Source organism: Chitinophaga sp. 9-1-y (assembly GCF_059511905.2).
The window spans coordinates 3,341,856-3,803,228 of sequence record NZ_CM197955.1 but is presented as its reverse complement, the minus strand read 5'-3'; the positions used below and the strand labels follow the sequence as shown (position 1 = coordinate 3,803,228).

The window sequence follows — 461,373 nt, the reverse complement described above, 5'->3', positions numbered from 1 at the left end:
AATATTTTCAAAGTAAAGATCCGGGAAAATTATCGTGTGATGGTTGGGGGAACGCCAACCAGTCTGACTATTCCCAACGAAACGGAATCAGTGTTTTCATGCTGACAACCTTATTTTCGGGCAGTAGCACTTCGCACTGATCATTTTCATCATGCACCTGGCATATAAATTCCCGGCACCTGCCACAGGGACTCACCACTACGTTACCTTCTGTAACCGCCACTACCTTAACGATTTTGTTTTCGCCGGCGGTGATCATAGCAGCCACTGCTGCATGTTCTGCACAAAAGCCCATAGAACAGGGCGTGTCGATACATACGCCGGTATAAACATTTCCTTTGTCTGTAAGAATAGCGGCAGCAACACCGCCTGCATAGCTGTTTTTAGAGAGCTGTGTAGGATTTAATGTTTTGCAGGCTATTTCATATAACGCTGAAAATTCCATCCGTATTAAGTTTATTGAATGAAAATAACATAAATGAGATAAACCACCATGGTGGAGTTCCCATTTTATGCGTTACATTTATCACCGCAAATAATGCCCTGCAAAATTAAACTTACATGAATCCTCCGGAGCATTTACCATTGATCAAAGGTGAAATAGCAGATTACTACTATGATCCTGCCGGCATCCTCTATTCTTACTCGAAGAACATCAAAAGAACGGTAGAAAATATTGCCGGCAATGTTGCACTGGTAAAGCAAATAACCGGCAACCGGAAAGTACCGTTATTGATTTATCTAACTAAATCCCCGGTACCAGATAAAGCTACCCGGCAATTTTCAGGAGAGCAGGTACCACAAATATATTCCGCTATGGCAATGGTTTCCAAACCAGGGTTATCTGCGTTGATTATGAAGTTGGTATTTGCAGTAGGAAGACCACCCATCCCCATGAAATCATTTACCAATGATGCCGACGCACGGGCATGGCTGTTGGATTATGTATAAAGAAGGTATTATTTTGAAGAGATGGGAACTGTTTTGAATCTTCCCCATGCCACAAAAATTGCCAGCAGCAAGAAAAGGATATTCACCCCAGTCACGCTGGCTTCTCCTCTTGATAAATGGAACACAATAGCACATCCCATCAGCGCAGCAGCGCCTACAGCGGCCCATGGTGTGAGTATCGGTTTAATACGCAGGAACGCAGGTAGTATCAATCCCACAGCGCCTGCCAGATCGATCACTCCCAGTAGCCGCACCACGTAAGCAGGTACCTGCCCGGCCCAGGGCATCATCGGCGCTATTTTCTCAATAGGTTGAAACTTCAGCACCGCACCGGTAATAAAAAAAGCCGCGATGAGTATTTGCAGGATCCATAATACCGTGTTCATTTTTCGCAATGAGGATGTCATAAGATGTTTTTTTTTTGAATGACGCAAACCTACATATATTTGGTTTCAATCAGATAGCGCTTCCTTGTTGGATAGCGCTATCTGATTGGATAGTATCGTAGCCAGTAAACCATTTTATATGTTAACAAAAGGAGGATGCCCGAAAAATGCTTTGTCGATCAAAGACGCACTGGAAGCCCTGGAGGGCAGATGGAAACTGTTGATTTTGTTTGCGCTGTCGACAGGGCCAAAACGTTTCAAGCAAATCGCGAAAGAAGTGACGGGTATTACAGATAAAACATTGTCGAAAGAATTAAAACACCTTGAAGTGAACAAGCTGTTAAAAAGGGAAGTATATGATACTTTCCCGCCAACGGTGGAATATACCATTACGTCTCACGGCAAGTCGCTGGAACCGGTGATGGAAGCGCTGCACTACTGGGGACTGAAACATCGTAAGGAAGTGATAGGGAAAGCATAAAGCTGGTATAGCAAATGTTCTTTTGCTGAAACAAAGGCACAAAAAAAGCGCAACGACAAAACTGGTCATTGCGCTTTGAAAATCGGGCTTGTTTTATTTTCTTCTCGCCGTTAAATATTTCCTTACCGGTGTATCATATATCACCATTACCAGCCAGCCAAAGCCAATCAGGAGTATAGTGCCGAACACGATGACCAGCGACAGCGGCCACGGACCAGGATGATACGCATTGAACCAGTTAGCGAATATCCACATCGCAACATAATGGCTCATATACAGCGGATAAGAAATCTGCCCGGAAAAAATACATAATTTTTTCAAGGAAGGAGCTAGTTGTGCGCCTGCGCCCAGCGCGATGAGCAGCGGGAAGTACACCAGTACTGTCAACAGTTCTGCCAGCCAGTTCCATTTAAAATATGGCTGGAGAAAGGCCGCCAGCAACAATATAGTCAGTCCAATAAAGCCCAGCCTGTTTTTGATAATTAAGTTAAAACGGAAAACAATTAATCCCGCCAGGAAAGAATAGGAAATGCGTGCGCAACCCTGCCAGAAAGTGTCTTTACTCCATCCTCCCATCAGGTTACCGGCCTGGAAAGCCACATAAGAAATGGCCGCTGCAGCCAGTATGGCCAATATTGCCAGGTAGCGGCGAGGTAACCGGTGAAGCACCAATGCATAGAAAATATTAGCCACGTATTCCCAGAATAAAGACCAGGCCGGCGCATTCAAACCGAACAGGTTGAAGAAGCGGTCGGGCATAAAAGGATAGGGTATGAGTAGCAGGGAGCAGAGAAAAAATATGCTTATCTGTCCAGCTGAATATAGGGTAGGAGGCAGTCCGAACGGATTGATGAGGAATCCAAGTAAACCTAACACGCTACCTGCTATCACTAATGGATGCAAACGGATGATACGCGACTTAAAGAATTCCCATACGCCCATTTTTTCTAACCGGTTATCATACGCATAGCCAATTACAAATCCGGATAAGCAGAAAAAGAAGTCAACCGCTAAAAAGCCGTGCCCGATAAAGTTTTTGCTGTAGTCGGAAATGACGATTTCCATGAAATGGAATACCACTACTGATATGGCGGCAATTCCTCTTAACCCGTCTAAAATTTCAAAATGTTGTTTCGTTTTTAATAATGATTCGTTCGCCTTCATTGATCACTGTTTGATTTGATATGTCCACAACGGGTTTGCCTGAAAAACGGTCAAGATACACTGAACATTTTATTTTTTTAAAAGGAAAGCTGCTTTTTACGCCAACGGCCTGTTGCTAGATAATTTAAAAATTGTTATGTGTTGCTGGTAATCATTTCGTTATGTATGGGAATAGATAGAGGAACCTGCTTATATTCTATATTCGCGGCCACCAACTTAGGTACTATTTAATCTATACTATATGAAAAAATTATTGTTGATTGTATTTGGCTCTGCGCTGATGCAGGGGGTACATGCCCAAACAAAGGAGTTACCGTCCTTCCGTCTTGCTGTAAATGGCGGCTATAGTTATCGTATTGGCAAGATTGGTTCGCAGTTCGACGGGGAAACGAGGGACTATGTAAAGAAATTGAAATCTGGCTTTGGCCTCGGCGTAGATGCCACCTATTATTTCAGGGAGAAGATGGGAATAGGGTTGAAGTATAGCCGATTTCATTCTTCCAATAGCGCTGATGCGGTGCCTGTGAACGGCACCACTGTTTCCACAGAAGATAACATCAGCATCAACTTTATAGGCGCTACTTTTGGTACCCGTTTGTATAACAAGGCCAAAACCAATGCCTTTTATGCCAATGTAGGCCTGGGTTACGTAGGATTCCGGAATAATTCAGCAGTAAATTCCGGCAAGATGATATTAAAAGGTGGCACAGCAGGCACCAGCCTGGATGTGGGCTATGATTTCCGCATTACACGTTATCTTTCTGCCGGCGCACAGGCATCTCTGATCACTGGTTTGCTGAATAAGATGAAGGTAGAACAAGGCAATAATACCACCACCATCGATCTGAAAGATGATCAACGCGAGAACCTGGGTAACCTGAATCTTTCTGCCGGATTACGCCTTACCTTATAAAGAAAGGTAGTCGGCCAGTGTTTTTCTAAAAATTTTGTTAAATTTGCGCATTATTTTAAGAGAAAATAGTAATGCACAGCGTGGTAAATGAACCATCCGCGTTTTGCACGTTTGACGAATCAACATCTATTCATGCACTGGCCGAAGGCCTTACCTTTTCAATAGACAATGCCCTGCACCCGCTATGCCAGCTGGCGGCAGACAAACTACAGTCACATCTGCAGTATCAGGAGGAATGGACGCATAATTTCGGGTTGTCATCTGATGCAGAAGGGGTGATTATAGGAAAAATGTTCGGCGTATTGGCCGTTCGAACGAAAGAAGGTGAGCTGGGATACCTGGCCGCATTTTCAGGTAAACTGGCAGGTGGTAACCACCATGCAGGTTTTGTGCCGCCTATATTTGACACCCTGGCCGAAGGCGGTTTCGTGAATACGGGAATGACCCAACTAACGCAAATGAGCGAGCAAATCAGCGCCCTGGAATTGTTTGACCCCCACGGCAACGCTGCAGAAATCCATCTCCTGAAAAATTTACGTAAGCATCATTCTGTTTCTCTGCAAAACAAAATTTTTGACCAGTACCATTTTTTAAATAAATCCGGGAAGTCAAAAAGCCTGGTAGATATTTTTGCAGCTACCGGCCATAAGAAGCCACCAGCCGGCGCCGGGGAATGCGCCGCACCCAAACTGCTGCAATATGCTTACCAGCATGAAATGGAACCATTGGCCCTGGCTGAATTTTGGTGGGGATTATCACCTAAATCTGCCTATTGGCAACATGGACATTTTTATGCACCCTGCCGTGAAAAATGTGCCCCTATACTTGAGCATATGCTGAGTAATTAGCAGCGCGCTATTTTATAACCCTTTAAAAAAATGTAGTAACCCTATTTCAAAACAAGCCCCAAAAAATTCAAAAAATGAATAAGTACGAAAGATTAAAAAATGAACTCGACACCGCCGGTATCGGGAAAATGAAAGCCTTTGGCACCTCTATGCTCCCCATCCTGAAAAGCGGCACCCTGCTAACCTTTGTGAAAGCAACTGAATACGCCATTGGCGATATCGTATTTTGCAAAGTAAAGGGCCGGTATATAGATGCGCATAAGGTGATTAAAAAAGACCAGAACAAAGGTTGCCTGATCGCTAATAACCATGGCTATGAAAATGGCTGGACGAAAGTCATTTATGGAAAAGTGATCCTGGGGGAATTCGAAAACCGTATCATTTATTCGAAATGATCCGGGGAGAATTTCCCTCTTTTAATATTTCAATAAGTTTTCCCGCCCCGCAAATAACTCCCTGATAAAAGCCTGTAGCTGTTCTCCCGCAAAAGTAATCGTTGATTCATGTGAGCAATAAATCACCCAATCATAATTTTCATCACAGTAAGCACATTCTTCTTTTTCCGGCCTGAAATCACCGGAGGGGATGGCGGTAATGATACCTTCCTCTGTTATCTCCAGTACATAAGGTGCTGCATATTCACTGATAAAGCGGGGAATCGCAGTATAATCATTCGGAGTAAGGTCAGCGGTATGGAGATATATTACGCTGGTAGGACACTTGGGATCAACCGGATCCCAGTAGTTACCATCGTAATTCCAGCGTTCCAGTAACTGTTGATCTACTGCCTGTTTTTCTGCTTCGTGTAGGCGCCGGCGATAGGGAAGGGGTGCTATTTGCGCCAGCATTTCCGGCGTGATGTTCCGTATAAAATCACTAAATTTTGTACGCTCATCGCGGATGGCTGCAGCTTCTACCGGATGTTCTGCTTCCGCTGAAAACGGGAGTTGGGCAGATTGGCCGATGTGGGCTAAGGTTTCCCGGGAAACGTTGGTTTGACCAGTAAGCAATTCTATTTCACCAAGTATGGCATCCAGGATATTATAGCGGGGGAATAGATTGTAGTCGTTATCGGTATACGTATACTCAGGGAAATCTTCTCCGGTGCGTTCCTGTTGATACCGGTTTGCCCAGTAGGTAATATGCTCCATACAATAGCGGCGTGCCGCTGTCATCAATGCGTCTGAAAAGGTCATGCTGCAATGATAAGAAAATAATCAAATAAACTGCAAACCCGCCGCGTACAAGGACTTTGAGGAAGAAAAAAACGTTAACACTAGATAACAGTGGCGACCTCAGTCTGGCACAGTTTTATCATTTACTATGGTAGCAAAAGAAATTAAACAGCCTGCAGATGTTTAACCTTACATTATTCATCACGTACATTCAAACCTGACAATCATGAAAGCGTTAAAATATTTCATTGTTTCCGTAGTATTGATAGCCGGATTAAGTAGTTGCCTTGTTGTGCGCGACAGGCCGGGGTATTACCGCCCTTATCACCACCACCATTATTATCACGGATATTACAGATAGTTGTTATCCTGCTGCATGCTTAGCGTGCAGCAGGATTTTTTATTTCAATCCAAACGGGTCCGTGATCACTGCTTTTTTCCCAGCCGCGTACATCTCTGTCTACTCCCGCTGCCACCAGTAACGGCGCTACCGCCGGGCTCAGTAAAAAGTGATCAATGCGTAAGCCGGCATTCCGGCCATAGGCATCGCGGAAGTAATCCCAGAACGTATAAATTTTTTCGGTAGGGTATAGGTGCCGGATGGCATCTGTCCAGCCCTGCGCCACCAGCTGATGAAAGGCTTCCCGGGTTTCCGGGCGGAACAGGGCGTCATTCACCCAGCGCTCAGGTTTGTATACATCCAGGTCTGTGGGCATTACGTTGAAGTCGCCCGTTAAGATGACCGGCACGTTTTGTTCCATCAGTGTTTGTGCATGTTGAGTCAGCCGCTTGAACCAGCTTAGCTTGTAGTCGAATTTTGGTCCTGGCGCAGGATTGCCATTGGGCAAATATAAACAGCCAATGATGATGCCATTGATCTCTGCCTCAATATACCGGCTGTGGCTATCTTCCGGGTCACCGGGCAGTACGCGCCGGAGTTCTTTTACGTCTGAGGTACGTGATAGAATAGCCACGCCATTCCAGCTTTTTTGCCCATGCCAGATGGCGTGGTAGCCAGCGTCACGGATGGCCTGCTCCGGGAATTTTTCCTGTGGCGCTTTCAGTTCCTGTAAGCAGGCCACATCGGGCGCGGTTTCTTCCAGCCAGCGAAGTAATACGGGAAGACGTCCGTTTACGCCATTAACATTATAGGTGGCTATTTTCATGACAATAAGGGTTTAGCTATCTGATGTAAGGAGATAATCCGGGCGGGTTAAATATAGGAAGTATTTGGGTGTATTGACGAAACCTTCCCGATATTTTCTGCTCTCTGATAAATTATGTATTTTCAATGATCCAGTGCTAACCCCGGCGGATAAAGTATTTTCTTATTGACACTCAAAGAATAAAAAATGATTTGTAGGAAAGTTGCAGGCTGTTCCCTGTTCGTTTTTTTGCTGGCCTTCTCTTCGGCTACGTTCGGGCAAACCGCCAATGCCATGGTAACAGATGTCACCTTTGACCTGTTGACCTGGGTAAAACATGTGAGCAGCGACGTAGATAAGCAATCCTTTTCCAGCGAAAAGGCCGGGCAGCTAAAACAAGGTCTGGAAGCCCTGAAAGAAGACCTGACCGTGTATAAGAAAATCCGGAAAGTGTTGGCCGATAGTCTTTTCCGGCATAATATTGCACCCGGGAAGAAGGACCCCAATGACCTCGACCTGCTGAAAGAGAAAATGAGCAAGGTAATGGCCGGCATGCGGGGCGTGAACGACCTGGTGAGTGAGCCTGTACAACAGGAAGGGGATAAATTAAATGATCAGATCTATAAAGTGCTGTATGAGGAACAGGGACGGTATTTGTCGCACCTGGAGGCATTCCTGGACGGAGTAGATGTTACCAAAAAAGACCTGGCATTGGATGGCAGTGTGTGTTTTTCCCGTTTGGAAGAATGCATTAATATCATTGCTGGCATGGAAGGCCGGGTAGGCAAGAAGGTCAAATAAAAAAATGTTTAAAATATCTTTTGTGAAAAACCATGTGGTTGTACTGTTAACCTTGTTCATCATTATTACTCAATCCTTAGCCGCCCAAACAGACCAATGGACGGGCATCTGGCGTACATCCGTTAAGCCTCCGGGGAGCTCGCGGTCTATCACGATGGAATTGCATATTGGCCAACCGGAAGCAGGGATGTTGTACCCTGCCACCATAAAGTTGGAATACGGTGCATTTACAGGCCGGTATGAATTGCTCCTAGCCAAAAAGAATGCGCATCAACTAGGCATTGGACGTAATAAATATCCATTGGAACAAACGCCGTATAAGCTCGGGCCCTGGATGTGGTACCTCAATGGTACACTGGACTATAAAGACGGGGAGCTGGTGCTGAACCGCATGTGGATCGATAAATTTGATATCTGGATGCGGGGATTGGACGAAGACGATGAAATTTACCAGGCATCCAAAGTGGCGTTACGTGATTTCCTGTACCGGGGCGCTGCCAGGCTCACCAAGGCCGGCAACAGACCACTGGCCGATTCCAGCGTGCAACGAATCCTGCACCCGGAGGGCAGCCAGGTGTACTTTGGGATCTATGATAGCATTATTGCTTATGACAGTACCATGGCGCTGAAGATAGTAGACCAGGAACAGTATGATAAAGATACCGTTACCCTGCTGCATAATGGCCGCGCTATTTTTAGCCGGGAACAAATCAATGACCACAACCGGCAGCTAACGATAGCGCTGGACACGGGGAAAAACTGCTTTATCTTTTTTGCGGATAATTACGGCCACCTGCCGCCTAACACCGGGCTGTTGGAAGCCACCATTGATCAACAACCCTACGGCTTTAACTTTAGCACCCATTCGAATGCTTATGCCACGTTCCTGGTGGCGAATATCTACCATCCTGCCACGCAGCCCCATAACATTACCAGCAAAGTAATACAACGGGAGAATGTACCCGTTGCCACTATTCCCGTACATACCGCCGATATCATATTAGAACTGAAGGACACCAAAGTCCAGGATGGAGATAGTATTTCTTTGTCGCTGAATGGAAAATGGGTGGTGACCGGCTTTCCCGTTAAAACCGTCGCCCAGGAAATTCACTTACAGTTGCAACCCGGCGAGAATATTTTGCTGTTTACTGCGGACAACCTGGGGACCATTCCTCCCAATACCGCATCCCTGCGAATCCGCTATGGACGTAAGTCCCAAACCTTTAACCTGAGCACTGACATGCGTAAAAATAATGAGATCCGGCTAATACTTGAATAGCCGGGAGATAATTTCGGCTATCAGTATATGAAAAATGAACATATTTCATAGCTTTGCCCGAGTAGCATTTAAACGCAATTTTATAATATGGGATTTTTTTCAGGCCTGTTGGGCAATGCCGGCGAAGTAAGCCAGGAGCAGTTAATGAAAGATTATGGGAAACTGCTTATTGAAACAGAGAAAATTGAACTCGGATTTAAGCTGATCAGGGATACCTTTATTTTCACCAATAAGCGTTTAATTCTCATTGATAAGCAAGGTATTACCGGTAGTAAAACGGAGTATCGCAGCGTCTCCTATAAAAGCATTTCCAGGTTTAGCGTAGAATCAACGGGTACTTTCGACCTGGATGCAGAACTGAAAATCTGGATTTCGAGTGAGGCCGCTCCCAGCATCGTAAAGCAGTTTACAAAGTCTGTTAATGTATATGAAGTACAGAAGGTACTCGCATTTTATGTGCTGAATTAATGGCTGAAGGCTGCATTGCACGGGCGGCTTATTCGTTCATTGTACGCGGAACCTTATACGATTACTATCTACCTATATTAACGTTATGCCAGAAGTGCCTCCTTCTATTTTTGACCAGGTTTTTTTACAGGAAACAAGGGTACGCCGCCGGGAATTGATGCCGAAGGCATTGAAGATTTATGTATGGCTATTTATGATACTGCCGTTTGTGGGGCTTGTTTACTCGTTATATTTTCAATGGAGATATACTGCTTTTGCCAATCAATTTAACATCAGTTTATGGGACCCGGTAGATCTTTGCCTGGCATTTATTTTTCCTGCGGCACGCGTTGCTGCCAATATTTTTATCTGGCTGGAAAAGCGGTGGGCTATCCTCGGTGGGCTGATAACTGATTTTATTTTTATTCTGTCCAAGAGCTATTCCATCTACCTGCTTTATGCCAATGGGACATCAAATTTGGGCATTATAAGTATTAGCGTTATCTGGTTATTGATAGATGTTCCTTATGTCATGATGCTCTTGAAAATTAAAAAAAGCTGGGAACAGAAAGGCTATGCGGTAAACGAATTATCCGACATCTACGTCAAATAACTGGTTTACACTAACCCTTGTTGCGTGGCCGTTTTTATCAATGCCGCTACATTTCTCACCTGGAATTTCTGGATCAGGTTTTTGCGATGTGTTTCTATGGTCAGTGGGCTCAGGTTAAGTTGGGCGGCCATATCAGGGGTAGTTTTCCCTTCTGCGATCAGATGCAGGATTTCCTTTTCCCTTTTTGTTAGTTGTGGCGTATCTTTTAGTTCTCCCAAAGAAGGACGCGCCATAATTTCCCTTGCCGCCTTGCTGAAGGTAATCAGCCCGCTGAGCGCCTCTCCGATACAGGCAATCAGTTCTTCTGAAGAAATATTTTTCAGCAGGTAGCCGGTGGCGCCGTTTTGTATCATCTGTAGTATCATGCTGCGTTCAGAATGGTTACTCAGCGCCAGCACATGTGTGTCGGGTAACATCTCCTTAATTACTTTACATAATTCTATCCCGTTGACATCGGGCAGGGTGATGTCCAATAAAATGATATCTACCTTATTGGTCTCCAGAAAAGCAATACAATCCGCTCCAGTGGTGAAGCAGCCTGTAATGGTGATATTGGATACATGGGCCAGTAATCGTTGTAATCCTTCCAATACAATAGGATGATCATCTACAATGGCCAATGTGGTATTTTTAGTTAACATGTAATTCAATATTTATGGTAGTGCCCTGATCTGGCGCCGAATCTATGTCAATTTTTCCTTTTAGAAAACCTACCCTGTTTTTTATATTACTCAAACCGATGCCGGAGGTAGTACTGTTGACTGTAGGATCAAAGCCTTTTCCATTGTCTTCCTGGGTAATGAAAAACAAATCCTCGTGTTGGCTGCATTGCAATATAATATGAGAGGCCGACGCATGACGAACAGCGTTGGACAATAGCTCCTGTACAATGCGGTAAATATGGATTTGTACTTCTTCTCCCAAACTATCTTCAATGCCCAGGGCCTGGAAGTCGATTTTAGTGCTGTCGGTCATCAATGATTCACAGAGATCTTTCAGCGCAGTAGTTAACCCAAATTTCAGCAGGTTTACGGGCATCATGTTATGTGCAATACGCCGTAGTTCCGTTACGGAATGATCCAGTTGCGCCGTAATTTTTGTTAGTTCCTGTCGTTGATCCGGGGAGAAGGTATCTGCTATCTGGGCCGACAAATTTATTTTAGCGCCGGCCAGCATGCCGCCAAGTCCGTCGTGCAGGTCGCGGGCGAGCCGGCGACGTTCCTGTTCCTCACCCTGAAGTACTGCCTGGCTGAATTGCAACTGTTGTTGCTGCGCCATTTCGTGCAGGTGTTGCTGATAGCTCAACTCTTTTTGTTCCATCAGCTTTTTCTTGCTGCGGTAAAGGATAAGTGCAAACACGAGGATAGCCAGTAAAAACAGGCTGGCAAATCCCAGTAACCAGTTGACCAGCCGGCCGTTGCTGGCCGCGAGTAACTGCTCCGTACGTTGTGCTTTTAGTGCATTGATTTCCTTTTCTTTCTCTGCATCCCGGAACTTTATTTCCAATGCATGTACATCATTTTTTAACTGGCTTTGGGCTACACTATCGCTGAACTCGCTGTAACGCTTCATCCATTCGTAGGCCGGCGCCCACTGCTTCATACCCTCGTAAGTAATCGCCATGCCATAATACAACTGTAAACGATTAGTGGACATGCTCATCATCAGCTCCTGCTTCATCAGGTACGTGAGCACTTCTTTGGCTTTCGGGTAACTTTTTGCATTGTAGTAAGCATAGAATTTTTGCAGTAACAATCGTTGTTCCTCATAGTTTAACCCGATTTTTTTTGCCAGGGCAACGCCTTTATCCAGGCTGGCCAACGCATCGGTGAACTTTCCTTCTATGGTAAAGTACATGCCTTCGGCAGCGTAGTAGTCGAGGTAATATTCGGAGTCCGGGTAAGGCTTCAGTAAGGGATACATGCTATCCAGTGCCGCCCTGGCTTTTACATTTTGCCCGGACAGGGAATAGTTTTCCGCGATGGTATGGTAAGCATCTATGAGCTCCTTGGTGGGCGGCGTAATCGCTTTCAGGATGTCAATTGCCTTTAAGCAATACGTTTCGGTTTTGTCGTACTGCCCCGCGTTTTTGAATACAATGGCGAGTGCCAGGAAATTTTTTCCCACCAGTACGGGGTCTCCGGATTGTTGTGCAAGGGGGATTGATTTGTTGAGGATAATATCGGCGAATGCTTTGTAATTATCTTTTCGCTGTTGAATCCTTCCATATTCATACCAGGCCTGCGCCCTGAAGAGATATGCCTCCTGCGTTTTGGTGTGTTGGAGTAAAGAATCCGTCAGCATATAATTTTGCTGGCTTTTGTCAGGATTACTTTTGCTGAGCAGGCGACCTTCATAGAAATAGTACAGCGCCTGCAGGTAAGGATTTTTTTTGATATAAGGAGCTCCCTCTTGCAGAAATTTCATGGCCCTGAGCGTATCCTTTACGGTCCAGTAATCGCTCAATGCGAAGCTGGCCCTGGCCCGCAGGCTGTCGGGGCCGGGGTGTATCAATATTTTCTCCAGGCTGTCGGCGGGAGAGGGGCCACTTAAATGCACTTGTGCCAGGCACCAGGTATTTGCTATCAGTAAGGATAAAAAGAAAAACAGCTTTCTCATGAAAGCAAAATAATAACTATTGCCGATACCTCCTATCCGCAGTAAAAAATACCTGGAAACAGGTAGGTATAAAACCCGGTAACCGGGTATTGTTGGCTGTAGCGCACCATTTTAACTTTGTGGCCGTACTGTTGAATGTTAGCCAGAACTAGAAATGTTAAACAGGGAAGCCGAAAACTGTAGTATTAAAGAGTAGGCATGCTATCAATATTGAATCATGAAATTACTGACAAAAATTTTAATCCCCGCCTTAATGGTGGCCGCATTGTTTAGTGCCTGTAAGAAAGACAAGGATAATGCACCAGCCGGAAAAACCCACAAAGTAGTATTCAAGGCAGTAGCTTCTGCTGGCGTTAATTTAACGGACGTCGCTTATGGTTATGATAGCCAGATGACGACTGCTACCAATCTCAGCGGCACAACCTGGACCAGTCCGGAAGTGAACACTCCTGCTGACGCAATAAGCGTCGGTGTTAGTATTGGTGGACATGGAGGCACTACTTCTACTATGAAAGTACAGATTTATGTAGATGGAGAACTGAAGAAAGAAAGCACTGCTTCAGGTGAAATACTGGCGGCATCTGTCCAGCATTTCTTCTAATATAATTTAAGTACGCAAAAACGAAGCACAGCACCGACGCTGTTCGCTTGTCAGATGGATCATTAAAAAAAGGAGACGCTGGATCACCAGCGTCTCCTTCGTTTTTACGCCGGTTGTCCGGCGGCATAGTAAAGCGCTACCACACCACGGTCAAGCGGTTGCGTTTTTGTCAGTACCAGTCCGGATATCATGTCTTCCCCAAAGAAACGCTTTCCACTGCCCATGATCACCGGGTGTACCAGGAAGCGGTATTCATCTATCAGGTTCAGGGCGGCCAGTGATTGGATCAACGCAGCGCTGCCTTCTATCTGGATATCCTTGCCTGGTGTTTGTTTGAGCTGTGTCAACGTGTTGACTATATCATCTTTGATGATAGTGGTATTGTTCCAATCGGCCTGCTCCAACGTAGCAGATACTACATATTTAGGCGAATTGTTTAGCTGATCGGCTACCCCCATTTCATTGTTTTTCAGGGAAGACCAATACGGGGCCAGCATTTCATACGTTTTACGGCCGAACAGGAAGGCGCCTGATTCGAGGATACCGTCACGGATATACGCTCTTCTGTCTTCGCTGTCATAAGGAGCAAACCATTGTCCCATAGTGTCTGCATCAAAAACGCCATCGAGTGTTACCCAGGCAGAAACGATTATCTTTCTCATATGTTTTCGGTTTTATGATACAAAGTAACAGCAGCGCCCAGCCAAATGATAGAACAAACCCGACAATCTTCCGGAAGGCCGTTAGCGGGGGAAATCATTGGCCGCTTTCAGGTATTCCAGCGGGGAGTAGTTGGTGAATGCTTTAAACGCGCGGATCAGGTGACTTTGATCAGCATAGCCATTGGCATAGGCCACCTTAATCATATCCGTGAATTGATTTTGCTCCAGGTGTTGCAATGCCGAATGGAACTGGCAAATCCGGCTAAAGGTTTTGGGAGAAAGGCCTACATGGGTTTCAAACAGCCGCTGTAAAGTTCGCTCGGTAACATATAATTCTTGCTGCAGCGCAGGGAGGGAAACAATACCATGCTGACTTTGTATGATCCGGGTGGCATAAGCAATCGCCTCCGGTGAAGTGGCTTTGCGGGAAGCAGCCAGTTTTAGCACATAGCTATCCAGCAGCTGTAAGCGGGTATGTAAATTGGGGGCATTTAATAATTGTTCTTGCAGACGCATGGTTTTTGCAATCGGGGTAACGCTCAGGTCTATACTAAGATCCGTTAGTTCCCTGGCATCCGCTTCAAAAAGGAATTTTAACATGTGCGGATAAAGAAAGTAGGCAATCACGGTCACATGCCCGGACACATGCAGGGAAATTGGTTTTATATTCTGCCCATATAATACCAGGTGATCTGTTTTGCTACCGGCGGTCAAACAGGGGTTAGTGAGTTGGAAAACAATGCTGGGATAGCCTTTGGCGATGAGGGGCAAAATACTCTCCCGGAAAATATTATTATTTTCTATTACCACAATACTACTGATATAATCAGCAATAGGAGCAGAAGGTAAAATCAATTGCGTTCTCATGACTGACTGGAATGAAAAATGAGCTTGCTGCTAGTTCTCAAATTTAACGTCTTTCAACCGATTCCACTTAGGTGACCGGTAAATGCGATTTAGGGTATTTTTTTTATTTTTTGAAAGATAGTAATCAAATTTTTGTTTTTTTAAATCTCCGGTATAAATAAATGGATAACAATAAGTGTCGTCATGTATGGTACCCACTAATATAAACGTACTGTCAGAGAGCCAGGCGGCTTCCTCCAGCCCGGCAGACACTTCCATCACCATTAACCGCTTAAGGGTATGATGGCGGTAGTCGCCCAGGAACAGGTACTGGTCTACATCGTAAACAGGAGTAATAGTTGTTTTCCCATTTGTGCGAACAGTATCAAAAACCATCATCCCGCTGTAAAAATCCAGGTACATTTTTTTATCGGGTGTATAGGTGATCAGCTTTCCATAAGTCTGTTGGAAGTTGTGATCGTTATTGAAGAGCTGGTTGTCTTCCATTCTATTTTCGAAGTCACTGGTACGGATGTGTTGAAATGCCGGCAGGTTAAAATCAGATATGGTGCCGGTCCAGTGTTTTAGCCAGGGATCGGTTTGAAATACCGTTTGGTAAGCTGCAGGATCTTTTTGTCCGGCTGCGGTTAAACTTAACAGGCAGAGTATGGCCACTGCCAGAAATCGTGGGAATCTTGCTACTACGGGGTGCGGGTTCATAGCAGCAAATTAAGCAATTTGAAGGAAAATATCCTTAGCTACAGTCGCGCTTCGAGCCGGATAGTAACTGTATCGCCGGCTTCTTTTCCAATTGCTTTTCGAAGATCTGCCTTGATAGGCAATTTATGGGTGCCATTACCCAGGGCCATGAAGGAACTTTCGAAAGGATGTTTATCTACAAGGCCTTTTACTTTCACCAATCCCCTGGTTCCGAAAAAAGCTACCGATTCCGGCCAGATGAGGTAAGTCCATCCTCCTTTGTTAGTGCTTCTGAGCAGGGTGGCCGAAAACTCTTTGTTTAAAGGCTGACCGTTAGATGTTGCTTTGCGGGATGTTGTTACAGGTCTCATAATACTTGTTTTATTGATGACTGTATGGTATCCCAAAGTTATTTTCATTAGCACAAACACACGGGGTGAAGCGCGTATTTTTTCGGGGCAATTGCGACAAAATCAGATGTTATGGTCTGAACAGGTTGACGGTAAGGCCTATTTCATAACCGCCGTCTATATAAGTTTTCATGCCATTGGTTTGTGTGGTATACGTCGCTTGTAAAGTAGCCGTTTTCAGGATGTTGACACCAATACCGCCGGTAAAGCTGCCAGAGGTATGATAAAGTGCCAGGGCATTCACTACTTCCCGCAGGAAGCCTATATGAAGACCAAAGTCGAATATATTGTCGTACCCTTTTACGCCGCGATAGCATACTTTGGGTATGATGCTGCTGATGGCACCCTCTGGCAGGAATTTATAGGAGATGGCGGTGAAATAGATGGTACCGCCATCTACGGCCTTATCGTCGCCCGTAAACAGCGTCCGGACATTCGGTAAGGACGCCTGAATATTCCAGTGGGTATTGGTGTAGGCCATACCGAACTCGCCTTCAAAGTAGTTATCGCGGCGGTTAAATGCACCGATGGAGGGGTCAGCGCCGTCTCCGTTAACGGCTTTATAATCTATGCGCTGGAAGTTCATGGCGAGGGAAAGACCGAAATGGAGTACTTGCTCCCGGTCTCCCAGGGGGAGATGATACGCATAGGAAAGGGCTACGCGGGTACGGCTCATCAGCCCTGCCTGGTCATTAAACACGTGAATACCTGCGCCTACCCGGTCGCCGATATAGCCATCAGCCGTAAAGAATTTGGAGATGGGGGCGCCATCAATCCCATTCATTTGCCGGCGGTAGGCGGCATTCAGATGTAGTCCGGAATCAATACCTGCCATTGCGGGATTGGCCAGGTATTGATTCTGGAAGTATTGGGTGGAGGAGGGCTCCAGCAATGCGGGGGTGTTGCTGAGTGATTGCGCACTGCCTTGCAGGAAGCCTGCCATCGCCAGCAACAGTATGCTTATGTATTTGCAATAGACGTGTATGCCAGATGAAAAACGCATAATATCATAGTTTAATCGGGTTATTGCTGATCCCGGATGATGGTAATATATCCTTTCGCTGTTTTGGTATCGCCACTGATCGTCAGAATATAATAGTAGGTTCCTTCTGCCAGTGGATGTCCATTTACAGTACCATCCCACTCGTTGTTATAGTTTCTGCGCTGGTACACTATTCTGCCGGTACGGTCATATACTTTCACTTCATTATTCGGGTAGCTGTCGATGTTACGGATTACCCATTTATCGTTTTTACCATCGCCGTTTGGTGTCAGGATGTTAGTGGATTCTACCTTGAAATCTTCTACCACTGAGATGTTGATGCTGCTGCTATTGCTGCATCCTGCTGTGTTGACCGCTGTTACCTGGTAAGTAGTATTCTTCATAATCCTGGCCTGTAATACCGCGCTTTGTTGTCCGCTGATGATGCCGTCTACGGTTGCCCAGTTGTAGCTGTTGCCGCCGGTAGCTGTCAACTGAAGAATATCTCCTTTCGATACGGTGCTGCCTTTGTTGCTGCTGATGTTAACATCCGGCAGCGGGTTGATGGTAAGGCGGAAAGTACGTTGCCTGGTATCTATGCCGCCATTGGCAGTACCGCCGTTGTCTTTGATGGTCACGGTGATATGGGTGCTGCCGCTGTTGATATTACTTTTCAGCTGGTAATGCAGTATGCCGGTGTTATCCTCTACGCTGAGCATATCAAAGTCGGGCTGGTCTGCTGCCACTGTGAGGTGGTAGGTTTGTCCGGGTTCTACCGCTGAGATACCCGTTAACTGAATGGTATGTTCGGTGGTACCGGCGCAATTGCCCGCATCCGGAATTGGATCCAGGGTAGGCGCCTGGTTGAGGAAGGCCTGGGAGATATTAACCAGGATGATTGTTGGTGTGCTGGTATTCAGTTCGTCACTCACGGTAACGGTTACACGTACGGTGGTACCAGCTTTGCTGCTGAGGATCGCTGCATTTTTCACGGTAATAGTGCCGTGGGCATCTATGTTGAATGCACCGCCGCTTTCATCAGCAGTGATCATCCAGTTTTGGAGGATACCGCTTGCATCTGTAGCGGTGAGGGTGCCAGCTACGGTGCCTGCCGGGCTATTGAAGTCAACGTTTAATGTTTGGGCGGTAATTACTGGCGGCGTAGCATCGTAAGTGAACTGCAATGCGTTAGAGGCAGTGTTATCGTTACTACCGGCGTTGGTGGCAACGCCAGCCGGTACGTTTACATCCACCACTCCGTCGCTGAGTGGGGTGATCACAGCAGTATAACTGATATGATCTGTTGTTTGCAGGTTGCTCACCGTTGCATTGGTGGCCAGGATACCGGTAGTAGTAAAGCCATTCACCATTTCAGTGAAGGTGATGGTAACGGTTACCGGGGTATTTACCCGTACAGGGGCGCTGGTAGCGACCACTACACCCGGATGTGCGGTGTTTACGAATACGCCGCTGGTATTACCTACGTTGTTGAGCGTGAGTACAGCATCTTTGCCGGCGCTGTTGCGGATGGGGCCGGAGAGGGCAGTACCTAATGTAATGCCATCCATATCCATGTCACCATTTTGTACGGTATAGCTGAATACGAAGGTATTGGTGCCGCTGCCACTGATTAGTATAGCTTGTTTATTCGCCGCGCCTACGACTACATCCAGGGATGGCGTACCGGTAGCGATTACGTTTTCACTGAAGTGTGCGGTGAAGCGGAGTGCTTGCCCGGTGTGGTAGGTGCCATTCGCTGGTACGTCTACAGCGGTGATGACCGGTGCCGTGCCTGCATAAACGAGACTCAACATATTGGAAGCAGTGTTGCTATTGTTACCCACGTTCACGGCTACACTGGCAGGTACTTGTACAGTAACCGCACCATCTACACTTGGTGTTACCAGTACAGAATAAGTGATGTTGTCCGTAGTCTGGAAGTTGCTGAGACTGGCGTTGGTAGCGGTGATATCAGGCATCGTAAATCCGGTCACTGCTTCAGAGAAGTTGATGGTAGCGGTAAACGGTGCAATCACCGGTGAAGTAGCGGTTGTGCTAATCACTACGCCTGGTTGAGAAGTGTTCACTAATACACCGCTCGTATTACCAATGTTGTTGAGCGTGAGTACGGCATCTTTGCCGGCGCTGTTGCGGATAGTGCCGGAGAGGGTGGTACCCAATGTAATGCCATCCATATCCATATCACCGTTTTGCACGGTGTAGCTGAATACGAAGGTATTGGTGCCGCTGCCACTGATTAGTATAGCTTGTTTATTCGCCGCGCCTACGAGTACATCCAGGGATGGCGTACCGGTAGCGATTACGTTTTCACTGAAGTGTATGGTGAATTGGAGTGCTTGCCCGGTGTGGTAGGTGCCATTAGCTGGAACATCAACAGCGGTGATCACCGGCGCCGTGCCTGCATAAACGAGACTCAACATATTAGAAGCAGTGTTACTATTGTTACCTACGTTCACGGCTACACTGGCAGGTACTTGTACAGTAACCGCACCATCTAAACTTGGTGTTACCAGTACAGAATAAGTGATGTTGTCCGTAGTCTGGAAGTTGCTGAGACTGGCGTTGGTAGCGGAGATATCTCCTATCGTAAATCCGGTTACTGCTTCAGAGAAGGTGATGGTAGCGGTAAACGGTGCAATCACCGGTGAAGTAGCAGTAGTGCTAATCACTACGCCTGGTTGAGAAGTGTTCACTAATACACCGCTCGTATTACCCACGTTGTTGAGCGTGAGTAAGGCATCTTTGCCGGCGCTGTTGCGGATAGTGCCGGAGAGGGTGGTGCCCAGTGTAATGCCATCCATATCCATGTCACCATTTTGTACGGTGTAGCTGAATACGAAGGTATTGGTGCCGCTACCACTAATCAGTATAGCCTGTTTATTTGCCGCGCCTATGAGTATGTCCAGGGATGGCGTACCGGTAGCAATTACGTTTTCACTGAAATGTACGGTGAAGCGGAGTACCTGGCCCGTGTGGTAGGTGCCATTAGCTGGAACATCAACAGCGGTGATCACCGGTGCCGTGCCTGCATAAACGAGACTCAACATATTAGAAGCAGTGTTACTATTGTTACCTACGTTCACGGCTACACTGGCAGGTACTTGTACAGTAACCGCACCATCTAAACTTGGTGTTACCAGTACAGAATAAGTGATGTTGTCCGTAGTCTGGAAGTTGCTGAGACTGGCGTTGGTAGCGGTGATATCTCCTATCGTAAATCCGGTTACTGCTTCAGAGAAAGTGATGGTGGCGGTAAACGGTGCAATCACCGGTGAAGTAGCAGTTGTGCTAATCACTACGCCTGGTTGAGAAGTGTTCACTAATACACCGCTGGTATTACCCACGTTGTTGAGCGTGAGTACAGCATCTTTGCCGGCGCTGTTGCGGATGGGGCCAGAGAGGGCAGTACCTAATGTAATGCCATCCATATCCATGTCACCATTTTGTACGGTATAGCTGAATACGAAGGTATTGGTGCCGCTGCCACTAATCAGTATAGCCTGTTTATTCGCCGCGCCTATGAGTACGTCCAGGGATGGCGTACCGGTGGCGGTTACGCTTTCGCTGAAGTGTATGGTGAATTGGAGTGCTTGCCCGGTGTGGTAGGTGCCATTCGCTGGTACGTCTACAGCGGTGATGACCGGCGCCGTGCCTGCGTAAACGAGACTCAACATATTGGAAGCAGTGTTGCTATTGTTACCTACGTTCACGGCTACACTGGCAGGTACTTGTACAGTAACCGCACTATCTACACTTGGTGTTACCAGTACGGAATAAGTGATATTGTCCGTAGTCTGGAAGTTGCTGAGACTGGCGTTGGTAGCGGTGATATCTCCTATCGTAAATCCGGTTACAGCTTCAGAGAAAGTGATGGTGGCGGTAAACGGTGCAATCACCGGTGAAGTAGCAGTTGTGCTAATCACTACGCCTGGTTGAGAAGTGTTCACTAATATACCGCTGGTATTACCCACGTTGTTGAGCGTGAGTACAGCATCTTTGCCGGCGCTGTTGCGGATGGGGCCAGAGAGGGCAGTACCTAATGTAATGCCATCCATATCCATGTCACCATTTTGTACGGTGTAGCTGAATACGAAGGTATTGGTGCCGCTGCCACTGATTAGTATAGCTTGTTTATTCGCCGCGCCTACGACTACATCCAGGGATGGCGTACCGGTAGCGATTACGTTTTCACTGAAGTGTATGGTGAATTGGAGTGCTTGCCCGGTGTGGTAGATGCCATTAGCTGGAACATCAACAGCGGTGATGACCGGTGCCGTGCCTGCGTAAACGAGACTCAACATATTGGAAGCAGTGTTGCTATTGTTACCTACGTTCACGGCTACACCGGCAGGTACTTGTACAGTAACCGCACCATCTACACTTGGTGTTACCAGTACAGAATAAGTGATGTTGTCCGTAGTCTGGAAGTTGCTGAGACTGGCGTTGGTAGCGGAGATATCTCCTATCGTAAATCCGGTTACAGCTTCAGAGAAAGTGATGGTAGCGGTAAACGGCGCAATCACCGGCGACACCGCCGTTGTGGAAATAACGATTCCCGGATGTATAGTATTCACCCGGACACCACTGGTATTCACGGGTGGTAGTGTGAGTACTGCACTGTTGCCGACGCCATCCTTTATAGTGCCACTGAGGGCGGTGGCCAGGGTAATGCCGTCCATGTCCAGATCACCGTTTTGTACGGTGTAGCGGAACACTAACGCGGTACTGCCACTGCCGCTGAGGAGGGTGGCTGTTTGGGTAGTGGCCCCGATCACCATATCCAGCGATGGTGTGCCTGTTGCGTTGACTATCTTACTAAAATGTACTGTAAAAGTAAGGGTTTGCCCTTCATGGTAAATTGCATTTAACGGTACATCTATAGCGGTAATGACGGGCGCCGTATGGTTATACAGCAGGCTCAATGTATTGGAAGCCGTGTTATCATTGTTCCCTGCGTTGATAACTACACCGGCAGGTACCTGTACGGAGACCACGCCATCTGTGGCAGGAGTTATCAGTGCTGTATAGGTAATATTATCCAGGGTTTGCAGATTGCTGACAGTGCCGTTGGTGGCAATAATATCACCCGGTACAAAGCCCGTTACGGCTTCTGTAAAAGTAATGGTGGCGGTAAACGGTTGATTTACCGGCGAAGTAGCTGTGGTGCTGATGCTTACTCCCGGATGCAGGGTATTCACCAGTATTTTGCTGGTGTTAACCACCGGAAGTGTCAACACCGCGCTATTGCCGGCTATATCCTTTATGTTACCACTGAGGGTGGCTGCCAGTGTAATACCATCCATGTCCAGGTCGCCGTTTTGCACGATGTAAAGGAAGCCCAGTGTATCGGACGCTGAGCCACCCTGGTAAGTGGCTTGGCGGATGGTGCTGCCGATGGTGATATCGAGTGTAGGCGTTCCCGTTACTGATACGGTTTCACTAAAATGTGCTTTAAACCGCAGGCCGTCACCGAGGTGATAGATGCCGTTGGCGGGTATGTCAATTGCGGTGATAGTGGGAGCGGTGGCGTCGTAAGTAAGACTTAGCGTATTAGAAGCGGTGTTGCCATTGTTGCCGGCGTTCATGGCGGACCCGGTTGGTACCTGTAAGGTAACACTGCCGTCAGCGGCAGGCGTTACGAGTAGGGTATACGTGATATTGTCTGTTGTTTGAAGGTGGCTGAGGGCGGCATTGGTGGCGGTAATACTGCTTGTAGCCAACCCGGTGACCGGTTCGCTGAATGTAATAGTAGCCGTGAATGCATGATTGATGGGGGACGTTGCCGCAGTGCTAAGTGTGACCGTTGGATGTACAGTATTCACCAATACGTTGCTGGTATTCACTGCGGGGAGTGTGAATACACCGCTATTGCCAGCTATATCCTTTATGGTACCACTAAGGGAAGTGGCCAGTGTGATGCCGTCCATATCGAGGTCTCCGGCTTGTACAATGTACAGGAAGCCCAGCGTATCTGCACCGGAACCTGCCTGGTAAGTAGCTTGCCTGATAGTGCTGCCAATTGTGATATCGAGTGTAGGCGTTCCTGTTACTACCACCGCTTCACTGAAATGTGCTTTAAACCGCAAACCGTCACCGAGATGATAGATGCCATTGGCAGGTACGTCTATTGCAGTAATCACTGGTGCGGTGGCATCATAGATGATACTTAATGTATTCGACGCTGTGTTGGTGTTCATACCTGCGTTGGACGCTACACCGGCAGGTACCTGGAGGGTGACCGTGCCATTAGCTGCCGGGGTAACCAGTACGGTATACGTGATATTATTCGTTGTCACGAAGTTGCTAAGGGTAGCGTTGGTAGTGGTAATGCCGCCAACCACAAATCCGGTGACCGCTTCCGTGAAAGTGATAGTTGCGGTGAACGGTTGATGAAGTGGTGAAGTAGCACCGGTACTGATGCTGACTCCCGGATGCGCCGTATTAACGAGTACCCCGGAAGTGTTACCAACATTGCTCAGGGTAAGTACCGCGTTGTTACCAGCTATATCCCGGATGGTACCGGATAAGACGGTACTCAGTGTAATACCGTCCATATCCATATCGCCATTTTGCACGGTATAACTGAATACCAATGCATTGCTGCCACTACCGCTGACGAGGGTGGCCGCTTTAGTAGTGGCCCCGATAATAATATCCAGCGAAGGAGTACCTGTTGCGTTTACTATCTCACTAAAATGTACGGTAAAGGATAATGCCTGCCCTTCATGGTAAATAGCATCGGCAGGTACATCTACAGATGTAATCACCGGCGGTGTATGATCATAAACAATACTGAGTGTATTGGAGGCGGTATTATCATTGTTGCCTGTATTAACGGCCACACCAGCAGGCACCTGGAGGGTAACAGCACCCGCTGTTGTTGGGGTAACCAGCACGGTAAATGTGATATTATCGGTGGTCTGGAAGTTGCTGAGGGTGGTGTTGGAGGTAGTGATACTCCCTGCTGTAAACCCTGTTACCGCCTCTGTAAACATAATGTTGGCGGTAAATGCCTGGTCCACGGGTGAAGTAGCAGTAGTAGAGATGGCTACCCCCGGATGTATGGTATTGACCAATACTCCGCTGGTATTCACTGCCGGGAGCGTGAGTACTCCATTATTGCCCGCTAAATCCTTGATGGTGCCGGCAATGGCTGCTGCCAGTGTGATACCGTCCATGTCCAGGTCGCCTGTCTGTACCATGTATAAGAAGCCCAGTGTATCTGCACCGGAACCTGCCTGGTAAGTGGCTTGTCTTACGGTGCTGCCAATGGTAATATCGAGTGTAGGCGTTCCTGTTACCACCACCGGTTCGCTGAAATGAGCCTTGAATCTTAAACCGTCGCCGAGGTGATAGATGCCATTGGCCGGTACGCCTATCGCTGTGATGGTAGGAGCGGTAGCATCATAGGTAACGCTGAGTGTATTGGAAACGGTGTTACCGTTGTTCCCTGCATTGATGGCTGCACCGGCGGGTACCTGTAAGGTAACGCTGCCATTGGCGGTAGGCGTCACCAGTACCGTATATGTGATATTATCTGTTGTTTGGAGATTACTGAGCGTGGCATTGGTAGCGTTGATACCTCCTGCCAAAAGCCCGGTCACTGCTTCGCTGAATGTAATGGTAGCGGAGAACGGCTGATTGACTGGCGAAGTAGCCGCGGTGCTGATGGCTACGGTGGGATGTATGGTATTGACCAATACTTTGTTGGTATTCACTGCCGGGAGTGTGAGTACGCCGCTGTTACCGGCCAAATCCTTGATGGTACCTGTAATGGCTGCTGCCAGTGTGATACCGTCCATGTCCAGGTCGCCTGTTTGCACTATGTATAAGAAGCCCAGTGTATCCGCACCGGAACCTGCCTGGTAAGTGGCTTGTCTGATAGTGCTGCCAATGGTAATATCGAGTGTAGGCGTTCCCGTTACTACCACCGGTTCGCTGAAATGAGCTTTGAATCTTAACCCGTCGCCGAGGTGATAGACGCCATTGGCAGGTATATCTATCGCTGTGATGGTAGGAGCGGTAGCATCATAGGTAACGCTGAGCGTATTGGAAACGGTGTTACCGTTGTTTCCTGCATTGATAGCAGCACCAGCGGGTACCTGTAGCGTAACGTTGCCATTAGCTGTCGGCGTCACCAGTACCGTATACGTGATATTATCTGTTGTTTGGAGATTACTGAGCGTAGCATTGGTGGCGTTGATGCCTCCTGCCAAAAGCCCGGTCACTGCTTCGCTGAATGTAATGGTAGCGGAGAACGGCTGATTGACTGGCGAAGTAGCCGTGGTGCTGATGGCTACGGTGGGATGTATGGTATTGACCAATACTCCGCTGGTATTCACCGCCGGAAGTGTGAGTACGCCGCTGTTACCGGCTAAATCTTTGATGGTGCCGACAATAGTTGCCGCCAGTGTGATACCGTCCATGTCCAGGTCGCCCGTTTGTACCATGTATAAGAAGCCCAATGTATCCGCACCTGAACCTGCCTGGTAAGTGGCTTGTCTTACGGTGCTACCAATGGTAATATCGAGTGTAGGCGTTCCTGTTACCACCACCGGTTCGCTGAAATGAGCTTTGAATCTTAACTCGTCGCCGAGGTGATAGATGCCGTTGGCAGGTATGTCTATCGCCGTGATGGTAGGAGCGGTAGCATCATAGGTAACGTTGAGTGTATTGGAAACGGTGTTACCGTTGTTCCCTGCATTGATGGCTGCACCAGCGGGTACCTGTAAGGTAACACTGCCGCCAGCTGTAGGCGTCACCAGTACCGTATACGTGATATTATCCGTTGTTTGGAGATTACTGAGCGTAGCATTGGTGGCGTTGATGCCTCCTGCCAAAAGCCCGGTCACTGCTTCGCTGAACGTAATAGTAGCGGAGAACGGCTGATTGACTGGCGAAGTAGCCGCGGTGCTGATGGCTACGGTGGGATGTATGGTATTGACCAATACTCCGCTGGTATTCACCGCCGGAAGTGTGAGTACGCCGCTGTTACCGGCTAAATCTTTGATGGTGCCGGCAATAGCTGCCGCCAGTGTGATACCGTCCATGTCCAGGTCGTCCGTTTGCACCATGTATAAGAAGCCCAGTGTATCCGCACCTGAACCTGCCTGGTAAGTGGCTTGTCTTACGGTGCTGCCAATGGTAATATCGAGTGTAGGCGTTCCCGTTACTACCACCGGTTCGTTGAAATGAGCTTTAAATCTTAACCCGTCGCCGAGGTGATAGATGCCGTTGGCAGGTACGTCTATCGCCGTGATGGTAGGAGCGGTAGCATCATAAGTGACGCTGAGTGTATTGGAAGCGGTATTGCCGTTGTTCCCTGCATTGATGGCTGCACCGGCGGGTACCTGTAAGGTAACGCTGCCATTGGCGGTAGGCGTCACCAGTACCGTATATGTGATATTATCTGTTGTTTGGAGATTACTGAGCGTGGCATTGGTAGCGTTGATACCTCCTGCCAAAAGCCCGGTCACTGCTTCGCTGAATGTAATGGTAGCGGAGAACGGCTGATTGACTGGCGAAGTAGCCGCGGAGCTGATGGCTACGGTGGGATGTATGGTATTGACCAATACTTTGTTAGTATTCACCGCCGGAAGTGTGAGTACACCGCTGTTACCGGCCAAATCTTTGATGGTGCCGGCAATGGCTGCTGCCAGTGTAATACCGTCCATATCCAGGTCGCCCGTTTGCACTATGTATAAGAAGCCCAGTGTATCCGCACCGGAACCTGCCTGGTAAGTGGCTTGTCTTACGGTGCTGCCAATAGTAATATCGAGTGTAGGCGTTCCTGTTACTACCACCGGTTCGCTGAAATGAGCTTTGAATCTTAACCCGTCGCCGAGGTGATAGATGCCGTTAGCAGGTATGTCTATCGCCGTGATCGTGGGAGCGGTAGCATCATAGGTAACGCTGAGCGTATTGGAAACGGTGTTGCCGTTGTTCCCTGCATTGATGGCTGCACCAGCGGGTAGCTGTAAGGTAACACTGCCGCCAGCGGTAGGCGTCACCAGTACCGTATATGTGATATTATCTGTTGTTTGGAGATTACTGAGCGTGGCATTGGTAGCGTTGATACCTCCTGCTAAAAGCCCGGTCACTGCTTCGCTGAATGTAATGGTAGCGGAGAACGGCTGATTGACTGGCGAAGTAGCCGCGGTGCTGATGGCTACGGTGGGATGTATGGTATTGACCAATACTTTGTTGGTATTCACTGCCGGGAGTGTGAGTATGCCGCTGTTACCGGCCAAATCCTTGATGGTACCTGTAATGGCTGCTGCCAGTGTGATACCGTCCATGTCCAGGTCGCCTGTTTGCACTATGTATAGGAAGCCCAGTGTATCCGCACCGGAACCTGCCTGGTAAGTAGCTTGTCTTACGGTGCTGCCAATGGTAATATCGAGTGTAGGCGTTCCTGTTACTACCACCGGTTCGTTGAAATGAGCTTTGAACCTTAACCCGTCACCGAGGTGATTGATGCCATTGGCAGGTATATCTATCGCTGTGATGGTAGGAGCGGTAGCATCATAGGTAACGCTGGGTGTATTGGAAACGGTGTTACCGTTGTTCCCTGCATTGATGGCTGCACCAGCGGGTACCTGTAGCGTAACGCTGCCATTGGCGGTAGGCGTCACCAGTACCGTATATGTGATATTATCCGTTGTTTGGAGATTACTGAGCGTGGCATTGGTAGCGTTGATGCCTCCTGCCAAAAGCCCGGTCACTGCTTCGCTGAATGTAATGGTAGCGGAGAACGGCTGATTGACTGGCGAAGTAGCCGCGGTGCTGATGGCTACGGTGGGATGTATGGTGTTTACCAATACTCCGCTGGTATTCACTGCCGGGAGTGTGAGTACGCCGCTGTTGCCCGCTAAATCTTTGATGGTGCCGGCAATGGCTGCTGCCAGTGTGATACCGTCCATGTCCAGGTCGCCTGTTTGCACTATGTATAAGAAGCCCAGTGTATCTGAACCAGAACCTGCCTGGTAAGTGGCTTGTCTGATAGTGCTGCCAATGGTAATATCGAGTGTAGGCGTTCCTGTTACCACCACCGGTTCGCTGAAATGAGCCTTGAATCTTAACCCGTCGCCGAGGTGATAGATGCCATTGGCAGGTATATCTATCGCTGTGATGGTAGGAGCGGTAGCATCATAGGTAACGCTGAGTGTATTGGAAATCGTGTTGCCGTTGTTCCCTGCATTGATGGCTGTACCGGCGGGTACCTGTAAGGTAACGCTGCCATTAGCGGTAGGCGTCACCAGTACCGTATACGTGATATTATCCGTTGTTTGGAGATTACTGAGTGTAGCATTGGTGGCGTTGATGCCTCCTGCCAAAAGCCCGGTCACTGCTTCGCTGAACGTAATAGTAGCGGTGAATGGCTGGTTGAGCGGAGATGTAGCCGCGGTGCTGATGGCTACGGTGGGGTGTATGGTATTCACCAATACTCCGCTGGTATTCACCGCCGGAAGCGTGAGTACGCCGCTGTTACCGGCCAAATCTTTGATGGTGCCGGCAATGGCTGCTGCCAGTGTGATACCATCCATGTCCAGGTCGCCCGCCTGCACCATGTATAAGAAGCCCAGCGTATCTGCACCGGAACCTGCCTGGTAAGTGGCTTGTCTGATAGTGCTGCCAATGGTAATATCGAGTGTAGGCGTTCCTGTTACCACCACCGGTTCGTTGAAATGAGCTTTAAATCTTAACCCGTCACCGAGGTGATAGATGCCATTGGCCGGCACGTCTATCGCCGTAATAGCAGGCGATAGGTTATCATAAACGCGTGACAAAGTATTTGATGCACTGTTGCCATTCAAGCCGGTGTTAGTGACGGTATTAGCGGGTAGTTGTACCGTTACTGTACCATTGGTTACAGGCGTTAGAGTGAAGGTAAAGGTAATGCTGTCGGCGGTCAGCAAGTTGGAAATCCCTCCGTTGGTAGTAGTGAAATCTCCTGTTGTTAAGCCACTCACTTTCTCCGTAAAGGTAGCGGTGACAGAAAAAGGTTGATTCAGAGGAGAGGTACTGGCGGATGTCAGGGTTACACCGGGTATTGCTGTATTCACAAACACATTAGCGGTACTGCCAACTGATTGAAGTGGCAGCAGGGCATTGTTGCCCGCAGAATCTTTTATAGCACCGCCGTTGGTGGCAATGGCAGCGCCCAGGGCAATGCCGTCCATGTCCATATCTCCATTCTGTACGGTATAAGTAAATAAAAGTGCTTTGGTGCTGCTGCCGCTTACATAGCTGGCTTGTTGTACGGTACTGCCGATGGTGACAGGGACGGAAGGGGTACCAGTGACCACCACGGGCTTGCTGAAGTTAACGGTAAAGTTGAGGGGTTGGGAAAGATGATAATAGCCATTCAGCGGCACTCCTACAGAGGTGACGGCAGGCGCCACATTGTCTATTACCCAGGTATAGCTGGCTGGGGTAGCGGTTACGTTACCTGCCTGGTCAGTTGCCTTTACCTGCAGGGTATGTGATGTGGCAGACAAACCGGTTAAGGTGAGCGGCGAGGTAACAGCCGAATAGGCGCCTCCATCCAGGCTTGCCGCAAACGTAGCAGTTTCGCTGGCGGTGAAAGTAAAGGTGGCGCTGGTACTGTTAGTCAGTGCTGGTGGAAAGGTTTTGATGGTATCTGTGGGAGCTGTTTTATCAATCGTATATACGTCGCCGCTGGTGTAAGGCAATCCCGTTACGGTGTTGCCGATGCCGGTACCGCTTACATCTAGTCGTAGTGTGCCATCCCCGGTGCCGGTGTTGACAGTCACAGTATAAGTGGTGCCGCTGCCGCTTACGCTGGAAACGCTGCTGCCGCTGATCCCGGCGGTGGTAAGGGTGAAGGCGGAAGTGCTGACGCCAGTGGCGGCACCGCTGAAGGTAACGGTATATTGCACGCTGCTGGCGTTGGTAGGACTGCTACCTGTTTTGGTGACGCTGCTAACGGAGATGGCGGGTGGGGTTAGTTTGATAAACCGTCCATTACCAGTGGCGGCGCCATCGCCCGCAAATACGGTACCGTGGCTATCCACCACCAATCCCCACGGGTAGAACAGGCTTCCGATAGTAAGGCCGGTAAAAATTTCCGTGCCGGTGGCGCCCACACTTACAGGCGCCGTATACTTCATAATATGTGACCTGTTGGCAGGAGAAGGCGCTGTTTCAGTGGCGTAAAGATTATCCTGGCCGTCTATTGCAAGCGATGTATATCCTTTACCACTACCCAGTGTGGTAGCGGCATAGCCGGGGGCCGTGAGCTTTATCAGGCGGCCATTGGAGGCATTATTGGGAAAGTCAATGACATAAATATTGTTGGAATGGTCGGTTACAATGCCCCAGGGATAGGTGCCGAGGCCGGATGCTAAGGGTAATCCATTATATACTACGGTGCCGGTGCCGGTAAGATTGCCGGCGGCATATTTAACCACCTGGTAGCTGGTAGTGGATGAATTGTATTCGAGCGTGAGGAGGTTATCGCTGCCATCTACGGTCAATGCGGTGTAATAGTTGCCACTTTGTATAACGGACGCAGTATAAGTGCCGGCTGCCAGTTTAATAATCTGCCAATGACTGGCAGCATCGGGGTTCATAATAAAAATATCGCCGGCGCTGTTAGCTGCGATGGCCCAGGGGTATTCGGAAGCGCTAAAGGCTAAACCCTGGTAAATGGCGGTGGGTGTGCCGGTTCCATTGGTATATTTCAGTAGTTGATATTTACTGGTAGCGGAGTTGTAAGCGGTTACATAAATGTTATCCAGGTTATCTTTACCTACCGCAGTATAATACTTGCCGGTTTCCAGCACGCTGCTGGTATACTGCGCATTCACCGGCAGTGACAGGAATATGATACCGAATACCCACCCGAGTATTTGTAACGCACGAAAGTAAAAATGTTTCATAGTCGCTGTTAAATGCAGAGGAAAGGATTTTGCCACCCCGATACGGATTCTGCATGGATGACCTCAAATTCTTTCGCATCAAAGCGCATCCCTTTTCCCTGATCAAGAATAATTTTACGAATTTGGTTGCCGGAAGTATTAATTTTTATGATGTTGGAGTCAGGTAGTGCGAAGCCCGATAACGGATAAAAGTTTTTCTCTCCGCGGGGGCCACGTATAACGTCTGTACGTAGTTGTTGCTTTACTTTATCCCAGTCTTTTTTGCGGGCATGAGGTAACAATTCTTTCCATATCAATCCTGCTTCATAGCCCATCAGGGCATAGATATTTGCAGGTTGTTTTGCCAGGCTTTCAAACTGTTTTACAAATAATTGATTCGCTTTATTTTCATCTTCCCGCATCCAGGAGCGGGAGGTGTATAATTCTATATCAGCATGTTTGATGTCGTCCAGGATATCATCGTATACCATGGCTTCATGTACCAGTAACGGTATCTTTTTATGCATCCCGCTGCGTATCCATTGTTCCAGGAATTTTAATCCCAGGGAGCCGCAGAAAATAGCGTGTACATAGGCAGGCGGGTTTTCTGTCCATTGTTTGAAAACAGCCGTAAGATCCAGGTGTTGAGGTACCTGTGGATCAAAGGGCAATATATTTAATTGGATACTGGTGCCGCCGGCTGCCATGACACCTTGTTGAAAGGTGCTGCTCAGATGATAGCCTGCTTCATATATCGGCATAATCATATGGCCGCCGCTACCAAAAGTGCTTTGGGCCCAGTGGCCCAAAGCATATTGTGATTGCCATAATTGGTGAGAAGCGTAAAATATATCGGGACTTAGATAGGGAAAGTGAGGGATGTATTCTCCCATATCAAAAAAGAAGGCAGGTCTTTTTTTTGTTTCAATCAATGGAACCAGGTCTGGTATTGATTTATAGCTGATAAGTCCCGACAGGATATCTACGTTGTTGAAGAAGAGCAACTTGCGTGCGGCTTCTTCCGAGGCTTTCATGCCGCCCATTTTTGTAAACTCAGGTATAAACTGAACGGTGCGTTGCCGCACAGGATCCAGGCCCATACCCAATAACCATCCGGTTATCAGGTGTTGGGAAAAGAAAGGGTAGATACCCGAATAGGGGGTAAGAAACCCAATGGTGAGGGAAGGGGTAGCCGACATATAATCAATCGTAAAATAAGGTTGCCCTGGTTAACCTCTGGATGGGAATATACCATTCAGTGCAATCAGGTAGGTAATAGCCAGATAAGGATTCTGGATAGAAAACGGTTGGTTACCACCGGTGATACCGATCGTAACGGAGCCTCCAATTGTATTGGGTGATAGGGAGGTAACACCGTCTTTTGTCGCATATCCATTAATGGGGTTCCCGGAAGGACCACTGCCAATAGTGGGTAGCGTTGCTGGTGCCAGGGTGCTGGCAGGTGTGGTAGCTGTACCCGCAGCGGCACTGGCAACCGGTGTAGATGTTAATTGGCTGATGTCTGCCACATGGTTATGTGCCGGCATGTTGGTAATGAGAAGTGTGGTGTTTTCGGTGCCTGCTTTCTGTCCAATGTTGTAACTGGAAAGTCCGGGTCCCTGGCCCCAGCCAATAGGCGCCCGGCCTCTGAGATCCGGCAGGGCAAATGTCTGAACACCGTCGCCCCCGTAAAAAGTGCCCACGAGTGCAAAAAGTGCGGAGTTTTGTGCGATGGACATAATCTGTCCCCAGCACATCGCCCAGCCATTGATGGTGAAGTTACCAGCAAAGGCGATGATCATTGCGAGATAAGGTTCCATGTGTAATAATAGTTATTGAGGTTAGAGAATAATGATCTGGGATTTATTGTCTATATCAGCTATCACATTACCTCCCGGGAAGGAAGCAATCAGGCTCTCTTGAGGGTTTCAACGGTCAGGGCAAAAATTCTACTGAATTCTAATAGGACTTAAAAGTGTGTACTTGATAAAGGTAGGGTATTTCTAAATAAAAAGTCACCGGGAAATATCCCGTAGTTAGGAATCCTTTAATGCGGTGCCCCGTCAGGGATGCAGTTATACGGCACCTGTTTGTTTTATGGAAATAATGACATCCTGCATCTGGTTAGGGATGATGTGTGGTAACGATAATATTATGTGCTTCTTACAAAAATATTTTTATACATATAATTAAATTTAAACAGCTCTTCTGATGAAGTATGCCCTCTTTTCGTTTATCGTTGCCTGGCTATTCAGTGCAACCGTGAATGCCCAAACCACCGTTATCAAAGCCGGACATGTTTTTGACGCCCGCACCGGCAAGATGTTGTCGCAACAAACTATCCTGGTCAGGGCGGGCAAAATTCAGCAAATGGGCGTCAACATCCCCTACGCAGCTACCGACAAAGTGATTGACCTGTCCGATTCCTGGGTATTGCCCGGCCTCATGGACTGCCACGTGCATATGACGGTTGGCATGCCCTATAAAAAAATGGCCATTGAACATATGTACGCCACCGAGAGTACGGCACTGCGGGCACTGCGCGGTGCCCATAACGCCACCATACTACTGAACGGCGGATTTACAACCGTCAAAGAAATCGGGAACGATGGCAACTATGCAACCGCCGAGGTGATAAAAGCCATCCGCAAAGGATGGATACAGGGGCCTACTATTTTCTATGCAGGGAAAATTATCAGTCCCTATGGGGGCCAAACTGCCACCGATATTGAACATGAACATTTCTGGGATTATGAATATCTGGATGCCAATAGTTCGGACGAAATCAGGAAAGCCGTCCGGAAGAATATTTATTACGGCGCCAATGTCATTAAACTGGCAACAGATGCACATGCCTACCACTACAGCCAGGCCGAAATAGAAGCCGCGGTCAGCGAAGCTAAAAGTGCGGGTTTAAAAGTGACGGTACATGTTATGGGCGGGGAGGCTGCCAGGAATGTCATCCTTGGCGGCGCTGCAGCGGTGGAGCATGGGGTGGACCTTGACGATGAATTGCTGCGCCTGATGAAAACAAAAGGTACTTTCCTCGTAGGCACGGATCTGGCGGTAAGCAACAGCTTAGCCTATGGTATAGATTCCACGCTGGCGCTGAAATACTATCAACTGAATATTGATCGCCTGCAACGCGCTTATAAGATCGGTACTCCCATGGCCTTTGGCTCCGATATCATCATGGAGATGCCGGGTAAAGACAGGGCCCAGGCAGCCCTCGAGATATTACAGACCTGGAAAGATGCACAGATGCCTTACAATTATATCCTGCAGTGTATGACCATCCATGCGGCGGAACTGTTAGGTATTGAAAAAGAAAGAGGCGTCATTGCCCCTTCGTATTTCGCGGATATTATTGCCGTGAAAGCCAATCCTCTGGATACCATTGAAGCCATCAGGCAGGTCAGCTTTGTGATGAAGGAAGGGAAGGTGATAAAGCAGGATTAACCGCGTTGTTGCAAAGGCTTACTGCGCTTGTTTTGCGGATGGAAAGTTGTATTTTACGGAACTTAAATCGTAGCTATTGTAGCGCTTCGTATGGGGATAGTCGTTATCTGCCAATAAAAAGTAAAGGGATGCCATCGATGAAACCCGTTTATCTGCTAATTCTCTGCTGTTTGCTATGCCAGCCATTATTTTCGCAGGATCGTGCGGCGGAGATAGTGAAAGATATCCGTAGTAAATACCAGGAGATTAACGCCAACAGGGCTGCCTACAGGAAAGTATGGGCAGATCGGATGGGAGAAACCACCGAAGGGGGAGAAGTTGTGGGATATTTTCATAAAGACACGGTAATGCTGATTGAGGAAAGCCTGTATGCCGAAGGCGGAAAATCCACTACCTCCATTTATTATGATCACGGGGCGCCTGCTTTTATTTTTGGGAAGATGTATAAATACAACGTACCCTTTTATGATTCAGCTTTTAACATGCGCCTTTCAGAAATTACCACTGACCGTTCTTATTTCTACAAAGGGAAAATGATCCGGTGGATCAACCCGGAAAACCAGGTATTGGCAGAGAGAGATAAGGTATTTGTAGAGAATGAGCAGGCCGCTTTAAGTCTTGCGAAAGAATTATACAGCAGTATATTGTCGGCAGACGCCCGTCAGAAGGCGCTGCCGGGCAATCATAGCAACACTAAATAATTGCGGCAGTCAATATCTTCCTACTATCTTTTTTAGATCCTGCTGCGGTAACACTGTCTAAAAAGGACATGGATAACTTGTTATCCTCAAATGTGCACACGATAGTATCTCCATGAAAAGTTTCCACAAACCGCATATACAATTGTAAAGTATGGTCATTGGTCCAGGTAGCGGTACCCGCCACTTGCGTAGGCTTGTGATTGAGGCCTGCTTCCGGGAAACGGTATAACTGCCGGTCTTTATTCATCACCCATTTCTCCCAGCCAAACCGCAGGGTAGTAGTACCGGTAACTGTTTGAGTGATCCAGGTACAGCCATGGCTGGTAAATTCAAATTGCATGACGGTGGCGCCAAAATCGTTTATACCCGGTGTCCAGTTTTTACGATGATAACGGGCCGCCAACGGATTGTTGATATTGCCTTTCACTACAGGAAGCTCCAGTTGATCAAGCGTGTGCTGCAGGGTTTTGTACGATGCCGTATCTGCCGGCAACACAGTATCCCGGATGCCTGGTAGCAAATATTTCCAAACGAGATCGAGGGACTTTTGCATATCATCCGTTTGACTGGTGATAGCCAGCACGGCATCTTTCTCCGGCATCACGATGCAATATTGTCCGAATGCACCATCGCCCCGGAAGGCGCCATGGGTGCAGCGCCAGAACTGGTAGCCATATCCCTGTGCCCAGTCGCCGTTGCCTTCCTGTGAAGGCGTCTGATAACTGGTAGCTTCTTTTACCCAGTTGCTGGTCAGTAGCTCTTTTCCTTTCCATTGCCCCTGTTGCAGGTAGAGTTGCCCCAGTTTGGCGATGTCTTCTGTTTTTACCCGCAGTCCGTATCCCGCTACGTTTAGTCCTTCGGGTGAGGTTTCCCAGTCGTACCCGGTGATGCCCAATGGCTCAAACAACCGCGGTGCCAGGTAGTCCTGCAGGATTTGACCGGTAACGGCATGGAGGATAGCGCCCAACATATACGTAGCGCCGGTATTATAAAGAAAATGGGTGCTGGGGGTAAAGGTGACGGGCTGCGAGAGGAAGACAGCTATCCAGGAACTATCGGAGTGTTGCATGAATGGCAGCGTATCTGCCGCATGGCCGGTGTTCATGGTCAGCAGATGCTTGACCGTCATTTTTCGCAGGTTATCGGATGGTTGGTCAGGCACTTCTTTTGAAAAAAAGGAGATGACTGGTGTATTGATATCCAGCTTACCTTCTTTTACCAACATGCCAATAGCTGTGCTGGTAAAGCTTTTAGACAACGAGTACAGGGAGTGTACCTTTTGGGACGAAAAAGGGTGCCACCATCCTTCGGCTACCACCTGTCCGTGCCGCAATAATAGGAAGCTATGCCAGTTGATACCAGAGGCATTGATTGCCTCCACAAAGCGAAGAATGTCAGCGGAGGAAACACCCTGTGATTCAGGCTGGGAGCGGGGGAACCGGGTATCTGTGGTAGCATCCCAGAGCTGTTGAATAGGATGTAATACCGGCAGGAATCCAATACCGGCCAGGCCTGTACCGGCTGTTTTAAGAAAATGTCTGCGACTGGTTTGCATGTGAGTGGTTGTAAGGGCGTTGGAAGATAGGTGGCCCTCCCCAGGTGTTGGTGGGCTTAACAAGTATACGGCATTTTTTTTATTTCCGGAAGCCGCATCAGCTTATATTTCCGCTGCCATTTAATGGCACTGGCCTGATCGGTATGGATAGAAAATTGGCCGGTGTGCTTCACCCTTTTTAAAAGTCCCGTTGCCTTAATAGGAACATTGCCAGTTGGCTGGTAGTTTTTACAAACTGTAATTTTTTTAATATGAGCATTGCTAAATATGGCCTCTTCCTGCTGCTCCCCGCGGTAGGTTTTCATTCTTTTGCCGCTGCACCCACCAATGGCGACCCGGATCAGAACCGGAAGAACGTAGTACAAATGGTCATGAAGCGCATCAAAAACCAACACTATGCGCCCAAACCCGTTGATGATAAGTTTTCAAAAGTGATCTGGCAGAATTACCTGAATGCGCTCGATGCCAACAGGAATACCTTGCTGAAAGGCGATGTGGATGCCCTGCGCAAATATGAAACATTGATAGATGATGAGCTGGAGGCGGGTTCCCTGGAATATTTCAATGCCATTTATGCCGTCTCTATGCAGCGTTTGAACGAGTTGCCTGCTATCTATCGCGCATTGCTGGCATCACCGATGGATTTTACTAAAAAGGAAACCATACAGGCGGATCGTACCAAGCTGGACTTCCCGGCAAATGAGGCAGACCGGAAAGAGATCTGGCGTAAATCCCTGAAATACCAGGTGCTGCGCAAGATGATGGAAATACAGGCGGCCGATTCAACGAAAAATGATGTGGTAGCGGAAAAAGAAGCCCGTGCGTCGGTACTGTTATCTACCGAAGGACTGTTTAAAAATTTGCTCGGGGCCACTGCGTCTGACGATCGTTTCAGCGCGTTTATGAATACCGTTACCCTGGAGATGGATCCGCATACATCTTACCTGGCGCCGGTAGATGCCAGCAGCCGTGAAGCGATGATGTCGCACCGGTTTTTTGGACTGGGCCTGGAGCTCATCACCAAAGATGGAGTGATCATCGTAAAAAGAGTAATGGCGGGTGGTACAGCTGATGCCAGTGGATTAATACAGGCGGAAGATCGTATCCTGCAGGTGAGCGACGCAAACGGCAAGATGGTGGAAGTAACCGGCATGAGCATCCTGGATGTATCTAAAATGATACGGGGTGAAAAAGGAACGATCCTGAATTTATTGGTACGGAAGTCTGATGGCCACGAAAAAGCAATCAGTGTGCCACGTGGCGAAATCATAGAGACAGAGAATGCAGCTAAAAGTGCGGTGATAGAGAAGAATGGAAAAAAATATGGTTACCTGCGGTTAAATGAATTTTACCGTGATTTCAAAAGAGCAGATGGTGCACAGTGTGCGGTGGATATGGCCAAAGAAATCGTGAAGCTGAATGAACAACATGTAGATGGAATGGTAGTGGACCTGCGTGGTAATCCGGGTGGCTCACTGGATGAAGTAGTGAAAATAGCCGGCTTCTTTGTGAAAACAGGTCCGGTTGTACTGGGCCGCGATAGAACAAAAACGGAGCGGTATGAAATCAATAATAACGATCAAACCTTGTATGATGGCCCGTTGGCAGTGATGATAGATGAAGGCAGTGCATCTGCTTCTGAAATCTTTGCCGCTGCGATCCAGGATTATAAAAGAGGTATTGTGGTAGGAAGTCCTTCCTCTTATGGTAAAGGTACTATGCAGGAAACCCAGGCCATGGGTAAACTGGGGGATAAAGACAAAGGCATTCCGGATGTAAGCTATGGTTCCCTGGCGCTGACCATTAAAAAGTTTTATCGTATTAATGGCACTACCACCCAGCTAAACGGAGTGACACCGGACGTGATTTTTCCCAGCAGGAAAGTATACCTGAAAATCCGTGAAAGGGATAATACCAGCGCGCTGCTGGCGGACACCATTGAAACGGCATTTTTTATGAAATCTCCACTGGCGGCTACTTTGCCGGCTGTTATCGGGAAAGCTAATGCGGAAGTAAGCCACGACAGCGTGTTGAACGTGGTTAAACAGGAAGTAGAATGGCTGAAAGTACATGAGGCGCCATTATACAGTTTGCAGAAGGCAACGTTTAAGAAACAGGTAAACGAAATTGAAGCGCATAGTAAAGCAATTGACGCGGCGTTGAAATTGCCGGTAAACAGTCAGCTGAAAATGACGGGAACGGCTATTGATAAGCCTACTCCGGATAAGCTGGCCCGTAACCAGGAGTGGATCAGTACCTGTGTTTCTGATGTATATCTGAGCAGAACAGTAGATATCCTGACAGATTTAACAGGTAAGTAAAGGGGGGCAGTGAAATTCCGGGGATTTTGCCTATTTTGCGCGTTGACAAATTATGGGGGGCGTAAAGGGCATGTATCAACCAAATTCTATAGAGCCGGCTTCATTTGAAGAATTGTTCCGACTGCATTATTCTTTTTTGTGTGCAACTGCTTATTACGTAGTAGAGGATGAAGATGCTGCCAAAGATATTGTGCAGGACTTCTTCCTCTACTGTTGGGATAAGCGGGAGATCATCCAGATCACGCAAAATTTTAAGAGCTATGCCACACGGGCTATACGTAATGCCTGTTTAAACTACCTGAAGAAAAACGGTAAGATTGTATTTGGCGATCCGCTAACCTTATCGGATACGGCGGAGTCATTACCGGAAGACGATAAAGAACGGGAAGAGATCCGGAATGCTGCCTTATGGGCGGCAATTGGTCGTTTGCCAATACAGCGGCAACGTATTTTTTTAATGAGCAACCGGGATGGGCTTAAATATAAGGAGATAGGAGAGCAGTTGAATATCTCTGTAAATACAGTTAAAACACAGATCAAATTAGCTTATCAATATTTACGGAAAGAGTGTGAGTGGATGGTCATTTATATCGCCACGTTATTTTTTTTAAAAGAATTTATGATTTGTCTTCACCCCTTTTTTAAATACGGTTGCCTTTAATATTAGATTACTATGGATACACCAGAAAAGGATATTAATTGGGAGAAACTGCTATCCGTAATAGAGGATGGCGAAACGACCGCTTTGAATGAGGAGGAGGCCGCGATGTTGCGTGCCGCCAAAGAAATGCAGAACAGAGTGAAAACAACGGATAGGTTTCCGACAGAAGCAGGATGGCAACAATTTGTGGCCGCCCGTGAAGCCAGGACCATGAAGGTGGTGTGGCGCCGGAGAATAGCCGTAGCCGCTGCTGCCGCCGCGTTGCTGGTTACCGCCGGCGTGTGGAGCTGGCAAAAGCATATGTCCGGTGCCAGGCCACCACTGGCAGCTGTAGCCAAAGCAGACCAGCCGGCCAAATCGAAAGTGCAGATTGTAATGGGCAATGGTCAAACCATTACCCTGGGTGATAAAGACTCTTCCATCCGCAAGGAAAATAATGGTACACAAGTGCAGGTAGATAGTACCGGCATTGTATATAACGCCGCCAGCAATAATAAAGTGGTGAACTCGATGGATGCCCTGGTGGTACCCAAAGGGAACCAGATACGTATCGCCTTACCGGATGGTACAGAGGTTTGGGTGAATGCGGAGTCAAAACTCACCTATCCTTCCGCTTTCAATGATAGTAAGCGCGAAGTATGGGTAGATGGAGAAGCCTTCTTTGCGGTGGCAGTAAATGTACAACAACCATTTATCGTGCATGCGAAAAGCACTACCACAACAGTACTGGGCACTTCCTTTAATATCAGCACCTACATGACAGTACAAGCCACTTTAACCAGTGGAAAAGTGAGCATCAATGCAGGAACAGATAATAAAATATTAACGCCGGGCCAGCAAGCAGTTTATAACGACGCTACCGGCACATTACAGAAACAAACAGTTGACACCAGGTTATATACCGCCTGGAAGGATGGAGATATTTATTTCGAAGACGCTACGCTGGGAAGTATCATGACCAGCCTTGGACGTACCTTTGATTACGACTTTAAGTTTGAGGATGCCGCATTGGAACAGTTAAATATAACGTTGGATATACATAAACCAACCACACTACAACCAGTATTGGATCGGATAAAACTAACTATTGGCAACATTACTTTTCGGGTAGAAGGCAGAACGGTATTTATCGGCCGGCCATAATTACTACGAAACAGGAACATGAAAAAATGTATGTAGACACGCTACATCCTGGCAGTCGTATGCGCAGGACAAGGCAGACAGTTTAATTATTAATATCAAACCAAAATGAGAAAAATGTTGGGCTTACCTTCTTCGGGGAAGGGTATGCATAGCTTTGCTATGTGCTTAATGCTGCTATCTTTTTTGCTGGTGTTTTCGAATATGGCGCAGGCGCAGGATGTACTGAAACAGCGGGTCTCGTATCATGCGAACAAGCAGCCATTGCTAAAGGTATTGAAGGAGGTGCGTACATTGACCAATGTGCGGTTCACCTTTAATAATGATGAAATCCGTAAACAGGCAGCAGTAACGGTAGACTTGCAAAATGGTACACTGGAGCAATTATTAAGACAAGCCCTGTCCAATACCGGGTTAGAGTTTTCGGAAGACCTGGGAGGTATTGCGATTTATGCGAAAGCCAAGGTAGAGATGACCCAGGAGGATGTCAATGCCAAAATGGGTTTTATGTTCCGGGGCCAGGTCGTCACTTCTGGTGGAGAGCCATTGCAGGGTGTAACCATACAGGGTCTGGACTCAAAAAATGGTACGGTTACCGCAGCAGATGGTATTTTTTCATTGGTTGTCAAAGAAAAGGAACAGTTGCGTATTTCCCGGCTTGGTATGAAAACGCGCGTGTTTACACCAAAACCAGACAACAACAGCTTTGTGCAGATTACGCTTGATTCTGCCGCCCAGGCGATCAATGAAGTAGTGGTGAATGGGTATACGAAAATTGATGCGCGTTTGTCTGCTGCCTCTACTTTTAAGCTCGATGCTGCTCAGTTGATACAGCCCGGAGAACCCACGATTGATAAAATGTTGCAGGGTAAAGTACCAGGCCTCATGGTCATCAATAATAGCGGTAGTGTGAACGGCCGCCCTACAATACGTATGCGTGGTACGTCTACCTTCGTGGGAAACGCCAGCCCGTTATGGGTAATAGATAATGTGGTACGCCCTGACCCGGTAGATATATCTGCCAGCCAGATTAACAACGTGGTATCGGATGCACAAAGCGGTAACTATTCCCTGATTGGGGGGGCCGTAAGTGGACTAAACCCCTATGATGTGGAAAGTATCACTTTCCTTAAAGATGCTGCTGCCACTGCCATTTACGGGGTGTCCGCTGCCAATGGGGTAATTGTGGTAACTACCAAGAGAGGAAAGGCCGGGCCTATGCGTGTGAGCTATAATACCGTTATGTCTTTTCAGCAGCGCCCTTCATATACCAATCTTAACCTAATGAATTCTAAGGAAAGAGTGGATTTTTCCAGGCAGTTAGTAGAGGATGGTATGTTGTACCAAACCTCTACTAAAGGATATGCAGGGATGGCTACCTACGAGGGATTACTACAGGCACTGTATTCGAGGCAAATTACAGAACCGGAATTTAAAACGGCTGTTGGAAAACTGGAAACTAATAATACTGATTGGTTTAAAGTGTTCTTTAGAAATAGCTTCAGTATGAATCACTCCCTGAACATGAGCGGCGGCGCAGGTAAAACTACCTATTTCGCCTCTTTCAGTTATTCGGATGACAGAGGTGCTGCGCAATTGGATACCCGGAAAAATTATTCGATGAACACCAACCTTCATACAGAGGCTAGTAAGAAATTGTCATTCGATATAAGTATCAGGGGAAACTATGCCAAAGTGGGAGGTTATTATGCCGGTGTTAATCCATTGGGCTACGCCTTACGCACCAGTAGAACGCTCTCTCCGCAAACAGTGTATCCAATGGCCATGGCTAATACAGAGGTATTACCTATGCCTCCGGCGATTACATTTAATATGTTAAACGAGATTGCACAAACCGAGAATACAGGGAGTACAAGGTCTATGCAGGCTACGTTGACAGCGAATTATAAGATCATGCCAGGGCTCCAGTTCAGCAGTACTGCTGCTGCGATTTCAGACGCCACCGACGTATTTTCGGCTACCTACGAAGGAAGTGAATGGGTGAGTGAAAAACGTGGATGGAACCTGAATTACACTCCATCTGTGAAACAGGTTGCAGGTTCTTACTTACCCTATGGAGGATTAGCCAACATCGGCAACGAGAACGCGCTGACACTGAGCATGCGTAACATGTTGGTCTACGACAAATCTTTTTTCAACGAACGCGATCAGTTTAATTTCAGCGTAGGAAATGATATCTCTTCCCAACAGATAAAAGGATTCAACTCCCAGGAGCCTGGTTATTATCCTGATCGTGGTCAGGCTTTTTATCCTACTCCGAAGAGTATTTCAATGTATAGCAAACGTAACATCAAGAATACTGTCAACAATACTTTTGGGTTATTCAGTACAGCCAGTTATGTGATCAATAACAAGTATGTGCTGAACGCCAATATCAGAACAGATGGTAATAATCGTTTCGGACAATACTCAAATTCTAAATTTCTACCCAACTATAGCGTTGCCGCAAGATGGAATGTAACAAATGAATCCTGGTTACAATCCAGCCGGATACTCAATAGCCTGGTGTTCCGCGCATCTTTGGGTACCCAGGGGAATGTAGTGAAAGTGGTAGGCCCCGAGTTGATTGCAGAGTATCCAGATAACGGCAGCGCAGATCCTACAACAGGGATCCCTACACTTCATACAAAATCTTTACCCTATCCTGATCTGCGTTGGGAAAAAACAAAACAGTGGAACTTTGGAACGGATGTGGCTTTATTCGACAGAAGAGTTAACCTCACGGCAGAATATTATATTAAGAACAGTAGAGATCTGTTAGTGCAAAGAAATATCCCTTACGAGTATGGTATTGACTTTATGTACAAAAACAGTGGTACCGTTGTTAACAAGGGAATGGATTTAAGGCTGGAGGTAGTAGTGCTTCGTAACAAAACAAGTAATCTGTCCCTTGCCTTCAACAATAGCAGGAACTTCAACCAGATAGGTGAAAACAATTTTGCCAATACCTACGACGATTACCTCAATGGAAGAGTCCTGATTCCCGGTCAACCCATCAGTGGTTTTTATTCCTTCCGTTTTGGAGGATTGGATAGTAAAACAGGGTTGCCATTGTTTACCAGGAGTGGTCACGGTGATGCGATAGATACGGTTGGGGTATTAGTTTATTCCGGTCAGTTGCACCCGAAGTTTAACGGCGGTTTCTCCGTGTCGTTCAACTACAAACAATTTGCGGTAAATGCAGATTTCTCTTATGCAATGGGCGTGGCTAAGAGATTGAACCCGTTGTTTAACCACCAGGATATGGCAACAGACGGGGTGCCGGCACCTTACGATAACGTGAACAGGATAATGCTGACCCGCTGGCGGAAACCTGGTGATGAGAAAAACACCAATATACCGGCCATTACGGATGTAGGTGGTATCGTTGTGCCGGGAACAGGTAATAAAGGTATCTATGAAGCCTACAACCAGTCTGATATCCGCGTGGTGGACGCCAGTTTTCTTCGCTGTAAGAGCCTGAATTTCAGATACATGGTACCACAAAGAATAGCTTCCCGGGCTGGACTGAAGACTTTGTCTGCAGGTGTGTTTGTCAGCAATGTATTCACACTGGCCAGTAAGCAACTACATGGCGAAGACCCTGAAATTCCGGGAGTAGGTACAGATGCGTTGCCATTGACCCGGAAGTATGGCTTTAGTATGAATGTGGATTTTTAATATTATCAACTAAAAAGGTATGAAAAAAATAGTAGTCATTGCCTTATTGGCAGGTAGCATGGTCTCATGCAAGAAGTTTTTAGCTGAGCGTTCACAAACAGAAGTAATTCCGAAAACCACCAAAAATTTTGGAGAAATTTTATATAGTGATGGTTATCCCACAGTAGATGTACAGTTGCAGCCATATCTCACGCTAATGGATGATGATCTGGAGTGCTACAATGGAGATTTGATGGCCGATAATCAGAAAGATGTGACGATGAATGCCGGCGCCTTTCAGTGGCAGGCCAATTTCATTGATGTCTGCAGGTCGGGTGGGGCCAGTGTTGACCGCTTTAATTCCTGGCGTACCTACTATAAACTTATTTTAGGTACCAACGTAGCGCTGCAGTATTTGGATAACTCCGATGGTACCGCCTCAGATAAAACCATGTATAAAGGAGAAGCATATGCATTACGGGCATTTTACCATTTTATGCTGGTAAATCTATATGCAAAGCCTTACAATGATTCTACGACTACACCAGACAAACTTCCTGGTATACCATTGAAGTTAAATGCAAACCTGTCGGAAGATTTTCCTGCCAGGAATACGGTGAAAGAGGTATATGCACAGGTTACAAAGGATCTGGACACTGCTATGAATTTGTTGGAACAGGTGGGAGCAGATCAGCGATTATATCGCATGTCAGCAACAGCGGCCCACCTGTTGGCAAGCAGGGTATACCTGTACATGGAACAATGGGATAAAGTAATTGAACACACAGACTACGTACTGAGCCATCACCCGCAATTAATGAACCTGAATTCCTGGCCTAATGACGGCATAGATATAGATTTTACAAAGTATCCGTTGATCGGCGTGAACAATGTGGAAACGATCTGGTATTATGGTTCGGTAGACGAGCCCCAGGTGGCAGGCACCGGCACGGCATATTGTATTTCCCATGATCTGGCCAATACCTTTGAAACAAATGATCTTAGACCAAATATATGTTTCCCACCGGTCCCCGATTTCCTGAAACCTTATGTAAATGGGGATTATTTTTTTACTAAAATAATTGCGGGTGCGCAGGTAATGGGCTCAGACATGGGTACCTCCTGGCGCAGCGCAGAAGCGTACCTGAACCGTGCGGAAGCATACATTCAGAAATATAAGACCAAGGGAGATGCGGGAGCTGCAGCAGAAGCATTGAAGAATTTGAATACCCTTCGTGCAGCCCGGTTTAAGACAGGCACTTATACCAACTGGACGCTGGAAACACCGGATAAACTACTGACTATGTGCCGTGCCGAGCGCAGAAGGGAATTATTCCGCGAAGGTGGCCATCGTTGGTTTGATCTGAGAAGATATGGTATGCCGTCTATCCGGCATATCTACCAACCTGCGCTCAATACCAGCGCGATATACGTATTGCAAAAGAGAGATCCGCAATATGTATTGCCCATTCCTAACGAAGTGTTGCAACGGAATTTCTCCCTGCAGCAAAATCAGCAAATAAGTGGTGTTCGTCCATCTCTCTAAAAAATCTTGATTCATAAAATGTATTTTATGTCTACTACCTTTCTGCGTAATATCATGATCACAGGTTTGATATCGTTATCATGTATTTTCGCTTCCTGCCGCAAAGAAGCGGCTATCACACCAGAGAAAATACCTGATTTCTATGTTTTGCCACAGGGAAATCAGCCATATGATGATACCATAGTAGCCCTGCATCAAAAATATGGGACTTATATTTTGTATAAGTTTTCGACCTATGACCTTACCTACAACTATACGAATTACCTGACGGTAACAGCGAGTCTTGCCAATCCTGCCTGGATTAAAAATACCCTTGCCTACTTTCGGTCGGAGTGCATGGATTTTTATCCTGAAAGTTTCCTGCAGAAAACGATGCCGTTTAAAATTTTGCTGGCGTCTTATTTTGATACTGCTTATGTCAGGACAGGAGGGACGGAGGTAATCCCACAAGGACGCTCCCTGACCGGGTTTTGTGCAACCCGTGGAACATTGACAATTGGGTGGGCAGATAGTACACTCGAACAGCAATTGCCAACCCGTAGAAAGGAACTGAGAGGTTTTATGCATCGTTCTTATATGGCACAATCTATTGCAAGCGGCGGGATAACGATTCCACAAACGTTTCAGAAACTGGCTCCTGAAAATTATCAGGCAGTAAATGGAGGAGCTTACGGGTTGATAGAAATCCGGCCATCTTTAGGGAACTTTATCGCAGATGTCGCCTGGGATTTTACCTGCTATGTAGATGCTATCACTTCGCATACCAAAGCAGAACTGGATGCTACCATATTAAGCCCCAGTTACGATGTAGCTGGATTGGTACAACAGAAATACACTGCTGTAATCAATTTTTATAAAGACAAATATGGCGTAGATCTTCAGGCTATTGGGAATCATCCTTAACTATTAGTCAATACAAGGCACCGGATAATAGTGTGGCCTTTATCGACGATAAAAAATAATAATCATATAAGCCCCTTTCCAGCCTTATTGCAGGGAAGGGGCTTGTTTTGTCAGCAAAAATGCCTGCCTGTTATACCGGACGATATATTCACAATAGAAAAATCACAAAAAAATAATACGCTTCTTCACCCTTTCTGCAATTTTAGTTGCCTTTAATTAAACCACATCTAAATCATGAAATCATTCCAGATATTAGCCGCCATGTTGCTGAGCAGCACGGCTTCTTTCGCCGGCAATCCGGTGACTACCACTTCATTGAATGTGAAGGTGGGTGTTGCCACAGGATACAATGGAATCCTTAATATTGAACAGTTAGAGAATCCCCGGTTTGCAACATATAAATCTGAAATCGTTTTCCTTAAGACGGATAAGCCGATAGCCACTTTTTCGCGATCATTGAATGCCGGCACACAAATTCTCCAGCTGAATAATTGCCCTGTGCTCGTCAATGCCGGAGACCAGGTACAGATGGTACTATCTCCTAAGCTGAAGGATGGAAAAGTTTTCGCGTTCAAATTCTCTCCTTCCTTTACGGGGAAAGATGCTGCCCGCCAGGCATTACCATACCAGATAGACAGTTTGTATACCGCTGATGAGTCCATTAGCACAGTGGAAGGAATGGATGCATTCATCAAAAACAGCGCACAACAGGTACAGGGATTGATCACCCGTGCTAAAATCACGAATAAGGAAAACCTGGCGCTGCTGAAGGCCTACGAACAAACGAAATCAATGCGACTGAAATATGCATTTCAGGATAGCCATAAAACATTGTTGCCATCAAAGGCTTATGGCGACTGGTGCCTGAATGGTTTTGATATGACATCGGCCGCGTTTTCAGGGTTAGCCAACGACGGCTATATGCAGGAAACCCTGAATCTCTGGTGGCAATTGAGAAAAATGCAGGACAGTGCCTTAAAAGAAGATTTTAAGTTGGTAGAGGTGATGACACAGTCGAAAAGTGAACTGATCAAAGGAGCACTGGCTACCAAGGAAATCAAGATAGAATCGGTACGACATAACTGGTCGCCACGGCTCAAACAAATATTCTCTATTGTTTCCGGTAACCTGGCTAAGGAGAATCCTGCCAAACATGTAGTGGATTCCATGCATGAATGGTACAGCCGGTTGGAACCGGGAACACCCGCCTTTAATTTTGCGCTGAAAAATGACCTGGGAGATATTGTACGCCTGTCTGATTTTAAAGGTAAAGTAGTCATTATTGATTGCTGGGCCACCTGGTGCACCTCTTGCGTAGCAGGCCTGCCATCCTATAACCGCATCCGGGAGTCTTATAAAGATAAAAAGGATATCGTATTCCTGACCATTGGATGGGAAGGCGAAGGCGCCGAGGAAGCCTGGAAAGAATTCTCTAAAAAGAAAGAAATAAACGGTGCTACCAATTTGATCCTGTCGCTCGACAGGGCAGATGAGCAATGTAAACAAATGGTAGCACGCTTCTGCATGACAGGCGTACCTCGCTGGATTGCTATCAACGAAGACGGTAAGTTGCTGGATGGCGACATGGGACACCCTGGTGATCCGCAGCTGGAGCAAAAGATTGCCAACTTCTACAAAATGAAAAACTAACACTGTTAACTGCACTTAAAATATCAAACAGCTTGCGCTTGAAATTCTCAATAGGTCTGATAGTAGCTGGTCTTTGCTGTTATAACGCTTTCGCACAAACGAAAAAAGAGACCGTTACCACCGACGAAGCATTTGCGCCATTGGTGCTTCCTCCCGGCAATAGCCACCGCACTGCGGATGGTAAGCCGGGAGCCGGCTACTGGCAAAATAGCACGGACTATAAAGTGCAGGTATCTTTTGATACCCTCACCAGTAATATGCAGGGGACGGCACAAATGATCTATACGAATAACAGCCCGGTAACACTAAATTATGTATGGCTGGCTGTAACACAGAACCGCTTCCGGAAAGACTCCCGTACGGCAGTATTAACACCACCGCAGGGCACTCGTTTCGGTGTACAGGAATATACAGACGGTTGCCGTATCCATCAGCTACAGGTAGCCATGGGGACAGGAGTGCTAAAAAACGCTGCCTATGATGTAACTGATACCTATGTGAAAGTAACCCTGCCGGCACCGCTGAAACCAGGGGAGAAGGTAAAGATGGCAGTAGATTACGATTTTACATTACCCTATAGCGGCTCCGACTACATGGGTATCCTCACCGCAAAGTATGGGAAAGTATACCAGGTTGCCGGCCTGTTTCCCAGGGTAGCAGTATATGACGATGTACAGGGCTGGAACGTGTTTACTGCCGGCTACTATGTAGAGGCAGGATCGCTGGATGTAAGTATTACCGTACCTGCCGGCTTAATTGTACAGGGCAGCGGTGTACTGACCAACCCGGAAGCAGTATTACCAGCTACCACGCTGAAACGATACCAGCAAGCCATGAAAAGTGATACCGTGGTGCGTATCATCACGGCACAGGAAGCTATCCAGGGGTTGGCGGCATCTGCAGGACAGAAAACCTGGCGCTTTCAGCTGGACAAGGCCGATGACGGCATGTGGGCTATATCTCCTGCATTGGTGTGGGATGGTGTGAAAGCCAGTCTCCCCAATGGCAAACAAGTGCTGACGATGGCAGTATACCCGCCGGATAGTAATCAGGAGTGGGATACCATTGTTAAGCAGATGAAGAGCATGGTGGAAACCTATTCCGGTTTATGGACGCCTTATCCTTATCCTGCCTGGGTAAATATTGGTGGATCTATTACCGGGGTGGCATCTGCTGCTGTGTCAACCATTCAGTATCAAAACGTTTCTTTCGGCAATACCATCTGGACTAAAACCAATCATGAACTGGGGCATACCTGGTTCAATATACAGGTGGCGGCCGATAGTAAACATGGCTGGATGTGCGAAGGACTGAACACCTTTATTAACCTCGTTAACTGCGATACCCTGAATGGCCCTGGCGCTTTTCAAATGGAAAGCGCAATAGAGTGGTTATCGTCTAAAAAAAGTATACAACCTTTAAATACACCAGCTGCTTCCGTATCACCAACCGATATGGCCATGGTGATGTATGTAAAACCAGCTGTAGCCCTGATGGTGCTGCGCAACGATGTAATTGGTCCGAAACGTTTTGACGCCGCATTCCGCACATTTATGAGCGACTGGTCTTTCAAACATCCTACTCCAAACGATTTTTTCCGTGCCATCGAAAATGGCACCGGAGAAGATCTGAGCTGGTTCTGGCGTAGCTGGTTTTTAAATGACTGGAAACTGGATCAGGCTATTAAAGGACTGGGCTATGTGAACGGAGATCCTGCAAAAGGCGTGGATATCACCGTAGAGAATAAAGGAGATATGATTATGCCCGTAAATGTGGAGATCAGGGAGTTTAACGGCCACGTACGTACGTTACATTTTCCGGCCCAGATCTGGCAGCTGGGGAAAACGCATACTTTCCACTATGAGTCTACCAGCCCGGTTATAGCCGTGATATTAGATCCCCGGAAAGCAATACCGGATACAGATCGCAGCAATAATGAGTGGAGAGGTACGGGGGTAAAATTCCCGGTGATGAAAGGAATGGATGCCGCTATGATTGTGCGCCGCTATCTGAAACTGATAGGGGGTGAGGCACGGTTGAAGCAATTGTCCGCCGCCACATTGGTGTACGCTACTCCCGAAGACAACCGCATTGGATTTAATAAGCAAACAACCGCAGATGGACAGGAGCGTATTAATACTACGCTCAACAACATTCATATGATGCTCCGAAATGCCTTCATCACGGATACCAGCGCGGCTTCGCTGCATCTTGGAGAACCGATGACATTAAATACGGCACAAAAAGAAGAATTACGTTTAGCCACTACCGTAGTACCAGAGCTGCTTTTCACTAAGAAAGGTTACCAACTGGTACTCCGCGACTCCACAGTGTACATGAACGGAATGCACGCCTATGTGGTAAATGTGACCACTCCGGCGGGTGCAAGCTGGAACTACTATTACGATGCAACGGGAGGCTATAAGATAGCGGAAGAATGCGCAGGTAATCCTAAAGACAGCCCTTTTTTCACACAACTGCAATTTGCCGGTTACCAGGAGCAGCAGGGAATTACATTACCTCATCAGTTATATAGCAGGTTTTACCAGGAAGGAGAGGAATCCCTGGAACTAAAGAACAGTGAACTAAAATTTTAATTACATCATAAATCATCTAAAAAAACAAGCGATATGAAAAAAATCCTGTTAGGACTTGGTCTCTTTGCAGCTTTCAGCGCCAATGCCCAGAAACGTCTGGACCTGAATGTAAAAATTGCAGGTTTGCCAAACGGCGACACGGTGCTGTTATGGGGCCCGTTAACAAAGAGCCTGGATACTTCATTTGTAAAAAATGGTGCAATTCATTTCAACATTGATATGTCTAACGGTGGCTCTACTTATATCATGCAGGTGGGCCTGGATGGCAACGAGAAACACGGAACCGTATTATACCTGGAAGAAGGTAAAATGAATATTACGGGTAAAGGCCCTTACTTCGAAGGCGCACAGATGACAGGTAGCCCGTTTGTGGCTGACTGGGTAGACATCTCCCAGAATTTTCTTTACAACAAAGACAATAAGGAATCTGCTGCATTACAGCAAAAATTAGACGCTGCCACCGCTATTGGTGATGCAGATGCTGCGCGTGATGCTCAGGCTGCATTAAATGAAATCAATAAGAAAGATGTAGCAGCTGCCCTGAAATGGGTGAACAGCCATCCTAACGCCGGTGCCGGTTCTTTCCTGATCAATGCCATCCTGATGACTGCTATGGACAGATCCCAGGTGATGGATGTGATCAATAAAACAGGTGTAAATGTACAAAATACTGCTACCATCAAGAAAATGGTAAAAGATATGACCGGTATGGAATCCCGTGCCAAAATGCTGAATAATGCTGCACCTGATTTCAGTGCACCGGATACTAACGGTAAAACGGTTAAGCTGTCTGACTTAAAAGGTAAATATGTATTGCTCGATTTCTGGGCCAGCTGGTGCAAACCTTGCAGAGAACTGACTCCTCAGTTAGCAGCTACCTACGAGAAATATAAAAACAAAGGATTTACCATTCTCTCTGTTTCCCTGGATGAAAAGAAAGACAAATGGTTACAGGCGATTGCAGAAGATAAAATGACCTGGATGCAGGTGTCTGACCTGAAAGGCGGAGAGAGCCCAATTGCAGAACTTTATGGTGTAAAAGCTATTCCGGCTGCTATGCTGATAGACCCTACCGGCAAAGTGATTTCACTGGCGATTGGTGGTACTGCACTGGATGAAAAATTAGCAGAATTATTAAAATAAGAACCAACCTTCCATATCCTGATGAAAAAAAAGAGGCTGTCTCCTATGCTTGCAAAAGCGGGGGAGACAGCCTCTCTCTATTTTGTGTGAGCCGTATTTACAATGGCAACACAGACTTCTTAATGTCAATTACATGGGTATGCGTCCAGCGGTCGTGCCAGGGATTGCAGTAATGACCAAGGCCGCTGAATCCATTAAACGGCACCGCGCGGATCAGACCTCTCAGAAAAGCTTTACCTGCATTAACGGTCACCCCGTCTTCCGTCACCGCTTTGGTACCGGTAATCAGCTTGCCCAATGACCGCCCCTGGAAAATAACCTCTATGAGGCCCATGTATATCCCATACATGATCAGGGAAACAATGCCATTATCGACATAAACAAGAATGGACCTGGCAAATTCCGGAAGTACCGTTGCCAACGCATAGAAGAAACAGAATATAAAAGCATAAAAAGTGAGCACATCTATCACGTAATTAGCGAGACGTTGCCCGGGACTGGCATGATGAAGGTTTACTTCATCTGCAAAAATGGATGTTTCGATAGTTTCTTCCATAGTACAAGAATTTTAGGAATGATGCGAATATAGCCGTTTTTTAGAGGGGTAGTTGCAGCAATGGCGGGATTTTTGAGGATACTTATCATGTTGCAGGGTGGCTATGGGGGCTGTTTTAATTATTATCTGCCTGTTTCAACGGCATCCATAAAAAAGTGGGAGCCAGGAAAAAATAGCTTAAATTCAAAGTAACGTTGCGCAGCATTCTGTTGCTGTTATGCCCGCGCAGCCAGTGTACGGACTTCTAAAACAATCGTTATGAAAACATTACTCGTACCAGTTGATTTTAGCGCTACTTCAGACAATACCATCCGCTTTGCCGCGGCATGGTGTACACAATATGAATATAAACGTGTTATTCTCCTGAAAACGTTCTACCAGAACGTGTTTAGCGATATTGTGGTGGCCGCGGAATATGGTGTCGTTAACCAGGACTTTATGCAACACCATCGCCAGGAGGCAACTGCGCGCCTGGAAGCGATGTCGGAAAAGATTAAAGCAACAGGAGCAGATATCTCGGTAGCCATCTCCTTTAGTGAACTCCCTATATTAAGGGCAGTGATGGAAATGATCCGGGAAGAAGCCCCGGAAATGGTGATGCTGGGCAGCGATCATGGCGATACCGACAGCCTCATTGCCCGCAACGTAATTCCCATTGCCAAAGCCAGCCCGGTCAGGGTCATGGTGGTGCCGGCCGGATTCTCCTATGAACCGGTTAAAAATGCCCTCGTACCGGTTAACTTTAAAACCGTTCACGAGTTAGATAAATTCAATAAATTAAAGGCGTCTCCTACGTGGGCGGCTACACGCTTGATGGTGCTCAACGTGGACCCGGAAGAACACTACGCACATCCCGACGACCAGTTCCGGCAGGATGAAAATCACCTGCACGAATACCTGAAAAACTTCCAGCATGACATCTTTTACCGGAACGACCGCGATATTCTCCAAAGTATTATTCAATTTACTGCCGACAACGAAGTTCAGGTGATTATTGCGTTACCGGGTAAGCGCAGCTTCCTCTATGCCCTCACCCATAAAAGCATTTCTGAAGCTATTTGCCGGTCCGCCAACATCCCTGTCATCATTCTTAAATAGCGGAAGGAAATACCGGTTGCCGGGGTATTAGCTGTAGGCCGATAAACACCCCCAGCTCTGCGGTCAGTATCAGTAAATAATGCAGGGAGTGGGCTTCAAAGTCGCCGGTTACCCAGAAGAACAGCAGGGCAGATAAACCGCACACCGCGGCGATCGATGATACCCCCCATTTTGTTATTTCCAGCCATTGATAGGCTTTATGTACCGTTTTCGTAGACGCGGTTACGTTAGGACGTATTTTGCGAAGCAGGTAAATGTTTTCTACGATGTCGCACAGCCAGGGTAAGAACTGTAGCCATGCCAGCCATCCAAACAGCATGATGCCGGCAGGGTTCATCTTCTCCGCCACTTTAAAGCAGATGAGGAATATACTGCCATACACAGCAGGCATAAATAGGAAATCGGTCCATAATTGCCCGCGTAAAGCCGACAGCGTTTTGGTTTGCTGCTCTAACGGCAGCGCATATATGCCTTTTAGAAGATTCGGTATTTCATTGGGAGAGCCGGGGAATTCCAGGTCCAGGATACTAAAGCGACGCACCACCACATCCATGGTAAAAAACTGCCGGCTTTGCTGCATCATCATAAAGGTGGTAAGCAGTAACACCCCCATAGATATACATAACCAGCACCAGGCGTTATCAGAAATTGTTTCCATGTCATTGATTATTTGGTGAGTTGTTTTTGTAATGCTGCCCGGTTATCTTTATAAGTACTCCAGTCAAATTTTTCCAGGAATTCGCAGGCAGCCTGTGCCCCCAGGGCAAACATGTCTATCTTATCCTGGTCAGGCAAAAAGAAGTTCAGCCAGTTGTATTTGTCGTCCGATAAATCCACCTTACCCACGCCTTTTTGATACACTTCGTTTTTCAACAGGAAGTCTTTGTCGTAATAGTTGCGGATGGTATTGAACATACGTCCCAGGTAACCGGTCAGCGACCAGTTGAACGCATTTTCCCCTTTATCACCGGGCTTACTGTCGTCCAGGTCGATGCCAAAAGAAGGCAGACGTGGTACGGGGATATTGGCATTATAGAATATGCTGATCGGGAAATTGGAAAGAATACCGCCGTCCACAAACCGGGCATTGGCCGGAGGGGTGCTGTTATGGAAGAAGTTTTGCCAGGCGGCAATAATACGGTCATCACTATACGGAATATCGTTGATCATGTAAGATTCAAAAAATACCGGGATAGACATGGATGCCCGTATAAATCCTGCCGGAGGCATGGTATCCGGATCCGTGCGGAAAAGGGAGCACATGGCCGGAAACTGTATCTTGTTTTGCGTTACCAGCTCCGAAGTGATGAAGGTGACATCGCCTTTTAAATCAGCCACGCCGCTGTCGTTGTGCACACGCAATGCCAGCGGCGGACAGGTACCTGCTTTTTTATTCAGGTCGCTTACTGTAGCTACACCGTTCTTTAGCAGGAGATCCTTGATCCAGTTGTAAAACACATCGCCTGGGTTAATACCGAAGCCGGAGTTTTTGAGCCGTTTGAATAAATTGATGGTATAGGAAGTGATCATCAGCAGCAACAACGACCAGAAGCCGGAGAGGATAAAACAGGCGCCTGTCCAGGCGGAGAGGACCGGAAATTTGCTGCGTAGCCCTACCAGCACCACATCTCCTATGACCAGTAATCCAAAAAATGCCAGCCCAAATAGTAACCAGTTCCTGGCTTTGCCAAGGAAGTCTTTTTTAGTGATGAATTTCCGGATCAGCCAACGGGCAGCGGGATGTCCGTCTACCAGTGAAAAGAAGTCCAGGTCGCAGATCGCTTGTAGTACTTCCGCAGATTTTTTGTCGTCTTTATTGTTGATGACGGTGATGAGGGCGGTATTGATAGCGCCGGCACTGGTACCTGCCAACCGCAAAAAACGAATGCCCATTTCTTCCAGGACGTAAGTATAGCCTACCAGTGCGATACCGAATACGCCACCTCCTTTTTGCACGAGATTAACATACTGATGTCCGGCAGCATCTACTACGTCTGACACAACGAATGGCCGGCCGCCATTGTTGGTATCAAAAGTCTTTTTTAGATTTTCCAGGTCGGCTTTAACCCGGCTGTCATTGATAAAGTCGGTAACCGCCAGCTTGGCTTTCGTGTTTCCAGGGGGCATAAGATAATATTCTAAGGGGTACACAACTAAGATAGACATTTTTTGGGAGAGCTGAAAGCAGAAAGCAGAAAGCAAAAAGCGATTGAGGCGATTCAACATGGCGGATATTTATACACTTTTATCAATTGCCAGCTTTATGCTTTCTGCTACTTGCAAATGACGGATTTAACGTTTATATTTAGGAATCCACGTTATTACAAATCACCAGCGTATGCACCGGTTCTTCCTGTCAGTCGCCCTTGGCCTGCTTTTCCAACTCCCCGTAGCGGGGCAGGATATGGTCAGCAAAGCCCGGCAATTTATCCGTTTACTGAGTAAATCCCAGCAGGCGCAAACCTGTTATCCTTTTGATACCGGAGAACGGTACCATTTCTCCTATATTCCTCGTGACGACCGCAAAGGTATTGCTGTAAACGACCTGGATGTTAACCAGCGTAAGGCCCTCTTTGCCCTGCTAAATACCACGTTGAGTGCGGAAACGGTGACAAAAGTGAACGACATTATGCAACTGGACCTGGTGCTGAAAGGACTGGAGCATCGCGCGGAGGACGATCACTACCGTGATCCGGGAAAATATTTTGTCACCATCTTTGGCGTACCAGCCGCCAATGCCGTTTGGGGCTGGCGTTTTGAAGGGCATCATATCGCGTTTAATTTTTCAGGAGATCGGAATGAACTGGTGGCCGGAACGCCTGGTTTCCTGGGCGCCAATCCGGCTATTGTGCTGGAAGGACCTCAAAAAGACAAACAAGTGCTCCGTGCAGAAACGGAGCAGGGGTATGCCCTGCTGCGGTCCCTGTCTCCCGAAGCACAACAAAAGGCAATCATTGCCACTAAAGCGCCGGCTGAAATCATTACGGGCGCTGCCCGTCAGGCCATGATCGATCATCCCGGCGGTATCCGCTATGCAGAATTAGCACCTGCGCAACAACAATTGCTTCTGGGACTCGTCAGCTTATATGTACATCGTTTCACCAAACTATTTGCAGCGCATATGCTGAAAGATATTCAGCAGGCGGGGCTGGACAGCCTGCGTTTTTCCTGGGCCGGAAGTACGGAACAAGGATTGGGACATCCCTGCTATTACAGGATTCAGGGGCCTACATTGATTATCGAATACGATAATACCCAGAACAACGCTAATCACGTACACACGGTGGTGCGTGATCTTAAAAATGATTTCGGCGGCGATCAGTTGCTGGAGCATTACAAGGCGGATCATTAGGGGAAGCCGAAAGCATAAAGCTATCTAAGCGGATTTTGTCTTTGTACAGGATTAGACTGATTAGACTGATTTTTTATTTTGATTTTCCGGATTAAGAAAAATGGGAGATGAGAGCAGGTCCGCTTTCATCTCCCATTTTTCTTAAAATATAATCAGTCTAATCCTGTACAAAGACAAAATTCGCTTAGCTCATCCGCTTAGACTGATTTTTTATTTTGATTTTCCGGATTAAGAAAAATGGGGGATGAGAGCAGGTCCGCTTTCATCTCCCATTTTTCTTAAAATATAATCAGTTTAATCAGTCTAATCCTGTACAAAGACAAAATTCGCTTAGCTCATCCGCTTAGATAGTTTTTTGCCTGGTGCTTTCTGCTTTCACCTTTTCCAGTTCAGCCGCCATGGCTTTCACTTTTTCCGGGTATTGTGCGGCCACATTTTTCTGCTCATGTACATCTTTGCTGAGCTGATAAAGTTGTGGTTCACCATCATTGCCCAGTTCAATATTTACGTCAGTAGCTACTTTCGCGCCTTTGGAAGGGGTGATGTATTTCCAGTCGCCGGAAATAAGCGATAAGGTACCGGCGTGTGTTACCAGGTAAGGGCGGCTATTGCGTGATTTACCGAGCAGTTGTTGCAGCATATCGAAGCTGTCGGGGGCTTCATCTGCCTGGAGTTTTTGCCCGGTAAGGTGTGCAAAGGAAGCAAACAGGTCCAGCTGGCTGATGAGCGTGTTGGCAGTTTGATTACCTTTTACTCCGGCAGGCCATTTCACAATAAATGGTACGCGGGCGCCTGCTTCGAAGGCGCTGTATTTACCACCCCGCAAAGGACCGGCAGGCAGGTGTGTACCTACCAGTTCCACGGCCTGATCCTGGTAGCCATCGTTTAACACGGGGCCGTTGTCGCTGGAGAAAATGATCATCGTGTTATTGGTGAGCCCCAGGCTGTCGAGTGCTTTCACGATGCGGCCTACGGTCCAGTCCAGCTGCAGGATAGCATCGCCGCGAAGGCCCATGCCGCTTTTGCCCCGGAACTGGCTGTTGGGGTAGCGGGGTACATGGATGTCGCCGCTGGCGAAGTACAGGAAAAACGGCTGTTGTTTGTTTTTGCTGATAAAGCCAATGGCTTTGTCTGTGATAGTGCCGGCGATGTCGGCATCTTTCCAGCGGGCGCTGTTACCACCACTCATCCAGCCAATGCGGCTGATGCTATCTACAATCGTTTGATTGTGTCCCTGGTGTGGATCAGGGTGCATGCGCAGCTTTTCCGGGTTTTCCAACCCGGTAGGATCGTTGCCTATTTTATGCTGATAGTTCACCGTGATCGGATCATTGGGATCCGCATTGACTACATGGTGATTTTCTACAAATACGCAGGGAACGCGATCGAGGGTCGCCGGCATAATGAAAGAGTAGGTGAAACCTACTTCCAGCGGGCCGGGCTGAATAGATTTGTTCCAGTCGATGCCTTCCTTGCCGCCTAATCCCAGGTGCCATTTACCAATTACCGCCGTCTGATAGCCGGCGTCTTTCAGCATGCCGGGCATGGTGCGGTGATCGGTGGGGATAATGAGAGAAGCATCTCCCGGCGCTATTCCTGTACCTTTTTGCCGCCAGGGATATTTGCCGGTGAGGATACCAAAACGGGAAGGGGTACACGTAGCGGAAGTAGCATAAGCGTTGGTGAAGCGTACGCCCTGTTTGGCCAGCCGGTCAATGTTAGGGGTTTGTATCCGCTTCATACCATAGCAGCTAACGTCGCCATATCCCAGGTCATCTGCATAAATGATAATGATGTTGGGCTTTTGCTGTGCGGCTGCTGACAAAGTCAGGAGCCCGCACAGTAATCCGCCGCCGATTTTTTTAATAAAAGAAGAATATATCATCAGTGAATGTTTACGTAATTTATGAAACGCCACAAGTTACTTCAGATTTGGATTGATATTCGTTTCTCTTTGTGGAATGGGCCATTTTTCATCGGTGCCTGCTCTGAAAGCTTTGCTGGTAACATACCAGCGGCTGTAAGGATCCACGGCGCCATTATTTTTACGCAGGTTCACTGCGCCCGGAAATGCGGCGCCATAAAAATCGCCTTTCAATACCGCGGCGGCGTTGCCCCAGCGAAGCAGATCCCAGTAGCGGATACCTTCCAGCGCCAGTTCATTCCTCCTTTCCCGGCGGAGCAGGGTGCGTAAAGTGGATATATCCGTTACCGTTATAGGCGGCATATTTACGCCCGAACGGGTTCTTATTTTATTAATGGTAGCATCCAGCAGCCCCTGGTCAATGGCGTCGCCGGCTTCCAGTTTAGCTTCGAGGTAGCTGAGCAGTACTTCTGCATACCGGATGATGGGGAGGTCGATACCGGAGTTTTGTAAGTCGCCGCCGGCGAAGCCTTCATAGCTGAACTTACCCATGCCAAAACCTGTGCGGGTAGCCTGTTTGGTGGTGGTGAGCTGATCGGGCGATTTGGTGCTGTCCGGATGCGTCACATAACGGAGCGACCTGAATGGCTGGTTGTTGTACAATACGGTGTACTTCAACCGGGGATCGCGATTGGCGCTAATATCTACCGGATTATAACGGGGATCAGTATACGAAAATGGCGTACCATCTTTAAATTCATACGATTCTACGAGGCTGCCGAGCGGGCAAAACAGGTGCCATCCGCCGGCAGCTGCCGGGTAGAAATGTTGCAGCATGGCGTTGGACGCCAGGTCTTGCAGGTACTGTGTCGCAAAAATGATTTCTTTGCTGCCTTCATTGGTACCATTAAAGAGACCCTGGAAATTAGGATCGATGCTGTTGTCGTTGAAATCGATGATTTTTTTATAGGTAGCTGCGGCATCGGCATATTTCTTTTCAGATAATTGCAGTCGTCCAAGAAAGGCCATCGCAGCTTGTTTGCTGGCACGACCTTTTTCAGATGCCGGGATATCTTTATACTGTGGCAGGTCGGTGATAGCAGCATTCAGTTCACTGCTCACGAAGTTCACCACCTGTGCTTTAGGCGTTTTGGTGACAGTATTGGCTTCCTGCTGGGAAAGGGTTTTGGTGACTAGAGGTACATCTTTCCAGTACTGCGACATATAAAAATAAGTGCACGCACGCAGGAAGCGGGCTTCTGCTGTCATGCGTTTTAGTTTGGCTTCACTGATGGGTGTTTTGCCTACATTTTCCAGGAAGTAATTACAGCGGCCGATACGGATATAGCTGGCGTTCCAGTAGTCGCCCAATATGACCAGGTCTGCGGTCATGGTGCCATTGCTCAAACGCGTGGTGGCGGCGTTATCACCGCGGCGGTCGTAGGCATTGTCGGAGGCCAGTTCTATAAATAATAAACCATTATAGGACCACCAGTCAGAAGCATTGAATTCCGCTGATTTCTGCATCTGTATATTGCCACGATATACGCCGGTGAGGGCCAGCATGGCATTCTGTTCGCTGGTCCAGAATACATCGTTGGAATAATTATTCAGGGGTGATTTATTCAGTTCTTTTTGGCAGGACATGCTACCCGCGCCACAAAGGCCTATCAGTAAAAAGTATTTATATAGCGGAGAAAATGGTGTCTTCATTTGTTCAGGTGTTGCAAGCATTAAAAATTAAGATTCAGTCCCACGGTATAATTCGCCAGGATAGGGTAGTAGGCACCACCGGTATTCACTTCCGGATCCCATCCGGTGCGGTAATGGCTCCAGGTATGGAGGTTTTCCGCACTGAGGCTTAACCGTACACCTTCTATACCGGCGCGGCGGAGCAGGTCTTTCGGCAGGCTATAGCCTACCTGTATGGTTTTTAACCGGAGATAAGAACCGTTCAGTACCCAATAGGAAGAGGGCAGCGTATTGGGAGTGCCCTGGTTGGAGATCAGCTCCAGTCGTGGATATTTGGCTTGTGGATTCGGATTTTCCGGGCTCCATCTTTCGTCCATCTGCCAGCGTTGTACGTTACCATTCTGATAGAAGGCCCATCCTGCATAATTATTCAGGTAGCCCTTTACGCCGGCTACGCCCTGTAACAGGATATTCAGGTCAAAGCCACGATAGCTGCCACCTAAGGTAATACCGTAAGTATATTTAGGAATAGTAGAGCCTAAAACTTTGCGGTCGTAGTCGGCGGTTACTTTACCATCTGGTTTGCCATCCGGACCACTGATATCTTTGTAACGGATATCGCCGGGTTTAGGATTAGGGTTGATGGAAGACATGTTGTTATTGGCTTTCCAGGCGGCAACATCGGCGTCATCTTTAAACAAGCCATCGGCTTCATAACCATAGTAAACATTCATGGGGTAGCCTACAAACAAACTACCGCCGTTACCGGTAAGCCCATTGGCCTGGTGAATATTTCCCACGCCCAGGTCCAGTACTTTATTTTGAATGATGCTGAAGTTGGCCCCTGCATTATAACTGAATTGACCAATCTTATTGCGGTGAGTAGCGGTAAATTCCCATCCGGTATTTTTTAGCCGGCCTGAATTCTGCGAGCCCACCTGTGCGCCCAGTACCTGCGAAAGGCTGGCAGATGGACTTACCAGGATGTCATAGGTGTACCGGTCGAAATAAGAAATGCTGATAGCCAGTTTTTGTTGGAAGAAAGCAGCTTCCAGCCCCAGGTCTTTGGTGCGGGTAGATTCCCAGTGGATAGTAGAATCATTGATGGTGGTTCTTACAGCACCTGGTGATACTACGTTGCCAATAGGGTAATTAAACCCGGTCATCAGGATGTTCTGATAAGGATAGTTGGTGCCCAGGTTTTGATTTCCGAGTGTACCATAAGAGGCTTTCAGTTTTAATTCACTGAGCCAGTGAAAACGGTCTTTGATAAAGTTTTCTTCTGAAATGCGCCAGCCTGCTGCCATAGATGGGAAGAAAGCATATTTGTCATTTTGGGGAAAACGGGAAGAACCATCGTAGCGCATATTAGCTTCAAACAGGTATTTGCGGCCATAATTATATTGTAATCTGCCGAAGAAAGATTTGAGTGCGTATTCGGTAGCAGAGCTATTATTGGTTTGTGTACCAGGGTCACCCAGGCCCAGTACAGTCAGGTCATTGCTGGGCAGATTGCTGCGTGCGGCGCTAAGGTCTTCGTAATGCGATGCTTCGAAAGAATAGCCGCCTAATACCGCCACTTCATGCCTGGCAATTTGCTTATGATAGTCAGCCAGGGCCTGTATGGTTTTGTAGTTAGAAAAATTAGATCCCTGCGCAAGCGAGGAAGGGCCCAGGAAAATATTGTCATTAATGCGTTGCGTAGCCAGGAATGTTTTATCCTGTGCCTGTGATTGGGTATAGCCGCCAATCACAGATAACTTCAGGTCGGAGATCACGAACCAGTCGAGCCGGAGGTTACCATTTAAATCTGTGTTCCTGATATTATAGAAAGCACCGCTGTTGAGCCATGCTACCGGGTTCCCTTTGTTTACATTTCCTACGCCCCAGTCGCCGTTGCTCATCTGAATAGCGTAATTCGGTGTATACCTGATGACGTTAGAGATGATATCCTGCATACCGGTGGCATCCAATGTGGCGGGTGTGTTAGGTTCCTGCCGGTTGGATTGCATTACAGAGAAGCGGGTATTGAGTTTAAGGCGGTCATTGATTTTAGTTTCCAGGTTCAGGCGGGCATTGTATCGTTTGTAGTTATTGCCTTTTACCACACCGTCCTGGTCCAGGTAGCCGGCAGAGATAAGGTACTGCGTTTTATTGTTACCGTTAGACAGGGAGAGGTTATGGCCTGTTTGCAGGAAGTTCTTTTTAAAGGAAGCATCCAGGTAATTGGCGTTGGGATAATTATCCGGGTCGCTGCCGTCTTTAAATTTTTGAATTTGGTCGGCGGTATAGGAGCCAGGCTGGGCCTCGTTCATCAGGGTGGCGTATTCCCATGAATTGACGAATTTAGGCGTAGACGTAATTTTTTGCTGGCCTATGTAGCTGTTTAAACTGATGCGTAGTTTCTGCGAGTTCCCGTTTTTGGTGGTGATGAGAATAACGCCATTGGCGGCTCTGGCGCCGTAGATAGCGGCAGAAGAAGCATCTTTCAACACGGAAATGCTTTCGATATCATTGGGATCAATATCATTGAATGATCCGGTAGGGATACCATCTACCAGTACCAATGCATCTGCGTTGGCGCCAAAGGAACCCACACCACGGATTTGTATGTTGCTATTGTTGCTGCCACCAGGCTGTCCGGCTCTCTGTATCACGGTTACGCCTGGCATTTGCCCGGTGATGGCTTGCGACAGCTGGGTAACGGGGCGGTTATTAATATCTTTGCTATTGATCTGGGACACGGATCCGATCAGTTGTGATTTTTTCTGGGTACCATATCCTACCACCACTATTTCATCTCCCTTTATTTCCCGGCGTTTCATCACGATGGTGAGGGCTGGTTGCCCGTTTACCGGTACTTCTATGGTTTCGTAGCCCACGAAAGATACTTCCAGGGTAACGTTATTATCAGCGAGTGCAAGGATAAACAACCCTTCTGCATTGGTGGAAGTGCCTTTGCTGGTGCCTTTCACACGTACGTTGGCGCCGGGAAGGGGCGTGCCGTTTTCATCTTTCACCACGCCTTTCAATTCTGATAGCGGGACGACGGTGAGCGAAGTGTGGCCGGCAGCAGCAGGAGCTTCCCGGATCACTACTATCTTATCTATGATATCATAGGTGAGTCCTTTGGGCTTGAGGCACTGATCCAGCACCGTTCTGATATCGGCGTTGGTAAAATGTACCGCTACATTACCGGCAGACCTGACCAATTTTTCTTTGAAGAAAAACTGGTAGCCGCTTTGTGTTTCAATATCCCGCAATACTGATTTTAACGGCGTATTGGAGGTAGAGATAGAAATTTTCTGTGCATAGGTTTTGGCGCTGATCTGCAAACAAAACGCCAGTTGCAACACGATGACAAGCCTCATGGCCATTGCGATTTTGGTGATTCCCGGCCTTTTAAGGAAGGGGGGAGTGAACTTAGCTCCTAAAAGCATAAATTTGTTTGGTTTAGGTGAGATAATAAGTAGTTAAGCGACTAGTTTTGAACTTGCCTGAATCCGGCCGGTAGTGCGGGAACACTGCCGGCTTTTTCTTTTTGGCTGATATTGATTTATGGCATAACGGTAATTTGTTTTCCTGTTACCTGGAAATGGATTCCATTTAATTCCAGTATTTGTAAAACCTTCGACAGCGGCACGTTCCGGGATATTTTTCCGGAGAAGCCATCCTCGGTAATTTTTCCGGTAAAGCGTACTTCCACATCATACCACCGGGCAATTTGTTTCATCAATGTATAGATGTCGGTATCATTGAACCAGAAGTAGCCTTCTTTCCACGCCATTACCTGTGCCAGGTCTACCTGCTGGCGGAGGCCAATTTCCGGTTGTTCGTTGATTACGGCTTGTTGTCCGGGTTGGAGCAGCTGTTGCCGGCTGCCTTTATTTACGCGCACCGTGCCTTGCAGCAGGGTGGTGGTGATATCGGTTTCATCGTCGTAAGCGTGCACATTAAACCGGGTGCCGAGTACGGTGATAGTACCTTTGCGTGGCAGTTGCACCTGGAATGGATGTTGGGCATCGGCGGCTACTTCAAAGTATACTTCTCCCGTTACGGTTACCAATCTTTCCTTACTGGAAAAAGCAACCGGAAAACGTAAGGAGGAAGCGGAGTTCAGCCATACCCTGGTGCCATCGGAGAGTACCATGCTGTAATGGTTTCCTTTGCCGGTGCTGATGGTATTATAGGTAGTGGCGGCACCGGCATTGTGGCCGGAGTAAATCAATTGTCCGTTGACGAGTTGCACGGCGGCATTTCCCTGTTTGCTGATAACGCCGTTGGTGGCGGTATCCAGTCCTATTACGGAGGCATCACTGAGGGTGAGGGTGGCCCTTTCCCTGCCAGGGGCAATGTCGGCGATGGGTGTTTTTACTACGGGTGTCCCGGTTTTTTCCTGCATCAGCCAGGTGATACTAATGGCAAGTAGCAGTACGGCAGCCGCGGCAGCATAGGGCCACCAGCGTATGCGTTTTACGGGGGTGTGGTGGCTGGTTAAAATATTTTGTAAGATGCGGTCCGCCGCATCTGTGGTAATCACCGGTTCGCTCACGGATAGTTGCTGTCCTTGTGCTTGTATCAATTCCGCAATTTTTTCTGCGGGGGCTTGTTCGATCAGCGCCATGAGTGTGGCCGTTTCTTCCGGGGTGGCGGTCCGGTTATAATATCGTTCAAAAAGTTCCTGCAGCCGTTGCTGATCCATGGTAATAGTCTTGCTCCATACTCAGGACAAAATAGTGGATGAAAAAGGGGGAGGGGGAGAAAAAAAATTTACAATAATAAATGAATGGCGGTCATGGTAACGGCCAATTGTAATTTCACATGTTTGGAAATGGCCCTGGTAGCCGATTCGAGGTGCGTTTTGACTGTTTCCCGCCCAATATTCAGGTGCGCGGCAATTTGTTGGTAGGTCATGCGTTCATGACGATGCAGCAGGTAAATTTCCTTCTGACGGGGCGATAATTGATCGATAGCTTCATCAATCAGGGTGTAGAAGGTCTGCGTAGGATCTATACTGTTGGTTTCGGTGGCATTGTCTTTTACCCATTGTTCCCAATGCTTATATTCCCTGGCTTTGCGTTGAAGGGCATTGAGTGCATGGTTGCGGGAAATCACCAGCAGGTAGGACCAGAAATGTTGGATATCGTCCAGGGTTTCCCGGTTGTTCCAGATTTTCAGGAATATGTCCTGTACAATTTCTTCGGTGAGTGGCCGGGATTGCGTGACCCGGTAAATATGCGTAGCCAGTAAAGGGTGCCATTGCTCAAACAGTTGTTTAAAGGCACGTTCATCTCCGGAAGCGATCCTGGAGAGCAACATTTTCTCATCACGCGTAGCTGAATTTTCCACTGTCAAATATTAATAGTCCTTACTGCCGGTGGTGGGCCGGCTTTTATTGTACTTACATAAACCTGGTGGGGGTTTGCTGGTGTTGGTTGCTTGTTCACTTATATTCCATATCCTGGATATGGTACAAGCAAAGATGCAGAAAAAATAGTTTTCCCGCGCATTAATATTTTCTGGGGATATTATGTAATTTTGGTACGCAAAAAAACTCATGGGCCCTACCATTGGAGAAAAATACCCTTTCCTGTGAACTGTATTGAACATTGATACCCTTTGAGAAAGTATTACCTATGATGTCATTTTTATAACCTATGTCATACCTCATGAAGTATTTATCTTTCCTGCTGATGCTCATTAGTATCAGCTATGTTTCCCACGCACAGCAAGTATACCAGATTCGTGCAGATAGCGTTCGTATTTACAGCAATTGCGATACTGCGGAACTGATTATTGAAAACAGGACCAAAGCGGTACCGGGATTTTTGTTTAATAAAGGGAACGGACGTACGGAGTTCCGGAAAATCAATTTAAGAAAAGTAGGCAATCGCAGTATTGCTATTCCGGGCCAGGATACACTGGACCTGGGCGCCTTATCGGGTATTGGAGTGGATTCACTTTATCGTAATGGAGATAATATTACCTGGTTGAAGAATGGCAACTTTTATAATATTAATGCGCCACTTTCTGCTGAAACGTTGCAAAGTGTGACTGGTCGCGGATCCACCACGACTTATGATATTCAGTTTAATAAGGCGCCTGCAAATCCTTCCAATGGGCTTATGTGGGGATATAATACAGATTACTGGAAGATTTTTGTGGAATCGTTACAGGATACGCCGGCAGGCAATATGATTTTTGAATCGGCGGACAATGACAACGAAGGCTGGGTTTTCAGGAATAGGGGAAGCCTGAGTCTTGGAACGATGGATGTTTTGTCATTAGGGAGAGACCGTTTTTTGTATAAAGGAGATACAGTTTGGCACAGGGGGAATCACCCGGCAGGTGCGGCTGTAGCGCCGGTACTCACTGGTGCCAATGTATTGGCTGGCTTAACTACCAATGCCGCAGGTCATATTACCGGCGCTACCACCCGCATACTTACCCCAGCCAATATTGGCGCTGCACCGGATAATGGGTCCGCATGGTATATCCAGACGCAGCAGGCAGCTCCACAAACAGCTAATTTTTATGTGGCCGGTACCGGTGCTGTTACCAAACTAAAAACGTTTAATGTTAATGGCATGGGGCAATGGGAAATATATGGGGGTACAATGGACGCTAACGATATCAGGAACAGGCGATGGTCATTTACCCGCAACAATGCGGAAACAGGCGGATTGGAGGGTAGTGATCTGGTGATCAATCGTCATGATGCAAACGGCAACGTGATTGATAGTCCCCTGAGAATTACGCGCAGCAGGGGAATTGTTGAAATAACCAATGGATTCATTGCAGCCAGTTCTTCGAGGATTCGTGGTACAAATACAGGTAACCTGAACGCCTCCTACCTTGCCTTCATGGAAAAAAATGATACGGTAAGGGCAGGATATGTGGGAAAGGTATCTTCTGTAAATGGTGATGTAAGTTTGTTAAGTGATAAAGGAAATATCTCACTGGGAGCACTTGGTGGTGGACAGTTTACGCTGTCAAAAACATTTTTGCAACTATCAACGGGTTTGGTACTCCTTGCAGACACGGTATCCAATATCATCAATTTCAATCCCAATGGGGTCGCTGCACCGCGGTTAAATGCAGCAGGGGTAGGGTCGAAATTAATATTATATCCACGGACAACAGATACCAGTACTAACTTTGCCATTGGTATTGAATCGGGAGCTACATGGTTTTCGGTACCACAATCTACCCTGGATTACAGTTGGAAATTTTATGGAGGTACTACACTGGCCAGCCGGCTGACTGCTAAAGGTGGCCAGGAATGGGCCGGTCAGGGTAGATTTAAAGGTTGGTATACCGATGTTTCAGATCCAGCCACCGGCCCGGCAGCGGAAGTGGGGTATACGAATGGATGCGCTAATTTTATAGGATGTAATAGAAGCGCCAATGTTTATATTCCTTTAAGATTGATGGGCGGATCTACCCTCACTAATTTTAAAGTTTTTGATATAGATGGGATTGGATACAGATTTCAGCAGCTTCCCAGTGCCGCAATTTTAAGTACAGATGCGAATGGCTACCTGGTAAAAACCTACACACCCTCCATCCCCACGGTTGCCAATACCCTGGCCCAGCGCGATGCTTCCGGTAACCTGAACGCTACCGGCTTCCTGCAAAACTCGCTTGCCAGCCTGAAAAAAAATATCCAACCGTTTACCGAAGATGCTCTGGGCTTGCTGATGCAGGTACAGATCAAACAGTTTATTTATAAAGATGATAAACAGGAAAATGTACGTATAGGTATCATCGCCGATAACACCGACTGGCATTTTGCTACCAAAGGGCACGACCGGTTTGATACCAACAGCTCCCTGGCCGTCACCATGAAAGCGGTGCAGGAACTGAATCAACAGTTACAAAAAGAAAATGATGCCATGAAAGCAGAAAATAAAGCATTAGCTGCCAAACTGGAAGCGTTAGTAAAGAGAGTTACAGCCATAGAACAGGCAAGTACAAAAAAATAATAATAAGCATGGGGCCAATGACATCCTACCCGCGAAAGTGTGGGTAGAAGATGCTTCGCTTCGTTTCCCGTAAATCATCAGCGGCCACCACACGCAAGCGTGGGGGCCGCTGTTATTAACCGGCGTTGATATTTTTCATGGGATTGGCGGCTACTGCACGTACTACCTGCACGCCCACCGTAACCAATGCAATGAAAGCGGCAAAGCTGCCGGCGATGATAAATATCCCTGCGCCAATAGTTACCCGGTAAGCAAATCCTTCCAGCCACTGATGCATTACCCGCCAGGCCACCGGAGCAGCCAACAGGAAGGCGATCCCCACCAGCTGCATAAAGTCTTTTGAAAACAAGGTTATCATATGGGGCATACCGGCACCCAATATCTTGCGGATACCAATTTCCCGCATCCGTTGTTGGGTGGCAATATGTACCAGGCCAAACAATCCCGAGCAGCAGATCAAAATAGACAATAACGCTGCCAGGTAAATAATTTCTTTCCAGCGTTGTTCCTGTGCATATTCACGGGCGTTTAAGTCGTCCAGGAACTGGTAGGAAAAGGCCGTTTCCGGCAATGCTTTTTTATAGGCAGCCGCCAATGCATCCAGCGCAGCGGATTGCCGGTGCGGATCCAATTTTAGCCATACCTTGCCACCAAAAGTGGGATGCTGTATCATCACCAATGGGGTGATACGTTCCCGCAGCGAGCCCGTATGGAAGTCTTTTACCACACCGGTAATGATGCGGGGTAAGGAATCGAAATAGGCATCCGTATGAATAGACGTACCAATGGGATGTGGAAGACCCGCGGCTTTCACAAAGGCCTCGTTCACGATGGCGCCGGAAGACATGGCGCTGTTGAAGTTTTCTCCGGCTGTCAAATGAATACCCATGGTAGCGAGGTAGTGGTTGTCAATAACCCGGTGAATCGCGGGAATCTCTTTGCCGGCCAGTTGTACGCCGGAAGTACCACCTCGTTCACCACCAAAAGAAAGTGCCTGAATACCGGGGTCTTTTGATAGTTCATTTTGAAGTAATGCCTGTACCGGCCTCAGTTCCCGGGCGCCACTAATGGACGTTACCACCACCTGCTGCGGGTGATAGCCCAGGTCTTTGGTCCGTACATAGTCCATTTGCCGGTAAAACAACAGGGTGACGATGATAAAGAAAACGGCCAGTGAAAACTGGGCAACAATTAATACCCGTCCCAGTAGCTGCCGCCCAAACATGTGTTGTTTGCCAGAGAAGGCCTGCAGGGCGGTGCATTTAGCCAGTATATAGGCCGGGTAAAGGCCGGTGAGCAGCACAATACCCGAAAGTAAGAGCACGGCAGACAATAAAAGTGTTTTGTTAAAGAGGGCTGCCAGGGGAATCGCTTTGCCGGCTACCTGGTTAAACAGGGGTAATGCCGCTGCGCTGAACAGCAATGCCAGCACCAGTGCCAGCGCGCATAAAAGCCCTGATTCTACCAGGAACTGGGCAATGATCTGGCGATGGTTACTGCCGTTGATTTTTCTGACACCTACTTCTTTCACACGTTTTAAAGAACGGGCCAGTGTAATATTGATAAAGTTGATGGCGGCCATCAGCAGAATAAAAACCGCAATGCCGAGGAATATATAGGAAAAGATGGGATTACTGCCGTTGATAATGCCTGCTTCCCGGCTACCTTCTGTATTGTACAAAGGATGCAGGTGCATGTCCGTTACTGGCTGCAATCCAAACACCAGCAAGGGCTTGCCGGTACTGGCATAACTACGCTGTATATGATTCAGTGTGGTGGTAACGGCTGATGGTACTGCGTCTGCCCGTAGCGATACAAACGTACTCAGATAGGTATTGAACCAGTCGTTATCTTCAAATGATAATTGCAGGAAGCGAAAAGGCAGTAATACATCAAATTGTATGGAGGAATGCAGCGGGGGATCTTTCGCCACGCCACTGATCACCAGGGGCTTGCCCAGCATCCGGGCAGAAGGATCTGCATCCATGCGCAGCAGCTGGCCTACTACATCGGTGCGGTTGAAATATTTCAACGCCGTCCTTTCCGTAATAACAACGGATCCAACGTCATGCAGTGCCGTAGCGGGATCGCCTTTCAGCAGCGGAAAGTGGAGTACGGAGAAGAAACTTTCATCTGCAAACAGGAGTTGTTGTTTCAATACTTTGTCATTGGCAATGATATCGCCATAAATATCTCCTCCCATCACCCGGCTGTAATCCACCATTTCCGGCACCTGTGTTTTAAACACAGGCCCCTGCATCTGGCCGGTATTTCCCGTTAGCCTGGAAACATTATCTCCCTGGGTAACGGTAGTGGTTATACGATAAACAGTTGGTTCATGAAAGGTATCAAAGCTATGTTCATCTACCAGGTACAGGATCGCTAATAACATGCCCGCCATACCCAGCGCCAGTCCCAGCGTATTGATAAGCGCATACAGTTTGTGCTGCTTATGATGACGGATGGCTATTTTAAAATAGTTCATGAACATAGTGTCGCTTTTGTATGCGCGTTGCTTCAGAAAAGGTGCCATCTTTCAGCAACCCTGATAGTCAGTAAGATAGCTTTTTTGCAGGAAATCATTTTGTTCATGATTGTACACGGTTGTTCATATCCGCACAGGAAAAGCAGGAAAGATAACGGACAGCATGAACTGTACCCGCGCGTCTACGGTGGCTTCCGGCAGTATAACGGTATCATATCCCAGTTCCCGGTAGGTACATATCATTTGGTCGTAGGTACGTACGGCTTCGTCGAAAGACTGCTTTCGTTCGTTGTCCTGTTCGTAAATAGCCGGCCAGGGAGGTGTAAAAAATACCTTTTTATTAAAAGTGTGAAGCATGGCGGCTTCTTGCATACGCGCAGGTACGGGCAGCCCGCACAGCGTTAAGTAGCCGATGGTATCCGCGATGCCCCGGTCAAAAAATACCGGTTGCGTTTGCCCGACCATTGCTGTAAAGTCGCGCAGCGACTGCTCAAACATCAGTTGGGCAAACGCTTCCCGGTTGCGCCAGGGCAGCGCGTCGCCACCACTGGCCACCTGTTGTTGAATAATATCCCGGCCGCTTTCCGGTACGCAGACATATCCTGACGCCTGCAATGCCTTAATCACGGTGGTTTTTCCCATCCCCGGACCACCGGAGATGACAAAAAAATTGTCTTTTCGCATGCTGTAATATTTTGAAAATAATAATGTGAGGACTGGAAGGGGAGAAGAAGTAGCAATATAAGTAAAACTCTGAATTTTCGGAGTATCTTTGGTGCATCTATGCTGCAGGGGCCAAAGCAATTTATATATCAAACGGCGGTGAATTTTTGGAATCACATTGTACAGTTAGGTGTGTATCCAACCATGCCTTTTATTGAGGCAAGGCGTACCATGTTGCTCAACCTGTTATCGCTTCCCTGTATTCCTTTCATGTGTTTTTATTGTATTGTGAATGCCTGGCAGGGCAGGTACCTGTTGTCGGTATTAAATGCGGTAACAACGCTGACAGCGGTGGCCGTATTACTCCTGCACAAATACCGGATGTACCTGAGCGCAAGGATTGTACTCATTTTCTTCAGCGTGGTATTGTATACATTTACCGGCTTGTATTTTCATAATGGCGCAGAATATTTTTTATTAAACATCCTGGTGGTCACCATCATGATATATGACAACAAGTGGGTGATAGGATGCCTGAGCATCTTGATTATTTCGGCCTTTTTGCTGATTATATTTATGCCACAATCCTGGTACCTGGCGCCACCGGTGCCGGAACACCGGGTATGGAGCAACGTCGCCGTATCGCTGATATCTATGATTATAGCATTACTTTTCTTCAAATACATACAATCCGACTACCAGCAGGAAATAGAAAAGCAGCGACAGGCACTGTTGTCCATGAATAAAGACAAAGAAAAATTGTTCTCTATCGTGGCGCATGACATCCGTAGCCCCTTATCTACCCTCGAAAGTTTACTGGATATGTTCCAGAAGGGGCAGTATCCCCGGAATGACATGGAAGAAGCTGCCGCCACCCTGCATAAAAAGGTAGCCCAGCTGGGAGGTACACTGGATAATGTGTTGCGCTGGAGTACCCGCAGTATGAAAGGTATCCAAACAAGGCCCCGGCATTTTTTACTGTTCCCGGTGATGAGTGAAGTACTGCTTTTCTTTGAACTGATCATACAACAAAAAAATATGAAGGTGGACGTAGAAGTGCCGATGAGCACTGCGCTCTACGCCGACAGGGACCAGGTATCCGTTATCCTCCGTAACCTGTTCAGCAATGCCCTTAAATTCAGTTATGCCGGTGGAAAAATAACAGTATTAGCCTGGCAAACGGCAGACCAGGTTTCTATCCGTATCACCGACCAGGGTGTGGGAATGGATATGCAGCAATTGAAAACGCTGTTTACCTCCCAGCAACAACCCGCCTATGGCACCACCGGGGAAAGAGGTACCGGCATCGGGCTGCTGCTTTGCCGCGAGTTTGCCGAACAAAACAACGGTACCATCGAGGTAGAAAGTGCACCAGAAAATGGTACCACCTTTATCATACAACTCCGCCGGGGCGATATCCCCGCTAATGAACCCTCCAACGCTAATTAATCCGCCCCACATGATACCGGCACCGGAAAACTTTGTATTAGATGAATTATTAATTTATGCTATATTTGCGTGCCCGAAAAAAGTGATGAGCAGAGAAATGGCTGGCATCTTTTGTAAAATATAACGTCACCGTATAAACGCATTTTAGCTAAACATTAATACCTAAATTTAGAATCCCTATGGCCAAATATGATCATGCTGCCTGGCATTACGACGGTGACTTCCCTAAAGATTTATCTCCGGATCACGCAGCAACGCATATCGGTATGTTTTTAGCCTGGTGTATTGAACATGATCTTTTGTCGGAAGAGCAAATGGATGATTGCGAAGAAGATATTGAAAAGGTAAAGAACAGAACATTAACCGGCGCCAAATACCTGATCGCCAATTGTGACGAGAAATTTACTACCCACGATTTAGATCAAACCGGAAATGATTTTGCGAAATCTTATTATGCCCGCAAAGAGAAAACTGCGGCCGCTAAATACCCCAGTTATTTCGAGGACTACGAAGCAGTATTTGGAAACGATACTCCCAGCTTTAATTTCTATACCGTTGCAGATACCTGGGAAAACTACGACCGCCTCAAGCCACTGATGGATCAACGGTTTGAAGCGTGGAAGGCGTTTCAGTGAACATAAGGAGAGCGGATTTTTGTCTTTGTACAGGATTAGGCTGATTATACTGATTTTGTTTTTATGATTTTGGGCGATAAATAAAATATATTATTCATCTATCTTACTTAATCAAAAAAGTGTAATCAGTATAATCAGCCTAATCCTGTACAAAGACAAAATCCGCTCTGCTAATCCGAGAAAATAGCTTTTTGCTTTCCGCTTTCTGCTTTCCGCTTTTGTTATACCTTTGCCTCCTAAACAAGGCTTATGCAGATCCTGGTAATTGAAGATGAACAAAGGATGGCGGAAATGATTAAAAAGGGACTGGAAGAACAGGGATTCCAGATATCCCTTGCCTACGATGGGGAGATGGGGAAAAAACTGGCCCTGTCCCAATCCTTCGATCTCATCATCATGGACCTCATCTTACCTAAGATCAACGGCCTGGACCTGTGTAAACAGATACGCAGCGTGCTGCCGGATTGCCCCATTATTATGCTCACCGCCCTCGGCACGACGGATGATAAAGTTGAAGGCTTCGACGCCGGCGCCAATGATTATCTCGTAAAGCCTTTCGATTTCCGGGAACTACATGCCCGCATCCGCGCCCTGATCAAACGGAATCAAGCCAATACCAATACTTACAGCCAGGGTTTCCTGTTACGTTTTGCAGACATGGAAATGAACCTGGAAACAAAAATTGTAAAGCGTAGCCAGGTAGTCATTTCCCTGACACCAAAGGAGTTCCGCCTGCTCGAATACATGATGAAAAACCCGGAAAGGGTGTTATCACGCACCGAAATAGCAGAAAAAGTTTGGGATACTTTCGATTCCGGTACTAACTTCATTGATGTATACATCAACTACCTGAGAAAAAAAATCGATAAAAATTTTCCGACAAAACTAATCCATACCCGCTCCGGCATGGGTTTTATATTTAAAGCAGAGTGAAAATAAGGGTTCGGCTCATATTGTTATTCCTGGTACTTTTCGGCGTACTGCTACTCGCATTTGCGGTATTCGTGTACGTGTCTTCTGCCAGTACCCGCAAGGAAGACTATTACGACCACCTGAAACGGGAGGCCATCACCAAAGCCAATATGCTGCTGGATGCCCACGTGCCGCCCAATGTATTGCAACTGATGTATAAAAATGCCGACAATGTATTGTTTGGAGAAGAAGTAGCTATTTATGATACTGCATTTAACCTCCTGTATCACGACGCCGTGCAAATCGACAAGGTAAAGGAAACCCGGCAAATGATCAACGATATCCTGGCCCAACAAAGTATTATGTTTGAGCAGGGATCGCTGCAGGTAGTAGGACTCCTGTATGAACACAACGGCAGCCGCTATGTGGTTACCGCAGCAGCTACCGATAAATATGGCCTGCAGCGCCTGGAGCGACTACGCTATAGCCTCATCCTTTCCTTCATTGGGATTATTGGGCTCACGATTGTTGCCGGCTATTTTTTTGTAGGCCGCGCCCTGAAACCGGTGGAAGATATGATTGACAAAGTAGAAGAAATTACCGCTACCAACCTGGATTTGCGGGTGCCGGTACAAAATGAAAAAGATGAAATAGGAGAGCTGGCCACCACCTTTAATAAAATGCTGGACCGGCTGGAACACTCCTTTGATGCACAGAAACATTTTGTCAGCAACATTTCCCATGAACTGCGTACACCGCTGGCTACAGTGGTAGGGGAGTTACAGATTGTGTTAACGAAAGACAGAACACCTGCTGAATATAAAGAAGTCATCAGTCTCGCACTGACAGATGCGCGGCGGCTGGTACGCCTGTCTAACGGCTTACTCGATATGGCTAAAGCCAATTATGACCATACCGAAATAGGCCGTAAAATATTACGGGTAGATGAATTACTCATGGATGCCCGCGACGCCGTGATCAAATCGGCCGATGACTATAAGGTAGACATCGTATTTGAGCAGGAAATTGAAACAGACGATGTGATTTCCGTTAATGGAAATGAATACCTGCTGAAAGTAGCCTTTATTAACCTCATGGAGAATGCCTGCAAGTTTTCGCCGGACCATCAATGCACCGTATCCATTCGTTATGAGCAGGCCGACCTGGTACTACGTTTCATGGATAAAGGGATTGGTATCAGCGAAGAAGATCTTCCGAATATATTTACCACTTTTTACCGGGGCGCTAATCAAAGCTTTACCCGCGGTAATGGTATTGGCCTTTCTTTAACAGAAAAAATCATCGGGATGCACCAGGGCGCTATCAGCGTTACTTCCCGGATGCAGGAAGGCAGCACCTTTACCGTTATCCTCCCGCATTTATAACCCCGCATTCCCACTCTAATAAATTTCTAATAAAATTCTGTCCACCCTCTAACTGCGCTTATCATCGTGCAGGCGTACATTTGCATCGCAATAAAAACAAAAAATTATGGACGCTGGTCCGGAACGTTACTTTATTTTTTAATCTCCTGCCTGATTCTCATAGCGCTGCTGTGCCCATCAGCAGGAAAAATATAGCGCTGTGTTATACTTATCAACTGCTGTAAACAAGCACCCGCATTTCGTGCGCAACTACGCCTTCAGAAAGAAATCAGGCATGCCCGATATCAGGAGAATATTACCTGGCGGGAATGAAGAATCTGCTACCAGCAAACTGCAACAGGTAGCTGCGGCAGACCAGGAAACCTACCTGTCATTGCTCGACAGCCATCCCGAAGGTTTATCTCCCACACAGGCCCGGAAACGTTTAACCCTGACCGGGTTGAATGAAGTGCATCATGAAAAAGCACCGTCCTGGTACAAACAGCTGTTTGCGGCCTTCATCAATCCCTTTATCGCCATCCTGCTGGCCATTGCGTCGATTTCATTCATCACCGATGTATGGATGGCCGCTCCCGGTGAAGGCGACTATAAAACTGTGATCATGGTGGGCATCATGGTGATGGTGAGCTCCCTGCTTCGCTTCTTCCAGGAATACCGCAGCAACCGCGCAGCCGAACAACTAAAAAGCATGGTAAGAACTACGGCTACGGTTATACGTAAATCAAAAGAGAAAACAGAAACGGACATCAAACAACTGGTGCCGGGAGATATTATTTTCTTATCCGCCGGGGACATGATCCCCGCAGATTGCCGCCTGGTGCAGTCGAAAGACCTGTTCGTAAGCCAGGCAATGCTGACCGGGGAATCACTTCCCGTGGAAAAACATTGCTTCCTCATACCCGATGCCTTTCACAAAACCGTACTGGAACTGGATAATATCTGCTTCATGGGTACCAACATCGTGAGTGGCGCCGCCACCGCCGTGATTGTAAATACCGGCAACCAAACGTATTTTGGCTCCCTCAGTAAATCAATCACCGGTAAACGTGCGGAAACCAGCTTCGATAAAGGCGTAAACAAAGTAAGCTACCTGCTGATCCGCTTCATGCTGGTAATGGTACCCCTCATCTTCCTCATCAACGGACTGGTAAAAGGTAACTGGTGGGACGCCCTGTTATTCGCCATCGCAGTAGCCGTAGGACTCACTCCCGAAATGCTGCCCATGATTGTTACCGCCAACCTGGCGAAAGGTGCGGTGAACATGAGCAAACGCAAAGTAATCATCAAACGCCTGAATGCCATCCAGAACATTGGCGCTATGGATATACTGTGTACTGATAAAACCGGTACCCTCACCATGGACAAAATTGTACTGGAAAGACACCTGAACATTTTTGGAGAAGAAGATGAAGAAGTACTGAAATGGGCTTATCTCAACAGCTATCATCAAACCGGCCTCAAAAACCTCCTGGACGTGGCGGTGCTGGAACATGTGGAACTGCACGATTACCTGAAAGTGGAAGAACATTATCTCAAGGCAGATGAAATTCCGTTCGACTTCCAGCGCCGCCGCATGTCCGTAATCCTGAAACAGCGTAACGGCAAACAGCTGCTGATCTGCAAAGGCGCCGTAGAAGAAATGCTGCAGCTATGCACCCATGCCTTCGACCCGGGAGAAGATAAAGAGCTACATATCGAATCAGATAAAATTATCCCGATAGATGAAAAAGTACGCGAAAACATCCTGCGTATTTCCGGCAAACTCAACGAGGAAGGCCTGAGAGTACTGCTGGTAGCCATCCGTGAGTTTGATGACCGGGCGCTTACCTATACCGTAGAGGATGAAAAAGACATGGTACTCACCGGTTTTATCGGGTTCCTTGATCCTGCTAAACCCTCTGCCCGTGTGGCAATTGAGTCGTTGCAACAACTGGGTGTGCAGGTGAAAGTATTGACTGGCGACAATGAAATTGTGACCAGGAAAATATGCCGCGAAGTAGGGATTCCCTTCTCCGATATATTGCTGGGGCACGACATAGAGCAGCTGGACGACGCCACCCTTGCCCAAAAAATAGACCAGGTATCTATCCTGGCTAAACTCAGCCCGGTACAGAAATCAAGAATAGTAAAGCTGTTACAGGCAAAAGGACATACCGTGGGCTTCATGGGCGACGGCATTAATGATGCTGCCGCACTCCGGGATGCGGATGTAGGTATCAGCGTGGATACTGCGGTAGATATCGCCAAAGAAAGCGCTGATATTATCCTGCTGGAAAAGGATTTGATGGTGCTGCGCAAAGGTGTGATCTATGGCAGAAGAACCTTCGGTAATATCATTAAGTACATCAAGATGACGGCCAGCAGCAACTTTGGTAACATGTTCAGCATGATTGGCGCCAGTGCATTATTACCTTTCCTACCCATGCTGCCAGTGCAGATTTTAGTACAAAACCTGCTGTATGATATTTCACAGGTATCTATTCCATGGGATAAAATGGACCAGGATTTCATAGACCGGCCTAAGAAATGGGATGCGACTGATATCTCCCGGTTCATGTTGTGCATCGGACCTGTCAGCTCCATATTTGACTACGCCACTTTTGCCATTATGTTTTATGTATTTAAGGCGGCTACACCTGAACACCAGGGCTTATTTCAGACAGGTTGGTTTGTAGAGGGATTATTATCGCAAACGCTGATTGTACATATGATCCGCACGCGTAAAATACCCTTTATTCAGAGCTGGGCTACCGCACCGGTAGTGGCCTTAACGAGCCTGATTATGCTCATTGGTATGGCCATTCCGTTTACGCCGTTTGCGGCATCACTAAAAATGGAACCGCTTCCGCTGTCCTTTTTCCCCTGGCTGATCGCTATATTATTTAGTTACTGTATGCTTACACAGCTCATCAAAACCTGGTATATCAAAAGATTTAATCAATGGTTATGAGTGCTGCAACACGGCGGTGGATAGCCGCCCTCATCGTGGTCCTGTTGCTGCTTGCCTTAGACTGTTGGATCAGCAGTCACCGGGCAGGCAGGTAACCAACAGGGCTACTTTCCCTGGTATTTTTTCAATCCGAACATATGAACAAAAGATTAATTGCTGTTGGCATGCTCACGGCTGCTGCTTGTCATGCCGTTAAGGAAGATGCTGTCACTACGGCTGTTCCAACAGGAGATACCATTATCCTGTCCGCTGGTTCCGCCCTGGAGAATCGTATTAAAATTAATGCGGTGCTCAGTGCTCCTTACAGCCATGAAGTTCAAACCGCCGGTGTGGTGAAAGCTATCCCCACACAGTACGCGGAGATAGCACCGCCTTTCCAGGGCCGCGTCACCAAAACCTACCTGCGCCTGGGTATGAAAACCCAACCGGAAACACCGTTATTCGAAATCAGTTCGCCGGATTTTATGGCGGCACAGAAAGTATTCTTCCAGGAGAAAGCGCAGCTGCAACAGGCGGAAAGAACCTGGAAACGACAGCAAGACCTGATGGCAAATGGCGTAGGTACACAAAAGGACCTCGAAGAAGCACAGACTGCCTATGAAGTAGAAAAGAAGGAATATGAAAATGCGGTGATGGGGCTTCAGGTATTCAAAGCCAGTCCGGAGAAATTAACGTTGGGTCAGCCATTGGTGGTACATGCGCCGGTAGCGGGAGAGGTGATTGAAAACAAAGTGGTACTGGGCCAGTTTATCAAAGACGATGCCGCCAGTGTGGCTACTATTGCCGATTTATCCGATGTATGGGTAGCAGGACAGGTAAAAGAAAAAGATATTCGCCTTATTCATACCGGCGACGACTGTACGATTGAAGTAGTGGCCCTGCCTGGTGTGCCACTGAAAGGGAAGGTGTATCATATCAATGCGGTGGTAGATGAAGATACGAGGAGTGTGCAGGTATTAATGACCGTTCCCAACGCCGCACATACGCTGAAACCTGGTATGTACGCCACCGTTAGTTTCAGGGAACAACCCACACCCGCATTGCTGATTCCCGCTACTGCGCTTTTACAGGCCGGTGAAACACCCTATGTATTTGTAGCTGCTGCACCCGGAAAATTTGTGAAACGCGCAGTTACTACCGGTGCCGCCATTAATAACCAGGTGGTAGTTACTGCCGGCCTGCAAGCCGGCGACCGGATTGTTACCGCGGGCGGGTTTTACCTGCTCGATGCGAAATAAGTACTCCTTTCTTTTCAAGTAATTTTTATGAACAAACTGATTTTTACGGCTATTCAGAAGCGGTGGCTCTTTGCTGCGCTCTTTTTGCTCCTGGCCCTGTTTGGCTATTACTCCTGGCAACAGCTGGCAGTGGAAGCCTATCCTGATATTGCAGACGTTACCTCCCAGGTGGTAACGCAGGTACCGGGTCTGGCAGCTGAAGAAGTAGAACAACAAATTACTATTCCGGTAGAACGTGCACTCAACGGTATGCCGGGCATGCAGGTGATGCGCAGCAAAAGTACTTTCGGCTTATCTGTGATCACCATTGTATTTGAAGACGGGATGGAGGATTATTGGGCCAGACAAAGAATTACGGAACGCCTCAATGATGTAGACCTGCCCTATGGCGCCAAACCTGGTCTGGACCCGCTCACATCGCCTATCGGGGAAATATATCGTTACATTATTGAAAGCAACCGACACGACCTGAAAACGCTGACGGATCTGCAAAACTGGACCATCATTCCCCGTATCAAGCAGGTGCCCGGCGTAGCGGATGTTACCAATTTCGGTGGTATCACCGCACAATACCAGGTGGAGATCGACCCTACACTGCTGGAACAATATCATGTGTCGCTGGCAGACGTGCAGACGGCAATTAGTAACAACAACGCCAATGCCGGCGGTAGCGTACTCAATATCGGCGATCTCGGCTATGTAGTGCGCGGTATTGGCCTGGTGAAAACACTGGAGAGCCTCGGAGAGGTAGTGGTGAAGTCGGTCAACGGCGTACCGGTATACCTGAAAGACCTGGGGCAGCTTAAGCTGGGTAACCTGGAACGCAAAGGCATCCTGGGGTATACCGATCGGCAGGTGAATTACAGCGAAGGTGATGAGGGTATTGTGCTCCTGCTGAAAGGCCAGAATCCTTCGGTGGTACTGGAAGGCATACACGCCGCTGTAGACGATCTGAATCAGCATATTTTGCCGGAAGGGGTACGGATACGTCCCTACCTGGATCGTACACAACTGATTAATAATACGCTGGATACCGTATCGCATACTTTACTTGAAGGTATCGCCCTGGTAATTATTGTGCTGATCATTTTCCTCGGCAACTGGCGCGGGGCATTGATTGTTGCCATTACCATTCCATTGGCGTTACTCATTGCGTTTATTTTAATGCACTTTACACATATACCAGCTAACCTGTTGTCGCTCGGTGCCATCGATTTCGGTATCATCGTAGATGGCGCTATTGTGATGATGGAAGCCATCCTGAAAAAGCGGGAGGAGCAGCCGGCCGACATGTTAACAGAAAGCTCCATTGCGCAGAAAGCGGCGGCAGTAGCGAAGCCGGTACTTTTCGCCACGGTCATTATTATTACGGCTTACCTACCCCTGTTTTCTTTTGAAAGAGTAGAACGGAAACTGTTCACGCCCATGGCATTTACCGTAGGATATGCGCTGTTGGGAGCATTGGTAGTAGCATTGTTGCTGATACCCGGGTTGGCATTTGCTATTTATCGCAAGCCCCGTCAACTGTATCATAATAAATGGCTGGAGCGGCTGACCACCAACTACCAGCAACGCCTGGAAAAAATCATGGCGAAACCCAAACAGGTATTTATGCCCCTGGCATTGGTACTAACGGGCGCTATCATCCTCTCCCTAACAGTAGGAAAGGATTTCCTGCCACCATTGGATGAAGGATCTATCTGGCTGCAGGTGCAACTACCGCCGGGGATATCGCTGCAGCGCTCCCGGGAAATGAGTGATAGCCTGCGTCAACGTACCCTGCAATTTGATGAAGTCACCTACATGATGGTACAAGCCGGTCGCAACGACGACGGTACGGACCCGTGGACCGCCTCGCATTTCGAATGTTCCATTGGTTTAAAACCCTACCGGGAATGGAAACATGGCCGTACCAAGGCAGATCTGATCAACGATTTATCTGCTGCTTATGCTGCTATGCCCGGGTATAGCGTAGGTTTCAGTCAGCCGATGATTGATGGTGTGATGGATAAAATTTCCGGTGCACACAGTGAGTTGGTAGTGAAAGTATATGGCGATGATTTTAAAGAAACCAGACGTATTGCAGCAGCAGTAGCTGCTACGTTAAAACAAATCCCCGGCGCCGCTGATGTGGCCATCGACCAGGAACCTCCATTGCCGCAACTGCAAATATCTGTAGACCGGTCTGCCATCGCACGTTACGGGCTCAATGTGAGCGATGTAGCCGAACTGATAGAAGTGGCCATCGGTGGCAAAGCAATTTCCCAGGTATTTGCAGGCAACAAAGTATATGATGTGATTTGCCGGTATACCGATGATAGTCGCAATACACCGGAAAAAATCGCGGGCCTGTTGTTGACTTCCACTACCGGCGCGAAAATTCCGTTATCGCAGGTAGCTACCGTGAAAACAGCCACCGGGGAAAGCACCATCACCCGGGAGTTAAACAAACGACACCTCACCGTGAAACTAAACCTGCGGGGTAGTGACCTGACCACTTTCCTGCAAACAGCACAGCAGCGCATCGACAAGCAGGTAACCTACAATCATGATCAGTACCATATTAAATGGGGAGGGCAGTTTGAAAATCAACACCGCGCGTATGCCAGGTTGGTAGTCGTAGTGCCGTTGGCGTTAGCCATCATGTTCATGCTGTTGTATGGCGCTTTCGGCACCTTCCGGCAGGCAGGCCTGATCATCAGCATTGTACCGTTGGCCTTATTCGGAGGCATGCTGGCACTCAATATCCGGGGTATGACATTGAACGTATCATCTGCTGTGGGTTTCATTGCCCTATTTGGCGTGGCGATTCAAAATGGGGTGATCCTCATTTCGCAGATCAACGATTTGAGAAAGCAGGGATATGCGTTGTTGACTGCAGTGGTTACCGGCGCCAGCAATCGTTTCCGGCCGGTGCTGATGACAGCCTCCGTGGCCGCTTTGGGCTTGTTGCCCGCTTCCTTTGCCACCGGCATCGGTTCGGATGTGCAACGACCGCTGGCCACCGTGATTGTATACGGCTTACTGGCAGCCACTGCTATCACGCTGTTTGTATTGCCGGCCTTGTATTATCTCATCGAAAGAAAATGGAATTCTTCACCGGAAGTATAAAGTGATTATATGCAATTTTTAAAAAGATACGGGATCGGGATAATATGCTGCTTATCCGCACCCAGCGCCACGATGGCCCAGTCTGACACCAGTTTTAGCAAAGCACCGCTCACATTGCAGGAATACCTGCACCGGGTGAGTACCCAACACCTGGGTTATGCTGCGGAGCAATACAATGTGAGCATCGCCACGGCAGGCATCGAGAGCGCCAAAGTATTCCCGGACCCCCAGCTTTCACTGGGTGGTTTCGACAACCAGCACCGGGTACTGCACTTGTCTTATGGCTACAACGTAGGACTGGAAACTACCATAGAGCTGGGCGGCAAAAGAAAGGCCCGCATTGGCCTGGCCCGCAGCACAGTAGAACAAACCCAGGCCCTGTTGCAGGACTATTTCCGTAATCTGCGGGCAGATGCCACACTGTCCTGGTTTAATGCCCTGCTGCAGCAACGTTTGTATACCGTGCAGCAGCAATCGTATCTGCTGATGCAACAACTGGCGGACGCCGATGCCATCCGCTTTAAAAAAGGCGTAATAACGGAAACGGATGCACGTCAATCTAAGCTGGAAGCAGATAACCTGCTCAACAAATTATACCAGCAGGAAGCCGACCGCAAAACCGCCTTGCTCCAACTACATATAAATACCGGACAGGTGCGGGCAGATACCTTGTTGTGGCCATCGGGGAACTTTGAACACCTGCAGCGGGCATTCATCTTACAAAATCTCCTCACCAATGCCGCTGATACCCGTGCCGATGCCGTAGCTGCCAACGCAGGGAAAACCGTGGCCGGGAAAACACTCTCCCTGGTGAAAGCCAACCGGAAAATAGACCTGGGCCTCAATGCCGGTATAGGCTATAATGCGGAAGCTACCAGTGAAATAGCACCTACGCCCCGCTATATGGCTACCTCGGTTGGTATTTCAGTGCCATTGAAATTCTCTAATCACTATAAAGGGGAACTACATGCCGCCCAATATGCCGTTAAACAGGCTGCCCTGGCCTATGATCAGGTATTACTCCAAATAAATACGGAAGTGCGGGAAGCCTGGTGGAATTATAATGCCGTGGCCCAACAGGTACGGCAATACGAAAACGGCCTGTTGCAAGCCTCGCAAAAAGTATTGGACGGTAAAATATACAGCTACAAACGCGGAGAAACTTCTTTGCTGGAAGTCTTAAATGCACAACGTACCTGGAATGAAGTGCAGCTGGATTATTATCAAACCCTGTATAACTATGCAGCCGCATTGGTTGCGCTGGAGCGGACTGCCGGGATATGGGATTTGTAGCAGCTTTTAGCGGTTAGCTATTAGCTTTTAGTAAAATGCAGCGAAGAACATTATCTGTTAATCTTCGCTGCATTTTACTAAAAGCTAATAGCTAACTGCTAAAAGCTATTTTTGCTATCAATGTTCTCCGCTGCATTTCACTAAAAGCTAAAAGCTAACTGCTAAAAGCTATTTTTGCTATCAATGTTCTCCGCTGCATTTCACTAAAAGCTAAAAGCTAACTGCTAAAAGCTATTTTTGCTATCAATGTTCTTCGCTGCATTTCACTAAAAGCTAATAGCTAACTGCTAAAAGCTATTTTTGCTATCTTGGTACAAACCCAGCTATAAATGAAAATATGTTTAGTAACAGGCGCCAGCAGTGGTATTGGTTTTGCTATTGCTGACGCCTTACAGGCAGATGGATATACCGTGATAGCTACTGCCCGCCGGGAAGACCGGCTCCGGCAATTAACCGGTGCTCATGTAACCACCATTACGGGAGACTTATCAGATGCTGCTTTCCAGGATCAGCTGATCGCGGAGATATATGAAAAATATGGCCGTTGTGATTATCTCTTTAACTGTGCAGGTACCATTGCTACCGGTGCTATTGAAGACATCGATATTGATAAGGTAACAAACATGATACAACTCAATGTTACCGCTACTTTCCGGCTAACCTACCAATTGCTGAAACGTTTCCGTCAACAGGGATTTGGACACGTGATTAATATGTCCAGTGTGCTGGGTACAAAAGTAAGGCCTACCGCCGGTGCTTATGCCGCTACCAAATTCGCGATGGAAGCATTGTCAGAAGCATTGCGCATGGAGCTTACCGGTAGTAACATACAGGTATCCTGTATTGAGCCAGGCCTTGTGATGACAGAACTGCATAAGGACTGGGAAGTACATCCCAGGGAAGCAATGGGCATTCACGAGCCATTGAGTACTGCTGATATTGTAGGTACGGTGCGGTTTATCATGCAACAACCTGCACATGTAAGAATTCCGCGGTTAATGATTTTACCGAAGGATCATAATATATGACTTGAGCAGATCGCAGCGAATGTTGTCTTGTACAGGATTAGACTGATTATACTGATTTTGTATTTTTAGGATTAAGAAAGATGTGGGGAGAAAACAGCGGATATACCCACTGAAATCTTCTTTTATCTTCTAAAATCATAAAATACAAAATCAGTATAATCAGTCTAATCCTGTACAAGACAACATTCGCTGCACTCATTCATTAAAATAGCTGTTTGCTTTCTGCTTACCACCAAATTCTCTTATCTTAGTTATCATAATCCCAAAAAATGTACGAGCGAAAAATAAGAGGGTTTGCCCCGCTTTTTCTTTTCCTGTTCCTCTTGCTTTTTTTCTATGGTATGCTGATTCACGATAAAGATTCTGCGGTGAATTGTATACTGATATCCCTGTTTTATGCAGTGGCAGCCAGTGAAGCAGGCCGTTTCCTGGTGTTGTTTTCCCGCCGGAAATTGCCGGGCAACCGCAATATGATGAAGCGGATCCGGCTCATTGTTGTTAGTGGTATTCCGTTATTAGGTATGCTGGCATTGGCTAATCAGCTTTTGGGCAGATGGATTGGCTTTTATGACGAGGTAAAAATAGGGGACTATGCATTCATTGCAGGATTAACCATTCTCTGTAGCCTGCTGGTGGTAGGGGGCTACGAGGGATTGTATTATATGTCGCAATGGAAACAGCTGTTTATGGAATCTCAGCGGCTCAAAAAAAGTAACCTGGATAGCCAGTACCAGTTTTTGAAAGACCAGGTAAAGCCGCATTTCCTGTTTAACAGTTTGAATACCCTCAGTGCTTTAATTGTGAATGACCCTGTAAAGGCGGAATCATTTGTAGATGAGATGGCAGCAGTGTACCGGTATCTTCTCAAAAAAAATAGCCGGGAGCTGACCACCTTCCGGGAGGAACGTATTTTCCTGGAATCCTATGTGCTCATGCTCCGTACCCGTTTTGAGGAATCCCTGATTGTGCAGATTACCGTAGCGCCGGAAAAAGAACATTACCTGTTGCCACCATTTGTATTACAGATCCTGATAGAAAATGCAGTGAAGCATAATATAGTGTCGAGAGACCGGCCGCTGACGATTGTTATTTTTTCAGATGACGAAGATAACCTGCATATTCGGAATAACTTACAGCCCAAGATAAACCGGGAGCCATCCGATAAAACAGGATTGGAAAACCTCCGTACGCGTTACCGGTTGTTAAAGAAAGAACAAGGGCTGCAGATTACTGCTGCAGATGGCTTTTTTACTGTGGTGATTCCGCTGATACAAACGAATATATATGAAAAGTAACCACATTTTTATATCTTCGGATATCCCGCAACCCCTAATTTTTACTAACTATAGCGAACATGAATGCGCTGATTATTGAAGACGAATCGCTTGCGGCAGATCGCCTCATCAAGATGTTGTCTAAAGAAAATGAAGACATTAATGTGATGGCAGTTTTGGATACGGTAGAGAAATCTGTCGCCTGGCTGCGCGAACATCCCGGTCCGGATGTCATCTTTCTCGACATTGAATTGGGAGATGGTAAGAGCTTTGATATTTTTGAAGAAGTAACCGTGAATGCCCACATCATTTTCATCACCGCATTCGATGAATATGCAATTCGCGCTTTTAAGTATAACAGTATCGATTATCTTTTGAAGCCGCTGAAAAAAGCGGACTTGTCGGCAGCGCTGACCAAGTTCCGGCAATATTATGCCCTGGCAGGAGGGGAAGTAGATATGTCGGCGATTGTGCAGGCACTGCGCCGCAGGGAGTATAAGTCGCGCTTCCTGGTGGCCGCCGGCTCACGGCTCTATTCCGTGAATGTGAACGAAGTAGCGTTTATATATACCCGTGAACGGCAACATTATCTGAAAACCTTTACAGGATTAGATTATCAGGTAGATAATAACCTGGATGAACTGGAAACGCAACTGGACCCTGCTCATTTTTTTCGCGTAAACCGGCAGTTTATCATTCATCATCCCGCCATAGACCAGGTATTTGCCTGGTTTGATGGTAAAATAAAGTTGCAGGTACAGCCAGCAGCATATGAAGACATCATTATCAGCCGTTTAAGGGCGGCAGATTTTAAGCGGTGGCTGGGCAAATAAACCCACAGGACACTCCAGGATAGTTAATTCCGCTTGTTTATTATCTTGTTGGAGATAACTGATTCCACGCTGATATGAAAAAACGATTGATACCCACCATCGCCGGCTTACTGTTAGCCAATACTTTACCCGCACAACAACGTGCGATCCCCACGCTGCTATTCGAAAAGAAGGTGGTGGCCGCAGAAAGTTATGAATCCGTGGCCGTGTTGGATGTGAACAACGACAAAGTACCGGACCTGGTATCTGGCGCCTACTGGTATGAAGGACCGGCTTATTTCAGGCGTCATTACATAGGCGCCGTGAAGCAGTTTGGCGAATACTGGGACGATTTTTCTACCATCCCTTTTGATGTAAACGGTGATGGCCGCATGGATTTTATTACCGGTGGCTGGTTTGGTAAAACGTTGGTGTGGAAAGAAAACCCCGGTAATGACAGTGAATGGAAAGCGCACGTGATAGCCGCGCCTGGCAATATAGAAACCACCCGCTCCTTCGATATAGACGGTGACGGCATCCCGGAAATTATTCCCAATACCCCCAACGATCCATTGATTATTTACCGATACAACAAAGCCTCCGGCGGGTTTACCGCGCATAAAATCCTGGATCGCAAATCAGGCCATGGCCTGGGTTTCGGAGATATAAATGGCGATGGCCGTATAGACATCGTGTTGCCGGAAGGCTGGGTAGAAGCGCCTGCAGCGCCTTTCACCGCTCCGTGGACTTTTCACGCAGACTTTAACCTGGGCACTGCCAGTGTACCCGTGATCGTTACAGATGTCAACAAAGATGGGCTGACCGATTTAATTGTGGGACAGGGCCACGACTATGGCCTGGATTGGTATGAGCAGCATAAAGACCCCCAAACAAATAAACGCAGTTGGATTAAACATACCATTGACCCTAACAATTCCCAGTATCATACTATGTTGTGGACGGATATAGATGGTGATGGGCAGGAAGAACTGGTTACCGGGAAGCGGTATCGTGCACATAATGATCATGATCCCGGTTCCGCAGACCCTTGTGGCATTTATTATTTTAAGTGGAACGGAGAATCATTTACCAAACAGGTGATCAGCTATGGAGAGAAGGGAGCGGGGCTTTACTTTGGAGTTTACGACCTTACCGGATCAGGGCGAAAAGACGTGGTGGTAGCGGGTAAGGATGGGCTGTTTATTTTTTATAACAAAGGAAATAAGTAAGTCAGGGGAGCATCTGCGGATGCTTCCGGTGGTAGGGATACTACGTTTTGCCTTTACCGTTAGTCCCCAATTTAAATTCAGCCGGCTGCTCAGGCATGGTGTTGTGCCAGCCAGCTTTCTATGGCCGTTCCGATGGCTGCTGTTTGTGCCGTTTCGTTATCTTTTCCTTCTTCAAACCAATGGTTGGCGCCTTCATTATCCTGCCTTTTGAGCAGGTGAATGGTTTTCTCTGGCAGGCGGACAATAAAAACATTTTCATCCTGGCGGGTAACGCCAATGTCGTGGCTTTGCAGCTGTATTTGGAAGTCGCTCATGATAATCATTTTATGATATTCGTACAATCATTATGCCCTCCTGTGTATTATATGTCTTTTGGTTGCCGCTTTTTTTGTTTCTTCGCAGTCGAGTCCTCTTTATCCTATTATTGACCAACAAAATGTGCGTATGATCATTAAAGAGTTACCTGTTGTCATTGAAACCCCGAGAGGGAGTAGTGAAAAATATGATTTTGATCCGGCATCCCGCTTTTTTGTTCTCAACAAGATTTTACCCGCCGGGATGGTTTTCCCTTATGACTTTGGTTTTATCCTGGGTACCCGGGGGGCCGATGGAGATCCATTGGATGTTATGGTGATTTCAGAATTTAAAAGTTTCCCCGGCTGCCTGATTAAATGCCGCTTATTGGGGGCTATTAAGGCAGAGCAACGTGAAAGAGATGGAACAGTGGTGCGAAACGACCGCTACATTGCCGTGCCCGTGGTATCGAAAGCCTTTAAAGGGGTGGATGCGGTGTCCGCTCAAACCATCCGGGAGATTGAACATTTCTTTATTGCTTATAACGAACAGGAAGGTAAACAGTTTACCCCATTGGGATATATAGAGGCTGCACCGGCCTATGAACAAATTAAGTTTCCGGATAAGTAGCCGGGGACTGACACGATTATTGCAACCTTATGGTAGAGCGGGAGCTGCCGGACCATAGGGATTGCCTGAGATTACTGGTCCAACACCCCGAAACTGTTAGCAGCAGGCAGGGAACTGGAAAAGCTTAGCAGGATCAAACGCATACTACAACTGTATTTGATGTGCATTTTTTTACCCAGTTTTTTTGCTGATTGTGGAATTTTAAGACAATATCCTGACAGCATCAACCAGTATATCTTTTATGACTTTATTCTTTGTACGATGTTAAACGCCCCGATAAAGGCGACTTTCCGTGAACCAGTGGGTGGGGTAGACGACTGCCTGTTTGGTGGAGGAGAAGCCGGTAAACTGATCCGTTCTTTTGACTGGACGACCTCTGCGTTGGGACCTGTTACGCAATGGCCTTCATCCCTGAAAACCTGCATGCGTATTTTGCTGGCCTCCCCGCAACCCATGTTTTTATGGTGGGGAGAGGATGCGGTACATATACATAATGACGCGTACCGGCAGCTATTGGATGCGCAGGATCGGGATCCATTAGGCTTACCGGCCGCCCTGGCCTGGAGCAACCTATGGGATCAGCTGCAACCCCGGTTCACCCGCCTGGTGAAGGGAAAAAACAATATCGAAGATACCCACCTGTTACAGCTGGTACAACGGGAAGGGCTATACTATCACTTCCATGCCTGCACCATTCCGGATGAATCAGGCCGTGCAGCAGGTATCCTGGCTATTGGTACAGCATGGCAACAGTCAGCCGCCGTATCCTTTGTAAAAACAGACATCAGCAGCTTTACCAGCGGATTGTTGTCGCATTTTGAGCCGGTTATCCGACAGGCCAAACTGACGCTGGTGACTAATATTGGCCCGATAAACGCCGATGTATACGTAGACCGGGACAGGTGGGAAAAGATCCTGTTCACCCTGCTGACTAACGCCCTCAGGTATACGTTGCGTGGTGCCGTGGCAGTACGACTGACCCAGCAAAACAATACGATACAATTATCGGTATCTGATACCGGGATGGGCTTAAGTCCCTCCTTAATGGCGGCAGTCCGGGATTATCTCCTACAGAAAGAAGCAGACAATAAAGGACTGGCCCTGGTAAACGAATTGGCGATACTGCATGGTGGTGAGTTGCAAATGAGCAGTGTGCCCGGTGAAGGCAGTACCTTCCAGGTGACCATACCAATAGGAAAAGATCATCTGCCGGCAGATAAAATCCTCCACGGACAAGGTCCCGTAGTATATAAACGATATGAAGATTTTCTGTCGGGCATTGCATCCAGTATCCGTGTTTCCAGGGAAAGACGATGCCAGGAGGCCGGCGTAGACGCCTACCGCCAGGTAATAGCGTGTTTACCGGCCGCCGTTTATACCTGTGATAAATATGGCCGCGTGCTGCTGTATAATGAAGCCGCAGTAACACTCTGGGGCAGGGAACCTGTAGCGGGCATCGATATGTGGTGCGGTTCCTGGAAAATCTATGAACCGGATGGTGTTACCCCCATTGCATTGGATGATTGCCCAATGGCACAGGCTATCCGGGGAGCGGTACCCGTTCGGGGGAAAATAATAGTAATAGAAAGACCTGACGGCAGCCGCCGGATCATACAACCGTACCCGGTACCGTTGTTGGATGACGACGGGGAAGTCACGGGCGCGGTAAACATGTTGGTGGATGTTACCCATGAAAAAACAACACATGAACATTTATCCAAACTGGCCGCCATAGTAGAAAATTCAGATGATGCCATTGTCAGCAAAACCCTGGATGGCGTCATTACCAGCTGGAACCCGGCAGCAGAGCGGTTATTTGGCTATACAGCCGAAGAAATGATCGGGAAACCCATTACCAGCATTATCCCCAATGATAAACTGGATGAAGAGCCTAAAATCATAGAGGTGCTGAAAGCCGGGCATCGGGTAGATCATTTTCAAACCAAACGCATGACAAAAGATGGGACGATAAGAGACTTCTCCTTAACCATATCTCCCATAAAAGATATCGACGGAAATGTAATTGGCGCGTCCAAAATTGCCCGGGATATCACCCAGCAGCGACAGCTGTTTTCGGCCCTGAAGGATAGCGAAGCCAAATACATGCAGCTCACGTTTAAACTGGAAGCTGAAATAGAACAACGTACCAAAGAACTGCAGGATGCTAATGTCGATCTTGAAAAATCAAACCGGGAACTGGAACAGTTTGCCTATGTTACCAGCCATGACTTGCAGGAACCCCTGCGTAAAATCCACACCTTTGCCGGCATGTTGTATAATGTAAACAAGGACATTCTTTCAGATACCTCCCGTATGTATCTTGATAAGGTGATGTTCAGTGCCAGACGCATGTCGCAACTGATCAATGAACTACTGGATTATTCCCGCCTCGTACACGTGAAGGAGCCATTTGTAGAAACGGATCTCAATGAAATATTAAAAAATGTGCTGATAGATTTTGAAGTACCCATTGATCAGCATGAAGTACAACTCGAAACAAACGAACTACCTCATTTATTGGTGAGTCCATTGCAAATGAACCAGCTATTCCACAACCTGTTGGGGAATGCACTCAAATTCTTATCGCCAGACCGGCAGCCGCAAATAAAAGTATATGCGGAACCGTTATCTGCCATTGAGTTGGCCCGTTTGCCGGATCTGGACCAGGATGTAGCCTATTGGGTGGTAGTGGTAAAAGACAATGGAATTGGATTTGATCAGATGTATGCGACGAAAATTTTCCAGATTTTCCAGCGATTAAATGATCGGACGGCTTTTGAAGGAACAGGTATAGGGCTCGCTTTGTGCAGTAAAATAGCCACCAATCATAAAGGATATATTTACGCTAACGGGATACCGGGAGAGGGGGCGGAATTCAGGGTAGTTTTACCGGCTACCTGATTACCATGTTGTTGTTTTGTTAATTATTGGTGTTTTTTGAAAGAAGCTGTTTTCAGTTGAACTTCCAATTTTTTCAGGAACTTTTCCAGGCGTAATTTTGCACCAACACCCAACAATCCTACCATTAAACTACCCTGCGATGAGAGAAAAATTGACTTCCTTATTAATTGATCCGGACCGCGACCGGCGTAACCAGTTTTATCTTGCACTGGACCTTTTGAACATCAGCAAAGCTTGTATTGCTCAGGATAATACCAGCAAGGCGCTGGATTATCTAAAAAAGCAATCCGGCTTTACACCGGATTACATTTTTTTAGACAGTTTGCAACCTTCGGATGAAGCGGTTTTATTTTTACGGGAGCTGAGAAAAATCAAGCGATTGAAACAGGTACCCCTGATCTGGTATGCGCCATCCTTTGATGCGGCACAGGAACAGGCGATGTTGGAAGCAGGGTTTGCCGCCGGTTTGGTGAAGCAGGAAAACCTGCTGCAACTGAAACAAAACCTGCGTATCCTGTTCCAGAGCGAGTTGCAGGAAGCCGTGATACCGGATGAAATGTCCGCTGCCACCCGCTTTAAGATGAAGATGAAAGAAGTGTTGTTGCAAACACAACTGTTGCTGGATACCCAGGAACACGTACTTTCTCCCCGCTAAGCTGCCGCTATTCCATTTGTAAAGCCTTTACAGGATTGGCTCCCGCTGCCTTGAGTCCCTGGTAACTAATAGTAGCCAGGGCAATGAGCGTAGTCAGCAGGCCAGCTGCCAGGAACATCCACCACTGCAATTCAACGCGATAGTCGACATGCTTCAACACCTGTTGCATGACCAGTATCGCAATGGGTACGGTAATGAGGAAAGCGATGAAAACAGGTTTCAGGAATTCCTTTGCCAGCATAAACCATATGCGTGCGGCACTGGCGCCCATAATTTTCCGGATGCCTATTTCTTTGGTACGCCGTTCTGCCAGGAAAGAAGATAATCCAAATAATCCCAGACAGGAAATCAGGATAGCCAGCCCCCCGGTCCAGTTCAACATAAACCCGGACGACCGGATGCCATTGAATTTTTGCTGATAGGCTTCCTTGATAAAATGAAACTCGAAAGGAATAGAAGGATTAGTTTTTTTGATCGCCGCCTCAATTTTCACCAGTGCATTTTGCGGGTTAGATATTTTTCGTAACCGCACAAAGAGATGGCCCATTGGCCCCGTACTCAGATATACGATCATGGGCTGGGGTGCGTCGTATGGATCGTTGGATACGAAGTCTTTGACCACACCAACAATAGGATGGTTATCCAGCAGGGTACCAAGAACCGGTTCTTTTAATCCCATGCGTTTTACCGCTGCTTCATTAACCAGGCAACTCATGGTGTCACTTCCATATTCCGGGCTGAAGTCGCGCCCCGCAGCCAGTTGCAGCCCGCCTGTTTTTACCCAGTTATATTGTACCCAGGTGAGGATCACCGGGAAGTTCTGATCAGCTGTTTTGCCCGGCCACTGAACGCCGTCTGACGCGCCACCAAATCGTAACAGATCATCCGATCCGGCTGAAACCTGTTCTATTTCCGGGATGCGGGAAAACTCATCCCGCATCAGCGCAAATTTTCCACCCATATCACCCCTGGCAGGTATTTCCAGTAACATATCCTGGTTATAGCCTACCGGCCTGTTTTCTCCATACTGTATCTGCCGGTAAAGAACGATGGTGGTGATGATCAAAAAGATGGAAATCACAAATTGAACCGTTACCAGTGTTTTCCGGAAAGTGCCTCCTCCACGTTGTGCTACGATGGCCCCCTTCAATACTTTTACTGGTTGGAAGCTGCTGAGAAAAAAGGCAGGGTAACTGCCGGCTACCAGGCCGGTAAGGAAGGTGAGCAATACAATACCGGATAATATTTTCCAGTTGGCGATACCCAACATCATACTTCTGCCCGAGATCCGGTTAAATCCAGGGATCGCCAGTTTGGCGAGCAGTATGCCCAACAGCATAGCGAGAAATGTAACCAACAATGCTTCTACCAGGAATTGGAAGATGATGGTTGTCCTGGAGGCGCCTAAAGCCTTGCGCACTCCCACTTCCCGGGCGCGGCGTTCAGAGCGGGCGGTAGCCAGGTTCATGAAATTGATGCAGGCAATCAATAAAATGAATAAACCAATCGTACCCAATAACATCACAATTTGAATACGGCCGCCGTTGGGTTGCCCGTTTTTGAAACTGCCATGCATACGCATGTCAGCAAAAGGATAGGCAAATAAATAGTGCTCGTGATCGTTCGGGAGGCTCGTTTGTTTGGACACCTTTTTCAGCTTGTTATTAAAGGCAGCTAAATTGCTACCTGGCCGCAGTTGTACCCAGGTGGCCAGGCGATAGTTATCCCATTTTTCAATCCAGTCAGCATTCTCTTTTTCAAAAAGGCGGAAGGGGAGCACTACATCGAATTTGGTGGTACTGTTAGGCGGCACATCCCGAATGATGGCGGCCACTTTCAGGTCGTGCTGATTATTAAACCGGACAATTTTTCCCATGGCCTCAGTAGTGCCAAATAGCCTCTTGGCGGCACTTTCGGTGAGTACAATGTTATCCGGTGCCCCCAATGCCGTCACCGGATCGCCTGTTATAGCCGGATAGGTAAACATGTTAAAGTAGGCAGGATCGGTATAAGTGCTTTCCTGGTAGATACTTTTATCTCCCACCACTAAAAGTCCCTGACCACCGAAAGCGCTGCGGGAAGCATATTTTATCTCCGGGAGGTCTTGCACGAGTTTTTTCATCAGTGGTCCCTGGGTAGCCTGACTGGTTTGCCAGGACCCTTCCTGCTGGCGATTTTCCAGGATCCGGTATAGGCTGCTGCTGTTTTGATGAAAAGTATCAAAGCTAAATTCATCATTGATCCATAGCAAGATAAGAATACCGGTAGCCAAGCCAATAGAAAGGCCCCCGATATTGATCAGGGAGGATAATTTGTTTTTAAGGAGATTTTTCCATCCGTTTCTCCAATAGCTTTTGAACATAGATAACAGTTGTTTAAGGTTAAATGCCGGCTCATTTTTCTACAGAACAACCAAGGGAAGGATGAGGAATGGGAAAGAGAGGTATTTCTTCTTTACTATAGGATAATAAATAGTAAGGATATACGTAGCTGGTGCCCTGGTTCCCGAATGATACCCGGGAGCGGGCCTCCGGCCGGCTTCCTTCTTCCATGCGCCGGCTGAGTGGCGGCAGGAAGAAGGAAGTAGTGGAAGAGGGTATGTTTTTCATACGAGGTAATGTTTGGAATCAGTAACTATCCAAAAATTACATCAGCAGCGTGGAGGTATTATTGAAATGTGATAAAAACATCGTTTCCGGTGACGAAAGTTAATTCTTCGCATCCGGTAAAGATGTCTTGTAGCTGTTCCACGCAGTCCATAAAAAGCCAACCGCCACGGCGATCAGCAGGAACCAGGAGGAGATAGCCGCAATTTTTCTTCCGAGAAAGAAAGTGGCTGGTTCAAATTTAAACGTGATATCATGCTTACCGGCAGGTATTTTCAAACCACGCAATGCATAATCAACACGGATGATGTCGGCGGCCTTTTGATCTATATAAGCTTTCCATCCGGCGGGGTAATAGATCTCGGAGAATACGGCCAGGCCTTCGCCGGTATTTTGCGCCGTATACTGCAACTGGTTCAATCCGTATTTTGTTAGTGCGATGCTGGCGTTGCTGTCGGCCACCGGTGTGAAAGCACCCACAACAGGCTGGAAGCGTTTATCTATCACAGCGGTATCTTTTGGGTTGAAATGATCCAGCGTTTGCATTTCAGTATTGGCGTCCGGTACCCAGTTAATCGCCTTTACAAACCAGGCATTGCCCAACGCACCAGGATTCAATTGTGCCACAGGTTGTCCGGATTTTTGATCTGGTACAATGAAATATTTGGTGTTCAGCATATTGAGCACCGCCATATTATTTTTGGTGAGCTGGTGTTCAATCAGGTCTTCATAGATCCATAATTTAGCCGGACTCTGGCCGCCTACCGATTTATGAAAGTAAGAGGTGCCAGCATCCAGGAAGGGATTGGTAGTAAGATTAAATACCCGGTAATAAGGATCTTTATCTTTCAGGATTTGTTCATCGGCAGGCGATGGGGATACAAATCCTGCCAATGGCGCTTCACTGAAGTTGTCTTCGTTCATAAAAGTTTTATCCAGCTGGAAGCTATCAAACAGCACAGCCACAGTAATAATGGCTACTGCGATGACTGGTTTTAAGCGTCCTTTCAGGAAATACCACATAGCAGCAAAAGCGATGACGAGGAGTATCAATGCGCGGATGCCGTCTGCTCTCAGCAGTGCGCTGCGATCTTGTTTCAGTGCGCCCACGAGTTTGGCGGCGGGAATTTCGCCTCCCAGCATTTGTGTATAGCGCGCCAGCAATGCGTTGTCGCCCGGACCAGCAAAAGGATACATCACACTGCCAACAATGGCGAGTAGTATCACGAGTCCGCCGGTGAGAAACAGTGCCAGTTTCAGGTGTTGCTGTAAAACCGCTTTGGGCTGATTGCCATATACCAGTTCCTGTAAAGCCCAGCAGGCAAGTATCACCATGGATACCTGTGGAATGGCCAATGCCATGGTAGGCGCACGGAACTTGCTGTACAAGGGGAGATGATAAAACAGGAAGTTATTGAGTTCGGGGAAATTGCTGCCCCAGCTCAATAGGATACCGACGATGGTAGCGGCTACCAGCCACCATTTTTGCCAGCTCTTAATAATGAAAAGCGACAATACAAACAGGAAACAGATAATAGCGCCTATATAAGCCGGCCCCGAAGTGAACGGCTGACCACCCCAATACAGCTGCCAGCTGGAACTGTTAACGGCTTCTTCTGCCTTGGCAGGAGGCACGCCGATTTCTGTGAGGGCCCGGTACGTATGCGAGCCCGTAGATAATTTACCGTTAGAAGAACCGCCTACCAGGTGCGGAAGCAGCAGGGTGAAAGTTTCTCCTTTACCGTAACTCCATTGAAATGCATAGTCGATATCCAAACCGCCGGATTTCTTATGTTCTTTGTCTTGCGGGTTGAGTGTCAGTTCGGACTGACTGCCACGAATCGTATATTTCGTGTACTCTTTCATGATCAGCAGGTTGTCCATGGCTGGGAGCACTGCCAGTACGCCTGCGATGGCCAGTACTACTGAAGCTTTGATGAAAGTGGGCAATTGCTTCTCCCGAAAGGCATTAATACCTGCGGCTATCCCCAGGCATATTGCCATCAGGAAGGTATAGTAGGTGATCTGTGGGTGATTATTGTAAATCTGTACGGCTGCGGCCAGGGCTGTTAAGCAGCCTCCTGCGAGGTAGCGCCCACGATAGGCAAGTATCATACCGGCCAGTACCGGCGCCATATAAGCCATGGCCATCACCTTTGTGATATGCCCCGCATCTATACTGACCACGGTGAAGGTGGCAAAGCCATAAGCAACAGCCCCCATGATACGTATCCAGTATTTTACATCCACTACCGCCAGAAAAACATACATGCCCATCATCAGCACAAAAAACATATCGGCGGGATTTGGTAACCATAAAGTCAGTGCTTTATTGATAACACCTATCTTGTTAGTAGAAGGGCCGGTGAAGATGACATAAGAAGGCATGCCGCCAAACATGCTGTTGGTCCACATCGGTAAATCGCCGGTAGACTTGTAATAATCCCATGCTTCTTTCGACATGCCTTCATAATGCATCATGTCCGACTGAAACAATTGTTTGCCTTCCAATACCGGGCTGCAAAACGCCAGGGCAAGTCCCACAAATATCACAACAGCCGCAATATGAGGAAGAAAAGCTTTTAACCAGGTTGATTTCATATATTGTTGATTATCTTTTAATTATAAATAGTTATCTGAAGTTGATTCTAGTGAAAAAAGGCCTTTGTTTAAAGTATTACTTTAAGTCAACCTAAAGCAATACTTTAACTGAAAGTGACGCTGCTTTACAACATCGTCGCCTTCGTTTTCACCAGTTTAAAGTGTTCATCATTCACATCTACATCCATAAAATAGATGGTACCATTTTCCAGGAACACTCTTTTTTTCAACACTTCATCCGACAAATAATCGCCGGCTGTTGGAATAAGAAAAGGCTCGATCAGCGGTTGCCAACGACTATTACGGAACGTAAATGTTGTCATCAGATAAGTATTGGCATTCATGGGCGCCTGGTATACGCTGAGCTCATCTGCACCGTCAAAGTTCAGGTCACCTTCATTAAATAAGCGGGCTTCACAGCAACTAATATCAGTGGCGGGGAGCTTTGTGCCGAAAAATCGCAGGGCATATTCATCCGGTACACCGTCTTCCACCGGGTTACCATATCCGTTTTTGGTACGGACAATATAAGCGGTATCCGTTTGTCCGTCACCGTTAAAGTCGCCGGTAATAGCGTTGCTATCAGCCGGAGGACGGTTAGGATCGGCGGTATCTTTTATCACTGGCGGGGTATAAATTACCTTAGGTGTTGCAACAGTTAAGCTATCTTGTGAGGGAGTTTCCTTAGCCGGTCCGGTGCCCTGGCAAGCTGTTATCAAGCCCACCAGCAGCAGAGGCAAATAAAGTTTCATCTAATAAATTTGCGGGTAAATATATTGAAATATATAAGCACATGACCGCTTTTTTGAGAATGGCTGAAAAGTGTGAGCACCTGATATAACAGCAATGGCTATCTTTAACGATCACTGTACCTGTATGAAATGTTTGCGATTTTTCTTGTTAGCCGGATTTCCCCTGCTGTTTGCCTGCCACCTGCGCCATTCCATAAAACATAATACCAAAGATACCCTGGTGCAGGCTGAAACAGTACATCATGATCCGGTCATGGATAGCTGTCTTACTCCCGTGATGGGGCACCGCTTTATATTGTATGGTGATTTTGATGGAGATGGACATCCGGATACATTGACCGAACACCTTTTCAGTGGCATTGACGGCCGGGAAACGAATAAGTATTATAAGGACATTGACTACGACTTACAGGTATGGCTAAACGATCATCAGTTACCTTATTCGTTTGTGAGTTGCAGCAACTCCAATATCGATACGTTGCATACAGGCAGGGAACTGGTATTTGGGTTATCCTGGTTGAAAAACGAAGGTGATTTAAATGGAGATGGCATCGATGAAGTATCGTATATCTCAGATTGGGCCGATTGGTCTAACCTCAACACCTGTCATCTTGTGACCTGGCGGCATCACCGCTGGGAAGAGTTGTATCGTTTTCCGGTATCGGATTACGCCGTGCCGGAAACACCGGATACTACCCATTTCCCTGGCTTCATCCGGAAAATAAAGCCAGGGAAGATCATGGTACAAATTAATAATATGGGCATCACAGATAGTGCGATTATCCGTATCCGTTAGCCGTTATTTTTTCAGTAGTTCCAGGGAGTGATTCACTTGTTCAATGCCACCTTTCCATCCTTCATGACCAGGAATCAGGAAGGCCGGATGAGGAAATTTGCCTTTCAGCCGTTGCAGGGAGGCCGGGTACGCCTGTACATTGCCATCGCCGAGGAAGCCCATATTGGTAGCATCCAGGCTTTTCACAAAGCAGCCGCCATATAAAACTTTTGATTGTGGCAGCCAGATCACGATGTTGTCTTTCGTATGTCCTTCACCGGGGTAGTAGGTTTGCAGTTTGACACCGTGGATATTGAAAACAGTATCCTTGCGGAATACATACGCGGCGGCTTTTTCGTTCCGTGCTTTACAAAGATCCTGTGTTTGTTGGGTGCTGTATGTTTTCACGCCCATCTCTTTTAATATATCCAAACCGGCCGTGCAATCGGCATGAAAATGCGTCACAATGCAATGCGTGATTTTTTGATGATACTGTTGTTCCAGGGTATCCACCAGTTGCCGGGTCTGGTCTTCACTCCAGGGGGTATTAATTAATATAATGCCCTTGCCTGTTACAATATATATTCCGTTGGCAGGCACCCAGGCGCCTTTATATTCTCCATACGATACTGACGTATATACATTCCCGGTAAGATGGGTATGCTGCATGGGTGGTTGGGGATCCTGTGCAAAAGTAGCCGTAGTACCTAACAGGCATCCAAAAAGAAGCAGTAGATTTTTCATGATTTCCAGTGATATACCTGCGAAATTAAGGCATTCCTATACGGCTGCATTCAATTTTTTTTATCTCCGGAAACATTATCCTACTAATTTAGTAGATTATTCATATCTTACTGTTAAATCAAGTGTTTTGGATAGTCGTCATACACAATCGCTTATCAATTTACTACGCCAAACCCATCATGCCGAGTGGGAGGCTACCCCTGCGGCGCAAGACGCCATTGCCTGGTTGAATGACCTGGTGAGTTTCCTCTTTCCCGGAAATCATCTTCCCAAACAAACCTCTTACCAGGGCATCCTCAAAAAGAACCAGATAGACCTGGAAAACATCCTGCTCAGTTACCTGGATCCGCAGGAGGTACCTATAGAAGATATTGCAAACGCCTTTTATAACTCGTTGGGAACCATTTATCAGCATCTCCGGCATGATGCCACCAAAATTCATGAATATGATCCCGCCGCTACCAGTGTGAATGAGGTCATTGTGTCGTATCCCGGCTTTTATGCGATCACCGTATACCGCATTGCGCACCGGTTAACGCAGCTCCTGGTACCCGTACTGCCCCGGATTATCAGCGAGTACGCGCACGGTAAAACGGGCATCGACATTCACCCCAATGCACAGATAGATGTACCATTTATTATAGACCATGGCACCGGCATTGTTATCGGTGCTACCAGCATCATTGGGGCCAACGTCGTGATTTACCAGGGCGTAACGCTGGGCGCGTTGCAGGTAACCAAGGAATTGTCGGAGGTAAAAAGGCATCCCACAGTGGAAGATGATGTGATTATATACGCGCGCAGCACCATTCTTGGCGGGAATACTACCATTGGCAAAGGCAGCATTATTGGCGGCAGCGTATTTATTACTAAAAGTGTTCCCCCATTTTCCCAGGTATTTAATACCCACCAGGTGAGAATTACCACCAAAACAATGAGCTAGTACACTCCACACAAATACCGGTATCATTCGCAGAAATATTTTTATCTTATGCCCGTTGCCACGCTGGCCAGCGTGGCACAAGAATTTATCCAGATATGCGCATGAGAATTTTACCGGCAGCCATTTTATTCACCAGTTGTTTTATGACAAACCACCTGCACGCGCAGGACACGCTACAACAGTTACCAGAGGTAGTGATTCAATCGTATTTATCAAAAACGCCCCTGCAGCGTGTACCCACCGCCGTGAGTGTGTTGTCGCCGGCTGATATGCAGCTACAGCAGGGTGCTTCACTGCTGCCGGCTTTCAACACGGTGCCGGGTATACGCATGGAGGAAAGATCGCCGGGGAGTTATCGTTTATCCATCAGGGGTAGTTTACTGCGTTCGCCTTTTGGGATCCGTAATATTAAAATATATGCCGGCGACATTCCGCTGACGGACGCCGGCGGCAATACTTATTTGAATCTTATTGACCCGGACGTCATCGGCCAGGCAGAAATATTGAAAGGGCCGGATGGCAGCCTGTTTGGCGCTAACTCCGGCGGCGTGGTGCGCCTGGACCTGGCGCCCGTACCCAATGATACGGCCCATCTGCAAGTGAACCTGCAGGGAGGCAGCTTTGGCCTGTTTCATGGCAGCCTGGCCTGGCAGCAACAATGGAAGCATTACCAGTTACAGGTTTTCCAGGGATACCAACGGGCAGATGGCTACCGCCAGAATACTGCTATGAAAAGATCGTATACCCAAACCACCCAACGATGGGAATACCAACCTGGTTACGCCCTGAAATTGCTGGCCTTTTATTCGGACTTGTCGTACCGCACACCCGGCGGATTAACGCTTGCACAAAGCGAAGCAAATCCGCGGGCTGCCCGCCCGGCAACACCTGCTTTACCCGGCGCTATTAGCCAACAGGCAGGGATTTACAACCGCACCTTCCAGGGCGGACTGGTACATGAAGCACAATTCACCCCCCGGTGGCAACACGTGCTATCCGCATTTGGCGCCAATACCCATTTTGAGAATCCTTTCATTACCAATTATGAAGCAAGAGATGAAAATACGGCCGGCTTCCGCACCTACCTGCAATGGATCAATGACCCCGCACGGCAACAAGGCATACAATGGAAATGGCTGAATGGTGCGGAATGGCAGCAAACCAGCACCGACGTTATCAATTATGGTAACCGGGGCGGAAAACGAGATACCGTGATGGCAGCCGATAAACTCACCGCGCACCAGTACTTTTTCTTTACCCGCTTTCATGCTACGCTCCGGCAGTTTACGCTGGAAGCCGCCGCCAGTTTGAATTATTATGGCTATAGCTATAACAGCCAGGGTCACACGAATATTCGTTTCACCCCGCAGCTGATGCCACGGCTGTCTGTGTCGTATGAATTCACGCCACTGGTAACAGGACGTATCACCGTAAGCAGGGGCTATTCGCCGCCAGCTACTGCTGAAGTACGTGCATCCGACAACGTTATTAATACCGGGCTGCAACCGGAAACGGGCTGGAACTATGAAACCGGCATACGTGCCGCCACCCGCTGGGGCAGGGCCACGGTGGATGCTGCATTCTTTTACTACCGGATGCAAAACGCCATTGTAAAGCGGCAGAATGCGCAGGGAGAAGATTATTTTGTGAACGCCGGCGGCGTTCATCAGAAGGGAATCGAGTTGCAGGGGATGTGGTGGATCTTGTCGCCACGGAGCAGCGGGGTATTGCGGGGTATCAAATGGCAGGAGGGATATACGTTCAGCGATTTTACATTCCATGATTATATCAGTGGTACGAAAAACTATTCCGGTAACCGCCTCACCGGGGTACCACAACACCTGCTGGTAAGCAGTGTGTTATGGCAATTCCCGGCAGGCATCTCCCTATATACCCAACATACCTTTACCAGCCGCATTCCACTGGATGATGCCAACAGCACTTTTGCCGGCAGCTATCACCTGCTACAGGCCAATGTGAACTGGAAACTGTCGTTGCATACCCGCTATGCGGTGTATTTAAGGGCAGGTGCCGATAACCTGCTGGATGTAAAATACAGCCTGGGCAACGACCTGAATGCAGTAGGGAACCGTTTTTATAACCCGGCTCCCGGCAGGAACTATTTTGGTGGTATCCGCGTAGTGCTGTAACCGTTATACCCGCCTGCTGTGGAAGGAATGTACCGGAGTGGGCATTGGCATCCTCAGCGCCCGGGGTGTGATGGATGGCGGTAAAAAGCAAATTCCCTTTCCTGGCGGGCGCCAACATATTCATCGCCATCGTTAACAAAAGCGGCATAGAATTGTAATTAGTGTGTAAGCATTTACATACAGATGAATTCTACCAACGAAAAACAGGATAAGCCGGTTATCACCGCTAAAATTGATGGGTTTTTTATCACCTTCTATAATGTATCCGTCTTTATAGCCCGATTCTTCCGGGAGGCATTTCGTCCTCCGGTAGAATGGGGAGAATTTGTACGGCAATGTTACCAGGTGGGATATAAATCGCTGGCACTGGTCACGGTCACCGGTTTTATTACCGGTGTGGTGTTTACAGAACAATCGCGGCCCACATTATCTGAATTCGGAGTAACTGCCTGGCTGCCTTCCTTGGTGGCTATTGCAGTAGTAAGGGCGCTGGCGCCACTGATTGCCGCCCTGATTTGCGCCGGTAAGGTAGGATCCAGCATTGGCGCTGAGTTAGGCTCTATGAAAGTAACGGAACAGATAGATGCCATGGAGGTATCTGCCATTAATCCTTTCCGTTATCTTATTGTTACCCGGGTAACGGCAATGACCATCTGTTTACCGTTGCTCATGTTCTACAACGCCCTGATTGGGTGCATGGGGTCTTATTTTGATGTACATGCACATGAACAAACCAGCCTTATTTCTTTTTTTGACAACGCTTTTGCACAGATCACTTTCCTGGATTATACCACCGCCCTTACCAAATCAATTTTATATGGATTTACCATTGGTATTGTAAGCTGTTACCAGGGATGGAACGCCTCTCAGGGCACGATGGGCGTAGGTAAAGCGGCCAACGTATCTGTGATTGTGTCCATGTTCCTGATTTTTATTGAAGAAGTTATTATTGTTCACGTGTTTAATTCTATCCGGTAGTATATGAAAGAAAATGAACACCATATCGATAAGAATGAAACAGTGATCAAAATACGTGATCTGTATAAGTCGTTCGGCGATAAACATGTATTACAGGGCATTAACCTTGATGTATTTAAAGGAGAAAACGTGGTGGTACTAGGTCGTTCCGGTACCGGGAAATCTGTATTGATTAAAATTATCATTGGGTTATTAAGGCCCGATGCCGGTACTGTTAATGTATTGGGGGAAGAAGTGGATCAGCTCAGGGATGCGGATCTGCGGGCATTGCGACTGAAAGTAGGATTCTCTTTTCAAAGCAGTGCGCTGTATGATAGCATGACCGTTGGCGAAAACCTGGCGTTTCCCCTGAAGCGAAATAACCGCAGCCTGACACGGGACCAGATCCGGAAAACGATCGACGTGGTGCTGGATGCCATCGGGTTGCCGGATACTATTAATCAGTACCCGTCTGAATTATCCGGTGGTCAAAAGAAACGCATTGGGATTGGCCGCACGCTGATTTTGCGGCCGGAAATTATGTTATACGATGAGCCTACCGCCGGGTTGGACCCTATTACCTGTATGGAATTGAATAAGTTGATCGTTGCGGTGAAAGAGCGGTTCAACACCAGTTCCATTATCATCACGCACGACCTTACCTGCGCCAAAGAAGTAGGCGACCGGGTAGCCGTGATGGATGAAGGCCGGTTTATCCGGGAGGGTACTTTTGAGGAGGTTTTTACAGAGAAAGATGGATTGATAAAAAGTTTTTACGACTATAACTTTATACAATAAGCTATGGAAGCAGGAAAGAAACGCGCAGTGATTGTAGGCATTTTTGTGGTGTTGGGGCTGGCGATTTTTGTAACGGCCGTTATGATGCTGGGCAAACAACAGAAGTTATTTAATAAATCCGTGCAGGTAAACGCCCTGTTCAAAGATGTGAACGGCTTGGCTGTTGGCCGGAATATCCTGTATTCCGGTGTGAAAATAGGGACCGTCAAGAAAATCAGTTTTGTGCGGGCCAATGAAATCCTGGTGTTGATGAACATCGACCAGAGTGCACAGGAATTTATTCATAAAGATGTGGTAGCCCGTATCAGTTCCGAGGGGTTGATGGGCAATAAAATAGTGATGTTATCCGGTGGTACAGCCAATATGCCGCGGATTGAAGACGGCGACCAGCTCACGGTAGGCAGCGGGTTGAGCACAGAAGAAATCATGAATACGTTACAGGTCAATAATAAAAGCCTGGTAGAAATAACGGACAACCTCAAAGTGATTACCAAGGGGATGGTAGATGGAAAGGGAACTTTGGGTAAACTGCTGACCGACGATTCTGTTTACAAAAACCTGAATGCTTCTATGGCAGGTTTAAACAATGCGGTGGCCAATACCCGCCGTTTAACCAGTGCATTGTCGGCCTATGCTTCCAAACTGCAAACCAAGGGTGTGCTCTCGAATGAGCTGGTTACAGACACGATGGTATTCTCCCAATTACGCTCCGCCGTGTCGCAGATGAACCAAGTGACGGGCAATGCCAACAAAGCCGTACTGGATTTGCAGGCCGCCAGTGCGGGTGTGAAAGAAGGCATGTCCAACAGCAATGCGCCTATAGGCATGTTGCTACAGGACACATTGCTGGCGGATGCATTTAAAGCGACTATTTATAACCTGGAAACCAGCACAGAAAAGCTGGATACCAATATGCTGGCGATCAGGAATAATTTCCTTTTCCGTGGCTACTTCAGAAAGCAGGCCAAGCGGGAAAGAAAAGCGCAGCAGGCAAAAGAGAAGGCAGAAAGGCGTGCACAAAAATAGGCGCTATTGTTTGGCGCGCCAGTGTTGCATTTCTTCTTCAATAAAATGTTTGACAAGATCGCTGTACATTTTCTCAATGGCATCGGGGTTTAATCCCACTTCCGCTGCCCATATTCTTCTTTGTTCCAGCATGGCTTTGAACCGTTCCGGCGCCTGTACCGCGGTGGCACTGGTTTTGAAGGCCGCCGCGGCTTTTACATAATTAAAGCGTTTGCCCAGCAATTGTACTACTTCGTGATCAATCGCATCAATTTCGGTGCGTATATCCTGCATGTTTTCGCAGGCTTCCGGTGATTTCATATTAATGTCCTTTGGCTGAAAATGCTTTAATAGGGGTGAGGTCTACTTTGCGGAACTCTACTTCTGAGCCTTCTGCCTGCAGGGCAATCTGGCCTTTGTGGGCAGTAGCCTGGGTGCCATAGTTAACGAGGTCGCCGTTGACCCATACTTTGATGGCATTGCCTACGCATTCTATGATCATGGTATTCCATTCGCCCAGCGGTTTTTCTGAGCCATCGGTGAGATTGATGATGCGGCGTTTTTTACCGTCTACCGCACCCCATTCACTTTTAGGACCACGACGTTTTTCCATGTCGGGTACGGTGATGTCTTCACCGATACACCAGAAATCGCCGGCATCCTGGTGTTGCATTTGTACCTCTATGGATTTGGGGAACATGCCGTACAGTACGCGGGGAGTAGAGGCAAATACCAATACGCCGCAGTTGCCGGGTTTGCCGGGGAAGCGGTATTGTACTTCCAGGCGGTAGTTTTCATAGCTGGCATCTGTAATGATATGGCCTTGTGGACTGGCCAGGCTAACGAATACGCCATTCCGCACCAGGAAAGGGCTTTTAACGTTAGGATCTTTGTCCATGGCAGGAACATCAATATGCCAGCCGCTAAGGTCTTTGAAGTTGAATAAGCTGCGCGTTTGTGCGTTGACGTTGGCAGCACCGCATAGCATCGTCGCTGCGATGCAGGTGGTGAAAATAAGTTTTTTCATAAAGGAACTTATCGGGATTTAGGGCTAAATATAGTGTAGAATTACGAATTACAAATTACGAATTACGGTTCAATCCCATCTTTGAACCCGATCGCCGCATGTGAGCCATCGCAGAAGGGTTTGTTGGCGGAGGCGCCGCAGCGGCATAAAGTAACGCGGTTACGTATTTCATACGGTACGTCTTCTGCGTCTACTACTTCAATGCCTCCCTGCAACCATAGTGGCCCGCTGACATCTTTGGCGGGGTCTTCTATAATACCGATGGTTGGTTTCAGCTCCGGTTCTACAGGTGTTTGTGTGGCCCGGTCCCAGGCTACCAGGCGACCGGAAGGGCATTCGCCTACCTGCTTAATAAATTGTGCTTTGATGGAAGGATGATCGGTATCGTTGACCATATTCCATACCTGTCCGTTGGGGTCGCAGAAGCGGGCAAACGCACAGAGGTGTTGTACATCTGTGAGTAGCATGGTGGGGCCTTCCAGCACTTCGGCATCATCAATATAGTTGGTATGCCCGGCAGTTTCGGTGCCATCAAAATGTATTTTCCGATGGGTATTGTCGCAGAAGGGTTTGTTTTTGGAGTGGCCGCAGCGGCAAAGGTAAAAGGGTTGTTCTCCAGGGGTAAAGGCTTTGCCAGGTATCCATTTCTGCGATTCCTTATGTACGTTGGTGCCTATGGTTTCTAACCGTAAAGGGACGGTGCCGCTTACTTCGTAGGGACCATCAGTGGTTACTTTTACCCGGATGCCTGGTGCTGCTTTCATAATGGCTTTTAGCAACTAAACAACGGGCAGCGGAAAAAGTTGCTCTTGGGTGAGCAGAAAGCAGAAAGCGGAAAGCGGAAAGCGGAAAGCGGAAAGCGGAAAGCAAAAAGCTATTTCAGCGAGTGATCATATGCGGATATTTAGTCGCTTTGATCACTCGCTGAAATAGCTTTTTGCTTTCCGCTTTCTGCTTTCTGCTATTGAAGCACCAGTTCAATCACCGGAATTTCCATGGCTGGTTTTTTCTCGGGGAGTGATAAGGCGAGGTTATCGCCATCGGCGGTAAACTTCACTTCGGAGTTGTCGTGCAGAAGCTGGGCATATTTTACTTTGCCTTTGTATCCGGGCAGTATAACCTTGTTATTGTATTCCAGCAGGTGTACGTACAATCTTTTGGTAGTGGGATTGTAGGTGAGCATGGAATTTTGCGGAACAGCAAATGATTCCGGTGCATAGGTGCAGCCGTAGATAGATTCGCTGTTGCCTTTCATCCAGTCGCCGATGTTACCGAGGGCATTTTGGGCGCGGGCATCAAATACGCCGCGGGCAGTGGGACCTACGTTAAGGATCAGGTTACCACCACGACTTACGGAGCCGATCAGCAGTTGCAGCAGTTCGTGCGTGCTTTTCCAGGTATTTTCATCGCGGTAGTAGCCCCAGGAGCCGGAGAAGGTCTGGCAGGTTTCCCATGTTTTACCCCGGAATTTTTCGAGCTCGTCTACTTTCACCTGTTCAGGGGTGAGGAAGTCGGCGCCATCTTCATATTCTTCAAGGTTGAGGCGGTTGTCTACGATGATACCGGGTTGAAGTTTACGGATCATTTTCAGGAGGTCTACCGCTGCCCAGTCGTCTTTGCCTTTACCGTTTTTGCCGGCATAGGAGAAGTCGAGCCACAGGATATCGATTTTGCCGTAGCGGGTGAGCAGTTCTTTAATCTGGTCACGCAGGTACTGACGGTATTTGTTCATATCCCTGCCGGCATTCAGGCGGGCATAGGCGCTATCGGAGTTATCAGCCGGGCGCTGCGGATGCACGTAGTCGATGGTAAAGTCCGGGTGATGCCAGTCGATCAGCGAGTAGTAGAAACCTACTTTAATACCTTCTGCCCGGAAGGCGTCTACAAATTCCTTTACCAGGTCACGTTTGGCCAGGGTATTAGTGGCTTTGTAGTCGGTGTATTTTGAGTCAAATAAGCAGAAGCCTTCGTGGTGTTTGGTGGTGAGTACGGCGTACTTCATACCGGCGGCTTTGGCTTGTTTGGCCCAGGTTTTTGGATCGAATTGGGTGGGATTAAACAGGTCGAAATAATTTTGATATTGTTCGTTGGTAAGTCGCTCATTGTGCTTTACCCATTCATGTCTGGCGGGCATGGCATACAAGCCCCAGTGGATAAACATACCGAAGCGGTCGTGTGTCCACCAGGCCATGCGTTGTTCTTTCTGTGCGGCTGTTTCTGTGCCTATCCGTTTTAATTCCTGTGCCTGTACGGAGAAGAACGGACTGGCTATCAGTGCCGCCATCAGTAATTGTTTCTTTAGCATTTGTCGTTATTTATCTTTGATCAATAGTACTTTGTTGACGCGCAGTGTTTGTTCTGCAGGAGATTTTAAAGTCCCTGTGAACCCAACGGTAACGGTGGTTGGAGCGGTTAAACTGAATCCGGCAGACGCATATTTGTTGTTGTTATTAGTGAGTTTTGCGGATCCCAGTGCGGTATTCATTTGTTCCACATCCGGCAGTTGATTGCCCGCTGCTACTACCAGGAATGTATTTTCGAGGGTGTTGTCGATATTGGAAATATCTGCCTCAAAGCGGTAGTCGCCGGGTTGTAGGGTAAACGTTTGGTATATTTTGCCATTGGTGATGGTGCCGTTATCCCAGATCCAGAGTGTCAGCATACCTGGTCCGTTTATATTATCGTAGGTACCATTTCTGCCGGCTTCACTGTTATACTGCCATCCCTGTAGTTGTCCGAAACGTCCGCTGGGCATGTTTACAGCGTCCCTGATAAAGGGGGCGCCGGGATTGACAATATACTTCGCTGTCAGATCTTCTTTCACACCGGCGGTAGCGAATGGGGTGTAAAAGGTATCGATCGACAAAGGATCGGGCAGGTACAGGGTGCGATAGCGGAAGTTGCTGCCGGAAAGGTAGTTCTCCAGTTTAGTAACCTGTACTTCTGCTTCAGCGTGAATAATGGTATCGTGTAGTACCTGGTCGCTGGTACTGTATTGCAACTGCATCGCAATGATACCGCCAGTGGTGTCGATGTTTACCCAGGGTATCACCGCACGTCCGTCTTTCATTTCCACATTACCGAAGGCCCTGTTGAGTAATGCATCTTCATATAAAGGACCATATACGAAACCATTCGCTTCTGTTCTTACAGAGATGTTACCATCTTTATCGAAGTTGTATACTTCAAAGCTGTAAGCTCTTTCTTCGAGGTTTTCGATGACGAAGCGGATGGTATCCACACCAGAGGTTCGTTTAATATCGATGGTGGCAGAGTCTCTCCGGTTATTCCAGTAGATTTTTGACCGGCTTACTTTCGGGTCTGCGATGAGCAGCCAGGAAAGTTCTACCCGGTTGCGCCCCGGGTGCACCTGCAGGGAGTCAGCTTTACCGGTGTACAAGATCTCTCCTTTCGTAATAAATTTTTTATAGTCGTCTTGTTTGCGGCAAGCTGACAATAGTAGCAAGCAGCCTATGATATAGCTTAATGTACGCATAAAATTTTTTTAGGTAGATGATCATCATTTGTCGTTACCCCAGAATTTCATTTCCTGGATATTAGCTGCATATCCTCCATCGGTCCAGGTACGCAGAATTTTAATGCGTATATACCTTACCCGTGGGGCGTTCAGCGGTACTGTCATTTGTTCGCCGGCGATACTGGCATCTATGTCATCCTGGGTTTTTTGTCCTACTGGTAACCCGGAAGGTTTGATAACGGTATGTTCTACTAACCTGGTCCAGCTATCCCAGCTGCCATCGGAGGCTGGGTTGGTGGAGCCCCATATTTCAAATTTGCGTACGTTGTTTTGCAGGTAAATCCATTCATTGGGGCGTTGCCATAAGGCAATGCGACTCAGTTGTGCGGTAATGCCCAGGTCAAAGGTGATGGACATTGGGAAGCCATCGAGTTTATCGGCAGAGTGCCACATGGTACCGTTCCATAAACCGGAGATAGGGTAACCCCAGCCAAAGTCTGTATCTCCCGGTAGTTTTACTTCCCGGAAAGTAGCTTTGTCGAGCAGCTTTTCAAAGATGGGTACAATATCCTGCAGGATGGTATCAGACTGATTGCCCCAGTGGTCTCTGACAAAAAAGCCGAACTTTCTTTTCACGGCCGGAAAGCCTCTCACGGAATAATTGCCGCCTTCGAGTTTGGTGTAATGCACGTCGGCAGGTGCCAATGCGCCACTGGAATCAGTGGCGAGGGTAACGATGGCCAGGTCAGCTTTTGTATTGTTGGTGAAGGCGATATTAATACCTCCAAAATCTTCTTTGATGATTAATGAATTGCGCACGGTGATCATGGGCGGCGACAGTGGTTTTACGGTAGCCACTACCGGCTCGGAGGCAATTTCATTGCGGCTTACCACGTATAGCGAGATCTCATGGGCAAGTGAATCGCCAAAGCCATCTACAACGAGGTAGTTATTATAGTAAGAGGATCTTATTTCGCGTCGCGTCCCTGATTTGATGGTATATACTGCTTTTACGTAAAGGATATCCTTATTATCTGGCAGGCTGTAGCTGATTTTTGCTGAACCGGCCATATTGGTCACATTCAGGTTTTTCAGGATATCCGGTTTATCGCCGGTGGTATTGATGGGGGAATGTGTTTCTTTCTGACAGGCGGCTACCAGCAGGAGCAGGGCAGCAGTGAGTAACGTGAAAAAATTATACGGTTTCATGTTGTCGGTGTTTAAGTAAGCGGGAAATGTTACCATCCAAAGTTTTGCACCAGCTTGGGATTATTTAGCAGGTCCCAGTTGTCGAGGGGCCAGAAATAATTGCGGGTCTGGAATGTTTGACGGAACAATGTTCTGACACGGTAGTAGAAGGCCGCATCGGACTGGTCTACATCCCATCCGGTAACGGGTTTGTTCAGTTCATCCATACTTTTTTTCCAGCGGCGCAGGTCCCAGAAGCGGGAGCCTTCGAAAGCCAGTTCTATGAGTCTTTCCTGGTGGATGATTTGCCGCAGTCCTTCTTTGGTTTGGAATTTTGCGGGTTGTTTGGAATAGGTGGTCCAGGCAGTTTTTACACCGGGCAATCCTGCGCGTTCCCTTACTTTATCGATGTATTTAAAGGCTTCCGGATCGGGGCCATTTTGTTCGTTGATCGCTTCTGCGTAGAGTAGGTAGAGGTCTGACAAGCGCATTTCGGGCCAGCTGTATTGTTTAATATACAAGCCTTGTCCTTCCAGGATTTCATTTTTCCAGTTGATCAGTTTTTTACAGAAGTAGCCGGTTACGTTGTTATCGTAAATATTTTTCCTGGTTTGCCATTGGCCGGCTTTCGATTCAATGTGAAACACTTTTTTCTGCATGGCCCACATGGAGCCATCAAATGCGAGGTCGGCATAGAAGCGTGGTTCGCGGTTGAAGTGCAGGGATGCGGTGGTGTAGCCTTCCATAATGAGTTCTCCCTCCGCTTTGGTGGCAGTTCTCAGCTTGGTGCGGTTGGCATAGTCCCAGGTGTTGTCTTCACTGATAGGCACGCCTTTGTCGGTATAAAACAATTCTGCCATTTTCATGGTAGGTGCAACGCTGCCTACTACTGATTCGTTGCCAATGCGGGCGGGATCCAGGCGGGGCATCATTTGCCGTTGCAGGTCGTAGTTCATCGAATTGGGATTATCCCAGATAATTTCGGGGTTCCATTCTTCACAAACTGCGTTGCGGAGCGACATTTGCCGGGTCATGGTATCAGAAAGCGTTACCCCCAGTTCATTGAAAGTATATAACAGCATACCCATATTCTCGCATTCGGTGATGGCGGCTTTACAGGCATCGGCGGCTATTTTCCATTTGTTGGGATCATATGCAGGACTGAACAGGGCGCTACCATCGTAATTTTTAAAGCCGGTATAATCCGGGTTGCCATTGAACAGCGGACTGGCTGCATAAACGAGGATACGTGCTTTGATAGAAAGCGCAATGGGTTTGGTGATACGTCCCAGCTCAGTGGATCTGTCGGCGATGATTTCGGGTAAGCCGGCGGCAGCGGTGTCCAGTAAGCGGGAAATATAATTGAATACGGTATCCACGTGCAGGCGTGGTACCTGTGTTTGTTCTATGGGGCTGGAAATAGGCAGGTTATGATCCATAATAGGAGTTGGCCCATACTGGCGAAGCAGTACCCAATGGTAATACGCTTTGAGAAACTTTACTTCGGCAATCCAGCGGTCTTTTTCCGGTTGACGCATATCTACCACTTTATTAATATTGTCGAGGAAGATATTACAGTCGCGGAGTCCCATGAAGTAATAGCCCCAGTTGGACATATAGATCACATTGGCGCTCAGGAAGCCCTGTGCAATTTGCCAGGGGGCTTCACTGGTGCTGTAGGGACGTACCATCCAAAATTCGTCACCGGCCAGCAGGGCAGGATTGGAGCCGAAGTCGGCGGTTTTTGGAAGATAGGAATAGCAGGTAAAAAGGTATTTTTCTGCTTCTGCGCGCATAGTAAATGCGTTATCGATAGTGGCGATATTGTCTGGCACCACATCCAGGAATTTTTTACAGGCAGTTACCTGTATCAGCAGTACACATAATAATATACGCACTACTTTTTGGCGAAAGGAGCGGGTATATATGGTAGAATTGGTATGTTTCATTTTGCACAATTAAACGATGAATCAAAGCCCCAGGTTAATGCCCAGATTTATTACACGTTGCACAGGATATCCAAGGCCGTTGCCACCCATTTCAGGATCCCAGGTTTTAAATTTGCTCAGTACAAACAGGTTGGAGGCGTTGGCATAAATACGTGCGGTACTGATGCGTACACGTTCCAGCAAATGTTTAGGGAATGTGTATCCCATCTCCACCGATTTCAATCGCAGGAAGTTGCCGCTACGCATCCACCAGGTAGAACTCTGGTTGTTGTTGGCTACGAAATAATCACTGAGACGTGGCCAGAAAGCATAAAGATTCCGGTTGCTTTCGCTCCAGTGGTCATCTGCAATAGACTGTAACAAGCCATGCTGACCGCCGCCATTCAATACAAATGGAGAGGTGCTGTAGGAATCTATCCAGAAAGAAGATCTGGCAGAGCCCTGGAAGAAGAAGCTAAGGTCTACCTGTTTGTAACCAAAAGAAAATCCGAATCCGTAAGTAATTTCCGGTGTCGTGGGTAATCCTATGGGTACCATATCAGCGCTGTTAATCTGACCATCACCATTCACATCATGGTATTTGATATCGCCGCCCATCACTACCTGTCCCCAGTTCTGATAAGCGGAGTTAGCTACTTCCTGGTCATCTACAAACAAACGTTCTGCGATGTAACCATAGTTCTGGGAAAGTGATTGCCCCACATGTGAGCGGTAAGCTTCGGGATAGATGGGTTCTTCGTTGACCAGTAGTTTGCTGGTGGCGTAAGTGAAATTACCACGGAATTGTATGAACGCATTGTTGCGAAAACTTTTCGTATAGTCGATGGCGAGATCCACACCTTTGCCGGAGGCTTCGCCTACGTTTGCCTGTGTTGCCGCACTAAGTCCCATGGTGCTGGGAATAGTGCTACGGGTCATCAGGATATTTTTACGGTGTTCCTGGTAAACGTCCAGTTGCATATTCAGGGCGTTGAACAAACCCAATTCAAGGCCAAGGTTGGTTTTATAGGATTTTTCCCAGGTGATTTCACGGTTTTCGTAACGGCTAACAGAAATCCCATTGCGGTAGTATTCTCCTCTTTCTCCGAAGAAGCCACCTTTGTTGCCATCATTCATATTTACTTCGGAGAGGTAGAAGAAACGATCGTTGTCATTACCGATCTGGTCATTACCTACGATGCCGTAAGTTGCTCTGAGCTTCAGTTTGTCGATACTGTGCTTCAACGGCTCAAAGAATTTTTCTTCCTGCACATTCCATGCGATACCTGCAGAGGGGAAGAATCCGAAGCGGTGATTGCTGGCAAATCTTTCTGAGCCATTGTAGCCGAAGTTAAATTCAGCCAGGTAGCGGTTGTCGTAACCATAAGTGAACCTACCGGAAACGCCCTGGTTGCGGTGGGGGAGCGACGACTGCAGCGAGCCCGCATTTGCCGTGAGGTAGTTCCGGAATAAGCCGATGAGCATACCGGAAACACTATGTACCTTATTAAACTCCTGGTTATAGTTCACGGCGGTTTCCATGTAGGTCGTCGTCATCATAAATTTGCCGCCGGGGTTATAACTGAGATATTCCGTACCGTTGGTATTGAGCGAAGTCAGTTGAGGTATTTTATCGTACTGCCCTGATTTTATGGTATAGAAATAGGGGCTGTACTGACGGCTTACATCAAAATATGAGTAACGTTCGGTGTAGGCCATCATCCTGGCGCTCAGTCCCGGTAGCAGGAATTTAAAATCCTGTTTTAGTTCTGCCTGTACCAGCAGGGTAGAGGTATTATATTGGGAGTAGCCGGAAACGGAGTTGGCATAAGGATTATTATAGAGGTTGCCGCCACTGCCGGGCATACTGGGATATCCTGGTTTTACGGCGTTACCAAACAACGGATGTTTCAATTCCGGTGCGTAACTGGCAGGATATACCGCAGGGAACATTACCGGGTTGGCCCAGATAGTTTGTGAAAATAAGGAACCGCCGCCGCCCACAGGGCCGTTGTATTCGTCGAACTGGCCGTAGGTACGTACAATGGCGGTAGTGGTGGGGGTAAGGTTTATATTAACGTTGGAACGGAGCGAGTAATTTTTTAATTTGATGTTAGAGTTAAAATTGTTTTTCCTGTCTATGTTCAATATACCATTGTCTACATTATAAGTACCTGCTACATAAAACTGCGCTACTTTTCCACCGCCTTTCAGGTTGAAGTTGGTGCGCTGGTTAATGGTGTAGTCTTTAATGAGCAGCTTTATCCAGTCGTTGTTGGGATATAGCAGTGGGTCATCGCCGGCAGCGGTATGATCTATTTTGCTTTGTGAATACTGTACATCGCGTAGCGGGTTCCGGGTGAGTACCGCTTCGTTGGCCAGGTTCATGTAGGTGATGTTGTCTGCAAATTTAAAGTTGCGGGTATTGCTGGAAATCGAATTTTCGAAGCGTACGTTGAAAGATGTTTTTGCTTCCACGCCTGATTTGGTGGTTACCAACACTACGCCGTTAGCGCCCCTGGCGCCGTACAGGGAGGATGCGGTGGCATCTTTCAAAATAGAAAAGCCGGCAATATCATCTGGTTGTAAGCGTGCCAGGTCATTGGTGCTGGATTCCATGCCATCAATCAGGATCAGCGGATCTACTTTACCGGTACCAAAAGTGGTAATACCCCGGATAAAAAAGCTGGCATTATCTCTTCCTGGTTCACCGCTGCGTTGGTAGGAGATAACACCAGAGAGCCGGCCGGCAAGCATGGTGGTAAGGTTGCTGGTAGGGCCTTTCAGCTCTTTGGGGTTGATGCTGGTCACTGCACTCACCATACTGGTTTTTTTCTGGGTACCATAGGCTACCACCACAACTTCGCCTACATCAGATACTTTGGGCTGCATCACTATTTTCAGGAGCTTATCATTTTTTACGGCTACTGTTTGTGGTTGCATACCCACCATTGTAAAGAGGAGGCTGTCGCCGAAGTTGGCTTCAATGGTGAAGATCCCCAGGTCGTCGGAAAGTGCGTTGGAGTGCCCGGTTTTATTGACTACCGTAACGCCTACCACGGGATTCCCGTTGCTTTCCGTGACCTGTCCCTTTATTTTAATGCGGACTACCGCCGGCGCCGTTGCCACGGGTGCAACGGTTTTCTTTTTGATGATGATTGTTTTTTTAACGATGGAATACTCCAGGGGCTGATCCCTGAATACCTCTTCCAGTACGCGTTCCAGCGGAGCGCCGTCCTGGGAGCAATTGACCGGTTTGGCATGTTCCATGACCTGCAGGTCAAATACAAATACGTAGCCCGTTTGCTGACGGATAGATTTGAATACTTCCGTTAGCGGTGCTGATTTTACATGCAGGGTAACGGCCTGCGCGTAGCCGCTGGCGTTAGCCTGTAGCACCAGGGACAATAGCAATACGAATAAGAGTTTCATACAGCGAATTAGTTTTTGGTTTGATGGCACACGCCGGTTAAATGGACGGTGTTTGCGTAAAAAATGCATCATGAATGTTTGATAAGATGAATGGATGCCGGGACGTGAAGCCATAACAATGGCAGGACGCACTTGTCGTCAGTTTCGTTCACATGTCCGGATGTAGTACCAAATACTAAGCTAGCGTTGACTTTGGTTGATGGTTGATAATAACATAACGATCGATTGTAGGTGTTTTTTAAGGACCGACAGTAACGGTATTGCCGGCGATGTTAAAATGTATAGACCCAGTTAGTTCTAATTGTCGTAGTATGTCCGGCAAGCTGTCCTGCCTGGAAAAGGAGGCAGCAAAGGCTTTATCGGTAATATTTCCTTCATAATTCACCTGGATATCGTACCAGCGAGCCAGTTCGCGCATGATTGCTTTGATGTTACCATTGAACTCAAACCGGCCTTCTTTCCAGGCTATGGCATTGTTTACATCCGCATTGCTGATGTTGATGTCCGTATGTTCCCTGTTTACAAGTGCCTGTTGCCCCGGCAGCAGGCGTTTTACCAAGGGGCCACTGATAATGTTCACTGCGCCTTCCAGCAAAGAAGTACAGGTATTATTTTCTTCTTCGTAGGCCATTACATTAAAGTGGGTACCGAGTACCGCGATTTTCATGGTGTTGGTTTTTACAAGAAATGGTTGGTTGGCCTGTGCGGCTATTTCAAAATAAACTTCTCCCTGTATGGTTACTTCGCGGGTGCTGTCTTTAAAAGCGGTGGGGAAACGAATGGATGAAGCGGCGTTGAGCCAGGCTTTGGTACCATCCGGTAATATCACCTGGTAGGTACCGCCTTTGTTGGTATAGATGGTGTTGACAGTGGGATGGATGGAATTACTACTATTATAGGAAAGCAGGTTGCCTTGCCTGTTTACGGATACGCCTGTTTGTACGGCTACTGTGCTGGTATCATTTTGTTCCAGGTCAATAACGGAGTTATCTCCCAGTACCAGCCTGGCATGTTGATTTTTGGGTGGTGCGGCGTGACGGGCCGCCATTGGTTGATTACCTGCCCTGCTTTTGGTATAAAGTTTATACCCGGTGATACCTATTGCAGCGAGGATGCTGGCCGCTATGGCGGTCCGTTTCCAGACAGGCATTGTTCGTACAGGAGCCGGCATGGCGTGCCTGGGCGTGGTTTGCATGATTTGCTGCAGCATGTTGGCGGCAACATCATCCGGCATCGTACTGGTGTCCTCTCCACCCAGCAGGAGTTCATCCAGCAGCTGCTTTAGTTCTTCGTCATGTTCTGCCTGTTCTACCAGGAGCATAAACTCCTGTTGTTCTTCCGGTGTACATTGTCCGGAAGCATAGCGACTGAACAAGTATCTTAAACGGGATACTGTCATGAATAGTGATTTAATCAACGTGGCTAATAGAGGAGACTATAAAAAAAAGCGGATGGGTTAGTGCTGCAGAAAAAAAATTCGATTTAGCAGAAAAGGCAAACTAAAATGAGGAAAGTATTCAGGTCCATACGTGCCATGCAGAATGCGCGGATAGAGCGCATCGCGTTAGCCAGGTGGACTTTGATGGTTTCCGGGGATAGTTGCAGGCGGTCTGCAATTTCATTTCTCTTCAGGCCTTCTTCTTTACTTAATTTATAAATCAGTTCCTGTTGTGGGGGTAATTGCGCGATGGCATTCCGCAGAATCTGTTCATATTCTTTTTGAATAATGGCTGCTTCCCGGATATTATGCACCATGGTAGCAGAGAGTTCTGACTCCATGATTTGTTCACGGGCCAGTAACTTCAGCGCTGTAAAAATATGATTGCGGGTAACCGTAAAAAGATATGCTTTAAAATGACTGATTTCATGCAGCTCCTGCCGCTTCAGCCACATTTTCAGGAAAACGTCCTGTACAGTATCTTCCGCCTGTGAAGCACTTCCCAGTAAGCGAAAAGCAATAGCGTATATGCGGTGACGATAGTGATGGAATATAGGGGCAAAGGCATCATCATTGCCTGTTGCCAGACTTAATAATAGTTCCCTTTCATTATAGGTATTAACTTCCATACGTGGTTACGCGGATTCCATCTGTGGTTACGGCTTAGGCAAATTACGGCATTATCGCATTGCTTGTTTGTCTTAAATTCTCCGGGAGTAATATTATTTTAGCATTTAGCAATTAGCGGTTAGCTTTTAGTAAATGCAGCGAATAAGATGGTTTGTTGGTCTCCGCTGCATTTACTAAAAGCTAACCGCTAATTGCTAAATGCTGTTGGCCAAAATGCCTTAATTTAGCAATTTAATCCGGACCCAAAAGTGAACCTGGCATTATGGAAATAGTTAATGACGCGACCTACCAGGCTGCCGCTAAGGTAGCCGGAACAATAGAAGCCCATTTTAGGAAGCATCTTTGTTTGGCAAAAGAAAATGGAGAAGATGACCTGGCCGTGGTGCCTGCTGCGCGACAGGTAGAGAAAATGATTGACGTGGCATTCTGGTCCAGCTTACGCAAAGAAGAAGGTAACCCGATTCGTATATCCCTGGCATTTTTGCCACCGTCTCAGGCAGGCAAGCCCCTGTTATTTGAGAAGCCGCTGTACTTAACACCACAATTACTGACCAAGCTGGGGCCGGGCGTGGAACGCCCGGGCATACACGTAGGCGTTTGGTATGAAGGAGAGGAGTTATACGTATGGGGAACTACCATCAAATTACCTAACCTCTGTTTTGTGTTGGATGTATCTGAACCGGGATTGCTGGTGGTGAAACACCGCCGTGCTGCGGGATTGGGGAAATTTACCAATGTAGCCGTATTACGTGGCGACCAGGTAAAAGTAGTGAATGAAGAAAGTGGCCTGTTGCCGGATACCCCGGATATCCTTAAATCATTATTGGGATTAACGCCTTCCTGTTTGTGGAATAACGGCGTGAACGTGTTGATACAAATTGCCGTATCCATGCGGGCGCATAAGCGTGGTGGTATTTTGCTGGTCACCCCGTCCAATAGTGAGGCGTGGCGGGAATCTATTATACATCCGTTACAATATCCCATTAGTCCTGCTTTTTCGGGCGTGGCCGATCTGTTGCGGTATGACGGTAAAAGCGTGACAGAAATTTTCTGGCAGAATGCGTTGCGCAGGGAAGTAGAAAATATCACCGGCCTGACGGCGGTAGATGGAGCCACCATTGTGAATGATCAGCAGGAGCTCCTGGCGTTTGGCGCGAAAATTACCCGGGCCAGGGATGCCGCGCCGGTTGACAAGGTAATGCTGGCCGAACCGATAGAAGGAGGCGTGCCTACCCTGATTCATCCTTCCGCCATTGGTGGTACCCGGCATCTTTCCGCAGCACAATTCGTGCACGATCAGCGCGATTCGCATGCATTGGTAGCATCCCAGGATGGCTACTTCACGGTGTTTTCCTGGTCCGACCAGCAACAACTGGTACAGGCACACCGGATTGATATCCTGTTGATATAGGCGGATTCCGTCTTTACCAGGTTTAAACTGATTATACTGATTTTATTCTTTTACTTTGGATCGATACTTTATTATCAATAAGCCATTCGACATGGTGTCGCAGTTTGTAAGCTCGCACAACGTGCGGCTGTTAGGGGAACTGGACTTTGACTTCCCCGAAGGCACACATGCCATTGGACGGCTGGATAATGATTCGGAAGGATTATTAATATTAACGACGAATAAGAAAGTAACGCGGCTGTTGTTCCAGGGTAAAACGCTGCATGAACGTACCTATCTCGTAAAGGTAAAAGGGGTAATGACCCCGGCCACCTTACAACGACTCAAAGAAGGCGTATCTATTCCGATCACCGGGGCGCTGCAATATATTACGACACCCTGCCGGATAGAGATCGTAGACCGCCCTGCCGGCCTATTCGCCCATCCGAGGGAATTACCTATCAATGCCCCACATACCTGGTTGCTGATTACGCTGACCGAAGGAAAATTTCACCAGGTCCGGAAAATGGTGGGAGCGGTGCATCATCGCTGTCAGCGTTTGATCCGGGTTTCCATCGAGGATTTGTTGCTGGGGGATTTACAGCCTGGGGAAGTAAAAGAGTTGCCGGAAGCCACTTTTTTCTCCCTGTTAAAAATTGATGATTATAAAGACAGCGAGTAATATATAGGGAGACAGCTACCGCCGCAGGGTCAATTTTACTACAGTAATGGAGAAGATCGCATTAGGTTAACGGGTTGATTCTTATTACGTTTGCCCTTTGGAATCATGCTTTAACGAGATTATTATGAGGAAACAATGTTGGTTAGCGGCAGCTTTATGTTTGCTGCTTCAGGTTACTTTTGCGCAGTCGTCGCGCTACCCCATTATCCCCTGGCCGCAACAATTGGTGCCCCAATCCGGCACTTTTGTGATTACACCGGCCACCAAACTGGTATTGCCTGCCAATCCATCGCCATTTATTATAGAAACGGCACAACTGGAAGCGCTGCTGACGCAGGCATTGGGCAAGCCATTGCCTACCGCCACCAAAGTATCGAAAGGCGCCATCGTATTGCGCCAAAATCCATCATTGGCAGGAGAGGAGGACTATACTCTCGATATCAGCAATACACAAGTACTGATGACCGCAAAATCGCCGGCTGGCTTTTTCCGGGCTATCCAAACCTTGCGGCAATTGATGCCGGCTTCCATAGAAGACCCGCGTACACCGGATCTGAAGACAATTGAACTGCCGGCGATGCAACTCAAAGACCATCCTGTATATGCCTGGCGTGGCATGCACCTCGATGTGTCGCGTCATTTCTTCTCGGTAGATTATCTCAAAAAATACATCGACCTGCTGGCGTTATACAAAATGAATAAGCTGCACCTGCACTTAACCGACGATCAGGGCTGGCGCATCGAAATAAAAAAGTATCCATTACTGACTTCGCAGGGCGCCTGGCGCGAGTTTAACAACCAGGACTCTGTTTGTATGGAAAAAGCAGTGACCAACCCGGATATGGCGATAGATACTTCACACATCATTCATAAAGATGGTAAAACCTTGTATGGTGGCTTTTATACGCAGGAACAAATGAAGGATATCATCCGTTATGCCGCTGCCCGGCACATCGAAATCATTCCTGAAATAGACATGCCTGGTCATATGATGGCCGCTATCCGCCAGTATCCTTTCCTGGCCTGCAGCGGTGAAATAGGCTGGGGCAAAACCTTTTCTACACCTATCTGTCCCTGTAACGAATCTACCTTTGCGTTTGCTGAGGATGTATTCACCGAAATCGCCGCTTTATTTCCATCGAAATATATTCATCTTGGCGCCGATGAAGTAGAGAAAACCAGCTGGGCGGCTTCCCCGGCCTGTGCGGAAGTAATGAAGGCCAACCACCTGAAAACGGTGGAAGAGCTGCAAAGCTATTTTGTAAAGCGCATGGAGAAATTCTTTAACTCCAAAGGTAAAACCCTGATTGGCTGGGATGAAATCCTGGAAGGAGGGATCAGTCCTACGGCAGTACTGATGTACTGGCGCTCCTGGGTGCCAGACGCCCCCATAAAAGCTGCCAGACACGGCAACACCGTGATCATGACACCTGGTAATCCGCTCTACTTCGATGGTACACCCGATCGCAACTCCCTGTATAATGTGTATCACTTCCAGCCTGTTCCTAAAGGATTAAGCGAAGAAGAAGGCAAACATATTATAGGCGCACAGGCCAATGTTTGGACGGAATATATTCCTTCTGAAAAGCGCGCTGATTATATGTTTATGCCGCGTATGACTGCGCTCGCAGAAGTGTTGTGGACCAATAAAAATAACTACGATAACTACCTGCAACGCCTGAACGAACAATACAGGCGCCTGGATATGCTGGGTGTGCATTACCGTTTACCAGACCTGGACGGGTTTACAGAAGATAATGTATTTGTAGATAAAGCTATCCTGGAAGTGAAGAAACCATTAACGGAAATGACTATCCGCTATACTACTGATGGCAGTATTCCAACAGAAAACAGCAGCGTGTTACCGGCGCAATATACCATCAACACCCCGCAAACCATTAAGCTGGCGGCTTTCAGTCCTGCCGGCAACCGGGGAGTTATTTATACGCTGCGCTACCGGCAGGAAGCTTACCGGCAGCCTACCGTTGTAAAAGACGCCCGCCCTGGCCTGAAACTGGATTATTACACCGGCGCCTTTAAGAGTGTTACTAAAATAAAAGCGCAATCAGATAGCTCTGTCCGCGTCAATAACCTGGTGATCCCGGAAGGGATGGGCAAAGGCGGTGGCCCTTTCGGCGCCCGCATACAGGGTTACATCAATATACCTGCCACCGGCATTTATAGTTTCTATGTAACCGTCGATGACGGCGGTATCTTATATATCGATGACCAGGAAGTAGTGAACAACGATGGATGGCATGCACCTTTCCAGAAGAGCGGACAAGTAGCATTGGAGAAAGGCTGGCATCCCGTGAAGCTGGCATTTGTAGAAGGAGGAGGGGGATATACCCTTAAAGTAGAGTACAGTGTGAATGGCAGCAAACTGCAACCGGTGCCGGATAGTTGGTTCGGAGCGGGACTGTAGAAGAAATTACGAATTACGAATTACGAATTACGGCTTTGTGGGGAGATATACGCGTAGATAATATTCGCGTTTACTATCTTCCCACAAAGCCGTAATTCGTAATTCGTAATTCTTTATTTTTGAGCATGCGCATGATAAAAATATTGTTGTTACTGTTAACCATTGCCCCCGCAGCTTTTGCCACGGATGCAGCGCTGGCAAAGATATTAGCCTCCCTGACAAGGGAGCAGCATACATTACTGTATCAGTATGGCACGTTAAATAATTGGGCGGGACCTGCGGTGGCAGATAGTTTCTGGCGGCAGCATCAGCCGGAGTTGGGAAGCCTTTCGCCGGAGCAGGGGAAAGTGCTGGCGACTGAGCTGCTGGCGAATACGGAATTGAGTTATACCATGAAGCGGCCCTCGCGCTTACAGGCGTTGTGGGGAGTGTTTACCGCATCCCGGTTGTTGTTGGGATTAGCTGCCCTGGTAGGTGCTTTTGCTATTATACAGTTGTTGGGAAGATATTTACCTACGTTGTGGCGTAGGCTACTGCAGTACCTTTCCCCGGTGTTCCGCTGGTTATTTTCGCCCCGGATGCTCACCTGGGAATTGTTTATCGCCGGCCTGGCCGGTGTGTATTTTGGGCCGCGGATGGGCAGTATTGAGGTACGCACCGTAATGATCCATTTGGGATTGCTGCTGATTTGGGCGCAGCTAACGGCCATCCTTACACGTAGATATGAGGTAAAGGACTACTTCAATGTTATCAAGGATTGTTTTGATCAATATCATACGGCGAAGCACGCATTTTTGTATGTATCCCTGCCGGCATTGTTTACAGCGGCATTGATATTGGGGATCACCCGGGTATGCCCGGATGTGTGGTATCGTTATGAGCTGGTTGTACCGGCGATGATAGGATTATATGCATTGCCCTTTTTACGCAAAATGGAAGCGTTGCTGAGCCGCGTGTTGCTGCCATTCACCTATGAGCGGCTACGTGCCAAAGACCGGCGTGCTGTCGCTTACATCGTGGTTTCCTTAGTGGTATGGGTGGTCATGTTACAGTGGCCGGTAGTGCCGCGGGAAGCCTTGCTGACACTTACTGTCTGCCTGATCAGCGCTTTGTTGCTGATATCCATAGCAGATGTGTTGCATAGTGACGGCAAAAACTACTGGTGGCTGCAATTGGTGACCTTGATTTTTCTTTTTGCCGTGGTATTGGCTGGAGCGCAATTAAGGCTGTTATTATTTACCTGGGCAGGCCTCGGAGGCTTACTGGTATATGTATTGATCAAATACTGGGAATTGCCTACGTTGTTTGGCTGGAACTGGAAAAACAAGCGTGCCTGGGGCGCCCTGGGAATGGCGCTACTGATTTGGGGTATCGCGGTGTTGATCCGGTCTAAGCCGGAATGGTTTGTGCTGTTTCCCGGATAGTTGGAAGATTTAATGCAGAATTTGATGTAAAAGTGTATTTTTGCGCTCCTTACTTGTGTCGAATTAAATTAATTTAAGATACGCGTAGATCTGAAAAACGTACTGACAAGGCTTCTCAGGGCCTCCAAGGCGTTGGCAGGGTCTGCGCTTTTTTTTGAGCAGAAAGCATAAAGCGGAAAGCAAAAAGCTATTTTAGCGATTGACAGGAGCGAATATTTAATTACTTATTTGCCTTTGTCAATCGCTAAAATAGCTTTTTGCTTTCCGCTTTATGCTTTCTGCTTTCAAAAAAATGTAATAAATTCAATAATTGTACTTTATACGCTTAATTGCTTTAAATCCCGTTATGTTCAGAACATTTTTATGCTTAGCACTGCTTGGCTTAGGCAGTAGTGTAGCCGCACAACAACAGGCGCCGGCCTATCCATTGATCACACATGATCCTTATTTCAGTATCTGGTCTCCCACGGATGAACTGAATAGCAGTCCCACCAGGCACTGGACAGGTACTACACAATCACTTACCGGTTTTGTGAAGGTAGATGGGGTTACTTATCGTGTATTGGGACAAAACGCACAGCAATACCAGACTGTACTGCCCACCAGCGAGGAGAAAAACTACCAGGTGAAATATACAGAAACAGACCCGGGCAACGACTGGATGCAGCCAGCGTACGATGACAATGCCTGGAAAACGGGGCGGGCGCCGTTTAGCGACAATGATGGCCAGGAGGGCACGCCATGGCATTCCCATGACCTATGGACCAGGAGAACATTCGATGCCGGAGACTTATCATCTGCCACCTTATTTTTAAAGATATCTCATGATGATAACATAAAAGTATACCTCAACGGAGAAGAGATATATAGCTTAGAAGGCTGGCTGAATAAATACATTTATCACCCTGTCCCAGATGCCGTAAAAAATAAGTTAAAGCCCAAAGGGAATGTATTGGCGGTTCATATTCTCAATACCGCTGGTGGCGCCTTCCTGGATGCCGGCCTATCCCGCCTGGTGGCGGTTCCCGGAATAAAAGGAATAGCGAAAGGTACTCAAACCGCCCTGCGTCTCAACGCCACCCAAACGGCCTACGATTTCACCTGTGGTCCTGTAAACCTGACCCTCACTTTCACTTCGCCTTTACTGATGGACGACCTGAACCTGATCTCCAGGCCTGTATCCTATATTTCCTACCAGGTAGCCGCTAATGATAACGCCACTCACCAGGTAGCCGTATACTTCGGCGCCTCTTCCAGTGTATGCGTAAACGTTCCCTCCCAGGCTGTTACCACCGCAAAGTATACCTCCGGTCAATTATCTGTTTTAAAGGCCGGCACGAAAGAACAGCCCGTCCTGCAAAAGAAAGGCGATGACCTGCGCATCGACTGGGGTTACATGTACGTGGCCGCACCTACAGCCTCGCATCCGCAACAATATATTAGTCCTGCTGCGGACGCCACACAACTATTTGTAAATGGCACTACCATCAGCAATACCAGGGCCGACAAAGAGCTGATGTTGAGTACTGTCGTGAACCTGGGCGCCGTTAACAGCATGCCCAAAGAACAACTGTTTCTCCTCGGTTACGATGACCTTTATGCCCTGCAATACTTTAATACCAACCTGAAGGCATGGTGGAAAAATGATGCCACCCAAACCATCGATAAGCAGTTGAATGCGGCATATCGTGATTACGCTTCTATTATTGATCGTTGCCACCATTTCAATACACAACTACATAATGACGCCCTGAAAGCCGGTGGTGAGTCTTATGCCAAACTCTGCGAGCTGGCCTACCGGCAGTCTATCTCCGCACATAAACTGGCTACGAGTCCACAGGGAGATATCCTGTTTCTCTCTAAAGAAAATTTCAGTAATGGTTGCATCAACACCGTAGATATTACTTATCCTTCCGCGCCTTTATACTTGCTCTACAACCCCGACCTGTTGAAAGGAATGATGAACGGCATCTTCTATTTCTCTGAAAGCGGCCAATACACAAAACCATATGCAGCACACGACCTGGGTACCTATCCGCTGGCTAACGGTCAGGCCTATGGGGAAGGTATGCCGGTAGAAGAATCTGGTAATATGCTGGTACTCGCCGGCGCCATCGCCCGGGCAGAAGGCAACGCCAACTACGCCCAAAAACATTGGGCTACCCTTACCACCTGGGCAGACTACCTGATGAAAGAAGGCTTCGATCCCGCTAACCAATTATGTACCGATGATTTTGCTGGACACCTGGCGCGCAATACCAACCTTTCGCTCAAAGCTATTGCCGGTATCCGTGCCTATGCCATGCTGGCACGTATGTCGGGGCAAACAGCCGTTGCAGATAAATACGAAAACGCCGCCAAAGAAATGGCCGCCGCCTGGACTAAGCTCGCTGATGATGGCGACCATTTTAGTCTTGCTTTCGAAAGTAAAAACACATGGAGCCAGAAATACAACATGGTATGGGATAAAGTGCTGAACTTCCATCTCTTTCCTGCATCCGTATATAAGAAGGAAATAGATTTCTATCTCGCTCACCAGCAAAAATTCGGCTTACCACTCGACAGCCGTAAAACTTATACCAAATCGGACTGGATTATGTGGAGCGCGGTACTCGCCAGCAACGATGATGATTTCAAGGCTTTTGTGGCGCCTTTATATACATATATAACGCAAACGACTACACGTGTTCCACTCAGCGACTGGCATGAAACTACGGATGGGAAAATGGTCGGATTTCAGGCGAGGAGCGTAGTGGGAGGGTATTTCATGAAGTTGCTGGATGCGAAGTTTAATGCCGCACCATAGGGACGTTTTATATATATCAGAAATGTTTTTTAGATAAATAATTAAAAATGAATTTGGAAGTAATTTAGAAATTACTATCTTTGCACTCCGTTAAACAAAAACGGGGTGAATGATTCCCTAGCTCAGTTGGTAGAGCAATACACTTTTAATGTATGGGTCTTGGGTTCGAGTCCCAAGGGGATCACGATAAGGGACAAATCTTTTTCAGAAAGGTTTGTCCCTTTTTCTTTTTGGCTCAAACGCTGCTCCAGCGCGTATATTAAATTAGCCGCTTCATTTATTCTTGTAGTTCGATAATGTGTTCCGTCAAAAATTAATTTTTCGGGGAATATTGATCTGATGATCTTTCTTTTTTCTTCAATGGTGCCGTTGTTATACAGGATGTCCAACTGGCAAAGGATTTCCATTGCCTTGCTTACAATGCCTTCGATATTATGATTGTTTTGTGGTACTTCGGACAGACGTGCTTCGAGTTCTGATATCTGTCTTTCATAGTCAGCCTTGCTTTCCCTATAATCAGCGGGATCAATTTCTTTGGAGAAGAGTAAGTTTCTGGCTTCCTTGATTTGATCGGATAAAGCGTCTATTGTGTTTAGAAGTTGTTTCCTTTCGTTGTAGTTAGTTTTTGTTTGAGATTTGAAGGCGAAGAGAATAGCTTGATTATATATTTCCCGGAAAGCAGGGCGGGGGACATACTTTTTTATTTCAGTGGCAAATAGCTCATTGGCTTTGTCTGCTTTGTAACGGCTTCCACAAGAAGAAACGCAATGGTAGTAATGATAATGTTTAGTGTGTCCTTTTGATGCACTGCCGGTAAGCATCTTTCCGCATTTAGGGCAGACAAGAAAACCTCTTAGAGGTAGCATTTCGTCAACGACGGTTTTTGTCCGTTGTTTCTTTCTTCTTCCGTCGAGTACTTGCTGGACTTTGTAATACAGCGCCTCGGAGATAATCGCCAGATGCTTGCCTTGCACAAACATGCTTTCTTCGTCCTTGTATTTGGGAACATGGATTTTGCCACAATACACTGGGTTACGGATCGCCATCCAGAAATTATTCTTGCTGCATTTTAAGCCTTTCAGACGGGCGGTTTTCCATATTTGCTCGGTGTTATACGTGTTGGCTGCAGTCTCGTGAAATACCCATTTCATAATGCCAGCTTCCGGTTCTTTGGGGCCGATGTACTTATCACCATTTTCCATCGTCCTGTTTTTATATCCGATTGGAGCCGTTCCCATCCATCGTCCTTCTTTTTTTGCCCGGCGCATTCCGTGGAATACATTTAACGCCCTACGGTCGTTCTCTACTTCTGGCGTTGCCAGATATACCGCCAGCATAATCTTGTTTTCAGGAATGGACATGTCGAGCGGCTGTTCTATTGCCTGTGGTTCTACGCCTAAGCTCCTTAGTTGGTTAATCATCTGGTAGGCATCCCCGGCGTTGCGACTGAATCGATCCCATTTTGTGAAGATGATCAAATCGGATTTGCCTTTGCTCTTCCGTAAGTCTGCTAATAGTTTTGTCCATGCAGGACGATTAAAAGTTTTTGCAGAATGATCTTCATAAACCACTTTACGAACCTGAATGTAATTCATGTCACAATATCTGCGTAGTACTTCTTCCTGGTTACGTTGGGAATAACCTTTATCAGCCTGTTCATCTGTACTAACGCGAATGTATAAGTCAGCAATTCTCATGACGTAAAATTTGGTTAACGGCAATCTCTGCCAAAATGTAGATTACAATCAGAATTTCTTCGGCTTCTTCTAACGTGATGTTTAAGCCTTCTTTGCGCAGTAGGTCCACTGCCATTTTTGGGGTCAACTTTTCCATAACACATTTCACTTTAAATCAACGACACTTTTTCTCCCGTGAATAAGGATGAACAACGAATATACGAAATGAAGTAGTTGTTTGGATCACTGAGAATGGTTATATGCGGGGGCGCTGCTGCCGCGCCCCCTGCGCCCCCCGGCAGGGGTTTCAAACAATGGTGGTAAATTGATAGTTTTTGTCATTTGTCATAGGGAAGGTGTGCGAAAGCCTTTTCCCTATTGGTTTTCAGTTCCTTGGGCGCATAAAATGCTGGATTGCATTGCAACCACTTTTTTTGAGATTTACAGCTTCGCAAAAATCTGCAAGATTACAGGTTGTATCACAACCTGACATTACCCTTGCCTCCGAAGTCGGCGGGTTGAGAATTAAAGAAGTGAAAATAGCATTAGAATATGGATGAAGGTACCTTATAGAAAGTCTTGTTTGGGAGTGAAAATATTTTTAACCCCAACAAATTTTAAAGAGGTTAAAATCAGGTTTAGAGATAAAATGAGAGTGCAAATGAGAAGTTACATTTCAAAAATGCTTTTTGAAAGAATGATAGATTGGATCATTTTCTTGGGAAAAATTGGTACAATTCGACGTCAAGTGCAACAGCCAATTTCACAATCGAATGAAACTCTATGTTCTTTTGTCCATTCTCAATCCGGCTAATATCGCCATTGTCGATTCCTGATCTGACTTCAAGATCTAGCTGCGTTAGTTTGCGCTCCTTTCTTAATTTGCGAATATGTTCACCGAGTTTAATAAGTTCTTCTGAATATCTATCTGTAGTCATTTCGATCATATTGAGCGAGTAAAGTGGTCGAAAAATCTTATAAAAAATCTGGTTTATAACACAAATTGTTAAAAAGAATTCTTATCTTTGCATTGAAAGTATTCATTTAATAATGAGTATTTTCGCGAACCCTTAATGTTATTAAGGCTTTCGCTTAATCCTCATCTTGGGAACCTGAGAAATTCTAAAGGGAATGAGGACGATAAGTGAATAGCCCATGCTATGCGTGGGCCCACTTACTCGTTCCCTAAGGCTTCTCAGGGCCTCCAAGACGGGTAATGTTGGGCCTGCGCTTTTTGTTTTGACCCTACTGTGCGCCCACTGACTAATAGAGAAATCAAGCTAGATCATAAGGAATTGATAATCGGATCGCCTGATCCGAAAGGGGATTTGTTTGGCTTAAACCGGATAGATATGCATTGTTAAACCAAGTTTTAAAAGTATTTATTATGGAAAGTTTATTAGCAGTTCTAAAGAGAATTACCCCTTATGGCTCTGAAAGAGGGTTCATTGAGCTTTGTTGGTGTCAGTTAAGCAAAGTGATAAGCAGCAAAGAAGCGGACGCCTGGTCATCAGATAAAAGGGATCATTTTATGTCACTGACCAATTTCTTCATTGCAACAGCGAGAGCGGTTTTTACTGTTCGGGATGCGCTGATTAAGGCTGAAGCTCGGGACTTGAATGAGGTTTTGTGTATCCAACTGGCGGAATCATTGGATGATTTAGCGGAATTTGCTTCCGTTGTTGGTCAGCATGAACTGAATGAAACGATCGATGAGTATGTGGAGATACTTATAAATCAGCAAGAGTGCTTTCTGAATACAGTAAGGGTGGAGTTTGGAGCATGTTATTTTAGGTCTTTTTTCCTAGCGGTTTACGATCTCGATATAGAGACGCGTATTTATATGGCAACTCAATTTTCAAACAATAAAACATTGATTTATGGGTAACGATATGAATGTATTGAATAAGCTTCATAGCGCATTTACCGCGAGTGCTATACGTTTTAGAGAGCGGGTTTGTGAAGAGTGTAATTATAGCGTTCCTACTTTTTATAGGAAGGTTAGGAGTGGGGATAGAATTGAAAACGGTAGGGTAGTTTCTGTGTTGAGTAATGCTGAAAAGGGTAAGATTTGCGAGATTGCAGAAGAGGTTAGAGGGGAATTGGAAAGCTCAATGTTGGATTTGTAGGATGGTAAATAATAGTTTTGAAGGATCGTGTAGATTTGGGAGCCGCTGCTTTCTCAGCGGCTTTTTAAAAGCCCCAGTTATTTTCAAAGGGCCATGGATATTTAACGTGGAAGGGTGTTGCAAGATTTGAACCTATCTACAAGGGTCAATCTTTTGTCTAAAAAGAGGAATGAGAGATACCGCGATTTCTATATCAAAGGACTGTGGGGAGTAGTACTATTTAGAGGAAATATTTGGATATTTATTAAAGAGAATCGAGAGGAATGCGAAATAGAATCCCTCTTTTGCGGAATAGCCTAAATCCTGTGTTAGGATTTAGACTATTCCTCCGTTTAGTAAATGTTTTTTCGATAAAGGTTACCTGTAGAGCATTTAGGGTTTAGGAAACGATCCAAACAGACCTTCAAAATCGAAGCCTTGAAATTTATTGGACTAGGAAAGTAAGTCAATGGCAATCAATTTTATTGAGTTAACAACAATATCATTTCACTCAAATGAGCCATCTGCTAGCATCTTACTATTTCCGGTTTTTCTAGGGATGGTATCTCATTCGGCTGTAAAGTTGTGTCAGCTAGGAGATGATGTAAAATGATAGTTAAAGTATTGGAGAATTTGTGTAAATTGATGGATCAAAGTCAGTTTCCTATATCGCATCTGTGGTATTAGGATCTTTTTAATAAATGTAATTCCAATAATGCATGGATCCCTTAACAAAAGAACATAACATAAAGTATTTTAAGATTGAATCCCTATTCAACGATCGAACAATTACAATTCCATTCGATTCTAACTTTAAGATTTTTATAGGTGAAAATGGGATAGGGAAAACCACTATTTTAAATGCTTTATATTACACTTTGACTTGCAAATTTTCAAAGCTCCGATTATTAGAATTTCAAAAGATAATCATTGAGTTCAATACAGGTAAAAGGATTGAAATTGATAAAGAGGACCTAGATGTGGTAGATGATGAGGAGAATATTCGATATAGACAGGACTTGAAGGTTATTGGATTAATTACACGGAATTTAAGTGAGTATGAAAGGGAGCTTGTGGCTAACATAGGTGTAAAGGAAGGATATAAATCGGGTAAGGAATTTTTGGAGTTGATAAATAGGCTGGCAGAAAAGTTGGAGTATCCATCTTATATCATTAAGAAAATATTAACATCCAACTTTTCGGGTAAATTTGCTAGGCTTGAGGATGCTAAATTGACGATTCGTAAAGAAATAGATGCAGAGGTACTTTATTTTCCAACTTACAGAAGAATTGAAGAGGAATTAAGCAAATTGGGAGCGCTTGATGAAGTAAAGATACCTCATGATGATTCTCGATTGATTCAGTTTGGTATGGAGGACGTTATTATTACGCTCAACAGAGTAATAGAGAGTATTAAGAACTCGGCAATATTAGGATTCTCCGAAATAACAGGTGAAATGCTAAGTGAATATCTTGATAATAATCCCGGCGTCGACAATGAGAAGGTAATCGTGCTTGAAAATTTGAATATTATTTTGGAGCGAGTTGGCGCAAATATTAGCCAATCAAATAAGGAACGTATAGTTGAGTTAGTCAAAACAAATGAAATATCAAATGATAAAAACTATAAGTACTTGCACAATTTCTTATCAAAGCTTATAAAAATATATGATCAACAGAGAGAAGTTGACAATTCTATTAAAATGTTTGAAGCTACATGTAATGGCTACTTGCATGGAAAGAAAATGGTTTATGATGAGAGCAAAGTAACTATAAGTGTAATACAGGACGGAGGCGAAAAGCCTATTCATTTGAAAAAATTGTCTTCAGGGGAAAAGCAAATCATTTCATTATTTGCAAAGATTTTTTTTAATGAACACAATAATATAATCGTTCTTTTTGATGAGCCAGAGTTGTCGCTATCTATGGAATGGCAAAAGAAATTACTGCCAGATATTTTAAAATCGCAAAAATGCAAACTGCTGTTGTCAGTTACTCATTCGCCATTCATTTTTGATAATGACCTTGATGAATATGCGGAAGATATAAGTAAGTTTGTAACTACAACTAGTTTTAAGCAGCCAGATTAAAGGAACCCTATAATCTATAACTATCGATATGAGTGTAGAATCATTAAGAGAGAATCGAAAAGGAGCTACAGTGATTTTTACGGCGTTTACAAGAATGAAAGCTTACTATAAAGATGGTGTTTTCTGTTGTTTTGAAGGGGATGATGCGAAATACTATTTTAAAAGAATTGAAGAGACGACAAAATATAAACCAGAGAATATAATTGTCTTAAACTGTGAGGGAAAGAAGGAAGTATTAAGATTTAAATCTTTGGTATCAGGTAAGGATGAATATAAATCTGTGAAATTATTATACTTTGTTGATAGAGACTTTGACCCACCGATAGAAATAGCTGATGAAGTATATGAAACGCCTGTTTATTCAGTTGAAAATTTTTATACGACCTTGCAGGCTTTTATTAGACTTATTAAAATTGAATTCGGTTACAATGAAAGTGATGATGCCTTTCAATTACTGAATGAACTTTTTATCGCAAGGCAGAATGAGTTTCATGAAAAAACCACTTTCTTTAATGCTTGGTTAGCTTGCCAAAGAGAAAAATCATCAGTTGATTCAAAAGAACGAGTGAACTTAAGTAGTTTTAGCCTAAATTCTATCATTCCTGTGATCAATCTTGATCAAATTGTCGCAAACTATGATTTAAGTAAAATAAAGACTTTATTTCCTGAAGCTATTGATGTTTCCGAGGAAGATGTGGAGTTAAAGATTGGAAAATTCAAGAGTGAGAATCGGCAAAAGATTTTTAGGGGTAAATTTGAAATAGACTTTTTATATAGTATTGTTGAAGCAATTAAAATTGAATATAACAAACCTGGCGGCAGGTTTAGGAAAAAAACAGGCGTGCAAATAAATCAAAGTAAAAAAAATATAATTGCAGAATTCAGCCAATATGCATGTACCAGTGAATGTTTGATAAAATATTTAGAAATTTTTAAATATGTTTAGAAGTTAGGTATTAGTTATAAGTTTAAGGAAATTTCTATATTTTTGGGGTTGTTAGCCCAGAAAAATAAAATTTAATATGGCAGTTAGAATTACATGTATTAGGAAAGATGAAGGGGTTCATGAAAATCCATATACGGCTATTCGTGAATTAGGATGGGTAAATGAAGATACCAATGCAAAAGGCGTTTCTACTCGGATCCAGATATATGATTGGATTTCGACTGGGGGGGTTGCATATGTTACAGATCTGTTCGGTAATAGAGCATACTTACAGCGAGAGACATCACCGAGAGGGAATAAGTTTGTAAAGACAGCCCCTGATTCATGGAAGACAGATAATCTTTTATCGCTTCCCGAATGTAAATAAACCACACTTCCTCAATAGGCTGTGTAATTTCTTAATATTGCCTGTTTTCATTTATTAAAGGGAACAATTGCCAACTGTTAGTTTTTACGCGGATAATTTCAGCTTGTTTTATCGCAAAATGCGTTTTAATTAAAAATAAAGGCTCTCTGGTATCCAGGTCTCAAAATTTCATGTCTTGCAAGTGAGTTTTGAATATTATCCCCAAATAGGGAACTAATGTGCAATAGTTGCGATTTAATCTGACAGTTAGGATTAATTTTAAATAACAGAACAGAAATTATAAAATATCAGCTAGCTTTCTTAGATCGTAAATAAAAAAGTTCGATTTCTGTGCCACAGGGATCACTGGAGAAACAAAAAACCTGCGCGCTGCGCGGGTTTTTTGTTTTTGGTCTATTTGTTAGTCTATCGAAGTGCGAAATTGCCTTTCCTGTATACTTAGTTTTATTTGGGTTGACTTGTCTATACCAATTTAATAATTTTTAAACTAATTGGCGCTGTTGTTCTTTGTAGGTAACTGTTTTTTGTCATGTTACATTGTCAAACAACAAGTACTGATATAACTAGCACTTGTCGTTTGATAGATTTGTATGACTTGGGACTATTTTTTTGCCTCTCGATATTGCAGAGATAAGGGTTGCATTATAAAAGAGAGTGAAATAGCAAGAGTATCTGCATTATCGTATTTAAATAGACGATTCAATTCCTCTAACGTAAAATTGGGTAAACCTTCGACATTATCATCAGGAGTAACTGTAATTGGGATAATCAAGGTAGTACCCTTATCCACCTTATTGCTAATGATTTCAGCCCAGTCAATAGTGTCATAAGTTTTCATTTCAGTTATATTATTGACCATTCCAGCAGGGGTTTCTTTAGAACTTAAAATTTGGATAACCTTATTTTTTTCTGACAGAACAAATTTTAAGGAAAAGGCGATAGCTTTTTTGCTTTCTTTGAAATTTGCGGGATATTCTATATTTCTGGAAATTATTTTTATTAATTTTTGTTGCTCTTTGTTACCAGGTAAATTTCTCTGCCCCAGAACAGTTTCGGTTGTAAATGCGCTTAGAAACAGCAGAGAAAGTAAAAGTTGGGAAATCTTTAAATTAGCCATTGAGAAATATTTAAATTAAGAAAACAAAAAAATTATCTGCAACGAGTGCCTTTTAGGTGTTTATCGTTATACTGGTCTGCTGCTAATAGAAGGTTATTGGCATCAACTGGATTTAAAGCATTCCAAGATGCGGTTTTTTGCAAACCACCCCAAGCAAGTGCTTTTGCATCATAGTCATTTAGTCCAGGGAAAATTTCCTGCAATGCAGTAGCTATTTTCGATACGTACCTATCAGCCATAAGATTGTGTTGTATATACTCAGAAAAAGTGAATTTGTTTGCGCCGGATTCTAATCCTTTTGCATCATACATTGCGTGTATCGCTTCATGCAAAATTGTAGCTACTATGTCTTCCTGAGCATATTTAGGCAAAGTTGAATTATCCAGTGTGATTTCTATATCAAACCGGCCAACAGCCGCGGTGGTTCCCGCAGTTGGTTTGGGAAGAGGCCCATCTAAAAATGTGAGTGTGATTCCATCTAGTCCAGAGAATAGGTCATTAAAGGCATTTGTAATTTCGTTTTGTAATCCCCTTGACAATGCAAGGTTAAGTGCTGCGGAAAGGCAAGGGTCATGTACCTGATCTTTCTTTATATCGGTGATAGTCGGAGGTGGGGTGGCTCCTCCATCCCACTCTGGATCAGCTTTATCGTATCTGTCTATTGAAGGTCCTCCTCTGTCTCCGGAATCCTGCCCTGATTCTCCACCACCTACTGGCCCTCCCACAGTTTGATCACAATAGTAATAGGATACTACACCATATACTCCATTTTGATAGTAAGTTGCTTGTACAGAATAGCAGGCTTCTGTTTTAGGTGTTTGCGTATATGCTTTTTTAGATGGAAAGGTTTTGATTTCGCTTTTGTATTTCATTATTCCCTTCTCATAGTAAATAGCATGTTTAAATTTCATCTCAAAATCATATGCGCCTAATGTGCCTTCAAAGTCAGCATTATTAATTCCTTTGGGATGAGTGTTAAAATAACTCGCTGTTGGTATAGCTTCTATAATTTCACCTGAGAGCTTCTTTTTCCCATCCTGACTAATTACCAATCGCCTATAGGCTTTTAGTGGGATTTCAAATGTGGCTGTCCAAATAAGCGGGAAGGATACACGTTTTAGATCGCTGGAGAAAATTGGATGGTCCCAGGCAATATTTAATGATGCATGGGAGGAGGATTCATAAAAAATTTTAGCTGCCTGAATTAATTCCTTTTGCGGGTCAGACTTTTTGTTTTCAATCTTGTCCTGCTTGGTACACGAATGCAAAACAAAAAGTGAACTCGCCAGGATTATGGCGATAAGGGATAACTTTTTCTGCATGCTCGACAAAAATTAGAGGTTAATAAAAAATTATGTTGTTGGTGTTATTCTGAAGTACGTTTCCATAAGCAATTATTGGGTTGTAAAGAAATATTCGGATTAACAATTGAAATTAGGATTTTTTTTGAATCCTCAAAAAATAAAAATAATTCTCCGTTTGTGAGTTGTCACATCTATTTAAGGGCTGTTGGTAGGAGCAGAACCTTTAGGAATTCCCTTTCTTATAGGAGAACTTGACAGTCTCGCAAATGCCCGCCAGTCGGCCAATTTCTTTAATATTTACATTGAAATCCGGGTTGTTTACGATAGGGATTACCTTTTGGAAGCGATTTATAAGGATCTCATTAGCCACGTCCATTAGGGGAATTACTACCCAGTAGTCCGATTTTCCCTGCTTTTTCCGGAGCATACCTTCCCGTATATCTTCTGGCTTGATATTGGAAAAATCTGAAAACCGAAGCCCGGTAAGGTATCCCAAAACAAATAAATCACGATAGGGAAGGAGGGAGGGGAAATCCGTCAGGTCAGTATTATATATCTGGTTTATCTCCTTCCATGAAAGGTATATAGCGTCCGAATCTTCATTCAGTATTTTAAAATCCGATAAGTCAATAGGAGGGATGATTTTACGGCGTACCCTATCCCGGACGAATATACGGAGCTGTTTAATCGTTTTGCCTACTGTGGCTGTTTTGAGGCCCTTTGTAACGGCCTTGCGCCTACGCTGGATATATTCAAATGTCAGGAAGTCGACCAGTCCCTCATAGAAATTAAAGTCAAGGCTGTTAAAGGTAATAATGGCCTTACGATAGTCCTGATAAGCCTGTAGGTGGTCTTTCATGTTTTTATAAACCCGCAACATGCCAGGCGTAACCTTATTGGTCTTGCATTTTATGTAATCATCTATCTGAAAGTAAAAGTCCAGGTTTGTTTCCGGCTGCCTGTCTGCAACCTTTTCCGCCATAGGGGAAAGGGTTGCGGGGTTTAGGTCAGGTTTAAAAATGCTTTTGACGAAGGCCAGCACGTCTATTATTTTCTTTTGCACCGCATGGGATATAATATCCTCAACCACACGTAGCATGGCTTTAAGTTTTTTGTTGAGTGCTTCGGGATCGCCAAATATTTCTGGTAGGTTTGCCGCTATCCGTGATCTTTTCCAATAGGCGGGAGGGATAGCGATTTCAGTGTTTAACAATGTTCTTTTGTCGGAGTTGTAGCAATACTGGATAAAAATAAGGCTTGTACCATCGCGCCTAATCTTGCTACTTTTGCATACTAATTTAAGAGGTAACAGCATAACTAGTCTATTTTTTAGTCTATTAAAGTGGGGCCAACCTTAATAAAGTTAAGAAGTAGAAAAGCGATTTGCTGTTGCAGAATGCTTAAAATCAACGTTTTAGAACGTGTTTAAGTGATCTGCGGTAAGACTAGGAAATAGATCGGAAATCCCAAGGGGATCACGAAAGAGAGTAAAAGTAAATACGCTGACGTAATTAAAACCTTGTAGAAGCTGATTCTACAAGGTTTTTTGTTTTTAGTAGTAAGTGTGTGAAAAGATAAGTAACGATAGAAAAGTGAGCGTTGAGGTTAGCAACAGAATGATTAAATTGTGCTAACCGTCACTGGCCTTAAATGCTATACCGTATTGCGTTTGATCAATGGGGCATTGCCAATCTGATAAAAAACAAATACTATTTCTTTTTTGCTGGTGATGATGCCATCATTTTGGGCGGAAGTTGCATATATTGATACAGTAAGTTGATTTTCCCATTTTCATCAAGCCTCCATGTTTCCTGTAGTTCCTTCGCGGTCGTTTTTCCTTTGGCGTCTGTTGAGGTCTCCCTGGTCCATATTATTACCCAATTTTCTTGCCTATCCTTGCTTTTGATCGGTAACCACGCATGGATAGAATTAACAACGGTGCCCATCTGTCCTCTCATCTTATTCGCAACAACAAAGAGGCTATCTCTGTTGCCGGCAAACATACTGCCGTCGGAAAAATACATGGTGTCAGTTTCTGCGAAAGAACTCTTTGAATTGTCAACAGTGTTGGCGTCCCAGTTTTTGTATAGTTCGAGTACTGTTTGCGCATTTTTAGGATCGCCGATTTCAAAATCCGAAGAGTATGCTGCTTTGTAGGGGTACGTTAGCATTTCCCGTTTAGAAGGAGTGGAATCAGCCGTTTTTACGGTTTCAGTTGCTGATTTGTTGGGGGCGGAAGTACAGGCTTCTAAAAAAGCAATAGCTACGAAAAGGTGAATCGTTCTCATAAAAATTGTTTTTCTGATTTTAAATAATAAACAAGTCAATGACAACGGAGGAAAAGTCGGAGAGAATAGGGGCTGGTAACAAGCTGTAAGATAAGAACTTTTAGGGAGAAGTGGTGAAATTTGGTGCATATTGTTGAGAGGCAACGTTTTAATTATATGTACTCATAGAGCAAGTTAATGACTTGCTAAAAAAGAGTGATATGAATCAAAATAAAACTAATCTTGAATATTATTGGTTAAACCTATTAAAGGTCAGCATAACGGTTAGCAATAAACACTCACCACTATCAAACACAGAATCTACAAAAACATTACAAACATACGTGCTACAAGGGGATCACAACAAAGAATACAAACAATATTAAAGCCGCATAAATATCATGATTTACGCGGCTTTAATGTTGTTTGACTACCAAGGTTTATCATTCCAAACGAATGTGAATGGTAACATATAAGGTTACACCAGCAATGCTTAAACTTAGTGTAACCTTTCTCTCTGTAAATGATTCACTGATCAGTATTTTAGGACTTTAAACCAAAGCAATTAACACCAACAACATCAAAGGAGTTAACCTTAAACCCACAAAGAGCATGAAAGGGTTACAAATTAATTTCAACCTTGGTTGTGGGAAGCCAGATACTCAAATCCAATATTTTCTCCTTGTCTGGAAGACTTTCATGCATTTTCGCTTTTACTTTCCCACCTATCTTTTATTAATTTATGCAAATGCAGATAATTGCACCTCACAACATTAGTTCGCATTCCTTATCTATTGTAGGGTCAGCGGACCTGATATGGCCCGTGACTAAGCCAGGTGGGCCTGATCCGAATCTGCATGGCCTGTATGGCTAATTGCAGCATTGCCGCCGGTCGGTCGTCACGGCAGCCGGGTTCGGCAGCCAATGTGCGAGATTTTTTTCGTCAAGTACCCTAACTAAAACAAGTTAATTTTTATAGACAATGAGGTAATATTCGAGAAGTCCTGCATGTTTTCATTGGATATCTTTGGTGTATTCAACCCGTGAGCAATTTATTCTTTTTCTATAGTGGCAAAGGATAAGACATGTCTTTCCATAACTGCTGCAAATACAGGTGAACAGCTATAATATATCTTTTAGGATAAAAAGTGATAATGATCAGATGCACACCTTTTCTTAACTAAAATAATACCCTTAATAAAAGAAGACAAAGCTGAAAACCAGGAGAAATGATGCAGGTCAAGCCCAATCTGCACATAATGTGATTACTGTGTAACCTGGTTACAGCAGCATAAACCTACAATCTACCCTGTAAACACCAAAACATAACACGTATGAATCAAACCATTCCCCGCAAGACCGGAAGCCGGTTCTTGTCTATGAAATTGCTGTTAACGAAATTGTGCAGCATTTTTAGGCTCTTAGTAATTTTACAGATGAATGCCAATGCGTTCACGACATCCTATAAAGTAGGAATCCTATTTATTCCTGTTGAATTAAAAGGGCGCGTCATCAACGAAAACGGTGAGCCTGTTGCCAGAGCTTCTGTTTTGATTAAAGGTAGCGACAATGCTGTTGATAGAGGCAGAAGCCCTTGCAAGGCAGGGTGGCCAGGATGCGGCAGCCCAGGCGCTGTTATGGGAACTACAGGACAAAAGAAATGCAACAAGAACTGCCTCTACCGGTGCAGCACTTGTAAGCGATATTTTGGTAGAACGGAGAAAAGAGCTGTATGGAGAAGGTTTTGCCTGGTTCGACCTGATACGTACTGGTCAGGGCTTAGTTCGCACGGGTGACCATCCTCGTATTATCAATCTTCCTGCCCGTTCATGGCGACTGATATTCCAGTTACCTACGGCTGAATTTACCACCAACACCAGCATCACACCAGCAGATCAAAATCCGTATGATGGTGTTTACTAAAAAAACAAATTGACAACAAAAAGGGCCACTTCATTAGTCTTATTGGCTGATAAGTATGCCACGCACTTTCTTTGTGAATGAAGGTTTGGGCTGTTATTGGATTCTACACAGATAAGAAAAACGCCGGAGCACATAAGATGTATATGCAATAGCAATCAGCTTTGAACTTAAAAATATATCAGCAGTGAAGCGGAATAGCAATATTTCCGCTACTGTACATGTCATCCTGTATATTTCGATCGTTACCCACAATTACCAAAATCAAATTAACAATGAAAAAGAACATTCAAACACTCGCATCTATTGTACTGTTAGCATTACTTTTGGCTTCATGCGGCAAAAGCGCTGATGCACCTGTAGCTCCTGAAAAAAAGGATAATGCAGCCAAAGTGCTCACTTACATTCGGAGTCTGGGCTTTTCCCAGAGCAATATCGTTGATAACGGTGACGCCTATATCGTTGATGGCGATATCCGCTTCGCTAAAGACATGGAAGTTCCCGGGGGTAAAGCTTCCACAGAGCAAAAATGGGTAGGTAGCAAACTGACTGCTGCTAATGCCTTAAATGTTCGCATCAAAGTAGACCCCAGCATGGCTTCGATGATGCCTGAGATCAATTCTGCTATTGATCAGTGGAACAACATCGGAGGCGATATAGATTTACATTTCAACATAGTCGCTGGTGCATCCTATGACATATTAATCAAGGATGCCGATCTTGGTGACCTTACCTGCGGCCTGGGTTCTTATCCTTCCGGTGGCAAGGCTGGGAATCTTATCCAAATCCACAAAGCGAAGATTGCTGGTAACAGTTTTGCACAACGTCAGCGCACTATTACGCATGAAATTGGGCATACTATTTCCTTTACGCACACAAATCAACCCGGCGGTTCGCTGATCCCCGGCACACCTGCTAGTGATGCAAATTCTCTTATGAATGGAAATGAATGCAATGTTGGTGCTACTGTATTATCAAACTATGATAAGATAGCCGCACGGTGGTTATATTAAGAACTGTCATCCGGTAATTTGTCTGCAAAAAACAAATTACCACAGTATTATATCCACATTATGACATGATCGGAATATAACAGGTATCCGCTCCGGTTCGCCGGAGCGGATTTTTATTTTCCCGGTACCTGCGCATAAGCAAATAAGAACGTCTGGAAATTTTGGTTTTCAAATGGTTAGATTCGTTCATCAACTTAAAGTGTCAAGAAAAGATTGGGAAATTGTCCTGTCAGCGATCCGACCACCAAATAAAATAATCCAAATAAAATGTCCGGAAACGTTCACTCCAAACGTCTTAGCTATGAAACGTGAAGGATTCACGTGTCATTTCTCAACATTAAAAAGAAAAATTATGAATGAGTTGAAAGACAAAATTGCAGTGATCTATGGGGCAGGCGGCGAAATCGGTGGCGCTGTTGCATGTGCTTTCGCACGCGAAGGAGCCAGGCTTTTTCTTACCGGGCACCGCTTGGCGCCTGTGGAAGCGATTGCCAGGGACATCGTGTCTGCTGGCGGCGATGCTGAGGCCGCGGAAGTTGATGCCCTTGATGAGCAGGCTATAGATAAGCATCTGGCGTCTGTAGTGGCTAAGGCAGGCCATATCGATATTTCCTTCAATGCGATGGGGAACTCACCAACCAGGTATCTGGGGGCATCGCTGGTCGATATGGATCTTAAACAATTCTCCATGCCGATCACGAGCTATATCACATCATACTTTCTGACTGCGCGTTTAGCGGCAAGACGCATGCTCCCCAATAAATCCGGGGTGATCATGACCGTTACTGCACCTCCAGCAAGAATAGGCACACCAAACGGAGGTTATGGTCCGTCACAGGCTGCCAAGGAGGCGCTTACCCGATACCTGTCGATTGAACTCGCGCCTCAGGGCATCCGCGTGGTCTGTTTGCAGCCGCACGGCATGCCGGAGACAGGGACAATAAGGGAAATATTTGAATGGAGGGCCAAGACAGCGGGCGTAACCTGGGAACAGTTCGCAGGTTATCTTGCAGGCATGAACCATCCCAAACGCTTCATGACACTCGCAGAGATGGCTAATGTAGCAGCCTTTGTGGCTTCCGATAAGGCAAGCGGGATGATGGGAACGACCGTCAATCTGACTATGGGAGCCCTGGACGACTAGTATCTGCTGACAAAAGCCTATTATAAAATATAAACATCAACATAAAGAAAACTACTATGACTGAATTTGTATATTTCTATCGAGGGTACGAACTACCTGCATCTCCCGAGGAAATGCAGAAAAAAACGGCCAAATGGATGGCCTGGCTTAAGGACCTCAGTGATAAAGGCCATGTGAAATCACTCGGAGAGCCCTTGCAACCTGGTGGCAAGGTAGTCAAAGGCACAAAAAGGCAGGTCATTGACGGCCCCTATGCCGAAGCTAAAGACCTAATCGGAGGGTATAGTATCATTGTGGCCAGGGATATCGAACAGGCTGTGGAGTTTTCCCTGGGATGCCCAATTTTCGGGGATGGTGGTTCTGTAGAGGTACGTGAAATCGGACAACTAGAATTAGGTGATGGATATTGAGGAACATTTTTTTCGGCATGAATTCGGGAGAATTGTTGCCACACTTACCCGGCTTTTCGGAGTCCGTAACTTTGCATTGGCAGAAGACGTCACTCAGGATGCCTTCTGCCGTGCGATGGAGACATGGAAGTTACGTGGTTTGCCGAAAAATCCTTCCGCATGGCTGATGGCTATTGCCAAGAACCGCGCCCTGGATATCTTGCGTCGGGAGCGCACGGCTAGAGTGTCTGAGCCAGCACTAACGCGGTTTCTTGAATCGGAATGGACGCTGGTTCCGACGGTAGAGTAGGCGTTTAGTGCCTGCGCTGTGAAAGATTCCCAGCTACGTATGATGTTTTCCTGCTGCGATCCCCGCCTCTCTGAAGAGGCTCAAATTGCGCTTATATTGCACATATTATGCGGATTCAATGTAAAGGAGATTGCGCAGGCCTTCATGAGCAGTCATGCCGCTATTGAAAAACGCATCACCCGGGCAAAGAAAATATTGGCGGAATCCACAAAGCTTTTTGATCTCGCCGATGCGGATTTTCTCTCCAGGCTTTCCTCCGTTCTGCAAGCATTATATTTGCTTTTCAACGAAGGGTATCATGGATCCTCACCCGAGGCGGCAGTGCGCATGGACCTTTGTCAGGAAGCCATGCTGCTTATGAATTTACTCATCGAACAACCTGCTTTAGTAACCCCTCCATCATACGCGCTTGCTGCGTTGATGTATCTCAACGCGGCCCGTCTACCAACCCGTTTAGATGGTTCGGGTAATCTTGTTTCGTTCTTTGAGCAGGATCGGTCTTTATGGAATCATAACCTCATAGCAGAAGGACAAGCACTTCTTAACCTTTCTGCCTCTGGTACAGAACTGACAAAATATCATATTGAAGCGGCTATTGCCTCAATGCATACTAGTGCCGCCAGAAGCGAAGATACCGATTGGAAACAGATAGTATCGCTTTATGATATGCTTATGGCTATCCATTCTTCTCCGGTCATTGCACTTAACCGTGCGATTGCCATCGCACAGCTGGATGGCCCGGAACGCGGATTGCAGGAGATATGTGTCATCCATGACCTTCATCGTCTTTCTTCTTACCCATTTTACCCGGCTACACTTGGTGAGCTTGAACTCCGTAGAGGAAATTATCCGGTTGCGAAAGCACACTTCTCCACAGCGCTTTCGTTGGCACGTAATCCTATGGAAAGTAATTTCTTGCAACGGCGTATAGATACATGCAAAGAAAGCTTAGGACCGTATTAAACAATAAAGCCCACCAGCAACAAGTAGACCGGAGCTTTGAGCTACAATACAAATTATTGTACAATATACAGATATATCCTGGCCGAAGGATTTTGTAATTGTAAGCCCTAAAACTAATAAACGGACCGGTAATATGATCTGAATTTTCGCATCCAGTCGTTCCCGACTGAACAGTGATAATTATGAAAGCAGTTTCGTAAAATAGGGTTGTTTGAAGTAAACTATTTTAATGGCAATGAACCAGCTAATAGCTTTAGATTTTCGAGAAAATGGTTCGGGAATTGTCCGACTGTGATCACGAAAAATGCAGAAGCCTTCAAGTCGCAGGATTTGTTGTTTTAGTCTATCAAAGTGCGGATTCGCTATTCTTGTTTACGTAGTTTTATGCGGGTTATCTCACCAATAATATACTTCCCTTGAATGTGAATTTTTCTCCGTTTTCGCAGATGGTTTCCATAAAATAAACATAACTGCCTGCCAGGGATTTCTGATTGTTCTTGTTGCCATCCCAGCCGGCGGCAGGAACATTGATCTGGAAATGTGTATTTTCAAATACAAGATTTCCCCAGCGATCGTAAATACGCAGGTAGTTGATTTCTTTTACTCCTTTCCCTTTCGGATAGATGCGGTCATTTTGTCCATCAAAATTGGGGGTAAACGCATTGGGCATAAAAACGGCTGCCTGGTTACAGAGAATATGTATGGTAACATCATCTTTTGCCTTGCAGCCATAGCGGTTTGATACCTCTACCGTATAGGTGGTGGTAAGGTTGGGAATTACCTGTATGCTTCCACAGGCAGTACAAGTGATATCATGTTCCGGAAGCCATTTATAGCTGATAACATCATTACTTGTCAGTGGGCTCAGGTACACGGAAGTGCCGGCCATCACATCCTGGTCAGGTCCTATATTAACGGTAGGATAAGGTGCTACGGTTGCCTGCAAAGATGTTTTATCAGAAAAACATCCTTTGTTGTCGTAACCGGTTACGGTGTAGGTATAGTTACCGGTGTGCGGCAGCTTTGCTTTAGTAACGGCGGCATTGGGATCGCTGAGTCCCTCGCCTTCCCATTTATAGTAATCTGCTCCGGATGCATATAGTGGCAGTAGGGCGCCCAGGCAGAGTGTTGTATCCGGAGCGGCTATCACTTTAAAAGGCTGTATCACCTGTAGTGTTAACTGCGCTATATTGATACAGCCATTATTGTCTGTTCCTTTTACCTGGTAAGTGGTACTGCTATCAGGGCTGGCTGTAGGAGCAGCTATTAATGGGTTATTGAGCCCGGTCACCGGCGTCCATGCATAACTGCTGCCCCCAACAGCTTCCAACACAGTTGTATTACGCCGGCAGATAAAGTCGCTCAGTGAAGTGGCTTTTATGTTCGGCAAAGGTTGTACCTGCAGCAGATGCAGGGCGGTATCTGTACATCCATCTTTGTTGGCAACAATGAGTGATATGTTGACAGGGCCGGATTGGGTGTATACCTGTTGGGGAGGGGTGCTTACAGTAGCGGTTTGTCCATTGCCGAAGTTCCACTGCCAGGTGAGCCCGTTGTCGTTTGTTGCGCTGCCGTTGAAGCTGGTGGATGACTGCACACAGACTTTATCCGGACCGGCAATGCTGACTGCTGGTTTCGTGTATACGTTCACGTTGGTAGACACCGTTTGATGGCAGCCATAGGCGGTGGTGGTGGTAAGACTGAAATCATACTTACCGGGCGTGGGTATGAAAAAAGATGGCGTGGCTGTACTTACGTTGGTGGGTATCAGCGTAGCGTCGAAAGTCCATTGATAGCTGCCTGGTTTGCCCAGCTGATCTATGGAAAAGCTGTTGAATACCGGGGCAAATGTTACTGTTCCTTTCCCGCAAAGGATATCTGGTACTGGTTTTATTTGTACATCCAGTTTGTCAATAACAACAGGGTTGGGAAGCCGGGCACTACCCCTACAGCCATTTTCATCGGATAATAACAGCCGTGGCTGATAGATGCCGGGTGTTTTGAACAGATGTTTTACTGCTGTATCCTTTGTATGAAGAATAATACCATCGGTAAAATCCCAGCTAAAATCCTGCGTGCTTTTACTGAGGATGGTAAAGTGAATTTCCTTTTCCAGGCAGCCGCCATCTGAACTGGCTATGATTGCGGCATGAGGACCTTTCACTTCTATGGTATCGGTGAATTGGTCTGAGGTCCCGGATTCTCCCATGGCTGTGAGTACTACGGCATAACGCCCCGGCTCCGTATACGTATGTACAGGATTGACTTCCGTGGAGGAGGTGCCGTCGCCAAAACTCCAATAACTGGAAACATAATTCAGGGAAGTGTTGGTAAAGTAGAAGATCATGGGTGCACAGCTGCCACCATTGGCAAAGATGGCTTTGTAGGCAAAGTTAGCCCCGATAGGAGATACCTTCACCTGTTTTACTGCCTTGTCTTCACAACCATTGTTATCCTTTATACGTAATACTACCTGGTGAATGCCGTTTTGGGTATAGTTGTTCATGGCGGTGCCAGTAGCGGTAGAAGTATTTCCATCACCAAAGCTCCAGTCAACACTGGTGATGAGGCCATCGGTTTCGGTGGATTGGTTATAGAAATATACATCGGTGCCAGGTTTGACCAGATAGCTGCTGGCGGTAAATGTGGCATGTGGGCCTTTTACAAGCAACGTATTATCGTAGCCGTAACTCATACATCCGTCTTTATCGGTGACCTTCATCATCGGGTTATAACTGCCCGGCTGTTTGTAAGTGTGGAGAAAAGGCCCTTTGGTAAAGGTTTGTATGGGGGTACCATCACCGAAATCCCATTGCCATTCGATAACGCCGGCGCTGTTGCTGATGTTGGTGAGGTCTGTGAAAACAAGTTCATTACCGGGGCATTTTGCCGGCGGCAACCTGAATGCTGCCACAGGCCCCCGTACGCTGACGGGTACAATGTTGCTGAGGTCTGTACAGCCTTGCAGGTTTTCAGCGGCCAGTTGCATTTTGTATTTGCCGGGAGCCAGGTTTTTGTAGGTGAACGTATGCTGGTTGTCCGGATCGCTTACGTCAGTTCCGTTGGCCATCCATTTATAGCTATCGGTTTTATATATGGCCGGGTTGTAGGTAGTAATGGCAGCACCCAGTAATTCATTGCTGCACAGCGTATTTTTATCAGTGGTGATCATTATTGGAGCGGAAGCGATCACGGTTACACTCATGCTTTCATGTGTGGTACAGTGGCTGTCTTTTACGGTAAGCCCCACCTGGTAGACGCCACTGGCAGGGAATACGTGAGTTAACGTACTGGTGGAAACCGTATAGCTGGTATCGGTACCATCCCCCCAGTTCCATAGCCAGGATTCGGCGCCGATGGAATGGTCTTCAAAAATGATGGTAGTACGTTTATTACAATCCACCGGCTTGACAGCATACCGGGGAAATGGGTTGGTGGCAGTAATATATTTCTTTTTGATGATCGTATCATAGCAGGTATGGTTACCTACTATCAGCTGTACCGTGTAGGTACCTGGCAGTTGGTAGCTGTGGGGCGTATTTTTTCCGGAACCGGTACCCCCGTCGCCGAAATCCCATTGCCAACTGTCGCCCATATCTGATTGGTCTTTGAAGACAGCCGGTGTATTACCACATATCATGGGTGCATCCGGTGAAAAGAAGTCAGGTACAGGTTTCTGGTATACTTCTACATTATTCGTTGTTTGTACCCTGCCTTTACAACCATTGATGGTAGTATATTTCAGGAAAATCAGGTAGATGCCGGCTTTATTGTATTGATGGCTGGGTGTGGGCGCTGTGGAACCGGGGCTACCATCTCCGAAATCCCATTCATAGGTTTTAATTGCATCTGAATTACTGCTGTAGGCATGGAAGGTAGTAATTAACCCCTCGCAGCCACTCCCGTTTTTTTCATCCGCTGTGATTTTTACGGGGAATACGTCCACACTGACCTGGTTCGTCGCAGTACAGCCATCTTTAGTGGTGGCAGCCAGTGTAGCGGCATAATTGCCTGCAGCGGTATAGGAATGAGAAGGATCTTTTGCGCCGGAGGTCTGACCATCGCCGAAGTCCCATTGTCTGGAAGTGCCGGCAGGGGCATTGTCTGTAAACTGAACGGAGGCCGGCATATTACAGAACGGAGGTACCGCTGCTGTGATGCCGACAGTCGGAGTTGGTTTGATGTCCAGTTTTTTTTCAATGATATCCACACATTGACCATAGGTGGCAATCAGTTTTACGTTTAGCAGACCTGCAGCCGGAGGTGTATAGGTAGTGGTATTGCCGGGATTGTTCATAATTGGCTGGCCATTGATTTCCCAGGCTACCTTTAGTTGGGAAGTAGTGGAAAATACGCCACTATAGATCCCCGGTGTATTGGAACAGATGGGAGTCGGGAAGGTGAAGTCGGTCTTGTAGGCGGCAACGTTAATGTCATCCATTTTTTTGACAGCGGTACATTGCTCGGTATTCGTTACCGTTAGGGTAATGTCGTGCATACCTTTGCCTGTAAAGGTATGTGTACCGGGATCTTTTAAGGCGGAGGTGCTCCCATCGTCAAATGTCCACTTATAGGTCAGTGTACCTGGTCCTGTAGATGTATTGGTCAGTTGCACGGTGGCGGGTGCCTTACAGAATATTTTATCAGTCACACTAAAATCGGCTACTATAGGCGGTGTCACCTTTACCAGGGTATCTACCAGTTTGAAGTTGGTACATTGATAGCTATTAGTAACAATCAGGATAACAGGATATTTGCCTGCCTGCTGATAGGTATGTGTGCTGCTGCTGCCAGTCCCGGTAGTGCCATCTCCATAGTCCCAGGTATAGGTGACCAGGGTACCGTTTACCGGGTCTGATTTGTCTGTAAAGGTAGGCTGTAAAGGGGCGCAACCACTTACGTTGGTGGCTGTGAAATCCACTTTGGGTTTCGATCTTACGGTGATATACCCTGTTTTGATAACTGTGGCGGAATGGCCCGCCGTGTCTTTTACGGTAAGGCTTACCGTATAAATACCGGGTTTAAGATAGGCAGCCCCGGGGTGCTGTTCAGTAGAGGTATATCCGTTACCGAAATCCCATTGCCAGGAAATTGGCTGGCCGGTTGACTTATCACTAAATGTTGTTAGCAGCAGTTCACAATCTGTGGTTGATGAAGCATTGAAGTCTGCTTTGATTTGCGCATTAACTCCCATGGAAATAAAACAGCATGCTAATAGATTGGCAAGTAGTGATGGACCCGATTTACGCTTTGCCAAGCTAAAAAGGCTCATTCATGGATATGTTGTGTACCTTGAATTTACGTTATTAATTGCAATGTACAAAATAGCCGGTATCTGGATTTGTAACGAGAAAGACCGTATTAGACAGGTTGGGTGTCTACCAGATGTAGTTTTGATGGAAGTGAACTTCACGGCGGACGATTATATTTTCAGCCAAAATATGTTGAAAACATGCAGATGGTCACTAAATCAGAGGATTTCATAAAATGGGCTGATAATATTATTAAAGTGGTTAGACGGAGATTAAAAAAGTATAAGTCTGATATTTTAAGACTTGTAAACCGAAACAAAACATACAGGTAATAAAAACTCACAAAAAATAATTAGCCCATTGGATGATTAAAACTTAGCGAAGTTGTATTTGCGATAACCACCTTTTTTTGAATAAATAGCTCAAATATAACAGCTCGCAAATAGTGTTTCTTTCTTAAGTAGCGTATAATAGCTGAAATATAATGTTAGCGGCAATCAAAAACGATCACACTACTTGTCGCAAATAACTCTTAAAATGTCGCAAAAGCCTACCTGGGTTGTAAGAGGACCTAATTACTTTTGTAAAAACTAATAAAATGAGAAAGATAAAATTGCAAATGAATATCTTACTTGACAATAAATGGGACAGCGGGATGTCAGACTTTAGCATTGACAATCTCACCAATGTGGACTGCATTCTGCATGGGAGAAAAACCGGGGAAGGGTTTATTCCATATTGGACGGAAGTGGCAAACAATCCCAATGATGGTGAGCACAAACTTGGAAGACGATTTGCAGAAATTCCAAATGTAATTTTTTCAAATACCCTCAGGGACAGCAAGTGGGACAATACAATCATTCTAAATGGCAATTTAGCAGAGGCAATAAAAGCACTGAAAAATGAAGATGGGAAAGACATCATTGTATATGGTGGCGATTCATTTGTATCATCATTAATACAACATGATTTAATCGATGGGTATTATGTGCTTGCAAACCCTGCAGCATTAGGTAACGGACAACAAACATTCAATCCTTTAAAAAACGAATTAGCGTTAAAACTCGTAGAGTGTAAAGCGTTTGCCTGCGGTGCGGTTTTAGTTTATTACTCAAGACAGCAATAACATTAAAACAAGTATGCACCGGGGTGATCATGGCCCGGTCCACAGTCATTGACTATGGGTTTAAGATAGTAAATTATAAGGTAAAGTGAATTAACAAGATGAAAATTTTTTGCACAGATTTTAGATGTGGATAGATTGAGTTATTTATATCTTCCCACCTGCGGGGGCGGCAAATAAGGAAAGTAATTGTAAATTGGATAATTATTTATCATTATCCTTACGGTGCTCCGGTATGTGATTGAATAAATTTGATTTGGCCCAAAATAGTATCTTAGCAAGGTAAATCGATTTAAGAAAAATCATTTGTTTCAAAAATAGCAGAAGTGATTTTATGCCGGTAGTTTTTAAGGAAGAGGGTATTGTTTGTTTTTCAGGCAAAGGTTATCGCACGAATACGCATGCCCATTTCGCGTTAGAGCTGGCGTTTGCTACAACCGGCTATATAAACATTTCAAGTTCCAACCAGGATTATAACAAAATAAAGGCTGCTATTATTTCGCCGAATACTTTGCACTCATTTGATTGTTTAGATGGTGCGTGTTTTATTTTTTTTATTGACCCAACAAGTAAAATGGGGGAGTATCTTTTCGAATATTATAACTTGTCCGGAAAAGACATCGTAGCATTAGGTGAAAGTGAGATACTACGGTTTAAAAATGGAGAGGAGTTTTCATTGCCCAATTGTGTCAACTGCAAGAATAGAGAAATAAGCGATCGAATCTACAATTGTACTAATTTGATTGAGAGAGACATCTCTGAGGAAACCCTAAATATTCGTATACTTTCTAAAGAACTATTTATATCGGAAAGCAGGTTGGCTCATTTGTTTAAAGAAGAAATGGGCATATCAATCCAGCAATACATATTGTGGAAAAAAATGGAAACCGCGTTTAAGCGATATGTGAATGGTTACTCCCTTACCGATTGCGCCCATTTTTCCGGGTTTTCAGACTCCTCGCACTTAAATAAAACGTTCAGAAAAATGTTTGGTATTCATCCTTCGTTTGCAAACAAAAAATAGCAGGATTGTACAATTTTGCTAGTTAGACGCTTCCTAATTTTATTTAATAAAATAAATAACAATGGAAGACAAAATCACCACCATTAACAAGGAGGTCATGCGCCGCTTATACCAGGAGGTTCTTGTTGACTGGAATATGACCGCAGTGGATGAACTTATCGCACCCCAGTTTATTTCTCATGATTGGCCGAAAGGCAGCCCAACAGGCCCGCAGCCTTTTCGGGATTTCTATGCAAGTACCATACTGCCGGTATTGCCAGATGCCCGATACGAAGTGGATGATTTGATCGCAGAAGGAAATAGGGTAGTGGTGCGTTGGAGGTTATTGGGAACCCATAAGGGAAGCTACCATGGAATAGCCCCCACAGGGAAGGCGGTAACACTCAAAGGTATTGCCATTTATCGCCTTGAAGCGGGCAAGGTAGCAGAGCGTTGGGTAGTCACAGATATCCAGGAATTGTTCGTTACGTTGAAAAATACGGCCTGAAAGGGACAAAGAGGAAGGCCTGTGAACTTGCATCTATTGATGGGAGGCGGGGTATTATGTACATAAGCAATAACAAAATCATTATGACTTACAATATTTATTTATTACTGAAGCTGGTTCATATTACAGGAGCGATAGCGCTTTTTTGCACCTGGGCTATAGAATGGCTGCTGTTAATTCTACAGACTAAAAATTATGACGCTGTCAGCAACAGCCTGGCGACAAGCATTAAAATAACACACAGGTATCAAATTGTTGCTGTAATTGCAATCATTGCAACTGGTATAACGATGGGGGTAATGAGTTGGCGTGATGCTCCGTGGGTCGACAGTGCGATAATTGGAATTGTTCTAATGGAGATAATTACAAGAATAATAGGTAGGTACGCGAAAAATTATAATAAAAGGGAAGAGCATTATGGGGAAGCTCCTGCTGCGAAACAACCATTGTTCTCCGTGCTGATACTCAAAGTCAGACTTGCCATCGCATTTGGCATTTTGATAATAATGATAGCCAAGCCACCAGTTTTTCTCTCCGCCATTACTATAATTATTTTTTCGGCGCTAATAGCATTTTTATGGTCATTGAAAGACGTAAAATCTATAAGTGTTATAATGAAAAAGGATAAATTCTCCAGACAATAGAAGAAGGCATAATGAAAACCGTCTTCCACTATGAATTTTTGAAAAAGATGAACTATGCATTACAGACAAATAATTATGATTGTTCTTTTATCGTATTGGGGCTTAAAAGTGTCCGCTGAAATTAAAACGTCGGCTACGAGTTTAAATACACAACAAAAGGAGTCTCTAACACCAGATACTTCGGGTTATGCACCTGTGAATGGTCTTAACCTCTATTATGAAATTTATGGACAGGGCAAGCCGATAGTTTTAATTCATGGCGCCTATCAGACCATTCAGTTTTGCTGGAGCAATATTATAACGGAATTAAAGAAAACCCGAAAAGTGATAGCCGTTGAGTTGCAAGGTCATGGTCACACAAAGGATATTACCCGCCCTTTTTCATACAGCGGATTTGCAAATGACATAGTTGCCCTGTTACAATACCTGAAAATTGACAAGACAGATATAATGGGCTTTAGTGTGGGTGGCACTACGGCAATGCAGCTTGCAATTCAGCAACCGGAGGTTGTTGATAAATTGATCGTACTTTCAGCACCTTATCAATACACTGGTTGGTTGCCCGTTATGCGAAACATGCTAAAATCGTTGTCGCCCGATTTTCTTGACCAAACGCCCTATAAAGTAGCTCATGCCGGAATTTATAATGATAGCTCCGCATTTCACAAATTTACCAGCAAATTTATAAAATTTGATACGGAAAACTTTGATCTGGGCGATGCAAATATGAAAAACATAAAGGCTCCGGTACTTTTTATTATGGGAGATAATGATGGTGTGGACATGGAGCATAAAGCTAAAATGTACCAGTTATGCGGCGGCAATGTTTTTAGCGATATTACCGGGGCTCCCCGGTCACAGCTATCTATTTTACCGAATACAGGTCATATGTCTTTACTTATGCAAACAACAACCATTATTGGATTAGTAGACCATTTTTTAAAGTAAGGGAGTAGGGGGGAAGCACTGTTACGAAAAAGAGACCCCTGGGGTGATTTAAATATGATCTTTATTTTCGAACTCCTTTATTGCATCTCCTAATGTTTTGCCAACATTTGCCTTCAACCAGGCCATAAACTCCCGATTCATTTTAAAATGAGTGCCAAAATGAGATTGAAAAAAACGCCTGACGTTTTGAGTGTTTTTATAACTTGCTGTGATTATGGTACTATCTTTTAATGCTTCAGAATGCCAATCAAATTTATTCATGAAATGAAGCTAAGAAGATTTTGTCAACTTTATAAGCAAAGTAGATATTATTCTTACGCACTTTCAGGGGGTGGATTTGTTAAGGTTAAGCCCAACGGGATCACAACAAAATTATGAAAGAAAATTAAAGTCGCTTGAACCCCAGGATTCAAGCGGCTTTTCTACTCTTATAATAAAAGGAAAAATCATATCAAATGATTTTGAAAGGCTGCAAATTCGTCTACAGTAAGTTTTTTTTAATTTATTATAGATTAGTTTTTCTGAGCTGATTGCCGGCAAAGGATTTGGTGACTTGCAAACCAATCCAGGAATCACCAAAGTAGAGGGGATAATGAAGATTGTACTTTGATGAAAATTATGCAGTGTTATAATCGTCAATTTGTACTCCCGCTTTTTTTATTTGTTATCGTTTTTTTTAACAGTTCTTCATACGCAGGCTCTTCCGAACCACCAGAAATTTTTATTCCGGCTTTCTCAAATTCCCGGATTAGTCTTTTATCGAAACCTGCGACATATGATGCAAATAACAAAGAATCTTTTGCTTCAGGAATTGTTTTAAAAGGAGCAGGCGATTCTTTAAACTTATATAACGTGGCTTTAGTACTATCGTTGCCTTCAAGAAGTACGGAGTCACCGTAGTTTGTAATCTTAGCCGCGTAATTATTTGTAAGATATTTCAAAGAATCATTTTCTATTTTGTAAGGAAGCCCGAACCGGCCAACTTTTTGATTGTAAAAAACTATGTATTGCGAATCAATATCAAATTCGCTATAGCCGTTTGCTATTGAAAATCTATGCCATTTTCCGCCTAGAAATTTTTTATTTCCTTCAATTTTTTTAGGATTCGGTGAGTCGCAGGCAGAAAGAGCAACAATGAAAAATGAAAGAAAATAAGCTATTGATCTCATCATAACTAATCGTTAAATAATATTTAAAGAGGCATGCTTAATCCGGGTAAGTGATCGGAAATGCCCGCACTAAATACTGCCTGGCAGGAAGCCAGGCAGTATTTGTCTGTTATTAATTTAAATCAGTGTTTATTGCATCCAAATAGTACAGTTAATATTGCCATTGGTATTAGAGCCCCAGGTCTCTGAAACCATAATAGCCGGGATATTTAACTGACCAAGCGTATATCCTAAACTACTCCACTTATTATAGTGGTTGGCAAAAGTAATGACGCGATTTTGCCCGGTAGTAACTTTGGTAACTCTGGAACTGTAAATCTGTCTGAAGCCATCACCACCATCGATATTTTTACCTGTCACCCAACGGGTCCATACATTATAACCAGCACCATCGCTTTCAAATGTACCTAAATAAGTGCCCGTATGAGGTGATACTGCCCCCCATGTTTCATTCACATAATACTCATAATAAGGGTTTCTGCTCCATCCGTACCAGCCGAAAGTACCACCACCAGAATTTGAATAGACACCGAGATTATATCCTATTTTATAGGATGCAGAACCTACCGGATAGCCTTTGCCGCATGTAAAGTTGCCATTAAATCCGTTCCAGCTAACGCTGTAATTTCCGCCAGGGCCATTTGCGTAATTAACTGTACCGGTAGCACCATCACTTTTCCAAAGTGACCAGAAGAAGCCGTCATGTGTGCCCGATTGATAGAATTGGGCCGCGACTTGAGCGTTGGAAAGACGCTCAATACCCACTGCCTCGGGTTGGGGCCTTGCTTCTTTTTTACAGCTTGTTAAAATTGTAGCACCTGCAAGTACAACGATGGCAGCAGTGCCAAAAGTAACCTTCCTGGTTACTCTTGTTAGAGAGTTTTGCTTTTTCATATCGTGGTTTATTGGTTAAAGAAGCAAAAAAAACATATTTAAAAATGGAACGATGCTAATAATCGCCAAATTTGTTACACAAATGTTCATACGCTGCTTATTGTTAAGAACTATTTTAAAAGTGTCATATTGACAATATAAATCATGGGAGAATGATAATTCCCACGTACGGAGAAGATTGAGGTAATGGCTCTTTTCAAACTGTGAAGGAAAAATAGGAATGGCTTTCATCAAATGAGGAACCGGATCTCTGTTTTATAAATCCGGTAGAATGGAGAGATAGGTGGCAGACCGCACCTGGAAAGGGAAATCAACCGGCAGCTACTTTGTTTCTGGGACGTACTTATCTATGGACTGAGCAGGAAGCTCAGCAATATCTATTTAAGTCATTACTGTAAAGGATCACCTAATGATAATTGCGCTGTGGTAGCAGTCGGTATAAACCGCTCTTGATAGTTGCCAAAGATCAGTTGCTTCGGGTGCACCAGTGTCTGCTATAGTATCGCAGTAATATCACACGCTGCATATTCCGCAATTCATATATAAAAGGTTTAGGTTTTGTACCATAGAGGCTCAATAAAATTATCAGAGAAAATTAAAGTGCTTGCATCGGCTTTTCTGTTTTTATCATAGAAAGGGAAACTATATCAAACGAATCTGAAAGGATGCAAAAGGATGCAGTGAAAAATGTAGGTTTACTGCATCCTTTTTGCATCCTTTCAGAATGGATTAAGGTCTTATGAGCAATAAAATGGATGCTTCGAAGTTCGGGTTATACGTTTTTTAAGAAGCCAAAAGTTATTTAATGGGCTAGCGTTTCAGCCATCCCGTAATACTCATCCTGGATTTATTCGTTAGCAGCACTTCATGCTCCAGCTCACTGCTTTTAAAAAAAACAGTCTTGCCACTGTCCGGATCTATTTGCTGTGCGTTGCCATCTTTGTGGTAAACAGCCAGCTGTCCGCCATCGGCAGGAACCCAATCATTATTCAGGTAAATGATCATCGAATATTGCCGGCTATCGTCATTGCGGAACTGATCCAGGTGCTTTTTGTAAAAGCTGCCCGCTTCATATAAGGTGTAATGAAACTCATAGCCGGTGATGCCGGTATAACAGGAGCGGTTCAGGTGTACTATAAAAGCATCCATTACTTCGAAGAAAGCATTTTCGTGGACGTTGTTATGGGCCTTATCCAGCCAGTAGATTACATCACCGCGAACGGATTTGTTGTGCGCCGCCAGCTGCTGGTTACCCGTACCCGCAGGGAGCATACGCTGTCCTGAATGGAGTTGAAGCAGGTTTTCCTTTAGATCGCCCGCCAGCTGCAAGCTTAGGAAATTTGCTGAAATGCCAACCTTGTTTTCAATAAAGCTGTTGATCAATGTGTCGAATGACTGTTGCAAAAAAGAGCAGATTATAGGGACAGAATTATCCGTAGTCCGGTGAAGGTAACTGGAAATAAAGGATTTTAAGAAGGAATAGGTAATATTCTTTCAAAACAGTTGATAAAATTCGGAGCTTTTAGAAATGCTTTTTACTGCGATGATTGTTTCAAGCGTTACCGTCATAATTGTTTTATTGGAGTACCAGTAAGATTCTTTCTCAGAACCGCCATAAAGATTAGTAACGGGGCCCAATGAAATCTCCATTCGAAATTAACAGCGCGCGCCTGTTTTACGAATCTATGCTTTCTTATTTGCTTAACCCTGCCTATATTGTGAAATAAATCTACAAATATAAATAGCATGAATCCTGACTACCTGATTATGCGTAAACTATCCCTTGCCATCATATTCCTGCTGCTGATAGCTGCTTGTAACAATAATACACCCAAAGTATCTCATGATACAGACGCGACTAAGTATGAGCGTGCTGATACGGTGTATATGCGAACCGGATTCTATTTTTTAGGAGATACTACAACAGGAATAAAGATGCGGGAAAAAAATTCAGATAAGATGTATGCAATAGCAAAGCAACCATTTGCTTCAGTTGATAATATTATCGAATGTAGCATAAAGGATACAAAAATTGATAGCACGATATATAAGAATTTATGCATCAAGTTTGATGCTAAAGGAACCAGGGACTTACAGGAGGGAACAGAAAACCCTTTCCATGCAAAAATAGCATTGGTGGTCGCTAATACGCTGCTGTATGTTGTTGATAATCGTAGTAGTGTTAACACCGGTACGGTATGTGCTTATTTGATTAACTTTTCCCAGGAGGAGATGAATGGTATAAAGAAAGCCATTGAACAGAAGCGTTAGGCCGCTTAAATTTTACTATTCTTCACAAATCAAACTGAAATATGAGAATTGCGATAGGTGGTGCTCACAGGGTTGGTAAAACAACATTGGCGGAAGAATTGCTGGTGAACCTTCCTGGGTATACACTTGAAATAGAGCCATATTATCAACTGGAAACAGCAGGGTATGAGTTTTCTGAAATCCCCACTGCCGGGGATTTTATAGAACAGTTTAATTACTCAGCCAAACTGCTTTCCAAAAGTAAAAATGATGTGATATTTGACAGAAGTGTCATTGATATCTTAGCCTATCTTCATGTAATTGACCCGGGCAGGAATATTCAGCAACTATTTGAAATAGCACAGACTGTCATTGCTGGAATCGATCTTTTCGTGTTTGTTCCAATAGAAGCACCAGATCTGATTCCAGGCCATCAGGTCGATCTGCCAAAACTCAGACGCCTGGTTAATGATGTGCTCCATGACTGGATTTGGGATTTTGGTATAGAAACTATTGAAGTCAGCGGTAGTTTATCGAACCGCAGCAATCAGGTACTCGCTAAAATTTCATGATATAACCTGGGCTATCTCCGGTCAGATAGAAGAACAGGCGGCCAAAGGTGCCGCCTGTTCTTCTCCAGCTACTTGTTAGCAGCCACTATGATTTTGAAAATGGATATTTTGTATATACATCTACATCCGCAATTTTTCTCAACGCTGGTCCTTTGCTCGTTAGTATTTGTTTACTTTCTACGATCACTTCATCTAAATCAAATCCTTGTATTGTTCTGCCCAGTAGAAAAGAAATGGTATAATCAGTCCAGTTTTTACCTTTTGAAGTGGCTACTTCTGAGGCCTTTTTCATCACTTCCCAGGTTTCACCTTCATTCAAATAGCCTACCCAGTAACACCATTTTGCCAATGATACCGCCCTGCAAATATCCCAGGCATAAGCAGATCTTACCTGTGTAACGCTGTCCAGATCCAGCCCTAAACCATTCGAAATATCTTTTTGGATACTGCTTAATTCTTTTGATGATTGAAGTAAAACAGGTGCAAATTCATTGCTTTTCTGTAATGATAATAAATCATTTAAAGCTGCTTTCGCTTCTGTTCCGTTTGTGATTTCCCATTGTTGGTTTAGTCCTCCGATATACTCATTTAAACTGCTTTCGGGTTTAATGCCAAGTATTTTCTCTCCTCTGTAATAAAACAAAATTGCGCCAAATGAAAGCAGCCTTTTCTGTTCTTCGGTTAATGGGGTGTCTGAATGGTTGGAGTTAAAATTGTCTAGTTGTTTATCATTGTACTTCTTCATCCTTACTTTTAAGAAAATCATGTATACAATAAATAATACGGCAATCCCGCCGATAATAAAATAGGTGTTCGTGGTCATAGAGATTTTTTAATGTCAATTGTTTGATTTTTTTTTAAAGTCCGGAAGTTCCAGGTAAGGAGTATGATTGCTATCAGTAACAGTTGCTTCCGGTTTGTGCAAAATAGTAAAATAAATTAATATGTAAGACAATTTAAAATTTGATTGGGGGGCATTCTATACCGGGTAATTTTTATTATACGTCAAAATCACTTCTATCATATCATCAAATGTCAGCTCACCGCTTTCTACCTTACGCAGCAATTCGGCATTTTCACTAATCAATGTCCTCATCTTTTCTTTGAATTTCTTTCTTTTTATTGAAAATTTCTCTGCGCCTTTCTTTACAAAAAAGAGATCCGATTTGAATAGGTTCATGGTTCCCCATTTCATCTTCAACTCAAATAACTGAATCCTGCCATTGATGATCCTGGGAATCAAAAGATCCACCATTCCTCCTAATGCAGGATAGCCGCCAAACTTTTCCATGTAAACAGAATCACCCTGGAAGTAATCATACTTACGCGACTGAAATGTTCTCATCCTGTTAGCCCCCGGGCCTTTCACATAATAAACGGTTTGCCCGTTCTGTGAGATTTTGTTGTCAAAAGAGAAATATCCAACCAGCGTATCCGTGCTATTAACCATGGTGCCATAGATGTAGTCGGTTTGTCCGTGCATGGATTGTGATTGGCTGTTGAAGAAAAACAGCATTAATAATAAAGTAAAGGTGGTACGTTTCATTTTTTGTTCCGGGAAAATTAATAAGGCGCAAAGAAAATCTATTTACTTTAATTAGCCGGACAAATCTTTGCCTTAGCTAGTTCATAGGGTGTGCTATGCCTCATTTTCGGCATGAATTTTTCCGCTTTTGATCAACCTTTCGGAAGTATGTGGAGCTACAACAGATGGTCGTTATTATCTAATAGGTACAGGATGGTTGCCAATTGAATGTTATAGATTCCACGATGCAATAATGTGTTGCGCGCACTTTTGTCTCCATTCACTTAAAGCAACAGCTCTTTCTATTCGTGGACGATTACGAGGAAGATAATGATGTGACCTATTTCAGATTTTTTTGTTTGGTAATGCAAATTCAGCAAAGCCTGGTGTTTTTTCAATTGGGTTATTTTTTTTGTTCAGCTTTTACCAACCAGTCCAAACCAATAGCTTTCTGAAAAAATGTATGCCATTTAGGCCCTGGCCCAACTTATCATTCAACGTCGGCAGTTGGCCATTTTTTCTGAGGAGAACGCCCTTTTTAGCAAAGAAAATGAACTTATCAAGTATGTAGTTGCGTTTCTATAGTTCATGCTGCTTCTTTATCGCTTCGTTGTTATCTTACACCCGGCAGCGATAGGTTGTCACATTTGCATGTCACGTGGTGTCTTTATGATTGAACAAAAAAATTAAGGAGGACATTTATCATGGCATTACGCATTTCAAAAGCTGAGCTTCCCGCGGAGCTCAGGGAAAACATGATCAGGCAGCTCGGTGCTGTTCCTGAACCCGTTGAGGTAGTATGGCACAATCCTCAAGTGGCCACGGCTAATCTTGAGTTGGGGCGCAAGGTGAGTGAATGGAACGCTTGCGACGAGCATCTCAAATCGTTTGCGCATATGGCTGTTGCCGCATTGATTGGCTGTAGCTGGTGCCTCGATATCGGCTACTTCCAGGCGCAGCACCAGGGTTTAGACCTGGCTAAAGCCAGCCAGGTACCGTGCTGGAGAACATCGGATGTGTTTACGCCGCAGGAGCGGGACGTGATGGAGTATGCGGAAGCAATGAGCAGCACGCCTACAACCGTCACTGATGAATTGTCTGCCCGGCTGCTGGAACAACTGGGTCCGGCCGCGCTGGTGGAGCTGACTGCACTCATCGGTTTTGCGAACTTGTCGACGAGAGTCAACACGGCGCATGGTATTACGTCGCAGGGGTATTCAGATGCCTGCGAAATTCCTTTAACTAAACGTACCGGGAAGCCCGGTGTAGTATTGAAATGATGACTGAGGACCCTTTTATTCTTCATCGGAACCTGTTATTCACGGTAGCTTACCAGATGCTTGGTTCGGCAACTGATGCGGAAGATGTTTTACAGGAGGCGTGGCTTCGGTGGGTCAATGTTGATCAATCGGAGGTAAGCAATCCGCGTGCGTACCTGGTCCGGGTGGTCACACGGCAGGCGCTCAACTGGATGCGGACATTGTCGCGTCGCCGCGAGGATTACGTTGGCGAATGGCTGCCGGAGCCACTGTTAACCAGCCCTGACGTTGCCGGGGACCTTGAATTGTCGGAGAGCATTTCGATCGCCATGTTGATTGTATTGGAAACGCTGGGGCCAACAGAACGGGCAGTGTTCGTGCTCCGCGAAGTTTTTAATATTCCATATGGCGAGATCTCTAAAATAATCGGAAAACCCGCAGCGGCGGTTCGACAGACCGCGCGAAGAGCGAGAGCGCATGTGGCAGCCAGGCGCCAACGGGAGTTGGTAAGCCGGTCCGAACAGCAACTCGTGGTGGAGCGTTTCCTGGCTGCGTTGCGAACCGGGCAGTTGCAGGAACTGATGGAGGTATTGGCGCCGGATGTTATACTGATTGCGGATGGTGGCGGATTAGTGGCTGCGGCTCCGACTCCCGTTTATGGAGGCGAACTGGTGGCGAATTTACTCACACGCCCGAACCGGGTACTTACAGTAAGTAGCTTGTGGCTGAATGGCGGGCCGGGAGGCTGCATAGAAAGTGACGGCGCCGTAGCGGCAGCGAGTTTCGTAGTAGAGAATGGCAGGATCGTCCGGATCTTTGCAATCGCTAATCCTCAGAAGCTGACAAGGCTGGATAAGCCAGTTGAACTTGCCAGGTAATGCGTTGCTACTATCAGGAAATTAAAATAAAAAAGTAAAGGGATCACCGGAAGCCAGGCACTAATATGGCTTCCGGTGATCCCTTTACGCTCGCGGTTTTTTCCGCTCAGGAGAGAAAATAAAATTAGCTGGATCCAGCTAATTTTATTTTCCTGCTTTAATCCTTGTTGCTTCGCCGGTGGCGCGAATTTCCAGTTTTACATCTGCGCCATTTTCTCCGGAGTATTTTCCATCAAATGCGATTTCATTTACGCCGTTTGATAAAACAGGCAGCGCTTTATTCAGCGTTATACTTTGTACCAATTGCCATTGCTTATTGTATAACTGTACTGTTTTACCATCACATTTCAGGAATTGGTTTCTTTTGAGACTAACCGGTAATACCAGCGCATCCTGCTGATTAATAGTGATAGATACCTGGTCAAATGTAACATCCGGATCCGCGTCTTTGCCAGGGGCCAGCGAAATAATAAAGGAAACCGGTTGACGGGCTGCCGGATTATTAAACTGGAAAGAGGAAGAAACGGGTTCTCCCGGTTGCTTCAATTTTCCGGTATGCGTGAAGTAGGCATTATATACCGGTGTTAGCAGGTATTCATTATTGGTGGTCATTTCCAGGTGGAACTCATGCTTCAGGCTTCGCATTTCTTCTTTCTGCGCTTCGCTGAAGATATTTTTCATACGTGCCTGTTCCCAGGTGTTAATCGTTCCAAGCAGTTGATCCCTCATACCATGTTTCTTCAATGTTTCCAGGCTGGTAGATAATCCGAAGCCGGCATTATACCCGGCGCCCATTGCGAGCATCCATTCTATATCTTCCAGTGCGGTTTCGGGCCGCAGGCTGAACCAGCCCAGCATAGAGGGCATTAGGTTGCGGCGGAAGAACTGCTGATTTTTCAGGCGCAATTGCAGCTGGCTTTCCCGGAAGCCGGCGTACCAGGGTTCGCCCCAGTTCATCCGTGTGTAAATATGCCAGAAGTAGTGGCCGGGTGTGCTGGCATCGTTGATCACTTTTCCTTTTAATGCAGGGTCCAGGTTGTCGTACCATGTTTTAGCGAATAGCTGTTTGGCATATTGCCCCATTCCGGATGAGAGACAGCCTTCGAGTCCATCGAAAGAGATTTGCATCAAACCTGTTTCATTAAACAGGCGCGCAATTGTTTTCGACATTTCTTCCTGCAGGGCATAGTTGGTAAGAAATACTTTATAGGCATGATCCATCAGTTTCCCTATGGTGTCATTTTGCTGATGGGCGCCGGCCTGGGTACCGAAGGCGCCCCGCTGGCAATCCAATAATTTCCAGGGCGCGGAGGTGGTTACCTGGCTGTACCGGATAATTTCATTTCCTATCACCACTGCCTTCAGGGTGTTGTTTTCAAATTGATTAAAGAAAACAGGATCAGCTATTTCGATCTCTTTTGCAGTGGCATCAAGGGATTTCATGATGCGGGAATAACCCACCTTCGCCAAACGCGCATCCGGAACAGGGGTTACATATGGATCGTTGGTGGTGATGAAGTTGGATAACGTATGAAGGCCAAGCCGTACACCTGCCTTCTGGGCGGTTTCCACGCACTGCTTCATACTTGCCCAGTTTTGAGGGAATTCTTTGCTGTGTAATTTGAAATGTCCCCAGTCCTCAAAAGGGCCACCATGATACAGGTAACGCAGGCCAGCCTGTTTGGTTACTGCAATTGCCTCCGCCAGATTATCAACGCCAAAGTCCATGATCAGGTAAGATTCGGAGGCATGAATGGCCTGTTTTCCCCATACTCCATCCAGCAGCGGATGGGGGAGTCCTTCTTTTAATTCAATTTGTGAGATGGTAGGTAATACATCTGCGTTTGGTACACCAAAGAGGGCAATCTTACTACCAATAACACCGCCGTCGTTGAAGGCGGGCGCCAGGTAAGCGGTATGGCCCCAGTTTTCAATCACGCGGTCTTTATTACGATTGCGGCAATAAGCTTGTAATGAAGCGCCGTATTCGGTGGGGCGTGCTACATCACCTCTGAAGAGTTGTTTGTGCAGGTCGTTTTCTTTTACGTCCACTTTGTTGCCACCTTCAAATACGTCGTAGGAGGGTTCCATATCGCTTTCTGTGCTGGGGTATCCTCCGAGGGTTTTTATATTCAGTGCCTGGATACCAATAGCGAATTCCTTGCTGCGCACCACGCCAACTACTTCTCCTATGGTATCAGCAATGGTTACCGGGTAAGGTCCCCACAACACCAGGTCTATATTGGTGTTGGGCGTTAATTGTGTTAGTTCAAAGCTGAGGTAATGGTCGTTACGCTGCACTTTTACCTTTGCTTCCACGCCCGCCTGTGGATACGACAGCAGCAGTTCCGAATTTTTAGCGTTCCATGTACAGCTAGTGGATGGGATGATCTGCCCGTCTTTTTTAATACTCATCAATGCATTGGCCTTCTCTGCAACCAGGAATTCTTTTTGCAGGACGAGGCTTTTCATGCTCGTGAGTTTTCCGGATGGATCGAGCTGAATGCTCCATTGTTTGGTTTTTAGATTGACCTGTGCAGCTGCGGGCAGTATGGCGATTTTTGCCAATAGTACCAATAATAGCAGTGATTTTTTAAGTAGATGTTTTTCTGTCATTTCGATTTTATAAAAGAAGTTTAGCTGAAATAATTACTATAGCTGAAAGCAGACCGGCACAAGGCAGGGAATAGCTGACGAAAAATAAGCAACCGGGCGGTGTGGACGCATGTGCCAAGATGCGCATTCCTATTGATTTGGATTGTGCTTATATTGACTAAAACTACCGCTTTTTTTGCCGGCTAACGATCATCAGTCTTTGGTTATCACTTTATTATTTGAAATATTTACTGCATTTTTGCGGCCTGAAATATTCATTCATTTATGTTAAAGTACCTATATCTGGCTAGTTTGCTGTTTGCTACCCTATGTGTTAAAGCAGCCCCTGTACGTGATTCTGTCGAAAATTCCCAATTGCAGATGGACAAATTTGCAGACTCCATCCGTCAGGCACAAAAGTATGAAACCGGTCTGATTAAGCTCCCCGGCGGTAAAGCGGAGATTAAGATTCCCGCAGGATTTAAATTCCTGAACAAAGAACAAAGTAAGTATGTCTTAACCAAATTGTGGGGTAATCCGGAATCCGGAGTGGAGAATACCCTGGGTATGATCTTTCCTGAAAAGTCAGATCCCTTCTCCGATAGCAGCTATGCTTTTATCCTGGAATACGAAGATATTGGCTATGTAAAAGATGATGATGCCGAAAAAATCGATTATGATGCGATGTTGAAAAACATCCAGAAGGATGAAAAAGAGGTAAATGAGCAACGTTTAAAAGAGGGATATCCCAGTGTTCACGTGGTAGGATGGGCTCAGGCGCCGTTCTACGACAAAGAGAACAAAGTATTACACTGGGCGAAGGAAATTCATTTTGGTGATCAGGATGATATTAATACGCTTAATTACCAGATCCGTATTTTAGGCCGTCATGGTATCCTTTCACTGAATGCAGTATGTACTATGCGCGAACTGCCGCTGGTAAAGGCGGATATTAACAAAGTACTGCACATGGCTACTTTCACAGAAGGCAATACTTACTTCGATTTTGATCCCAAGATTGATAATGTGGCAGCCTGGACTATTGGTGGACTGGTGGCCGGTAAAGTACTTGCTAAAGTGGGCTTTTTCGCCCTGATCGTAAAGTTCCTGGCAGCTGGCTGGAAATTTATCCTGCTGGGACTGGCGGCAGTGGCTGGATTTGTGAAAAAATTATTCGGTCGCAAAAAAGAAGAGGTGGCAGTAGAAGAGGAAACTACGGTAACGCCTACGGACGAACCTCCGGCACTATAAGCGATCAAAGTACTGATCCGGTTGGATCAAAGCCGCGTGACACCAGTCGAAAGAATGGTATCACGCGGTTGTTTTTTTGTCACTTCACTGGCAGCATATTATTCACATCCACCGGGAAGGTGTCGTACTTGTTATACAGCTTCAGAAATTTGGCCGGGTCAACAGGCTGTTCGCTGAGAATATCTACCAGCCCGCGGAAGAAGCCTTCCCTTTTTTCTGCCGGGTTGAAGAGGAGGGTAAGTACTACCTGTTCATCCGTATCATTGGCAAAACCGTGTGGGGTAAAACGGGGTACATATACAACCGATCCAGGTTCCAGGTGATGGGTAGCTTCACCGGCATATACAGTAAGTACACCTTTATTAACAATAAACGTTTCATCCATAAAACGATGGTAATGCAGCTTGGCGCCGATGGTACGCGGAGGCAGCGTGATCTCATAAACGCCCAGTTGGCTGTTCGACATTTCGCTGGTTACTTTAAAAACGAAGGAAGCGCCGCCTACCTCCAGGCGTTCTCCTTTACCAGGGTGATGTATGGTGGCTTTGTTGTCGAGTTGGTCTTCCAGGTAATCTGTCTTTTTCATAAATGTTATTTTTTATGAAGACAAAATTCCGGCAGCGCTGCCTGAAAAACATGTACAAATGTTGAGACTTTTAAAAAAATCTATAACTCCGCACGTATACGGCTCAGTTGTGTAGGGGTAATACCAAGGTAGGAAGCGATTTCGTGCTGCTTCAGGCGGGGTTCGAGGGAAGGGAATTGTTCCAGGAAGGCGGTATAGCGACTTTTGGCAGTATCATAGCGTAGTGATATTTCCAGTGGCTCTTTTTCCACTACCCAATGTATTTCCATGTAGCGGATATACAAAGCCGCCAAATCCGGGTAGCGGGTTGTTAACTTTTTGAATTCATCGAATTGATATTCCAATACCGTGGTGTTTTCCAGGGCCCGGATCGTAAACTGACTGGGGCTTTTGGTTAACAGGGCGCTTACGGATGCCGCCAAAAATGTTTCCGGGAAAAAACGTTTGATCACCACATCTCCATTGGGCGCAGTATAGTATTGGGAGAATAGCCCCTTTACCACAAAAGCCACCTGTCGTGGTACCTGGCCTTCCGCCACCAGTGTTTCGTGACGCTTATAAGTACGGCTTGTAATGATATTACCCCATGCCTCCCGGGTTTCGGCAGACAGGGGATGATATATAGATACTTTTTCCCAGAAATTGTTCATGAAGGTAAATTTAGAAATAAAAAGTCTCCAGGTGACAGACATGAAGACTTTTTTATTTCCGTTTCCAATTATGGCAACTGATCCTTATCATACAGGCAGGTCATAACTGCGTAACTGGCCATCACCAGTTGTGAGCAGCAGCTGATGGTGTACCATCAGGACGTTGATAATATTACTGCTGTAATCAAAGATATAATCCGGGTTGGTAGTAGGATTGCCATCCAGGTCATAGGCCTTAAATTCAATGCCCTCCGGCATCACCTCTGCTTTGCAGCGTAGATCTTTTCTATCCAGCAATAGTAGTCTTCCAAATTGGGAAACCACCAGGATATGATGATCGTCTATAAAAAATACGGTGTAGTTGATATTATCCGGTTCTGCGGCAGGAAAATCTTTGCTACCGTCGAAAATAGCCGCCTGGTCTTGCTCCGCTGCCCCGGCAATTTCAGGAAAGGAGTAAATTTCCAGCGGCCCGTCATAATGAGGCGCCATTACAAATTCCTTTCCGGAGGGAGCGAAGTTGCCCATGATCACATTATCACACTGGGTAAGTTCAGTCAGGGAGATGGCGCCATCGTTCAACTGCAACTGCATCAGGACAGACTCTTCCTGTCCGGCAGCGGCTTCCAGCAGGATGATATTATTTTCAGGCGTAGCATGAAAGGCATAGGTGTATTGGTGGCTGTTCAGGAGAGGATAAGTAGCTATTACCTGGAAGGTAGCAGCATCCATTACCTGTAGCTCGTCTGTTTCATTTTCAGCGCCAGGCAATACGTACCAGATGTTGTTATTATCCCTGGAGAAATGACAGGCGGCGCCGAGGAACCAGCCCCAGGAGCTGTGTTCTACTGTATGCAACACGGCGTTACCTTCTGCATCAAGAATGCGTATATCGGTCATGCCTGCAATGGCCATCAGGCGACCATCAGAAGAAGCCGACAGCTTGCTGCTTACATAATTGGTATGCTTTCCCTGGATAATTTTTTCCCAAACAATTTCAAGATTAGCGTTGAGCTTTGTAATCAGTGGTTGGCTGGCGAAGTTCATCAGGAGCTCCCCATTCGGTAATGGCACTACGTTTACCGGGTTAGCAGTGAATGTCAGTTTGTGCTTTAAGGGCAGGTTTATATGCGGAAATTGACTCATGTATTTTGTTTATACCGCTGCAAAGGTATATACAAACCATATTTTTGACAACAGTCGCTTTTTCGTGAGTAAGCTTTCCTGGCTTTTTTTCGTGTATGCACTATTTGTTAGTTTAATGCTATAGATTTATTTGCATTATCAATTTTAAAAACTGGCGGATGTCTTCATTCGATATATCAGAAAAGTACAGGAAGTTTTTATTAGGGGTTGTATTTGGAGAGCAGACATATTATACCGTTTCCGGCGCTGATCTTTCAGATAACTATGTAGATAAGGTATTGGTTGATGGAGATGGTAGCTGGTTGCTTTTCTCCTCACCGGAAGCTGTATTGTCAGTCATTCAAAAGAACAAAGCTACGCCCCATTTTTGAGAACGATATTTTGTCGCAATTCAAAGATGACCTGGCCGATTATTTTATCTGGACAGAGAATGAGTTTTTTAAAGTATCTGTTGATATAGATATTTTATCAGGTTATTTAAAGGGAATTTATGAAAGATTGAAAGTGCAGGTGAGGATCTATCAATAAATCATATCTGGCTAAAAAAGCAGCAGCATCCGGATTACCCGGATGCTGCTGCTTTTTAAATCACTTACTTACTATATTCATAAGTAACATCGCGCTTGGTAAAAACCTCCTGCTGATATTCAGGCTTTTTAACTGTGCTGAAGGAAGCTAATTTCACCGGATGATCGGTATTGTTATATTCATATGTATTTTTTGTTACTGTAACAATAGAATCCTTTTTGCCATTAAACGTAACATATTCAACCTTTCTTGTATCACGCAGGTTTTGATGGCTGAATACCGATGGGCCATCATCTTCCAGCAAATAACGTAGTAGCGGGTTGGTGATATAATTGGCATGCAGATCAAAATGCGTCACCTCCATATTTGAAATTGCGTTGGTGCCGTCAGTGATTGTTTCCTTGTTGATATTATTCAACTCCCAGGCATAGGTAGATACAAGTTTCAGATCAAGACCGGATTCATTGATGCTGGTAGTGAGTTTAATCAGGTTACCGCTGGCATCATAGGTGTATTGCCGATCCTGCCTCACTGCCCCTGTACCCGGTTCGCAGGTGGCTTTCCGTGAGATGTTTCCTTTTGCGTCCCATTCAAATTTTGCAACGCGGAATAGCTCGGGTGCTAAGTCGGGCCTATGTAAGGGAGCACTGAAAATGTATACTTTCTCCAGTTTGTCATTGGCATCATAAATAATAGAATCTTTTTCTATCATAAACTTATCGGCAAAATGCTTAATAACCAGCGGCTGCATGTTCTTGTTGTAGCTGAACTGCCAATTAAGCCCATCGGGGTTGCCAATAGTGACGCGGGTCAACAGGCCGGGAATCGGAGTTACAACGTCAGTATGCTCTTCGACAGGCGAAGATGATGACTTCTTACAGGCGGATCCTGCCAATAGGGCAAGTCCTAACAGGGCTACAGATAACCCGGACACAGGTGTGCTTCTCTTCATTTTGTAATGTTTCATAAAATTGTAGTTTAAGCCTGTACTTAGACAATGGATCGTTATTATGATAAGCTACCAGACATAGTACAGAACAGGAAGTGGTTTGCTTCCTTTGTTATGGTTTCCGATTTACTGATGCAAAGGAAAAGAGAATAACTACCCGGCAACATGAATTTTGATCATCACACCGGAATTGCTGATTAATATGCAGAATTGCTGGACGATCTGCACTAAATACTTGTTACGTATTTGTTGCATTGCGTCTAATATGGTTTTTTTTTACTTTTTTGCATTAAAATTGACTGATGCCTAAGCCCTTCTTTCTGATGAAAACCTGGCCTGTTATCCTCATTATCTGGGCAATGGATATGGCACTTACTTTTTTGCAGGTCCGTATGCAGGGGCTGCCCGACCCGGAAGCGCTTCAGTTGGGGCTGATGGAATCTATTCCCGGTACACTATGTACTTTTCTACTCTGTTACTGGTTGTTGCCGTTTTTTATCAGGCAGCGGCAGATGTTCTTGTTTGCTTTGCTGGTAGTGGTTGTCTGTTTCTTCACCAGCCTGGTTACCGTGTATTTAAGTTTGCCAACACTGTGCAACAGCGTCAGGAAAGTAATGGCTGTTCCACAGATGTGTGGCTTGCACACAATGTTCCCGGGTCACTTTATCGGGTTGCTTTTCACCAGTGGAACGATCTGTGGTATTCTTTTTTACCAGGAATATGCTAAAACCGTGATTGATCATGAACAGCTCCGTACTACCCACCTGGAAACAGAACTTACGCTGCTGCGTAATCAGTTGAATCCGCATTTCATGTTCAATGTGATGAACAGTATTCATGTACTGATTGAAAAAGATAGCGGTCAGGCGGCAGACCTGGTGCTGGAATTCTCTGATATGCTGCGGTACCAGATCTATGATACTGCTAAACCTGCTATACCGCTACAACAGGAAGTTATCTACCTGCAGAACTATGTGAATGTAGAAAACAAACGACGTTGCTATGAGCTGCAGGTAACCTGCAACTGGGAGCCGCAACTGCCTCTCTGCTATATCTCCCCGTTGATCCTCGCACCTTTTGTGGAAAATGCGTTCAAGCATGTGTCGCAGTTTACGGATCAACCCAACTTTATCAGTATAGATCTTTTACTGGAAGGAGACAGGTTATATTTTATTGTCAAAAACAGCAAAGAGCCCAGTCCCGTTGTCCCGGAAGGCACTGCACGTCCCCAGGGAATCGGGCTGGTGAATGTACGAAAAAGACTGGCCCTCCTTTACCCGGATCAGCATGTCCTGAGAGTAGAAGAAACAACTGATCTGTTCCTGGTTTACCTTGAAATGAAAATTAATGTTCTCTGATAAAAACTGCTTATGGAAATTAAATGCATCATTGTTGACGACGAAGCACTAGCCCGGGAAGGATTAAAAAAGTATATCCAAACATTCGATTTCCTGTCATTGACCGCTAGCTGCAATAATGTGGCATCGGCGAGGGAAACGCTGGAATCCACTCCTGTGGATCTGATGTTCCTCGATATTAATATGCCCAAAATGAGTGGGCTGCATCTGTTGGAAACATTGTCCACGCCCCCTATGACGATCCTGGTGACCGCCTACCCGGACTATGCACTGGATGGTTTCCGGCTCAATGTACTGGACTACCTGTTAAAGCCGCTTTCCCTGCAACGCTTTACACAAGCGGTATTGAAAGCGCAGGATTATTTTCGCACCCGTCAGGAGCCTGCTGCCGTATCCCATCTTCCCATACAGGATTATATCTTTGTAAAACATAAACAGGTATACGAAAAAGTGATGCTGTCAGATATCCTTTTCGTGGAAAGCATGCAGAACTATGTACTCATCCAAACGATTCATACCAAAATTGTTGCGTACCTGACGTTTAAGAATGTAGAACAACAGCTGCCGGCAGATAGCTTCCTGAGAATACATAAATCTTATATTGTGAATCTGGGGCAGGTGAATAAACTCGATAGCAACATGGTACAGGTAGGCGGGCATACACTGCCGGTGAGCCGCAGCCAGCGGGATTTACTGATGCAGGTGGTTAGCAAACGGCTATTGAGTAAATAACGCATTCGCTTAAAATATCAGTACTGCCAGTAAACGGGGATGTTGATGTTTTAGGCGAATGACATGCTTTCTAACTAAAATACTCCTGCATCTTTTTCTCTCCCCGGGCAGTGATAATAACCGCCCTTGAATTTCGTGTTCTTCTTATCCAGTCGTCCGCCAGCATGAGTTCCAGCAGGGCTGCGCCGAGCGCGCCGGCTATATGATAACGCCTTTCTGTCCAGTCGAGGCAGGGTCTGAGAAAAACCCTGCGCTGTTGCCGGAGTTCGGGTAAATTAATGCCCAGTTGCCCCATCCATTTTTCTCCTTTTGGCGTCAGCTCAAAATTGTCCGCTTTATGAATGAGTATCCGTTGTTTTAATAAGCTATCGGCAATAGATACACCCGTTTTCCCTGCCAGGTGATCATAACATGTTCTGCAATGTGTAATTGCGGCATTATGCTGATGGCCGACCATCTTCTTTTGTTTTTCGTTGGGAATAAGATGGGCAATGGCTTCTATCGCGTAAGCCACTTCCTGCCTGGAAAACCGGTAATACCTGTGCCGGCCTTGCTTTTCTGCTACCAGGAAATCTGCCTGGATAAGTTTACCCAGGTGCATACTGAGGTTCTGGGGAGATGTATTGGTGCTGATGGCCAGCTCAGTTGCGGTATACGCCCTGCCATCCAGCAATGTCCATAAAATAAGTGCCCTTACCGGGTCACCAATCAAGGTGGCGATCTGACCAATTTGTGTTTCCATCAGCATTCATAGTTAAGTTGTAAATGAAGTATCAAAGATAATACTTTGGCACCTTTAGGATCTAAAATGAATATATGAAGAAAGCGATCCTATTGATGATCCTGGTCTTTTCCGGGGAAATTATTATACAAGCACAACTAAAAGATACAACGCTAATGAACAGCTATCATGTTTTAAAAACTGCCAGTCACATTCCGGACCTGAACATTGCTTTGCTGGAAGCATCACCTACCGTGATATCAAATGATTACCCGGTATTGTTTATTCATGGCGCTTCCTTCCCATCTGCCCTTGCTTTCGGTTTCAGGATGAACCATTATTCCTGGATGGATCATTTAACCGAAAACGGATACCATGTATTTGCAATGGATTTTTTAGGCTACGGCTACGCCGACCGCTACCCGGAAATGTTGGCAGGCGCCACTACCGTCACCCCCCTCGGCAGGGCTGCCAGCGCCTGTCTTGATATAGACAAAGCCGTGAACTTTATTTTACAGCAAACAGGGAAAGATAAAGTGTATTTAATTGGTCATTCCTGGGGAGGCTCTGTTGCAGCATTGTATGCTTCCAGGTACCCGGATAAAATTGCAAAGCTGGTTTTATTTGCCGCCATCACCGCCAGACCGGATACGTCCATGCCTGGGAAAATAACAGCGTCCTATGAATCGCTGACGCCCACCCAGAGGATCGATGCTATGAAAGAGCTGACACCTGCTGGCGAACAATCCCGGTTGGCGCCGGAAATATTTAATACCTGGGGAACTACCTGGTTGCAATCCGATCCGCTCGCTGCCAAATTCCAATCGGACAGCGTGCGATTCCCTGCCGGGCCCTCTGCAGACATTGAGGCGCTATTGCATAATATGCCCTACTATCAACCGGAAAAAATAAGCGTTCCCACTTTAATTATCCGGGGAGAATGGGATACTTATCCTGACAACCAGGACGCGGAAAAGCTGTTTGCGGCACTCAAAAATGCGCCACTAAAAAAGTATGTAGTCATTGAAAAAGGAACGCATGTGATGCACCTGGAAGAAAGTCGTGTACAACTTTATGCGGAAGTAACTCATTTTCTGCAGCAGGGAAAACAACCCAATAAACACGCCATCGCCGTTATCTTTGAAGTAATTCCTGCTGAGGGCCGGAAGCAGGAATACCTGGACATTGCGGCCGCTCTTAAGCCTACCCTTGAAAAGATAAATGGGTTCATTTCTATTGAGCGCTTTCAGAGTATTTATCATCCGGAGAAAATATTGTCCTTATCTTTTTGGGCAGATGAAAAAGCGATTGAAGCATGGCGCAATGTGGAAATGCATCGCGCAGCCCAGTTAAAAGGCAGACAGGAGGTATTTAAAGATTATCGCCTGCGGGTAGCCCAGGTAATCCGCGATTATGGTATGTTCGACCGGCAGGAGGTGCCTGCTGACAGTAAATCCTTTCATGAGAAAAAATAACAGGTTGGGCTAAACAACAAAGCAGCTGCACCGATGGCAGTTGCTTTGTTGGAAATTGGTAAAGGGTATTATTTAAGCCAGCATGGTTGGGCAAATACAAGGGAATTATGTAAATTAGGACATCACCGGCACCTATAACTATTCGCGGACCATTCCTAAATCAACCAGATGTCTAAAGATCAATCAGAATACTATCTTACCGCCAGGAAATTCTGGAAAACGGTTACAGACAGTGACACAGGCTTCCCCAACTCTCAGTTGCAGCTCCAGTTGGAAGCGCACAAACGATTGTTTAGCGTATTTCAGGCAGGCAACTATTATTACATCATCTTCAATATGTATAAAAGTGAACTGGATTTCGTTGACCCGAATGTTTTCCAGGTCCTTGGCTATCAGCCAGACGAAGTGAGTATCGCTTTTATCATGGATAGCATTCACCCGGAGGATAAGCCTTATTTCCTCAATTTCGAATACCAGGTGGTTGAGTTCTTTAAAGCACTTCCATTTGAAAAGGTCAGTAAATATAAAGTACAATACGACATGCGGCTTCGGGCAAAAAACAACCAATACGTGCGTATCCTGCACCAGGCTGTTCAGATCGATTATGATGAAAAAAATTATTACCGCACACTGAGTCTGCATACAGACATCACACACATCAAGCCGGAAGGGGTTCCCTGCTTCTCGTTGATCGGACTGGACAACGAGCCTTCTTATTATAACATTCAGCATGAAAATGTGATCACACAAGCCTTAACGCCATTCACTAAAAGAGAACGTGAAATCCTGAAGGGCATCGTAGAAGGTAAAAGTAGCAAGGAAATTGCTGATGAACTTTTTATCAGCCTCCATACGGTAAATACCCATCGCAAGAATATGCTTTCAAAAGTAGACATTAAAACGCCCATAGAACTGGTAAGAATGGCTATCCGCGAAGCCTGGGTATAGTCTGCCTGTTAACCCCTGTATTGAAAATACCTAGTACTAGCGATATGCCGGTGCGGCCTTTCTGCATACATTTGTGGCAGAGCACGTACATAGGAATAGCCTGGAAATAACGAATATTTATTCCGGTTTTACCTGTCAGATGCGACAGGTAGATTGTCCATTCCGTACCAAAATAAAAGCAATGAAATGACCGTAACCAAATCCTCCAACCGCAGCAACCTAACCTGCTGAAGTAAGAAACTTCCACTCCGGAGAACATCAAATTAAAAAGAATTACCGCTTCAATTGCCAGGAAGACACCGCTGCTTCCCACAGGCACTTATTTACCCTAAATTCTGACAAATGAAACGTTTTTTAATTATCACCGCACTGTTTGCAATCACTACTTTAAATTGCAGGGCCCAGTTAAGTGTTTATATCTGTAGCGAAAACGGAGAGATCGGTTGGGCAGTCGGAACCGATAATACAGATGGCGCGAGAGACAATAGGGCCTACCTGGATTGTAGAAACAAGGGAGGTAAATACCCGGTATGGCATATGAGCAATAATGGGCCTGGATGTTATGCCATTGTTGAAGGACGGAATGAAAAGGGAGAAAAGAAGTATGGAATGGCGGCCGGCGCTAAAAGCACAGAGGAAGCCACCTTTGCCGCCAGGCAACAAGCGGTGTTGGTAGGCGCACTGGACAAAAGCTTGTCATCGCTTACATCAGGGTGTTTTTATCCTCCGCCACCAACAGTGGTAGAAAAAAAGGTACCGGTTTGGAGTGAATGGACTGCTGAGATTTGCAGCTACCTCGAATACAGAACTAAGGTACTGGAAGGATACGACTGGAATTACCAGGTGCACGTATACATACAGGTGCGCTCTAAATTCCGGGTACCGGTGACTTATGTCTTTGAATTGGCAGATGAAAACGGGAAAGTGCATTTTGGAGATCAACATACTAACAAGCCTGGCGAAACGATCGAATTTGTTCATAAGATGAGCGAAAAGATTATTAAAAAGCTTCGCATAACAGCGCTGCGGAATGCACAGTCCAATAAGCCGGTTAATTGTGATGATGCCGATGGCGGCAAAAAACCACTCAGACCCGGAGAATTTGATAACCTGCGGGACGCCATTGCAGCATATAACCAGCTATTAGCCCAGATACCGGAATCCGTTACAAAAACCAGCAATTACGAAAATACCGTGAAGGTATTGAACAGCCGGGAATCTGATGAGTATAAGCTAAGCGAGGTGAATGCGGCTATCTCTTATCTCAGGGGCATAACCGAACATTCACCGGCAAACGCAGTCAATTCCCAAAAACAAACGGACCTTTCCGGGGATATCAATGAATTGTCCCGCAGGGAAATCAGCCTGATCAACGAAATCAGGACGATAACACCAGATGCCAATGTGAAGGCCTGGGACGGAAATCCTACAGACGCGCCGGCACTGACACTACAAAAGAAAAAAGACAACATCGCCTACCTTGAAAGTTACCTGGACAAAGTCAACGCCAAAGCGGCCGCAGAGAAAACAGTGAAGGACCGGGAAAAAAATGCCTTTAACTCGCTGATGCAAAAAGGGGATGAGGCAATGAAGCATAAATACTACGCCCAGGCAATGAATACCTACCAGGCAGCCATGAATGGAACCAGTGATGTGAATGATAAAGCGGCCGCACAGGCGAAGTATAACATGGCCATGGAGGCTAAGAAGACAGCCGACCGCGAAGTAAGGGTCGCCGAAGCCCATGACACAGACCAAAAAGAGAATGCGATTTATACTACAGCGGCAGTATCCACTGCGGGGTTTATGGCGCTGCTGAAGGATGGCTATAGCAGCAAAGGTTTCGCCGCCAAGTTCTTGTTAGGGCTGGGGTATGATCATTCGCCGATATTAAGCAATGGTAATGGTAAGTCGTACATAGAGGAGCGTAATTTGTTTACCATCAACACCGGGTTTAATATTGGTGTTTTGAACAATCGCGCCATTTCCTTCTACCTGAAACCACAGCTGAATATCGCGATCAGCGCCTTTGCTTCCGGTACCAGTGGTGGTTATGCGAGTTATGGCGGAACAGGTGTACTGCAATTGGCATTGAAAAAGCATTCAAAGTTCAGCGTATTTGCAGAAGGGGGATGGTTCAAAAACGATGGCACCTTTAAATTCGACGCAGATGCACGTGATAATACCGCCACCGATGATGTACGGGAAGGCACCATGAAATTCACACGGCTGGTTTATGGTGGTGGATGTATGTTGCGCTGGATCGATAAATTAACGGGTAAAGAAACCTATCTGCGACCGGCCGTATTTTATGATAAACCATCTTTTTTCACAGATGCGGTGAACCCGGTGTTGATGGTAAATTTACAGGTATATATCTATAGCTCCTTCCTGCTTGATCTGTCTTATACACCGAAAACGTACATTCCTGGTGACCTGCAGCATCCATCTACACTGGAAAGGAAAAATGTAGATGCTTACAGTATCAAAATCATTCGCCAGGGCCGGTTATTTTAAAAATATTCTTACAACAATTCATTCGCCATGAAAAAGAACATATCCATCCTCATCAGCCTTTGTGTGATATTGTTGGTATCCTGCTCAAAAGAATCTCCCATCGAAGGCCTGATGGCAACAAATCCATCTGTAACCGCTGTTCATGCTGAAATACCGGTGGGGAGCAGCAAGTCAGTTGCACTCACCGTTAACAACCAAACGCTGAACCTCGATATTAATAATAACAATACTACCGCGAATGGCTTCGAAACACGGCATTGCACTGTTACCATCAATACAAATACCGGGACTTTTCCCATCGGCGTCAATTCAGCTTATCTGCTCACGATGCAATCCGGGGCGGAAATATCTGCAGCGGTTTTTAACTATCCATCCTCCAGCGGTGCCCTGTTTTATGCTACGCGGGCGGTGAACACAAGTACCTACAACTATCTGAATACAAACGGCATTCACTTCGGTAATTCCTATTACGTTCCCCTGAAGATAAAGTCTGCCGGCAACCAGGATACGCCCATCTATGCCTATCTGCAGTTTACGGTTACCACCGAAAAGGTAGTACTGGATAAAGTGGTGTATCGTATGGTGGGGAGCCTGTCGGCCGGCGAATAAGGAATGAGTGCTTAGCCCGTTTCAAAAGGGAGCAGGTCTGTAAAGACTTGTTCCTTTTTTTATTGGATAACTCCGGGTATGTTTATTGGTGGACAGTGACTGTATCAAAAGCGTACACTTTTTTATTAAAATATATGCGTAGTATATTGGTTTTTATTTGAATGGCTAAGTGGCATTTTTCTTGGGCGCCTAGCCCCATCATTCTTGCTCAACTTAATATTTCGCTTATCATGTTGAAAAACTATTTCAAAACCGCATGGCAAAATTTACGGGGTAATAAATCCTATGTCGCCATTAATACCATTGGTTTGGCAGTGGGTATTGCGGCTTGTCTGCTTATCTTTTTACTGATTCAATATGAAACCAGTTTTGATAATTTTCATCAAGATAATGCGCGTATTTATAGAATAGTATCGGCGGTAAAAACGCCGGAAGGAATGAATTATTCGAAGGCCAGTGCCTTTCCGGTAGCGGATGCCTTGCGACTGGATTATCCGCAACTGGAACGGGTGGCCCGCATATATGGCCGGGAGAACAGGCAGATCACTTTGCCTAATGATAGCAGGAATGTACCGCCAAAAAAATTTAAAGAGAATGTATTCTTTGCCGAGCCTGAATTTTTTGAAATATTTAATTTTCCCTTCCTGGAAGGAAACCCCAAAACGGCTTTGTCAGCACCCAATACTGCGGTGCTTACACAGGCAACGGCCAATAAATATTTTGGAGACTGGCATGCAGCCGTAGGCCAATTCATTCAACAGGAAGGGCAGCTTTGTAAGATAACAGGTATTCTGAAAGATATGCCTGCTAATACTGACTTTCCCCTGCAAGTGGTGTTTGCTTTTAAAAACGTAAGTCATGAAGATATTTTAACGGATTGGGCCGGCCTGGATGGGTCCTTAAATACCTTCGTTGTACTTCCCAAAAATATTCCTGCGTCACAGTTCAACAATGAACTTAGCAATTTTGTAAAAAAACATAGCCCTACTGAATACGCGAACCAGGGTTATAAACTACAGCCACTGAGTGAAATACACTATGAGGGAGAGTTTGGTACTTACACACGTAGCACTTTCAGTAAAGAATTGGTTACTGCATTAAGCTTAATTGGCCTGTTCCTTTTACTGGTTGCCTGCATAAATTTTATTAACCTGGCTACCGCACAATCAGTAAGCCGTTCAAAAGAAGTAGGCATCAGGAAGGTATTGGGTAGTACTAAGAGGCAATTGGTGATACAGTTCCTGAGTGAAACGTTCCTCATTGTCATTGCGGCCGTTATGATGGCAATATTACTGGCATTCCTGGTACTACCATTTTTGAATGATTTGTTGCAAACCCCGTTGAGAATACAATTCAGTTTTCCTTTGATCGTATTTTTAGGTAGCCTGCTTATTGTTGTTACGTTATTATCAGGTGTTTATCCTGCCACGGTGTTATCAGGCTTTAATCCTATCACAGCGCTTAAAAGTAAACTTACCAGCAATACCCTGGGAGGGGTTGCTGTGAGGAAAGTGTTGGTTGTTTTTCAGTTTGCTACCGCGCAGGCGTTGATAATGGGGACATTAATAGTAGTCAGCCAGATGAACTTTTTCCATCACGCCCCCATGGGTTTTGATAAAGAGGCCATCGTTACAGTCCCAATGGCAAACGATACGTCCTCACCCAAGTCTAAAATGGATGTATTAAAACTGGAACTATTGCAACAGGCAGGCATTGAGAAGGTAAGTTTAAGCGCGTTTAGCCCAATAGATAAGGCAGGGTGGGACGGTGATTTTAAATTCGATAACGCTACAAAAAAATCAGGCTTCAAAACAGAGTTTAAATGGGCCGATGCAGACTACTTTAAAACATATAACATCCAGTTCATTGGAGGAAGGCCATATGGCCCTGCCGATACCGTAAATGGGTTTGTGATCAATGAAATGATGATGAAAAAACTGGGATTTAGCAGGCCGGAAGATATTATCGGCAAAAAGATAAATTTTTGGGATGGCAATATGGTGGCGCCCATTGTTGGTGTAGTAAAGAATTTTAACGGTAACTCACTGAAAACGGAGATGACACCTATTGTACTGGCTTCTTTCAAAACGGTATACCGGTTAATAAATATAAAGATACAACCACAACGCACGAAAGAAGCCTTAGCGAGTATAGAGAGGATTTGGACTAAAGCATACCCGGATTTTATCTTTGAGTACGAATTTTTGGATGATAAGATTGCCAGTTTTTATGAGCAGGAAAGTCAGCTGTCGCAACTGTATAAAATATTTGCGGGCATCGCTATATTTATTTCCTGCCTTGGCTTGTATGGCTTTGTTACTTTCATGGTAATACGACGTACCAAAGAAGTAGGCATCAGGAAAGTATTGGGAGCCTCCGTAGTCAATATCCTCTATTTAATCTCCAAAGAATTTACGATACTGATTGGGATAGCATTTTTAATTGCGGCGCCACTGGCTTATTATTTAATGCATCATTGGCTGCAACATTTTGCATACAGGATCAGCATTGGAGCCGGAATATTCTTATTAACCATTCTCCTGTCAGAAGTGATTGCCTGGCTGACTGTGAGCTACCAGGCCGTAAAAGCGGCGGTTGCCAACCCGGTGAAAAGTTTGAAAGCAGAATAAGAGATTGTTATTATCTTGTACCGGATTTACCTGCTGCCAAATTAATCGGGTAATTCAACACAACCTATGTGGTATAAGCTGTATTTGTTAGCCGGTCTCATTTTATTGGTGATCTCATTAACCTTGTTGAAACAGTCCATTGATTTCATCGGGAAAAGCGAGCGCGCTATTGGCACCGTTATTTCCATGGAAGAAAGTGACGGCGCCTATTCGCCGGTGTTTGAAATAAAAGTAAAAGACAATTCCCCGGTCATTTATCATCTCCCCGCGGCCAGTTCCCCTCCGGAATGGAAGGTGGGAGAGCAGGCCACGTTTCTGTATGATCCCGAAAATCCGGAATTAGTAAGGATGATAGGATATTTCTGGCTTTTCAGCTGGACGATTGTATTGATGGCCATCGCCATTCCTTTATTGATTATAGGCGGTGGTTATTTTATCCTGCATCCGCTCACGAGGTGGACAGGCGAAACTAATCCGTTAATATAAAAATCTAAAAAGATGATTACCTGCTCCATTTTTATTATCGCTGGTAGCTTGCTGTTAGTTGCTGCTGTAAGTAGTCTGAGGAAGACCCTGCGCTTTTTAAAAGAGGGAGAACGGGTGGTAGGAAAGGTGGTTCAACTGGATGAAAAAACAGATGAGGATGGAACGTATTATTATCCTGTTTTTGATATCCATACCAGCCGGCAGGAAAAGATTACGTATAGCCATTCAACGGGGACATCCTTCTCAAAATGGAAGATTGGTGAAACAAGAAATTTTATATTCATGCCTAGCAATCCACATATAGTAAAACATCTTAGCTACTGGAAGCTATTCGGGTGGTCCCTAAGCCTGATGGCGGTAGCAGTGGATTTACTGGTGATTGGCGGTGGTTATTTTCTGTTGAGCGGATACTTTAGCGAGTAGGGTAACCTTTCCTTCCTTTTTAATATGGATTTCGTAAATTAGCAGAAGGGCTATCTACGCTATTCCTATGCTGTACTAACACGCTTAAAAAAATGCAGAGCTTATTGAATAATAATCAATCAAATAAGCTACTGATGAAAACAAACTACCTGTCATTTATCTCAATTTTACTCCTGCTGGCATGTAATAATAACGCCAGAACAGGGGAAACAAAGACCACTTCAAAGAAGTCTCCCGATCTTCGTTGTTACGTTGCCAGAACAACGGATAAAGCCTGGTATGCCTCAGGTAAAAAGGCGCCCAGGTTACCGGGCCTGAAGGGGATTAACTTCCCCGTTTCTACCAGCAATAAGGAGGCGCAGGAATATTTTAACCAGGGAATGATGCTGATGTATGGCTTTAATCATGCGGAGGCGGCGAGGTCTTTTTACGAAGCCACCCGGCTGGATACTTCCTGTGCCATGGCATACTGGGGATATGCTTATGTGTTGGGGCCTAATTACAATGCTGGTATGGAAGAAGATAATTTCCAGCGGGCTTATGATGCGGTAGTAAAAGCAAAATCGTTAAGTACTCCCTGTACCCAAAAGGAAAAAGCGTTGATCAATGCATTGGCAGTTCGTTATGCAATGCCGGCACCAGCAGACAGAAAGCCGCTGGATATTGCCTTTGCTGCGGCGATGAAGAAAGTGTACGATCAATATGCCACGGATCCTGACATTGGCGCCTTGTATGCAGAAGCATTGATGGATCTCCATCCCTGGGACCTGTATGATATGAAAACAAAGCAACCCCGTGCCTGGACACCAGAGTTGCTAACAGTGCTCGAACACCTGGTCAAAATGAATCCAACACATCCCGGCGCTCATCATTACTATATCCATGCGGTAGAGGCCTCTGCTGCACCTGAGAAGGGATGGGCAAGTGCGCGGTTGCTGGATACGTTGGTGCCTGGAGCCGGGCATTTACGGCACATGCCATCACATATTTATATCAATACCGGCGATTATCACCTGGCGGCTGTGGCAAACTTACGCGCGGTGGAGGTAGACAGTAGCTATGCAGTCGCCTGTCATGCGCAAGGGGCGTATCCGCTTGGATATGCGCCGCATAATTACCATTTCCTGGCCGCCGCCGCTACGCTGGAAGGGGATTCTGCATTGGCATGGAAGGCCGCAAAGGAGCTGCAGGGGCATACCGCAGCAGATATTATGCGATTACCTGAATGGGGCACCTTACAACACTACTATAGCATACCGTATTACATTGCCGTGAAATTGGGCATGTGGGATACCATTCTGGCAATTCCTTTACCTGCAGAAGACCTCGTATATCCGCAGGCTATTTGGCGATACGCAAGGGGGATGGCGTTGCTGGGAAAACATCAAACGGGCGCCGCAGAAAAAGAACTGGGCATACTGAAAACATTGGCGGCAGACACGGCACTTAGGCACCTCACTATCTGGAATATCAACACCACCGCCGATCTTGTGCAAATTGCAGTGAAAGTATTATCTGCGGAGGTGGCCGCACAACAACAGCAAACTGACGCCGCCATTGCTTTGTTACAGGAGGCCGTGGCGATGGAAGATAAGCTGAATTATAACGAACCACCTGATTGGTTCTTTTCTGTCAGGCATCACCTGGGCGCGGTGCTGCTGGATGCAGGCAAATATCGCGAAGCGGAAAGCGCTTACCATAAGGACTTACAGACCTGGAGAAAGAATGGATGGGCTTTGATGGGACTGTATAAATCGCTGATCGCGCAGCACAAAAACGCGGAGGCACAAAAAACGAAGTTGGCATTTGACAAAGCGTGGCAATATGCGGATATTGATATCGCTTCGTCTTCTATGTTGCACAACCATCGTTGAGCACCTGGGACAGATTGTCCAGATTACCCCTTGAGATTGTCCATTGCACACCGGGTAAAACGTTATATAAGCCAGTACTTTTGAAAAAAATAATTAGTTATGGCAAATATCTTGCATCGGGTAGGAATTCTGACTTCATCTATGGATGAGGTATACCGCACCCTGACCACACAAAAAGGTCTTGCAGGCTGGTGGACAACCAACACTAAAGGAGAAGGTAGCCAGGTGGATGATATCGTTACATTCCGGTTTGGCGAAAATGGCGCAAAGGGAGGTTTCAATATGAAAGTAAAGAAGCTTGATGCGCCCAGGGAAGTTGAGTGGGAAGTAGTAGAGGGGCCTGAAGAATGGATCGGCACCACCATTAATTTTGAACTGAAGCAGGAGGGTGAGTATGTGATCTTACTATTTAAACACCTGAATTGGGCAGAACCTGTAGAGTTCATGCATCACTGCAGTACTAAATGGGCTATATTCCTGCTGAGCCTCAAGTCACTGGTAGAAACAGGAAAAGGACAACCTGATCCTATTGATATCAAGATTGACAACTGGAATTAAACAGACCAGATGATACTATTGTGAGAAAGCCCGCGACTATCGCGGGCTTTCATGCTTTATGTTATCGGAAAACAGTTGTGGCAGCTTTGCATCCGCTTACGTAGTACCTGCGTAAAAAATTATGGCCAGCAGCAGTCCTGCTTTTTTAAAGAGGGGGTTAGTTCCAGCCATTTTTAATGTCTTTGGCAACGTTAGGATTATAGTTTTTCTCTACATCAGGTATAGGAAGCAATAGATTTTTGTCCTGGAATGGTTGTGTGCCGGTGCCGGGTTCTGCGGCTTTTTCTGCATTGATGGTTTGTTTGATAATTCCCCATCTCAGCAGGTCGAAATACCGGCATTGCTCACCGCATAATTCCAGCTGCCGTTCACGCATTAATATTTTCATCGCATTATCTTTATCGCCCAGGGAGGTATAGAGCGCGGCATGAGAACGGGAGCGTACACTATCGATCAGTGCCAGCGGTGCATCGCCTGTATTACCTTGCTGGATATGTGCTTCCGCCAGCATCAGCATCACATCGGCGAGGCGGATGACCTGTCCGTTGATCGGGCTTTTAGGATCGCCATATTTTTCTACCAGGTTATAATATTCATATTTCTTCCAGCGATAATCGCCCTGAGGGTCGGTGGCATCAAAGGGATAAGGTTTTGCACCCGTAGCGCATTGCTGGCAGTACATGGTTTCTCCTCCGGAGGCAGCGGTGCCATAGAAGGTAGATTGGGCGCGGGGATCTGTGTAGGGTTGTCCATCAACAGGACTGGGATAAGTAAAAGCTTTCACCGCCGCATTGCTGATGTATACGTTTTTCCAATCGTTCCAGCCATATTCCATTGCGCGGCCTGTATGGGTTTGTTTACCTACCTGTTCTGCACCGTTGCCAAACATATAGTAAGGCGAACCAATACCCCAATCTGTCCATTGCTGGTCCATGATCTGGAAAATGTTTTCCGGTGTGCTCTGATTGGTAGTACTGAAAACATTGTCGAAAGAAGGATCCAGTTTGTAAGCATAAGGTGCACCCATCAGTTTTTCAAAGGAAGTCTGTGCCAGTGCCCATTTTTTCTGGTATAAATATGCTTTGCCGAGCAATGCTGTCACGGCACCCTTGGTGGCCCGGCCCAGTTCTGCAGCAGGGTATACGGTAGGTAGTTCTGCGGTAGCTTCGGCTTCCGTCAGATCTTTCTCTACCTGCTTCCATACATCCGCGGCAGCGCTGCGTGATAAATAGTTGTTGTGAAGGGTGGTTTGATAATCGATATACAGTGGTACATCTCCCCATAACGTAACCAGGTGAAAGTAGGCATATGCCCGAAGGAACTTCACTTCGGCCAGGTATTGATTCAGTTTCGCGCGATCTGCTGTGGCAGCAGGATTCCAGGCAGCGGCCCGGTCTATCACCAGGTTGCACCTGAAAATCATCCGGTAAAGAGAGCCCCATAAACTGCCCAGGTCTGAGTTGTTGGTGCCGAAAGTATAATCACCCAGTTCCTGTTCGGGGCCCAGCAAAAAGCTCGCACGCTTGGCTTCATGGCCCATGAGATCAAAAATAAAATAGTACTCCCTGGCCCATAATCCCGGGTGCAGGAGGGTAGCGTAACTGGCGACGGTAGCCTGATTCAGCGCAGAGATGTTAGTGAAATAGGTATCATATGCGTAAGCGCTCTGGTCTACCAGGTCAAGACGGGATTTCTTACATCCGGTGGAAATGGCTATCAGACTGGTTATTAGCAGTAGTTGACGTATATACTTCTTCATAAAATCACGTTTAAAAATTAAAACCCTAATTGAATACCGGCCATGAAAGTTCTGGGCTGTGGTACTTGGCCCTGGTCAATACCGCGTGCAAAAATGTAGTCGCCCGCTATTTCCGGATCGTAACCGGTGTAATGCGTGAGGGTCAGTAAGTTTTGTGCTGCCACATAAACGCGCAGGGATTTAAGGGTGCCTTTGGTCATGGTACTTAGCATCGCTGCGGGGGCATTGTATCCAATGGTGATGTTGCGCAAACGGAGGTAGCTGCCGTCTTCCAACCACCAGTCGGAGGGGCGGAGGTTTCCGTTGCCGGTTACATTCTGACCTATCCTGGGTAAAGCCGCTACATCACCGGGCTTACGCCATCTGTCCAGGATATCGGTGGTAGCATTATGTCCGGTAGACATGAAGCTGGTATTTAATTTCAGGCCATTGAAAAGCTTAGTACCGCTAATCCCTGATAATACCAGGTTCAGGTCAAAATTTTTATACGTGATGCCGGCATTGATACCGTACACATATTTAGGGATGGCATTACCTAATATTTCCTGGTCTTTTTCATTCACAACGCCATCGCCATTAATATCTTTATAGATAAAATCTCCGGGTAACAAACCTTCCTGGTATTTTGTATTTGGCTTGCCTGTTTTCTTCGCAGCAGCGTCATTGAGTGCGGTGATTTCATCCGCATCTTTCGCTACATGATCCATGCGGTAACCGTAGAAAGAGCCAATGGCATAGCCGGCGGCAGTATAGGTAGTAGTAGGCACAGGGGTGAAAGCACCCGCCTGTATAGGCGCAGAAAACTGGTCGCCTAATGATAATACTTCGTTGTGGTTGACAGATCCGTTCACGCTGATGTTGAAGCTGAAGTTCTGGTTGATTTTATCCCTGAATCCGAGGGTCAGCTCAAAGCCTTTGTTTCGTGCATCTGCTGCATTCACGGTTTTCTTGGGCTGCGTACCGGTAGGACTCACGCCGATACTGGCAGGTAGCAAAGTAGTTACCAGCAAGCCGGTACTTTTGCGGTTGTACCAATCGGCTTCCACGGTAAGGCGGTTATTCAGGAAAGCCAGGTCGATGCCGATATCTGTTTGCGTGGTTTGCTCCCATTTTAAATCAGGGTTGCTTAAGGTAGTTAAGGTGGTACCGGAAACAAAGGTTTCTGTACTGCCCAGGGAATATACGAGTGCGCCACCGGGCGTGCCCTGGTAGGTTTTAGCGGTATTCAGGAAGTTGGGAATATTGTTATTACCGGTTTGTCCCCAGCTGGCACTCAGTTTACCATCAGATAAAACAGGGATCTTGTTTTTTATAAAGTTTTCTTCTGAAAAGCGCCAGGATAAGCCACCGGCGGCGAAATTACCATAGCGGTTATTAGGGCCGAAGTTGGAAGCGCCATCTCTGCGGTAACTGGTGGTCAGGATATATTTATCATCATAGGTATAGTTCAGGCGGCCGTAATAAGAAATCACAGACGGACGTGCATAATTGGAATAAGTATTGGTTACTGACTGGGAGGAGGCTACTACCACATCCGGGAGATTATCATTAGGCTGACCGGTACCCCTGATAGAAGAGCCGTTGGTACGTCCCGGATCAATATAACTTTGTCCGGCGATCAATGCCAATTGGTGTTTGCCGAATAGTTTATCGTACGAGAGGTAATTCTCCAGCATGTAGTAAGAGTTTTCTGAAAAAACAAGCATCGACTGGCGTGCCTGGTTCAGGAAGTTAGAGGCCTGGTATTGTTTCGCGTAACTGCTGGTCCGGTTGGAATTTACTTCTGCGGCAAATTGCGAACGGAATTTTAAGCCATCGATGATGCGTACTTCGCCGGATAGTTGCGGAAAGAAAGCCAGTGATTTGGCGGTCTGACTTTTCATCGCAATTTCCTGCAACGGATTTACGGCATTGCTGTAGTCATCGATATTGGAAACGATAGAATAGCCTCCCTGGATAGATGGATCCAGCACGGGTTTATAGGGGGCGTATTGGATCGCATTGAGGATGTTGGCATAGTTGCCTTTGCCTACATATTGGCGCACAATAATGTTTTGTGTAAACCGAAAGCGGCCTATTGTTTCTTCCAGTCCTACGCGCGCCTGAAACCTTTTGTTGGTGGCGTCGGTTAAGATAGCTTGTTGATCGATGTAGGTGGCAGATATGCTATAGTTTACCCGTTCGCCGCCGCCGCTGAGGTTCAGGTCATTTTCAGATACCAGGGCGTTGCGGAAAATCGCATCCTGCCAGTTGGTGCTGTCTTTTAAACCGCCGGGGGTATTGAATTTGGCTGGCAACACGGTATTCTTGGTAGCCGCCAGGTCTTTCAGGGCCTCTACATATTGATCGGTGTTAAGCAGGTGTAATTGTTTCCACGCTTTAGCGATACCCCATTGAGAAGTAAAGCTGACGCGGGGAGGTCCGGTCTTCCCTTTTTTGGTGGTGATGATTACCACACCATTGGCTGCTGCGGATCCATAGATGGCGGTAGAAGAGGCGTCTTTTAACACGGTGATACTTTCAATATCCTGTGGACTCAGGGTATTGAAAAGGTTTTTGGTACCCTGTATGCCGTCCACCACATACAGGGGATTAATGTCGGTAAAGCTACCCGTGCCCCGGATAATGATCTGGGCATCGGCACCAACCACGCCGCTGCTTTGTAGTACCTGTACACCAGCGGCCTTGCCGATAAGCAATTGGGAAGGGTTGGTGGCATTAACGGCGCCGGCTTCTTTTACATTGACGACATTGAAAGCACCCACTACATCTTTCTTGCGGGCAGTGCCATAGCCAATGACAACGATGTCATTCAGCGACGATACTGTTTTAACGAGGCGCACGGAGAAGGTGAGTGTAGCGCCTGGTTTCAGGGATATGTTGTTCAGTTGCCGGGGCTCAAAGCCAACATACGAAACATTGAAAGTGTATTTTCCTTCCTGGGGTAATCCGGAGAAACGGAATACGCCATTACTGTCGGTCATTACGCCGGCAGTATACTTTGTTTTTTCATTGAGTGCTACCACAGAGGCATTGGGGAGTAGTTCACCCTGATCTGTGCGCACGGTGCCGGTCACCTGCATGCGGTTTTGCGCCCGGGAGGCCATTGATATGCCTGTTATCAGCATGACTAGCAGCAGGGCCAGGCGGCGCCATTTTGGTCGATAGAACATCTTCATAACTGGAACGTGTTTTTAAAGTACAGGGCATAGCAAGCCCCCGACGCCTTTGGCGTCACTGGTGGAATAGAACTATATGGGTGAATTATTTCTTCTTAATAATAAATCCGCTGTCATTTCGGATCAGCTTCAGATTATTAGGAAGCGTTAAATCGGTCAGGATCTTTTCCAGCGAGTCTGTCTTTTCAAATTTTCCATCGAAATAAATCTCCATTACATCGGAAGGATAGTAATAGATACTTATACCATAGTAATTACTCAGCTGTTCCAATACCTGTGACATTGGTTGATTATTAAATTTATACCAGTCCGGTTTCGTATAACCGACACCGTTGTTGCCGGCTTTTACCAACACATTTGCGGCTGAAGTATTGAAGTCGGCGACCACAGCTTTGCCTGTTTTACGGTAGTACCTGAGTTCTTTACCCGGTGTGAGTACTACGTCGCTGATGACTTTGGTGGTATTGACGGCTCCCTGTACCAATACTTTTCCGTTGTTGAGTCTTACGGTAATCATATCTTCTCCGGGGATGGCTTTCACATGAAAAAAGGTGCCCAGTGCAGTGGTTGTTAACTCGCTGCTATGAACGGTAAAGGGTGATTTGTCGGCGGCTACAGTAAAATCCGCTTCTCCTGTCAGGTATATATTACGGTTTGTTTTGAATGTTTTGTAATAGATCATAGAGGCTGCCGGCTGTAGTTGTACCACAGATCCATCCGGTAATACTATCGTCATGGCTTTATCGCCGTTGTTGACGGTCAGCTGTTGCTGTTCTGGTGGAATAGCCACTACCATTACCGGGTTGCCCGCCATTTTGGGGCGATCGCGGCGAACGAGGAACAGGGAGCCACCTATGAGTACGCCGGTAGTGACAGCTGCAATGGCCAGTCGTTTTACCCATAGCCGCTGCTTGTTACCGGGTATTGTTTGCCGATGAATATTTCGCAGCCATTGCTGTGAAACGGTTTCCGGGAAGTTGCTATCTTCAGCTTGTTGCAGGAATTCCTCCACCGGCAGGTATTTTTCTGCCAGTTCAGGATGTTCCTGCAGGTAATTGCCAACCTCACGGGCTTCTTCCGGTGTGCATCTATTGCTGAAAAACCGTTTCAGTAATTCATCATTTATCATATTGTATACGGCTGATAGATAAGTAATACGTTTGTAAAGCGCTAACTACGTAGTTGGATGCAAAAAATATTTTAAAACCGGCCAAACCATGCCAGGAGCGAGATCAGGAATCCCAGATAATGTTTTAGCTGCTTCAGGGCCTGGAAAATATGTGTTTCCACCGTTCTGGACGACAAGGAAAGTTCGTGGGCAATTTGCTGGTAGCTCATGCCTTTAAAACGGCTCATTTCAAATACCTTGCGGCGCATGGGAGGCATTTCTTTCAGTGCGTCCGCCAGTTTTGCCTGCAATTCTTTTTCTGCCAGTTTCCCCCATAGCTCATCTACCGGCAGGGTGTACCTGTCTATTACATGGATCACTTTTTCTTTGTAGACGGTTTCCTTGCGGAGTAAGTCGATCAGGGTGGTGCGGGCAATGCGGAATAACTGTAGCTGGATATCGAGTTCGTCCGCGAGATTTTCCCGGTGGTTCCAGCATTTGATAAAAGTAAGCTGTGTCACCTCTTCGGCGAGGAAGGATGATTTGGTTTTCTGCAGAATAAAATAGTAAACCCTTTTGTGCCAGGAGTAGTAGACTTCATTAAATACCAAAAGGTTACCCTGTTTCAAAGCAGCGATAGTATTCAAAACGTGGCAATTTTACTACAGCAATTTAAATAAATAAAAATGGAAATTCCTAGAAATGCGGAGAGTAGTGCTGTATATATGAATGCGTTGTATACGAAGAAGTGGCGCCATGGCCCTTTTGATTTTTTTAAATTTAACCTTGTTGTGCAGGGCGGGAAGTATACCCCGGCGCCGGGGACCTTTTCACCTGCTATTAACAACCGCTGATATCCTGTTGTTTTAATAGTTCTGTGGGCGTATATCCAAATTGTTTTTTGAACGCAAAGGAAAAGTGTGATAGATTTTCAAACCCCACTTCGTAGCAAACATCAATTGGTTTCGCTTTCTTTTCTACAAATTGGTAGTGTGCCAGTTCCAGTCTTTTTTGTGTTAACCAGCGTTGTGGCGTTACCTGGAAGGCTTTCTGGAAATCTCTCTTAAAGGTGGTCAGGCTGCGGCCTGTGAGATAGCCAAATTTTTCCAGTGAGAGGTTGAATACGAAATTCTTCGACATATAACTGGCCAGATCAATTTTTCCAGGCTCTTCGAAATTAGCCAGCGAGTTATCAATTTCCTTATCAATAGCCCTGAGAATACTGATAGCTTCTGTTATTTTGAGGGAAGCAATATCTTCCGGAAGATCCTTCATATCAAAATAAGGGATCAGGGATGCCAGGCAACTTTCCAGCAAAGGATGATTTTTATAACACAGGATTTTGGGCGTTGCTGCTGGTTTGGGTTTCACATCCAGTTTTGCATAATAATCTCTTAACCGGTCGGTAGAAAGATGCATCACCACGGTTTTATGTGGCTCTCCGTTTTTCGGATAGTTGATAATCGTAGCCAGTTGGTTCCGGGGAATTAAAAAAATATCCCCCTTTTTGAAATAGTAAGTTGCATCAGCCTGTACAATCTTCGTTTCACCGGAAATGAACCAGACCAGCATATGGACATCGAAGACGACATCTGATTTAAAAAACTTATCCTCGTACGAGGAAAGTTTTATATCGTCTGTTATATATTTTGCCTGATAGTCCATTGCACTATATTTTATAAGATTTTTATAAAAGAAGTAAGTCATACAAAAATAGCGGTTTTTAATGGTCGTATTCATATGGATTGTCCGCCATCAACCAGGAAATTGGCGCCGGTGATAAAAGACGCATGATCGCTGGCCAGGTAGGTAATCATATCTGCTACTTCATTTGGTAGGCCTAACCTGGCTAATGGGATACTATGCACCAATTGTTCTTCCATGGCATCTGTCAGTCCGATTTTATGCATGATGCTTGTTGCAACGGGGCCGGGGCTCACCGCGTTGACGCGAATTTTATGTACCGCCAGCTCGAGCGCGGCTATTTTTGTCACCGCATTCAGTGCCGCTTTACTGGCCGCATATACCGAGGCTGTTTGAGGAGAGATGGTAGCAGAAGTAGAGGATAACAATATCACCGCTGCACCTTCCTTCAGTATTGGAATGAACCTGCTCAGGGTAAAATAGGCGCCTTTGAAATTTACATTCATGATGTCATCAAAAATATCTTCACTGATGGAGGCTATGGGAGCAAACCGGGTGATGCCTGCGTTGACCAGCAATATATCTATTTTACCAAATTGCGCTGCAACCGTGGCCACCAGCTGATCGATATCGGATAAGTTACCCTGGTCTGCTGTGAGTCCCGTAACCTGTAGTTCTGCGGCAGCTTTTTCCACGGCCTCTTTTCTTCTGCCGGTGATGATAACGGTTGCCCCTTCTTCCTGTAATTGTTGGGCAGTGGCGTATCCAATGCCGCTGTTGCCACCGGTGATAACGGCTATTTTATTGTTAAAGCGTTTCATGTTGTTGTTTGTTTATTTATTAGAATTGAAAGGAGAGTCGGGTGATAGCTTCACTAAAAGCCCATAGCCGTTTGGCATTGGCTTCATCCAGTGAGTACTCATTTACACCAGTCCCGGGTGTGTTTCCGTGATGTAATGGTGCGATGTCAACATCTTCACAATACACGCCCCCGATGTTATTGAGCATTGGACTGGTAGCGCACCAAAGGGTAGTTGCCGCGCCCTGGGGAATCGTTTTTAAGGATTGTATTACTTCCGGTAAAAGATTACCCGCTGCATCACAGAACCCCATTTGTTGGAACAACGCCAGGGATGCTTCTCTGCCAAGTTCTGTTCCGTGGATAGCGCCGGGGTGTACGGCATAGGCCCTGACGTTAAATGCTTTCGCAAGCTGATCCAGCTCCATTGAAAAGAGATTCACCGCTGTTTTGGATTGACCATAACCCTGTAGCGTTTCATAGTCCCGATGTAAAAAATTCGGATCTTCAAAATGAAAAGGTGCAAATTGATGTCCCTGTGAAGAAACATTCACCACCCTGGCGCCATTGGCCAGTTTGAGCGCCGGCCATAACCTGGCAGTTAGTTGAAATTGTGCCAGGTAATTGGTGGCCAGTTGAGATTCTATGCCGCGGCTATCCCGGCGTAAAGGGACCCACATAATGCCGGCATTGTTAATTAACAGGTGCAATGGCCGGCCTGTGGCCATGAATTTTTGCGCGAATGCATCTATGGATACCGGGTCCATTAAGTCCATTGCTTCCAGTTCTACATTAGGGATGCCGGCCAGGTTGGTCTTTGCTTTTTCAGTGTCTCTTGCCGGAACAATAACGGTAGCTCCTGCATCGGCAAGTCTTTTAGTGGTTTCCAGGCCAATGCCGGTATTCCCCCCGGTTACAATGGCAATTTTTCCGGTCAGGTCAATGTCTTTCATCACATCAAGAGAAGTAGACCTGGCATTAAAGCCGGATAACAGTGGCTGCTGCAGTGCGCCTTGATAATTGTGTTGTTTCATTTGTTTCAATTTTAATTGTTGAAACAAAAGTAAACCGCTCCCCGGTAAGGCACTTTGCTTAAACGTCCGAATATACTTTGTTTAAAAGACCAGGGGGAAAGGGGATGACATGAGGTAAGTATGCTTATATTTGGCTATTGTAGCAATATAGAGGCATTAGATTTGGTGAAAGGACGTTAATATTTGATCTTAGCACATTAGTTATAGCATGAAAAATCCACTTCGGAGAATTACAATAGAAGATAACCTATATATCTATACGACTGGGGAGGAGTACGAACATGAGACACGTTCCACGACGATCATTATCAGGATATTTTTAAATAGACATAAGAGCAGACCCCTGATCATACATTTTGTAACCTACTGTGATACTTTGTATGGTCACCCGCTGAATGGGGGAGTTGATCTTGTAAATCGTTTCACCAATGAAACGGCGCTCTTTTCAATTCACCGGCCGCTGTTCATAAGAGGATTAATTATGGAAGCCATTAAAAGAGGGTGGACAGGCACTAACACCATGGACATCCAAAACGGTATTGACTATTTGTACGACATGGGATTTGATATAAGCCATATGAGTACCCGGCCCTGAGCCAGGTACCCATTATGGAAAATTTTTAAGCCACCGCTTTATGAATACCGCATAAGATGCCGTAAGCACACGCCCCACCAGCTATGGAAGCAATCATATCATAGCTGTCGAATACCCTGCCCGGCATCCATATCTGTACTATTTCATAAAGTATCAATCCGCTTACAATCCCTATACAAGTCTTTAATGCTGCGCCATTGGTGTATTGCTTCTTAACAATAACCACTGCAAATATGAGCAGAAGCGCTGCCAGAAAATTTGGCAAACATCCCGCAATAATATCCACGTGTTTGTGAAACAGGTAGCGCCGGAAACTTAATTCTTCATATGCGGTAAAAGCAGCGATAATAGCCAGCACGGCAAGGTATGGATAGGTGCGTTTCATGAATTAAGTGTTCAGAACATTAATATTATTTAGATATTCATGATCACCATGAGATGTTCATCATGTAAAATGCCATTTTTAATAATGGCATTTACTTTTACCGCTTCCTGGTGAAATCCGCTTTTCAACAACACATTTTTAGACGCTTCATTATAAGCGAACACGCCTGCATAGATACGCCGGATAGGCAATTCCCGGAAAGCATAGGCCGTAAGCAATGACACGGCTTCTGTCATAATACCTTTGCCATGAAAGGGCGCGCCAAGCCAGTAGCCGATTTCAGCGGAGTGACGGTAAATATCTGTTTGCGGGGTGAGGGTGATCACACCAGCAATTTTACCTTTTACGTAAATCCCCCATACATGATCCAGTTTGTCTTCGCGGATCAGTGCAAGAAAAGTTTCCGCATCTTTCAATGAGTAAGGTGATGGGAAGCTGTCACGAAGATTGGCCGCTACAGCGGGATCGTTGGCGAGTATCGCCATGTCTGTAAGGTCACGTTCTTCAATACCTTTCAGCGTAACATCATTTTTTCCTGTCAGTATACTAATCGTTTTCATACCGCAAAAGTACGAATATCAGGTAGTGATATCTTATTGGGGAGCTTGATAATTTTGTTGCTGACCGGAGCCTGGGGGCCAAAGTATTTTTCATGCCGGAAGCTGCTATAAAAGAGATGTTGGGTATACAGTGGCCACCAAGCCGGCTGCCACGGTATTGGAATTGTTTGGGGAAGCAGTATCTTCATGGCCCGATAAAATACCTATGGAACAGCTACTTACTTTTAAACGATTTCATACAGCAGAACAAGCCACCGAAATGATAGGACTCTTGCAGGAACACCATATTCCCGCCCAGTATGAAGAAGAAGTGCTGCTCATGGATAAAGTATATGTAGGGCAAAACTTTGATCAGCGACACCTGGTGAAGCTGCCGGCAGATTACTTTTCGCCCGCAGATGCCCTGTTGAAAAGCCTGATCAGCGTAACTCCCGAAGATGTGGAACCAGACTATTACCTGCTATCTTTTTCTACAGAGGAGTTGAAAGAAGTAGTGATGAAGAAAGATGAATGGGGTGACTTCGATTATGCGTTAGCGTTAAAATTGCTGGAAAAACAGGGTATTTCCTACTCCCCGGAACAATTGACCCAACTGGGAGATGGCCGAAAAGAGGCCCTTTCTCAGCCTCAGCAGATGCCGGATGTCTGGCTGTTAATAGGTTTCCTTTCTCCTTTAATATGGCTGCTGCCGATTCCCTTTAAGATTCCTTTTTCTTTTATAGGAATCTTTATGGGCGCATTTATTCGTTTGACCAAAAAAACGTTGCCGGATGGCTCACGTGTAGCGGCATTCTCCCCAAAAACACGGAACCTGGGCGGGTGGATGATTATTTCCGGTATCCTGCTGACCGTATTATGTGGCTATATATTTTTCAATTTTATGGACAGATATTAATGTGTTTAACCACAACAGTTACCCTGCTGCATCGGTGGGCATTTCACTGTGCCATAACTGCAATACACACAACAATCGCCAGGTTTAGGTTGTAGCCGCTGATGGCAGTTCCCGCATTCATAGAAATACTAGCAGGCATCCACCGGCATTAGCTCCTCTTTTTGATACCCACAATAGGGACAGGTAAGTATTGACTTTAACTGGATGGTAGCCGACATGGAGACTGGTTTTTATGGATAAGCGTGTGTTTACGGCGAATGATTTTTAGGCACCAAATGCTGATGCCGAAGTTAATGAGAAAGTCCGGTAATCGTCACCATGTCACTTTGAAAGGAATTTAATCAAAATGAAAACATATATATAAAATTTAATCTAAAATATTTTGTATTAACAACTGCATCACATCTCAAAAACAGTGGATTGCGTATCTCAATTAAGTATTATAGTTAAATGATTATAATACCAGGAAGATTCCATTAGACGCTAATCCATAACCCAGATGCTAAGAACGCTATTTGTATTTGTTTTGATGGTGTTTACCATTTCAGTATGTGCCCAGGGAGAAAGGGTTTTCATGCAAACAGATAAGAAAATCTGTTTCAGTGCAGATACCATCTGGTTCCGTTCTTTTATTTTAACCGACAGCTTTCGGGCGGGTAGTAATTTCTACCTGGAGTTATTTGATCAGCAATCAGTAATGATAGAAAGGAAGGTTTTCCCGATTAACGGCCATGATTGCTCCGGGCAGATTGGGGCACCAGTGAAACCAGGCTGCTATTGGTTAAGGGGTTATACGTTGAACGGAACTACGGAAGCCATCATTCCCATAAATGTTTTGGAACAGAAAGTGGTAAACGTTGTTGTAAAGCAAAGTCTTCCGAAACCATCCACAGATGCCGGCACCAACCTGGTAACTGTAGTAAAGCATCAGCAACAGTACACTGTAAACATAGCCTCCCAACAAGATTTCAGCTATTGTATATCCGTCACAGCAAAAGATGATGTTGGAACTGCCGCGATGCCCACATTCCCTATGCCAGCGTTTCCGAAGAGGTGGGATACCACTGGCCTGGTATTTCGTGCAAACCTGGTTTCTCCCTCCGATAAAAGAAACAGCAACCTGGATGTGCACATGTATGTACAATATGACACCCTCAATAGTTTAAAAACTTATTTATCGCTCGACAGTGGTTTAGTGACATTCCAGGACCTTTATTTTTACGGCCCGGGACATTTACACTACCAGCTCTTCAGGAAGGAGAAGCCTGTGAAGGATAATTATCGGCTTGGTCTGCTCAGGGATTCTTTCCCGGCATTCAATCCACCGTTATCCGGCATGATAAAGGATACGCTCCGGCTCTCGGTTGCAATGCCTGAAAAATCTATTGAAGAAAAATTGTTGCTGGGCAATCGCTTTAAAACATTAAAAACTGTTGAAGTAAAGGCGAGGTGGCAAGACCGGCATCTGGCTTTAAACAAGAAGTATGTGATGAAAGATGAATTCAAAGGGATTGAGCATTTTACCTTCGATCTCAGAAACCCCATTAACCCTGGTAGGCTCTATTTTGTACTGGATTATTTAGCAGGTGAATTGCCGCCTAACTGGAGATCAGGTAACCTGGGCTCATGTAAAGGGGTGGAGATTTATGTAGATGAAAGTTTGGTGAGTATTGAGTATGCGGCTACCTTGCCACTCGCTGATTTCGCCTATGCCAAGGTGTTCCAGGACCTTCATCCGCCCTGTCCTGCTATTTGTCTCTATAAGCGGCACAGTGATGATGCAATATCAACAGAGCCGCCATCAAAAACGCTGGAGATTAATGGCTATACGCCCTCCGTTACCTGGTCACAGGCAGACCCTATAACATGGTTCTGGAATAATGATGTAAGAACGCCTGATTTTCACTTTCCTGCCCCGTCTAAGCCTTTTAGAATTGTAATTACGGGGAGATTCAAAAACGGAGATCCCATTTTATATGAGAAAACTGTTACCGGTGATTTGGGAAAGTAGATGCCTACGTTTTGTTGATGGCATGTAAGAATGCGCCAACCGCAGTGGCAAAGTGTTCCGGCTGATCCATATGTAAGCTGTGTCCGGCTTCCCTGATTTGTACTACTTGCAGCCCGGGATTTACCTGTTGCAGTGCTTCCGCCACTTCAGCAGTTACCACGCCGCTATCGCCAAACAGGAGCAGGGCCGGTATGTTCATCTGATGCACCAGCTGCTGGTAATCCGGGTTGGGAGGAATAAGTACATCGAAGGCAGCCATGCTGGTTTGCAGCCGGGCCCTCGCATATAGCTCAATTGTTGCTGGTGATCGTTTGGGGTGTCTTATCTGCGCTGCAGCGATCAGCTCCTCCAGCGATTGATCAAGTATTTTTCGATGCTGTGCCGCTACGTCGCTATCATATACTTCGCGCTGAACAGCCGGGCTCAGGAACGTAGGATCAGCCAGGATCACGCTGCGGAGCAGTGAGGGCTTACGGCTGGCCACTACGGCGGCCGTCATACCACCCATGGAATGTCCCAGGAGGATGGGAGCGGAAAGTGATAGCGCTTCTGTTAAACCGATGATGTCATTTGCATGGTCTTCGTATTGATAACCCTGCTCAGGTGCACTGGAGAGGCCATGTCCTCTTGCATCCGGCATGATCACGTCGTAGTCTGTTTCAAGTACGCGTGCCAGGTTGGTCCAGCAACGGCCATTGGTCATTAATCCATGAAGAAGCAGGAGCGGTGGTTTGTTGCCACCGGTGCGGGTGTAATGTAGACGGATGTTGTTGGTGTCGCACCAGGCGCTTTTCCAGTGGATCATGTATTACTTTTTCCGGAGGTAAAATAAAAAGGTAAAGTTAATCACTTAAACCGCTTTTTCATTTTACGGGTTTATCGTCAGAGAATATTTGCCCGTCAGCGTATCAGAGAAGAATTAAACCTGCCTTTCGTATATTCGTCTATGTTACAAAATATTGGTGCATTTAAAAATGGATATGCATCAGTGATGTTTAAATTACGCAACGATATGGCCCTTGTAGCAATCAACGGAATCAAACTGAATGTATCTGTAAAAGGAACCGGACATCCTGTTATTCTTATCCATGGTATTGGTGGTAGCCATGACTATTTTTCAGACCTGACCGACCGGCTTTCTCCACACTTTAAAACCATTGCATTCGACTGCCGGGGACATGGGCAGTCAGATAAGCCCGCCCAATATACATTACAGGATCACATCCAGGATGTAATTGGTATCATGGATTATTATGAGCTGCCGGTTACCGCTTTATATGGGGTTTCCATGGGCTCTTATATTGCACAGGGAGCTGCGATTGCACTCGGCGAAAGGGTTAGCAAGCTGGTGCTGACGGTGCCAAAGTCCAATGGCCTGACATCGTCTGTACAGCGACTCATGACTGAGCACGCCGCCGAATTAACGGGTATGCAAGCAAACGAAATTTTTGCCTACCTGGTCCGCTACTTTACCTATGATCCGGAAGCCATGAAGGCACATATGGATATACTGGTGCCCCAAATGCCTCCTGAGCAATTTGCCGCAGCTAATAAAGCATTGGAAGGGTTTGATTTCCGGAACGATCTCCATAAAATAACAGCGGAAACACTGGTGATTAGCGGGAAATACGACGGGTTAAATCCTCCGGAACAGGGCAGGGAGTGCGCCTCGCTGATACCTCATGCCACTTTTACCGAGATGTTATATTCAGGACATATCCCGATGTACGAAGAGCCGGAGACCTATACAACCATGGTGGAAACTTTCTTGCTGAATGGCAAATAGCTGATCAGGCTTGTTTAAAAAATAACACTCCGGGTAAACTTTTTCTTACCCGGAGGGGTTATTTATGTTTGTACTTCAAATAAGAAGACCCTCAGGATACTATCTTTAATAACCATAAAAATGAAAACCATGAAGGAAGAAATGAAACCCGCCGTATCTGAATTACTGAATGACCCTAATTGTACCCTCACCATTAGTGTGACTGGTCCTATTCAGAACCTTGCCAATGCTTCCAACCAAAATATCCAGGATGCAAAAAATGGCATTGCGCAATTAATCTTCTCTGATATCTGGCGCCTTCCACCTTTCAGAAGGAATGCTGGTAGCGTAGACCTGTTGGTAAGAGCTGTCATTGCCGGTGCCGGCCGTACCTGGGAAGTAGTTATTCATGACGCTGATGGTAAGTACCTGATTGCTTCTACAAACGTGCAGGGCAATATAATTACTGCGTCCACAGATGAAAGGCGGGACTATGTGCTGCAAATGGTGCAGAATGCACTTACCCAAAGTTTACAAAGCGGTTCCAATACGGATGTTAATGGGCCATGCAAATAATGGAGTTGTTGAGATACTCGTGTATAACGTAAACGTATATACTGAAAGGGGGCTGAAAAGCCCCCTTGCTATTCTCCTGATTGTTTATGAACATAAAAAAGGTACCCTGTATTCCTATTATTCCGCGATATCCCAGAAGGCCTGATCATATACCTGGTTTACCTTCGCCCCACGGAGGTGTTTATCTATCACTTTTTCTCCATTTTTCTTGTGATAAAAATGAGCGTCATACATTTCGTGGCGGGTATCAGTATCCAGGGTCAAATCCACGCCTCTTATCAGGTGCAGTGAGTCATTTGACCACCTGTACTCTTCTTTGTACGTTGTCGTAAACACGCCTCCGATAGTAAAAGATCTTATGATACGGGTACGGTGATCGTAACGGAGATTTACCAGGCCGCAGTCTTCCCGGAGGGTGAATGTTCCCCTGGCATCAGACAACAGCGGGATGCAGTATATATTACCATGCACATTGGGAAAATCATTTAACAATATATCCGTGTAACCGTCTCCGTTAATATCTATGGTGTCAATCTGCCAAATTTGTGTCATATCAAGGGTATCAGCAAGATGCCATTGTTTGCCTGACTTTTGAAGAATAAAGCTATGGCCATCAGGATCTGAACAAACGGCTAGCTTGCCCTGAGGCCAGTTAATCACCGCCACAGAATATTGACCTACAGCGGCCGACCTGGCAGATAAGGTGTCCTGTTCTAGTCCGGCCAGTACTATCTGCAGGTGCCCGGGTATCCCGGAAGATAGAATCGCCGGCGCTGACAGATCAGTACCTCGCTTTATGGCAGTTTGCAGGCTGTCTGAAATATTGGGCGGCTGGGTAGTTATTCCTGAAGGCCTGGAATGGCAGGCAGTAAAGATATATAGCAGGGAAAGCAGTACAGTTCTCATATAAAGGAATACGTATATAAATTTACAGAAACGAAATATAATTACCTGGAAAACCTTTGCCACGCTTACATGCTTACAGAAAATTTGCTTAATTTATCAAGCGAAAACCGGGTATATCCGGAAGAATGAACAACACCAGTTATGAGAATCCTCCTCCTTTTATTGCTACTCACTACTGCTACCACTGCAACATCACAGGTTTCCTTTGATACGGCTTCGGCTATCCGTAACAACCATGGGATTTACTCACTGGTAGTGGCGGTAAAAGGCCAGGTAGTTTATAACCAAGCTTTCAACGGGCAGAAGATAAACGACCTGCGCAATCATCAGTCCCTCACCAAGAGCCTGGAGGCAGTATTGGTAGGTATCGCCATTGATAAAGGGTTTATTCATTCATTAGATACCAGGGTATGTGAACTATTGCCCGTATTAAAAAACGATCCGGACAAAAGAAAGCAACAAATTACCATTGCCGATGTCATGAACCAGGCTTCCGGCCTGTGGCACGAGAACCTGGACCGGTTGGACCAATACCTGGGATTGGATAATCCCTCCGGTTATGTATGGGAACAACCACTGTTAGCTGACCCGGGAAGCGAACTGCATTACAATAACGCCGCCTCACATTTGATATCTGTTATATTGACCAAAGCCACCGGGCAAAGCACACTGGATTTTGCCCGCCAATATCTCTTTACGCCACTCGGAATTCAACAAATGGAATGGCCCGCAATGAAAGACGGGTTTAATGATGGCAGTGGATTACTAAGTGTGCGCCTGCGCACCGCCGACATGAATAAAATCGGGCAACTGATACTGGATAGTGGTCGGTATAACGGTCAACAGCTCGTGGCTGCACAATGGACCCATGCATTGTTACTTCCCCCGAAAACCTACCCGGCCCCCTGGGGATTACCCCATACTACCTACGGACTTTTCTTTTATCACAAAACCTATAAAGGAGAAGCCATTACCTATGGCATGGGCTGGGGCGGACAGTTCCTGATCCTCGTACCTGGCCTGGATGCGGTGATAGCTGTTAACCAGGCGGTAGATGATCGCAATGCCATCCGGCAGTCGGAAGTTTTTATGGGAGAAATATTTCCGCTGATTTTCGGGTGGATACAGCAACATCGCGGCTGACTTAATAATTCCTTAATGTTGGAATAGTAGCTTTGCTGAACGGGAAAACAAGGATTAAAACGTATTAAAGATTTTGGTTTGAATTACATTAGTTTGCTGGGTGCCTTTCAGGCACTGATTGTATTGGGAATTTTTATTGTTTTTTCCACTAAAAAGTCAGTTGGTAATGATCGTATACTAAGCTGGCTGCTGGCCTGCATATTTATACATTTATCAGGTTGTTTTGTGATGAACAAGGCATTTCCCGACGCCGAAATACATAAAGGATATATTACTTTCATCCAGTTGTTATACGCACCCTTATTGTGGTTGTATGCCCGCCAGCATCATCAGTGCCGGAAATTGCCTGTATTCAGGATGGTGCTCTTGTTTGTTCCCGTGGGATTGGCAGCTATTGCCTATTTTGCTATTGCGGGATACGTGATTAGGCACGGCGGAAAAACGCCTGCTTATATAGAGATATATAATAAAGTAGTGGGGTGGGGTATCCTTATTTCATTTATCTTTTTTGGTATTAAATCACTGAACATATCACAGCAACTTTCCGGATTGTCCTTGTCTGAGAAACAGCTGATCCGGTTAATAGCAGCCATATTTATAGGGATTGTTACGATGGGAACCATACTGTCTTTGTTCAGTGAAATGTTTCCCGGCCAGTTTTCACCAACAGAGGCGCACCTCTGGATAAGGATAGTTACCTATACCACACTATTGATTGTTTGCCTGGCTATTGGCAGGGTAAAAATTCTGTCTATATATACCACACGGGTAGTAGATATCTCCCATAATGGTCAGTTGCTGTTCGCTGATCCCACATTGGAAAGAAGGCAGGTGGATTTTATTCGCCCTGCTTTGATGGAATGCCCGGTTTCACTGGCTGAGCCGGAGATTAGCATTTCCGGACACCCGGGCGTTAGCATAGAGAACCTACCTGTTTTGGAGAACAAACAAAAGAAAACGGGTTTATCTGATGCCTTACAAGCCGATATTATAGAGAAAGTGAATGCTCAGATGGTAAATGAAAAAAGGTATACGGATGCTGATTTATCACTCGATGGACTGGCGGTATTGCTCCAGGTACCCCGGCATCATTTGTCGGAATCACTCAATAAATACCTGGGCAAGTCTTTTTATCAGTACATAAATGAATACCGGATCCAGCATGTAATAACGGAAATGGACAAATCAAGGCTACAGCATAAAGTCCCTAATATATTATCTATTGCCTTTGAGGCAGGGTTTAATTCCAAGTCTTCCTTCAATCAGTATTTCAAAAAAACAACCGGGGTCACACCTTCTGCCTGGCTAAAAAATACCAATACTTCCAGGGATGAAGTACTATAAAAAGATGTTTTCCTGGTTTGATGTCAAACTTAAAGGGCCGCTTAACAAATCCTTAATATTGAGTAAGTTGTTGGTTTTTAATTGTTTGTGATAAATATGTACGCTCCTGGTTTATCCGGACGTACGGCGTTATCGGCAAGGACGACCAGGAATCAGGCAACTTTCATCTTTGTGCAAATTAAAAATGCACAATGAATAAGATTCTTTTACTCGTATTCTTATTTGCGCCGGTATTAGCTACGGCACAACAGATCACCGGCGTGACGGTATCGAAAGGCGAGTTACTTCCCGGCGCTACGGTTACTGCCGGAAGCCTGGGTACTCAAACTGATCTTAACGGGAAATTCACCCTTGTTCTCAAACACACGGGAAAGGTTACACTGACTTTCCGCTACCTGGGGTATACGAACAAAACATTGGACATAGAAGTAAAAGCCGGGCTAAATAATATTGGAGATATTGAATTAGCGCCTGCAGCAGGTGTTTTGGGAGAAGTGATTGTCAATGGCGCCTCCGCTGGTTCGCAGGTAAAAGCCATCAGTATCAAGAAAAACGCCACTGGTATCATGGAGGTATTGGCAGCCGATGCCATTGGAAAATTACCGGATCGCAACGCGGCTGAAGCAGTACAAAGAATGCAGGCCGTTTCTATTGAACGCGATGGAGGAGAAGGTCGCTATGTATCAGTGCGGGGTACGCCTATTCAATGGAGCGCTACTTTATTGAACGGTAACCGCTTGCCTTCTGCCAGTCTTGACTATACCGACCGGCGCGTTCAAATGGATATTTTTCCATCAGAGCTGATTGAATATGTACAGTTGTCGAAAGCCCTCACGCCTGATATAGAAGGAGATGCTATTGGAGGTTCCATTAATTTTATTACAAAGGCAGCTCCACAGCAGCGGGTGCTGAACATCAACGCCGCCGGCGGGTATAATGCGCAGTCGGATAAAGGATCTTACAATGCGTCGGTGGTATATGGCGACCGGGTAGCCAAAGGAAAACTGGGCTATCTCTTTTCTGCAGTGGTATGGAAACGTACTACTGGCATTGATCGGTATACTGTCAATTATGATTTTTCTAATCCGAATAAAACTCCGTCTTATTCCATCACAGATTTACAATTGCGCGATTACCTCGCTGGTCGCCGGACAACGGGTTTAAATGGAGGGATTGAATATAAGTTTAACGACCGTCATAAAGTCCAGCTCAAAGGTATCTATACGGAATACCAGGATGTACAGATGGTACGAGAGAATTATTTCTATTTTAATACTGGTATTTCCACCATTACCACCCGTTCCGCCAATTATAATACGAATTTGTATTCCGCAGAATTGAGCGGTCAGCATACTTTGTCAGGTAAATTAAACCTGGATTGGGCGGCAAGTACTGACAAATCGAGGTTTAAGTTCGGCGATCCGGGTTCCTATCCGATGGCATTCTTCGGCCAAAAAGTTAGCTATGATGGCCTGGCGCCTGATGGAAAAAAATACCTGGCTATGGATGCGCCTAATGGCGCCGGCGACAAGATCGACGCGGTATTGCCTCACCTGTCTGCCACAACGCCTGTTAGTCCTGATGCTATGACGTTAACACAGGTGGTTATGCTCAGAAGCACCAACTGGGAATCCAACAAACGGTTTGGTGTCAACCTGAATTATCATCCCAGCGAAAAACTGAAAATAAAGTTTGGTGGTAAAGTGATTTATAAAGACAAGCTGGTAGAAACGCCGCTGAATATATATATGGCCGGTATCACCGGTAAGGCTCCTACGTTGACACAAATAGGCACAGAACCATTTCCTTATAATGGGGGCTTCCTGACGGAAATCAACGCACCCTATAAAAATGTGATGATTGATCAGATGCCGATTGACCAGGTAAGAAACCTCATTACACCGGCAGGCATTGCCAAATACAGCCTGTTCCCCGTAGAAGTAGATTCCGCTACCAATGCGTCTGGCGCTGGCAGATTCTTTACCGGTAAAGAAAACGTGTATGCGGTGTATGCCATGGGGGAGTATAAATTATCCAATAAAATAACCCTTATAGGAGGTATCCGTAACGAGTATAGTAAGGTCACCTTTAAAGGGAATAAGGTGATTTCCAAAGGCGGCAGTAGCACCGTGGCACCGCTAACACAGGACAATAGCTATAACGCCTTCCTGCCAATGTTGCATGTAAAAGTAAATGCTACCACGAATGACATTATTCGCCTCGCCTATACCCGGACATTTGCCCGGGCTGACTTCAACAATCTGAATCCCGCCACCACACAAGACGAAACCAATCGCGTTATTACCCGTGGTAATGCAGACCTGAGGCCAACTTTCGCCAATAACTTCGACCTGATGGCAGAGCATTACTTTGGTGGCGTAGGGTCAGTTACATTCGGCGCATTCTACAAAAGGCTCACGGACCTTATTTATACCAATGAGTCCTCACAGGAAATAAATGGCATAGTATACCGTGTCAGCGAACCGGTAAATATGCAAAGCGCCTGGCTCGGCGGACTGGAAGCCGGGTTTTCCAAAAGGTTCACCAATCTGCCTGGCTTCTGGAAAGGCTTCGGCGTGGACCTGAACTATACTTTTACAAACTCCAAAGTGAAAATACCGCGCTTTGTAGCAGGACAGAAAATAGAAGATGAAAGCGTGATACCCAAGCAGGCCAAACACGTTTTTAACGCGTCTGTTATGTATGAATATGGCAAGTTCACAGCGAGGGTGGCAGGCAATTACAAAGGGAAATACCTGGATGTTATCCGGCAGGCAGCAGGCCCCGACCACTACCGCTGGTATGCACAGAACTTCACCGTTGATTTTTCTTCTTCGTATAGCGTCACGCCTAAGGTGAGACTATTCGCAGAACTTAACAACGTCACCAATGCCCCGGTAAGATATTACCACGGAACCTATAACAGACCCGAAGAAGCGAATTGGTTCTCTATCCGCGGACAAGTAGGCGCCAGCATAAAACTTTTCTAATTTTTAAGCACATATCAAATGAAAAGAATAATCAGAACATTCACCACGGTAGTATTGGTGGTATCAGCTGCAGGTATTGCACATGGACAGAAAAAAAAGCAGCATAGCATGTCTGTCGATGCGCTGAAGATCAATCAGATCCAGGTATTGGGAACACATAATAGTTATGCGCGCCCGGTAGATCCTACACTAATGGCTTTGGCAGATCCGATTGCTGAAAAAATGATGAAGCAGCTAACAAAAAATGTCACCAAAGAACAGGCGGCCGCTTACCAGGAATATCATCCCAATGTGATGAAACTCAGTGAGGCATTGAGTTATAACCATCCTCCCTTTGATGTACAGCTGGACTCCGGTATACGTAGTCTCGAAATAGATATTTACTATGACCCTACCGGGCATCGCTTTAGTCACCCTGCTTCCTATCGGGCTTTGGAAGAAAAAGGGGTGAAGAACCTGCTTCCTTTCGATAGCACTGACCTGGATAAACCAGGGTTCAAAGTATTGCACATGGCAGACTTTGACTTCCGCACACATTATCCTACGCTTAAACTGGCCCTGAAGGCCCTGAAAAACTGGTCCGACAAACATCCGGATCACCTGCCTGTCTCTATTATGGTAGAAGCTAAAGATAAAGGAACACCTTTGTTCCCGAATTCAGCTGAAGTATTGCCATTTACAGCACAGGCCTTTGATGAGCTGGACGAGGAAGTAGTGAGCGTACTGGGTAGAGACAAACTAATCACACCAGATGATGTACGTAGCAATTATACTACCCTGAAAGAAGCCGTACTCGCTAAAAACTGGCCTACCGTAAAGGCGGCAAGAGGTAAATTTATTTTCCTTTTATTGCCTTCTATGGCGGGGATGGAATTACATACGCCTTATGTGGAGAACCGACCTAATCTCGAAAAACGAATCATGTTTGTACAGTCTGCTGAAAAGGATAGCTACGCCGCATTTTTCCTGCTGGATAATGCCATCGTAAAGCAACAGCAGATCAGGCAATACGTAAAAGACGGTTATATGGTAAGAGCCCGCGCTGATATTGACACCTATGAGGCCAAGGTAAATGATCAAACACGTGCCAACGCTACTTTTGAGAGCGGGGCACAAATTATTTCCACCGACTTCTTCCGTCCGGGTAATTCCTATGGAACCGGTTATTTTGTTAAGCTTCCCGGTGGTGGCGAAGTGCGTCCCAACCCGGTAAATAGTGGCAAATAAAGTATTGGAATTATAAAAAGAATAGCAATGCCATCCTGTGTAAACGGGATGGCATTGCTTTAGGGTTATGTTGCTATTATTACTGTTAGTGAAGTTTACGCAACATGCTATGTAGTTTTAAATGTTGTTAATGATAGCACAAAGGTAGATCGACGGCTGCCCACAGGGGGTAAACGTATTTTACTGATTAGGGTTCTTTTGCATCTAAAAACGCCGGAATCATCGCCATGAGCAAATCCGTTTTCTGTGTAAGTGCCGTATGCATGGTTCCGGGTAATATCGCCAGTTGAGTGGCCGCCAGCCCAAACTCGCCAATGCCGCCACCTCCCAGCAATCTGAATAAATCGATGACATGTTCCGGTTGAACGATATCTGCATCACCGGCTATGATCAATGCAGGCGATACTATTTCCCGGATTTCGTCTGCTGACCAGTCCTGCGGCTGTTGATTGAACGTAGTAACTTTAGCCAGGTGTAGCGGCCAATCCGCTGGCCGGGGAGCGGTGTGCAAATATTCTGCTTCATAGGGCGTGCCTTGCATCGCTTCCGCAGTGAGTAATTTTTCCAGGTCTCGGAGGCCGGGATGCCGCCCGTTGCTATGCCACGTTACAGAAGCCAGGATCAGTTTGCGTACCAGGGCAGGTTGTTGCATCGCCACCTGCAATGCTACGCCGGCACCTGTACTGTAACCGAAAATATCGATCCGGGGAATGTTTAACTGGTGCAGCAATGCGATCACATCTGCTGCAAACTGTTCAAAAGAAAGGGGGCGGTCCGGAATGTCGGCCGTATGACCGTAACCCTGAAACTCAACGGCAATCACCTGTCTGTGTGCTGCCAGCAGCGGAATGAGTTGGCCAAATGCAGTGCCGGTACCGGATACAGCGCCCGGTAGCAATAATAACGGTTTCCCGGCGCCATGTATTTCATAGTACATATCCAGGCCATTGACGTGGGCATAGTGAGTAGTTGTCATGGTAGTATTGTTTGCGTGAGGGTAAAGATCGCAAGCAACCAGCAAACCAATCTTGGTATACACCAACGTCAGAACTTCACCTGGTTGAATAGCTTACTGAAATTGGTAGGATCTATCCCGAGATAAGAGGCGATGTATTTATGTGGCACCAAATGCAGGAGCTGCGGGGTTTTCTGGCAAAATGTTTTATAACGTTCTTCAATGGTCAGGGCGCGGAGATCAATGTGCAGGTCTATCATACCCGCAAACATGGCTTCTGTCATACGACGGAAAAGCCGCTCTATTTGTTGCGATTGGTCGACCAATTGTTGCAACTGTTCATAGCTGATATATTCGAGTTCGCTGTCGGTTAAGCAGGTCAGATAATATTTAGACGGCACCTGGAAGGAAAACGATTCCGCAATAGCACACAGGTTGGGTGGGTAGCTGAAGCTGATCACAAAGGTTTTATCGCCATTGTCGAAATAGGCCATCTGTACGCCGTTTTTGACGAAGTATAAATCGCGTTGTACCTGCCCCGGTACCGTAATGTAATCCCCTTTCTTAAACGATCGGGATTGCAGCTGATCCGTTAGCAACGCATAGTCAGCATCGCTGATAGCATGAAATTGCCTGAAATATTGAATACGTTCCATCATGATAGCGCCAGTTCCAAATATAGGGAAGAACGGGCTTACAACCATTAGTGTCAACAATAACAGATGCGTGGTGTGGCTATGTGTTAAACGACTTTCCCGGAAGATGGTTTAACCCGTTCTGCAATACCTTTTTCAAACGTAAAAAATAATATTCACCTGCGCTAACTTTTTTATTTTCAATGATTAACCTAGTTTTGCCGGATGTTTTAAATCTCTTGCGCATGCCGTTGACGAAAGTGTTGATTACTGTTAAAGCATATCCTACATTATCTTCCCATTATAATGAGCAGTTGAGCCTGGGAGGTTTTAGGGAAGATGGTACTTTTATCAGGATATACCCCATTCCATTTACAAAGAAAACTTACGACGAACAATATCAGCTATACGATTGGGTAGAATTCGACCTGGTGCGGAGTAACAGGGATTTCAGGCTGGAAAGTTTTAGCCCGGTAGTGCCGGAGGCACCGGTAAAAAAAATAGGTCACCTGGGCGATGCCGACCACTGGAGCGACCGGAAAACCATTGTGCTGAAAAATATTTATCGTAACCTGTCTACACTAGTGGTAGAAGCCAAACATGAAGCATTTTATACTTCGCTGGTAGTATTCAAACCTACCCGTATATTGGGATTTGAGGTAGAAGAAACAGAGCGGGAGTGGAGCCGGGAGCGGTTATCCAAGCTATATGCGGAAACTAATTACGGGCAGGTATTTGAACAGCCGGAAGATCCGTTTGCAGCTATGAAGAAGCTGCCGTATCAATTTTCTTACCGCTTTATGGACCAGGAGAATAAGGAAATCACCTTACCGGTGGAAGACTGGCAGTTGGCGTCGCTGTTCTGGAAAAGTCTGAAAAAGTTCAATGGCCCCGATAAAGAACCGAAGGCTATTCACGAGGTACGGAAAAAATACCTGCAGGAATATGCCCGGAATTCGGACCTGCACTTTTTCCTGGGAACTACTCAAAATGTACATGCCAGTTCAAAGCAGCCGTTCACCATTGTGGGGGTATTTCCGCCTACTACGCCACCAGCAGTGATACAGGGGAGTTTATTTTAACGGAAGCTTATAGAAATACCATCGTTTGCATTATCTTGCGTTTTCGTATATACGTGACGTTAATTCCTTTTTTGTATGATGAGTAACATATCTATGAAGTTCCGGCTATGGATGCCGGTGTTTGTGATCCCCCTCATGATGCTTGGCAGTTGCTATGAAACCGGTCAGAAAGCGGGAAGCCAGCAAGACAGTATTGCTACCGTTCGCACAGATTCGCCTGTGGTTAGCAAAGCGGAAGTTCCCGATTCATTGCCAACAGAAGCCTACATTGCTGAGTTAGTCCGCAGAAGAGAAGCCATCAGCCGGCAGCTGGCAGGAATGGATACTGCTACCGCCGTGAAATTGTATCGTTCGTTATCGCTGTATGTTGATTCTGCGATTGTAGGACTGACGCACAATGAATCGGCCTGGTTAGATAAATATGTAGAATATTACATACCGGAAAAAGGTATTACCGTACCTCCTCCTCGCGTAGTAGCACGTATTAAACTCCTGGCCGCCGGAGGCATTGAGCCATGGGAAATAGGAGAAGGCTACACGGATCTGCGTCCGGTGCCCGATTTTTATACGCATTTGTTTAAATCCTCGCTGCCGCCTGATTATACGGCCTATCTGCAATTGAAGGCAGATGAAGATACCGTACTATATAGCGCAGATGCAGGACTAGCAGTACCATTCTCCCTGATTGGCAAGCGGGCGCTCAATTGGGAAAAATTCCTGGATACCTATCCCAATAGTACATTTTTTGAGACCGCGAAAGAACAGTATCAGTATTATTGTATAGATTATTTGTTTGGAGAAGATAATACGCCTGCTTTTGACAGACAGGAGGATCTTAATTCATTGGTTCCGGAAAACAGGCAGGAATATACTTCCTTTATAGCGGAACACGGCAATACCAAAACCGGGGCCGTAGTAGCTGGTTATCTGCAGAAGCTAAGCACGGCAAAATCATATGAACCCTTCCGTGAACAAATAAAAAACACGATAGAAGCGGTTTATTCGTCCAAAAAATAATAAGTGATATGATAGCCGCCCTCCCGGATCTGTATGATTCCGGGAGGGCGGTTGCTTTAAATAAACTCCTCCGCAGTAACGACCATTGCATAAAGTCCGTTCAAGGCCGTCATACCCGCCAGGTAAGCCTGGTTAATGACCGCTGCATCCACCCGTGTACCATACAGTTCCCGGTCGCGTGTGGCGCAGGCGTCGCCGATGACCGTGGTACTAAAGCCCAGGTCCATCGCTGCCCGAACGGTAGCATCCACACATACATCCGTCATCATACCGCAGATATACAGCTGTGTGATACCATTTTCCTGCAGATGCGACAGCAGAGAAGTATCCCTGAAACTATTCGGATAATTTTTGGTGATAATGGTTTCTCCGGCTACCGGGCTTACCGCCGCATGGATGGCGGCGCCGTGGGTACCGGGTAAAAAGAAATCCGCGCCCTCATTCACCGCCAGGTGCTGGATATGAATTACCGGTATATGCTGTTGCCTGGCGCTTTGTAAAGCGTGTTGCGCCCGTTGGCCGGCTGCCGCCGCGTTTACCAGGACATGTGCGCCTCCTTCAAAATAATCGTTTTGTACGTCGATAATGAGCAGTGCTGTTTTCATTTTGTTGTTGTTTAGACCTCAAAAGTAGACCGCTACTACTCCCCGAAAGTTGAACTAGTTCAAAAAATACGTACGGCTATTTACTTACCGGATAACTTTTTCCGGATCTTACTTAAAAATTCATGTGAGATGCCCAGGTAGGCCGCCAGCTGTTGCTGGCTAAGGCGTTGCTCAAGTGAAGGGTACTTTTCAATAAATTCCAGGTAACGTTTATCCGCGGTTTTTCCCAGGGAAGAAATGACCCGGCGTTGGAAAGTGACCAGCGACTTCTGGTTCATGATACGAAACATCTTTTCTACTTTGGGGACGGTTTCGTATAACCTGTCTTTATCCGGTTTGTTGATGACGAGTACTTCACTATCCTCCAATGCCTCAATATTCAGCAGGGAAGGACGCTGGTTGGTAAAGCTGTCGATGTCGGTTGCCCACCAGCTCTCCACAGCGAAATACAGGATCTGCGCGTCTCCTTTGTCGTCTGAATAATAAATGCGGAAGCAGCCTTTGGTAACAAAGGCTTCGTATTTACAGATATCCCCTTCCCGTAGAAGAAAATCTTTCTTCTTTAATTTTCTCGGATGAAAAAGCGCCGTAAACTGTTCAAATTCCGTATCGGTGATGGGAATGTACTGTGTGATATGTTGTCTGAGTAATTCGAAATCGGTCATAACATCCTTTATAGTAAACACGGGAGTAGAAGCGGAAGGTAGGCATTTTTATGATATGCGGGGAATGGACCGTAATGAGGTGTTTTTTGGGAGATGTGATTAGCATTGCTAACTATTAAAATGCGGGTAATTTGTTTTTTTAGCCTATATTTAGATATCGTGTGATACGAGCGGATCTGCAATCGAGTTTATTCCCCATTCTCAAAATAACTTTTTACATCTCACTCATTATTGTTTTAACCAAAATTCTACATGCTATGAAAAGAAAGTACAGCGTTACCGGTCTTGTGTTTACCCTGTTTGGCCTGGTGGTATTCGCTTATAACTGCGCAAGCAATAACAAAAAAGACACGGATACCCAGTCGGAGCTAAAAGTGTCTTTTGCGGACGGTGCGTTTATGAATCACCGGGACTCCGTACCATCCAAACAACAGTATCCTGACTCATTATTTGTGCTCAGCCATGATTATCCAACCAGTTTTACACCTTTGGTAGATCCACCCTGGCAGCGTGCTTTGAACGGGCATCCGATCGACTCCTCGAACGTATTCGCCTATATGGATTCTCTGAAAAATTATGTTGCCCCCCGTGTGATACCATTCTTTACCAGCAATACTTCCTGGACCTCCGCTAAATATGGCTGGTTCAATGAACCCTGGCTGGGATCACAGCGGGAAGCTATCCTGGGTGCTTATTTAGGTAATGGCAATCCGGCCAATATGTTTAAAACATTGAAAGAACCAGAAGCCGGCTATGCGCTGGTTCTGTATGATTCTCTTGCCGCCTATACGGTTGGACAAATCTGGGGTAAAACAGGGCAGAAAGTGAACCTGATGAATGATGCCGCACAGTTTAAAGAAGGCAGTGTGATTGTGAAGCTGGCATTTTCCAACGTCAATGGTCCCGACTGGTCTGTAATGGATGGCGCACAAACCTTTAATGTATACGATACCATCCCAACAAAAGCTGATCCCCGCCTGGGCTACCAGATGCGGAAGGTGAGCTTCTTCCAGATGGACGTGATTGTAAAAGATAGTGCTACTTCTCCGCAAACAGGATGGGTATATTCTACCTTTGTGTACGACAAGTACAAACCTGCCAGCTCTTTCTGGGGTAAGATGGTGCCTTTGGGTGCCATGTGGGGTAATGACCCCAATGTAAACAGTCCCATTAAGCCGCCTTACCCGCCACTGAAAGAAACCGTCATTAATAAACTGGCGCCTGAATACAGCCGGGAAACATTAGGCTGGGGTGGCCGCCTCAGTGGCCCCAATGATGGTGCGGTAACCCAGGAAGCTTACGATATTAATACCGGTCAGAAGTATACCAACCTGGCCCTGTCGTCTTGTATGAGCTGCCATAGCCCGGCACAGGATACCTTTGTATCGTTCCTGTTGCCTGGTCCATTCCCCACCAGCGACAGCACATTGGTGTATACACCAGGTAGCCCCCAATGGATGCTGTGGTTCCGGAATAACTATGGCAACGTACCATTTAATGTAGGACAGGTAGGGATGGACTACGACATGGTGATGGCGTTTAAATGCGTCAGCGCCTACGAAACAGCTAAGAATCCACAACAGACCTCTCAGCTCAAAAAGAATTTCGAGGCGGTCAGAAAATTCAGAAGACATAATTCCAGTAGCCGGTTCTGGCACTAAGCTACCGGCAACAAATAATTTGACGTGGGATGTAATGAAGCCGCTTCGAAAGAGGCGGCTTCACTTTTTTAATTTATTTTCGGAGATACTTATGTTTGGTAACAACAAAAAATAACAATGCACTTCAGAGTAGCAAACATCGAAGATATCCCGCAAATCCATGCCGTTCGAACAGCGGTCACAGAAAACCGGTTGTCTGACCCCAACCTGATCACGCCCAACGACTATGTATCGTTTTTAACGGAAAGAGGCCGGGGATGGGTATGTGAGGCGGACGAACGTATAGTTGGGTTCTCCATTGCAGATGTATGGGAAGACAATGTATGGGCACTGTTCCTGCTGCCCGGGTACGAAGGAAAGGGAATCGGAAAACAACTACAGCGTTTAATGCTCGACTGGTTTTTTACTAAGGGGAAAGACTATATCTGGTTAGGAACCGCTCCGGGTACCAGGGCGGCCACCTTTTACCGGATGACTGGCTGGCAGGAGGTAGGCCGGCATGGGGAAAAAGAAATTAAGTTTGAGCTGACAAAGGAGGCCTGGGTAAATAGGCAGGCCCTTTAAAAGCAGATAGCTTACCGGTTTGGTAAGCTATCTGCTTTTATTTAATGCGGTAAGACTTAGAATTTAATCAGCAGCTTTTCAGAAATCAGCTTGCCATCTTTGTAATATTCAAAATGCCAGTCGCCGTTCTTTTTCAACACAATACCATGGCCGGCAGCGTTGTCTGCGATGAAATAATCTGCTGCAGAAGTTTTTAACAATGTCAATACTATTTTAGGCGAGGTGTCAATGAGTTGATAACCATTGGCGGTGGCCTGGGCATACAAGGTGCCGGCGGCTTCCTTCACTTCTGCTACCACGGGGGCGGTGGCTGGAGCGGATACCTGGGCAGGTACAGGTGCCGGCGTTGGTGCGGCTACGGTAGCAGCAGGTGCTTGTGTTACCGCTTCGTTGATAGTACCGTTATACGCATAAGGCACATCATTCAGGGAAGTAAATGCATCTCTTAACGCAAGGTTATAAGAGGTGGCAAATTCTTTCTCGCGGCTCTTACCTTCTTTACTTTTGAAAATGATGTTACCGCGGCAATCTTTCAGGACCAGTGTCAGGTTCGTTACAAAAAGGCCTTTTTTCTGCACTACATCGGCATTCAGGGCATTGCAGCGATTGGCCGCTATTTCTTTGGGTATTTCTGTATTGTCAATATAGGAGGCAAATCCTTTTTCCTCCAGGAGTGATTGGGTCAGTGTGCTTAATCCATACTGATTTATTTCCCGGGAGAAATTGAACTTTTCTGGCACCAGTACATACTTGTAGTTGTTAATCGTATTCTGGGCATAGCCGGCTACCGAAACGAATAAAGAGAGTAATAAAGCGTATCCTTTCATATAATATATTGATTGCTGATGGTGACGAATATAGAAAATAATTGTCACAATCAGCAGTCCGCCTATTTGCTTATCCAAAGCTTACGGTTAATGGGGAGGCTACTACCATGGTAGTGCCGCCACCTGCTAACGGCACCTGGATGGTTTGGCCGATGAAGGCCACAATGCTCTGGCCGTTAGGTGCTATATAGCTGAAAGGTGTAGGGGAAGATACATTGTTCATGGTACCATATGGGCCATATGTTTTTCCCAGGCTGGTTTTAACGGTTACCTGTGCTGTTACCTGCCAGCCAAACCAAACGCCGCTGTAGCCGGATATTTCCGTGATGAGCTCACCAGAGGCCAGGTTGATGGTTTGGCTATGACCGCCGTTGCCGCCATGCTGCAGCAGGCCCAGTACGTTGGTAGTGCCATTGGTGATCCAGGTATTGGTGGCTTGTAAGGCGTCCAGCACTTCACCGCTGTTGATAGCGAGATTGCTGATGGGCGGGTTACCGGCTTTGCTCACGAGGGGGCCGTCGTTAAAGGGAGAAGAGAAGACGCCGTAGGCAAATTGATACAGCAATATTTGTTGACCCTGCTCATATTCATAGTTGTTGGAGTTGAGCCGCCACTGGGTAATATTATTGTAAACATATGGGGTACCCTTGTAGTTAAACCCGGCCTGGGCCTGGTCATAAGCGTTGTTGGCGGTTTGGTAATTCGATTCAAACTTAGCGCCATACGCCATCAGTAAGGGATTGATGCCGATGTCTACAAATTCGTTCACAAAGGTGAACCCGGAGTACAATTGCAGGTTTACGATATCAAAGCAGGCATTCATGGTAGGAACATCCAGGTTGCCCACGTTGGCCGGGGAGAAGCTGAGATACAGGTAATCGCCGGTTGTGGCATCGAAGGCCTGCCGGATGGCATTAAAAAGAATACTGAACTGCTGCGCGGTGATAGCCGTAGAGAAGCTGCCTTCCCAGTCGATATCCAACCCGTTCATTTGTTGAAGGGTGAGATAGTTGGCTACATTGGCGGCAAAGTTGCTGGCTTCTGTAGGCCACTGGCTGGAATCGGAGGAAAATATCTGTGCCAGCGTGTCTGTGTTGTAGTTGATGGTGGCCAGTATTTTCACTTTGGGGTTCTGGGCGCGGGCGTCCTGTATTACATACTGCAGGTATTGTGCAGTGGTGGAGCCATCCGGGTGTACGGTGGCAGCGTTACCAATGTCGATGGTGTAATAGCCGGCGGGATCCAGTAATACGGCAAAAAAACAGACCATCAGCATGTCTGTATTTTTATACACGTTGTTGTAAACGAGAGATTGGTAACTACTGTTGATGGAGGTGTAACCGGTGCCTTTGGGTTCGTCTTCGTCCAGGTATATCCAGGCGTTGACACTTTTTGAGGGAATAAGAGGAGCTGCCATAAAATCGGGTTTGCATTGAATAGTGAAACAAATATACCAAGTAACCATCATCGCCTTACCCGTGAAAATCCCCGTATCAGGTTCCTTTGGTGCGCCAGGTTAAAATGAACGCACATCGGGGTAATTACTGCAAACAGATATCTGCCAAAGCAGCGCATATTTGGAAATGGGCGCCCTGCTATCATGGGACGCTGTAAATGAAACGTTATGTCCCAGACCTCCCGCCCGGCATCTCACCCTAAAGGGCTGTATATTCTCTTTGCCACAGAAATGTGGGAACGATTCAACTACTACGGTATGCGTGCCGTATTGATCCTGTTTATGACCAAAGCGCTGCTGTTCAGCAAAGTGTTTGCTGCCAACCTGTATGGTAGTTATACCGGCTTGATTTACCTCACCCCCTTGCTGGGCGGCTACATGGCCGATCGCTACTGGGGTAACCGGCGTTCCATCATCACAGGTGGCATTGTGATGGCCATAGGAGAGCTGATTCTCTTTGTGAGCGCCTCTTTATTTCAACACGCGCAACAGGTGTCCCTGCTGCTCTTTTTCAGTGGCCTGGGCTGCATGATTGCAGGCAACGGCTTCTTCAAACCAAATATATCTTCCCTGGTGGGACAACTGTATCCCGACGGAGATAATAGAAAAGATACGGCCTACACCATCTTTTATATGGGAATTAATACAGGTGGGGCATTGGGCCCCATCATATGCGGACTGGCCGGCGATACGGGCCACCCGGCTGATTTCAAATGGGCATTCCTGATAGGTGGCGTTAGTATGATCATCAGTGTAATTGTGCAGGCCGTATTTCACCACCGCTATGTGGTGAGCCCGGAAGGAAAGGTATTGGGCCTCACACCGGAAAAGACATCCGCCAGGCTATTACAACCGTTGGTAATGATTGGTGGCCTTGTGTTGATCTCGCTGGTGATGATAGGCTTACTATACCTGGATGCAGAAGTGGTAAATTATTTGTCGTACCTGTTGCTGGTAGCGGTTATCCTGATCGCAGTGATTATCTTCCGGGATCCATCCCTTACCTGGCTGGAGAAGCAACGGATTAAAGTCATTTTCATCATTTCCTTTTTTGTCATCTTCTTTTGGGCTGCCTTTGAACAGGCAGGCGCCTCCCTGACTTTTTTTGCGGATGAACAAACCAACCGTCACCTGGGCTGGCGGATACCTGTATGGAGCATACAACTGGTGAGTGTTTTCCTGGTATACGGTATCTATTTGCTGTACCAGAAAGCCCGGCGCCAGCTATCATTGCCGGCAGACCGGGTATTGCGTAATACCGTATATGCGTTACTGTGGTTATCCTTTTTCGGTATCCTTGGCGGTAATGGCTATTTCCTCGTGAGTGGTGAAAAAGTACTGGCGTTGGAGGATGTACCACCCAGTCTTTTCCTCTCACTGGGTTCTATTTACATCGTACTATTTGCCCCTTTCTTTGCCTGGCTGTGGCCCCGCATGGGCAAATACGAGCCTTCAGCTGCCGTGAAGATGGGTATTGGATTATTGTTGTTGTCACTGGGATATTTATGGATTGTATTTGGCGTAAAAGAAGCAGGACCCGGTACAAAGGTGAGCATTATCTGGATTACGGGCATGTATGCCCTGCATTCTTTTGGAGAACTTTGTTTATCGCCCATCGGGTTGTCGCTGGTCAATAAATTATCTCCGCTGAAATTTTCTTCCCTGCTGATGGCAGTATGGTTCCTGGCCACTGCGGCGGCCAATAAATTAGCAGGCGTGTTAAGTACCTTATACCCTGAACCCGGCCGTGTGATTGCGCTTGGAGGATATATGATTCGTAATGCCTATGATTTCTTCCTGCTGTTTGTAGTAGTGGTGGGTGTTGCCGGGGTACTGTTGTTGGTAATGTCGAAATGGTTATCATCATTGATAATAGCGCGCAAGTAGTGATCAAAGCGGATTTTGTCTTTGTACAGGATTAAACTGATTATACTGATTTCTATTTTTTGATTATAAAAGATTAGGGGAGATATAAGCAAGTTCGCTTTTATCTCCCCTAATCTTTTATAATCCTACAAAATCAGCAAAACAAATCAGTATAATCAGTTTAATCCTGTACAAAGACAAAATTCGCTTTGATCTATTTCTTCATCAAACTCGTCGGGGTAATTTCATTGCTGAGCAAATGCCCGAAACGTTCCCATCTCTTATCTTCCGGCACGGCGGAAATATAATCTTTGATCAGGTCTTGTCCATAGTTGTAGTTGATCACATAGCTACGGTTTTTCTTAATAAAGAGTATTCCTTTGTCTGCGGCTTCTTTATTGAGCAGGGTATAGTCCAGTAGCCAATGTAAGGCAGTAGAGTCGGACATGGTGCCATTGATCAGGCCTCTGCCTACTTCATTGCGGGCATAGTTGAGTGCGCCCTTGATGGCCAGTGCGTTGATGTACGTAGTGATGCCGGTAGTATCTACGCCTGCAAGCGGCAGCAATACATTTTTGGTAAACGTTGTTTTTTCATCGCCGGGGAATGCCATTTCAATGCCGTAGTTGGCGCTGCCTTCTGCAATCAGCGACTGGGGGCTGAACAACGGATACAGGGAGATTTCTATCCATCCTTTGTCATGATACAGGTTCTTTTCCAGCAGCATATTGTATACATGATGGCCGGGATATCCTTCGTGGCAGGCCAGGTCGATGGCCTTTTCAATAAAGATTTTCAAGTCGGCGCTGATTTGAATCAGGCTGGTGTAGTGGCCTTTGTACCAGTTGTATCCCATCCAGGGTTTACCGGATACATATTCCAGCGTAAAGGTTTCATCCGGCGGAAGCGGGTAATGTTGCAAGGTGCGTTTACGGGCTTCTGCGATGGCGGTTTTAAAAACCGTATCCAGTTTATTTTGGGGGATGATGAAGTGATTGGCCAGTAATTGAAAACGGTCAGCTACCGGGCCTTTGCCGGGTAACAGGCTGTCCAGCTTCGCTACGAGCGACTGGTAATAACTTTCCGGGTAGGTAGGCGCTACGGCATCAAATAATTCTTTGGACTCCGCATCGAAGGTGCTGTATTCACCGGAGAATATTTTGATACGCCTGCCGAAAGCAGTGAGCTGACGCATCATCCAGTCGGCGCGGACACGGACCGTATCATTTTTTGTTGCGGTGGCCACTTGTTGTAAAGACGCTTTCAGGGTATCTACCGCCTGCAGAAAACTATCTTTAGGAAATACGTCCTGCCGGATGGTTGCTGGTTTCAACGAATCAGGGCCATAATAGGCATCTACAAAATCAGGATCGTATTGCCCGATATTAAGACCGAGCCGCACATATTTTTCAGCGAGCACAGATAGTTGCTGGTCGTTGTTGTTGTCGGTTTTGTGCTCCTGGCAGGCGTTTAAGACCACCACGGAGAGGAACAGGAGTAGTTTGTTTTTCATGCTAACGGAAATTTATGACTGGAGCAGGTTTTCAATGTCGGTGGCGGTGTTGGCAAACGGACGCCCCAATATACGGCTGCCGGAGGCGGTAACGAGGAAGTTGTCTTCCACACGCACGCCGCCAAAGTTACGGTAATCTGCTACACGTTCGTAATTGATAAAATGGGTGTGTTTACCGGTGCTTTGCCATGCATCGGTGAGCAGGGGATTGAAGTAAATGCCCGGCTCAATCGTGAATACGAAACCTTCTTCCAGCTCACGTCCCAGCCGTAATGATTTCAGTCCGAAGGCGGTGCTTTTTTCCAGGGTATCGGTATAGCCTACGTACGCTTCTCCCAAATTCTCCATATCATGAATATCCAGGCCCATCATGTGACCAAGGCCACAAGGAAAGAACAGGGTATGGGCGCCTGCCGCCACTGCTTCTTTTGCATTGCCTTTCATGAGTCCCAGTTCAATCAGTCCGGTTGCCAGTTGTTCGCAGGCCAGCAGGTGTACGTCTTTAAAGCGTACGCCCGGTTTGGCTGCATCAGCGGCCGTTTGGTAGGCATGGTGTACAATATCGTAGATCTCTCTTTGTTGGGTAGTGAATTTTTTATCGACCGGGTGTGTACGGGTAAGGTCGCCGGCATAACGCATGGCATTTTCTGCGCCGCAGTCGCACAATACGAGCTGTCCTTTTTGCAAAGGCGTAGGGTGCGGGTGGTTGTGGAGGAATTGCCCGTTTACCGTGAGTATAACAGGGAAAGAAATATTGCCGCCTGCAGCGATGGCTACCGCCTGGAGTCGCCCTGCAATTTCAGTTTCGGTGACGCCTGCCGCTGCCAGCTCCATGGCCTTTAATTGCATGTCGATGGTGGTATTTACGGCGTCCTCAATCTGTACGATTTCTTCAGCGGTTTTAATGGAGCGCTGGCTTACAATTGCCTTTATTAACTTAACGGATACACGCCGTGGAACTTCGCCACCAGGGATGCCCAGCCAGCTGCTCAATTTTAAAGTAGTTTCTCCGCGGTAAGGTGGCAGGAAATGAATGGGCTGTTGCAGGTTTACGCAGCGCCATAAAAAATCGGGTAACTCCGATAACGGCCGGATCTCTGTCAGCCCGGTTGCAGCCCCCTGTGAGGCCAGCGAGGGAATAGGCCCCGCCCACATGATTTCTTCTATGGTGGCTTCGTCGCCGAATAATATCTCCCGGTTATTATCTGTATCTATTATCAATGTAAGCCCCGGACGGTCTATGCCTGCATAATATAAAAAGCAGCTGTCCTGCCGGAATGGATAGATGTTGTCTTTATAGTTCATGCTGCTGTCGTCATTACCTGGCAGTAAAATAATGCCCTGTCCAATGGCTGATTGCAGCCGCTTTCTCCTGTTACTATAAGTTTCCTGTGAAAACATACAAATGTGTTTAATTACCTGATTATGCGGCTTAAAAGTAATTAACAAACAGATGTGATACGTCAGTGGGTTAAAAAGAGCAGACAGATAGTTAATTATTGCAAAATTGGGAGCTTTATTTATCGTAGTGTTTCTTATATTAGGCGTCAGACCGCCACTACATGAAAAGATTTATTTTGTCGTTAATCCTCCTGTTGGGAGTTAGCCACAGTACTGCACAAAGCATGCTTTCCCGTGAAAAAACCTATCGTTTAGGAGCACTCATTGGAGAACCTACCGGCGAAGATACACAGGACTTTGGAGAGGCATTTGGTATTATCATGCCTAATAGCAAAATACAGATACAGTCTACCACTTCGTTTAGTCACGGTGCGGATTGTCACCGGGCTAAGAACGGCCCGGTACAACCAGATATACTGATCAAAAGAGATTTACAGGACAAGGTATGGGAGAGAGACGAGGCCCTGCAGATGGTGCTACATTTCGCTGCTGGTAATTAACCGCCGGTTGGTTACCAATGAAAGCTGCGTTATCTTGTAAGCTTGTTCACATTCGCAGATCACCTGTTCATAAGCGGACATATTTCCGCCTGTAGGCATATTAATTTCATTGATTTATAGGGGCTTAAAATAATGGCACTTTCTTGGACTGTCCCAGGTGAAGACCATTGCGCTATCAACTGAAATTGATATTTATGTTCCAGCAATATTTGTTACTGATCTACAGAAATGCCAAACGATACAAAGGCACTTTTTTCATTAACCTGGTGGGCTTGTCTACCGGTATGGCCTGCGCTTTACTGATTTTTCTGTGGGTACAGGATGAATTAAGTGTAGACCGTTTTCATCAAAATAGCCATGAGTTGTTTCAGCTCATGGAAAATCAGCAGCATAGCGGCGATATCATGACTACAGATGGCACTGCTGCGCTGTTGGCAGAAAGCCTGCCGGCTGATGTGCCGGAAGTGGCCTACGCCGTGCCCGTAACACCCACTTCCTGGTTCCCCGGAATGCTGGTAGCCGCCAATAAACATGAGAAACTGAAGGCAGTAGGGCAATTTGCCGGGAAAGATTATTTCAATGTATTCTCCTATGATTTAATTGCCGGCAATAAAAACCAGGTGCTGGCCACGAAAAATAATATTGTTATTTCTGAAAGCCTTGCCCGGCGGTTGTTTACCACAACTGGTAATGTGGTGGGCAAAACCATGGAATGGCAATTGGATGGGCATACTACCCAGGCCGTGGTATCAGGCGTATTCCGTGATGTGCCGCGTAATTCCTCTACGCAATTTGATTTCGTCCTTCCTTTTGACGTGTTTAAAGAAATAGATCCCGATGCCCTGAGTTGGGGCAACTACGGCTGCAACGCATTTGTGGTATTGAAAAAAGGAACGGATATCGCAGGGTTTAACACAAAGATTGCCCACCTGCTGCAGCAACATAGTAATGGGAATGATTACCGTACGCTGTTTGCACGGCCTTATGCCGACGGGTACCTGTATGGTAACTATGAAAATGGGAAACAGGCAGGCGGAAGAATCGGGTATGTGAAATTATTTGCCATCATAGCGTTGCTGGTACTGGCCATTGCCTGTATCAATTTTACCAATCTCTCTACGGCCAAAGCCACTACGCGGATGAAAGAGGTGGGCGTAAAAAAAGCTATTGGCGCCAGCCGAAAAGGATTGATCATTCAGTATATGGGCGAATCACTGCTGATTAGCTTCCTGGCTTTATGGCTGGCCATTGTATTAATGCTGCTCGTATTACCTGGGTTTAATGAGATGATGCAAAAGCAGATCGTATTACGCCCCGATCTAACCATCGTGCTTTCGTTACTGGGCATTACCCTGTTTACAGGTGTGGTGGCGGGAGCTTACCCGGCACTTTATCTTTCCGGCTTTGATCCGGTTAAAATATTAAAAGGTAAAATGAATGCTTCCATTGGCGAATTATGGGCGCGGAAAGGGCTGGTCGTATTTCAGTTCACCGTATCTATTATATTGCTGGTGGCGGTATTAGTAGTATATAAACAGGTGGCTTACGTACAGTCGCGGCAGGTAGGATTCAACAAGGATAATATCATTTATTTCCAGAAAGAAGGCGCACTGAATGATCACCTGGAGTCTTTCCTGGAGCAGGTAAGAAATGTGCCGGGCGTGATAAAAGCCTCCAGTATGGAAGACGTGATTGTAGGCACGCACAGCACTACCGTAGGACTCAATTGGAAAGGAAAAGGTGCAGAGGAGATGGTGAAGTTTGAAAACGTAACCGTGAACTATGATATGATAGAAACCCTGGGGATCCCGATGAAGGAAGGACGTGCCTTTTCCCGGGACTATCCAACAGACAGCAACGCCATCATCTTTAACGAAGCAGCAGTGCGGGTGATGAAGCTGAAGAACCCTGTAGGACAAACCATCAACCTCTGGGGACAAAACAGGCAAATCATTGGAGTGGCTGCTAACTTTAATTTCCTGAGTTTGCACGAAGCAGTACAACCGTTGTTTTTCAAAATAGCGCCCAGGAAAACCACCAACATCATGATTAAAGTAGCTGCTGGCAAGGAAACCGCAGTGGTAGGGGATGTGGAGAAGATTTTCCGGGGTATGAACCCGGGTTACGCGTTCGATTATCAATTCCTGGATGCCGACTACCAGGCGCAGTATGTTGGTGAAAAGCGCGTGCAGCTATTGTCGCAGTATTTCGCCGGCCTGGCGATTCTCATTTCCTGCCTGGGATTATTTGGGTTAGCCACATTCACGGCGCAGCGGCGATTAAAAGAAATAGGCGTCCGGAAAATTCATGGTTCTGGTGTGATGAATATTATCTTGCTGCTCACCACCGATTTTACCAAGCTGGTATTGGTCGCTATTTCCATTGCCCTGCCAGTGAGTTACCTGGTAAGTAAAAACTGGCTGGATAGTTTTGCATATCATATCCATTTAACCGCCTGGTATTTTGTGATTGCAGGCCTGTTAGCGTTGGTCACGGCCTGGCTAACGGTAGGGACGCAGGCGATAAAAGCGGCGATGGTGAACCCGTTGCAATGTTTGAAAGAAGAATAAGGAAGCGAGTTTTTGTCTTGTTCAGGATTATACTGATTATACTGATTTTGTTTTAAAAGATTAAAGAAGATAATTATTGTTATTTCTCAAACTCTTATTAAATCAAAAAATAAAATCAGTATAATCAGTATAATCCTGAACAAGACAAAAACTCGCTTTCTGCTTATTTCCACCCTCCACCGAGGTCTTTGTAAATATTTACGACCGCGTTGAGTTGTTGTTTCTTCGTTTCTATCAGTTCGAGTTTAGATTCCAGTGCATCCCGCTGGGTCATCAGTACCTCGAAGTAATCGGCCCTGGCTGATTTAAACAGGTCATTGGAAATATCTATGGACTTTGTAAGCGCATCTACCTGCTTCGATTTCAGCGCATAGCTTTTTTCCAGGTTGCTGATATTAGATAGCTGGTTGGATACTTCAAAGTAAGCATTCAGAATAGTGCGTTCATAATTGTACATCGCCTGCAGTTGTCTGGCACTTGCATTGCTAAACTCCGCTTTGATGGCATTCCGGTTAATCAGGGGAGCTGCCAGATCGCCTGCCAGCGAATAAAGTAACGACGCAGGCAACTTTACCAGGTAGGAAGGCTTAAAGGCCTGTAAGCCCAGTGCGGCAGAAATACCAAAAGAAGGGTAGAACTCTGCCCGGGCTACTTTAACGTCCAGCTTGGCCGCTTCCAGGTTAAGTTCTGCCTGTTTGATATCGCTACGGTTAGCCAGCAGTTGGGAGGGAATCCCGGTGCTCACAGCAGGAGGTAACGCCTCGAGGAAGCTGCTTTTATCGCGGGCGATTTCCTGCGGATAGCGTCCCAGCAGGAAGTTAATCCGGTTCTCCGTTTCTTTGATGTCCTGCTGTATGTCAAATTCCAGGCTCTGTGATTTCAACACTTCTGCCTGAAATTTTTGTACGGCCAACTCGGTGACCCTGGCGGCTTCTTTCTGCACTTTTACCAGCTCCAGTGCATTTTCCTGCAGGGTAATGTTCTGTTTAACGATGGCCAGTTGATTGTCCAGTGCCAGCAGTTCATAGTAAGAGTTGGCTACTTCGGCAATCAGGCTGGTGAGCACAAAGTTTTTGCCTTCTACGGTCGACAGGTACCTGGTAACCGCCGCTTTTTTAGCGTTGTGCAGTTTTTTCCAGATGTCTGCTTCCCAGGTAGCGTAGGCGCCAATACTGTAATCCATCAATGGATCCGGCATTTCTTTACCGGGAGTGATTTCGGTAGAAGCATCGCCGGCACCCTGGCTGGTGTACCGGCCTACCTTTTCGACGCCTGCACCCGCTCTGAGTCCTACGGTGGGAAGCAGGGCCGCTTTCTTTGAGCGGATATCGTTGCGGGCTATTTCTACTTCCTGCAGCGTGGCCAGCAATTCCTGGTTGTTTTTCAGTGCGGTATCAATCAGGCTGACCAGGTATTGATCCGTAAAGAAATGACGCCATTGCAACTCCGATATATTGGTGGTATCCTGGCTGTTGCCATAGGATACAGGAACAGCTTTGTTTTCGGCAGATGGCAGGAGAGCAGGCACCTTACAGCTGGCAACCGCCAGGCAGGCGCTCAACAGGCCAACACCGCTATGTATCCTGAATTTATACATTGTGATCAATTTCTTCGGTTAATGGATTCTCTTCCTCATTTTTTACCAGTGCATATCTTTCAGCAATCCTGCCGAAGATGTAGTACAGTCCGGGTATTACCAGTACGCCGAAAACGGTACCGAACAGCATACCACCGGCAGCGGCGGTGCCAATGGTCCGGTTCCCGATTTTACCAGGTCCGGTAGCCATTACCAATGGAATCAACCCCGCAATAAAGGCGAAAGATGTCATCAGGATGGGACGGAACCTTACTTTAGATCCTTCCATCGCCGCTTTCAGCACGGATACGCCGGACCGGTGTTTTTGCACCGCAAACTCCACGATCAACACCGCATTTTTTCCCAGCAAACCAATCAGCATCACCATCGCCACCTGTGCATAGATGTTGTTTTCCAGCCCTAATAATTTCAGCAGGAAGAACGCCCCGAAAATACCCGGAGGCAACGATAACACTACCGCCAACGGCAGTATGAAACTTTCATATTGCGCCGCCAGGATGAGGTATACGAAGCCTAAGCAGATCAGGAAGATATAAATCGCCTGGTTGCCCTGGGCCACTTCATCTTTAGAAATACCTGCCCAGTCAATACCATAGCCTCTTGGCAGTGTTTTTTGCGCCACTTCATTGATCACTTTAATCGCTTCCCCGCTACTATAACCGGGAGCGGCTGCACCACTGATTTCCGACGCATTGTACATATTGTGCCGCGTGATCTCCGATAACCCATATACTTTTTCCATTTTCATGAAAGCAGAGAAAGGGACCATTTCATCACGTTCATTTTTTACATACAGTTTCAGGATATCGTCCGGCAACGCCCTGTACTGTGGCGATGCCTGCACAATCACCTTATACTGGCGGTCAAATTTGATGAAGCTGATTTCGTAGTTACTGCCCACCAGCGTTGATAAGGTGTTCATGGCATTATCAATGCTCACGCCTTTTTGCTGGGCCAGGTCGTTATCCACGCGCAGCATATATTGCGGGAAGCTGGCGCTGTAAAAGGTGAATACAGAAGACAGTTCGGGACGTTTGTTTAATTCTTTTACAAAATCCCGGCTCACGGTTTCCATCTTTTTATAATCACCGCTACCTAATTTATCCAGCAATCGTAGCTCAAATCCGCCGGCAGCGCCATAACCAGGTACGGCAGGCGGTTGGAAAAATTCGATGGTAGCACCGGTAATGTCTTTGGATTTTTCTTCCAGCTCAGTAATGATTTCCTGTACGGAATGCTTTCTTTCTTCCCAGCTTTTCAGGTTAATCAAACAGGTACCGGAGTTGGAACCCGTTCCTTCTGTCAGGATTTCATATCCTGCCAGCGAGGATACAGATTGTACTCCTTCAATACCTTCCGCTATTTTCTGTAGCTTCTCGGCCACCTGGTTGGTTCTTTCCAGGGAAGATCCGGGAGGCGTCTGCACAATGGCATAGAACATCCCCTGGTCTTCATTCGGGATAAATCCGGAAGGCACGGTTTTATTCATGAACCAGATGCCGGCGCAGAAAGCTACCAGCACTCCCCACGTAACCATCCTCCGGTTAACGATGGTCCCCAGTATTTGGATGTATTTATTGGAAGCCCGGTTAAAGTTGTTGTTGAAACCATCCAGGAATTTGTCCAGCACATTTTTCTTCTTCGGCTTTCCATGATTATTTTTCAGGATCATGGCACAGAGTGCAGGCGTCAACGTTAGTGCCACCACACCGGAGAGAATAATAGCAGTTGCCATGGTGATGGAGAACTGCCGGTAGAAGATGCCCACAGGGCCCGACATAAATGCTACGGGTACAAATACCGCCGCCATCAGGAAGGTAATCGCCACAATAGCGCCGGCAATTTCATGCATGGCTTTCTTCGTGGCTTTGAGGGCCGACAGGTGTTGTTCCTCCATCTTGGCATGCACGGCTTCAATCACCACAATGGCATCATCCACCACCACACCAATGGCCAGTACCAGGGCAAACAGGGTGATGAGGTTGAGCGTAATGCCCAGGAACTGCATGAATACAAATGTACCGATCAGTGATACCGGTACTGCCATGGCAGGAATCAGGGTAGAGCGCCAGTCGCCCAGGAAGAGGAATACCACCAAACCTACCAGCACAAAGGCCTCGAGTAAGGTATGTATTACTTTTTCCATAGAGGCATCCAGGAATTTGGATACGTCATAGCTGATTTCATAATTCATGCCTTTGGGGAAGGAGCTGGCTTTGATCTCTTTCATCTTGGCCTTGATATCCTTAATTACCTGGCTGGCGTTACTGCCGTACGATTGTTTGAGTACAATGGCCGCAGATGGTTTACCATTCAGGTTAGAATAGATATCGTACATGGAGCTGCCGAATTCTATGTCAGCCACATCTTTCAGGCGAAGAATTTCCCCGTTGGGACTGGATCTTAATATCACATTTTCATATCCTTCTTTGGTAGTGAACCTGCCGGGATATTTCAACACGTATTCAAAGGTTTGCGATCTTTTACCAGAGCTTTCACCGGTTTTACCGGGAGAGGCTTCCAGGCTTTGTTCGCCCAGGGATTTCATCACTTCATCCGCAGAAATTTTGTAGGCCAGCATGCGGTCTGGTTTTAACCAGATCCTCATTGCATATTCGCGGTTACCGAGGATATCGGCGAAACCTACGCCATCCACACGTTTCAGTTCGGGGAGGAGGTTAATATCGGCGAAGTTGAACAGGAATTTCTGATCGGCTTGCGGATCGTCGCTGTACAGGTTAATGTACATCAGCATGTTTGATTCCTCGCGGGTGATCTTTACCCCTTCACGTACTACCAGTGGTGGGAGCTTGTTCACTACGGAGGCCACCCTGTTTTGTACGTTTAAGGATGCCTGGTTAGGATCTGTACCGAGATTGAATACTACCTGTATAGAGGCTTCTCCATCGTTACCGGCATCGGAGGCAATGTATTTTAGTCCGGGTACCCCGTTGATGGCTCTTTCCAGGGGAATGATCACCGATTTGATCATCAGTTCCCCGTTGGCGCCGGGGTATTCGGCCGTCACGTTTACTTTAGGCGGCGATATGGAAGGGAATTGCGTTACCGGCAACTGGCTGATAGCCAGTAATCCAAGGAACACAATAATGAGCGAGATCACTATAGACAGGACCGGCCGCTGTATAAACTTTTTAAGCATTGTATACGATTAGTAAGAATGAATGACTATTCTGCTTTTAATCGCAGATGTGCAATAACGTCTGCTGGCTTCCGGTAGTCATAGTTGATTTTGTCATCATCTTTTGCCTTCTGAACACCTTCAAGCAGTATCTTATCATTTTCGGAAAGTCCGCTTTCCACCACATACAGATCCGGCAGTTGCCCGCGGATGGTAATGTTTTTAGAGCGTATCACGTTGTTATTGCCGACTACGAACACATAGATTTTATCCTGTATTTCATAGGTCGCTTTTTGCGGAATCACCAGTGCACCTTTAAGCGGAATGGTCATTAATACTTTACCGGTTTCGCCGTTTCTCAGCAGCTTCTCCGGGTTAGGGAACTTCGCTCTGAAAGCGATGTTGCCGGTTTCGCTGTTGAATTCACTTTCTATGGTTTCCACGTCTCCTTTGTAGGGGAGCGGCTGATTGTTAGCCAGCAGCAGCGTTACTTTATTATCGCCGCGGCCTTTGACATTGGTTTGATAGTCGAGGTATTCCGGTTCGGATACGTTGTAATAGGCAAACATCTGGCTGTTGTCGGACAGGCTGGTCAGCAGCCCGCCTTCGTCGATTACACTTCCCAGTTTGAAAGGGATACGGTCAATGGTACCATCAAATGGCGCCCTGATTTCTGTGAACGACAGGTGCAGGTGGGCCAGCGACATTTCCGCTTTCGCCTGATCCAGCTTGGCTTGTGCCAGGGCCTGTTCATTTTTGGAAACGATGTTCTTGTCGGCCAGGGTTTTGGTATTCTGTAGTTCTATTTCAGCAGCACGGGTTTCTGCCTGCGCTTTCGCGAGTTCAGCCTCATACACTTTAGGCATAATCCTAAACAGGAGCTGACCGGCTTTTACAAACTGGCCTTCATCTACATAAATATTTTGCAGATACCCTTTTTCCTGTACACGGATTTCAATGTTCCGGACGGATTTTATTTGTGAAACATACTCACTGGTAAAGGAAGTATCAATTTTGAGCGGACTGGTAACGGTGTACTTTTCCGCTTCTTCTTCTTTTACTTCTTCTTTTTTTTGTTTACAGCTCAGAAGGGCAAATAAGCCCGCGAACATGACAATTCTATTCATAATATTTAATGGATATTAAGCGATGGTATGCTGGTATGGCACAGGCGCTGGCAGGCGCAAAAGGTTATCAGCAGCCGGGGTAGCCCCTAGGCTTAACTGTAACAGGAGGTATATGGTTTATATAACTCCACCAGGTTGGCATGATCTCACTGTTGAGTAACCGATGCAAATAATGGGTCAGAGCCGGAGCACCCGTTGTGTAATGTAAATATTGGGAAGATGCCCCAGGAAGTCGGGAGGGGCATTAAAACACTTATGGAGATAACTTAATGTAAACAGGTTCGTATGTGTCAGGCAAAACCGCGCCAGCAGCCGGTATTTGCGGACAAAAAAGTTACTGGGATCCTCTTCCTCTACATCGTCACGCACCAGGATATCGTCCATGTCGTCGTCGAGGTCCGGAAGGAGGGTACTCATATCGGGCTGACTGCTGTCATCCGATTTTATCTGCTGAATTTTTTGAATATTTTGGTTGGTAATACGGCAGAGATGGAAGTGTTGAGTAGCTGTAAATACGCATCCATCCCCCTTTAGCAGGAGGAAACATACGTACATAAAAAAGATAACTACTCTCATTAGGGTGCCAAAAGTAATAAAACTTTGATAGCAAAAAAAGAAAATAGGTGGATACTATTTGCGGCAGCAGCGCGTTTGCCGGAGGATTAACATTTATTTAATACAACTGGCGGCTAACTGTATGGCCACCGCCAGCCCGTTTTTTATTTTTCTACCTGGTAGCCTTTGGCGTTGGCGAGCCGTACAATAGACCCGTTAATGGCCGCACCCAGATCATCAGTGGCCGCCACACTTTTAGAAGCCTCCGCGATAAATTTTTCGCGTTGTTTGGCCAGGGTGGCAATTTCTTTCTGAATACTTTCCCTTTCTTTACTTTTTACCTGGATGTAGGCAGACAGCTCTTCCGGTGTTTTATCCTGCAACTCTTTGGGCAATTCACTTTTCCTCATCGTCTTTAACACGGATTTATCCTGCTGTACCCGGTCCACCAGGTCCCAGCTTTCGTTTTTGTAGATGGCTTTTGATTTGCTGACATAACGTTCTGTAGAATTGGCGGAGGAGAGGGATTTTGCATTACTGTCTTGCATAACCTGGTTACTTTTTTTAGCCGATCCATAGGCGCCGTATGCAATATAGGTTTTGTTGATCCGGTCATTGCAGGCCTCAATCTGCGCATCATAAGGGGTTTCAATGAATGCTACTTTTTTATCGGAATCAATATTGAAATATTGCCCATTGCCCCTGTCGGCGCCATCTTTCCAGTACTCGCTGATGCCGCTGCGTTTATCGCCACAGTAGATGGTGTTGATGAAAATATTTTTGCTCACGGCATCCGCAACAGACTTTTTATAGTTGATTTCTCCCTGGTTAAAGGGTTCATTGCCGGCAATATAAATGAGTTTCATATCGGCTTCATCATTCCCCCAGTGTAAGGATTGCAGGGCAGACCTGATCACGGCGCCGCAATACTCTGATCCACCGTTGGTGCGGAGGGAAAACAGTTTTTCTGAAATAAGATCCAGGTCGGTAGTGAGCGGAGTTACCTGCCGGATGTAGTCCTGTTCACGGGACAGGCCATCATTGCCATATTCGTACAGGGCAATTTCAATGACCGGTGCTTTCCCTTTGTATCTCAGGGTGGTGAGGGTATTGATGATATTCCAGAGCCTTGATTTGGCCTGGTCTATTAATCCATCCATACTGTTGGAGGTGTCGAGTAGCAGGGCTACCTGTATATGGGTGTTGTCGGCAGCAGCAGTGGGGGCGGAAGGAGAAGCTTTCGGAACAACAACGGGATGAAGGGCCGGACCAGGTACTTTTTCCGGCATAGGGTTCCGGGATTCTTGTCGCCACAGGGCGAAACCGGATGCCAGCAGTGCGCAGGCGAGTAATGCTGTTTTCATACTGTTTGATTTAAGATGATGCCATGAAAATAGGGTGTCTTCGCCGCCCTGCTGAGCGCCACTTGGTGAAACACGGAGTTGAATGGGTGAAATATGCTATTGCCCATTCGGAAAAAAACTATTTTGCAGGGGAATCAATCACCATGATACGTTACTGTAGTGGCATATTTATCTTGTTCGGAATACTGTTGTTAGCGCCGCGGGCTATGGCACAGGATTACCCGTCAAAAAAAGCCGGCAGTTCCCGGAAATCAAAAGCGGCGAAAGACCTGAAAACCTCACTTTCCAATGACGACGGAGAACTGACAACGGCCGGCTTCTATGAAGCATTGGCCAAAGAACTGACCGATCAGCAGGACTATGCCAAAGCAGAAAATTACCTCCAAAAGGCATTGGATATCTATAACCGGTTGAATAATAAAGATGCCGCTGCCATCACCGCCCGCTCATTGGCAAAAGTGCAGGAAATGCAGAACAAGATCGGACCTGCTATCAAAAATTACCGCTCGGCCGCGGACATCGCAGCAGACAGAAAGCAGGACACGATCAATACCAATGATGCCAACCGCCTGCAAAACGCCGCTAATCCAGGGGCGCAGGCCAAATACTCGTTATCCAACGCTGCCATCTTCGAAAGGGAAGGAAAGAAAGAAGAAGCAGCAGACGCCTACAAGCAACTGGGAAATAGTCAACTATTGCAAAACAACCCCGCAGCCGCCATTGTCAGCTATAAAAAAGCCATCGAGAAAAGCGACAACACCAAAGAAATCAGCGCCATCAGCAAGAAAATAGTGGGTGTATATGTGGCCGACAATAATGTAGCAGACGCCATCCACCTGAGTGAATCACTACTGGAAAAGGCGAAGGAACAACACAATACCGAGTTACAGATAGACCAATCACGTGAACTGGCACAATTGTATACCCGGAATCACCAACCCCAAAAAGCCGGCGACCTGTTGGAAGCCGCCTACACATTGGCATTCAACAGCGGTAATACCTCGAAAACCAAAGACTGCCTACTCGCACTCACCCAATATTACCGCGATCAACGCATGGATGCGGTAGCCCTGGCCCGTTACGATAACTTCCTGCACCACCTGGATACGCTGATCAGAACGGACAGTTCATTGGTAGATGCCGGCATCTTTGATATCACCGAAGGCCGGATCAAAGACCTCGAAAAGGAAAAGGCGCTGCAGCAGGCACTCATCAACAATAAAAGCACCCTTAACTATTTCCTGATAGCCTTTGTGCTGGCCATGGCGGTGTTGCTGTTTTTTATTGTCCGCTCCCTGTATGCCATTAAAATCAAGAATAAAAAAATTGCATTGCAATCACTGCGACGGGAAATGAATCCGCATTTTATCTTCAATAGCCTCAACAGCGTGAATCAATATATTGCGGAAAGCAACGAAGTAGAGGCCAATAAATACCTGACTTCCTATTCTGGCCTCATGCGCAATGTGATGGAACATTCCAGTAAAGATTTTGTGCCGCTATCCGTGGAAATAGCCCAGCTGAAAAGCTACCTGGACCTGGAGCATATGCGGTTTAGTGATAAATTTATTTATGAGATGGATATCGATGACACCCTGGATGCCGATGCGGTTATGATTCCCAATATGCTCATACAGCCACATCTCGAAAATGCGGTGTGGCATGGCCTTCGCTACAAAGCCACCCAGGGCTTGTTGCAGGTGACTTTCGGGAAACAAGGACCTGTGTTGCAGGTGGTGATCGCCGACAATGGCATCGGGCTAACGGAGAGCCAGCGACTGAAAACGGCGCACCAGAAAGCCTATCAATCCAGGGGGATCACCAATACCCGGGAGCGGATTCAATTACTCAACGATATATACCATCTCCATATCCGGCTGGAGATGAACGAAATTACCGACAACGGCGCCACCGGCACCCGGATCGTACTGCAACTTCCCTTAATGGATAGTCATGATGTTAACAGAAAAAATCAGGTCAGTTATCGTTGAAGATGAAGCGGCCGCCATGGCCGCCTTACAAAACTACCTGCAGAAATTTTGTCCGCAGGTAACCATTGTAGGCACGGCCCAGAATAGCCGTGAGGCGATTGCGCTGATACAAGAGTTGCGGCCACAGCTGGTTTTCCTGGATGTGGAAATGCCTTTCGGCAATGCTTTCGATGTGCTGGAAGGTTGCCAGGACCTTACCTTTGAAACCATTTTTGTAACGGCTTTTTCTGAGTATTCGCTGAAGGCGCTGAACCAAAGCGCCGCTTATTATTTGTTGAAGCCAGTCAGTATTGAAGAACTGATCATTGCAGTGAATAAGGTGCAACAACAGTTACAACAGCAACAATGGCTGAACCGGAACCGGATCATCATGGAAAATGCCCGCGAAAATAATCCGGGCATGCAGCAGGTGATTTTACCTACCCTGGATGGATTTGATGTAGTGAAGATGGGGGAAATAGTCCGGCTCAAAGGGAACGGCAATTTTACAGACGTCTACCTGACCAATGGCAGCAAAAAAATGGTCTGCCGTTTTCTTAAACATTTTGCAGAGATGTTACCCCTTCCGTTTGTACGGGTGCACAAATCCCATATCATTAATATCCATTTTGTACAGTCCTACCACAAGGGCGCCGGCGGCTATGTGAGCCTGAACGACGGCACCGCTGTGGAAGTATCTCCGGCATATAAAGACAGCCTGCTGAAGGCATTTCAGTAACCGGGGTTAGTGGTTGCTCATGGTCCGACTGTCATATAGCATCTTGCCATTACGAATGGTATATACTACTGCTGAGAAATGACGGAGGTCTGCATGTGGATCGGCTTTCAGCACCACGATGTCGGCGTCCATGCCTTTCGCAATGCGGCCGCTGTGCTGGGATATACCAAATCTTCGTGCAGGCGCTGTGGTTAGTGCGGTCAGCACCTGGTCAAAATTAAGTCCTGCTTCAGACAATAGCCTGAATTCATCTGTGGTGTTATAGTCAGCTACATAGCCTACGTCTGTGCCAAATAATATTTCACCACCTGCCTTTGCGTAGGCGCCCACTTGTTGCAGGGCGGTTGTCATCAGTGGATTGGTGGCCGCCTCAATATTTTTCCGCTCCAGTTCCCATTTAAAGAGCTTTAAAGTAGGGATCAGCGCAATATGATGTTGCTGTAAAACCTTTATCTCCGCAGCATCCCAGGGCCGGTAACCATCCGGTGATGGATGTGCCAGGATATCGACACCTCCTTCAATTGCCATGTTCACGCCGGTATCAGCGGTAGGATGCGCAAAAACGGGCTTATGAAATTTATGTGCGGTGGTGCTGGCCGCCTTTAATACTTCCAGTGGCATGGGGACCGTTTTGTTCGGACGGGGAGAGGCGGACCATACTTTGATCCCGTCTGCTCCATCTTTAATCTGTTTGGTTACATAAGCCACCGCGGCAGCCGGGGTACCTATTTCCGGCAGTTTCGCCGGTTCCACATAAAATGGATTGCCGCCAGGCGGCACAAAAGGCATGCCTACGGTTAGCATCGCCGGGCCATTTACTTCGCCTTTATTGATTCTTGCTTTTAAGGTCAGCAGGTTAGGATAGTTCAGCGTTGCCAGGTCAATTACATGTGTAAAGCCGTAACTGTTCAGCATCGCATTGAGTTGTTGGTTGAGCTGTGCAACAGGCAGGCTGTCGGCATGATCCCATTTAGGTTCCATGAAATGAACATGGCAGTTCCAGAAGCCCGCCATTAACACCAGTCCCTGGCAATCCAGCACGGGGATAGCGGCGGGGATCTTTGTTTGTTGGGCACTACCTACGGCAGTGATTTTCCCGTTTTCAATTATCACTACGCCATTGGTAATCGGTGTAGCACCGGGCGCCGTGTAGATGGTAGCACCTGTTAATGCCAGCCGGCCGGCATCGGGTGTTTGTGCATAGAAAGTAAGAGGCAATAGCAATAATGCCAGCAGTAATGTTTTCATGGGAAAGTTATTATAAACAAAAACCAGTCGTGTTTTTCACGTGATCACTAAGGTACGATTTGCGGGCATTGCTTAAGAAATGTTGTGATAGTTTTCCCGGCGGAAGCTGTAAAATGCCCCGAATCCGTGATAAAAAACGCGCGGAAGAATGCGCGATAAATATTAGCTTTATCTACCGAAATTTTTAAATTCAGACCAGCAGCTATGAAAACAGGTATTGCCGTCAAACCTATGCGCATCCACATTCCGGAAGAAGATATTGTTGATTTGCATTATCGCCTGCGGCATACCCGCTGGGTATCACCTATGGAAGATGCTACCTGGGAAGATGGCACCCATGGCGAATACCTGCATGATCTGGCTGCCTATTGGCTATCTGGTTATGACTGGCGCGAACGGGAAGCAAAGCTGAATGAGTTCGATCATTACCTGGCGGATGTAGAAGATACCCAATTACATTTTATTCATGCCAGAGGAGAGGGCCCGGACCCTATTCCGCTATTGCTGATGCAGGGGTGGCCGGGTAGTTTTATACAACTGTTGCCGCTGATTCCTTTGCTGACGGCTGCCGGTACAGACGGTACACCTTCTTTCGATGTGGTGGCGGTGTCTATGCCAGGATATCCTTTTAGCTCCTTTCCCCGTAAGCATGGCATGAACTTCACCCGGATTGCGGAACTGGTCACCCGGCTGATGACGGAAGGCCTGGGCTATGAACGTTTCGCCTGCCGTGGTTCAGATCAGGGAGGGATTGTACAACAACAAATAGGGCTTCACAACCCGGAGCGGGTCATCGGGCTGCATCGTTCGGGCGTATTTCCTTTTATGTCGCCCATGCCGACAGACCTTAGTGAAGCAGAAATAGCCTATCAGCAAAAAGTGGCGGCCTGGGCGCCGGAAGAAACCTTGTACGCCCGCATACAAGCCTCGCGCCCGGAAACCCTGACACCCGCTCTTGCCGATTCCCCGGTAGGGCTGGCCAGTTGGTTCATAGAAAAATTCCAGCGATGGGGCGATGGGGGTGAACAAATAGATGAACACTTCGGCAGAGATGCACTGCTCGACAATATATCCCTGCACTGGTTTACCGGCGCCGGTGCTGCCGCTATCCGGTCTTACCGGGAGGCCGTGCTGGGAACTGTGCTGAAACCCGCTAAGCAAACCCGCGTATCAGTGCCTACGGCTGTCCTGATGGCGTTACACGATGGCGTGAATTTACCGGCCCCACGAGAATGGGGTGAACGTAGTTTCAATGTACAACGCTGGACTATCCTGGAACGGGGTGGCCATTTCCCGGAATGGGAAGTGCCCACTGTAGTAGCAAAGGATGTACGCCAGTTTTTTGGAGACCTCCGCAACGGTACTATCCCCGGACATTTGTAAATAGCCAGTATGAAGAACGAGGATTTGTTGCTTAAAAACATCGCCCGCCATATCCAGCTCGATCAAACAGAGATTGACTTTTTCTTATCGCTGTTAACAGAAAAAAGGTTAAGAAAGAAAGCCTTCCTGCTCCGGCAGGGAGATATCTGTAAAACAGAAAACTTCATCCTCAGCGGTTGCGTGCGCATGTATACCATCGACGACAACGGCCAAGAACATATTGTGATGTTTGGCGTTGAGGGCTGGTGGACAAGCGACCTGTTTAGTTTCTTTACCGGCACGCCGTCCGAATATTATATTGATGCCCTTGAAGATACTGTACTGTTGCAGATTTCAAAGGAACACCTGGAAGCGCTGTATGAAAAAGTGCCGAAGTTTGAACGCTTGTTCAGAATACTGTTGCAAAATGCTTTCATTGCGCAGCAACGGCGCATTAATCAAAACCTTTCCTATACCGCCGAACAACGCTACCTTGATTTTATACAGAAATACCCGCAACTGGAGCAACGTATTCCACAAAAGCAGGTGGCGGCTTATTTAGGTTTTACCCCCGTGTTTTTAAGCATGCTCCGGAAAAAACTGAGTCAGCCCTGATTTCTTCAACTACTTTAATTTTTCTCATTTTTCTGCTCCGTTACTTTGTACCATCAAATAAAGGCAGACAAATGAAAAAGAACATCTTTGCAACAAACAACGACTGGACAGGCCTCATCACCCGGCTCACCTTAGGATTGATACTGTTTCCCCATGGCGCGCAAAAAATGCTGGGCTGGTTTGGTGGACCTGGTTTCGCCGGTGAAATGGGTTTCTTTACAGAAACCCTACACCTACCCTGGATCATCGCTTTCCTGGTGATATTCATTGAGTTTTTCGGCGCTATAGCCCTCATCATAGGCTTTGCTTCCCGGTTATGGTCGGTAGCTATTATAGGGCTGTTCCTGGGCATTATTTTCATTGCCCATGCGGAAAATGGCTTCTTTATGAACTGGTTCGGTACCCAGAAAGGAGAGGGCTATGAATATCACCTGCTGTTCATCGGACTGGCTATTGCCGTGGTAGTAAACGGAAGCGGTAAATATGCGGTGGATAACATCATCTGGAAACGACCGGCGTTCAACAGTTCGGCCGTAGCGCTGGTAAGTGTGATGCTGCTGTTAGGTACTGCCTGCGGCAACGCTACTCCTGCAGTAGCAAGCGCCGGTCAACAGGCGGAAACGCATAACAGGCAGTTGGTAGAACGCTATTTCAACGAAGTGTGGAACCAGGGAAAGGTAGAGGTGTTAGACAGCCTGCTAAGCCCGGAATATATCAATCACACGCCTTCTACGCCTAATCCGCCCAAAGGTGCTGTGGGCTTGAAACCTATTGTAAATGCAATCCGGAAAGGTTTTCCGGATTTGCATTATGCGATACAGGATATGGTGGTTACCCCCAACAGGGTAGTAGCAAGAGTAATCATGACCGGTACACAAACAGACACCTTGTTCGGAATGCCGCCCACCGGCAAATCAGTACGCGTGAATCAAATTAACATTGAAGAAATTGTGGACGGAAAAATCGCCGAACACTGGCGGGTAACCGATGAACTGACCATGATGAAGCAACTGGGCGTCATAAAATGATGCGCCTATTTTTTATCTTCTTCATCCGGATCTTCTGTTTCTTCCAGCTTGTTATCACTGCCGCGGCGCAGTTTTACCTGTGGATTGCTTTGGGTACCGGTAACGTTGAAGGGGATACCAAAAATACCAAACGGTGGCAGTCCCACACGTCCTTTCAGGTTTAGTTTACCATCCAGGCTTACCTGTCCTTCAAAGCGCGGCCGGAAACCGGCAATGCGCATTTTTGTTCTGCTGACGGTAATGATGTTATTGTTAATCTCTGTTTTGATATTTACCTCTGACAGATCCGGATCCTTCAGATCTCCCTTCCCGGTGCTACTGCTTACGGCATTGAGTAATTTAAAACCCTTCAGCTTTATTTTTTTAACAGACAACACCCCACCACCTTTTAGCGACGGATATACGGGGTTCATGTTCTCATCCAGTTTTCCACTCAGGTGATAATCCAGTCCTACTACGCCATTGGCATAGGACGCGGCGGAAGCGATGTCGTGGAAGATTTTTATTTCGTTGTAAGCGCGTTTGATATCGAATTCCTTTGCGGTGATATGATAATCGAAGGTAGCCCGCTTTGGTTGCAAACTTACATAGGTGGCATCCATTTCTACCGGTGCGCCGATAATGGTAAACCCGGTTTGGTTCATCTTCAGCCGGCTGCTGTCTACCACCAGTTGTCCGTGGAAATTAGTGACATCGATGCCTTTGAACCGGATTTTATCTGCGGCAGCATTAAGGGTGAGTGATAAATTAGACGGAATCATCACTACGCCGGAAGATGCCGGGGCTGCAGGACTGTTATTGGGTGCACCATTTACCATCATTTCATCTACCAGTATATACCCGCTCTTCAGGTCAAAAGAACCACGCAATGGTTGGTCTTTACTGGTGGCATAGCCAATCACGTTACTCAGGTATCCGTTCAGGTTAATCAAGGATTTACCATAGGTAGCGTTAAACTGGTCAAACCACATTTTATCCTGGTCAAAGCGGAAAACACCGTTGTTGATGACAAAGGGTAATGGGAGCTGGGCTGCAGTGAGGGCAATATTTTTGATAACCATGGTCCCGCTGTTACTGAGTTTGTTGTACCGGCCGGCCATGGCATCGCCCTGGGTACCTTGCAGCGACAGGTTCGTTTTGATGAATCCTTTCAGGTCATATCCTTTGACAGCAAATACCTGGTAAATGCGGCCCAGGTCTATCACGCCATTGGAGGTGACATTATACCGGAGGTTATCGAAGTTATTCAGGTCGGCTTTGAGCACAAAAGGTTGTCCCTCAAATTCGAAGGAAACCGGCTTCAGGTCTACTTTCAGCGACTGCATTGTACCGGTGGTATTGGTAACGCTGGCGTCTATATTAATTTTCTCCAGGGGATGCGGATAATATTTCGTTTGTACGGCGCCGTTATTCATGGTCAGCTGACCGGTAGTAACGGGGAACAGGCGTTTAGCAGGGAGGTAGGTACCTTTGGTCACCACGTTCAGGGCGAGGTCGCCGGTCATATCGAGACTATCGATCGGGTATACTTTTTTCAGGTCGCTCATATGCAGCACGGATTCCAGTTTGGCATCTATGAGTGGCTGTTGTGCATTGGACAGCTGGAAGTAGCCCCGGATATAGTTACTCAGCATGGTGGCATTGAGATCGTTGATGCTGAAATAAGTATGTGTATACTGGCCGTCGGGGCAGGAGGCTTTTGCGTTAAAGCTGATATCTTTCACGGCTTCCGGCAGCGAGGCAAATTTAAAGTAGCCATTGCGGAGGGTGGCAGCGAAATCAAATACCGGGATGCTGCTGATCACCGTATCGGGGCGGTGTTGTAAACCTTTATACACCACTGTTCTGGCATACCGGCCATTGGCCAGTAAATGCGCCTGCAGCCGTCCTTTCAGGTTAACGGTTTTTAAACCTACGGTTTGGTTCCATTTTTCCAGGTCTATATCGGTATTCATTTTAGCATAAATATCCGGTGTAGACAAGCCTTTCAGGCGCACTACTGCGCTGAAATAGTCTTTGTCAAGATTAAAGAAAATGGAATCTACATTTACATAGAGGCTGTCCGTATTCAGGTGTGCCAGGGTTGACTGGAAGTTCAGGAACAGGTTTTTTACCGGTGCAGGTGCTTTATCATGGGTGATGGTACCGTTTCTGACCTTCATATTGAAAGTAAGATCCGGCATGGTATTGTTTTCTGCGAGGTATTCCCCGATCAGTGTAGCATTTACATCGGCAGTACCGGTGATATTCATATGTTCCGCCCATTTGGCGTATTCCGGTGGCAGGGCGCCGAAAATGGCGTGCAGCTCAGATTCCATGGAGCTGAGGCGGAAATCCATTTTATACCCGTTTTTCAGGAAGCCGAATTCCCCTTTGAAACGCACAGGTAGCTCATTTATCTTTAAATCATTCTTTTCAAAGACGAAGTCGAGGGAGTTGGTATTTATTTTAGTGATCAGTTCTCCATTCAGTTTCTTCGATAAAATATATTGGGTATTAGCGTAATTAATATCAAATGAACCGATGCTGACCTTGGAATACAGGTCAAACACGGCTTTGCTGAGATCTCCTTTCCCGAGGTAGTTGACTTCTTTGGCCTGGAGGTACATAGGGAGCGACTGGTCATTATAAATAATATTGCAATGTTCCAGTTGTATGCGTGCAATCTGCATGGAGGCGCTGCCGCTGTCGGATTTATTGGAGGAGGTGGTATCTGATGATTTATAAACGTTGTAGTTGGGATGTCCGGCGGTATCTACGAGTACATGGATATTTCCTTTGGTCAGGTAGATTTCATCGATATTAATAGAGCTGGAAAAAACGCTGGACAGATTAATACCCAGTGCTACTTCGTTGGCGGATATCAGCGTATCTGCCTGGAAGGGGGCGGCGCCTTTCAGGCTAAAATCGTATAGCGTTAAGGTCAGTGAGGGGAAGTGATTAAAGAAGGAGAGCCTTGCTTTGGAAAAGTTCAGGTCTCCGGTGATGCTGCTGTTAGTCCAGGTTTTTATTTTATTGGAGATGGTGGTGGGAAAAAGTATCGGCAATAAAAATAATAACAGGATAATAGCAGCAAGCGATATGGAAACTATTTTTAATACTTTAAGGATAAGTCCTTTCATATTTGTCTGGCGCATGGAGTGATGGGCGTATTTTTTACTAGCTCACTTATATATGTAAAATATATTTATAAGCTTATCAGGCTTACTTATGAGCGTAAATTATTATGTCTTTAAAATAAATGATGACTCTGCTGCGAAGGTACTTATAATTAAAATAGGATGCGCGGGATGAGGAATTTACAGGGCACACCGGGTTATATAGGCGTTGCCGTTACCTATCCATGAAAGTGATATTTTACAATTTGTTAATGCCTGTTATTATCTGAAAAGATTAACGGTGAGGTTTATTTCAAAAGTGCCACTCGTATAATTACTGAGTCCTGCGGTCTGGGAATTATAAATCAATTGAAATCCGGCAACAGACCGGTAGTTGGCGCCTACACCGGCGCTAAAGCTTTTGGTGGAATGGTACATACCAAAGGCATTCAGTTGATTATCGAGGAAACAGAAGTTCGCACCGGCATCGATGATGTTATCATAACCTTTGATGTCGCGGAAACATACTTTGGGTTCAATAGCGTTGAGTGCTGTGTTGATGTTGAATTTGTAGCTGGTAGCCGCGAAGAAAACAGAGCGATCGATACCCAGGTCAGTGGAACTATTTTTCACCAGGCTCACCAGGTTAGGGAGAGAAGCCTGTACGGTAAGCCCTTTGAAGGTATAAGCCATACCGAAATCAGCTTCAAAGTAATTGTCCCGCCGGTTGAATGCATTAATATCCGGATCACTGATATCTCCATTTACCTGTTTTGTATCCAACCGTCTGGCAATGAAAGCGCCTGACAGTCCGAAGTGCAGCGTACTGCCGCCATCAAGCGTCAAGGGCAGGTGATAGGCATAGCTGAAAGCCACTTTAGTATTGTTGAGGAGGCCGGCTTTGTCGTTGAATATATTCATACCGATACCCACCCGTTTAAATAGGCGGTAGTCGGCTGTCAGGGCTTTTGTTTCCGGTGCACCGTTGATACCAGCCATTTGATGGCGATAGGCAAGATTTAGGTGCAGTCCTGTATCTAACCCTGCCATGGCAGGGTTAGCGAGGTATTGATTTTGAAAATATTGGGCAGCCAGGGGTTCTACCAGCATTTCAGGATTGCCTGCCGTTTGTGCGTTGGCAGCGAAGTTGCTGAGTGCAAATGCACTCAGCAACAGGATGTATTGGATGTATTTCTTCATGATCATTACTTAGTTTGAATGGATGATAGTGATGAATCCTTTGAACAGGCGATTACTATCACCCAATGTGATAACGTAGTAATAGGTACCTTCTGCCAGTGGTTGGCCGTTAACCGTACCATTCCAGTTATTGGTATAGCCGCGTTTCTGGAATACCATTCGTCCGGCGCGGTCATAAACTTTTACTTCGTTTTGTGGATACATATCAATATTCTTCACCACCCACAGGTCGTTTTTACCGTCGCCGTTAGGTGTAAGGATATTGGTTGCTTCCAGCTTGTAGTCTTCTTTTACCGTGATGGTCACTTCTTTGGTGACACTACATTTAAAGAGATTGGAGATGGTTACCTGGTAGGTAGTGGTCATCGCCGGACGGGCTACCGGTGCCGCAATACCCGGATCGTTCAATCCTGTGGCAGGCGTCCATTCGTAGCTGCTGCCACCGGAAGCAGTCAATGTAATGGTTTCTCCCTTACTGATAGTGGTATTGCCGCTCGTTTGTATGTTACCAACAGGCAATGGATGCGCGGTAACAGTTACCGGTGCGGAGAGTATACCAAAACTGTTGCTGTAAATGGCTTTCACCGTATAAACACCACTTTCACCTGCGGTGAAGGAACTGCTGGTGGCATTTGGTATTTGCACATCGTTGCGATACCATTCATAACCTGGTGCTGTGCTGGATTGTAATACCACGTTATTACCCTCGCAGAAGGAGGTGTTGCCACCTGCTGTAATAACTGGTGTAGCCGCGGCATCTACCTGTACGGTTTGTACAGCTGTGGTAGCTGCTTCGTAGTTATGGTTGCCTGCCTGCGCTGCGCTGATATGTACAGTACCGGCTTTGCCTACATGTGCAGTGTTGCCATTCACACTGATGATAGCGGCATCATCACTGCTGAAAGTAACCGGTAATCCGGAACTGCTGGTTGCGATCAGTGTAAAGTCAGCCTCTCCTTCATGCTTATTGCCAATGACGGTGAAAGTGATTTGTTGCGTAGCACGGGTAATCGTAAGCTGACCTTTGGCATAAGTGATGTTATAGTTGTTGCTGCTAAGTCCTGACGGCTGAATATCATATGTGCCGGCATCGATAGCTCCCTGTGAATTACCACTGTAGCTAAGGGTACCACTTAATTTACCTGCGTCATCATTGCCAACAAATCCGCTGTAGCTAACGCCATTACCATCCGTATAGGCGGTACCGGTATAAGTACGGGTATCGTTGTTGGCCGTCACGGTCAGCGTTGCTTTACTTACGGAGAAACTTCGTGTAACCTGCGTAGCTGGTAGGTAAGCGTTGTTACCTGCCTGGTTAGCCGCGATGGTCACGCTACCTGCACCGGTGATGGTAACGGTGTTGCCATTGATAGTGGCCGGACCACTCACCACGCTGTAAGTCACCGGTAAGCCAGCGCTGCTGGTAGCGTTGAGTGTAAACGCTGCTGCACCATATGTTTTATTGGCAATAGCCGGGAAGGTGATGGTTTGCGCTGTCTGATTAGCCTGACCAATAGTTAAGGTACCATTCACAGTGGTGAACACGTAGTTGGTAGCGCTTAACGAGCCTATTGCTACGGTGATTGGATAAGTACCTGGTGTGCTGTTGGTAGTAGCCGTGGTGCTAAGTGTAGCCGTGCCAGTTACTACGCTGTTGTCTTCGTTATTTACAAACCCGGTAATGTTATAAGTAAGTGCCGGATTCGGTTGTTGGTATACTTTAGAAGCATTTACCGCAGTTACAGTCAGGGTTGCTTTGCTTACGGTGAAGCCTTGCGTTACCTGTGTAGCTGGTAAGTAAGTAGCATTACCTGCCTGGTTAGCCGCGATGGTCACACTGCCTGCACCGGTAATGGTAACGGTGTTGCCGTTGACAGTCGCCGGACCACTCACTACACTATAAGTTACCGGTAAGTTAGAACTGCTGGTAGCATTGAGTGTAAACGCTGCTGCACCATATGTTTTATTGGTAATAGCAGGGAAGGTGATGGTCTGCGCTGTCTGATTAGCCTGTCCAATAGTTAAGGTACCATTCACAGTGGTGAACACGTAGTTGGTAGCGCTTAACGAGCCTATTGCTACGGTGATTGGATAAGTACCTGGTGTGCTGTTGGTAGTAGCGGTAGTGCTGAGTGTAGCCGTACCAGTTATCACGCTGTTGTCTTCGTTATTTACAAACCCGGTAATGTTATAAGTAAGTGCCGGATTCGGTTGTTGGTATACTTTAGAAGCATTTACCGCAGTTACGGTCAGCGTTGCTTTGTTTACGGTGAAGGTTTGTGTTACCTGCGTAGCTGGTAAGTAAGTAGCATTACCTGCCTGGTTAGCCGCAATGGTCACACTGCCTGCACCGGTAATGGTAACGGTGTTGCCGTTGACAGTCGCCGGACCACTCACTACGCTGTAAGTCACCGGTAAGCCAGCGCTGCTGGTAGCGTTGAGTGTAAACGCGGCTGCACCATATGTTTTATTGGCGATAGCCGGGAAGGTGATGGTTTGCGCTGTCTGATTAGCCTGTCCAATAGTTAAGGTACCATTCACGGTATTGAACACGTAGTTGGTAGCACTCAATGAACCAATAGCTACGGTGATTGGATAAGTACCTGGTGTACTGTTGGTAGTAGCGGTAGTGCTGAGTGTAGCCGTACCAGTTACCACGCTGTTGTCTTCGTTATTTACAAACCCGGTAATGTTATAAGTAAGTGCCGGATTCGGTTGTTGGTATACTTTAGAAGCATTTACCGCAGTTACGGTCAGCGTTGCTTTGTTTACGGTGAAGGTTTGTGTTACCTGCGTAGCTGGTAAATAAGTAGCATTACCTGCCTGGTTAGCCGCAATGGTCACATTGCCTGCACCGGTAATGGTAACGGTGTTGCCATTGATAGTGGCGGGCCCGCTAATTACGCTGTAAGTTACCGGTAAGTTAGAACTGCTGGTAGCGTTGAGTGTAAACGCTGCTGCACCATATGTTTTATTGGCGATAGCCGGGAAGGTGATGGTTTGCGCTGTCTGATTAGCCTGTCCAATAGTTAAGGTACCATTCACGGTATTGAACACGTAGTTGTTAGCGCTTAACGAGCCTATCGCTACGGTGATTGGATAAGTACCTGGTGTACTGTTGGTATTAGCCGTGGTGCTAAGTGTAGCCGTACCAGTTATCACGCTGTTGTCTTCGTTATTTACAAACCCGGTAATGTTATAAGTAAGTGCCGGATTCGGTTGTTGGTATACTTTGGAAACATTGACAGCCGTCACGGTCAGCGTTGCTTTGTTTACGGTGAAGGTTTGTGTTACCTGTGTAGCTGGTAAGTAAGTAGCATTACCTGCCTGGTTAGCCGCGATGGTCACATTGCCTGCACCGGTGATGGTAACGGTGTTGCCATTGATAGTGGCGGGCCCGCTAATTACGCTGTAAGTTACCGGTAAGCCAGCGCTGCTGGTAGCGTTGAGTGTAAACGCGGCTGCACCATATGTTTTATTGGCGATAGCCGGGAAGGTGATGGTTTGCGCTGTCTGATTAGCCTGTCCAATAGTTAAGGTACCATTCACGGTATTGAACACGTAGTTGTTAGCGCTTAACGAGCCTATTGCTACGGTGATTGGATAAGTACCTGGTGTACTGTTGGTATTAGCCGTGGTGCTAAGTGTAGCCGTACCAGTTACCACGCTGTTGTCTTCCCCGTTCACAAACCCGGTAATGTTATAAGTAAGTGCCGGATTCGGTTGTTGGTATACTTTAGAAGCATTTACCGCAGTTACGGTCAGGGTTGCTTTGCTTACGGTGAAGCCTTGCGTTACCTGTGTAGCTGGTAAGTAAGTAGCATTACCTGCCTGGTTAGCCGCGATGGTCACATTGCCTGCACCCGTAATGGTAACGGTGTTGCCATTAATCGTGGCTGGTCCGCTAATTACACTGTACGTCACCGGTAAGCCGCTGCTGCTGCTCGCGTTGAGCGCAAACGCTGCTGCACCATATGTTTTATTGGCAATAGCCGGGAAGGTGATGGTCTGCGCTGTCTGATTAGCCTGTCCAATAGTTAAGGTACCATTCACGGTATTGAACACGTAGTTGGTAGCACTCAAGGAACCAATAGCTACGGTGATGGGATAAGTACCTGGCGTACTGTTGGTATTAGCGGTAGTGCTGAGTGTAGCCGTACCAGTTATCACGCTGTTGTCTTCCCCGTTCACAAATCCGGTGATGTTATAAGTGAATGCCGGATTAGGTTGTTGGTATACTTTAGAAGCATTTACTGCCGTCACGGTTAGGGTTGCTTTGCTTACGGTGAAGCCTTGCGTTACCTGTGTAGCTGGTAAATAAGTAGCATTACCTGCCTGGTTAGCCGCAATGGTCACGCTGCCAGCACCGGTGATAGTAAGGGTGTTGCCGTTGATAGTGGCCGGTCCACTCACCACGCTGTAAGTCACCGGTAAGCCAGCGCTGCTGGTAGCGTTGAGTGTAAACGCTGCTGCACCATATGTTTTATTGGCGATAGCCGGGAAGGTGATGGTTTGCGCTGTCTGATTAGCCTGTCCAATAGTTAAGGTACCATTCACGGTATTGAACACGTAGTTGGTAGCACTCAAGGAACCAATAGCTACGGTGATTGGATAAGTACCTGGCGTACTGTTGGTATTAGCGGTAGTGCTGAGTGTAGCCGTACCAGTTATCACGCTGTTGTCTTCCCCGTTCACAAATCCGGTGATGTTATAAGTGAATGCCGGATTAGGTTGTTGGTATACTTTAGAAGCATTTACTGCAGTCACGGTCAGGGTTGCTTTGCTTACAGTGAAGCCTTGCGTTACCTGTGTAGCAGGTAAATAAGTAGCATTACCTGCCTGGTTAGCTGCGATGGTCACGCTGCCAGCACCGGTGATAGTAACGGTGTTGCCGTTGATAGTCGCCGGACCACTCACTACACTATAAGTTACTGGTAAGTTAGAACTGCTGGTAGCATTGAGTGTAAACGCTGCTGCACCATATGTTTTATTGGTGATAGCCGGGAAGGTGATGGTTTGTGTGGTTTGTCCAACCGTCAAAGTACCATTTACTGTAGTGAATTGATAGTTGGCTGCGTTTAATGAACCAGCAGCTACTGTAATAGGATAGGTACCCGGTACACTGCTGTTATCCGCAGTGGTACTGATGGTTGGTGTACCCGTTACCACATTGTTGTTATCTCCATTTACAAAACCAGTGATGGCATAAGTAAAAGATGGATTAGCCGTACCCGTTATTTTCTGCTTGTCATCAGCTTTTACTGTCAGTGTAGCAGGTGCTACGGTGAAGGATTGTGTTTGTCTGGTAGCGCCCTGGTAGTTGCCATTTCCAGCCTGATCAGCAGCGACGGTCACATTACCAGTTCCGGTAATGGTAACCGTATTATTGTTAATCGTAGCCGGCCCGCTGAGTACACTATAAGTCACCGGTAATCCGGCGCTACTGGTGGCGTTCAGCGTGAATGCAGCATCTCCGTATGTTTTAGCCGGAATTGGTGTAAAGGAAATGCTTTGTCCGGCCGCCGTTACGGTCAGCGAACTATTTGCGAAGCCGAAATCGTAGTTGTCAGATGCCAGCGTACCCTTGGTAATAGTGATCGGGTAGTTACCTGGCAGACTGTTGAGATCCGCAGTAGTAGCAGTTTGAGCGATACCTGTTATAGCGCTGGCATTATCGTTGTTTACCAAACCTACAAAGGTGTAATCCAGGGTTGGATTCGCCTGCTGGTACATTTTGGTTTTGCTATTGGCCTTTACAGTGAGTAATGCTTTAGCAACATTGAAAGATTGGTATTGCTGCGTTGCAGGTGCATAGTTACCATCACCAGGCTGGCTAGCCGTAAGGGTCACGTTTCCTGCGCCGGTAATAGTAACGGTATTACCATTTACAAGGGCTGATCCGCTGAGTACAGCGAAAGTAACCGGTAAACCTGCATCACTGCTTGCAGTAACTGTAAATGGTGCATCCCCGTAAGTCTTATTTGTGACAGGAGCAAAGGTGATGGTTTGCAGGGCTGAATTTACATACAGGATACCATTCTCAAAGCTGAAGGTATAGTTAGGAGATGTTAGTCCACCCAGACTTACATTGATCGGATAAGTACCTACCGGGCTGTTGATATCGGCAGCGGTGCTAACGGCGGCGTTACCTGTTACAACAGTTTTGGCATCACCGTTTTTGAAACCACTGATGTTATAATCCAGTGTTGGATTCGGTTGTTTGTAATTTTTAGACTGGTCAATTGCCCGCACTGTGAGTGTGGCTGGTGCAATCGTAAAGGATTGTGTTTGTTGTGCAGCTGCGCTGTGGTTAGCATCTCCTGCCTGATCTGCAGCAATGGTTACATTGCCTGCACCAGTAATGGTCACACTATTACCGGTGATAGTAGCTGGTCCGCTGAGTACACTGTAAGTAACCGGTAAGCCTGCATTGCTGCTGGCACTTACCGTAAACGGTGCATCGCCATATATTTTACCCGCAATCGGTGCAAAGGTGATACTTTGGTTAGCTGGTGTTACCTCCAGGGAGTCATTTACAAAATTGAAATCGTAGTTCGTAGCGCTTAATCCACCTAAGGTAACTGTAATGAGATACTTGCCTACCGAGCTGTTGGCATCTGCAACGGTATTGATAGTAGCCAAACCAGTAACCACAGTCGCTGGTTCGTTGTACACATAACCAGTGGTGGTATAATCCAATGTTGGGTTGGGCTGTAAGTATATCTTCGTTTTACGATTAGCCGTTACGGTTAGTATTGCTTTAGCGATGCTGAATGATTGCGTGGTATGCGCAGGGGCATAATTGTTGTTGCCTGCCTGGTCTGCGGCAATTGTTACAGCGCCGTTGCCGGTGATGGTTACGGTATTACCACTGATAGTAGCTGGTCCGCTGACTACGCTGAAAGTAACTGGTAAACTAACATCACTGGTAGCATTAATGGTAAATGGTGCATCACCATAAGTTTTACCGGAGATAGCGCTAAAGTCGATGGTTTGTGCAGCAGGAGTTACTTCCAGGCTGTCATTAACGAAACTGAAGGTATAGTTAGGCGCAGATAATCCACCTTGTGTTACCTGGATCAGGTACTTGCCTACATTACTGTTGTCATCCGCGGTAGTGGTAACGGTAGCGTTACCATTAACTATACTGCTGGTTTCATTATTGACAAAGCCGGTAATGGCATAATCCAATGTCGGATTAGGTTGTTTGTACACTTTCGTTTTCGGATTGGCGGTTACCGTGAGTGTAGCTGCATTTACGGTAAACGATTGTGTTTGTTGTATGGCTGCCTGGTAATTGCTGTCACCTGCCTGATCAGCGCCAATGGTGACGTTGCCTGTACCGGTAATAGTCACCGTGCTACCACTGATGGTAGCTGGTCCGCTTACCACGCTATAAGTGATAGGTAAGCTGGCATTGCTGCTGGCGCTCACCGTAAAGGCCGGATCACCATATGTTTTATTGGTGATAGCTGTAAAGGTGATGCTCTGCGTAGCAGGCGTTACTTCCAGCGAGTCGTTTACAAATTGGAAATCGTAGTTAATAGCAGCTAATCCGCCTTGCGTTACATCAATGAGGTATTTACCAACATTACTGTTAGCATCCGCGGTAGTACTGATATCCGCAGTACCGGAAACTACGCTGCCGGTTTCGTTGTACACATACCCGGTGGTGGTATAGTCGAATATCGGATTCGGTTGTTTGTATGCTCTCGTTTTCGGATTAGCCGTTACCGTGAGTATCGCTTTGGCGATGCTGAAGGATTGGGTGGCTTGTGCAGCCGCGTAGTTGCTGTTACCTGCCTGGTTAGCGGCAATGGTTACAGGACCGCTACCGGTAATGGTGACGGTGTTGCCACTTACGCTGGCTGGTCCGCTCACTACACTGAAGGTAACCGGTAAACCAATATCGCTGGTGGCGCTGATGGTAAATGGTGCATCACCATAAGTTTTACCGGAGATAGGGGTAAAGGTGATGGTTTGGCCAGCTGGAGTTACTTCCAGGCTGTCGTTAGCAAAATTGAAGTTATAGTTGTTGGCAGTCAATCCGCCCTGTGTTACATCGATGAGATATTTACCTACAACGCTGCTAGCATCGGCAGTAGTGGTGATGGTAGCGTTGCCGTGTACTACGCTGTTGGTTTCATTGTATACAAAACCTGTAAAGCTATAATCCAGGTTTGGATTAGGCTGCAGGTAAACTTTTGTTTTCGGATTAGCCGTTACCGTGAGGGTGGCTTTATCGATGGTAAAAGTTTGTGTTATTTGTCCGGCATCGCGGTAGTTATGGTTACCGGTTTGGTTAGCGGCAACAATAACGGTGCCTGTGCCCTGTATAGTAACCGTATCGCCACTAACATCAACCTGCCCCATGATATTACTGAAAGTAATCGGCAGGTTCACGTCGCTGGTGGCAACCAGCTTGAACGGTGCATCTCCATATGTTTTATTGGTGATAGGTGCAAAGGTGATGGTGGGCTGTGCCTGATATATTTCGAGTGAGTCATCTACGAAATGGAACTCATAGTTAGTAGCCGCCAGGTTACCCTTTGTTACGTCAATCAAGTACTTACCTACATCGCTGCTGTCTCTTGCAGTAGTGCTGATATCGGCAGTTCCTGTAATAACCTCGTAATCTTTTTCTCCATATACAAATCCATTGAAGTAATAACGCAATGTTGGATTAGGTTGTAAATAAGCTTTCGTTTGAGGATTAGCAATGACAGACAGCGGCGCTTTTGCAATATTAAATGTTTGTCGAACTTCCGGAGCTGCCGCGTAGTTGCTGTTACCGGTCTGGTATGCCGCAATGGTTACACTATCTGTACCGGTAATGGTTACTGTATTACCACTCAGTGTGGCGTTCCCGCTGATGATGGCAAAGGTTACCGGTAGATTGGCATCAGTGGTGGCGCTAATGTTGAAAGGCGCATCACCGTAGGTGATACCGGAGATAGGAGTGAAGTTAATAGTTTGTGTAGCTGGAGTTACTTCCAGGCTGTCATTAACAAAAAGGAAGGCATAGTTGGTAGCCGTTAGTCCACCTTTCGTTACCTCAATGAGATATTTACCCACGTTACTGTTGGCATCGGCGGTAGTGCTGATGTCAGCAGTGCCGGTAATCACGCTGTTATCTTCATTGTAAGCGAAACCAGTAACCGTGTAATCCAGTGTTGGAATCGCTTGCTTGTAAGTTTTAGTTTTCGCATTAGCCGTTACCGTGAGTGTATCAACGTTAATGGTAAAGGATTGCGTTTGCGGTGGAGCTGGCGTGTAATTACTATTGCCTGCCTGATCGGCTTCAATAGTTACGTTGCCGGTTCCGGTAATAGTAACAGTATTGCCACTGATGCTGGCGTTGCCGCTCACTACATTGTAGCTTACCGGCAGGTTGGCATCGCTGGTAGCGTTCAGTGTAAAGGCAGCATCACCATATGTTTTATTGGAGATAGGATCAAACGTGATGGTTTGACCAGCGGCGTTTACGGTAAGCGAATCGTTTACAAAATTGAAGACGTAGTTAGTCGCTGTTAAGCCGCCCTGGGTAACCGTGATGAGATATTTACCTACACTGCTATTGACATCTGCGGTGGTACTGATGTCTGCGGCTCCGCTTACTACACTGATATCTTCACTGTATGCAAAGCCGGTGACGGTATAATCCAGTGTTGGATTCGGCTGCTTGTATAGCCTTGTTTTCGGTTTAGCCGTTACAGTTAGAGTGTCTTTGGCGATATAGAAAGTCTGGGTCACCTGTGCGGCTGGTAGTACGTTGCCATCGCCAGGTTGATTAGCTGCAATGGTTACGCTGTCGGTGCCCGTAATAGTCACGGTATTGCCACTCACCGTCGCGTTTCCGCTCACTACACTGAATGCCACCGGCAGGCCTTCATTACTGCTGGCTGTAAGGGTGAAAGGCGCATTTCCGTACGTCTTGGTAGTAATGGGAGCAAAGGTGATGGTTTGTGGTCCTTTGGTAATGAGGAGTGTACCGGTATCAGTAGTGATACTATAGTTAGGAGCGGAAATGCCCGTCAAATCCGGTGTGATGGAATATTTACCAGCAGGGCTGTTGATATCTCCACCAAATGTGGCTTTTACGCCACCCGGGAAAACCAGTGCGGAATCTTCACTATAGGCAAAGCCGGTGAAGGTAAAGCTGGTATCTGTATTAGGTGTATGATAAGGACGGGTAAGGCTATGGGCTTTTATTGACAGCGCAGCGGGATTTATCGTCAATGTCTGTGTTTGCGCGGTGGCTGGCAGATAAGCATTGGTAGCCGGCGCGTTGGCCGTAATGATAGTTGTACCCGCTTTTTTAATATGGATTTTACCGGCTACGGTATCTGCCACGGCTATATTAGAAGATGAATATACGATACTGGTATCTCCGTTGGTAGTGCCACCCGGATCCACATCAGCATCGCCATAATTCACTGCTTTTGTTGCAGCTAATGTAATGGTTTGCACAGCCGCCTGGTACTCGTAGGCGCCCAGGTCAATCACACTATTGCTAACACGTGGTTGCCCTGCCAGGTCGGTTGTACCAACAATAGCACCGTTAGTGGCCGGATCTCCATGATTGATGGCGAGATTATTTTTGGTAAGTCGTAGGTCACCTGCTGCAGCATTTATAAATTCTACTGGGGGTATTGATTGAGTGGTGATACCATTCGTATAGAAGACGTTCCCTATGATAGTGTATTTAATAGGGCCGGCAGAGAGGCTCGTATTGTAATCAGGTATTGAGGTAGGAAGGTTCCCGGTGTATATGCAGTTAGTATTAGAGAAGCTACCGCCGGCACCGCTAATGTATACGCCACTGGCAGGTGAGGAGGTACCGCCTGTATTGCCGGTAACGGTGGTATTGGTTAATCTTAAGCTCGCAGCCGTTCCATAGATACCGCCAGAATTGAGGGCTGATTGGTTTCCCTGGAAAGTACTATTGACAATTTGTACAATGGGAAGACCAGCAGTACTGAGGCCTCCTCCTCCTTGTGTAGCATAGTTACCACTGAATTGTGAATTAATAATTTTCACAGTGCTGTTGGTAAACATTGCCCCACCACCTTTGCTATTAATTGCGTTTCCTCCGGTAACAATTATTCCGTCCAGTATAGCACCACTTATGGCGTTCGCAGTGAGTACATGCGCACTGTTGGTCCCAACAATGCCAGTTGCGTTTAACAATGGACTGGCTGCGTCGTCTCCACCAAGATCACCGCTAAGTATAACCGGGTTGGCACGAATATTCCGGCCGGTAGTAGTGGTTTCACTAGCTATACCAGCAAAGCCGCCGTAGATAGCAACATTAGAGGAGAGTGTGAAAGTGGCGGTAGGGTCTAAGCTGGCTGTTGGTTTGTAGGCACCTGCTGCTACCCAGATTTGTGTAATGCCATTGGCAGGATCTGCAGCAGCGGCCAGGGCATCCCTTAATTCAGCCAGGGGAGAGAGCCAGCTGTGACCATCTCCGGCTGCATATCTTTTGCTAACATATAGAATGCCCGCAGTAGGATTTACGATGGTTAGGTTGCAGGGAGTGGTTTTAGTAAGTTCAAAACTATCTTTTACCGGGAAGGCGAGGGTACTATCAATTATCCACTTTGTGGGATCTGTTAGCAGGCTATATAGTCTGGCAGGGGTTCCTGCCAGGGCGCCGCAGTTATACCGGGCGTTAATACCAGGCATGTTGGGAAATGTTCCACCGCTGGGCTGCATGGAGGAAGAGGAGGTAAAGTCACAATCATTTAAAGTGGCATCCCAGGAAGTCCGGTTGATATTAATACCCGCAATAACGGTGGGGTTACTGAGGTTGCTGAGTTGCCCGGTGAAGGCGAAGAGCTGATCACCTGCTTCACCCAGACTGATATAAGTATTGGCGGCATTCGCATTGGCGGTTTTATTAGTAATGGAGCCTAATGAAGCGCTGGGGCTGTACTTACAGGAAATCACGATCTGTTGACCGGCACGTATAATTGAACCAGTAGTGTTTCTCCATTCGAGAACGCCATCTGTTTGTGAGCCATTACCTACGGCGCAGGTGAGCGACTGAAAATGGCTGCCTGTCCATCCCAGGTCTGTAAAACTGATATAGGCGTCAATAGGGCAATCCTTGAGCATCACAAAGGAGAACTTGTCGTTCTGTGTGACGCCATTGCTATTATCATCAAAGGTATCGTAACCGGTAAATACCAGGTCACCCGGCCCTATTTGAGCGCTGGTATAGTGTGCTATGCCAGTCAATAGGAGCAGCATCGCTAAAGTCCTGAGTAAAGGGAGCTTCATATTAGGGGATTATCTTGGGATAAAGGAAAATATAGTACACGTCCTGCTTTCCAGGACGAAAAATGATTCAGTCATGTCAGTGGCCTGATCTAGGCACATAGGTACGTGTTAATCCAACCGGTAGCTACACCGTCTCTTTGCTCGTTTATAATTTCCTGCCACACTTCAGTTGTATTATCTGCTCCGCCAATTACTTCCGGTATAAAATCCTCGTTGGTTTGTACCAGCCAGGCCGGCGCTATCATATAATGGGTGGCAGCATCCATTTGTAAAACACCTCTGGGGCTGTCCAGTGTGATATGTTCCATACCAGCGAGTATTTCTCTTGCACGAAAATGATGCGTATCGGCTGTGTTATAAATATGCTCCAGGATCATACCGGTGTCCCAGCCATGCATACCCGGAAGATTGACATCTCTCCCAGAATGAATTTTATATTGTTGTTTCAATAGCTGGTTGGCTTTGTTGTCGAGTGTAGATACCCAGGGTACATAGCCGCTGACGCTGAAGGGTAGCTTTAATGCACCATGTACACTGGTAATCGTTTCATCCAGCATCATAGGACTACCGAATATCTGTAGGGGTTGTGTAATGTTCGCCTGTTGTAATTGCTGCAGGAAGCAATGTGCCAATTCTCCATTGTAAATGGCCAATAAGGCTTGTACCTCCTGCTGGCTGTTTAAAAAATGATGAAGTGGGGTGGAATTAAAATCCTTAACAGTATATTGACTAACGAAGTTGTAGGCTACCTCGCCACCAAGATCCATGTACGGTTGCACGGTGGCATGACAAAGTGCATAGCCACCATCATAGAAAGAGGTACACACCGCCGCGGAGGCGGAAAGCCCCGCTGCATACTTACCCGTTAATCTGCACTGGATCACATTATTCAGGGTATGTAACAATACCGTTGGATGTGGCTCCCAGTCGTGTGGATACTTGGCGCCATTGTGTATTACAATAACAAGGCGGTTTAAAGACTTCGCAAGATTCGCAATTTTGCTCACCGTTGTTTGGTCGGCATATACAATCAGTATTTGTGCCTGTTGTTCCAGCAACATTTTTTCTGCCTGTTCTGCCAACAAATCTCCATCTATACCATACCCGATATTGGCAGTTATGAATGCAGCGTTAATATTTTTGTATTGCAGATATGCCTGCATCCCTTGCAGCAAGTCGTGTTGCAGCAAGGGATGAAATGTAGATCTTGGTAATAGTACTCCTATTTTCATATTTATTTGCCCGCCGTTATCAGGTAGGTGAAGGGAAAATGCCATACAGCGAAATGATAAAATTAACAACCAGGTAAGGCTGCATGTTCTCCTTAGGTTGATTACCGCCGGCGGGTACTACCACCATCATGGTAGTACTTCCGGAAGGTAGCACCTGAACGGGTGCCAGCCTGTTAGTAGTATCTTTCACCGTACTATACACCTTACTGCCATTCGTAATAGCCGGGTAGTTGTTGCTTGCGGGTAACAGGCCACCTGGATTTGCCCCCATGGTGGGAATAAATACCGGACCATCCACCCGGTGCGCATGTGCCGGAAGATTGTTCGCGTTTAACGTCACAGTTTCTTGACCAATCTTTTCTGCGAGCATATGAGTGTTTCCCGGATGAAGAGGGGCTCTTCCCTGTAGATCTGGTAATGCAAAAGTCTCAAGGCCATCACCTCCATAGGTAGTGCCGATGAGGTTAAAGAGTGTCTCGTTTTCTGAAATAGGCATTAGCTGCCCCTGGCAGAGCGCCCACCCTACAGGCGCAAAATTTCCTGCGAATATTCTGATTTCTCCTACAAAAGGCATTGTGGGGTGTTTTATTTGTTATCCTCTGGGAGGGAATACGCCTTGTAAAGCAATCGCAAAATTAATAACAAGGCTCGGCTGCATATTATTAACCGGTTGTGTTGCATAATTCAGCGGCATCGCAGTGATCTGAGGCTTCATATCCGGTAGCGAACCAACATTGGCTGTTGCTTTTGCGTATAGTGCACCTGTTGCCGCTACACCCGGGTAATGACCAACCGGGTTATAGGTATCGTTGGCAACACCTACGGGGAAGCTTAACGGTTTGGTATTGATCACATGTGAGTGGGAGGGCAATTCACCCGTTGTTAGTGTCACTGTTTCCTGTCCGCTAGCTTCTCCTGGCCAAGGCCTGTCAGTCAGGCCTTGGCCTTGTCCTGTACCTATAGGAACTCTTCCCTGCATATCCGGTAGCGCAAAAGTGCTTTTACCGTCTCCTCCATAATAGGTACCCAGTAGGGAAAAGAGGGCAGTATTCTGAGATAAAGGGAGTAATTGCCCGTCGCAAAGGGCAAAGCCTTTGGGTGCAAAGTTGCATCCCAGCATAATAATTTCACCGACAAATGATTCGTCCGCAGACATAAGGTATAGTTAAGACTGTGAGGGGAAAACGCCTTGTAAAGCGATGATAAAATTAATGCCAAGCGATGGCATCATGTTCAGAAAAGCTGTGTTTCCAGTTGAGTTTAGTTCTGTTGTCAACGGCTGGTTTACGGGATCGGCTACCATTTGTGACAAGGATGTAACGGACATACGGTCATCAGCTTTGCTACTATAACGGGGAGCCCCTGCTGCTGCACTGGCAGGCAACGCGCCTACAGGAGATAACTCCGTAGCGGTATCTCCTACTGGTTGTTGGAGAGTGGCCTGTACAGTATGGCTATGATCAGGCATATTGCTGAGGGTTAGCTTAACTGCTTCCACCCCGGGAGTTGCTCCCTGTGTATAGCCGGCACCAACATGCATGGGAATGCGTCCCTGGAAGTTCGGCAGCGCGAAATTTACCCGTCCATCACCTCCATAGGTAGTTCCCAACAGTGAAAAAAGCCCTACATTCTGATTAATTGGTAGTAGTTGTCCGTTACATAAGGCATAACCTTTCGGGGCAAAATTGAATGAGACCATCATGATCTCTGAAAGAAACGGCGTAGCCATGACGAATTTATCTGGTTGTAGTTAGGGATAGTTAATGATTAAGCAAGGAAATTTCGTCAAAAATAAAAATTATTTCTATCTTGACAATAATTTCAATCAATAAAAACAAAAAAGCGTAGAAATACTTAACGCAACAAGACTTTTTCTATACCCCCTATAATATGACTACATCACGCCGCTCATTTCTCACTAATGCCTCCCTGGTAACGGGATTGCTGTTATTGCAAAAGCCATTTAAATCACTCGCAGCCACTACCGGTAATGCCACCTATCTATCCGGTAACAACCGGGAATGCATGATCTGGTACACCAACGACATGCATGGACAAGTATCTTCATTGCTCCCCGCACAACGGGAAGGGCTACTCGTAGATGCCGGTGATTTTATCAATCATGAACACGATCCCGCTGCTTCCCTGAAAATGATCCAGGCCATGAACCAAGCGGGCTATCATGCAGCTACTATTGGTAACCGTGAATTAGCTAATGGTCAGGCCGCCTTGGCCGCTTTAGTACCTCACATGCAGTTTGCACTGGTGAATTGCAATTATCGTTTCACCGATCCGGTACTTCGTCGCGAGGTACTTCCCTATAAAATTATTTACGCAGGATCTATCAAAATTGGTATCACGGGTGTAGGCCCCCAACTGGCGTCACACAATGGAGTTACCTATTTATCACCGATAGCTGCCGCGAATGCAATAGCCACCAGCCTCAAAAAAGACCATGGTTGCCAGATCGTGATCTGTTTGTCGCATCTGGGAGATCAACAACTCCCCAATAACAAACAAATGGCTACCGATAGCACACATATTGATTTTGTAATCGGCGGCCATCAACAACAATTACAAAGAATGATGGTCTACCGCAACCAGTTGGACAACGAAGTTTACTTCAGCCAGGCCGGATGGGATGGCATGATGGTAGGGCATATGAAAATGTTGTTTGATGAAGATCGTCAGGGCTACGGAATCCGCCCCGGACATATTATGCAAGCGTAAAAAAATTTCGCCTCATGCGGGCAGTATTTCTTTGCAATAGTTAAGAAATGCTGTCCGCATTTTTTTGTGTAGTGTAACAGACGACTACTTTTCCTGTCTCGATAAGAACAACAGTGTTTTCTCTCCACTAAGAAATATTGCGGCTTATATTTGAGGGATATAATGTTTATAACCCAATGAAGAAGTATTCAAATACCAGGTTGGTAACGGTAACTTTATGCTTGGATATGAACTGAAAATGGGCTTGTCGTTTAGTGTAAACTATAGCCTGGGTCTTGTAAATGTTGACCCATATCCGGATGAAAAGGAAAAGAACCGCTACTTCGGTGTTAGCGTAGGTTATCTTTTTAAACGATAAACATTTCACACGTTTTTTACGCAACAAGGCCGGTACTCATCAAGTGCCGGCTTTTTTGTTAAAATACGTCTAGTAAAAGTCACATATGTTCCAGAATAGTTGCGCTGCTTCCGCTATTTTTAGTTTTTCGATTTTGTAAAGTAAGATTATCATGAGAAGAGCGTTACTCATTAGTGTGCTGGCATGCCTGCATAGCTTTAGCCAGGCACAGGTACTGCAACCATCCAATAAACCTAATGCTGCACAGCAGCGCATGATTCAACGGGGTTATGGTATGTTCATCCATTTCGGGATCAATACTTTTGCCGATGTGGAATGGTCAGATGGCACTATTCCCGTGGAAAAATATCATCCTACCCGGCTGGATCCTGATCAATGGGTGCGTACGGCCAGGGATGCCGGTTTTCGTTATGTATTGCTGATCACCAAACACCACGATGGCTTCTGTTTATGGGATAGCAAATACACCACGTATGATGTGGCATCATCACCGGTGAAAACCGATGTGGTAAAAGCAGTTTCCGATGCCTGTAAAAAGTATGGACTACAGTTTGCTATCTATTATTCCTTATGGGACCGGCATGAACCATCTTACAAAGATCCCAGCAAACAGAAATACGTAGACTATATGCTCCACCAGTTAACAGAACTGTTCACCAACTATGGCAACATCTGTGAACTCTGGCTGGATGGTGGCTGGGACCGCAAACCAGATGAATGGGGAATCGACCAGGTATATCAATTGGTGAAGAAATATAATCCTAATTGCGCTGTCAGTGTGAACCATACTATTGTAAATGAAGAAGGAAAAAGACAGGCCACCATACCAGGAGAAATGACAGTTGATAATAAATACTTCTTCCAATACTTCCCTTCAGATTTTCGTTTATGGGATCCACAAATGATTACCCGCTTCGATAAAAAGCAATACCTGCACAACGGAAAATCTTACTACCTTCCTTTTGAACATACCATTTGCATCAGCGATCGCCTGAATTGGTTTGAAAAATCGACACAGCTGCCGGTACGCGAACTGGATGAACTGGAAGAACTGTTTTACTGGAGCACAGACAACAATAACAGCCTCGTTATAAATATTCCGCCCGATCAAACCGGACAAATCAGGGAGTATACGGCATTGCAAGCTATCAGCCTGGGCAAGCGACTGGGACTGGCGATGAATAAACCGTTGCCTAAAAATGGTCGCTTTATTTCTTCGCATAAGCCCGCAACAGCCACCAGCGTATATGCAGATCCAAAGAACCAATATGCAGCAGGAGCCGTGAATGATGGTAGCCTCAGCAGTCGTTGGGCCGCAGCAGATAAAGATACCATTGCTACCCTGGAAATGGAATTGTCGCCAAATGATGCGTTTAATAAAATCAGCATCTTTGAGTATAAAGACACTAAATCACTGCCGGATGGCTTCTCCCAGATCAGAATGCCTCGTATCCAGGAATACGCCATCGATATACTGACGAATGGCGAATGGGAAACTATTTTCATGGAAGCAAAACCGATGGGCGATTGTAAGGTAATCCGCCTGCCGCGTAGTTATCATGCTTCCAAACTACGGTTCCGTGTTATTAAAGCAACGGCGGCGCCATCTATCTATGAAATTAATGTAATAGATAAGTAAGCATAAAAAAGTTGAACATAGAAAAAGCCCATTTGATGGGCTTTTTTTATGCGTTTGACCCAAAAAATTTCACGGGTGTAAGTTTATAGATATTTTACGCAACTAATGAAAAAATCATTTGCTATGAACTTACGTATTGCCCTTATAATGATTTGGTCGCTTACTTTTCGTATCGCCTTTGCACAAACAGAAAGCGCCGGAAGCAAGTCCGCCATTGCCAACTTCCAAAAGTATTATAACGCCGGCGCGTACGACAGTATTTTCGCCAGCTTCTCCGAACAAGCCAAAACAGGCCTGCCCTGGGATAAAACAAATGCTTTCCTGACGCAATTAAACAAACGATTCGGCGCTATCAGGAATACGGATTTTGTGTCGTACCAGGGAGAATTTGCGGTGTACAAGGCGGCTTTTGAAAAAGGAATCCTCTTATTGCAACTGGCGACAGACCCCAATAACGCTGTTACAGGATTGTACGCCAAGCCCTATGCGCCAGATTCCCTGCGCAACAAAACGCTGATGCACCTGCCTTTTAAAGGTGAGTGGACGGTGTTCTGGGGTGGCGATACCAAAGAACAGAACTATCACGTGGTGGTGCCGTTTCAGAAAAATGCATTTGATATTGTCATCAACAACAAAGAAGGACATTCTTTTAAAACCAATGGCAAAAGCAATGATGACTATTACGCATTTGGCCAACCTGTACTGGCGCCTTGCGATGGTGAAATTGTAATGGCGGTAGACGGGGTGAAAGACAATATACCCGGCCTTATGAATGCCATGTATATCCCGGGCAATGCGGTGTTGCTGAAAACAAAAAATGCAGAGTATATTTTGCTCGCGCATTTTAAACAAAACAGTGTAAAAGTAAAACAGGGCGACCTCGTAAAGCAGGGACAGCTGCTGGGCCAATGTGGTAATTCCGGTAATTCTTCAGAACCTCATCTGCACTTTCATATTCAGCATATAGAAGACTTTAGCCAGGCGGTGGGCGTAAAATGTTACTTCGAAAAACTAAGCGTCAATGGAGTGTTAAAAGAAGATTATTCCCCTGTAAAAGGGGATAGGATTAAGGGAGATGAATAACGAAACAGGGGAGTGTTGCTAAAATCGCCGGCCATGGTAGCTTTATTGTAAAAGCCATCATGGCCGGTTTTTATCTGTCGGGCAGATTCAGTGGCGGCAACCGGAAACTATCGGCGAAGCGCCGGTTGGCAGCGTATATTCGTTCAGGTAAGGAACTATTGCTGATGGCTGTTTTTATGGCTGCTTTAGCCAGGCTATCGGGAGCGGTACTATCTTTCCGGGCCAGTGAATCGAGCAGCATTAATTCTTCCCGGACGATACTTTTCAGGGAATCGCCTGGCGGAAAAGGAGGAAGTTCATCCACAGCGCTGATATATTTATGCAGGCTTACAGCAAACGATTGGGTAGAGGCGGAGGAAACAGACAAATAATGCGCTACCGCATTGTTTTTTAATCCGTAAATAGCATTCACCTGGTGATAAAAAATGCTGGCCTTGTCCCGTTGCCAACAGGCGCTGGTAAGCAGCAATATCGCCAGCAAAAGAAAAGCAGGATGTTTGTTGGGTGCCCTCATTAATATAAATCCTTCCTGGATTGTTTATTTAAAGGTAATAAAAAAGGCGGTGGCGCTTAAATGATTAAGTCCTAATTTTGCCGGGAACGAATCAACAGCTACTGTAAAATGACTACCAGCACAATTAATACCCGCCGTATAAAAGAAGGGAATATCTGGACGGCTACCTTGTTGGCTTTTGCGATGATACCAATGTCAGGTTTGGCTACCGACATTTACATTCCTTCTTTGCCAGGGATGGCCGCCGACCTGGGCGTTACGGGCAGCCAGGCCCAGTTGACCCTGAGCTTGTTCCTGATTAGTTATGGCGTTTCACAATTGTTTGTGGGCAGTATACTGGATAGCTATGGCAGATACCGGATTGCTATGTGGGCTATGCTGGTTTTTTGTATATCCTGTGTAGTGATTGCCAATACGCATAGCATATACCTGATTTACGCTATGCGGATCATACATGGTATTACCATTGCCTCCATGGTAGTAGCCAAGCGTGCGTTATTTGTAGATTTGTACGCAGGAGAAAAATTGAAAAGTTATCTCAGTATTTTTACGATCATCTGGTCTACCGGCCCAATTGTAGCGCCTTTTATTGGCGGTTACCTGGAAGTGAGCTTTGGCTGGAGTGCTAACTTTTATTTCCTGGGTGGTTTTGCAGCGATCTTGTTTATACTGGAACTGCTGTTCAGTGGGGAAACCATCAAACATGCCACAGCTTTTCATCCGGTGAAAATCCTGTCTATTTATGTGAATATGCTGCGTACCCGCAGCTTTACCCTGGGTATCTCTATGTTGGGGCTGGCCTATTCCATGGTAATGGTGTATAACATGTCGGGGCCGTTTATCATAGAACATTACTTTCATTTTTCACCGGTGGTAACAGGATATTGCTCGTTGGTACTGGGATTTGCCTGGATGGTAGGCGGCTTTATCGGGAAAAGCCTGATTAATAAACCACTGCTGGGCAAGATGAGTGTGAATGTGGCATTGCAGTTATTGTGCGCGTTGGGGCTGCTGTTGACTTTTTATATATTCAGGGAGATATGGACCGTGTTGTTGTTTGCTTTCCTCGTGCATGTGGGCGCGGGTTTTACTTACAATAACTATTTCACTTTCTGCCTGCAGCGGTTTCCGAAAAATGCGGGTATTGCCGGGGGACTAACAGGCGGTTTGGTATATGTGATGGTATCCATACTGAGTTCCATGCTGCTGTACCTGCTGCCTGCAAAAGACGGCGGAAACCTGGCGTTCAGCTATATATCCCTGATCCTGGTAAGTGAGGTGGTGATGTACCGGGTGTTTGTGCTGAGCAAAAAAGAAGCGCCGGAAATAGCTGCATAAACGCACATTTTGGAACGTTTCAGTACTTGTCGTAATCGCCCCGCAAATTGGCATTTTGACAACCCTGCCGCCTGGAAATTCCGGCCTAAGTTTGTAGCTCAAACAACGAACTTTATGAAACGCAGATCAATTTTATTGCTATGTGCCTGTCTTTTGGGCCTGTTACAGGTAAATGCACAACAGAAGGGACAATATGCAGCGGTTAATGGCCTACAATTGTATTACGAAATCCACGGCACCGGTAAACCACTGGTACTGATCCATGGGGGAGGCTCCACTATTGAGTCCAGCTTCGGACGCATTTTGCCGGAACTGGCTAAAACCCACCAGGTGATTGCCGTAGAAATGCAGGCCCATGGCCATACGCGCGACATCGACCGGGAGATGACATTTGAACAGGATGCAGATGATATTGCTGCATTATTGCAGCAACTTCACATTGCCAAAGCGGATATTCTTGGATTCAGCAATGGTGGCACTACCTCACTGCAAATCGGTATTCGTCATCCGGAAGTGGTGAATAAACTGATATTGTGCTCTACATTATACAGCCGTGCAGGAGCGCCTCCCGGCTTCTTCGACGGATTCTCTCATGCAACGCTGGATGTTATGCCGAAGGAATTAAAAACTGCTTATCTCAAAACCAATCCGGATCCCAAAGGATTACAGGCAATGTTTAACAGGGATGTAGCCAGGATGAAAGGATTTAAGGATATTCCTGACACGGATATTAAAGGGATACAGGCGCCGGCCCTGGTAGTAAATGGTGCAATGGAACTGATATTGCCGGAACATGCACTGGCGTTATCCCACACGTTGCCACACGGACAGTTGGCAATTTTCCCTGGCGGCCACGGAGAATATATGGGAGAAGCAGCTACCCCGGATAAGAGCAGCCGGATACCAGAAGCATTTGTGATCGTGGTCAACGAGTTTCTCAGCAAATAAGGACCGGTTTGATCATATGGCCAACTGGCGGGGAACACCATCGGTGCTTCCTCCGCCAGTTGATGGTTTTATTCATCATCTAATCCTTTCCCTTCCAGGATGTGATCTATATATTTCTCTACCCTGGATTCGCGGGTTTTAGCTTGTTTGGCCGCCGCAAAATAAAGGAGATAGCCTCTTTGCCGGCCCGGTGTTAATGCTTCAAACGCTTTTTTCAGCTTAGGCATTTTATCCAGCTTCGTTTGAAACTCTTCCGGCATGTGGAACTCTTCCACCTTTTTATACTTCACCGTCAGGCCCGCTTTCTCTACTTCAATAGCCTCATAGATGTAAGCTTTTATAACGGCCTGCATAGCAGTGACCTCTTTGGCGCTGGTAAAGCGTATCTGCCGGGTGGCCTGGGTGTTTTCCGATTGTTGTACCAATATGCCTTCTGCATCATGGAGCAGGGCACCTTTGAAAAATAATAGGGCGCAATACTCTTTAAACACATGTATTAAAACGATGTTGTTGTTTTGATGGGTGTAACAGGGAGAACCCCATTTTAGTTCTTCCGTAAGCCCGCAGTCCAGCACAATGCTTCTCAGGTGCTCAATGGCCTTCTGCCATTGCCCGGCTTTATCAAAATAAAAATCTGTTTTAGGATTCATACGGTAGCGTTATTAAAGTGAGCAAATGGCAGTTTTCTGTCGGCTGGCCGGAAATACCAGGATACTATGGTTAACACCAGTAGCAGGATAGAAGGAAACATATCTTTGAAAGGGTCGTGCGATATCACATGGGAGCAAAATGCACCAGAGGCAACAAAGAAGAAGCCGGCGTAGGCCCATTCTTTCAACAGCGGAAATTTTGGTAGGAGGATGGTGATGATGCCCAGTATTTTCCAGGTGCCCAGGATCTTTAGAAAATAAATAGGGTAGCCAAGATGGGTAATAAAGTCATTCTCTGCTTTCACACCCAGTAATTGTACAATGGCGCTGGAACCCATTCCGAGAGAAAGCCATAGTGTAGCGATCCAGTAAATAATTTTATTTCTCTTTGTCATGGTGAATTATTTTAGTTTGTTAACAATTTCCTGGAGTCGGTTATGTGCCATATTCATGCCTTTAGCCATACTCATTTTCAGCATTTGGTCCCGCTGTTCAGCCGATTTATAGATAATGTGCATGGTGAGTTTGCTGGTGTCTGGTGTCAGGGATTCGAACTGGAGGAATTCCAGCTGCACAGCAAATGGTGTGTTTTCCATTTCAAAGGTTCGCGTGATGCGTTCGTTTGGGCGGAATTCGTGGATGGTGCCGTTGAGTCCAAACTTATTCCCTTTAGGGTCGGTGGTTTCAAAGTAATAGCTGCCATGCTTTTTGTTTTCCAGTTTCAATACTTTGGTGTTCATCCATTGTTCTACAATCTCCGGTTCTTCATAAGCTTTGAACAGCAGCGCTACGGGCAATTCAAATTCACGGGTAATCGTGAGTTCCTGTTTGCCATCTTCTGCGTTGATTTTTGTTTTCAGTTCCATGGTCAATCTTTTTTCTTAGCGTTGTAGGTTTTCATAATTGTTTCCAGGGCATTAAATCGGTCATCCCACATTTTGCGGAATGGTTCAATGAAATCGGCGACTTCTCTCATTTTTTTCGCATTGATATGATAATGAATTTCCCGGCCGTTTTGTGTTTGCTCCAGTAATTCGCATTCGGTGAGGATCTGGAGGTGTTTGGAAACGGTGGGTCTGGCGGTATTAAAGTTGGCAGCTATCGCGCCTGCTGTCATGGCCTGCGAAGCCACCAACAAGAGTATTGCCCGCCTGGTGGGGTCTGCGATGGCCTGAAATACGTCTCTTCTTAAATTCATTGCGTAGCTATTTGGCTACAAATATATGTGTAGTTATTTGACTACGCAAATTTTTTTTAGCAGAAAGCAGAAAGCAGAAAGTAAAAAGCCTTTGAAACGAGTAATTAAAGCGCATAATGTCCTTTACTATCACTCGTTTCAAAGGCTTTTTACTTTCTGCTTTCAGCTTTCTGCTTTCAGCTTTCTGCTTTCAGCTTTCTGCTTTCCACACGGATTCCCTGGATACTTTTCTTCGTCTTTATTACATGGATCAATCAGCCAACAGGGTTTCAAAACTATTTTCCATACCCGTTTTAGTAGCGGCACTAGGTTACTTTGTAGATATCTACGACTTGTTATTATTCAGTATTGTGCGCATTCCAAGTTTGCGGGCATTACACGTAACAGAGGGAGCGCTGCTGGAGCAGGGCGTTTACCTGATTAATATGCAAATGGCGGGAATGCTGCTGGGTGGTATTCTATGGGGTATTTATGGCGATAAAAAAGGACGTTTATCTGTATTGTTTGGTTCTATCTTACTATACTCGCTGGCCAATATTGCCAATGGCTTTGTTACCACAGTCGATCAGTATGCTTTGCTGCGTTTCATTGCCGGCATCGGGCTGGCTGGCGAATTAGGGGCCGGCATTACCCTGGTTGCCGAAATCCTGCCGAAGGAAATCCGGGGCTACGGCACCACCATTGTATCGGCAGTAGGGGTGCTGGGAGCCGTGCTGGCGTATTGGGTAGCAGACATGTTCAACTGGAAAATAGCCTATTTTATTGGCGGCGGCCTGGGACTAACGTTGCTGGTACTACGATTTAATGTATTCGAATCGGGCATGTTTACCGAGGTAAAAAAAGCCACCACCTCCCGTGGTAATTTCTTTGCACTGTTTACTACCTGGCAGCGGTTTGGCAAATACCTGCGCTGCATTTTAATCGGCTTACCCATCTGGTTTGTGATCGGGATACTGATTACTTTTTCTCCTGAATTTGGGAAGGCTGCAGGAATAACAGCTACTATTTATGCAGGCAAGGCCGTGATGTTTTGTTATATAGGACTTTCCCTGGGAGATGTGTGCAGCGGTTTGTTGAGCCAGTATCTCCGGAGCAGGCGAACGGCGGTTTTTATTTTCGTGATGCTGACATTGATAACGGTAGTCATCTATCTCAATGCCGCCGGCGTTAGCACTGTTGTTTTCTATGGCATCTGCGGGCTACTCGGATTTGCCATCGGCTACTGGGCTTTATTTGTGACCATTGCAGCGGAGCAATTCGGTACCAACCTGCGTGCTACCGTGGCCACCACCGTGCCTAATTTTGTGCGGGGCAGTGTAAATATATTTACACCATTATTCCTGTTATTAAAGACGCATACCAGCATCACCATGGCAGCAGGCATCATTGCTTTAGGTACGATCATACCTGCATTGCTGGCCTTGTGGCGCATGGAGGAAACGTTTTCGAAAGAACTTGATTACACGGAGTAAGCGTGGGCAGGGACTTATAACGATAAACATTTAAACAGGCAGTGCATTTTCCGGAAGAGTAGTTTAAGCAAACCGTTGCTGGTACAGCGCTGAATTAGCGTAAAAACAACACGTTTCCGCTCATACCAAATTGCCTTTCACTTCTCCATTATTTTATTATTTTTCCAGCCTGACCAATATTTATTTCGGTGTATGGCTAACTTGAACCTTAAAGCAAAAGCGTTAAATACGTTTGACGCAATTGTAGTAGGCTCCGGCATTTCAGGCGGCTGGGCGGCAAAAGAATTATGCGAAAAAGGATTGAAAGTATTATTGCTGGAACGTGGCCGGCAACTGGAACATGTGAAAGATTATACCACTGCATTGAAAGCACCGTGGGAAGTAACGCACCGCGGATCCACTACCACCGCGCAATCTAAAGAACATCCTTACCTGATCCGTGACCGGGTATATACAGAATTTAATGAAAGCTATTGGGCGAAAGACACCGAAAGCCCTTATACAGAAAAAAAACGGTTCGACTGGATGCGTGCCGATATCGTAGGCGGACGTTCCATCATGTGGGGCCGCGGTTCCCTGCGTCTCAGCGACCTCGACTTTGAAGCCAATATCAAACAAGGCATTGGCATCGACTGGCCCATCCGGTATAAAGACCTGGCTCCGTGGTATGATCATGTGGAAGCATTTGCCGGTATCAGCGGACAAAAAGAAGGCCTGGCACATTTGCCGGACGGCGTTTTTCAGCCACCAATGGAAATGAACTGTTTTGAAAAACAGTCAAAGGAACGCATTGAATCCGCATTTCCCGGAAGGAAAATGACCATCTTCCGTACCGCCAACCTTACACAACCTATCGGCGACAGAGGCAAGTGTCAATACCGCGACCGCTGCTCCCGCGGATGTCCATTTGGCGCTTATTTCAGCTCACAGTCGTCCACCTTGCCGGCCGCTGCTAAAACAGGTAACCTGACGCTGGTAACAGATGCCATTGTGAACAGCATTATTTACGACGAAAGCAAAAACAAAGCCACCGGTGTTCGGGTAATAGATAAGCATACGAAAGAAATGCAGGAGTTTCATGCGAACATCATTTTCCTGAATGCCTCTACGCTGGGCAGCACCTTTGTATTAATGAATTCCGTTTCCAACCGCTTCCCGCAAGGTATCGGCAACGATCATGGTGTACTGGGACATTACCTCATGGATCACCATTTCCATGTGGGCGCCAGCGGTACATCAGACGAGTTTAAAGATAAATATTACTATGGCCAGCGGCCAGCCGGTTTCTATATTCCCCGTTTCAGAAACGTGAATACCGACGATAAACGTGGCTACATCCGCGGATTCGGTTATACCGGCTATAGCAGCCGTTCCGATTGGGCCAGGGGAATTGCAGAATTGGGAATTGGGAATGCCTTCAAAGATTATTTATCAGAGCCAGGACCCTGGCAAATGGGCCTGATGGGCTTCGGTGAATGCCTGCCTTATGAAGATAACCAGGTAACATTGGACCACAGCACCAAAGATGCCTGGGGCCAACCGGTACTCCAGTTCAATTGCGAATTCAAAGACAATGAAAAACAAATGCGGAAAGACATGGCCGCAGATGCCGTAGCCATGCTGGAAGCCGCCGGACTAAATGATGTACAGGCTTTTGACCGCGACTCTTATCCAGGTATGGCCATCCATGAAATGGGAACGGCCCGTATGGGAAAAGATCCCCGTACTTCCGTACTCAATGAATGGAACCAGGTACACGCTGCAAAAAATATATTCGTAACCGATGGCGCCTGTATGACTTCCTCCGCCTGCCAAAACCCTTCACTGACCTATATGGCGATTACCGCGCGGGCAGCGGATTACGCCGTGAAAGCATTGAAGCGGCAGGATTTGTAATTAACAAAAGAATAAAAAGCATAACGATATGTCTGGATCATTGAAACCTATTCGCGTACTGGTAGTTGGTTGCGGTAATATGGGCGCTTCTCATGCCACTGCTTACCATACCCTGGATGGATTTGACATCTGTGGTATTGTATCTACTGGCGCAAGTAAGCAGGTATTGAACGACAAACTGGGTGGAGGCTATCCTTTGTACAGTGATTACGAAGCGGCGTTAATCGCCACTAAACCGGATGCGGTGTGCATCTCCACTTACCCGGATACCCATGAAAGCTTTGCGGTGATGGCGCTGGAACATGGTTGTCATGTATTCATAGAAAAGCCATTGGCTGACTCGGTAGCAGGAGCGGAGCGGGTAGCAGCTGCTGCACACAAGGCAGGAAAAAAACTGGTGGTGGGCTATATACTCCGGCATCATCCTTCCTGGCAGCGGTTTGTGGAGCTTGCACAACAACTGGGTAAACCATTGGTGATGCGCATGAACCTCAATCAACAAAGCCAGGGCAGCAAGTGGACCGTACACCGTAACCTGTTGCAAAGTCTGAGCCCTATTGTGGATTGCGGCGTGCACTACATTGATGTGATGTGCCAGATGACCCGCTCTAAACCAGTACAGGTATATGCTATCGGCGCCCGGCTTTCAGATGATGTGCCGGCGGATAATTATAACTACGGTCAGCTGCAGATTCGTTTTGAAGACGGCTCGATAGGTTGGTATGAAGCCGGCTGGGGACCCATGATGAGTGAAACCGCCTTTTTTGTAAAAGATGTGATCGGGCCGGAAGGATCCGTTTCTATCGTTGCAAAAGATGCCGGCGCCACCGGTAACTCAGATAACGTAGACGCACATACTAAAACAGAATCACTCCGCTTTCATCACGCCGCACTGGATGCCAATGGAAAGTTTGCGAAAGAAGATACCTGGATCACCATGGAAGGAGAACCGGATCACCAGGGCTTGTGCGACCGGGAACAACTGTATTTCCTGGATGCCATACGGGAAGATGTGGATCTGACTGATCACGTAGAAGATGCCGTGAATAGCTTACGCATCGCTTTTGCCTGCGATGAATCAGTACGCACCGGTAAAGTTGTTAGCCTTTAGCTTTTAGCCGTTAGTAAATGCAGCGAAGGCCATCATCTGTTAATCTTCGCTGCATTTACTAACGGCTAATAGCTAACAGCTAAAAGCTTCCTCACAATTTATCCCGGAACGTTTTAGGTGACACCCCCATCACTAATTTAAACGACCTCGAAAAAGTATATTGATCAGGATACCCCATTTCGCCCGCAATTTCTTTTACTGTTAAATTAGTTTCCCTTAGTAACTGGCTGGCTTTCTGCATGCGCAGCGAAGTAAACAGTTGTATAGGTCCGTAGCGTGTTTTCTCTTTGAATAATGCGGACAGGTAAGAGGCGGATAATCCCATTTCCCTGGAAAGGTCTGCCAGGGTGAGATGCTCTTCCAGGCGCTGTTTCATGAGCTGTATACACTGTTCTATAATATTATCTGCCCCATGCTTCATATAATTAAAAACACTGAGCCGGAAAGTGCCGAGGAAACTATAGAAGCGGAAATTGGCGTACAACAGGTTTTCAATATTATTCATCAGGTCCAGGTGATGCAGGATATCATCAAACTGTGCATTCCTGCCCACCAGCGGCGGAATGGTGCGAGGTTTGGCGGTGGTGTCAAGATATTTGTATATCGCAGCCGCCAACAGCCCGGAAAACTGCACCGTATACAGGCGCCAGGGATCATCGGGAGCGGGACCTATGCGGAACGGTGTATTCGCCGGAATCAGCAGGTATTGATTGGGTTTGATGACCGTTTTTTTGTCGCCCGTTTCCATCCAGCCTTTGCCATGTGCGGCATATAGTAAGGTATATACCGGGCTGCCTTTTACCTCCACCGGTTCGCGGGCAGTATTTTCGGGATAGCGCCCTATATTGGTAATAAAAAGATTCCTGCCAAGTGGATGCTTTTCCAGCTTGCGTTTCAGGTGGTCAGGTAAAATCCATGTACTGGGTGTGTGGGTGGCAAGGTGATTCATGGTAATAGTAATTTAAGCCATTCTTTTCATAACCTGCAACATTGTTTGATCGGAAAAAAAAGCCAACCTTAGCAGTAGCAAGTAGCACAACTATTTTATTTTCCACGTACGAAATTATCAACCAATAGCGAACTTTTATGCACCAAATGCCTTTAATTGATCTGGCTGTCATTGTGATATACCTGCTTTGTATGATTTTGACGGGGTTGTGGTTTTCCAGGAAAAACAAAAATGCCGCACAGTTCACAACAGCCTCCGGAACAATTCCTGGTTGGGCATTGGGGCTATCATTATACGCTACTTTTTTGAGCAGCAATACGTTCCTCGGTGTACCGGGGAAATCGTTCGGCAGCAACTGGAATGCATTTGTATTCAGCTTGTCGATGCCGCTCGCCGCATTTATTGCAGCTAAATATTTTGTGCCATTTTACCGGCATAGTGGAGAAGTAAGTGCCTACACCCACCTGGAGCGCCGCTTTGGACCATGGGCCAGGACTTACGCCACTGCCTGTTTTATATTGATGCAGCTGGCCAGGATGGGCACTATCTTTTTTGGAGTGGCACTGGCGCTGCAAGCGCTCACCGGTTTGGAAATGCGTACGATTATGACCGTTACAGGGATCTGTATTATTATATATACCGTACTGGGAGGGATGGAAGCCGTGATCTGGACAGAAGTATTACAGGGAATTATTAAAACGGCCGGAGCATTGATTATCCTGGGACTGGTAATTGCCGGTATGAAAAATGGGATCGCGGATATATTCAGTATAGGTATCAGCCACGCGAAGTTTTCACTGGGTAGTTTTAACCCGGCTGATTTTAGCACGGCTACTTTTTGGGTAGTATTACTGTATGGTTTTTTTATTAACCTGAACAATTTCGGGATGGATCAAAACTACGTACAACGCTATCATACGGCCCGTTCAGAGAAAGAAGCCTCCCGCAGCATCTGGTTATGTGTGTACTGGTATGTGCCGGTGAGCATGGTGTTCTTTTTCATTGGTACTGCGTTATTTGCCTATGCGCAGCAACATCCGGAGGCATTGCTCACGGTGAAACAACAGGTGGCAGCTGAACGGCATGTGCCAGTGGAGTCCTTGCTGCCAGCGGATTATGGCGACAAAGTATTACCCTGGTTTATGGTTACGAAGGTGCCAAAAGGATTGTTAGGCTTAATTGTAGCAGCCATATTGTCTGCGGCAATGAGTACGGTGAGTAGTGGGATGAATAGTACAGCCACTGTTTTTTTGAAAGATATTTACCAGCGTTATATCCGCCCGGGCGCCAGTCCAGACAAGGAAATGCGGGTATTGTACATCGCCACTACGGTGACCGGGTTGCTGGCCATACTTTTTGGTATCTCCATGATAGGAGTGAAGAGTATCCTGGATATCTGGTGGGAACTGTCCGGCATTTTCGCTGGCGGAATGCTGGGTTTATTTCTCCTGGGCATTGTCTCTAAAACAAAGAATACAGCAGCCGTTACTGCTACGGTAATAGGCCTGTTGGTCATTCTGTGGATGTCGCTTTCCAAATACCTGCCTGCCGCGTGGGAGCAATGGCGCAGCCCACTGCATGTGCATTTGATTATTGTGGTAGGCACTTTATCAATATTCCTGGCGGGCATGTTGTTAACACGACTGCAACGCCGTACACTCCCTGAATCTTAAACCTGTTTGTTATGCAAAAGAAATTTGTTCCGGTGATGATCACGCCGTTTAATCTGAAAGCTCAGATAGATCATGACATGATTGAACAGCTGATCGATTTTTACCTGGAAGCCGGGGTGAAAGGCTTTTTTGCCAATTGTCTTTCGTCCGAAATGTATAGTATCAGCGAAGACGAGCGGCTGGAGCTGACGCGCCACGTGGTACGCTATGTCAATGGCCGGGCGCCCGTGGTAGCCACCGGGTCCTTTGGATTAACTATTCCGGATAAGGCGTTGTTCACCCAAAAGATACACGATACCGGGGTAGACTCTGTTATTATGATTACCGGTCACTTTGCCAACATCGATGAACCGGATACGGTGTTGCTACAAAGATTTGATCAGCTGTTTTCATTGACCGGCAATATTCCACTGGGCTTGTATGAATGCCCGGCGCCTTATAAGAGAGTGATTAGTCCGGAAATTTTAGCTACCTTACTATCTACCAATCGCCTGATTTATCATAAAGACACTTCCTGTAATGTAGAGAATGTACGGGCAAAACTGGCGGTAACAGCGGGTAGCCGGTTGGAGTTTTACGATGCGCATACACCTAACGGGGTCGCCTCTATGAAAATGGGTGCTGCGGGGATGTCTTCCATTTCCGGGAATTTTTATCCTGAAATATTGGTATGGTTATGTAATCATGTTAATGATGAAAGCAAGCAGGAAGAGGTAAGCTGGATACAATCCGAGCTGCAAAGAGTAGATCCGCTGATCCATATGGCTTATCCCCTGAGCGCCAAGTACTTTCTGCAGCTGCGGGGATTGCCGGTACGTACCATCAGTCGCGCACATGCGTTGGAATTAACGCCGGAGCAGAAAGAAACCTTGCAACAGATTTACCTTGATTTCAAGGGCTGGTGTGAGCGGTTACAGATCAAAGAGGTAGTTACCGGGGCTTTGTCGGCACATTAAATCGTTGTTATTTTCAGGCAGGAAATTATGATGGCAACCGGCCAATGTGTAGTTTAGAGAAATCTTGTTCCTAATTCACATAATAGATGTCAACCAGCCTTTATAATTCGCAGCAAGATGAAATGTTCCTGTGGGGTAGGCTTTGTGAGGGGGATCGGGAAGCTTTCGGAGAAATTTACCAGCGTTATTTCCCGCTGCTATTCCGGTATTGCATCCGGTTCACGACGGACCGTAACCTGGTAAAAGACATGTTGCAGGACTTCTTTTCGCAGTTGTTCCTGCAACGTGCCGGCCTGTCAGCACCGGTCAACCTGAAAAGCTACCTGTTGGTAGCCGCGAGAAGAAAATTATTCCGCTACCTGGGAAAGTCGGCTAAAATGCCCGGTATGCTGGACGAGCAGGTAGCCTCACTTTTCGACCTGGAGCTGTCGCCTGAAAGTATTTTAATCAATCGCCAACACAACGAACACGCTGCACGCCTGTTACAACAAAAATTGCACGCACTTACCCTCCGCCAGAAAGAAGCGGTGTATCTCCGGTTTTACGAAAATCTTACCTACGAAGAGATTGCAGAGATTATGGGATTGAAAGAAGTGAAATATGCCCGTACCTTAATATATCGTGCTATAGCAGAACTCAAAGAGTTGCTGGCGCCTAATGAGTCGGCTTTAATGCTCCGCTAAAAAATAATTTGAAAAAAGTTTAATTTTCCTGAGGGTATTTTTCCGGTTCCTGTCTCTACTATAAGTACAAGGTACTTTTTTATGAACTATGGTGGATACGATGCAGCTGATTTTGCTGCAGATGCCTCTTTCCGGGCATGGGTACTGGAAAATACAAATACTGCTTTCTGGATACAGTGGCAGGCTGCATATCCTGGGAAAGAACAGGTGCTGCAGGAGGCACGCGCCATGGTGCTGGCACTACAGTTCCGTACCCATGAAGTAAGTGTGGAAGAAATGGACGCGGTCAAATACCAGGTAGATCAGCTGCTGAACGATGCTGCCGTTAAAAAAAATAACGGACTATCGCGCAGAAGATGGCTCTATACCATCGGCGCCTCCATAGCCGCTGCTACGCTCACTCTATTTGCGGTTACCTGGTACCGGACCAGCCACGCTGCACCGGAGAAAATAATAGTACAAACCGGTTTCGGCGAAACCAAAATCATACATCTGCCCGATGGCTCTGTTGTACAACTCAACGCCAATTCTGCCGTAGCGTACCCGGCCAAATGGGAGCAAGACAAAGTAAGAACAGTAGCACTACAAGGTGAAGCCTATTTTAATGTATCCAAATCACCCGCAGGCTTACATCCTAAGTTCAGGGTGATCATGCCGGCGGTCACCATTGAAGTAAAAGGAACAGCCTTCAACGTATATCATCGTCACGAAAAAGTGAAGGTATTATTGGAAGAAGGGAAGATCGTGGTCAATGATAGTTTACAGATGACGCCGGGAGACATGATGCTGTTTGCATCCGGTACGCATCAGCGTTTAACGGGGGATGCCGCTCCATTAACCGCCTGGAAACAACACCGCCTGGTGTTCCATGAAGAAACATTACTAAACGTAGCACAGCAATTAACCGATATATACGGGTATCATATTGAGTTTAGGAATAAAAGGATGGAAGGCCTGCTCTTCACCGGTTCAGGTCCTGCTGCTGATCCCGCCTTGCTGTTAAAGGCAATGGCCACCGTGCATCAGCTGAAAATGACACAACATAATTCAGTCATCATTTTTGAATAAAGTGCTTAAAATTTACAGTTATGCAAAAGAGCTTTACGAAGCTTTATGCTCCATGGAGCGCCATGCTGCTGTTATTGCTGGTGTTGGGGATGTCTGCCCCTGCCCAGCAGTTAATGGTAAATAGCGGAAACACTCCAGGGGAAGCAGGTTCTATCTCCCTACGCCAAATGCTGACCGACCTGGAAAACAGGCTGAATGTCAGCTTCAACTACTCGCCTGCACAGGTGACAGACAAATTTGTAGCTACCAAACCCGGACGGCTAAACGCTGCCAACCTGGATGTACAGCTAACAAAAATGCTTTCGCCCCTGGGACTACAGGCAGTAAAACTCAGTGAACACGATTACGCCATCCGCACCACTACTGTCGCCAAAGTAACCACCACTGCGGCAGATGTACAGGTGAAAGGTACCGTAACGGATCAAAAGGGTACACCGCTACCAGGTGTAACGGTGCACGAAAAAGGTACTAACAACGGCACCGTTACAGATGCAGAAGGACATTTCTCGCTCCGCGTGGCCAGCGCCAATGCAGTGCTGTCGTTCCGCTTTGTGGGCTATGTTGCCCAGGAACAGAAAGCCGGAAATGGCAATCTGCAGGTACAACTCGTACAGGATATACGTAGCCTGGACGACGTGGTAGTAACGGCCCTCGGCATTAAACGCCAGGAGAAAGCACTCGGGTACTCCATCGCTACCATCAAAGGCGACCAGGTGAGCACAGTGAAAGAAGTGAACGTGGCCAACGCGTTATCTGGTAAAGTAGCGGGTGTAAACGTAAGAGCTACCAGTTCTGATCCTGCCGGTACTGCACTGGTAACCATCCGCGGTCAAAGTAGTCTTAGCGATTATAATCAGCCTTTATACGTATTGGATGGCATTCCCATCTCTTCAGGTGTCCGCACACCCAAGCAAACGGTAGGACAGGTAGTAGTGGACTACGGTAGCACAATCGCCGATATTAACCCGGACGACATCGCCAGTATTACGGTGTTGAAAGGTGCCAGCGCTTCTGCTTTATACGGTTCTCGTGCTATCAATGGCGTGATACTGATCACCAGTAAGTCAGGCTCCGGGCTTACAAAAGGCCTCGGTGTTTCTGTCAACTCCAGCGCCATGTTCGACCAACCCTGGTTATTTCCCAAGTTCCAGAATGAATTTGGTTCCGGTGACCGGGAAGGCTCCGATGAAACGATCTCAGATGCCAGTTGGGGACCGCGACTGGATGTAGGTACCAAGCATGTTCAGTGGAACAGCCCATTGGATGCCAATGGCCAGCCTATTGCAACAGATTGGGTATCTTATCCTAACCGCTTTAAAGATTTTTTCCGCACAGGATCTACTTTTACCAATAACATTGCTGTTAGTGGGAATAACAAAGAAGGTAGTTTTCGCCTTTCTTTCACTAATCTGAAAAATGAAGGCATTATCCCCAATACAGATTTGAAAAGAAATACCCTGAACCTGGCAGCAGCATATAACCTCAAACCCAATATCCGGGTGAGCACCAATATTGGTTACACAAAAAATGCCAGCAATAATCGTCCTACGTTTAACCGGGGTAGTGTTAGTAATATTGTATATACTACCACGCCAAACGTAGATATCAGACAACTCCGCAATTACTGGATGCCGGGCAGAGAAGGACTGCAACAGTTTTCTCATGTGCCGGGATCTACAGATAATCCTTACCTGGTAGCCTACGAATTCACCAACGGATTTGACCGTGATCGTATGACAGGAAACGTGCAAATTGATCTCCAGCTCACCAAAGAGTTGTCGCTCATGGCACGTACCGGGATGGATCTCTATTCTGAAACCCGCGAAAGCAAACGCCCTTTTAGTGCCATTAGAAATAAAACGGGCGCCTATGCTTTGGAAACCGAATATTTCCGGGAACAGAATACCGACTTCCTGTTGAGTTATAAAAAGAACATCAATAAAGATTTCTTCGTTTCGGTATCTGGTGGTGCCAATCGTATGAATCAATTTGGGAAAGGATCCTCCCAGAAATCGGAGGCCCTGGTAATCCCCCAACTGTATACAATTGCCAATGCTAAAGCTGGTACGGTGGTAAATAACTCTTATAGGTCTAACAAAAGGATCAATAGTGTGTATGGTATGGGACAGGTGAGTTACCGGAACTATGCCTTCCTGGACCTCACCGCGCGCAACGACTGGTCCAGCACATTGCCAATGGCCAACAATTCCTATTTCTATCCTTCCGCTTCACTAAGCCTGATTGTATCGGATATGTTGGGACTCAAATCTGATGTATTATCTTTTGCCAAAGTCCGGGTGAACTGGGCGCAGGTAGGAGGAGATGCGCCTCCCTATCAACTCTACAACACGTTTAATTTTGGACAGGATTGGGGTGATGTGAAACAGGCCAATATCAGTGACGTGCTGAAAAATAACGAGTTAAAACCATTGATCGCTACTTCACACGAACTTGGAGCCGACTTGCGTTTCCTGAAAGGACGTATAGGACTTGACTTTACTTATTATAATACGGTGAGTCGTAACCAGATTATTAATATTCCGGTTACCAAAGCTACTGGCTATTCAAATATGGTCACCAACGCAGGTAAAATTCAGAACAGGGGTATTGAAATTGGGTTAAGTGCTACGCCGGTGGCAGGCCCATTCCGCTGGGATCTGCAATTAAATTATACCCGTAATCGTAATAAAGTATTGGAGTTGAAGGAAGGTCTCAGCAGTTATTTCCTCGGAAGCGCCGAGGGAGTTCGCTTCCTGGTGAAGGAAGGTACAGAAATGGGAGATATGTATGCGCAGACCTGGATCACCGTACCAGATGGTGAATTCAAAGGACAACCTTTATTGAGCGATGAAGGTGGGTATCAGAAAGGAAATGATTACGTAAAGATTGGTAACTATAATCCCAATTTTATGTTGGGAATCAGTAACACATTTACCTACAAAGGATTTGCGCTGAATGTGCTGATCGACTGGCGCCAGGGAGGTAACTTCTTCTCTTATGTAGCCAAGAACCTGCTGAGTGATGGTCGTACACAAACTACCGTACCTGGCCGTGATCCTAAAACCGGTGGCTTATCATGGACAGATGCCGATGGAAACAAACGTACCGATGGAATGATCCTCTTTGGTTACGTGAGCGATGGTAACGGAAAATATAAGCTCAACGACAACGTCACAGATCCTGAAAATTACTATGGTGAATACTACTGGGATTTTCCAGCCCGTTCTACTTTCGATGCCAGCTATGTGAAGTTGCGCGAAGCTTCGCTGACCTATGCTTTCCCCAAGAAAATGCTGGGCAAGCTGCCATTGAATAACCTGAGTATTTCGTTGATTGCACGTAATCTCTTTACCTGGACGGCCGCAGAATCTGGATATGATCCGGAAACAGCAATGACGCTCACTAACGGCAGCTTCTCACCAGGCGTTGCCAGTTGGGGATTGCCTTATACCCGTTCTTATGGCGCTAAAATAGGTTTCAATTTCTAAACCAAAAATTGTATGGTGATGCTACGCATACCTCTAAAATATTATATACTGGGAATCGGATTGGTTTTCGCATCCTGCAAGAAAGGATTTGAAGAGATCAACACCAATCCGAATGAATCAGAAGTGATCAGCCCGGAGTTCCTGATGTCAACCGTAATCATTAATACGGCTTATGGTTATCAGAAGGAAGCTTATTTCGATAAACCTGCTTCTGCCGGCCGTTATATTACGATGGTGCGCAATGAAGGGAATGATAAATTCGATTGGGGACCGCAAAGTTGGGACGACTATTATGGAAGACTCTCTGCCAACCAGGAGATGATGGGCCTTGCTACCAAATTGAATTTACCCCAATACCTCGCAGTAGGTAAAATCATGGCGGCTTTTAATTTCGCATATGCCTCGGATCTTTTCGGCGATATTCCTTACACGGATGCGTTACGCCTGAAACAAGACCGCATCACGCATCCAAAGTATGATCAGCAGCAAACAGTATACCCTGCGTTATTGCAATCGCTTAAAGACGCTAATAACGACCTGCCTAAGTTGTCGGGTAGTATTGATCCCAAAGCAGATGCGATGTACGGAGGAGTGCCCTTAAAATGGCAGAAATTCGCTAACTCTTTGCGCCTTCGGATGCTGCTGCGCATTTCCAAAAATTATGCACCTGCTTTTACGGAAATGCAGGAAATCCTGAACGACAAAACCAAATACCCCATCTTCGAAAGTAACGCCGACAACGCAGAAATCGTCTATAAAGGTGCGGTAAGTGCTGATAGCTGGCCGGGTAGCACACAGGGTAGCTCTGTGGACGAATTCGACAAACGTAAGCCCAGTAAGGAAATTGTAGATGCCTTATTGCAGCGCAACGATCCCCGTTTGGCCGTATGGATTGCACCGGTAGACTCACTTAATGGATGGAAAACAGATCCCAATGTATATGTAGGAGTACCCAATGCCATTCCTGCACCGTATGACTATAACGGTGGTAAAACACACATCTCCCGTTTGTCTTTACTATTCACTAAACCCAGCGACGCGATGCTGAAGGCCAGCATGCTCACGTATGCAGAAGTATGCTTCATTCTCGCAGAATGCGTACAGGCAGGGAAAGTAACAGTGCCGGGTAAAACAGCAGAAAGCCTCTATTACGATGGAATCCTCAATAACATGAAGTTCTATGGTGTAGATAAAGCGGCTACTGATGCACATTACTTCGATCAGCCTTTGGTAAAATATAATGGTACACTGGAACAATTGATAGGTCAGAAATGGATTGCCGGCTTCCTGAAAGGAGCAGAGGCCTGGTTCGACAACCGTCGTACCGGATTCCCCAAATTCGTATTGGGACCATTATCTTCAACTCCGGTATTGCCTAAACGCTATATCTATCCTACCGGTGAGCGTGATACCAATGAAGCTGAATATCAAAAAGCGGTAGCGGTATTCGGTCCTGATAAACAAACTACCCTGATGTGGTATTTGAAATAGCTGTTAGCCATTAGCTGTTAGCTGTTAGCTGTTAGCTGTTAGCAAATGCAGCGAAGATTAGCATAACATAAACTTCGCTGCATTTGCTAACAGCTAACAGCTAACCGCTAACCGCTAAAAGCTTCCTCGTCCTACTATTCCTTTTTTGGTTAAGCCGATTCAAATGACATGATGAGAGGATTTTTTACGATACTTTTTTTTATTCCACTGTTATGCCCTGCTGCCGCCTGGCAACAGGTAACAATTGTTACAAAAGATAAACAGATCGCTGCCCTGGTTTTACAGGAAGAAGTACAACGCCGTACTGGCATCACCTGGCCAATCAGTAACAGGATGCCGGAAAAGGGGCAGGTGATCGTATTTACACCTATTCCCTGCGCCCCCGAATCGTATCATATTCGTACAATTAGCGGGAAAAACAAACAAATGATACAGGTAGAGGGCGATGGTACCCGTGGCCTGTTATATGGCGCCGGTTATTTACTCCGCAACATGCAATATGAACGACAACAGGTAACGTTGCCGGATATACTAAAAGTAGATGCTGCCCCGGAAAAAGCCGTGCGCGGACATCAGATCGGCTACCGCAACCTCGCTAACTCGTACGATGGATGGACACCGGAACAATACGAGCAATACATCCGCGACCTCGCGCTCTTTGGGGCCAACACGATTGAGGCGATTCCTTTTATGCCGCCATCTCCCCATTTCCACCTTCCTTCCATGGACATGAACCTGCGCATCAGCGGTTTTTGTCAAAAATATGACCTGGACTTTTCTGTATGGACACCCGCCACCTTTGACCTCAAAGACATTGATAAAAGAAAACATTACCTGCTGCAATTCGATACCCTGCTCCGGCAGGCGCCCCGTCTCGATGCAGTATTCTTTCCCGGCGGAGATCCCGGCGATAATGCACCACAACAAGTCATTCCCCTGCTGGAAGAATTATCCGTTGCCTTAAAAAAGTATCATCCGAAAGCACGCATCTGGCTGTCGCTGCAAGGCTATACACCCGATCAGTGTGCGTTCGTTTATTCCTATATCCATCAACATCAGCCAATGTGGTTAGGAGGGATCGTTGTTGGTCCCTCCAGCCCTTCGCTGGAAGATACCCGGGCCGCACTGCCCGCAAAGTATCCCATCCGTCACTACCCGGATATCACGCATACGGTGCGTTGCGATTACCCCGTACTCTGGTGGGATCCCGCGTTTGCGTATACCCTTGGCCGTGAGCCGGTAAATCCGCAACCGCTGTATTATACCAATATCTATCGTTTTATTGCACCCACCATGGACGGCTTTGTCAGCTACTCCGACGGTGCGCACGATGATCTCAATAAAATGGTATGGAGCATGCTGGGCTGGAACAGCCAGGCCAATGTACGGGACATGCTGCTACAATACTGTCATTACTTTTTTGGCAGCGCCTTTGCCGCAGAAGCCGCCGATGGTATACTGGCGCTGGAAAAGAACTGGGAGGGTCCTGTTGCCGACAACGGCGGTATACCCGCTACACTCACCTGCTGGCAAAAGTTGGAGCAGCAACACCCGGAACTGGCCGGCAACTGGCGCTGGCAGATGTGCCTGCTCAGGGCTTACTATGACGCCTATACGAGACAACGCGCTATTCGCGAAGCCGCTTTGGAAGCCGCTGCCAACCGCACGTTGCTGGAAGGCGGCGATGCCATGGGCCGCGCAGAAGCAATATTACAACAGGCAGACAGCATCATCATGCCTCAATGGCATGATCGCATTGTAGCCTTGTGCGATGACCTCTTTCAATCCGTTGCCCTCCAAACCAGCGTAGCAAAATACCAGGCTGCCGGACCGGAAAGAGGCGCTGTACTGGATTTCCTCGACCGCCCCCTGAATAATCGCTGGTGGCTGGAAGACAGGTTCAAATATATTCGCACACTACCGGAAACGGACCAACGAAAAGCACTGGACACGATCGCGCGCTGGGAAAATCCTGGTCCCGGCAGTTACTACGATGCCGTGGGTAATATTGGCAAATCCCCCCATGTGGTACGCACGGAAGACCAACACACAGATCCGTTGGTACGCAGGAGCGATGCCCCGGGATTTGATTGGTGGGAGAGTGGCCGCAGCCGTAAACGGATGTCGTGGATGATAAGCCTGCGCTGGCCTTCGGCCATGCGCTACGATCACCTCGATACCACGGCCCGCTACGAGGTACAGGTAACCGGCTATGGTGAATGCCTGCTGCGCGCCAATGGCGTATTATTAACACCCGGTCGCTACGATAAAGGCATTGGCGAACGCAAAACGTTTGCGATACCCGCCACCTTAAGTAAAACCGGCACCCTCGTACTTACCTGGGATCCAATAGATGAGGAACACCTGAACTGGCGTCAACATTCAAGGGTCACCGAAGTGTGGCTGATTAAATTATAAAACAACTGGAATGAAGCAATTAACAATCCTCGCAGCAGGTCTGCTGCTGTGGTGTACTTCCCATGCCGCCACAGACCTGCCTTTCACGCAGGCAGTATCAGTGAAATACAACGTTCCGGCAGGACTACAGCTGCTCAAAGTAATTATTGACTACAATGATAACGTACAGGTATTAACCTCCCGGGGTTTCTACCGGCTGAGTGGCAACGACCTGGTAAGAGATGTCCGCTTCCGCCCGTTGGCACAGAAAATCCCGGTAGATGTCACCACCCGGGAAACCAGCGGTCACCTGTATTATCTCTATGCAGATAAATGTTTGACCAATGGATACGCAGGTATACCGTATATCAATTTACCACTGAATAAATTTAACCGGGTGGCAGTAGATGCTACCGGCCGCATGCTGCTGAGCGGCAACAATGCACTCGCCATTGGCGTCAATGGCAAACTGCAGGAGCTGCCCGCACTGCCGGAGAATATTCAAAGCATGGCCGCCAATGCAGGCACCTTCTTTATCCTCACCAATAAAGCCGTGTATCGCTTGGACGGCGACCGCTTCGTGTCCGTACATGCCGTTAAAGACGCGACTGCGATGGCATTCAATGGCAATGACGTAATACTCGGTACCCGCAACGGCTACTACGCTATCAACAGCCGCAACGGCGATACCAGTTTGTCTTTGCAGGTACGTGTACCCGTTCCCGATATCAACGCATTACTGGTGGTAAATGGACATGTCTGGGCAGGTACACCCCGGGGTGCATTCATGAAAACCAGTGCCGGCGACTACCGCTATTTCGCTTCCCGCCGCTGGCTCAACCAGGACGACGTAAAATCCCTGGCAACAGATAGTAACGGTGACGTATATATCTTAACAGCTACCGGTCTCAATAAAATTGCATTTACCCAACAAACTTTCGCACAGAAAGCGGCCTATTTTGAACGTAAAATCCGGGAACGCCATATCAGATATGGCTTTATTTCCAATGTACAACTGAATACTCCCGGCGATGTTGCCTCGGCGGAAATGGCGGATACTGATAACGATGGCCTCTGGAGCAGCTTCTATCTCGGCAGCCAGGCATTCCGATATGCCACCACGCACGAACCGGTGGCCAAACGCTACGCCTGGGAAGCTTTTGAAGCCTTTGAAAGAATCTTGTCCATCAACCAGCTCACCGGGTTTCCTTCCCGCACCTTCGAAAGAAAAGGATACAAGAATTCAGATCCGGAAAGATGGCGCAACTCACCGGATTCCGAATGGGAATGGAAAGGACATACCAGCAGCGACGAATACGTAGCCTACATCTGGATAACAGCTGTACTACATGAAATGGTAGCAGAAACACCGGAAGAAAAACAACGGGTGGCCGCTTTTATCGACAAGATCATGACCCATATTATCGATCATAAATACACCATGGTAGATATCGATAATAAGCCCACCCTCTGGGCACGCTGGGGACCAGAATATATCAACTGGTATCCTGAAACCATTGGGGATCGCCGGCTCGGGAGTACTACTATCATCGCAGGTTTACAGTTGGCCTATGCGCTTACCGGTAAGGAACGCTACAAAACAGAAGCCTATAAATTGCTGAACAAGTATGGCTATCTGAAAAATATCCAGATCGACTATCATAAAATAAAATCAACCCCCGGCTATCTGCACATGGGCATCGATATGGGTACCGGCGGCTGGAATCATTCCGACGATGAAATGGCGTTTCTTACCTACTGGGTATTATATAACTATGCCTTTACCGATGAACTGAAACAACAGTACAAAGGGGCTATCCGTAATCACTGGGAGATGGAACGGCCGGAAAAAAATGGATTGTGGAACCTCATTACCCGCGCCACTGCCGGCGACTACGATGCAGATGCCACTACCTGGTGGCTGCAAACTTTCCCGATGGATCAAATTACCTGGACTATACAAAACTCCCATCGGAAAGATATCACATTACTGCCGGCCAACTTCCGCAATCAAACCACCGCAATATTGTTACCACTGGATGAACTGCCTGTGCACCGGCACAATGCTAACGCATTCACCCTGGATGGCGGCCATGATGGCGATTCCGAACTGGCAGGAGATGAATATTTGTTGCCCTATTGGATGGCCCGCTACCTGAAAGTGATTGAATAAAATTCCACGGTGGAGAAGGTGTAAACTCCGGAAACCCTGACAACAAGGGTTTCCGGAGTACTTGTTATTTCCCTTGCTGCGCCAGCCGTTCTATCTGGCGTATCCCTTTTTCCAGCGCCTGCGGGGAACGTAGTTTCATTTTGTCCAGTACCGTAACTTTCACCGGCGACACGCCGCAAAATTCAAGTGTAACGGTTTTCATCGCGCGAATACCAGCATTGCCGTAAAAGATGCGGTTATACCAGGCCGGCGAATCCATGGTAGTGATAATGCGGCCGGATTTATGTTTAAGTAGTTTATCCCAAAATAATGATTTCTCACCACGGTACTTAAACGCTTTGCCAGGGAGAAACACCCGGTCTATGAAGCCCTTGAGTAACGCAGGCATAGTACCCCACCACGTAGGGTATATCCATACCAGGTGACCGGCAGCCTGTATTTTTGCCCAGGCATCGTGCAGGTCAGGTTCCCATTCTGTGCGCTGATGGTATCCATGCCGCAGACTCAGGTCGAAATTTAAATCATACAAATGTATCAGTTCCACCTCGTGTCCTGCTGACTTTGCAGCTTGCTGATAAGTAGTAGCCAGGGCATTGCAATAACTCCCCTGATGGGGATTTCCCTGTATTATCAATATTTTCTTCATACTGTATGTCTGTTACAGTGCGAAATTGCAGGATATACGCACATCATTTTTTGATATAAATCAAATAGTACAATCACTAATACCTGCCCCGCAGCCGGCTGAGCGTTTCGGGTGTGATACCCAGGTAAGAGGCCACATAACCAAGCGGTGCACGTTGTAACAGTGCTGGTTGGGTGTTGAGCAAGGTTTGATAACGTTGTTCGGACGACTGAAAACGGATGGCCTTCAGCTCTTTTTCCTGGTCAAGATAATATTGAGTGATCATTATTCTGCCTAATCTTTCCAGCTCATGATGGGCATCATATAAGGCTTCCAGCGCAGCAAATTCTATGAAGAAAAGCTCACTGTCTTCCAGTGTTTCAATGCCATAAAAGGCCGGTTCATGCGATAGCAGGCTGCTCATTGCACACACAACACATCTCGGTGTGCCAAAAGAAGCAGTGATTTCTTTACCATTATGCGTATAGTAACTCCGCACCAGTCCTGTATGTACAAGGAAAATATATTGTGCCGGCCGGTGTTGATGTTGTATGATTGTTTTCCTGGGATAATGTTCCAGGTACAGGCACTGTTTGAGTGCTGCCTGCGAAGCAGGGGATAGTGGTGTAATGGTATTAAAGTAGTCAATGAGTGCTTGAACAGGCATATGTGATGAGTAAATAACAAAGGTAGGATATTGTGAGATTGAAGTATTGTCGTATTTTTCATTTAAATAACATGAACAATGACCACGTTATATTCCCGCCGCGGGTTGGTACCCTTATTATTACTGTGCGCCTGCACGGTGCTGTCTTGCAAATCTCCTGTAAAACATGCAAAGGCAGGTGACGCTATTGTGCCGCCGGAGAAAATCCTGGCAGATGGCTTTATGAGTTACAAACAAAATGTGCTGAACCTCGCGGCTAATTTCACGCCTTTGGATACTGCCGGGCATCCCATCACCCGGGAGGCTTTCCTGCGGGCATTTAGTAGTGGCGACTACCTGCCGTTGAAGGTATGGTCCGATAAAGACAGCAACAGCTACCAGTTGTATAAGTTGCCGGATTTCACGAGCAGTAGCACCAGGAGCGTTATCTCGTATTACGGGAACGTTTATTGGCAACATTATAAGAGAGAAGGAGAGCCATTGCCGGTTTTTAATTTTACAGACGTCAATGGTGTTGTCTATAACAACGCCACATTAAAAGATAAAATAGTTGACCTCAAATTTTGGTTCGTGCATTGCGCCGCCTGCGTAGCCGAAATGCCCGCGTTAAATGAATTGGTGGAAAAATACCGCAATCATAAAGACGTACTTTTTTTAAGTATGGCATTTGACTCCAGGGAAAAGCTGCGCAACTTCCTTAAGCAAACACGCTTCCTTTATGCTACTATTCCTGTACCAGAGCAGTTTGTTTTGGGAGATATGAAAATCAGCACCTTTCCCACACATATGATCATCCGTAACGGGGTTATTCAAAAAATTCCGGAGTCGGATATAGAGCTGACGACTACATTACATGAAATAGTATCGATGAAATAGGCCGCATTTTGAAAGTGCTGCAGTAAATGGATGAGGGTATTCCCGCAATTTGGCTGTTGCGTACTTTTCCCTGTTGCTGTTTTTTTGTTTTTTATCGGGAGATGATAACCGCTATGATAGCGCATTCTGCATCGGTTGGCGTAAAAAGGAATCCTGACTTACAACGTTTGCAATAAGGAAAGTTTATTTAATGGATTTTGTATTTTAATTTATTTTGTCTAGTTTCATGTCTGGAAATAATCGATGCCCCAAAACCCCAAAGTATCGGATTTAGAATTGTAAGTGTAACTCCCAAAAAAAATCACAAAATGGTCACGTTGATGTTATGAACTTCGGAAGAGGTCATTTTTCACAGCTGAAGTGTTTGCCGCTTTGCCGCGTTGCAGCTACTATTCACTGTGGTTCTCGGTTGTGAACCGTATAGTCTGACTATACAGTTTCGCAAGTCTTCATGATGCCTGTGCGTGGTGTGTCGCCCTATTTGACATATACGTGCTAACGGAATTTTGTTGCCCTAAAATCAACATATTTTATGATTGATCTATTGCTTGCAGAGATGGTAGCAAAGCTGAATCTCTATTTTAGTCTGCGATCAAAAGGTGGCCCCGGCGATTTATTTGAGTGCATGATCGGAGACGTGTCTATTCACGATAAAAACGCCGAAGGCGGCGGAGAAGAAGGGTTTCACGACAAAGTAATCCTGACACTGGTATCGGTGGAAGAAGAAAATGCGCTGAGAAATAATTATCCGCTCCGGGAAGTGGGTACCAGTTTCGTCAAAGAAAAAAGCGCGGTATATATTAATGCTTACCTGCTGCTATCTGCAAAATACGATTCTTACGTTACCAGCATGCAGGCCATCAGCCAGGTGATCAGCTGTTTTCAATCGAACCGCCGGCTGAGTATTACCGTTGATGGCGACGAGCAGGAAGCAGTCATCAATTTACATAACCTCGGCTTCGAAAATCTCAACAACCTCTGGACGGTAATGGGAGGCAGATACCTGCCCTCTGTGATCTATAAAGCACGCGTATTAATGTTCCAGCAGGCGCCACCTGTAAATGGCTCACTGATTACAGATATCCATGGCGATGAAACTGTTTAACTGATGTTACATTTTAAATATACCCCACTGGTTTCCCTTGAAATAAAGCATGCATTCTATAGCAATGCACATGCAACGGACGCCCTGTTTATCCCCACACCATCTGCACTGGCAGTAATGGATGCATACGGGATGAAATTCCGGCAGTCAGATGGTAACCTGAAAATATATTTGAAACTTGATGAGGCCGGAGATCCCTTCATACAGCTGGATACAGTCGTAGACTTGTATTTCGGCATACAGATCAAAACAGACCTCCTCAATATTACACAAAGCTTTGGTAAAGGCCGTTACTGGTTTTCCAATCTGAAAGAAGATGGTACCTACCAACAACAGCTACTACTATCCGCTACCAATGAATTGCCGGATATGGCCGGTCAGCAAACGATGCTGAACTTTCCGGCAGGCACCGTAGATAGCGTAACGCTGAAACGTCCGGCTGCTACGCCTTCTGGTTGGATAACCGTGAGCACCAACGCCGTAGAAAAAAACAGCGGCGCCGTGAAAATTGTGGCAGCAGATCCCGGTCTTTATCTCCTCGAAAAAAAACTGACAGGCGGCGGAACAGCTACCGCAAAAATGGTATTGAGCGATGAACTCATGCAACAAAACAATAACTGGGCAGTATTACATCTCCAGCTAAAACCAGGAGATAACAACCAGGTATTTACGCTGACCCTGGGCGCCCGCGCCTCCAAATGGCAGTATTATCTCGTAGAACCAGTGGATAGAGGTGGTGCACAGGTAGATCCTACTAAACTCACCATTGCCTACAGCGCATCAAATAGTTCCCGCTATCCAACGAATGTAGTGATTCAAAAACGCCCGCCTTCTCCCACAGAAAAAACATACATCGATGGCCTTAAAGCAGATGGGAAAATAAAAGAAGTCTACCTCTTTGAATCGCTTGTCCCAATTGTGTTGGCAGATGGAGAACAGCCTGTGGTAAAACTGAACAAAGATCCTGGAATAGCAATAGGTCCTATTGCTATTCCCGACAGAAGCATGAAAAATACAACTATCATTTATAAACTCTAAAAGCAAATAACATGGCAGCTTTGCTAGATTTAAGAATGCCTGGCGTCTACACCCAGGAAATTTCTACGCTTCCCCCAACGGTGGGCGTGGTCCCCAGCGCCGTACCCGTTTTCATTGGCAACACCCAGAAAGCAGATAAGAAAGGGGTGAGCCTGAGTGGAAAACCCACCAGGATTAAGTCGATGAAAGAGTATGAAGATTTGTTCGGCACCGCGCCGCTACAACACCTCGAAGTAACCATCGATGAAAGCACCGGTACCCCCGATGTAACAGTAGCCGCGCCAACAGACTTCAAATACAAAATGTATCACTCCCTGTTGTTTTATTATGCAAACGGTGGAGGCCCCTGCTATATCCTTTCTGTTGGCGGATTTGATACAGACCCAGATGCAAACGCTATTAAAACGGCCATTGCCAGTTTAACAAAAGTACAGGAAGTAACGATGCTTGTTTTCCCTGACGGTACCTCGCTGTCGGAAGATCAATACCAGTCCGGCGTCATCACCACCGCCCTGCAACATTGCAGCAAAATGAAAGACCGGGTAACGATCATCGATTTGCACGACAAAAACGGCGATAGCATCGATGCCATTGAAAATGGCTTCCAGACCAGGATGCCATCTGATATCGAATTCAAAAAATACGGGATGACGTATTATCCCTACATTAAAACCATCTTCAGCTATAACTATGCAGAATCCGGGGTAGCAGTAACTTCCCACATACAATCTATACCTGGCGATGCAAACACTGTAGCCGATCTCAAAGCCAAAGCCAAAGCTTACCTGGATGCCAACGCAGCACTGCCTGCAGCCGTAGCAAAAGTAGATGGCCTGAAGGCAGAGAAGAAAGCGCTCACTTATCTTAAAACAGCTCTGGATGCATGGGTACAGGCAACTCCCGGCGCCAAAGATGCGGATATGCTGGTACAACTGCTGAAAATATCAGCTGATTCCGGCGTGGCCATACCCGCAGATGTAGCCACAGAGTTAGATAAACCCAGCCCTGCTCCTCAAACCATATTGGCGAAAGCATTGACCGACACAGATACTGCACTGGGGCTGGCCAATACGGCTGCTACCAACGCACAAAACCTGGTCACTTCTACACTCGCTACACTGAAATCGGCGGTAAAGGCACTGGGTAACGGGGTAAGTATTCCGCTCACCAACTTCACCATGGATGTGATCAAAGACGTGAATAATCTCATCTACGGTAAAATCAAAGACGCTATTTCAAATTTAGCGGTAACATTACCACCTTGCGGCGCTATCGCGGGCATCTATGTGCGCACCGATGCTACCGCCGGTGTATGGCAGGCGCCTGCCAACGTCAGCGTTTTCGGTGGCATACAGCCGGCATTGGATATTGATGACGACCTCCATGCCAACCTGAATGCTCCTTCTAATGGAAAAGCAATCAATGCGATCCGCACATACCCCGGTCGTGGTTTGTTGGTATACGGCGCCAGAACACTGGCCGGCAACGACCTCGAATGGAGATATGTAAATGTGCGCCGCACGTTTTGCTTTATAGAAGATTCTGTAGCACTCGCCATGCAGGATTTTGTATTTGCCCCTAACAACGAACAAACCTGGATCAAGGTACGCGCCATGATCAAAAGCTTCCTCAACCGACTCTGGAAAGCAGGTGGCCTCTATGGCAATACGCCCGACGATGCCTACGCAGTGATTTGCAGCGCTCCGGAATCTATGAGCGATGACGATGTGCTCAATGGTATCATGCGCATCTTTATTAAAGTGGCAGTAGCAAGACCAGCAGAGTTCATTGTGTTACAGTACGAGCATAAGTTCGAACTGGCAGAATCCTAATCCTGATTTTTAAAAGCATTTAAACTTTTATAGCAAATGGCAAAGAGTTATCCTTTCCCCAAATTCTATTTCAAGGTATCACGCCCGGAACAGGAATTTAATAGTGCTGACCAGATCGGCTTCACGGAAGTGAGCGGACTGGATTACCAGGTAGACCTGATAGAATATCGCACCGGTAATGACCCCAATTTCTCGAAAATCAAACTGCCGGGATTGCGGAAGTTTGCTAACGTTACCCTGAAAAAAGGCCTGATCCAGGGCTTCAAAGATGCAAATGCAGATTTCTACAGCTGGATCGGCGATGGCGGTAAAGCAGGTTCCGTGCGCAAAAGAGTAAACTACCGCAAAAACATTGTGATTACCCTCAACGATGAAGAAGGTAACCCGGTAGTTGCCTGGACACTGACCAACGCATTCCCTGTGAAAGTGGCCTTCACCGATATGAAAGCGGATGCTAACGAAGTAGCCGTAGAAACACTGGAACTGGCCATTGAAGATTTGTCAGTAGAATATAAATAAATCGTATGCCGGTAATTGGAAATAGTTATCCCCCCGTAGGCTTTTACTTCAAAGTAGTCATTGATGGTATGCCCGACAGCGATTCGGAATTCCAGGAGCTGTCGGGGCTTTCCATGAGCATGGAAACACAATCCGTCAAGGAAGCGGGGGAAAACCGATTTACCCACCAGCTGCCATTGCCTGCACGGGCAGAACCGCTGGTGCTGAAACGGGGACTGAAGGTAAGCTCTCCCTTGGTAGAGTGGTGTCGTAAAGCGATCGAAGACTTCAGCTTTTCACCCAAAAACCTGCACATATTTCTGCTCGATGTGGAAGGCGGCACGCAAGGTAGTCCTAAGCCGCTCATGGCCTGGCACCTGGTAAATGCTTTTCCCACTAAATGGGAAATCACCGGGTTTAATGCGGTGAACAGTGACATCGCCGTGGAAACAATACAGATCAACTATAATTATTTCACCAAATCTTCTTAAATCATTTTCATCATGCCCATTATTATCAGGGAACTGGTGGTGAAAGCCAATGTAACGGCCACTAATCAAAACACGGCCGCTAACCCGGCATCAGTTCCACAGGCAGGCATCTCCGAAGAAGTGAAGGTACGCATCATCGAAGAAGCTGTGCAACAGGTGATGGAGATTTTAGAACGACAAAAAGATCGCTGACATGGACGGTTCAATTAGCAAACTACGCATCGTTTCCCTGCCCGGACCTGATACCTCCGGCAAAGGCGGACTGGGTGGCCTGGGTAGCCTGGATGCCAGTTCCATTGCTGCTACCCTCACCACTAAAATATTCGAGGTACAGATCAACCCGGAATCGATCAGCAGAAGCTTTAGTATCAAGTACAATGAACCGGATACCAAAGGTACACCGGGCACTGAACTGCAATTCGATAAAGTGAACCCGGAAGAACTGGAACTCCGCTTTATATTGGATGGTACCGGCGTGGTGGCACAAAGCACCATGCCTTCGGCAGACCTCATCGGCAGCGTGATGAACCAACTGCCGGCAGATGCACAGGGCGCCTATGTGCCAATACGGGTTGCACAACTGCAGGCCGCTGTATACGACTTCAAAGATGAAAGCCATCGCACCCCCTTTTTGCTGGTACAATATGGCAAGCTCGTATTCATGGGACTACTCCTGAATATGGATATCAACTACAATCTTTTTAGTCCCGATGGCATTCCTCTCCGCGCGGAAATAACGCTGAAAATAAAAGCATATACGCCGTTTAAAGACAGCATGGCATTGTTGTCGTTGCTATCACCGGACCTGAGTCGCCACCATTTGGTGGTGGCGGGGGAGAACATCCTGCGTATCTGCGACGATGTATATGATGATGAAAAATATTACCTGGAAGTAGCCAAAGCCAATCAGCTCACCAACTTCAGGAACCTGCAACCCGGTACCCAGCTGATTCTTCCACCCATCGATAAAACCACGAAAAAATGATCCTGCCACAAACAGCGGAAACGCAAAACAGGGAGACACACAACGTAGCCGTTACCGTTAGGGCCGACGGCAAAGAAGTGACAATGTCCCCTGGTGGCCTGATATCCCTTTCCATCGGGCTGGAATTAAACCGCATCCCCTGGGCCCGGCTGGTATTTGCCGATGGCTCCGTGGAAAAACAGGAATTCACCAAAAGTAACCAGGACCTCTTTTCTCCGGGTAAAACAGTGGAAATCCTGTTGGGATATGAACAAAAAGAAGAAACTGTTTTTAAAGGCATTATTATCCGGCATGCCGTGAAAGTCCAGCAGGACCGCTATTTCCGGATGGAGATAGAATGCCGCGACGCGGCGGTGAAAACAACCGTTGCCCGTAAAAGTCGCTACTTCTACAACGTATCTGATAAAGACCTGGTACAGGACATCCTGAACAACTACCCGGATGTAAGCGCCGGTACGATGGAAAGTCCCGGGTACACCCATAAAGAACTGGTACAATACAATGTAACCGACTGGGACTTCATGCTGTTGCGCGCAGATGCCAACGGGCTTTGCTTGTTGGCATCTGAAGGCACCCTGCATATGAAGAAACCCACGATTAAATCAACACCCGATTTGCAGGTGCAATTTGGTATCGGCAGCCAGGGGATTCCCATCCTGGAATTTGAATCCGAACTGGATGCACGGGATCATTACCCCTCTGTAAAAGGAAGCACCTGGGACTATACCAAACAAGAGGTAATGGAAGAAGATGCCGGTGCCAACAGCAGCGGCGCAGGCGGATTGCTATCTTCCGCTACCAGTGCACTGACAGGCGGGGCTGCACAACGCGACTTCCCCGACGTACTATACAAAGATAACCCGGTACAACTCTACCACGGTGGCGACATGGATACCCAGGAACTCAGCGCCTGGGCCAATGCCAAACAACAACGGGGCACCCTGTCACATGTAAAGGGCCGCGCCGCTATCAATGGCATTAAAGTAGAACCCGGCGACACCCTGCAGGTAAACGGAGTAGGAGACAGGTTTAACGGTACCCATCTCATTACCGGCATATTACACCAGGTCATCAACGGCACCTGGAAAACAGATATACAATTTGGATGGAATAAAAATTTTGCAGCAGATAGTATCACGCCCGCCCCACCAGATGCAGCAGGATTAGTGAGCGGAATCCGCGGACTGCACGCTGGCATTGTATCCAAAATAGAAGGCGACAGCCGTAGTGGTGATTACCGCATACAGGTACGCATCCCTTTTGTAGCACAAAATCCCAACAGCACCAACGCAGAAGGTATCTGGGCCAGGCTGGTCAACATCTACGCCGGCGATAAACGCGGATTTATTTTCCGCCCTGAAATTGGTGATGAAGTCATCGTAGGATTTATCAATAATGATCCCAACGATGCCGTGGTGTTAGGCGCCGTGCATAGTGATAAAAATGTAGCCCCACAGGAATTGCCCGCCAGCGACCAGAACTCCTTGAAAGGCTTTATCGCCAAAGGCGGCATGCAATTCATTTTTGACGACGACAACAAGAAAATTCTGCTCAGCGCCGGCGATAGCAACAGCCCTAAAATAGAACTGGATGGCAGTGGACAGAAGATCAGCATTACGCTGGACGCCAGTACCTCCATCGAATTGTCGGCGCAGGGCATAAAAATAAATGGAACACGCATCGACTTAAACTGATTTGTTATGCCAGGAAAACCAGCAGCAAGGAACACCGATGTGCACTTTTGCCCCAAACCATTGTCGGTAACACCGTTTACTCCCATACACGGCCCCGGACAAGTGATAGCAACGGGATCGGCCAGGGTGTTCATTAATCAGCTGGCCGCCGCAGTGCAAAATGATATGTGCATGTGCGTGGAGCCAGGCAATATGATCAAAAGTGGCTCATCATCTGTATTCTTCGGCGGCCAGTCCGCCGCACGACAAATGGATGAAACCACCCATCAACCGGGAGGCATGATTCAAACAGGATCTCCCAATGTATTCATCGGAGGATAAAAACATGACTATGGAATACTTATTCTTAAATCCGCAAAACGAACAAAAAGCCTTCCTGGGAAAAGGATGGGCATTTCCACCGGCGTTCGACCGCACCACCGGAACCGTAGCCATGGCACAATATGAAGAAGATATTGACCAGAGCCTACGGATCTTATTCAGCACCAGCGTGCGGGAACGTGTATTGCAACCAGGCTATGGCTGTAACCCGGAAGACTATGTATTCTCCGCACTGAACGTAACTTTTCTCAGCTACCTGGAAGACCTCATCCGGAAAAATGTAGCCAAATACGAAGCGCGGATAAAAATTATTTCGCTCGCCATTACCCCTACTGAACTGGAAGGTACCCTGGAAATAGTGATGGACTACGTAGTGAGAACCACCAACAACAGATTCAGCATCGTATACCCATTTTATAAACAAGAGGGAACAAACGTGGAGTTATGATACTACACTGCAACACATTACGCCATCCTTTGGTACATGGCGGTACGCAACAACGCGACAGACTACTGATCAGCCTTATCCCTGAACAGCTGAAGCTCGACGATCGCAATATAGAAGAACTTATCGCCTTTGCCGGTGGACTATCTGAACACGTGCGCCACTGGGGCCCCGATAACCAGGAAGATGGCGACTGGTCTCCTTTCTGGGAATCAGATATCACCAGCCTGCTGGCTATCCTGGCCGCCACTGACCTGGACAGCCCACGTACTGCTTTTCGCTCCAAAGAAATCATGTATCGCCGCCGCAGAAAGCAGGAAGACATGGGAACGGCCAAACCCGGAGAAGAGCCCGCAGCAGCTATCCTGGAAGAGATGATAAAAAGTACCGAATTTGGTATCTATGGCCTCGCCCTCCTGGTATTGCATATCTGTCAGAAAATTCCGGCCGAACATCCCCTGAAACAGGATGTACTGAATATCATCAGCAGCATGCTTCCCGCGCCACTTTATCGCCTCATACAATTTCATAAAGCCATTGATCCCAATGCCATCAAACTGTATGAAGGGTTTATTGGCACCTACGGCTGCGCAGCTCCCTGGGGACTGAAAGACAAAGCCGCCTTTGAATGTATCGATTTCGTACTACCATATGAGTATATCGATGAACTGTGGAGTCTTTTTCTACAGTTCTACAAAGCCCTGTCCCTTATCCTGGAAAAGGTAAGAAAGGCTTTTCAGAGTGCGCTCCGCTCCAGGCATAACCACGCACCTCATATTACGCTCTATATTACTTTCCTATATCTGTTCAAACACCTGCAGGACGAACTGAACAGCCAGGTGGAAAAACATTTACTCTTTTATTACCACGATGTATTACGACTGGAAAAAAGGCAACTGGTACCAGATAAAGTACATGTAGTATTTGAGTTAGCGCTGAAGTTACCACCAGCATTGATTATCGCAGGTACAGCACTCAAAGGTGGGGTAGACAGCAATGGTGCCCCGATGAGCTACGAACTCACAGACGAACTGGTGATTTCCCCGGTGAAACTGGTGGAGCGCAGGAACCTGTACATGAAAGAAGTGATGCAAAACGGTATACCCGTTAAAACAGCTTATGCCTTACCCGCAGCCGATAAAAAAGATGGACTGGAAGAAGAATGGCCTGCCGGAACTAAAGCCTGGCGCGCACTTTCAGGAGAGGATGTGTACAACCGACTGATGTATCAGCAAAGAAAAATCCAGGGCCTGTTCGATTTTTATGACGCCCGCCCGGCAGCTGTTGTCAAAGAACAAATGAAACTCACCCATAAGCTGCAACAGTTACAGGCTTTCGCCGGATTTAGTGTAAGCAGTACAGAACTATGGCTGGCGAATGGTTTGGACCGCATGGTATCCATTGAATTTACCTGCAATGGTAGCAATGTGGTGGATGCACTGGAGAATTTTCAGATGGAAATAGCCACCGAGAAAGGGTTGATAAAATTGAACCTTTATGACACCAGTATCTCTGGAACAAGTAATACCTATAATCACACCGGTATGCCGGATGACTTGTTGAGTAAAATCCAGAACGAATTCAGGGAAGCCATCAGTGCCGCAAAACAAGCCAATGTAGGCCCGGATGCGCAATATACGTTGTACAACAGGGTACTGAAGGTAGATACCTTCAGTGGTGGAAGTGAAATTCCCAAACTGGTTGCCGGCGCTGTCACCCCCCAGGATGAAGGCACGTCATGGGTACAGCGGATCGTGATCTGGCTGCACCCTGATTTTCCAGCGGTACTACCTATAGATGAAAACACGCCTCCCTTTATCCGTTTTAAGACCACCGAAGTAAAGACGGATGATGTAACAGTGTGGCAGGCGGAGATTTTTACATATGTAGGAGAGCTGACCCAATATGCGCAATCACCTTCAGACTTCCTGGGAGAGGCAACGCAACCCGGTCAAACCGCTGTATTCTTCCGGGAAACACCACAGGGACAGGTAGAGTCCAGGAATCAACTGGTGATTGATAAGAATACCTCAGAAGTATTCATCAAATTGCAGGAACTGTTTTTTAAAGACCCCGGATATTTTTACATCCTGCATACCGGTAACGATATATTAAGTCTGGGTAATAAAGTTTTCCTGTATAATGGCAATTGGCTGGCAATACCAGAGAACGGTGGCCCTGGCATTGTGGGCTATACAGAAATAGAAGGACCATTGCTTGCTTCTTCCAAATTCCCGTTGGACCCTACCAGCAAAGTAAGTGGCTGGATTAGGATGGACGTTGCATGGGGCGGTGATAACTATTATGTACTGGATGCAGATAAGATGGTGTTTGCCTATCGTAGTAATCCCGTGACCATCACGGCGGACCAGAATATTAATCCCAAAGCCAATGGCAGACTGGCTACCCGTCACTACTTCAGTGTATTCAATTCGTTGGGTAACTGGGAAGACTTATCTGGTGAAGGAATTAGTCCTGCGCCAGTATTGACGATGCCAGAGCCTCAATTACCAATAGGACCGGAGCTGTTTGACAGATCACGTCCAAGGCCTGCGCCGGCAAATGGCAACCTGTTCCTGGGCTTCGAGCAACTGGTCCCTAACCAAACACTGTCCCTGCTTTTCAAAACGGCGCCTGGTACCGGTAACCCGGACCATTATGCCCCGGATATTGCCTGGTCTTACCTGGCAGATACCTGGGTGGAATTACCTCCCCAATACATTCTGAAAGATACCACGTTAGGGATGCAGCAAACCGGTATTATCCTCTTTCAGATTCCGGAAGACATTAAAACCGGTAGTACGGCCATCACAGGGAAAGACGGACGTACCGACCTTTGCTGGTTGCGTGCTTCTGCTATTGAAATACCGGAAGACGATGTGATGGTGGATGCACTCCCCATGCTCATTGATATACACGTAAATGCCGCAGAATCCGTGTTTACAGACCAGCAGAACACCGAAGATCACCTGGTGAATGGTATACCGGCAGGAACCATCAGCGCGCTGAAATTCAGGGACGTAAATGTAAAATCCGTTACGCAACCCTACGCTTCTTTCGGCGGACGTACCTCCGAACAGTCTGATCGCGATGGCTATCTCACACGGATACACGAAAGATTGCGTCATAAAAACCGCGCCGTGACCATCTGGGATTACGAAAGGTTACTACTGGAATCTTTCCCGGAAGTAGCCGTGCTGAAATGTTTATCGCATTCCCGTCGCATCTACACCGCAAGGCCGGGGCATGTAACAGTGGCTGCTATTCCATTCCCGGATAAAATGACGGGCAATCGTATGTTTTACCCCATATTTGAAGCGGGTGAACTGACTTCCATGAAACAATTCCTGGCCCAACGAAACAGCTATTTCGTGGGTGGCTACGGAGACCCCGGGTTTTGCTGCTGCAACGAAGATTGCGGCTGTGATGAAGAAGTGGACCGCCTCGATGTGATCAATGCCCGCTTTGAACCAGTAAGGATTAGAGTATGTGTGCGCTTTTATCCCGGGAAAGATATTCCGTACTATACCAAAGCCCTCAACGAAGCACTGAAATTGTTTTTGTCGCCCTGGGCTACCGGAAAGAAACCGTTGCTGTTTGGTACACCTATCTCCAGGACCCGGCTGTTGCAGTTCCTCGAAAACCTGGACTACGTGGATGTAGTCACAAACCTTAAAATCAAACATTTTTCTTCCCGGCAGATGGCCGAAGCATACGAAGATACGCTCGCATGGAGTGAGGTAGATGTAATAACACCCTACACCGCAGCATCTGTGCTGACTACCTACCTGGATCGCCTGAACGAAGATAACCCTAATGTCATCGATCATGATATTAACGTGATCAAAGACCATGATCGCTGCGCCTGCGGTAGCTGCGAAGAGGATCATCCACCAACACTGGTAGACGGAGGAAAGGTAGTGCCTCCGGCGGAGAACAAGGCAAATGGCAATGTACCAGCGCCGGCTCCAACACCCGCACCTGCGCCTACACCGACTCCGGCTCCAACGGACACCGCTTCGCTGAAGGCCGCGCTGACAAAAGCCTGGCAACCACGGCTTATCAATGCAGATGCCATCATGAATGCGATGATAAAAGTGTTGAATAAAGAGGTGGAGGTAAAGACATTGACTGGAAAAATTCCGGCAGACGCTACCAAAGGTGTCGCAACTGATAACGCCTATCGCATTACACCCGTAATACAAAACAATCAGGTGGCAGGGATGACCATAGACCTGGCCTTTACGCCAGGACAGTTCACCACCATCCAAATTGCTAAGCCCAAAAAATAAACTTACGTATGAGTACTTCTCTCGTCATACCTAAAAACCCCGTGTATCCGGCTTCTATGGATTGGCAGCTGCTGCGTACAGAAGGGATCCGGCATATAGAAAATCTGGGTTCGGATATCTGGACAGACTACAACCTGCATGATCCGGGCATCACCACCCTGGAAATACTTTGCTACGCCATTACTGATCTGGGCTACCGGAGTAATATGCCATCTGCAGATCTCTTTGCAGCGCCCAACAACGACTCATTTTATACCGCGGCACAAATACTTCCCTGCGCACCGGTAACGGCATTGGATCTACGAAAAATACTGATTGATATACCCGGTGTGCAAAATGCCTGGGTACAACAACTGGAAGATCCTGAAGTCCGCTTCTACTGGGCAGAAGGATTCCTCGATAACTATGCGGTAGCACAACTGAAGCCTTATATAGACCAGCTTAAGGTAACGGTTTCCTTCCCGCGGCCGGGAAACATTGATGCCAATTTACTCCTCATCATGAATGGCTGCGTGAGCGATAAAGAAAAAGAAGCTGCCAGAAAGAAATTCAGGGGAGAACTGCTGGATCGGCTGGTGAAAGATAATATATCAGATGATCTCAAGAAAGTAATGCTGCTATACATGGTGGATAATTACTACGATGAATCACTGTTCTTCCTCGAAAGCTACCTCCTCACCGTTGATCCCGATCTTCGTCCGGACCGGGAATTTGCTTCTTTGATACGCAGATTCGACAGGCTTCGCCGGGACATGGCCGGATTCTCCGGTTGGAGCCCGCTCATCGCGTTGATAGATAAAAACATTGACTTGCAGGCATTCTTTTATTTTGATCCTTTGTTATGCCTGTATTTTTCCGGCAGCCTCCGCATCGGCGAACTGCCCGCAAAAGATCAGCCCGCAGAATACAACCTCTTTCAACCACAAGGTATTTACAGCATCACACTTCGCCTGGAAGAAGATTATGTAGGTGACGAAGCTGATATTATTGCAGAAGCTAAAAAACGATTACACCGCGTACGCAATCTCAGTGAAGACATTCACCCGGATGTGCATATAGCCGACACTGTGGGAATGGGACTGGACCTTGCACTGGAATTGGATCCTGCCGCAGATAAATGGGCGGTGCTGGCAAATGTATACCGTGCCGTAGAACATTATCTGTCGCCGGTAATTCGTTTCTACAGCCTGGAAGAAATGATGAACCGCTACGCGCAGTTTGAAATAGACAACGATGTAATCGCCACCCTGCAAAATGCACAGTTACCAGACGAACTGGTAACCGCACTGCAAAGCATGCTCAACATACGCATCACCGGTGATGCCGCTTTCCAGGCAGCCATCGCCAACATATGGGATAACACGGCGGTATCAGATTATTACAACGATGTATTTATTGCGGCTAAAAAATATTACAACGCCGATCCGGTATACCAGGGACCACTGCTGCAAAACGGTTTTATCGACGATGCCGAATTGCTGGCCGCACAACCCCGGCAAACGGTTTACCGCTCTGACCTCTACCAGCTCATCGCCGCAATAACAGGCGTGGTACAGATCGACCGGCTGAATATGTATTTATGCAGCGATGATAACAGCAATGCAAGCGCCGAAAAATGGTGCCTGGCACTGGATTGTAAATGCCTTCCTGCCCTGAGCATCGACTGTTCGGCTTTTGCAGTGGTTGCCCATTACAAAGAAGTACCGGTAGACATGCTCCGGCTTAAAGAATACCTGGACGTACATCCGGATAGCACCACCAAGATTAACCGGCAGCAACAACAGGACCTTCCTGTACCCGATGGACGGATACTGACAGACCTGACCGATTTTACCAGTATACAGGAAGACTTCCCCCGTACCTACAAAATCGGCAATACCGGTATTTCTAAAAAACAACCGGACCTCCGCCAGGCGCAGGCCAAACAACTGAAAGGATACCTCTTCTTTTATGACCAGTTGCTGGCAAATTACCTGACACAACTATCGGCTGTGAAGACGCTTTTTTCCGTGAAAAGTGATGCCACTACCATGTACCAGGCATTGTACAACATCCCTGGTATAAAAGAAATATTGCTGGACTATAAAGGTGCACAGGTGGTGGATTCCACACTCAATAAAGTGAATCCGGATCCTGAATGGGACGCCTTTAAGGCAGATCAACATAATGCGTATGTGACGGCATTACAACAACTCACCTCCGGCAGTGATACCGATCAGCAACTCTACCAGGATCGTTTGCTGGATCATATGTTGGCCCGTTTCGGAGAACAGTTCACCGACTACGCCCTGCAATTGTACCGGATTGAAATGCCGCTTTCCGACGGGGATGCCTGGGCAATAGATGAAGGCCTCACAGAAAGTATTGCCGACAAGCAGCGCTTCCTGCAACAGGTACCAGCATTGGGTGCTAAAAGGGCCAGCGGGTTTGTATACCAGTTCGATAAAGATGAATTCCGTTACTGGAAAACAGATAATGTAGAAGGAGTACGTAAACGCGTATGCGCCATATTAGGCATGCAGGACGCTACCCGTCACACCATTACCTGTGAGCCCGTGTTTGAAGTAGGTGTAGGGGAAACAGATAACCAGGGTAATGCCAGTGCGGAAACAGAATATGTATTCTATATCCGGCCACAAGGCTCAACTGGCGCACGTTTGCTGGTAAGCACTGAACGCTTCAGGAGCTTTGAACAGGCTAAAAAAGCCCGGCTCGATTTCCTCAACAGGGCAGGAGACAGCAGCGCCTATGATATTGTAGATGATAACGTAGTAGGTTTCTGGCTCAATGTGCCGCCTGCTTCCCGTACCGTTAAAAATGCGCTGATGCTGGAACCATCCCCAGGTAGGGATGGCGCAGCCAAGCGGCTGGAATACCTGCGGGAACTGGCATCCGGCAATTGCAACGATGATAGCTTCCACCTGCTGGAACACATTCTCCTGCGGCCACGTAATACTACCTTCACGCAATGGCTGATGCCCATGATTGCCTGCCCGGACGATATCAGTCTGCTCGACCCATACTCTTTCTGGATTACCATTGCATTACCGGATTGGGCTGATCGTTTCCAGGACAGCGACCGCCTGGAAGTATTTATGCAAACCCTTCGCCGGGAAATGCCGGCACATCTTTCCGTACGCTATGTGCTGTTGAGTAGAACGGATATGCTGGCCTTTGAAGCAGCGTACAACGAATGGATAAAACGGCTCTGCACCAAAGGACAACCCAACCTGGCTGAAGCCAACGATGCGCTGGTAACGCTGATGAACAACTGGAAAGACACTCAGATTCATTATTTCTAACAACAGTATTCATGAAAGAACATATTGATACCTGTTTTGCCGGCAACGGCGTAGTATGTGGAACAGAAGTACACGTAAATTCAGATTGCTCCATCGATGTGTCAGAAGGTACCGTGATATTACCAGATGGCACCATATTACATACCCCGGAGAAAAAGTTCCGCTATTATGTAAAACCATTACCAACTGTACCCGGTAGTGGGGAGACGAATACCTCCGCATGGACTACCGTAAGTCAGTTTATGCTCGCCTATTTGAAACTGGACAAACTGGATCCCCAACACATGCAGTTCCTGCTCCTGGCCCCGGATAATGCACCACCCGATACAATCGACTCCCTCAAACAACAACATCCCGACGATATACCTGAACGGAATCTGAACCGGGATAAAATTATGTTACTGCTGGCATTGCCCGGTGATGTGGAAGCTGGTCCGCAGTTATACTGGATACTCGTTACCCGCAATGCAATGGCTCGCGTAGCCGGAATAGAAGCACCCGCACCCGATGATGACCAGTCGCTTTTCTCCAACAATTTTTCTCCGGATGATATTGATATTCCGGCAGTAGATCGTTTTCTTCGCCCGGTATTGCAATTGCCGCTGTTAACCATGCCCCGCTTTGGTTACAAAAAGCTGGCTATCGTGAATCCGGCAATAGGCTTGAAGGAAAGCAACCTGCAACCACCTTTTCAAAATGTAAAAGCGTATGCAGATATTTTCTTTGAGTATAAAGCTATTATCGACGACTATCAACAAATATTCCGCGATGCCCTGAAATTATTACATGATCTTTTTGGCCCGCTGCTATCTCATAAAGGAGCTGCTTACCTGGAACAGTACCGGAAAATGCTGGTGCTTAAACTGAATGCTTTTTATGAGGAAGGGTTGCACTTGTTTTATATTCAGTACATATACGATTGGCTGCGGGATCTCACCACGGCCTATAATGAGCTGGTGTTAAAACTCAACGGCTTCCGCGGACAATGCACCTGCACAGCGCTCACAGAAAAAGATGCTACCGGCCTCGTGGTGCTGCTGGGCCCGGTGTTGGGCGGTCGCAGCACCTATCAACCGCTGATATTCCGCGATTTGGCGCTGACCGCCGAAAAGGATGCCACCATCCGCGAAGTACGCTGCATGCACTGGCGCATAATGGTGATGATACGCACGTTTGACCTGCCTTTCCTGCACCTGGAGAAAGTATTGGCTACCTCCAACGATACCATAGAAGACAAACTTGATTCTACCGACTACTGGGAATCGCTTGCCAAACCGGATGATCCCGATCCGTTCCAATATCTGCCTATAAAAGTAACGCCTACACGCAGTAGCGCAGAAACATTGGGGAAAACCGCTATTCCTTACTACTATCCGCTGGATAGCAACAGTGCTTATTCCGTACACCAGTTCTGGGACTATGAAACCACCGTGTTGCGGCGTACCGATACCTTATTGTCGTATAATGCCTATCCGGGCAATGACGATAAGGCCTCTACCGATGTCAGCAATGATAGCTACAGCACCCGCCCGGAAGTATTGATGCCACTGGCATTTAACTTCGAGCCACGGCATTGGTTGCGGGTAGAAGGGCATATCGGCAAAACCATCACGCTGAACAGCGATAACAAAGACTGCTGGCTCAATGGCTTTGACCTGGTTAAATACTTGTTGTCATACAACCTCTGTATAGACGTCATCGCGGTGGATATACACAGTACCACAAACATCGGGCTGCTGCCTTATATGCTTGGGCTGGAACACCGGCCGGCATTACAACAGGGCCAAACGCTGGTGCTGGTATATACCAATGAAGATGAGCAGATAGAACTGAATGAATGTATTCATTCTGACCGGGCAGAAATAAAAGCCTTCACTATCGTGAGCGATTTTATGCTCCCGTACAAGGTGAGTTGTTGCGGTATCCAGTACCTCGACTACTACGTGATGAATCAACAACCCCAACCACGTGCCTGAGCAACAACATATCATTAAACGGATGGAAGTACAGGTAAATGCTTCTGAACCAAAGCTGGCAGGCCAACTGCAACAGCAGTTGGGTTACCGCTTACATACTGCTGCTTTCACGGCACAACTAACCGCATTGTTGGATGGCCTGGTAAATGAAGGGGAGTATGTTGAAATTCCGGCGATTTCAATTTCACTGCAATGCACCAACGAAAACGACTTTCATACACAATTGCTGTCACAACTGGCGATAGCTATCCGGCAACAACTCAGTACCCAACGCGCAGAGAATATTATTATTCCGGACAGCGCTGAATATACGCTGGCTGTGCAACTGTTTTTTCTGAAATACGGGATCCGGGCATTTGACAATGGAAGTGAAGTTATTGTTGCTTTACAGGAAGCATTACGCGCCTTGCCCTACAGCGCACAACCGGAAGTTGAACAACTCCTGAAAGCCGCTGGCAAAGAAGATCCGGTAGTGTGGATGCGCCTGTATTATTTGCTGGGGGCTGTTGGAATGAAACAGTTTTTTCTACGCACGTTTTCCTGCGGGGAGGCCGTATTACAAGAGTGGATCATACAAGCGCTGGCCCGCGCCGGAAAAAGTGTATTGCCTTCAGCAACAGGAAGTGCAGCAAATGCTACTACTACCACAACCACCAACACCTCGGCGGCGGTTGCGTTGCCCGATGCCCCCGTTTGGGCGGCTTTGTTTCAACGGGCAGCAGGAAATAGTATAGCCGGCAGCGTTAGTGCTACCCATGAAAAAGCAGCCGGTACCAAGCTGGATATCCCAGCCACCATCGATACGATTACGAATAAAGTAGGTAACCTCACGGAGCAGTTGAAGCGCGGACTGCAAATTGAAAACGCCGGACTGGTATTGCTTTGGATGGAGTGTGGGCGGTTGTTCAGAACACTCGGTTATGTGGCAGACCGGCAATTCGTAGACGAGGCGGCCCAACAGCGGGCTATCCTGCTGCTACACTATATCTGCTATGGGCAGAACGATGTAGCAGGTGAAGCACATTGGGTACTCAATAAGCTGCTTTGTAACTGGCCCCTGCATTTGCCGGTAGACCCCGCGCTGGCTCCCGATGACGCTGCACAACAGGCGGCTGCTACCATGCTGGCAGACTACCTGGAAGCATGGCGCAAAGACCGCAAATTTTCTGCCGACTGGTTCAGCACTGCCTTCCTGCAAAGAGAAGGACAATTATCCCAGCGCAGTGATGGCGCCTGGATATTGACGCTCCAGGCACGAACAGAAGATATTCTCATCAACAAAGTATCCATGGTAAAATATGCCTGGATGCCTCAAATATTATACGTGCAGTGGTAAAATATGTCGCTGCATTTAATTCATTGAAGTAACCCTATGAGCGAAAGTGCTGTTCATAACGCAACTCCCACTACCGGTCTGAAAACCGGTAAACTTTTCCGGAAGGAAGAGTCCGGGCAGCGCCATGCCGCTCAACAAACAACTCCTTTTTTTGCCGCTACGGTGTCCCGCGATGTAGATACTGCCGCCGATACACACGCCCTGCAAGCCTTATTTATTCCGGGTATTCACCGGTCGCTAACTGGAAAAAAACTTCAGGCAAAACATACGAATGGTGAACAATCACAGACCCTTAAACGGGCCGCGTTTGTGCAAGCCAAATGCGCAGAATGCGAACACGAGGAAATAAAACGCAACCCCTCAGAAGAAGAGCCGGTACAGGCGAAGTGCGCAGAGCATCTGACAGAAGATGAACTGAAACGTTTACCCGCGGAAGAAGAAGCTCCCATACAAGCCAAATGTGCAGAATGTGAGCACGAGGAGATAAAACGTTATACAGCACCGGAAGAAGCCCCTATACAGTCGAAGTGCGCAGAACATGAAACGGAAGATGAACTAAAACGTTCACCCGCGGAAGAAGAAGCCCCTATACAGGCAAAGTGTGCAGAACACGAAAGGGAAGATGAACTGAAACGTTCACCGGCGGAAGAAGAGGCGCCCATACAGGCGAAATGTGCAGAATGTGAGCACGAGGAGATAAAACGTTATACAGCACCGGAAGAAGCACCAATACAGGCAAAGTGTGCAGAACATGAAGCGGAAGATGAACTGAAGCGTTCTCCCGGAGAAGAAGAAGCGCCTATACAAACAAAATGCGCTGCTTGCGAGCAGGATGAAAAGCTGCATACCAGCCTGGATGAATCCACCGCACCTGCTGTGGCGATGCGGATACAACCCAGTCTTAAAGTAGGCAAACCGGATGATCCCAATGAAATAGAAGCCGATCGCATGGCAGAGAAGGTATTGCGTATGCCTGTTTTGTCTTTCACCGGTGGCGGTGGTGCCCGTCCGCCAGGCGATGGCAGCAATAACATTCACCGACATGAAGAAGAAGGAGAGGCTATTGCCACCAAACCCGTACGCGGACTTCAACGCGCCGGTGATGGCAGTTTCCGCACCAGCGACACCTTTGCCACCCGTTTGAAAACAAGCGCACCGGGAAGTCCATTGGCAGCACCCGTGAAGCAACAAATGGAAACAGCCTTTCAGGCTGATTTCAGTGCGGTACGTATTCACACCGGCACAGAAGCAGCTGCCCTCAGCCACGAAATAGGCGCCCAGGCATTTGCTTATCAGCATCATATTTATTTCGGAGAAAATAAATACCAGCCGGAATCTACCTCCGGCCGTTTTCTGTTGGCCCATGAACTGACCCATACCGTCCAACAGGGTGCTGCTAAAACCGTACAACGTGATGAGGAAAACGGGGAGGAAAAGAAAACCTCGTGGACAGATACATTGCTCAATGGCGCCGATTCCATACTGGCATCTCATTTACCTCCTGATATATACGAGTTTTATAAAGACGTAAAATCACAGGGCGTTTTCGGTTATATCAAAAACGCTTTATTCGGTCTCTTCAGGGAGCTGTTCAATGGTCTCGGATTTTCTGATGAGCAGTTCATGCTGATTATCCAGATTTTTATTCACCTGAAAAATCAGCTGCCGGTGATCCTCAACGGCCTGTCCAAAGGAGATTGCAAGCCTTTGTTTGATGCACTGAACCTGCTTTCTGTGGTAGTGAAAGCCATTGCCGGCGCCGTTTGGGATCGCGTGATGGAAGCCATTGAGCCGTTGCGGCTATGGCTCAATAAAATATGGGATACATACATGACGCCTGCTCTGGATAAGGTCACGGCCTTCGCGGGTAAAGTATGGGACCGTATCAAAAATTTCGGACGATGGATCTGGAATAAATTCGATGCCATCATTATTCAACCCTACCGCGATGCCTGGGCCTGGATTTGTAAAAAACTCGGTATCGATAATTCCGAGGAAGGTGGTTTTATGGACTTCGTATCTGCCAAACTGGGCGAAGCATGGCAGTTTATTAAAACACAATTACGCCCGGTAATAGAACCTATACAGGCTGTCATCAGCGGCATTGGCGCGATGATCAACATGGACGCCATCCGCAAATTACAGGAGGACGCTACGCAATGGCTGGATAAGGTAGCAGATACCGCCACCGCCATGGGCAACGATGATGATGCGGTAGCCAACAAACAAACCTCTCTCCGCGATGTATTGCTGCCTGCGCTGAACAAATCGATAGACCGCATCAAAGTAACCATTATCGCCGCCGGACAATGGGTACTGGAGAAAGTAAATAATATAGCCGTTAACGTAAGTACATTCTTTAACGGCCTTCAAAGCAATGAATACCTCGGACCCGTATACTCCCTGGTGAGCTGGGTACCTAAAACAATTGCCAGTGTGAAAGACTGGGCGGAGGATAAGGTGGTGTGGATGTTTGACAAGATTTACCAGGGAATGGAGGATGTACGCGGCTTCATGCAACGGGTCATCGACATGTTGCTGAAGCTGGTGGCTGTAGCAGGCAATGTACTGGACTTCCTGGGCGACTTCATTCTGGGTCCGCTTAACCTGGTACCCAAGTGTATCAAGGATCCCATTACGAACTGGCTCACGGAGGTCATCCTCAAGAAGATTCCGGTGATTGCAGAATTCATCGATCTGAAAGAAAAATGGCCCCAGATCAGGGCTGCAGCACTTACTGTGATACAACAGGTGTTTGTGGATGGTAAGCTGGCGAGAGGACTCTGGACATTTTTCCGTAACCTCCTGAGCTTAATCGGCATCGATCCAACACTCGTTACTGCCGTAATAGCCAAGGCCGCGCATAATTTCTCCGACATCATCAAAAAGCCGGGTGAGTTCCTGAAAAATGTATGGAACGTGATCAAAGGCGGCTTTGTACGTTTCTATGATAACCTGGGCACACATATGCTGCATGGCGCATTGGAATGGTTGTTTGGAGAAGTGAAGGGCGCCGTAGCGGTAGCTCCTCCGTCCGATTTTAGCTTGAGCAGCATACTGGGGTACGTATTGGATCTCTTTGGCATCAACCTGGAAAATGTATACAAACGGATGGAAGAACATCCGAGGATCGGAAAGGAACGGGTGGCCAAAATGCGGAAGATGCAGGGCATGTTAACCGGCGCGCTGGAATGGGTCACCGTTTGGATAAAAGAAGGTGCAGCAGGCTTGCTTCGTAAGGCCCAGGAAAAACTGGAGGATCTTAAAGATATGGTGATCAGCGGTATTGTTAGCTGGATATCAGAGAAAATATCCGCGGAGATTATGAAGCGCCTGGCTACCAGTGCAGATCCACTGGGTATAGGTGCTACCATCAATACCATTATCCTCATTTATGATACCATGAAAGAGGCCATCGCCTACGCTAACCGTATCCTGAACCTGGCCAACCAGGCGATGGATAACCTCGCGGAAATCATCGGCGGTAAACTGGATCATGCACAGAAAGCATTTGAAGACGTATTGGCAAAGGCTGTACCGGTAGTAATAGGATTTTCGGTAGAAGTCATTATTGGCCCTGTTGGCGATAAGATCAAAGAAATCGTGACCGCCGGCCGCACAAAGGTAGATAGCGCTATAGACTGGCTCATCAATGGTGCCATCAGCGTAATAGATAGCTTGCTTAAAATGGGTAAATCTGCCCTCAATAAAGTATTGGGCTGGCTGGGTATACGTTCAGAATTTAAAGCAGAAGATGGAGAAACACATAGCCTCTCCTTCAAAGGCACCGAAAACAGTGCAGAGCTGATCGTACAAAGCACGCCCAAGAAATTTGAAACCTGGTTAAACGCTATTGTTATCGATAAACCGAAAAGCCCGGAAGGCAAGAAAATGCAGGACCGGAAAGACAAGGCGATAAAGAAATATGACCAAATTAAGCTGGCTGAAAAGAAACCAACAACGCCTAAGTATACCGACGACGATAAAGAAAGAGATATCGTGAAGTTGATGGACGACCTGGGCGCTATCATAGGACCGTTGTTTAAATATGATATTTCAGCGAAGAATATCGATCCTGAATTGACCCTCAACCCGGTTAACTCAAATCAGTATGCTACCTACATGCATGCAAAGAAATTAACGAAGAAAAATCCGTTGAAAGGTAGTGAACCGGATGTAAATGAACCAGCCACGTATAAAGATATCAAACGAAGGAAGAAAGATAATGGACCTTACTATATTCTTGGTCACCTGCTCAACCAGAAGCTGGGAGGTACCGGTAAAGACATGAAGAACCTTACTCCGCTGACGGTACAGGCGAATGCAGATCACCGCGACCTGGTAGAACAAAACGTAAAGAACTTTGTGACTAAAGGATCTATTGTAGACTATGAAGTAGTACCGAATTATGGAAGAAGTGCACTGCCGGCGCTGACGCCTGCTGAGAAGGCGAAAATAGGTAACGCAAAAGAAGTAGCAGACGTGGAAAGCATCCGGAGAGGAGAGCAGTTTGTTCCAAAGTCGCTCCATTGCAAAGCGATATTGGTAGATCCTGATCAAACCGTTGCCAAACCCATCATCGAAAAAACGATCAATAATAAGATTGATGACCGGGCAGATCATTATGCGCTAAAAGAACGGGATAAAGATCCGGTATTCCTGGATACCGCCACTGCGAAAGAAATGGTAAAAGGAATAGATGGTATGAAAGAAGATTGGGCGAAAGCGATTGTTAAAATTATGAAAGACAGGGGTACTGTACGCTTCGATTCTTACGACCGCCTGATCGAATATAAACTGAAAGGTAAGTATGTATTTAGCAAGAGAGAAAGAGACCGGCTGACAGTTATCCTGGCGCCATCACATATTAAACTTTATACAACCTGATATTATGCGAAGCTTCATTCAAATGTTACTGGCACTGCTCACACTCACCGTCATGATCTGGGTGGTTTGGCAGGGATACCTGCTCCTCCGGCAGGAGCAACTGGGCCTGGAACCTGCAACCCGGGCTATCGTTGTTATCTTTGCGGCGGTGGCCGTGATCTGCACGTTCATTCTCAGTAACGCTATTGGTACCCATGGGGATAAAATCCTGAAAGGAAAACAATTCAACCATCGAATAAGCCTATACGAAAAATGCCTGGATAGCTGGCAGGTAGTGGTAGATGACCTGGAAGAAGAACCAGATGTAAGGGTAAAACTAAATGTCCGGGAGCTGGAGGCGCAGCTGGTATTGATGGCCTCTGCTAAAGTAATCAGGGCATTCCGCGAATTACAGGAGGCTGCGGCTACAGACGGGGTATTTGCTGATACCACGGTAGCCGCCCGGGAACGGCTGCTGCTGGCCATGCGTGAGGACATCGGGCTGCCGGCCGACTATTTCGTAAAAAAAGAAATGCAACATCTCTCTAAATAATAATACCATGGCTGTAAAAAAACAACTGCGCCGAAAAAAGAAAAAAGGAGAAGGAAGGCCGGTGCAGCAATTCTTCCAGGCCGAGCCGTCGCAGGAAACAAACGAGCACCATTCCACCTTTTTCCCGCCCGGAGCAAAGCCCCAGGCCAAATTAACCGTAAGTACGCCTGGTGATTCGCAGGAACAGGAAGCCGATAAAATGGCGGATAAAGTGGTGCAACGGTCAATAGACAGGCATATTGCTAAGAAGGAAGGTGCCGGTCCACATCGGTCGGCTTTGCCCAAAGGGAGGGTTAACGCAAACAGCATCGCTAACGGAAACGGACAAACGTTGCCTACCGGTACAGTAACAGAAATGTCTGGTAGCTTCGGGTACGACTTTGGTAAAGTACGCATCCATACCGGGCCGGAAGCGCAGGCGGCAGCCACAGAACTGCAAGCCCAGGCATTTACTTATGGTGGTGAAATTTATTTCAACAAAGATAAATATAACCCCGGCTCCCGCGAAGGTAAATGGTTGCTGGCACATGAACTCACCCACGTGGTACAGCAACAGGGATCTGCATTGGAGGTGGTGCAGAAAAAGGATATCCCAAATATTTCAACGCCGGTGCCAAAGAAAATGAAAACAGATACCGATGCCGCCGGCGACGTTGTAGATGCCACCGGACAGGTAGGCCGGGTGAAGGTGATTATATTGCCCGATACCACCGGCCCGGTGCCGCCGGGTAAATCTGCCGTCACCAACATTTCTTATGTGGCTGGTGGCCCGCCTTCCTACGAAACTAAAAATGATAAAATTTCAAAAATCATCGGGAAGGCTACATTGGAAATTACCATTCAAACGGTGTATGCCCCTGAAGCAGATCCAAAGTCTACTTCCATCTATGGACGTGGCACTACCAAAAAAGATAAAAAGAGTGGCCATACCACCTTGCGCTTCCACGAAGGCAGCCATGGCACTTTTGCACTGAACTACCTGGCCAAACATAAAGTGCCTTCGTTTACCGGCGCCGTCGGACAATCGACCGATAAGTATATCGCCGCAGGCGATAAATACACGGAAAAGGTAGCGGAATATATGGCGAAACTGGACGCGGCCAATAAGAAGGCAGTGGATTGCGTCGGTACCAAAGATGCTGATTGTACCCCTTAATGACCCTGAAAATTTTATAGCATGTATTGGAAGAAAAAAGAAATAACAGCTACACCATCAGAAACGCCTGAAATGAATATCCCCGGCGTAGAGGGACAATCTTTTCTCGCCACCTCTATGTCAGTGCTGATCAACATAGCCGCTGCCAGGCTGGATCATTATTTCGGCAGGAAAGAAGAATTTGAACAGCCACCTTTCGAATTAACAGATGACGACTCCCCACTGGCGAGATACGTAATTGATCACCATCTTTCCGTGGAAGAATATATTATACTGATGCTGGCAATCTCTCCACACGTACATCCGGATCTCTTCACATCATTGATCCGGCAATACCTGCCTAAAGGAGGCGATTTTCCGGAGTTTGGCGGCGTGAAAGGCACCAACTACCGCGGCATCATTCCTACCGGCGAAACAGCCCTTTTCCTGCTGGCCGGCATGAATATGGACATGCGCATGCACTATGCCTCCTGGCTGAAAGGAGAGGTATATGGCGGCAGGATAAACGGCAGCGCCATTGAACGGCCTACTATTTTCCAGTCGGGCGTTATTACCCTTGAAGATATACGAGAGGGAGAACCAGAAATGAGCGGCCGCCTGCTCTTATCTCAATCAAGACTCGCGGAATTCCTGACCGGCAGGAAATGGCGCCCCTCTTTTGGCTCTAATTTCCCGGCTACTTTGCTGGAAACAAAAATGGAATGGAACGACGTGGTGATATCCCGGCAAACCGATCGGGAACTGAAAATGATTCGCCACTGGCTTCAGTTTAATCATCGCATTACAGCAGATGCCAACTTAGGCAGAAGAACGAAACCCGGCTACCGGGCACTGTTCTACGGCCCGCCAGGCACCGGGAAAACATTAACCGCCAGCTTGCTGGGTAAGCAATTCGGGCTGGATGTATACCGCATCGATTTGTCGATGGTAGTATCCAAGTATATCGGGGAAACAGAAAAGAACCTGCAACAGGTGTTTGACAGGGCAGAAGACTGGATCCTTTTTTTTGATGAGGCAGATGCTTTATTTGGTAAGCGTACCAATGTACAATCTGCACACGATCGTTTTGCAAACCAGGAAGTATCCTACCTGCTGCAAAAAATTGAGGAACATCCCGGATTGGTAATCCTGGCAACTAACTTCCGCAACAACATGGACCAGGCCTTTATTCGCCGCTTTCAAACCGTGGTGCCTTTCAATCCGCCTAATGAGCAGGAAAGCCTGGTGCTGTGGAATAATACGATGCCGGCAAATATCCCATGGAGCGAAGATATCAGCCTGCAGGAACTGGCCCGCAAGTATGAACTCACAGGCGCCTCTATCCTGAATATTGTACAATCAGCGTCTATTCGCGCGTTGTCTGAAGACCGCCCCATCGGCACACAAGACCTGCTGGAAGGTATTCAGCATGAATATTATAAAAACGGGAAGTCGGTGTAACTAATCCTCCGCATTCACCGAATCCGGTATCGTATATCCGTTGTTGTAAGGTACCACAAACTTCCACAAAGGATTTTTGCTATTGTTGCAACGATAGTTTTCAATGATCAGATCATATACCCGTTTGCCATTTTTTTCAAACCGGTATTTGGTTTCGGAGCACCGGATGTTATCCTCACCACTGCCATTGTCATATTCGAAGTCGGTGTCGATATGCGTGAGCGGTTGTAGCTTGCCCTGGTGTAAGGCTACCAGGTCTGCCCAGGATCTGCTTTCGCCCATATGGGTAAGTCCTCCTTTCAGGACAATAGCGAGGTGTTCATCTCCTATGCGTAGTAGTTTTGCAAAATGGCCGGAGTAGCCGTACATGCCACCTCCGCCGGCATTCAGCAGGAAGGTTTGCAGCTGCCATTTATCAGCAGGTTTGCTAAACAACAGTATATCACACCAGCCGGTGGAGGCTCCGTATTGCGGTCCTTGTGTGGCGAAGACGGCAATGCAGTACAGCGTTTTACCATCCTTAAAAAATCGCAGGGAATCGAGGTGCCGTTCCATCCGGTCGTTTTCACTGCCAACGGGAGAAACCATGGAAACGGTGTCATATACGGCTTTGGACAAACGGAGTACCTGTGCTTCGGTTAAATCGGGAGGAGGGGCCAGGTTCAGGTTCCAGTTGTCAACAGGGCGCGTGCTGCTGATGAGTTTAATCCCTGCTATTTTCCAATCGTCTCCTTTACGCTGTAGCTGGAACTGTTGTACAAAGGTACCGCTGCCATTGGCAGGATCTTCCACATACATGGTAGCGGTCACCGGCACGGTGTTTTGTCCAATGAGTAGCGGAGCTGGTTCCATTTTCAGCATCCTGGCGGCCGTAATGCCGCCATAGGCGTTGGTGCTGGAAAATTGCGCCACGGTGCCCCAGCGCCCGCCCGTGAGGTAACTGTAGGCCGTTGGAAACCGTTGCTGGTCCAGCGCGGCTACGAAAGAGTCAACAACTTCTGTAGGTAACAGCGGCGCCTTGACTACCGGCATGTTGGTAGCGGTGGTAGTAAGTACGTCGTTGCCTGTCAGGTAATAAGTAATGGTACGAAACGCAGTGTATTGTGGCTTGTCATTCTGCAAAACGGCTTGTTTTAGCCAGTTGCCCTGCGCATCGTATTCATACTGATAAGTACGTACGGTGGCTGTTTTCTGACTGCTGAGAGTCATCGCGGAAATATCGCCTTGCGGGTTCATTTCCATGCCGCTGAAGTTATTTTGCTCCGGCGTTTTTGCGTAGGTGATACGGCTTTTGTATACCTGGCCTTTGTTGTCGAATTCGTTTTGGTAAAGGATGTCAGCGGTAGGACTGACCATATGTTGTTCTGTCAGGTTGCCGTTTTTGTTATACGCATAAGTGTATTGGGTAACGGTTTTATCCAACAGGGAATTTTGCGCATTGCTGGTAATCATTCCTTTTTTATTGTATTCGAACGTTTCTTCTGTGATCACGGTACGCCGGTTTTCGTCGTGGTAGCCGTAGCTGCTGATCTTTTGCAGGCGGCCTTCCGCATCATAGGAGTATACTTTTTTCTGAAAGCCCGTAATGCTATCTAAGCGGTTGTTGGCATAATAATACCTGCTATCGGGCGTGCTCTTATCCTTATTGCTATAAAAACCTCTTTTAAGTAGCAGGCCTTCCCGGTTAAATTCCATTTCAATGCAATTGAAGGTGGACATGTTTTGCCCTTTGTCGTCGAAGCCAAAGCTGCATTCCTTCACTGATTTTACAGTGCCGCGGAGTATCCAGTCTTTTGTGGTAATGGCGCCACGTGTAGTGGAAGCTTGTTTCCGTAGGTTATCATTGATGTCCTGTGCGTGCACGGTGAGGGATAACAAACCTATTGCCGCTAATGCTACCAGCTTATTCATTAATATATTCCAGTTTGAACGGTTTCAAATATAGGAATAAATAAACCCTTTCATTCTTTGCATTAAAAAGTTATTTTGTACGCTGATTCAAAATTATAACTGCAGATCTATATGAAGAAGTACTATTTTCCACGTATGATGCTGGCACTGACGCTAAGTTGTGGTGCGATGTCCTGTTTTCACGCGTCTACAAAAGATAGCCCCGAACAAGATAAAAAAGGCCGGTGGGTATCCCTTTTCAATGGAAAGGATATGAACGACTGGATCGTGAAAATTCATCACCATGAAGTAGGAGAGAACTTTGGTCATACTTTCCGTGTGGAAGATGGCATCATCAAAGTGAGGTATGATGAGTACGGCGACTTCAACGAGCAGTTTGCCCATTTGTATTATAAAAAGCCATTTTCTCACTACCACCTGAAATTTGAATACCGGTTTGTAGGCAAATGGTGTCCTACGGCGCCGGAATATACGCTGTTGAACAGCGGGGTGATGTTCCATTCGCAGGATCCGCGTACGATGCCGAAGGAGCAGGACTGGCCTATCTCTGTAGAAATGCAGTTGCTGGGCGGTTTAGGAGATGGCAAACCCAGACCTACCGGTAACATGTGTTCCCCGGGTACCAACGTAGTATATAAAGGGCAGATTGAACCGCTGCACTGCCTGGAGTCTACCTCCAAAACATATGAAGGGGAGCAATGGGTACGGGGTGAGCTGATTGTACTGGGAGATTCCCTGGTAACACATATCATCAACGGCGATACCGTATTACAATATTCCAAACCACAGATTGGTGGCGGGGTTGTAAATAATTATGATCCGGCAATTAAGATAGACGGGAAGTTGTTATCCGAAGGGTATATTGCATTACAGAGCGAGGGCCAACCGGTTGATTTCAGGAAGATAGAAATCATGGACCTGTCTCCCAAAAAAAATAAATAACGATGACATTAAAAAAGCGACTTCCTTTTCAGGGGAAGTCGCTTGCATCATTGGATCGGCTATAAACTATTTTATTTAGTGGTTTGACCACCGTCAATTACATATTGTGCGCCGGTGATAAACTGGCTATCATCAGATCCCAGGAAAAGCACCAGTTTACTGATTTCAAGTGGGGCAGCATATCTGCCTAACGGAATGCTGGCGGCAAATGCTTTCTGTACATCTGCTCCTTTGCCGGGTTCATATCCTTCTTCAATAGAACGCATCATACGGTTGTCTACCGGTGACGGATGTATGGAGTTGACCCTGATTTTCCGGGGAGCTGCTTCCAGTGCGGCTGTTTTCATGATACCGAGGGTAGCATGTTTACTGGTCGTATAGGCGATAAAGTTAGGAGAGGCAGTTAAGCCTGCTACAGAGGAGGTGATGATCATACTACCACCATCGTTCATCTGTGGCAGTACATATTTACAACCAAGGAAAACGCCTTTTACGTTTACGGCCATCACTTTATCAAATATTTCTTCAGGAAAATCTATAATCGGTTTTACCACGCCTTCAATACCGGCGTTGTTAAAGAAGATATCAATTTTACCGAATTTTTTCACGGCTTCTTTGGCGTATTTTTCTACGTCTGCCGCGATGGTCACGTTGGCTACCACATAGGCAGCGTTGCTACCCAGTTCTGTGGCTGCTTTTTTAAGGGCCGCCTCGTCAAGGTCGACCAATATTACTTTGGCCCCTTCTTCGATAAATAATTTAGCTGTTGTTTGTCCGATGCTTCCTGCGCCGCCTGTAATCAGGGCGACTTTGTTCTCCAGTCGTTTCATATTTTATATTTTAAGTTAATTCAATACGAACAGTGGACTGCTATATCTAACAGCGGTGAGGGAGGTAAATAGGTGTGTTTTGGTAGGGCAAAGGTACAGGTTTTGCGGTAGGGCAACTAACCGTTTAACGTTTTTATAAGATATATAAATAGGATTTATTCGTCTGGTTTCAGGTGGGTGGTGATCAGGTTACATAGCCGTATAAAGGCGGCACGGTCGCGTTGGGAGAGGATTTGTTGCAGTTGCCGCGACATGTTTCGGCGCATTTTTTTTGCTTCATTAACCAACTTTACCGCTTTAGGAGTGGCGGCATTGAAATAGCTACGGCGATCTTCAAGGTCTCTCTGCTGTGTAATTAATTTGTCTTCCATCAGCTTTTTAATGTGACGGGATACAGCAGGGGGAGAGATGTGAAATTGTTTGGCAAGCTGCCCTGTGGTGGATGCTCCACAGCGTATGAGGTAATCGAGCAACAGGTACTGGGTACCGGTAAGCTTTTCCGTACTGAACCTGTTGACCTGCGCAATGATCAGGCATTGCAGATTCGTATAGGCTTGTTCAAGTTGATCGGTGGTGTTGGGCATTATCCTTGTTAATAGTTAACAAAGGTAATCATTAACTTTGTTAACTATCTAACCATTTTCTGTGTATGAAGCAGCACTCACATGACCTGATTGTCATTAAAGGCGCCAGGGAAAATAACCTGAAGAACGTGGATGTAACCATTCCCAAACGGCAAATTACTGTATTGACAGGTGTGTCCGGTTCAGGGAAATCCTCGCTGGTATTCGATACTATTGCGGCGGAAGCGCAGCGGCAGTTAAACGAAACTTTCAGCAGTTTTATCCGGCATCGCCTGCCGCACTATGGGCAACCGGATGCTGATTTGATGGAGAACCTGAGCCCGGCTATTATCGTAGACCAGAAGTCGATCCGGGGAAATGCCCGCTCCACGGTAGGTACCATTACTGATATTTACTCCCTGTTGCGCCTGTTATTTTCCCGTATAGCAACACCTTTTGTGGGTTATTCCAATGTGTTTTCGTTTAATCATCCCGAAGGCATGTGTCCTGTTTGCGACGGCCTGGGAACCGTGGCTGTGATTGATGAAGATAAATTGTTTGACCGTAATAAGTCGTTGAACGAAGGCGCCATATTGTTTCCGGCATTTGAGGTGGATACGGCGTTGTGGAAACGGTATGTGTTATCAGGCTTTTTTGACAACAATAAAAAGCTATCACAATACACAAAGAAAGAATGGAATTTATTGCTGTACCAGGAAGAAATCAAACCACCTCACCCTAAATCAGGCTGGTGGCCTTCTGCAAAGTATGAAGGTGTGATTCCGCGATTCACGAAGCGATTCCTGGATAAGGAAGCCGAAGAAAATAAAAAAACGTTGCAACCTGCGCTTAAACGGGTAGTGATGAAGGGGCCCTGTCCGGAGTGCCATGGCGCAAGGCTTAATAAAAAGATATTAAGCGCAAAGATCCACGGGAAAAATATAGCTGAGTATGCAGCTATGCAGGTGAACGACCTGGTAAAAGAAATAGGGCGCATAAAGTCCCCGCAGGCGGTCACTATGGTGGCAGCTATTACGGAACGCCTGCAGCATTTAACTGAAATAGGACTGGGCTACCTGAGCCTGAGCCGGGAAACATCCGGTTTATCCGGGGGAGAATCGCAGCGGGTAAAAATGGTACGCCATCTCGGGAGTAGCCTGAGCGATATGTTGTACATCTTTGATGAGCCCAGCACCGGTTTGCACGCCAGGGATGTGCACCAGTTGAATGTGTTGATGCAGCGGCTGCGCGATAAAGGCAATACTGTTTTAGTAGTGGAACATGACCCTGATGTAATCCTGGAAGCAGACCATATTATCGACATGGGGCCAGGTGCCGGAAAGCATGGTGGGGAGGTTGTTTACGAAGGCACGGTAAAGGGATTGCTGCAATCAGGGACACTAACAGGTACCTGTCTCCATAAACCTTCCCCGGTAAAACAAGCGGTCAGAAAATGGAAGGAAAGTTATCCCGTTCGCAAGGCCGGCTTGCACAACCTGCAACAGGTAAACGTGGATATTCCCAGGGGTGTATTGACAGTAGTAACAGGGGTAGCTGGTTCCGGTAAAAGTAGCCTGATAAACGGCGTATTTACAAGATTGTACCCGGAAGCAGTTTGTATCAATCAACATGCATTGGCGGGGTCTGTAAGATCTAACCCTGCCACCTATACGGGAATATCCGATATCATCCGGCAGCTGTTTGCAAAACAGAATAAAGTCAGCGCTTCCCTGTTTAGTTTCAATTCAGAAGGCGCTTGTCCGGCCTGCAAAGGATTGGGGGTTACTTCGCTGGATCTGGCGTTTATGGATGATATTGTGACTACCTGCGAGGTATGCCATGGTAAGCGATTTACACCTACTGTACTGGGCTATCATTTCAGGGGAAAAAATATGGATGAAGTATTGCGGTTGAATGTGCAGGAAGCCCTCAGTTTTTTCTCAGAAGAAGAAGTGCTGGTGGTATTAAGGCGAATGGCAGAAGTGGGACTTTCTTACCTGACACTCGGCCAGCCGCTGGATTCTTTGTCGGGTGGAGAACGTCAACGTATTAAACTGGCTACGGAGTTAGGCGCCACAGGCACTCCGATTTATATCCTGGATGAGCCTACTACAGGCCTTCACCTGTCGGATGTAGGGAATCTGATTGTACTGTTGAATAAGCTCGTGGATCGCGGTAGTACCGTAGTGGTCATCGAGCATAACCTGGACGTTATCAGTCAGGCCGACTGGCTCATTGACATGGGCCCCGGCGCCGGTAGGGAAGGGGGAATGGTAATATTCGAGGGAACGCCCGCGGCCATCATGAAAGATGCGCATTCCCTCACCGGCGTTTTTCTGAAAAAGTATATTCTTACCCGTTAGCCGGTCAAAAAAAGATGGCAGATGTGATGAAAAATATTACATTAGTTTTATGAAGGAAACCGTTTTAGACAACCCTGCCTGGGGGGCGTTAACCAGTGTACAGGCTGCATTTGCAGAAGGAACGGAACATGCGAAGCGATATAAACCAGGTATTGTTCCCTTTATAGCCTGCAGTGATCCGCAGTCAGACAGCCTCCGGGAGCTGGATCCCTGGATGCGTACCAACGAAACTTTTTTTGTGATTGGTGATTTACCGCCATTGCCCCCGGGTTGGGAGATAACACATGAACTGCCCTGCGCACAGATGGTGCTGGAAAGCAGTATGCCGCCCATGATGGACGAAGAAGGCGTTACCATTTCCCTACTCAACGAGGCAGATGCTACCGATATGTTTAACCTGATTACCAGTTTGCAGCCCGGCTACTACAAACAGGATACCCGTTTGCTCGGTACCTACTATGGCATCCGGCAAAACGGTGAGCTGGTAGCCATGGCCGGAGAACGCATGCGTTTAACCGGGTTTACGGAGCTGAGTGCCATCTGCACCCGCGCCGACTATGCCGGAAAGGGATACGCACAGCGGCTCATTAACCGGCTTTGTCAGCAACATGCCGCTGCGGGTGTGGTGTCTTATCTCCATGTTTCCCTGGCCAATGAGCGCGCCATTCGTATTTATCAGCATATGGGATTCGGGCAGCGCCGGGAAATAGTGTTTCGCCAGGTGCGCAAGCAATAACTCAGTTGCCGCTGTGAAAAAATGCCTGGTAGGTTGGACTGTTATAATTGATCTGCATCGACTGCTGAAATATTTTGATGTATTTATAGTGCATCTTACGCAGGTAGCCTTTGAAAGTGTTACCGCCGGCTTTAAACAGCCGGCGATGACCCAGCCATACCACTGTGGCGGTGGCAAAAAAGAAAGCCTTATAAAGCACCGCACTAACGGCACGATAGTGGTCACTTTTCCGGTGAAAGAGGTCCGCCAGTCGCTCTGCCTGGAAACGGATATGATAAGCTTCGTCAATAAGGATGTCTGTGCAGATCTGTTTTAACAACTGGCAGTTGCTGGCATCTTTCAGTGCCTGGTAATAAATCTGCGCGGTACTTTCCACTACAATAACAGTCACCGTCCATATCTCCATGCTGGTATTAAAATGCCGCACTTTTCTAAACAAGGTATCTCCCCAATCCAGTTTTATTCTTTTTTCGCCTATCGCATCGAGGTATTTACCCAGGTTGTTGCCATGTTTTTGCTCTTCTTTAATGAATAGCTCAATAGCGGCCACATAGTAGGGATCATCGCCTTTGGCGGCGTATTTTTTGGCGGCACGGACCAGGTTACTCCCGTCGGAGGTTTCGCCCAGTTGCCAGGCCTGCATGGAGCGCAGGATGGTGTTCCTTTCGGATGGCGAGAGCTGGGGGGCCTGCTGCCAGTTAATCCGTTGTTGCTGCGCGTTGAAGGTGAAATGCGCGATCCATTTTTCACTTGGGTACATGATCTGGGATGTTTAATTGTTGATGAAAAAAAGACATAGCTACGCCAGTACGCAAGTATTTGCGCGTTTGTTTTTCTGGTTTAAAAAGTACTTTGTATTACAAAGTAAGTGATAATAATTCAATTCCGGAAAAAAAAGTAAGGGAAAGTGACCCGTTGAACGGCCGGCCGATAGGGAGGTACTACCGGCAGAATTTTCGATGAAAAGCCGGAACAGATGATCCATAGCGGATACGGAGAGAAAACTGTCGCCGGGGAAAATCAGTAGAAACACGGATTTGTCCGCAAGAACTTGCAGGAAATCTTTTTTAGTAGTAGTATAGGGGTTTATTTCACGGGAATCGTCTTATTATCGAAAGAAACCTGTAATTGGGAGAACATCTCTTTGGAAAAGTAATACCTATGACAGAATCAACTTTGAGTTCGGCTATTTTTTATTTGTTCGGGACCATTATTATTTTAAGTCTGATTGAATCGTATTTCAGTTATCAGCACAACAAAAAACATTATGAATCGAAAGACACACTGACGACCATTTACCTGATGAGTGTTAACTTCCTGGTGAATGTGGTGATGAAATCGGGCACCTTTTTGCTGCTGGATTTTGTATACCGCCGTTACCATCTCTTTATTATTCCCAATATATTTATTTACTGGACGGTGCTGGTCCTGCTACAAGATTTCCTGTACTGGCTGCTGCACGCTACCGGTCACTATATCCGCCTGTTCTGGGCCGTGCATGTAACGCACCACTCTTCTGAATACTTTAACCTGACCACCGGTTTCCGTTCCAGCGTATTTGAACCAATGTACCGGTTGTTTTTCTTTGTACCCCTGAGCTTAATGGGTTTTAGCGCTATTGATATTTTGCTGGCTTATTACGTAACCCAGATTTATGGTAACCTGGTACATACCCAGGCAATCGGTAAACTACATCCTGTTATCGAATATATTTTCGTAACACCTTCCCACCACCGGGTACATCATGCCAGCAATCCCCGCTATCTCGATAAGAATATGGGTATGCTGCTGATCCTCTGGGACAGAATGTTCGGCACCTTCCAGGAAGAGCTGGAAGAAGATAAGGTGAAATATGGACTGGTGAAAGACCTGGAAAACAGGGGGCCCGTTAACATCATTTTTCATGAGTTTATCGCCATGTCGCAGGACATGAAGAAAACCGATACATTGATGGATAAGTTGAAATACATGTTTTATGCACCAGGCTGGAGCCACGATGGTAATTCGCAAACCAGCAAAGATTTGCAACGGCAACTGGCAGCAGAAGAAAGTAGCGCCTGCCTGGAAAGCTAAATGCAGGAATACAGCAGCCCTGCCGAAGGTGGGGCTGCTACAAGATAACAGGCCCCAAAAAAATCCCACCCTCATTTCCATCATTTACAAGTGATTACATTTTCTGGTCTAACGGGGACGCGTATCTTTTATTAAAATTCACTACCTTTTGATCATATCCCGAACGGAAAAAACTATGCCTATTGTTTTTCTTTACCCGAACAACGTTAGTTTAAATGGAAGAAATTAACCGGCCACTCCTTGCCGACGAAATCCGTTTGTTAAACAAGCTGAAAAGGAGAGCGCTTAAGCAACGGGTATCCCGATTTAACATATCCGATTTTATCTTCATTTTTTTAATGGGACTGGCATTCACGGAAATGGCTATACGTATTCACGTTCGTACTGCCACCTGGGTGTTTGGTACCATGGCAATCATTTGTTTTGCGTTTATATTGATAGCGCCCTATGAAATGTACCGGACCCGCCGGTGGTCAAAAAGAAGATGGTCAAAGCTGAATCGCCTGCTGATGGAAAACGGTATCCGGGTAACCCGTATTAATGCGCTACAGGTGGCCGTTGCCCAGGAGTATGAAGAGGAAGGAGATTTGTTTATTGTAGAATATAAAGCGGGAGAAGTATTATACCTGTGGGATCATGATCATCAGTTGAAAAAACGATTCCCTTGCCAGCAGTTTGAAATCTATACCTCCGACTTCACCGCATTAACCGGCCGGCCGGTACACGCACTGAGCGCCAGGATACAGCCAAGGGAAATTGATGCCAGGGCGAAATGGAAGTACCTGAAAAAGTACGGAGGCCCCGGACATATGACGACGGAGCAAATTGAATTTGAAGCATTGATGAACCGGTTTAATTAACCCCGCGCTGCTCTCGAAATAAAGTAAACATTCAGGGCTACATATATCAACAATACTACCTGCGCCAATAGAAGATCTAATCTGCGGGCCTTTCCATGCTGATTGGCTTTGATCAGCTGTAATGACAAGGCCGAAGAGGTAATCACGGCAAAAATGAAAAACAACGTAATGCCATGAAGGGTGTCCACCAACGTAAAGGTGGTGGAGTCGGGCAGGGAGGAATCAATGATGTATTTATTACCAATGGCAGCAAACAACGAACCTACGCCCAGCCCAAAACGGGAATCAATATTATCGGGGTGAATGTAAAAACAAATGTAGGCAATGAGGAACGACACGTACATGCCGAGAAACATTTTCCAGAACAACTGACTGGCATCCCGGCCAATCCCGATTTTAACCTGGAAGGAACTGTATTCCGTATGCGGTTGTGGTACAGTAGTATCGCCAAAAGCCGTTTCATATGCTTTAATACCAGTCACCATTTTGAAGCTGTCGATATTCCATCCCCTCAGTGTAAACCGCGGATCATACTGCTTCCCCAGTGAGTCAACCTGGAACACCAACGCATGTGAGTCGAACTGGGAGTTTTCAATGGAGAAACGCAGCTTCTGCCGGTCAAAAGGAAAATTGTTGATCTTCCAGGAATCCTTCATCACACACTGTAATTTCATCAGTAAATAAATGCGGCCATTACTAGAGTCGATGGTAGAAAAAGATTTGGTAAACGATTTGGCTTGTGGTATTTCCAGGTTTTGAACAAAATCAAACTGCTTGTTTTTATAGGTTAACCACAGCCATAAGTTAAGGGTGTATTCACTTTGTTTGAAATCAATATCGTGTATACTGGTAATATAGATACCGGTTTTAACCGTATCTGGCGGCGTTTGCCGGGCAAGGGAAGGAATAACAGATAAAATGAAGCAGATAAAAAGCAGCGCAGCTTTTTTCATTTATTTGTTTTTTAGAGAGATGAAAAACAGTCTTTTACCTTCCTGCTAAAGATAACGCAAAATCAGCTTAAAACAGCCCGACCCTGCAATAACGGTATTTCATACCACCGGATATCACCGGAGTAATAAGTAATCATTAATCGTTGTTGCCGGTCTACCTGTACGTTTACAATTTCACCCGCATAATCAACAATAGCTGTGGGATCAGTGGTTACCTCGCCACGCTCATCATAAGCTTTGATGTCGTTACCCTCCGCCAGCAATTCTCCGGTACAGGTCATCGTTTTGCGGTCTATCAGGAGTAGCCGGGAGAAGCGGGTAACAGCCAGTAAGGTATCATCTGTTAAAAACAACACGGTATATTCCAATGCGTCTTCCGGGTATCCTTCAATGGATGCGAATAAGTCTTCCTGCTCCAGTTGCGTTGATAGCGTATAGGAAGGAAAGGAAAAGACAGCAATGCCTTCGCTGTAATGTGGCGCCGTCAGCAGTTCCTGGCCGTTCGGAGAGAAATTGCAAGGTATGCGGTCGTTGCAGGTGTCCAGTACTTCCAATACAATTTGATCGTCGTTTAGTTGTACCTGGTATAGCTGGCAATCATCCTGTCCGGCTGCTGCGGCAATCAGTATTTTTTCCGGGTCGGGGCTGGGAAGGAAGCTATAATTATATTCCTGTTGGCCTTCCATCGCATAGCTGCCCAGCATAGCAAAGTCGGAAGTGCGGGCTACGTATAGCCGGTCTTGATCGCCAGGGGCAATGAGCCATAATAGCCGGTTGCTGTGGCTGAAAAAGCAGGAAGCCCCCAGAAAGCTTTCCCAGGGTTCATGTGTAAATGTCCAACGTAAACCACCGTTGCCATCATAGATGCGTACGTCATTGTAGCCGGATACGGCTATCAGATGTCCATCGGTGCTGACGCTTACCTGACAGCTCACATAACGGACCCGCCGGGCCTGCAGATCTTTACGCCATACCTCTTTTAAATCACGGTCCAGTCGTATTACAAACGGCTCATCATCGAAGTTAAGCAGGTAGCCATCCGGGAAAGAAAGGATACTTACACGATTGATACCAGGAGATAATTGTTGGCAGATGGGTAACGGAATTTTTAAAAAAGGAATACTCATAATGATTCGTTACTTAAATATAAGGGAATTAATTTACGTATGCTCTCCCTGGCAGAGAATCATTTTTTTGTGTTACTTTTCCATTTCAACATATCAGATTGTGCCGGGTATTGAAATGTGTGTTACCATCTAAAACCATATGTCATGAGTGCGCAGGTCCCTACGCTCAAGGAAATTGCCAAACGCCTGAATATTTCTGTTTCCGCTGTTTCAAGAGCCTTACATAATCATCCCAGTATTGGCCTGAGAACCAGTGCCAGGGTGCATCAGCTGGCTGCTGAACTGAATTATGAACCTAACCAGGTAGCCCTTTCCTTTAAAAGAAGTAAAACCTCTATGATTGGGGTGATTTTACCAAATCTCAACCACGATTTTTTCGCATCTATTGTAAGTGCCATAGAAGATGTCGCCTATCGTAAAAACTATACTTTATTGTTAGGGCAATCACGCGATGAAGAAGACCGCGAAAAGCGGCTGGTGGAATCCATGAAAAGCCATCGGGTAGATGGTGTGCTGGTATCTATCGCTAAAAATACCGCGAACTATGCGCACTTTGATTTGCTGAAGAAAATGAATATCCCCGTGGTGTTCTTTGACCGTATTCCACGCATGCCAGATATACATTACATTGCCAGTGAGCTGGAATCCGGTATGGAAGCGGCTATTCGGTTCCTCGTGAAAAAGAAACACCGCAATATAGGTATGATCAACGGACCAGATAGCTTGCTCGCCAGCAAAGAACGACTGGAAGGCTATATGCATGCGTTACAAAAACTGCGGATTAAAATAGATTTGAGCAGTGTGGTATCTTCCAATTTATCCCGGGAAGGCAATCAGCGCGCCATGCAGGAAATACTGGACATGAAACGCAGGCCCACCGCTATTATCACGTTCAATGACTATGTAGCCATGGACGCCATCAAGTACGCTAAAAAAGCAGGCATTAAAATTAACGAAGACATCAGCTTTGTTAGTTTCGCCAATGAACCAATCTGTAATTACATGGATAACCCACCCATGGCATCTGTAGAACAGTTCCCATATTTGCAGGGAGAAAAAGCCACTGAACTTTTACTACAGTTATTGGAGGGCGACGATAAAACCCGCACTGGTAATACTTTCCATAAAATCTTATTACCCCCGCAGCTCGTAATACACGAAGCACAGGCATAATTTTACTCAATCGTTTGATGGTGATTTCGTTGAGGTGATCATGTACTTTGGCAGTATCATCCTTAATCAACGATTGTATGTATACAGATTTCCATCAACAGGTAGGTATTGTTACCGGCGCCGGATCAGGCCTGGGGCTGGCTATTGCGCGTAAGTTATCGGAAGCCGGCGTTAAGCTGGCGTTGCTGGATAAAAATCCTGCTTTACTGGAAAACGCCGCCGCGCAAATTTCCGGTGAAGTAGCCACCTATGCCGTGGATATCACCGATGAAGCAGCCGTGAAAATCGTGATTACACAAGTGAAAGAACGATTTGGTAAAACAGATATCCTCGTTAACAGCGCTGGTATTACGGGCATGACCAACCTCAAAAGTCATGAAACGGATACCGATAATCTCCGCCTGGTGCTCGACGTAAACTTCATGGGCGCCTGGTTTACCAGTAAACATGTATTGCCGCACATGCTGGCACAAAACTATGGCCGCATCCTGCACATCGCCTCTATTGCCGGCAAGGAAGGCAACGCCGGTATGCTGGCCTATTCCGCCTCCAAAGCTGCCGTGATAGGGATGACCAAAGTACAGGGAAAAGATTATGCAGAAACCGGTATCACTGTAAACGCATTGGCGCCGGCAGTGATCCGTACCGCATTGGTAGACGCCATGCCACCAGAACAAGTGAAATACATGACCGATAAAATTCCCATGAAACGCTGCGGCACCCTCGATGAAGCCGCTGCCATGGCCTTATATATCACTTCTCCGCAAAATAGTTTTACTACCGGTTTTACATTCGACTTATCTGGTGGCCGTGCTACTTATTAAAAACAGCAAATTATGGATAAAAGGGAAATCATTCATCCCGAAAAAAAAGGCCGGAACTTTTCTACCGGTGCTTATTCTGATGCAGTAGCCGTGGATGGCTGGTTGTATATCAGCGGACAAGGTCCCATTGATTTTACCAAAGCCGCTTTTGCGCTGGGTACCATAGAAGAAGAAACTACCCTGACCCTGCATAACCTGCGTTGTATTTTAACTGCTGCCGGTTGCACCGTAGACCAGGTAGTAAAGTGTACCATACACCTGGCAGATATCAAAGACTTCCCGGCATTTAATAAAATTTACGCCGAATTTTTTCCCGGCATAAAACCCGCCCGTACTACGGTGCAGTCGGTATTAGGTAGTGGTATAAAAATAGAAATTGATGCCATTGCCAGGATGGCCTGAGGCCTTCATCTAAAAACTAATCGCTGATGGAATATACAATAGATCCGGCCAACATGCCGGTAGGAGTGGTAGGACTGGGTTTAATGGGATGCAGTATTACTGCCTGTTTGCTGATGGCTGGTCACCCGGTGATTGCAGTAGCACCACTGGCGGCCGATTTGCAACATGCAGCCAAACGCATCACCGAACACCTGACCCGGTCGTTACAGGAAGGATTAACGACCAAAGTACCCGCCACCTGTTTACAACAGCTCACCATTACAGAATCGTATGAACAACTGCGTAACTGCATGCTGGTGATAGAATGTACACTGGAAAACCTGGCGATCAAAAAATCAGTATACGAAAAAATTGAAGCCGTTATTGGAGAAGACACACTGCTGACCAGCAATACTTCCGCTATTCCCATCAGTATTTTACAGGAACAGGTGAAACATCCGGCCCGCTTCTTCGGCCTGCACTGGGCCGAACCATCCCATACTACCCGCTTCCTGGAAGTGATTTGTGGTGATAAAAGTGATGTGGTGAAAGGAGAATATCTCTATGCTATTTCCCACTACTGGGGCAAAGAACCTACACTGGTGCGCAAAGATATCCGTGGTTTTATCACCAATCGCCTCATGTATGCCATGTACCGCGAAGCTTTTCATCTCGTGCAAAATGGCTATGCCACCGTAGAAGATGTAGACAGGGCCTGTCGCAACAACGCCGGCTACTGGATGACATTAGTGGGCGTATTCCGCTGGATGGATCTCACCGGTGTACCTGCGTATCATACAGTGATGAAAGACCTGTTTCCTACGTTGTGTAACGATACGGAAGTACCACCCCTGATTGACAACCTGGTGAAAGCAGGTGCACGCGGCGTATCCAATGCGCAGGGCTTTTACGAGTATACACCGGAAGAAGCCCGGTTATGGGAAGAAACTTTCGCGGCCTTCAGCTATGAAATACGCGAGCTGGCATTGAAGTACCCGGTAGATGTAGTGAAGAAAAAAGTAGCCGAAACGAACGGTCATTAAAACAACGAACAACATGTTAATGATAGATGCGCATCTGGACCTCGCCATGAATGCATTGGAGTGGAACAGGGACCTGAAAATGCCGGTGAGCCATATACGGGAAAGGGAAGCCGGCATGACCGATAAACTGGACCGTGGTAAAGGAGTTGTATCACTGCCAGCCTTACGGGCTGGAAAAGTAGGGCTGGTGGTGGCTACGCAGATAGCCCGCTATGTGGCGCCGGGCAGTAGTTTGCCGGGATGGCATTCGCCGGAGCAGGCCTGGGCGCAAACGCAGGGACAGCTGGCCTGGTATCGGGCGATGGTATTAGCCGGTGAAATGAACCAGATAACGAATATGGATACACTCACCCGGCACCTGCAGATGTGGGACGATGAATCTATCGACGATGCTGAAAAACCCGTGGGTTTTATCCTGAGCCTGGAAGGAGCGGACTCCCTGATCAATCTTTCTTATCTCGAAAAAGCCTACCGGTACGGGTTACGGGCGTTGGGCCCCGCTCACTACGGCCCGGGAAGATATGCGCCCGGTACAGGAATGGAAGGGGTATTAACGCCCGCTGGTGTGGAATTATTAAGAGAGATGGATGCGCTGAATATGATCCTCGACGTCACTCACCTCACGGATGAAGGATTTACGCAGGCATTGGACTTATACAAAGGACCGATATGGGCAAGCCATCATAATTGCCGCGCATTGGTACCGCATCAACGGCAGCTCACCGATGATCAGATCCGCATGCTCATAGAAAGAGGCTCCGTGATAGGCGGCGTGCTGGATGCCTGGATGCTCACCACCGGATGGGTACGCGGTACTTCCGATCCACGGAAAAAAAATATTACCCTCGATAAACTGGTAGACCACTACGATCATATTTGCCAGCTGGCAGGCAACAGCCGCCACATTGCCATTGGCAGCGACCTGGATGGCATGTTCGGCCAGGAACAAAGTCCCTGGGATATTGATACCATCGCCGATTTACCGAAGCTGGAACAGCTATTACGGAAACGGGGGTACGAACAGGAAGATATTGAGAATATTTTTCACAAAAACTGGCTTCGTTTTATTCAACAGGCCTGGAAATAATACGCTTACCCGCAAACAACCTGGTGTATGACATCTCTCGAAAAAAATATTACCGGCAGTACCGCCAACCGCCTGTTATCGCTGGATGTAATGCGGGGAGGTATTATGATTTTACTGGCAGCAGAAAGCTGCCGGCTCTATGATGCTCTCTTTGATTTATCACTGCCGGCATTCTGGCACGGCCTGGTCCGGCAGTTTTTTCACCACCCCTGGCATGGCCTGCATGCCTGGGATCTTGTGCAGCCTGCGTTTATGACCATTGCCGGCACGGCCATGTATTTATCTTACTACTACCGCGCCCGCAAAGGAGAAACCTGGGAACAGCACTTTAAACATATCGCCCTCCGTTGTTTTAAACTATTTCTTTGTGGTACCGGGTTGTATTGTATACAGGCCGGCAGGATGGTATGGGAGCTGTGGAATGTATTAACGCAATTATCGTTTACTACCTTGCTGGCTTACCTTTTTATCCGCCGGTCTTATTTTTTTCAGATAACCGTTACCGTTATATTGCTGGCCCTGACCGAGCTATTGTATCGCACCATACTGATGCCCGGTTTTGACCAGCCCTTTACAGAACATCATAATTTCGGCGCCTGGATGGACGGGGTGCTGATGGGCAAGCTCAACCCCGATGGCTGGGTCACCATTAATTGTATCCCCACGGCAGCACACACCATATGGGGTGTGTTGGCAGGAAAAGTTTTGGTTAGTAAGTGTTCCCAAAAACAAAAGGTAGTTACGCTGCTGCTGGCAGGTGTGGTGGGCCTGACGATTGGCTTCGCACTCGACGCAGCAGCTATAACGCCAATCATTAAACGAATCAGTACCAGCTCCTTTGTACTGGCATCCGGCGGCTGGGTATTTTTGATACTGGCACTCGTGTATTGGCTCGTCGATATACGCCAATACAACAGCAAAGCCTGGATTGCCGTGGTGGTAGGCATGAATGCACTCTTTATTTATCTCTTTTTTGAAACCGTAGGCGGGCAATGGTTTAACGGTGCTATCGGCGTATTCAGCAACGGTATCATGAGCCGGATGGCGGTACCGGAAAAAATACAACTGGTTATTACCGCACTGGCCACACTGGTAGCAGAATGGTACATATGCTGGTGGCTATATAAACACCAGGCATTTATTAAGCTATAAGGGACTTACGCAAAATCAAGTCAAACGATTGAGGATATTTTAAGGAAGGCGATGTGCTACATTAGCCTAACATCCAACTTCATCCAACCCGCGCTATCAACCAACGTATCAATCATTACGAAAACAACAGAAAACGTACCTGTATGAAAATGAGCTCTAAAAGCCTCCACCTATTGCTCTCACTGTTAGTTTGCGCGTTGCTGTGTGCTACCCCGGGGCACGCACAGGTGCTGGTCAAAGGTAAAGTGTCTGGCGCCGATGGGCAGGGTATTCCAGGAGTAAGTATCGCGGTAAAGGGACAAAACACCGGTGTAGTCAGCGCGGCTAACGGCACCTACAGCATTACTGCCGGTAGCGCACAGGACACTTTGTTATTCAGGATGATGGGATATTTACCAGTTGCCCGTAGTATCGGTAATCATACGGAAGTGAATGTAAAACTCATCGCTGCACTAACGGATATAAACGAAGTGGTGGTGATGGGATACGATGATAAAAAAAGAAATGAAATTACCAGCGCCGTGAGTGTATTGTCTGGTAAGCGTTTGAAAGATGTAACCGCCAACGATGTAGGCACCATGCTGCAGGGAAAAGTAGCAGGCGTGCAGGTAGTTAACAGCTCAGGCGCGCCGGGTAGTCAGCCGGATATCCGTATCCGTGGTATAGCCTCGCTCAGCGCCCCCAAAGGACCACTGGTGGTAGTAGACGGTATCATTGGCGGTAACTACGATCCCAGCGATGTAGCTTCCGTGACCGTCTTGAAAGATGCCGGTGCTACCGGTATGTATGGCTCCCAGGCCAATGGCGGCGTCATCATCATCACCACCAAGAAAGGTAAGTCAGGCGCCCCGCGCTTCGATTTTAAAGCCACACTGGGCCGCAGAACGCCTAATAAAGGACATTTGAACATGATGAGCGGCGCCGGTTTTTTTAATGCCTCCAAAGAGTTATACCGCGATACGTTGTCCGGTAAAATTGATATCCTGAAATTTTATAACGAACGGCCCCGCGACCTGGCCGACCGTAACTTCAACTGGGTAGACAATGCCTTTCATCCGGCGCTGGTACAGAATTATTACCTTTCCGCCAGCGGTAAAACAGATAAGTTCACCTATTACCTAGGCGGCGCTTACTACAACGAAGCCGGCACTTTTAAAAACACCGGCTTTCAACGCGTGAACCTTCGCACCAACACCACCTATGAATTCTCCAAACGGGTATCCGTTTCCAATAATATCAATATCAGCGCTTCTACCGGGAAAACCTACGATTACATGGACCTGTTTTATTCCTACCTCTCACTGCCCTGGGATAATCCATACGATTCTACCGGCATTTCCAGGTATGTAGACGCGAACACAAAGGGTTGGTGGTCCAGGGATAAAATCAATCCTTTGCATACCCTCGCCAATTCCGACCACAGCACCAAAGATTTTAATATCAACTACGATTTCATCGGCAATATTAAACTCACCAACTGGCTTACATTTACCAGTTCCAACAGGGTAGGGGTAGGTAGCAATAAATCGCATAGTTTCTTTTCCCCGGTTGTAGCCGGCTCTTATCACGGTAAAGGTTTGCTCGACGAATCTTCTTCCCTGTACTACAGCGGTATTTCTACGAACCTCTTTAAATTCTCGTTCAGTAAAGGTTTGCATGCTATCAGCGGCCTCGCAGGAGCCGAATTCCAGGGCAGCTGGGATGAGTTGTTAGGAGGACAGGGAAAAGGTTTGCCGGTAGGATTTGATGTACCGGCAGTTGTCTCCAGCGAACAACAACTACGGGGGGCAAGAAACCACTCCGTGATGCAGTCGTTGATTTCCCAGGTAAATTATAACTACGCGGAGAAATATTATCTCACCGCTTCTTACCGGGTAGACGGTACCTCGGCTTTCCCGCCTACGCACCGCTATGCACAGTTCCCGGCTATCGGCGTGTCCTGGCTGGCTTCCAATGAAACGTTTTTAAAAGGTAATCCCTGGCTCAACCTGCTGAAACTGCGTGCTACCTATGGTATCACAGGTATGCAGGATATAGGCGCCTATAAATACCTGGGCCTGTTTTCGCTGAGTGCGCAGTATAATGCACAGGCAGCAGCTATTCCGTACCAGTTGCCCAATCCCAAACTAACCTGGGAGAAAACCCACCAGCGCAACCTGGGCCTTGATCTCGGCTTGTGGAATCGCGTTACGCTGAATGTGGATGTATACAGCAATGTGACGAAAGACTTACTCCTGCAGGTGTCTCAGCCACTGTCAGTAGGCTTTGAATCCCGCTGGGAAAACGTAGGGCAGCTGAGAAACAACGGCCTGGAAATTACCCTCTCTACCGTCAATGTAAAGACGAAAAATTTCCAGTGGACGATGGACCTGACTTTCGGGATGAACAAAAATGAACTGGCAGGTATCGGCAAGCCGGTATACCAAACCATTAATGGTATTACGCAGATTTACAGAGATGGGGGAGAACTGTATACTTTCAATATCCCCAAATGGCTCGGCGTAGATCCTGCCACCGGACGTCCGCTCTGGGAGCAGATTACCAGGGATGATGCCGGCAATATCATCAAACGTTCGCCTACTTCCGACTACGGACAGGCACAGAGCCAGGAAACCGGTCATGCGTTGCCTCGCTTCCAGGGCGGATTTGGCACCAGTGTTTCGTGGAAAGGGATCAGCCTTTCTGCCAGCTTCGCTTATTCACAAGGCGCCCAGATCATGAACTTTATCCGCCGCTTCATGGATGTAGACGGACATGAGCCTTACTACAACCAGATGCAACCGAAAAGCGACTGGTCGCGGTGGACAAAACCCGGCGACATCGCCACCCATCCCAGCATGCAGAAAGCAGCGTTATCAACCGAAATATCCAGTCGCTACCAGGAAGACGGCAGCTTCATTAAGCTAAGAAACGTCAGCCTGAGCTATGATGTGCCGATGAACATCGTGCAACGTTTGCACCTGCAAGGGCTGCGGCTGGCGCTTAGCGGCGATAATCTCTATACCTGGACGAAGTTCTGGGGACAGGATCCGGAAGTAACCGTTAATCGCGCCGACTTCTCTATGCCCGGCGTGGCGGACTTCCGTTACCCGGCCAACAGGCAATATTTAGGCACCATAGAAATTAATTTTTAACTGACAATTTCCACTACCATGATCATAAAAAAATGGTTGCTGCTTTTTCTTGGCATGAGTTGCATAGCGCCCGCCTGTAACCTGAGCGTGGCGCCCACCGATGCGTTGAATACAGAAAATGTAGCAGGTACGCCCGATGGACTGCCTAATGTGATGAATGGCTGCTATGCCCTGCTGAAAAATGATGTGATGTTTAATGGCTTCGTTGACCCCGGACAAAACTACCTGTGGCAGTATTACCAGTTCAGCGACTACGCCGGCGATGATATTGTATGCGGGCAAGTTACCGAGCATCCGTTGTTTTATAGCTTTACCTACACGCACTCACCTGACCAGTCGAACATTCGTTTTTTCTGGTACATCTCTTATAAAATTATCAATGGCGCCAACACTGTGATTGAGCTGGGCGAGAAGATTCCCAATCCCTCCGGAGCCATAAAACAATTAATTGGCGAAGCCTACTTTTTACGGGCATTCCTGCATTTCAATTTGCTGCGCGTGTTCGCCAGGCCTTATACCCAGGCAGCGGATGGCCCGGGCATTATTCTTCGTCGCACTACTACTGACGATGCAACAGCACCCCGTGCTTCCGTAAAAGATTCCTACAATTTTGTGGTAGATGATCTGAAGAAAGCAGCCTCGCTGATGGACCAGCCAAGGGGCAACCAGTATGCCTCCAAAGAGGCGGCACTGGGCTATTTGTCGCGTGTATACCTGTACATGAATGACGCTGATAATGCCATTGCTGCCGCCAATGCAGTGATGAATGCAGGTCGTTTTAAGCTCGAATCTGCCGAAGGATTTAAAACTTATTTCCAGAAGGCCAGCGCTTCCGCCGAGAGCATTTTCCTGGTAGCACAAACGAAAGTAGACAGTCGCGGCAAAGAAGGCTCCGTAGCGTCTATGATTTACTCTGATGGCAACTCCGGCTGGGGAGAAGAGTTTGCATCCCCTTCCATTCGTAAGGTAATGAGTGAGCACCCGGAGGATGTACGTTGGTCTTATATTTTGCCCTTGAAAGATCCTGCTACCGGCGTGGTCGCCAAAAAGAACGGCATCGAAATTTATTATATCACCAAGTTTTCTTTCCAGGATGGAGATCCGAATTTAAGCTCGCCGGTGATGCTGCGTTTGGCGGAAATTTACCTGAACCGCGCAGAGGCCTATGCCATCAAAGGCAATGTAGCCGGGGCACTGGCTGATGTAGATGAAATACGCAAACACCGTGGCCTGGAGGGCGCACTGTATAACGGACAGGTACCCCGGAATAAAAGCCTCTTGGAAACAGTGCTGCTGGAAAGAAGGATAGAACTGGCATTTGAAGGGCATCGCACCTTTGATGTGTACCGGAACAAACTAAATATGGTACGTGATTATTGGGGCTATCACCTGCCTGGCCTGCAGGAAACAGATGTGAACCTGGCCGTGCCACCTACCGGCTATCCTAATATTACCATTAACTGGAATGATCCTAAAACCATTTTTTATATACCGGTAGATGAAATACTGGCCAATCCGGCCTGTAAACAAAATCCCTGATCGCATTTTTCGTATAGGAGTATTGGTTAGTTATCCAAAATCTGTAACATGAAAGCAAGTTTTTCTTCTAATATAATATTGTTCCTGGTCTGCGGAGTGCTGGTGATGACCGCCTGTAAGAAAGATAAATCCAACCCGGATAAGGCTTTTGAAGCCTTCTTTTCCTACGCGGTAGATGGGAAGGTGGTATCTTTCAAAAATTTATCTACGCAAGCCACCACCTATAGCTGGGATTTTGGCGATGGCAGCACTGCCGCCGATAAAGATCCGATACATACCTATCCTACCAAAGGCCGCTATGTGATTACCTTGTACGCCACGGCTGCTGATGGCAAAAAAACAGAAGCATCTACCGTGCTGATCATCGACAAAAAATCACCCATACAACTGGATGATAATAGCCTGGCCGACTGGGATGGGATCACCAATGAGTTGGTGAATCCCACAGCAGATGTAGTGAAGAAAATCAAATGGGACTATGACGGCACCAACGTGTACCTGTATGTGGAGCAACAGGGCAGCATCACGGATTCTACTATCCTCGGGCTTTTTATTGATACAGATCATACCGGTGATCCTAAAAAAGATAGTGCTACCGGCTTCTATCATGTGATGTATCCGGCCATGGGAGCAGACCTCTACCTGGAAGGGCAACCAATGCTGGGTGGCACCGGTAGCTGGTGGAGCGCTTATGCTTTTACCGGCGGCACTGCACATGCCGGCTGGAGTTGGAATGCGCTGAATATCCCACCGTTTTATGTCATGGGGGCATCCGCTTCCGGTGGTGGGGTATTTAAATATGAGCTGGCCCTGAAAAGAAGTGTTTTGTCCGGGTTATTCAATAAACAAATTGCTATCGGGCTAACCATATATGATAAGGCCTGGTCGGAAATTGGCCACATCCCCGACAATAAAAGAATCGGTGGCATCCCGGTTAATCTCGATGTATTATAACAGCACCAAACCTTTTCCCAAAATATAAACCCATGAAAACACTTTTACTCAGCCTCTTTTTCGTTGCCGGTTTGCTGGGATACAGCCAGCATACAGCTGCACAACGATACTATGTAGACAATACCAAAGCCACCAATGGTGATGGCAGCATCGGTAATCCCTGGAATAACCTGGCGACAGCAATGTTTGTTGCACAAGCACCCACTACCCAGGATGTGGTGATTTTCCTGCGGCAAGGTACCTATCGCTTCAACAAAGACACGCTGCTTTACATTGGCAGCGGCAAAAGCGGCAGCGCCGGCAAATACTTCGTCCTCAAAGCCTATCCCGGTGAACAAGTCACCTTTGATGGCACCGGCTTCACCGCCGATTGGTCAGCCATGGCCAGCATATCAGATGCCAGCTATATACGGCTCGATGGTATTACGTTCACTAACCTGAAAAATATTACCGGTTACGGCCTGTATATTTATGGTAACAGCACCAACATCGATATCCGGAACTGTACGTTCAGCAACATGCTCTGGAACAGCGACCTGATGGAAGCACCGTATCCAATGAACACCGACAAAAATATTTACCCGGTAATGATGAGCGGCGCGTCCAGTTTTCCTGCCAATGTGGTGCTGGACAGCAACCAGTTTAAAACCATTGCTCCCGGATACTATGGTGACCTGGTATATAAAGCGGCGGGGGTAGGAACTGTAACGGAAACGCATACACAGACCAGCAATATTATTCGTCAGCGCCCACGTTCGGACTTCTATGTAAGCACCACCGGCAGCGATGCCACCGGCACCGGCTCAAAAGCCAATCCCTGGAAAACGCTGAATGCCGCGGTGAACAGGGCCGGCTACGATTTTGCTTTCACCCCACCTAAACTAATAGATACCTCGATTAATATCTACCTCCGTGGGGGTGTATATCAACAGGCGGTTACCGTATATGTTGGCAGTAATCGCGGCCGGAATGGACGCTGGACCAATATCCGCAATTATCCGGGCGAATCCGTTACACTGGATGGCGGATTGCTCACCGCTAAATTTGCCGCGCTCTTTGCGATAGACAGCGCTCAATATCTTTCCGTACAGGGACTGCGCCTGCGCAATATTACCAACGACTCTACACTCACTACCTACGATTCGCACGGCGTAGCGCTAAAAGACGTACGTTATGGCATTGCCATCATGGGCAACAGTGCACATGTGCGTATTAAACAGGATACCCTGTACGATATGAAATGGACCCGCGATACCACCAAAGCCAAGTATCCACAGCCTAACGATAACCTGGGAGCAATCACCGTATTGGGTAATGGGAATTCGGCCCAACATGATATTGTGATCGATAGCAACGTATTGTACGATATCGTGCCGGGCTTCACGGAAGCCATCACGGTGAACGCCAACGTAGATACCTTTACCATCAGCAATAACTACATTCATGATATTGCTAACATTGGCATTGTGGCGGCAGGTAACTACCAATGGGTGCTGAACAGTTATCCGGCTTTAACAAAGAGTAATAATCAGTCACGGAATGGATCCATTAAAGGCAATGAAGTGTTCCGGTGTTTATCGCCTATTGCCATTTCGGCGGGCATTTATCTCGATGGCTCCCGGAATATTACGGTAGAAAATAATGATTGCTATAATAACGGCGTAGGTATTTCCATTGGTAATGAACAGGATTCCAGTAAAGGGGCCGGTCATATGGTGAGGAGCAATACGTTGCATCACAACCTGGGCGCCGGCATTTATATTGGTAGTAATAACCATTCTTCCTGGGTAGACAGTACCGTTGTAAAATGGAACACCATTCAACATAACTATTTCATTTCACCGGCATTGCGCCGGAAAGCGAACTACGTATACGGTATCGACAGCGCCTCCCAGCGCTGGGCAGAAATAGTGCTGAACAGGGCCCGCTACATTACGTTTGAAGAGAATGAGGTGACGATTGACTCGGATATTATGACCGCTTTTTTGTTTGCGCAATCCAATCTAATCTTCCGTAATAATATTTATCATACCCTGCATAACAACCCGTGTAATGTGCTCTTCATCAAAGATACCACCCGTGATGGTATTGGAGATGTGTACTATAGCACCTTCCATCAATATGTCAGTAACACCTGCCTGGACGTAACGTCTACGCTTGGTGACAGTGTATATAACCCGGCGGGATGCGGCAGTACCTTTGCCTGTGGCAGTTTGGCAAGGGCTGCAGCGCCTGCACTGGTACCGGAAAAAAGCATATTGAAATCAACTACTGTGAGCATATACCCTAACCCTGCTATGGAAACCGTAACAGTACAATTACAGCAAGTGGTCAAAAGCCCGGTGCGGCTGGAGCTATGGAGCAGCAGCGGCAGTATGATACAGCGGCAGAACTTATCCATATTGGAACCGGGTATACACCGGGTTACCCTGAATAAAGGGAACATTAAACCAGGTACTTATTTCCTGCGCGTGATCAGGGGCGGAAGAGTGGAAACGGTGAAGGTGGTCTGGTTACAATAAAATGCCATACAGACGGATTCAATTATAAATACCGGCTATCCTCTTTTGGGGGTAGCCCTTTTTATGCGGGTTAATAAAAGCATGACCAGGAAATAGCCCAGTGGCCAGCAGATCATTTCCAGGTAAGAACTGCGGTAATAGGTCCAGCTGGAAGGGAGATAGTCATTAAAGCAGTTGGTAATTATAATATGGATCGTTTCATAACAACAGGCAATTGTCAACAGCAAGATGTTCACCAACGTAAATATTATGTTGGTCCTCAGCCTGGCAGAAAGGAAAAATAAGGGGAGTACACCAGTACAAAATATGATAACAATCAAATGCCGTAGTGAATATTGGAGGTAGGTGTAGTCCGCATATTTCAGGGCGTTGATAATATAATTGCGTATAATCTCTTCCGTTAGCAATATGCTTAATACCATGGCTACCAGGTTGGAAATAGACAGGTAGCTGTTTTTTATGTTCCGGAATGGCCGGTAACACCAGCAGAGGAGTAAGAATAAAACAGTGGCGCCACTATAGCTCAGTATTAAGGTTGTCAGGTACCCCATTGGCAATAGGTATTAGGAACATAAAGTTCCGGTTAATCCATCGAACTTCCTATTTTTAGGAAGGTATCACCCTGCGGCAGCAGTTATAGCGACTAACCGCACCGTTTTACCCACGAACTGCATATCGTTCTGCACGTTGTTATTCATCCCCTGACCCCGGCTGTTTGTCGATCCCGCTTTTTTCCCATCTTTCCCCGATATACTTTTACATCACCCTAAAAAAAACATATGACAACATACCATCAACGCCTATACGCTGTTACTGTAGCATTACTACTGGCCTGTATTTTATTCGCCTGTAAAAAGCGGTAACCTCATTGAAGAAAAGCATTTTGTTGAAAAAGATAGCATAGTGACGCTGCTTGTAACCCCCAAAATTGGCCGTAGATGTTTTATCTGCGGCCTTTTCTTTTTTGGCAACGGTGGTGAAATAGCCACCGCAAATGATACGGTCACGCCTATATGATCTCCGGAAAAAAATTAATGATGGGCAACACCGGCTGCTTTTTTGGCGGGTGGCAGCTTCACCAGCTTTACGATCCATGGCAGGGAAATGCCTTGCCCGATCAGGGTAATCAGCACCACTACCACAGAGATAAATATAATGGGGTTGCGTTCGGTAAAATCTCCGTTATCCCCCAGGGTGAGCGGTAACCCAATCGCCATAGCGAGGGAAACAATGCCCCGCATGCCGGACCAGCTGATAATAAGACTGTTCTTAAAATCCAGCAGCGCATTTTCTGTGATCCGTCCCCGACCTTTCTTAAAGGCCTGCTCTAAGTTGAGTTGTTGGGAAAATACCCGGCCCATGCGCAGTAACAGTGCTATCAGCGTAATGATAAACCCGTAACCAATGTAGGGGAGAATCATATGGGAAGGAATGCTTTTAATAATATAGGGGAACTGTAAACCTATCAAGATGAATATAAGGCCATTCAGCAGGAAGATAATAATATCCCAGATAGTTCTGGACTGCTGCTTTAGCTTCTCCGGAAAAATTTTATTGCTTACACCGGCAGTCTTTACGCCCAGTACTACCACTGCAATCACGCCAGACACATGCAGTGATTCTGCCAGCGAATAGGTAACAAACGGGGTCAGGAGCATAAAGCTGATGGTTACCAGGTCGTTTTTATGAATCACCCTCAGGATGCGCGCCAATAACCAGCTGACCAGTAACCCCAATGCGATGGCGCCAGCCATTAACACAATAAATTCCAGGGAAGCTTTCCAAAATACAAAGGCGGTGCCCATAGCGGCAGCAATGGCAAAGTGGTAGGTGACCAGGGCTGAGGCGTCGTTAATCAAACTTTCCCCTTCCAGGATAGTAATGGTTTTATGCGACAGGCCCAGTCCTTTGGTAATACTCATAGCGGCTACTGCATCCGTGGCAGATAGAATGGCGCCTAATACAAACGACAGGGGCCAGGTCATACCCGGTATGAGGTAATGTGCTGCTACGGCGATCCCGGCGGCCGTTACAAACACCAAACCGATGGCCAGGGTACCAATGGTATTGAAGTTGGTTTTAAATTCTTCCGGGGAGATGTTAAATGCCGCGTCGTACAGCAGGGGCGGAAGAAACAACAGGAAGACTATTTCCGGGTTTAAGCTGATGTTGGGCAAGGCGGGAATAAATCCAATGCCAATGCCGGCAGAAATCAGCAGCACCGGGTAAGGGAGCCTGATTTTATCTGCTACAGCCGACAGCACAATCATAATAGCCAGGATGAAAATGACAATGCCGTAGTGCTCCATGAGATTGCGTTTGGTTGCAAATGTATAGGTTTGCTCCGATAATCTGACGGGTCCGGCACGCCTCACAACAGGCAAAAAATAATGGGGATAAGTAATAGGGATGAAAGGCCGGTTTATGAAGCAATATTTATTTTTTGCTCGCGCCATTTCATAAACATCACCTGGTAGGCAAATTCCCAGTACAGATGATCTTCCAGCATATTCATCAGTAGTAACTTCCTTTCGGTGCTGTCTGCACCAGAGCTTTTCAGGTCGTCGTATTGCGCCAGTTGCTCGTACAGCGAGGTTTCCATTAGTTTCAGCAGGCCGGGGAAAGCATCCATCCCGGTGGCAGTAATCATTTTTCCTTTGGGGGTTAATTTTAACTCCTGCATCCGTTGGTGTGTCAGTTCGGGCATCTTGATCCCCTGTAGGTTAAATATTTTAGTCTTATTCATCAGCACGCACAGGTTTTACGGTTAATAATAATAAACTATAACGGGTTAGAAGGTACTATCCGCCCCTGATTTTCAATCTCGATGACGGCATCCTTTATCTATTAGAGTAAAAAAAAAGGTGAGGGTTACAAAAAAATCCATCTTTTTTGTAACTTTTGTTAAATTAATCACCTAACAAGACCTAATGGACCCTATTCGAATATTACCTACAGAAGATGACAACGAGATTATTAATAAGATCCTCGCGGGAGATAAACGACAATTTGAGGCGCTGATGCGTCGGCACAATCCCAGCCTGTTCCGGTTAGGGATGTCTATGTTGAACAATGATGCCGATGTGGAGGACGTGATGCAAATCACGTATATCAATGCTTACCAGCATCTGGCCGGTTTCAGGCAGGAAGCGACCTTTAGTACCTGGATAAAGCGGATCATGATTAATGAATGTAATCAGCATTTGAGGAAACAGAAACGGGGGGTGAGGGAAGATATCTCCGTCCTGGCAGATCATCATTCGGCAGGAATGGCCGAGATAAAAGAATCTCCGGTAGCAAAAATAATTGATAAAGAACTGGGCACCGCCCTGGAAAAAGCCCTGTTACATGTTCCCGAAAAATATCGCCTGGTATTCGTGATGCGCGAAATAGAGCAGCTCAGCAATGCAGAAACCAGCCAGGCACTTAATATTTCCCCTGTTAATGCTAAAGTACGCCTGCTGAGGGCTAAGCTAATCCTGCGGGGCAAAATATCCGAGTATTACAAAAATGACCTGGTATTTTCCTTCCACCTGGTTCGTTGCGACCGGATTGCGTTCAAAGTACTGGATGAATTGGGGATTCCACATTAATTATTCATTTTCCAACAGGCTAATCTTTATGCGTTTGTACATGCTACGATCGTCTAAAGATTTTTCCAGTTCTGAGAGCACCTGTAAAAGGTCTGCACTGGCAGTGGCGAGCCACTTTTTATTTTCTTCCCGGATGACTTCCAAAACAGGCCCCAGCTTTTTATAGGTTTGTTTTCCGGTAGAAGTCAGTGACAGCAAACGCTTGCGGCCATCTTTACTGTCGGTAGTGGTTTTGATGAGATTATTTTCCAGCATCTGATCAGCAAATTGAACAACGGCGGCATGACTTAACTGTAATGCCGCCGATATTTCTGTTATCGCCATCACTTTTTCCCTGGTCAGCAATTCCAGCACCAGGAACCATTTAGCTTCCATATCCAGGTTGGATTCCTTATAAATCTGGCTGACATCCTGCGATAAACGATCGCTCAGCCGCTTTAACCGGGTGGCCAGACCCAGTTCTTTCAGCTCGTTAACTAAGTTCATGCGATAAATTTATACGTTTTTATCCAGCCCTCCGCTTTTCTTCTTCTGCTCCGCCTGTTTTCCGCTTGGTATTGCCGGATGTTGTACCACCGAACTTATAGGTGAAGGTAATAGTGGCCACGCGGGTATCCCTTTTCTGTATAAAGGTTTCTCCATAGCCTGTTAACCGGGTAACGGCATTTGTTCTGTTAGTAAAGAAGATATCGTTGACATTTATTTTGAGAGATGCTTTTTTGTGCCAGAGTTGCCTTTGCGCCCCGGCATTAATAAACCAAAAGCTGCCAACATCCAGGAACCCATAGTAAGTCCTGCTTTCATAATCACCGGTAATTTCAATCGTCGTAGCATCATCAATGATAATAGTATTTACAGAGTTGAAATTGAAAGACACCCTGCTGGCATCCAGGTTGGTATTTGCCAGGTTACCGCTATAACGGCCATAGTACAATAATGCGGTGTTCATACTGTTGAACCATTTACCAATGTTAACAGGGAAAGAAAAACTGGCATTATAGTAATCGTACCTGGCGAGGTTCCTGTCGGTTTGAAGAACCGTATTCGGTTGTACATCCGGAGCTAAAACAGACAGCATATTATCCCGGGTAATGCTATAGCCTATTTTGGTGACGTAATCCTGTTTGAAGGTATGCGTGAGCTCAAAGGAATTGGTGATTTCCGGTAACAGGTAAGGATTTCCCATTGCGGAGGTCAGCGGATCCAGGAACACCCGGAAAGGATTGAGCTGGCGGTAGGAGGGTCTTTCTATTCGCCGGCTCATGGATAAGCCCAGGTCATGTTGATCATTGAACTCATATCCCACATAGCCACTGGGAAAGAGCTGCGTATAGTCACGGTTAAAGGTAGTTGTGTTGACAACCTGCTTACCATCCGCATTTGTATTTTCCAGTCGCAGGCCCAGTTGTACCGTTAAATGCTGCCACTTTTTTGATGCATTGACATACGCGGCATTGATGTTTTCATGGTATATAAACCGGTTGCTTTTTCCTTCATCCAATTTATTGCCACCATTGCTCCGGTCGAAGAATTGTACATCATTATCGGATTTTACCCAGCTGCTTTTGATACCGGCTTCCAGTTTTGCACCGATACTTTTCAGTGGCTGGGTATAGTCTACTTTGAAAGCCCGGATGCTCAGGGTACCGGTAAGGTCTCCAAAAAGAATATAAGGTGTTTTGTTTTCTACACTGTTTACGTCATAGTAATGGGTATTATACAATTGGGTATCGTCAAAGTTATACCGGGCATAATCCACGTCGGCAGTCAGTTCCCTGCCATTGGTATCCAGTGTTTGCTTATAGTTTACGTTAATGCTGCTGTTGTTTCGTTGAGGTTGTGTATTGCCCAACGTAATAAATGAACCATTGGGTTGTTGTTGTGCGTCTTTCGTATGTGCAACGCTGTTAGTGGCTACGTTGTTGTTGGCAAAGATGCCATTGGCAGAGAAGCCGATGACTGCTTTTTTGTTGATATTATAATCAGCCCCAATGCGGGCATTGTGGTTACTATACGTATGTTTAAAGAAGTTATTGTAATTATTGGCCCCGGTAAATTTATTGTCAGCATCGTAGAACTGCCGGAATATCGTCAGGTCATTTACTTCCTGCCGGAAGGTATAATTATAGGACCCGAAAACATTCAGATTTTTATGCCTGGTATTGAAATTGAAGGAGGGCGATATTTTGGGATAGATACCTTGTCCATAACTCAGGGATACGTTTCCGTTGGTGCCGGATTTCTTTCCTTTTTTCAACCGGATGTCGATGATCCCGGCGTTACCGGCCGCATCATATTTCGCGGAGGGGTTGGTGATGAGGTCAATGGTTTCTATCTGGTTGGCCGACATATTCCGGAGCATATTTGCCAGGTCTTGTCCGTTCATGGGCACCTGTTTGCCGTCGATCATCACAAGTACACCCTGCCGGCCCCGCATGGCTATATTGTCGTTTTGGTCAATGGTAATACCGGGTGATTTTTCCAGTACTTCCAGCGCAGTACTGCCGGCGGAGGCAATGGAGGAGGCTACATTGATGACCGTTTTATCGTATTGCTGTTGTATAAAAGGTTTGTTGGCGGTCACCGTTGCTTCTTTCAAACCCCGGCTGGCTGCCTGCAGGGCAATATTTCCCAGCGAGGTGCTTTGCTGATGGGTAAATGGTGCCGATTGATAAGGGCTGAAATACATGCTTTGTGTAAGCAGCAGGTAGTTGCCTGCTTTTATCTGCTCAAAAACAAAGTTACCCAGGCTATCAGGGTAGGCTACCTTTACCAGCTTTTTATCGCCGGCATGGAGCAGTTGTATCATCACTTCTTTTACCGGGGCGCCGTCCGCTGCTGTAAGCCGCCCATTGATGGGATAAACAGGCGCCGGAGCCTGTGCATAAACGTTATTTATGTAAGTAGTGACGGAAATTAATAAGGCAAAAAACCAGCTATATTTCGTTTTCATTATAGGGGATTTATACCCAAATGTAGGACGTTTGGTGATTTTGTATGATGTATTTACACCTGCGGTAAATGTAATTACTTACGAAGTATTTTTTAAACAGGAGCGGTAAAAAGAGGATATAGTTATCTAGTGGGTTGGGGCGGTCATTCTCTTAAATATAAGCAGGAATATTAATAAATGAATTGTACTTTAGTAGGGTCAGCCTAATCACTTTAATGTAGCTATCTTATGTCCCACGCCAGAACCGTCTTCCAGCTCGAACGCCTGATTCTTTTCAGTGATGCCGTATTTGCTATCGCCATCACGCTGTTGATTATTGAAATAAAAGTGCCTCATTTATTACCGGAGTATACTACCGGGCAGGTGATACATGCCTACCTGGAACTAACGCCCCGGTTCCTGGGTTTCTTTATCAGCTTCTTTTTTGTGGGCCTCTATTGGACGGTACATCACCAGTTAATGGGCTATGTGATCAACTATACCCCCAAGCTGATATGGCTTAATTTACTCTTCCTGCTCTCTATCGTATTGTTCCCCTTCAGTACGGCACTGGACAGTGAGTACGCCGGCACTAACTTCATTAGTCCCTTCCTGGTATACACACTAAATGTGACTTTTTCCGGGATGATGATTGTGGTATTATGGAGATATATCAGTGATCCGGGGCGTCAGCTAAGCGAAGGGCTCGACAATCCACTGTTTGTGCAGTATCAGCAACGCCGGGCGTTGACCGTGCCGCTGATGTTCATCATCGTGTTCCTGGTAGGCCTCTTGCTACCCTTTCATAGTATGAGTCGTATGCTCTTACCTGTTATCCCGTTTATTATGAGATACCTGAAACGGCATTACGAGAAAAGCCTGCTGAAAGCACAGGCTGTGGTGGCAGATGGCAACAGTGGGGAAGAAGAATAGCTTCCTGGCTATTATCTTCCCTTAAAGGGATCTACTCCCTTCTTTTTCCAGTCGATCAGGATATAATATACTGCCCAGCCCACTTTATAACTTACATCCTCCCCAATAAATTTGGGATCGGGTTTTCCATTCCTTTCGTTGAGCCGTTTGCGCGGATCGCATAGCCAGCCGCCCACACAGTACATATGGCAGAAGCCTACCTGGTGCATGTATTCGTGGCATAAATTGGCAGTCAGGGCGTAGGCAAAGGAGTGGAACTCCCACATATTGTCCTGGATAGACTCATACCAGGCAGTAGTGTAATAGGTACCCGGCGTCGTTAAACCCAGCGGGCCATCTTTCTCTTTTAATTCAAATCCCTTTTTTACGGTAGACTCCTTAAATATGGTATCCAGTATGGTTTTACCGGAAACCCGTCCGGCATTGTCGGCCGGTATTTTCGTGCAGCCGTTGCAGTAACTTTTACAGTTAAAGGTCATGCGACCTATTTCCTGTTGGAATTCGGCAGAATTGAATACTGCAGTAGCTATTTTGAAGGCGCTGTCTACCTGCTGTCTGATCACCGTATCCGTGGTGAAATATTTAGCCCGGTTGGCATCCAGTAACAATTGAATAGATCGATGGTCCTGTGCCCGCAGGCTTTGGAAGAAGAGTAACAGGAGAAGAAAAGGGAGTAGTTTCATGTAGCGTTTTATATAATGCCATTTCGTATCACAAATGCCACCAGCTCCGCCATATTTTTGGTGCCGGTTTTCTGTAACATATTTTTCCGTTGGTTGGCTACGGTGTTTTCAGCAATCCGTAGCTTGTCGCTGATCTGTTTAATACTGAATCCCTCTGCCATCAGCACCGCAATCTCTTTTTCACGCGGACTGAGTAGGGTGTCTTCTTCGTGAGGAAAGAAGTATTGTTGTTGTATAATTTCACTGCCCAGTAATGCATCACCTGGCTTTACTTTTTCGATAGAATGAAACATCTTTCGCTGATCGTATATGCCGGTGATGTTCATGACCATGCCCAGGCTGTATAATGGCAGTTTGGTTACGGGAGAGGTAATATAAGCCCCCCGCTGATACAGGTGGGAGATACCGCCACGACCGTTCTTTATCCGAAAAGTATAGTTAAATATGTATTGCTCATGCATTTCCTGGGGCATGGATAGCAGGAAATCCCTGTTGGCCGTAAATACTTTTTCATTATATACTTTGAAATCGTTTTTATCATAAATATGCATCAGCATACTCAAACCGGCGTCCATAAAGTCTCTCGGGTCATAATGACCCATTTGCCGGGCGCCTTCACTCATCAGGATATAATCCTGTTTGGTATAGTCAATTATATAGAATGCCGGAATCAGGGCCGAAGGAAAGGTATTTAGCTGTTTAAATTTATTGATAAGGGGAGATAGCTGATCATGATCTATTTCATTTTTTGCATAGTGTACTACCTGCAGGTGATGGAGAAAAGACGTTTGTTCAGCACGGATAGGAGTCATGGTAAACGTAAGTTCAGAAGACCAATTTAAGCAATTTTCAGCAATCAAAATTAGCGCTTCGGAAAAGGGCGTGGCAATAGCTATTTTTAGCTATTGGCTATTAGCTATTAGCTATTAGCAAAAAGCAGAAAGCAGAAAGCAGAAAGCAGAAAGCAGAAAGCAAAAAGCAAAAAGCAAAAAGCAAAAAGCAAAAAGCTATTGAAGCGATTGACCATTACGGATGTTATATACGCTTTGATCAATTGCTTCAATAGCTTTTTGCTTTCTGCTTTCTGCTTTCAGCTCTTTTCAGCTCTTTTCATAATGCAGGCACACTACTCCAGACGCAAATGGTTTACTTTCCAGCAATTTCAGGGATACCCTGTCTTTAATATCTTTGAATAGTGGGATACCAGCACCCAGCAAAATGGGGTTTACGAATAACCAGAATTCATCTATCAGGTTATCCTGCATGAGTATATGGGTAATGCTGGGACTGCCGAAGCTGACAATGTTCTTACCGGGTTTATTTTTGATGGCACTTACCTGTTGATTCACCTGGTCGCTGATAATGATCGTTTTATCTTTTTGCTGGCCGGCCATACTTTTGGAGATCACGAGTTTGTCTACCTGGTTATACCAGGTGCCATGTTCAATATCATGTTTGCTGGCGCCAGGCTGTTCCGCAGCAGTAGGCCAGTAGCCGTCCATCATGTCGTAGGTTACGCGGCCGTACAGGGCCATGTCTGATTCCTGGGTGCGACCGGATGCGTAATCAAAGATTTCAGGGGCTGTTTTGATCCAATCCATTTCTCCGTTTGGACCACCTACAAAACCGTCCAGGGAGATGTGCATAAACGATATAATCTTTCTCATCAGCAGTATGTTTTAAATTGATTTGCTTGCTTTTTTAAGTAACTCCCCTAATTGCTTATAATCTGTTGCTTGCCCTTCCTTAATGGTGGCAGTTTTGCGGTCAGGGGCGGTAGTAGCTTGAAAATATCCTTTTATTTCAGCCAGTTCAGTAGCATTAAAAATCATAAAGGATAATTTGTCTTTTGCCGCCGAAATAACTGCTGCATACTTTCCATTTTTCAGGTAGTGGGGTTTGCCATACTGGAGTTTTTCTTCAGCACCAGGAATGGTTTTAAGCACCAGGTTGCGAAGCGCGGTAGCACTTTCTTGCTGCCAGGGCTTCAATTGATCGATATACTGGGTAACTTCCGGACTCATCGTATATAGTTTTAAATAACAGTACAAATTTACAGGGGAAAAATGAAGGAGGAGGGGGGGATTAAGACAATTAAAGGGGCGTTTGCGTAAATATCAGGCGAGTGATCTGCGTGGATTTTGTCTTATACAGGATTATATAGATTATACTGATTTTTTATTTTTGGGATTAAGAAAGAAGGGAGATGATCGGAGGTATATCCGCTTTCATCTCCCTTCTTCTTTTTAAATCTTTAAAATATAATCACCGAAATAAAATCAGTATAATCAGTATAATCAGTCTAATCCTGTATAAGACAAAATTCGCACTATTTACTTGCTTTGCAGGCTTTATACTTTTGGCTTACAAAAACTTCAGCACTTCTGCGCCCATGGCTTCTGTGCCCAGTATTTTATCTGCCGGTGTTTGTGCATCAGCGATATCCCGGGTGCGGAAACCTGCTTTCAATACCTGGTCAACGGCACGGATCACGGCTTCTGATTCTGCTTTCATGCCAAAGGAAATGTCCAGCAGCAGGGCGGCAGAAAGGATAGAGGCCAATGGATTGGCAACGCCTTTGCCGGTGATGTCATGTGCAGAGCCATGAATGGGTTCATATACGCCGGTGCCATCGCCTATGGAAGCAGAGGCCAGCATACCCATAGAACCTGCTATCTGGGAGGCTTCATCGGTGAGGATGTCACCAAACAGGTTGGCAGTTACCACTACATCGAAGCGGCGTGGATCTTTGATCAGCAGCATAGCGGTAGCATCCACAAATTGGTGTTCTACTTCCACGTCCGGATACTCCAGTGCTACTTTTTGTACCACTTCTCTCCAGAGACGGGAGGTTTCAATCACGTTGGCTTTGTCTACAGAGCAGAGCTTCTTTCTGCGTGTTCTGGCAGCGTCAAAAGCTTTGCGGGCAATGCGTTCTACTTCATAGCGACTGTATTCCGCGATATCGTAGGCGGTGTCGCCATCGTTTTTCCTTCCTTTTTCGCCGAAGTAAATGTCGCCGGTGAGTTCACGGAAAAAGAGGATGTCAGCACCTTTTAAGATTTCAGGTTTAATGCTGGAGGCGCCTAACAGTTCATCGAATAATTTGATGGGACGCAGGTTAGCATACAGCCCCAGCTCTTTGCGCATTTTCAGCAAGCCCTGTTCTGGCCTTACTTTGGCGGAAGGATCGTTGTCGTATTTTGGATGGCCTACGGCGCCAAATAATACAGCATCAGATTGCCTCATTTTTTCGAGCGATTCATCTGGTAAAGGATTGCCGGTAGCTTCAATGGCTACGTGTCCGATGAGGGCTTCATCGTAGGTAAAAGTATGACCGAATTTTGCAGCGATGCTGTCCAGGACTTTTTTGCCTACAGCAGTTACTTCCTGTCCGATTCCATCTCCGGGAACGACTAATATATGTTTAGTGGCCATGCGCTAAGTGGTTGACGTTTAAATTAAGTTCAGCATTTTCAGGGTGGCTTTGATGGCAGACACGGTTTGGTCGCTATCCAGCCCCCGGGTTTTGAATTCTTTTTCGTTTTTCACCCAGGTGATGATGGTTTCGCACAAGGCGTCACTCTTACCACCGGGAGGAATACGTACTGCGTAATCAGCCAGTGGTGGCAGTTCTGTCTTCAGTTGTTGGTATACTTTTTTCAACGCATTCATGAAGGCATCGTATTGTCCATCCCCTTGTGAATGTTCTTCAAAGACTTGTCCTTTGATCGAAATGCGGATGGTTACGGAGGGATTCATGTTTTTGGAATGCGTGAGCACGTAGTTTTCCAGGATCACGTTTTCCTCAATGCGGTTGCTGTCCAGTACATCCGAAATGATATAGGGAAGATCCGCCTGTGTCAGCACTTCTTTCCGGTCGCCCAGTTCGATGATGCGTTGTGTTACCTTTTTCAGATCGGGGTCGGAGAGTTTGATGCCCAGCTGTTGCAGGTTGTTTTCTATATTGGCTTTGCCGCTGGTTTTACCCAGTGCATATTTGCGTTGGCGGCCAAAGCGCTCCGGCATCAGGTCACTGAAGTAGAGTTTATTTTTCTTGTCGCCATCGGCGTGGATACCGGCGGTTTGTGTAAATACATTTTCTCCCACAATGGGTTTGTTGACCGCAATACGGAAACCGGAAAATGTTTCTACCAGCTTGCTGACGGTATACAGCGATGTTTCTACAACGGAAGTTTTTACTGTTGGGAGGAAGTCGTTCAATACCGCGATGGCGCTGGCCAGCGAGGCGTTGCCGGCTCTTTCTCCCATGCCGTTAATTGTCAGGTGGATACCGTGGGCGCCGGCTTTCACCCCTTCGAGTACGTTGGCAGTGCCAAGGTCGTAGTCGTTGTGGGCGTGGAAGTCGAAGTGAATACCCGGGTAGCGTGTAACGATGGCCGTTATGAACTCCTTTACTTCCTCCGGCGTGAGTACGCCGAGGGTATCGGGGAGCATGATCCGCTTTACAGGTTGCTGTTGGAGGAAGTCGAGGTATTGGAATACATATTCCCTGGAATGCCGCATACCATTGCTCCAGTCTTCCAGGTATATATTACAGTCCAGTCCTTTTTCTCCCGCCAGTTTGATGACTGCGGCTACTTCAGCAAAATGTGCTTCCGGTGTTTTCTTGAGCTGGTGCGTTAAATGATTCAGTGAGCCTTTGGTGAGCAGGTTCATGACTTTGGCGCCGGCTTGCAGCATCCATTGTACGGAAACATCGCCGTCAACAAAAGTTAATACTTCAACTTTATCTAAAAAACCATTTTCCTTCGCCCATTGGGTAATGGACTGCACTGCCGCAAATTCGCCGTCAGATACGCGGGCTGAGGCAATTTCAATCCGGTCAACTTTTACTTCCGTCAGTAAAAGTTGTGCGATGGTTAACTTTTCAGAGGGTGAAAAAGACACTCCGCTGGTTTGTTCTCCATCGCGGAGTGTGGTGTCCATTATTTCAACGTGGCGCTGGGTCACTGGCATAATCGTATTAGCAAGGTTAGTACAGGCTTTTTTCGGCGAATTGTTTTATTTCGTCTTTCATGGCCTGGAGGTAATCAATATCATCATAACCATTCATCATATTCAGCTTTTTGTAGCTGTTGATGGCAAAGGATTCACTTTCACCGGTAGCGGAGATAGTAATCGTTTGTGCTTCCAGGTTAACTGTTATTTCCGCTTTAGGGTTGGCTTCTATGGCGGTAAAGATTTTATCCAGGAACTCCGGGCTTACCTGTACAGGTAATAATCCTACGTTGAGGGAGTTATTTTTGAAGATGTCGGCAAAGAAGCTGGACACTACGCAGCGGAATCCATAGTCGTAGATCGCCCATGCAGCGTGTTCACGGCTACTGCCGCTACCGAAGTTTTTACCACCTACCAGGATTTGACCGGAGTAGATCGGGTTGTTTAACACGAAGTCTTTTTTCGGCGTGCCATCTGTTTCGTAACGCCAGTCGCGGAACAGGTTATCGCCGAAGCCGGTGCGTTCTGTGGCTTTCAGGAAGCGTGCAGGAATAATCTGGTCCGTGTCCACATTCTCAATGGGCATGGGTACTGCGGAACTCTTTAATATGGTGAATTTATCGTAAGCCATTTTATATATTGTATCGTATTAGGAAAAAGGTATTAAGCAATCAGTTCTCTTGGATCGGTTACCACGCCGGTTACGGCAGCAGCAGCAGCTACCAGCGGGCTGGCGAGCATAGTTCTGGAACCGGGGCCCTGTCTGCCTTCAAAGTTGCGGTTGCTGGTGCTCACGGCATATTTACCGGCAGGAACTTTATCATCGTTCATGGCCAGGCAGGCGGAACATCCGGGCTGACGCAACTGGAAACCTGCTTCTGTCAGGATATCCAGGATACCTTCTTCTTTGATTTGTTGTTCTACAATATGTGATCCCGGAACAATCCAGGCTGTCACATGGTCTGCTTTCTTTCTGCCTTTTACAATAGAAGCAAAGGCGCGGAAGTCTTCAATGCGTCCGTTGGTACAGCTGCCGATAAATACGTAGTCTACTTTTTTACCGATCATCGCTTCTTCTTCCTGGAAGCCCATGTATTGCAATGATTTCTCGTAGCTGGATTTGCTGTCGCCTGCCAGTGCTGCGGGAATATGTTTGGTAATACCCATCCCCATACCCGGGTTGGTACCGTAGGTGATCATCGGTTCAATATCCGCTGCATCAAAAGTATATTCCTGGTCGAAAGTGGCGCCGGCATCTGTTTTCAGCGTTTTCCAGTAGGCGAGGGCTTTATCCCAGGCTTCCCCTTTAGGTGCTTTTTCCCTGCCTTTAATATAATTGTAAGTGGTGTCGTCCGGGGCAATGATACCGCCACGGGCACCCATTTCAATGCTCATGTTGCACACGGTCATACGACCTTCCATACTCATGTTTTCAAATACTTCGCCGGCATATTCAACAAAGTAGCCGGTAGCGCCGGCAGCCGTGAGGCGGGATATAATATAGAGTGTTACATCTTTAGGGGTGATACCTTTGCCCAGCTTACCTGTTACGTTAATACGCATTTTCTTCGGCTTGGGCTGCATAATGCACTGGGAGGAAAGTACCATTTCTACTTCAGAGGTACCGATACCAAAGGCAATAGCGCCAAAAGCACCATGGGTAGAGGTGTGAGAGTCGCCACATACAATGGTCATACCCGGCAGGGTGATACCATTTTCCGGACCTACTACGTGCACAATACCATTCTTGGGATTACCCAATCCCCAGTGGGAGATACCATATTTGTTGGAATTCGTCTCCAGTGCCTTCAACTGGTTGGCCGACAGTGGATCTTTTACCGGCAAATGCTGGTTAATGGTAGGGGTGTTGTGATCTGCTGTGGCAAAGGTCTTTTCCGCAAACATCACCTTCAATCCCCGCTTTTCCATACCAAGAAAAGCCACCGGACTGGTTACTTCATGAATAAAGTGGCGGTCGATAAAAAATACATCCGGACCATCTTCAATTTTCCTGACAACATGTGAATCCCAAACTTTGTCAAATAAGGTAGCAGGTTTATTGCTCATTTTTTAAAATTTTAAAAGTAGCTACTTGATTCTTCAAATTTATTCATAAAATCCATTTTATTTCAATATTTTTTCTAAGGATAATACAGGAATAGTAGTCAAAAGGTAGTATGGGCAAGACTTTGCAGCTATTTTATTATGTATTTAACTGATAGTCAGCGGTGTGTAATTTTTTCGAGTAGGAGTTGGTTCGTATTTTATTTTTAGTACGTATGGTCGGCAAGGCAGGGCCACGGCAGCTGTTGGCAGTGGCGTGGAGCAGGAGGGGGTGGAGATATATAGGTGGTTAAAATGTAATGTATTAAATGCAAAAAGAGGGAATCATGTCCCTCTTTTGCTTTTATTTAATGCCCCCCTTCGGGAGATGATTAATAATTGAAGTGCTGTATTGGCTGGCCGTCAGCACCGATAGTAATCGTATACTTTTTAAAACCGCCAAAAAACAAGTCTTTTTTCAGGTAGGCCACCATTTGGTCAGACAATCCTTTCAGCTTTGCACTATCCTTATCAGGTGAAGTAATAATTGTCAGTTTCACATCATCTACCTGGGTATGGGCAATAACCTTCGCAACATCTGCCGGATTGGTCAGCGCCGCCTGGCCAGGGGCATCGCCACCAACATACTTTCCGTCAAAATTGAAATTGCAAATTACCAGGTCATGTCCAAATGCCTGGTTAAAGGCAACGGAATCTTTTACAAATGTACTAACGCTACCGCCTATATGAACATTGTTATTTTGTTGAGCGCTGCTGTTGGATGGGGCGTCATCCTTTTGTTGTGCCGTGTTCGTTTGATTGGAACAACCATTCAGCAACAAACAAAGGGCAACCGGGAAAACTAAAAGGGCTTTTTTCATTGTACCGTTTTAATAGATGAATTAGGCTTTTCTTATATTACGAATTTCTTCGTAGATAAAGATAAGGAAAAAAATAAAACAGCAAATTATTTTTATTTTTTACGGAAGATAGGGTACTACTATTCTTCCATCACTTTCGCGTACCGGTAGTAGTTCGATTGCCGGATAAGCCGCACGGCCGGTTGCACACTGACGATATCTTTTTCATCTCCTTGGGATACGGGAGAAGTATATCATCTTACAAAAAATAACCGCAAACAAAATAGACAAAAAACAGCTCCATCAACTTGTCTTCCTGTAATTTAAAATCGCCCAGCCATTCAATACCAGGGCAAACAACACGAGGTATACAAACTCCCATTTCACATCCATCAACCCGCTCCCTTTCAACACAATCATCCGGATAACTTTAATAAAATGCGTGACAGGCGTTAAATTTGAAATGACCCTGGCCCAGGCGGGCATGCTCTCTACGGCTGTGAACAGGCCGCTCATGAGCATAAAAATCATCACAAAAAAGAATGCCACAAACATAGCCTGTAACTGATTACTGGTATACGTGGATACTAATAAACCAAATCCCAGCAACGCCACCAGGTACACTGCTGCAAACAGGTACAGCGTGATAAAACTTCCCACCGGCCAGATACCATATACGCCCCAGGCAACCAATAATCCCAGCGTAAAAACAATCATCCCCACCACCCAGAAAGGAATCAACTTACCAAGAATAAATTCCCATTTACGTATAGGCGTTACGTTGATTTGCTCTATAGTGCCCACTTCTTTTTCTCTCACTATATTCAGCGCCGACATAAAGCCGCCAATCAACGTCAGCAATAGCACCAATACCGCCGGTACTACATAAAACCGATACTCCGCCAATGGATTAAACCAGTTCGAGTAGGTCAGGTCAATAACGCCCGACGGGGTACCTTGTCCCGCATTAATGGGTATCTCTTTATTAAAATCCAGGATCACCGCCTGCAGGTAACTACCACCAATAGTGGCCTTGGTGCCATTAATAGCGTCTACAGATACCCCGAGCTTTTGCGAGCCTTCCCGCACCAGGTTGCTTTCAAAGCCAGGAGGGATTTCCAGTACCAGGTCCGCTTTTTCTTTTTCTATATAAGTTAATGCCTCCCGGAAAGATCCCGATGTGGCTATGATCCTGAAATAGCCGGAAGCGCCTATTTTAGCCAGCAGTTGCTGTGAATAGCTGCTGTGGTCATGATCCACCACCGCCAGGTTCACATGCTTTACATCAAAATTCATGGCCAGGGGCAGAATGATCAGCTGTATAGTTGGCATCGCAAACATCATGGCCAGGATGGTTTTATCCCGGAAAATTTGCCGGAACTCCTTCTGCAGAATATATCGCAACACTTTCATGATAACCGGGTTTTAAAGTTTCGCAAAGCCACTGTTAATGCTACGGTCGTCATGCCTAACAACACCAGTGTTTCCTTCCACACATATTTAAACCCAAGCCCCTTCAGCATCACGGCCTTCACTATCAGGAAATACCAGCGCGACGGGATCAGGTTGGAAACCAGCTGGAAGAATTTTGGCATGTTCTCCAGCGGAAACATAAACCCGGTAAAGATCATCGTTGGAATCATCATGCCCATCATCGATAATAACAATGCCGTTTGCTGGGAATTGGTGGTATTTGAAATCAGTAATCCCAGCGATAAACAGGTAACGATAAACAGCATGCTTTCCAGGAAAAGCAGTACTATACTGCCTTTTATACCTACATCCAGTACAAACACCGCCAACACCAGGATCAGGATGAAATTAGCCAGCGACAGGATCAGGTAGGGAATTGCTTTGGCAATTAATACCATCAGGGGTTTGAAAGGGGATACCAGCAATATTTCCATGGTACCCAATTCTTTTTCCCGCACTACAGATACCGATGTGAGCGCAGTACATACAAGCATTAATATAAGGGCCATCACGCCGGGAATAAAGTTCAATGAGCCATTACCTTCTTCATTATATAACATCCGGGTTTCAGGAATAATCATATAGGGTAAATGCGCCGCAGGACTTACTTCCTGCTGATAGGCCATAGTGATGGCCGTGATATAGTTGATCACCGTTTTAGCGGTATTCGGATCGGAACCATCTGTAATAATCTGTAGCTGTGGCTTTCCTCCATGTTGTAAGTCGTTGCCGAAGCCGGAGGGAAAAATCAGGGCGCACCTGGACCGGCCTTTTCTAAAGGAGTCTGCAATACCATTGTCGTCCAATAGTGCTTCCGATACAATGAAGTAGGACGATGATTTTATTTTACCGATCAACTGTTGTGTATGGATATCCCTGGCATGATCCACGATGGTAATGGTGATGTCCTTTACTTCGCTGGTGAGTGCAAAGCCAAATAGCACAATCTGTGCTACCGGCAAACCAAACATGATGAGTAAGGTGCGCTTATCCCGGAATACATGGTAAAACTCTTTCCGGATAAAGGCGAGGAACTGTTTCATAAGGAATATTTTAATCGCCTGATCGTTGCGCACGACGAGCCAGCTGGTAAAAAACCTGGTCCATATTATCTGCTCCGAATTGCGCTTTTAGATGGGCAGGTGTGTCCAATGCTTCTACTTTGCCATCTACCATGATGGTAACCCGGTTACAATACTCCGCTTCGTCCATGTAGTGCGTGGTGACGAAAATGGTGATACCTGCTGCTGCAGCCGCATAGATCATGTCCCAGAACTGCCGCCGGGTTACCGGGTCAACGCCCCCGGTAGGTTCATCCAGGAACACAATTTTAGGGCGGTGAAAAATAGCCACGGAAAATGCCAGTTTCTGTTTCCAACCTAACGGTAGTGCGCCTACGAATTTCTTTGCTTCTGCGGTCAGCCCCAGCTGTTGTAGCAATTGCTCCGTTCTCTTTTTGATCTCCGGCGCTGGTACGCCATACACGCCGCCAAAGAATTCAATATTTTCCAGGATGGTCAGATTTTCATACAGCGAAAATTTCTGACTCATGTAACCGATATTTTTCTTGATGGATTCCTGTTGTTTGTAAACATTGAATCCCGCTACGGTAGCCTCCCCGGAGCTGGGATGCGATAAGCCGCACAGGATACGCATGGCTGTGGTTTTGCCGGCACCGTTAGCGCCCAGGAAGCCAAATATCTCCCCCTTATTCACTTCAAACGAAATTTTGTTGACGGCATAAAAGTCGCCAAATCGTTTGGTCAGATCCTTACAGATGATTACTTTTTCTTCCATGTCTGTATCGTGTTAAGCCTGGTTCATTAACCGGATGAAACTGTCTTCCACCCCCGGCTGAATTAATTTTGCCTCTACCCGGGTATGTCCCTGTTGCTGCATTTGTTGCTGTAAATCTGCTATGGTAGCGTTGTTGCGCAGGGTAATATGGATGTATTCCCCGAAAGCATAACTGCTTTCCACTGCCGGGTGACTTCTCAGCGCTGTCAGTAACTGGTAAATGTTATCTGCCCTGATGGCGTAAAGCTGCACCGGGAATTGGGCTATGATAGTGGCCGGTGTATCTACCGACATGATTTTACCATCCTGGATCAGCGCAATGCGTTCACATAACATGGCTTCATCCATATAAGGGGTAGATACCACGATGGTGATTCCCTGTTGCTTCAGTTGCCGCAGCATTTCCCAGAACTCTTTGCGTGACACCACGTCTACGCCGGTGGTAGGCTCATCGAGGAACAATACTTCCGGCTTATGAATCAACGCACAGCAGAGGGCCAGCTTTTGTTTCATCCCACCGGATAATTTACCGGCACGGCGGTCATTAAACGGTTTGATCTGTTCGTAAATATCCTTGATTAATGCATAGTTTCCCGTAATGCTGCTACCGAAAAGGGTGGCAAAAAAATCCAGGTTTTCTTTGACGGTGAGGTCCTGGTATAAGGAGAATTTGCCGGGCATGTAGCCGATTTTGCTCCGGATTATTTTGTAGTCTTTCACACAATCGTATCCTCTCACGGCTGCCTGCCCTTTATCTGGCAGCAACAGGGTAGTGAGTATGCGGAAGATAGAGGTTTTACCGGCGCCATCTGGCCCAATGAGGCCAAACAATTCCCCTTCTCCAACTTGTAGTGATACGTCGTTTACAGCCAGCACTTTGCCGTTGTCGTACGTTTTAGTAATATGATCCAGGAGTACTGCACTCATTTTGCCGGGGTGTTAAGGAGCATTTCGCCATACATGCCAATTTTCAGATAGCCGTCATTTTTTACCCGCACCTTCAGGGCATACACGAGGTTGGCCCTTTCGTTTTTGGTTTGAATGGTTTTGGGTGTAAACTCAGATTTGTCTGATATCCAGGTGATGTTGCCCGTGTAACTTTTATAGTTTTTTTCTCCCTGGTCAATCCGCACTGCTACGGTTTGTCCCAGCTTGATGGCGGGTAATTTATCGCCGGTGATATAGGCTTTGAGATATAGCGTATCGATGTTGGCAATTTTATACAATGCTTTTCCTGTGGCAGCCATTTCGCCTTTCAGTGCGTAGCGGGTAAGCACTACACCGGTTACGGGATTAATGATTTGCCCTTTCTGAATCTGCTCGCCATATTGTGCCAGGGATTTTTCCAGTGGTGCTTTTTCGCTGAGGATGGTCCGGTTTTGAGTGGCGGTATTGGAGTCGTTCAATTTTATTTGTTGCCGTGTTACGCTGATTTGCCGTTCCAGTTGTACAATAGCGGCATTGATATCATCCAGTTGTTTTTGGGTGGCGGCATCGTTTTTTACCAGGTTCTCTGTTCTTTTTCTTTCCCGGTATTGCTGTTCCAGCTGGGCTTCCTGCACCAGCAGCTGACGTTTCACCAGCTCTGTTTGCGGAAGGGGATTAAAGGTTTTATCTTTCAGCGCATTGATGGAGGCCTGCACCTGTTCCCGTTGCAGGGTAGGGATGGCCACATCAATTTGTCCTACGGTTTGTCCCGCAGTAAGCCGGTCGCCTTCCTGTACGGAGAAGTTGAGCAGCAATCCTGTTTGTTGTGCCGATACAATGACCTCATCGGCTTCAAAATTGCCGGAGGCATCGTAGTCGGGTTTGCCATTGCCGCAGGCATGGAGCAATATCACAGCAGCGAGTCCGAATATGGTGTTGTATTTCATATGCAGTAGTTAATCAGTTCCCGGAAGTGTTTTTATAATTGTATTGTGCCTGTAGTAATTGTATGCGATGTAGTATCCGCGATTGTTTGGCGAGATTTTCGGCGTTGAGTTGTGCAATGTACTCATGTACGGTAACCACGCCATTGTCCAGCTGTGCCTGTGCTGATTTTCGTACGGACGACCGGAGGCTGATTGCCTGGTCATCCTGTTCCATCAGCATGGTATACTTTTCCATGTCCTGGCTTTGTTGCCGTAAAGTAAGGTTAGTATTGAACAGGAACATCGCTTTGCTGATGTCGAGGTTTTGCCGGTTGATGTCCAGCTGTTGCCGGTTGTTTTTCAACGAGTACAGGCTGCCGAGCGACCAGCTCAAGCGTACGCCTCCCACCCACCAGGGCCCAAATTTATTGTCTACAATATTCAGCGTAGGACGGCCATAGGCGCCCTGCAGAAAGGCATTTAGTTTAGGCAGGTAATTGGACGTGAGCTGCTTTTCCTGTACATCGTATGCTTTTTTCTGGATGTCGTAGTAAGTAATTTCCGGGCGATGGATATCGCTTTGTGGCGTCACTGATGCGGGGTAGGCCAGGGTAGTGCTGTCGCTGAGCGACTGGTTAATAAACACCGACAACATTTTCATATAGGCGGTACGGTTAGCGCTGAATTCGGTGGCGGCCATGTCGCTGTTCACGATTTCCGCCTTGAGTTCATCTACGTTACTCCTATAGGCGACACCGTTAGCCAGGGCTGCCTGGGCTTTTTGAGCGGCACTTTGCAGGTCTGCTTTCCGGAGTTGGTTTTGGTGCAGTTGGGCGTCCATCAGCAGGATGCCGAAATAGAGCTGTGTTACCCGGTCTTTTACTGCATATAGATTCACCTCCAGCTGTTGTTGCTGAATGGCCTCATTGGCGCGACTGCTTTGCTTCTGTAATTTGCCAACGCCGCCATCATAGATTTGCTGGGTGATCTCCGCCTGTATTTTATACTGGTCTTTGCTTAATACCGGAGGATTCAATCCGGGAATGGCTGGCAATACATCACCGAAGTTAATGGTCTGCGACTGGTAGCTGGCTTGCCCGCTGATGGTGAGTTGTGGCAGGTATAGTTTGCCTGCATTCTCTACGGAGTAGCGGCTGCTGCGCGCAATGAGGTCGTACTGTTTAATCAGCGGATAGTTTTGCCGGGCCAGCGTGAAACACTCCTCCAATGTGAGGGTCTGTGCCGGCACCTTTTCAGATAATACACCGAATAATAAACAGCCGCATAGTGCTTTGAATAAGTTCATGGTGCAATATTCATTTTGAATAATTGTTTTGAAAAGTTGTTCAATTTTGGTGCAAAAAAAATGCTATTTCAGCATTCCTTTGATCCACAGCGGAATCAGCTGCCTTCTTTCTTCCATAAGTGTTTTAAACTCGGCCGGTTTTACCACTTTATTCCTTTCCAGTAATGGTCGGGCGAGGAAGGGCATTACCACAAACCCAATAAGGTTCATCATCAGCTGAATAGGATGTATCTGCAATTTCCCTTCCTGCTGTAATGCGTGCAGCTGTTGGAAAAAGTGCGATTGGAAGATGGCATTTTTCCGGTTATCTTTTAACAGCTCATCTGTACCGGCAAATATTTCATTCACCATAAATAAAGGGAAATCAGGATTGTTTAACAGCAGCGTAATATAATGGTCTGCTATCTGTTCCACTTTTTGCGGTATACTGAGTTGCCGGTTGTCCATCACGGCCACCACCGCGGTGAATAATTTCTCTACTACCTCGGCCATTACAAACTGGAATAACTTCTCTTTACTGCGGAAGTAATAGTTGACGAGGGATAGATTAATATCGGCTTCCGCCGCAATGTCGCGCACCTTAGTGGCCTGGTATCCTTTTTTGGTGAACACAATCCTGGCGGCGGCTTTAATCCGTTCCTCCGTAGAGTCATCCATTTTTACTTTCTTTTCACGAACCGGCATATGCAATAAACATTGGTTTACGCGACAAAGATACAAAATTGAACAACTTTTCAAAACATTTGTTCAATTTTGTTTTTTAGCGGGTGTAATATTATTCGATATATTTATTTTAAATCCGAGAACCTTGAAAAGATTATTGCCCGCACGCGCTTATTACATGGCCATTATTGCTGTTTGTTTGTTCCTTTCCTGTAAGCAAAAACCTACTTTTCACAAAGGAGCCTGGCAAGGTACCCTGGAAACCGGTGACATAAAATTGATGGTGTATTTCAGTCTCGGGGAGTCTGCCAGCACAATCAGCGTTCCCTCACAAGGCAATTTTGCACATCCTGTTACAGCGGTAATTGATAGCAAAGATAGCGTGGTATTGAATTTTGACGATGAGTTACTGCGGGCCCAATTTGCCGGTAAAAGCTACGGCGACAGCGTTGTAGGTGTTTGGCGGCAGGGAAAGGCTATCCTTCCACTCACCATCCACCGTATATCAGCCAGCGCCATTGGTCATGCCAATATTGAGGTGTTTCTGCACGAATGCCAACAGTACGCATTGTACCGCGATGCTGTGAACTGGAATGTTATCAGGGACTCCGCTTACCTGATCGCCGGTAAGGAACCGGGTCTGCAGCAACTTGGGAAGGCGGTAAAACACATTTTCGGGAGTATGCATGATAATCATGCTTTCTGGATTTACAACGGAAAATACCCGGCTGCATCGGGAGAGAATGTCCCATCCGAAATATCTGCCGCTTTAATGACCGCTGTAAAAACATATGGCCGGCAGCTACAGGTAGTTGCACTCGATAATAATATCGGTTATATCCGTATGCCTATGATTACTGAAATTGATCCGGATAAGATTGCTGCGATTAAACAAAACATGAAAACTGCCATCAGTAAACTAACTGCGCAACATATTCAGAAATGGGTGTTGGACTTGCGGGTTTGTGGTGGCGGTAATATGTGGCCGATGCTTGATGGTATCAGTGATATACTGGAAGATGGCGCCCTGGGTGGTTATACCGATCGTCAGGGTCAGTTTATGAAGCATTGGAATATGAGAAAAGGTATCGCCTGCCAGGAAGATTCGGCGATGGATCTTGCCACATCAGTTCATAATAAAGTGGCTGTATTAATCGGCCCCGTTACGGCCAGCGCCGGAGAAGCAGTAACAACAGCGCTCAGAGGCCGGCCTCTGACGAAATCATTTGGAACACCCAGCTTTGGACAAATTACGGCTACCAGGGTTTTTTCCATGGCGCAGCAGGGAATGATGATTTTCTCTGTTGGATACTATACGGACAGAAACAAGACGGTATATAAAGAAAGGATAATCCCGGATGAAATAGTGTCCGCAGAAAGTAATTTTGAAAATCCTGCGTCGGACCCCACAGTGGTGCGTGCTACGACGTGGCTTAATAAATAATTGTCAGTAATATTCCTCCATTCTATTTTGAGGGATGGAGGAATATGTTTATTTCGTTGCCCTGGCAGCCTTTCCGGAAGGCTCATTGATCTCCTGTGTAGAGAAAAGCATGAAAAATTAAATAATAGTCCCGTTTTTTATACGCACCACGTATGGTTTATGCGTACTTTTGCGCATCAAAGTTTTTACTAATCACTTACTGGTAGCATGCGGAAATTATTCATAGCGGTTTTTTTAATGCTGATCTGGCTTTGCCAGCTCTCAGGCCGCTATTTCGTGATGCTCGAGTTTTATTTCAACCAAACTTATATTGCTGCCAACTTATGTGAAAACCGCGATAAGCCGGCCATGCACTGTAATGGTAAATGTCACCTGCGTAAAAAGCTGACAGAGGAAGATAAACGGGATCAGGATAATCCCGAACGCAAAGATCACCGGAGCGAAATATTTTATGCCGCCTGGTTCCAGCAAGGCGTATTAAAACCTGCTGCCACCACCTCCACTAAAAACTATCTGCATCCCTATTGCATAGGCACCCCCATTGATCAGCCCACTGCTGTGTTTCGCCCACCCACGGCCTAGTTGATTGATTCTTTTTGTTTTTATTTTCAAATGTACACGGCTGTACTACAGCCATTTTATTGTCTTTACACCACCTGCATCCCGCAGGAGGGAGGCCTTGTATTGCCTGCCTAAAAAAACCATGCTCATGCTACATTTTAAACACACAATATATTGCGTCGCCTTGTTGTTGACCACTTTTGCTGCCTGTAAGAAAGAGGATACTGCGCCGTCGGCAGATGCCAATGCCACGGCTACCTTATCCATACAATTTGATAACATCGCAGGAGATAAGAACCTCCAACTGAATACCGGTGTATATACCAACGCTGCCGGCGAACCTTTCAGCATTTCGCTGTTACAGTATTTTGTCAGCAATATACAGGTGAAAAACAGCAAAGGCGCTACTTACACCGTACCGCAGGACGACAGCTACTTCCTGGTATCAGAAGCCAATCCGGCCTCCCAGTTTGTAAAAGTAAAGGTGCCGGAAGGAGATTATAATACGCTCACCTTTGTACTCGGCGTAGATAGCCTGCGCAGCACTATGGACATCAGCAAACGAACCGGTGTGCTGAATCCTTCGGGCGGCATGGACGATGCTATGTACTGGGGCTGGAACAGCGGCTATATCTTCTTCAAGATGGAAGGTACTGCTGCCGCTGCACCCGTAGACCCCAGTGGCCAGCGTAAGTTCCGGTATCATATCGGTGGCTTCGGTGGATACAGTGCACCTACATTGAATAATATCAAAACGATCACCATTGACCTGGCTGCCGGTGGCATTGCCAAAGTAAGACAAGGCCGCGAAGCCAATATTCACCTGATGGCAGACATCCTGAAAATGTTTAACGGTAGCACCGATATCAGTATTGCTGCTAACCCTACGGTGATGTTCAGCGAATTTAGCCGGAATATCTCCGCTAATTACACACAGATGTTCCACCATGATCATACAGAAAATTAAAGTGTATGAACAGGCAACAATGGATAATCATTACCACCATGGTGCTGTTTTTGCTGGCATGCAGCAAGGAACGGCAACTGGCCGCCTTCATCGGATTCCGGCAGCCTGCCGGATTCCCGGCGCCGGCTTATAAATTGGAAAACAACCCGGTGACATCAGCAGGTTTTGAACTCGGCAGAAAATTATTCTACGAGCCAAGGCTTTCCCGTAACAATACCATTTCCTGTGGCTTCTGCCACCTGCAAACATCCGCTTTCACACATCACGGACATGATGTAAGCCATGGTATCGACGACCGCCTCGGCAGCCGCAATTCCCCGCCCATCATGAACCTGGCCTGGAATACCACCTTCATGTGGGACGGCGGTGTGTTTGACCTGGATCTGCAGCCTATTGCTCCCATCACCAATCCGGTGGAAATGGATGAAAGCATGGACAATGTATTGCAGCGACTCCGTAACACCGCTCCCTATCCGGCGTTGTTTCAGAAAGCCTTTGGCAGCAAGGATATCACCACAGCGCGTATGATGAAGGCATTATCGCAGTTCATGGTGATGCTGGTCAGCGATCAGTCGAAATACGACAGCGTAAAACGGCAACAAGGCGTGTATTTCACCACGGATGAACAACAAGGCTATGCCTTATACCAACAGCATTGCAGCAGCTGCCACCGGGAGCCGCTGTTTACGGACCAGTCGTTCCGCAACAACGGCCTGGGGGCCGGACCCAACAACGACGAAGGACGTTATGCTGTTACGCTGAATCCGGCCGATAAATACACCTTTAAAGTGCCCAGTTTACGCAACCTCACGTACACCGCACCCTATATGCACGATGGTCGCTTTTATACATTGGCGGCCGTTTTAAGGCATTATACCGCAGAAGTACAGGACATGCCTACTTTAGACCCGCTGCTGAAACAGCACGGCCGTTTGGGCATTGCACTCAGCAATACGGAACAAACACAATTGCTGGCATTCCTGCAAACCCTGAATGATCCTTCTTTTATCAACGATAAAAGATTTTCCGAAGAAGCACCTTAAAAAAGATATGGAATGAAACGATGGATGATACTCTTGTTATGCCTGCTCGGCGGTATGTATGAATGTCGCGCGTGCGACATCTGCGGCTGCGGTGTAGGTAGTTATTATATCGGCCTCCTGCCGGATTTTAAGAAACGGTTCGTAGGATTACGGTACCAGTATAAAACCATGCGGTCGCACCTGGGCCCCGGTGGTACCACTTCTTACCTGACAACAGACGAAGTATACCAAACCGCAGAACTATGGGGAGGCTGGAATATTGGCCGCCGTTTCCGCGTGCTGGCATTTGTACCACTCAATATCAACAGCCGCGAAAACCAGGGCGTAACACTCCGCCAGTCCGGGTTGGGAGATATCGCCACCGTAGGTTATTATCAGCTGTTGGATAAGCAACATACCACCCGCCATAATCAATTACTGGTACAATCACTCTGGATAGGAGGAGGTGTAAAACTGCCTACCGGCAGGTATCAGCCGGCCGTGCACAAAGAGAATGAAGACACGCCCAATAATTTTCAACTCGGTACTGCCAGCGTTGACTTTACACTCAATGCCGCTTATGACGTGCGACTGATGGACGCTGGTATCAATACGAACGTCAGCTACAAGATGAATACGGGCAATCGGTACGACTATCGTTATGGCAATAAATTTACCGCTAACCTGCTGGCCTATTATAAAATCAGGCTGGCGCCAACCGTAAGCATCGCGCCAAATGCAGGATTGCTGTATGAAACGGCGGATAAAGACAGGGAAGGGGCTGCCGGGAAGGTAGATGTCTCCGGAGGATATGCCTTACTCGCCACTACCGGGATAGAAGCCACTTTCGGCAATATGGCCGCCGGGATTAATTTCCAGCCGGTGGTATCTCAACAAATGGCCGACATGCGTGTGAAAGCAGGCAACAGAGCCATGGTACATGTTACTTATTTGTTTTAACATGAGATTTGATGACATTGCCCTCCTCACCATAGGGCCTGATCATGCTTTCTGGACCGGCACGCTGGCAGAAATGATGCAGCAATTTCCGTTGCAGGAACAACCACACCGGTTGCGCTGCTACCTGCTGCTCTGCGCCAGCGCCGGTACCGTAGTAGTAGATGATAAAACCGTTAACATCCACCAGCCCGGCATCTGCTGTATACCGCCCAACAGTGTGTGCAGTATACAGGTGCCGGCCGGGCAGGTTATTTGTTTTACGGAAGATTTTTTCTCACTGCGCTATAACAGCAACGTGCTGTATCAATTTGGCTTCCTGACAACACAATCCGGTAGTTATCTGCCATTGGAACCTGCTGCCTTTCAAAAATGGCAACTACTGTCGGGCCTGATGCAGCAAGAGTTTCAGCAACAATATAAAAATGGCGACCGCGTACTGCGCTCGTACCTGAATATCCTGTTGTGCAGCCTGGACCAGGTGTATAACGATAACGACTATCCCGAAAGAACCAGTAACCGGGATGAAAAAATAAGACGCTTTGAAACCTTGCTGGAAGCGCATTATAACAGTCATAAAACACCTTCGTTTTATGCCACGCAGCTACACATTACTACTAACTACCTGAATAAATTATGCCGCGAATTCCGGCATATTTCCAGCGGGGAATTAATCAGGAAAAGAGTGACCATAGAGGCACAGCGATTGCTTTATCATACTGGGTTTTCCGTAGGTGAAATAGCCGACCAGCTGGGGTTTGAAAGCGCTTCTTATTTCGCCACGTTTTTCAAAAAACATACGGGCCAGTCGCCGGAACATTTCCGCAAACAAGGTAACAGATAATTAATGAGCGGAGCCATTGCATTCCTTGAGAATGTTGTTTATTTTGTTTTGGCGAACAATGTAAAAAAAATAACGCCAGGCTATCTATGGACTCACGCAGGGAATTCCTAAAAAAATCAATGTTGTTATCAGGAGCAGCAGGGCTATCCACCCTGATGCCGGCCTCTATTCAAAAGGCGCTGGCCATAGATCCGGCGCCGGGAAGTACTTTCCTGGATGCGGAGCATATTGTGATCCTGATGCAGGAAAATCGCTCTTTCGATCACTGCTTTGGTACCCTTCAGGGCGTACGCGGTTTCAATGATCCAAGAGCCGTATGGCTGCCGAACGATAATCCTGTATGGTTCCAAACCAACGAAAAGGGCGACACGTATGCCCCTTTTCGTTTAAATATCAAAGACACCAAAGCCACGTGGATGGGTGATTTGCCACATTCGCGTCCCAGCCAGGTGGATGCATATAACAAAGGCCGCTACGATAAATGGCTGATCGCCAAACGCCCGGGCAACAAAGAATATGCCGCCATGCCGTTAACCATGGGTTACTACACCCGGGAGGATTTGCCCTTCAACTACGCGATGGCAGATGCTTTCACGGTATGCGACCAGAACTTTTGTTCTGCTATGACCAGCACCACACCCAACCGCTCTTTTTTCTGGACGGGGAAAATAGTGGAAAATGAAAATGGTATACCGAAAGCGCATATACGAAACGACGACTACAGCTACGCCAAACTGCACTGGAAAACATTCCCGGAGTTGCTGGAAGAAAACGGCATCTCCTGGAAATTTTATCAGAACGAAATTAGTTGTGGCGGCGGATTCAAAGGAGAAGAGCGGGCATGGCTGGCCAACTTTGGCTGTAACCTGCTGGAATTTTTCGCGGCCTATAACGTGAAGTTCTCCGAACGTTATATCAACGGGCTGATGAAGCAGGTGGAAACACTGCCGGATGAAATCAATAAACTACAGGAGGCCAGTCCTTCCTCTGAGGCGGCCGCAGAAAAGATCCGCACAGATATCGCTAAAAAACAGGCCGTGTTGGACAATGCCACCAAAGAACTGTTGCAATGGAACAAAGAAAGCTACCAACGACTTACTCCACAGCAGCAGGCGCTGTACCAGCGCGCCTTCGTTGTCAACAGTAAAGATCCGGCCTACCGGAACGTGACCACCGTCAACTACCAGGACGGCGCTACCGCCCGCGAAATCACCGTGCCGGCAGGAGATGTATTGCATCAGTTCAGACAGGATGTAAAAGACGGCACCTTGCCCTATGTGTCGTGGCTGGCGGGCCCGCAGAACTTCTCAGACCATCCCAGCGCCCCCTGGTACGGCGCCTGGTATGTATCGGAAATACTGGATATCCTTACACAACAACCGGAAGTTTGGAAGAAAACAATTTTCATTGTCACCTACGATGAAAACGATGGATACTTCGATCACCATGTTCCTTTCTCCATCTGCGATAACAAACGGCCCGATACCGGCAAATGCTCAGCCGGCATTGATACAGAAATAGAACAGGTGCGACTGGCACATGAACTGGCGCAGGGAGTTAGTGAGAAACAGGCCCGGGAAGCGCCGGTAGGACTGGGTTTCCGGGTACCGATGATGATTGCATCACCATGGAGCAGAGGCGGAAAAGTGTGTTCGCAGGTATTTGAACATACGTCTACCTTACAATTTCTCGAAACCTTCTTTAATCAGAAGCTGCATAAGCAACTGCATTTCGATAATATCAGCCAGTGGAGACGTACCATCAGCGGGGATTTAACCGCCGCCTTCAGCCCGTTCAATCCGGCTACACCGGCAAAGCAAATTTTCCTGGAGCAGCATCGTGTGGTGGAAAATATCAACAACGCGCGTTTCAAAGATGTTCCCACAGGTTTTACAAAAATTGCCAGTGAGCAGGTAGCGGCCTTTAAAAATAAACAGCGCCCGCTGTCACTATACCAGGAAACGGGTACGCGTCCAGCCTGTGCGTTGCCGTATGAACTACTCGCTGATGCACAATGGCAACCCGGTCAGCAACAGTTATCACTGAAAATGCAGGCGGCTACCAACATCTTTGGTGATAAAGCGGTGGGTGCGCCCTTCACCGTTTATACCACCCGTCCTTTCGGTAATCGGCCTGATCTTCCCGGCAAAACCTGGTCATTTGCAGTAGCCGCCGGCGATACCTTGCAATACGAGTGGGCGGTAAAAGATTTTGAAGGATCGCAGTATCACCTGCATTTACACGGACCTAACGGATTTTACAGGGAGTTTAAAGGTACTGCCGAACATCCGCAGCTTGAGCTGCAACTTAGCTATGAAAGAGCCGGACAGCTAAAGAAAAAAGCTACCGGCAACCTGGTATTGCGTATAGTCAACACCGGTAGTACTGCCCGCGAATTACTCATCCGGGACATGGCCTACAGCGGGAATATGATCCAGCGCAAAGTGGCGGCTGGTGCAACCCTGGATATTATATTGACCTTGAAGAAAAGCCAGGGCTGGTATGATTTTGCGGTGAGTGTGACGGGCTTCAACCAATTCAGCCAACGCTATGCCGGCAAGGTAGAAACAGGAGCCGAAGGAATCACGGATCCGTTTATGGGGAGAGCGTAAAGAGAGAATTACGAATTACGAATTACGAATTACGGATTTGTGGGAAGATTAAAGCGAGTATTCTTCGCGTTTACAATCTTCCCACAAATCCGTAATTCGTAATTCGTAATTCGTAATTTTTTTATTGCAGTATCTGCTGCACAGGCTTACCAACGCATCCGCTTGGCATCTGTATATGCAGCATAGCGGCGAGTGTAGCAGCGATATCGGTCATATGAACGGTTTCATTGCTGGCGCCATGTTTAACATGCCATCCCATAAACACCAGTGGAATATGAATGTCGAATGGGTTCCAGTTACCGTGGGTAGTGCCTTTCAGCGAACCTTCAAACCATCCTGGTTCCGGAATAACAATAACAGCGCCGGTACGTTTGCGATTGTAACCGTTGATGGCCATGGTGTTAATTGGCTCTGGCAGCGGGCTGGTACCGATATTATCTAAATCGGCGGCAAACTGGATGCCTGGCAGGGCTTCAAAATATTGAATAGACGCTTTCTTTATAGCATCATAGTCCAGTTTGTTAGCAGTTATTTTCGCTTTATCATAGCTCACGTGGTAGTTCATGAAAGAAGTCACCAGTTTATCAACGCCAAATTGTTTGGTGAGCGTGCTATCCAGGCCAGCCAACATTTTCCGGGTTCCCACCGGACCAGCTGGCAGGTTATGTTCCTGCATAAATTTAATGGCGTGTGCAGCGCCATGGTCAGCGGTGAGGAATACCAGGTAATTACCTTTACCTACTTTTTTATCGAGATAACTGAAGAAAGAAGACAGGTCTTTATCTAAACGCAGATAGGTATCTTCTACTTCAATAGCGTTAGGGCCGAATTGGTGACCTACGTAGTCGGTAGAGGCACAGTTGATGGTAAGGAAGTCGGTAGCGGCGCCATTACCCAGGTCGTAGCCATCTACGGCGGCTTGTGCAAAGTCCAGTGTCAGCGTATTCCCGTTAGGGGTAGCGCGTAAACTGCCCGGATCTTTTTTATAAACTTCTTTCAGCTGATGTGGGAATACCGGTGCTTTTTCTCCGGGATAAGTACCTTCCCAGGCCATGTCGTCGGCGGTGCTCTGCGCGTAGGTATTGATAGGGTACAGCGTTTCCCAGGGCTTAGACATCAGTTGTTGTGGCTCTTTACGATCGTTGAACTTTTTCACCCAGTCAGGCAGTTCATTCATGTAATAGCTACTGGTGATGAAACTGCCGTTGCTGTCGTCCAGCCAGAAAGCACCATTCGGTGTATGTCCGGCTGGTAAAATCGAGGCACGGTCTTTCAGCGATACGCCTACTACTTTGGAGCGGAAGTTAGTAGCCAGGCGCAATTCATCGGTAATAGTGGAGGCCAGCAGGTTGCGTGGCGACATTTTACCTGCGGAACTGTTGCTGCCTACCGGTTGTACAGTAGTATCTTCGGTGCAATACCATTTCCTGCCGGTTACCTGGTCCGGCCAGTCGTTGCCTGTGATACCATGAATGGCAGGTATGCTACCGGTATAAATGGTACTGTGCCCAACGGCGGTAAAAGACGGAAGATGGCTGATGAATGTATTCTCACAGGAAAATCCTTCCCCCAATAAACGTTTGAACCCTCCACTTTCATAGCGGTCATAATAACGATATAAATAATCCCAACGCATCTGGTCCACTACAATACCCACAATCAGTTTGGGCTTTTCATTAACTTGAGCAACTGCTGTCAGGCTTTGTAGTGCTGTAACAGCACCCAGCATAACAGCAGCCACCGATTTTTTCATACCATTCATAATGTAGAGTTTTTTCATTTTTAGGTTCACACCCCAAAACGGGAATCGGCAAACGTAGTAAAAAAACACATAAATGCCCACCACTTTTACAGGAACGTATGTTAACCAGTGTTAAGCTGTGTAAGCTTGCAAAATGAAATGGTGTATGGCAGCGGATTTTATATGTTTGTAGATGTTTTGTAGATCATCCTGTATATAAGATGTAGGGACATAAATTTGGAGAGGACGGCAAAAGAACGGCATCTTTGTAAAAACAAGGATTTACCATATCTCCCATATAAAAAGATTATATCCTGATGAAGCATTTGATATTGACGTTATCATTTTTGTTCCCACCGTTTGTTAGCCTGGCCCAAACGCCGTCACCTGTTGCAGGTCCATCTACGCCAGCGCTGGCAGATTATCTCGACAGGTTCGACGGGGAATTTGCCCCGGTAAAAATTAAACTGCAAAAACAAATGCTGCACTATTCCGGGAAGGTACTCATCGATAAACTGGAAAACATTGGCTACTACCGCACTTTCGTAGGAGTCAAACACAATGCTTATGGCGCCGTGAATAACGCCGGCAAAGTCATTGCCCCTTTTAAATATGATGACATTACGCTTCACGATGAAAAGGATGAGCAATCGCCGGCAAAGAACTATTGCATCCTGGTGCTTCGCCTCAATGGCCGATATGGCGCCATTGATACCCTGGGGAATGTGCTCTGCGAACCTATATACAGCGAGGTAGATGTGCTCACACCTCACCTGGTTAAAGTGAAACAGAACGGATTGTACGGCTGGCTGGACATTAAAACGGGCCAGGTATTGCAATCTCCCAAATATACAAGTGTAGGCAAAAGCTATGCGCTGGAAGGTGCGGTAGAGGTGAAGCAAGGCGCCAAAGTGGGACTGGCAGCAGAAGATGGGCGTATCATTGCCCCGCTGCAATACACGGGCTTTAGTTACCTGGGCTACGAAGGCAGCACCTTTTTCGGCTATGAGGTGCAGGGTAAAACCGGTATCATGGATAAAACCGGCAAGGCCATTACCCCACCGGTATATGATAAGTGTGGCCGTGGCCCATCCACCACTATTTTCGCGGTGACCAATGCCGGCAAAACAGGCTTTGCCGATAGCACCGGCGCCCTGTTGCAGCCCCTGAAGTATACGAATGCCGAGCCCCTGGTAAATATGATGAAAGTGGCGGTAGGTAATAAATGGGGCGTTATTAATGCGCTCGGCAAAGAAATCATAGCCCCGCAATATGAGGAGATCCGGGCCATCAATGCTGCCGGGCAAGAGGTATACGGATATCTTGTTCCTGCAATAGGCAGCAGCGGCACTAAAGAAACAGGCCCCGCTTATTTTATAGTGAGCAAAGACGGTAACACCGCCTTGCTGGATCCGGATGGCAAACCAATAATACCAGCAGAATATCAAAAGATAGATATCCAGGTATACCAGGAAGTCCCATACGTGGCTGCCACAAAAGATAATCGCAGTGTGCTGTTCGATCTAAAAGGTAACCAGGTGATGCCCGCGAAATATGATGGCGCGGTAACCGGCTACAACAGCAGCTTTTCATACCAGGACGATGCCCTTGGCGCCACCAAAGGCAACTATCTCCCGGTGATAAAAGATGAGCACCTGGGCCTGTTCAATATTAGCACCCACGAAGAAATACTACCACCCATATACGATTGGATACAATGGCAAAACCCGGAGCTGCTCTACCTGAGAAATAATGATACTACCTTCCTGGTCACTAAAAATGGGAAAATTATCAGGGGAGGAGAACGGTATGGCAGTTATAATGGGGTAGATGCAGACCGCATCGTAGACACCCGTTATACAGACGATGGCACCGTTTACACCCTCACCGATATAGCGGGTAAGGTATTATACACCAACCCCCGCTGGGAATTCAAAAGCGACCGCTACTCACGGACGCTCATGCCCGATGGCATGAAAAACGCCGGTATCCGCTACAGCGACGGCCTGCTGAAAATATGGGGCGATCCGCGCGAGAATGTTTTTGTGGACCACAACGGCAAAGAAGTCCTCTTTGAAGGATACAACTTTGTGGGCGACTTCTGTAACGGCCTGGCCCTGGCAGGAAAGAATATTCCATCCGGCGAAATGCGGTACGGCATTATTAACCGGCAGCAACAGGTGATATTGCCGGTTGATGCAGAAGATATCACCTCATTGGCCGACAGCGTGCTGTTAATCAAAAAAGAGGGCCTCCACGGCCTTGTCACTCAATCAGGACAAGTGCTGCTACCCGCTAAATACCAGCGGATTGATAAAGAATATAAATTGCCCTGCTTTAAAATATATACAGGCAAATTGTGCGGCCTTACAGACAGCCAGGGCAACATCCTCTTTCCGCCGGAATATGATGAAATCGATTACCTGGAAAAGGCAAACCTGTTCCGCCTTACCAAAGGACGTAAGAACGGTATTGCTGACAGAACTGGGCGCCTGCTGATCCCAGCCATTTATGATGAGATGGACGTGAACTATGGCAGTGACCTCATTTTTCCCTTATTGGTAAAACAAGGGAAATGGTATTTCTACCTGGATAAAGACGGCAAACCGTTCCCTTATCGCTCAGAAAAGAAAAAAAGCTATAACGATTAAAAGCCGCGGCATATGAATATACGTTTGTTACTGGCAGGAGGATTATTACTGGCGGCTACCGGCGCGTTGGCGCAGAAAGGCACTGTTTTCAACAATGGACTGGCCCGTTTGGAAGACAACGGCCAAAGCTGGTATATCAATACAAAAGGGGAGAAGATGTTTGACCAGGCCCTGGCTACCTATCATCCCTTATTGCCTGACCAGGATAATAATAGTAACCATCAGCTGCTCGATTTGCAGGCCACTAATATACTGGTAAGCCGCAACGGCAAAATGGGTGTAGTGGATGGGGCAGGAAAATGGCTGCTGCAGCCAGTGTACGATACTATCGACTATAAATGGAAAACTTACCTGGAACTGCACCAGGGTAATAAAATTACGTACGCCGATTCCCGTGGTAAACTGTTATTGCCCATGCAATTTGAACAGGTGGGCATCCTGGATGAAACGCATTTTGATGTAAAGGAACATGGGAAATACGGGGTGTTCAGCACCTCCCAAAATAAACTGGTAATACCTGCCCAATATGATGCATTCGATTACTGTGGCGGATGCGGTAGTAAAGGCAATTATGTATTTGCCCAACAGAACGGCAAATGGGGCGTGCTGGATTTCAACAACAATATATTGGTTCCTTTTGAATATGATCATGAACACAGCTTCATGCGCAGCGATAACTGGATACTGTGTTTTAAAAAAGAGGGACAGGATGCGGTGATTAATATAGGCACCAAAACGGCCTATATCTCACCAACATATACCAATATGGAACTGGTCAGCGGGCATTTGCTGAAAGCAAAAAAAAATAATTACTACGGACTTATTGAGGAAGATGGTACCCAGGTAGCAGATTTTGTGTATGAAGAAATAGAAAGTCAGGAAAATGGATCCGCAGGTCCCTACCTGGTCATCACAAAGGATCAAAAAAAAGGTATTATCCGGGAAGATGGAAAAGTCATTATCCCACCTGCATATGAGGGCGATATCACCATTTATGACCATTATTTTATAGTGCCAGTAAATGGAGATTATAATTTGCTGGACACCACCGGCAAAAAGTTGTTGCCGGTGAATTACACTGAAATCACAGGCATGAGCGTCCCGGTCAATGCAAATGAGTCGCTTTCTTTATTTAAATTAAAGCAAAAGGCCCTGTATGGTTTCTATCACCCGGGAAACAAAAAAACAGTGGCCCCGGCTTTTTTTGATATCGATCGGGCGGGTTCGGAATCGCCACTGACAGGGGTGCTGGAAACAACATACCAGGGAAAGAAAGGGCTGTACAGCATAACAGGAGAACAGGTGTTACCGGCAGCATACGAAGACTATGGTGCGTTGCCGGCCCAACTGCTTTGGGTAAAGCAACACGGATTTACCGGCGTGTATGACCGCAAAAGTAAACGGCTGCTGCTACCTGCTACTTTGTACGATGTGTCGTTGGTGGACGGCGACACTACTTTGCTGGTAGCGACCAAAGAAAGCAATGGACATTATTACAAAGGCATGTACGACGCAAAAGGCGCTCCCATACTGCCAATGATATATAGTAGTATCCAGGCCGCCGGCCAACAGGAATACCTGCTCACCATTGACAATGGCAATAAAACAGGATACAGCTTATTCAACAGCCGGACCCGCCAAAAAATACCATTGTTGTACGACCAGGTGGTGGTGACAGGTACGCCGGGCATATTGATCGTGAACAGGAAGAACCATATGGGCGTTATCAACACCCGGGGAGAGGAAATCCTGCCTGTTGCGTACGAGAAAGTAGTGTATGTGCGCAACAACGTAATGAGGTTAATGAAGAAAAACAACAATGGCGCACTCCAGTTGGGATATGCAGATAATACCGGTAAAATAATAGTACCATTGATCTATGACGGAGATGAATACATGGCAGACCGGGCAGCAGATACCAGCTACGTGTGGCTCACAAAGAGAGATGAGGATGCCACCGAATATAAACAGGGCCTGGCCGCCAATAACGGGGAAGTGATAGTACCACCCATCTACGACCAGGTGTTATATGAAAAAAGTGGCCTTGGATTCCTGGTACAACAGGATCGTAAATTTAAGGTGTTGAATAAACAGGGAAAGCCTGTTAGCACGGAAGTGTTTGATGATGTGATGTTGGGAGAAGCTGCCGGCTATGGTGCCAGCAGCGTTGCATATAGTTTCCCGTTACTTTGCAGGAACGGAAATACTTACCGGTATCTCCGGGAAGATGGCAGCTTTCTGCCACTGCAAATAACGGATGTAATCCTGATTTCGCCGTATGATGGATACGGTATCCCGGAATTGTAGCGATGAAGCCGGGTAACGATACCATTACTGAGTTATAGCATATTTTTATATAGACGTTTTCATAAGAGTTGCACAACAAAGTCCCGTAATCTCGTAGAAGCTGTAGTAAAAAAGTATGGAGTTCGTTACCCTAATCGCTTTAACCATATGCGTAAGTCTGTTTTATTGTTTGTAGTGCCGTTATCGCTGATTTTTATCCTGTTGGTGACCCTGTTTTTTTCTGGCTACAGGATTCACCGCCAAAGCGCAGCCAAACTGCTGAAGGCAACAGATACCCTCATGATAGCCGACCCCGCAGTCCATTTAATGGACTCCGCCCTGTTTACGCTCAATGATGCGGAGAGCAATTTCCGCCTGTATACTGTGCTGTACGAGCGTAAATACCTGCAACGGTTCTCCGATGAACTGGGCAACGTGTTATCCATTATTGACACCGTTAGCTATACACTCAACAGCCACACCAATAAGGCATCCTTCAAACAACTGATCCGGGAAAAGGAAACCGTTTCCGGCAACATCGCAGCGCTGAAAAAAGCCACCGACTCTATGTTAACCGGCTCGTTGAAAAATGACATGATCGATAAACTACTCAACAGCATTCCTGCTTATAAGGTGACGCAAATTAAAAAAGAGAAAGTCACTATTGATACAGTAAATAATGTACAGGCGCCCAAAGAACAAAAGAAAGGCTTTTTTAAACGGTTGGGCAACGCTTTTGCCAATAAAAAAGATACCGTAAAAGCACAGATCAGCATCCGGGTGAAAACCAAAGATGGTCGCGTGATAGACAAAGAAACCTATGACGCCATGCAGTTAAAAAAGGTAGTAACAGATGTAAACGGTTATTATAAAGATATATTGAAGAAGCAGTTGGTTAACCGGCTCAAACTCAACGACCAGGAATCCTCCCTGGCAGGCAACAGCATGGCCATGATGGGGCGGCTAAAAGCATTGCTGATTTCTTTGAGAGAAAATGCTTCGCTGCAAAATCGCACCGTGAAACAGGGAGCGCAGCAGGTGGTGCAAACCAGTACCTATAATATGAAAAGCATCACCCTGAAAGCTTTAATAGCCCTGCTGCTATTCACAGGTATCATCGCTGCCGGCGCATGGATAATGCGAAAAAAGAACCGGCAACTGGAACTCGCCAAACAGGCCGTGGAAGAACAAACAAAAGTACGTACAGACTTCCTGAACAACATGAGTCATGAAATGCGTACCCCCCTGAATTCCATTGCCGGCTTCACGGAACAATTGGGGTATACCACATTGAACCCCGAACAAAAAAGTATACTGGGATCAATAGAATCCGCTACCAACATGTTGATACAGGTGGTGAATGATGTACTGGATTTCTCTAAACTGGAAAACGATTATATTTCTTTATCTCCGCAACCCTTTGTTTTATACCAGGTATATCAGGAAGTAATAGATATGATGCGGGTACAGGCTGTGCGGAAAAACCTGGAATTCCAGGTAAGCTTTGAAGGAGATAAAAATGGCCAGGTCAATGGAGATATTTTCCGCCTGAAGCAAATTTTGATTAACCTGTTGAGTAATGCCGTTAAATATACCGACAAAGGCAGTATCACGGTAACGGCTACACTGTCGGCTAAGAATGATACCACTGCTTTGTTCAGCTTCACCGTAACCGATACCGGGGAAGGCATTAGCCGGGAAGCACAGGAACGCCTCTTTGAGCGCTTCTTCCAGGCAGGCAGTTCCCGTAACAGTGTTAAGGGCACCGGGCTGGGACTGGCCATCACCAAACGCCTGATCATGCTGCAAGGTGGCGATATTAAGGTGCAGAGTGAACTGAATAAAGGATCTAGTTTTATCTGCGAAATCCCGTATGAAAAAGTATCGGTGCCGTTGATGGTCACCCAAACACCGAAAGATGTAAAGGAAACTACCGGCGCGTTTATGGCTGGACGTTATGTGTTGGTGGCGGACGACCAGGAAATGAACCTGTTGTTATTAAAATTAATCCTGACCCGCTGGAAATGCCGCTTTGATATGGCCACAGATGGCAGCAGTGCTATCGACTTATTCCATCAATATAGCTACGACCTGGTGTTACTGGATATGCACATGCCGGGAATGAGCGGAATTGAAGTGATGGAACAAATCCGCCAGGACAAGCAGCCGGAGAAAGCCAATGTAGTGGCATTGGCATTGACCGCCAATCTTACGGAAGAGGAAGAAACCGCGTTTCGGAAGGCTGGTTTCAACGGCTGGCTGATGAAGCCTTTCCGCGAAAAAGATATTTACCAGGAAATCATGAAATATCTGCCGGAGAGCAGAAAGTAGAAAGCAGAAGGCAAAAAGCTATTGTAGCGAATGTTATAAGCGGATATTGAAAATTATTCATTCGCTCTTCTCATTCGCTACAATAGCTTTTTGCTTTCTGCTTTATGCCTTCAGCTTTTTCAATACCAATTCACCAGTAATACCAGCATCCTGTATGAAGTTTTTATCGTGAGATATCAATAGCAAGGTGCCTTTATACTCAGAAAAAATCTGCGTCAATATTTTGATATTGGCCAGGTCCAGGTTATTGGTAGGTTCATCGAGCATAATCATGTCTGGTGCCTTATTTTGCAGCGTCATGGAGCAGAGCGCCAGTCGCAGCATTTCTCCGCCACTCAATACCGCACAGGATTTATCCCAGGTGCCGGGACCGAACAGAAAGTTAACCAGCATTGATTTTACCACGGATGTTTCCAGGTTATTTTCATTAAACGCCAGCGCCTGTTCCAGGATGGTGCGGCTGCGGTCAATGAGGCTGTAATCCTGATCCAGCAGTACGCTGCGGGTATTGGCAATGTAAAGCTCACCAGTGGAGGGCGGCATATGGCCCAATAGTAATTGCAGCAAGGTAGATTTGCCTGCTCCGTTAGGGCCTGTGATGGCCAGCCGGTCGCCGCTCCGAAGGGTAAACGACAAGGCAGGATCCCACAACATTTTGTCCGGCATCCAGCTGTAATTGATGGCGGTAGCCTCAGCCAGCACTTTTCCTTTGTGCAGGGAGGAGGCTTCAAAATAACCTTTCATGATACGTTGTAACTGCGCCATGGCGGTTACTTCCTGAAGTTCTGCCGCCAGGTCGCTCACTTTTTCGCTGTGTACCTGGTCTAGTTTTGCGGTAGATACTTCTGCCGCATTCTTTCTGCCATTCAATAAAATCTTGGGCATACCCCCGGTTTTACTTTTCTTGCGTGCCTGCGCATCTGCATGCTGCGCGCGTTCAATGGCAATTTGCCTTTGTTTTTTGGCCTCTCTCCAGGTTTTTTCCTGGTGTGCAATGCGCTGTTGCAAGGAGGCGGTTTCCACTTCTTTTTGCGCTGCATAGAGATCGTAGTTGCCGCCATACACTTTGATACCATCTGCCTGTAATTCCCAGATAGGGGTACATAATCGCAGTAGCTCCCGGTCGTGGCTCACGATGAGCAACGTACAACTGGTGCTGTTTACCCAGGCGTAGAGCTGTTCCCGGGCTGCATGGTCCAGGTGATTGGTGGGTTCGTCCAGCAATACCCCGGCCGGGTTAAAGATGTCGATACCGGAAAGAAATAACCGTGTTTTTTCTCCGCCACTAAGTTCGGTGAGTGGTTGATCGGGTGTTACATAAGCAATGCCCCATTTGGCGATTGCCGCTTCAAACCGGGCTAAGATGTCCCAGTCGTCCCCGATCATATCAAACCAATGTTCACTGGCATCGCCGTTGGTAATGGCTTCCAGGGCCTGGAGTTTATCTGCAATCCCGCAGGCCTGAGCTACGGTCAGTTGGTTAAAATGCCCGAAATGCTGCGGTACATAATAAAAAGGTGCATGCGCGTTAATGGTACCTGTAAATGCCTTTTCCTGACCCGCGATGATGCGTAGCAGGGTAGACTTTCCCGCTCCGTTATGACCGACAATAGCGGCCTTGTCGCCTTTGTCAAGCGTGAATTGAACATCCTCAAATAAATGGTGGCCGGTAGGCAGTTGATAGCTGATATATTGTGCGCTGATTAGCATGAAAATTCGTTTTGTCGTAAATGTTGGCGGACAAGGTCCGTTGATAGTGGGCGAGGAGGGTAGTTGTTTTCATGTTATACAATTTAAGTGAAACAATGCAGCATATGCCACCGCATACCTGTGTTAGATGTCAAATATTTAAATATATTAAGGAACGGAATAAGCCATGCCGGACGGCACGTTTACAGGATGAGCCTGTTGTATGTATGTGGGTTGTTCTTACATGATGCAGCAAAGGTAAAAAAAAATATCTTAATTTTTAGGTGATATCTGCCTGTTTATCGACACTAGTATATAAACACCTGCATTATGCGTTACCAGGAACACCAATGGTTGGAAGAGATATACCGGACTACGTTGCCGGTAGTAGCCAGAATGGTTTACCAGATGGGCGGCCACCTGGAGATGGCCAAAGATATATTCCAGGATGCCGTGATCATCTATCTCGAAAAACAACATAAAGGAACACTGCCAGCCCACGTTTCGCCAGGAGCTTATATTGCCGGGATTGCCCGGATTTGCTGTCTCCGGAAAATGAAACAATCTGGGAGGTATACATCTCTCGAAAATATTCCCGGAGACATTGCTATTCCGGAAGACTATTACGCACCGCCGCCAGTGGCAACCCCCTTGCTCAATTACCTGAAAGCCGCCGGCAAACGCTGTTTGCAGCTGCTACAGGCTTTTTATTACGATCAGCATTCCATTAAAGAAATTGCAGCCGGCTTTCACTTTAAGTCCCAGCATTCCGCCAGCGTACAGAAATACAAATGCCTGGAAAAAGTAAGAACACAATTACAACAATCTGATTATGCGGAAACCATTAGCTGAGATACAGGAGATCGATCAATACCTGCTGCAGGAAATGAGTCCTGCCGCCCGCCTGGTATTTCAGGCCCGGCTGCTGATCAGTCCAGCTTTGCGTAAACAGGTAGCCAGCCAGCAACAGGTTATACAACTCGCTACCTGGCTGGGCCGGGAAGAAAAACGCGCCCAACTCGACCACGTTTTTCATCAGCTGATGCAAGACGAAACCTTTAACACCTCTATCACGTCAATTTTTAAATAACATGGCTTTCTTAGTTCCTACGGTGATCGACGGCGACAGCCGCGGCGCCTTTGATATATACAGCTTACTGCTGAAAGAACGGATTATTTTCCTGGGTACCGCTATCGACGACCAGGTGGCGAATTTAATAGTAGCACAGCTACTGTACCTCGATAGTGAAAATCATCGTCCCATTAATATGTACATCAACAGCCCCGGTGGCGTTATCTATGCCGGCCTTGCGATTTATGATACCATGAAAATGTTGAAATCGCCCGTATCTACCATGGCGCTTGGCTTTACTGGTAGTATGGGCACCATTATCCTCACGGCTGGCGCCAGCGGTCAACGATATGCCTTACCCAACGCCACTATTCACATGCATCCCTCCAGCGGAGGCGCTAAAGGCTACACCGAAGATGTGCGCATTGCTTTCCGGGAACAACAACGGCTACAGGATAAAACCTTCCAGGTGATTGCCACCCACGCCGGCCGTACCATAGAAGAAGTATCCGCCGTTTTTAACAACGATCGCTTTATGAATGCCGAAGAGGCCAAAGCTTTCGGATTGGTAGACGAAGTATTGAATGCCGCTGCGGTATTGCCAGCATTGCCGTTTCACCAGGGACTCCTGGCGGGTGCTTAAAAAACAGCATTCCTATCCCATACAGACATGGTGATAAAGCGCCAGGAGAGATGTTCTTCCCGGTACCAGACAGTAATATTCTGTTCTCCATTGTACCAGGTCACTTCCTTGATCAGGAGGCGCCGGTGCTCATAATCCTTAGGCTTAAAGAAATTTAAAAGCCCGATCCTGAATTCTGGCAGTGCACCAGACATATAAAATTCCGTGGCCTCATCCGAAGGCCCGGCAATGGCAATAGCTTCTTCCAGTAATTTGTTTTTTAATAATGCCGGTGGCACCGTGTCCGGTGGTGGTGCTGTTTGCCCGGAGAGGAGGGGCAGAGTATCCGATGGCAACTGCCTCGCAGGGGCGCCGTGACAGGCTACTCCTGTTATGGCCACGGCCATGATCATCATCGTAATACGCATAGGTGGTGACAGATTTCGATGCCACAAGTTACTATTATCTTGCTGGTACAAAAGAGTAACAAACATTTTTTTAGTAAATTGAATGACTACTTCCCCACTAAAAGCAATGTATTGTTATGAGATTAAGAGTAGCAAGGCATACCACTTCACTGGAGCAGATGATCGGTTTTTACCAGGACATATTGGGATTCCGGCAGCTGGGATCTTTCCAGGACCACCAACAGTATAATGGCGTTTTCCTGGGATTACCAGGCGAAAACTGGCACCTCGAATTTACGGTTTCCCCTGATCCGCCAAAACATCAGCCAGACGAAGATGACCTGTTGGTGCTCTATCCCGAAAACAAAGAAGTATTTACGAAAATGCTGAATAAGGCCAGGAAGGCAGGTGTACCGGAAGTGAAGGCGAAAAATCCCTACTGGAATGAACACGGTATCACCCTGGTAGATCCGGATGGATTCCGGTTGGTGCTGGTGATGGTCATATAAGTATAAGCATAAAGCCAAAAGCGGAAAGCAAAAAGCTATTGTCGCGAATGATTAAAATATAGGATTAAATCCCGCTCTAATCATTCGCGACAATAGCTTTTTGCTTTCCGCTTTCTGCTTTTAGCGCTATTATTGCTGGTAGTCAAAATTAATCAACCATTGTATCCCAAATTTATCGGCGAACATACCGAAATAGGCGCCCCATGGTGCTTTGCCCATTGGCATAAATACCTGCCCGCCGGCAGAAAGCGCACCAAATAACTGATCTGCTTCCTTTTCGCTATCCGCCTGGATGGCCACATGAAGTTGGTTACCATTCACAACAGGCATACTGGCAGGGGTATCACTACCCATTAAAATAGTGTTTTTACCAATCGGTAATGACACGTGCATAATCTTTTCCTTTTCGCCCTCGGCGCAGGCGTCTGGTCCGCCATCACCGAAACGGGAAAGTACGAGGAATTCACCACCAAATGCGCTTTTATATAAGTTGAACGCTTCTTCACACGTGCCACTGAAATTTAAATAAGGATTAACTGCTGCCATGATAAATGAGTTTTTTGTGATGATTATTGATGACCCAAAGGTATTGTCGTCCCCCGAAATACAAGGAGGGCGGTTAAGACAATCATAGGGCCAATTGCGACATTTGTTATTCCCATTTAAACAGCCTCACAGACAGTATTGCCACAATAGTTGCCCATACTATTAATCCGATTAGTTGCACCGGTATTTGCCAGATATGCAGGCCTTCAAACGCAATCTTGCGCAATCCTTCCACAAAGAAAGTGAGGGGTAGCATTTCGCAAAAAGAGCGCAACCAAACCGGGTAATTATCTATCGGAAAAAATAATCCGCATAACAGGATTTGTGGTACAGTCAGCGTATTCGCTACCGGTGCAATAGAGCTTTCATTCCGGATCAGTCCACTGATAATAAATCCGATGCCCATAAAAATAATCAGCCCAAACACAGAGAGCAGCAGCATTTCCAGGAAAGTTACGACGCCATTTACCAACGTAAAATGAAAGGCATAATATCCCAACGCAGTGATAATGATAAAGCAGATGATTTGAAATAATAACCGGCTGATCATTTCGCCCAGTAAAAGGAAAGAACGTTTAATCGGTGTTACGTATATGCGTTTCAGTACGAGGGTGTGCCGGAGATTAAACAAGAGGAAGGCAGAGCCGAAAACGCCAGCCATCAAAAGAGAAAAGCCCAGTTGTCCGGGTAAGATGAAATCAATTTGCCGGTACACCCGACCCGGTATATTCACGGTGCGTACACTGGCCGCTGTAGGCTGATCCGGCATCACCTTCCGGTTTACCTGTGTGGCGGCTTCCTGTAAAGCCGCTTCTATCAGTGGCAGTTTATCCGCCACTGCACTGCTTCCCAGCAGGTCGGTAGTGTAATGAGGCACCCCATTTACCATTGTAGGTGATTGCAGGTGCAGGATGCCCGCAATGCGTCCTTTCTTCAGATCGGCCAGCATCGCAGCGGAATCTGTTCCCTGAGAAAGATTAAATATTTTAATGCTTTTAATGGCGGCATACATCGGGCTGCTGGTGTCGCTGTGAGGCGATAATACCATCTTTACTGTTACCGCCGTATTGTCGACCATCGCACCAAATACGGTGACGAATATAATAGGGAATAATAAAGCAAATACAACAGAGGTTGGACTGCGCAATGTAGCAATTAAACTCGCTTTCGATAATACCAGTGCTGCTTTTAGCTGACTATATTTTTTTGACATACTTGTGTAAGGTTACCAGATAAAAGGTAATAATGCTTTTCGGTTAGCCGGATAATCCAGAAATTGCTGCTGGTACCAGCGATGATTGGCCAGCGCGCGGGGAATGAGATTCGCGCAGGTCCAGATAAAGAAGGCCAGCGCCGGTAGGCTCCAGGTGAGTAAAGCATACCCGCCCCATTCCATGATTTCACCTGCCAGGTTGGGCGAAGAAATATATTTAAAGAGACGGCCTGGCGGTATTTTATAACCTGTCTCCGTTTTTTTCCGCAATTGTATCAATTGGTAATCTGCATTCCAGTTAATGAACATCCCCGTGAAAAAGAGCAATATCCCGATAATAAAGTTGGGCGTAGTATACCAGTTGTCCGGGTAATGCCCGAAAGCGGCAAACCAGGTACCCAACAGGGAGCCATTCACCGTATTAAAAAGCATAGCCGACAACATAATCACTACGGGCATCTTTTTACCTTTGGTTCGTATCATGAACGGATATACGAAACTGCGATGCAGATAGTGCAGCAGGAATAAACCAATCATCACACCGGCCGGACTGCGCCAGGGAAAGGTAGTTACCGGTATCCAGGTGAAAAAAGACACCAGTACCGTGGTTTCCATCAACAACCAGCCCATTTTATTACTGATCATTGGTCCCCATTGCCGGCTGCTGTAGCGGCCATAAGGGGCTTCTTTACGTAAGAGGTACAGTCCCGCCCCAATACCGGTAGCGGCCCAGCAACAAATAAAAATAACGTATTCCCGCAGGGGTAGATAATCGATCATTTGATAGCGCCTGTTTGTTTGAACCAGTCAATGGTATCCCGTAAGGTTTCCGTAAAAGCACGAGGCTGAAATGCCAGTTCTGCTGCTGCTTTTGAGTGGTCAATTTTTTTGTTACTGTAAATAAGGTTGTATACCGACTGTTTCGTATAATATGGTGCGCCCCCACGTAGGGCGGCCAGCATTCTCACAAACGGCAGCATACTAAATACCAGCCATAAAGGTACTACGGGTAATGATATGCTTTTACCTTTTATGGCACCTGTAGCTTTGGCGAGCGTGACCAACGAAGCCCATTGGCCACTTAGCAGGTAAGCCTGACCGGGCGTGCCTTTCGTGAGGGCGCTGACAATAGCACCCGCTACATCCCGAACGTCTACAAAATCAACGCCACCAGGAAACAAGGCTGGTATGCGGCCGTTATAGATATTTACGATGGCCTTGCCAATCAGCGAAGGTTGCTGATCATAAGGTCCCATTACCGCGGTTGGCGCCAGCGCAATTACTTCCAGGCCATTGCCGTTGTGCGCCAACGCAATCGCCTGGGATACTGCTTTGGAATGATCGTAATTAAGCCGGTTGTCGGTGGTAGGAGAACGGCTTTCATCCATTGGTTCATCATAAGGCGCCTGGTTATAGGCAGTGACAGAACTGAGATGTATAAATCTTTTAACGCCTGCCTGCCGGGCTGCTTCCACCAGTAAGCGGGTACCGTTGGTGTTGACGAGAAACAGCTTTTCATCTGGCCGGTCGTCTACCGAAATCATAGCAGCCAGGTGTATGACGGCATCCATGTCTTTGACCAATGCCTGTAGGCTGTCGCCGTTCAGCAAATCACCATATACATATTCGACTGTATGCGGAGGAGAGGTAGGGGGCGCCTTGCGGGTCAGCAGCCGTAGCGTATGTCCACCAGATAGCAATAAAGGAGTGAGTACTGTACCTAAATAGCCGGATGCGCCTGTTATTGCAATTCTCATTTTAATGGTAAAAAGGGTTTTGGCTGCAAAAGATAAGGCAAATCAGTAGCATTGGCTGTCTTTTTATATATATTTGTTTTGTAAGGAGCGTACTGAGCACCTATAGCCGAACATATTCAATGGAATCTAAAGTTTATAAGCCGCATCCGGCTTTGCAGGATCTTGTGCATTGCATTAGCATTTATGGGGTGGATTTCTCCCAGACCCAGGGACTAACTAATATCTACCGATTTGTACCCGCCTACCAACGTTATATTATCTTCTACCTGGAAGATCCGATTAAAGTACTCAAGCCGGGGCACAACGAGTTTATCACCAAGGCTACCTGTGTGACCATTGGACCCCAGGACCAGGCAGTAACACTCGATATGGGCCGTAAGCACCTGGCGCTTTGTGTGGCCTTCCAACCGGGAGGATTACACCGCTTGCTGAAACTGCCATTATCGGAAATCTATGAGCAGGACCTGGACACCAACCTGTTGCTGGGAAATGAAATCAATGAAATCACCGAAAGACTGAAAGGCGCCGACGATTGGGATCACATGATAAGTATCATAGAATTTTATCTGCTGAAAAAAGTCGATCACCTGAAACCTTTATTGCCGGTAGACCAGGCCATAGCCGCCCTGGTAGATACTGCCGGTAATGTAACCATAGAGGAACTGGCCTCCATGGCCTGTTTAAGCTTGCGGCAGTTTGAAAGAAAATGTACCGAACGCCTCGGTATGCCGCCAAAACAATATGCCCGCCTGATCCGCTTCTGTAAAGCCTACCAGCTGAAAGAACTGTTCCCGGAAAAAACATGGACCGAAATAGCCTATCACAGCGGCTACTACGACCAGATGCACTTTATCCGGGACTTTAAAAAATTCGCTGGTATCACCCCCTCCTTCATCGATGAAGAAGAACTCCAAACAACCATACGCCTGCATAAGATTATGAAGTAATTAGAAAGATGTCGTTTTTGTACTATGACAAAATCACTTCTCACGATAATTTTGCTATCGTAATCAGTACACGACCTTTCTCCATGAAGGTAGATACTTATAAACAGCGGCTATGTTTGTAAGGAAACTATGCAACGGCTTAACCATTTGAAAGAAATGAAATAAACCAGTGCCTACCTTTTGTCCACCGATAAAACGGCTGGAATCGTTAACGAATCAAAGTTATACCTGTATAGAACGCCATTCTAAAATCGGGTAGATCATCCCGTGTTGTTTGTTTGCCCCAAAAACTATTTAACCTGTAATCCTGTTGACCAGACTGCAAAAATTCATTTGCAGTCTGATTTTTTTTATGCTTACTACTTTGCCTTTGCCATCAATCGCTATTACCGGATCTGACTTTTTGGTAGCACATCTGTGATGCTGCTGCCGGTCACCTTGCCATTCTCAACAACCAAATATCTATCGTCGATTAAAGTCAATCTATTCTTGTAATATATCCCTATACATCTGAAGGCTGGTTATTTCACAGGCTGTAAACAGGGGGAATTTTGCCAGTAAGGCTTCACAGATGGATCTTGTACATAAAAAAAGAGCTGAACGTATCCATCTGTTTATCTTTTTTTTATGCTGTTCGTCGACGAATCAAATGCGGGGAAAGGGATTGGTTGTAAATTCGCGCTATTCAGATAGTCCTCTACAACAACCGCTCACCAGATAAATAAGTGGTATGAAAACAGCCGGATATTCAGGAACGCCATTAGCCAAAAAACTGGGGATAAAGCCAGGGTTCAACATCAGGTTGATTAATCCGCCTGACTATTACTATGATCTTTTCCAGGATTGGCCGGCAGATATTAAAGAAGGAACCGACAAAAATTCCAAAAAGGATTTCATCCACTACTTTGCGGTGGCGGCAAAGGAGCTCGAAAAAACAATCATACAACTGCGACACGAAATAACAGAAAACGGAATGATTTGGGTTTCCTGGTATAAGAAGTCGGCCAAAATGGAAAGCGATGTGGATGAAAATATTATCCGGCACATCGCGCTTAACAATGGATTGGTGGATGTAAAGGTTTGTGCCATTGATGAGTACTGGTCCGGACTCAAATTGGTGATAAGATTGAAAGACAGAAAATAATAATAACTATTCTTATTAAACAGCCCCGTTACATCGACTATTACCTGCACTTCAGCGGTGTATAACTGCCGTATGTCTATGAATCAATGTGTCTATCGTCATTGATTTTTCCGTTCGTTTTTTTCGCTCATTTTTGTGTTTGTATTTAGTGTAATAACCCCAAACCACTGGAGCAAACCGGTGTGTTAAAAAATAATAAACCAATGAAAAAGATAATTATTGCACTCGTCTGCCTGCTCGCATACACGGGCAGTGCAGGACAATCTGTTGGCGAAAACTGGATAGCTTCTTACCTGGTCGATACCAAATTAATGCACGTACTGGTACTTTCAGATGGTAGCCTGATGACCTGGGAAGCTGGTGGAACAATGCAACCAATAGCAGGTATTCAAAATGCGGTGCAGGTGTCTGCCGGCTCTGAGTATCTGTTGATATTGGATAAAACAGGAACCGTGTGGGGGCTTGGCAAAAATGATTATTACCAATTGGGGAACCGGGAGCTTTCTGAAAAAGGAACAAGGATCAGCGCAACACCCGTGAAAGTGGAAGGATTGAACGATGTGATTGCCATCAGCGCATTCAGAAGCACCAGCTATGCACTCCGCAGAGATGGAACTGTTTGGGCCTGGGGAAAGGGCAACAGTGGTATGTGCGGGGATGGAGGAAAACTATTAAGCTGGAGTGTTTCCGCCAGCACTGCCGGAAAAAAGAGCCCGGTACAGGTGACCGGCCTGGATCATGTGAAAGCAATTGCAGGTCCAATAGCACTTAAAGAAGACGGAACGGTGTGGACATGGGGAGATGGTACCAATGGCAGGTTGGGAACAGGCACCATACAGTCCACCAGCACGCCCGCGAAAATAGAGGGACTTAATAATGTTATTGCCATTAGCACCAACTGGGATGGAGGTTATGCACTTCACCAGGATGGAACGGTGAGTGTCTGGGGGTACAACTATAAAGGCCAGCTTGGCACCGGCGTACGTTCGGCAGACTTGTATGATGACTCTAAATTTGTAAAGAGCCTGGTACCGGTTAAAGTGGGAAAACTCTCCAACGTAAAGCAGTTCAGCGCCAATTCCAGCATTTTGGCCCTGTGCAAAGATGGCACTGTGATGGGATGGGGCTGGGGAAATTTATATGCGCTGGGGCCATTGGGAGATGATGTAACGTCGACGCCTGTACGCGTACATGGCCTTGCGGGGGTAAAAGCGGTGAAGGCCGGCAATGGGTTAGGTTTTGCCCTGTTGAATGATGGCACGCTCATTGGCTGGGGGGCCGATATGCTCGCCACTGGTCTTTATCACCAATCCAGCAAAGTAATTCGCATTAAAAGCCTGGGAACATTGGCCCCGCTGTAGTTGTATGTTAAATGTATTTCAAAGTACCCCGCTCTCTTTGCGTGAAAGAGTGGGGAAACACCTGGCCTTTTGGTTGATCGTCATTGTGCTGATGACATCCGTTTACAATGTAGGAATGCCGGGATATACCATAACACTCATGGTGGTGTTGTGTTTTATCCCGCTTTATATGACCTGTTTCTATGTACTGGCTTATGGGATAATGCCACGTTATCTTTATCCACGTAAACAGTTAAAATTTGTTGGGGCATTACTGGTATGCGTTTTCTTCAATGTGCTGGCATTCCGCACCATTGAAATTACGGTCGCTGATCCGTTTATTTACCGGATAATGGTACAGCTGAAGGGGCCGTTCGTATGGCATAAGCTGGATGGTAGTTTCATGCAGCAGCTGCTGCAAGGGCCTTATCTTGTCAAAGCACTGGAACAAAGCAGCATTGTAATGCTGGTGGCATTTTCAGTAAAGTTTTTTAAGATGTGGTCCGAAAAAAGACAGGTGGCTTTACAGGCGGAGCTTGACTTTTTAAAAGCCCAGATCCACCCGCATTTTTTATTTAATACTTTAAATAATTTATACTCCCTTACCCTGGAACAATCATCGCAATCGCCCAACATTGTGCTGGGGTTATCCAATATACTGCGCTACATGTTGTACGAGTGTAATACAGACAGTGTATGGCTGACCCGGGATGTAGAAATACTGCAAAATTATGTGGACCTCGAGAAAATCCGCTATGAAGAAAGGCTGGACCTTCATTTCAAAATTACCGGTAATCTTACCGGGCACCAGGTTCCCCCGCTATTGATGTTACCCCTGGTGGAAAATGCTTTTAAGCATGGTGCTGCAGAATCAACAGAAGCCCCCTGGATCAATATTGAATTAAATGCAGGGATTGACAATAAACTGGTTTTTAAGATCAGTAATAGTAAGCCCGAACGAAAAACCGCCAGCAGCCCAAAACAGGCAGGAAGGATAGGCTTGTATAATGTGCGGAAGCGATTGGAACTGTTATATCCAAAGCAACACGCATTTCACTGCTATGAGGAAGAGGATTGTTTTATCGCTGAGTTGCTGCTGCAATTATCTGCTAAAAAATTAAATGATCGTGATCAGAACACTCATCGTAGATGATGAACCACATGCGGTAGAAGTCATCAGAAAATATGCTGTTAACATTCCTGAAATAACGCTGGTAGATACCTGTGATAATGCGCTAAAAGCTTTTCAGCTTATTCAATCTGCCAACATTGACCTGGTATTCCTGGATGTGAAAATGCCCGGACTATTGGGAACAGACCTCGTACGCAGCCTGAAAAAGCCACCCATGATCATTTTTACCACCGCCTACCACGAATATGCTGTTGACGGATTTGATCTCAATGCAATTGATTATCTCCTGAAACCCATCCCGCTGAAGCGCTTCCTGCAGGCTATGGATAAGGTATTGCATTATTTGAATGGGGGAAAGAAAGATGAGCCAGTACAGGAATCTTCTCCCATTTCTAAAGGGCCCGCAGATCTTTTTTTATACCTGCGGGTAGAAAGAAGATTGTTAAAGATCAATACAAAGGATATCCTGTGGATTGAAAGTGTAAAAGACTATATCAAAGTAGTCACAAAAGGTAAAACGTTCGTTTCAAAACAAAAGATCAGCATAACGGAAAAACTGCTTCCCATTGATGAGTTCCTGCGGGTGCATCGTTCTTTTATTGTCCCGGTGAATAAAACAGATAAGTATCATCCAAATTATATGCTCATTGCCGGCAGCAAAATTCCCATTGGACGGAATTATAAACAGATTTGTGCTAATAAATTTAACCCGGAAACAGGTGTCCTTTATGCGCCGGGATAAGTGTTTGGGAGCTTTAAGCTCCCTGCTGTTGGGCGATAAATTACGGCATACGGCAACGAACTTTGTTGTATGTCGACCAGGTTTAAATAGCTACAGATTATCGCCCATCTTGCGTCTTTATTGAACCCAAATAAGCGAAGAAAAATGAAAATGAAACTTTATTACTGTGGTGTAGCATTGCTGTTGTTAACTGCCTGTTCGAAGAAAGGAAACACTCCCACAAATTTCGTAGTAGACGAAGGCCTGTCGGCAGTAGAATGGACTGGTAGTGCGCCCGACCATTTCCACAAAGGCGCTTTTAAAGTGTCTGGTACTTTTGAAACAAACGGTAAAGGAGCCGTAACGGCGGGTACTTTTTCCATCCCGATTGCCAGTATTACCGACTTTGATCTTAAAGATCCCGTGCTGCTAAAACAATTGTTGGATCACCTGAAAGGGCCTGAATTTTTTGACCTGGCGGTACATCCGGAAGCTGGTTTTCGTATTACAAAAGCAGAAACGCTCAGCGAAACTACTTCCTCCGCAAATACAAAGCTGACCGGTGATTTTACCCTGATTGGCCAAACACATACCATCAGTTTTCCTGCGATTGTATTGACCCGGGGAGATAATATTTCGGTGAAAGCTACATTTAAGCTGAACCGGTTGCAATGGGGCATGAGCAACTATAGCGACCCTAAGGGAACGCTCTATATTCTTCCGGATGTAGATATTACTTTAGATATTTTAGCTAAGCCCGTCAACAAATAACACCGTAAAATGCCCGCCACACGGGGTGCTGCGTGGCGGGAAATTTTTTAGAAAAAATTTTCCCGCATAATGCTTATCATTACGGAAACAGAAAGAGCACTATGCGATTTTATTCCACGTTATTAAGTTGCCTGTTATCTGTGCAGGCTTTCGCCCAGGACTCCATGCCTGCCACTGTTGCAGACAATGCCCGACCTACACTGGTATCCAAACAGTTTGCCTTTACAGAGGGCCCGGTTGCAGATAAAAAGGGGAACATTTATTTTACTGACCAACCTAATGATAAGATCTGGAAATATAATACCGACGGCCAACTGTCTGTTTTTCTGGAGAAATCAGGACGCTCCAATGGTTTGTATATGGATGCCAAAGGCAATATCATAGCCTGCGCAGATGAGCTCGACGAATTGTTATCCATCTCTCCCAAAGGGAAAATAAAAATACTGGTAAATAATTTCGGGGGACACCGGCTCAATGGGCCCAATGATGTTTGGGTAGCGCCCAATGGCGGCATTTATTTTACAGACCCTTATTATCAGCGTGACTACTGGCAGCGTAAGCAACCAGACATCAAAGAAGAAAGGGTGTATTACCTGGCGCCGCGTGCAAAAGCGCCGGTGATCGCCGTAGCCGACTTAGTAAAACCCAACGGGATCATTGGTACCCGTGATGGTAAACAGGTATACGTGGCCGATATCAACGGCGGGAAGGTATATCGCTACGAAGTGAACAAAGATGGGACGTTGTCCGGTCAGCAGTTAATGGCGGCCAAAACCACCGACGGACTGGCATTAGACAGCGATGGTAATCTATATCTCTGTGGCAACGGCATTACCGTGATCAATAAAGATGGGCAGCAGATAGGCCATATTCCCATTCCCGAAAGCTGGACCGCCAACGCCTGTTTCGGAGGTAAAAACAATGATATCCTGTTCGTCACCGCCGGCACCAGCATTTATACCCTGAAAATGAAAGTGAAAGGAGGGGAATAGCCGGATAAATTTTGTGGGAAGTTGTAATATTGCGTCTGAAACTAAAAGTAAAGTTATGTCAGTTGCAATGGATATCATGCGCTCCCTGGATCCCGCGGGCCTGGAAAGGTTTAAAATTAACCTGGATACCCCGGTGCAGCCCGAGAAAATAGGAGAGGTGTGGACGCTGAAAGTGGTGCCTTTCGAACAAACTGCCGCCAGCAGGAAAGCCTTCGATCAATTGTTTGATAATAATAGAACCGCTAAATCCTGGGTGGTGGAAAGCAAAGCAGAAGCCATTGCCGTGGTACAGGAGCTGTATACACAATATGCCGGTAAACTGCCACAACCCTTTGATGAAAACTTGTTGAACATTGGAGACTATCCGCCAACCGGACGTTACTCGATACTCATACACGTAAAAGACATCTGGGAATAAATATTTTTTACACTTACCTGTGGAATTTTTCTTTGCCTGCATCTGCCTGATATGAGGTTTAAAAAAGTTGGGTGGGCCTTACTTTTTTTAGCTGCCTGTTTGCTGGCCTGCAAAGAAAAAAAGAAAGCAACCACCGTACCGCGTGTATCCGAAAAGCCCATGATGGTGCCGGATCCTGTAGTGCTTCGCCGCAAAGCCGATCAGTTAAAACAATATGCTGCGACACATGGCTACAATACCCGCTATGGGTTCCTGGCCGACTTTAAGGTGTTTTCCGGTGGCAAAAGATTTGTTTGCTATGATTTGCAAGAGCATAAAATTATCAGTACCGGTTTAGTATCACATGGACAAGGACCCGATGTGCGCGCCGAAAAAGTGGTGTTTTCCAATGTGGAGGGCAGCCATTGTTCTTCACTGGGGAAATATCGTATAGGCGGTAAGTATACCGGCCGTTTCGGTACCGCCTATAAATTGTACGGACTCGATAGTACTAATAGTAACGCGTTCAACCGTTTTGTGGTGTTACACAGTTATCCTACGGTACCTGGTACTGACCAGCTGGAAGGTATTGTACGCAGCGATGGTTGCCCGATGTTGAACCCCGCCTATTTTTCCACCCTGGAGCCCTACATTGATAAGGCTGCTCAGCCAATACTACTCTGGATTTACCGTTGACAGTGGCGGAAGGTACAGGTCATAATACCGTTTCACCAACAGCTTAATATATCTTTTGAGATAAGGTTCATTGAGGAAAACGTTTGACCAGTTATCATAACGGTTACATTGTACTCCCAGGTAAAAGAAATACAATGCTACGCCGAGGGCGGGCAATAACCGTTCTTCTTCTGCAGAAATGGGGGTAATGGAGTTGTAACCGTCGAGAAAGGCTTTGGTCCGTTCCTGGCACTCGTCCATTTCCCGGAATACGTTATGCTGCTGCAAAATGTAGTAAGCAATGTCCAGGCATTGCCAGCCATTACCGCAGAAGTCAAAATCAAAAATGGTGATATCCCCGGTGGCATTGATGTTCATGTTATCAAACCAGATATCCAGGTGTACTACGCCCTTCCGGAGGGCGCTGGTGTCTGCGTTCCGGAGCTCCTGTAAAAGGTATTGCTGTGCATCCCTGAGAAAAGCCATTTCTGCAGTATCAGCACCCAGGAAAGGTTGAATAGCCGGCAGGGATTCTTCCAGCAGGTTAGTAGCAGTATAGGTAACCCGGTTGAGTGGGAAATGCTGTGTGAGCTGGTGCATACGGGCCATCACGGTCCCAATTTTAAAATGTAAGTCCGGGGAATACATCGGCATTTTTTCGCCGGCGGCAAATGTAAATAGCACACCGAACCGGTTGCCTTCCGGGGCTGGAAGCGTTTGCAGGTAATGGCCATTCTTATCTGGTACTGCCCAGGAAACAGGCATATGATGGTCTTTCAGCAATTGGAGCAGCCGTATTTCTTCGGAGATCTCTTCCGCCGTTCTCCAATGTAAGCTGTATACGCGGAAAACAAAGTTACCAAGATGGGTAGTTACCTGGTAGGTATCATTGATGCCAGATTTAATCAGGCGGCATTCCACACCCGGTGCTGCGTCGTATTGCGATTGCAGGAACAGCGCCAGGTGTGGTGCCGACAATTGGGAACTAGAAACGGGGAAATGATTCATGGGCTACACTTAAAATGAAAAAGGGAGCGCCAAGGTAATCAAATTTTTTTATTGTGCTTTGGGCACGGGTAAGTCCAGCCGCATCAGGATATCTATTTGCTTCTCATCGCCCAGCATAAAAGGGTGGGTATCAAACTGGGTGAAGCCATTTCTTTGATAAAATCCAATCGCTTTGGTATTATGTTCCCATACGCCCAGCCAGAGGAAGGGCGCTTTTACTTCTTTGGCTGCATCTACAGCACGGCTAAATAACAGCTGACCAATTTGTTGTCCCTGGTGCGACTTCAAAACGTATATGCGTTCGAGTTCTACTGCCCGGCTGTTGAATAATTCCGTCTGCGCCGTTTTGTAATTCAGCTTCATATAGCCAATGGGTTGGGTTTTTAGCATGGCAAAGAAGAATTCAGAATCCGGGTTACTCATTTCAGCGGATAATTTTGCGAGACTGAGATTTTCCTGCAGGTAATGCTTCATGTTTTCCGGAGTATTGTCGGCCGCAAAGCTTTCCTGGAATGTTTGCCTGGCAATTTGTTGCAACAGTTCTACCTCCGCTGTGATAGCGGGTACGATAAGTATGTTATTCATTTTTTTGTGGCTTGTTAATAATAGGTATTATTTATTTAATTTTCGGGTATGCTAAACTCAAGAAAAACGGGTATCACGATTTTGCTACTACTGGTGGTGGCCAGCTCTCTGCTGGCTGCACGGACGTTAATGGTTCATCAAACTTTCACGAAGAAAATGAGGGCGGCCATACCGGATGTACGGGAAGGCGACATTATTTTTCAGATATCGGAGTCCGATTTTAGTACAGCCATTCAACGGGCAACACATTCCAAATATAGTCATTGCGGAATAATTTTAAAACAGGATGATGATCAATGGTATGTATATGAGGCATTACAACCGGTAAGATATACGCCGCTACGCGACTGGATCGCACGGGGAAAGAACGGGCATTATGTAATTAAACGGCTCAAAAACGCCACCACCCTGATTACGCCGGCAGTGGTCACTAAAATGAAGGCTGCAGGTCGCCCGTTTATTGGAAAAGATTATGATGCATATTTTAGTTGGTCGGATGAGCGGTTGTATTGTTCAGAATTGGTTTGGAAGATATATAAAGCAGCCACCGGCCTGGAAATAGGAGCATTGCAGCCCTTGAAAACATTTGATTTGAGCAGCACTGCGGTTAAACAGCAGATGAAGGCCATCTATGGTAATCATATTCCCTTAGATGAAAAAATAATTTCGCCGGTAAGTATGTTTGAATCGCCGTTATTGGTAACCGTGACGGAGTAAGCCAGGTGAATGCAGGTAACAGACAATTGTTACCTGCATTCGTAAACGACCAACTTTATTTCGCAAGAAAGTCCGGCAATGAGATACCCAGTATATGATTCCAGCCGTCTGAAAAATTCTTTTCTGCAAAGGCCGCATCAGCAGGGAATGTATGTATCCCTGTATGGGTGAGTACCAGCCTGGTTTTGCTGCCTTCCGGGAACAATTCCCAGGTGACTTCCGAATCGCCGGCGTAGCCTTCATATCGCCAGGTGTAGCTGAGCTTTTTAAGTGGCTCCACCGCTGTGACTTTGCAGCGATGTACATATTGCTGTTCCTCACTACCGGCAGTAAAACTGAATTCAAAGCCCGGTCTGGCTTCAAAGGCCGGCAATTGAAAATACCATTGTTTTAGTTTTTCATTGTCTGTAAGTGCTTCCCATACTGCTTTTACAGGTGCATTCAACGCACGTTCAACAACAAGCGGCTTGTTACTCATAAATCATTGTTTTATAAATGAATAAATATGGTTCCTTGCTGCATTTTTTATTCCGACTGCCTTTTCCTGCGCGGTGATTTAGTGGGTTTGGCAAGAACAGTCTCCAGTTCGTCCAGCTTGCCCGACCAGAAAGCATGATATTGCGCGGTCCAGTCGGCCACCGTTTTCAATTGTTTTAAATCGGCGCTGCAGTACCGTTCCCTGCCTTCCTGCCGGATGGTGATAAGGCCACATTCTGTCAGGATACGGATATGCCGGGATATGGCCGGCCGGCTGATACCGAAGTTATCCGCAATACTATTCAGGTTTAACGAAGCATTTGCGAGTAAACCTATGATCTGCCGCCGGGTAGGGTCGGCTATTGCCTGAAATACATCTCTTCTCAAAAGAACTGTTTTAAGTTATGTAACCTTTCAGTTACAAATATAAGTAACCATTTGGTTACGGAAAGTTTTTTTTGAGAACAGCGCATTTGTAAAAAATGCACAATTCTCACTGGAGAATATTATTTTACACGATGCAATGCTTAAACCACATGATGAATAAACTAGCGCTTACCTTATGCTGCCTGGTACTGGTACTTACCACTATGGCACAATCGAAAAAACTGGATATCGTTTTTATTGGAAACAGTATTACGCACGGCGGTGGCCTGGCGAATCCGCAACAAGATGCACCACCTGTGAAAGGCTGTGAGTGGTTGCAACAGGCCTTACCCAATTACCAGGTAAATTACAGCAACCAGGGCGTGAGCGGATCCACTACCGTCGACTTCTTACCTGCCACGAATCGTTTATTCAACAACGTTATAAAAGCGGCGGATGTGTTTAAAAGCGATAAAGACGCTACGCTGGTGTTTTCGATGGTACTGGGTACCAACGATAGCGCTATCGAAGGACCCAATGGTTCCCCCGTATCTCCGGCAGATTATAAAACAAATGTGAAAACAATACTGGATCGCCTGTTAGCAGACTATCCCGGCTGCATCATCATTTTACATCATCCTATCTGGTATAGTCCCAATACACAAAACAGCTCCCGCTACCTCGCGGAAGGACTGGCACGGCTACAATCCTATTTCCCGGTGCTGGATGCCGTAGCAGCGAGCTACAAAGCATCGCATCCTAAACAGGTATTTATTGGTAACACCAGCGGATTCAAATACTTCGAAAAGCATCCGGAACTGTTTATCCAGGAACATGGAAAAGCAGGTACTTTTCAGTTGCACCCCAATGAACAAGGGGCTGCTCAACTGGGCGTACTCTGGGCAAAGGCTATCAAAACAGTGATAGGGGGACTAAAGTAGTTGTGAAACCTAAAGCGGGATATTTATATGTCGCCTGCTTTGATAATATATACCTGCATGGACGCGACCATTACTGTATTACGTACGCTGCTGTTACCTGATTTTCCGTCTGCTTCTGCTATCGCATATGCCAATGGGCATTTGTACCTGGTGGGCGATGATGCTACGTGCATACTCGTACTGGATCAGGATTACCAGGTAATGGCAAGTATTCCCGTAGCGGAAGCGCCGGACAAAAGGATCCCTAAAGCAGTAAAACCGGATTTTGAAGCGGCCACGGTGATAACATGGCAGGAACAATCTTACCTGTTCGTCAGTGGATCATTGGCTACACCATCTCGTTGTCAGTTATTATTGCTGCCATTGGCAACGGGGCAGCCATTACAACGTTTTTCTTATCCAGCTGCTTTCCTGTCGCAATTACCGGCGAGTGGCGTGAAAGAACTGAATATAGAGGGCGCTACAGTGATCGGAAATACACTGTTACTCGGTAACCGCGGGCATAATGGCTACCCTTTTAACCAGGTATTACTGGCGCCGAATGGTTTCTGGGAGCAGCCGGATATAGATGTCTCCGTATTGCCGTTAACGTTAGCAACGCCAATCCCGGAGTTTGCCGGCGTATCTGAACTTTGTTATGTTCCGGAGAAAGACTGGCTCCTGTGTACCTTGTCGTCTGAGGCTACTACCAATGCGTATGACGATGGCGTTATTGGTGATAGTTATATTGGATGGATCACCAACATCTCCCAAAAACTAACCCACACTTCATTGGTAATAGAGGGATGGCTGAATCTGACGACTGCCTCACCTGTTTTTAAGCAGGAGAAGATAGAGGGGATCTGTGTAGAAAGCATCTCAGCAGACCAGCTGATACTTCACCTGGTATCTGATAATGATGGGGGAGAGAGCCGCCTGTTTAAAGTGCAGTGTTCTTTTACCCACAAAAGTTGATTGATATAAAATTAATATCTTCGTAATATGGATATAGCATTTGATGAATCAGGACTTGCTGTGAAATACGATGAGGGTATTGATGACACCCTGGAATGGGAAAATGTAGTACGTATTTCAGGCTACAAAGTATATGCGTACCCGGGAGAAGCTACCTTCCTGGTGTTTGAAGCAGCCGATGGCGAAACATTGGAAGTATCCGATGAAATGTCCGGCTGGCTGGAACTAATAGGTGGCCTGCACGAGCTCTTTAAATTATCGCCCGGTTGGGAAGAGCAGCTGACAGATATAGAACCCGGTGAAGACGACGTGACTTTTTTTGAGAAATAATTAGAGTAGCGTAAAGCAAAAAGCTATCGTAGCGAGTAATCAGTGGGGGATTTATTCCTGCACTGATTACTCGCTACGATAGCTTTTTGCTTTACGCTTTTTGCTTTCTGCTATTCAGATTTCAAACTATTCACCGGGTTGGCCAGGGCTGCTTTTACGGCTTGCAAACTGATGGTAAGCAACGCTACCAGCATTGCCCCCACACCGGCTACAATGAATACCCACATGCTCAGTGAAATACGATAGGCAAAATCCTGCAACCAGTTGGTCATAGCCCACCAGGCCAGCGGAAAAGCAATGGCGGCGGCCAGAATTATCAGCTTCAGGAAATCACCCGTTAGTAATCTTATGATGCCCGTAACACTGGCCCCCAACACTTTCCGGATACCTATTTCTTTGGTACGCTGTGCGGCCGCAAATGATACGAGTCCGAATAATCCCAGGCAGGCAATGCCGATCGCAAAAATGGAAAACAGCATGAACAGCTCACCCAGGCGCTGTTCCTCCCGGTATTGCCGATTAAAGGCCTCATCCTGGAAGAAGTAATCGAAGGTCATGGCCGGTACCACCCGCTGCCAGATATTGCCTAAACTGGCCACTGTAACAGCCGTATGCCGGGTATTTATTTTAAGACTGATATAGTTTAACCAATGAGGATTATAAAAGATTCCCATAGGGGTTACGCCCTTTTGTAAAGAACTGAAATGAAAATCTTTATATACACCACAAACAGTGCCCCAGCCCCAGTCGAATTCCTGTCCCAGTGCTTCTTCCGGCGTTTTCCAGCCAAAGAAAGGCAACGCCGCTTCATTAATCATGATATCCCCCGATTTCTTTGTGGTATCTTTTACCATACTGCATAGCCGCCCTGCCAGTAATTTGATATTATATGTACGGAAAAACTGATCATCCGCAGAAATGAGTCGCGTATCTGTTTTTTTAGTGGGATCATTTTTGAGTCGGAGCAGGTTGTTGCCAAATTCCTGCCCCGGTACATTGGCAGAAGCACTCACCGACAACACATCCGCCTGTCCTTTAAATTGCGCGATCAGTGTCTTAATATTTTTGTTGGCGTCACCACCATTGACCGGCACCACCAGTACCTGCGACTGATCAAACCCGAGGTCATAGCTCTTCATGTATTGCAGCTGCTTGTATACCACAATGGTAGCAACGATGAGTAAAATGGAAATGGAAAATTGCGTTACCACCAGTGCGTTCCGGAGATATTGCGTTTTCACGCGCAGACCATGCCGTTGTACAATCCGGGAAGGCGTGAAGCCGGAAAGCACAATAGCAGGGTAAATGCCCGCCAGCACGCCGATCAGCATACTGATACCAAACCCGGCGCCAATGATGCGTGGCTGCAGCAACACGCCCATGGTAAAGTTTTTATCGGCCACCTGGTTGAAAAATGGTAACAACAGTATCACCAGCAATCCTGCCATCACAAATGCAAAAGTGCTGAGCATCACGGCCTCGGTCATAAACTGAAGCACCAGCTGGGAACGCTTCGCACCAATCAATTTTCGCACACCTACTTCTTTGGCGCGGGTAGTAGCCCCGGCAGTAGCCAGGTTCACGAAATTGATGCCCGCTATCAGCAGGATAAACAGGGCTACAAAAGACAGGATGCGCACATAATAGGCATCGCCGGTTTTACTGAGTTCATAGCGCAGGTGAGAATGCAGATGAAGGTCGGCCAGCGGCTGCAGAAAGTACGTATATAGCTGTCCGTTAGCTTTAATTTGATCTCCTACATATTGATACGCGAGGAACTTAATTTGTTGTTCGAATGCAGCTGCAGATACACCCGGCCTGAGCTTGATAAAACTCTGTACCATAGTGCCATGCCAGTTATCGTTGTTCCGCCGGAACCACTCCTGATTGTTGAATGCCACCGCAGAAATAATAAAATCCGGGCGGAAGTAGGTGTTAGCTGGAATATCTTTTAACACCCCCGTTACCCGGTAGTGCTTCTCACTGACGGTGATTATTTTGTTGAGATAGTTACTGGCATTATTTTCTTTACCAAGATACTTTTCCGCCTTGGCGGCTGTCAGTAAAATGCCATCTGCCTCATTCATAGCAGTGCGTGGATTGCCTGCCAGTAAAGGATAGGGGAGTACTTCCAGGAAATTACTATCGGCGATGTAAATCGCTTTCTCCGGAATTTGTTTTTGCGCGCCCGCACTGATCACTGAATTATTAATATAGTCAAAAATGCGTGTGGCACTTGCTACCTGCGGATAAGCCAATACTGCTTGTCGCAGGTTACCGGGGGTGGAAGCAAACCGCAACGCATCATTAGTTTGGGTTTTTACTTCCTCTCCAATGCGGTATACCTGGTCACCCTGCGGTAACCACCGGTCATAACTGTATTCATCCACTACATAAATGGTAATAAAGAAACAGGCCGCAAGTCCCATCGTCAAACCAGCAAGATTCAGTATACTATGTGTGATATGCTTCTGAAAGCTCCGCCACGCAATTTTGAACTGACTTTTGAACATGATAAATAATGTTATGAATAACCAGCAGGCGAAGGAAATGCCAACTTATAGTGTATTGATAATCAGTGTTAAATTATGGATTTGTTGTCCGCTTTTATATAAGCGATGTTCATTAATGAACACCTTGAAAAGATTGGCCTCTGATACGGATCTTCCACGAAGCCTTTCCTCAATTTTTACCGGCTGTGTAATTAATAGCCCTTGTATGTTTACTACAAAGTAAATTTATCTACTGCGAAAAATAACTCCTGCATATTAGTCTATTGATTTGGTAGACTAAAAACTAGTTGGTACTTTTAACCTTGAATTGAAATCTAATCGCAGTCATCTGTCATCGGTTTTATAAACAGTTTTATCAACTGGCCCTGGTATATCAGCAGGCATTTACCCAAATGCTTCCTCTTTCACAGACATGGCAACAGCCTGTGCGGGGCCTCAAAAATCACCTATGGATTCTTTTTACTTTCGGTCTTTAAAAGAAAAATGGCGGAGTGTAATACTGCTCCTTACTTTACTGACACCTTTATTCCTGCTGGCCCAGGAAAAACGTGCAGTCGTTACCGGTACCGTTCAAAGTGAACGGCAACAAGGAATACCGGGAGTATCAGTAGTGGTAAAGAATGAAACTACCGGGGCAACAACTTCCGCACAAACTAACGCCAGCGGCGTATTCCGGATAATAAACCTCGCTGCCGGCGGCCCATACAGCATACAATTTACTTCTATTGGTTTTGAACCAGCGCAAGTAGGAGGGCTTACCTTATCAGACGCTACTCCCCGCCAGGTAAATATCACCCTGAAAGAATCTACTTCCTCCCTGAACCAGGTAGTAGTGGTGGGATATGGCGTGCAACGCCGTAAAGAAATCACCGGCGCCGTGGCTTCTGTACGGGCAGCCGATCTGAAAGATCAGCCCGTCACCAGCTTTGAACAGGCTATTGCCGGTAAAATAGCCGGCGTACAGGTATTGCAGAATACAGGCGCCCCCGGAGGAAGTATCAGCGTACGTATCCGCGGCCTCAATTCTATCTCTGCCGGCATCGATCCATTATACGTAGTAGACGGCATCCCCTTGTCGAACGACCTGAAAAACCTCCAGGGATCTACAGATGTAGTGAATATCAACGGACAGGCATCTTTCCAGAAATCTCCTGATCCGCTCAGTACCCTGAACAGCGACGATATTGCGTCTATCGACATCCTGAAAGACGCTTCGTCCGCCGCTATCTACGGCTCCAGGGCCTCTAACGGCGTGGTCATGATTACCACGAAGAAAGGCAAAACAACAGGCCCGCCTTCCTTCGGATACAGCATGTATGCCGGCTTTCAGCAAGCCAGCAAAAAAATAAAAGTGATGGATGCCTACCAATGGTCGAAGTTCAGCTTTGATGCGAAAAACAACGCCTACCTGGACTTTAAACCATCCGGTAAAATCACGGATGACAACGCCACCAGGGGGAACTCCAACTACCAGATTGCCCCGGAAATATTGCCTTACCTGGCAGGCAACCCCGGCCTCACAAACACCGACTGGCAGGATGCCCTCTTCAGAACCGCCCCCATTCAAAATCATACCCTGTATGCTTCCGGTGGTAACGAAAAGTTCCAGTACTATGTGTCCGGCAACTACCTCGATCAGAAAGGGATCATTCTTGGCTCCGGCTACAAAAGATATGGATTGAGAGCCAACCTCACCGCCAACCTCACGCAGAAACTGCGGATAGGCGTTTCCGTGAACCCCACCTACGATCACTACGACCTGATCAACAGTGAAGGCCCGTGGACATTCGACGGCATCCTTAGTAACGCTTTAAAAGCATCACCCATATTCCCGGTATACAACCCTGATGGTTCACTGGCCACCAATCGCCAGAATATCTGGGCCTATGGCTACTCCGGTGGCGAAAATCCCGTGGCACTGGCCACACAGATAGACGATAAAATGGATCATGTCCGCAACCTCGGAAACGTGTGGGGAGAATATGAAATTATCAAAGGCCTGAAGTTTAAAACCTTCTTTGGCACAGATATCAATCACTTCAGCCGTAACTACTTCCGGCCTTCTACATTAGGCAGCTATAAGCCTATCCAACAGGGAGCACCTACCATTCCAAAAGGATCGGCGCAATCAGCGTTGTCTGCCAACTGGCTCTGGGAAAATACCCTCAACTACCAGTTTAACCTGCATGAAAAGCACCGCTTCGATGTGCTGGCTGGTTACACTTCACAGAAGAACACCACTAAAGCCAGTGAAACGGTAGGTACCGGGTTCCCTAACGATGCCGTACATACGATTAACGCCGCTACCATTACCAGCGGCACTTCTACTGAATCACAATGGTCGTTGCTGTCGTACCTCGGCAGGGCGAATTATAACTACGACGATAAATACTTTATCTCTGCCAGCATCCGCGCAGACGGCTCCTCCCGTTTTGGTAAAAACAATAAGTGGGGCTATTTTCCGGCCGTGTCAGGTGGATGGCTGATCAGCAATGAGTCGTTCTTCAAAGTAAAAGCGATCTCTGAACTGAAAGCCAGGGTGAGCTATGGTACCTCCGGTAACTTCCAGATAGCCAACTATGCGTCTTACGACCTGCTGTCCTCTAATGGATATGTGCTTGGTAATGGCGCTGGCACTGCTGTGAATGGTGTGGGATTATCTCAGCCTGCCAATGCTGATCTTACCTGGGAAAAAACAGTACAACTGAATGCCGGTATCGACATCGGCCTGTTTACGAACCGCATCTACCTCAGCGCGGACTACTACCGGGCTACTACGTCCAACCTCTTACTGAATGTGCCGGTGGCGCTCAGCTCTGGCTTTGGTACGGCTTTGAAAAATATTGGTAAAGTACGCAACAGCGGGGTGGAATTTGGTTTGAATACCCGTAACCTGACCGGTGCTTTCGTGTGGAATACCAGCTTCAACATCTCTGCCAATAAAAATGAAGTGTTACAACTGGGCGCCAACAATGCACCCATCATCTCTGATGGTGGTAATGGTACTATCTCCCAGCTGTATATTACCCGGGTAGGATCACCTATTGGTAGCTTCTATGGCTATGTAAATGGCGGCTCATTTAAAGACCAGGCGGCCATTGATGCCTATCCGCATTACGCCACCACTAAACCCGGCGATCGCAAATTCATTGACGTGAACGACGACAAGAAAATTGATGCGAACGACCGGACCGATATCGGTAGCTATTTTCCTAAATTCATATGGGGCCTCACGAATGAGTTTAAGTACAAGGGCTTTGACCTCACCGTTGCATTACAAGCATCTAATGGCAATAAAATCATGAACCTGCAACGCCGCTTCCTGTATAATGGAGAAGGTAATGCTAACCAGATGATAGAGGAGATGGGCTACTGGAAGTCGCCCGCCGAACCAGGCGATGGCAACACCATCCGTCCTAACCGCGTTACCACCGGTAACAGCGCACAGCCCAGTTCTTTCTTCGTGGAAGATGGTTCTTATGTGCGTTTGCGTAACCTGACCCTTGGCTACACCTTTGATCAGAAACTGCTGCATAATAAAGTACAGGGACTGCGTGTATACGTATCCGGGCAGAACATCTATACCTGGACCAAATACACCGGTTACAACCCGGAAGTAAATGCCAGACCGGATAGCCCGTTATCGCAGGGAGAGGACTATGGTACTTATCCATTACCCAGAACATTCACCGCAGGTGTTAATCTTTCATTCTAAAAACAGGAATTTATGAAGCTGAATATAAAAATAGCAGGGTTGTCGCTGATAACGGTTATATCTTCCTGCAGCAAAGATTTTATCAATCTGACCCCGGTCTCTAACCAAACTACCGCCACTTTCTATAAAACCGCGAGCGATTTTCAGCAGGGGGTGAACGCTATCTATGATGGGCTGCAAAACACACGCCTATATGGGAAATCCGCTTACTACCTGATGGAAGTAAGAAGTGATAATACCGATATCCTCGACAGGGGCGCCCTGGGCGGCGTGGCTTCTCAGATAGATTTATTCACGGAAACTACTACGAATCCATTTCTCACAGATGTATACGCCGGCGCTTATGTGACCATCTCCCGCGCCAACGCAGTGCTGGATCAGATAGATGCCGCCGCCATCCCCGATTCTTCCAAAAAGCAATTCAAGGGAGAAGCACAGTTTTTGAGAGCGTTCGCGTATTTCGACCTGGTACGTCTGTACGGGAAAGTACCGCTGGTGATCAGAACTGAAACAACGGCTGAAGCGCAGAACGACAAACGTAATGAGGTAGCAGATGTATACGGCCAGATAGAAAAGGACCTGCAATCCGCCGCCACCTTACTTCCTGCTACCTACAGCAACGCAGCAGATTACGGCAGGGCTACCGCCGGCACGGCCAACGGCTTATTAGGAAAGGTATATGTAACAGAGAAAAAATGGCCCGCCGCTACCGCTGCACTTAAAAACGTTACCGGCTATACGTTGTTGGCAGACTATGGCAGCTTATATAATCCGGCCAATGCCATCAATAGTGAAGTACTGTTTACAATCCGTTACAAGAAGGGATTAAGTCCTTCAGAAGGTAATACCTACTTCACAGACATGGTACCGTTTTCCTTTTACTATAACGGTGTCGCCTATGGGGGATCTAACAACAACCGCCCTACGAACAACCTGGTGGCTGCCTACGAAAAAGACGATAAGCGCTTCGCCGCCTCGCTGGACACGATATCGTATAAAAATGCTACTACCACGCAGGTAGGAAATTATGTAAAGAAATACCTGGACATACCCGGTGCCACCGGCGATGGCGGCAGCAGCTTCCCGGTATTACGCTATGCAGATATCTTACTCCTGCAGGCGGAAGCCCTCAACGAGCAAGGCTATAGCGCAGCCAATGGCCCCGGTTCTGCCTTTGACTACCTGAACCAGGTAAGGGTAAGAGCCGGACTGAAAGTGAAAACATCCACTGACCTGCCTGATCAAAATAGTTTCCGGGATGCCATCTTCGCCGAGAGAAGAGTGGAACTGGCTTTCGAAAATAATCGCTGGTTCGACCTGATCCGCTATGCCAAGGGATTGGCCATTATGCAGGCGCATCTGTTGAAAGAATATAACCTGGCTACGCCGGTATTAACCCCTGCGCGGCTATTGTTTCCTATTCCGCAAAGCGAAATAGATCTTCACAGAGACCCGGTTAACTTCCCGCAAAATCCTTAAGGGTGGCCAGGTTGAGATAAAAGAAAGGATATGAATCGTTTTATTTTTATGTTGCTGGGAGCACTTTATGTGCTCCCGGCCCGGGGACAACATGCCAGTGACAGTGTATGGATACAACAACACTATTACAAACAGGAACTACGTATACGCATGCGCGATGGCACCGGCCTGTTTACGGCCGTATACATCCCCACAGATACCACCCAAAAACATCCGGTGTTGATCACCCGTACACCTTATTCGGCCGCGCCATATGGTGTGCAGCAACTCACGCCTAATCTCTGGAATAGCTACTGGTACCAGTATGCAAAGGAAGGATATATCATCGTGGTGCAGGATGTGCGTGGCCGCTGGATGAGTGAAGGGCAATTCCAGGATATCCGTCCGTTTAATCCGCATAAGCAGGGCAACGAGATCGATGAAGCCAGCGATACCTATGATACCATCGACTGGCTCCTGCAAAATATTCCGCACAACAACGGAAATGCTGGCGTGTTTGGAATTTCTTATCCCGGATTTTACACTACCATGGCGGCATTGAGTAAGCATCCGGCATTGAAGGCTGTAAGCCCCCAGGCGCCGGTAACGGATTGGTTTCATGGAGATGATTTTCATCATAATGGCGCCTTCTTCCTCATGGACTGTTTCGGTTTTTATACCAAAGGCTTTGGCTATCCCCATCCCAAACCTATATCGGTGGCGCCTGTGCAGGCGTTGAAGCTGCCCTGCGCCGACAATTACAGTACCTTCCTGAAAATTGGCACCATCAAAAATTTCACGAAGCTAACTGGTGATAGCCTGGCTTTCTGGAAAGAAATCATTGCGCATCCGCAGTACGACGACTGGTGGCGGGCCCGCGATCCACGTAATTATGTGGATCACCTGCAGCCGGCAGTATTGGTAGTAGGCGGCTTGTTTGACGCAGAGGATTGCTATGGTGCCTGGAATTTGTATAAAGCCATTGAGCGGGGTAATCCGGATACCCATTTTAACAAGCTGGTGATGGGGCCCTGGTATCATGGGCAATGGGCTTCTGCAGACGGCACCCACCTGGGTAATGTCCAGTTTGGTGATAATACAGCGGCCTGGTACCAGGAACATATTGAGGTGCCTTTTTTTAATTACTACCTCAAAGGAAAAGGTGATTTGACTGCCCTTGCAGAAGCAAATATCTTTTTTACCGGGGAGAATCAATGGCGGCAGTATACGCAGTGGCCGCCGGTAGCCGAGGAAAAGGAGCTTTTCCTGCAGGAAAACGGGCAACTGGGATGGGAGCGTGGAACCGCAGGTTTTTGCGAGTACGTGAGTGATCCTGCGCACCCGGTGCCTTATACGGAAGACGTACATTATGTACGTACCCGTGATTATATGACGGATGACCAGCGATTTGCTTCCCGGCGTGCCGATGTATTGACTTTTGAAACCGCGCCACTCACCACAGATATAACGATAGGAGGAGTGGTAACCGCAGATCTGCGTGTAAGCATTACGGGTAGTGATGCTGACTTTGTGGTGAAATTGATAGATGTGTTTCCGGACGACTTCCGTTATCCCAATACGCCTCCTCCCAATAAAACCCGTGATGCCGGTGGGCCTTATCCGTTGGGTGGTTACCAGATGCTGGTGCGGGGAGATATTTTCAGGGGCCGGTTCCGGCATGGTTTTGAATCGCCGGCAGCTTTTGAACCTGGAAAAATTGAGCAGGTGAAATTCCAGTTACCGGATGTGGCCCATACTTTTCAGAAAGGTCACCGGTTGATGATACAGGTGCAGAGTAGTTGGTTTCCTTTGGCAGACAGGAACCCGCAACAGTTCGTGAATATCTATGAGGCTACTGAAAAAGATTTCGTGAAGGAAACGATCCGTATTTATCATGACCCCAAAAATAGCTCTGGTATTGTGCTCCCGGTACTGAAATAATCAGGGCCGTTTAAAATGGATTTCCAGCTTCATTTGCCGGCGTTTGTTGTTATAGATTTCCTCATCTTCCCGGACAATAACGAGTTGCTGTGGGGAAAGTACCCGTATCCGGAAGGTGATGGCATCGCCACTGGGTTCCTGCAGGGTAAGTTCCCTCGTGTCACGGTCCATGATATAGGAATCATACCGTTGTCCTCCATCTACCAAAGTGCCATTCTCTTTAAATACCATCAGGTCAACAGGGCTGAAGCTGGTATCTATTTTTTCAAATGACTTCTCATTGTTTTCAATGGCGCTGATGATGGATTTTACGGGTTGCCATTTCCCGGTGATTTTCCCGTTGGTTTGATTGGCGGGAATGTTGCTGCAACCCAATTGCAGGAAACAGGACAGGAAAAGTATATATAAGCTGTTCATATTTCGTATCTTTAAATAGTCTGATCCTGGCCGTCTGGGTATCTGTGTGCCCGCTGGTGCTGATGATGCTATTGCTATTGATCAGGGGTGTTGAATTACTGGTAATCGCTTGCTTTGGTGTATCCGGTGCTCATCTTTTCATGTGTCTCGTGTTTGTTACCCAAATGTACAAAAAAGGGGTGTTGCACTCATCAACAGGTATTTCCGCATATTGTTTTACCATCGAAAAAGTTTGTACTATGGCAGAGAATATTGCAGCGCCGTTTATACCTGCGCAATATGTAGGAGAAGCTACTACTACGTCGGAAGAAAAGGAACTGGTGCATGAAGCAGCGGCTATAGACTTTTTTAAAGTAACCATGAACCGGTTATCCGATGTAAATAAGTGGGCCGGTATGAGCGGAAGCTTGTCTTCAGAATTTCAACTCACCGATCTGACAGGGAAAGCCATTGAAGGGCCGGCAGAAACGGGCATGTATATACGAATTAATATTCCCGGCCCGGGCACCACTGCCGGTAAGGGTTTCGATTGGGTGAAGATAGAACAGAAGGAACATGTGATGCTGAATGAGCACCAGGAAATATTTTTCATCCGGGCAAGGCCATCGGAACACCCCATACAGAAAAGCGCAGGTATTGCGCATTTCCTGCGGAAGGAAGCCAGTAGTTCTTTTGTACTGGTCAGAAGTGGGGTGACCATTACCGCCACGGTATATGGCCGAAATGAAGTGCCAAATACAAAAGGAGTAGATATCAACGACAAGATAAGAAATGCCGTAGTAGGCGCCACCGGCGCCATGGGCATGTCTAAATTGCAATGGAAGGCATTGGTAAAGGGAGTACTGGAATAGCCTACAGTTGTCGTTCCCTGTCCAGGAAACTCAACGTTTTCATTTGTGCCTCTACTTCGTCAATCGCCTTCATCAGGTTATTCTTCGTATTCGTTAACGCTGTGAGTGCAAGTACCATTCGTTGCCATACCGGCTGCATCTCCGTTACCAGCGCTTTTCCTGCTTCCGTTAGTTGAATCAGTCGTTTCCTTTCATCCAGTTTATCTTTTTTGGAACGGATTAGTTTCTGTTTTTCCAGTTCTTTCAGCAGGCTGATGGTAGAGGGGTGGGTGTAACCTATTTCCGTGGCAATTTCCACCACCGATAATACCGGTTTAAAATGCAGGGTATAGATTACCGGGAACCACTTTGGCTCAAACTCAATACCATTCGCCTTGTAGATCAGCTGCCCGTCTTTGCGCAGCTGATCAGCAAGGCGTTGCAACCGTGTGGAAATAGCCAGTATTCCCGATTCGTCGATTACATTTATCATGGCTTGTCGTGGTTAATGTGGAGGTGATAAAATACGTTGTCTGCACTCATCACCGGGAAATAAGATGGTAAATCCGCCTTTTGAATAACTTTAAAGTGGTTGCGTTCATAAAAGCGGATGGCCGCTTCCAGCTTGTTTACCGTACCCAGGTAAAGGTCTGTGATTCCTACTGTTTTGCAATGAGCGATCAATTGATCGAGCAATTGCTGTGCAAGCCCTAACTCCTTACCCCGGAATTCCTTTTTTACAAACATTTTGCGAATGGCGCCGGCATGGTGACCAATGGAAATCAGGGCAATAGTACCCGCCAGCTGTTCATCTACCATAGCCCCCCAGAAGCCGCCGCCGGTCTGGTGGTAATTCTTCTCAATATCATTCAGGTCTGGCTGGTCCTTAATGGTAATGGGAATATTAAATTCCAGTTGCTGAATAGGCAGGATAATGTCTATTATTTGTTGACAAAATTGGTTGTCAATCATTCTGATAGTGGGTTCCGTACTCATTTACATAGATTTATAGTATAAAACTACGTAGTTGACTACATAAATCAAAATTTATTTTAAAAATCCCGCTATGCCATCATCCTGCCTGAGAACGATTCATTTCAGTCAAACCTTTGTACTGCAGCAAAGCCATCAGGGCTACCCAGGCCGCAATAGCGAGGATAATCAGCGAACCAATCAGGGTGATCATCTGCCGGCATTCAATCACCACGAGGATGCTGGCAAGTACCCAGCTAATATCCAGCGCGGTCACCAGCTTCGTCATACCCGTGGTGATAGGCGACCTGGTAGCCGTGTACAAGACCAGTCCACCAAATAACAACAGGAAGATGCCGGTTGCCTCGAAAAGGAATACCTGCGTGATGCCGAAGATGCCGGCAAAAGGTGTTGCCAGTACCAGGAATAAGAGACCAGCGGCAGCAGAGCTGAGCGCGTTGACTACTAAAACGGTTTTAAGCTGTTTCATAAGTTGATATTTTTTAACAAAGGTAGGTGGGAGAGCAGGGGTAGCTGTTACCATAACGCGACAAACAATTATCATTTTACGACAGGTTAACGGTAACGGCTATATTCAATTGTGGGGATGATAAGTTGATCAGGGAAGCCGTGATAATAGGGAAGAATGAGGGGGGAAATATAGAAAATGAATTGTTAATATTTTTCATATTCTTGCTTATGTTTTTATCCTGTCTTAGATTGGGCCAAAATGAGGAAATCTGGTACTTTAAAAACGGCGGGTATACTGATGGTATTAATGCTGCTCCGGCTGGTCACTACCGGACAGGTGAAGATTCACGGTACCATTTACGATCGTTCTGCGCGATTCGGCCTGCCGGGCGTGAGCGTGAGAAGTAACTCCGGTGTGGGCGCTGTCACCGATTCCACTGGTCAATATACTATTGTATTACCTCAAACCGATTCGATCTTTTTTTCTTACCAGGGTAAAGCCACCATGAAATTTGCGGTAAGGGAAATCAACAATAACCGCCCTTATGATATGAGCCTGCATGTAGATACACATGTGTTACCTACGGTAACAGTATCCACCAAACGTGTGGGCGACTACCTGGCCGATTCCATCAGGAACCGCGAAGAATACCGTAAAGTATTTGAGTATTCACCTGAATACCTCACCAGTGGTGGCAACGGTGTCGGCGCCGGAATTAACCTCGATGCCCTGTTTAGTATGAAAAAGATTAAACGGATGGAGAATTTCCGGCTCTTTATGGAACGGGAAGAACGGGAGAAATATATAGACCGTCGCTTTAACAAAGCCCTGGTAAAGAAAATTACCGGGTTAACCTCACCCGCCCTGGAAACATTCATGCTGGCTTACCGTCCCACTTATGAAATGCTCCAAAACTTCGAGAACGACTACCAGTACTATGAGTATATCCAGGACGCCGGCCGCTACTTTGCAGAAACCTGGAAACGACAACACCCTGTGCGGAATTGATGCAGTGAAATTGCTGTTTTTTCTGTATCTTAAAGAGATGGGATTCAATCATTTTCTCTACAAGAGATGGAAAATAGCCTTACCGATATGGACTATTATCAGTCCCCTTATTGGTTTGGTAATATTGGCATTGGCCGCCGGACAAGACAGCGGTATTTTCGCCGCCATTATGGGTATCTCCCTGATCAGTGTGGTTTTGTCTGCCGTACATCATGCGGAAGTGGTGGCACATCGGGTAGGAGAACCCTACGGAACCCTTATTTTAGCTCTTGCTATTACCGTCATCGAAGTATCCCTGATTATTTCTATCATGCTCACCGAAGTGGGACAAGATTCCACCCTCGCCCGTGATACGGTGTTTGCCGCCATTATGTTGATCCTATCCGGTATTATCGGGATGTGCTTATTTGTAGGAGGATATAAATACAAGGAACAGGCATTCATCAAGCAAGGTGTTAGTGCGGCATTGGTAACGTTGTCGGCCATTTCTGTTCTTACGCTCGTATTGCCTAACTATACTACCACCGCAGCCGGACCAGTATATTCCAGCAGCCAGCTCATATTTGTAGCCATTATCTCCCTGGTGTTGTATGGCAGCTTTGTAGCCGTACAAACCATTCGTCACCGCGACTATTTTCTACCGGAAGGTAGCACCCCTGGAGATGAAGATACGCATGCAGCACCTCCATCTGGTGCCACGGCGTTGATAAGCCTGTTGTTGCTGCTGGTATCGTTGGTAGCAGTGGTGTTATTGTCCAAGAAACTATCACCCACTATTGAAACAATTGTGGTGAACCTGGGTGCCCCTAAAACCGTGGTAGGCGTCATTATTGCGGCCGTTATCCTTCTGCCGGAGGGATTGGCTGCTATCCGGGCCGCCAGGCAGAACCGCCTGCAAACGAGTTTAAACCTGGCATTAGGATCGGCGCTGGCCAGTATTGGGTTAACGATTCCGGCGGTAGCTATTGTTACTTATTTTGCCGGCTTCCGGGTCACCCTGGGCATAGACGCCACATCGTCCCTGTTGCTGATACTTTCCCTGTTTATCATCAGCATTTCATTCAATGCCGGGAAAACGAATATCCTGCAAGGCATTGTATTGCTGGTGATATTAGCTACGTACCTGTTTATTTCGGTGGTACCTTAATCTCCCAATGAGGTGGGCAGGCCATCCAGGCTCACCCGGTTCTTTTCTGCTTTGTAGATTTCCAGTCCTTCAGGGCCTTTGGCTTCAGCCCATTTGGCAGCATGATCTCTTTCCCCGTTATAGGTATACAAAGGTACCCCAAAGCCACAGGAGGTTTGTACCTGGTAGATATCGGCCATAATAATTTGCCGCGTGGCAGGTAATAAGGTGAAATGAGCCGATAACTCTTCCCATTGTGGGTCACCCGGTAATACGGTATAGCCTTGCCCGTATAAACGCAGGATATTGGGCGGACCGTCAAAAGCACAAAACATAAAAGTAATACGCCCGTTTTCCCGGATATGCGCCGAGGTTTCATTCCCACTGCCCACAATGTCCAGGTAGCCTACCCGGGTGGGTGAAAATACGCGAAAACTATCCAGTCCTTTAGGAGAAAGGTTAACATGTCCTTCAGCAGTTAACGGGGCGGTAGCCACAAAAAATAGTTGCTGGGCAGCGATAAAAGCCTGATGCTGCGGTTTAATATCATCGAAGAATTTTCCCATAGCAGATTCATTTAATTACGCAGATTTATGAAGGTACAAATTTTAAGACGGACCGTTAACAGGTTTCTCCCAGATGCATTACATTTGACAAGCATAAACACTAAAGAAGCACTGAAGGCCTTGTGCCGGCAGGAAAAATATATTGCATGAAAGCAATTCAAGTAATACTGGTCCTTTGCATATTATGTTCCTGTAAAGGCAAATGGGAGAAAACTCAACCAGTAACAGAGAAAATTTCAGAATCGGTATATGCATCCGGCATCATTAAAAGCAGGCATCAATACCAGGTGTTTTCCAAAGTAACCGGCCCTATTATCAGTATCCCTGTTACCGAGGGCGATACCGTTCGTAAAGGAGATCCACTCATGGTGATCCAGCATGACGCCGCGAAACTCAACACGGAAAATGCCGCACTGTCCGCCGCCTACACTGCCGTTAGTGCCAACGAAGACAAGCTCAGTGAACTCAAAGTAAATATAGACCTTGCCCGTAATAAACTGAGCAACGATTCCCTGTTGATGACCCGTCAACAACGGCTATGGCAGCAACAGATAGGAAGTCAGCAACAACTGGAGCAGGTCCAGCTGGCATATAAAAGTTCACTCACCGCATACGATGTAGCTGTATTTAAATATAACGACCTGCAAAAACAACTCCGGTTCGCCGCCAGCCAATCCGGTAAAAATCTGCAGATCAGTCATACCCAGCAAGACGATTATATCATTAAAAGTGATATCGATGGCCGGGTATATAGTCTCCCCAAAAAAGTGGGTGAGCTGGCAAATCCACAGAGCCCGGTGGCCATTATCGGCGCCAGCAACGACTTCTACCTGGAATTGCAGGCAGATGAATATGATATTGCCCGCATCAAAATCGGGCAAAAAGTATTTATCACCCTGGATAGTTACAAGGGACAATCGTTTGAAGCACAGGTAGAGAAAATTTACCCGATCATGAACGAACGTTCCCGTTCTTTCACGGTAGACGCACGATTTATTACCACACCGCCGGTGATATATCCTAATCTCACCCTCGAGGCCAATATCGTTATTCAAACAAAGGATAAAGCGTTAACCATCCCCCGAAATTATTTACTGGAAGGTGACCAGGTTATGCTGGAAAATAAAGAAAAAAAGAAAGTAGTAACCGGATTGAAGGACTACCAGAGGGTAGAGATTATCAGCGGATTGACTTCCGGAGACGTGATTATTAAGCCGGCATTATGAACTACAAACTAATTTTCAGTGTCTCATTTTCGTTGCTGCGTGCCCGTTGGAAACAAACGCTGGTAGCAGCCATCGGTGTTACGTTTAGTATTACCATGTTCATTGCGCTGCTGAGTTTTATGACCGGCCTGAATGGCTTGCTGGACGGGCTGATACTGAACAGAACACCGCATGTCCGTATCTATAACGATATCAAGCCTACGAAAAATCAACCGGTCAATGTATCGGGAGAATATAAAAGCTACCACAATTTTATCCGGTCAATAAAGTCGCCCAGTGCACGCCAGGAAATATTCAACAGTGGCGCCGTAATGGACGCCATCCGCCGCGACAGCCGCGTATATGGACTGGCGCCCAAAATTATTGCGCCGGTGTTTTTTACAGCCGGCACGATAGATATTACCGGCGTAGTAAATGGCATTGATGTGCAGGCAGAAAGTAACCTGTTTCATTTCAACGACTACATCATTGCCGGCAATGCCATCGACCTGAAAAATGTACCCAACAGCATTATCCTGGGTAAAGGCGTAGCAGATAAGTTATTGGCAGAACTGGGAGATGTAGTACAGGTCACCACTTCGCAGGGGGATATCATGCCACTGAAAGTGGTGGGTTACTTTCAGTCGGGATTACAGGATTTCGATAAGGTGCAATGTTATGCGTCTATTAATACCACGCAAAAACTCCTGGGCAAGCCCAATAATTACATCACGGATATCCAGGTAAAACTGAAAGACCTGAACCAGGCGCCCGCGGTGGCAAAGGAATATGGAGCTATGTTCCAGGCAGATACAGAGGATATTCAAACAGCGAATTCACAATTTGAAACCGGCAGTTTTATCAGGACACTGATCTCTTATTCTGTAGGGATTACCTTGTTGATTGTAGCAGGATTCGGTATTTATAATATTCTGAACATGATGATCTATGAGAAAATGGATACCATTGCCATCCTGAAAGCGACGGGCTTTTCCGGTCGTGATGTGAACCGTATTTTTATTGTGATTGCGCTGACAATTGGACTGGCAGGTGGTTTGGTAGGATTGTTTTTCGGATTCGGATTGTCGGTTGTTATCAATCATATTCCCTTCCGCACCCCTGCATTACCTACCATTACTACTTTCCCGGTTAATTATAATCCGGCGTTTTATATTATTGGAACTGTTTTTTCACTGGTTACCACTTACTTTGCCGGCTATTTTCCTGCCAGGAAGGCCAGCAAGGTGGATCCTGTAGTTATTATAAGAGGGAAATAAGATGAGTAACGTTATCCTGCAAACCAGTCATATCAATAAATACTTTCATGATCCGGTTACGGTGCCGGTACTGAATGATTTGAGCATGTCGGTAAACAAGGGAGAATTTGTGTCGGTAGTAGGAAAGTCAGGTTGTGGTAAATCTACCTTACTCTACATCCTGTCTACCATGGATACTGATTACGAAGGGCAGCTATGGATAGAACAGGAACTGATAACAGGTAAAAAGGAAAAGGAGCTGGCACGTATCCGCAACGAGAAAATCGGCTTTGTATTCCAGTTCCATTATCTCCTGAACGAATTTAGTGTATTGAAAAATGTGATGTTGCCAGGGCTGAAGCTCAATAAATTTTCAGCATCCGAAATAGAGCATCGTGCCATGGAACGCCTGCGTATGCTGGATATGGAAAACCTGGCATTAAAGAATGCGAACCAACTGTCGGGTGGTCAGAAGCAGCGGGTAGCCATTGCCAGGGCATTGATTAACGATCCTGCCATTATAATGGGAGATGAGCCTACGGGCAACCTCGATAAGAAAAACGGGGAAATCGTATTTGATATCTTCCAGGAACTGGCAGTAAAATATCATCAAACCCTGCTCATTGTTACCCATGATCCGGAGTTTGCAGCACGTACCAACCGCATTATAGAAATGGAAGATGGGAAAATTATCCGTCAATAACTATAACAGTTTTTTAGCAGCATCTTCCCAGTTCATAATCCGCTCATAGCCGTTTTCATGCACGTTATGATGGCCATGGTAGAGGTAAGCTTTGCCTTTGAAATGGGTAAAGTTACGGGTCAGGTCATCGATCATGATGTCCGTTTGTACAATGGACTTATCTCCGCAAAGGCAGTACTGTTGCCAGGTGAGGAAAGGAAAGAATTCCTGCAGCCAGTCGTATTTATCTCTCAGTGAGTCCGGGAACTCCATGGCGGCGGAAACAATATAGAGTTTATATTTTTTATTAAGTTCCTTCAGCACTTCCTGTGCATGGGGAAATATTTCCAGGTCGCGAAAAAAACCGGGTGTGTTGAGGTATTCTTTTATTTTGGCTTTATGGGCTTCCGGTAAAATGTCAGTGAGTGATTTGCCGTGTAATTCTTCAGTGGTGAATGTTTTACCGTAATCGCGGTAATACCAGGCCCTGGCTTTTTTGATCGGATCGGCAATGGTTTCGTCCATGTCTATAGCAATAGATAGTTGCATTGTTTCCTGTTTTTGAGGAAGCTAATATAATAAAAAAGAGCGGAGATGATCCGCTCTTTTATACTACAAACGTTTCAGCATAATATGCCGGTATTCTACCTTCATGGGTGGACCTACATGCACTTGTACGCCAAGCAATCCTTTGCTTTTGCCGTTCACTTTATCGTTGTCAATGACCTCGCTCATTAACACGTCGTTGATGTAGTGTTGTAAATGATTACCCCTGACTACCAGGTGGCATTTATTCCAATCCTCGCTTTTGATCAGCGTTTGGAGGGAATCGGAGCTGCCGAGTGAGCCAGTTACAATAGCGGCAGACCAGGCATTGTTTTTCACGCCATCCTGCAGGGAGGTAGTAGGCGCGGGAATCGTGGTTTTTTGTCCACGATATGCCAGTGTGGTACGTCCGCGTTCCTCATAGTTCTGCCCGGTGTAATGATTGGCGCCATCGATGTCGGCCTGGTAGCCTTTCAGCGCATGGGGTACGTTTTCTACCATTACGCTGCGATAGTTGATGCCGCTGTTGCCGCCGCTGGTGATCCTGAATTCGCAGGTGAGTTCGAAGTTAGCGGGTTGTCCGCCTTGCCAGATAAGGAAGGTATTGGTTTTCAGCAGGGTGGAGGGTGTTACTTCACCTACCAGGTTACCGTTTTCTGCGCGCCAGTGAACGCCATCGCCTTCCCAGCCCTTTAATGTTTTGCCATCAAAGATTTCTACGAAACCGCCGGCGTTGCCCATGCTGCTGCTGGTTTGACAGCCGCTGGTGGTGCACAGTGCGGTGGCTGCCACCAATGAAATAAACAGGCCTGATCTTTTCAGCATAGTTGATATTTTAAAAGTGTTTGTTTTTCGTATATCCTCCGGAGATAGATACCTGCGTGTATACGTTTCTGATAGTTATGCCACGCCGGTGTTTTTCCAGGTGCCGCTGCTGGCAGAATCCAGTACTGCCTGACAAACCTTTTGTGTTTCCAGTGCTTCCCTGAATGTAGGGGAGCAGGGGCCGCCGGTTTCCAGGCTTTGGAGGAAGTCGGCTGCCTGGTGTACAAAGGAATGTTCGTAGCCGATGCCCAGGCCGGGTACCCACCATTTGTCCATATAGGGTTGGTCGCCGTCTGTAACATGGATGGATCGCCATCCGCGCACCGTAGATGCGTCAGCGTTATCGAAGTATTCCAGGCGGTTTAAATCGTGCAGATCCCAGCGGATGGAAGCATGCTCGCCGTTGATTTCGAATGTATATAAAGCTTTATGTCCGCGTGCATAACGGGTTGATTCAAAGAGCCCCAGCGAGCCGTTGTTAAAGCGGCAGAGGAAGGAGCAGGCATCGTCGATATGTACTTTTTCCACTTTGCCGGTGAGCTGGTGCATCCGTTCTTTTACAAACGTTTCCGTCATGGCGGTCACCGTGTTGATGCCGCCATTGAGCCATAAGGCAGTATCTATGCAATGGGAGAGCAGGTCGCCCACCACGCCGGAACCGGCAACGTCTGCATCCATGCGCCAGAGGCCTTCTCCGCCCTGTGGCAGGTTGGCATTGATGGTCCAGTCCTGCAGGAAGTTAGCACGGTAGTGAAAAATGCGACCCAGTTTTCCGGAGTCGATGATTTGTTTAGCGAGGGTCACAGCCGGCAAGCGACGGTAGTTGTACCATACGGTATTTGGCACGCCTGCTTTTTCGATGGCCGTAACCATGCCCTCAGATTCCGCCAGGGTTCTGGCCAGTGGCTTCTCACAAAGGATCATTTTCCCGGCAGCGGCAGCAGCAATCGCAATTTCTGCGTGCATATCATTGGGTGTGCAAATATCAACGGCATCAATATCGTCCCGTGCGATGAGTGCTTTCCAGTCGGTTTCTACGGATTCATAACCCCACTGTTCAGCAAAAGCGCGGGCCTTGCTTTCGGTGCGGGAGCATACGGCTTTGAGCACTGGTACATAGGCCAGCTGGGGAAAGAAATTCTTTACCCGTAAATAACCGTTGGAATGTGTTCTGCCCATAAAACCACAGCCTATTAACCCTATCCGCAATGCTTTCTTTTGTGTCATAATTTGTCAGAAATTAGGTGTTGAAAATCTATTCCTGCCAGCCGTGTAAGGTACGTACCTCCACCATGGCGGCCAGTATGTCATTCCAGGTTTTTGCCTGGGTCATGACGGCGTTCGGGAACATACAACCATCCCAGCAAATATGCCGGAAGGCTTTGGTGATTGCACCGTTGTTGTCCCGCAGCCAGTAGCCGGCGTCCTCGGCGATATTCAGTTTGCCGTTAGGATCTGTGGCGAGGCAATGCCGGCCCGTTTTATCGTGTGAACCGCTACCATGCACGGTGCCATCATTTTGTGCCACGTGGAAGTCAATCGTCCATGGGCGCAGCGCATCGGTAAGTGTTCGTAACCCGGTAGCAAGGGCGTCCCGGTCTTTCCAGTCGAAATCCACGGGTAGTATACGGTCCTGCGGGCTATTGTATCCCAGCAAGTACAGGAAGGTGTGCGACATGTCGGCCTGGAACCCAATATTAGGACGGTTTACGGCGGATAAAGTATCTACCATGGCCTTCCAGCTATGCATACCACCCCAGCAAATTTCTCCTTCTGCGGCGAGCTTTTCACCGTAGTCGGCGGCCACATCGCACGCTTCCCGGAAGGTTTGTGCAATCAGTTGGGTATTGGCGGCAGGGTCCTGCGACCAGCTTTCCGGCGTACAGGCGGAGTCAATGCGTACCACACCGTGAGGCCGGATACCCAGTTCCCGCAGGCGTTTACCTACGTGGCAGGACTTGCGTACCTGTTCTACAAACCGGGCCCGCTCTTCTTTACTCCCCATGGCAGAGCCGCCGCTGGGAGGCCATATGGGCGCTACGAGGCTGCCTATTTCCAAACCGTAAGATGCTACTTTGTCGACCAGCCTTTTTAAATCATCATCACTGCTATCTACGGGTACATGCGGATCAAATAAGCCGATATCGATCCCATCGAATTTTACACCGTTCACTTCCGCGGCTGCGGTCATTTCGAGCAGGGTATCAAATGAAATGATGGGTTCAGAACCATCTCCTTTGCCTACAATGCCCGGCCAGGTGGCATTGTGTAGTTTGGGCCAATTATTTTCTTTCATAACGCAGGTTAAAATTTTAACAATTAAAGCACCAGGTCAGGATTGCCCGGACCAAAATGTTTCAGCATCACAATAGGATCCGTGGCAGAAGTATTCACAATAGTGACACCGGCAGTTGCTGCCGCTTCACTGATGAAAAACTCATCATTGGTCAGTTGACCGTAACGAATCAATGCCGGCGTTTCAATGTCCCATACCCCCATTTTGCCGTGCCCCTGCATCACGATAATGCCATAGGCCGCGCTGTCTTTAATCACTACAGTAGCGCCAGGCTCCAACGTCAGTTCTTTGGCACTGAAAGCGTCTGATTTATAACATACCCAGTTTTCCGTATAACCCTGGCCGTTAGCTGCGGGCTTAGGCGGCATAAAGCGGTTCTGGAACTGGTTGGGATCTACGTTAAGGTCCCAGTCGATCACCTCCATCAGTGCATCGTAATCGCCAATACTTTCTTTGGGCGTGCCATTCCAGAGGAGTACTTCCGGTACAATGGCTTCGTTTACGAGCGACTGGTACATGGCAAATACGTCGGACGCTTTTTGTGGTTCGTAGGTACACAGGCTGCCGGGTGCATGCAGTAAGCCGGGAGGTACATCCCATCCGGTGCCGGGTTCCAGTTTGTAAGCCTGGGAGTAGTTGGTGATTTTATTATCGCCTTTGGTAAAGTTGACGAGGCATTCCTTAATCTGTTCGCGGGTGGTGCCGGGGGCAATACCCATAAAAGTGTAAGGGAAGTCGCCGCCGTGATTGTTGAGTTGTGGTGGGAAATAATAGGCTTCCGGTTTGCCGGCTTGTCCTATCAGTGCCGCTTTTTCGTCGTTATGATGAATATGATGCGGCAATGGTCCCATGTTGTCAAAGAACTTGGAATACATGGGCCAGGCGCCGTATTGGTCCCAGAGCCGTTTACCGATCAGGCGATCTTTTAATTCGCTGATGGCATCTTTTAATAAAAATTGTTGGGTACTGTTACCATCGTTCAGCACCACCATGCTTAAACCCTCATTTTCGCCCGTTAAAGGCCCGTTCTTTGCCGGGGTGGTGGATGACAGCCAACGTTCATCTATACCGCCTCTTTCGCCTCCCAAAACGTAATAGTCGTCCGGGTGTAATTTGATCCGCCGTCCTGGTACACAAAATGACCTGGGTACCCAGGTAGGTGCCAGTCGGAGAATCCCTTGTCCCTGTTCGAGTGCTTTTTCAGCTAAGCTTAATTTTTCCATGGCTTTACGATTTTAACTAACAGCTGACAGCTGGCAGCTGGTGATAAATGCTTTTATGGCTGCTGCACTTTGCAGCAGGTTGATGTGTAATTCATAATGTTTTGCTGCGCCGGGTGGCAGCATGATCAGCGTGCCATCACGCCGGGCTTTCGCCTGACCGGTAGGAGGATGGGTGCCGGGTTCCAGTCCCATTACATACTCGCCCTTGCCCCAGTGTTGCCAGTTGGTAAGTACCGGGAGCTGTTCTTTTTTGAAACGCAGGGACAGCGCCAGCGGCAGCGCGGCATTATACACGCCGCAGGTACACCAACCATCGGCATCTGCTACGGGGTCAATGATGGCGGCTTCCTCACCGCTACCAGCATGACTGTCCATCGGAGCGGCACATTTTTTATAGGGATGGCCTTCCCGGAAGATCTCATCCGGATTGCCTGCCCGGGAAGTCCATGGGCCCTCCCAGCAAATATCTGCCCCTTCATCTACCAGCGGCCATCCCAGGTTGAAGTGATACAGTAGCATATGTGGCGCGGGTATATTGCCTTTGTTGATTACTTCGTCATGTATCCGTATACCCGCCTGGCCGAGGGTGCCGGAAATGGTACGTTTCAATACCAGTTGTGGGCCAAGCACCTGTACTTGTTGCATGATACCGGTAATGCTCATGTCCATTTGTCCATTTACCGGGTCGGGCTGGATAATGGAAATGATTTCAGCCGGCGTGTTGCTGATGGGGCCATGTAGCCCGCGATCCCCGTATTCATCGGACTCAGGGCCGCCTACATGGGATAGCCCGCAGGTGGTCATCAATCCACCACCAAAGGTTTGGAGCCAGTCCAAACCTTTGGTGGTAATACGTTGTGGTGCGGTAACGCCACTATGGCTGATCCACGCCAGGCTATGCTGATTGAAAAAAGCATCGGCAATATCCATGGCGCGGTCAATGACTACTTTGTATCGCAATCCCGCGCCGGTATTGATCCAGGCAATGCGGGTACCCCTGCCGGGGCCATTGTCCAGCACTGCTGTTTCTATACCGCCCAGTTGCAGGTGGTGCGATATTTTGTGTTGCCATCCAGGTGTTTGTGTGGTCATCCGCGCTAAATTTATCTTCCGGAAAAATTATTTACTACCCAGTTGTTTGGAGGCCAGGAATACAGAATCCTTATTGTTGCCACCAGATTTCAGGTAGGCGACCAGGTCTCTCAGCTCTTCTTCATTCAGGCGGTTAATCAGTCCCGGTAACATCACGGATACCGTCGATGTTTTGGTACTGGCTACCTCTTTCTTCGATAGCTCGCGCTGTTCCTGCAGTGCAAACGGATTTTGTGAAATGATGTATTTGTCTTTGTCCTGGCTCACCAACCGGCCTAATACGGAACCGCCATTTTTCAATGAAAACACGGTCGCCGCATATTGATCAGAAATGGTTTTACTTGGGTCGATGATAGCTTCCAGGATGTCTTTGGTAGAAAAACGTGTACCCAGTTGCGTTAGATCCGGACCAGCTACGCCGCCTTCTCCGCGCATACCATGACAGGAGCTGCACAGTACCGTATTAAACATGGCTTTGCCCTGTTCGAAATTCCGGTTCGTTAATCCACTGTCCACTACTTTTACGGCTTCGTCCAGTTTCCAGTTTCTGCCAGGTCCTTTTGGTTGCGCATAGCCTTGTGCCAGGCCGCCACCGCTGTTCACCAGCGAATCACCAGATACCTGGTTGAAATGCGCAAATTCATTCTTTGGTACGTTCGCCAGTGCATTTTTACGTGCGCCGTTGATGAAGCCAATGAAGCTATGCCCGCCTTTATACGTAAAGGCATGATAGAACCATTGGAAGTATTGTTCCTGTAAAGCAGGTGTCCAGCCCTTTTTAGCCTGGCTCAACACGGTAGCGTACCAGGTTTGTTGCAATGGTGGCATCTTGGAAAGCATACCTGCAATGTCCAGCCCGTACTGCGGGTTACGCAGGATCAGGTCAGCAGATTGCATTGCCGTTTTCTGCGCGGCGGTATCATCTTTCGCAGTAGCCAGCAAGGCCATGGTTTTTTCTACGGCATTGGGCGCATCGAGGTATACGAGCACTTTACTCAGCGAGCGGTTAAGATCGTTGTTGCTGGCCGGATATTGTGGATCAAGGTAAGCAGCTACCTGTGCAGAGAGCGCAGCGTCTGGTTTACCCATGCGCACAAATACCAGTTCAAATGCACGGAGCAGGTCTATTTGCTGAGACGGCGACAGTTGTGCATAATTGATTGTCATGAGTTGTGGCAGGAGTACTTTTTTCACATCTTCTTTGCCCTGACGTGCCAGCGCAATAGCACCCTGTATCAAAGTTTCAGGATCTTTTTCCTGCAGCACTTTGTTCTGCCACTGGCTCAGCGGTTGATTTTCTACTGCTATCCTGGCGGCAAAACGGATAAAGCGATCCTCGTTTTTCAGATAAGGCCATGCAAAATCTACTGCGCCGGGTTTGGCGCCACCATGGTATCCTTCCAGTTGTTTGCGGGTGGTTGCACCGGCTGTTGGTGTGGTAGCTGCTAGTGGTTCGTTACTTTCTTTATTGTCTTTATAATATACGCGGTATAAATCAGACTCCAGGCGGCGGCCGCCAGTGAGAAAATACAACGCACCATCCGGACCAATCACACCATCCGTTAATGGCAGCGGAGAACCCGACAGGAATTCCTCTGCACTGGCTTTATAAGAAGCGCCTTCCGGTTGCAGGTGAATGGCGTAAATAATACCAAAGCTCCAGTCAAAAGCAAACAGCGACTTACGATACTTTTCCGGGAAACGTGCTTTGCCGCCATAGATCAGGTTGGTAGGGGAACCCTGGCCAATGTTCAGTAATGGCGGTAAGTTGTCCGGATAAGCAGGGGACCATTTTTCGGTACCTGGACGCCAGCCGTATTCACTGCCGCTGGTGACCTGGCAAATACGGGTAGGGCGATACCAGGGCGTACCAAAATCCCATTCCATATCGGAATCATAGGTAAACATATCGCCCTGATCATTGAAAGTAAGGTCAAAAGGATTACGATAGCCGGAGCTGATCAATTCCCAGTTGCTGCCAGTAGAATCGATGTGCGCAATCCAGCCGCCATGCGTGTTTACTACGTTATCATGACCGTTAGGATCCTTGATAAATGGCAGCACGTTATCAATGTTAACTGACAGCGGCACTTTATAGTTATTCATCTCCGGAATCTTGGTAAAATTACCGGCAATCACATATATAGACTTCCCGTCAGGCGACAGCACAATGCTGTGTGGCCCGTGTTCGCCTTCGCCATCCAGTGCTTTCAACAGGGTGATTTTGTCGAACTGATCATCGCCATTGGTATCCTGCAAACGATATAGCCCACTGCCTTTGTTGAACCGGTCGTCACTGTTGTGGTTCACCATTACATAGAGGCTGTTAAACGCATACAGCAATCCCTGTGCATATCCCATAGATACTTTCTGGGTAGAGGTATCGTTGCCGATATTCAGTTTTTCAATTTTCAGTTTAGACGAATCTTCTCCTACAGCGGGCAACTGTAACCGGTACAGGTAGCCGTACTGGTCAGACACAATCATGCGGCCTTTGTTGTCAAAAGTCATGGATACCCAGGATCCCTGTTTGTTATCACCGGGGCTGTACAGCCGCTCTGCTTTAAAATTATCAGGTAATTTCAATGCATCGACTTTTGAATTCCCCGTTCCCTGCTTTTCTTTCGACGTTGAGTCGTTTCCGTTATTACAGGCCACACCCGTTATCAAAACGGTGGTAATAAGCGCCAGCAGCCGAAATGGTCTTTTTTTTAACGTGGTCATAATATATGCTTGTATAAGTTCCTGAGATGATACTATGGGTAGTTGACTATAGCTGTAGTAATATAGCAAACGTTTCCTCTTTTTTCTAGTTTTTTTTACCAACCGGTATTTTGTTCAAATCCATTCAATCTTATCTCTCTTTCAGGAATCGGATATAATAACTGGAACGGCTGTATGTTGTACGAAGCCGGGCTAAGCCTGCTCAGGCGCTTTTTCTCTTCAATACCATGTGCTGTCATCACCGATATGGCTTTACCCGTGCGCAGCAGTTGGTACCAGCGCTGATCTTCAAATGCCAGTTCTACCCGTTGCTCATGGAATACGGTATCCCTGAATGCCGCCTGACTTAAAGCAGGCAGCGGATCTAAACCTGCGCGCACCCGCACCGGGTTGATGTAGGGCAGGGGATCGCCGGTACCGGTTTCATTGATGGCTTCAGCCAGCATCAGCAATACCTGGGAATAGCGGTATACCGGCCAGTTTTCATTGGCGCGTCCATCGAGTGCATACGGTGGATGATAAAACTTTTTGATGAGCGGTATTTTTCCACCGAAAGCTACTGATTCTGCAAACGCAGCATTGGTGGGGCTGTCGTACATGTAAATAGATGCATTTTTCCTTTTATCCTTTGCCTCGTAAGCATTCACTATGCTGGGGGTAGGAATATTGTTACCACCCAGGTTACCATTGAATCCGGTGAGATCTTTTTTACCATTACGCGGACCAAACACAAAAATGAAATTGCTGCTTTCTGTTTCCAGTCCTGAGTTATACTGCACTGCAAAAACGGACTCCGAATTATTCTTCTTTGCCGGATCAAAATTATCTGCATACTCAGGTACCAGCGAATAATTCAGGGCTACTACCTGTTGCAGGGTGGTCACCGCTTTCGGATAGTCTTTCATGGTCATATACACATCTCCAAGTAAGGTCAGTGCCGCTCCTTTGGTGGCACGGCCTACGTCGGCGCCGCTGTAGGAAGCGGGCAGGTTGGCTGCAGCGCCCGTGGCATCCGCAATAATTTGCGCATACACTTCTGCTACGCTGGCTTTTTTAGGAGTGGAAGCCTGCTCCGGGCCTGCCACTTCTTTCACCAATAGGGGCACACCGCCGAAAAGACGCACCAGGTGAAAGTAGTACAGGGCCCGGAGAAACTTGGCCTCGCCGGTATATTGTTTTTTAGTGGCCTCATTTGCGAAAGGGACGGCATCGATGCGTGTCAGTATCACATTGGATTGCTGTATGTTCCGGTATAACTGTGCCCAGGCGTTATTGATGTAGTTGTTGCTGGTAGTGGTCAGGAACTCATCAATTTCTTCGCGTTGCTGTGCACCGCGATCACTTTCATCATACTGGTAATTGGTATTGTCTGCTCTCATTTCCGTCATGGCCCAGTAGTCGCTGAGATATAGATCCTGCAACACGCCATAGCAGCCGTTTACCGCACGTAATACCTGGCTCTCGTTGGTATAATAGTTAGATCCGCTGGAGAACGAATTCGGTTTCACGTCCAGCATCTGGTTACATCCATTCAGTGCAATCGCTAAAAGCGCGATAAAAGATATTTTTGTTTTCATGTGGCTATACTTTTAGGAACTGAATTAAAAGGAGAGATTAGCACCCAGTGAATAAATTCTCGGAACCGGGTAACTGGAGTAGTCGATACCCGGTACCAGCGCGCCGCTACCGCCTTTGCCCAGGTAGTTGGTTACTTCCGGGTTGCCGCTGTAGTGGGTGAACAGGATAGCATTCTGTACGCTCACATATACCCTGGCACTTTGTACAAATCCAAATTTGGGCAAGCTGTATCCGAGGGTAATGTTTTTCACCCAGGCGTAGTTGTTTTTCTCTACGGTCAGCGAACTTACGTCTCTGTACATCACCCTGCCACGACCGGAACCATTGGTAGTAGGTACTTTGCCGTTACCTGGATTGGACTCAGACCTCCATCGGTTAGCTACATCTTTTCTTACGTTGAACACACCGTCGATATTGCCATTGTAATCGTTAGTGGCATGCAGGCGGTCAGCCCCCTGGGAACCTACCACCAGTATACGCAGGTCAAATTTTTTGTAATTCAGGATATTGGTTAAGCCCCAGTTGAAGTCGGGATAAGGATTGCCGATGATGGCGAAATCTTCCCGCGGATTAATCACGCCGTTGCCGTTGATATCCTTGAAACGGATATTACCCGGAATTGCGCCTGGAAACGCAGGACCTTTATCTACTTCTGCCTGGTTTTGATAGATGCCATCAAATACATATCCATAGAGCATAGCGAGCGGTTTACCCACCATGGTTACGTTGGTAGGGTTACCTTCGCTGGAGTTACCGGAGTAAATAGGCGCATTGTCTTTGCCTAATGCCAGCACTTTATTCCGGTTGAAGGAAATGTTGAAGTTGGTGGTCCATGTGAGCGATTTGGTGTCAATGTTGCGGGAAGAAATACCGATTTCCAGCCCTTTGTTTTCCATGTCACCTTTATTTTCTGTTACGGTAGAGAACCCGCTGGACTGCGGTACTTCTACGTTTAACAACAGTTGCTGGGTATTGCGTTTGTAGGCATCAATGGTCAGGTATACGCGGTCTTTCCACAATCCAACGTCTACGCCTATATTCAGTTCACGCATTTTCTCCCAGCCCAGGTTAGGATTGCCGAGTGTGTTCATTACACGTCCGCCGGCCAGTGCACCACCCAGCACATAATCGCTGGTGCCGATATTGCTCATGTAAGAATAGTTGCCAATATTGAAGTTACCGGAGAAACCATAGGAAGCCCTTATTTTCAGGTCACTGATTATACGTGATGACTTCATGAACTCTTCCTGTGAAACGCGCCATCCCAGTGCTACGGATGGGAAAGTACCCCAGCGGTTATCAGGTCCGAAGCGGGAGGAACCATCACTTCTCACGGTAGCGGTTACCAGGTATTTATCTTTATACGCATAGTTGATCCTGGCGAGATAAGACAGCAATGCCCATTCTGTTTTGTCGGTACCACCAGTAATGGTAGCAGCGGCATTTAATGTTTTGATATCATCGTCGGGGTAGTTGGCGCCATTGAAGCCGGCATATTGTTCCTTTTGCGATTGTACGCTGTAGCCGAGCAAACCGGTAAACGCATGACCATTGTTGGTGTTGTATTGATAGGTCAGTGTATTTTCGTTTAGCCAGTTCAGGTAGTTGCCGCTATTGTAGCCACCGGAGGGAATGCTGGGCGGCGCCGCATTGGTGTTACCAATAGTAGAGGGAATGAAGTATTCACCGGAACCTTCCTGGTAGTCTACGTTAAAAGTAGATTTGAATTTCAGGTTCTTAATAATTTCGTATTCGCCATAGGTATTAAACAGGATACGGGTGCTTTTGGAACGGTTAATGACTTCATTCAGGAACATCACCGGGTTAGGTAAGCCGAAAGTGCCGGGGCTCTGGATGAACGCATTATAGCTGCCATCTGGTTTGTAGATAGGCTCAATTGGGCTGGCGATACCGAAGTAGTTACCGCGGCCTTCCCCGTTGGTATTACCTTTGCGGGTGGTGTAAGAAGGTGCTATGTTAAAGCCCACTTTCAACCGATCGGAAAGATTGGCGTCTACATTGGCTCTGACAGAAAATCTTTTGTATCCGGAGTTGATCACTACGCCATCCTGGTTGTAGTACCCGGCAGAAATATAGGTCCTGATTTTCTCTGTACCACCGCTTACACTGAGATTGATGTCCTGCATTGGCGCCACGCGGGTAATGGCGTTGAACCAGTTGGTGCCTTCGCCGATCAGTTCCGGATGGCGGTAGATTTCCGGGATATCGGCATCGGTTGGTTCGCGGTGTTCGGTGAAGCGGATATTGTCTTGGATAGCTTCTTTTCTGAATTGTGCAAACTCTTGTCCGTTCATCAGGTTAGGACGGCCTTTTTGGGGAATTTGCTGGATGCCGTAGTTGGCGGAGAGTTGTACCGTTGGAATGCCGGAGCTGCCACGTTTGGTAGTGATGAGCACTACGCCGTTGGCGCCCCTGGAACCATAGATGGCCGTAGCGGATGCATCTTTCAAAACTGCCATCGACTCTATATCCTGTGGGTTGATGGCATTCATCGGATCAGAAATCTGGTCGGAAGAAGAGGCCAGCGGATAGCCATCCACCACATACAGGGGCTGGCTGCCAGCACCTACGGCACCAATACCGCGTACCTGTACCTGTGGACCACCACCGGGAATACCGTTGGAAGTGCTGACCTGGATGCCGGCAATCTGTCCGGCCAGTGCCTGGTCCGGACCTGCGATCGGCATATCTTTGACATTTTTCATAGGCACAATGCCCACGGAGCCGGTAACATCTTTCTTCTGTTGGGTACCATAACCCACCACCACTACCTGGTTGAGTACTTTGTTGCTGGATTCCAGTTGTGTACTGATTTTGGTGCGACTACCCACATAAAGGGTTTTGGAAATGTACCCGATAAAACTAAAAACAAGTGAATCAGCAGTGCCGGCAGCAATGGTGTATCTGCCATTGGCGTCGCTAAAAGTACCCTTGCTGCTGCCCTTTACTCCAATAGTAACGCTGGGAAGCGGAGCGCCGGTACCTGCATCAGTTATTTGTCCACTGACACTGTTTTTTTCCTGCGCATAACCTGGCAGGCAAAAGATTAGCAATAAAAAGGTGACGCCATAACGTGCCATAACGGAGTATCCTTTACGACAAAGGATGTAGACTTTAATCATAACAAGTGGAATTTGGTTTGATGAAACGGCGATGCTTAACGGAAATAAATTTAGGCGAAGAATAATACATTCCTGTCCTGTTGCGTCCTGTACTGTCCTGCACTGTCCTGTTTTAAGGCCGCTGACCCTTGACTGTGCACCTTCGAAAATCTCTCGTTGGTAATGCCAGGAAAAAAGTGTTATTTTTCTGACTATATTTAACTGCTAACCGCGTTATAAAATCCGATCGATGAAAATGAAAAAATTAAGTTGGCCATTATTGGCTTTGTTTACACTGCTGGGTACCGCTGCTTTTGCACAGGATACAGACGAGGCAGTGAAAGAGCGAAACAAACAGGCAGAGCTGATGAAGCAGGATTGGGCTTGTCTGAAATGTTTCCAGGACGATAACGCAAAGGTAGTTGCCCCTAAAGCCGGTGAGCAACGGGTGGTATTCATGGGGAACTCTATTACCATCGGTTGGGGAAATCTGAACCCGGATTTTTTTGCTGACAAACCCTATATCAACCGGGGTATCAGCGGGCAAACCACGCCACAGATGCTGATTCGCTTCCGTCCGGATGTGATTAACCTGCATCCCAAAGTGGTAGTGATCCTGGCGGGTACCAATGATATTGCGGGTAATACCGGTTATACGCCTGTTCCCATTATTTTTGGCAACATTGTATCGATGGCCGAACTGGCCAAAGCCAATGGCATAAAAGTAGTGTTGTCGTCCGTACTGCCGGTATATGACTATCCATGGCGTAAAGGACTGGAGCCTGTTGCTAAAATCGCGGAACTGAACCAGTTGATCAAAGAATACGCTGCTAAAAATGGTTGTGTGTACCTCGACTACTATAGTGCGATGGTAGATGAACAAAAAGGATTGAAAAAAGAATTTACCTATGACGGCGTGCATCCTAACAAGGAAGGCTATCTCGTGATGGGCCCATTGGCAGAAAAAGCCATCGCCACTGCTTTAAAAAAGAAATAATTGAAACTTCATAGGGGATTATTTACCGGGTTACTGTTGCTGGCAGGGAGCTGTGTGATGGCGCAACAAAGTCTTTCTACCCGCTTGGATTCATTGATGGGCGCTAAAAATGTGCGTGACTTCAACGGCGTGGTGCTGATTCAGCAAAATGGTAAAACGCTTTATTCCAAAACCATAGGATATGCCAACCAGGATACAAAAGAGCCGGTGAAGGCGGATAGCCGTTTTATCATCATGTCTGTTACTAAGCAAATTACTGCCGTGTTGGTATTGCGGGAGGTAGAAAAGGGACATATACAGTTGCAAAAGACACTGCGTTCTTATCTTCCTGCGTTGAAAGACAAATGGGCCGATAGCGTGACCATCCATCAGCTCCTGAATCATACCGCAGGCGTAGTATGGTACGACCAGCCCCTGGCATTTACGCCCGGCTCCAAACTGGTCTATTCCAATTTCGGATATGTGTTGCTGCAATCCCTGCTGGAACGCATTACCGGCAAAGCTTACGCGGTATTGTTGAAAGAACTGTTTAAGGAAACCGGGATGCCCAATTCCGGTGTACCTCCGCGTATCAAGCCAATTACGGGCTATGAAGAAAGCAAAGACGGACAGTTGCAGGCAAAAACAGCGCCCTTCCCGGAAATGTTGCTGGGAGAGGGCGGTGTAGTGTCTACCGCTGCCGACCTGGCACGCTGGAATGAACTGTTGAATACGGGCAAAATATTAGGGGACAACATGTACAAAGCCATGACGACTGTGTATGCACCCCGGCAACACCCTGTATTGGGCGAAACTGGCGGCGGGTACGGGTTGATGGTCAATGACACCAAAAGCGAAATCGGCCATACCGGCTTTTTACCAGAGCAGGGATTTATTGGGATAAACTTTTATTATCCGGCTACCCATAGCAGCATCGTAGTGCTGGAGAATGTAAGCCCTGATCCTGCTAATATGCCACGCGCCTACTATTTCGAAAAGATGATCCGTGAAATGGCGCTGCCGGTGGTGAATGGGAAGTAGTACAGCAGTCCACTGCGGCAATATGTTATTTTTTTGTGGTAGTGTTTTCTTTTCTGGATATTTTCCAGTAATTTCATTACTCACCAAAGAAAAGGAGGTATTCATGTTATCTACAGCATATTCATGGACACCTGCGATTAATTTAGTTTAATCAAAGGGGGCTCCATCAAAGAGTCTGTTAACGCTTTGGCGTTAAAGGCATCCCGGCTTTGCCAGGATGCCTTTTTCATGGTAGCAGTTGCCTGCATTGCTTTGCTTCCCTGGGTAATATCTTGCCAGCGTCTAGTTGGTCATCTTCAAACCGGTTATGCCCGGTAGATACCTCATCCAGCCATTTTCCATTCCTGAAATAATAATAGCCCTGGAAATTGCTTTCAAAGGCATTAGGGACCCGTTTCCCGGCAACGTTGTAGTGGGGACCGAAGAATTCGTTATAAACAAAAATGAGGGCGTTGTGATGATAGTAGTAAACAAATGTTTCCTTGCCTTCCTTATCATGTCCCTTCAATGTGATTTTTACCAGAGTGCTGTCTTTATAATAACCTGTTAATTCCTTGGTTTTTCCATAGGCCGGCAAACGGGAAAGATCCCCGCTGGCAGCTACTTTACGGAGAGACGCGTCGTTGTCAATCTGCTTACAGATTTTATTGATAGGCACGGTATTTTTATTGACCACCTGGCACCAGGCGGTAATACTGTTAATAAGACAGCCCACGAATAACAAACCGAAGAAAAACTTCATACCAGGCTTTTAGAAAAGATAGTGATTTTTTGTAGGAGTGGAAGGAAGCTACTGTAGTGATTTTGCAGATATGGAAAATATTATTATATCTTTGCACCCGAAATAAATTTTGTTTAACCCAAAAAATCAAAACCCATTTTATGGCTTTTATTATGGTGGACGTGGAAAGCGATGGCCCCATTCCAGGTGACTTTTCCATGATCTCTTTTGGCGCTGTTCTCGTCAATGAACCCTTGAATCAAACCTTTTACGGTCAGTTGAAACCCATTTCCGACAAGCATGTGCCGGAAGCATTGGCGGTATCCGGCCACACCCGCGAAGACACCCAGCGCTTCGATGATCCGGCAACCGTGATGCTGAATTTTAAAAACTGGATTACTTCCGTGAGCCGCGACCGGCCTATGTTTATCAGCGACAACAACGGCTTCGACTGGATGTTTATCTGCTGGTACTTTCATCATTTCCTGGGAGAAAACCCTTTTGGATTCAGTTCCCAGAACCTGGGCAGCTTGTACAAGGGTATGATGAAAGACACGTTTACTACGTTTAAACATCTCCGGAAAACCCGGCATACCCATCATCCGGTAGACGATGCCAAAGGCAATGCCGAAGCACTACTTACGATGAAAAAAGAAATGGGACTGAAAGTGAAGTTTTAATGGCCTGTGGTGGAAAAATCCACAACAGGCCCCTTATGATTATCGCAAACGTTTTACAGGATTCACCAACCCCGCCCTGATAGCCTGTGAGGCAATAGTTACCCCTGCAATCACCACCTGTATTATTTGAGTTTGTTTTTTCTCAGGGAATATTTGTAAAAGTCTTCTACCTTTTTTCGCGCCCATGGCGTTTTACGCAGGAACTTCAAGCTGCTCTGTACAGATGGATTGCTGGTGAAACAATTAATCCTGATCTGTTCTCCCAGTTCTTCCCAGCCATAACTCTCGTAGAGATGCGTTACTATTTTCTCTAAGGTAAGCCCGTGCAGCGGATCATTGGATTTTTCTGGTGTTTGCATATTTTTCCGTTTAATGCCCCAAAGGTAGGGAATAAGTTACAGCGAAGCCCGCATGGTTACATAAAACGGTACTTCAATCTGTGCCCTGGAATGATCCAGGATCAGTTGTGCCGCCATTTCCCCCATACATTTGAAGTCGGTGGAAATAGTAGTGATACCGTTCAGAATGAATTTTTTTAGTGGCGTTTCATTATAGGAAATAACGCCCACATCTTTTCCTATCTGCAAATTCAAAGAAATAATTCTTTCTATCAGTAATACCAGGTCATTTTCCCGCAGGTTAATATATACATCTCCCGGTTGTATATCTTCTATTTCAATCTCATTGACCTTTTTACTGTTGAACGCATAATTCTGACAGAACTGTACAAACCCTTCATAGATTTCTTCCGGGTAATAGGTGTTCTCCGGGTAAATAATTTTCAGGGTATGGTACTGCTGCAGCTTATCCCTGGCTTGTTCCAGGGCACCATAAATATCTTCCTGGAAATTTTCATACACTGCGCCATATTCACCGGTAACCCCCTTCAGTTTTTTATCGAGTAAAATCAGTTTCTCTTTGGGGATGGTGTTAATCACTTCATCTACGTGCTCCCAGCGTTCCCGGAAATGCGGAAGGATGACGATATGTGTATATTCCTGTATGTTGTCCGACAAGAGTTTTTTAAAGAGGCTAAAGTCGCTGTTATAAATATAGAAATCGATGTTGGCCTGTTCTCCTAATTTATCCGCGAAGGAGTCATAAATGATTTTTTTGTGTTCGCTCAGTTTATTGAATAGGAGTAGTATCTTGTATTGCTGGTCAAGATTGGTATGTTGTACGTAGTATCCTTTACCTGGCACGGACCCCAGTATCCCCAGGCCTTTGAGATATTTGTAGGCCTTTTCTGCGGTATCTCTTGATATTTCAAACGCATAGCTGACTTCATTGATGGACGGCAAAATATCGTCCTGTTGTACTTTCTGATCTACAATAGCTTTAATAATGGAGTTGGCCAGCTGGAAATACTTAGGAGTGGCAGAGAAGTCATCTATAAAAAGGTATTTAAAAATCGGATGTTGTTTCATGCGCAGTAGGTGTTAGTCCCGTGGAATTTGCTGTCAGCAACTTTTCCCGACAATGATAGTCATTTAATTCAACAATTGGTAGCCGATATTGGAAGCATGACAGTGCATGACAGTTTGAAATGATACAAGCTTTATTTTTATGAAACATTAGTTTTCCACGTTACAAATTACATACTTGTTATGCAGGCTTTACTGGGTGTTTTATTCCACTTTATCGGGGGATTTGCCTCCGGGAGTTTCTATATCCCTTATAAGAAAGTGAAGGGATGGAGCTGGGAAAGCTACTGGATCGTGGGAGGAATATTCTCCTGGCTGGTAGTGCCGCTGGTGGCTGCCTGGCTAACGGTCCCCGGCTTTATGGGTATAATAGGCAGTACTGAAGGTCCTGTACTTTTCTGGACCTATTTCCTGGGCGTATTATGGGGCATTGGTGGATTAACCTTTGGGTTATCGATGCGCTACCTGGGCATGTCATTAGGAATGGCGGTTGCCCTGGGATTCTGTTCTGCTTTCGGAGCGCTCATACCACCCATTTACCGTGGCTTATTTACCAGTGATCCGAATACATTCGGCGCCATGCTGCATTCCACCAAAGGTTTGTTTGTATTGATGGGCGTAGTGGTATGCCTGGCAGGTATTGCTATCTGCGGCAGGGCAGGGGTATTAAAAGAACGGGAGTTGTCTGAGGAACAAAAAACAGCCGCTATAAAGGAGTTTAACCTGCGTAAAGGATTGATCGTGGCTATTATTTCGGGTATCCTGAGCGCCTGCATGAGCTTTGCCATTTCCGCAGGAGGCAGCATGGGAGAAGCTGCCGTAGCTAACAATGTGAACCCATTGTTCAAGAACAATGTTATTTTTGTAATCATCATGCTGGGTGGGCTCACTACCAACTTTACCTGGTGTATGATCCTCAATAGGCGGAATCAGTCGTTCAACGATTACACGAATAAAGAAACACCGTTGGTCAGGAATTATCTCTTTGCTGCGATCGCCGGTACTACCTGGTTCCTGCAATTTTTTTTCTATGGTATGGGAGAAAGTAAGCTGGGAAATGATGCCAGCTCCTGGATCCTGCACATGGCCTTTATTATTCTCATCTCCGGCATGTGGGGTTTTGTGTTGAAGGAATGGAAGAACGCCAGCAGTAAAACATTCGCTACTATTTCCCTGGGTATATTTACCATCATTCTTTCTGTTGTACTGGTGGGATATGGTAATTCATTAACCAATTAAACGCTAAAATTTTATATAGTATGTCTTTAGATAGAATTACCACGCAATTCAGGCATGTCAGTTATTTATGGGACGAAGCAACGGCAGCTGGTATGGCGGGCGATGAAGTTGCCCTCCTGATCTATCGCTCCAATTTACTGGGGGCCGACCTGCGGTTAACAAATTACGGCGGCGGTAACACTTCCTGTAAAGCCATGGCCAAAGACCCGCTGACAGGCGAGCCGGTAGAAGTAATGTGGGTAAAGGGTTCCGGCGGCGACCTCGGTACCCTGAAAAGAAATGGTTTGGCAGCGTTATATGTTGATCGCCTTCGCAGCCTGCAGCATATCTACCGCGGCATTGCTCACGAAGATGAAATGGTGGAGTTATTTAATCACTGCATCTACGACCTCAGTTCCAAAGCTCCTTCTATTGATACGCCACTACACGGATTTCTTCCGTTCAAACATATTGATCACCTGCACCCTGATGCAGCTATTGCTATTGCCGCAGCGAAAGACGGGAAAAAAATCACACAGGAATTATTCAATGGCACCATCGGTTGGGTGCCCTGGCAAAAGCCCGGATTCGACCTGGGACTGCAACTGAAACAATGCCTCGATGAAAATCCGGGTATCCGTGGTATCATGCTGGGGTCACACGGACTATTCACCTGGGGTGATACCGCTTATGAAAGCTATATTAATACCCTCGAAGTAATAGAACGTTGTGCCATTTATCTTGAGGAAAACATAGGACGCACAAAACCGGTGTTTGGAGGCGCAAAAATCGCTTCGTTGGCGCCAGAACTACGCAAGGCCCAGGCGGCTGCTTTGGTGCCGGTTTTACGCGGTTACTGCTCGTCTCAGCAAAAAATGGTGGGACACTTCACCGATGATCCCCGCGTACTCGAATTTATCAATTCCCGGGACCTCGACCGCCTGGCGCCATTAGGTACCAGTTGCCCCGATCATTTCCTGCGTACTAAAATAAGCCCCCTGGTACTGAACCTCGCTCCGGATGCTTCCCTGCAGGAGGTAGACGCTGTGAAAACCAGCCTGGCGCCACTGTTTGATGCTTACCGGGAGATGTACCGCAACTACTATAATACCTGCAAACACCCGGATAGCCCTGCTATGCGGGATCCTAACCCCGTAGTGATTCTGTACCCGGGCATAGGGATGTTTACTTTCGCGAAAGACAAACAAACAGCCAGGGTAGCGGCAGAATTTTATATCAACGCCATTAATGTAATGAAAGGAGCGGAGGCTATTTCGGAATATACATCCCTGCCGCGACAGGAAGCATTTAATATTGAATACTGGTTACTGGAAGAAGCCAAACTGCAACGTATGCCTAAACCGAAAGCACTTACCGGCCGTATAGCCCTGGTAACAGGCAGCGCCGGCGGTATCGGGAAAGCCATTGCGAAAAAGTTTGCAGAAGAAGGAGCAGTAGTAGTGATTAATGATAATGATGAACAGCGACTCGCTACCGCCATAGAAGATTTTAATAAATTATTCGGGAAAGATGTGTTTGCGGCAGACTTGCTGGATGTAACAAATGCTGCGTCGATCCATCAGACCTTCAATACAGCGGTGCTGGCTTTTGGCGGCGTAGACATTATTGTAAACTGCGCAGGACTCTCTATTTCCAAACCTTTGGAAGATCACACAGAAAAAGATTGGGACCTGTTATATGATGTGCTGGTAAAAGGACAATTCCTGGTAACACAAACCGGGGTGGACATCATGCGTAAACAGGGTACCGGTGGCGATGTGCTTAATATCGTCAGCAAAAACGCACTCGTTTCCGGCCCTAACAATGCCGCCTATGGTTCTGCTAAAGCCGCCCAGTTACACCTGAGCCGCCTCAATGCTGCCGAACTGGGAAAAGATCGTATACGCGTTAACGTGGTGAACCCGGATGCCGTTATTTCCGACAGTAAAATATGGGCCGGCGCCTGGGCGGAAGGCCGCGCCAAAGCCTACGGTGTAAAGGTGGAAGAGCTGCCTGCATTTTACGCCAAACGTACACTGCTAAACGAAATCATCGTTCCTGAAGATATTGCCAACGCCTGCTACGCGTTTGTAAGCGGACTGCTGAATAAAGCTACTGGTAATGTATTGAATGTGGATGGTGGAGTAGCCATGGCTTTTGTAAGATAAAAACCCTGTTTTATTGGGGGTGAAAAACGATCATTATGCAATTGACATCCTATAAAATAAACGAACATAACCAGGTATTGTTACCCGCACATGAACGTGCTTTCAACTACCTGGCAAGTGAAATACCCCATGCAGCGGCTATTGTGCAGCAACTGGCGGATTTCCAGGTAGCCATTCCCAGCTGGGCGCTCGGAACGGGTGGCACCCGGTTTGGACGCTTCCCCGGCGGCGGAGAGCCCCGCAGCCTGGAGGAAAAAATAGCCGACGTGGGATTACTGCACCAGCTGAATCAATCCAGTGGCGCTATCTCCCTGCACATTCCCTGGGATGTACCGGATAACCCGGCACACATCAAAGCCGTGGCGGCGCAACACGGACTTCGCTTCGATGCCATGAATTCCAATACTTTCCAGGATCAACCAGGGCAAGCATTTAGCTATAAATTTGGCTCACTACAACATGTCAGCAAGGACGTGCGTAAACAAGCCATTGAGCATAATATTGCTGTCATAGAACAAGGCGTGGCACTTGGCGCTGATGTACTGTCAGTATGGTTATCCGATGGCTCCTGTTTTCCGGGACAACTGAATTTCCGGCATGCATTTCAGCACACACTGGAAAGCCTGCACGAAATTTACGCCGCCCTGCCTGATAACTGGAAGATATTTGTAGAGTACAAAGCGGCAGAACCCAACTTTTATTCCACTACGGTAGGCGACTGGGGACAGTCGCTGCTGTTTGCCAATAAACTGGGCCCGAAAGCCTATTCCCTGGTAGATTTGGGCCATCACCTGCCCAATGCCAACATCGAACAAATTGTATCGCTGCTGCTCATGGAAGGCAAACTCGGTGGCTTTCATTTCAACGATTCCAAGTTTGGCGATGATGACCTTACCGTTGGCAGCATCAAACCATACCAACTGTTTCTGATCTTCAACGAACTGGTGGAAGGCATGGATGCCCGCAATATGACACATCATACTGACCTGGCCTGGATGATAGATGCCTCGCATAATGTGAAAGATCCGCTGGAAGACCTGCTGCAGTCGGTAGAAGCCATCATGATCAGCTATGCACAGGCCTTGCTGGTAGACCGTAAGCAATTATATACGGCACAACAAAACAATGATGTGGTAACGGCACAGGAAGTATTGCAACAAGCCTTTCGCACTGATGTGCGCGCCCTGGTAGCAGCAGCCAGACTGCAGGCAGGCGGTGCCTTGCAGCCACTCGCACTGTACCGGGCAGAGAAAATAAGAGAACAACTGATCCGGGAAAGAGGTAATAAAGTAATGGCCACCGGCCTGTAATTTCAAAAGTATTTATGAGCGAAATTCCCGTTATAGCCATCTTTGATGTTGGTAAAACCAACAAGAAACTGTTTCTCTTTGACGAGCAGTACCAGCTTGTCTTTGAGCGGACAGCCCGTTTTACGGAAACCGTGGATGAAGATGGAGCGCCCTGTGAAAACCTGGAAAGTCTTCGTCTCTCTGTATTTGATTCTTTGAGAGAAGTATTCCGAAGAAAGGATATCGTGATCAGGGCAATTAATTTTTCTACCTATGGCGCCAGCATGGTGTACATAGATGAAGCGGGGCGCCCATTAACACCACTGTACAATTACCTGAAAGAATATCCGGTGGCATTACGGGAACAGTTTTATCAAGCTTATGGTGGAGAGAAAAAAGTCTCTGTACAAACGGCATCGCCGGTATTGGGAAGTCTCAACTCCGGTATGCAGCTGTACCGGCTGAAATATACGCAGCCGGCCATTTTTCAGCAAGTAAAGTATGCGCTGCATTTGCCCCAGTATATGAGCTACCTGCTTTCAGGTGTGGCTTGTTCTGATATTACCAGCATCGGATGCCATACCAATTTGTGGAACTTTCAACAACAAGACTATCATACGTGGTTGATAAAGGAGGGGGCGCTGGAAAAGCTGGCGCCTCTTTTATCGTCTACCGCTGTGATGCCTGCTGCATTTCCGGGGAATAACTACGCGGTCGGCACTGGTTTGCACGACAGCTCTGCCGCATTGATTCCCTACCTCCTGAACTTCCAGGAGCCATTTGTATTGATATCTACCGGTACCTGGTGTATCAGTCTGCATCCGTTTAATGATACACCACTCACCGAAGAAGAGCTGGCCGCCGACTGTTTATGTTACCTGACCTTCCAGGGTAAGCCGGTGAAGGCTTCCCGCTTATTTGCCGGGTATGAACATGAACAACAGGTAAAGCGGATAGCAGCGCACTTCAATCAGCATCCGGGTCATTATCGCAATATCGTTTACGACGGAAATATTATCCGGCAATTGAAAGAAAAGAATAAGCAGGATCAGCTGTTGCGAAGACCGGATCCGCAGCTATCCGAAGCTTCTGTATTCGGGCAGAGAGACCTGCATACCTTTGCTTCTGATACCGAAGCCTATCATCAATTGATGCTCGATATCGCCAACGAACAATGCATTGCCACGCAAAGAGTGCTCAACGGAGCGCCCGTGAAACGTATATTCGTAGACGGTGGCTTCAGCAAAAATGTGATTTATATGAATTTGCTGGCCATACATTTTCCGGAGATAGAAATCTTTGCTGCATCCATGGCGCAGGCCACTGCCATGGGAGCGGCACTCGCTATCCATACTGCCTGGAATAGCCAGCCATTACCTAACAACCTGATAGAATTGAAATATTATTCGGTCACACATGATGTAACTTTATAGACTTTTCATTACTATTATGGTCAATAATTATTCTATGCGTGCCCTCATTATTTTTCTCCTCAGCTTTGTTAGTTTTTTATCCCATGCGCAAAATATAATGCCCTTGTATCCTGGTCTGCCACCCGGTGGCATTGCTACACCGGATGAAGAGGTCACCGATAAGGAAAACAACCGTATGCGTACCAGTGTACCCACGGTCACGGCGTATATACCGGCCAAAGACAAAGCTACCGGTACCGCCGTATTGATTTGCCCGGGAGGGGCCTACGGTGGTGTGGTACTGCAAAAGGAAGGCATCAATTTCGCTGAATACTTTGTGAAACAAGGCATTGCCGCCTTTGTTCTCAAATACCGGCTGCCAGCTGATAACATCATGACGGATAAAAGCAGCGGCCCCCTGCAGGATGCACAGGAAGCAATGAAAATGATCCGCGCACATGCCAAAGAATGGAATATTGACAGCAACCGGGTAGGTATCATGGGCTTTTCTGCCGGCGGCCACCTGGCATCTACCGTAGGTACTCATTTTGATCGCCCCGTGTTGGCCGCCAATGCAGGACTTAACCTGCGTCCGGATTTTATGATCCTCATATATCCGGTGATCAGCATGGAAAAGAATCTCTCACATCCCGGTTCCCGGAAACGTTTACTGGGAGAACATCCGGATGAACTCACCGTTAAATACTACTCCAACGACCGGCAGGTAACACCGCAAACACCACCCACCTTATTATTTCATACGGAAGACGATAAAACAGTAGACGTAGATAATACCTTACTGTTTTACCAGGCTTTGCGCCACCAGCATGTGCCCGCAGAAATGCATGTCTATCCGGAAGGCGATCACGGTTTTGTACTGAAGCTGCCCATTGATGTATGGATGCAAACCGTGATGAAATGGTTGGGCCGCACTGGCATGCTGAACCCGGATAACCCGCTCTTACAGGGAGGTACAGGACAGTTATACTAACCCGGTTTTGTAACGGAGAAGTATACACGATTACTAAATGGTAAACAGCAGTTGGAGATTAAAGCCCTGGCGCAGAGGAATTATTCATTGTCCCAGTAGCATCCGTAGTTTGCGATTAAATTCGCCTACTTTAACCCCCAGTGGTTCAAAGAAATCTCTGTCGAACTGCTCTACTATTTTGATGGCCTGTCGCGTTATCTTGTCTCCGGCAGCCGTTAGCGCTACTGTTTTGGCGCGGGTGTCCGTGGCATGTTCCTTTCTTTCCAGGAACCCTTTTGTTTGCAGGGTACGCAACACCGTAGAGGTGGTCATGGGATCTATTTTCGAATGGGCGGAGAGCAGGATTTGCGTTACCGGTTCGTGCTGCTGTGAGAGCCACATAATACTGGCCAGCAGCACAAACTGGGAATGCGTAAGGTCGTATTTTTCCAGCGCTTTCCGGATCTCCCTTTGCCATAAGCTGGTTACCTGCCATAACAGGAATCCAGGGCTTTCCTCCGCTGATGCTACAGTAAAGACATTATCCTCTTTTTTCATCTTCCCTTTTTTTCTCCAAAAGTAATTATAGTTTGCTCGCTACCCGCACCTGGTTTTCCATTTCTTCCGGTAAATGATTCACAATATCCTGCGCTACTATCTTCTTCCACAAAAATCCTAATACGCCAGATACGGTCATCGTAACGGTTATTTTCAAACCTTCGGGTGTTTCTTCAAAGGTGTGTGCCCCGTACATTTTAGCCAACGGGAAGCGGGTGAGGTCTACAAATTTTTTGTTGGGAACAGTTTCCCATAACTGGATTTTCACCCTGGGACCATTTTTCGGTTTCAGCAGGAAGTAATTACCCTGTTCGAACTGGCCATCCAGTTTGGCATATTCAATGCCGCTATCCCAGGTATGCCAGTTATTGACGTCTGCAAATAGTTTCCACATTTGTTCTTTGGTAGCTTCCTTAGTGACGATAGTGTGAGATTGTGACCACATAAACTTGTTTTTTGAAGTAAGTAATTATTTATAAGTGCAAATATAATAAGTACACTTATAATAATCAAATTTATTATTTCGGATAAGAATAGGTATCTTATCTGGTTACTTAATCGCATCAATAGCTTTTTTGCTTTCTGCCTTCAGCTTTCTGCTTATTTATACCTGCGGGTGCTCCCAGGGGCCACGGTAGGGGCGTTGTAACAGCGCTGTAGCAGCGGGATCGCCGGTAATAATACGTTTATGTGGATCATATACCACGGGTCGGCCGGTTTGAAGAGAGATATTAGCAAGAATGCAGCTGGCAGTGGAAATATGACCTTCTTCAATATCCGCCACGGGCTTGCTGCCATTTTTAATAGCACCCAGGAAGTTAAGCATATGCAGGCGGGTAGCCGGTGCCGCATTCAGTTCAATAGCGGGTTCAGTGAGGTCTTCCGGGTACTTTTCCTTTTCGTATACTACATCCCGGTGGATAGGGGTACCATTGCCTTCCGGGATAAAGTCGTAAGACATGGTGCTGGCAGCGAGCGTACCTTTTTCTCCATACAGCTTAAATGACCACGGATATTTGGGATCAGCCGGTGTGCCCCAGGTCCGGTGTTGCCATACGCAGTTAAGTCCATCGTATTCAAAAATGGCGGACTGGGTGTCAGTAATATTAGACTTGCCTTCTTTTTGAACGTAAATGCCACCAGTGGAGCTGATGCGCCTGGGCCATCCCAGTTGCAGCATCCAGCGCACGGTGTCGAACATGTGGATACACATATCGCCCATAATACCATTACCATATTCCATGAAAGTGCGCCACCATCGCACATGTGGTAATCCATCAAAAGGACGCAGGGGAGCGGGCCCGGTCCACATGTCGTAGTCGAAGTAATCCGGTACCGCTTGCACCGGCGGGTTGCCATTGTTACGCATATGATAGTAGCAGCACATTTCTACATGGGATACCTTCCCCAATAATCCGGCATCTACAATATTTTTTTTAGCGTCTATGAGATGGGGAGTACTTTTCCGTTGGGTGCCTACCTGAACCACCCGGTTATATTTACGGGCCGCTGCCACCATGGCTTCTCCTTCTATTACATCCACACTGATGGGTTTTTGTACATACACATGTGCACCTGCCTGCAGGGCAGCTATCGTTTGTAAGGCATGCCAGTGATCCGGCGTACCTATCAATACAATGTCCAGTTCATTTTCCGATAATAATTTGCGGTAGTCGGTATATAACTTCGGCGTAGCACCGGAAGCCTGCCGTTTCCGGACCATGTCGCCTGCTGCCTGCAACATTTGTTTGTCAACGTCACATAAGGCAACCACCTGTACGGGCGCTACCTGGATAAGGCGAAACAAATCGCTTTTACCGTACCAGCCAGTGCCAATGAGGGCTACACGATAGGGCTTGTCCGGATAAATGAAGTCGAGTGCGCTGGCGCCTATGGCCGCAAGTGCGAGGGAGGCCGTGGCCCCTTTCAGAAAGCGACGGCGTGCAATGTTAAAATGCTCCATAATCGTGGAATGGTTTACAATAAGAAATAGGTGTCCTGTAATCAACAGGACAGAAAGATAGTCAATCAGGCGAAGAAATTATAGCCTGCGAATAATATTACTAAACCAGTTCTCGTCCATTAAATTCTTTTGGTAGGACGGCTAACGCCGCTACCGCCGTTAAGGGTTACATGGACAGGACGTGTGGCAAAATATGATGAGGAATAAACCGCATCAGGCCAGTGTCTCCATCAATATTTTAGCCACTTCCGCAGACGATGCCGGGTTCTGGCCGGTAATCAGCAGCCCGTCTTTTAATGCATACGGATGCCAGTCTTTTCCCTTGCTGTAAATGCCTCCGAGTTTTTTCAGTTCATCTTCTAACAGGAACGGCACTACGTTGGTAAGTTGTACCGCTTCCTCTTCAGTATTACTGAACCCGGTTACCTCTTTTCCTTTTACCACCGGGTTACCCTGTGCATCTTTCACTTTTACCAGTGCCGCCGGTGCATGGCATACAAAGGCGATGGGCTTATGCTGCTGGTAAAATGATGCTATAAGTGCGATGGAACTGGGATCGTTTGCCAGGTCCCATAAAGGACCATGACCACCAGGATAAAATACGGCATCATAGTCAGTTGCATCTACTTCGTTTAGTTTTACGGTATGCGCCAGTTTTTTTTGCAACGCTTCATCCCGTTTAAAACGATTGGTGTCTGCTGTCTGAAATTCGGGCAGTTCACTTTTGGGGTCAATGGGAGGTTGACCACCTTTCGGAGAGGCCAGTGTGATGGCTGCACCAGCATCTGCCAGCACATAATACGGCGCCGCAAATTCTTCTATCCAGAAGCCTGTTTTGTGGCCGGTGTTTCCCAGTTCATCGTGCGATGTCAATACAATTAATACCTGCATGGAACCAAATTTTAAAGGGTGTACTATGTTAACAAAAAAAAGGCCACCGATGTTTATCGGCGGCCGTAGATAGGATATGGAACATCAGTATTGAGACGGAAAATTGTATGGCATCCAGCCAGGTAAACGGCTTAATTCCGTTTTTACGGTGCTGCTGACAGGAATGCCCAGGCTTCAAAGAACGGCGCCAGGTTGCGTCCGGTGACTTCAGAAAACGTTTTGACCCATAGGTCGCGTTTGTCTTCCTCTTTTTTGACATAGTTGCCATCGGGTCCTTCGGGACCAGTTCCATTTCACCGGCTACAACCAGGTTCCATAATGCCATGATATAATGCCTATTAAGTTAATACTAACCCTGGAGGTTATACGATTTTTTTTAATCAAGATAAAAAAGTAGGGAATACAACAGGTGAACCCGCAAAGGGGACGTATATTTATCACCTGAATATCTCCTGTCTATGAATAAATACCTGCTGTATTGTCTCCTGCTACTGGGTTGTGTAGCCTGTAATAACCGTAGCGAAGTGCCATCATCTCTTACTCATTTGCTGCCATCTGAATTTTTTAATATCGATACCCGGATCGATACGGTGCTGAAAACAACCAAGGGCGCCAACATCTATATCAAAGCCGGTGCTATCAGTACTAAAAACGGGCATACGGTAAAACTGGAAGTGAAAGAAGCCTATACGATTGCTGATATCGTGAAGGCGGGATTATATACCAAAAGTAACGGGCAGCCATTGAGTAGCGGCGGCATGATTTATATAGCGCCGGTAAACCACGACGATGCGGCTATTGTAAAGCCGATAGGAGTAAAGCTACCCACTCCTTTTATCACCAAAGGTATGCAGTTGTTCAAAGGAGAATATACGAAGGACAGTGCGGTCAACTGGACGGGTGCCCAGGATTTGGTGCCGGATGAGCAAACGGCCCGCTTGCAATCAGGGAATATCATATACCAGGAACATTGTACTTCCTGCCATGCCATTGATAGAAAACTAACCGGTCCGCCATTACTGCATACTACCGCCCGCCACTCTTTTCAATGGCTGGAAGATTTTATTGTGGATAACCCAGCGGTGTTGGCCTCTGGTGATTGCTATGCCAATAATCAGTTTAATGAATACAATAAAACATTAATGACAAGGTTCCCTCAATTGCGAGGACAACCTATGCATGACTTGCTGGATTTTATTGAGAATGAAAGCAAACGAATAGATCTGGACGGATATAATAAAACTGGCCGTATAGCCGATAGTTGTACCCTTTATTTAAACGCTGTTCAGAAGTTATATCGTAAAAGAGATGCATTGATATCTGGTAACGGTTCATCAGTAACCGAAAGTAGGGGTATAGTTACTGGTTCCAGGCCCATTCCCCCCGATCCCACAGATAGTATCTCAGATCAGCCTGCCATAGCAACTTCCGGAAACTTTTACAATAAGTATTATAATTTTGAGATAAATACTTTCGGATGGTATAATATAGACATTCCGTTGGAAGACTTGCCCGGTTTCAAAAACTCTAAGTTGAGTGTACGGGTAACCGGAACAGTCAAAGAAAATATCCAGGTGTATTTGGTAATCCCGCAAGACAAAATTTACCTTTTCGGCAGCCTGCTGAAAGGAAGTCAGGAGGAGTACGTTTTTTATAAGGGTGCTGCCGATATACCACTGCCACAAAATCGGAAGGCCTATATCGTTGCTGCAAATGAATCCAGAGATGCGCTATTCTTTGGAGCAGCTGTTTTCGAAACCAGCGAACTTCAACAGTTAACTATTACGGTTGCATCGTCCGATAAAGCAGCCTTTAATCGCTTTACGGAACAACTGGAAAGCACGGGCTTTTCACTGAAAGTAAAGGACGCAAAGAACGCAAAAGATATCCGGGAAGTGGATGACCTGATTAAGGCAACAGAAAAGCTAAAACCCTCCGGAATAGATTGCGGTTGTGGGGGAGATGGGGATACTTCGCGTTTACCGGGATCCCCGGTACCCGCTCCAGGGTTGATACAGCAATAGATTATTCGCATTAGGCGGCGTTTTCTTCACCGGAAACGCCGTTCGTTTTTTATAATAGCTTCTTTCCCGCCTAAGGCTATTGCTTACCGCTCTCCGCCACCTTTCCCCTCACCGCATTTCCCATCTCCCGAAAAAAAATATGGTGAATAAATAAATATTCCTTTACTTTGCGTCATATTGACGTAAACAAATTTTAACACCCTTCAGCTATTATGGAATGGTTAACCCCCACTTAATATCCCGTAATCCTGATAACAACTAAAACGAGATGAAAAAAAGCCATAGAGCGGTGATCGCATACGAAACCCTGGACATTATTGAGGCTGGCTATTATCAAAACCTCCAACAAATATCTGTAGACATCAGTGCTGCATTACGATATACCGTTGCCAATACCGTTCACTACCGACCAGAAGATTTTGATACCGTATTTGCCCAAAGAGATCAGTTGCTGAAAGCAGCGCCTGTTCGGCCGGTGGATATCGCTGTGACGAACGAAACTACCTTTGCAGCAGCACGTCGTTTAATAGTAGACGAAGGTCGCGCTAATGTTTGCTGCCTGAACTTTGCCTCCGCTAAAAATCCGGGTGGCGGATTCCTGGGAGGTGCACAGGCGCAGGAAGAAGCACTGGCCAGGGCCAGCGGGCTGTATGCCTCACTGATATCCAAACGCGCCATGTACGATATTAATCGCGCTAACGATACCTGTTTGTATACAGACAATATGATTTATTCCCCGCTGGTACCCGTTTTCAGGGACGACCGTGATGTCGTGCTGGATGCACCTTACGGGGTATCTGTCATTACTGCACCTGCAGCTAATGCAGGCGCCGTGAAGAACAACGAACGGCACCGGCTACACGAAATTGAAGGCGTAATGCTTGCGCGGATCGAAAAGGTTTTGTCAGTAGCAGTAGCCAATAAACAAACGACCATTATCCTGGGAGCCTGGGGCTGTGGCGTATTTCGGAACAATCCGGTGGAGATAGCGAACTGGTTTGCACAGCATATACAGGAGAATGAAACGTTCAAAAATGCATTTGAAAAAGTAGTATTTGCGGTGTATGATACATCAGAACACCGTCTTAACCTGGAGGCCTTTAAAAATAAATTTACACCACATGCCGTATAGTAACCAATGGCTCATCGCAAAGTATGAAGCCAAAGAGAAAATAAAATTCCTGTTTTTCTGGGGCCACCGCGCAGCAGCCGACGGCAGCGTTACCCAGAGCTGTTTTAGTCAGTGGTGGCCGGCCGCGTTTACGGTTGACCGTCGTACCTATGCCACCGCCGAACATTGGATGATGGCAGGTAAAGCCAAACTTTTCGGAGATCAGGATATCTTTGAAAAAGTGTTACAGGCAGGATCGCCCGCACAGGCCAAGAAACTGGGCCGGCAGGTGAAAAATTTTGACGCCGCCGCCTGGGATGCCCATAAATTTGACCTGGTAGTAGCCGGAAATTATCATAAATTTTCGCAACACCCGGCATTGAAAACTTTTTTACTAAACACACATGACCGCGTATTGGTAGAAGCCAGTCCCCTGGACCGTATCTGGGGCATCGGTATGGCCGCCACCAACGAACATGTACAGAACCCCTTACAGTGGCGGGGACATAACCTGTTAGGTTATGCACTCATGACCGCAAGGGATCAATTGAAATCACATGAACATAAAATCAATCAGTAAATTCCTGAGTCTTATTCTCCGGCATAACCCGGAAACCATACAACTTACACTGGACGACCATGGCTGGGCGGATGTAGCCACCCTGCTGCAACAATGCAAAGCCCATGGCCGCAGCATTACTTTTGCGGAACTGGAAATAGTAGTCGCCGAAAATGATAAGCAACGCTTCGCTTTTAATGAAGATAAAACCCGCATCCGCGCTAACCAGGGGCATTCCATCAACGTATCGCTGGACCTGCCACAAGCCACGCCGCCGGAATTCCTCTATCATGGCACCGTTCATAAATTTATGAAAGCCATCAGAACAAATGGGCTGCAAAGAATGAACCGCCATCATGTACATCTGTCAGAAAACCTGGGTACCGCTGAAAATGTAGGCAGCAGGAGAGGAGTCGCTAAAATATTAACTATTTGCAGCGGACAAATGCATCGGGATGGGATTCCGTTTTATGTATCCGCCAATGGAGTTTGGCTTACAGACGAAGTACCGGCAAAGTATATTCAGTAATATCTTATCTTGCGTAGATTGTAGCAAGAATTGAGCAGGAGAGATATTACTTTTGCGGCCACTATCAACCACAAGCCATTATATTATGTCAAAGAAACTCTATCAACACATCGATAAAACAATCCTGAAAGGACTGCCTAACCCCTCTAAGGAAAAGTATGAGATGAAGATAAAAGTACCAGAGTTCACTTTCCTCGGCGTGCAGGAACAGCCAGATTTTGCAAAGTTATATATCACCTTCTATCCAAAGAATAAGATCATAGAACTGAAGTCCCTCAAGCTGTACGTTTATCACCTGCGTGATATCATCGTGTCTTATGAGCGCCTCATTAACATTATCTATGATCACATGATGGAAGTGTACGAGGCAGATCGCCTGCGCATAACGCTGATCTGTAACCCACGCGGAGGGATCAGTTCCAAACTGGTAATAGATTCCGACTGGAAAGACAGGGGCGGCGATGAACGCTTTAAAGACTACCCGGAGCGCGATGACGAATGGGGCATATTGATGTAAGCTAAAAGCTATTTTCGTACTTTTAATAAAAAAAGATATGTCAATAACTACAGAAGCTGAATTGAATGGCATGAAAAGAGTGAGTGACGCAGTAGCCATCACGCTGAAGGAAATGAGACATTATGCCCGCCCTGGTATGACTGCCAGGGAAGTGGATGATTATGGGGGAGGAATTTTAAAGCAACTCGGTGCTAAATCAGCTCCCCGCCTGACCTATGGTTTCCCCGGCTGGACTTGTATCAGCGTGAATAATGAAATTGCGCATGGCATTCCTTCGGAGAAAAAGATATTGCAGGAGGGCGACCTTGTCAACATTGACGTATCTGCAGAACTGGATGGATATTGGTCAGATAATGGTGGATCGTTTGTACTTGGGGAAGACATTCATCAACACCAGGCCCTGGTAGATGCTTCCAAAGCAATCCTTCACAAAGCCATTCACCATATTAAAACAGGTACCCGTGTAGCAGATGTAGGAAAGCTGATTGAGGGCGAAGCCCGTAAATCGGGCTATACCGTGATCCGCAACCTGGCCGGACATGGCGTTGGCCGAAGTTTGCACGAAGCCCCGGACGATATTCTCAACTGTTATGTACGCTTCAACAGAACCCGTTTTAAAAAGAATGCGGTAGTAGCAATTGAAACCTTTATTTCTACCAGCTCGTCCTTTGCCAACCAAAGCAAGGATGGCTGGACATTGATCGGTAACAAAGGTGGCTTCGTAGCCCAGCATGAACATACTATTGTGGTGACCGACCAGGACCCCGTGATATTGACGGCTGCCAATGAAATATGGAATTGATTATTTCAGTTGTAAGGTAACCGCCCGGATATTTTTCCGGTTATCAGTATAGGTAATATGCACCAAATCATTTGCGGTGGCGATTATAGCAGGATAGCTATATTCGCCGCCTTTATGTTTCTCCAGTACATATACATCCTTCCATTGGAGACCATCTACGGAAACAGCCACCCGTAGCTCATTACGGCCATTCGACCAATCTTTTCCACTGGGTGCAGGGTTGTACACCAGCACCTGCAGGCCATCCGGCCGGGTCACGGCATCAATACCGGAATTAGGATTCAACAAAGATAAACCGGTGACCGTACTCCAGCTGCTGCCATTATTGTCGGACCAGCTTTGTGCAATCACATTCTGGCGGCTGCGGAACAAGGCTTGTAACCGGCCATCTGCATGATGAAGAAGGGTAGGTTGAATAATCCCGAATGTATCACATGGCACGGGAACCGCTTGCCACTGATGCCCGGTACTGTCGCTGATTTCCATATGCGATACCCAGATATTGCCCTTCACGCTTTCTGTACTGGACGGATGTAGCAGGCGTCCGTCGGCCAATTGTATACATTTATTTTTAATAGGTCCCAGGATGCCGTCCGGTAGTTTTTCGGGAGAAGACCAGCTTTGGCCGTTGTCCCGGCTGTAACGGGCCATGCCCCACCACTCACGTGGGTTAGGTCCCACCTTATAAAACAAACAAAGCAATCCGGCCCTGGTACGGAACAATACCGGGTTCCAGCAGGGATACCGGAGCTGATCATTAATGATACCATCTGCCAGCTGTACAGGTGGCAGCCATTGATGGTTTTCATAAACGGAACTCCAGATCACCACGTCTTTATTACCTTCCTCTTTACCGCCAAACCAGGCGCTCATCAACCGGCCATCCGGAAGAGCGGTGATCGTAGACGCATGACTGGACGGCGTTACGGGGACCGGCATTATCAGCTGGTTGCTGATCAGGGAGGCCTTCACCTGGGCCTGGAGTGGCACATACAGTACCATCATCCAAAGTAGGGAAATATAGTGTCGCATATGAGTATGGGATATAAGTGTGCCCGTTAAATTAAGGAATGCAAGGGGATTATCATAAAGAATGGTAAATTTGCCGCCTTATGTCATTATATACAACAAAGGGAACCGTTACAATCACCTGTAACAAACGCTTGACACCCTTCCTGGAACAGGAAGTGAAAGACCTGGGATTTGTCGTGGAAGAAACATTCGTTACCGGTGTACGGTTGAAT

General features: G+C 46.6%; 370 protein-coding genes, 1 tRNA gene and 3 pseudogenes (1 of these 374 cut by a window edge). 208 read left to right on the top strand and 166 right to left on the bottom strand.

Going from position 1 to position 461,373, the window contains the following annotated elements:
- Positions 1–67: 67 nt before the first annotated feature.
- Entirely contained in the window at positions 68–445 is a 378-nt protein-coding gene (locus tag AC5ZC7_RS15075; RefSeq protein WP_496158100.1) for a cytidine deaminase family protein, read from the bottom strand.
- A gap of 116 nt (positions 446–561) precedes the next feature.
- On the opposite strand from AC5ZC7_RS15075, the gene AC5ZC7_RS15070 reads away from it, so the two are divergent.
- Positions 562–951, top strand: a complete 390-nt coding sequence (locus tag AC5ZC7_RS15070) for a DUF7793 family protein (RefSeq protein ID WP_496158101.1) — start codon at positions 562–564, stop codon at positions 949–951.
- Positions 952–959: 8 nt separating this feature from the next.
- On the opposite strand, the gene AC5ZC7_RS15065 is transcribed toward AC5ZC7_RS15070, so the two are convergent.
- Complete coding sequence (locus AC5ZC7_RS15065; protein WP_496158102.1) at positions 960–1,358, bottom strand: DoxX family protein; 399 nt, start codon at positions 1,356–1,358, stop codon at positions 960–962.
- Between the two features lie 118 nt (positions 1,359–1,476).
- Here AC5ZC7_RS15065 and AC5ZC7_RS15060 point away from each other — a divergent pair, with 118 nt between their 5' ends.
- Positions 1,477–1,818: a winged helix-turn-helix transcriptional regulator gene (locus AC5ZC7_RS15060; protein ID WP_496158103.1), complete on the top strand. Its 342-nt coding sequence runs from the start codon at positions 1,477–1,479 to the stop codon at positions 1,816–1,818.
- A gap of 93 nt (positions 1,819–1,911) precedes the next feature.
- Here the strand turns inward: AC5ZC7_RS15060 and AC5ZC7_RS15055 are convergent, their stop codons facing one another.
- Positions 1,912–2,982, bottom strand: a complete 1,071-nt coding sequence (locus AC5ZC7_RS15055; RefSeq protein ID WP_496158104.1) for an acyltransferase family protein — start codon at positions 2,980–2,982, stop codon at positions 1,912–1,914.
- A 241-nt stretch (positions 2,983–3,223) separates the two neighbouring features.
- Here AC5ZC7_RS15055 and AC5ZC7_RS15050 point away from each other — a divergent pair, with 241 nt between their 5' ends.
- From AC5ZC7_RS15050 to AC5ZC7_RS15040, 3 genes are all read left to right on the top strand, one after another.
- On the top strand, positions 3,224–3,895 hold the full coding sequence (locus tag AC5ZC7_RS15050; RefSeq protein WP_496158105.1) for a hypothetical protein: 672 nt from the start codon (positions 3,224–3,226) through the stop codon (positions 3,893–3,895).
- 71 nt (positions 3,896–3,966) lie between these two features.
- Complete coding sequence (locus tag AC5ZC7_RS15045; RefSeq protein ID WP_496158106.1) at positions 3,967–4,743, top strand: pseudouridylate synthase; 777 nt, start codon at positions 3,967–3,969, stop codon at positions 4,741–4,743.
- A gap of 74 nt (positions 4,744–4,817) precedes the next feature.
- Entirely contained in the window at positions 4,818–5,138 is a 321-nt protein-coding gene (locus AC5ZC7_RS15040) for a S24 family peptidase (RefSeq protein ID WP_496158107.1), read from the top strand.
- Positions 5,139–5,159: 21 nt separating this feature from the next.
- Here AC5ZC7_RS15040 and AC5ZC7_RS15035 read toward each other — a convergent pair whose 3' ends face one another.
- Both AC5ZC7_RS15035 and xth read right to left on the bottom strand, forming a co-directional pair.
- Entirely contained in the window at positions 5,160–5,939 is a 780-nt protein-coding gene (locus AC5ZC7_RS15035) for a hypothetical protein (protein ID WP_496158108.1), read from the bottom strand.
- 359 nt (positions 5,940–6,298) lie between these two features.
- A complete protein-coding gene (gene xth, locus AC5ZC7_RS15030) occupies positions 6,299–7,084 on the bottom strand; it encodes an exodeoxyribonuclease III (protein WP_496158110.1) in 786 nt (261 codons plus the stop codon).
- A gap of 186 nt (positions 7,085–7,270) precedes the next feature.
- On the opposite strand from xth, the gene AC5ZC7_RS15025 reads away from it, so the two are divergent.
- The 4 genes from AC5ZC7_RS15025 to AC5ZC7_RS15010 all read left to right on the top strand — a co-directional run bounded on the left by AC5ZC7_RS15025 (position 7,271) and on the right by AC5ZC7_RS15010 (position 10,203).
- Positions 7,271–7,864 (top strand): hypothetical protein, encoded by a 594-nt coding sequence (locus tag AC5ZC7_RS15025; RefSeq protein ID WP_496158111.1) that lies wholly within the window; start codon positions 7,271–7,273, stop codon positions 7,862–7,864.
- A gap of 22 nt (positions 7,865–7,886) precedes the next feature.
- The gene (locus AC5ZC7_RS15020; protein ID WP_496158112.1) at positions 7,887–9,143 is read left to right on the top strand and encodes a hypothetical protein; all 1,257 of its coding nucleotides are present in this window, start codon (positions 7,887–7,889) and stop codon (positions 9,141–9,143) included.
- An 87-nt stretch (positions 9,144–9,230) separates the two neighbouring features.
- Positions 9,231–9,611, top strand: a complete 381-nt coding sequence (locus AC5ZC7_RS15015; RefSeq protein WP_496158113.1) for a PH domain-containing protein — start codon at positions 9,231–9,233, stop codon at positions 9,609–9,611.
- Between the two features lie 85 nt (positions 9,612–9,696).
- On the top strand, positions 9,697–10,203 hold the full coding sequence (locus tag AC5ZC7_RS15010) for a hypothetical protein (protein WP_496158114.1): 507 nt from the start codon (positions 9,697–9,699) through the stop codon (positions 10,201–10,203).
- Positions 10,204–10,208: 5 nt separating this feature from the next.
- Here the strand turns inward: AC5ZC7_RS15010 and AC5ZC7_RS15005 are convergent, their stop codons facing one another.
- Positions 10,209–10,844, bottom strand: coding sequence for a response regulator (locus AC5ZC7_RS15005; RefSeq protein WP_496158115.1), 636 nt, complete (start codon positions 10,842–10,844; stop codon positions 10,209–10,211).
- Positions 10,834–12,822: an ATP-binding protein gene (locus AC5ZC7_RS15000; protein WP_496158116.1), complete on the bottom strand. Its 1,989-nt coding sequence runs from the start codon at positions 12,820–12,822 to the stop codon at positions 10,834–10,836. Before AC5ZC7_RS15000 ends, AC5ZC7_RS15005 begins: the two co-directional genes overlap by 11 nt.
- 217 nt (positions 12,823–13,039) lie before the next feature.
- Here AC5ZC7_RS15000 and AC5ZC7_RS14995 point away from each other — a divergent pair, with 217 nt between their 5' ends.
- Positions 13,040–13,423, top strand: a complete 384-nt coding sequence (locus tag AC5ZC7_RS14995) for a hypothetical protein (protein WP_496158117.1) — start codon at positions 13,040–13,042, stop codon at positions 13,421–13,423.
- A 104-nt stretch (positions 13,424–13,527) separates the two neighbouring features.
- Here AC5ZC7_RS14995 and AC5ZC7_RS14990 read toward each other — a convergent pair whose 3' ends face one another.
- The 8 genes from AC5ZC7_RS14990 to AC5ZC7_RS14955 form a co-directional block, all read right to left on the bottom strand.
- Entirely contained in the window at positions 13,528–14,085 is a 558-nt protein-coding gene (locus AC5ZC7_RS14990; protein WP_496158118.1) for a dihydrofolate reductase family protein, read from the bottom strand.
- 81 nt (positions 14,086–14,166) lie between these two features.
- Positions 14,167–14,952, bottom strand: a complete 786-nt coding sequence (locus AC5ZC7_RS14985) for a helix-turn-helix domain-containing protein (protein ID WP_496158119.1) — start codon at positions 14,950–14,952, stop codon at positions 14,167–14,169.
- A gap of 30 nt (positions 14,953–14,982) precedes the next feature.
- Complete coding sequence (locus AC5ZC7_RS14980; protein ID WP_496158120.1) at positions 14,983–15,651, bottom strand: hypothetical protein; 669 nt, start codon at positions 15,649–15,651, stop codon at positions 14,983–14,985.
- A gap of 38 nt (positions 15,652–15,689) precedes the next feature.
- Positions 15,690–16,001 carry a DUF1905 domain-containing protein gene (locus tag AC5ZC7_RS14975; RefSeq protein WP_496158121.1) on the bottom strand — a complete coding sequence of 104 codons (312 nt, stop codon included), beginning with the start codon at positions 15,999–16,001 and terminating at the stop codon, positions 15,690–15,692.
- Positions 16,002–16,110: 109 nt separating this feature from the next.
- Complete coding sequence (locus AC5ZC7_RS14970) at positions 16,111–17,043, bottom strand: PorP/SprF family type IX secretion system membrane protein (protein WP_496158122.1); 933 nt, start codon at positions 17,041–17,043, stop codon at positions 16,111–16,113.
- A 20-nt stretch (positions 17,044–17,063) separates the two neighbouring features.
- Complete coding sequence (locus AC5ZC7_RS14965; protein WP_511911572.1) at positions 17,064–30,947, bottom strand: Ig-like domain-containing protein; 13,884 nt, start codon at positions 30,945–30,947, stop codon at positions 17,064–17,066.
- 8 nt (positions 30,948–30,955) lie between these two features.
- Positions 30,956–32,125 carry an ABC transporter substrate-binding protein gene (locus AC5ZC7_RS14960; RefSeq protein WP_496162305.1) on the bottom strand — a complete coding sequence of 390 codons (1,170 nt, stop codon included), beginning with the start codon at positions 32,123–32,125 and terminating at the stop codon, positions 30,956–30,958.
- Positions 32,126–32,155: 30 nt separating this feature from the next.
- Complete coding sequence (locus AC5ZC7_RS14955) at positions 32,156–32,746, bottom strand: tail fiber protein (protein WP_496162306.1); 591 nt, start codon at positions 32,744–32,746, stop codon at positions 32,156–32,158.
- A gap of 391 nt (positions 32,747–33,137) precedes the next feature.
- Between AC5ZC7_RS14955 and AC5ZC7_RS14950 the strand changes: the two genes are divergently transcribed.
- Both AC5ZC7_RS14950 and AC5ZC7_RS14945 read left to right on the top strand, forming a co-directional pair.
- A complete protein-coding gene (locus AC5ZC7_RS14950; protein WP_496162307.1) occupies positions 33,138–34,385 on the top strand; it encodes an amidohydrolase family protein in 1,248 nt (415 codons plus the stop codon).
- A gap of 128 nt (positions 34,386–34,513) precedes the next feature.
- A complete protein-coding gene (locus AC5ZC7_RS14945; protein ID WP_496162308.1) occupies positions 34,514–35,086 on the top strand; it encodes a hypothetical protein in 573 nt (190 codons plus the stop codon).
- On the opposite strand, the gene AC5ZC7_RS14940 is transcribed toward AC5ZC7_RS14945, so the two are convergent.
- A complete protein-coding gene (locus AC5ZC7_RS14940; protein WP_496162309.1) occupies positions 35,079–36,641 on the bottom strand; it encodes a serine hydrolase in 1,563 nt (520 codons plus the stop codon). The genes AC5ZC7_RS14945 and AC5ZC7_RS14940 overlap by 8 nt on opposite strands.
- Positions 36,642–36,892: 251 nt before the next feature.
- On the opposite strand from AC5ZC7_RS14940, the gene AC5ZC7_RS14935 reads away from it, so the two are divergent.
- The 9 genes from AC5ZC7_RS14935 (at position 36,893) to AC5ZC7_RS14895 (ending at position 52,262) form a co-directional block, all read left to right on the top strand.
- Complete coding sequence (locus AC5ZC7_RS14935) at positions 36,893–38,962, top strand: carboxy terminal-processing peptidase (protein ID WP_496162310.1); 2,070 nt, start codon at positions 36,893–36,895, stop codon at positions 38,960–38,962.
- 70 nt (positions 38,963–39,032) lie between these two features.
- A complete protein-coding gene (locus AC5ZC7_RS14930; RefSeq protein ID WP_496162311.1) occupies positions 39,033–39,623 on the top strand; it encodes an RNA polymerase sigma-70 factor in 591 nt (196 codons plus the stop codon).
- 12 nt (positions 39,624–39,635) lie between these two features.
- Positions 39,636–40,766 (top strand): FecR domain-containing protein, encoded by a 1,131-nt coding sequence (locus AC5ZC7_RS14925; RefSeq protein ID WP_496162312.1) that lies wholly within the window; start codon positions 39,636–39,638, stop codon positions 40,764–40,766.
- A 105-nt stretch (positions 40,767–40,871) separates the two neighbouring features.
- Complete coding sequence (locus tag AC5ZC7_RS14920) at positions 40,872–44,444, top strand: SusC/RagA family TonB-linked outer membrane protein (protein ID WP_496162313.1); 3,573 nt, start codon at positions 40,872–40,874, stop codon at positions 44,442–44,444.
- Positions 44,445–44,463: 19 nt separating this feature from the next.
- Positions 44,464–45,969: a RagB/SusD family nutrient uptake outer membrane protein gene (locus AC5ZC7_RS14915; RefSeq protein ID WP_496162314.1), complete on the top strand. Its 1,506-nt coding sequence runs from the start codon at positions 44,464–44,466 to the stop codon at positions 45,967–45,969.
- Positions 45,970–45,996: 27 nt separating this feature from the next.
- Positions 45,997–46,872, top strand: coding sequence for a hypothetical protein (locus AC5ZC7_RS14910; RefSeq protein ID WP_496162315.1), 876 nt, complete (start codon positions 45,997–45,999; stop codon positions 46,870–46,872).
- Between the two features lie 234 nt (positions 46,873–47,106).
- Positions 47,107–48,522 carry a redoxin family protein gene (locus AC5ZC7_RS14905; RefSeq protein WP_496162316.1) on the top strand — a complete coding sequence of 472 codons (1,416 nt, stop codon included), beginning with the start codon at positions 47,107–47,109 and terminating at the stop codon, positions 48,520–48,522.
- A 38-nt stretch (positions 48,523–48,560) separates the two neighbouring features.
- Positions 48,561–51,119 (top strand): M1 family aminopeptidase, encoded by a 2,559-nt coding sequence (locus tag AC5ZC7_RS14900; protein ID WP_496162317.1) that lies wholly within the window; start codon positions 48,561–48,563, stop codon positions 51,117–51,119.
- A gap of 33 nt (positions 51,120–51,152) precedes the next feature.
- The gene (locus AC5ZC7_RS14895; RefSeq protein WP_496162318.1) at positions 51,153–52,262 is read left to right on the top strand and encodes a redoxin domain-containing protein; all 1,110 of its coding nucleotides are present in this window, start codon (positions 51,153–51,155) and stop codon (positions 52,260–52,262) included.
- A 97-nt stretch (positions 52,263–52,359) separates the two neighbouring features.
- Here AC5ZC7_RS14895 and AC5ZC7_RS14890 read toward each other — a convergent pair whose 3' ends face one another.
- Positions 52,360–52,818, bottom strand: a complete 459-nt coding sequence (locus tag AC5ZC7_RS14890; RefSeq protein WP_496162319.1) for an RDD family protein — start codon at positions 52,816–52,818, stop codon at positions 52,360–52,362.
- Positions 52,819–53,076: 258 nt separating this feature from the next.
- Here AC5ZC7_RS14890 and AC5ZC7_RS14885 point away from each other — a divergent pair, with 258 nt between their 5' ends.
- Entirely contained in the window at positions 53,077–53,916 is an 840-nt protein-coding gene (locus tag AC5ZC7_RS14885) for a universal stress protein (protein ID WP_496162320.1), read from the top strand.
- Here AC5ZC7_RS14885 and AC5ZC7_RS14880 read toward each other — a convergent pair.
- Both AC5ZC7_RS14880 and AC5ZC7_RS14875 read right to left on the bottom strand, forming a co-directional pair.
- Positions 53,909–54,574 carry a hypothetical protein gene (locus tag AC5ZC7_RS14880; RefSeq protein WP_496162321.1) on the bottom strand — a complete coding sequence of 222 codons (666 nt, stop codon included), beginning with the start codon at positions 54,572–54,574 and terminating at the stop codon, positions 53,909–53,911. The genes AC5ZC7_RS14885 and AC5ZC7_RS14880 overlap by 8 nt on opposite strands.
- 8 nt (positions 54,575–54,582) lie before the next feature.
- Positions 54,583–56,043, bottom strand: a complete 1,461-nt coding sequence (locus AC5ZC7_RS14875) for a patatin-like phospholipase family protein (protein ID WP_496162322.1) — start codon at positions 56,041–56,043, stop codon at positions 54,583–54,585.
- A gap of 211 nt (positions 56,044–56,254) precedes the next feature.
- Here AC5ZC7_RS14875 and AC5ZC7_RS14870 point away from each other — a divergent pair, with 211 nt between their 5' ends.
- Positions 56,255–57,268 (top strand): DUF3500 domain-containing protein, encoded by a 1,014-nt coding sequence (locus AC5ZC7_RS14870; protein ID WP_496162323.1) that lies wholly within the window; start codon positions 56,255–56,257, stop codon positions 57,266–57,268.
- Between the two features lie 343 nt (positions 57,269–57,611).
- Here the strand turns inward: AC5ZC7_RS14870 and AC5ZC7_RS14865 are convergent, their stop codons facing one another.
- The 5 genes from AC5ZC7_RS14865 to AC5ZC7_RS14845 form a co-directional block, all read right to left on the bottom strand.
- Positions 57,612–59,153 carry a sulfatase-like hydrolase/transferase gene (locus AC5ZC7_RS14865; RefSeq protein ID WP_496162324.1) on the bottom strand — a complete coding sequence of 514 codons (1,542 nt, stop codon included), beginning with the start codon at positions 59,151–59,153 and terminating at the stop codon, positions 57,612–57,614.
- A 36-nt stretch (positions 59,154–59,189) separates the two neighbouring features.
- Positions 59,190–60,845: a RagB/SusD family nutrient uptake outer membrane protein gene (locus AC5ZC7_RS14860; protein WP_496162325.1), complete on the bottom strand. Its 1,656-nt coding sequence runs from the start codon at positions 60,843–60,845 to the stop codon at positions 59,190–59,192.
- Positions 60,846–60,865: 20 nt separating this feature from the next.
- Complete coding sequence (locus AC5ZC7_RS14855; protein ID WP_496162326.1) at positions 60,866–64,195, bottom strand: SusC/RagA family TonB-linked outer membrane protein; 3,330 nt, start codon at positions 64,193–64,195, stop codon at positions 60,866–60,868.
- A gap of 185 nt (positions 64,196–64,380) precedes the next feature.
- On the bottom strand, positions 64,381–65,526 hold the full coding sequence (locus tag AC5ZC7_RS14850) for a FecR domain-containing protein (RefSeq protein WP_496162327.1): 1,146 nt from the start codon (positions 65,524–65,526) through the stop codon (positions 64,381–64,383).
- A gap of 68 nt (positions 65,527–65,594) precedes the next feature.
- Positions 65,595–66,173, bottom strand: a complete 579-nt coding sequence (locus AC5ZC7_RS14845; protein ID WP_496162328.1) for a sigma-70 family RNA polymerase sigma factor — start codon at positions 66,171–66,173, stop codon at positions 65,595–65,597.
- A gap of 320 nt (positions 66,174–66,493) precedes the next feature.
- On the opposite strand from AC5ZC7_RS14845, the gene AC5ZC7_RS14840 reads away from it, so the two are divergent.
- Positions 66,494–68,809 carry a tail fiber domain-containing protein gene (locus tag AC5ZC7_RS14840; protein ID WP_496162329.1) on the top strand — a complete coding sequence of 772 codons (2,316 nt, stop codon included), beginning with the start codon at positions 66,494–66,496 and terminating at the stop codon, positions 68,807–68,809.
- Positions 68,810–68,924: 115 nt separating this feature from the next.
- Here AC5ZC7_RS14840 and AC5ZC7_RS14835 read toward each other — a convergent pair whose 3' ends face one another.
- Complete coding sequence (locus AC5ZC7_RS14835; protein WP_496162330.1) at positions 68,925–71,300, bottom strand: FtsX-like permease family protein; 2,376 nt, start codon at positions 71,298–71,300, stop codon at positions 68,925–68,927.
- A gap of 117 nt (positions 71,301–71,417) precedes the next feature.
- Positions 71,418–71,978 (bottom strand): AAA family ATPase, encoded by a 561-nt coding sequence (locus AC5ZC7_RS14830; RefSeq protein ID WP_496162331.1) that lies wholly within the window; start codon positions 71,976–71,978, stop codon positions 71,418–71,420.
- Between the two features lie 138 nt (positions 71,979–72,116).
- Here AC5ZC7_RS14830 and AC5ZC7_RS14825 point away from each other — a divergent pair, with 138 nt between their 5' ends.
- The 12 genes from AC5ZC7_RS14825 (at position 72,117) to AC5ZC7_RS14770 (ending at position 89,273) form a co-directional block, all read left to right on the top strand.
- Positions 72,117–73,406 carry an ATP-binding protein gene (locus AC5ZC7_RS14825; protein ID WP_496162332.1) on the top strand — a complete coding sequence of 430 codons (1,290 nt, stop codon included), beginning with the start codon at positions 72,117–72,119 and terminating at the stop codon, positions 73,404–73,406.
- 179 nt (positions 73,407–73,585) lie between these two features.
- A complete protein-coding gene (locus AC5ZC7_RS14820; protein ID WP_496162333.1) occupies positions 73,586–74,041 on the top strand; it encodes a DUF7832 domain-containing protein in 456 nt (151 codons plus the stop codon).
- A 249-nt stretch (positions 74,042–74,290) separates the two neighbouring features.
- Positions 74,291–74,974 carry a response regulator gene (locus AC5ZC7_RS14815; RefSeq protein ID WP_496162334.1) on the top strand — a complete coding sequence of 228 codons (684 nt, stop codon included), beginning with the start codon at positions 74,291–74,293 and terminating at the stop codon, positions 74,972–74,974.
- Entirely contained in the window at positions 74,971–76,338 is a 1,368-nt protein-coding gene (locus AC5ZC7_RS14810; protein WP_496162335.1) for an ATP-binding protein, read from the top strand. Before AC5ZC7_RS14815 ends, AC5ZC7_RS14810 begins: the two co-directional genes overlap by 4 nt.
- 199 nt (positions 76,339–76,537) lie before the next feature.
- Positions 76,538–79,288, top strand: a complete 2,751-nt coding sequence (gene mgtA / locus AC5ZC7_RS14805; protein ID WP_496162336.1) for a magnesium-translocating P-type ATPase — start codon at positions 76,538–76,540, stop codon at positions 79,286–79,288.
- 137 nt (positions 79,289–79,425) lie between these two features.
- Entirely contained in the window at positions 79,426–80,526 is a 1,101-nt protein-coding gene (locus AC5ZC7_RS14800; RefSeq protein WP_496162337.1) for an efflux RND transporter periplasmic adaptor subunit, read from the top strand.
- A gap of 27 nt (positions 80,527–80,553) precedes the next feature.
- Positions 80,554–83,637: a CusA/CzcA family heavy metal efflux RND transporter gene (locus AC5ZC7_RS14795; RefSeq protein ID WP_496162338.1), complete on the top strand. Its 3,084-nt coding sequence runs from the start codon at positions 80,554–80,556 to the stop codon at positions 83,635–83,637.
- Between the two features lie 9 nt (positions 83,638–83,646).
- Positions 83,647–84,930 carry a TolC family protein gene (locus tag AC5ZC7_RS14790; RefSeq protein ID WP_511911567.1) on the top strand — a complete coding sequence of 428 codons (1,284 nt, stop codon included), beginning with the start codon at positions 83,647–83,649 and terminating at the stop codon, positions 84,928–84,930.
- A gap of 329 nt (positions 84,931–85,259) precedes the next feature.
- Positions 85,260–85,958 (top strand): SDR family NAD(P)-dependent oxidoreductase, encoded by a 699-nt coding sequence (locus tag AC5ZC7_RS14785; protein WP_496162340.1) that lies wholly within the window; start codon positions 85,260–85,262, stop codon positions 85,956–85,958.
- Between the two features lie 269 nt (positions 85,959–86,227).
- A complete protein-coding gene (locus AC5ZC7_RS14780; RefSeq protein ID WP_496162341.1) occupies positions 86,228–87,253 on the top strand; it encodes a histidine kinase in 1,026 nt (341 codons plus the stop codon).
- 59 nt (positions 87,254–87,312) lie between these two features.
- The gene (locus tag AC5ZC7_RS14775) at positions 87,313–88,065 is read left to right on the top strand and encodes a LytTR family transcriptional regulator DNA-binding domain-containing protein (protein WP_496162342.1); all 753 of its coding nucleotides are present in this window, start codon (positions 87,313–87,315) and stop codon (positions 88,063–88,065) included.
- Positions 88,066–88,139: 74 nt separating this feature from the next.
- Positions 88,140–89,273: an FG-GAP-like repeat-containing protein gene (locus AC5ZC7_RS14770; RefSeq protein ID WP_496162343.1), complete on the top strand. Its 1,134-nt coding sequence runs from the start codon at positions 88,140–88,142 to the stop codon at positions 89,271–89,273.
- Positions 89,274–89,362: 89 nt separating this feature from the next.
- Here AC5ZC7_RS14770 and AC5ZC7_RS14765 read toward each other — a convergent pair whose 3' ends face one another.
- The gene (locus tag AC5ZC7_RS14765) at positions 89,363–89,587 is read right to left on the bottom strand and encodes a hypothetical protein (protein ID WP_496162344.1); all 225 of its coding nucleotides are present in this window, start codon (positions 89,585–89,587) and stop codon (positions 89,363–89,365) included.
- A gap of 130 nt (positions 89,588–89,717) precedes the next feature.
- Between AC5ZC7_RS14765 and AC5ZC7_RS14760 the strand changes: the two genes are divergently transcribed.
- The 3 genes from AC5ZC7_RS14760 (at position 89,718) to AC5ZC7_RS14750 (ending at position 93,753) form a co-directional block, all read left to right on the top strand.
- The gene (locus AC5ZC7_RS14760; RefSeq protein WP_496162345.1) at positions 89,718–90,197 is read left to right on the top strand and encodes an inorganic diphosphatase; all 480 of its coding nucleotides are present in this window, start codon (positions 89,718–89,720) and stop codon (positions 90,195–90,197) included.
- Positions 90,198–90,458: 261 nt separating this feature from the next.
- The gene (locus AC5ZC7_RS14755; RefSeq protein ID WP_496162346.1) at positions 90,459–93,098 is read left to right on the top strand and encodes a PAS domain S-box protein; all 2,640 of its coding nucleotides are present in this window, start codon (positions 90,459–90,461) and stop codon (positions 93,096–93,098) included.
- A gap of 139 nt (positions 93,099–93,237) precedes the next feature.
- Positions 93,238–93,753 (top strand): response regulator, encoded by a 516-nt coding sequence (locus AC5ZC7_RS14750; RefSeq protein ID WP_496162347.1) that lies wholly within the window; start codon positions 93,238–93,240, stop codon positions 93,751–93,753.
- Positions 93,754–93,760: 7 nt separating this feature from the next.
- On the opposite strand, the gene AC5ZC7_RS14745 is transcribed toward AC5ZC7_RS14750, so the two are convergent.
- The 4 genes from AC5ZC7_RS14745 to AC5ZC7_RS14730 form a co-directional block, all read right to left on the bottom strand.
- Positions 93,761–96,115 (bottom strand): ABC transporter permease, encoded by a 2,355-nt coding sequence (locus AC5ZC7_RS14745; RefSeq protein ID WP_496162348.1) that lies wholly within the window; start codon positions 96,113–96,115, stop codon positions 93,761–93,763.
- Positions 96,116–96,146: 31 nt separating this feature from the next.
- Complete coding sequence (locus AC5ZC7_RS14740) at positions 96,147–96,362, bottom strand: hypothetical protein (RefSeq protein WP_496162349.1); 216 nt, start codon at positions 96,360–96,362, stop codon at positions 96,147–96,149.
- 99 nt (positions 96,363–96,461) lie between these two features.
- On the bottom strand, positions 96,462–98,960 hold the full coding sequence (locus AC5ZC7_RS14735) for a YfhO family protein (RefSeq protein WP_496162350.1): 2,499 nt from the start codon (positions 98,958–98,960) through the stop codon (positions 96,462–96,464).
- 125 nt (positions 98,961–99,085) lie between these two features.
- Complete coding sequence (locus AC5ZC7_RS14730) at positions 99,086–99,712, bottom strand: hypothetical protein (RefSeq protein WP_496162351.1); 627 nt, start codon at positions 99,710–99,712, stop codon at positions 99,086–99,088.
- A 124-nt stretch (positions 99,713–99,836) separates the two neighbouring features.
- On the opposite strand from AC5ZC7_RS14730, the gene AC5ZC7_RS14725 reads away from it, so the two are divergent.
- Entirely contained in the window at positions 99,837–100,508 is a 672-nt protein-coding gene (locus tag AC5ZC7_RS14725; protein WP_496162352.1) for a hypothetical protein, read from the top strand.
- Positions 100,509–100,511: 3 nt separating this feature from the next.
- Here the strand turns inward: AC5ZC7_RS14725 and bla are convergent, their stop codons facing one another.
- The gene (gene bla, locus AC5ZC7_RS14720; protein WP_496162353.1) at positions 100,512–101,231 is read right to left on the bottom strand and encodes a subclass B1 metallo-beta-lactamase; all 720 of its coding nucleotides are present in this window, start codon (positions 101,229–101,231) and stop codon (positions 100,512–100,514) included.
- 127 nt (positions 101,232–101,358) lie between these two features.
- Here bla and AC5ZC7_RS14715 point away from each other — a divergent pair, with 127 nt between their 5' ends.
- The 5 genes from AC5ZC7_RS14715 to AC5ZC7_RS14695 all read left to right on the top strand — a co-directional run bounded on the left by AC5ZC7_RS14715 (position 101,359) and on the right by AC5ZC7_RS14695 (position 107,105).
- Positions 101,359–102,174: a serine O-acetyltransferase gene (locus AC5ZC7_RS14715; RefSeq protein ID WP_496162354.1), complete on the top strand. Its 816-nt coding sequence runs from the start codon at positions 101,359–101,361 to the stop codon at positions 102,172–102,174.
- 95 nt (positions 102,175–102,269) lie between these two features.
- Entirely contained in the window at positions 102,270–104,324 is a 2,055-nt protein-coding gene (locus AC5ZC7_RS14710) for a TonB-dependent receptor (protein WP_511911565.1), read from the top strand.
- A gap of 183 nt (positions 104,325–104,507) precedes the next feature.
- Positions 104,508–105,302, top strand: a complete 795-nt coding sequence (locus tag AC5ZC7_RS14705; RefSeq protein ID WP_496162356.1) for an ABC transporter permease — start codon at positions 104,508–104,510, stop codon at positions 105,300–105,302.
- Between the two features lie 3 nt (positions 105,303–105,305).
- Entirely contained in the window at positions 105,306–106,079 is a 774-nt protein-coding gene (locus AC5ZC7_RS14700) for an ATP-binding cassette domain-containing protein (RefSeq protein WP_496162357.1), read from the top strand.
- Positions 106,080–106,082: 3 nt separating this feature from the next.
- A complete protein-coding gene (locus AC5ZC7_RS14695) occupies positions 106,083–107,105 on the top strand; it encodes an MlaD family protein (RefSeq protein WP_496162358.1) in 1,023 nt (340 codons plus the stop codon).
- Positions 107,106–107,108: 3 nt separating this feature from the next.
- On the opposite strand, the gene AC5ZC7_RS14690 is transcribed toward AC5ZC7_RS14695, so the two are convergent.
- The 10 genes from AC5ZC7_RS14690 to AC5ZC7_RS14645 form a co-directional block, all read right to left on the bottom strand.
- On the bottom strand, positions 107,109–107,405 hold the full coding sequence (locus AC5ZC7_RS14690) for an isochorismate lyase (RefSeq protein ID WP_496162359.1): 297 nt from the start codon (positions 107,403–107,405) through the stop codon (positions 107,109–107,111).
- Position 107,406: 1 nt separating this feature from the next.
- The gene (locus AC5ZC7_RS14685; RefSeq protein WP_496162360.1) at positions 107,407–108,111 is read right to left on the bottom strand and encodes a 3-keto-alpha-glucoside-1,2-lyase-like domain-containing protein; all 705 of its coding nucleotides are present in this window, start codon (positions 108,109–108,111) and stop codon (positions 107,407–107,409) included.
- Positions 108,112–108,173: 62 nt separating this feature from the next.
- Positions 108,174–108,875 (bottom strand): CDGSH iron-sulfur domain-containing protein, encoded by a 702-nt coding sequence (locus AC5ZC7_RS14680; protein ID WP_496162361.1) that lies wholly within the window; start codon positions 108,873–108,875, stop codon positions 108,174–108,176.
- 197 nt (positions 108,876–109,072) lie between these two features.
- On the bottom strand, positions 109,073–110,416 hold the full coding sequence (locus AC5ZC7_RS14675; protein WP_496162362.1) for an alpha-L-fucosidase: 1,344 nt from the start codon (positions 110,414–110,416) through the stop codon (positions 109,073–109,075).
- A 6-nt stretch (positions 110,417–110,422) separates the two neighbouring features.
- Positions 110,423–111,607, bottom strand: a complete 1,185-nt coding sequence (locus tag AC5ZC7_RS14670) for a DUF4998 domain-containing protein (RefSeq protein WP_496162363.1) — start codon at positions 111,605–111,607, stop codon at positions 110,423–110,425.
- 24 nt (positions 111,608–111,631) lie between these two features.
- Positions 111,632–112,798, bottom strand: coding sequence for a DUF5000 domain-containing lipoprotein (locus AC5ZC7_RS14665; RefSeq protein WP_496162364.1), 1,167 nt, complete (start codon positions 112,796–112,798; stop codon positions 111,632–111,634).
- Positions 112,799–112,827: 29 nt separating this feature from the next.
- On the bottom strand, positions 112,828–114,726 hold the full coding sequence (locus tag AC5ZC7_RS14660; RefSeq protein WP_496162365.1) for a RagB/SusD family nutrient uptake outer membrane protein: 1,899 nt from the start codon (positions 114,724–114,726) through the stop codon (positions 112,828–112,830).
- A 21-nt stretch (positions 114,727–114,747) separates the two neighbouring features.
- Entirely contained in the window at positions 114,748–118,137 is a 3,390-nt protein-coding gene (locus AC5ZC7_RS14655) for a SusC/RagA family TonB-linked outer membrane protein (protein WP_496162366.1), read from the bottom strand.
- A 238-nt stretch (positions 118,138–118,375) separates the two neighbouring features.
- Positions 118,376–119,536 (bottom strand): FecR domain-containing protein, encoded by a 1,161-nt coding sequence (locus tag AC5ZC7_RS14650; RefSeq protein ID WP_496162367.1) that lies wholly within the window; start codon positions 119,534–119,536, stop codon positions 118,376–118,378.
- 83 nt (positions 119,537–119,619) lie between these two features.
- Positions 119,620–120,204 carry an RNA polymerase sigma-70 factor gene (locus tag AC5ZC7_RS14645; RefSeq protein ID WP_496162368.1) on the bottom strand — a complete coding sequence of 195 codons (585 nt, stop codon included), beginning with the start codon at positions 120,202–120,204 and terminating at the stop codon, positions 119,620–119,622.
- 263 nt (positions 120,205–120,467) lie between these two features.
- On the opposite strand from AC5ZC7_RS14645, the gene AC5ZC7_RS14640 reads away from it, so the two are divergent.
- From AC5ZC7_RS14640 to AC5ZC7_RS14615, 6 genes are all read left to right on the top strand, one after another.
- Positions 120,468–121,616 (top strand): putative sensor domain DACNV-containing protein, encoded by a 1,149-nt coding sequence (locus tag AC5ZC7_RS14640; RefSeq protein WP_496162369.1) that lies wholly within the window; start codon positions 120,468–120,470, stop codon positions 121,614–121,616.
- 55 nt (positions 121,617–121,671) lie between these two features.
- On the top strand, positions 121,672–122,277 hold the full coding sequence (locus tag AC5ZC7_RS14635) for a pseudouridine synthase (RefSeq protein ID WP_496162370.1): 606 nt from the start codon (positions 121,672–121,674) through the stop codon (positions 122,275–122,277).
- A gap of 124 nt (positions 122,278–122,401) precedes the next feature.
- Complete coding sequence (locus tag AC5ZC7_RS14630; RefSeq protein WP_496162371.1) at positions 122,402–124,702, top strand: family 20 glycosylhydrolase; 2,301 nt, start codon at positions 122,402–122,404, stop codon at positions 124,700–124,702.
- Between the two features lie 125 nt (positions 124,703–124,827).
- On the top strand, positions 124,828–126,126 hold the full coding sequence (locus tag AC5ZC7_RS14625) for a hypothetical protein (protein WP_511911564.1): 1,299 nt from the start codon (positions 124,828–124,830) through the stop codon (positions 126,124–126,126).
- Positions 126,127–126,472: 346 nt separating this feature from the next.
- Positions 126,473–128,932, top strand: a complete 2,460-nt coding sequence (locus AC5ZC7_RS14620; protein WP_496162373.1) for a glutaminase domain-containing protein — start codon at positions 126,473–126,475, stop codon at positions 128,930–128,932.
- A gap of 111 nt (positions 128,933–129,043) precedes the next feature.
- Positions 129,044–129,116, top strand: a tRNA-Lys gene (locus AC5ZC7_RS14615).
- A gap of 577 nt (positions 129,117–129,693) precedes the next feature.
- On the opposite strand, the pseudogene AC5ZC7_RS14610 reads toward AC5ZC7_RS14615, so the two are convergent.
- The 3 genes and pseudogenes from AC5ZC7_RS14610 to AC5ZC7_RS14600 form a co-directional block, all read right to left on the bottom strand.
- A pseudogene (locus AC5ZC7_RS14610) lies at positions 129,694–130,629 on the bottom strand (recombinase family protein); the annotation flags it as partial.
- The gene (locus AC5ZC7_RS14605; RefSeq protein WP_496162374.1) at positions 130,616–130,765 is read right to left on the bottom strand and encodes a hypothetical protein; all 150 of its coding nucleotides are present in this window, start codon (positions 130,763–130,765) and stop codon (positions 130,616–130,618) included. The pseudogene AC5ZC7_RS14610 and the gene AC5ZC7_RS14605, both read right to left, overlap by 14 nt.
- A gap of 553 nt (positions 130,766–131,318) precedes the next feature.
- Complete coding sequence (locus AC5ZC7_RS14600; RefSeq protein WP_511911563.1) at positions 131,319–131,546, bottom strand: helix-turn-helix domain-containing protein; 228 nt, start codon at positions 131,544–131,546, stop codon at positions 131,319–131,321.
- Positions 131,547–131,995: 449 nt separating this feature from the next.
- Between AC5ZC7_RS14600 and AC5ZC7_RS14595 the strand changes: the two genes are divergently transcribed.
- The 4 genes from AC5ZC7_RS14595 to AC5ZC7_RS14580 all read left to right on the top strand — a co-directional run bounded on the left by AC5ZC7_RS14595 (position 131,996) and on the right by AC5ZC7_RS14580 (position 136,119).
- The gene (locus tag AC5ZC7_RS14595) at positions 131,996–132,496 is read left to right on the top strand and encodes a hypothetical protein (RefSeq protein ID WP_496162376.1); all 501 of its coding nucleotides are present in this window, start codon (positions 131,996–131,998) and stop codon (positions 132,494–132,496) included.
- 939 nt (positions 132,497–133,435) lie between these two features.
- A complete protein-coding gene (locus AC5ZC7_RS14590; protein WP_496162377.1) occupies positions 133,436–134,806 on the top strand; it encodes an AAA family ATPase in 1,371 nt (456 codons plus the stop codon).
- Between the two features lie 28 nt (positions 134,807–134,834).
- A complete protein-coding gene (locus tag AC5ZC7_RS14585) occupies positions 134,835–135,752 on the top strand; it encodes a DUF4435 domain-containing protein (protein WP_496162378.1) in 918 nt (305 codons plus the stop codon).
- A 76-nt stretch (positions 135,753–135,828) separates the two neighbouring features.
- Positions 135,829–136,119 (top strand): DUF3892 domain-containing protein, encoded by a 291-nt coding sequence (locus AC5ZC7_RS14580; RefSeq protein ID WP_496162379.1) that lies wholly within the window; start codon positions 135,829–135,831, stop codon positions 136,117–136,119.
- 601 nt (positions 136,120–136,720) lie between these two features.
- Here AC5ZC7_RS14580 and AC5ZC7_RS14575 read toward each other — a convergent pair.
- From AC5ZC7_RS14575 to AC5ZC7_RS14560, 4 genes are all read right to left on the bottom strand, one after another.
- Complete coding sequence (locus AC5ZC7_RS14575; protein WP_496162380.1) at positions 136,721–137,236, bottom strand: hypothetical protein; 516 nt, start codon at positions 137,234–137,236, stop codon at positions 136,721–136,723.
- A gap of 32 nt (positions 137,237–137,268) precedes the next feature.
- Positions 137,269–138,558 (bottom strand): hypothetical protein, encoded by a 1,290-nt coding sequence (locus AC5ZC7_RS14570; RefSeq protein ID WP_496162381.1) that lies wholly within the window; start codon positions 138,556–138,558, stop codon positions 137,269–137,271.
- 205 nt (positions 138,559–138,763) lie between these two features.
- On the bottom strand, positions 138,764–139,639 hold the full coding sequence (locus AC5ZC7_RS14565) for a phage integrase SAM-like domain-containing protein (protein ID WP_496162382.1): 876 nt from the start codon (positions 139,637–139,639) through the stop codon (positions 138,764–138,766).
- Between the two features lie 610 nt (positions 139,640–140,249).
- On the bottom strand, positions 140,250–140,828 hold the full coding sequence (locus AC5ZC7_RS14560; RefSeq protein WP_496162383.1) for a hypothetical protein: 579 nt from the start codon (positions 140,826–140,828) through the stop codon (positions 140,250–140,252).
- A gap of 1,548 nt (positions 140,829–142,376) precedes the next feature.
- Between AC5ZC7_RS14560 and AC5ZC7_RS14555 the strand changes: the two genes are divergently transcribed.
- The 6 genes from AC5ZC7_RS14555 to AC5ZC7_RS14530 all read left to right on the top strand — a co-directional run bounded on the left by AC5ZC7_RS14555 (position 142,377) and on the right by AC5ZC7_RS14530 (position 146,546).
- The gene (locus AC5ZC7_RS14555) at positions 142,377–142,730 is read left to right on the top strand and encodes a RagB/SusD family nutrient uptake outer membrane protein (protein WP_496162384.1); all 354 of its coding nucleotides are present in this window, start codon (positions 142,377–142,379) and stop codon (positions 142,728–142,730) included.
- A 272-nt stretch (positions 142,731–143,002) separates the two neighbouring features.
- The gene (locus AC5ZC7_RS14550) at positions 143,003–143,740 is read left to right on the top strand and encodes a M57 family metalloprotease (protein ID WP_496162385.1); all 738 of its coding nucleotides are present in this window, start codon (positions 143,003–143,005) and stop codon (positions 143,738–143,740) included.
- Between the two features lie 301 nt (positions 143,741–144,041).
- The gene (locus AC5ZC7_RS14545; RefSeq protein WP_496162386.1) at positions 144,042–144,884 is read left to right on the top strand and encodes an SDR family oxidoreductase; all 843 of its coding nucleotides are present in this window, start codon (positions 144,042–144,044) and stop codon (positions 144,882–144,884) included.
- Positions 144,885–145,021: 137 nt separating this feature from the next.
- Positions 145,022–145,294: a YciI family protein gene (locus AC5ZC7_RS14540; RefSeq protein ID WP_511911559.1), complete on the top strand. Its 273-nt coding sequence runs from the start codon at positions 145,022–145,024 to the stop codon at positions 145,292–145,294.
- Positions 145,284–145,583, top strand: a complete 300-nt coding sequence (locus AC5ZC7_RS14535; RefSeq protein WP_496162388.1) for a sigma factor — start codon at positions 145,284–145,286, stop codon at positions 145,581–145,583. Before AC5ZC7_RS14540 ends, AC5ZC7_RS14535 begins: the two co-directional genes overlap by 11 nt.
- Positions 145,584–145,601: 18 nt before the next feature.
- A complete protein-coding gene (locus tag AC5ZC7_RS14530; RefSeq protein WP_496162389.1) occupies positions 145,602–146,546 on the top strand; it encodes a DUF6596 domain-containing protein in 945 nt (314 codons plus the stop codon).
- Between the two features lie 391 nt (positions 146,547–146,937).
- On the opposite strand, the gene AC5ZC7_RS14525 is transcribed toward AC5ZC7_RS14530, so the two are convergent.
- On the bottom strand, positions 146,938–151,740 hold the full coding sequence (locus tag AC5ZC7_RS14525; RefSeq protein ID WP_496162390.1) for a PKD domain-containing protein: 4,803 nt from the start codon (positions 151,738–151,740) through the stop codon (positions 146,938–146,940).
- A gap of 656 nt (positions 151,741–152,396) precedes the next feature.
- Between AC5ZC7_RS14525 and AC5ZC7_RS14520 the strand changes: the two genes are divergently transcribed.
- The 5 genes from AC5ZC7_RS14520 to AC5ZC7_RS14500 all read left to right on the top strand — a co-directional run bounded on the left by AC5ZC7_RS14520 (position 152,397) and on the right by AC5ZC7_RS14500 (position 156,024).
- On the top strand, positions 152,397–152,924 hold the full coding sequence (locus tag AC5ZC7_RS14520; RefSeq protein ID WP_496162391.1) for a dihydrofolate reductase family protein: 528 nt from the start codon (positions 152,397–152,399) through the stop codon (positions 152,922–152,924).
- 331 nt (positions 152,925–153,255) lie between these two features.
- A complete protein-coding gene (locus tag AC5ZC7_RS14515; protein WP_496162392.1) occupies positions 153,256–153,945 on the top strand; it encodes a helix-turn-helix domain-containing protein in 690 nt (229 codons plus the stop codon).
- A 61-nt stretch (positions 153,946–154,006) separates the two neighbouring features.
- The gene (locus AC5ZC7_RS14510; RefSeq protein ID WP_496162393.1) at positions 154,007–154,432 is read left to right on the top strand and encodes an ester cyclase; all 426 of its coding nucleotides are present in this window, start codon (positions 154,007–154,009) and stop codon (positions 154,430–154,432) included.
- A gap of 83 nt (positions 154,433–154,515) precedes the next feature.
- Complete coding sequence (locus AC5ZC7_RS14505) at positions 154,516–155,076, top strand: hypothetical protein (protein ID WP_496162394.1); 561 nt, start codon at positions 154,516–154,518, stop codon at positions 155,074–155,076.
- A gap of 54 nt (positions 155,077–155,130) precedes the next feature.
- The gene (locus AC5ZC7_RS14500; protein ID WP_496162395.1) at positions 155,131–156,024 is read left to right on the top strand and encodes an alpha/beta fold hydrolase; all 894 of its coding nucleotides are present in this window, start codon (positions 155,131–155,133) and stop codon (positions 156,022–156,024) included.
- A gap of 48 nt (positions 156,025–156,072) precedes the next feature.
- On the opposite strand, the gene AC5ZC7_RS14495 is transcribed toward AC5ZC7_RS14500, so the two are convergent.
- From AC5ZC7_RS14495 to AC5ZC7_RS14480, 4 genes are all read right to left on the bottom strand, one after another.
- Positions 156,073–156,285: a DUF6434 domain-containing protein gene (locus tag AC5ZC7_RS14495; protein WP_496162396.1), complete on the bottom strand. Its 213-nt coding sequence runs from the start codon at positions 156,283–156,285 to the stop codon at positions 156,073–156,075.
- A 374-nt stretch (positions 156,286–156,659) separates the two neighbouring features.
- Positions 156,660–157,196, bottom strand: coding sequence for a hypothetical protein (locus tag AC5ZC7_RS14490; protein WP_496162397.1), 537 nt, complete (start codon positions 157,194–157,196; stop codon positions 156,660–156,662).
- 126 nt (positions 157,197–157,322) lie between these two features.
- Complete coding sequence (locus AC5ZC7_RS14485) at positions 157,323–158,087, bottom strand: glycoside hydrolase family 11 protein (RefSeq protein WP_496162398.1); 765 nt, start codon at positions 158,085–158,087, stop codon at positions 157,323–157,325.
- A gap of 810 nt (positions 158,088–158,897) precedes the next feature.
- Positions 158,898–159,491, bottom strand: coding sequence for a 2OG-Fe(II) oxygenase (locus tag AC5ZC7_RS14480; RefSeq protein WP_496162399.1), 594 nt, complete (start codon positions 159,489–159,491; stop codon positions 158,898–158,900).
- Positions 159,492–159,833: 342 nt separating this feature from the next.
- On the opposite strand from AC5ZC7_RS14480, the gene AC5ZC7_RS14475 reads away from it, so the two are divergent.
- Both AC5ZC7_RS14475 and AC5ZC7_RS14470 read left to right on the top strand, forming a co-directional pair.
- Positions 159,834–160,358 (top strand): hypothetical protein, encoded by a 525-nt coding sequence (locus AC5ZC7_RS14475; protein WP_496162400.1) that lies wholly within the window; start codon positions 159,834–159,836, stop codon positions 160,356–160,358.
- A 41-nt stretch (positions 160,359–160,399) separates the two neighbouring features.
- Positions 160,400–160,909: an AAA family ATPase gene (locus AC5ZC7_RS14470; protein WP_496162401.1), complete on the top strand. Its 510-nt coding sequence runs from the start codon at positions 160,400–160,402 to the stop codon at positions 160,907–160,909.
- Between the two features lie 85 nt (positions 160,910–160,994).
- Here AC5ZC7_RS14470 and AC5ZC7_RS14465 read toward each other — a convergent pair whose 3' ends face one another.
- Together AC5ZC7_RS14465 and AC5ZC7_RS14460 are read right to left on the bottom strand one after the other, a co-directional pair.
- A complete protein-coding gene (locus tag AC5ZC7_RS14465; protein WP_496162402.1) occupies positions 160,995–161,732 on the bottom strand; it encodes a DUF1266 domain-containing protein in 738 nt (245 codons plus the stop codon).
- Positions 161,733–161,888: 156 nt separating this feature from the next.
- Positions 161,889–162,455 (bottom strand): hypothetical protein, encoded by a 567-nt coding sequence (locus AC5ZC7_RS14460; RefSeq protein WP_496162403.1) that lies wholly within the window; start codon positions 162,453–162,455, stop codon positions 161,889–161,891.
- 734 nt (positions 162,456–163,189) lie between these two features.
- Between AC5ZC7_RS14460 and AC5ZC7_RS14455 the strand changes: the two genes are divergently transcribed.
- Both AC5ZC7_RS14455 and sigJ read left to right on the top strand, forming a co-directional pair.
- On the top strand, positions 163,190–163,714 hold the full coding sequence (locus AC5ZC7_RS14455; RefSeq protein WP_496162404.1) for a carboxymuconolactone decarboxylase family protein: 525 nt from the start codon (positions 163,190–163,192) through the stop codon (positions 163,712–163,714).
- Entirely contained in the window at positions 163,711–164,571 is an 861-nt protein-coding gene (sigJ, locus tag AC5ZC7_RS14450) for an RNA polymerase sigma factor SigJ (RefSeq protein ID WP_511911555.1), read from the top strand. The genes AC5ZC7_RS14455 and sigJ overlap by 4 nt, the downstream gene beginning before the upstream one ends.
- A 144-nt stretch (positions 164,572–164,715) precedes the next feature.
- On the opposite strand, the gene AC5ZC7_RS14445 is transcribed toward sigJ, so the two are convergent.
- Positions 164,716–167,187 (bottom strand): hypothetical protein, encoded by a 2,472-nt coding sequence (locus AC5ZC7_RS14445; RefSeq protein WP_496162405.1) that lies wholly within the window; start codon positions 167,185–167,187, stop codon positions 164,716–164,718.
- 360 nt (positions 167,188–167,547) lie between these two features.
- On the opposite strand from AC5ZC7_RS14445, the gene AC5ZC7_RS14440 reads away from it, so the two are divergent.
- On the top strand, positions 167,548–168,417 hold the full coding sequence (locus tag AC5ZC7_RS14440; protein ID WP_496162406.1) for a DUF2167 domain-containing protein: 870 nt from the start codon (positions 167,548–167,550) through the stop codon (positions 168,415–168,417).
- Positions 168,418–168,496: 79 nt separating this feature from the next.
- Here AC5ZC7_RS14440 and AC5ZC7_RS14435 read toward each other — a convergent pair whose 3' ends face one another.
- From AC5ZC7_RS14435 to AC5ZC7_RS14425, 3 genes are all read right to left on the bottom strand, one after another.
- The gene (locus AC5ZC7_RS14435) at positions 168,497–169,003 is read right to left on the bottom strand and encodes a cupin domain-containing protein (RefSeq protein ID WP_496162407.1); all 507 of its coding nucleotides are present in this window, start codon (positions 169,001–169,003) and stop codon (positions 168,497–168,499) included.
- A gap of 80 nt (positions 169,004–169,083) precedes the next feature.
- On the bottom strand, positions 169,084–169,653 hold the full coding sequence (locus tag AC5ZC7_RS14430; protein ID WP_496162408.1) for a cyclic nucleotide-binding domain-containing protein: 570 nt from the start codon (positions 169,651–169,653) through the stop codon (positions 169,084–169,086).
- Positions 169,654–169,740: 87 nt separating this feature from the next.
- Positions 169,741–170,799: a hypothetical protein gene (locus tag AC5ZC7_RS14425; protein WP_496162409.1), complete on the bottom strand. Its 1,059-nt coding sequence runs from the start codon at positions 170,797–170,799 to the stop codon at positions 169,741–169,743.
- Positions 170,800–170,957: 158 nt separating this feature from the next.
- On the opposite strand from AC5ZC7_RS14425, the gene AC5ZC7_RS14420 reads away from it, so the two are divergent.
- Positions 170,958–171,170, top strand: coding sequence for a hypothetical protein (locus AC5ZC7_RS14420; RefSeq protein WP_496162410.1), 213 nt, complete (start codon positions 170,958–170,960; stop codon positions 171,168–171,170).
- 221 nt (positions 171,171–171,391) lie between these two features.
- Here the strand turns inward: AC5ZC7_RS14420 and AC5ZC7_RS14415 are convergent, their stop codons facing one another.
- On the bottom strand, positions 171,392–172,294 hold the full coding sequence (locus AC5ZC7_RS14415; protein ID WP_496162411.1) for a hypothetical protein: 903 nt from the start codon (positions 172,292–172,294) through the stop codon (positions 171,392–171,394).
- A 284-nt stretch (positions 172,295–172,578) separates the two neighbouring features.
- Between AC5ZC7_RS14415 and AC5ZC7_RS14410 the strand changes: the two genes are divergently transcribed.
- Both AC5ZC7_RS14410 and AC5ZC7_RS14405 read left to right on the top strand, forming a co-directional pair.
- Positions 172,579–173,634, top strand: coding sequence for a histidine kinase (locus AC5ZC7_RS14410; protein WP_496162412.1), 1,056 nt, complete (start codon positions 172,579–172,581; stop codon positions 173,632–173,634).
- Positions 173,635–173,646: 12 nt separating this feature from the next.
- Complete coding sequence (locus AC5ZC7_RS14405; RefSeq protein ID WP_496162413.1) at positions 173,647–174,366, top strand: LytTR family transcriptional regulator DNA-binding domain-containing protein; 720 nt, start codon at positions 173,647–173,649, stop codon at positions 174,364–174,366.
- 70 nt (positions 174,367–174,436) lie between these two features.
- On the opposite strand, the gene AC5ZC7_RS14400 is transcribed toward AC5ZC7_RS14405, so the two are convergent.
- Positions 174,437–175,108 (bottom strand): helix-turn-helix domain-containing protein, encoded by a 672-nt coding sequence (locus AC5ZC7_RS14400; protein ID WP_496162414.1) that lies wholly within the window; start codon positions 175,106–175,108, stop codon positions 174,437–174,439.
- 74 nt (positions 175,109–175,182) lie between these two features.
- On the opposite strand from AC5ZC7_RS14400, the gene AC5ZC7_RS14395 reads away from it, so the two are divergent.
- The 9 genes from AC5ZC7_RS14395 to AC5ZC7_RS14355 all read left to right on the top strand — a co-directional run bounded on the left by AC5ZC7_RS14395 (position 175,183) and on the right by AC5ZC7_RS14355 (position 186,607).
- Complete coding sequence (locus tag AC5ZC7_RS14395) at positions 175,183–176,562, top strand: alpha/beta fold hydrolase (RefSeq protein WP_496162415.1); 1,380 nt, start codon at positions 175,183–175,185, stop codon at positions 176,560–176,562.
- 168 nt (positions 176,563–176,730) lie between these two features.
- Entirely contained in the window at positions 176,731–177,510 is a 780-nt protein-coding gene (locus AC5ZC7_RS14390; RefSeq protein ID WP_496162416.1) for a LuxR C-terminal-related transcriptional regulator, read from the top strand.
- A gap of 342 nt (positions 177,511–177,852) precedes the next feature.
- On the top strand, positions 177,853–180,027 hold the full coding sequence (locus AC5ZC7_RS14385) for a hypothetical protein (protein WP_496162417.1): 2,175 nt from the start codon (positions 177,853–177,855) through the stop codon (positions 180,025–180,027).
- 27 nt (positions 180,028–180,054) lie between these two features.
- Positions 180,055–180,636 carry a hypothetical protein gene (locus AC5ZC7_RS14380; RefSeq protein ID WP_496162418.1) on the top strand — a complete coding sequence of 194 codons (582 nt, stop codon included), beginning with the start codon at positions 180,055–180,057 and terminating at the stop codon, positions 180,634–180,636.
- A 230-nt stretch (positions 180,637–180,866) separates the two neighbouring features.
- On the top strand, positions 180,867–183,266 hold the full coding sequence (locus AC5ZC7_RS14375; RefSeq protein ID WP_496162419.1) for an ABC transporter permease: 2,400 nt from the start codon (positions 180,867–180,869) through the stop codon (positions 183,264–183,266).
- A 66-nt stretch (positions 183,267–183,332) separates the two neighbouring features.
- A complete protein-coding gene (locus tag AC5ZC7_RS14370; protein WP_496162420.1) occupies positions 183,333–183,752 on the top strand; it encodes a DUF3592 domain-containing protein in 420 nt (139 codons plus the stop codon).
- 12 nt (positions 183,753–183,764) lie between these two features.
- Positions 183,765–184,175: a DUF3592 domain-containing protein gene (locus AC5ZC7_RS14365; RefSeq protein WP_496162421.1), complete on the top strand. Its 411-nt coding sequence runs from the start codon at positions 183,765–183,767 to the stop codon at positions 184,173–184,175.
- A gap of 134 nt (positions 184,176–184,309) precedes the next feature.
- On the top strand, positions 184,310–186,049 hold the full coding sequence (locus AC5ZC7_RS14360) for a hypothetical protein (protein ID WP_496162422.1): 1,740 nt from the start codon (positions 184,310–184,312) through the stop codon (positions 186,047–186,049).
- A gap of 99 nt (positions 186,050–186,148) precedes the next feature.
- Positions 186,149–186,607 (top strand): SRPBCC domain-containing protein, encoded by a 459-nt coding sequence (locus AC5ZC7_RS14355; RefSeq protein WP_496162423.1) that lies wholly within the window; start codon positions 186,149–186,151, stop codon positions 186,605–186,607.
- Between the two features lie 157 nt (positions 186,608–186,764).
- Here the strand turns inward: AC5ZC7_RS14355 and AC5ZC7_RS14350 are convergent, their stop codons facing one another.
- The 4 genes from AC5ZC7_RS14350 to AC5ZC7_RS14335 form a co-directional block, all read right to left on the bottom strand.
- A complete protein-coding gene (locus tag AC5ZC7_RS14350) occupies positions 186,765–188,366 on the bottom strand; it encodes a RagB/SusD family nutrient uptake outer membrane protein (protein ID WP_496162424.1) in 1,602 nt (533 codons plus the stop codon).
- A 17-nt stretch (positions 188,367–188,383) separates the two neighbouring features.
- Positions 188,384–191,545, bottom strand: coding sequence for a SusC/RagA family TonB-linked outer membrane protein (locus tag AC5ZC7_RS14345; RefSeq protein WP_496162425.1), 3,162 nt, complete (start codon positions 191,543–191,545; stop codon positions 188,384–188,386).
- Between the two features lie 85 nt (positions 191,546–191,630).
- Positions 191,631–192,674 (bottom strand): FecR domain-containing protein, encoded by a 1,044-nt coding sequence (locus AC5ZC7_RS14340; RefSeq protein ID WP_496162426.1) that lies wholly within the window; start codon positions 192,672–192,674, stop codon positions 191,631–191,633.
- A gap of 71 nt (positions 192,675–192,745) precedes the next feature.
- A complete protein-coding gene (locus tag AC5ZC7_RS14335) occupies positions 192,746–193,300 on the bottom strand; it encodes a sigma-70 family RNA polymerase sigma factor (RefSeq protein ID WP_496162427.1) in 555 nt (184 codons plus the stop codon).
- Between the two features lie 39 nt (positions 193,301–193,339).
- Here AC5ZC7_RS14335 and AC5ZC7_RS14330 point away from each other — a divergent pair, with 39 nt between their 5' ends.
- On the top strand, positions 193,340–193,507 hold the full coding sequence (locus AC5ZC7_RS14330; RefSeq protein ID WP_496162428.1) for a hypothetical protein: 168 nt from the start codon (positions 193,340–193,342) through the stop codon (positions 193,505–193,507).
- On the opposite strand, the gene AC5ZC7_RS14325 is transcribed toward AC5ZC7_RS14330, so the two are convergent.
- The 5 genes from AC5ZC7_RS14325 to AC5ZC7_RS14305 all read right to left on the bottom strand — a co-directional run bounded on the left by AC5ZC7_RS14325 (position 193,494) and on the right by AC5ZC7_RS14305 (position 197,670).
- Positions 193,494–194,318 (bottom strand): helix-turn-helix domain-containing protein, encoded by an 825-nt coding sequence (locus AC5ZC7_RS14325; protein ID WP_496162429.1) that lies wholly within the window; start codon positions 194,316–194,318, stop codon positions 193,494–193,496. The two genes, AC5ZC7_RS14330 and AC5ZC7_RS14325, sit on opposite strands and share 14 nt — an antisense overlap.
- Positions 194,319–194,389: 71 nt before the next feature.
- Complete coding sequence (locus AC5ZC7_RS14320; protein ID WP_496162430.1) at positions 194,390–195,118, bottom strand: glucose 1-dehydrogenase; 729 nt, start codon at positions 195,116–195,118, stop codon at positions 194,390–194,392.
- A gap of 19 nt (positions 195,119–195,137) precedes the next feature.
- A complete protein-coding gene (locus tag AC5ZC7_RS14315) occupies positions 195,138–196,130 on the bottom strand; it encodes an SDR family NAD(P)-dependent oxidoreductase (RefSeq protein ID WP_496162431.1) in 993 nt (330 codons plus the stop codon).
- Positions 196,131–196,750: 620 nt separating this feature from the next.
- A complete protein-coding gene (locus AC5ZC7_RS14310) occupies positions 196,751–197,110 on the bottom strand; it encodes a VanZ family protein (RefSeq protein WP_496162432.1) in 360 nt (119 codons plus the stop codon).
- Positions 197,111–197,139: 29 nt separating this feature from the next.
- Positions 197,140–197,670 carry a GNAT family N-acetyltransferase gene (locus AC5ZC7_RS14305; RefSeq protein WP_496162433.1) on the bottom strand — a complete coding sequence of 177 codons (531 nt, stop codon included), beginning with the start codon at positions 197,668–197,670 and terminating at the stop codon, positions 197,140–197,142.
- A 205-nt stretch (positions 197,671–197,875) separates the two neighbouring features.
- Between AC5ZC7_RS14305 and AC5ZC7_RS14300 the strand changes: the two genes are divergently transcribed.
- On the top strand, positions 197,876–198,565 hold the full coding sequence (locus AC5ZC7_RS14300) for a hypothetical protein (RefSeq protein WP_511911554.1): 690 nt from the start codon (positions 197,876–197,878) through the stop codon (positions 198,563–198,565).
- 5 nt (positions 198,566–198,570) lie between these two features.
- On the opposite strand, the pseudogene AC5ZC7_RS14295 reads toward AC5ZC7_RS14300, so the two are convergent.
- Positions 198,571–198,645, bottom strand: a pseudogene (locus AC5ZC7_RS14295) (GDCCVxC domain-containing (seleno)protein); the annotation flags it as partial.
- A gap of 419 nt (positions 198,646–199,064) precedes the next feature.
- Here AC5ZC7_RS14295 and AC5ZC7_RS14290 point away from each other — a divergent pair.
- Positions 199,065–200,576 (top strand): hypothetical protein, encoded by a 1,512-nt coding sequence (locus tag AC5ZC7_RS14290; protein ID WP_496162435.1) that lies wholly within the window; start codon positions 199,065–199,067, stop codon positions 200,574–200,576.
- Positions 200,577–200,580: 4 nt separating this feature from the next.
- Here AC5ZC7_RS14290 and AC5ZC7_RS14285 read toward each other — a convergent pair whose 3' ends face one another.
- Positions 200,581–201,381, bottom strand: coding sequence for an alpha/beta fold hydrolase (locus AC5ZC7_RS14285; protein WP_496162436.1), 801 nt, complete (start codon positions 201,379–201,381; stop codon positions 200,581–200,583).
- 207 nt (positions 201,382–201,588) lie between these two features.
- Between AC5ZC7_RS14285 and AC5ZC7_RS14280 the strand changes: the two genes are divergently transcribed.
- Both AC5ZC7_RS14280 and AC5ZC7_RS14275 read left to right on the top strand, forming a co-directional pair.
- Positions 201,589–202,362, top strand: coding sequence for an alpha/beta fold hydrolase (locus AC5ZC7_RS14280; RefSeq protein WP_496162437.1), 774 nt, complete (start codon positions 201,589–201,591; stop codon positions 202,360–202,362).
- A gap of 120 nt (positions 202,363–202,482) precedes the next feature.
- Entirely contained in the window at positions 202,483–202,917 is a 435-nt protein-coding gene (locus tag AC5ZC7_RS14275; protein ID WP_496162438.1) for a hypothetical protein, read from the top strand.
- Positions 202,918–203,034: 117 nt separating this feature from the next.
- On the opposite strand, the gene AC5ZC7_RS14270 is transcribed toward AC5ZC7_RS14275, so the two are convergent.
- Positions 203,035–203,823: an XAC2610-related protein gene (locus AC5ZC7_RS14270; RefSeq protein ID WP_496162439.1), complete on the bottom strand. Its 789-nt coding sequence runs from the start codon at positions 203,821–203,823 to the stop codon at positions 203,035–203,037.
- A 141-nt stretch (positions 203,824–203,964) separates the two neighbouring features.
- On the opposite strand from AC5ZC7_RS14270, the gene AC5ZC7_RS14265 reads away from it, so the two are divergent.
- From AC5ZC7_RS14265 to AC5ZC7_RS14250, 4 genes are all read left to right on the top strand, one after another.
- Positions 203,965–204,966: a serine hydrolase gene (locus AC5ZC7_RS14265; RefSeq protein ID WP_496162440.1), complete on the top strand. Its 1,002-nt coding sequence runs from the start codon at positions 203,965–203,967 to the stop codon at positions 204,964–204,966.
- Positions 204,967–205,044: 78 nt separating this feature from the next.
- The gene (locus tag AC5ZC7_RS14260; protein ID WP_496162441.1) at positions 205,045–206,310 is read left to right on the top strand and encodes a helix-turn-helix domain-containing protein; all 1,266 of its coding nucleotides are present in this window, start codon (positions 205,045–205,047) and stop codon (positions 206,308–206,310) included.
- Between the two features lie 191 nt (positions 206,311–206,501).
- The gene (locus AC5ZC7_RS14255) at positions 206,502–209,300 is read left to right on the top strand and encodes a TonB-dependent receptor (protein ID WP_496162442.1); all 2,799 of its coding nucleotides are present in this window, start codon (positions 206,502–206,504) and stop codon (positions 209,298–209,300) included.
- Between the two features lie 18 nt (positions 209,301–209,318).
- Positions 209,319–210,527 (top strand): Ca2+-dependent phosphoinositide-specific phospholipase C, encoded by a 1,209-nt coding sequence (locus AC5ZC7_RS14250; RefSeq protein ID WP_496162443.1) that lies wholly within the window; start codon positions 209,319–209,321, stop codon positions 210,525–210,527.
- Positions 210,528–210,714: 187 nt separating this feature from the next.
- On the opposite strand, the gene AC5ZC7_RS14245 is transcribed toward AC5ZC7_RS14250, so the two are convergent.
- Both AC5ZC7_RS14245 and AC5ZC7_RS14240 read right to left on the bottom strand, forming a co-directional pair.
- Positions 210,715–211,503: an alpha/beta fold hydrolase gene (locus AC5ZC7_RS14245; protein ID WP_496162444.1), complete on the bottom strand. Its 789-nt coding sequence runs from the start codon at positions 211,501–211,503 to the stop codon at positions 210,715–210,717.
- A 68-nt stretch (positions 211,504–211,571) separates the two neighbouring features.
- Entirely contained in the window at positions 211,572–212,141 is a 570-nt protein-coding gene (locus AC5ZC7_RS14240) for a cyclic nucleotide-binding domain-containing protein (protein ID WP_496162445.1), read from the bottom strand.
- A gap of 221 nt (positions 212,142–212,362) precedes the next feature.
- Between AC5ZC7_RS14240 and AC5ZC7_RS14235 the strand changes: the two genes are divergently transcribed.
- A complete protein-coding gene (locus AC5ZC7_RS14235) occupies positions 212,363–213,199 on the top strand; it encodes a DUF8758 domain-containing protein (RefSeq protein ID WP_496162446.1) in 837 nt (278 codons plus the stop codon).
- 75 nt (positions 213,200–213,274) lie between these two features.
- Positions 213,275–214,216: a hypothetical protein gene (locus AC5ZC7_RS14230; protein ID WP_496162447.1), complete on the top strand. Its 942-nt coding sequence runs from the start codon at positions 213,275–213,277 to the stop codon at positions 214,214–214,216.
- Positions 214,217–214,272: 56 nt separating this feature from the next.
- On the opposite strand, the gene AC5ZC7_RS14225 is transcribed toward AC5ZC7_RS14230, so the two are convergent.
- Together AC5ZC7_RS14225 and AC5ZC7_RS14220 are read right to left on the bottom strand one after the other, a co-directional pair.
- Positions 214,273–214,821, bottom strand: coding sequence for an isochorismatase family protein (locus tag AC5ZC7_RS14225; RefSeq protein ID WP_496162448.1), 549 nt, complete (start codon positions 214,819–214,821; stop codon positions 214,273–214,275).
- Positions 214,822–214,901: 80 nt separating this feature from the next.
- The gene (locus AC5ZC7_RS14220) at positions 214,902–215,486 is read right to left on the bottom strand and encodes a cyclic nucleotide-binding domain-containing protein (protein WP_496162449.1); all 585 of its coding nucleotides are present in this window, start codon (positions 215,484–215,486) and stop codon (positions 214,902–214,904) included.
- 257 nt (positions 215,487–215,743) lie between these two features.
- Between AC5ZC7_RS14220 and AC5ZC7_RS14215 the strand changes: the two genes are divergently transcribed.
- Together AC5ZC7_RS14215 and AC5ZC7_RS14210 are read left to right on the top strand one after the other, a co-directional pair.
- The gene (locus AC5ZC7_RS14215) at positions 215,744–217,147 is read left to right on the top strand and encodes a hypothetical protein (RefSeq protein ID WP_496162450.1); all 1,404 of its coding nucleotides are present in this window, start codon (positions 215,744–215,746) and stop codon (positions 217,145–217,147) included.
- A 117-nt stretch (positions 217,148–217,264) separates the two neighbouring features.
- Positions 217,265–217,711: a GNAT family N-acetyltransferase gene (locus AC5ZC7_RS14210; protein WP_496162451.1), complete on the top strand. Its 447-nt coding sequence runs from the start codon at positions 217,265–217,267 to the stop codon at positions 217,709–217,711.
- A 56-nt stretch (positions 217,712–217,767) separates the two neighbouring features.
- Here the strand turns inward: AC5ZC7_RS14210 and AC5ZC7_RS14205 are convergent, their stop codons facing one another.
- Both AC5ZC7_RS14205 and AC5ZC7_RS14200 read right to left on the bottom strand, forming a co-directional pair.
- A complete protein-coding gene (locus AC5ZC7_RS14205; RefSeq protein WP_496162452.1) occupies positions 217,768–218,616 on the bottom strand; it encodes a hypothetical protein in 849 nt (282 codons plus the stop codon).
- A complete protein-coding gene (locus AC5ZC7_RS14200) occupies positions 218,609–219,955 on the bottom strand; it encodes a jacalin-like lectin (protein ID WP_496162453.1) in 1,347 nt (448 codons plus the stop codon). Before AC5ZC7_RS14200 ends, AC5ZC7_RS14205 begins: the two co-directional genes overlap by 8 nt.
- 207 nt (positions 219,956–220,162) lie before the next feature.
- Here AC5ZC7_RS14200 and AC5ZC7_RS14195 point away from each other — a divergent pair, with 207 nt between their 5' ends.
- The gene (locus AC5ZC7_RS14195) at positions 220,163–221,881 is read left to right on the top strand and encodes an oligopeptide:H+ symporter (RefSeq protein WP_496162454.1); all 1,719 of its coding nucleotides are present in this window, start codon (positions 220,163–220,165) and stop codon (positions 221,879–221,881) included.
- Positions 221,882–222,074: 193 nt separating this feature from the next.
- Here AC5ZC7_RS14195 and AC5ZC7_RS14190 read toward each other — a convergent pair whose 3' ends face one another.
- Together AC5ZC7_RS14190 and AC5ZC7_RS14185 are read right to left on the bottom strand one after the other, a co-directional pair.
- Positions 222,075–223,373 (bottom strand): hypothetical protein, encoded by a 1,299-nt coding sequence (locus AC5ZC7_RS14190; RefSeq protein ID WP_496162455.1) that lies wholly within the window; start codon positions 223,371–223,373, stop codon positions 222,075–222,077.
- A gap of 12 nt (positions 223,374–223,385) precedes the next feature.
- Complete coding sequence (locus AC5ZC7_RS14185) at positions 223,386–224,774, bottom strand: aminopeptidase P N-terminal domain-containing protein (RefSeq protein ID WP_496162456.1); 1,389 nt, start codon at positions 224,772–224,774, stop codon at positions 223,386–223,388.
- Positions 224,775–224,935: 161 nt separating this feature from the next.
- Here AC5ZC7_RS14185 and AC5ZC7_RS14180 point away from each other — a divergent pair, with 161 nt between their 5' ends.
- Together AC5ZC7_RS14180 and AC5ZC7_RS14175 are read left to right on the top strand one after the other, a co-directional pair.
- Positions 224,936–225,274, top strand: coding sequence for a hypothetical protein (locus AC5ZC7_RS14180; RefSeq protein ID WP_496162457.1), 339 nt, complete (start codon positions 224,936–224,938; stop codon positions 225,272–225,274).
- A gap of 194 nt (positions 225,275–225,468) precedes the next feature.
- Positions 225,469–227,844 (top strand): ABC transporter permease, encoded by a 2,376-nt coding sequence (locus AC5ZC7_RS14175; protein ID WP_496162458.1) that lies wholly within the window; start codon positions 225,469–225,471, stop codon positions 227,842–227,844.
- A gap of 163 nt (positions 227,845–228,007) precedes the next feature.
- Here AC5ZC7_RS14175 and AC5ZC7_RS14170 read toward each other — a convergent pair whose 3' ends face one another.
- The 5 genes from AC5ZC7_RS14170 to AC5ZC7_RS14150 form a co-directional block, all read right to left on the bottom strand.
- Positions 228,008–229,441 (bottom strand): efflux transporter outer membrane subunit, encoded by a 1,434-nt coding sequence (locus AC5ZC7_RS14170; protein WP_496162459.1) that lies wholly within the window; start codon positions 229,439–229,441, stop codon positions 228,008–228,010.
- Positions 229,434–232,601 carry an efflux RND transporter permease subunit gene (locus AC5ZC7_RS14165; protein ID WP_496162460.1) on the bottom strand — a complete coding sequence of 1,056 codons (3,168 nt, stop codon included), beginning with the start codon at positions 232,599–232,601 and terminating at the stop codon, positions 229,434–229,436. Before AC5ZC7_RS14165 ends, AC5ZC7_RS14170 begins: the two co-directional genes overlap by 8 nt.
- 26 nt (positions 232,602–232,627) lie before the next feature.
- Positions 232,628–233,707 (bottom strand): efflux RND transporter periplasmic adaptor subunit, encoded by a 1,080-nt coding sequence (locus AC5ZC7_RS14160; RefSeq protein ID WP_496162461.1) that lies wholly within the window; start codon positions 233,705–233,707, stop codon positions 232,628–232,630.
- Positions 233,708–233,884: 177 nt separating this feature from the next.
- The gene (locus AC5ZC7_RS14155) at positions 233,885–234,283 is read right to left on the bottom strand and encodes a hypothetical protein (RefSeq protein WP_496162462.1); all 399 of its coding nucleotides are present in this window, start codon (positions 234,281–234,283) and stop codon (positions 233,885–233,887) included.
- A gap of 143 nt (positions 234,284–234,426) precedes the next feature.
- On the bottom strand, positions 234,427–235,626 hold the full coding sequence (locus AC5ZC7_RS14150; RefSeq protein WP_496162463.1) for a vWA domain-containing protein: 1,200 nt from the start codon (positions 235,624–235,626) through the stop codon (positions 234,427–234,429).
- A gap of 206 nt (positions 235,627–235,832) precedes the next feature.
- Here AC5ZC7_RS14150 and AC5ZC7_RS14145 point away from each other — a divergent pair, with 206 nt between their 5' ends.
- The gene (locus tag AC5ZC7_RS14145) at positions 235,833–237,617 is read left to right on the top strand and encodes a histidine kinase (RefSeq protein ID WP_496162464.1); all 1,785 of its coding nucleotides are present in this window, start codon (positions 235,833–235,835) and stop codon (positions 237,615–237,617) included.
- Positions 237,580–238,335: a response regulator gene (locus AC5ZC7_RS14140; RefSeq protein ID WP_496162465.1), complete on the top strand. Its 756-nt coding sequence runs from the start codon at positions 237,580–237,582 to the stop codon at positions 238,333–238,335. Before AC5ZC7_RS14145 ends, AC5ZC7_RS14140 begins: the two co-directional genes overlap by 38 nt.
- Before the next feature lie 6 nt (positions 238,336–238,341).
- Here the strand turns inward: AC5ZC7_RS14140 and AC5ZC7_RS14135 are convergent, their stop codons facing one another.
- Positions 238,342–239,583, bottom strand: coding sequence for an amidohydrolase family protein (locus AC5ZC7_RS14135; protein WP_496162466.1), 1,242 nt, complete (start codon positions 239,581–239,583; stop codon positions 238,342–238,344).
- 204 nt (positions 239,584–239,787) lie between these two features.
- Between AC5ZC7_RS14135 and AC5ZC7_RS14130 the strand changes: the two genes are divergently transcribed.
- The 3 genes from AC5ZC7_RS14130 to AC5ZC7_RS14120 all read left to right on the top strand — a co-directional run bounded on the left by AC5ZC7_RS14130 (position 239,788) and on the right by AC5ZC7_RS14120 (position 242,588).
- Positions 239,788–240,966, top strand: a complete 1,179-nt coding sequence (locus AC5ZC7_RS14130; RefSeq protein WP_496162467.1) for an alpha/beta fold hydrolase — start codon at positions 239,788–239,790, stop codon at positions 240,964–240,966.
- A gap of 9 nt (positions 240,967–240,975) precedes the next feature.
- Positions 240,976–241,560 (top strand): cyclic nucleotide-binding domain-containing protein, encoded by a 585-nt coding sequence (locus AC5ZC7_RS14125; protein ID WP_496162468.1) that lies wholly within the window; start codon positions 240,976–240,978, stop codon positions 241,558–241,560.
- 71 nt (positions 241,561–241,631) lie between these two features.
- Positions 241,632–242,588: an ester cyclase gene (locus AC5ZC7_RS14120; RefSeq protein WP_496162469.1), complete on the top strand. Its 957-nt coding sequence runs from the start codon at positions 241,632–241,634 to the stop codon at positions 242,586–242,588.
- A 5-nt stretch (positions 242,589–242,593) separates the two neighbouring features.
- On the opposite strand, the gene AC5ZC7_RS14115 is transcribed toward AC5ZC7_RS14120, so the two are convergent.
- The 7 genes from AC5ZC7_RS14115 to AC5ZC7_RS14085 form a co-directional block, all read right to left on the bottom strand.
- Complete coding sequence (locus AC5ZC7_RS14115; RefSeq protein WP_496162470.1) at positions 242,594–245,725, bottom strand: AsmA family protein; 3,132 nt, start codon at positions 245,723–245,725, stop codon at positions 242,594–242,596.
- 243 nt (positions 245,726–245,968) lie between these two features.
- On the bottom strand, positions 245,969–246,886 hold the full coding sequence (locus AC5ZC7_RS14110; protein WP_496162471.1) for a PorP/SprF family type IX secretion system membrane protein: 918 nt from the start codon (positions 246,884–246,886) through the stop codon (positions 245,969–245,971).
- Between the two features lie 9 nt (positions 246,887–246,895).
- A complete protein-coding gene (locus AC5ZC7_RS14105; RefSeq protein ID WP_511911553.1) occupies positions 246,896–259,171 on the bottom strand; it encodes an MBG domain-containing protein in 12,276 nt (4,091 codons plus the stop codon).
- A gap of 89 nt (positions 259,172–259,260) precedes the next feature.
- Entirely contained in the window at positions 259,261–260,403 is a 1,143-nt protein-coding gene (locus AC5ZC7_RS14100) for an ABC transporter substrate-binding protein (RefSeq protein WP_496161955.1), read from the bottom strand.
- 19 nt (positions 260,404–260,422) lie between these two features.
- Entirely contained in the window at positions 260,423–260,977 is a 555-nt protein-coding gene (locus AC5ZC7_RS14095) for a tail fiber protein (protein WP_496161954.1), read from the bottom strand.
- 18 nt (positions 260,978–260,995) lie between these two features.
- The gene (locus AC5ZC7_RS14090) at positions 260,996–261,559 is read right to left on the bottom strand and encodes a tail fiber protein (protein WP_496161953.1); all 564 of its coding nucleotides are present in this window, start codon (positions 261,557–261,559) and stop codon (positions 260,996–260,998) included.
- Between the two features lie 9 nt (positions 261,560–261,568).
- A complete protein-coding gene (locus AC5ZC7_RS14085) occupies positions 261,569–262,132 on the bottom strand; it encodes a tail fiber protein (RefSeq protein WP_496161952.1) in 564 nt (187 codons plus the stop codon).
- A gap of 161 nt (positions 262,133–262,293) precedes the next feature.
- On the opposite strand from AC5ZC7_RS14085, the gene AC5ZC7_RS14080 reads away from it, so the two are divergent.
- The 4 genes from AC5ZC7_RS14080 (at position 262,294) to AC5ZC7_RS14065 (ending at position 266,213) form a co-directional block, all read left to right on the top strand.
- Positions 262,294–263,133: a bifunctional UDP-sugar hydrolase/5'-nucleotidase gene (locus AC5ZC7_RS14080; protein ID WP_496161951.1), complete on the top strand. Its 840-nt coding sequence runs from the start codon at positions 262,294–262,296 to the stop codon at positions 263,131–263,133.
- 217 nt (positions 263,134–263,350) lie between these two features.
- The gene (locus AC5ZC7_RS14075) at positions 263,351–263,491 is read left to right on the top strand and encodes a hypothetical protein (RefSeq protein ID WP_496161950.1); all 141 of its coding nucleotides are present in this window, start codon (positions 263,351–263,353) and stop codon (positions 263,489–263,491) included.
- Between the two features lie 151 nt (positions 263,492–263,642).
- Positions 263,643–265,130: an alpha-L-fucosidase gene (locus AC5ZC7_RS14070; protein ID WP_496161949.1), complete on the top strand. Its 1,488-nt coding sequence runs from the start codon at positions 263,643–263,645 to the stop codon at positions 265,128–265,130.
- A gap of 123 nt (positions 265,131–265,253) precedes the next feature.
- Positions 265,254–266,213: a peptidoglycan DD-metalloendopeptidase family protein gene (locus AC5ZC7_RS14065; protein WP_496161948.1), complete on the top strand. Its 960-nt coding sequence runs from the start codon at positions 265,254–265,256 to the stop codon at positions 266,211–266,213.
- Between the two features lie 70 nt (positions 266,214–266,283).
- Here AC5ZC7_RS14065 and AC5ZC7_RS14060 read toward each other — a convergent pair whose 3' ends face one another.
- Positions 266,284–266,727, bottom strand: coding sequence for a hypothetical protein (locus tag AC5ZC7_RS14060; protein WP_496161947.1), 444 nt, complete (start codon positions 266,725–266,727; stop codon positions 266,284–266,286).
- Between the two features lie 108 nt (positions 266,728–266,835).
- Here AC5ZC7_RS14060 and AC5ZC7_RS14055 point away from each other — a divergent pair, with 108 nt between their 5' ends.
- Positions 266,836–268,065 (top strand): MFS transporter, encoded by a 1,230-nt coding sequence (locus AC5ZC7_RS14055; RefSeq protein ID WP_496161946.1) that lies wholly within the window; start codon positions 266,836–266,838, stop codon positions 268,063–268,065.
- A gap of 114 nt (positions 268,066–268,179) precedes the next feature.
- Positions 268,180–269,013 (top strand): alpha/beta fold hydrolase, encoded by an 834-nt coding sequence (locus AC5ZC7_RS14050; RefSeq protein WP_496161945.1) that lies wholly within the window; start codon positions 268,180–268,182, stop codon positions 269,011–269,013.
- Positions 269,014–269,081: 68 nt separating this feature from the next.
- Here AC5ZC7_RS14050 and AC5ZC7_RS14045 read toward each other — a convergent pair whose 3' ends face one another.
- From AC5ZC7_RS14045 to AC5ZC7_RS14030, 4 genes are read right to left on the bottom strand one after another with little or no spacing between them, the layout of a single operon-like run.
- Positions 269,082–269,663 (bottom strand): DUF1801 domain-containing protein, encoded by a 582-nt coding sequence (locus AC5ZC7_RS14045; protein WP_496161944.1) that lies wholly within the window; start codon positions 269,661–269,663, stop codon positions 269,082–269,084.
- Positions 269,660–270,058, bottom strand: a complete 399-nt coding sequence (locus AC5ZC7_RS14040; protein WP_496161943.1) for a DoxX family protein — start codon at positions 270,056–270,058, stop codon at positions 269,660–269,662. Before AC5ZC7_RS14040 ends, AC5ZC7_RS14045 begins: the two co-directional genes overlap by 4 nt.
- 6 nt (positions 270,059–270,064) lie before the next feature.
- Positions 270,065–270,529, bottom strand: a complete 465-nt coding sequence (locus tag AC5ZC7_RS14035; RefSeq protein WP_496161942.1) for an SRPBCC domain-containing protein — start codon at positions 270,527–270,529, stop codon at positions 270,065–270,067.
- 2 nt (positions 270,530–270,531) lie between these two features.
- Entirely contained in the window at positions 270,532–270,861 is a 330-nt protein-coding gene (locus AC5ZC7_RS14030) for a metalloregulator ArsR/SmtB family transcription factor (protein WP_496161941.1), read from the bottom strand.
- 116 nt (positions 270,862–270,977) lie between these two features.
- Here AC5ZC7_RS14030 and AC5ZC7_RS14025 point away from each other — a divergent pair, with 116 nt between their 5' ends.
- From AC5ZC7_RS14025 to AC5ZC7_RS14015, 3 genes are all read left to right on the top strand, one after another.
- Positions 270,978–272,333, top strand: coding sequence for an MFS transporter (locus AC5ZC7_RS14025; RefSeq protein WP_496161940.1), 1,356 nt, complete (start codon positions 270,978–270,980; stop codon positions 272,331–272,333).
- Between the two features lie 192 nt (positions 272,334–272,525).
- Positions 272,526–274,229, top strand: coding sequence for a GMC oxidoreductase (locus tag AC5ZC7_RS14020; protein WP_496161939.1), 1,704 nt, complete (start codon positions 272,526–272,528; stop codon positions 274,227–274,229).
- A 28-nt stretch (positions 274,230–274,257) separates the two neighbouring features.
- Positions 274,258–275,340, top strand: a complete 1,083-nt coding sequence (locus AC5ZC7_RS14015; RefSeq protein ID WP_496161938.1) for a Gfo/Idh/MocA family oxidoreductase — start codon at positions 274,258–274,260, stop codon at positions 275,338–275,340.
- A 91-nt stretch (positions 275,341–275,431) separates the two neighbouring features.
- Here the strand turns inward: AC5ZC7_RS14015 and AC5ZC7_RS14010 are convergent, their stop codons facing one another.
- Entirely contained in the window at positions 275,432–276,289 is an 858-nt protein-coding gene (locus AC5ZC7_RS14010; RefSeq protein WP_496161937.1) for a helix-turn-helix domain-containing protein, read from the bottom strand.
- 137 nt (positions 276,290–276,426) lie between these two features.
- On the opposite strand from AC5ZC7_RS14010, the gene AC5ZC7_RS14005 reads away from it, so the two are divergent.
- The 8 genes from AC5ZC7_RS14005 (at position 276,427) to AC5ZC7_RS13970 (ending at position 290,218) form a co-directional block, all read left to right on the top strand.
- Positions 276,427–277,962, top strand: coding sequence for a sodium:solute symporter family transporter (locus AC5ZC7_RS14005; RefSeq protein WP_496161936.1), 1,536 nt, complete (start codon positions 276,427–276,429; stop codon positions 277,960–277,962).
- Positions 277,963–277,973: 11 nt separating this feature from the next.
- Positions 277,974–278,918, top strand: a complete 945-nt coding sequence (locus tag AC5ZC7_RS14000; protein WP_496161935.1) for a dihydrodipicolinate synthase family protein — start codon at positions 277,974–277,976, stop codon at positions 278,916–278,918.
- Between the two features lie 86 nt (positions 278,919–279,004).
- The gene (locus tag AC5ZC7_RS13995) at positions 279,005–279,601 is read left to right on the top strand and encodes a sigma-70 family RNA polymerase sigma factor (protein ID WP_496161934.1); all 597 of its coding nucleotides are present in this window, start codon (positions 279,005–279,007) and stop codon (positions 279,599–279,601) included.
- A gap of 81 nt (positions 279,602–279,682) precedes the next feature.
- Positions 279,683–280,669 (top strand): FecR domain-containing protein, encoded by a 987-nt coding sequence (locus AC5ZC7_RS13990; protein WP_496161933.1) that lies wholly within the window; start codon positions 279,683–279,685, stop codon positions 280,667–280,669.
- Positions 280,670–280,689: 20 nt separating this feature from the next.
- On the top strand, positions 280,690–284,157 hold the full coding sequence (locus AC5ZC7_RS13985) for a SusC/RagA family TonB-linked outer membrane protein (protein ID WP_496161932.1): 3,468 nt from the start codon (positions 280,690–280,692) through the stop codon (positions 284,155–284,157).
- Positions 284,158–284,175: 18 nt separating this feature from the next.
- On the top strand, positions 284,176–285,648 hold the full coding sequence (locus AC5ZC7_RS13980; protein WP_496161931.1) for a SusD/RagB family nutrient-binding outer membrane lipoprotein: 1,473 nt from the start codon (positions 284,176–284,178) through the stop codon (positions 285,646–285,648).
- 168 nt (positions 285,649–285,816) lie between these two features.
- Entirely contained in the window at positions 285,817–288,066 is a 2,250-nt protein-coding gene (locus AC5ZC7_RS13975; protein ID WP_496161930.1) for a hypothetical protein, read from the top strand.
- A 10-nt stretch (positions 288,067–288,076) separates the two neighbouring features.
- Positions 288,077–290,218: a hypothetical protein gene (locus AC5ZC7_RS13970; protein WP_496161929.1), complete on the top strand. Its 2,142-nt coding sequence runs from the start codon at positions 288,077–288,079 to the stop codon at positions 290,216–290,218.
- A 64-nt stretch (positions 290,219–290,282) separates the two neighbouring features.
- Here AC5ZC7_RS13970 and AC5ZC7_RS13965 read toward each other — a convergent pair whose 3' ends face one another.
- Positions 290,283–290,864, bottom strand: coding sequence for an NAD(P)H-dependent oxidoreductase (locus AC5ZC7_RS13965; protein WP_496161928.1), 582 nt, complete (start codon positions 290,862–290,864; stop codon positions 290,283–290,285).
- A gap of 76 nt (positions 290,865–290,940) precedes the next feature.
- The gene (locus AC5ZC7_RS13960) at positions 290,941–291,510 is read right to left on the bottom strand and encodes a cyclic nucleotide-binding domain-containing protein (RefSeq protein WP_496161927.1); all 570 of its coding nucleotides are present in this window, start codon (positions 291,508–291,510) and stop codon (positions 290,941–290,943) included.
- Between the two features lie 78 nt (positions 291,511–291,588).
- Between AC5ZC7_RS13960 and AC5ZC7_RS13955 the strand changes: the two genes are divergently transcribed.
- The 19 genes from AC5ZC7_RS13955 to AC5ZC7_RS13865 all read left to right on the top strand — a co-directional run bounded on the left by AC5ZC7_RS13955 (position 291,589) and on the right by AC5ZC7_RS13865 (position 319,716).
- Positions 291,589–292,386, top strand: coding sequence for a redoxin domain-containing protein (locus AC5ZC7_RS13955; protein ID WP_496161926.1), 798 nt, complete (start codon positions 291,589–291,591; stop codon positions 292,384–292,386).
- 532 nt (positions 292,387–292,918) lie between these two features.
- On the top strand, positions 292,919–293,491 hold the full coding sequence (locus AC5ZC7_RS13950; protein WP_496161925.1) for a contractile injection system cap protein: 573 nt from the start codon (positions 292,919–292,921) through the stop codon (positions 293,489–293,491).
- A gap of 3 nt (positions 293,492–293,494) precedes the next feature.
- Positions 293,495–294,529 (top strand): hypothetical protein, encoded by a 1,035-nt coding sequence (locus AC5ZC7_RS13945; RefSeq protein WP_496161924.1) that lies wholly within the window; start codon positions 293,495–293,497, stop codon positions 294,527–294,529.
- An 11-nt stretch (positions 294,530–294,540) separates the two neighbouring features.
- Positions 294,541–296,361 (top strand): phage tail sheath C-terminal domain-containing protein, encoded by a 1,821-nt coding sequence (locus AC5ZC7_RS13940; RefSeq protein ID WP_496161923.1) that lies wholly within the window; start codon positions 294,541–294,543, stop codon positions 296,359–296,361.
- Between the two features lie 36 nt (positions 296,362–296,397).
- Positions 296,398–296,880: a contractile injection system inner tube protein gene (locus tag AC5ZC7_RS13935; protein ID WP_496161922.1), complete on the top strand. Its 483-nt coding sequence runs from the start codon at positions 296,398–296,400 to the stop codon at positions 296,878–296,880.
- A 5-nt stretch (positions 296,881–296,885) separates the two neighbouring features.
- Positions 296,886–297,350 (top strand): contractile injection system inner tube protein, encoded by a 465-nt coding sequence (locus AC5ZC7_RS13930; protein ID WP_496161921.1) that lies wholly within the window; start codon positions 296,886–296,888, stop codon positions 297,348–297,350.
- A gap of 12 nt (positions 297,351–297,362) precedes the next feature.
- Positions 297,363–297,542: a DUF5908 family protein gene (locus AC5ZC7_RS13925; protein ID WP_496161920.1), complete on the top strand. Its 180-nt coding sequence runs from the start codon at positions 297,363–297,365 to the stop codon at positions 297,540–297,542.
- Between the two features lies 1 nt (position 297,543).
- Positions 297,544–298,335: a CIS tube protein gene (locus tag AC5ZC7_RS13920; protein WP_496161919.1), complete on the top strand. Its 792-nt coding sequence runs from the start codon at positions 297,544–297,546 to the stop codon at positions 298,333–298,335.
- A complete protein-coding gene (vgrG, locus tag AC5ZC7_RS13915) occupies positions 298,332–300,029 on the top strand; it encodes a type VI secretion system tip protein VgrG (RefSeq protein ID WP_496161918.1) in 1,698 nt (565 codons plus the stop codon). Before AC5ZC7_RS13920 ends, vgrG begins: the two co-directional genes overlap by 4 nt.
- 6 nt (positions 300,030–300,035) lie before the next feature.
- Positions 300,036–300,350, top strand: coding sequence for a PAAR domain-containing contractile injection system baseplate protein (locus AC5ZC7_RS13910; RefSeq protein WP_496161917.1), 315 nt, complete (start codon positions 300,036–300,038; stop codon positions 300,348–300,350).
- Between the two features lie 10 nt (positions 300,351–300,360).
- Positions 300,361–300,798, top strand: coding sequence for a gp25 family contractile injection system sheath assembly initiator (locus AC5ZC7_RS13905; protein WP_496161916.1), 438 nt, complete (start codon positions 300,361–300,363; stop codon positions 300,796–300,798).
- Positions 300,795–305,087: a baseplate J/gp47 family protein gene (locus AC5ZC7_RS13900; protein WP_496161915.1), complete on the top strand. Its 4,293-nt coding sequence runs from the start codon at positions 300,795–300,797 to the stop codon at positions 305,085–305,087. Before AC5ZC7_RS13905 ends, AC5ZC7_RS13900 begins: the two co-directional genes overlap by 4 nt.
- 8 nt (positions 305,088–305,095) lie before the next feature.
- Complete coding sequence (locus AC5ZC7_RS13895; RefSeq protein WP_496161914.1) at positions 305,096–308,389, top strand: hypothetical protein; 3,294 nt, start codon at positions 305,096–305,098, stop codon at positions 308,387–308,389.
- A gap of 11 nt (positions 308,390–308,400) precedes the next feature.
- Positions 308,401–310,365, top strand: coding sequence for a hypothetical protein (locus AC5ZC7_RS13890; RefSeq protein WP_496161913.1), 1,965 nt, complete (start codon positions 308,401–308,403; stop codon positions 310,363–310,365).
- On the top strand, positions 310,358–311,701 hold the full coding sequence (locus AC5ZC7_RS13885; RefSeq protein WP_496161912.1) for a contractile injection system tape measure protein: 1,344 nt from the start codon (positions 310,358–310,360) through the stop codon (positions 311,699–311,701). Before AC5ZC7_RS13890 ends, AC5ZC7_RS13885 begins: the two co-directional genes overlap by 8 nt.
- Positions 311,702–311,737: 36 nt before the next feature.
- Positions 311,738–316,588 carry an eCIS core domain-containing protein gene (locus tag AC5ZC7_RS13880; RefSeq protein ID WP_496161911.1) on the top strand — a complete coding sequence of 1,617 codons (4,851 nt, stop codon included), beginning with the start codon at positions 311,738–311,740 and terminating at the stop codon, positions 316,586–316,588.
- Positions 316,589–316,592: 4 nt separating this feature from the next.
- On the top strand, positions 316,593–317,120 hold the full coding sequence (locus AC5ZC7_RS13875; RefSeq protein ID WP_496161910.1) for a hypothetical protein: 528 nt from the start codon (positions 316,593–316,595) through the stop codon (positions 317,118–317,120).
- 7 nt (positions 317,121–317,127) lie between these two features.
- Entirely contained in the window at positions 317,128–318,276 is a 1,149-nt protein-coding gene (locus tag AC5ZC7_RS13870; protein WP_496161909.1) for an eCIS core domain-containing protein, read from the top strand.
- A 21-nt stretch (positions 318,277–318,297) separates the two neighbouring features.
- On the top strand, positions 318,298–319,716 hold the full coding sequence (locus AC5ZC7_RS13865) for an AAA family ATPase (protein WP_496161908.1): 1,419 nt from the start codon (positions 318,298–318,300) through the stop codon (positions 319,714–319,716).
- On the opposite strand, the gene AC5ZC7_RS13860 is transcribed toward AC5ZC7_RS13865, so the two are convergent.
- Positions 319,717–321,627 carry a hypothetical protein gene (locus AC5ZC7_RS13860; RefSeq protein WP_496161907.1) on the bottom strand — a complete coding sequence of 637 codons (1,911 nt, stop codon included), beginning with the start codon at positions 321,625–321,627 and terminating at the stop codon, positions 319,717–319,719.
- A 111-nt stretch (positions 321,628–321,738) separates the two neighbouring features.
- Between AC5ZC7_RS13860 and AC5ZC7_RS13855 the strand changes: the two genes are divergently transcribed.
- Positions 321,739–322,569, top strand: coding sequence for a 3-keto-alpha-glucoside-1,2-lyase-like domain-containing protein (locus AC5ZC7_RS13855; RefSeq protein ID WP_496161906.1), 831 nt, complete (start codon positions 321,739–321,741; stop codon positions 322,567–322,569).
- Positions 322,570–322,640: 71 nt separating this feature from the next.
- On the opposite strand, the gene AC5ZC7_RS13850 is transcribed toward AC5ZC7_RS13855, so the two are convergent.
- Positions 322,641–323,399: a glucose 1-dehydrogenase gene (locus AC5ZC7_RS13850; RefSeq protein ID WP_496161905.1), complete on the bottom strand. Its 759-nt coding sequence runs from the start codon at positions 323,397–323,399 to the stop codon at positions 322,641–322,643.
- A 155-nt stretch (positions 323,400–323,554) separates the two neighbouring features.
- Entirely contained in the window at positions 323,555–323,983 is a 429-nt protein-coding gene (locus tag AC5ZC7_RS13845; protein WP_496161904.1) for a MarR family transcriptional regulator, read from the bottom strand.
- A 65-nt stretch (positions 323,984–324,048) separates the two neighbouring features.
- Between AC5ZC7_RS13845 and AC5ZC7_RS13840 the strand changes: the two genes are divergently transcribed.
- Positions 324,049–326,325 (top strand): ATP-binding cassette domain-containing protein, encoded by a 2,277-nt coding sequence (locus AC5ZC7_RS13840; protein WP_496161903.1) that lies wholly within the window; start codon positions 324,049–324,051, stop codon positions 326,323–326,325.
- Positions 326,326–326,374: 49 nt separating this feature from the next.
- Positions 326,375–327,061 carry a GNAT family N-acetyltransferase gene (locus tag AC5ZC7_RS13835; protein ID WP_496161902.1) on the top strand — a complete coding sequence of 229 codons (687 nt, stop codon included), beginning with the start codon at positions 326,375–326,377 and terminating at the stop codon, positions 327,059–327,061.
- A 1-nt stretch (position 327,062) separates the two neighbouring features.
- Here AC5ZC7_RS13835 and AC5ZC7_RS13830 read toward each other — a convergent pair whose 3' ends face one another.
- Positions 327,063–327,821: a ferritin-like domain-containing protein gene (locus AC5ZC7_RS13830; RefSeq protein ID WP_496161901.1), complete on the bottom strand. Its 759-nt coding sequence runs from the start codon at positions 327,819–327,821 to the stop codon at positions 327,063–327,065.
- 401 nt (positions 327,822–328,222) lie between these two features.
- On the opposite strand from AC5ZC7_RS13830, the gene AC5ZC7_RS13825 reads away from it, so the two are divergent.
- Together AC5ZC7_RS13825 and AC5ZC7_RS13820 are read left to right on the top strand one after the other, a co-directional pair.
- Complete coding sequence (locus AC5ZC7_RS13825) at positions 328,223–329,134, top strand: sterol desaturase family protein (protein WP_496161900.1); 912 nt, start codon at positions 328,223–328,225, stop codon at positions 329,132–329,134.
- Positions 329,135–329,349: 215 nt separating this feature from the next.
- On the top strand, positions 329,350–329,994 hold the full coding sequence (locus AC5ZC7_RS13820) for a hypothetical protein (protein ID WP_496161899.1): 645 nt from the start codon (positions 329,350–329,352) through the stop codon (positions 329,992–329,994).
- Here AC5ZC7_RS13820 and AC5ZC7_RS13815 read toward each other — a convergent pair.
- A complete protein-coding gene (locus tag AC5ZC7_RS13815) occupies positions 329,991–330,947 on the bottom strand; it encodes a ligand-gated ion channel (RefSeq protein WP_496161898.1) in 957 nt (318 codons plus the stop codon). The genes AC5ZC7_RS13820 and AC5ZC7_RS13815 overlap by 4 nt on opposite strands.
- Positions 330,948–331,009: 62 nt before the next feature.
- Positions 331,010–332,074 (bottom strand): WD40 repeat domain-containing protein, encoded by a 1,065-nt coding sequence (locus tag AC5ZC7_RS13810; protein ID WP_496161897.1) that lies wholly within the window; start codon positions 332,072–332,074, stop codon positions 331,010–331,012.
- A gap of 144 nt (positions 332,075–332,218) precedes the next feature.
- On the opposite strand from AC5ZC7_RS13810, the gene AC5ZC7_RS13805 reads away from it, so the two are divergent.
- The 10 genes from AC5ZC7_RS13805 to AC5ZC7_RS13760 all read left to right on the top strand — a co-directional run bounded on the left by AC5ZC7_RS13805 (position 332,219) and on the right by AC5ZC7_RS13760 (position 345,883).
- On the top strand, positions 332,219–333,247 hold the full coding sequence (locus tag AC5ZC7_RS13805; RefSeq protein WP_496161896.1) for a substrate-binding domain-containing protein: 1,029 nt from the start codon (positions 332,219–332,221) through the stop codon (positions 333,245–333,247).
- A 77-nt stretch (positions 333,248–333,324) separates the two neighbouring features.
- Positions 333,325–334,071 (top strand): SDR family oxidoreductase, encoded by a 747-nt coding sequence (locus tag AC5ZC7_RS13800; RefSeq protein WP_496161895.1) that lies wholly within the window; start codon positions 333,325–333,327, stop codon positions 334,069–334,071.
- Positions 334,072–334,083: 12 nt separating this feature from the next.
- On the top strand, positions 334,084–334,473 hold the full coding sequence (locus AC5ZC7_RS13795) for a Rid family hydrolase (RefSeq protein WP_496161894.1): 390 nt from the start codon (positions 334,084–334,086) through the stop codon (positions 334,471–334,473).
- Positions 334,474–334,499: 26 nt separating this feature from the next.
- Positions 334,500–335,495, top strand: coding sequence for a 3-hydroxyacyl-CoA dehydrogenase NAD-binding domain-containing protein (locus tag AC5ZC7_RS13790; protein WP_496161893.1), 996 nt, complete (start codon positions 334,500–334,502; stop codon positions 335,493–335,495).
- A gap of 13 nt (positions 335,496–335,508) precedes the next feature.
- Positions 335,509–336,582, top strand: coding sequence for a membrane dipeptidase (locus tag AC5ZC7_RS13785; protein ID WP_496161892.1), 1,074 nt, complete (start codon positions 335,509–335,511; stop codon positions 336,580–336,582).
- A 27-nt stretch (positions 336,583–336,609) separates the two neighbouring features.
- A complete protein-coding gene (locus AC5ZC7_RS13780) occupies positions 336,610–337,734 on the top strand; it encodes an acyltransferase family protein (protein WP_496161891.1) in 1,125 nt (374 codons plus the stop codon).
- Positions 337,735–337,877: 143 nt separating this feature from the next.
- Positions 337,878–340,868, top strand: a complete 2,991-nt coding sequence (locus tag AC5ZC7_RS13775) for a SusC/RagA family TonB-linked outer membrane protein (RefSeq protein ID WP_496161890.1) — start codon at positions 337,878–337,880, stop codon at positions 340,866–340,868.
- 18 nt (positions 340,869–340,886) lie between these two features.
- Positions 340,887–342,407 carry a RagB/SusD family nutrient uptake outer membrane protein gene (locus tag AC5ZC7_RS13770; RefSeq protein WP_496161889.1) on the top strand — a complete coding sequence of 507 codons (1,521 nt, stop codon included), beginning with the start codon at positions 340,887–340,889 and terminating at the stop codon, positions 342,405–342,407.
- A 48-nt stretch (positions 342,408–342,455) separates the two neighbouring features.
- On the top strand, positions 342,456–343,361 hold the full coding sequence (locus AC5ZC7_RS13765) for a PKD domain-containing protein (protein ID WP_496161888.1): 906 nt from the start codon (positions 342,456–342,458) through the stop codon (positions 343,359–343,361).
- A gap of 32 nt (positions 343,362–343,393) precedes the next feature.
- Positions 343,394–345,883 carry a T9SS type A sorting domain-containing protein gene (locus AC5ZC7_RS13760; RefSeq protein ID WP_496161887.1) on the top strand — a complete coding sequence of 830 codons (2,490 nt, stop codon included), beginning with the start codon at positions 343,394–343,396 and terminating at the stop codon, positions 345,881–345,883.
- Positions 345,884–345,918: 35 nt separating this feature from the next.
- On the opposite strand, the gene AC5ZC7_RS13755 is transcribed toward AC5ZC7_RS13760, so the two are convergent.
- The 3 genes from AC5ZC7_RS13755 to AC5ZC7_RS13745 all read right to left on the bottom strand — a co-directional run bounded on the left by AC5ZC7_RS13755 (position 345,919) and on the right by AC5ZC7_RS13745 (position 348,629).
- Positions 345,919–346,434: a hypothetical protein gene (locus tag AC5ZC7_RS13755; RefSeq protein WP_496161886.1), complete on the bottom strand. Its 516-nt coding sequence runs from the start codon at positions 346,432–346,434 to the stop codon at positions 345,919–345,921.
- 480 nt (positions 346,435–346,914) lie between these two features.
- Complete coding sequence (locus tag AC5ZC7_RS13750) at positions 346,915–348,192, bottom strand: Na+/H+ antiporter (RefSeq protein ID WP_496161885.1); 1,278 nt, start codon at positions 348,190–348,192, stop codon at positions 346,915–346,917.
- A gap of 113 nt (positions 348,193–348,305) precedes the next feature.
- A complete protein-coding gene (locus AC5ZC7_RS13745) occupies positions 348,306–348,629 on the bottom strand; it encodes an eIF2A-related protein (protein WP_496161884.1) in 324 nt (107 codons plus the stop codon).
- A gap of 184 nt (positions 348,630–348,813) precedes the next feature.
- Here AC5ZC7_RS13745 and AC5ZC7_RS13740 point away from each other — a divergent pair, with 184 nt between their 5' ends.
- A complete protein-coding gene (locus AC5ZC7_RS13740) occupies positions 348,814–349,476 on the top strand; it encodes a sigma-70 family RNA polymerase sigma factor (protein ID WP_496161883.1) in 663 nt (220 codons plus the stop codon).
- On the opposite strand, the gene AC5ZC7_RS13735 is transcribed toward AC5ZC7_RS13740, so the two are convergent.
- Both AC5ZC7_RS13735 and AC5ZC7_RS13730 read right to left on the bottom strand, forming a co-directional pair.
- Positions 349,477–349,962, bottom strand: a complete 486-nt coding sequence (locus AC5ZC7_RS13735; protein WP_496161882.1) for a MarR family winged helix-turn-helix transcriptional regulator — start codon at positions 349,960–349,962, stop codon at positions 349,477–349,479.
- A 19-nt stretch (positions 349,963–349,981) separates the two neighbouring features.
- Complete coding sequence (locus AC5ZC7_RS13730) at positions 349,982–352,429, bottom strand: outer membrane beta-barrel protein (protein ID WP_496161881.1); 2,448 nt, start codon at positions 352,427–352,429, stop codon at positions 349,982–349,984.
- Positions 352,430–352,657: 228 nt separating this feature from the next.
- Here AC5ZC7_RS13730 and AC5ZC7_RS13725 point away from each other — a divergent pair, with 228 nt between their 5' ends.
- Positions 352,658–353,341: a TMEM175 family protein gene (locus tag AC5ZC7_RS13725; RefSeq protein WP_496161880.1), complete on the top strand. Its 684-nt coding sequence runs from the start codon at positions 352,658–352,660 to the stop codon at positions 353,339–353,341.
- 11 nt (positions 353,342–353,352) lie between these two features.
- Here the strand turns inward: AC5ZC7_RS13725 and AC5ZC7_RS13720 are convergent, their stop codons facing one another.
- The 16 genes from AC5ZC7_RS13720 to AC5ZC7_RS13645 all read right to left on the bottom strand — a co-directional run bounded on the left by AC5ZC7_RS13720 (position 353,353) and on the right by AC5ZC7_RS13645 (position 369,002).
- Positions 353,353–354,024: a hypothetical protein gene (locus AC5ZC7_RS13720; protein WP_496161879.1), complete on the bottom strand. Its 672-nt coding sequence runs from the start codon at positions 354,022–354,024 to the stop codon at positions 353,353–353,355.
- Positions 354,025–354,032: 8 nt separating this feature from the next.
- On the bottom strand, positions 354,033–354,836 hold the full coding sequence (locus AC5ZC7_RS13715; RefSeq protein ID WP_496161878.1) for a LuxR C-terminal-related transcriptional regulator: 804 nt from the start codon (positions 354,834–354,836) through the stop codon (positions 354,033–354,035).
- Positions 354,837–355,124: 288 nt separating this feature from the next.
- On the bottom strand, positions 355,125–355,691 hold the full coding sequence (locus AC5ZC7_RS13710) for a dihydrofolate reductase family protein (protein ID WP_496161877.1): 567 nt from the start codon (positions 355,689–355,691) through the stop codon (positions 355,125–355,127).
- Between the two features lie 12 nt (positions 355,692–355,703).
- Positions 355,704–356,015 carry a DUF1801 domain-containing protein gene (locus AC5ZC7_RS13705; RefSeq protein WP_496161876.1) on the bottom strand — a complete coding sequence of 104 codons (312 nt, stop codon included), beginning with the start codon at positions 356,013–356,015 and terminating at the stop codon, positions 355,704–355,706.
- A 373-nt stretch (positions 356,016–356,388) separates the two neighbouring features.
- Complete coding sequence (gene leuB / locus AC5ZC7_RS13700) at positions 356,389–357,462, bottom strand: 3-isopropylmalate dehydrogenase (protein WP_496161875.1); 1,074 nt, start codon at positions 357,460–357,462, stop codon at positions 356,389–356,391.
- 18 nt (positions 357,463–357,480) lie between these two features.
- On the bottom strand, positions 357,481–359,004 hold the full coding sequence (locus tag AC5ZC7_RS13695; protein ID WP_496161874.1) for a hydroxymethylglutaryl-CoA lyase-like TIM-barrel protein: 1,524 nt from the start codon (positions 359,002–359,004) through the stop codon (positions 357,481–357,483).
- 16 nt (positions 359,005–359,020) lie between these two features.
- The gene (gene leuD, locus AC5ZC7_RS13690; protein ID WP_496161873.1) at positions 359,021–359,617 is read right to left on the bottom strand and encodes a 3-isopropylmalate dehydratase small subunit; all 597 of its coding nucleotides are present in this window, start codon (positions 359,615–359,617) and stop codon (positions 359,021–359,023) included.
- 32 nt (positions 359,618–359,649) lie between these two features.
- Complete coding sequence (gene leuC, locus AC5ZC7_RS13685; RefSeq protein WP_496161872.1) at positions 359,650–361,053, bottom strand: 3-isopropylmalate dehydratase large subunit; 1,404 nt, start codon at positions 361,051–361,053, stop codon at positions 359,650–359,652.
- A gap of 368 nt (positions 361,054–361,421) precedes the next feature.
- Positions 361,422–361,910 (bottom strand): hypothetical protein, encoded by a 489-nt coding sequence (locus AC5ZC7_RS13680; RefSeq protein WP_496161871.1) that lies wholly within the window; start codon positions 361,908–361,910, stop codon positions 361,422–361,424.
- A 282-nt stretch (positions 361,911–362,192) separates the two neighbouring features.
- Positions 362,193–363,302, bottom strand: a complete 1,110-nt coding sequence (locus AC5ZC7_RS13675) for an ABC transporter permease (RefSeq protein WP_496161870.1) — start codon at positions 363,300–363,302, stop codon at positions 362,193–362,195.
- Entirely contained in the window at positions 363,299–364,405 is a 1,107-nt protein-coding gene (locus AC5ZC7_RS13670; protein ID WP_496161869.1) for an ABC transporter permease, read from the bottom strand. Before AC5ZC7_RS13670 ends, AC5ZC7_RS13675 begins: the two co-directional genes overlap by 4 nt.
- Positions 364,406–364,415: 10 nt before the next feature.
- Positions 364,416–365,159 (bottom strand): ATP-binding cassette domain-containing protein, encoded by a 744-nt coding sequence (locus AC5ZC7_RS13665; RefSeq protein ID WP_496161868.1) that lies wholly within the window; start codon positions 365,157–365,159, stop codon positions 364,416–364,418.
- Positions 365,160–365,171: 12 nt separating this feature from the next.
- The gene (locus AC5ZC7_RS13660) at positions 365,172–366,086 is read right to left on the bottom strand and encodes an ATP-binding cassette domain-containing protein (protein ID WP_496161867.1); all 915 of its coding nucleotides are present in this window, start codon (positions 366,084–366,086) and stop codon (positions 365,172–365,174) included.
- A complete protein-coding gene (locus tag AC5ZC7_RS13655) occupies positions 366,083–367,033 on the bottom strand; it encodes an HlyD family secretion protein (RefSeq protein ID WP_496161866.1) in 951 nt (316 codons plus the stop codon). The genes AC5ZC7_RS13660 and AC5ZC7_RS13655 overlap by 4 nt, the downstream gene beginning before the upstream one ends.
- Positions 367,034–367,046: 13 nt before the next feature.
- Positions 367,047–368,318 (bottom strand): TolC family protein, encoded by a 1,272-nt coding sequence (locus tag AC5ZC7_RS13650; protein WP_496161865.1) that lies wholly within the window; start codon positions 368,316–368,318, stop codon positions 367,047–367,049.
- Positions 368,319–368,381: 63 nt separating this feature from the next.
- A complete protein-coding gene (locus AC5ZC7_RS13645) occupies positions 368,382–369,002 on the bottom strand; it encodes a TetR family transcriptional regulator (protein ID WP_496161864.1) in 621 nt (206 codons plus the stop codon).
- A gap of 124 nt (positions 369,003–369,126) precedes the next feature.
- On the opposite strand from AC5ZC7_RS13645, the gene AC5ZC7_RS13640 reads away from it, so the two are divergent.
- From AC5ZC7_RS13640 to AC5ZC7_RS13610, 7 genes are all read left to right on the top strand, one after another.
- Positions 369,127–370,425, top strand: a complete 1,299-nt coding sequence (locus AC5ZC7_RS13640) for a S41 family peptidase (RefSeq protein WP_496161863.1) — start codon at positions 369,127–369,129, stop codon at positions 370,423–370,425.
- Between the two features lie 207 nt (positions 370,426–370,632).
- Complete coding sequence (locus AC5ZC7_RS13635; protein ID WP_496161862.1) at positions 370,633–371,007, top strand: hypothetical protein; 375 nt, start codon at positions 370,633–370,635, stop codon at positions 371,005–371,007.
- Positions 371,008–371,134: 127 nt separating this feature from the next.
- A complete protein-coding gene (locus tag AC5ZC7_RS13630) occupies positions 371,135–371,953 on the top strand; it encodes an MbnP family protein (RefSeq protein WP_496161861.1) in 819 nt (272 codons plus the stop codon).
- Positions 371,954–371,958: 5 nt separating this feature from the next.
- The gene (locus tag AC5ZC7_RS13625; protein ID WP_496161860.1) at positions 371,959–372,996 is read left to right on the top strand and encodes a cytochrome c peroxidase; all 1,038 of its coding nucleotides are present in this window, start codon (positions 371,959–371,961) and stop codon (positions 372,994–372,996) included.
- A 12-nt stretch (positions 372,997–373,008) separates the two neighbouring features.
- On the top strand, positions 373,009–373,935 hold the full coding sequence (locus AC5ZC7_RS13620) for a transporter (protein ID WP_496161859.1): 927 nt from the start codon (positions 373,009–373,011) through the stop codon (positions 373,933–373,935).
- Between the two features lies 1 nt (position 373,936).
- Entirely contained in the window at positions 373,937–374,776 is an 840-nt protein-coding gene (locus AC5ZC7_RS13615; protein ID WP_496161858.1) for a helix-turn-helix domain-containing protein, read from the top strand.
- 119 nt (positions 374,777–374,895) lie between these two features.
- The gene (locus AC5ZC7_RS13610; RefSeq protein WP_511911547.1) at positions 374,896–377,388 is read left to right on the top strand and encodes a phosphocholine-specific phospholipase C; all 2,493 of its coding nucleotides are present in this window, start codon (positions 374,896–374,898) and stop codon (positions 377,386–377,388) included.
- A 121-nt stretch (positions 377,389–377,509) separates the two neighbouring features.
- On the opposite strand, the gene pafA is transcribed toward AC5ZC7_RS13610, so the two are convergent.
- On the bottom strand, positions 377,510–379,168 hold the full coding sequence (pafA, locus tag AC5ZC7_RS13605) for an alkaline phosphatase PafA (RefSeq protein ID WP_496161856.1): 1,659 nt from the start codon (positions 379,166–379,168) through the stop codon (positions 377,510–377,512).
- 278 nt (positions 379,169–379,446) lie between these two features.
- Here pafA and AC5ZC7_RS13600 point away from each other — a divergent pair, with 278 nt between their 5' ends.
- The 3 genes from AC5ZC7_RS13600 to AC5ZC7_RS13590 all read left to right on the top strand — a co-directional run bounded on the left by AC5ZC7_RS13600 (position 379,447) and on the right by AC5ZC7_RS13590 (position 386,397).
- On the top strand, positions 379,447–381,780 hold the full coding sequence (locus AC5ZC7_RS13600; protein ID WP_496161855.1) for a WG repeat-containing protein: 2,334 nt from the start codon (positions 379,447–379,449) through the stop codon (positions 381,778–381,780).
- Between the two features lie 12 nt (positions 381,781–381,792).
- Positions 381,793–384,087 carry a WG repeat-containing protein gene (locus tag AC5ZC7_RS13595; RefSeq protein ID WP_496161854.1) on the top strand — a complete coding sequence of 765 codons (2,295 nt, stop codon included), beginning with the start codon at positions 381,793–381,795 and terminating at the stop codon, positions 384,085–384,087.
- A 147-nt stretch (positions 384,088–384,234) separates the two neighbouring features.
- Positions 384,235–386,397 carry an ATP-binding protein gene (locus AC5ZC7_RS13590; protein ID WP_496161853.1) on the top strand — a complete coding sequence of 721 codons (2,163 nt, stop codon included), beginning with the start codon at positions 384,235–384,237 and terminating at the stop codon, positions 386,395–386,397.
- Positions 386,398–386,499: 102 nt separating this feature from the next.
- Here AC5ZC7_RS13590 and AC5ZC7_RS13585 read toward each other — a convergent pair whose 3' ends face one another.
- Entirely contained in the window at positions 386,500–388,107 is a 1,608-nt protein-coding gene (locus AC5ZC7_RS13585) for an ATP-binding cassette domain-containing protein (RefSeq protein WP_496161852.1), read from the bottom strand.
- A gap of 309 nt (positions 388,108–388,416) precedes the next feature.
- Between AC5ZC7_RS13585 and AC5ZC7_RS13580 the strand changes: the two genes are divergently transcribed.
- The 3 genes from AC5ZC7_RS13580 to AC5ZC7_RS13570 are packed head-to-tail and all read left to right on the top strand — an operon-like array spanning position 388,417 to position 389,801.
- Complete coding sequence (locus AC5ZC7_RS13580) at positions 388,417–388,938, top strand: RNA polymerase sigma factor (RefSeq protein ID WP_496161851.1); 522 nt, start codon at positions 388,417–388,419, stop codon at positions 388,936–388,938.
- On the top strand, positions 388,919–389,176 hold the full coding sequence (locus tag AC5ZC7_RS13575) for a hypothetical protein (RefSeq protein WP_496161850.1): 258 nt from the start codon (positions 388,919–388,921) through the stop codon (positions 389,174–389,176). The genes AC5ZC7_RS13580 and AC5ZC7_RS13575 overlap by 20 nt, the downstream gene beginning before the upstream one ends.
- Before the next feature lies 1 nt (position 389,177).
- Positions 389,178–389,801 (top strand): ATP-dependent Clp protease proteolytic subunit, encoded by a 624-nt coding sequence (locus tag AC5ZC7_RS13570; RefSeq protein ID WP_496161849.1) that lies wholly within the window; start codon positions 389,178–389,180, stop codon positions 389,799–389,801.
- Here the strand turns inward: AC5ZC7_RS13570 and AC5ZC7_RS13565 are convergent.
- Entirely contained in the window at positions 389,798–390,208 is a 411-nt protein-coding gene (locus AC5ZC7_RS13565) for a hypothetical protein (protein ID WP_496161848.1), read from the bottom strand. The genes AC5ZC7_RS13570 and AC5ZC7_RS13565 overlap by 4 nt on opposite strands.
- A gap of 116 nt (positions 390,209–390,324) precedes the next feature.
- Between AC5ZC7_RS13565 and AC5ZC7_RS13560 the strand changes: the two genes are divergently transcribed.
- Positions 390,325–390,696 (top strand): VOC family protein, encoded by a 372-nt coding sequence (locus AC5ZC7_RS13560; RefSeq protein ID WP_496161847.1) that lies wholly within the window; start codon positions 390,325–390,327, stop codon positions 390,694–390,696.
- Positions 390,697–390,825: 129 nt separating this feature from the next.
- Here AC5ZC7_RS13560 and AC5ZC7_RS13555 read toward each other — a convergent pair whose 3' ends face one another.
- The 4 genes from AC5ZC7_RS13555 to AC5ZC7_RS13540 all read right to left on the bottom strand — a co-directional run bounded on the left by AC5ZC7_RS13555 (position 390,826) and on the right by AC5ZC7_RS13540 (position 394,212).
- On the bottom strand, positions 390,826–391,242 hold the full coding sequence (locus tag AC5ZC7_RS13555) for a VOC family protein (RefSeq protein WP_496161846.1): 417 nt from the start codon (positions 391,240–391,242) through the stop codon (positions 390,826–390,828).
- Between the two features lie 106 nt (positions 391,243–391,348).
- Positions 391,349–392,455 (bottom strand): ABC transporter permease, encoded by a 1,107-nt coding sequence (locus AC5ZC7_RS13550; protein ID WP_496161845.1) that lies wholly within the window; start codon positions 392,453–392,455, stop codon positions 391,349–391,351.
- 12 nt (positions 392,456–392,467) lie between these two features.
- Positions 392,468–393,235 carry a DUF1295 domain-containing protein gene (locus AC5ZC7_RS13545; RefSeq protein ID WP_496161844.1) on the bottom strand — a complete coding sequence of 256 codons (768 nt, stop codon included), beginning with the start codon at positions 393,233–393,235 and terminating at the stop codon, positions 392,468–392,470.
- A complete protein-coding gene (locus tag AC5ZC7_RS13540; protein WP_496161843.1) occupies positions 393,232–394,212 on the bottom strand; it encodes an NAD-dependent epimerase/dehydratase family protein in 981 nt (326 codons plus the stop codon). Before AC5ZC7_RS13540 ends, AC5ZC7_RS13545 begins: the two co-directional genes overlap by 4 nt.
- Before the next feature lie 119 nt (positions 394,213–394,331).
- Between AC5ZC7_RS13540 and AC5ZC7_RS13535 the strand changes: the two genes are divergently transcribed.
- The 9 genes from AC5ZC7_RS13535 to AC5ZC7_RS13495 all read left to right on the top strand — a co-directional run bounded on the left by AC5ZC7_RS13535 (position 394,332) and on the right by AC5ZC7_RS13495 (position 402,352).
- Positions 394,332–395,159, top strand: a complete 828-nt coding sequence (locus AC5ZC7_RS13535) for a helix-turn-helix domain-containing protein (RefSeq protein WP_496161842.1) — start codon at positions 394,332–394,334, stop codon at positions 395,157–395,159.
- Between the two features lie 730 nt (positions 395,160–395,889).
- A complete protein-coding gene (locus AC5ZC7_RS13530) occupies positions 395,890–396,303 on the top strand; it encodes a four helix bundle protein (RefSeq protein WP_496161841.1) in 414 nt (137 codons plus the stop codon).
- Positions 396,304–396,506: 203 nt separating this feature from the next.
- A complete protein-coding gene (locus tag AC5ZC7_RS13525) occupies positions 396,507–397,664 on the top strand; it encodes an RCC1 domain-containing protein (protein ID WP_496161840.1) in 1,158 nt (385 codons plus the stop codon).
- A 4-nt stretch (positions 397,665–397,668) separates the two neighbouring features.
- Entirely contained in the window at positions 397,669–398,796 is a 1,128-nt protein-coding gene (locus AC5ZC7_RS13520) for a histidine kinase (protein WP_496161839.1), read from the top strand.
- Entirely contained in the window at positions 398,765–399,517 is a 753-nt protein-coding gene (locus AC5ZC7_RS13515; RefSeq protein WP_496161838.1) for a response regulator, read from the top strand. Before AC5ZC7_RS13520 ends, AC5ZC7_RS13515 begins: the two co-directional genes overlap by 32 nt.
- Before the next feature lie 144 nt (positions 399,518–399,661).
- The gene (locus AC5ZC7_RS13510) at positions 399,662–400,267 is read left to right on the top strand and encodes a YceI family protein (RefSeq protein ID WP_496161837.1); all 606 of its coding nucleotides are present in this window, start codon (positions 399,662–399,664) and stop codon (positions 400,265–400,267) included.
- 101 nt (positions 400,268–400,368) lie between these two features.
- Positions 400,369–401,259, top strand: coding sequence for an SMP-30/gluconolactonase/LRE family protein (locus AC5ZC7_RS13505; RefSeq protein WP_496161836.1), 891 nt, complete (start codon positions 400,369–400,371; stop codon positions 401,257–401,259).
- Positions 401,260–401,314: 55 nt separating this feature from the next.
- Entirely contained in the window at positions 401,315–401,677 is a 363-nt protein-coding gene (locus AC5ZC7_RS13500; protein WP_496161835.1) for a hypothetical protein, read from the top strand.
- A gap of 51 nt (positions 401,678–401,728) precedes the next feature.
- Positions 401,729–402,352, top strand: coding sequence for a murein L,D-transpeptidase catalytic domain-containing protein (locus AC5ZC7_RS13495; RefSeq protein ID WP_496161834.1), 624 nt, complete (start codon positions 401,729–401,731; stop codon positions 402,350–402,352).
- Here AC5ZC7_RS13495 and AC5ZC7_RS13490 read toward each other — a convergent pair.
- Positions 402,332–403,339, bottom strand: a complete 1,008-nt coding sequence (locus AC5ZC7_RS13490; protein ID WP_496161833.1) for a phosphotransferase — start codon at positions 403,337–403,339, stop codon at positions 402,332–402,334. The two genes, AC5ZC7_RS13495 and AC5ZC7_RS13490, sit on opposite strands and share 21 nt — an antisense overlap.
- Before the next feature lie 48 nt (positions 403,340–403,387).
- Positions 403,388–403,924: a GNAT family N-acetyltransferase gene (locus AC5ZC7_RS13485; protein ID WP_496161832.1), complete on the bottom strand. Its 537-nt coding sequence runs from the start codon at positions 403,922–403,924 to the stop codon at positions 403,388–403,390.
- Positions 403,925–403,972: 48 nt separating this feature from the next.
- Here AC5ZC7_RS13485 and AC5ZC7_RS13480 point away from each other — a divergent pair, with 48 nt between their 5' ends.
- Positions 403,973–404,641 (top strand): YiiX family permuted papain-like enzyme, encoded by a 669-nt coding sequence (locus AC5ZC7_RS13480; protein WP_496161831.1) that lies wholly within the window; start codon positions 403,973–403,975, stop codon positions 404,639–404,641.
- Positions 404,642–404,696: 55 nt separating this feature from the next.
- Here AC5ZC7_RS13480 and AC5ZC7_RS13475 read toward each other — a convergent pair whose 3' ends face one another.
- Together AC5ZC7_RS13475 and AC5ZC7_RS13470 are read right to left on the bottom strand one after the other, a co-directional pair.
- Positions 404,697–405,119, bottom strand: coding sequence for an SRPBCC domain-containing protein (locus AC5ZC7_RS13475; protein ID WP_496161830.1), 423 nt, complete (start codon positions 405,117–405,119; stop codon positions 404,697–404,699).
- Positions 405,120–405,166: 47 nt separating this feature from the next.
- The gene (locus tag AC5ZC7_RS13470; RefSeq protein ID WP_496161829.1) at positions 405,167–405,505 is read right to left on the bottom strand and encodes a metalloregulator ArsR/SmtB family transcription factor; all 339 of its coding nucleotides are present in this window, start codon (positions 405,503–405,505) and stop codon (positions 405,167–405,169) included.
- Positions 405,506–405,654: 149 nt separating this feature from the next.
- Between AC5ZC7_RS13470 and AC5ZC7_RS13465 the strand changes: the two genes are divergently transcribed.
- From AC5ZC7_RS13465 to AC5ZC7_RS13455, 3 genes are read left to right on the top strand one after another with little or no spacing between them, the layout of a single operon-like run.
- Positions 405,655–406,425, top strand: a complete 771-nt coding sequence (locus AC5ZC7_RS13465; RefSeq protein WP_496161828.1) for a GDSL-type esterase/lipase family protein — start codon at positions 405,655–405,657, stop codon at positions 406,423–406,425.
- A gap of 57 nt (positions 406,426–406,482) precedes the next feature.
- Positions 406,483–407,379: a DUF6929 family protein gene (locus tag AC5ZC7_RS13460; RefSeq protein WP_496161827.1), complete on the top strand. Its 897-nt coding sequence runs from the start codon at positions 406,483–406,485 to the stop codon at positions 407,377–407,379.
- A gap of 27 nt (positions 407,380–407,406) precedes the next feature.
- Positions 407,407–407,709 carry a hypothetical protein gene (locus tag AC5ZC7_RS13455; protein WP_496161826.1) on the top strand — a complete coding sequence of 101 codons (303 nt, stop codon included), beginning with the start codon at positions 407,407–407,409 and terminating at the stop codon, positions 407,707–407,709.
- A 110-nt stretch (positions 407,710–407,819) separates the two neighbouring features.
- On the opposite strand, the gene AC5ZC7_RS13450 is transcribed toward AC5ZC7_RS13455, so the two are convergent.
- The gene (locus tag AC5ZC7_RS13450) at positions 407,820–410,222 is read right to left on the bottom strand and encodes an FtsX-like permease family protein (protein ID WP_496161825.1); all 2,403 of its coding nucleotides are present in this window, start codon (positions 410,220–410,222) and stop codon (positions 407,820–407,822) included.
- A 448-nt stretch (positions 410,223–410,670) separates the two neighbouring features.
- Between AC5ZC7_RS13450 and AC5ZC7_RS13445 the strand changes: the two genes are divergently transcribed.
- From AC5ZC7_RS13445 to AC5ZC7_RS13435, 3 genes are read left to right on the top strand one after another with little or no spacing between them, the layout of a single operon-like run.
- The gene (locus tag AC5ZC7_RS13445; protein ID WP_496161824.1) at positions 410,671–413,937 is read left to right on the top strand and encodes a SusC/RagA family TonB-linked outer membrane protein; all 3,267 of its coding nucleotides are present in this window, start codon (positions 410,671–410,673) and stop codon (positions 413,935–413,937) included.
- 12 nt (positions 413,938–413,949) lie between these two features.
- Positions 413,950–415,416 carry a RagB/SusD family nutrient uptake outer membrane protein gene (locus tag AC5ZC7_RS13440; RefSeq protein ID WP_496161823.1) on the top strand — a complete coding sequence of 489 codons (1,467 nt, stop codon included), beginning with the start codon at positions 413,950–413,952 and terminating at the stop codon, positions 415,414–415,416.
- A gap of 30 nt (positions 415,417–415,446) precedes the next feature.
- A complete protein-coding gene (locus AC5ZC7_RS13435) occupies positions 415,447–417,336 on the top strand; it encodes a CocE/NonD family hydrolase (protein ID WP_496161822.1) in 1,890 nt (629 codons plus the stop codon).
- On the opposite strand, the gene AC5ZC7_RS13430 is transcribed toward AC5ZC7_RS13435, so the two are convergent.
- A complete protein-coding gene (locus AC5ZC7_RS13430; RefSeq protein WP_496161821.1) occupies positions 417,337–417,753 on the bottom strand; it encodes a hypothetical protein in 417 nt (138 codons plus the stop codon).
- A gap of 239 nt (positions 417,754–417,992) precedes the next feature.
- Between AC5ZC7_RS13430 and AC5ZC7_RS13425 the strand changes: the two genes are divergently transcribed.
- Positions 417,993–418,604 carry a hypothetical protein gene (locus AC5ZC7_RS13425; protein WP_496161820.1) on the top strand — a complete coding sequence of 204 codons (612 nt, stop codon included), beginning with the start codon at positions 417,993–417,995 and terminating at the stop codon, positions 418,602–418,604.
- Between the two features lies 1 nt (position 418,605).
- Here AC5ZC7_RS13425 and AC5ZC7_RS13420 read toward each other — a convergent pair whose 3' ends face one another.
- From AC5ZC7_RS13420 to AC5ZC7_RS13405, 4 genes are all read right to left on the bottom strand, one after another.
- A complete protein-coding gene (locus AC5ZC7_RS13420) occupies positions 418,606–419,076 on the bottom strand; it encodes a MarR family transcriptional regulator (protein WP_496161819.1) in 471 nt (156 codons plus the stop codon).
- A complete protein-coding gene (locus AC5ZC7_RS13415) occupies positions 419,073–419,579 on the bottom strand; it encodes a GNAT family N-acetyltransferase (protein ID WP_496161818.1) in 507 nt (168 codons plus the stop codon). The genes AC5ZC7_RS13420 and AC5ZC7_RS13415 overlap by 4 nt, the downstream gene beginning before the upstream one ends.
- A 76-nt stretch (positions 419,580–419,655) precedes the next feature.
- A complete protein-coding gene (locus AC5ZC7_RS13410; RefSeq protein ID WP_496161817.1) occupies positions 419,656–420,045 on the bottom strand; it encodes a hypothetical protein in 390 nt (129 codons plus the stop codon).
- A 76-nt stretch (positions 420,046–420,121) separates the two neighbouring features.
- The gene (locus tag AC5ZC7_RS13405) at positions 420,122–420,244 is read right to left on the bottom strand and encodes a hypothetical protein (RefSeq protein WP_496161816.1); all 123 of its coding nucleotides are present in this window, start codon (positions 420,242–420,244) and stop codon (positions 420,122–420,124) included.
- Positions 420,245–420,285: 41 nt separating this feature from the next.
- Here AC5ZC7_RS13405 and AC5ZC7_RS13400 point away from each other — a divergent pair, with 41 nt between their 5' ends.
- A complete protein-coding gene (locus AC5ZC7_RS13400; protein ID WP_496161815.1) occupies positions 420,286–421,035 on the top strand; it encodes a carboxypeptidase-like regulatory domain-containing protein in 750 nt (249 codons plus the stop codon).
- The gene (locus AC5ZC7_RS13395) at positions 420,965–422,182 is read left to right on the top strand and encodes a calcium:cation antiporter family protein (protein WP_496161814.1); all 1,218 of its coding nucleotides are present in this window, start codon (positions 420,965–420,967) and stop codon (positions 422,180–422,182) included. The genes AC5ZC7_RS13400 and AC5ZC7_RS13395 overlap by 71 nt, the downstream gene beginning before the upstream one ends.
- Here the strand turns inward: AC5ZC7_RS13395 and AC5ZC7_RS13390 are convergent.
- Positions 422,179–422,727: a pyridoxamine 5'-phosphate oxidase family protein gene (locus AC5ZC7_RS13390; protein WP_496161813.1), complete on the bottom strand. Its 549-nt coding sequence runs from the start codon at positions 422,725–422,727 to the stop codon at positions 422,179–422,181. The genes AC5ZC7_RS13395 and AC5ZC7_RS13390 overlap by 4 nt on opposite strands.
- Before the next feature lie 146 nt (positions 422,728–422,873).
- Between AC5ZC7_RS13390 and AC5ZC7_RS13385 the strand changes: the two genes are divergently transcribed.
- The 3 genes from AC5ZC7_RS13385 to AC5ZC7_RS13375 are packed head-to-tail and all read left to right on the top strand — an operon-like array spanning position 422,874 to position 425,891.
- Positions 422,874–423,953: an efflux RND transporter periplasmic adaptor subunit gene (locus tag AC5ZC7_RS13385; RefSeq protein WP_496161812.1), complete on the top strand. Its 1,080-nt coding sequence runs from the start codon at positions 422,874–422,876 to the stop codon at positions 423,951–423,953.
- Positions 423,950–425,209, top strand: coding sequence for an FtsX-like permease family protein (locus AC5ZC7_RS13380; protein ID WP_496161811.1), 1,260 nt, complete (start codon positions 423,950–423,952; stop codon positions 425,207–425,209). Before AC5ZC7_RS13385 ends, AC5ZC7_RS13380 begins: the two co-directional genes overlap by 4 nt.
- A gap of 1 nt (position 425,210) precedes the next feature.
- A complete protein-coding gene (locus AC5ZC7_RS13375; protein WP_496161810.1) occupies positions 425,211–425,891 on the top strand; it encodes an ATP-binding cassette domain-containing protein in 681 nt (226 codons plus the stop codon).
- Here AC5ZC7_RS13375 and AC5ZC7_RS13370 read toward each other — a convergent pair whose 3' ends face one another.
- The 9 genes from AC5ZC7_RS13370 to AC5ZC7_RS13330 all read right to left on the bottom strand — a co-directional run bounded on the left by AC5ZC7_RS13370 (position 425,892) and on the right by AC5ZC7_RS13330 (position 439,297).
- Positions 425,892–426,419: a 5' nucleotidase, NT5C type gene (locus AC5ZC7_RS13370; protein ID WP_496161809.1), complete on the bottom strand. Its 528-nt coding sequence runs from the start codon at positions 426,417–426,419 to the stop codon at positions 425,892–425,894.
- Between the two features lie 63 nt (positions 426,420–426,482).
- Positions 426,483–427,241 carry a 3-keto-alpha-glucoside-1,2-lyase-like domain-containing protein gene (locus tag AC5ZC7_RS13365; RefSeq protein WP_496161808.1) on the bottom strand — a complete coding sequence of 253 codons (759 nt, stop codon included), beginning with the start codon at positions 427,239–427,241 and terminating at the stop codon, positions 426,483–426,485.
- A 75-nt stretch (positions 427,242–427,316) separates the two neighbouring features.
- A complete protein-coding gene (locus AC5ZC7_RS13360; protein WP_496161807.1) occupies positions 427,317–428,468 on the bottom strand; it encodes a Gfo/Idh/MocA family protein in 1,152 nt (383 codons plus the stop codon).
- Between the two features lie 28 nt (positions 428,469–428,496).
- Positions 428,497–429,537 (bottom strand): TIM barrel protein, encoded by a 1,041-nt coding sequence (locus AC5ZC7_RS13355; protein ID WP_496161806.1) that lies wholly within the window; start codon positions 429,535–429,537, stop codon positions 428,497–428,499.
- Positions 429,538–429,560: 23 nt separating this feature from the next.
- Positions 429,561–430,760: a class I mannose-6-phosphate isomerase gene (locus AC5ZC7_RS13350; protein WP_496161805.1), complete on the bottom strand. Its 1,200-nt coding sequence runs from the start codon at positions 430,758–430,760 to the stop codon at positions 429,561–429,563.
- A 12-nt stretch (positions 430,761–430,772) separates the two neighbouring features.
- The gene (locus tag AC5ZC7_RS13345) at positions 430,773–431,852 is read right to left on the bottom strand and encodes a DUF4432 family protein (protein WP_496161804.1); all 1,080 of its coding nucleotides are present in this window, start codon (positions 431,850–431,852) and stop codon (positions 430,773–430,775) included.
- A gap of 27 nt (positions 431,853–431,879) precedes the next feature.
- Positions 431,880–434,576 carry a c-type cytochrome gene (locus AC5ZC7_RS13340; RefSeq protein ID WP_496161803.1) on the bottom strand — a complete coding sequence of 899 codons (2,697 nt, stop codon included), beginning with the start codon at positions 434,574–434,576 and terminating at the stop codon, positions 431,880–431,882.
- 95 nt (positions 434,577–434,671) lie between these two features.
- Positions 434,672–436,153: a RagB/SusD family nutrient uptake outer membrane protein gene (locus AC5ZC7_RS13335; protein ID WP_496161802.1), complete on the bottom strand. Its 1,482-nt coding sequence runs from the start codon at positions 436,151–436,153 to the stop codon at positions 434,672–434,674.
- 24 nt (positions 436,154–436,177) lie between these two features.
- Positions 436,178–439,297, bottom strand: a complete 3,120-nt coding sequence (locus AC5ZC7_RS13330) for a SusC/RagA family TonB-linked outer membrane protein (RefSeq protein WP_496161801.1) — start codon at positions 439,295–439,297, stop codon at positions 436,178–436,180.
- Positions 439,298–439,532: 235 nt separating this feature from the next.
- Here AC5ZC7_RS13330 and AC5ZC7_RS13325 point away from each other — a divergent pair, with 235 nt between their 5' ends.
- The gene (locus AC5ZC7_RS13325) at positions 439,533–440,273 is read left to right on the top strand and encodes a GDSL-type esterase/lipase family protein (RefSeq protein WP_496161800.1); all 741 of its coding nucleotides are present in this window, start codon (positions 439,533–439,535) and stop codon (positions 440,271–440,273) included.
- The gene (locus AC5ZC7_RS13320) at positions 440,274–441,293 is read left to right on the top strand and encodes a serine hydrolase (protein ID WP_496161799.1); all 1,020 of its coding nucleotides are present in this window, start codon (positions 440,274–440,276) and stop codon (positions 441,291–441,293) included.
- A 226-nt stretch (positions 441,294–441,519) separates the two neighbouring features.
- Here AC5ZC7_RS13320 and AC5ZC7_RS13315 read toward each other — a convergent pair whose 3' ends face one another.
- Positions 441,520–442,035: a hypothetical protein gene (locus AC5ZC7_RS13315; protein WP_496161798.1), complete on the bottom strand. Its 516-nt coding sequence runs from the start codon at positions 442,033–442,035 to the stop codon at positions 441,520–441,522.
- A 140-nt stretch (positions 442,036–442,175) separates the two neighbouring features.
- Between AC5ZC7_RS13315 and AC5ZC7_RS13310 the strand changes: the two genes are divergently transcribed.
- Positions 442,176–442,694: an exonuclease gene (locus AC5ZC7_RS13310; protein WP_496161797.1), complete on the top strand. Its 519-nt coding sequence runs from the start codon at positions 442,176–442,178 to the stop codon at positions 442,692–442,694.
- Between the two features lie 122 nt (positions 442,695–442,816).
- Here the strand turns inward: AC5ZC7_RS13310 and AC5ZC7_RS13305 are convergent, their stop codons facing one another.
- Entirely contained in the window at positions 442,817–443,053 is a 237-nt protein-coding gene (locus tag AC5ZC7_RS13305; RefSeq protein ID WP_496161796.1) for a VF530 family DNA-binding protein, read from the bottom strand.
- 36 nt (positions 443,054–443,089) lie between these two features.
- Complete coding sequence (locus AC5ZC7_RS13300; RefSeq protein WP_496161795.1) at positions 443,090–444,121, bottom strand: GntR family transcriptional regulator; 1,032 nt, start codon at positions 444,119–444,121, stop codon at positions 443,090–443,092.
- A gap of 180 nt (positions 444,122–444,301) precedes the next feature.
- On the opposite strand from AC5ZC7_RS13300, the gene rhaT reads away from it, so the two are divergent.
- Genes rhaT through AC5ZC7_RS13275 form a run of 5 tightly spaced genes read left to right on the top strand, consistent with a single transcriptional unit; the run spans position 444,302 to position 451,196 of the window.
- Positions 444,302–445,357, top strand: a complete 1,056-nt coding sequence (gene rhaT, locus AC5ZC7_RS13295; RefSeq protein ID WP_496161794.1) for an L-rhamnose/proton symporter RhaT — start codon at positions 444,302–444,304, stop codon at positions 445,355–445,357.
- A 20-nt stretch (positions 445,358–445,377) separates the two neighbouring features.
- A complete protein-coding gene (locus AC5ZC7_RS13290; RefSeq protein ID WP_496161793.1) occupies positions 445,378–447,504 on the top strand; it encodes a bifunctional aldolase/short-chain dehydrogenase in 2,127 nt (708 codons plus the stop codon).
- A gap of 35 nt (positions 447,505–447,539) precedes the next feature.
- A complete protein-coding gene (locus AC5ZC7_RS13285) occupies positions 447,540–448,814 on the top strand; it encodes a TIM barrel protein (protein ID WP_496161792.1) in 1,275 nt (424 codons plus the stop codon).
- Positions 448,815–448,828: 14 nt separating this feature from the next.
- Complete coding sequence (locus AC5ZC7_RS13280; RefSeq protein WP_496161791.1) at positions 448,829–450,226, top strand: FGGY family carbohydrate kinase; 1,398 nt, start codon at positions 448,829–448,831, stop codon at positions 450,224–450,226.
- 34 nt (positions 450,227–450,260) lie between these two features.
- A complete protein-coding gene (locus tag AC5ZC7_RS13275) occupies positions 450,261–451,196 on the top strand; it encodes a prolyl oligopeptidase family serine peptidase (RefSeq protein WP_496161790.1) in 936 nt (311 codons plus the stop codon).
- Between the two features lie 84 nt (positions 451,197–451,280).
- Here the strand turns inward: AC5ZC7_RS13275 and AC5ZC7_RS13270 are convergent, their stop codons facing one another.
- The 5 genes and pseudogenes from AC5ZC7_RS13270 to AC5ZC7_RS13250 all read right to left on the bottom strand — a co-directional run.
- Positions 451,281–451,733: a MarR family transcriptional regulator gene (locus tag AC5ZC7_RS13270; protein ID WP_496161789.1), complete on the bottom strand. Its 453-nt coding sequence runs from the start codon at positions 451,731–451,733 to the stop codon at positions 451,281–451,283.
- A gap of 25 nt (positions 451,734–451,758) precedes the next feature.
- Positions 451,759–452,178, bottom strand: a complete 420-nt coding sequence (locus AC5ZC7_RS13265; RefSeq protein ID WP_496161788.1) for an SRPBCC family protein — start codon at positions 452,176–452,178, stop codon at positions 451,759–451,761.
- Positions 452,179–452,337: 159 nt separating this feature from the next.
- Positions 452,338–453,696, bottom strand: a complete 1,359-nt coding sequence (locus tag AC5ZC7_RS13260; RefSeq protein ID WP_496161787.1) for a Gfo/Idh/MocA family oxidoreductase — start codon at positions 453,694–453,696, stop codon at positions 452,338–452,340.
- Between the two features lie 213 nt (positions 453,697–453,909).
- Positions 453,910–454,587, bottom strand: coding sequence for a DJ-1/PfpI family protein (locus AC5ZC7_RS13255; RefSeq protein WP_496161786.1), 678 nt, complete (start codon positions 454,585–454,587; stop codon positions 453,910–453,912).
- Positions 454,588–454,730: 143 nt separating this feature from the next.
- A pseudogene (locus tag AC5ZC7_RS13250) lies at positions 454,731–454,802 on the bottom strand (hypothetical protein); the annotation flags it as partial.
- Positions 454,803–455,045: 243 nt separating this feature from the next.
- On the opposite strand from AC5ZC7_RS13250, the gene AC5ZC7_RS13245 reads away from it, so the two are divergent.
- From AC5ZC7_RS13245 to map, 6 genes are all read left to right on the top strand, one after another.
- Positions 455,046–456,611, top strand: coding sequence for a c-type cytochrome (locus AC5ZC7_RS13245; RefSeq protein WP_496161785.1), 1,566 nt, complete (start codon positions 455,046–455,048; stop codon positions 456,609–456,611).
- A 268-nt stretch (positions 456,612–456,879) separates the two neighbouring features.
- Positions 456,880–457,743, top strand: coding sequence for a TIGR02452 family protein (locus tag AC5ZC7_RS13240; RefSeq protein ID WP_496161784.1), 864 nt, complete (start codon positions 456,880–456,882; stop codon positions 457,741–457,743).
- Positions 457,733–458,302, top strand: coding sequence for a riboflavin biosynthesis intermediates N-glycosidase (gene ybiA / locus AC5ZC7_RS13235; protein WP_496161783.1), 570 nt, complete (start codon positions 457,733–457,735; stop codon positions 458,300–458,302). Before AC5ZC7_RS13240 ends, ybiA begins: the two co-directional genes overlap by 11 nt.
- Positions 458,280–458,810 (top strand): RNA 2'-phosphotransferase, encoded by a 531-nt coding sequence (locus AC5ZC7_RS13230; RefSeq protein WP_496161782.1) that lies wholly within the window; start codon positions 458,280–458,282, stop codon positions 458,808–458,810. The genes ybiA and AC5ZC7_RS13230 overlap by 23 nt, the downstream gene beginning before the upstream one ends.
- Positions 458,811–458,895: 85 nt before the next feature.
- Positions 458,896–459,327: a preQ(1) synthase gene (locus AC5ZC7_RS13225; protein ID WP_496161781.1), complete on the top strand. Its 432-nt coding sequence runs from the start codon at positions 458,896–458,898 to the stop codon at positions 459,325–459,327.
- A gap of 37 nt (positions 459,328–459,364) precedes the next feature.
- Positions 459,365–460,129, top strand: a complete 765-nt coding sequence (gene map, locus AC5ZC7_RS13220) for a type I methionyl aminopeptidase (protein WP_496161780.1) — start codon at positions 459,365–459,367, stop codon at positions 460,127–460,129.
- On the opposite strand, the gene AC5ZC7_RS13215 is transcribed toward map, so the two are convergent.
- Complete coding sequence (locus tag AC5ZC7_RS13215; RefSeq protein WP_496161779.1) at positions 460,130–461,161, bottom strand: exo-alpha-sialidase; 1,032 nt, start codon at positions 461,159–461,161, stop codon at positions 460,130–460,132.
- Positions 461,162–461,241: 80 nt separating this feature from the next.
- Between AC5ZC7_RS13215 and AC5ZC7_RS13210 the strand changes: the two genes are divergently transcribed.
- A protein-coding gene (locus tag AC5ZC7_RS13210) for a THUMP domain-containing protein (protein ID WP_496161778.1) crosses the window boundary here: on the top strand, positions 461,242–461,373 show its 5' end (the start). Its footprint extends 1,047 nt past the window's final position; 132 of the gene's 1,179 nt are visible here — the first part of the coding sequence; it begins with the start codon at positions 461,242–461,244; its stop codon lies beyond the right edge, outside the window.

What these genes read in the sequence shown, in the direction of transcription:
- AC5ZC7_RS13505 (WP_496161836.1), top strand. Translation starts at nt 400,369, where the DNA reads ATGCGATTTTATTCCACGTTATTAAGTTGCCTGTTATCTGTGCAGGCT.
- AC5ZC7_RS14515 (WP_496162392.1), top strand. Translation starts at nt 153,256, where the DNA reads ATGCCGGTAGTTTTTAAGGAAGAGGGTATTGTTTGTTTTTCAGGCAAA.
- AC5ZC7_RS15050 (WP_496158105.1), top strand. Translation starts at nt 3,224, where the DNA reads ATGAAAAAATTATTGTTGATTGTATTTGGCTCTGCGCTGATGCAGGGG.
- AC5ZC7_RS14165 (WP_496162460.1), bottom strand. Translation starts at nt 232,601, where the DNA reads ATGCTTAAAAAGTTTATACAGCGGCCGGTCCTGTCTATAGTGATCTCG.
- AC5ZC7_RS13910 (WP_496161917.1), top strand. Translation starts at nt 300,036, where the DNA reads ATGCCAGGAAAACCAGCAGCAAGGAACACCGATGTGCACTTTTGCCCC.
- AC5ZC7_RS15005 (WP_496158115.1), bottom strand. Translation starts at nt 10,844, where the DNA reads ATGTTAACTAAAAATACCACATTGGCCATTGTAGATGATCATCCTATT.
- AC5ZC7_RS14440 (WP_496162406.1), top strand. Translation starts at nt 167,548, where the DNA reads ATGGACAAATTTGCAGACTCCATCCGTCAGGCACAAAAGTATGAAACC.
- AC5ZC7_RS14995 (WP_496158117.1), top strand. Translation starts at nt 13,040, where the DNA reads ATGAAATTACTGACAAAAATTTTAATCCCCGCCTTAATGGTGGCCGCA.
- AC5ZC7_RS14940 (WP_496162309.1), bottom strand. Translation starts at nt 36,641, where the DNA reads ATGCAAACCAGTCGCAGACATTTTCTTAAAACAGCCGGTACAGGCCTG.
- AC5ZC7_RS13510 (WP_496161837.1), top strand. Translation starts at nt 399,662, where the DNA reads ATGAAAATGAAACTTTATTACTGTGGTGTAGCATTGCTGTTGTTAACT.
- AC5ZC7_RS13845 (WP_496161904.1), bottom strand. Translation starts at nt 323,983, where the DNA reads ATGCCCAACACCACCGATCAACTTGAACAAGCCTATACGAATCTGCAA.
- AC5ZC7_RS14405 (WP_496162413.1), top strand. Translation starts at nt 173,647, where the DNA reads ATGGAAATTAAATGCATCATTGTTGACGACGAAGCACTAGCCCGGGAA.
- AC5ZC7_RS13820 (WP_496161899.1), top strand. Translation starts at nt 329,350, where the DNA reads ATGGAAGAAATTAACCGGCCACTCCTTGCCGACGAAATCCGTTTGTTA.
- AC5ZC7_RS15075 (WP_496158100.1), bottom strand. Translation starts at nt 445, where the DNA reads ATGGAATTTTCAGCGTTATATGAAATAGCCTGCAAAACATTAAATCCT.
- AC5ZC7_RS13280 (WP_496161791.1), top strand. Translation starts at nt 448,829, where the DNA reads ATGAGCGAAATTCCCGTTATAGCCATCTTTGATGTTGGTAAAACCAAC.
- AC5ZC7_RS14775 (WP_496162342.1), top strand. Translation starts at nt 87,313, where the DNA reads ATGAATGCGCTGATTATTGAAGACGAATCGCTTGCGGCAGATCGCCTC.
- AC5ZC7_RS14430 (WP_496162408.1), bottom strand. Translation starts at nt 169,653, where the DNA reads ATGAACAATTTCTGGGAAAAAGTATCTATATATCATCCCCTGTCTGCC.
- AC5ZC7_RS14380 (WP_496162418.1), top strand. Translation starts at nt 180,055, where the DNA reads ATGAAAAAGAACATATCCATCCTCATCAGCCTTTGTGTGATATTGTTG.
- AC5ZC7_RS14395 (WP_496162415.1), top strand. Translation starts at nt 175,183, where the DNA reads ATGAAGAAAGCGATCCTATTGATGATCCTGGTCTTTTCCGGGGAAATT.
- AC5ZC7_RS13560 (WP_496161847.1), top strand. Translation starts at nt 390,325, where the DNA reads ATGAGATTAAGAGTAGCAAGGCATACCACTTCACTGGAGCAGATGATC.
- map (WP_496161780.1), top strand. Translation starts at nt 459,365, where the DNA reads ATGTCAATAACTACAGAAGCTGAATTGAATGGCATGAAAAGAGTGAGT.
- AC5ZC7_RS15015 (WP_496158113.1), top strand. Translation starts at nt 9,231, where the DNA reads ATGGGATTTTTTTCAGGCCTGTTGGGCAATGCCGGCGAAGTAAGCCAG.
- AC5ZC7_RS13425 (WP_496161820.1), top strand. Translation starts at nt 417,993, where the DNA reads ATGGCAGAGAATATTGCAGCGCCGTTTATACCTGCGCAATATGTAGGA.
- AC5ZC7_RS13500 (WP_496161835.1), top strand. Translation starts at nt 401,315, where the DNA reads ATGTCAGTTGCAATGGATATCATGCGCTCCCTGGATCCCGCGGGCCTG.
- AC5ZC7_RS13865 (WP_496161908.1), top strand. Translation starts at nt 318,298, where the DNA reads ATGTATTGGAAGAAAAAAGAAATAACAGCTACACCATCAGAAACGCCT.
- AC5ZC7_RS14975 (WP_496158121.1), bottom strand. Translation starts at nt 16,001, where the DNA reads ATGAGACCTGTAACAACATCCCGCAAAGCAACATCTAACGGTCAGCCT.
- AC5ZC7_RS15060 (WP_496158103.1), top strand. Translation starts at nt 1,477, where the DNA reads ATGTTAACAAAAGGAGGATGCCCGAAAAATGCTTTGTCGATCAAAGAC.
- AC5ZC7_RS14100 (WP_496161955.1), bottom strand. Translation starts at nt 260,403, where the DNA reads ATGAAAATAGGAGTACTATTACCAAGATCTACATTTCATCCCTTGCTG.
- AC5ZC7_RS13550 (WP_496161845.1), bottom strand. Translation starts at nt 392,455, where the DNA reads ATGTCAAAAAAATATAGTCAGCTAAAAGCAGCACTGGTATTATCGAAA.
- AC5ZC7_RS14670 (WP_496162363.1), bottom strand. Translation starts at nt 111,607, where the DNA reads ATGCGTACATTAAGCTATATCATAGGCTGCTTGCTACTATTGTCAGCT.
- AC5ZC7_RS14570 (WP_496162381.1), bottom strand. Translation starts at nt 138,558, where the DNA reads ATGCAGAAAAAGTTATCCCTTATCGCCATAATCCTGGCGAGTTCACTT.
- AC5ZC7_RS14780 (WP_496162341.1), top strand. Translation starts at nt 86,228, where the DNA reads ATGTACGAGCGAAAAATAAGAGGGTTTGCCCCGCTTTTTCTTTTCCTG.
- AC5ZC7_RS13665 (WP_496161868.1), bottom strand. Translation starts at nt 365,159, where the DNA reads ATGGAAGAAAAAGTAATCATCTGTAAGGATCTGACCAAACGATTTGGC.
- AC5ZC7_RS14785 (WP_496162340.1), top strand. Translation starts at nt 85,260, where the DNA reads ATGAAAATATGTTTAGTAACAGGCGCCAGCAGTGGTATTGGTTTTGCT.
- AC5ZC7_RS13385 (WP_496161812.1), top strand. Translation starts at nt 422,874, where the DNA reads ATGAAAGCAATTCAAGTAATACTGGTCCTTTGCATATTATGTTCCTGT.
- AC5ZC7_RS14265 (WP_496162440.1), top strand. Translation starts at nt 203,965, where the DNA reads ATGAGAATCCTCCTCCTTTTATTGCTACTCACTACTGCTACCACTGCA.
- AC5ZC7_RS14410 (WP_496162412.1), top strand. Translation starts at nt 172,579, where the DNA reads ATGCCTAAGCCCTTCTTTCTGATGAAAACCTGGCCTGTTATCCTCATT.
- AC5ZC7_RS14355 (WP_496162423.1), top strand. Translation starts at nt 186,149, where the DNA reads ATGGCAAATATCTTGCATCGGGTAGGAATTCTGACTTCATCTATGGAT.
- AC5ZC7_RS13355 (WP_496161806.1), bottom strand. Translation starts at nt 429,537, where the DNA reads ATGAAAGAAAATAATTGGCCCAAACTACACAATGCCACCTGGCCGGGC.
- AC5ZC7_RS14565 (WP_496162382.1), bottom strand. Translation starts at nt 139,639, where the DNA reads ATGCTACGTGTGGTTGAGGATATTATATCCCATGCGGTGCAAAAGAAA.
- AC5ZC7_RS13840 (WP_496161903.1), top strand. Translation starts at nt 324,049, where the DNA reads ATGAAGCAGCACTCACATGACCTGATTGTCATTAAAGGCGCCAGGGAA.
- AC5ZC7_RS14035 (WP_496161942.1), bottom strand. Translation starts at nt 270,529, where the DNA reads ATGGAACTGAAAACAAAAATCAACGCAGAAGATGGCAAACAGGAACTC.
- AC5ZC7_RS14665 (WP_496162364.1), bottom strand. Translation starts at nt 112,798, where the DNA reads ATGAAACCGTATAATTTTTTCACGTTACTCACTGCTGCCCTGCTCCTG.
- AC5ZC7_RS14560 (WP_496162383.1), bottom strand. Translation starts at nt 140,828, where the DNA reads ATGAGAACGATTCACCTTTTCGTAGCTATTGCTTTTTTAGAAGCCTGT.
- AC5ZC7_RS13465 (WP_496161828.1), top strand. Translation starts at nt 405,655, where the DNA reads ATGATGAATAAACTAGCGCTTACCTTATGCTGCCTGGTACTGGTACTT.
- AC5ZC7_RS13860 (WP_496161907.1), bottom strand. Translation starts at nt 321,627, where the DNA reads ATGAATAAGCTGGTAGCATTAGCGGCAATAGGTTTGTTATCCCTCACC.
- AC5ZC7_RS14065 (WP_496161948.1), top strand. Translation starts at nt 265,254, where the DNA reads ATGAACTTACGTATTGCCCTTATAATGATTTGGTCGCTTACTTTTCGT.
- AC5ZC7_RS13565 (WP_496161848.1), bottom strand. Translation starts at nt 390,208, where the DNA reads ATGCGTATTACGATGATGATCATGGCCGTGGCCATAACAGGAGTAGCC.
- AC5ZC7_RS13810 (WP_496161897.1), bottom strand. Translation starts at nt 332,074, where the DNA reads ATGAGTATTCCTTTTTTAAAAATTCCGTTACCCATCTGCCAACAATTA.
- AC5ZC7_RS14655 (WP_496162366.1), bottom strand. Translation starts at nt 118,137, where the DNA reads ATGAAACTCTTATTCGTATTGCTATTGTCCCTGGTGCTACAGGCTAAC.
- AC5ZC7_RS14050 (WP_496161945.1), top strand. Translation starts at nt 268,180, where the DNA reads ATGAAACGCAGATCAATTTTATTGCTATGTGCCTGTCTTTTGGGCCTG.
- AC5ZC7_RS13330 (WP_496161801.1), bottom strand. Translation starts at nt 439,297, where the DNA reads ATGATTAAAGTCTACATCCTTTGTCGTAAAGGATACTCCGTTATGGCA.
- AC5ZC7_RS14815 (WP_496162334.1), top strand. Translation starts at nt 74,291, where the DNA reads ATGCAGATCCTGGTAATTGAAGATGAACAAAGGATGGCGGAAATGATT.
- AC5ZC7_RS14820 (WP_496162333.1), top strand. Translation starts at nt 73,586, where the DNA reads ATGGCCAAATATGATCATGCTGCCTGGCATTACGACGGTGACTTCCCT.
- AC5ZC7_RS13360 (WP_496161807.1), bottom strand. Translation starts at nt 428,468, where the DNA reads ATGACACAAAAGAAAGCATTGCGGATAGGGTTAATAGGCTGTGGTTTT.
- AC5ZC7_RS14835 (WP_496162330.1), bottom strand. Translation starts at nt 71,300, where the DNA reads ATGTTCATGAACTATTTTAAAATAGCCATCCGTCATCATAAGCAGCAC.
- AC5ZC7_RS14445 (WP_496162405.1), bottom strand. Translation starts at nt 167,187, where the DNA reads ATGACAGAAAAACATCTACTTAAAAAATCACTGCTATTATTGGTACTA.
- AC5ZC7_RS14890 (WP_496162319.1), bottom strand. Translation starts at nt 52,818, where the DNA reads ATGGAAGAAACTATCGAAACATCCATTTTTGCAGATGAAGTAAACCTT.
- AC5ZC7_RS13410 (WP_496161817.1), bottom strand. Translation starts at nt 420,045, where the DNA reads ATGAAACAGCTTAAAACCGTTTTAGTAGTCAACGCGCTCAGCTCTGCT.
- AC5ZC7_RS13660 (WP_496161867.1), bottom strand. Translation starts at nt 366,086, where the DNA reads ATGAGTGCAGTACTCCTGGATCATATTACTAAAACGTACGACAACGGC.
- AC5ZC7_RS14935 (WP_496162310.1), top strand. Translation starts at nt 36,893, where the DNA reads ATGAGCATTGCTAAATATGGCCTCTTCCTGCTGCTCCCCGCGGTAGGT.
- AC5ZC7_RS14080 (WP_496161951.1), top strand. Translation starts at nt 262,294, where the DNA reads ATGACTACATCACGCCGCTCATTTCTCACTAATGCCTCCCTGGTAACG.
- bla (WP_496162353.1), bottom strand. Translation starts at nt 101,231, where the DNA reads ATGAAAAATCTACTGCTTCTTTTTGGATGCCTGTTAGGTACTACGGCT.
- AC5ZC7_RS14680 (WP_496162361.1), bottom strand. Translation starts at nt 108,875, where the DNA reads ATGAAAGCAGCACCAGGCATCCGGGTAAAAGTAACCACTGATGGTCCC.
- AC5ZC7_RS13950 (WP_496161925.1), top strand. Translation starts at nt 292,919, where the DNA reads ATGATTGATCTATTGCTTGCAGAGATGGTAGCAAAGCTGAATCTCTAT.
- leuC (WP_496161872.1), bottom strand. Translation starts at nt 361,053, where the DNA reads ATGAGCAATAAACCTGCTACCTTATTTGACAAAGTTTGGGATTCACAT.
- AC5ZC7_RS13450 (WP_496161825.1), bottom strand. Translation starts at nt 410,222, where the DNA reads ATGTTCAAAAGTCAGTTCAAAATTGCGTGGCGGAGCTTTCAGAAGCAT.
- sigJ (WP_511911555.1), top strand. Translation starts at nt 163,711, where the DNA reads ATGATGACTGAGGACCCTTTTATTCTTCATCGGAACCTGTTATTCACG.
- AC5ZC7_RS14535 (WP_496162388.1), top strand. Translation starts at nt 145,284, where the DNA reads ATGGATATTGAGGAACATTTTTTTCGGCATGAATTCGGGAGAATTGTT.
- AC5ZC7_RS14885 (WP_496162320.1), top strand. Translation starts at nt 53,077, where the DNA reads ATGAAAACATTACTCGTACCAGTTGATTTTAGCGCTACTTCAGACAAT.
- AC5ZC7_RS13455 (WP_496161826.1), top strand. Translation starts at nt 407,407, where the DNA reads ATGGATATAGCATTTGATGAATCAGGACTTGCTGTGAAATACGATGAG.
- AC5ZC7_RS13650 (WP_496161865.1), bottom strand. Translation starts at nt 368,318, where the DNA reads ATGAACTTATTCAAAGCACTATGCGGCTGTTTATTATTCGGTGTATTA.
- AC5ZC7_RS13315 (WP_496161798.1), bottom strand. Translation starts at nt 442,035, where the DNA reads ATGAAGTTTTTCTTCGGTTTGTTATTCGTGGGCTGTCTTATTAACAGT.
- AC5ZC7_RS14325 (WP_496162429.1), bottom strand. Translation starts at nt 194,318, where the DNA reads ATGGACTATCAGGCAAAATATATAACAGACGATATAAAACTTTCCTCG.
- AC5ZC7_RS13960 (WP_496161927.1), bottom strand. Translation starts at nt 291,510, where the DNA reads ATGCCTGTTCAAGCACTCATTGACTACTTTAATACCATTACACCACTA.
- AC5ZC7_RS14195 (WP_496162454.1), top strand. Translation starts at nt 220,163, where the DNA reads ATGTCCCAGACCTCCCGCCCGGCATCTCACCCTAAAGGGCTGTATATT.
- AC5ZC7_RS14475 (WP_496162400.1), top strand. Translation starts at nt 159,834, where the DNA reads ATGAATCCTGACTACCTGATTATGCGTAAACTATCCCTTGCCATCATA.
- AC5ZC7_RS14235 (WP_496162446.1), top strand. Translation starts at nt 212,363, where the DNA reads ATGCCGTTGACGAAAGTGTTGATTACTGTTAAAGCATATCCTACATTA.
- AC5ZC7_RS14640 (WP_496162369.1), top strand. Translation starts at nt 120,468, where the DNA reads ATGGAAATAGTTAATGACGCGACCTACCAGGCTGCCGCTAAGGTAGCC.
- AC5ZC7_RS13870 (WP_496161909.1), top strand. Translation starts at nt 317,128, where the DNA reads ATGGCTGTAAAAAAACAACTGCGCCGAAAAAAGAAAAAAGGAGAAGGA.
- AC5ZC7_RS13735 (WP_496161882.1), bottom strand. Translation starts at nt 349,962, where the DNA reads ATGAACTTAGTTAACGAGCTGAAAGAACTGGGTCTGGCCACCCGGTTA.
- AC5ZC7_RS14030 (WP_496161941.1), bottom strand. Translation starts at nt 270,861, where the DNA reads ATGAATTTAAGAAGAGACGTATTTCAGGCCATCGCAGACCCCACCAGG.
- AC5ZC7_RS14390 (WP_496162416.1), top strand. Translation starts at nt 176,731, where the DNA reads ATGTCTAAAGATCAATCAGAATACTATCTTACCGCCAGGAAATTCTGG.
- AC5ZC7_RS13895 (WP_496161914.1), top strand. Translation starts at nt 305,096, where the DNA reads ATGAGTACTTCTCTCGTCATACCTAAAAACCCCGTGTATCCGGCTTCT.
- AC5ZC7_RS13825 (WP_496161900.1), top strand. Translation starts at nt 328,223, where the DNA reads ATGACAGAATCAACTTTGAGTTCGGCTATTTTTTATTTGTTCGGGACC.
- AC5ZC7_RS14225 (WP_496162448.1), bottom strand. Translation starts at nt 214,821, where the DNA reads ATGAAAACAGCACTGCTCATTATCGACGTACAAAACGATTATTTTGAA.
- AC5ZC7_RS14135 (WP_496162466.1), bottom strand. Translation starts at nt 239,583, where the DNA reads ATGAAAACATTACTGCTGGCATTATTGCTATTGCCTCTTACTTTCTAT.
- AC5ZC7_RS13785 (WP_496161892.1), top strand. Translation starts at nt 335,509, where the DNA reads ATGTTAATGATAGATGCGCATCTGGACCTCGCCATGAATGCATTGGAG.
- AC5ZC7_RS13525 (WP_496161840.1), top strand. Translation starts at nt 396,507, where the DNA reads ATGAAAAAGATAATTATTGCACTCGTCTGCCTGCTCGCATACACGGGC.
- AC5ZC7_RS13240 (WP_496161784.1), top strand. Translation starts at nt 456,880, where the DNA reads ATGAAAAAAAGCCATAGAGCGGTGATCGCATACGAAACCCTGGACATT.
- AC5ZC7_RS14170 (WP_496162459.1), bottom strand. Translation starts at nt 229,441, where the DNA reads ATGTATAAATTCAGGATACATAGCGGTGTTGGCCTGTTGAGCGCCTGC.
- AC5ZC7_RS14045 (WP_496161944.1), bottom strand. Translation starts at nt 269,663, where the DNA reads ATGAATCCTAAAACAGATTTTTATTTTGATAAAGCCGGGCAATGGCAG.
- AC5ZC7_RS13590 (WP_496161853.1), top strand. Translation starts at nt 384,235, where the DNA reads ATGCGTAAGTCTGTTTTATTGTTTGTAGTGCCGTTATCGCTGATTTTT.
- AC5ZC7_RS14090 (WP_496161953.1), bottom strand. Translation starts at nt 261,559, where the DNA reads ATGTCTGCGGACGAATCATTTGTCGGTGAAATTATTATGCTGGGATGC.
- AC5ZC7_RS14385 (WP_496162417.1), top strand. Translation starts at nt 177,853, where the DNA reads ATGAAACGTTTTTTAATTATCACCGCACTGTTTGCAATCACTACTTTA.
- AC5ZC7_RS14790 (WP_511911567.1), top strand. Translation starts at nt 83,647, where the DNA reads ATGCAATTTTTAAAAAGATACGGGATCGGGATAATATGCTGCTTATCC.
- AC5ZC7_RS13340 (WP_496161803.1), bottom strand. Translation starts at nt 434,576, where the DNA reads ATGACCACGTTAAAAAAAAGACCATTTCGGCTGCTGGCGCTTATTACC.
- AC5ZC7_RS13580 (WP_496161851.1), top strand. Translation starts at nt 388,417, where the DNA reads ATGCGTTACCAGGAACACCAATGGTTGGAAGAGATATACCGGACTACG.
- AC5ZC7_RS13555 (WP_496161846.1), bottom strand. Translation starts at nt 391,242, where the DNA reads ATGGCAGCAGTTAATCCTTATTTAAATTTCAGTGGCACGTGTGAAGAA.
- AC5ZC7_RS14490 (WP_496162397.1), bottom strand. Translation starts at nt 157,196, where the DNA reads ATGATGAGATCAATAGCTTATTTTCTTTCATTTTTCATTGTTGCTCTT.
- AC5ZC7_RS13720 (WP_496161879.1), bottom strand. Translation starts at nt 354,024, where the DNA reads ATGAAACTACTCCCTTTTCTTCTCCTGTTACTCTTCTTCCAAAGCCTG.
- AC5ZC7_RS14595 (WP_496162376.1), top strand. Translation starts at nt 131,996, where the DNA reads ATGGAAAGTTTATTAGCAGTTCTAAAGAGAATTACCCCTTATGGCTCT.
- AC5ZC7_RS13515 (WP_496161838.1), top strand. Translation starts at nt 398,765, where the DNA reads ATGATCGTGATCAGAACACTCATCGTAGATGATGAACCACATGCGGTA.
- AC5ZC7_RS13380 (WP_496161811.1), top strand. Translation starts at nt 423,950, where the DNA reads ATGAACTACAAACTAATTTTCAGTGTCTCATTTTCGTTGCTGCGTGCC.
- AC5ZC7_RS14015 (WP_496161938.1), top strand. Translation starts at nt 274,258, where the DNA reads ATGTCTGGATCATTGAAACCTATTCGCGTACTGGTAGTTGGTTGCGGT.
- AC5ZC7_RS14925 (WP_496162312.1), top strand. Translation starts at nt 39,636, where the DNA reads ATGGATACACCAGAAAAGGATATTAATTGGGAGAAACTGCTATCCGTA.
- AC5ZC7_RS13795 (WP_496161894.1), top strand. Translation starts at nt 334,084, where the DNA reads ATGGATAAAAGGGAAATCATTCATCCCGAAAAAAAAGGCCGGAACTTT.
- AC5ZC7_RS14855 (WP_496162326.1), bottom strand. Translation starts at nt 64,195, where the DNA reads ATGAGGCTTGTCATCGTGTTGCAACTGGCGTTTTGTTTGCAGATCAGC.
- AC5ZC7_RS14020 (WP_496161939.1), top strand. Translation starts at nt 272,526, where the DNA reads ATGGCTAACTTGAACCTTAAAGCAAAAGCGTTAAATACGTTTGACGCA.
- AC5ZC7_RS14875 (WP_496162322.1), bottom strand. Translation starts at nt 56,043, where the DNA reads ATGCCCCCTGGAAACACGAAAGCCAAGCTGGCGGTTACCGACTTTATC.
- AC5ZC7_RS14725 (WP_496162352.1), top strand. Translation starts at nt 99,837, where the DNA reads ATGAAATGTTTGCGATTTTTCTTGTTAGCCGGATTTCCCCTGCTGTTT.
- AC5ZC7_RS13770 (WP_496161889.1), top strand. Translation starts at nt 340,887, where the DNA reads ATGATCATAAAAAAATGGTTGCTGCTTTTTCTTGGCATGAGTTGCATA.
- AC5ZC7_RS13935 (WP_496161922.1), top strand. Translation starts at nt 296,398, where the DNA reads ATGGCAAAGAGTTATCCTTTCCCCAAATTCTATTTCAAGGTATCACGC.
- AC5ZC7_RS13615 (WP_496161858.1), top strand. Translation starts at nt 373,937, where the DNA reads ATGAGATTTGATGACATTGCCCTCCTCACCATAGGGCCTGATCATGCT.
- AC5ZC7_RS14950 (WP_496162307.1), top strand. Translation starts at nt 33,138, where the DNA reads ATGAAGTATGCCCTCTTTTCGTTTATCGTTGCCTGGCTATTCAGTGCA.
- AC5ZC7_RS13680 (WP_496161871.1), bottom strand. Translation starts at nt 361,910, where the DNA reads ATGAAAAAAGCCCTTTTAGTTTTCCCGGTTGCCCTTTGTTTGTTGCTG.
- AC5ZC7_RS14435 (WP_496162407.1), bottom strand. Translation starts at nt 169,003, where the DNA reads ATGAAAAAGACAGATTACCTGGAAGACCAACTCGACAACAAAGCCACC.
- AC5ZC7_RS13760 (WP_496161887.1), top strand. Translation starts at nt 343,394, where the DNA reads ATGAAAACACTTTTACTCAGCCTCTTTTTCGTTGCCGGTTTGCTGGGA.
- AC5ZC7_RS13290 (WP_496161793.1), top strand. Translation starts at nt 445,378, where the DNA reads ATGTCTTTAGATAGAATTACCACGCAATTCAGGCATGTCAGTTATTTA.
- AC5ZC7_RS14965 (WP_511911572.1), bottom strand. Translation starts at nt 30,947, where the DNA reads ATGAAACATTTTTACTTTCGTGCGTTACAAATACTCGGGTGGGTATTC.
- pafA (WP_496161856.1), bottom strand. Translation starts at nt 379,168, where the DNA reads ATGAAAAAACTCTACATTATGAATGGTATGAAAAAATCGGTGGCTGCT.
- AC5ZC7_RS14960 (WP_496162305.1), bottom strand. Translation starts at nt 32,125, where the DNA reads ATGTCGGCTACCCCTTCCCTCACCATTGGGTTTCTTACCCCCTATTCG.
- AC5ZC7_RS13215 (WP_496161779.1), bottom strand. Translation starts at nt 461,161, where the DNA reads ATGCGACACTATATTTCCCTACTTTGGATGATGGTACTGTATGTGCCA.
- AC5ZC7_RS13965 (WP_496161928.1), bottom strand. Translation starts at nt 290,864, where the DNA reads ATGAAGAAAATATTGATAATACAGGGAAATCCCCATCAGGGGAGTTAT.
- AC5ZC7_RS14710 (WP_511911565.1), top strand. Translation starts at nt 102,270, where the DNA reads ATGCGCATGAGAATTTTACCGGCAGCCATTTTATTCACCAGTTGTTTT.
- AC5ZC7_RS13440 (WP_496161823.1), top strand. Translation starts at nt 413,950, where the DNA reads ATGAAGCTGAATATAAAAATAGCAGGGTTGTCGCTGATAACGGTTATA.
- AC5ZC7_RS14125 (WP_496162468.1), top strand. Translation starts at nt 240,976, where the DNA reads ATGAAGAACGAGGATTTGTTGCTTAAAAACATCGCCCGCCATATCCAG.
- leuB (WP_496161875.1), bottom strand. Translation starts at nt 357,462, where the DNA reads ATGGCCACTAAACATATATTAGTCGTTCCCGGAGATGGAATCGGACAG.
- AC5ZC7_RS14470 (WP_496162401.1), top strand. Translation starts at nt 160,400, where the DNA reads ATGAGAATTGCGATAGGTGGTGCTCACAGGGTTGGTAAAACAACATTG.
- leuD (WP_496161873.1), bottom strand. Translation starts at nt 359,617, where the DNA reads ATGGCTTACGATAAATTCACCATATTAAAGAGTTCCGCAGTACCCATG.
- AC5ZC7_RS14005 (WP_496161936.1), top strand. Translation starts at nt 276,427, where the DNA reads ATGCACCAAATGCCTTTAATTGATCTGGCTGTCATTGTGATATACCTG.
- AC5ZC7_RS13710 (WP_496161877.1), bottom strand. Translation starts at nt 355,691, where the DNA reads ATGAGAAAGATTATATCGTTTATGCACATCTCCCTGGACGGTTTTGTA.
- AC5ZC7_RS14755 (WP_496162346.1), top strand. Translation starts at nt 90,459, where the DNA reads ATGTTAAACGCCCCGATAAAGGCGACTTTCCGTGAACCAGTGGGTGGG.
- AC5ZC7_RS15045 (WP_496158106.1), top strand. Translation starts at nt 3,967, where the DNA reads ATGCACAGCGTGGTAAATGAACCATCCGCGTTTTGCACGTTTGACGAA.
- AC5ZC7_RS14085 (WP_496161952.1), bottom strand. Translation starts at nt 262,132, where the DNA reads ATGGCTACGCCGTTTCTTTCAGAGATCATGATGGTCTCATTCAATTTT.
- AC5ZC7_RS14375 (WP_496162419.1), top strand. Translation starts at nt 180,867, where the DNA reads ATGTTGAAAAACTATTTCAAAACCGCATGGCAAAATTTACGGGGTAAT.
- AC5ZC7_RS14895 (WP_496162318.1), top strand. Translation starts at nt 51,153, where the DNA reads ATGAAAAAAATCCTGTTAGGACTTGGTCTCTTTGCAGCTTTCAGCGCC.
- AC5ZC7_RS13815 (WP_496161898.1), bottom strand. Translation starts at nt 330,947, where the DNA reads ATGAAAAAAGCTGCGCTGCTTTTTATCTGCTTCATTTTATCTGTTATT.
- AC5ZC7_RS13445 (WP_496161824.1), top strand. Translation starts at nt 410,671, where the DNA reads ATGGATTCTTTTTACTTTCGGTCTTTAAAAGAAAAATGGCGGAGTGTA.
- AC5ZC7_RS13850 (WP_496161905.1), bottom strand. Translation starts at nt 323,399, where the DNA reads ATGAAACGACTGGAGAACAAAGTCGCCCTGATTACAGGCGGCGCAGGA.
- AC5ZC7_RS13715 (WP_496161878.1), bottom strand. Translation starts at nt 354,836, where the DNA reads ATGACTCCTATCCGTGCTGAACAAACGTCTTTTCTCCATCACCTGCAG.
- AC5ZC7_RS14060 (WP_496161947.1), bottom strand. Translation starts at nt 266,727, where the DNA reads ATGAGGGCACCCAACAAACATCCTGCTTTTCTTTTGCTGGCGATATTG.
- AC5ZC7_RS14210 (WP_496162451.1), top strand. Translation starts at nt 217,265, where the DNA reads ATGCACTTCAGAGTAGCAAACATCGAAGATATCCCGCAAATCCATGCC.
- AC5ZC7_RS15025 (WP_496158111.1), top strand. Translation starts at nt 7,271, where the DNA reads ATGATTTGTAGGAAAGTTGCAGGCTGTTCCCTGTTCGTTTTTTTGCTG.
- AC5ZC7_RS14280 (WP_496162437.1), top strand. Translation starts at nt 201,589, where the DNA reads ATGGCCCTTGTAGCAATCAACGGAATCAAACTGAATGTATCTGTAAAA.
- AC5ZC7_RS14500 (WP_496162395.1), top strand. Translation starts at nt 155,131, where the DNA reads ATGCATTACAGACAAATAATTATGATTGTTCTTTTATCGTATTGGGGC.
- AC5ZC7_RS13365 (WP_496161808.1), bottom strand. Translation starts at nt 427,241, where the DNA reads ATGCTGAAAAGATCAGGCCTGTTTATTTCATTGGTGGCAGCCACCGCA.
- AC5ZC7_RS13375 (WP_496161810.1), top strand. Translation starts at nt 425,211, where the DNA reads ATGAGTAACGTTATCCTGCAAACCAGTCATATCAATAAATACTTTCAT.
- AC5ZC7_RS14000 (WP_496161935.1), top strand. Translation starts at nt 277,974, where the DNA reads ATGCAAAAGAAATTTGTTCCGGTGATGATCACGCCGTTTAATCTGAAA.
- AC5ZC7_RS13610 (WP_511911547.1), top strand. Translation starts at nt 374,896, where the DNA reads ATGTTGTTATCAGGAGCAGCAGGGCTATCCACCCTGATGCCGGCCTCT.
- AC5ZC7_RS14685 (WP_496162360.1), bottom strand. Translation starts at nt 108,111, where the DNA reads ATGAAAAAACTTATTTTCACCACCTGCATCGCAGCGACGATGCTATGC.
- AC5ZC7_RS14945 (WP_496162308.1), top strand. Translation starts at nt 34,514, where the DNA reads ATGCCATCGATGAAACCCGTTTATCTGCTAATTCTCTGCTGTTTGCTA.
- AC5ZC7_RS13800 (WP_496161895.1), top strand. Translation starts at nt 333,325, where the DNA reads ATGTATACAGATTTCCATCAACAGGTAGGTATTGTTACCGGCGCCGGA.
- AC5ZC7_RS13990 (WP_496161933.1), top strand. Translation starts at nt 279,683, where the DNA reads ATGAACTATGGTGGATACGATGCAGCTGATTTTGCTGCAGATGCCTCT.
- AC5ZC7_RS13725 (WP_496161880.1), top strand. Translation starts at nt 352,658, where the DNA reads ATGTCCCACGCCAGAACCGTCTTCCAGCTCGAACGCCTGATTCTTTTC.
- AC5ZC7_RS14185 (WP_496162456.1), bottom strand. Translation starts at nt 224,774, where the DNA reads ATGTTTTCACAGGAAACTTATAGTAACAGGAGAAAGCGGCTGCAATCA.
- AC5ZC7_RS14510 (WP_496162393.1), top strand. Translation starts at nt 154,007, where the DNA reads ATGGAAGACAAAATCACCACCATTAACAAGGAGGTCATGCGCCGCTTA.
- AC5ZC7_RS13940 (WP_496161923.1), top strand. Translation starts at nt 294,541, where the DNA reads ATGGCAGCTTTGCTAGATTTAAGAATGCCTGGCGTCTACACCCAGGAA.
- AC5ZC7_RS14180 (WP_496162457.1), top strand. Translation starts at nt 224,936, where the DNA reads ATGAAAAGATTTATTTTGTCGTTAATCCTCCTGTTGGGAGTTAGCCAC.
- AC5ZC7_RS14095 (WP_496161954.1), bottom strand. Translation starts at nt 260,977, where the DNA reads ATGCCTTTTGTAGGAGAAATCAGAATATTCGCAGGAAATTTTGCGCCT.
- AC5ZC7_RS13255 (WP_496161786.1), bottom strand. Translation starts at nt 454,587, where the DNA reads ATGCAGGTATTAATTGTATTGACATCGCACGATGAACTGGGAAACACC.
- AC5ZC7_RS14520 (WP_496162391.1), top strand. Translation starts at nt 152,397, where the DNA reads ATGAGAAAGATAAAATTGCAAATGAATATCTTACTTGACAATAAATGG.
- AC5ZC7_RS13835 (WP_496161902.1), top strand. Translation starts at nt 326,375, where the DNA reads ATGAAGGAAACCGTTTTAGACAACCCTGCCTGGGGGGCGTTAACCAGT.
- AC5ZC7_RS13345 (WP_496161804.1), bottom strand. Translation starts at nt 431,852, where the DNA reads ATGACCACACAAACACCTGGATGGCAACACAAAATATCGCACCACCTG.
- AC5ZC7_RS13460 (WP_496161827.1), top strand. Translation starts at nt 406,483, where the DNA reads ATGGACGCGACCATTACTGTATTACGTACGCTGCTGTTACCTGATTTT.
- AC5ZC7_RS14750 (WP_496162347.1), top strand. Translation starts at nt 93,238, where the DNA reads ATGAGAGAAAAATTGACTTCCTTATTAATTGATCCGGACCGCGACCGG.
- AC5ZC7_RS14150 (WP_496162463.1), bottom strand. Translation starts at nt 235,626, where the DNA reads ATGAAAACAGCATTACTCGCCTGCGCACTGCTGGCATCCGGTTTCGCC.
- AC5ZC7_RS14860 (WP_496162325.1), bottom strand. Translation starts at nt 60,845, where the DNA reads ATGAAGACACCATTTTCTCCGCTATATAAATACTTTTTACTGATAGGC.
- AC5ZC7_RS14495 (WP_496162396.1), bottom strand. Translation starts at nt 156,285, where the DNA reads ATGAATAAATTTGATTGGCATTCTGAAGCATTAAAAGATAGTACCATA.
- AC5ZC7_RS14400 (WP_496162414.1), bottom strand. Translation starts at nt 175,108, where the DNA reads ATGGAAACACAAATTGGTCAGATCGCCACCTTGATTGGTGACCCGGTA.
- AC5ZC7_RS14310 (WP_496162432.1), bottom strand. Translation starts at nt 197,110, where the DNA reads ATGAAACGCACCTATCCATACCTTGCCGTGCTGGCTATTATCGCTGCT.
- AC5ZC7_RS14915 (WP_496162314.1), top strand. Translation starts at nt 44,464, where the DNA reads ATGAAAAAAATAGTAGTCATTGCCTTATTGGCAGGTAGCATGGTCTCA.
- AC5ZC7_RS15035 (WP_496158108.1), bottom strand. Translation starts at nt 5,939, where the DNA reads ATGACCTTTTCAGACGCATTGATGACAGCGGCACGCCGCTATTGTATG.
- AC5ZC7_RS14705 (WP_496162356.1), top strand. Translation starts at nt 104,508, where the DNA reads ATGAATTCTACCAACGAAAAACAGGATAAGCCGGTTATCACCGCTAAA.
- AC5ZC7_RS13620 (WP_496161859.1), top strand. Translation starts at nt 373,009, where the DNA reads ATGAAACGATGGATGATACTCTTGTTATGCCTGCTCGGCGGTATGTAT.
- AC5ZC7_RS13750 (WP_496161885.1), bottom strand. Translation starts at nt 348,192, where the DNA reads ATGGAGCACTACGGCATTGTCATTTTCATCCTGGCTATTATGATTGTG.
- AC5ZC7_RS14200 (WP_496162453.1), bottom strand. Translation starts at nt 219,955, where the DNA reads ATGGCAGCTCCTCTTATTCCCTCAAAAAGTGTCAACGCCTGGATATAC.
- AC5ZC7_RS13405 (WP_496161816.1), bottom strand. Translation starts at nt 420,244, where the DNA reads ATGAAAAATATTAACAATTCATTTTCTATATTTCCCCCCTCATTCTTC.
- AC5ZC7_RS13260 (WP_496161787.1), bottom strand. Translation starts at nt 453,696, where the DNA reads ATGGAGCATTTTAACATTGCACGCCGTCGCTTTCTGAAAGGGGCCACG.
- AC5ZC7_RS14485 (WP_496162398.1), bottom strand. Translation starts at nt 158,087, where the DNA reads ATGAAAAAGCAAAACTCTCTAACAAGAGTAACCAGGAAGGTTACTTTT.
- AC5ZC7_RS14675 (WP_496162362.1), bottom strand. Translation starts at nt 110,416, where the DNA reads ATGCTAAAGAAACAATTACTGATGGCGGCACTGATAGCCAGTCCGTTC.
- AC5ZC7_RS14550 (WP_496162385.1), top strand. Translation starts at nt 143,003, where the DNA reads ATGAAAAAGAACATTCAAACACTCGCATCTATTGTACTGTTAGCATTA.
- AC5ZC7_RS14540 (WP_511911559.1), top strand. Translation starts at nt 145,022, where the DNA reads ATGGCCTGGCTTAAGGACCTCAGTGATAAAGGCCATGTGAAATCACTC.
- AC5ZC7_RS14315 (WP_496162431.1), bottom strand. Translation starts at nt 196,130, where the DNA reads ATGAAACAACACAATTATCAAGGCGCACTGCAGCAGCCACTGTTATCC.
- AC5ZC7_RS13670 (WP_496161869.1), bottom strand. Translation starts at nt 364,405, where the DNA reads ATGAAACAGTTCCTCGCCTTTATCCGGAAAGAGTTTTACCATGTATTC.
- AC5ZC7_RS14800 (WP_496162337.1), top strand. Translation starts at nt 79,426, where the DNA reads ATGAACAAAAGATTAATTGCTGTTGGCATGCTCACGGCTGCTGCTTGT.
- AC5ZC7_RS14175 (WP_496162458.1), top strand. Translation starts at nt 225,469, where the DNA reads ATGTTCCAGCAATATTTGTTACTGATCTACAGAAATGCCAAACGATAC.
- ybiA (WP_496161783.1), top strand. Translation starts at nt 457,733, where the DNA reads ATGCCGTATAGTAACCAATGGCTCATCGCAAAGTATGAAGCCAAAGAG.
- AC5ZC7_RS14760 (WP_496162345.1), top strand. Translation starts at nt 89,718, where the DNA reads ATGATCATTAAAGAGTTACCTGTTGTCATTGAAACCCCGAGAGGGAGT.
- AC5ZC7_RS14360 (WP_496162422.1), top strand. Translation starts at nt 184,310, where the DNA reads ATGAAAACAAACTACCTGTCATTTATCTCAATTTTACTCCTGCTGGCA.
- AC5ZC7_RS14245 (WP_496162444.1), bottom strand. Translation starts at nt 211,503, where the DNA reads ATGACAACTACTCACTATGCCCACGTCAATGGCCTGGATATGTACTAT.
- AC5ZC7_RS13695 (WP_496161874.1), bottom strand. Translation starts at nt 359,004, where the DNA reads ATGCCAGTGACCCAGCGCCACGTTGAAATAATGGACACCACACTCCGC.
- AC5ZC7_RS14555 (WP_496162384.1), top strand. Translation starts at nt 142,377, where the DNA reads ATGCTGTTGATAGAGGCAGAAGCCCTTGCAAGGCAGGGTGGCCAGGAT.
- AC5ZC7_RS13400 (WP_496161815.1), top strand. Translation starts at nt 420,286, where the DNA reads ATGAGGAAATCTGGTACTTTAAAAACGGCGGGTATACTGATGGTATTA.
- AC5ZC7_RS14230 (WP_496162447.1), top strand. Translation starts at nt 213,275, where the DNA reads ATGATGAGTAACATATCTATGAAGTTCCGGCTATGGATGCCGGTGTTT.
- AC5ZC7_RS13740 (WP_496161883.1), top strand. Translation starts at nt 348,814, where the DNA reads ATGGACCCTATTCGAATATTACCTACAGAAGATGACAACGAGATTATT.
- AC5ZC7_RS14220 (WP_496162449.1), bottom strand. Translation starts at nt 215,486, where the DNA reads ATGACCGATTTCGAATTACTCAGACAACATATCACACAGTACATTCCC.
- AC5ZC7_RS13625 (WP_496161860.1), top strand. Translation starts at nt 371,959, where the DNA reads ATGAACAGGCAACAATGGATAATCATTACCACCATGGTGCTGTTTTTG.
- AC5ZC7_RS15070 (WP_496158101.1), top strand. Translation starts at nt 562, where the DNA reads ATGAATCCTCCGGAGCATTTACCATTGATCAAAGGTGAAATAGCAGAT.
- AC5ZC7_RS13945 (WP_496161924.1), top strand. Translation starts at nt 293,495, where the DNA reads ATGTTACATTTTAAATATACCCCACTGGTTTCCCTTGAAATAAAGCAT.
- AC5ZC7_RS13585 (WP_496161852.1), bottom strand. Translation starts at nt 388,107, where the DNA reads ATGCTAATCAGCGCACAATATATCAGCTATCAACTGCCTACCGGCCAC.
- AC5ZC7_RS14600 (WP_511911563.1), bottom strand. Translation starts at nt 131,546, where the DNA reads ATGACTACAGATAGATATTCAGAAGAACTTATTAAACTCGGTGAACAT.
- AC5ZC7_RS14130 (WP_496162467.1), top strand. Translation starts at nt 239,788, where the DNA reads ATGAAAACAGGTATTGCCGTCAAACCTATGCGCATCCACATTCCGGAA.
- AC5ZC7_RS14455 (WP_496162404.1), top strand. Translation starts at nt 163,190, where the DNA reads ATGATCAGGCAGCTCGGTGCTGTTCCTGAACCCGTTGAGGTAGTATGG.
- AC5ZC7_RS14025 (WP_496161940.1), top strand. Translation starts at nt 270,978, where the DNA reads ATGTCCTTTACTATCACTCGTTTCAAAGGCTTTTTACTTTCTGCTTTC.
- AC5ZC7_RS13300 (WP_496161795.1), bottom strand. Translation starts at nt 444,121, where the DNA reads ATGAAACAACATCCGATTTTTAAATACCTTTTTATAGATGACTTCTCT.
- AC5ZC7_RS14645 (WP_496162368.1), bottom strand. Translation starts at nt 120,204, where the DNA reads ATGGAAGTTAATACCTATAATGAAAGGGAACTATTATTAAGTCTGGCA.
- AC5ZC7_RS14345 (WP_496162425.1), bottom strand. Translation starts at nt 191,545, where the DNA reads ATGAAGATGTTCTATCGACCAAAATGGCGCCGCCTGGCCCTGCTGCTA.
- AC5ZC7_RS13805 (WP_496161896.1), top strand. Translation starts at nt 332,219, where the DNA reads ATGAGTGCGCAGGTCCCTACGCTCAAGGAAATTGCCAAACGCCTGAAT.
- AC5ZC7_RS14190 (WP_496162455.1), bottom strand. Translation starts at nt 223,373, where the DNA reads ATGAAAAACAAACTACTCCTGTTCCTCTCCGTGGTGGTCTTAAACGCC.
- AC5ZC7_RS13530 (WP_496161841.1), top strand. Translation starts at nt 395,890, where the DNA reads ATGAAAACAGCCGGATATTCAGGAACGCCATTAGCCAAAAAACTGGGG.
- vgrG (WP_496161918.1), top strand. Translation starts at nt 298,332, where the DNA reads ATGATCCTGCCACAAACAGCGGAAACGCAAAACAGGGAGACACACAAC.
- AC5ZC7_RS13730 (WP_496161881.1), bottom strand. Translation starts at nt 352,429, where the DNA reads ATGAAAACGAAATATAGCTGGTTTTTTGCCTTATTAATTTCCGTCACT.
- AC5ZC7_RS13270 (WP_496161789.1), bottom strand. Translation starts at nt 451,733, where the DNA reads ATGAAAAAAGAGGATAATGTCTTTACTGTAGCATCAGCGGAGGAAAGC.
- AC5ZC7_RS13225 (WP_496161781.1), top strand. Translation starts at nt 458,896, where the DNA reads ATGTCAAAGAAACTCTATCAACACATCGATAAAACAATCCTGAAAGGA.
- AC5ZC7_RS13775 (WP_496161890.1), top strand. Translation starts at nt 337,878, where the DNA reads ATGAAAATGAGCTCTAAAAGCCTCCACCTATTGCTCTCACTGTTAGTT.
- AC5ZC7_RS13495 (WP_496161834.1), top strand. Translation starts at nt 401,729, where the DNA reads ATGAGGTTTAAAAAAGTTGGGTGGGCCTTACTTTTTTTAGCTGCCTGT.
- AC5ZC7_RS14650 (WP_496162367.1), bottom strand. Translation starts at nt 119,536, where the DNA reads ATGACAGTATCCCGTTTAAGATACTTGTTCAGTCGCTATGCTTCCGGA.
- AC5ZC7_RS14630 (WP_496162371.1), top strand. Translation starts at nt 122,402, where the DNA reads ATGAGGAAACAATGTTGGTTAGCGGCAGCTTTATGTTTGCTGCTTCAG.
- AC5ZC7_RS14745 (WP_496162348.1), bottom strand. Translation starts at nt 96,115, where the DNA reads ATGTTCAAAAGCTATTGGAGAAACGGATGGAAAAATCTCCTTAAAAAC.
- AC5ZC7_RS13930 (WP_496161921.1), top strand. Translation starts at nt 296,886, where the DNA reads ATGCCGGTAATTGGAAATAGTTATCCCCCCGTAGGCTTTTACTTCAAA.
- AC5ZC7_RS13975 (WP_496161930.1), top strand. Translation starts at nt 285,817, where the DNA reads ATGATGAGAGGATTTTTTACGATACTTTTTTTTATTCCACTGTTATGC.
- AC5ZC7_RS13745 (WP_496161884.1), bottom strand. Translation starts at nt 348,629, where the DNA reads ATGAATAAGACTAAAATATTTAACCTACAGGGGATCAAGATGCCCGAA.
- AC5ZC7_RS14525 (WP_496162390.1), bottom strand. Translation starts at nt 151,740, where the DNA reads ATGGGAGTTAATGCGCAAATCAAAGCAGACTTCAATGCTTCATCAACC.
- AC5ZC7_RS14040 (WP_496161943.1), bottom strand. Translation starts at nt 270,058, where the DNA reads ATGACAAAGAGAAATAAAATTATTTACTGGATCGCTACACTATGGCTT.
- AC5ZC7_RS13325 (WP_496161800.1), top strand. Translation starts at nt 439,533, where the DNA reads ATGAAAAAATTAAGTTGGCCATTATTGGCTTTGTTTACACTGCTGGGT.
- AC5ZC7_RS14010 (WP_496161937.1), bottom strand. Translation starts at nt 276,289, where the DNA reads ATGAATCACCTTGCCACCCACACACCCAGTACATGGATTTTACCTGAC.
- AC5ZC7_RS14425 (WP_496162409.1), bottom strand. Translation starts at nt 170,799, where the DNA reads ATGAGTCAATTTCCGCATATAAACCTGCCCTTAAAGCACAAACTGACA.
- AC5ZC7_RS13645 (WP_496161864.1), bottom strand. Translation starts at nt 369,002, where the DNA reads ATGCCGGTTCGTGAAAAGAAAGTAAAAATGGATGACTCTACGGAGGAA.
- AC5ZC7_RS15065 (WP_496158102.1), bottom strand. Translation starts at nt 1,358, where the DNA reads ATGACATCCTCATTGCGAAAAATGAACACGGTATTATGGATCCTGCAA.
- AC5ZC7_RS13855 (WP_496161906.1), top strand. Translation starts at nt 321,739, where the DNA reads ATGAAGAAGTACTATTTTCCACGTATGATGCTGGCACTGACGCTAAGT.
- AC5ZC7_RS14340 (WP_496162426.1), bottom strand. Translation starts at nt 192,674, where the DNA reads ATGATAAATGATGAATTACTGAAACGGTTTTTCAGCAATAGATGCACA.
- AC5ZC7_RS14840 (WP_496162329.1), top strand. Translation starts at nt 66,494, where the DNA reads ATGAAGTATTTATCTTTCCTGCTGATGCTCATTAGTATCAGCTATGTT.
- AC5ZC7_RS14350 (WP_496162424.1), bottom strand. Translation starts at nt 188,366, where the DNA reads ATGAAGAAGTATATACGTCAACTACTGCTAATAACCAGTCTGATAGCC.
- AC5ZC7_RS13230 (WP_496161782.1), top strand. Translation starts at nt 458,280, where the DNA reads ATGAACATAAAATCAATCAGTAAATTCCTGAGTCTTATTCTCCGGCAT.
- AC5ZC7_RS14215 (WP_496162450.1), top strand. Translation starts at nt 215,744, where the DNA reads ATGAAAAGAAAGTACAGCGTTACCGGTCTTGTGTTTACCCTGTTTGGC.
- AC5ZC7_RS14735 (WP_496162350.1), bottom strand. Translation starts at nt 98,960, where the DNA reads ATGAAATCAACCTGGTTAAAAGCTTTTCTTCCTCATATTGCGGCTGTT.
- AC5ZC7_RS14830 (WP_496162331.1), bottom strand. Translation starts at nt 71,978, where the DNA reads ATGCGAAAAGACAATTTTTTTGTCATCTCCGGTGGTCCGGGGATGGGA.
- AC5ZC7_RS14985 (WP_496158119.1), bottom strand. Translation starts at nt 14,952, where the DNA reads ATGAGAACGCAATTGATTTTACCTTCTGCTCCTATTGCTGATTATATC.
- AC5ZC7_RS15000 (WP_496158116.1), bottom strand. Translation starts at nt 12,822, where the DNA reads ATGAGAAAGCTGTTTTTCTTTTTATCCTTACTGATAGCAAATACCTGG.
- AC5ZC7_RS13980 (WP_496161931.1), top strand. Translation starts at nt 284,176, where the DNA reads ATGCTACGCATACCTCTAAAATATTATATACTGGGAATCGGATTGGTT.
- AC5ZC7_RS13475 (WP_496161830.1), bottom strand. Translation starts at nt 405,119, where the DNA reads ATGAGTAACAAGCCGCTTGTTGTTGAACGTGCGTTGAATGCACCTGTA.
- AC5ZC7_RS14075 (WP_496161950.1), top strand. Translation starts at nt 263,351, where the DNA reads ATGCTTGGATATGAACTGAAAATGGGCTTGTCGTTTAGTGTAAACTAT.
- AC5ZC7_RS13920 (WP_496161919.1), top strand. Translation starts at nt 297,544, where the DNA reads ATGGACGGTTCAATTAGCAAACTACGCATCGTTTCCCTGCCCGGACCT.
- xth (WP_496158110.1), bottom strand. Translation starts at nt 7,084, where the DNA reads ATGAAAATAGCCACCTATAATGTTAATGGCGTAAACGGACGTCTTCCC.
- AC5ZC7_RS13370 (WP_496161809.1), bottom strand. Translation starts at nt 426,419, where the DNA reads ATGCAACTATCTATTGCTATAGACATGGACGAAACCATTGCCGATCCG.
- AC5ZC7_RS13435 (WP_496161822.1), top strand. Translation starts at nt 415,447, where the DNA reads ATGAATCGTTTTATTTTTATGTTGCTGGGAGCACTTTATGTGCTCCCG.
- AC5ZC7_RS13925 (WP_496161920.1), top strand. Translation starts at nt 297,363, where the DNA reads ATGCCCATTATTATCAGGGAACTGGTGGTGAAAGCCAATGTAACGGCC.
- AC5ZC7_RS14700 (WP_496162357.1), top strand. Translation starts at nt 105,306, where the DNA reads ATGAAAGAAAATGAACACCATATCGATAAGAATGAAACAGTGATCAAA.
- AC5ZC7_RS13305 (WP_496161796.1), bottom strand. Translation starts at nt 443,053, where the DNA reads ATGCAAACACCAGAAAAATCCAATGATCCGCTGCACGGGCTTACCTTA.
- AC5ZC7_RS13245 (WP_496161785.1), top strand. Translation starts at nt 455,046, where the DNA reads ATGAATAAATACCTGCTGTATTGTCTCCTGCTACTGGGTTGTGTAGCC.
- AC5ZC7_RS14120 (WP_496162469.1), top strand. Translation starts at nt 241,632, where the DNA reads ATGAAAAAGAACATCTTTGCAACAAACAACGACTGGACAGGCCTCATC.
- AC5ZC7_RS13595 (WP_496161854.1), top strand. Translation starts at nt 381,793, where the DNA reads ATGAATATACGTTTGTTACTGGCAGGAGGATTATTACTGGCGGCTACC.
- AC5ZC7_RS14140 (WP_496162465.1), top strand. Translation starts at nt 237,580, where the DNA reads ATGATGTTAACAGAAAAAATCAGGTCAGTTATCGTTGAAGATGAAGCG.
- AC5ZC7_RS13635 (WP_496161862.1), top strand. Translation starts at nt 370,633, where the DNA reads ATGCGGAAATTATTCATAGCGGTTTTTTTAATGCTGATCTGGCTTTGC.
- AC5ZC7_RS13350 (WP_496161805.1), bottom strand. Translation starts at nt 430,760, where the DNA reads ATGGAAAAATTAAGCTTAGCTGAAAAAGCACTCGAACAGGGACAAGGG.
- AC5ZC7_RS14460 (WP_496162403.1), bottom strand. Translation starts at nt 162,455, where the DNA reads ATGAAACGTACCACCTTTACTTTATTATTAATGCTGTTTTTCTTCAAC.
- AC5ZC7_RS14505 (WP_496162394.1), top strand. Translation starts at nt 154,516, where the DNA reads ATGACTTACAATATTTATTTATTACTGAAGCTGGTTCATATTACAGGA.
- AC5ZC7_RS14420 (WP_496162410.1), top strand. Translation starts at nt 170,958, where the DNA reads ATGTCTTCATTCGATATATCAGAAAAGTACAGGAAGTTTTTATTAGGG.
- AC5ZC7_RS14880 (WP_496162321.1), bottom strand. Translation starts at nt 54,574, where the DNA reads ATGGAAACAATTTCTGATAACGCCTGGTGCTGGTTATGTATATCTATG.
- rhaT (WP_496161794.1), top strand. Translation starts at nt 444,302, where the DNA reads ATGCAGGCTTTACTGGGTGTTTTATTCCACTTTATCGGGGGATTTGCC.
- AC5ZC7_RS14285 (WP_496162436.1), bottom strand. Translation starts at nt 201,381, where the DNA reads ATGATCCACTGGAAAAGCGCCTGGTGCGACACCAACAACATCCGTCTA.
- AC5ZC7_RS13985 (WP_496161932.1), top strand. Translation starts at nt 280,690, where the DNA reads ATGCAAAAGAGCTTTACGAAGCTTTATGCTCCATGGAGCGCCATGCTG.
- AC5ZC7_RS14765 (WP_496162344.1), bottom strand. Translation starts at nt 89,587, where the DNA reads ATGAGCGACTTCCAAATACAGCTGCAAAGCCACGACATTGGCGTTACC.
- AC5ZC7_RS13395 (WP_496161814.1), top strand. Translation starts at nt 420,965, where the DNA reads ATGAGTATATCCAGGACGCCGGCCGCTACTTTGCAGAAACCTGGAAAC.
- AC5ZC7_RS13875 (WP_496161910.1), top strand. Translation starts at nt 316,593, where the DNA reads ATGCGAAGCTTCATTCAAATGTTACTGGCACTGCTCACACTCACCGTC.
- AC5ZC7_RS14580 (WP_496162379.1), top strand. Translation starts at nt 135,829, where the DNA reads ATGGCAGTTAGAATTACATGTATTAGGAAAGATGAAGGGGTTCATGAA.
- AC5ZC7_RS15040 (WP_496158107.1), top strand. Translation starts at nt 4,818, where the DNA reads ATGAATAAGTACGAAAGATTAAAAAATGAACTCGACACCGCCGGTATC.
- AC5ZC7_RS14955 (WP_496162306.1), bottom strand. Translation starts at nt 32,746, where the DNA reads ATGGAACCTTATCTCGCAATGATCATCGCCTTTGCTGGTAACTTCACC.
- AC5ZC7_RS14160 (WP_496162461.1), bottom strand. Translation starts at nt 233,707, where the DNA reads ATGAATAGAATTGTCATGTTCGCGGGCTTATTTGCCCTTCTGAGCTGT.
- AC5ZC7_RS13420 (WP_496161819.1), bottom strand. Translation starts at nt 419,076, where the DNA reads ATGATAAATGTAATCGACGAATCGGGAATACTGGCTATTTCCACACGG.
- AC5ZC7_RS14660 (WP_496162365.1), bottom strand. Translation starts at nt 114,726, where the DNA reads ATGAAACATACCAATTCTACCATATATACCCGCTCCTTTCGCCAAAAA.
- AC5ZC7_RS14145 (WP_496162464.1), top strand. Translation starts at nt 235,833, where the DNA reads ATGGCACAGGATTACCCGTCAAAAAAAGCCGGCAGTTCCCGGAAATCA.
- AC5ZC7_RS14625 (WP_511911564.1), top strand. Translation starts at nt 124,828, where the DNA reads ATGCGCATGATAAAAATATTGTTGTTACTGTTAACCATTGCCCCCGCA.
- AC5ZC7_RS14690 (WP_496162359.1), bottom strand. Translation starts at nt 107,405, where the DNA reads ATGAAATCACCGGAAGCCTGCGAAAACATGCAGGATATACGCACCGAA.
- AC5ZC7_RS14155 (WP_496162462.1), bottom strand. Translation starts at nt 234,283, where the DNA reads ATGAGAGTAGTTATCTTTTTTATGTACGTATGTTTCCTCCTGCTAAAG.
- AC5ZC7_RS13630 (WP_496161861.1), top strand. Translation starts at nt 371,135, where the DNA reads ATGCTACATTTTAAACACACAATATATTGCGTCGCCTTGTTGTTGACC.
- AC5ZC7_RS13490 (WP_496161833.1), bottom strand. Translation starts at nt 403,339, where the DNA reads ATGAATCATTTCCCCGTTTCTAGTTCCCAATTGTCGGCACCACACCTG.
- AC5ZC7_RS13480 (WP_496161831.1), top strand. Translation starts at nt 403,973, where the DNA reads ATGCTAAACTCAAGAAAAACGGGTATCACGATTTTGCTACTACTGGTG.
- AC5ZC7_RS14695 (WP_496162358.1), top strand. Translation starts at nt 106,083, where the DNA reads ATGGAAGCAGGAAAGAAACGCGCAGTGATTGTAGGCATTTTTGTGGTG.
- AC5ZC7_RS13765 (WP_496161888.1), top strand. Translation starts at nt 342,456, where the DNA reads ATGAAAGCAAGTTTTTCTTCTAATATAATATTGTTCCTGGTCTGCGGA.
- AC5ZC7_RS13830 (WP_496161901.1), bottom strand. Translation starts at nt 327,821, where the DNA reads ATGTACCCAAGTGAAAAATGGATCGCGCATTTCACCTTCAACGCGCAG.
- AC5ZC7_RS13575 (WP_496161850.1), top strand. Translation starts at nt 388,919, where the DNA reads ATGCGGAAACCATTAGCTGAGATACAGGAGATCGATCAATACCTGCTG.
- AC5ZC7_RS13485 (WP_496161832.1), bottom strand. Translation starts at nt 403,924, where the DNA reads ATGAATAACATACTTATCGTACCCGCTATCACAGCGGAGGTAGAACTG.
- AC5ZC7_RS15055 (WP_496158104.1), bottom strand. Translation starts at nt 2,982, where the DNA reads ATGAAGGCGAACGAATCATTATTAAAAACGAAACAACATTTTGAAATT.
- AC5ZC7_RS14970 (WP_496158122.1), bottom strand. Translation starts at nt 17,043, where the DNA reads ATGCGTTTTTCATCTGGCATACACGTCTATTGCAAATACATAAGCATA.
- AC5ZC7_RS14465 (WP_496162402.1), bottom strand. Translation starts at nt 161,732, where the DNA reads ATGACCACGAACACCTATTTTATTATCGGCGGGATTGCCGTATTATTT.
- AC5ZC7_RS14365 (WP_496162421.1), top strand. Translation starts at nt 183,765, where the DNA reads ATGATTACCTGCTCCATTTTTATTATCGCTGGTAGCTTGCTGTTAGTT.
- AC5ZC7_RS13905 (WP_496161916.1), top strand. Translation starts at nt 300,361, where the DNA reads ATGGAATACTTATTCTTAAATCCGCAAAACGAACAAAAAGCCTTCCTG.
- AC5ZC7_RS14920 (WP_496162313.1), top strand. Translation starts at nt 40,872, where the DNA reads ATGAGAAAAATGTTGGGCTTACCTTCTTCGGGGAAGGGTATGCATAGC.
- AC5ZC7_RS13430 (WP_496161821.1), bottom strand. Translation starts at nt 417,753, where the DNA reads ATGAACAGCTTATATATACTTTTCCTGTCCTGTTTCCTGCAATTGGGT.
- AC5ZC7_RS14270 (WP_496162439.1), bottom strand. Translation starts at nt 203,823, where the DNA reads ATGAGAACTGTACTGCTTTCCCTGCTATATATCTTTACTGCCTGCCAT.
- AC5ZC7_RS14980 (WP_496158120.1), bottom strand. Translation starts at nt 15,651, where the DNA reads ATGAACCCGCACCCCGTAGTAGCAAGATTCCCACGATTTCTGGCAGTG.
- AC5ZC7_RS14990 (WP_496158118.1), bottom strand. Translation starts at nt 14,085, where the DNA reads ATGAGAAAGATAATCGTTTCTGCCTGGGTAACACTCGATGGCGTTTTT.
- AC5ZC7_RS14240 (WP_496162445.1), bottom strand. Translation starts at nt 212,141, where the DNA reads ATGATGGAACGTATTCAATATTTCAGGCAATTTCATGCTATCAGCGAT.
- AC5ZC7_RS13900 (WP_496161915.1), top strand. Translation starts at nt 300,795, where the DNA reads ATGATACTACACTGCAACACATTACGCCATCCTTTGGTACATGGCGGT.
- AC5ZC7_RS13265 (WP_496161788.1), bottom strand. Translation starts at nt 452,178, where the DNA reads ATGTGGTCACAATCTCACACTATCGTCACTAAGGAAGCTACCAAAGAA.
- AC5ZC7_RS14305 (WP_496162433.1), bottom strand. Translation starts at nt 197,670, where the DNA reads ATGAAAACGATTAGTATACTGACAGGAAAAAATGATGTTACGCTGAAA.
- AC5ZC7_RS14290 (WP_496162435.1), top strand. Translation starts at nt 199,065, where the DNA reads ATGCTAAGAACGCTATTTGTATTTGTTTTGATGGTGTTTACCATTTCA.
- AC5ZC7_RS13995 (WP_496161934.1), top strand. Translation starts at nt 279,005, where the DNA reads ATGTCAACCAGCCTTTATAATTCGCAGCAAGATGAAATGTTCCTGTGG.
- AC5ZC7_RS14605 (WP_496162374.1), bottom strand. Translation starts at nt 130,765, where the DNA reads ATGGAAAAGTTGACCCCAAAAATGGCAGTGGACCTACTGCGCAAAGAA.
- AC5ZC7_RS13310 (WP_496161797.1), top strand. Translation starts at nt 442,176, where the DNA reads ATGGCTTTTATTATGGTGGACGTGGAAAGCGATGGCCCCATTCCAGGT.
- AC5ZC7_RS13275 (WP_496161790.1), top strand. Translation starts at nt 450,261, where the DNA reads ATGCGTGCCCTCATTATTTTTCTCCTCAGCTTTGTTAGTTTTTTATCC.
- AC5ZC7_RS13970 (WP_496161929.1), top strand. Translation starts at nt 288,077, where the DNA reads ATGAAGCAATTAACAATCCTCGCAGCAGGTCTGCTGCTGTGGTGTACT.
- AC5ZC7_RS13655 (WP_496161866.1), bottom strand. Translation starts at nt 367,033, where the DNA reads ATGAAATACAACACCATATTCGGACTCGCTGCTGTGATATTGCTCCAT.
- AC5ZC7_RS14590 (WP_496162377.1), top strand. Translation starts at nt 133,436, where the DNA reads ATGGATCCCTTAACAAAAGAACATAACATAAAGTATTTTAAGATTGAA.
- AC5ZC7_RS14585 (WP_496162378.1), top strand. Translation starts at nt 134,835, where the DNA reads ATGAGTGTAGAATCATTAAGAGAGAATCGAAAAGGAGCTACAGTGATT.
- AC5ZC7_RS14575 (WP_496162380.1), bottom strand. Translation starts at nt 137,236, where the DNA reads ATGGCTAATTTAAAGATTTCCCAACTTTTACTTTCTCTGCTGTTTCTA.
- AC5ZC7_RS14300 (WP_511911554.1), top strand. Translation starts at nt 197,876, where the DNA reads ATGGAACAGCTACTTACTTTTAAACGATTTCATACAGCAGAACAAGCC.
- AC5ZC7_RS13790 (WP_496161893.1), top strand. Translation starts at nt 334,500, where the DNA reads ATGGAATATACAATAGATCCGGCCAACATGCCGGTAGGAGTGGTAGGA.
- AC5ZC7_RS13535 (WP_496161842.1), top strand. Translation starts at nt 394,332, where the DNA reads ATGGAATCTAAAGTTTATAAGCCGCATCCGGCTTTGCAGGATCTTGTG.
- AC5ZC7_RS14910 (WP_496162315.1), top strand. Translation starts at nt 45,997, where the DNA reads ATGTCTACTACCTTTCTGCGTAATATCATGATCACAGGTTTGATATCG.
- AC5ZC7_RS14250 (WP_496162443.1), top strand. Translation starts at nt 209,319, where the DNA reads ATGAAAAGAATAATCAGAACATTCACCACGGTAGTATTGGTGGTATCA.
- AC5ZC7_RS14415 (WP_496162411.1), bottom strand. Translation starts at nt 172,294, where the DNA reads ATGAAACATTACAAAATGAAGAGAAGCACACCTGTGTCCGGGTTATCT.
- AC5ZC7_RS13520 (WP_496161839.1), top strand. Translation starts at nt 397,669, where the DNA reads ATGTTAAATGTATTTCAAAGTACCCCGCTCTCTTTGCGTGAAAGAGTG.
- AC5ZC7_RS14770 (WP_496162343.1), top strand. Translation starts at nt 88,140, where the DNA reads ATGAAAAAACGATTGATACCCACCATCGCCGGCTTACTGTTAGCCAAT.
- AC5ZC7_RS14255 (WP_496162442.1), top strand. Translation starts at nt 206,502, where the DNA reads ATGAATAAGATTCTTTTACTCGTATTCTTATTTGCGCCGGTATTAGCT.
- AC5ZC7_RS13755 (WP_496161886.1), bottom strand. Translation starts at nt 346,434, where the DNA reads ATGGGGTACCTGACAACCTTAATACTGAGCTATAGTGGCGCCACTGTT.
- AC5ZC7_RS13600 (WP_496161855.1), top strand. Translation starts at nt 379,447, where the DNA reads ATGAAGCATTTGATATTGACGTTATCATTTTTGTTCCCACCGTTTGTT.
- AC5ZC7_RS14370 (WP_496162420.1), top strand. Translation starts at nt 183,333, where the DNA reads ATGTGGTATAAGCTGTATTTGTTAGCCGGTCTCATTTTATTGGTGATC.
- AC5ZC7_RS14740 (WP_496162349.1), bottom strand. Translation starts at nt 96,362, where the DNA reads ATGAAAAACATACCCTCTTCCACTACTTCCTTCTTCCTGCCGCCACTC.
- AC5ZC7_RS15010 (WP_496158114.1), top strand. Translation starts at nt 9,697, where the DNA reads ATGCCAGAAGTGCCTCCTTCTATTTTTGACCAGGTTTTTTTACAGGAA.
- AC5ZC7_RS13570 (WP_496161849.1), top strand. Translation starts at nt 389,178, where the DNA reads ATGGCTTTCTTAGTTCCTACGGTGATCGACGGCGACAGCCGCGGCGCC.
- AC5ZC7_RS13880 (WP_496161911.1), top strand. Translation starts at nt 311,738, where the DNA reads ATGAGCGAAAGTGCTGTTCATAACGCAACTCCCACTACCGGTCTGAAA.
- AC5ZC7_RS14620 (WP_496162373.1), top strand. Translation starts at nt 126,473, where the DNA reads ATGTTCAGAACATTTTTATGCTTAGCACTGCTTGGCTTAGGCAGTAGT.
- AC5ZC7_RS14055 (WP_496161946.1), top strand. Translation starts at nt 266,836, where the DNA reads ATGACTACCAGCACAATTAATACCCGCCGTATAAAAGAAGGGAATATC.
- AC5ZC7_RS14930 (WP_496162311.1), top strand. Translation starts at nt 39,033, where the DNA reads ATGTATCAACCAAATTCTATAGAGCCGGCTTCATTTGAAGAATTGTTC.
- AC5ZC7_RS14865 (WP_496162324.1), bottom strand. Translation starts at nt 59,153, where the DNA reads ATGATATATTCTTCTTTTATTAAAAAAATCGGCGGCGGATTACTGTGC.
- AC5ZC7_RS13335 (WP_496161802.1), bottom strand. Translation starts at nt 436,153, where the DNA reads ATGAAAACAAAAATATCTTTTATCGCGCTTTTAGCGATTGCACTGAAT.
- AC5ZC7_RS13540 (WP_496161843.1), bottom strand. Translation starts at nt 394,212, where the DNA reads ATGAGAATTGCAATAACAGGCGCATCCGGCTATTTAGGTACAGTACTC.
- AC5ZC7_RS13545 (WP_496161844.1), bottom strand. Translation starts at nt 393,235, where the DNA reads ATGATCGATTATCTACCCCTGCGGGAATACGTTATTTTTATTTGTTGC.
- AC5ZC7_RS14795 (WP_496162338.1), top strand. Translation starts at nt 80,554, where the DNA reads ATGAACAAACTGATTTTTACGGCTATTCAGAAGCGGTGGCTCTTTGCT.
- AC5ZC7_RS14730 (WP_496162351.1), bottom strand. Translation starts at nt 99,712, where the DNA reads ATGAAACTTTATTTGCCTCTGCTGCTGGTGGGCTTGATAACAGCTTGC.
- AC5ZC7_RS14330 (WP_496162428.1), top strand. Translation starts at nt 193,340, where the DNA reads ATGGAAATTCCTAGAAATGCGGAGAGTAGTGCTGTATATATGAATGCG.
- AC5ZC7_RS14870 (WP_496162323.1), top strand. Translation starts at nt 56,255, where the DNA reads ATGCACCGGTTCTTCCTGTCAGTCGCCCTTGGCCTGCTTTTCCAACTC.
- AC5ZC7_RS14105 (WP_511911553.1), bottom strand. Translation starts at nt 259,171, where the DNA reads ATGAAGCTCCCTTTACTCAGGACTTTAGCGATGCTGCTCCTATTGACT.
- AC5ZC7_RS13285 (WP_496161792.1), top strand. Translation starts at nt 447,540, where the DNA reads ATGCAATTGACATCCTATAAAATAAACGAACATAACCAGGTATTGTTA.
- AC5ZC7_RS14275 (WP_496162438.1), top strand. Translation starts at nt 202,483, where the DNA reads ATGAAAACCATGAAGGAAGAAATGAAACCCGCCGTATCTGAATTACTG.
- AC5ZC7_RS14320 (WP_496162430.1), bottom strand. Translation starts at nt 195,118, where the DNA reads ATGAAACGCTTTAACAATAAAATAGCCGTTATCACCGGTGGCAACAGC.
- AC5ZC7_RS13415 (WP_496161818.1), bottom strand. Translation starts at nt 419,579, where the DNA reads ATGAGTACGGAACCCACTATCAGAATGATTGACAACCAATTTTGTCAA.
- AC5ZC7_RS14850 (WP_496162327.1), bottom strand. Translation starts at nt 65,526, where the DNA reads ATGGATCAGCAACGGCTGCAGGAACTTTTTGAACGATATTATAACCGG.
- AC5ZC7_RS13780 (WP_496161891.1), top strand. Translation starts at nt 336,610, where the DNA reads ATGACATCTCTCGAAAAAAATATTACCGGCAGTACCGCCAACCGCCTG.
- AC5ZC7_RS14115 (WP_496162470.1), bottom strand. Translation starts at nt 245,725, where the DNA reads ATGCGCCAGACAAATATGAAAGGACTTATCCTTAAAGTATTAAAAATA.
- AC5ZC7_RS13890 (WP_496161913.1), top strand. Translation starts at nt 308,401, where the DNA reads ATGAAAGAACATATTGATACCTGTTTTGCCGGCAACGGCGTAGTATGT.
- AC5ZC7_RS13955 (WP_496161926.1), top strand. Translation starts at nt 291,589, where the DNA reads ATGACCACGTTATATTCCCGCCGCGGGTTGGTACCCTTATTATTACTG.
- AC5ZC7_RS13675 (WP_496161870.1), bottom strand. Translation starts at nt 363,302, where the DNA reads ATGAAAGTGTTGCGATATATTCTGCAGAAGGAGTTCCGGCAAATTTTC.
- AC5ZC7_RS14545 (WP_496162386.1), top strand. Translation starts at nt 144,042, where the DNA reads ATGAAACGTGAAGGATTCACGTGTCATTTCTCAACATTAAAAAGAAAA.
- AC5ZC7_RS14070 (WP_496161949.1), top strand. Translation starts at nt 263,643, where the DNA reads ATGAGAAGAGCGTTACTCATTAGTGTGCTGGCATGCCTGCATAGCTTT.
- AC5ZC7_RS14110 (WP_496162471.1), bottom strand. Translation starts at nt 246,886, where the DNA reads ATGAAGAAATACATCCAATACATCCTGTTGCTGAGTGCATTTGCACTC.
- AC5ZC7_RS14905 (WP_496162316.1), top strand. Translation starts at nt 47,107, where the DNA reads ATGAAATCATTCCAGATATTAGCCGCCATGTTGCTGAGCAGCACGGCT.
- AC5ZC7_RS13390 (WP_496161813.1), bottom strand. Translation starts at nt 422,727, where the DNA reads ATGGGAAAATTCTTCGATGATATTAAACCGCAGCATCAGGCTTTTATC.